We start from the raw sequence: 459285 nt of genomic DNA on the forward strand, positions 1-459285 counted from the left end.
TAAACCTCTCCGATTGATAAATCGGAGAGGGAATTACTATTACTGCCGTGCTTGAATGGTCGCTTTTTTGTATGAGTCTCTCTTGGCCTCATTCATATCTTTTGCACCTTGAAGCTGATCAGCTTTTGCCTGCTGTTTTTCCTGCTCCATAGGGTCGCCGAATGCGCCGGAGGCCATGTTACTAAAGCTGTTTGAACCTATGCCATTGATCATAATTAAATCTCCAGGGTTGACTTTAAAAAAGCTCGCAGCTGGCCAGAGGTTAGTAACGTAACGTTTCAGCCGTTTTAGTGTACTAACCTAAACGGGCTATAAAATATGTGGCTAATGCCCTTGAAGTGGTTCCTCTTATGTCTACATAACACATATCAAAATATTTCCATGTGCTGTACCCGGCTTAAGGTTTCAGGCCAGTGATATGGCCAATTGTTTCATTCGGTAATAAAGCGTGCGCTTGGCAATGCCCAAATCCAAGGCTGTGACATCCACATTGCAATCATGGCGGCGTAGTGACTCTTCAATCAGAAGTTTCTCAATTTGCTGTAGTCTTTCCTTGAGTCCCACACCTATCTTTGGGTATTCAACTACGGCCTCTGCGAGCGGTGGCAAGTTCAACACAAAGCGTTTTGCCGCCGAGCGTAGTTCACGGATGTTTCCCAGCCAGGGATGGCACAGCAATTGTTGCAGCAATGTATTGGGAGCCAGCGGCACGGGTTGGTTGAAGCTCTCGGCCTCTTGGCGGACCAGGTGCAAAAACAGCGGAATGATGCGCTCGCGTTGATTGCGTAGGGCTGGGAGGTTGATATTGACAATGCTCAAGCGAAAATACAGATCCCGCCTGAACGCACCTTGTTCAACTCTTTCATCCAGAGAATGTTGGGCGGAGGCGATGATGCGTATATCCAGCGGTATGAAACGGGTAGAACCCAGGCGTTCAACGCCTCGGGACTCCAGCACGCGGAGCAACTTGGCTTGCAGCGTGAGTGGCATGCTGTCTATTTCGTCCAGGTATAAAGTACCCAGGTGAGCCGTTTCGATAAAACCAGCTCGTGATTGTGTCGCTCCGGTATAAGCTCCACTGTTGACGCCGAACAACTGGCTTTCGGCAAGCGTTTCCGGTATTGCGGCACAGTTGATAGCGACGAAATTGCCTTTTCGATTGGACAAACGGTGGACCCGTTGTGCCAGTCTATCTTTACCGGTGCCTGTCTCACCCAACAATAAAATGTCGACATTTTTTGCTGCAGTATTGTTGATAGTGCTCTCGATAACGGGGCACTCAGTAAGCGCTATGTCTGTTTCAAGGGCTGTCGACATGTTGTTGTGGCTTCACTGTTGTGAGTCTGAGGTATTATTTTATCCTGGCAAGTAAATAGTAAATTATTTGGATTGTCATCGTGTGTGGAAGTGGAAATTGATGGTTGTGATGTGTGAATAAGTTTAATCGTTGAGGTCAAGTAGTAATAAAGTGTTTGCCAGGGAGGTAACTCTTATTGTTGATAAGATTAATCCTAAAGTTTCCTTTGCTTTTCCTTTTTTATCTTTTTAAGCGGGAGTGTGGAGCTTGAAATTGGATGCTGTGGCGCGGTTATGTAAGTTTGTGTTTTGTGGGCGGGTTGTTCAGGCTAATAGTCAGTGCCCACAAAAAAGCCGATGCAGGGCATCGGCTTTTTATTCTATGGCTTGGGCCGTACAGGCGGCTTAGACGTTGAAACGGAAGTGCATCACGTCGCCATCTTTGACGATGTATTCCTTGCCTTCCAGGCGCCATTTACCGGCTTCCTTGGCCCCGGCTTCACCCTTGAACTGGATAAAGTCGTTGTAGGCGATAACCTCGGCGCGGATAAAGCCTTTTTCGAAATCGGTGTGAATCACGCCTGCGGCTTGCGGCGCGGTGGCACCGACCTTGACGGTCCAGGCGCGGACTTCTTCGACGCCGGCGGTGAAGTAGGTCTGCAGGTGTAGCATTTCATAGCCTGCACGGATCACACGGTTCAGGCCAGGCTCTTCCAGGCCCAGGGCCTCGAGGAACATGTCTTTCTCTTCGCCGTCTTCTAGTTCGGCGATTTCCGCTTCGATCTTGTTGCAAACCGGTACAACCATCGCGCCTTCTTCCTCGGCAATGGCCAGGACCACGTCGAGCAGCGGGTTGTTCTCGAAACCGTCTTCGGCCACGTTGGCGATGTACATCACAGGCTTGGTGGTCAGCAGGTGGAAGCCTTTGATCACGGCCTTTTCGTCGGCGCTCATGTTCTTCATCAGGCTGCGAGCAGGCTTGCCCAGGGTGAAGTGAGCAATCAACTGCTCCAGCAAGGCCTTCTGGACCACTGCGTCCTTGTCACCGCCCTTGGCGTTACGCGTGACCTTTTGCAGTTGCTTCTCGCAGCTGTCGAGGTCGGCGAAGATCAGTTCCAGGTCGATGATCTCGATATCGCGTTTCGGGTCGACGCTGTTGGAGACGTGAATCACGTTCTCGTCTTCAAAGCAGCGGACCACATGCGCAATGGCATCGGTTTCACGGATGTTGGCCAGGAACTTGTTGCCCAGGCCTTCACCTTTCGACGCGCCGGCTACCAGGCCTGCAATGTCGACGAACTCCATGGTGGTCGGCAGGATGCGCTTGGGATTGACGATGGCCGCCAGGGCCTCCAGGCGCGGATCGGGCATCGGCACGATACCGGTATTGGGTTCGATGGTGCAGAAGGGGAAGTTCTCCGCCGCAATACCGGACTTGGTCAGGGCGTTGAACAGGGTGGACTTGCCGACGTTGGGCAGGCCGACGATGCCGCAATTGAATCCCATGGTGTTTCCCCTCGGGTAAAAGTCAGGCCTTCTGGCTGTGCAGGTTTTTCATCGCGCGGTTCCATTCACCGGCGAAGATATCCGGCAGCACGCCGAGGGCAAAATCGATGCTGGCATCGAGTTTTTCCTGTTCGGCGCGTGGCGCACGACCCAGGACGAAATTTGAAACCATACTGGCAACGCCTGGGTGGCCAATGCCAAGCCGCAGACGGTAAAAGGTATTCTGATTACCCAACTGCGCAATGATGTCGCGCAGGCCATTATGACCGCCATGGCCGCCGCCTTGCTTGAGCTTGGCAACGCCGGGTGGCAGGTCCAGTTCGTCATGGGCCACCAGGATTTCTTCGGGTTTGATCCGGAAGAAGCCCGCAAGCGCCGCGACAGCCTGGCCGCTGCGGTTCATGTAGGTGGTGGGAATCAGCAGACGAACATCCTGACCCTGATGCGAGAAGCGTCCGGTCAGGCCAAAATATTTGCGATCGGCCACAAGATTGATGCCTTGGGCGTGGGCAACGCGCTCAACAAAAAGGGCCCCCGCGTTATGCCGGGTCTGTTCGTATTCGGCGCCTGGATTTCCCAGGCCAACGATCAGTTTAATGGCAGTCACGACAGGGGCCCTTCCTTTGGAGTTGTGGATAACATCACCGCAACCTGTGTGCGGTGAAAGTGGACGACAGAAGCTATTTACTCAAGAGTAAACGCCGCGTTATCGCCCGCTTTCTCGCTACGTTCCGGTCCGCGATGTTTCCTCAAGCTCCGGCAATACAGAGTGAATTACTCTGCAGCGCCGTCTTCAGCTTCTGGAGCAACGCGTGGAGCGTGAACGTTGGCAACAGCTTTGTCATCACCGTGAGCCAGTGCGACAAACTCAACGCCTTTAGGGGCTTTGAGGTCGGACAGGTGGATGATGGCGCCGACTTCAGCAGCCGACAGGTCGACTTCGATGAACTCAGGCAGGTCTTTCGGCAGGCAGGACACTTCGATTTCGTTCACAACGTGAGAAATCTCGCCGCCTTTCTTGATCGGTGCTTCTTCACCGATGAAGTGCACAGGCACGATAGCGGTCAGTTTCTGGCCAGCTACAACGCGAACGAAGTCAGCGTGCATGATGAACTGCTTGGACGGGTGGCGCTGCATCGCTTTAACGATGACGTTCTGCTTGGTGCCGTCGACGTTCAGCTCGATAACGTGGCTGTAGGCAGCTTCGTTTTCGAACAGCTTGGCGATTTCCTTGGCCAGGATGGTCACGGATTCGGCAGGCTTGTTACCACCGTATACAACGGCTGGGATGTTGGCGGCGTGACGCAGGCGGCGGCTCGCACCTTTCCCCAGGTCAGTACGCGCTTGAGCGTTCAGAGTAAAGTCAGTCATTTTGTATCTCCAAAATAGCCATCATCGAGGGGCGTTTGCGACCAGCGCCGTACTCGACATGGGCAAAAAAGCCCCGCCCCAACAGAATGTCGGGGCGGGGCGCTTTTCGTCAGTGGGATGTGCCGAAGGTTTGACCCTTAGCGGAACATCGCGCTGATCGATTCTTCATTGCTGATACGGCGAACCGCCTCAGCAACAACCGGTGCGATATCCAGTTGACGGATACGCGCACAGGCTTGAGCAGCAGCGGACAACGGGATGGTGTTGGTCACCACCAGTTCGTCCAGCACGGAGTTCTCGATGTTCTCGATCGCTCGGCCCGACAGCACAGGGTGTGTGCAGTAGGCGAAGACTTTAGCGGCACCGTGCTCTTTCAAGGCTTTTGCCGCGTGGCACAGGGTGCCGGCGGTATCGACCATGTCATCGACCAGAATACAGGTACGCCCTTCGACATCACCGATGATATGCATCACTTCAGAGTGATTGGCTTTCTCACGGCGTTTGTCGATGATCCCGAGGTCCACGCCCAGGGATTTGGCAACAGCCCGTGCACGCACGACGCCACCAATGTCCGGGGACACGATCATCAGGTTTTCAAAGCGCTGGTCTTCGATGTCATCCACCAGGACGGGGGAGCCGTAGATGTTATCTACCGGAATATCGAAGAACCCCTGGATTTGGTCAGCGTGCAGGTCAACCGTGAGAACACGGTCGATACCCACCACGGTCAGCATGTCAGCGACGACTTTCGCGCTGATAGCCACGCGTGCAGAACGCGGACGGCGATCCTGACGGGCATAACCAAAGTAAGGGATTACAGCTGTGATTCGAGTCGCTGAGGAGCGGCGGAAGGCATCAGCCATCACGACGAGTTCCATCAGGTTATCGTTGGTCGGAGCGCAAGTCGGCTGAATAATGAAAACATCTTTACCGCGGACATTTTCATTGATCTCGGCTGTAATTTCGCCATCGGAAAATTTACCGACAGAGATGTCACCGAGAGGGATATGCAGCTGACGTACAACACGCCGAGCCAGATCGGGGTTAGCATTCCCCGTAAAGACCATCATCTTGGACACGCGCAGTACCTAGAGGCTGAGGGTAACCTGGATGAGTATAGAAAATGGCAGGGGCGGCTGGATTCGAACCAACGCATGGCAGGATCAAAACCTGCTGCCTTACCGCTTGGCGACGCCCCTGTATCTGTTGCAACGAGTACCCAGTACTCGGTTCCTTTTAGAGCAGACTTTGCAGCTTGCGATGCAACATCGAAACGTTGCTTCCCTTTGCTACAAACCCTGTAAGGGTCTCTGTAAGAAGGGCCGAGACTTTATCAGCTTCAGCTTTGTTTGGGAAGCCCCCAAACACACAACTTCCAGTGCCGGTGAGTTTTGCTTCGGTAAATTTACCTAACAAATTCAATGCGTTACGTACATCTGGGTAACGCCTTGCTACCACCGGTAAGCAGTCATTTCGACTGTTTCCCTTGGGAACGGGGCGCACTTTAATGGGAGAAGAGTTACGTGTCAACAACGGATCTGAAAAAATTTCTGCTGTACTTACAGATACTTGCGGAACAAGCACGACATACCACGGCTCTTCGGGGTCTACAGGGGTAAGTTTTTCCCCGACACCCTCAGCAAATGCGGCGTGTCCACGCACGAAAACCGGGACATCAGCGCCCAGGGTCAGGCCCAGTGCGGCCAGGCGATCTTCGTCCCAACCCAGTTGCCACAAGTGATTGAGACCGAGCAGGGTGGTCGCGGCATTCGAACTGCCACCGCCGATGCCGCCGCCCATGGGCAGGATTTTATCGATCCAGATATCGATGCCCAACGCACAGCCAGATTGTTCCTGGAGTTTTTTTGCCGCCTTCACGATCAGATTGCTGTCGTGGGGCACATCGACAAATTCGGTGTGCAGCTGAATCACGCCATCGTCGCGCACGGCGAACGTCATCTCATCGCCGTAGTCGAGGAATTGAAACAGCGTCTGCAACTCGTGATAGCCGTCTTCACGACGACCGAGAATATGCAGCATCAAATTGAGCTTGGCCGGGGAGGGCAGGGTCAGGCGTTCGCTCATGTCACTGCCCCAGCTTGCGTGGTTGCCAGCCCTTGATCACCAGCGTGACGTCAAGGTTGCTGCCGTGCAGCTTGATGCGCTCGGGCAGCCAGTAGCCGCTTTGCTCCACATAGCTGAGGTACTCGACCTGCCAGCCATCCTGTTCCAGGGTGGCCAGGCGGCTATCGCCATTGAGACTCAAGCGGCTCTTGCTGTCAGGCGCGGGCAGGCCGCGAACCCACCAGACCAGATGCGAGACCGGCAGCTTCCAGCCGACCTGCTCTTCAAGCAAGGCCTCCGGCGATGGCGCTTCATAGCGGCCCTGGTTGGCCACCTCGAGGCTCACTTGCCCCGGTCGACCGGTCAGGCGTGCGGCGCCACGGCCCAGCGGGCCAGAGAGACGGATATCGTAATAGTCCTGGCGTTGCAGCCAGAACAAGGTGCCGCTGCCCGAGTCCTTCGGCGCGCGCACCCCTATCTTGCCTTCGATCTGCCAGCCATCGATGCTGCTGAGCTGATCCTTGTGTTGGCGCCACTGCGCCGGGTTGCCCTGGCCTTCGACGGATTCACGGGCGCCGAAGCCCGCACAACCGGCGAGCAGGGCGATAAAACTGAAAACAATGGCGTGGCGCAAAAACATAGAATTAAAGAGTCTCGGATCCGGTCAGGCGCTTGATGGTGCTGCGCAGGATGGGGCTGTCGGGTTGTTCCTTGAGGAACTTGCCCCAGATTTGTCGGGCTTCACGCTGTTTGCCTTGGGCCCAGAGCACTTCACCCAGGTGGGCGGCGACTTCCTGGTCGGGGAACCGCTCCAGGGCCTGGCGCAGCAGGCGTTCGGCTTCATCGAGGTTGCCCAGGCGGTAATTCACCCAGCCCAGGCTGTCGAGCACCGCCGGGTCTTCCGGGTTGAGCTGGTGCGCCTGTTCGATCAGGACCTTGGCCTCGGCATAGCGCGTCGTACGGTCGGACAAGGTGTAGCCCAGGGCGTTCAGTGCCATGGCATTGTCCGGGTCGCGCTTGATGATCAGGCGCAGGTCCTTTTCCATCTGCGCCAGGTCATTGCGCTTTTCGGCCTGCATGGCTCGGGTGTACAGCAGGTTCAGGTCGTCGGGGTATTGCAGCAGGGCCTGGGCGAGGATTTTCCAGGCACGCTCCCCCTGATTGTTGGCCGACAAGGTTTCGGCCTGGATCAGATACAGCTGAATGGCATAGTCCGGCTCGGCGTCGCGGGCGGCGGCCAGGCGTTTTTCGGCTTCGTCGGTGCGACCGTTGTTCATCAGGATGTCGGCCTGGCGCAGTTGCGCCGGCAGATAGTCGTTGCCGGGGCCGACCTGGGCGTATTCGATCAGCGCGCCTTGCGGGTCATCCTGTTCCTCGGCGATGCGCCCCAGGTTCAGGTGGGCCGAATCGACATGGCTTTCCCGCGCGATCAGGTCTTCCAGGTAGCCCTTGGCCTCTTCCCAGGCCTTGGCTTCCAGGCATACCAGCGCCAGGGAGTAACGCAATTCGTCATCGTCCGGGTATTGCTGCACCAGGCTGGCGAACTCCACCTTGGCGTCTTCCATGCGGTCCTGTTCCACCAGCATGCGCGCATAAGTCAGGCGCAGGCGCTTGTCGTCCGGATACTTCTTGATGCTCTTTTGCAGCAGCGGCAAGGCTTCTTTACCGCGGTTGAGGCTTTGCAGCAGGCGCGCACGCAGCAGCAGCGGGGCGATTTCGCCCTCTTCCGGCGGGTTCTGTTCCAGCAGCTTGAGGGCGGCTTGCGGTTCGTCATCCTGTTGCAGCAGCAGCGCCTTGCCGAATATCAGTTGGCTATTGCTTGGGTGCTTTTGCAGCAGGCGGTCGAACCCCTTCATCAGGCCATCGCGGGTGTCCTGGTCGGTATCGGCCGCGGAGAGGGCGAGGAAGTCGAAATGGGTATCGCCCTTGCCCTGCAAGACTTTCTCCATATAGACCATGGAGTCGTCATAGCGCCCGGCACGCGCCAGCTGGATTGCCGCGGCGCGCTGGGCTTCGAGGTCGTCCGGCGCATTTTTTGCCCAGATCAGCGCAGTATCCAGGGCGGCCTGGTCGGCGCCCAGGTATTCGGCGATGCGAAACGCACGCTCGGAAATCCCCGGGTCCTGGGTGTTGATGGCCTGGGTCACGTAGTTATCCAAGGCAATGTCGAAACGATTGCGCTGGCCGGCGAGTTCCGCGCTCAGCAGGCTGAACACCGTTTCTTCGCTGAACGAGGAATAAACCTTGGGCTTTTCAGGGGCGGGGGTGCTGTCTTCCACCGGCGCAGGACTCTGCGGCGATACGGGGGCCATGGACTGGCAGCCGCCGAGGAAGGCAAGGGCAAGGAGCAACGCGGAAGATCTATTCATATAGGAAGAGGACGACTAACCTGCGGTCGGATCATCATGACACAAGCCCTCGGCCAAACATAACCGAGTCTCAATTGGCGCCTTTATAGACACAAGGCATTAGGACAATAGACGACGGTGGTTGTTCTGGATCAGTCGAAGTAGGACAATTGTCGGCTTCTCGACATCATCAGCGATATTGAATGGCCTTCCTTGCTCTGGGTATCAACCACAAGACTGCTTCTGTAGACGTCCGCGAGCGCGTGGCGTTTACCCCAGAGCAGCTGGTTGAGGCTTTGCAGCAGCTGTGCCGGCTCACCGACAGCCGCGAAGCTGCGATCCTTTCCACCTGCAATCGCAGCGAGCTCTATATAGAGCAGGAACATCTTTCCTCGGATGTGGTCCTGCGCTGGCTGGCTGATTACCATCATTTGAGCCTGGATGACCTGCGCGCCAGCGCTTATGTGCATGAAGATGATGCGGCAGTTCGTCACATGATGCGTGTCGCTTCAGGGCTCGATTCACTGGTGCTGGGCGAGCCGCAGATCCTTGGCCAGATGAAATCGGCCTACGCCGTGGCCCGTGAGGCCGGGACCGTGGGGCCGTTGCTGGGACGTTTGTTCCAGGCCACCTTCAATTCGGCCAAGCAGGTGCGTACCGATACGGCCATTGGTGAAAACCCGGTCTCCGTGGCATTTGCCGCCGTCAGCCTGGCCAAGCAGATCTTCAGCGACCTGCAACGCAGCCAGGCCCTGCTGATCGGCGCGGGCGAGACCATCACCCTGGTCGCCCGCCATCTGCATGACCTGGGCGTCAAGCGTATTGTGGTGGCCAACCGTACCCTGGAACGCGCCAGCATCCTGGCCGAAGAGTTCGGCGCCCACGCGGTGTTGCTGGCTGATATCCCGGCTGAACTGGTGCGCAGCGATATCGTGATCAGCTCCACTGCCAGCCAATTGCCAATCCTGGGCAAGGGCGCGGTGGAAAGCGCCTTGAAGCTGCGCAAACACAAGCCGATTTTCATGGTGGATATCGCCGTTCCCCGGGACATCGAGCCGGAAGTTGGCGAGCTGGACGACGTTTACCTCTATAGCGTCGACGACCTGCACGAAGTGGTCGCCGAAAACCTCAAGAGCCGCCAGGGTGCAGCCCAGGCCGCCGAGGAAATGGTCTCCATCGGCGCCGATGACTTTATGGTGCGCCTGCGCGAGCTGGCCGCCGTGGATGTGCTCAAGGCCTATCGCCAGCAGGGCGAGCGCTTGCGTGACGAGGAATTGATCAAGGCCCAGCGCCTGCTGGCCAATGGCGGCAATGCTGAGGATATCTTGATGCAATTGGCCCGTGGCCTCACCAACAAGCTGTTGCATGCTCCCAGCGTCCAGCTTAAAAAATTGACAGCCGAAGGCCGCCTCGATGCGCTGGCCATGGCCCAGGAACTCTTTGCCCTCGGTGAGGGCGCGTCAGACAGCTCTTCGGATAAAAAACCGCAATGAAAGCGTCACTGCTCAATAAACTGGACGTGCTCCAGGACCGTTTCGAAGAACTGACCGCCTTGCTCGGCGATGGCGAGGTCATTTCCGATCAAACCAAGTTCCGCGCCTATTCCAAGGAATACGCCGAAGTTGAACCGATCGTGACCACCTATTCACAACTGCTCAAAGTGCAGGCCGACCTCGAAGGCGCCCAGGCGCTGCTCAAGGACAGCGACCCGGACATGCGTGAAATGGCCGTGGAAGAAGTCCGCGAAGCCAAGGAAAAGCTCATCGAGCTGGAAGGCGACCTGCAACGCATGCTGCTGCCCAAAGACCCTAACGATGGGCGCAACGTGTTCCTGGAAATCCGCGCAGGGACTGGCGGTGACGAGGCGGCGATCTTCTCCGGCGACCTGTTCCGCATGTATTCGCGTTATGCCGAGCGCCGCGGCTGGCGCGTGGAAATCCTCTCCGAGAACGAAGGGGAGCACGGTGGCTACAAGGAAATCATCGCTCGGGTCGAAGGCGAGAACGTCTACGGCAAGCTGAAATTCGAATCCGGTGCCCACCGCGTACAGCGTGTACCCGCCACCGAATCCCAGGGCCGTATCCACACCTCGGCCTGCACCGTGGCGGTGCTGCCTGAGCCGGACGAGCAGGAAGCCATCGAAATCAACCCGGCGGACTTGCGTGTCGACACTTACCGCTCGTCCGGCGCCGGTGGCCAGCACGTCAACAAGACCGACTCCGCGATCCGCATCACCCACTTGCCGTCCGGCATCGTGGTGGAGTGCCAGGAGGAACGCTCCCAGCACAAGAACCGGGCGCGGGCCATGTCCTGGCTGTCGGCCAAACTCAACGACCAGCAGACCAGCGCCGCCGCCAATGCGATTGCCAGCGAGCGCAAGTTGCTGGTGGGCTCGGGTGACCGTTCCGAGCGCATTCGCACCTATAACTACGCCCAGGGCCGGGTTACCGACCACCGGATCAACCTGACCCTCTACTCCCTGGACGAAATCCTTGCCGGCGGCGTGGATGCAGTGATCGAGCCATTGCTCGCCGAATACCAGGCCGACCAGTTGGCTGCGATAGGTGAATAAATGACCATTATTGCCAGCTTGTTGCGCGCCGCCGACCTGCCGGATTCGCCTACCGCGCGCCTGGATGTGGAGTTGCTGCTGGCGGCTGCCCTGGGCAAGTCCCGCAGCTACCTGCACACCTGGCCGGAAAAAATCGTCAGCAGCGAAGACGCGCTGCGCTTTGCCGAGTACCTGCAACGTCGCCGCAGCGGTGAGCCGGTGGCTTATATCCTCGGCCAGCAAGGCTTCTGGAAACTCGACCTGGAAGTTGCGCCCCACACCCTGATCCCGCGCCCGGACACCGAGCTGCTGGTGGAAGCGGCCCTGGAGTTGTTGCCCGCCACCTTGGCCAATGTCCTTGACCTGGGCACCGGCAGCGGCGCCATTGCCCTGGCCCTGGCCAGCGAACGCCCGGCCTGGCGCGTGACGGCGGTGGATCGTGTGCTGGAGGCCGTGGCCCTGGCCGAGCGCAATCGCCAGCGCCTGCACCTGGACAACGTCACAGTGCTCAATAGCCACTGGTTCAGCGCCCTGAAAAATCGCACCTATCACCTGATCATCAGCAACCCACCTTATATAGCCGACAATGATCCCCATCTGGTCGCCGGCGATGTGCGCTTCGAGCCGGCCAGCGCCCTGGTGGCCGGCCACGACGGCCTGGACGACCTGCGCCTGATCATCGCCCAGGCGCCGTTGCATCTGGAGGCCGGCGGCTGGTTGCTGCTGGAGCACGGTTACGACCAGGCTCCCGCCGTGCGTGACCTGCTGCTGGCGCAAGGTTTTGCACAGGTGCACAGCCGTATCGACCTCGGCGGCCATGAGCGCATCAGCCTGGGACGCCGGCCGTGCTGACGGATCAGGAGCTGTTGCGCTATAGCCGGCAGATTCTGTTGCAGCAGGTCGACATCGAAGGCCAGTTGCGCCTGAAAAACAGTCGCGTGCTGATTGTCGGCCTGGGCGGCCTCGGTGCCCCGGTGGCCCTCTACCTGGCGGCTGCCGGTGTGGGCGAGATGCATCTGGCGGACTTTGATACCGTCGACCTGACCAATCTGCAACGCCAGATCATCCACGACACCGACAGCGTCGGCCTGAGCAAGGTCGATTCGGCTACCCGTCGCCTGAGCGCGATCAACCCCGAGATCCGGTTGATTGCCCATCGCACGGCGCTGGATGCGGACTCATTGGCAGCCGCTGTGGCCAATGTGGACCTGGTGCTCGATTGCTGCGACAACTTCACCACCCGCGAAGCGGTGAACGCGGCGTGCGTGGCGGCTGGCAAGCCCCTGGTCAGCGGCGCGGCCATTCGCCTGGAGGGCCAGCTGTCGGTGTTCGACCCGCGGCGGCCGGAAAGCCCGTGCTACCACTGCTTATATGGGCATGGCAGCGACACCGAACTGACCTGTAGTGAAGCCGGCGTCGCCGGCCCGCTGGTGGGCCTGGTCGGCAGCCTGCAAGCCCTGGAAGCCCTGAAGCTGCTGGCCGGCTTTGGCGAACCCCTGGTCGGGCGCCTGTTGTTGATCGATGCCCTGGGCACACGTTTTCGCGAACTGCGGGTCAAGCGCGACCCAGGGTGCAGCGTCTGTGGGAGCCAGCATGGTTAAGGATGCACCGATTGGTGTGTTCGACTCTGGCGTCGGCGGCTTGTCGGTGCTGGACGAAATTCATCGCTTGTTGCCCCAGGAGTCGCTGCTGTACGTGGCGGATTGCGGGCATATCCCCTACGGCGAGAAAACCCCGGCATTCATTCGCGAACGCTCGCGGGTGGTCGCAGAATTTTTCCGTGAGCAGGAGGCCAAGGCCTTTGTGATCGCCTGCAACACGGCGACCGTGGCGGCTGTTGCTGATTTGCGCAGTGATTATCCGGATTGGCCGCTGGTGGGCATGGAGCCGGCGGTCAAACCGGCTGCCGCTGCGACCCGCAGTGGCGTGGTTGGGGTGCTCGCCACCACGGGGACCCTGCAAAGCGCCAAGTTCGCCGCGCTGTTGGACCGCTTCGCCACGGATGTGCGGGTGATTACCCAGCCTTGCCCAGGGCTGGTAGAGCTGATCGAAGCCGGCGACCTGAACAGCCCAGCATTGCGCCAGATGCTGCAAGGGTATGTCGCACCGCTGATCGAGGCCGGGTGCGACACCATCATCCTGGGCTGTACCCACTATCCGTTCCTCAAGCCATTGCTGGCGACGATGCTGCCACCGACGATCATCCTGATCGACACCGGGGCGGCGGTGGCGCGCCAGTTGCAGCGCCTGCTGGCCGAGCGCCAGCTGCTGGCTGGGGGCAGTCCCCGTGCAGCGCAGTTTTGGACCAGCGGTGATCCACAGCACCTAAGAAATGTCCTACCCACACTGTGGAAATTCAGCGGCGTTGTGCGAAGCTTCGCTCGGTGAAAAAACGTGAAATAGCGGATTTTCCAGCTGAACTTCTGCGTTGTGCGTGATTTCTATAGCTCCTGATGAGCAGTACAAAATCATACAACTTCGTTTGGAAAGGATGTTTCTTATGAAGCGCTTGTTCTGTTTGGCTGCGATTGCAGCCGTAGTGGTGGGGCACTCGGTTTCTTCCCAGGCTGCGGGCCTGGAGTTTGGGGTAGGGCATACAAGCGATTCGACCATGACCTATCGCCTGGGCCTGCAATCGGACTGGGACAAGAGCTGGTGGCAGAGCGATGTCGGGCGCCTGACCGGCTATTGGAGCGGCGCTTATACATTCTGGGAGGGGGACGAACGCGCCAGTGTCAGCAGCTTGTCGTTTTCGCCGGTGTTTGTGTATGAGTTCGCCGGCGAGTCGGTGAAGCCCTACATCGAAGCCGGGATCGGCGTGGCACTGTTTTCACGCTCCCGTGTGGAAGACAACAACATTGGCGGGGCTTTCCAGTTCGAAGATCGCCTGGGCTTTGGCCTGCGCTTTGCCGGTGGGCATCAGGTGGGGATCCGTGCCACGCACTATTCCAACGCCGGTATCAGTAGCCGCAACGATGGGGTCGAGAGTTATTCGTTGAACTACACCCTGCCACTGTAGTTTCAGTACACCGCTTTCAAAACGCTGCAACTCCCCTGTAGGCGCTGGCAAGCCAGCGCCTACATTTGATCTCTGTGTTTTCAAGGTCAGCGGTAGACCGTCGCAATCCCCTGGCGCTCTTCAAGGCATTCCGGCGCGCCCATCTCGAACTCCCGGCAGATCAACGGCCGTTTTTCATAGATCGTGCACATCATCGTGTCGCGATCCAGCGCGGCGCACCAGCCATCGTCCAGGCGCAGCATGACTTCGCCGCCCCAATCGTCGGTGTCGATAAAACGATCAGGCACCCCCGTGTCGGTGATCAGCATGACTTCCAGTTGGCAGCAGCAGGCTGCACACGTGGAACAGGTGATGGCGGGTTCGGCGATTTGGGTGTGGGGGATGGTGGTCATAGGCGCGCAGTGTAAGGCAAGCGGGTCATGTCCGTGTGAAAGCTCTGACGGGCGTCGCCAGGCCCTGCTCAGGCCCTGAAGCGCCCGAGCAGGGGCTGTGTCACCGCGCTGGGCTTGGCCGGCAGTAACTGCGCGGTGCCGATGGTGCGTTCCATAAAGCCACCTTCGCAGTAGCACAGGTAAAACTCCCACAGCCGCAGGAAGTATTCGTCGTAGCCCAGTTCTGTCAGCCGGCCGTGGGCGCGGTGAAAGTTCTCATGCCACAAGCGCAGGGTTCGTGCGTAATGCAGGCCGAAGTCTTCCATGTGCAGCAGGTTCATATCGGTGTCGCGGCTGACGATCTGCAACATCTTCTGCACACAGGGCAGGGCGCCGCCGGGGAAGATGTAGCGCTGGATAAAGTCGACGCGGCTCTTGGCCTGTTCGTAGCGTTGTTCGCGAATGGTGATGGCTTGCAGCAGCATCAGCCCGTCGCTCTTGAGCAAGTGCGCGCATTGCTTGAAGTAGGTGGGCAGGAAACGATGGCCCACGGCCTCGATCATTTCAATGGACACCAGTTTGTCGTAGTGCCCGCTCAGGTCGCGATAGTCCTGCAACAGTAACGTCACCTGATTCTGCAAACCCAAGGCCTGGATGCGCTGTTCAGTGTAGGCAAACTGCTCTTTGGACAAGGTGGTAGTGGTGACGTGGCAGCCATATTGCTGCGCCGCGTACAGGGCCATGCTGCCCCAGCCAGTGCCTATTTCCAGGAGGTGGTCCGAGGGCTTGAGCGCCAGTTTCTGGCAGATGCGCTCCAGCTTGTTGAGTTGCGCCTGTTCCAACGTGTCGTCGGCGGTAAGGAACTGCGCCGCCGAATACATCATGGTCGGGTCGAGAAACGCCTGGAACAGGTCGTTACCCAGGTCATAGTGGGCGGCGATGTTTTTTTGCGAGCCTTTGCGGGTGTTACGGTTGAGCCAGTGCAGCCCTTGGGTGACGGGGCGGGCCAATTTGGCCAGGCCGCCTTCCAGGGCGTCCAGTACATCGAGGTTGCTGACCATCACGCGCACCACGGCCGTCAGGTCCGGGCTGCTCCAGAACCCCTGGATAAACGCCTCGCCAGCACCGATGGAGCCGTTGGCGGCCACCAGGCCCCACACCGCCGGATCGAGGATCTGGATTTCCCCCTGCAGGTGCGTCTCTCGCGCGCCGAACACCTGGCGTTCACCGTCCTCGATCACCACTATTTGGCCATGACGCAGTTTGCCGAGCTGGCGCAAAACGGCTTTGCGCAACAGCGCGCCGGTCAGGCCGTTGATGTTCAGGCGGTGAGATTTGACCGATACGCTAGGGGATTTCATGGCGATGATCCTTGGGGCACCCCACTGCATGGGTGCCATCAGCCGTCTGGTGGGGAAAAATCGGCGTGCGTTTAAGCAGCAGGCGCAGGGCTTGCCAGTAGATGGCCAGGCAGGTCTTGGCGGTCATCCACCCAAAGCGTCGCAAGTAGCGATGCAGGTGGGCGCGGTCGAGGGGCTCGCGTTGCAGGCTCAAGGTCGCGTCGAACACCTTGGTCTCACCTTGCCAGTCGGCCATATGCACCCCCAGACGCTGGCCGGGCGGACTGAAGCTCATGCGGTATTGCAGGTCCCTGGGCAGGAACGGCGACACATGAAACGCCTTGGCCACCGCGAAATGCTGATGCTCGCCGCCAGCCAGGGCCCGGGCTGGCAGCACATAGTGATAGCGCTCGCGCCACGGGGTGTTGGTCACTTCGCAGACAATCGCCGCCAGTCGTCCGTCGGCCTCGAAGCAGTAGAAGACACTCACCGGGTTAAACGCCAGGCCCCAACTGCGGGCCTGGGTCAGAAGGCAGATGTTGCCTAGGGGTGTATGCCCTAGTGCTGTACCGACGACTTGGCGTACGGCATCGCTCAAGCAGGTGCCGTCGCCGGTCAAGTCAGGCAGGTAATCCTGCTGGCGAAACGAAAAGGGCGCGAAGCGGCTATGGCCTGCCAGCGGCGACAGTCCCAGCACTTGCTCCTGTTCGCTGAGGTCCAGGTACAGCAGGCCGATGCGGTAGCGAAACGCATGGCCCTTGGGCGTAAATCGCCGGTGGGCAATCCAGCCGCTGTAGAGGGCGCTGTTCACAGGGTTTCCCCAAACGCCTGGGCCACGCGCAGGGCGCTGACCACGCCATCTTCATGAAAACCGTTGGCCCAATAGGCCCCGCAATAATAGGTGTGCCGGGCCCCCTGCAATTCTTCCCAGCGTGCCTGCGCCGCCATCGCCGCCAGGCTGTATTGGGGATGGGCATAGGTGTAGCGGGCAAGGATTTTCAGCGGGTTGATAATCGCTGTCTGGTTGAGGCTCACACAAAAGGTGGTACTGCTGTCGATACCTTGCAGGATGTTCATGGCGTAGGTGACGGCTGCCGGTTTGTGCGTGTTGGCGTGCAGTCGATAGTTCCAGCTGGCCCAGGCCAGAGGGCGATCGGGCAGCAGGCGGGTGTCGGTGTGCAGGGTCACGTCGTTGTCGGCGTAGGTGATCGCTCCAAGGATCTGCTGTTCGGCGAGGCTGGGATCGTCCAGCAGGGCCAGGGCCTGGTCGCTGTGGCAGGCGAAGATCACCTTGTCGAATGTTTCACGGCCATCGGTACTGTGAATCACAGCCCCTTCGGTTGTGCGCTCGACTTTTTGTACCGGGCAATTGAGGCGGATCCGTTGGCGAAACGAGCGGGTCAGCGGCTCGATATAACGGCTCGACCCGCCTTCGATCACGCACCATTGCGGCCGATTGTTCACCGACAGCAAGCCGTGGTTCTTGAAGAAACGCACGAAGAACTGCAGTGGAAACCCCAGCATGTCCACCAGGGGCATCGACCAGATCGCCGCGCCCATGGGCATGATGTAGTGGCGAATAAAACGCGGGCCATAATTGCCCGCCTGCAGGTATTCGCCCAGGGTCATCTGCGCGCTGATGCGTTGCGCCTCAAGATCCAGCGGCGCCTGGCGATTGAAGCGCAGGATGTCGCGCAACATGCCCCAGAAGCCGGGGGACAGGATATTGCTGCGTTGGGCGAACAGGCTGTTGAGGTTATTGCCGTTGTACTCGAGGTTTTCCTCGGGGGCGCAGACCGAGAAGCTCATTTCGGCAGGCTTGAACGGCACGCCGATTTGCCCCAGCAGGCGCATGAAGTTGGGGTAGGTCCAGTCATTGAACACGATAAAACCGGTGTCCACTGCGTACTGTGTGCCGTTGACGCTCACGTCCACCGTGTGGGTATGGCCGCCAATCCGGTCGGCGCCTTCGAACACCGTGATGTCATGGCTGCGGCTGAGCAGGTAGGCACTGGTCAGGCCGGAAATACCGCTGCCGATAATGGCGACTTTCACAGGTCGTCCTTGTGCGGCGGCGGGCTGCGCAGCATGCGCTTGCCGATGATCAACTGCGCGCGGTCCGGCAGTTTCGACAGCGGCCACAGGGCGGCGATAAACAGGGCCGGGAAGGCGATCTCCAGCGGGCGTTTTTCAAGTTTGCCGAAAATATGCCGGGCGGCCTTGTCGGCCGGCCAGCTCAGGGGCATCGGGAAATCGTTGCGTTCGGTCAATGGGGTGTCGACGAACCCGGGGCTGACTACCGTGACATCTATACCTTCGGGAGACAGGTCGATGCGAAGGGATTCGAACAAGTAACGCAGGCCGGCCTTGGAGGCACCATAGGCTTCTGCGCGGGGCATCGGCAGGTAGGTGACGGCACTGGCGACGCCCACCAGGTGCGGGGTTTGCCCGGCACGCAGCAATGGCAGTGCGGCTTCGATGCAATAACTGCTGGCCAGCAGGTTGGTGCGCACCACGTGTTCGATAATCGAGGCATCGAACTGCCTGGCATCCACGTATTCGCAGGTGCCGGCATTGAGGATCACCGTGTCCAGGGCGCCCCAGGTCTGCGCGATCTGCTCGCCGATTTCCCGTACCGCCTGGCTGTTGGTCAAGTCGCCGGCGACCACCAGCACTTGCCCGGGATAACGTTGGGCAAGTTGTTCCAGTGGCGCCTTGGAGCGCGCACTCAGCGCCACCTGTGCGCCGCTGCCGAGCAACTCTTCGGCCAAGGCGGCACCGATGCCACTGCTTGCCCCTGTCAGCCAATAACGGCGTGGCGTTTCCAGGCTCATGCCATTCTCCCTTTCAACCAACGGATCAGTCGGCCAAGTACCGGCAGGTGTTCATAAAGCAGCGCTCCGGCATCAAAGTAGTCGCGGTGCCGGTAGACCTTGTCGTGCCATAGCAGGTGGGAGCAGCCCTGCACCTGAATCTGTCGGCCACCCGCCAGGCGCGGATGACAAAAACTCAGGGTCCAGCGCAGATAACCCTCGCCTTCGGCCACGTGGTCGAAGGCGTGGAAGTCAAAATGCAGTTGCCTGACGCTGCTGTAAAGCTCGGCGAAGTACGCATTCAGCGCGCTGATGCCGTGGACCTGATGCAGTGGATCGGTAAACGATATGTCCTGGCTGTACAGGCTGTCGAGCAGGTGCAGGTTATGTTTGTCCAGGCGGGCGAAAGACTGGGCGAACTGGCGCAGGAAGTCACTCATGCACGCCTCCCGCCGCCTGGCGCGAGGGCAGGGCGCGAAAGGCCGCCAACGCTCGCTCACGGGAATGCTTCAGATCGACGATGGGCCGTGGGTAGTCGGCCACGCCAAACAGACCGCCGACGGCGTCGGGGTTATGCACTTCCTTCTTGTTCAAGGCTGCCAGTTGCGGCAGCCACTGCTTGATGAAACGCCCTTCGCCGTCGAATTTTTGCGACTGGCTCAGCGGGCTGAAAATCCGAAAGTACGGCGCCGAGTCAGTGCCGGTGGACGAACTCCATTGCCAACCGCCGTTGTTGGCCGCCAGGTCGCCGTCGATCAAGTGCCGCATAAAGAAGCGCTCGCCTTCGCGCCAGTCGATCAAAAGGTTCTTGGTCAGGAACATCGCCACCACCATGCGCAGGCGGTTATGCATCCAGCCGGTTTCCAGCAACTGGCGCATCGCCGCGTCGATGATCGGCAGGCCGGTGCGGGCCTCTTGCCAGGCGGCCAGGTCGGCGGGTGCATGGCGCCAGGCCACGGCTTCGGTTTCCGGGCGAAACGCGCGATGGCGCGACACCCGTGGGTAGCCCACCAGGATATGTTTGTAGAACTCGCGCCATAGCAGCTCGTTGATCCAGGTGGTCGCGCCGATATCGCCACTTTCGAACTCACCCTGGTTGCTCTGCAGCGCGGCATGCAGGCACTGGCGCGGCGAAACCACGCCTGCGGCAAGGTACGCGGACAGCTGGCTGGTGCCAGGCTTGGCCGGGAAGTCGCGTTCGTCCTTGTAGTAGCTGATCTGAGCGTCGGCGAATTGCCCCAGGCGCCGCTGTGCCTCGTCTTCACCGGCAGGCCAAAGTGCACGCAGGGCGTCGCTGGGCGGGGCAAATCCCTTGACCTGCCGGGGAACTGCATCGCTGGCCAATCGCAGCGGGGCCTGGGCCTTGGGCGCCGATACCCGGCGCGGCAAGGCACTGTGCAGGCGGTTGTAGCAGACCTTGCGAAACTGGCTGAACACCTGGAAGTAGGTGCCGGTCTGGGTCAGCACACTGCCGGGTTGGAACAGCAATTGATCCAGATAGCTGTGAAAGCCTACCCCTTGTGCTTCGAGGGCCCGGGCCACGGCGACATCACGCCGGCTTTCGTTGATCCCGTACTCTTCGTTGGCGTGGACCGTCTCGACCGACAAGGCCCGACACAACTCGACCAATACCTGTGGCACCTGATCCCAGGTATCCGCGTGGCGGATCAACAACGGGATATTCAGCTCACCCAGGGCCTGGCCCAGGCACTTGAGGTTGCGCAGCCAGAAGTCGACCTTGCACGGCGCGTCGTCATGGGCCAGCCATTGCCCAGGGGTGATCAGGTACACCGCCGCCGTGGGGCCACGTTGACAGGCGGCCGCAAGGGCGGTGTTGTCATGCAGGCGCAGGTCGCTGCGCAGCCAGGTCAGGTGCATTTAGAGAAGCCCACGCTGGGTCAGGAGTCGATGGGCCGACAGCGGGTCTTCGGCCAGCAACAACTGAGGAATGTCTTGGGTTAATACCGCCAGCTCGGCCTGGTGGATGCACACCGTTGGTCCGGCGATCAGGGTTGGGCAGCGGGTGCCGCTCAAGAGTTTCGGCAGGGCCGCCAGATTGATGGCCTTGCTTGAGTACAGCAGCACGGCGCGCGGCTGCAGGTGTTCGACGGCCAGGGCCAGCTCGCCGGCGGGCAACGGCCAGTCGAAGACCTCCACCGGGCAATCGGCGCTACTGGCCAGCCAGGCGCTCAACCACAGGTGCGGCTCCAGCGGCAGGTCGGAATGATTGATCAGCAGCAGTGGCGGGCCGTTGAGCTGGCGGTTGTTGTGATACATCCGCGCGCCGAATTTGCTGCGCAGCCAGGAGTGGAAAAACACCCGCTCCATCTGCGCGCCGAACTGGCCTTGCCAGCGCTGTTCCAGTGCCTTGAGCAGCGGCAACAACAGTTGCTCGCACAGGGTGCGTGGCGGGTAGAGGGCCATGGCCTGGTTGAACACATCGTCCACCCGGCGCTCGGCCAGTTGGCCGATGGCTTGTACCAGGGTCTGGCGCAGGCCCTGCCATTCGTTTTCGACGCTGTCGCCCACCGGCTGGGCGCTGTCGATCAACTGCTTGACCTGGCTGACCGGCACCCCCCGGTTGAGCCAGGTCAGGATGGCCTGGATGCGCTGTACATGCTCGGCGCTGAACAGCCGGTGACCCTTGGGTGTGCGTTGCGGCACGATCAGGCCATAGCGCCGTTCCCAGGCGCGCAGGGTGACCGCGTTGACCCCGGTCTGGCGCGCCACTTCGCGAATCGGCAGCCAGCCTTGTTCCAGGGCCTGGGCCACGTCTTCGATAGGCAGGTTTGGGTGTTGCAGGGAAGCATTCATGGGTTAGATCGCATTACGCAGGCTAAGATTTTCCGGATGCGGTTGCAGGTAGGCCTGCTGCGCGATGTAGTGGTCCGGGTGTTGGCGAAAGTGATGTTTGAGCAGGGTCAGCGGTACCACCAGCGGCACGATGCCGTGACGGTATTGGCCGATCAGGGTCTGCATTTCCTGTTTGTCCTCGGTGCTGAGGGCTTGCTTGAGGTAGCCGCTGATGTGCTGCAGCACGTTGGCGTGGGTGCCACGGGTGGCGCACTTTTTCAGTGCCGTCATCAACTCGCTGAAATAGCCGGTGGCCAAGGCTTGCAGGTCGCAATCCTTGCCCATGCTGCCCAGCAGATGGCCGAGACTTTTGTAGTGGGCGGGGCTGTGGGCCATCAGCAGGTACTTGTACTTCGAGTGGAAAGCCAGCAGGCGGTGACGGGTCAAGCCTTCTGCCAGCAGTTGCTGCCAGGTGGCATACACAAACACCCGGGTCAGGAAGTTCTCGCGTAGCACCGGGTCATGCAGGCGCCCATCTTCTTCCACCGGCAGGTTGGGGTGGTGGGCACAGAATGCCTGGGCATAGATACCGCGCCCGCCGCCATCGGCCGGGGCGCCGTTGGCGTGGTAGACCTTGACCCGTTCCAGGCCGCAGGAGGGCGACTTCTGCATGAAGATGTAGCCGCACAGGTCCGTATGTTCGGCGGCCATTTGTTGACCATAGGCGTCCAGCGGGGCGGTCACATTCAGCTTGTGGTGCACGCTGCCCACGGCTTGCGGCTGTTGCGGGTCGCCCACCAGGCGAATCGGCTCGCGGGGAATGCCCAGGCCGATGGCGACTTCGGGGCACAGAGGCACGAAGTCGAAATAGTCGCCGAGGGTCTGGCTGCACAGCGGGGATTGCTTGTGCCCGCCATTGAAGCGCACGTTCTCGCCGAGCAGGCAGGCGCTGATGGCGATCTTGGGTTTGCCGGTGGTGGGCGCGGCGGTGGACATGGCAAACCCTCTGCAAGATTCCTGTACAGGCTGTATTTTCTGTACAACTAAATCTCATCATAGGTTTTATGCTGTACAAGTCAAATTATCTGTACAGGTTTTATGCCCAGCCGATTTTCCAGCACTCGGCATCTTGCAGGCTTTGCCAGCCCATGCGCTCCGTGCGGCGAGTCAGGACGGCTTGCAGTTCAAGTTCCAGCACCTTGCCTTGTTCATCGCGAAACAATTCGGTGACCAGGAAATGTTTTTCCTTGTACCGAGGTTGGGTGGCTGTCCATTTCGAGAGCAGCAGTTTCGCTGGGTTGATGCGGTTCATTGCAGGTGTTCGAGCAGGCGCCGCGCCGCTTCCTGGCCGCTGAGCCAGGCGCCTTCGACTCTTCCTGACAGGCACCAGTCGCCACATACGTACAGGCCCAGGTCGGCATCCGCCAGCACTGCCCATTCATGGCTGCCCACCGGGCGCGCATACAACCAGCGGTGGGCGAGGCTGAACGAGGGCGCCGGCATGCTGCAATGCAGCAGTTCGGCAAAGGCGCCGTGCAGCAATTCGATGATGGCTTCCTTGGGCAGGTCCAGGTGCTTTTTGCTCCAGGCGCTGGTGGCGTGCAGGATCCAGGTGTCAGGCGTGGCATCGCGTCCGGGTTTGCTGCGGTTGCGGGCCAGCCAGTCGAGGGGGCTATCTTGTACAAAGCAGCCTTCCATCGGTGTATCCAGCGGCGTGTCGAAGGCCAGGGCGATGGCCCAGGTCGGGTCCATTTTCACCCCGGCTGCCGTGCTCGCCAGTTTGGGCGCTGCTGCCAGCAGGGCAGTGGCCTGGTGCGCCGGGGTGGCGATGATCACGTGGCTGAAGGGGCCATGGTTGCCGCCGTCGGCGTCCAGCAGGTTCCAGTGTTGCTGGCCCTGGAACACTTCGGTGATACGGCAGCCAAACTCCACCGGCAAATCATCGAGCAGTGCACGGGTGATGGCGCTCATGCGTGGGGTGCCGACCCAACGGGTCTGTTCGTCGGGGGAGGGGCTCAGTTGGCCGGATTGGCAGTTGTAGAGTTGCGGCTCCCACTCGGCGGCCCAGCCGTTGGCTTGCCAGCGTTGCACTTCATTGACGAAGCGTCGGTCGCGGGCGGTGAAATACTGCGCGCCCAGGTCCAGTGCACCGGCCTCGCTGCGCTTGCTGGACATGCGCCCGCCACTGCCACGGCTTTTATCGAAGAGTTGTACAACGTGCCCGGCATCTTTTAACGCTCGGGCGGCCGAAAGACCGGCGATGCCGGTACCGATGATCGCGATGGGGACAGTCATGGGAGGCCTCGTTTTACCTTTGGGTACAGACTACGCCGACACCAATAGCTGTACAATATTGTTTTTTGGTATAAGTTTCGACATGCCTGAATGTGTGGCGTGACCTATGGTTAAAACCAGGCCGCGCCCGATTAAAAAGATCCCTGCTTATAAAATAGACCAGCGATGCCCGGCCAACGTTACAAGAGGAAGATCTCATGCATATTTTGCTGACCGGCGGTACGGGCCTGATCGGCCGCCAGCTCTGCCAGCACTGGAGCGCCCAAGGGCATCGGCTGACGGTCTGGAGCCGTAGGCCCGAGCAGGTTGCCACGTTGTGCGGTGCACAGGTGCAGGGCGTCGCCCGTCTGCAGGACGTGACGCAACCGGTGGATGCCGTTATCAACCTGGCCGGTGCGCCGATTGCCGATCGCCTCTGGACCCATAAACGCAAGGCGTTGTTGTGGAGCAGTCGCATCAGCCTGACGGAAACCTTGCTGGCCTGGCTTGACGGCCTGGCGGTGAAACCTGCGGTCTTGATCTCAGGTTCGGCGGTGGGCTGGTACGGCGATGGGGGGGAGCGCGAGCTGACCGAAGCCAGCGGCCCGGTGCAGGACGATTTCCCCAGCCAGTTGTGCATTGCCTGGGAAGAGACCGCCCAGCGCGCCGAAGCCTTTGGCCTGCGGGTGGTGCTGGTGCGCACGGGGCTGGTGCTGGCGGCCGAGGGCGGCTTTTTGTCGCGGCTGTTGCTGCCCTTCAAGCTGGCGCTGGGCGGGCCTATCGGCAACGGTCGGCAGTGGATGCCGTGGGTGCATATCAAGGATCAAATCGCCCTGATTGATTTTCTTCTGCACAAACCTGACGCCAGCGGTCCTTATAATGCCTGCGCGCCTCAGCCGGTGCGTAGCCGCGAGTTCGCCAAGACACTGGGCCAGGTCCTGCACCGCCCGGCGTTCATGCCCATGCCGGCGTTTGCCTTGCGGGTGGGGTTGGGCGAGTTGTCCGGGTTATTGCTGGGTGGCCAGAAGGCCGTCCCCGAGCGGCTGTTGGCCGCCGGTTTCACTTTTCAGTTCCCTGAGTTGCGTGCGGCCCTGGACGACTTGTCCAGCCGCCTCTAAAGATAGGATGTTGCATGACGGATCACGCGTTGTTACTGGTCAACCTGGGTTCACCGGCGTCCACTTCGGTGGCCGATGTGCGCAGCTACCTCAATCAGTTCCTGATGGACCCGTATGTGATTGACCTGCCGTGGCCGGTCCGGCGCCTGCTGGTGTCGCTGATCCTGATCAAGCGACCCGAGCAGTCGGCCCACGCCTACGCCTCGATCTGGTGGGATGAAGGCTCGCCCCTGGTAGTACTCAGCCGCCGCCTGCAGCAGCAGATGCGCGCCCAGTGGACCCAGGGCCCGGTGGAATTGGCGATGCGTTATGGCGAACCGTCGATCGAGAGCGTGCTGACCCGCCTGGCCGGCCAGGGGGTGCACAAGGTCACGCTGGCGCCGTTGTATCCGCAATTTGCCGACAGCACCGTGACCACGGTGATTGAAGAAGCGCGGCGTGTGGTGCGGGAGCACAAGCTCAACCTGCAGTTCTCGATCCTGCAACCGTTCTACGACCAGCCGGAATACCTCGATGCCCTGGTAACCAGTGCCCGCCCGCATCTGCAGCAGGATTACGATCACCTGCTGTTCAGCTTCCACGGCCTGCCGGAGCGGCACCTGAACAAGCTCAACCCAGGGCATTCGCTTGAAGGCATGGGTGATTGCTGCGCCAATGCTTCGCCTGAGGTACGCGCCACCTGTTATCGCGGGCAGTGCTTCAGCGTCGCCCGCGATTTTGCCGAGCGCATGGGCTTGCCTGAGGATAAATGGTCAGTGGCGTTCCAGTCGCGCCTGGGCCGGGCGAAGTGGATCGAACCCTACACCGAGGCCCGACTGGAGGCGTTGGCCCGACAAGGGGTGAGGAAGTTGTTGGTGATGTGCCCGGCATTTGTCGCCGATTGCATCGAGACCCTGGAAGAGATTGGTGATCGTGGCCTGGAGCAGTTCCGCGAGGCTGGGGGCGAGGAGTTGGTGCTGGTGCCGTGCCTCAATGATGACCCGCAGTGGGCGGCGGCGCTCAACACCTTGTGCGAACGAGCCCCCGCCAGCCTCTAACCACATCCTGTCGGAGCCGGCTCCTGCAGATTCTGTGGGGTTATTCGTGATGGGGCTGGCCGAGGAAGGTCAGTGAACTGAACAGCGCACGGTTCTGCACCTCACTGTCACCTTTGACCGGCACTTCCACCTGCGCCGCAATCACATTCAACGCCTCGTTGCGTACCAGCACCTGGGCCCGGCCATCCTGGTCGGTCTCGGTGCTCAAGGTATTGGGCGCGCTGCGGTAGTCGCCGATCAACTTGATCCCGGCCGCCGGCTTGCCATCGATCAGCACTCGCACGGGCAGCAGCTTGCCGGGGCCGATAGTCAGTGGGTCGACCTCGGGCACGATCACCATTTTCAATTGGCCCAGGCTGGGCAGTTTCGCCCCGGCCTGATAGATCGCCAGGCTGTACTTCAGGGCCTGGGTGGTTGCGATGGCGCCGGGCACCTGGCTGCGGCCCTCGTTCACCCACTTCTTGTCCGGGGTTTGCGACCACAAGCCGTTATCAAACGCCACGGCCAGTACGGCAGGAGGCTTGAGTGGTTGCAGGCGCGCCTGGTCGTCCAGGCGTTGCACGGTCACCGGGATCATCCGGCCATGGGTGTCATAGGCCCACGCACCGCTGACCTTTTTCGCCTTGAACGCTTCGTCTTCGGCACCGTGGCCGTAGACCACCTCGATATGGCCCCGGCGCTGCTCGGTCCACAGGCCATGGGCCGAGACCTGGGTGGCGAACAGCAGGCCGAGCACGGCCAATGATTTGAGCGCTTGCATGGTGAGGTCCTTTTACAGGTTGAGGGTCAGGCTGACGGTGAAGTTGCGCGGCTCTCCGGGGTTGACCCAGTAGTTGCTGTAGGAGCGCTCGTAGTACTTTTCGTCGAACAGGTTGTTGAGGTTCAGGCCCACGGTGACGTTATCGCTGGCCTTGTAATGGGCCAGCAGGTCGACGGTGTGGTAGGCCGGCAGCTCGAAGCGTTTGCCGGCCTCGCCCGAGCGATCCCCCACGTAGGTGAAGGCTGCCCCCAGATCGGAACCGCGCAGCACGCCATCCTGGAATTCATACACCCCCAGCAGGCTGCCACTGCGCTTGGCCACGCCAAGAATGCGGCTGCCAGCGGGGATTTCTTTGTCGCCCTTGGTCACTTCGGCATCAATGTAGGCAAAGGCCCCGATCACCCGCACAGCATCTGTCAGTTGCCCTGTCAGTTGCAGGTCGAAACCCTGGCTGCGGGCCTTGCCGATGGCGCGTTTGGTGTCGGTGGCCGGGTCGGTGGCCAGGGTGTTTTCCTTTTCGATATGGAAGGCGGCCAGGGTCGTGCTCAGACGGTCGTCGAACAGCTCACTCTTGATGCCCACTTCATAGCCGACGCCTTCCTCGGGCTTGAGGAAATCCCCGGCGGCGTCCAGCTCGCTTTGCGGTTTGAACGAGGTGGAGGCATTGGCAAACAGGCCCACTTGTGGAGTCAATTGATACAGCAGGCCCGCCCGCTGGGTCATGACGTCGTGGGTTTTCTGGCTCTTGGCATTGTGACGGGTGAAGTCCTGCGAACGTTGCTCGACGTGCTCCAGACGCACGCCCACCACACCGCGCAGGCGGTCAGTAAAGACGATTTGGTCTTGCAGGTTCAGCGCCTGGCTTTTCACCTGGGTGAAAAAGTCACTGCCCGAGCGCAGGCCGGTGGGCTTGGGCTGGCCATAAACCGGCCGGTAGATGTCGATGGGGTAGCTGCCGGCGATGGCGGTCACCCGTTCTTTCTTGCGGTAATCCTCGTACTCGGTGCCGATCAGCAGTTCGTGCTGCCAACTGCCCACCTCGAACAGGCCGCGCAGCTCCAGTTGGGTGATGCTGTCGTGCCAACCCATGGAGCGCTGGCGGTAGCGCCGGTTGATGGTGTGGCCGTCGGCATTCAGCGCGCGGTTCTCCGAGGCCTCGCCCCACAGGCTGCCCTGTTTGTAGTGGCTGGCCAGGCGCAGCTTCCAGGCATCGTTCAAATGATGTTCGAGGGTGGCTTGCAGGCGGTTGTTGTGGTTGTCGATATCACCGTCGTTGGGCTCGCCGAGGAAGGTCGAGCGGGACATGCCGCTCCAGCGGTTATTGGGCGCGACGAGGCCGCGGTCGAACGTGGAGCTGTGGCGCACGAACTCACTTTCCACCAGCAGGCTGGTGTCCGGGTCCAATTGCCAACTGAACGAGGGTGCGACAAATACCCGTTTGCTCTGCACATGGTCGCGAAAGCTGTGGTTGTCCTCTACCGCCAGGTTGACCCGCGAGAGAACGCGGCCTTCGCTGTCCAGTGGGGTGTTGATATCGAGGGCGGTACGGTAGCGGTCCCAACTGCCAGCGCTGGTCTGCACGGTGGTGAAGGCTTCGGGTTGGGGCTTCTTGGTGACGATGTTCACGGTGCCGCCGGGATCGCCACGGCCATACAGGCTGGCGGCGGGGCCCTTGAGCACTTCGATGCGTTCGATATTGGCCGCGTCCGGCGTGCTGGGGTAGCCGCGGTTGGCGCTGAAACCGTCCTGGTAGAACTCCGAGGTGGTGAAGCCGCGAATGCTGTATTCGTAGAGGGTCAAACCACCGAAGTTGTTCTGCTTGGACACGCCACCGGCAAATTCCAGGGCGCGTTCGACGTTGCTGCTGCCCAGGTCTTTGAGCACCGTGGCGGGAATCACACTGATTGATTGCGGGATATCCCGCAGGGCCGTGTCGGTCTTGGTAGCGCTGGCCGAGCGGGTCGCGCGGTAACCCTTGACCGGGCCGGTAGCGGACTCATACGCCTCGCCGGTGATACGGGTGGTGCCCAATTCAAGGGGGTTGGTGTCTTCTGCGAACACCGGGTCCACCAGCAGCCCCAAGGCGAGACCGGCCAGGGGCACAAACTTTCGAGACGTCATGGTCTAACATTCCAATATCAATATTGAAATAATATAACATGACTGTTGAGAATGTATCTCCTTAAGGGTCGGCCTTTATTCTTGCTCTTTAACCGGTGCTGGTGGTGGTCGCAGGCCCACTTCGGCCAGCAGTTTGATCTCTTTGCCGTTGCGCATGACCTGGATCGCGACCTTTTCCGTGGGTTTGATCCGCGCCACCTGGTTCATCGAACGACGGCCATCGCCCGCTGGCTCGCCGTCGATGCTGAGGATCACATCACCCACTTGCATCCCGGCTTTTTCTGCCGGGCCACCGCGCAGGATGCCGGCAATGACGATGCCCGGTCGCCCGGTCAGGCCAAAGGATTCCGACAGCTCCTTGGTCAGCGGCTGCACTTCAATCCCCAGCCAGCCACGAATCACCTGGCCGTGCTCTATGATCGATTTCATCACTTCCATCGCCAGCTTCACCGGGATCGCGAAGCCGATGCCCTGGGAGCCGCCGGACTTGGAGAAAATCGCGGTGTTGATGCCTGTCAGGTTGCCGTTGGCATCCACCAGCGCGCCGCCGGAGTTGCCCGGGTTGATGGCCGCGTCGGTCTGGATAAAGTCTTCGTAGCTGTTGAGGCCCAACTGGTTGCGCCCGGTGGCGCTGATGATGCCCATGGTCACGGTCTGGCCGACGCCGAACGGGTTGCCGATCGCCAGCGCTACATCCCCGACGCGCAGTCCTTCGGAGCGGCCGATGGTGATGGACGGCAGGTTCTTGAGGTCGATTTTCAGGACCGCAAGGTCGGTTTCCGGATCGCTGCCCACCACCCGCGCCAGGGTTTCGCGGCCATCGCGCAGGGCCACGACAATCTGGTCGGCCCCGGTGCTCACATGGTTGTTGGTCAGTATGTAGCCCTCGGGGCTCATGATCACCCCGGAGCCAAGGCTCGACTCCATGCGGCGCTGCTTGGGCGAGTTGTCACCGAAAAAGCGCCGGAACTGTGGGTCTTCGAACAGTGGGTGCGCCGGTTTATTGATGACCTTGGTGGTGTACAGGTTGACCACCGCAGGCGCGGCGGCCACCACCGCATCGGCGTAGGTCACCGGGCCTTGTTGCACCGCGCTGGTTTGCGGTGCCTGTTGCAGGTTGACGTCCAGGCTTGGCAGGCCGACCCATTGCGGATAACGCTGAATGATCAGCATCGCGATCAGCACGCCGGCCAACAATGGCCATCCAAAATAACGCAGCGCCTTGAGCATCAAGTAAGTCCTGACAGGTTGCAGGGGGCGTGGGAGCGCCCATAATGTCGCGCATTATACGAGGCCGCGAGCGCCTCTGAACGGGATATTTAGGAGTCTTTTATGGCCGTCGCCCTGAGCACCCTGGTTGAAGAAGCGGATCGCTACTTGAACAGCGCGAAAATTGCCGATTACTGCCCCAATGGCCTGCAGGTCGAAGGGCGACCGCAGGTGTTGCGTATTGTCAGTGGCGTGACCGCCAGCCAGGCGCTACTCGACGCCGCAGTCGAGGCCAAGGCCGACCTGGTGCTGGTGCATCACGGCTATTTCTGGAAAGGCGAAAGCCCGTGCATCACCGGCATGAAACAGCGCCGCCTCAAGACCCTGCTCAAGCACGACATCAGCCTGCTGGCGTACCACCTGCCGCTGGACCTGCACCCGGAGGTGGGCAACAACGTACAGTTGGCCCGTCAGTTGGATATCACCGTCGAAGGCCCGCTGGACCCGGACAACCTCAAGGTCGTCGGCCTCGTGGGCTCCCTGGCCGAGCCGCTGTCGGCGCGGGATTTCGCCCGCCGCGTGCAGGAAGCCATGGGCCGTGAACCGCTGCTGATCAAAGGCAGCGCGATGATCCGCCGCGTGGGCTGGTGCACGGGCGGCGGCCAGGGCTATATCGATCAGGCCGTGGCCGCCGGCGTCGACCTGTACCTGAGCGGCGAAGCGTCGGAACAGACCTTCCACAGCGCCCGGGAAAACGACATCAGCTTTATCGCCGCCGGCCATCACGCCACCGAGCGTTATGGCGTGCAGGCCCTGGGCGATTACCTGGCCCGGCGCTTTGCCCTGGAACATCTGTTCATCGACTGCCCCAACCCGATTTAAGCCTGCGCCTCGCCCTCTGTAGGAGCCGGCTTGCCGGCGATGAGGCCCTGGAGTCATGCATTGAATTCAAGGACGTCATCGTCGGCAAGCCGGCTCCTACGGGGGCGAACGAGGTGGTATATCCATATACCGTTTCGTTCTAGCTGGCTCCCTGAATAGAAGCAGGTGCTGTGCTAGCATGCCTCGCTCGAACACGGCCCGCCGGCCGTCCAAAAAGAATCGTTTTCCCGTGAGTAGCCATGGTCGACAAACTGACGCACCTGAAACAGCTGGAGGCGGAGAGCATCCACATCATCCGTGAGGTTGCCGCCGAGTTCGACAACCCGGTGATGCTCTACTCCATCGGCAAAGACTCCGCCGTGATGCTGCATCTGGCGCGCAAGGCATTCTTCCCGGGCAAGCTGCCGTTTCCGGTGATGCATGTGGACACCCAGTGGAAATTCCAGGAAATGTACAAGTTCCGCGATCGCATGGTCGAGGAACTGGGCCTGGACCTGATCACCCACGTCAACCCGGACGGGGTGGCGCAGGGCATCAACCCGTTCACCCACGGCAGCGCCAAGCACACCGACATCATGAAGACCGAAGGCCTGAAACAAGCCTTGGACCAGCATGGTTTCGACGCAGCGTTCGGCGGCGCCCGTCGCGATGAAGAGAAATCCCGCGCCAAAGAGCGCGTGTACTCGTTCCGCGACAGCAAGCACCGCTGGGATCCGAAAAACCAGCGCCCGGAGTTGTGGAACGTCTACAACGGCAACGTCAACAAGGGCGAGTCGATCCGTGTATTCCCGCTGTCCAACTGGACCGAGCTGGATATCTGGCAGTACATCTATCTGGAAGGCATCCCGATCGTGCCGCTGTACTTCGCCGCCGAGCGTGAAGTGATCGAGAAGAACGGCACGCTGATCATGATCGACGACGAGCGCATCCTTGAGCACCTGTCCGACGAAGACAAAGCCCGTATCGTCAAAAAGAAAGTACGTTTCCGTACCCTTGGCTGCTACCCGTTGACGGGCGCGGTGGAGTCCGAAGCCGAGACGCTGACGGACATCATCCAGGAAATGCTCCTGACGCGAACTTCCGAGCGCCAGGGCCGTGTCATCGACCACGATGGCGCCGGCTCCATGGAAGACAAAAAACGTCAGGGTTATTTCTAAGGGGTTGTCATGTCGCACGTATCTGATTTGATCAGCGAGGACATCCTCGCCTACCTGGGCCAGCACGAACGCAAGGAAATGCTGCGCTTTTTGACCTGTGGCAACGTCGATGACGGCAAGAGCACCCTGATCGGGCGCCTGCTGCACGACTCGAAGATGATCTACGAAGATCACCTGGAAGCCATCACCCGCGACTCGAAGAAAGTCGGCACCACCGGTGACGATATCGACCTGGCGCTGCTGGTCGACGGCCTGCAGGCCGAGCGCGAGCAGGGCATCACCATCGATGTGGCCTACCGCTATTTCTCCACTGCCAAGCGCAAGTTCATCATCGCCGACACCCCGGGCCACGAGCAGTACACCCGCAACATGGCTACCGGTGCCTCCACCTGTGACCTGGCGATCATCCTGATCGACGCCCGCTACGGCGTGCAGACGCAGACCCGGCGCCATAGCTTTATCGCCTCGTTGCTGGGCATCAAACACATTGTGGTGGCCGTCAACAAGATGGACATCAATGGCTTTGACCAAGACGTATTCGAGTCCATCAAGGCGGATTACCTGAAGTTCGCCGACGGTATCGCGTTCAAGCCAAGCACCTTGGCATTCGTGCCGATGTCGGCGCTCAAGGGCGACAACGTGGTGAACAAGAGCGAACGCTCGCCCTGGTACACCGGGCAGTCGCTGATGGAGATCCTCGAAACCGTCGAGATCGCCAACGACCGCAACTACACCGACCTGCGTTTCCCGGTGCAGTACGTCAACCGTCCGAACCTGAACTTCCGTGGTTTTGCCGGCACCCTGGCCAGCGGCATCGTGCACAAGGGCGACGAAGTGGTGGTGCTGCCGTCGGGCAAGAGCAGCCGCGTCAAGTCCATCGTCACCTTCGAAGGCGAACTGGAACACGCAGGCCCAGGCCAGGCCGTGACCCTGACCATGGAAGACGAGATCGATATCTCCCGTGGCGACCTGCTGGTGCATGCCGACAGCGTGCCGCAAGTGACCGACGCCTTCGACGCCATGCTGGTGTGGATGGCCGAAGAACCGATGCTGCCGGGCAAGAAATATGACATCAAGCGTGCTACCAGCTATGTGCCGGGCTCCATCACCAGCATCGTGCACCGCGTGGACGTGAACACCCTGGAAGAAGGCCCGGCCAGTGCCTTGCAGTTGAACGAGATCGGCCGGGTCAAGGTCAGCCTCGACGCCGTCATCGCCCTGGACGGTTACGACAGCAACCGCACCACCGGCGCGTTTATCGTCATCGACCGTTTGACCAACGGCACTGTGGCGGCGGGCATGATCATCGCACCGCCCGCGGTGCACGGCGGTGCGGCGCAACACGGCAAGTTGGCCCACGTGGCCACCGAAGAACGCGCCCAGCGCTTCGGCCAGCAGCCGGCCACTGTACTGTTCAGCGGCCTGTCGGGCGCCGGCAAGAGCACGTTGGCCTACGCGGTTGAGCGCAAGCTGTTCGACATGGGGCGCGCGGTGTTCGTACTCGATGGCCAGAACCTGCGGCACGACCTGAACAAGGGCTTGGCGCAAGACCGTGCCGGACGTACCGAGAACTGGCGGCGTGCTGCCCACGTGGCGCGCCAGTTCAACGAAGCCGGCTTGCTGACCCTGGCGGCCTTCGTTGCGCCCGATGCCGAAGGCCGTGAACAGGCCAAGGTGTTGATTGGCAGTGATCGTCTGCTCACGGTGTACGTGCAGGCCTCGCCGCTGGTGTGTGCCGAGCGCGATCCGCAAGGCTTGTACGCTGCCGGAGGGGATAACATTCCTGGCGAGTCGTTCCCGTATGACGTGCCGTTGAATGCCGACCTGGTGATCGACACCCAGGCCCTGTCGTTGGAAGACAGCGTCAAGCAAGTGCTGGAACTGTTGCGTCAGCGCGGCGCGATCTAAACCGCGTTGCCATAAAAAAGCCCGCCACCGATCACTCGGTGGCGGGCTTTTTTATGGGCTCTTGCAAACAACTCGGCCAAATGTGGGAGCGGCCTTGCTCGCGAAAGCGCAGTGTCAGTCACTTTATTTTTTGATTGATACACCGCTTTCGCGAGCAAGCCCGCTCCCACATTTTTGCTCAGCGACGGGTAGGGTAATCCGTGTGAAGCTGGTCTAGAAGGGCATCCTTTTCAGTCCACAGGCCATTGATCCAGCCCTGGAACGCCAGCCGATATTCCGCGTCCTGCTCATAGTTCTTGCCAATGAACTCGGCCGGGATCTGCACCTCTTCAAACTGCACAACCACGTCTTTGACATTGCCGCACAGCAAGTCCCAGTACCCCGGACGCCCGCCCGGGTAGTGGATCGTCACGTTCACCAATGACTTCAACTGCTCACCCATGGCATCCAGCACAAACGCAATACCACCGGCCTTGGGCTTGAGGAGGTAACGAAATGGCGACTGCTGTTGCGCGTGTTTGCCTGGGGTAAAGCGTGTGCCTTCGGCAAAGTTGAAAATGCCTACCGGGTTGTCACGGAACTTTGCACAGGTCTTGCGGGTGGTTTCCAGGTCCTTGCCTTTCTTCTCCGGGTGTTTTTCCAGGTAAGCCTTGGTGTAGCGCTTCATGAAGGGAAAGCCCAAGGCCCACCAGGCCAGGCCAATGACCGGCACCCAGATCAGCTCTTGCTTGAGGAAAAACTTCAGCGGGCGGATCCGTCGATTGAGCACGTACTGCAACACCATGATGTCGACCCAGCTCTGATGGTTGCTGGTCACCAGGTATGAGTGCTGATAATCCAGGCCCTCAAGGCCTTTGAGGTGCCAGCGGGTGCGCTGCACCAGGTTCATCCAGGCCTTGTTGTTGCTGATCCAGGCTTCATGGGTGTGGTTCATCAGCCACTCGCTCAGGCGCTTGGCAAATGGCAGCAGCTTGAACAACGCGACGATAAACAGGAATGAACACAAAAGGATCGTATTCAACGCAAGCAGCAGCGAGGCGATCACTCCGCGTACGGCGGCAGGCAGAAAATCCAGCATTTAGATATCCATAGGTCGGTTGGCGGCTTGAATCGCGGTCAGGGCAATGGTGTAGACGATGTCATCCACCTGGGCCCCACGGGGCAGATCGTTCACGGGTTTGCGCAAGCCCTGCAACATCGGGCCGAGGCTGACGCAGTCGGCACTGCGCTGCACCGCCTTGTGGGTGGTGTTGCCGGTATTGAGGTCGGGGAACACAAACACCGTCGCCTTGCCCGCCACCAGGCTGTTGGGCGCCAGTTGCCGGGCGACGTTTTCGTTGGCCGCGGCGTCGTATTGCAACGGGCCGTCGATCAGCAGCGAGCTTTGTTGTTCGTGGGCCAGCAGGGTGGCCTCGCGGACCTTCTCCACCTCCTCGCCACTGGCCGAGTCACCGCTGGAATAGCTGATCATCGCCACGCGCGGGGTGATGCCGAAGGCGGCGGCCGAATCGGCGCTTTGCAGGGCGATTTCCGCCAGTTCCGCGGCGCTTGGGTGCGGGTTCATCACGCAGTCGCCGTACACCAGCACCTGCTCGGGGAACAGCATGAAAAACACCGATGACACCAGGGTGCAGCCCGGTGCGGTCTTGATCAGTTGCAGGGCCGGGCGGATGGTATTGGCGGTGGAGTGAATGACCCCGGACACCAGGCCGTCCACCTCATCGAGGGCCAGCATCATTGTGGCGATCACGACGGTGTCTTCCAGTTGCTGCTCGGCCATCGGTGCGTTGAGGCTTTTGCTCTTGCGCAGTGCCACCATCGGTTCGACATAGCGCTCGCGGATCAGGTCCGGGTCAAGAATCTCCAGGCCTTCGGGCAGTTCGATGCCTTGGGCGCGAGCCACGGCCTCGACATCGGCCGGTTTGGCCAACAGCACGCAACGGGCGATTCCCCGGGCCTGGCAGATGGCGGCGGCTTGCACGGTCAACGGCTCGCTGCCTTCGGGCAGCACAATGCGCTTGTTGGCCGCCTGGGCGCGCTGGATCAACTGGTAGCGGAACACCGCCGGCGACAGGCGCATCTCCCGTGGCGTGCCGCAACGCTGGTGCAGCCAGCGCGCATCCAGGTGACTGGCGACGAAGTCGGTGATGATCTCGGCCCGTTCACGGTCATCAATCGGAATTTCCTTGTTCAGGCTGTTGAGCTGGTTGGCGGTGTCGTAGGAGCCGGTGCTCACCGACAGCACCGGCAACCCGGCCTGGAACGCGCCGCGGCACAGATCCATGATGCGTGGGTCGGGCAGGGTGTCGCTGGTCAGCAGCAGGCCGGCCAGGGGCACGCCATTGATCGCGGCCAGGCTGACGGCGAGGATGATGTCGTCGCGATCCCCTGGCGTCACCACCAGTACGCCGGGCTTGAGCAACTCCACGGTGTTGCGCATGGTGCGCGCGCAGATGATGATTTTGTTCATGCGCCGGGTTTCATAGTCGCCGGCGTTGAGTACCTGCGCGCCCATCAGGTCGGCCACGTCGCGGGTGCGTGGCGCATTGAGTTCCGGTTGGAACGGGATACACCCCAGCAGTCGGAAGTCGCCACTGCGCAGCAACGGCGAATGCTCCTTGAGGCGCGCGGCGAACACTTCCATGCTTTCGTCGGTCTGCACCTTGTTGAGAATCACGCCGAGCACTTTCGGGTCTTTTGGGCCGCCGAACAGTTGCGCCTGCAATTCCACGCGCCCGGACAATTCGGTCAGTACCTCGTTTTCCGGGGCCGACACCAGGATCACCTCGGCATCCAGGCTTTTTGCCAGGTGCAGGTTGACCCGCGCCGCGTAGCTGGCGCTGCGGGTTGGCACCATGCCTTCGACAATCAGCACGTCCTTGCCCACGGCGGCCTGCTGATACAGGGTGATGATTTCTTCGAGCAGCTCATCGAGCTGGCCATCACCGAGCATCCGCTCGACATGGGCCAGGCCCAGTGGTTGCGGTGGTTTCAGGCCGTGGGTTCGGGCCACCAGCTCAGTGGAGCGCTCCGGCCCGGTGTCGCCAGGGTGCGGCTGGGCAATGGGCTTGAAAAAGCCGACTTTCAGCCCGGCCCGCTCAAGGGTACGCACCAGCCCAAGGCTGATGGAGGTCAGGCCCACACCAAAATCGGTGGGCGCGATAAAAAAAGTCTGCATGCGAGTTCTCTGGAGGTGCATGGCTTCGGTGGCGCGCTATGGCTGCGCGCCGACCGGGAATCAAGTGCCAAGGGTATCGTTATCCGGGCGCTGCGCACACCAGCCACAGGCAAAGGGCTGGCCTATTTTTGCCAGGCGTTGCGCCGGATCCAGCACCCAGCCCCGGGATTGCCAGGGCGGCTGGTGGCGCAGGTGCTGCGTATGGCCGCAGGACAGCGCGGCGACCCAGTGGCCGTCCGCGTCCTGGTGAAATCCGACGACCGTCGGGTCCATGGATCGACTCCGTCTGTCCGGGTTGTGTTCGCTTTCGGGCAAATCCTTGTTTAGACTTGTCCGTTCTTCATTCTTATGCAAAAGGTCTCGCCCCATGCCGATCGCCGCCAACAAGGCTGTCTCCATTGACTATACCCTGACCAACGACGCCGGTGAGGTCATCGACAGCTCCGCCGGTGGCGCGCCGCTGGTCTACCTGCAAGGCGCAGGTAACATCATCCCGGGCTTGGAAAAGGCCCTGGAAGGCAAAGAGGTCGGTGATGAGCTGACCGTTGCCGTAGAACCTGAAGATGCCTACGGCGAGTACTCGGCCGAACTGGTCAGCACCCTGAGCCGCAGCATGTTCGAAGGCGTCGACGAGCTGGAAGTGGGCATGCAGTTCCACGCTTCCGCACCGGACGGCCAGATGCAGATCGTGACCATCCGTGACCTGGACGGCGATGATGTCACTGTTGACGGCAACCATCCGCTGGCCGGCCAGCGCCTGAACTTCCAGGTCAAGATCGTTGCCATCCGCGACGCTTCCCAGGAAGAAGTGGCTCACGGCCACGTGCACGGCGAGGGTGGTCACCACCATTGATTGACGGCTACGGCCAGTCAGTTGAAAAGAAAGGCGCCTTCGGGCGCCTTTTTTGATTGGCGGCTATTCTTGCCGACTTGGCGGCTGTAATCTCGAATGGCCGTTACACAGAATATGGGAAATCTGGAGTTCGTCATGAGTGCTTTCCACGACCTTAAACTCAAAGCCCTGGATGGTCAGGAGCTGCCTCTGGCGCCCTACAAGGGGCAAGTCGTGCTGGTGGTCAATGTCGCCTCCAAGTGTGGGCTGACCCCGCAGTATGCGGCGCTGGAAAACCTCTACCAGCAATACAAGGGCCAGGGCTTCACCGTGTTGGGCCTGCCGTGCAATCAGTTTGCTGGCCAGGAGCCGGGGACTGAAGAAGAGATCCAGGAATTCTGTAGCCTCAACTATGGCGTGAGCTTTCCCCTGGGCAGCAAGCTGGAGGTTAACGGCCCTGACCGTCATCAGTTGTACCGCTTGCTGGCGGGTGAGGGCGCCGAGTTCCCTGGGGATATCACCTGGAATTTCGAGAAGTTTTTGCTGGGCAAGGATGGGCGGGTTTTGGCGCGTTTCTCCCCGCGCACTGCGCCTGATGACCCCACGATCATCCAAGCCATCGAAAAGGCCCTGGCCTGATCTGTGTAGAAGCCGGCTTACCGGCGATGACGCCCGAAAGCGCGCTTCGGGGTGGCAGTTGTATAACGTCACCGTTAACGAGCATCGCCGGCAAGCCGGCTCCTGCAGTGTGCTGTGTAGCTCCCGGCTTTTGCATATTAATCACTGAAATCAATAGTGCTATTCAGCACTGCCAGCGCTCCATATTATCCGTATCATAAAATTTCTCTCGTGCGGAGTGCTTCCATGCCTGTCCAAGCCTTGTTCAAACCTTTCCAGCTCGGTGCACTGCAATTGCCGTCCCGTGTGGTCATGGCGCCAATGACCCGTTCGTTTTCCCCTGGTGGCGTACCCAATTCCAAAGTGATCGAGTACTACCGCCGCCGCGCGGCGGCCGGCGTGGGCCTGATCATCACGGAAGGCACGGTGGTGGGGCACCAGGCTTCCAACGGTTATCCGAATGTCCCGCATTTCTACGGTGAAGCCGCACTGGCGGGCTGGAAGAAAGTGGTCGATGCCGTGCATGCCGAGGGCGGCAAGATCGTCCCGCAGCTGTGGCACGTCGGCAGCGTGCGGCGCATCGGTACCGAGCCGGATGCCAGCATCCCGGCTTATGGCCCGATGGAAAAACTCAAGGATGGCAACGTGGTGGTCCATGGCATGACGGTCCAGGACATCAAGGAAGTGATTGCCGCCTTCGCCCAGGCTGCCAAGGATGCCCAGTCCATTGGCATGGACGGTGTGGAAATCCACGGCGCCCACGGGTATCTGGTCGACCAGTTCTTCTGGGAAGGCAGCAACCAGCGCACGGATGAGTACGGCGGCAGCCTGGCCAACCGTTCGCGTTTTGCCATTGAGCTAATCCAGGCTGTGCGGGCTGCCACAGGTCCCGAGTTTCCGATCATTTTCCGCTTCTCCCAATGGAAGCAGCAGGATTACACCGCACGCCTGGTGCAGACCCCCGAGGCGCTGGGTGAGTTTCTCAAGCCGCTGTCTGACGCCGGCGTGGATATTTTCCACTGTTCCACGCGGCGTTTCTGGGAACCGGAGTTTGAGGGTTCCGAGTTGAACCTGGCAGGCTGGACCCGCAAGCTCACGGGTAAGCCGACCATTACCGTGGGCAGTGTTGGCCTGGATGGCGAGTTTTTGCAGTTCATGGTCAACACCGACAAAATCGCGCAGCCCGCGAGCCTGGAAAAACTGCTGGAGCGCTTGAATAACGATGAGTTTGATTTGGTGGCCGTGGGTCGTGCATTGCTGGTCGACCCGGATTGGGCGGTGAAAGTACGTGAGGGGCGTGAAGGCGATATCCTGCCGTTCAGTCGTGAAGCGTTGACCACTCTGGTTTAAGTGGTGAATTGACGGGCGCCATCGCGGGCAAGCCCGCTCCCACAGGTTGATTGCATTCCAATGTGGGAGCGGGCTTGCCCGCGATAGGGACCGTCAGGTCAGCTTCGAGCCGCCCGTCTCCATCAGATCCTCACCACAAGCCCCGCGCAGTTGGTGTTCAAACCGCTCGATGATCGCCGGCCAACCCTGGCGACTGGCATGCTGGCGCGCATTCAGGCGCACCCGCCGCAAACTCTCCGGTTCTTCCAGCAACCAACAGGCAGCGTCGCAAAACGCATCCTCATCCCCCGGCATTGCCACAGCGCCACTGTAGCCGTGGCGAATATGCTGGGTGGCGGCTGCCTGGTCGTAGGCCACTACGCCCAAGCCCGAGGCCATGGCTTCCAGCACCACGTTGCCAAAGGTTTCGGTGAGGCTGGGGAACAGAAACAGGTCCCCCGATGCATAGTGCCGCGCCAGCTCCTCACCCCGTTGCGTCCCGCAGAAAATCGCGGTGGGGAGGGTCGTTGCCAGTGCTTCGCGTTGCGGCCCGTCGCCAACGACGACCAGCGTCAGCCGACGCTGTGGATAAGTTGCCTGCAACGCCTCGAAGCAGCGTTTGAGCAAGCCGAGGTTTTTCTCCGGTGCCAGGCGTCCGACATGCATGACGGCGATATCGTCATTGCCCAGCCCCCATTGTTCACGCAGGGCATTGTCACGCCTGGCGGGGTGGAACAGTTGACTGTCTACGCCGCGCGATAACAGGTCCAGGCGCTCGAAGTGGCGGCGCTCCAGTTCCACGCGCTGGCTGACGCTGGGCACCAGGGTCAGGGTGGAGCGGTTGTGGAACCAGCGCAGGTAGTGGGTCAGGAGGCGGCTGAGCATGCCCAGGCCGTATTGGCTGGAATACTGCTGGAAGTTGGTATGGAAACCGCTGACCACACTGATCCCCAGGCGCCGTGCCGCACGCAGTGCCGACAAGCCCAGCGGGCCTTCGGTGGCAATGTACAGCACGTCTGGACGCTGGCGTTTCCAGCGCCGCAGCAGTTTGTGCATCGAGGACTGCCCCCATTGCAGGCCCGGGTAGCCCGGCAGAGGCCAGCCGCGACACAGCAGCAGGCTGTCGTCACTGAGGCGGCTCAAGTCATCACCTTGGCGCGGGCGCACCAACTCCACCTGATGCCCGCGTGCGCGCAGGCCGTCACACAGGCGGCCAAGGGTGTTGGCCACGCCGTTGATTTCCGGTGGGAAGGTTTCGGTAATCAGGGTGATGTTCAAGAAGGCTGTCGTCATGCAGCCAGTGTCGGTGCGGGCCGTGTCGTCATTGTGTCGTCACGATGACGGATTTGTGACGATGCGGCCCGGTAGTGGTTTAGTTGAACGGCGCAGGACGCGGGGTCTTGGCCGAGGACGGCGGCAGCATCGGCAACTTGAAGTCCGGCTGGTCACCGGTCAGCGTGTCGAGGAACGCGACAATCTGGCTCACCTCATCGGTGCTCAACGTGCGTCCCAGTTGCAGGCGCGCCATGACGTCCACTGCTTCGCTCAGGTTCCAGTAGGCACCGTCGTGGAAGTAGGGGTAGGTCAGGGCGACGTTACGCAAGGTCGGCACCTTGAACATCATCCGGTCCTGATCCTTGCCGGTCAGGCCGGCCACACCCTGGGCCGGGTTCTTGGTGGCATAGGGTTCGACCATGCCCATTTTCTGGAAGGTACTGCCGCCTACTGCCTCGCCGTTGTGGCACGCCACGCAGCCGATGCTCTTGAACAACTGGTAGCCTTGCGCCGCCGTGGCGCTGATGGCTTTTTTATCGCCCAGCAGCCAGCGGTCGAACGGGGCGTTGGGGGTGACCAGGGTTTCTTCAAAGGCAGCGATAGCATTGGTCACATCGTCGAACTGGATGCCGTCATCGCCATACACCTTCTTGAACGAAGCCTGGTACTGCGGGATCGAGCGCAGTACGTCCACGGCCAGGTCATGGGTGAAGCCCATTTCGCCAGGATTGGAAATCGGGCCGCCGGCCTGTTCCTGCAACGTTGCCGCGCGCCCATCCCAGAACTGCGCGACGCTCATGCTGGAGTTGAGCACCGTTGGGGAGTTGATCGGCCCCTGGTGCCAGTTGTGCCCGATGGAGGTGGGCAGATTGTCGCTGCCGCCCATGCTCAGGTTGTGGCAGGAGTTGCAGGAAATAAAGCCGGACTTGGACAAGCGTGGGTCGAAGAACAATTGCTTGCCCAACTCGACCTTATTGGCATCGGTGATCTTCGCCGGCTGTACCGGCAGTATGGGCTCATTGGCGGCGGCGGCCCCCCAGGCCTCGCCGCCCAACATCAATCCGAACATCAGCATCAACGGTCTGTACATGGTGCGCTCCCCACAGGCTTATAGTTTTAATAACCATGTGCTCTGCATGGGCAAATCGCCATGATCCAGGTCAATCGAACCGCCTAGGGGGTTTTCGCCAGCATCGTTTCGGCGCCTTGCTCACGCACCCAGAACAGCGTCGCTCCCGCTACCGCCGCCGGCATCATCAGCAGGTTGACCACCGGCACCAGCAACACCAGGTAGACAATCCCGCCGAAGCTCATGCTCTGCCAGCGCTTCTGGCGCAGCCAGGCGAGCATTTCGTTCCAGCCCAGTTTGTGGTTGTCGGCCGGGTAGTCGATGTACTGGATCGCCATCATCCACACCCCGAACAGCAGCCACAGCGGCGCGGCAATCAAGTTGACCACCGGGATGAAGGACAGGATGAACAGGCCGATGGCCCGGGGCAGGAAGTAGCCCAGCTTGCGCATTTCCCGGGCCAGGGTGCGCGGGACCATGGCGAACAGCTCGGCCCAACTGAAGGCCGGGAAGTCATCGGTGCCACGCACCACCACTTCGACTTTTTCGGCGAGAAAACCGTTAAAGGGCGCGGCGATGATATTGGCGAGCATGGTGAAGCTGAAAAACACCATGAATGCCACCAGCAGCACGAACAGCGGCCACAGGATGTAGCTGAGGAAACTCAACCAACTGGGCAACGTCGGCATCAGGGTATCGACCCACAGGCTGAACTGATGGCCAGCAAAATAGATCAACCCGACGAACAGTATCAGGTTGATCGCCAGGGGCAGCAGGACGAACAGGCGCAGGCCTGGGCTCAAGACCAGTTTCAGGCCTTCACGCAGGTATTGTGGGCCTGACAGAACGGGGGCGGGCATGGATAACTCCGGGCAAAAGGGCGAACGCGCCGACCTTACCGGCTTTGCGGATACGGTGAAAGCACGGTCAGCAGGCCGACATTAACGGTAACAAACATGTTGATTAATAGGTGTCACCGAATAGAGACCGCCTATGAGCTGGATTGTTATTCCGTATTTCCTTAATCTTGCCCCCCTCTATACGCTGCACCCATTATTTTCAGGGCCTGCGAGTTCAAGCCTTCCCCAAGTGCTTCGCGGTCCTTTTTTATTCCAGCCGCTCTGTAGTCCGGGCGGTCGATAGGAGTGAGTCATGTCTGATACCCGTCATTCGCGAGTGATTATTCTCGGTTCCGGCCCTGCCGGTTACAGTGCCGCGGTCTACGCGGCCCGGGCCAACCTCAAGCCGTTGCTGATCACCGGCATGCAGGCGGGTGGTCAGTTGACCACCACCACCGAAGTCGACAACTGGCCGGGCGACGTCCACGGCCTGACCGGCCCGGTGCTGATGGAGCGCATGAAGGAACACGCCGAGCGTTTCGAGACCGAAATCGTCTTCGACCATATCAATGCCGTGGACTTCTCGAAAAAGCCCTACAGCCTGACCGGCGACAGCGGCGTCTACACCTGCGATGCGCTGATCATCGCCACCGGCGCCAGCGCCCGTTACCTGGGCCTGCCATCGGAAGAAGCGTTCATGGGCAAGGGCGTTTCGGCCTGCGCGACCTGTGATGGTTTCTTCTACCGCAACAAGCCGGTAGCAGTGGTCGGTGGTGGTAACACCGCCGTGGAAGAGGCGCTGTACCTGGCCAACATCGCCAGCACCGTGACCCTGGTTCACCGTCGTGAAACCTTCCGTGCCGAGAAGATCCTGATCGACAAGCTGCATGCGCGGGTTGCCGAAGGCAAGATCATCCTCAAGCTCAACGCCACTCTGGATGAAGTCCTGGGCGACACCATGGGCGTGACCGGTGCACGCCTGAAAAACAACGATGGCAGCTTCGACGAGCTGAAGGTCGACGGCGTGTTCATCGCTATCGGCCACACTCCGAACACGTCGCTGTTCGAAGGCAAGCTGACGGCCAAAGACGGTTACCTGGTTGTACAGGGTGGTCGTGAAGGCAACGCCACTGCGACTAACATCGAAGGCATCTTTGCCGCCGGCGATGTGGCCGACCACGTCTACCGCCAGGCCATCACCTCGGCTGGCGCCGGTTGCATGGCGGCCCTGGATGCCGAGCGTTACCTCGACGGTTTGAAAGACGCTTCTTTCTAAGCCGTTGCAATAAAAAAACCGGCCGTGAGGCCGGTTTTTTTATGTGCGCGATTTGACGAACACCGCAATCCAATCAATGTGGGAGCTGGGTTTTAAGCTGGATCAGCGTCGGGCCAAGGGCTGTGTGTTGAATTTCACACCCGCCAGGCCATGCTCGATCAACGCGCGGATGTTGCTGTGATCTGTGCCCTCAGGCGTCGCCAACACCGAACGGTAATGCTCACCGAACGCCAGCAAAGCCTGCTGGTCGCTCAAGCCTTCTAGCAGTGCCAGGCCCAGGGTCTTGCACGAGCCTTCGTTCTGCCCGGCGGCGTTTTCCACGCCACCATTGCAGAAGGCCTGTGGCTGGTAGTCGTAGTTGGCGGCGATAAAGGCCAGGGTCTGGGCAAAGGCATGTTCGCCGCTGTCGAGGCTGGCGCGCAGGGTGTTCAGGTCAGTCATGGGGTTTTCCTTTGGCAAACGCCGCCTGTTGCTCGGCGCTGGCTTCTTGCTGGTATTGGGCTTTCCACTCGGCGTACGGCATGCCGTAGACCACTTCGCGGGCGTCATCGAGGCTGATCTCGATCTGGCGTTCGTCGGCCTCGGCCTTGTACCACTTGGACAGGCAGTTGCGGCAGAACCCGGCGAGGTTCATCAGGTCGATGTTCTGTACGTCCTTGCGGCTGTCCAGGTGTGCAACCAGCCGGCGGAAGGCCGCCGCTTCGAGTTCCAGGCGTTGTTGGTCGGTCATAGGGTTCACGTAGATTCAGGGGGTTAACGGCTGGCTGCCAGGGTAATCGAAACCGACTCGGCAAAGCGCAGCGCATGGGGCTTGTCGACTTCGACTTCGGCATACAGCACCGATTCATTGCTCATCACCAGGTCCAGCAACTCCTGGGTCAGGCGCTCAAGCAGGGCAAAGCGGTTGCCCTCGACGTGGGCGATGATGGCCTTGGTGATGGTGCGGTAGTTCAAGGCGTGGTCGATATCGTTGTCGCGCACGGCGTCTTGTGCGGCATACAGGATGGTCAGGTTGATCAACACATCTTGCTTGTTGAGGATCTCATCCTCGTTGATGCCAATGAAGGTGCGCAGACACAGGTCCTTGACCCGGATACGCGCCATACCTGGTTGAAGTTGTGGCATTGCTACTTGCTCCGTCCAATCAATTGCAGGAACCCCACGCGGCTGGTGTTCGGGTTTACTTGACATGCCGCCCGCCATTGACGGTCAGGGTGGTGCCGGTCACATAAGGGTTGTCCAGCAGGTAACGCAGGCTCTGGTAAATCACTTCGGCGCCGGGCTCGATACCCAGTGCTGACTTGGCCAGGACCTTGGCGCGATAGGCCGCGTCGTCGCCGTCGTTGAACATCACCATGGCTGGCGCGATGCCATTGACCTTGATCCGGGGCGCGTATTGAGCGGCGAAGGACAGGGTCAGGCTGTCGAGCCCGGCCTTGGTGGCACAGTAGGCGATGTGCTGGCGGCTACCCTTGCGGGTCACGTCGTCGCTGATATGCACAATGTCGGCTGGCGTCGAGTGTCTTAGCAAGTCAGCACAATGCAGGTTGATCAGGTACGGCGCAAGCATGTGCACACTGAACATATCGATAAAGGCGTTGGCCTCGTCCCCCGGTGTTTCTGCGGCCCAGGTCGAGGCGTTGTGGATGATCGCCCGCAGGCTGTCGGTATGGGTCTTGAGTTCGCTGATGAACGCCAGGATACCGGCCTCGCAGGAAAAATCGGCAAATACGCCAATCGCGCCACGCTCGCGCAAGGCCTGCACGCCGGGACGTTCACTGCGATAGCTGAAGATCACCGGCTGCTGTTCATCCAGCAGGCGCAGGGCACAGTGCAGGCCGACACGTTGGCCGGCGCCGGTGATCAGGATCGGGGCGGGGGTGGAGGTCATGGCAGGCTCGGGTCGCGGGCAAGCCAAAACTATACCAGCGACCGGCCTGTAGCGGACCGGCTTAAACGGTTGCTTCGGCAGGTTTTACCCGTCGCGGGGCCGGATTGAGCCAGCCTGCCAGCAAATGGGTCGACAGCGGAATGAACAGATAGACCATCAAGGGCGTCAGGGCCAGGGTGCTGACCAGCACGCGGCTGAACAAGCCCAGTTCGGCCAATAGCGGTTCCAGGCCGAAGTTGAACAGCAGCGACACCGGGAAAAACGCCAGCCAGATCGCCACGGCCTGTTTCCAGCGCGGTGGGCGCTGGCCCGCCGCACCAAACCAGCCTTCCATGCCGCTGACGCGATGCTCCATGGGGTCTGCGAACAATTCGCTGCCGCGCCCGAGCCAGGCGCTGCGCGAGGCAGAGAACTCCCAGGCATGCAGGGTCTGCTCGTCGGCGAAGCGGAAGATGATCTGGAATTCGCCACCGTCGGCAGGCGGTGCAAGCACGCCTGAACCCAGGTAGCCGGGGAAGTCAGTGGCCAGTTGCTCGCCTTCGCGCAGCCAGCTCATCATGTCCTGATAACGGCCTTGGGCCGCGCGGCGCGCAACCATCAAGGTGACGGGGAGGGTAGACATTGTGTATCTCCGAATGTGTGGGGGCGCTGCACCGGGTAGGTGGCGTCCCTGGCGAGGCCGCAGGGTAGGGCGGCGACGCAAAAAAACAGGCAAGGATTATTCCTGATTTGACGAAATACGCCAGCGGCATTGGACGGCTGGGCAGATCCCTTGAAAAAGACAGGTATAAAAGCGTTATATGGGATCCAACTTCGTACAAGTTTTGGTCATTCGATGCCTGTAACCACAGCCCTTTCCCCTGGTCTTGAGCATGGCGGTCTATCCGCCGCGGATGAGTTGTTCCCGATTCGTGAAGTCGCAAGATTGACAGGTATCAACCCGGTTACCCTGCGCGCGTGGGAGCGTCGCTATGGTTTGATTCAGCCGGTGCGCACCGAAAGCGGGCATCGCCTGTACACGCAGAAGGACATCGAGACCGTTCATCGCATTCTGGATTGGATCGAGCGTGGCGTGGCGGTCAGCAAGGTCGGCAAGATCCTCGCCCGGGACAATGCGCAAGTGTCTTCACTGCAGCACCTGCAGGAAGGCAGCGGCCATCACGAGTGGTCCCAGTGGCAGCAGCAGTTGCAACTCGCCATCGGCGCGTTTGATGAGCTGCAACTCGAGCGTCTGTATGGGCAGGTCTTTGCGGCGTACCCCGCTGCAGTCGCGTTCCAGGACATCCTGATGCCCCTTTGGCGTCAATTGTTGCGGCATCAGGGGCGTTTTGGACAAGCCAGCGAATGGTTGTTTTTCGACAGTTTCCTGCGTGCGCGGATTTCCCAGCGCCTGCAACTGGCCCGCGCTGGCCGCACGCCGCAGGTACTGCTGGCGGCCATTGCCGGCGAGTGCCGAGAACTGGAATTGCTGGTGGCGGGGCTCATGCTCAGTGGTGACGAACTGGCCGTTCATGTGCTGAACGTGGGCCAGCCCCTGGATGAGTTGACACTGATCTGCGAGAAGACTCGCCCGCAGGCGCTGGTGCTGTTCTCCAACCGTTCACCAACCCATGAGTTGCCCAAGCGGTTGGCGCGGTTGGCCCTGACCCTGGAGTGCCCAGTGCTGCTGGCCGGTGATGCCTCGGACATGGCAGAGCAGCCACTGGCCGGTACTGCCATCGGCTGCCTGGGCAATGAGGGACGGTTGATGCAACGGCGCTTGCAGCAGTTTCTCGGGGGAACCCTGGATACCTGAGATCAGGCATGCACTTCGGGGTGGGCCAGGCGATGCTGTTGCAGGATGAACTGGCGCAGGCGCTCGGTTTCATCCACATCGCCCTGGCTCAAGCGGTAGGCAAACAGGCCACGGGCTGTCTCGCGCTCCAGCGTGCCACGCACGGCAATCCGCTCGTAGCCGGAGGGGCTGAACCACATCGAGAAGGTCCGAGGTGGTTTGCTACGGCCACGGGCCTGCACCAGCAGGCCCTTGAATGACACTTCATGCACCCATAGCGCACCGGGCTGGCCCCTGACATTTTCCAGGGCCACCGGCTCTTCGAGCACCAGGCGCCAAGGCCGGATCATCGGTCCATCCTCGAAAATGCTCGGGACGCCCAGGCGCAGGTGCAGCGTGTGAAACTCGTCCTCTACCAATTGCAGGGGAAAGGTCATCTGCTGGTTATCGAACTGCGCCTGGATTGTCACTTGTTCATGGGCCGCCAGACGCGTGAGCAAGTCGCGGATCTGCGCGCCACCGTTGACCGTCAGGCTCGACGACACATCCCGCACATTCAGTTGCGGGTTGTGGTGCATAGTCTGGATGAAGTCCAGTTCGTCCTGCGTCAAAAGCGCGTCGCGTTGCATTGATGTGGCTCAAGGAAATGCGTGAGTGAACTGATTATCACCCTAAAGACCGTGTTTTCTAAAGTTTGTTAGATCCGCTCGTCGCTCGGAGTGCTGCCAATTCGGCTGTAAGCTGCGCCACTTGGGCTTCCAGCTGCGCCACACGCAGCTGGGCCTTGACCTGGAGCGTTACGTCTTTCTGTACGCCGACGAAATAAGTCTGCTGATCGGCCGGGTTGTAAACCGTCGATAATGACAGTTCATTCCAGAAGTGCGTGCCGTCCTTGCGGTAGTTGCGCAGGATTTCCCGGCACGCGCCGCCACTGTCCAGGGCTTCACGGATGGCCATCAGGGCTGGCTGGTCACGGTCGCCCGACTGCAGGAAGCGGCAATCCTGATAAAGGATATCGTCCAGGGCGTAGCCGGTCATGCGTTCAAAGGCCGGGTTCACGTAAATCAGCGGCTTGTCCTGGCCTTCCCGTTCCGCCACGACGATCCCGTCGTTGGAGGCGTTGACCACCATTTGCATCAGCTTGGCGTTGATCATTGAGCGATCCATGGCTTGTTTATGGAATGTTTAGTGTAAGACAACCCTCCCGGCGGCCAACTGTTAATATCCCAGGCTTTCACTCAACTACAGGATCAGATTGATGAAAGTCGCCATCCTTTCCGGCTCGGTCTATGGCACGGCAGAAGAAGTTGCCCGCCACGCCATGGATATCCTCAACGCTGCCGGTTTCGAGGCCTGGCATAACCCGCGGGCGACCCTGGCCGATGTGCAGGCCTTCGCTCCGGACGCCTTTCTGGCCGTCACTTCCACCACCGGCATGGGCGAGCTGCCGGACAACCTGATGCCGCTCTACTCGACCCTGCGCGACCAACTGCCCGCCGCCTGGCGCGGTCTGCCGGGAGCGGTGATCGGCCTGGGGGACGCCAGCTACGGCGATACCTTCTGCGGTGGCGGCGAGCAGATGCGCGAGCTGTTTGGCGAACTGGGCGTGCGCGAAGTGCTGCCGATGCTGCGCCTGGATGCCAGCGAAAGCGTCACTCCTGAAGCGGATGCCGAGCCTTGGCTGGCAGAGCTGGTCACGGTACTGCGCGGCTGATCGGGTACTCACGCAGTCACGCCTGGGCGGCTGTCGACAGATAGGCGCCCAGGCGCCAGACAAAGGCGGGGACCTGAGTGTTTGCCGCCTCTTTATTGGCGTCGCTTCTCTGGCACCACGGTGTACGAATCCGAACTATCCTCACGGTTGACTCGCTCGGTCATCAAGCTGGCTGCCAACGCAACTACGGCTACCTTGAGGTCTGACTAGACTGGCCCTTCAGTCCAAAAAAACAATAAGAACACCACCGCGTCGAGGTCATTGCCGTGAGCCTAGCCCCCGTTCAATCGACACAGAGTGTAAAAGACCAGGTCAGCGCTGCCGAATGGCAGACCCGTATCGACCTGGCAGCCTGCTATCGCCTGGTTGCCATGCATGGCTGGGATGACCTGATTTTCACCCATATCTCAGCCAAAGTGCCGGGCACCGAGGACTTCCTGATCAACCCGTTCGGGCTGATGTTCCACGAAATCACCGCCTCCAGCCTGGTCAAGGTCGATCAGGCCGGCCACAAACTGATGGACAGCCCCTACGAGATCAACCCGGCGGGCTATACCATCCACAGCGCTGTACACGAAGTGCGCCACGACGTGGTCTGCGTGCTGCACACCCACACCGCAGCCGGCGTGGCCGTATCGGCACAGAAGCAGGGCGTGCTGCCCATCAGCCAGCAGTCGCTGTTTGTGCTGTCGAGCCTGGCTTATCATGCCTACGAAGGTGTGGCGCTGAACCACGAGGAAAAGGCCCGCCTGCAAGCCGACCTGGGGCCTAGCAATTTCCTGATGCTGCACAACCATGGCCTGTTGACCTGTGGCGCGACCATTGCCGATACCTTCCTGATGATGTTCACCTTCCAGCGCGCCTGCGATATCCAGGTGCTGGCGCAAAATGGCGGGGCCGAATTGATCGCCATCGAACCGCAGATTCTTGCGGGCGCCAAGGCGATGATTGCCGGCGTGACCAAAAGCGCCCAAGGCATGGGGGGCGCATTGGCCTGGCCGGCCTTGCTGCGCAAGCTCGATAAACAAGACCCAGGATACCGACTCTGATGCCACTGGCGGAGATTCCCCTGAGTGCCTGGCGCAAGCGCGGGCAGAGTTTTGTGTTTCGCGGCCAGACCATCCGTTACTGGGTGGCCGGGCAAGGTGAGCCCTTGCTGTTGATCCACGGCTTCCCCAGCGCCAGTTGGGACTGGCACTACCTCTGGCAGCCCTTGGCCCAGCGCAACCTGGTGATTGCCTGCGACATGCTCGGCTTTGGCGACTCGGCCAAGCCCCTGGACCATACTTATTGCCTGCTGGAGCAGGCCGACCTGCAACAGGCCCTGCTGGCCCATCTGCGGATTCAGCAGCCGGTGCATGTCATGGCTCACGACTACGGCGACAGCGTGGCCCAGGAACTGCTCGCCCGGCACTACGAGGGCCGCTTTCCGCTGGCCAGTTGTGTGTTTCTCAATGGCGGGCTCTTCCCCGAGACCCACCGCGCGGCCCTGGTGCAAAAACTGTTGCTCAGCCCCTTGGGCTGGATGATCGGCCGCGCATTTGGGCGCAACGCCCTGGCCGACAGCTTCAAGCAGATCTTCGGCCCCGACACCCGCCCCAGCGAAAGCGCCCTGGATGACTTCTGGAGCCTGATCGAAAATAACGACGGCCCGCGGATCCTGCACAAACTCATCGCCTACATCCCCCAGCGCCGCCGCCAGCGCGAGCGCTGGGTGGCGGCCATGCAGCGTGGCGAGGTGCCGTTGCGGGTGATCGATGGTGAAGTCGACCCGATCTCCGGCGCGCACATGGTCGCGCGCTACCGTGAGCTGATACCTGACGCCGACACGGTGCTGCTGGCCAATATCGGCCACTACCCGCAGATCGAATCACCGGTGCAGGTGCTCAAGCACTACCTGGCGTTTCGCGAACGTATTGATCGCACTAAAGACCCCATGTGGGAAAGGGCTTGTGTGGGAGCTGGCTTGCCTGCGATGCGGACACCTCGATAAATCAGTTGCACCGAGGTGTCGGCATCGCAGGCAAGCCAGCTCCTACACGAGCCAATCATCCCCGTACCTTATTGCGCACCATTCACCCCCGCCCGTATTTATTGTGACCACACGCCCTGTGCCTGACACTCGACCCATCGTCCACTGTCTTCGCTGGAGTTCCCTATGAGTGAGTCTGTGCAGTTCCAAGATAAAGTCGTGATCGTCACCGGTGCCGGTGGCGGCCTGGGTCGTGCCCATGCGCTGCTGTTCGCCAGGCACGGGGCCAAGGTACTGGTCAACGATCTTGGCGGCTCGACTCAGGGCGAAGGTGCCAACGCCTCGGCGGCCGACCGCGTAGTGGCCGAGATCCGCGAGGCCGGCGGGATTGCCGAGGCCAACCACGACTCGGTGACTGACGGCGAAAAGATCGTGCAACATGCCCTCGATGTGTTTGGCCGCATCGACGTGGTGGTGAACAACGCCGGGATCTTGCGCGACAAGACCTTCCATAAAATGGAGGACGGCGACTGGGACCTGGTGTACCGGGTGCATGTCGAAGGCGCCTACAAAGTGACCCGTGCCGCCTGGCCGCATATGCGCGAGCAGGGTTATGGGCGGGTGATTTTCACCGCCTCGACGTCGGGCATCTACGGCAACTTCGGCCAGTCCAACTACGGCATGGCCAAGCTCGGCCTGTATGGCCTGACCCGCACCCTGGCGTTGGAAGGGCGCAAGAACAACATCCTGGTCAATGCCATCGCGCCTACCGGCGGCACGCGCATGACCGAAGGCCTGATCCCGCCGCAGGTGTTCGAAAGGCTCAAGCCCGAACTGGTCAGCCCGCTGGTGGTATACCTGGGCAGCGATGCCTGCCAGGAAACCTCCGGGCTGTTTGAAGTGGGTGGCGGCTGGATCGGCAAGACCCGCTGGGAGCGCAGCCTGGGCGTGGGCTTTGATCCCGAGGCAGGCTTTTCGCCAGAGGATGTGGCGGCGCACTGGCAGCAGATTTGTGACTTTGACGGGGCGGTCCATCCCAAGGACAACATCGAAGCCTTGAAGGAGATGATGGACAACCTGCACAAGTACAGCCTGTGATCGTTACCTGAAAAATACTCAATCCTGCGGGGCGCTGATAGCGCCCCGCTTTGTTTCAGGCATAAAAAAGGCCGCTGCATAAGCAGCGGCCGAAGTAAGACGTTGGATCAAGGAGCTACAAATCAACGTCAGTGAACACCGGTAACGGACTGAAAATACGCCTCAATCCATCAAAAACTGGCTTTCGTGAAACGGGCGGTTTGCCTTGAAAGCCCGATCAGAATAGTCCGTTGTAACAGAATGAAAAATACTGATTCAGGACAAGGACTGTTACCAAAACAACAACAGTGCCGACTCTTAGGAGCGAACTTGCTCGCGAAAAACGTTAACGATGACGCGTTGAGTCTGGTTTAACGCGGCGTCCTGAAGCTCTTCGCGAGCAAACTCGCTCCTACAGGGGGTGGGGGTTATCCATGCGCTTGATGGCGCTTCATCCACTGCGTCGATAGCCCTGCCAGCACCCAAGCTAGAGCCTGCGCTAATCCTTTCGAGTGACAAAACGAATACCTCCTTGGTGCGCTTATCGCTCCTGATGGCGGGCAGTAGGGTGAGGCCTTCTGTCACACCACCTTAGGAAGACGCATGACAAAAACAACAATGCGCGCCATCTTCAGGCCACAGGCGCTGGCCGCTGCGGTTGCTTTGGGGTGCTGCGTTCAGGCGCAGGCTGTTTCATTCAATATCGGCGAGATCGAGGGGCAATTCGATTCGTCGCTGTCGGTAGGGGCCAGTTGGGGCATGCGCGATGTCGACCGTAAGCTGGTGGGCACGGTCAATGGCGGCAGTGGCCAGGCCTCCACCGGGGATGACGGGCGCCTGAACTTCAAGAAGGGCCAGACCTTCTCGAAAATCTTCAAGGGCCTGCATGACCTGGAACTCAAGTACGGCGATACCGGTGTGTTTGTGCGGGGCAAATACTGGTACGACTTCGAGCTCAAGGACGAAGACCGCGAGTTCAAGCCGATCAGCGACCACAACCGCAAAGAGGGCGCCAAATCCAGCGGTGCGCAGATCCTCGATGCCTTCGTCTATCACAACTATTCCCTGGGCGACCTGCCGGGCACTGTGAGAGCCGGTAAGCAGGTGGTCAGTTGGGGCGAAAGTACCTTCATCGGCAACTCCATCAACAGCATCAACCCCATCGACGTCTCGGCCTTCCGCCGTCCGGGCGCCGAGATCAAGGAAGGCCTGATTCCAGTCAATATGCTGTTCGCTTCCCAGGGCCTGACCAACCAACTGACCGTGGAAGGTTTCTATCAGTTGGAGTGGGACCAGACCGTGCTGGATAACTGCGGCACCTTCTTTGGCGGCGATGTGGCGGCCGATGGCTGCACGGATAACTACACCGTCGGCAGCCCGGCGATCCGCCCGTTGCAGCCGGTCGCGGCAGCGCTCGGCCAGGGTTTTGGCGTGACCAATGAGGGGGTGATCGTGCGCCGCGCCGCCGACCGCGATGCACGGGATTCCGGGCAGTTCGGCATGGCCTTGCGCTGGCTCGGTGACGACACCGAGTACGGCCTGTACTTCATGAACTACCACAGCCGCACGCCGACCGTGGGCACCCTCACGGCCAACACCAACCTGGCGACCATCGGCAATATCATCAATGCCGCCAACCGCCTCTCCCCGGGCAGTGGCGCCGGCCTGGCGCAGAGCGTGATGCTCGGACGCGGCCAGTACTACCTGGATTACCCGCAAGACATTCGCCTGTACGGCGCCAGCTTCTCCACGACCCTGCCCACCGGCACGGCCTGGACCGGGGAAATCAGCTATCGCCCCAACGCACCGGTGCAACTCAACACCACGGACCTGACCCTGGCCCTGGTCAACCCGATTGCCGGCAATACCGTATCGCCGATCAAAAGCTCATTCGGTGCCGATAACACCGGCTACCGGCGCAAGGAAATCACCCAGTTCCAGACCACCATGACGCAGTTTTTCGACCAGGTCCTGGGCGCCGAGCGCCTGACGGTGGTGGGCGAAGCGGCCATCGTACGGGTGGGCGGGCTGGAGAACAAAACCAAGCTGCGCTATGGCCGCGACTCGGTCTATGGCCAATACGGCTTTGGCGGTGATACCGACGGCTTCGTCACGGCGACTTCCTGGGGGTATCGCGCCAGGGCGATCCTCGACTACAGCAACCTGATCGCCGGGATCAACCTCAAGCCCAACCTGTCCTGGTCCCATGACGTCAAGGGCTATGGCCCCAACGGCCTGTTCAACGAAGGCGCCAAGGCGCTGAGCGTCGGGGTCGATGCGGACTACCGCAACACCTACACCGCGAGCCTGAGCTACACCGACTTTTTTGGCGGTGACTACAACACCCTGACCGACCGCGACTTCCTCGCCCTCAGCTTCGGCGTGAACTTCTGATTCGGCTAAAAAAGAACAAGGACAATAACCATGGGTAAGATGATTTTGCAGTGCGGCGCACTGGCCCTCAGCCTGCTGGCCGCCAACGTGATGGCTGCCGTGTCACCGGAAGAAGCCGCCAAGCTTGGGGCCACCTTGACTCCGATCGGCGCGGAAAAGGCCGGTAACGCCGATGGCTCGATCCCGGCCTGGACCGGTGGCATCCCGAAAAACGCTGGTGCAGTGGACAGCAAGGGCTTTTTGGCCGACCCGTTCGCCAATGAAAAACCGCTGTTCGTGATCACCGCCGCCACGGTCGACCAGTACAAGGACAAGCTGTCGGATGGCCAGGTGGCGATGTTCAAGCGTTACCCCGAGACCTACAAGATTCCGGTCTACACCACCCACCGCACGGTCAACCTGCCCGACGACATCTACGAGTCGATCAAGCGCAGTGCACTCAACGTCAAGTCGATCAACGACGGCAACGGCCTGGAGAACTTCACCGGCAACCGCTACTACGCCTTCCCGATTCCGAAAAATGGCGTTGAGGTGTTGTGGAACCACATCACCCGTTATCACGGCGGCAACCTGCGGCGCATCATCACCCAGGCCACCCCGCAGACCAACGGCAGCTACACGCCGATCCGCTTCGAGGAGGAGGTGGCGGTGCCGCAACTGATCCCGGACATGGACCCGGCCAAGGGGGCCAACGTGCTGACCTTCTTCAAACAGTCGGTCACCGCCCCCGCGCGCCTGGCGGGCAACGTGCTGCTGGTTCACGAAACCCTCGACCAGGTGAAGGAACCGCGCCTGGCGTGGATCTACAACGCCGGCCAACGCCGCGTACGCCGCGCACCGCAAGTGGCCTACGACGGGCCGGGCACTGCGTCTGACGGCCTGCGCACGTCGGATAACTTCGACATGTTCTCCGGTGCGCCCGATCGCTACGACTGGAAGCTGGTGGGCAAGAAGGAAATGTACATTCCCTACAACGCCTACAAGCTCGACTCGCCTTCGCTCAAGTACGACGACATCATCAAGGCCGGCCACATCAACCAGGACCTGACCCGCTACGAGCTGCACCGGGTCTGGGAGGTGGTGGGCACGGTGAAGCCCAGTGAGCGGCACATCTACGCCAAGCGCCACATGTACATTGACGAAGACAGCTGGCAGGTGGCACTGGTGGATCACTATGACGGTCGTGGCCAATTGTGGCGCGTGGCCGAAGGCCATGCGCAGTTCTACTACAACCACCAGACCCCGGCCTACACCGTCGAGACCCTGTACGACATCATCGCCGGACGCTACATCGCCCTGGGCATGAAGAACGAAGAAAAAAGCAGCTTCGTGTTCGGCTTCAATGCCAAGGCGGCGGACTACACCCCATCGGCCCTGCGCGCCTCGGGCGTACGCTGATCCAATACACCCCCCTGTAGGAGCCGGCTTGCCGGCGATAGCGCCAGCCCCGGCAAAGACTATTCATCTGAGGCTCCGCCATCGCCGGCAAGCCGGCGCCTACAGGGAGGTGCCGTTCATGAGGTCCGGCTTTTTTATGCCCGGCAATCAGCCCGCTGAATACTTCTTCAACAACGCCCATTGACAGGACTACGGTAGGCCACACGCCGCATAACAATAAAAAAAGGGACGCTGTAATGACTGCCATGACCCGTCGCCTGGATCGCCCTGGATTCATGCCACGTTTGTCTTCCCACCATTTGCTGCGCCCACGCCTGGCCGAGCCGTTGCTGGCTAGCGAGGCGCGGGTCAGGTTGCTGTGCGCACCGGCCGGCAGTGGCAAGAGTGCCTTGCTGGCCGAATGTGCCCTGCGGGCCCCGGCGAGCGGCCAGGTGTATTGGCTGGCGCTCAACGGCGCGGCCCTGGAACCACTGGAGTTGTGTCAACGCCTGGCACAAAGCCTGGGCCTGGCGTTTATCGATGAAGCCACCTTGTTGCTGGACTTGAGCCGCTGGCAAGCGCCGGCCTGGCTGATGCTCGATGACTATTGCCGAGTGGCGGCACCGGCTTTGGATGCCTTGCTCGATCGGGTGCTGGCGGCCAGCAGCCCGACCTTGATCTGGTGGCTGGGTGCGCGGCGTCGGCCAGCCTGCAATTGGCCGCGTCTGCTGCTCGATGATGAGTTGTGGGAGTGCGGCACTGCGGAGTTGGCGTTCGATCAGCAGGAGATTCAGCAACTGCTCGATCATCACACAGGGACGGGACAGACCGCCGACAAGGTCCTGCAGTTTTGCGCCGGCTGGTGCGCAGGGGTGCGTATCGCCCTGCTCGAAGGCGACAGTCATCCCGACAGCGGCGCCTGGCATGGGCGTTCCCAGACCTTGCTCGATTATTTGCAACACGAGCTGTTCAGCACGTTGCCCGAAGAGTTGGAGGAAGCCTGGCGCGTACTGGCGCACTTGCCGCGTTTCAATCCGAGCTTGTGCGAGCACTTGTTCGGGTTTGGCGATGGGGCCGGTTACCTGCGCGATCTTCAGGCCCTGGGCGCGTTTATCGAACCCTGGGAAGACTCACCGGACTGGCTGCACGTCTTCACCCCCCTGGCTCAGTTGCTGCGCGACGAACCCTGGCCGGCCCGGCGTTCCTGGCACCGGCGTGCCTGCCAATGGTTTAGCGCCGCACAGGATTGGCAGGCTGCATTCGAGCAGGCACTGCTGGCTGAGGAGTACGAAATGGCCGTCAGCCTGCTGGAACATTTCAGTTTTGAAGACCTGTTCCGCCAGCAGAATGCGGTGCTGTTGTTGCGCCTGCATGAGCAACATGGTGATGAGTTGATGCTCGGCTCGGCGCAAAGGGTGGGGCTGGTCACGGCGGCCTTGCTGTTTGCCGGGCGTTTCGACCAGGCCGCGCAATGTATCGATCAACTGGCACGTTTCACGCCGCAACCCACGGCAGCCCAGCAACGGCACCTGCTGGCGCGCTGGCAGGCGCAGTGGGGGTGGCTGTTGCACCTTAATGGGGACGCGGTACCTGCGCGCGAGCATTTTCTGGAGGCGTTGAATGACTTGCCGGACAGCGCCTGGACGTCGCGGTTGATGTGCTTGTCGGGGCTGACCCAGCAAGCGCTGTTGCGCGGCGAGCTGGACGTGGCCCAGGCCCTCAACCGCGAGGCGTTGTGCCTGGCGCGGGCCAATGGTTCGTTGCTGCTGGAGGCGGTGCTGGAGCTTGATCATGCCCAACTGCTGGAACAGCGGGGCGCACCGTATCGGGCCCAGAGCCTGTTGGAAGGCGTGCAGGCGATGCTGGTGCAACAGCGCCTCAAGGCCGGGCCGTTGATGGGCCGGCTCGCCTTGCGCCGTGGGCACCTGGCATTGCGCCAGGGGCATGACACCTTGGCCCGCGAGTGCCTTGAAGCCGGCCTGGGCATGTGCTTGTACAGCCAGGACAAGCGCGTGCTCTATGGTTTCCTCGGGTTGGCGATGCTGGCGGCCAATCGTGGTGATTACGCCCAGGCGTTTATCCAGTTGCGCGACGCCGAACGCCTGATGCAGCGTCGACATGTGCCCGACACGGTGTATCGGGCCGTGTTGCTGTTGCTCAGTGGGCATTTCTGGCTGCAGCAGGGGCGAGCCGAACTGACCCAGGAAGCGGTCAGCCGGGTGCTGCGCCACTTTCACGGCCCCCAGGCCAAACAGGCCCCGCCGGCGACCCTGGAGCTGATCCCCCGGCTGGAATACCTGCTGGTGCTGGCCCAGGTCAAATTGCGCCGGGCCGAGCAGCCTATCCAGCGGCTCATGGCCCTGCTCGACACCGCCCGCGAGCGAGGCATGCAGTGCCTGGAAGTGGAGCTGCACTTGGTCTTGGGCGAGGTGGCCTGGCAGTTGGGCGAGCGAGCGCAGGCGATGTGTGCGCTGCAAACCGGGCTGGCCCTGGCGGCGCGCTGCCAGGTGCAGCAGGCCGTGCGTGAACTGCGCCTGCGTCAGCCGGGGCTGCTCAGTGAGTTGGGGCTTGAACCCCAAGAGGCGGTGGCGGCGCCAGGGGAGAACCCGCTGAGCCAGCGGGAGCTGGAAGTGTTGCAACTGATCGCCCTGGGCAACTCCAACCTGGAAATTGCCGATCGGCTGTTTATCTCGCTGCACACGGTCAAGACCCATGCACGGCGGATTCACAGCAAGTTGGGGGTGGAGCGACGGACCCAGGCAGTGGCCAAGGCCAAGATCCTGGGCCTGATGGCCTGAGCGACGGCACTACAGAGAATGGAGACCAAATGTGGGAGCGGGCTTGCTCGCGAAAGCGGTGTATCAGTCGCCGGATAAATTGACTGAAGCACCGCTTTCGCGAGCAAGCTCGCTCCCACATTTTTTGTGTGCATTCAGTAAGGGTGGGTCAGGGCTGGTAGCCCATCCGCCAACTCACCGCCTGGCTCGCCGCAAGCAATTGCCCGGCGGCGGGTCCATCTTCATCGGCATGGAACAGCGAGGTAGGCCCTACCACCGTCATCACGGCCACCACCTGTCCCATCCCATTGAACACCGGCGCCGAGAGCGCATCGACCCCCGGCATCAGCAAGCCATGGACAAAGTGCAGGCCACGTTGGCGAATCTGCTCGCAGGTTTGTGCATAGCTCTGATCGTCCGCCAGTGCATGGGCGGTACCGGTCTGGATTTCCCGGGTGCGCAGGTCCAGGGTCTCCCGCTCAGGTAGAAACGCACTGAACACCAACCCGGTGGAAGAGCTGAGCAGCGGCAGCACCGACCCCAACTGTGTCACCACCGTGACCGCGCGCACCGCCGGTTCGATATGCACCACGGTCGCGCCGTGGTTGCCCCACACCGCGAGAAAGCAGGTTTCATTCAATTCATCGCGCAACTGTGCCAGGGGCAGGGTGGCGACTTTCAGCACGTCCATGCTGCCCAGCGCCGCCAGCCCCACCCGCAAAGCCTCGCGGCCCAGGCCGTAATGGTTGGTGGCGACGTTCTGTTCGGCAAAACCCGAGGCAATCAGGGCTTGCAAGTAACGGTGGACCTTACTCGCCGGCATCTGCACATGCTCGGCCAGACGCGACAAGGACGTGGCCGGCGACAGTTCGGCCAGGGCCTTGAGGATGTCGGTGCCGACTTCGGCCGAGCGGACTTTCTGTTTACCGGTGTCGCGGGGGGCGGGCGGCTTTTCCATGGAGAGCGTATGTCCGAAAGACGAATGGCGGTCTTTATAGCTTGACGCTCGACATCGAGCAAATTACGTTATGCGTAACTGGATTACGATAAAAACAACTTCCTTACTGAGGATGATCCATGACCCTCGATTATCAATCGGGCTTTGGCAACGAATTCGCCAGCGAAGCCTTGCCAGGCGCGCTGCCGGTCGGCCAGAACTCTCCGCAAAAAGCTCCCTACGGGCTGTACACCGAGCTGTTCTCCGGTACCGCCTTCACCATGGTACGCAGCGAAGCCCGGCGCACCTGGCTGTACCGCATCCAGCCGTCGGCCAATCATCCGGCGTTCGTCAAGCTGGAGCGGCAACTGGCCGGTGGCCCGTTGGGCGAGGTCACGCCCAACCGCCTGCGCTGGAACCCGCTGGATATCCCGGCTGAACCTACCGACTTTATCGATGGGCTGGTGGCCATGGTGGCCAACGCCGGCGCCGAAAAGCCTTCAGGCATCAGCATCTATCATTACCGCGCCAACCGCTCCATGGAGCGCGTGTTCTTCAACGCCGACGGCGAGCTGCTGATCGTTCCCGAGCAGGGCCGCCTGCGCATCGCCACCGAACTGGGTGTGCTGGAGGTCGAGCCGCTGGAAATCGTCGTGCTGCCACGGGGCTTGAAATTTCGCATCGAACTGCTGGATGCCCAGGCCCGTGGCTACGTTGCGGAAAACCACGGCGCGCCGCTGCGCCTGCCGGACCTGGGGCCGATTGGCAGCAATGGCCTGGCCAACCCCCGGGATTTCCTGACCCCGGTCGCCCACTACGAAAACCTTTCGCAACCCACGCCTCTGGTGCAGAAGTTCCTCGGCGAGCTGTGGGGCTGCACCCTGGACCATTCGCCGTTGAACGTGGTGGCCTGGCACGGCAATAACGTGCCGTACAAATACGACCTGCGCCGCTTCAACACCCTCGGTACGGTGAGTTTCGATCACCCGGACCCGTCGATCTTTACCGTGTTGACCTCGCCCACCAGCGTCCACGGCCTGGCCAACCTCGACTTCGTGATCTTCCCGCCGCGCTGGATGGTGGCCGAGAACACCTTCCGGCCGCCGTGGTTCCACCGCAACCTGATGAACGAATACATGGGGCTGATCCACGGCGCCTACGATGCCAAGGCCGAAGGTTTCCTGCCGGGCGGTGCGTCGCTGCACAGTTGCATGAGTGCCCATGGCCCGGATGGCGAGACCTGTACCAAGGCCATCGCCGCGGACCTGGCGCCGCACAAGATCGATAACACCATGGCTTTCATGTTCGAGACCAGCCAGGTGCTGCGCCCGACCCGGTTCGCCCTGGACTGCCCGCAACTGCAAACCACCTACGACGCTTGCTGGGCCACGTTGCCGGCAACCTTCAACCCGAATCGGAGATAAACCATGACTCAGTCCACTCTCACCCGTAGTTGGGTGGCCTCGGCCAACGGTCACACGGATTTCCCCCTGCAGAACCTGCCCCTGGGCATCTTCAGCCTCAATGGTTCGGCAGCGCGCAGTGGCGTGGCGATTGGCGAGCATATTTTTGATCTGCAGGCCGCCCGTGACCTGTTTGACGGTGACGCGCGCCGCGCCATCGATGCCATGGCAGACGGCCAACTGAATGCTTTCTTTGAACTGGGCCGTGGCCCGCGGGTTGCCTTGCGCGAACGCCTGCTGGCACTGCTGGCCGAGGGCAGCAGCCAGCAAGCCAGGCTGCAAGCCCTGGGTGCCCAGGTGTTGCCGCTGGCCGCAGATTGCCAGATGCACCTGCCCGCGAAAATCAACGATTACACCGACTTCTACGTCGGCATTGAGCACGCGCAGAACGTTGGCAAACTGTTCCGCCCGGACAACCCCTTGCTGCCCAACTACAAGTACGTGCCGATTGGTTATCACGGCCGTGCGTCGACGATCCGTACCTCCGGCACCGAGGTGCGCCGGCCCAAGGGCCAGACCCTGCCAGCCGGCCAGACCGAACCGACCTTCGGCCCCTGCGCCCGCCTGGACTACGAATTGGAGCTGGGTATCTGGATCGGCCAGGGCAATGCCATGGGCGACTCGATTGCCATTGGCGATGCCGCCGAGCATATCGCCGGCTTCTGCCTGCTCAACGACTGGTCGGCGCGGGATATCCAGGCCTGGGAATACCAGCCGCTAGGGCCATTCCTGTCGAAAAGCTTTATCACCAGCATCTCGCCCTGGGTGGTCACGGCCGAAGCGCTGGAACCGTTCCGCAAGGCCCAGCCTGCGCGTCCGGCCGGTGATCCACAACCGCTGCCGTATCTGTTGGACACCCACGACCAGGCGGCTGGCGGCTTTGATATCGAACTGCAAGTGCTGCTGACCACCGCCGCGATGCGCGAGCAGAACCTGCCGGCCCATCGCCTGACCCTGAGCAACACCCGGCACATGTACTGGACCGTGGCGCAAATGGTCGCGCACCACAGCGTCAACGGCTGCCAGTTGCAGGCCGGCGACCTGTTTGGTTCGGGCACCTTGTCGGGCCCTGAAGCCGGCCAGTTCGGCAGCTTGCTGGAAATCACCGAAGGTGGGAAAAAACCGATCGAACTGGCCAGCGGCGAGGTGCGCAAATTCCTTGAAGACGGCGACGAAATCATCCTGCGCGCTCGCTGCACGCGGGACGGTTTTGCTTCCATCGGCTTTGGCGAATGCCGTGGCACCGTGGTTGCGGCGCGCTGAGAGGGCAGGGGCATGGAACTCTATACCTACTATCGCTCCACCGCGTCTTACCGGGTGCGTATCGCCCTGGCACTCAAGGGCCTGGACTTCACCGCGCTGCCGGTCAACCTGCTGGTGCCCAAGGGGGGCGCCAACCGCCAGCCCGAGTACCTGGCGATCAACCCCCAGGGCCGGGTACCGGCCTTGCGCACCGATGAGGGCCAATTGTTGATTCAGTCGTCGGCGATCATCGAGTACCTGGACGAACGTTATCCACAGGTGCCGATGCTCGCCAAGGATCTGGCAACCCGCGCCCACGAGCGGGCGGTGGCTTCGATCATTAGCTGTGACATTCATCCGCTGCACAACTCCAGCACCCAGAATCTGTTGCGCCAGTGGGGGCATGACGAGGCGCAATTGCTGGAGTGGATCGGGCACTGGATCAGCCAGGGCCTGGGCGCCGTGGAGCAATTGATCGGCGAGCAGGGTTACTGCTTTGGCGACCAGCCAGGGCTGGCGGATGCGTTTCTGATTCCACAGTTGTACGCGGCAGAGCGCTTCAAGGTGGCGCTGGATGGCTACCCACGAATCCTGCGGGTCGCCGCGCTGGCAGCAGAACACCCCGCATTCATCCAGGCCCACCCCGCAAACCAACCCGACACCCCCTGACCCCTGCACGAGCCGGCTTGCCGACGATGACGTTGTACCTGATACACCGCCATCGCCGGCAAGCCGGCTCCTGCACGCGGATACCCCATAAAAACAAAACAGGTACCTTGCGATGCACAATCAGATTGCCAGCTTTCGCGCGGCACTCGACGCCCGTCCGGTGTCGCGCTACCAGTGGTTGATTCTCCTGTTATTGGCGTTGCTGCTGGTGACTGATGGCTACGACGCCCAGGTGCTGGGCTACGTGGTCCCGGCGCTGGCCCAGGACTGGGGGCTGGAAAAGGCCGCCTTCGGCCCGGTGTTCAGCGCCAACCTGCTGGGGCTGACCCTCGGCTCCCTGGCCGTGACGCCCCTGGCTGACCGCTTCGGTGTACGCCGCATTTTGCTCGCTTGCGTCTTGATCTACGCCAGCCTCACGGTGCTGATGGTATTTGCCAACTCCCTGAACACGCTGATGGCCGCGCGGTTTATCTGTGGCATTGGCATGGGCGGCGCGATGCCCAGCGCCATGGCCTTGATGTCGGAGTACTCGCCGCCGCGCATGCGCACCTTGATGGTGACGTTGGCGGCCTGTGGCTTTTCGTTCGGAGGGGCTGCCGGCGGCTTTGTGGCGGCAGGCTTTATCGACAGCTTCGGCTGGCAGGCGGTGTTCCTCGCCGGTGGCGTGACGCCGTTGCTGTTGTTTCCATTCCTGGTATGGCTGTTGCCTGAATCCCTGCCGCGTTTGTTGCGTGATGCACCGCCCTATGCGCGCCTGCAAAAAGTCACGGCGCGCATGCTGCCCGGTTGGCAGGCACCGGCGGCCAGCGAAGAACAGAATCGCCAGGAGCAGGACAGCAAACTGACCGTGGTGGAGTTGTTTCGCAATGGTTATGCTCGGCCGACGCTGCTGATCTGGTCGACCTTTTTTGTCAGCCTGATCCTGCTGTATTTCATGATCAGTTGGTTGCCGTCACTGCTGCTGGAAAGTGGCATGGCCTTGAATAAAGCCAACCTGGTGACGTCGATGTTTCTGTTTGCCGGCACCGTGGGCGCAATTGGCATGGCCTGGTTTGCCGACCGCCTGAAAAGCAAAGTGCGCCTGCTTTCCGTTGTGTTGGCGGCGGCGGCGGTGTGCACCATTCTGCTGGGGCTCAACCATGACAACCCGCGTTACCTGGTGGCGTTTGTGTTTGCAGCGGGCTTTTGCATCATCGGCGGCCAGTTGACCCTCAATGCCTTTGCCAGCAACTTCTACCCGGCCCATGTGCGGGCCACGGGCACGGGCTGGGCACTGGGTGTCGGGCGGTTTGGTTCGATCCTCGGGCCGCTGTTTGGCAGCATGCTGCTGGCGATGCACGTGCCGGTGCAGCAGATTTTCTTTTTTTGCGCGATCCCGGCAGTGATCGCCGCGTTGCTGATCATTCAGGTGCGCACGCCGCAAGCCAAGCCTCCCCTAAAGGTCTGAGGCCCGTCACATGCAGGGGCCGGCTTGCCGGCTCCTCCTAGTGCACCACCGCGCCAGGTGGCAGGTGGCCCAGGCGTTCAGTCAGTCTCAGCCGCTGCACCGGGTCCTCGCTGAGCAGCAGCGCATGCTCCAGATCAAAACGCTCGGCATTCGGGCAATCCAGGTGCTTATACAGGCTGGCCCGCGCCAGATAGTCGGCGGCATTGGCGTCGCCCAGCTCCAGCACTCGTTCGGCGTCGATCAGCGCCGCCAGGTGATTGTCATTGGCCAGGTGCAGTTGCCGCAGGTTGCGCGACAGCCGTTGCAGGATCAGCCGCGGCTCAGCGCTACGCAGGTGTTCGGCTTGCAGCTTGAGAGTGGGGCCGTACTGGCGTTGCAGCAATTCGCGGCAGTCGTTGGGGTACAGTCGCCGCCCGCCACAAGGGTCGAGCAAATGGTCGGCGCCATTTACCCGTAGCAGAAAGTGCCCCGGAAAGTTCACCCCGACCATGGGGATCTCCAGGCGTCGTGCCAACTCCAGGGCAATCAGGCCCAGGGCCAGGGGCTGCCCGCGCTGGCGTTGCAAGACCTTGTCCAGCAGTGCGGCGGCAGGGCGCAGCGGGGTGAAGTCGTCCTGGGCGAACCCCAGCTCATTCATCATCCGCAGCAATGGCTGGCCCAGCTCATCGGCGGGTAGCAAAGGCATGCGGAGGCTGACCTGCTGTTGCAGCACAGCAACGTCAGCCAGGATCGCCCGTGGGGCCACCGCAGGGTCGTGCTCGGCAGCGATCCATAACGCCGCTTCAAACAGCGCCGGTGGCGAACGGTGCAGGCAGTCGAAAAAGGCTTGGCGGGGATTCATTGCATTCTCCGTCGGATGTCTCGTTTTAGCCTTGCAGAGAACTTTCGTCCAGCTTCTTGAGAATCAGCCTACTTGTTTATGTCACAAAGCCTGAAATTGCGGCCGGCTTATTCCCGCGTGCTCCGGCAATCTTTTACCGGCGGCCTATACTTGGCGACTACAAGAAGTGATTCGGGAGCTTGACGATGTTTGCTCTCATGCACAGCACCCGCCTTGAATCCCTGCACCTGAGCGTTGACCCGGTGACCGGGCTGAAGGCGGTCATTGCCATTCACAGCAGTCGCCTGGGGCCGGCGCTGGGCGGCTGTCGCTACCTGGCTTACCCCGACGACGAAAGCGCCGTGGCCGATGCTGCACGCCTGGCCCAAGGCATGAGCTACAAAGCCGCGCTGGCCGGTTTGCCGGTGGGCGGCGGCAATGCGGTGATCATCCGCCCCGCCCATGTGGAAAGCCGCGCCGCATTGTTCGAAGCCTTCGGCCGGTGTATCGAGCAACTCGATGGCCGCTACATCACCGCTATCGACAGCGGCACCTCTGTGGCCGACATGGACTGCATCGCCCAGCACACCCGCTTTGTCACCAGTACCACCGCCGCCGGCGACCCATCACCCCATGCGGCCATGGGCGTATTCGCCGGGATTCGCACCGCCGCCATGGCCCGCCTGGGCAGCGACAACCTGGAAGGTCTGCGTGTGGCGATCCAGGGCCTGGGCAATGTCGGCTACGCCCTGGCTGAACAACTGCACGCCGCTGGCGCCGAACTGCTGGTGAGCGATATCGACCCTGGCAAAGTGCAACTGGCCATGGAACAGCTGGGGGCTCACCCGATTGCCAACGACGCCTTGCTCAGCACCCCGTGCGACATTCTCGCGCCCTGCGGGCTGGGCGCTGTATTCAATCGCCAGAGCGTCGCCCAACTACGCTGCGCCGCCGTGGCCGGCTCTGCCAGTGCGCAACTGACTCACCTGCAAGTGGCCGACCAGTTGGAGGCGCGTGGCATCCTCTACGCGCCGGACTACGTGATCAACTCCGGCGGCCTGATCTACGTCGCCCTCAAGCACGGTGGCGCGGACCTGGCGACCATCACCGCGCACCTGTCCAACATCGGCACGCGCCTGACCGAAATCTTCGGCCACGCCCAAGCCGAAAAACGCTCTCCCGCCCGAGTGGCCGATGAACTGGCCGAGCGGTTGCTGTACGCCTAGCACTGATTAAAAAGGCCCTGAATCGATGATTCAGGGCCTGTTCAATTCGGGCTTTATTCCGCCGCCGGGTTCAGCAACTCGGACAACGCATCCGGTTGGCTCTTGAACGCCTTGGCAAACACATCGCGATTCTTCGCCATGTAGATCCCGGCTTCCTCCACCTGCTGCTCGCTCAGGGACGGCACGGCTTTTTGCAACACTTCTGCGAGCAACTCAGCGAGTTCAAGCATCTTGTCATGACGGTCAGCTTCGGCTTTATCCATGAACAAACGCTCCAGATCTCGGCTGCTGCGGTATACCACTTCGACGGCCATTCACCACCTCACATGCCTTCACGATAGTTGTCTATTGCGATTACTGTATTTATATACAGTTAAAAGGATAAGCCAATCCAGGGGGTTTGGGTAGCAGCTTTTTAATGTAGTCGGGAAATGGGGTTTGTCAGGTGTCCGGGTGCCGCAGTCGTAAGCTGCGAAGGCAAGATAAGTGCCTCATGTCATTCCACCATCATCTCATTCAGCAATCTGTGGCCTTCTTTCTGCATGCAGAGAAATCGTCATGCCAAACGGGCATCATCCACCCGGGCCGAAGCATGGCGTAGGCAATGGCATACAGTTGGCTATTTTTTAAACAGTGGTGGTGAGTAATGACAGAAATGAAGTGGGCCGACAAAGTGCGCAAAAGCTTGCATGCGAGTGCAGATTCCCTGGGCAACCTGGCGGTGGAGGCGTTTCACTACCTGGCGCTTTTTGGTATCGGTGCTATCACCGCCTATGCGGCAATAATGACCTTTATCGACATGTTGCAAAAAGGCGGCATCAGCGTTGATGACATCCTGCTGCTGTTTATCTACCTGGAGCTGGGCGCCATGGTGGGGATCTATTTCAAGACCAACCACATGCCCATCCGCTTCCTGCTCTACGTGGCGATCACGGCATTGACCCGCCTGCTGATTGGCGACGTATCCCACCACAACGCCCCGGACCTGGGGATCATCTACCTGTGTGGCGGGATTCTGTTGTTGGCATTCGCCATCCTGGTGGTGCGTTTTGCCTCGTCGCGCTACCCATCGGTCAAGGACAAGTCCGAGTCCTGAGTCAGAACCCGGCCGTGATCGGCGGCCGGTTGCTCGGCCGGCGCTGCAACAGCTTGTGGCTGTCGCCGTCGGTCATCACCGCCAAAATCTCCATGGCGCTGTGCCCCTGTTCAATGGCAATGCCCAATTGCACGCTTTGCACCAGGCGTTTGAGCCGTTGCGGGTCGTTGCGTTGTTCGGCGCTGATCATGCGTTTGGCAACCACGCCGCTGTCGTCGGAGAGGGTCAGCATGATGCTGCCGTCCAGGCGCTGGATGCTCAGGTTGACCCGGTATTGGGGGGTGAACGTGTCGGTGATCAGTTGAAAAGGATTGTCCATGGTGCGTTACCGCCTGATAAGAACATGCACTGATTGACGACCGGTATCGGGATTGGTTCGTGTTGCCTGACCACCGGTCACAAGCTCCGTTTTCCTTCCAAGGGGTGTACAGCAAAGGCCGTGCCGTACAAGAATCTTTCAGACAACGAACTGCCCCTGTGGGAGCGGGCTTGCCCGCGATTGCGGTGGATCAGCCAACCATTCAGTGACTGACATACCGCCATCGCGGGCAAGCCCGCTCCTACAGGGTGATCTGTTTCAGGGCACCAGCGAAAAAATGACCGCAGACAGCGCAATCAACCCCACCAACACCACAAACACATTCGACACCTGGCCCGAATACTGGCGCAGCGATGGCACGCGGCGAATCGCATACATTGGCATCAGGAACAGCAGGCACGCGATGATCGGCCCACCGAGGGTCTCGATCATGCCCAGGATGCTTGGGTTGAACGTGGCGACAGCCCAGCAGCTGAGGATCATGAACACGGCGGTGCAACGCTCCAGCCAGCGCGCCGACAGGGTGCGGTTGCGCCCGCGCAGGGATTTGACGATCAGGCCCTGGAAGCCTTCGCTGGCGCCGATGTAGTGGCCGAGGAAGGACTTGGTGATGGCCACCAGCGCGATCAGCGGCGCCGCGTAGGCGATGACCGGGGTCTGGAAGTGGTTGGCCAGGTAGGACAGGATCGAGATGTTCTGTGCCTTGGCGGCAGCGAGGTCGGCGGGTGACAGGGCCAGGACGCAGCTGAAGCAGAAGAACATCACCGTCAGTACCATCATGCCGTGAGCCATGGCCAGGATGCCGCTGCTCTTGCGTTCGGCTTGGGCACCGTACACGCGTTTCTGGTCAACGGCGAAGGCCGAGATGATCGGCGAATGGTTAAACGAAAACACCATCACCGGAATCGCCAGCCACAGGGTATTGAAGAAGGTCGGCAGGGGCATGCCTTCGCTTGCGGAGGCGAAGAACGCGCCGTTCCAGTTGGGGATCAGGCTCAGCGCCAGTAACAGCAAGGCGGCGACAAATGGATAGACCAGCACGCTCATGGCCTTGACGATCACGCCCTGGCCGCAGCGCACAATGGCCATCAGGCCGAGGATCAGCACCAGGGACAGGATCGCCCGTGGCGGCGGGGCCATTTGCAGTTGGTGTTCCATAAAGCTGCCGAGGGTGTTGGTCAGCGCGACGCTGTACACCAGCAGGATCGGGAAGATGGCGAAGAAGTACAGCAAGGTAATCAATTTGCCGGCGCCGACGCCGAAATGTTCTTCCACCACGTCAGTGATGTCGCCGGATTTGCCCGACAGCACAAAGCGCGTCAACCCACGGTGGGCGAAGAAGGTCATGGGGAAGGCCAGCAGCGCCAGCACGATCAGCGGCCAGAAGCCGCCGACCCCGGCGTTGATCGGCAGGAACAGGGTGCCAGCACCGATGGCGGTGCCGTAGAGGCCCAGCATCCAGGTGGTGTCGTGTTTGCTCCAGCCCGTTGTCACGGTGTGTTCTACAACAGGATTTCCGGCAGCAGGTGTACGTACATCGGTCATCGTTATTGCCTCGTTATTATTTTTGCGCGGGCTCACGTAGGGGGCGGGTAGTCGTGCTCCTCAGCACTCCACCCAACTGACCGCCAGGCCGCCCCGTGAAGTTTCTTTGTATTTGTCATGCATATCGGCGCCGGTATCGCGCATGGTGCGGATCACCCGGTCGAGGGAGATGAAGTGCTTGCCGTCGCCGCGCAGGGCCATTTGTGTGGCGTTGATGGCTTTGACGGCGGCGATGGCGTTGCGCTCGATACAGGGCACCTGAACCAGGCCGCCCACCGGGTCGCAGGTCAGGCCAAGGTTGTGCTCCAGGCCGATTTCGGCGGCGTTTTCCAGTTGCTCCGGGGTGGCGCCGAGAATATCGGCCAGGCCAGCGGCGGCCATGGCGCAGGCTGAACCGACTTCGCCCTGGCAGCCGACTTCGGCGCCGGAGATCGAGGCGTTTTTCTTGCACAGGATGCCGACGGCGGCGGCGGCCAGGAAGAAATTCACCACGTCGTCATCGCACGCGTCGGCGTTGAATTTCATGTAGTAGTGCAGCACTGCCGGGATGATCCCGGCCGCGCCATTGGTCGGCGCAGTGACCATGCGCCCACCGGCGGCGTTTTCTTCGTTGACGGCGAGGGCAAACAGGTTGACCCACTCCATGGCCGAGAGGGTCGAGGTGATCACATTCGGTTTGCCGATTTCCAGCAGGCTGCGGTGCAGTTTTGCCGCGCGGCGTGGCACATCCAGGCCACCGGGCAAGATGCCTTCATCGCGTAGGCCTTGTTCGACGCACTCGCGCATGACCGACCAGATGTGCAGCAGGCCGCTACGGATTTCTTCGTCGCTACGCCAGGCGCGTTCGTTGGCCATCATCAGTTCGCTAACCCGCAGGCCATGCTTGTTGCACAGGGCCAGCAGTTCGACGGCGCTGGAAAAGTCGTAGGGCAGTTCTACGTCGCTGGTGGGAGCAATACCCGATTCGGCTTCCGCTGCCTCGATAATGAAACCGCCGCCTACCGAGTAGTAGGTCTGCTCGCTCAACAGGCCGTTTTCCCCGTAGGCATGCAGGGACATGGCATTGGGGTGGTAGGGCAGGCTTTCCTCCAGCAGCAGGAGATCGTGCTGCCAGTTGAAGGCAATTTCTTGGGTGCCGCCAAGCAACAACCGGCCGGACTCATGCAACTGCTGGATACGCGGCCCGATCGAGGTCGGGTCAACCCGATCTGGCCATTGGCCCATCAACCCCATCACGCAGGCACGGTCGGTGGCATGGCCTACGCCGGTGGCGGAGAGGGAACCGTACAGGCGCACTTCCACGCGCCGGGTTTGCTCCAGCAATTGTTGGTCGGTGAGGGACTGGGCGAAGGTTGCCGCCGCCCGCATGGGGCCTACGGTATGGGAGCTGGACGGGCCGATGCCCACCTTGAATAGATCAAAAACGCTGATAGCCATGCTAAAGCCTTACAAGCTATGGAGTAGAAATCGCTGCCATGTTTTGTAGGACAAGCGGAAGTGGCGCGATACTGAGCCTCTGGATCGGCACTGACCAACGAATTATCCTAAGACACCCTTTAGCAGGACTAAACCCTATGGCCCGCCCGCTTCATGCCCAGACCTATGTCTGGTTGCACGTATTCGCCTGCGCTGCACGGCATTTATCCTTTACCCGCTGCGCTGAAGAACTGCACATCACGCCGGGGGCGGTCAGCCAGCAGATTCGTCAATTGGAAGAGCGCTTGGGCTTTCGCCTGTTTCATCGCCGGGCGCGCGGCGTGGAGTTGAGTGCAGAGGGGCAGCGGCTGGCGATCACGGTGAGTGAGGCTTACGGCAGCATCGATGCCGAGTTGCAACGCCTGGATGCGGGGATGATCAGCGGCACCTTGCGCCTGCGCTCCATTCCGTCCTTTCTTGGCAAGTGGCTGACGCCGCGCCTGCCGCGTTTGCAGCAGCGTTTCCCGGATATCCAACTGCGCCTGGTGGCTGAAGACAGCAGCATTGCCCTGCACGAAGGTGACTTCGACCTGGCCATCGACCTCAACGACGGCAGCTATCCGGGTTTGTTATCCACAGCCCTGCTCGATGAGCAGATCTTCCCGGTGTGCGCGCCGAGCCTGTTGCGCGGACGGCCGCCGCTGCATGGCCCGGCCGACCTGGTGCATTTCCCGCTGTTGCACGACATCACCGCCTGGCGTGGGAGTTATGAATACGCTGAGTGGGAGTTTTATCTGAATGCTATCGGCTATCACCAGGCTGACGTGCGGCGCGGGCATACCTTCAACCGCAACCACCTGACCATTGAGGCGGCCATTGCCGGCATGGGCGTAGCGATTGCCCGACGTACCCTGCTCAATGATGAATTGGAACGTGGCACCCTGATCGTGCCGTTTGGCCTCGCGGTGCCAAATCACAAGCGTTATGTGCTGCTCTACGCACCAGGCGCGCTGAACCACCCCGGCGTGCGTGCGGTGCATGACTGGCTGGTGGAAGAGGCGGGGATTTTTCGCGGATTGCACCCCTTGGGAGAGGGGCAATTGTGAGGATTTACTGAGGTAGGAGGGTGTACCCAACTCCCGACGATAACAGCGCTTCGGGAGGTTGTCAGACTTAATTTGTAATGTAGGATTTATCTTTGCAAAGGGGTTGAATTGTTCCGTCAGGTGCTCAATTGTGTAATCAAGAGGTCATGGTTTCACCGCATCGGTGTTGCAGTTGTGACCTCTGGCGAGCTAGCTGAAATAAGGGAAACACTATGCAAATCCAAGTCAACAGCGACAACCATATTGAAAGCAGCATCCGACTGGAGGAGTGGGTACGTACTACCATTGAGAGCACGCTCGAACGTTATGAAGAAGACCTGACCCGTGTTGAGGTCTACCTGCGCGATGAAAACGGCGACAAGCCGGGGCCCCACGATTTGAGTTGCCGCCTGGAAGCGCGGCCAAAGGGTCATCAACCTATTTCTGTCATTCATAAAGCCGATACCCTGGAGCAAGCGATCGACGGGGCGGCCACCAAGCTGGATAACGCGCTGGAGCATCTGTTCGGCAGACTGCAAGGCAAGCCGCGTGCAGAGAAGCGCACGCCAAACAACCAAGTCGACGATGCCGGGCTTGAAGAGGAATTCCTGGAAAACGAACAGGCTGCGCTTAACAGCTGATGGCTGAGCGTTTTTCAACCCCATACAAAGCGGGCCTGCAGATGCAGGCCCGTTTTTGTTTGTGCTTACTGTGCACTTAAATGTAGGAGCCGGTCGTTAGAACGCAACTGAGGTCTGCACATACACCGTCCGTGGCTCGCCCACGTATTTGCCCTTGTTGTTATCGTCAAACGAGCGGGTGTAGTACTGGGTGTTGAAGATGTTTTTCACCCCTACCGCCACGTTCAAATCCGACAACTGCGGGCCGAAGTCGTACGCCGCGCGGCTGCTGAACAACATATAGCCGGGGATGCGCCCGGTGCTGCCATCGGCACTTTCGGCTCGGGTGTTGGCGTTGTCGGCGAACTGGCTGCTCTGGTAGGTGCTGTCCAGGTTCAACTTCCATTGACCTTCGGTGTAGCCCACGCCCAGGGTGCCTTTGTGCTTGGACGAGAAGGGCACGCGGTTGCCTTTGTTCGGGCCGTCTTCACGGATGGTTGCATCGACATAGGCGTAGCTGGCGTACACATCAAAGCCGGCCAGTGCCGGGCTCAAGCCGTCGAGGGCATAGTTGAGGCTGGACTCGATGCCCTGGTGCCGGGTTTCGCCACGGGCGATCACCGAGTCGTTGGTCTGGTTGCTTTCATACTGGTTGTCAAAGTTGATCAGGAACGCGCCGATCTCTGCACGCAGCGCACCATTGTCGTAGCGGGTGCCGACTTCCCAGGTGCGGGCCTTTTCCGGCTTGACCGCGCCACTGCTCACGCGGTTTGGCATCTGGCTGTACTGCACGCTGCCGAAGGAGCCTTCGGTGTTGGCGTAGAGGTTCCAGTCGTCAGTCAGGTGATAGAGCACGTTCAACGCAGGCAAGGCGGTGTTGTAGTCGCCCTTGTATTTGACGTCGGTCAGGTTGTTGGTCTGCTGGGACTTGATCATTTCGTAGCGGATACCGGGGGTCACGGTCCACTTGCCGATATCGATCCGGTCATCGACGAAGAACGCATTGGCTTCGGTGCCGCCGCGGGTGTCGCGGTCGTTGCGGCTGTCGGTGTTGGGCAGTTGCTGGTTGGCACTGATCGGCGTGCGGTAGCGCAACTCGTGCCCGGCTTCGTTGATGTAGCGATAGCCTACGCCCACTTCGTGGCTGGTCGGGCCAAGGTCGAAGCCTTGGGCCAGGCGCGTTTCCAGGCCGCGTACCCAATACTCGCGCGGCGACAGCGAAAGGAAGCTGCCCTGATCCAGATAGCCGCTGCGCAAGGTCTTGGTGAAGAAGCTGTTGACAGTGAATTCCCGGCGATCTTCCTGGTAGCGATAGCCCACGTTGAACATCGTACGGCGACCCCAGAATTTGTCGTAGGGGCGAGTGGATTGATATGGGTCGGCCTTGTAGGCCGCAGTGCTCAAGCCGCCAGGCATATCGGCCTGACCTTCGTAGTACTGGGCCATGGCATTGAAGCTGTTGGCTTCGTCCAGTTGGTAGTGGCCCTTGAGGATCAGGTCGTCGATTTGTGTGTCGCTGTGTTCGCGCCAGTCACCGCCGCGGGTGCCGGAATACAGGATCGCACCACCCAGGCCGTTGTCGGCGGTGCCGCCTGCCAGCAGGTTGCCGGTAGTCTTGAAACCATCATGGCTGGAGGACGGGCTGGTCTCGGTCTGCAGGCCCCCCTTGACGGTCGGTGCATCGGGAATCGCCCGGGTCACGAAGTTGACCACGCCGCCGACGTTTTGCGGCCCGTAACGCACCGCGCCACCGCCGCGTACCACGTCCACTGCATCCATGTTGCCCATGCTGACCGGCGCGAATGACAGCTGCGGTTGGCCGTAGGGTGCGAACGGTACCGGAATGCCGTCCATCAATACTGTCGAGCGTGAGGCCAGGCGCGGGTTGAGCCCGCGAATGCCGAAGTTCAACGCCATGTCGTGGCTGCCGGTGCCGTTGTTTTGCGGCGCATTGACCCCGGGAATGCGGTTGAGCACGTCCCGGGCCTGGGTCGCACCCTGGCGCTCGAATTCTTCGCGACGAATCACATCCCGGGCGCCGGGGTGCTCGAAGACATTGGTCTGCGCGGCATCGCCCAGCCAGTCGCCCACCACGTTGGAGGTGCTTAGCTCCAGGGTGGCCGGGGTGTTGAGGGGTTGTAGGCTGTAGGCATTGTTACCTTCGGCGCGGGCTTGCAGGCCTGTGCCCTTGAGCAGTGCGTTCAAGCCTTGCTCGGTGGTGTAGTTGCCCGTCAGGCCCTGGCTTTGCGCGCCGGCGGTCACTTCGGAGCCAAAGGAAATCAGCACACCGGCCTCGCGACCAAACTGATTCAGTGCCGCTTCCAAAGACGACGGGGCGATGTGATACGGCTTGGCCTCGGCCGCCACCGCGTAGGGCAGTGCGCTGAAACTGAGGCTGGCGCCCAGCAGCAAGTGGCGCAGCGTGCGGGCAAGTGGCGTCAGGCGAGTCGGTTGCTGGGGCATGAAGAACGTTCCTCAGAGGTGGGAAACTGGGTGGCTTTCCCTCTCTGTCACGCGAAGTACGGAAAACGGCTCACAGGTGCCTGAAAATAATTCAGGCGCGGGCCTGGACGCTGACCCAATAGCGGGTAAAACGCCGCACTTTGACCGGCAGGCTGATTTGCAGCAGGTCGAGGATGCGTTCGCTGTCGTCCAGCGGGTAGCTGCCGGAGATCAGCAGGTTGGCCACCTGCGGATCGCACTGCAATTGGCCGTGACGATATCGGCTCAGTTCGTCGAGGAAATCGGCCAGGCGCATGTGCGATGCCACTAGCATGCCGTCGGCCCAAGCCCCGGTGTTGGCATCGGTGAGGCGTGGTGTATCCCAGCCTTTGCGGGTGAGGTTGGCCAGGCGGGATTTTTCCAGGGTCAGGGGCAGGCCGCTGTAGGACCTGGGGGCAATCTCCACCTGGCCATCGAGCACCGCAACCTGGGTGTGATCGCTGAACTGGCGCACATTCACCTGCGCTGCCTGGGTGGTGACGATGCCTTGGGCGGTAATGATCTGCAACGCAGTGCTGGCGCGCAGCAATATCTCGCCTTCGAGCAGGTGGATCAGCCGCTGTGGGCCATCGAATTGCACATCCACGGCACTGGCCGTATTGAGTTGCAATTGGCTGCCATCGGCCAATTGCACCTTGCGCCGCTGGCCAAGGGGGCTGCGGTAGTCGGCGGTCAATGGCGGGATCAAGTGTTGCTGGCGTAAACCCCAGGTCGCTGCCGAGCCGGCGCCGAGTATCAACAGCAGCTTCAGCGCCTGGCGCCGGCTGCTGGATTTGGGTGCGTTCAACGCAGCATGGGCCAGGGGCGAGGGCATCCCGCGCAGGCGCTGGTTGACCCGCTGTATATGCTCCCACGCCCGTTGATGTTCGCTGTGGGCATCCAGCCAGTGCTGCCAGTTGGCCTGCTGGCGCGGGTTGAGCGGGCCTTGCTGCATTTGCATCAGCCACTGCACCGCCTGTTCGGCGACTTGTGTGGAGAAGGTCGTGGCCGCGTTCATAGGGCGAAGTAACAGCGCATGGCCGCCTTATTCAAATGACGTTTGACGGTGGCGATGGAAATGCCCAGTTCGCCAGCGATTTGCGCGTAGGTCAGGCCATCGAGCTGGGCCAGCAGGAAGGCGCGTTTGACCAGTATCGGCAAACCGTCGAGTAACTGGTCCAGCTCCATCAGGGCTTGCAGAACAATGGCCCGCTCTTCTTCCGACGGGGCAGCGAGTTCGGGCATTTGCGCCAGGGCATCGAGGTAGGCGCGCTCCAGGTCCTGGCGGCGGTAGTGGTTGAACAGTACGCGCTTGGCGATGGTCGTGAGGAAGGCGCGCGGCTCGATCAGCGTCGGTGTTTCGCGTGCGGTCAGCACCCGGATAAACGTGTCCTGGGCCAGGTCGGCGGCGCTTTGCGGGCAGCCGAGCTTGCGTCGCAACCAGCCGGTGAGCCAGTGGTGATGGTCGTGATACAGGACTTCGACGGTATTGGACGGCCGCAACGCGAACACTCCGGCAGCATTTGCATGCGTTAGATAACGAGAATTGTTCGCATTATAGAGAGCTGGATGGCATTCAGCAATCAGCATAAGAGACCGATGGACGATCTGTAGGCGCCGGCTTGCCGGCGATGCCGGCACCTCGGTGTATCTGGCGTACCGTGGTGATGTGGAGGCTCGCGTCATTCGTTCTCTTTTGCTTATGAGAATGTTTATCATTAGACTTGCGCCCCTGATAAACCAGGCGCTACTGGCATGAAAAGCAAAGCATCACGTCCTCTTTCCTATCGCCTCGGTGTGACGTCGCGGCTGCTGGCGGCTGTCGTCGGCGGGTATGTGCTGGCGTCCCTGGCCAGCGTGTGCCTGACCTTCTGGCTGCCAATCTCCCGCGCTGACGCGGTGGTCAGCGGCATGCTCAGTTCCTTTGTGTTCTACCTGCTGGCGGTGATCTGGTGCTTTGCCTGCCGCAGCGCGGCCCGCGCCTGGTTTGGCGTGCTGGTGCCCTGTGTGATGCTGGCCACCCTGGCGGGCCTGGCCTATTGGATGGCACGGCCATGAAAGAAGGTTTCCGCCAGGCCATGGCCTGGTTGCACACCTGGGCCGGGTTGATTTTCGGCTGGTTGCTGTTTGCGATTTTTCTTACCGGCACCCTGTCTTACTTCAAGGGCGAAATCACCCACTGGATGCAGCCGGAAGTGCCCGCGCATGCGGTGGACGATGGGCGCAGCGTCGCCGTGGCGCAACGCTATCTGGAGCAGCACGCGCCTGCGGCGGCGCGTTGGTTTATCGGCCTGCCCAACAGCCGCGACCCCGGTTTGTCGGTGATGTGGCAAGACAAGGTCGACCCAGGCCGGCGGGGTGACTTCATCGAGAAAATGCTCGACCCGGTCTCCGGTGAACCGCTCCAGGCCCGGGAAACCATGGGCGGCGAGTTCTTCTACCGGTTCCACTTCCAATTGCAGATGCCCCACCCCTGGGGTCGCTGGCTGTCGACCACCGCGGCGATGGTGATGTTGGTCGCGCTGATCACCGGGATCATCACCCACAAGAAAATCTTCAAGGACTTCTTCACCTTCCGCCCGCGCAAGGGCCAGCGCTCCTGGCTCGATGGGCACAACGCGGTCGGCGTGCTGGTATTGCCGTTCCACCTGATGATCACCTACAGCAGCCTGGTGATCTTCATGACCATGGTCATGCCTGCCAGCATCCTCGCGTCCTATGACGGCGACACCCGTGCGTTCTTCAATGAATTGTTCCCGGCCACCAACAACGCGCCGGCCCTCGGCCAGCCCGGCAAACTGCTGCCTTTGGCGCCGCTGGTGGAACAGGCGCGGGCGCAGTGGGACGGTGGGCATGTGGGGCGGCTGGCGGTGAACAACCCGGGCGATGTGAATGCCTCGGTCAATGTCTCCCGCGCCGGCTCTGACCGGGTGGTGCATGATTTCGGCAGCACCGTGTCCTTTAATGGCAGCACCGGCGAGCTGCTGCGGGTCAGTGCCGAACAGTCGCTGCCGATGGCCATTGGTGGCAGCTTCTACGGCCTGCACATGGGCCATTTTGCCGGCCCGGTGTTGCGCTGGTTGTACTTTATCTGCGGCCTGGCGGGCACGGCGATGATTGGCACCGGCCTGGTGATCTGGCTGGGCAAGCGTCAGCTCAAGCACGCCAAAGCGTCGGTGATGCCGTTTGAATTGCGCCTGGTGGAAGTGCTGAACCTTGCCAGCATGTCCGGGCTGGTCATCGCCATCGCGGTGTTTTTCTGGGCCAACCGCTTGCTGCCTGTGACCTTCGCCGAGCGTTCGGATTGGGAAGTGCAAAGCTTCTTTATCGCCTGGGGCCTGACCGTGCTCCATGCCATGCTGCGCCGTGGCCGGCGTGCCTGGGTAGAGCAACTGGGGCTGGGGGCCGCGCTGTTTATGGCGGTGCCGCTGCTCAATGCGTTGACCACTTCCGAGCACCTGGGCGTGTCGCTGGTCAAGGGCGATTGGGCCATGGCCGGCTTTGACCTGACGTGCCTGGGCAGCGGCCTGTTCCTGGCCTGGGCCGCCTGGAAAATGCGGCACCGCAGCGTCCCTCAACCCCGCGCCGAGCGTGCCCGCCCATTGACCCTCAAAGGCGAGGTGCACTGATGTTGCTGGCCTTGTTGCTGTGCTACGCAGGCTTTGTTGCACTGTGCCTGTCCCTGGACCGTCACCATGGCGAGTTGCTGCACAGCAAGCCTTCGCCACGACGGCGCCTGGGGTTGCGCCTGGGTGGATGGTTGCTGCTGGGGCTGTCGATTTGGCCGGCGGTACACATGGCGGGCTGGAGCCGGGGCCTGGTGGACTGGTGCGCCGTGCTGATGCTCAGTGGGCTGTTGTTGGTGTTGCTGTTGCCGTATCGGCCAAGGCTGGCCTTGATCCTCGCGGGCGCCGGCCTGCTGGCCAGCCCCGTTGCGGCCTTCGCGACCCTCTGAGCGCCTTTGATGATCACCACGCCACCCGAATCCCAGGATCACCCCCACGCAGAATCGTCGGGCGGGCGCGCACATTTCCTGCAGGTATTTTTGTCCCAGCGCTCACAGATGGAGGCGTTGGTCAGCCGCCGTGTAGGTTGCCGGGCGACGGCGGCGGACCTGGTGCAGGACTTGTTCCTGCGCTTCTGGCGCCGGCCCCTGGTACAGGTCGAAGAACTCAGCACCTACCTGCTGCGCTGCGCTGGCAATATTGCCATCGACCACCTGCGCAGCGAAGGTGCGCGGGTGCGCGGCAATGAAGGCTGGTTGCCGGAACAGCAGGATCATCACGGCTCCGAGCCCCAGGCCGCGCTGGAAGCGGGCAACGATCTGCGCCATGTGGAGGCGGCGCTGCGCAGTTTGCCGGAACGGACGCGGCAGATCTTTTTGCTCAACCGCATCCACGGGCGCAAATACGCAGAGATCGCCAAGGCCATGGGCCTGTCCCAAAGTGCCGTGGAAAAACATATGATGCGCGCCCTCCAAGCCTGCAAAGCCAGCCTGCGGGAAGCCCATCCACCACGCTCGCCAGGGAAAGCACCGTGAACATCACGCCGACGCCCGCCCAGGAGCAGGCCGCCCTGGCCTGGCTCAGCCTGCTGCACGATGCGCCCAGCGGTGGCGACCAGGCCGCCTTCAGCCACTGGTTGCGCGCCGACCCGGCCCACGTCGAGGCGTATGCCCAGGCCCAGGTGTTGTGGGAATTGAGCGAAGTGCCGGCAAGCATCCTGGCCACCGAAGACGCCTTGGCCTTGCAGCGTTACCTCAAGGCCATGGACGGCGCGAAACGTTCCCGCGTGCGCCGCTGGTCGGTGGCACTGGCGATGGCGGCGTGCCTGGTGTTGATGGTGTCGATCGGCGCGGGTTGGCAGCCACAACGCTGGTTCGACGACCTGGGCGCGGATTACGTCAGCGCGCCGGGTGAAGTCAAAACCGTGACCCTGGCCGATCAAAGCCAAATCACCCTGGATGCCGACAGCGCAATTGCCGTGGATTTTCGCCATGGCGAGCGCCACATCCAACTGCGCCGTGGCGCCGGTTTTTTCAGCGTGACCCACACGGGCCAAGCCTTTGTGGTGCACGCCGGCAGCGGTGAGGTGCGGGTGCTGGGTACGCAGTTTGAAGTGCGCCTGCAACCGACGGGCGCCCAAGTGACGGTGTTGTCGGGGCGGGTGGGGGTCAGGCCTTCGGCCCAGGGAGCTCAGCAGATTCTGACGGCTGGACAGCAAGTGGACTACGCCGAAGGTGTGGCTGATGAGCGGCATGCCGTGGACAGTGAGGCACGCCTGGGGTGGCGCGACGGTTGGCTCAACTACTACAAGGCCCCACTGGCAGATGTGGTCAAGGACCTTGGTCGTTACTACCCAGGCCGCATCCTGCTGCTCAATGACGAACTCGGCGCCCGCCGGGTCAGCGGCAGCTTCCCGAGCAAGGACCCCGAGGCGGTGCTCAAGGCACTGCAAGCGGTGCTGGGTTTTGAACAGCACAGTGTGCTGGGCCGGTTGATCATCGTCCGCTAAAAACTATCCACACCCTGTAGGCGCCGGCAAGACCAGCGTAGGTCTTTAGGGCCTCATCGCTGGCAAGCCAGCGTCTACAGGGAATGGTTGGGTGAGGGAGAGTTGATAACTGTTCTTATTTGCATTTATGATATGTTATTACATTCATGCAAAGGAGCCTCACCCATGAAAGTCCTGTCCTCACTCAAAGAAGCCAAGAACCGTCACCGCGACTGCCAGATCGTCAAGCGGCGCGGGCGGATCTATGTGATCTGTAAATCCAACCCACGCTTCAAGGCCCGGCAGGGCGGGGCGAAGAATAAGAACAAGGGCTGAGAGTGAAATTATTTTCAATTTCACCTGAGGTAAAACTCCACGCCATCCGTGTAGTGCTTGAAACTGCGATCAATTCGCATTAACAGCTTTTTCTACACGGGTTCTCAAGCATGAAGTCCAGGGCAAAGTCGGCGGCAGGCGGTTCGGTTAAACAGTGGCTGGGAGCCTCCCTTCTGGCCGCTTCAGGCCTGGCATTATTACCCTTGACCCTTTCGCAAGCGGCGCAGGTGCAAAGCGCAGTCTTCAGCTTTGCACTGCCGGCCAAGCCATTGCCCCAGGCACTGAGCGATTTCAGCCGTGTGACCGGCATCAGCGTGGTCTACACCGACGAAGCGCCCTACAACCTCAACGCCCCGGCTGTCAGTGGGCAGCTGAGTGCAGCCCAGGCCATGCAGCGCCTGTTGGGCAACACCGGCTTGACCTTCCGCCAGATCGACGCCCGCACCCTGGCCCTGGAGCCGTTGCCGACCGAAGGCGCACTCAACCTCGGCGCCACTACCATCAGCGGTGTCAATGCGCCGCCAACCACCAGCTACCAGCCGCCGCCCACCAGTTCGGTGATGCGTTCCCAGGGCCTGCTGCTGGAAATCCCGCAAACCGTGAACATGGTGCCGGCCCAGGTGATGCGCGACCAGGTGCCGCGCAACCTCGACGATGCCTTGGCCAACATCAGCGGTATCACCCAGGCCAACACCTTGGGCAGCACCCAGGATGCGGTGATGCTGCGCGGCTTTGGCGACAACCGGAATGGCTCGGTCATGCGCGACGGCATGCCGGTGGTGCAGGGCCGGGCGCTGAACGAAACCGCCGAGCGCGTCGAAGTACTCAAGGGCCCGGCGTCGTTGCTGTATGGCATCCAGGATCCGGGCGGGGTGATCAATATCGTCAGCAAGAAACCCGAGCTGACCTCCACCACCGCCTTGACCGTGCGCGGCTCGACCTATGGCAGTGGCAAGAACGGCAGCGGTGGCAACCTCGACACCACGGGCCCGATTGGCGACAGCGGCCTGGCTTACCGTTTGATCGTTGACCATCAGGACGAAGATTACTGGCGCAACTTCGGCACCTATCGCGAAAGCCTGATCGCGCCGTCCCTGGCCTGGTACGGCGACACCACCAAGGTGTTGCTGGCCTACGAGCACCGCGAGTTCCTCTCGCCGTTCGACCGTGGCACGGCCATCGACCCCAAGACCAACCACCCGCTCGACATCCCCGCCACACGCCGCCTGGACGAGCCTTTCAACAATATGGAAGGCCGCTCCGACCTGTATCGCCTCGAGGTCGACCACGAGCTGAACGACGACTGGAAGGCCCACTTGGGCTACAGCTGGAACCGCGAAACCTACGACGCCAGCCAGGTGCGGGTGAGCAAGGTCAACGCCAATGGCACCCTGAACCGCAACATGGACGGTACCCAAGGCGCGCTGACCACCGACCGCTTCACGACCGTCAGCCTCGAAGGCAAGGTGAACGTGGCCGGCATGCGCCATGATCTGGTGTTCGGCCTGGATGACGAGTACCGCAAAATCTACCGCGCCGACCTGATCCGCCAGGCCAGCCGCAGCGTGTTCAGCTACAACGACCCGGTGTATGGCCGCGAAGTGGCGGGTACCACCGTCAGTGCGCCGGACAGCAACCAGACCGACCTGCTGCGCAGCGACTCGGTATTTTTCCAGGACGCCATCCACCTGACCGACCAGTGGATCCTGGTGGGCGGTGCGCGCTTCCAGGAATACGACCAGTACGCCGGCAAAGGCCGCCCGTTCACGGCCAACACCGACAGCAACGGCCAGAAGTGGGTGCCTCGCGCCGGCCTGGTGTACCGCTACACCGATGAACTGTCGTTCTATGGCAGCTACACCGAATCGTTCAAGCCCAACTCCACCATCGCGCCGCTGAACAACAAGAGGGTGATCGACGGCAGCATCGCCCCGGAAGAGTCCAAGTCCTGGGAGCTGGGGGCCAAGCTCGATATGCCGGGGCGCATAACCGCTAACGTGGCCTTGTTTGATATCCACAAGCGCAACGTGCTGGTGTCGATTGCCGAGGGCGCGACCTCGATCTACAGCGTTGCCGGCAAGGTACGCTCCCGTGGCCTGGAAATGGACCTGAGCGGGCAGTTGACGGACCAGTGGAGCCTGATCGGCAGCTATGCCTACACCGATGCGCAAGTCACCGAAGACCCGGCCTACAAAGGCAAGGGCCTGCAAAACGTGGCGAAGAACTCCGGCTCTGTATCGGCTGTGTATGACTTCGGCACCCTCGTCGGCGGCGATCAGCTGCGCGTCGGTGCTGGCGCACGTTATGTCGGCGAGCGGGCCGGCGATGCCCTCAACAGCTTCGACCTGCCGGGCTACACCGTGGCCGATGCGTTTGCCACCTATGACACCAAGGTCGACGGGCAGAAGGTCAAGTTCCAGCTCAATGTGAAGAACCTGTTTGACCGCACCTACTACACCTCGGCTGTCAGCCGTTTGTTTGTGTCCATGGGCGATGCCCGCCAGGTGTCGTTGTCCAGCACCCTGGAGTTCTGATCGTCGGCGATGACGCTGGCGGCTTGAGCTGCTAGCGTTGCGCTCTTTGATGAATGGCGGGAAGTGTTGATGCAGTTGGGACGATGGAGACACACCCGCGCCATGCTGGTGGGCGTGAGCCTGTTGTTGGCGGGCTGTGCCACGCCTTCGAGAACCGGCGAGCAGGCGCTGGACCAGTTACTGGCCGATCCGGCCCTGGCGGGAGCCAGCGTTTCGTTGATGGTGCGCGATGCCCGCAGTGGCAGCACGCTGTACCAGCACAACCCCCGCACGCGGCTGGTGCCGGCCTCCAGCCTGAAACTGCTGACCACTGCGGCGGCCATGGATGTGCTGGGGCCGCAGTATCGGTTCTCCACACAGGTGCTGAGCAATGGCAGCCAGCAAGGCGCCCGCCTGATGGGCAACCTGTACCTGCGCGGCCTGGGCGATCCGACTATCCAGTGGGCGGACTACCAGGCACTGGCGGCGAACCTGGCCGGGCAGGGCATCGCGCAGATCCAGGGCGACCTGGTATTCGATGACAGTTGGTTCGACGCCGAACGCCTGGGCGTCGATTGGGCCCATGACGACGAAGACAAGTATTACGGCGCGCAGATTTCCGCGTTGACCGTGTCGCCCAATGCCGATTTTGATGCGGGCACCTTGATCGTCACGGCCAAGGCCCCCGTGGCAGCCGGCCAACCGCTGGGCGTCACCCTCAGCCCACCGACCGATTATGTGCAGCTGAGCAATCTGGCGGTCAGCGGCCCGGGCAACAGCTACGGGCTCAGTCGCCAGCATGGCAGCAACCTGCTGCGCCTGCGTGGCGCCCTGAAGCCGGGGACGCAAAGCCGCCAGTGGGTTAGCGTGTGGGAGCCGACGCAACTGGTGGCCAATCTGTTTGCCCGGGCCTTGGCGGAGCAGGGGATCAGCGTGCAGGGGCGGCGGGTGATCGGTGGTGTGAGCCCGCCAGCGGCCACGGTGCTGGCCACACACCAGTCGGCGCCCTTGCAGGCGCTGATCAGGCCCTTGCTCAAACAGTCCAATAACAGCATGGCCGAAGCGCTGCTCAAGGCCATGGGGCGTCAACAGGCAAATGCGGGCACCGCGGTTGCGGGTGTGGCGGCAGTGGCAGATTTTCTCAAGCGCCAGGGCCTGGACCCGGCAACGCTGAACCAGGTGGATGGCTCGGGTTTGTCGCGACGTAACCTGGTGTCGGCGCAGAGCTTCACGGACCTGCTGCTGGCCATGGGCAAGCAGCCGTGGTTCAACGCCTGGTACGACGCGCTGCCCATCGCCGGCCACCCGGATCGGCTGAGCGGCGGCAGCCTGCGTTACCGCCTGCGCGGGACCGCAGCGCAAAACAACCTGCAGGCCAAGACGGGATCGATGGGTGGGGTGTCTTCGTTGACTGGCTACATCACCGGTGCGGGTGGGCGGCGGTTGGTGTTTTCGATGCTGACCAACAACTACGTGGTGGAGGGCAGTCGGATCAAGGCCCTGGAAGATCGGTTGGCGACGGTCCTTGCACAAAGCCCGCTGTAGGAGCGAGCTCGCGAAGGTCGTTAACGATAACGCGGGGAATCTGACTTCCCGCGTTGCCCTCAGGTTTTTCGCGAGCAAGCTCGCTCCTACAGGGTGTGGGGTTGGAACGCCTGCCGGTATTCCCCCGGTGTCGCCCCCATCGCCTGGCGGAACCGGTTGGCAAAGTGGCTGGCACTGGAAAACCCGCACGCCAGGGCAATCTCGCCCAACGCCAGTGATCCGCTGCGCAACATGGCCTGGGCCCGTGCCAGGCGGCGAGCCAGTACATATTGATGAGGCGGCAGGCCAAAGCTTTCGCGAAACATCCGTGCAAAGTGATACTCCGACAACGCACACAACCCCGCCAGTTGCCCCAGGCTGATCGGCTCCGCCAGTTGCTGGTCGATGTATTCCACCAACTGCCGGCGCTGGTGCGCGGCCAACCCGCCCTTGAGCCGCAAGCCTTCGCGCAGGCCAACCTGGCTGAGCAGGGTGTGGCTGAGCATTTCATGGGCCAGGCTGCTGGTCAGCAGGCGTTCGGCAGGTTCCTGCCAGTTCAGGCCGATCAACCGGTGAAAGCGCCGGGCCTGCTGCGGGTCTTCCAGGAACGTGCTTTCGCGCAGTTGCAGCGCCCGGGGTTCGCGGTCCAGCAGGGTGACGCACCCCAAGGCAAACTGCTCCGCGCTGAAATACACATGGGCCAGGCGGATTTCGCCGTTGATCACCCAGGCCGACTGATGCTCGGCGGGCAAAATGCACAGTTTGTCGGGGCCGCCCTTGGTGCCGGGCTGGCCACGACGAAATGTCTCGGTGCCACCGCCCACGTAGCAGGACAGGGTGTGATGGCTGGGGGCCTCGTAGTCCTGGGCGTCATGGTGGTTGCTCCACAAAGCTGCAGACAAGCCGTCACCCAGCTCGGCGCTTAGCTCCAGGCGAGCGTTGGGCGAGCGGTTGAGGGCTTGAAAGACTTGCAGGGTTTCCAGGGTTGGCATAGTTCGTTCTCATCGACGCCTTGCATCCTACTCCCGGCGACGGGGGCTGTGATCCCTCGGGCCGACAAAAGCGCAAGAATCTGCAAGTGCCTGGCAGCCGGACAGGGCCACACTGTGGCTCAACCACCGGAGTGCGCCATGAACCTATCCCTGTACTTATTGACCGTGCTGATCTGGGGCACGACCTGGATTGCCCTCAAATGGCAGTTGGGCGTGGTGGCGATTCCGGTTTCCATCGTCTATCGCTTCGGCCTGGCGGCGTTGGTGCTGTTTGTGTTGCTGCTGCTCAGCCGTAAATTGCAGGTCATGAACCGCCGTGGGCACCTGATCTGCCTGGCGCAGGGCTTGTGTCTGTTTTGCGTGAACTTCATGTGCTTCCTCACGGCCAGCCAGTGGATCCCCAGTGGCCTGGTGGCCGTGGTGTTCTCCACCGCGACGTTGTGGAATGCGCTGAATGCCCGGGTGTTCTTCGGCCAGAAAGTCGCCCGCAATGTATTGCTGGGCGGTGGCCTCGGTTTGCTGGGCCTGGGCTTGCTGTTCTGGCCGGAACTGGTCGGGCATACCGCCAGCCCCGAGACGCTGTTGGGCCTGGGCCTGGCGTTGTTGGGGACGATGTGTTTCTCGGCGGGCAACATGCTGTCGAGCCTGCAACAGAAAGCCGGGCTGCGGCCCTTGACCACCAATGCCTGGGGCATGGCTTACGGCGCGTCGATGCTGGCGCTGTACTGCGTGATCCAGGGCATTCCATTTGATATGGAATGGAACACCCGCTATATCGGCTCGTTGTTGTATCTGGTGATCCCGGGCTCGGTGATCGGCTTTACCGCGTACCTGACCCTGGTTGGCCGCATGGGCCCGGAGCGGGCGGCGTATTGCACGGTGTTGTTCCCGGTGGTGGCGCTGAACGTGTCGGCGCTGGTCGAGGGCTACCAGTGGACGGCTCCGGCGTTGGCCGGGTTGGTGCTGGTGATGCTGGGGAATGTGTTGGTGTTCCGTAAGCCCGCAAGTGCCCGCCTGTCAGCGCTGAAACCCGCGTGACCCTGTAGGCGCCGGCTTGCCGGCGATGAGGCCCTAAGGTTTGTGCTGAGCTTTCGGATGCCATCGCCGGCAAGCCGGCGCCTACAGGGGGTTATTTCAGGCCCAGGCGCTTGGCCATGCGCCCCAGGTTGGCGCGGTCCAGGCCCAGTTCACGGGCGGCGCTGGCCCAGTTGTGCTGGTGGCGCTCCAGGCAGGCACCGATGACTTGCCGCTGATAGTGTTCGGTGGCCTGGCGCAGGTCGCCAGTCACTATCGCGATCTCGGCAGGCTCTTCTATCAGCGGTGCATACTCGTTGGGCAGGTCCAGGTCCTTGGCGCCAAGGCTGAGGATCTTCGGCCGTTCCCGGCAATTGCCCAGGGCTTTCAACGCGCTGCGGCCGATCAAGTGTTCCAGTTCGCGCACATTCCCGGGCCAGCCATAAGCCAGCAACGCCGCCTGGGCATCACTGGTCAGGCGCAGGCTGCCCAGGCCCATGCGTGAGCGGTTCTGCTCAAGGAAGAAACCTGCCAGCAGCAACACATCGCGCCCGCGTTCACGCAAGGCCGGGACTTGCAGCGGGTACACGCTCAGGCGGTGATAGAAGTCGGCGCGGTAACGGCCATTGCGCACTTCTTCAGCCAGGTCGCGGTTGGTGGCGGCGATCAGGCGCACGTCCACTTGATGTTCCTTGTCCGAGCCCAGCCGCTGCAACTGCCCGCTTTGCAAAACCCGCAACAGCTTGGCCTGGACTGTCAGCGACAATTCGCCCACTTCATCGAGGAACAAGGTGCCGCCATTGGCCAGTTCGAACTTGCCCCGCCGTTCATTCAGCGCACCGGTAAACGCGCCGCGCACGTGGCCGAACAGCTCGCTCTCCACCAGGGTTTCTGGCAAGGCTGCGCAGTTGAGGCTGATCAGCGGTTTCTCTGAGCGGGGCGAGGCGGAGTGGATGGCCTGGGCCACCAGTTCCTTGCCGACCCCGGTTTCGCCGGTGATCAACACGGTCAGGTCGCTGCCGCCCACCAGTTTGATTTCTTCCACCAGGCGCTTGTGGGTCTTGCTCTGGCCGATCATTTCCTTGTGCTGCTGGCCGCTGGCCTGGCGATAGATTTCTGCGCGCTGGTGCTCGTCCTCGGCCCGCAAGGCCAGGTGCTCGATGCGTTCGGCCACATTGACCGTGGCGGCGGCGAGGCTGGCAAAGGCCTGCAAGGCATCCAGCTCGACGCGCTCGAAGCGTTCGGTGTCCAGGGCATCCAGGGTCAGCAGGCCCCAGGGGCGATCGTCGACAAACAGCGGGCAGCCCATGCAGTCGTGGACTTCGAGATGCCCGTGCAGGCCATCGACCAAACCGTCGTAGGGGTCGGGCAGTTCGCTGTCGCTGTCGAAGCGGGTCGGGCCGGGGCCACTGAGCAGCACTTCAAAGCGCGGGTGCTCGCTGATCTTGAAGCGCCGGCCCAAGGTATCCGGGCTCAAGCCATCCACCGCCAGTGGCACCAGCCACTCGCCGTCCAGGCGCAACAGGGCAGCGGCGTCGCAGGGCAACAGGGTACGCATGGCTTGCAGCAGGCGCCGGTAGCGCTCGCCTTCTGGCAGTTCGCGGGACAGGTCGGCCACCAGCGGCAGCAGGGTGGTGAGCAGGGAATGTGCAGTCATAATGACTCCTTGTAGTCCTTGTGACTATACGATGTAGGAAGTCATTTTGACTATTTTTTAATTAAGTGACTGATAAATAAGGAGTTATTAATTGGCATGAATACTGATTGTCATAGGGTAGTTATTCAGAAGCCCAAAAAGCTCAGGAGTCTCCCATGCTTAGCGTTCAAGACCGTGCCATCGTCAAGTCCACTGTGCCGCTGCTGGAAAGTGGTGGCGAAGCCCTGATCACCCACTTCTACCGCATGATGCTGTCCGAATACCCCGAGGTGCGCCCGCTGTTCAACCAGGCCCACCAGGCCAGCGGCGACCAGCCCCGCGCCCTGGCCAACGGCGTGCTGATGTACGCCCGGCATATTGACCAGTTGGATCAGTTGGGCGACCTGGTGGCCAAGATCATCAACAAGCACGTGGCCCTGCAAATCCTGCCGGAACACTACCCGATTGTCGGCAGTTGCCTGCTGCGGGCGATTTCCGAGGTGCTGGGCGACGAAATCGCCACCCCTGAAGTGATGAGCGCATGGGGCGCGGCCTATGGCCAACTGGCGGATATCCTGATCGGTGCCGAGAGCGCCATCTACGATGAAAAAGCCCAGGCCGTTGGCGGCTGGCGGGGGGCGCGGCCGTTTATGCTGGTCAAGCGCGTGGAAGAGAGCAATGAAATTGTCTCCTTGTACTTTGCTCCTGTGGACAACGGCCCGATCCTCGCTGCCGAGCCCGGCCAGTACATCGGTATGAAAGTGATCCTCAACGGCGAAGAAGTGCGCCGTAACTATTCATTGTCGGCGCGCACGGATTCGGGCCTGTACCGCATCAGCGTCAAGCGCGAAGCGGGCGGGCGGGTGTCCAATTACCTGCATGACCAGATGCACGTGGGCGCGAGCATCGACCTGTTCCCACCATCGGGGGAATTCATCCTGGTGCCGAGCGACAAACCCCTGGTGCTGATCAGTGGCGGCGTGGGCATCACGCCAACCCTGCCGATGCTGGAAGCCGCTCTGGCGACCGAGCGTCCGGTGCACTTTATCCATTGCGCGCGCAATGGCGGTGTTCACGCGTTTCGCGACTGGGTCGATGCCCTGGCTGCGCGTCATCCGCAATTGAAGCGCTTCTACTGCTATGCCGAGGATGATGGCATCAGCCCTGCGGCGGACAAGCTCGGCATGCTGACCCAGGAGCAACTGGCCGCGTGGTTGCCTGAGGAGCGTGACGTGGATGCCTACTTCCTCGGGCCGAAGGGCTTTATGAGTGCGATCAAGCGTCACCTCAAGGCCCTCGGCGTGCCTGAAAAGCAGAGCCGGTATGAGTTCTTCGGGCCTGCGGCGGCGCTGGAGTAACCTCTCTCACCTGTCCCTGTAGGAGCCGGCTTGCCGGCGATGGCACCCGCAAGAACACAGCCGTTCTTGCGGGCCTCATCGCCGGCAAGCCGGCTCCTACATTAATGTGTGGTTAACCCGGCCCTGTCTAACATCCCCCTGCCTACTGCTAAATTTTCACCTCCTGCGTGTAAACTTGCGGCCATTGGCACAACCATCATTAGGCAAAGGGAAACGGGGATGATTGACGAAATGCGGTTGGGGCGTGAGCGGCGCTTTCTGGTGTTGCTGGGGATCATCTGCCTGGCGCTGATCGGTGGCGCGCTTTATATGCAAATAGTGCTGGGCGAAGCACCCTGCCCACTGTGCATCCTGCAGCGTTATGCCTTGTTGCTGATTGCAGTGTTCGCCTTTATGGGCGCGGCGATGCGCACCCCGCGCAGTGTCACGATCTTTGAAGTGCTGGTGGTGCTCAGTGCCCTGGGCGGTGTCGCGGCTGCCGGGCATCATGTGTATACCCAGTTCTATCCGGCCATCAGTTGCGGTGTCGATGTGCTGCAGCCGATTGTCGATGACCTGCCCCTGGCGAAGATCTTCCCCCTGGGCTTCCAGGTCGATGGTTTCTGCAGCACACCCTACCCGCCGGTGCTGGGCTTGTCCCTGGCCCAATGGGCGCTGGTGGCATTTGTGCTGACGGTGATCCTGGTGCCCCTGGGCATTTACCGTAATCGCAAGCGCGCAGTTTAAATCGCCCCGGGAAACGCCCCGGTCCTGCTGATGCAGGCCGGGGCGTTTTTGTGTGTGGGCATTTTGTGAAAGCACTGTGACGCTGGACAAGATTGACCGCTCTTGGTGTGCGACACGTTGTCACACCGAAGGTGCCGCAGGAGGCTTCCTACCCCTGGTTTTGCCGGTTAATCCACCTCTGCACAGTTGCATTTGCCTGTCACTTTCTGCTTGGGGCTGCGCCGCGAACGGCGTGCGTTACAGAACTGGCGCTGGTCTGCCAATGCCCTGTTTTTAGAGGGCTTGCCTGGGGTTTGCGGAGCCGGGGAGGGGGGAGAGGGTGCGACAGAAAGGGCAATAGCACGGCATTTTTTGTGGTTTTTGTTGAGAATCAAACGCGATACGATCCCGAACCTTTGCAACAATGGCGCAGGATTATTGCTGGAATCGATAAAAATTATTTCTTTATAAGTCATGGTTTATACATCGCTAGCTAACTACAATCGCCCGCACTGAGTGTCCGGTGCTGCTCAACCCTGAGCAAATAGGGCGGTCGAGAGGCGAAAACATTGCTTCATGCGACCCCAGGTGCCGGCAGCCTTTCAACTATCCGCACCAAATGGAATTGGTCTGTAACAAGGCCTTTGACCAACGAAATCGAATAAGAATTCACCGCCAGACCTGGACGTGTCGATCAGCGCATGAAGCGCCGGGCAGGCCCTTATTCAATCGAAGAGAAATGCCAACCCTTGGCAGGGTGAAGTGTTGGCGATCAAAACCCAACTGCATTGCGCAAGCTGCTTTAGAGGTCGTGAGATGAGTAAAAACAGGTACACCCGATTACTAGGCATAGTGCCGCTTTTCGGCATGTTATTGCTGGGAGGCTGCAACTGGACGCTGCTGGACCCTGTGGGTCAGGTCGGCGTGGAACAACGTAACCTGATCATCACTGCCACCTTGCTGATGCTGTTGGTCGTGGTGCCGGTGATCGTGATGACCTTCGCGTTCGCCTGGAAATACCGCGCGTCCAACACCAAGGCGACCTACGCGCCGAAGTGGTCGCACTCCACCAAGATCGAGATCGCGGTGTGGCTGGTACCTGTACTCATCATCATCGCCCTGGGTTACATCACCTATAAGTCGACCCATGAGCTGGACCCTTACCGTCCGCTGGAATCCGACGTGCCGCCGATCACCATCGAAGTGGTCGCGCTGGACTGGAAGTGGCTGTTCATCTATCCCGAGCAAGGGATCGCCACCGTCAACAAGATCGTGTTCCCGGCCAACACCCCGATCAACTTCAAAGTGACCTCGGATGCGGTGATGAACTCCTTCTTCATCCCGGGCCTGGGCGGCCAGATCTACGCGATGGCGGGCATGCAGACCAAGCTGCACCTGATTGCCAACCAGAACGCCGAACTCGACGGTATCTCCGCCAACTACAGTGGCGCGGGCTTTACCGGCATGAAATTCAAAGCAATCGCCACCACCCAGGAAGACTTCAACGCCTGGGTACAAGAAGCCAAGAGCTCACCAAAACAGCTTGAAAAAGCTGAATACGAAGCCCTTGCCAAGCCAAGCCAGAACAACCCTGTAGAGCTGTACTCCTCGTACACGCCGGACCTGTTTCAGAAAATCATCGATAAGTATGAAGGGATGAAGCCAGGCAAGCCGGTCAAGCACGAGAAGAAAGAAGTGGCTGCTGTGGAAGGGACGGACGCAAATTCGCATTCAGCTGCCGGGGCAGAGGAGTAAACGATGTTTGGTAAATTAAGTTGGGACGCGGTCCCATTCCACGAGCCGATCGTGATGGTGACCATCGCCATGATCGCGCTGGGTGGTCTGGCGCTGTTTGCGGCAATCACCTACTTCAAGAAGTGGACCTACCTGTGGACCGAGTGGCTGACGTCGGTCGACCACAAGAAAATCGGCGTGATGTACATCATCGTCGCCATGGTCATGCTGCTGCGTGGTTTTGCCGACGCCATCATGATGCGGACCCAGTTGGCCATGGCCACCGAAGGTTCGCCTGGCTACCTGCCGCCTGAACACTATGACCAGATCTTCACCGCCCACGGTGTGATCATGATCATCTTCATGGCGATGCCTTTCTTCACTGGCCTGATGAACCTGGCAGTGCCGCTGCAGATCGGTGCGCGTGACGTTGCGTTCCCGTTCCTCAACTCCCTGAGCTTCTGGCTCCTGGTTTCCGGCGTTGTGCTGATCAACCTGTCCCTGGGTGTCGGCGAATTCGCCAAGACCGGCTGGGTTGCCTATCCGCCGTTGTCGGGGCTGCAATACAGTCCGGGCGTGGGGATGGATTACTACATCTGGGCGCTACAGCTATCCGGGTTGGGTACGACGCTGACGGGGGTCAACTTCCTGGCCACCGTGCTGAAAATGCGTACCCCAGGCATGAAACTGATGGACATGCCGATCTTCACCTGGACCTGCACCTGGGCCAACGTCCTGATCGTGGCTTCGTTCCCGATCCTGACCGCTACCCTGGCCCTGCTGACGCTTGACCGTTACATGGATTTCCACATTTTCACCAATGAACTTGGTGGCAATCCAATGATGTACGTGAACCTGTTCTGGGCATGGGGTCACCCTGAGGTGTACATCCTGATCCTGCCAGCGTTCGGTATCTTCTCCGAAGTGATCTCGACCTTTACCGGCAAGCGCCTGTTCGGTCACCACTCGATGGTCTACGCTTCCGGCGCGATCTCGGTGCTGGGCTTCATGGTCTGGCTGCACCACTTCTTCACCATGGGTTCGGGGGCCAGCGTCAACGCCTTCTTCGGCCTGGCGACGATGCTGATTTCGATCCCGACGGGGGTGAAGCTATTCAACTGGCTGTTCACCATCTACCACGGCCGCCTGCGCATCACCAGCCAGGTTCTGTGGACCCTGGGCTTCATGGTGACCTTCGCCATCGGCGGCATGACCGGCGTACTGCTGGCCATCCCGGGTGCTGACTTCGTGCTGCACAACAGCCTGTTCGTGATCGCTCACTTCCATAACGTGATCATCGGTGGTGCGGTATTCGGCTACATCGCAGGTTTCAGCTTCTACTTCCCGAAAGCGTTCGGCTTCAAGCTGCACGAAGGCTGGGGCAAGGCTGCATTCTGGTTCTGGATCACCGGCTTCTTCGTCGCCTTCATGCCGCTCTACGCACTGGGCTTCATGGGCATGACCCGTCGCCTGAACGCCACCACCAACCCTGAGTGGGTGCCGTACCTGTACGTTGCGATGTTCGGTGCGCTGATGATCGCTGTCGGCATCGCCTGCCAGCTGATCCAGCTGTACGTGAGTATCCGTGACCGCAAGCAGAACGAATGCGTGTCGGGCGACCCATGGAACGCACACACCCTGGAATGGTCGACCTCGTCGCCACCTCCGTTCTACAACTTTGCCGTGCTGCCTAAGGCCGAGACCATCGATCCGTTCACCGAAGCCAAGGAAGACGGTACTGCGTACCAGCGACCTGCGCGCTACGAACCGATCCACATGCCTAACAACACCGCCACCGGTGTGGTCATGGGTGCTCTGTTGACGGTATTCGGTTTCGCGATGATCTGGCACATCTGGTGGCTGGCCATCGCAAGCCTGGCTGGCACCGTGATCTATTTCGTGATCCACGCGGCTCGTGATGATCAAGGCTACATGGTGCCGGTCGACGTGATCGAGCGCATCGAAGCCGAGCAGCACGCTCGCCTGGTAGCCGAGAAGAAGATTCCGGCCAACCGTGTTGAAACCTCGTTGGAACAGGCTTAAACCATGTCGAACTTAGTGACCAATGCTGGACACGCCCATGTCGATGACCATGGGCACGATGACCATCACCACGACTCGGGCGAGATGACCGTATACGGTTTCTGGCTCTACCTGATGACCGACTGCATCCTGTTTGCATCGATCTTTGCGGTATACGCGGTACTGGTAAACAACGTAGCGGGTGGCCCGTCGGGCCACGACATCTTCGAACTGAATTACGTACTGGGCGAAACCGCCTTGCTGCTGTTCAGTTCGATCACCTACGGCTTCGCCATGCTGGCGTTCTTCCGGGGCAACAAGGCGGGCGTGCTGAAGTGGCTGGGCCTGACCTTCCTGCTCGGCCTTGGCTTTATCGCCATGGAGATCAACGAGTTCCACCTGCTGATCTCCGAAGGCTACGGCCCTAGCCGTTCCGGCTTCCTGTCGGCGTTCTTCACCCTGGTCGGTACCCACGGTCTGCACGTGACCGCCGGTCTGATCTGGATGGCGATCATGATGTACCAGGTCAACAAGCATGGCCTGACGTCGACCAACAAGACCCGCCTGAGCTGCCTGAGCCTGTTCTGGCACTTCCTGGACGTGGTCTGGATCTGCGTCTTCACCGTTGTCTACTTGATGGGGACCCTGTAATGGCTAATGCACCCTCCCATGACAGCCATGATGCGAGCCACGGCAGCGTCAAGTCTTACGCTATCGGCTTCATCCTGTCGGTGATCCTGACGATCATCCCGTTTGGCCTGGTGATGTACCCAACCCTGCCGAAGGCCACCACGCTGGCCATCGTGCTGTTGTTCGCGGTGATCCAGGTGGTTGTCCACCTGTATTACTTCCTGCACCTGGACCGTTCCCAGGCCCAGCGTAACAACGTGGTTGCGTTTGTGTTCACGGCCATTGTGATCGTGCTGCTGGTTGGCCTGTCGTTGTGGATCATGTTCAGTATCCACACCTACATGATGGCGAAGTGAGGTAAGACCCGATGTCGCTTAAGCACTTTATCCAAATCACCAAACCGGGGATCATTTTCGGTAACGTGCTTTCTGTGGCAGGCGGTTTCTTCCTGGCCTCCAAGGGGCATGTCGATCTGGCCATCTTCCTGGCGGCAATGATCGGCACTTCCCTTGTTGTGGCGTCCGGTTGCGTGTTCAACAACTGCATCGACCGTGACATCGATATCAAGATGGAGCGCACCAAGAATCGTGTGCTGGTCCAGGGCCTTATCTCCCTGAAACTGGCACTGATCTTTGCGACCGTCCTCGGTGTTGCCGGCGTGGCGTTGCTGTACACGGTGGCCAATCCGCTGGCGGCGTTGTTTGCCGTGATCGGTTTTGTCATCTACGTCGGCCTCTACAGCCTGTACCTCAAGCGCAAGTCGGTTCACGGCACGCTGGTGGGCAGTCTGTCGGGGGCGATGCCGCCGGTGATTGGTTATGTGGCCGTGACCAATAGCTTCGACATGGCTGCGCTGGTGCTGCTGGTGATGTTCAGCCTGTGGCAGATGCCGCACTCCTACGCCATTGCGATCTTCCGTTTCAACGACTACCTGGCGGCTTCGATACCGGTGCTGCCGGTCAAACGTGGCATCCAGGTGGCGAAGAAACACATCCTGCTCTACATCCTGGCCTTCCTCGTGGCGACCTTGATGTTGACCTTCAGTGGCTACGCCGGCATGAGCTACCTCGCCGTCGCCGCCGCCATGGGCATGTACTGGTTGTACATGGCCTGGACCGGCTACAAGGCTGTGGATGACACGGTCTGGGCGCGCAAATTGTTCGTCTTCTCGATCTTCACCATCACGGCCTTGAGCGTGATGATGTCCCTGGATTTCCAGGTACCGAAAGAGTTGCTGCTGACTTACGCCCACTGAGTTGGGATGCAATGAAAAGCCCCGCCTTCGGCAGAAGAGCGGGGCTTTTTTGTACGGCCTGAAAACACCACAGCCCCCATGTGGGAGCGGGCTTGCTCGCGAAAGCAGTGGGTCAGCCAACACATGTATCGGCTGAAGCACCGCTTTCGCGAGCAAGCCCGCTCCCACATTAGAGAGGTGGTGTGGCGGCTTATTGCTGGGCGATGCTGTAACCGTCAAACGCTGTCTGCTGCTGCAGCGCGGTAACGATGCTCTTGCGCGTCAAAGGCTGTTCGGCACCGGAGTTATCCACAAAGGTCTCGCTCTCAAGCTCGGCCTCATCGCCTTCACCGACAAAGCTGAAGCCAAGGAACTCCAGGGCCTCGCGATCGACATTGAGCTTGGAACGCGGCGTGCGCAACGGCAGGGTGACGCTGATGCCGTCCTTGCTGATCACAAACACTTCCACTTCCTTCTTCGCCCGTGCGGCCTTGCCCTTGCCGGCGCTCGGGTTGCTGATGGCCTGGTGGGTCTGGTTCAGCACCTTGAGCGCCAGGCCGTAGACCAGTTCCTGGAACTCTGGGTCGTCCTTGAAGCTGGAGAGGATACGGCTGATCGAGAACCGGCTGCTCAGGTCTTCCAGGGCGGCGTTGTCGGCGGCTTCGGCGTCCTTGAGCTGCTTGAGCTGGCCCATCAGGTCGTAGGCCTTGTCATCGTCAAAGGCGTCGTGGGCCTGGCGGATGGCCACGCGCAACTCGCGGATCTGGTCGCTTTCCTTGGAGGTATGGAACGCATCCAGCACCATTTCACTGATGTTCTTGGCCGCTGGCACATGCTGTGAAAGATTGATGGCGTTTTCGTATTCAGCTTTGGACTGCAAGGTGACTACGGATTCTTCGGTACGGGAATCAGACATTGAAATTTCACTACTTCTGTAAGCGGGGAGACGAAAAAGCGTCGGGCATTTTCAAGGGCCAGGGTAGCAAGGTCAAGGCGGCACTCTGCCTTCATCGTCCTGCGCGTCTACAGGTTCTGCATCTCCTGCAATTGGCGCTCCATTGTTTCCCGCAGCCCGCTGCCGCGCCGGGCGATAAACACCAGTTGCGCGCAATCCTGCGCATGCTCGCCGCCCGCCAGGGTGAACTGGCTGCGGTGACCCACATGTTGCAACCAGAACGGTTGATCGTTGCCCTGCAAGTGCACCAGGCCTTTAAGGCGGAACACGTCCTTGGGCAGTTGCCCCAGCCAGTCGCGCAGGGGCTTGGCCGGCAGGGCCTGGGTGCCTTGCCAGGTCCAGCTTTCAAACAGCTCGTGATGGGACGCCGGCACTGGCGTCAGGCCATTGCGCGAGCTGCGTTCGCCCAGTAGCAGGGCGTCGGGGATCTGCGCCTGGACGGTGCTGATCACCCGCGTACGGGCACCGATGTCCGTGCGCAGGCTTTGCAGTTCGGCGGCGCTGACCAGGTCAGCCTTGTTCAGCAGCACCAGGTCGGCGCAGGCCACCTGGGCCCGGGACAAGCGCGCGAATTCCCCTTCCAGAGCGCGATAGCCGCTGGCGTCCACCAGGGTGATCACCGTATCCAGATGCAAGTGCGCCTTGAGCTGTGGATAACCCAGGGTCTGCACAATGCGCTGGGGGTCGGACACGCCGCTGCACTCGATGACGATGCGATCCAGGCGTGGGTGCAGTTGGCTCAGGCTCACCAGTTGCGCCAGCAGGTCTTCCTGCACGGTGCAGCAGATGCAGCCGTTCTGCAGGCTGAACACCGCGTCGGTGACTTCGGCAATGATCGCCGCATCGATATTCAGCTCGCCAAAGTCATTCACGATCACCGCCATCCGCCCATGTTGCGGCTGCTGTGCGATGCGGTTGAGCAGGGTGGTCTTGCCGGCGCCGAGAAAGCCCGAGACGACGGTGACGGCAATGCTCGCGCTATTCATTCGATCACCGGCGGCAGGCCTTGCCACACGGCTTGCAGCGCCGTGCCTTCAAAGGCATTGAGGCGGTCGTACACCGGCCGCCCGTCGACCAGGGTCAGCAACACCTGGGTCTGGTGGATGTAGTTGCGCGCCGGCTGGGCGAACAGGTCACGGTCGATCACGATCAGGTCGGCGCATTTGCCCACTTCCAGGCTGCCGGTGGAATGTTCCAGGCCCATGGCGTGGGCGCCGTTGAGGGTTGCCACTTGCAGCGCCTGTTCCAGGGTGATCGGTTCGCCGAAGCAGTCGGGCTCCTGGTTCCAGGGGTTCTGCCGGGTGACCATGGTTTCCAGGGCCAGCCACGGATCAATCGAGGCCACCGGCCAGTCGGTGCCCATCACCGCCAGGCCGCCTTCGGCCAGCACGCCTTTGAAGTCATAGATGCGCTTGAGGCGCTCGACGCCATAACCGGAGCGGGCACCGCTGGCAAAGGGCGTGGGGTACCAGGCTGCCGGGGAAAACTCGGCGATCACGTTCAGCGCCTTGAAGCGCTTGAGGTTGCCCGGATGCAGCAGCGTGCTGTGGGCGCATTGGTGACGAATGCCGCTGTCGCCATTGACGCGCCGCGCCTCGGCCACCGCATCGAGGAACACATCGGAGGCGCCGTCGCCGGTGCAGTGGGCGATCACCCGCAGGCCGCGACGGTCCATGTCCACCACCATGTCGGTGATGTGTTCCGGGGTCAGGTTGAGCTTGCCGCGCCAGGTGGAGTCGGCGGCCCAAGGCGTCATCAGGTACGACGACTTGGGTTCCACGGTGCCGTCGAAGTGGAACTTCACCGCGTTGGCATTGAGCCGTGCGCTGCGGTAGTAGTGACGCTCGCCGCCGAGCAATTCCCAGCGCCGGCGTACCGGGAAAATATCGTCCTGCCAACTGATGGCCGCCTCCACGCGCAGGCTCAATTCGCCGGCGTCGTCCAGTTCCTTGAGGGCGTCCAGGCGCCGCTCGCAGACGTGCACGTACTTGGTCGCCGTGACACCGCGTGAGCTCTGGAAATGCACGCCGTCACGATAGGCACGGCGCAGTACCGCCACCGGGGTCGGCGGCATGGCGGCGTGGATCAGTGCGTAGGCGCCGTCGATCATCAGGCCGTTGGGCTCGCCGCTGAGTTCGTCGCGCTCCATGTAGCCATTGCGTGGGTCGGCGGTGTGGCGGTCGATGCCCGCCAGCTTCAAGGCGCAGGAGTTGACCATCATGGTGCCCCACATGCGGTCCAGCAGCGCCACCGGGCGGTCCGGCATGATGCTGTCGAGCCATTCGCGACCTGGCGTCAGCCCGGCTTCGCGGAAGGTGTAGCGCACCCAGTATTGGCCGTAGATCCAGCCATCGCCGGGGTGGGCGTCGGCATAGGCGTGGATCGCCGCCGCCAGTTGTTCGGGGGTGGGGTCTTCGATGCCCACGTCCAGGTCATCGCTGTAGCGCGGGGCCAGGGCCAGGTCGGGGTGAGTGTGCATGTCGTGCAGGCCGGGCATGCAGAATGCACCCAAGAGATCATGCTGGCGGGTCTGTGGGCCGATCAGGTGCTGGAGGCTGGCGAGCGTGCCCACCGCGATAAAGCGTCCCCCGCGAATCGCCACCGCGTCGGCCCATGGCTGGTTTGGGTCGAGGGTGTAGAAACGGCCATGGTGCAACACCAGGTCAGCGTGCTCGCCGACAACGGAGTGGGTGGAAGTGAATTGGTCGGAAGCGGTCACGGGGGGAACCTCAATATTCAAGACGAACAAAGATCAAATGGGGGAGCTGGCTTGCCTGCGATAGCGGTGTACCCGTCACTGATGGGGTGGCTGGCATACCGCTATCGCAGGCAAGCCAGCTCCCACATCAATCCCAGTGTTCACATCATCAACGGTTGGCTCTCAGGCCCTCGACGAACCCGGCAATGCGCTGGCAGGCGTCTTTGAGGGTGTCGTCGGCGACGGTAAAGGAGATGCGCACAAAGCCCTCGGCACTGGCGCCAAACGCCTGGGCGTCGAGCACCGAGACGCCGGTGGCGCGGAACAGTTGCCAGGCAAAGTCCATGCTCGACAGCCCTGTGCGGCGCACGTCCACCAGCATGAACATCCCGGCCTGCGGCACCCGGCAATCGAGGTCGGCAATGCCGCCGAGGCCCGCTACTACCAGGTCACGCCGGCGGCGATACACCGTGCGCGCGTCGCTGACCACCTCGTCGTCCAGTTCCAGGGCCTTGATCGCCGCTTCCTGGATAAACCCCGGCAACCCATACAGCATGCACAGCAGCAGGTTATCCAGGTGGCCCACCAACGCGGTCGGCGCCACCACCCAGCCCACGCGCCAGCCGGTCATGGCGTGGGTTTTCGACAGGCTGTTGAGCACCACGGTGCGCTCGGCCATGCCCGGCAGCGAGGCAATGCTCAGGTGCGGCTGGTCGTAAGTGATCTGGCCGTAGACCTCATCGGAAATCACCCACAGGTCATGCTCGCGCGCAACGTCGGCCACCAGTTCCAGCTCTTCACGGCTGTAGACGTTGCCGGTGGGGTTGCAGGGCGTGGCCAGGGCAATGCCCCGGGTCTTGGCGGTAATGGCTTTTTCCAGGGCGGCGCGGGTCAGGCGGAAACCGTTGGCCGCCGGTTGCTCGATGGTTGCGATGCGCGCACCGGAAGCGTGGATGCACGCTTCATAAGTCAGGTACATCGGTTCCGGCACCAGCACTTCGTCGCCCTGGCTGAACAGGCACAGCGAGGTCGCGAACAGGCCGTTTTGCGCGCCGGCCACCAGGGCCACGTTATCGGCGTGTACAGCGATGCCTTGCAGGCGGCTTTGCTTGGCGGCAATCGCCTCGCGCAGGGCCGGTCGGCCGAGGACGTGGGTGTAATGGGTGTCGCCGGCGCGCAGGGCATCGACGGCGGTTTCGCAAATGGCGCTGGCGGTGGCGAAGTCGGGGTCGCCCACGCTCAACACAATCACATCTTCGCCACGGCCACGGGCTTCGACGGCGGCGTAGTGAATATCCCAGGCGCTGACGGACTCGCCACTAATGCGCTCGACAAACGGTGAATAACGCATCCTTGTTCTCCTAAAATTGATTCAAGCCTGGCGCTGCGGGACTTTGCCCCAGCGCGAGAAAACGTGTTCGATCACGAACGCCAGGACAATGTAGATCACCGCCACCGCCAATAGAGGCTCGTACACCCGCAGCGTCTGTGCACGCACCAGGTTGGCGGCGCCGAGCAGGTCGGTGACGGCGACGGTGGAGGCCAGTGCGGTGGCCTTGAGCAGCAGCACGGTTTCGCCCACCAGCGTCGGCTTCACCAGTTCCAGGGCCCGTGGCAGCCAGACCCGGCGCAGCACCATCAGACGCTTCATGCCGAAGGCCCGTGCCGCTTCCAGCTCGCCTCGCGGCACGGCACGCAGAGCGCCGCGCAGCACTTCGCCGACATAGGCACCGACACACAGAATCAATGCCAGGGCCACGTACCAGAAGCCTTCACGCAAGTACGGCCAGAGGAAGCTGCCGCGAATCAGCGGGTAGCTGGCAAACACGCTGCCCACGCCGTAATACAGGATGTAGATCTGCACCAGCAGCGGCGTGCCCCGGAACACAGCGGTATAGGCGCGCAACGGCGCACTGATCAGCGGGTTGGACGACAGGCGCCCCAGCGCAACCAGCACCGCCAGCAAGAAGCCGAACACCCCGGACAAGGCCAGCAACTTCAGGGTGATACCCAGGCCGTGCAGCAGCTCGTTGCCAAAACTGTTGATCCATGAAAAATCCATCAGCTGCGCTCCTTAGTGCTGCGGCATCCAGCGGTTGATCCGTCGCTCGAACACCCGGAAGGCGCCGTTGGAAATCAGGGTGATGATGAAATACACCGCCGCCACTGCCAGGTAGAACACCAGGTAGTGCTTGGTGGAGCCGGCCGCCTGCTTGCCCACCGAGAGCAACTCGCTGTAGCCGACAATGCTGATCAGCGCGCTGTCCTTGACCAGCACCAGCCACAGGTTCGACAGGCCGGCCATGGCAAACGGCAACATGCTCGGCAGCAACACCCGGCGTACCAGCAGCCAGCGCTCGATGCCGAAGGCTCGCGCCGCTTCCAGCTGGCCAACGGGAATGGCCTGGATCGCGCCGCGAATGATCTCCGCCGAATACGCGCCCTGCACGATCCCAAGCACCAGCACGGCGGCGATAAAGCCGTTGACCGTCACGCTGTCGCGGCCCATCGCGGCCATCGCCATGTTCAGCAGGTCGGTGCCGGCGTAGTACAGCAGCAAAATCAGCAGCAACTCCGGCACCGCGCGATACAGCGTGGTGTAGAGGTTGGCCAGGCGCACCATCCAGCGCGGGCCCTTGAGCTTGATCATGGCCACCAGCAGGCCGATGCCCAGGCCCAGCACGAAGGCCCCGGCGGAAATCTGCAAGGTCACCACGGCCCCCTGGAGCAGGGCGGTGAGCCAGCCGTCGGCGACGAACAGCTGGGTGAGTTCGGACAAAGAAATCATGGCGCGTTCCGTTGGACGTTATTGCGCGGAAATATCGACGCTGAAATAGCGGCTGCGAATTTTGTCGTAGGTGCCGTCGGCTTTCATCGCCGCCAGTGCGGTGTTGAGCTGCTCGCGCAGGCGGTCGTCACCCTTGCGCACGGCGGCGCCGATGCCGGAGCCGAACAGTGGGTCTTTGGGCGCCAGGCCCTTGTCGGCCAGGCCGCTGCCGGCAGCGGACTTGAGCATCGGCTCGATGGTCAGGGCGTCGGCCAGCATCACGTCGATCCGCCCGCTTTGCATGTCGGCGGTCATGTCGTCCTGGGTGTTGTAGTAGCGCAGGGTCGAGCCCTTGGCGTAGTAAGCCTTGAGGTAGGTGGCGTTGGAGGTCGAGCCCTGCACGCCGATCAACTTGCCCTTGAGCCCGGCGGGGGTGGTGACCAGTTCCTGGCTTTTGTCGGCGACCCACATGGCCGGGGTCTGGTAGTACGGGGCGGTGAAGGCGATGACCTTCTCGCGCTCCTCAGTGATGCTCAGGGAGTTGAGGATCACGTCGATCTGGCTCGATTGCAGCGCCGGGATCAACCCGTCCCAGGACACTTCCTTGAGCGGGCATTGGGCTTGCAGCCGTTCGCACAGGGCCTTGATCAGGTCCGGCTCGAAACCGCTCCAGGCGCCATTGCCGGCTTTTTCGGAAAACGGCGGGTAGGGTTCCAGGGCGATGCCGAAGACGATTTTGTCGGCGGCCACTGCACTGTGGGAAAGCACGGCGAGCACGCAGCCGGCGGCGAGGGATTTGAGAGTGTTATGCATGGCTTGACCCTTTCGAAGTTATTGTTTTGAAGGATGGAAGCGGCAGTTCAAACGCGATTGTCCTGGGCCATGACGAACTGGCGGCAACGCTCGCTGGTGGGGTTCTGGAAGACTTGTTGTGGCGTGCCTTCTTCTTCAACCAGCCCCTGGTGCAAAAACATGACCTTGCTCGATACATCCCGGGCAAACGCCATTTCGTGGGTGACGAGGATCATGGTGCGGCCTTCTTCGGCGATGCCCTGGATCACCTTCAGCACTTCGCCGACCAGCTCCGGGTCCAGGGCCGAGGTCGGCTCATCCATCAGCAACACGCGGGGGCGCATGGCCAGGGCGCGGGCAATGGCCACGCGCTGTTGCTGGCCACCGGAGAGGAAGGCAGGGAAGGTATCGCGCTTGCTGGCCAGGCCGACCTTCTCCAGCAGGTGCTCGGCGTGGGCGATGGCGTCCTTGCGGTCTTCACCCAGCACATACACCGGCGCCTCAATGACATTTTCCAGCACGGTGCGGTGGGGCCACAGGTTGAAGCTCTGGAACACCATGCCCAGTTGTGTGCGCAGGCGTGCCACCTGGTCGGGATCGGCGATCAGCGGGTTGCCGGCGCGGTCCTTTTTCAGACGCACTTCTTCACCGTTGATGCGCAGGCTGCCGCTGCAAGGGATTTCCAACAGGTTGATGCAACGCAGCAGGGTGCTTTTGCCCGAACCGCTGGAGCCGATCAGCGACACCACATCGCCTTCGTTGGCGCGCAGGGAAATGCCTTTGAGAACATGGTGCGCGGCATAGCTCTTGTGCAGAGCATCAATGGCGACCACCGGGGTGACTGGGTTCAAGGGTTATCCCTCTTTATTTTTGTAAATTGATCAACCTGAACACCGCCCCCAGCAGGAGCTGGCTTGCCAGCGAAAAACGCAAGAACACCGCGCTTGTCCAGAATGCCCACGTCATCGTTGACGACCATCGCCGGCAAGCCGGCTCCTACAAAAGGTAGGTTGGACGTGCTGTGATGAGGATCGAGAATAGCCACTGGCCACTTGAGGTCAATCAAGCATTTTTCCGTCGATCTTGAAATTTAATTCAACTGTCCGCTGTGCGGGTGGCTATGTCTGACGCACGATTGCGGCTATGGTGCGGATATCTTTGAGCAGGTGAACCTCCATGCGTTACCCCTCCATGACCGCCTTGCGCGCGCTCGATGCGGTGGCCCGGCTGGGCAGTGTGTCCGAGGCGGCCACCGAGCTGAACCTCACCCCCAGCGCCATCAGCCACCAGATCAAGAGCCTGGAACAGACCCTGGGCTTTGCCCTGACCGAGCGCACCGGGCGTAACATCCGCATCACCTGGCAGGGCGAGCGCTATGCCCGTGATATCCATGGGCTGCTGGCCAATATCCTTGAGGCCGGGCAGCGTTTCGACGGCCAACAGGTCAGTGGGCGCCTGTGTATCAGCAGCCCGGCGGGGTTTGCCACCTATTGGCTGTGTACCCATATCGCTGACTTCCAGGCGCTTTATCCACAGGTCGAATTGCACCTGATTTCCCCGCGCACCCCGGACGACACCAGCGACCATGGCGCCGACCTGTTTATTGCCTACGGCATGGGCGACTGGCCAAACCAGCATGTGCAGAAGATCGTCTCGCTGCGCTATTTCCCGGTGTGCAGCCCGCGCCTGGTCAACACCATGGGCGGCCTGAAGAACCCGGAACACCTGGTCGGCGCGCCGTTGCTGCATATGATCGACTACTCCGACTGGCGCGTGTGGCTCGCCGCTGCCGGGGCGCCGAATGTGGATGTGCAGCGCGGCATCGTGTTTGCCGATGCGCACTTTGTGCAGTCGGCGTGCATCGCCAGCCAGGGCATTGCCATGGGCGACAACCTGATCAGCGGTGAAGCCTTGGCCAGGGGCTTGCTGGTGCGACCGTTCGAGACCGAGATCGAATCCAACCGTGGCTACTACCTGGTGGCCGATCACCAGAAAGTCGAGCGCCCCGTGGTGCAGGCGTTTGGCGAGTGGGTGAAGTCGCAGTTGGGTGGCGGGCTGTAGCACCCGGCAATCCGTGAATTTTTTTTGCCAATGGCCGGTAAATTTTTTGCTTGTCCGCCCCCAGGGTGCGCCCTAAGGTCTGGCCAATCGACACAGAACAATAAGAAGGAAATGAGCAATGACCACCTGCGCCCAGTCCCTGGTTCGCCTGCTGGAAGGTTATGGGGTAGATACCGTGTTCGGCATCCCCGGCGTCCATACCGTCGAACTCTACCGCGGCCTGCACGGCGGCCGCCTGCGCCATGTCAGCCCGCGTCATGAACAGGGCGCCGGTTTCATGGCCGACGGCTACGCCCGCGCCAGCGGCAAGCCGGGTGTGTGTTTCATCATTACCGGCCCCGGCATGACCAATATGCTGACCGCCATGGGCCAGGCCTATGCCGACTCGGTACCGATGCTGGTGATTTCCACCACCAACCGCCGCGACCATCTGCGCCTGGGCCACGGGCATCTGCACGAGCTGCCGGATCAACGGGCGATGGTCGCCGGCGTGTGTGCTTTCAGCCATACCCTGCAATCGCCGGAGCAATTGCCAGAACTGCTGGCGCGGGCCTTTGCCGTCTTCAAGTGCGCGCGCCCGCGCCCGGTGCATCTGGAAATCCCCCTGGATGTGCTGGACATGCCGGCCATCGACCTCAACCTGATGCCCCGCAGCCTGCCGGGCGCCCCCGCCCCGGCACCGGCCTCGCTGCGGGCGGCGCTCAAGCTGCTCAATGAAGCGCGGCGACCACTGATCCTCGCCGGCGGTGGTGCCCGAGACTGCGCCGAGGTGTTGCAGCAATTGGCCGAGCGCCTGCAAGCGCCGGTGGCCCTGACCACCAATGCCCGTGGTTTATTGCCCATGGGCCACCCGCTGTTGCTGGACGGCGTGCAGTCGTCCAGGCATGGCCGCTCGTTGTTTGATGAAGCCGATGTGATCCTTGCCGTGGGCACTGAACTGGGAGAAACCGACTACGACTTCTTCGGCCTTGGCCCACTGAAATTCAAGGCCCCGCTGATCCGCCTGGATATCGACCCGATGCAGGTCATGGGCGTGCAACGTGCCCATGTCGGGCTGGTGGGCGATGCCCGCGAAGGGTTGCAGGCGCTGTTGGATGCAGTCAGCCCACCAGCCGCGAGTGGGCGTTGGGCGCAGGACAGTGTGCAGCGGGTCAACCGCCTGGAACGCGAAAGCTGGAATGCCAAGCAACAGGGCTTGCAAGGCCTGCTGGACCTGCTGCGCGACAGCCTGGTCGACCCGCTGATCGTCGGTGATTCGACCCAGCCGGTGTACCAGGGCGCGGTGGGCTACCAGGCCCCGGCAGCCAACAGTTGGTTCAACGCCGGCACAGGTTACGGCACCCTCGGCTACGGGTTGCCGGCGGCTATCGGCGCCAAGCTGGCCAAGCCTGGGCGGGCGGTGGTGGCGCTGGTCGGCGATGGCGGCCTGCAGTTTGCCAGCAACGAACTGATTGCGGCCCGCGAGGCGGGCATCGGCGTGATTCTGGTGGTGTGGAACAACCAATGCTACGGCGAGATCCGTGACTATATGCAGGCCCGGGAAATCACGCCGCTGGGGGTGGATATCATGACCCCGGACTTTGCCGCCATGGCCCGCAGTTGCCACGTTGCCCACCACACGGCCCACAGCCCGCAGGCGTTGCACACCTTGCTGCAAACCCTGGCGGGTACCCGTCAACCGGTGATGATCGAACTCGACGCCGCGCAATACCTGCAAAACGCCTGAACCGCCCTCGGCCCTGATCCATATCAACGGGCCACTTTCGAAAATCCGCTACAACACAACCGGGGCTTACCCAGCCCCGGTTATCCGCCTGATGACCTCATAAAAACGAAGACAAACCTGTACCCAGGGCCAACCCCCGGGCCAGGTGATTAAAGGAATAATGCGATGGCCCTTTCTCTGTCACGCTTGGCCTTGATGGGGGCGACGCTGTGTCTTGCGCTTCCCCTGCACGCCAACGAACCCGCCAAACCCGATACCGAGCTGATCGCCCAGGGCAAATACGTTGCCCAACTGGGTGACTGCATTGCCTGCCACACTGCCAAGCAAGGCCCGCAGATGGCGGGTGGCCTGGAGTTGAACACGCCCATGGGCACGATCTACTCCAGCAACATCACCCCGGATCGCGAGACCGGGATCGGTCACTACACCTTCGAGCAGTTCGACCGCGTGATGCGTGAAGGGGTGACGCCGGCCGGCATGAACCTGTACCCCGCCATGCCGTATCCGTCCTACGCGAAGATGAGCGAAGAGGACATGCGCGCCTTGTTCGCCTACCTGATGCAAGAGGTCAAGCCGGTGAGCCAGGCCAACCTTGAAGCCGACATGGGCTTCCCGTTCAACCAGCGCTGGGGCCTGGCGTTGTGGAATTTCATGTTCCTCGACAAACAACCGTTCAAGCCCGACCCGGCCCGGGATGCAGTGCTCAACCGGGGTGCCTATCTGGTCCAGGGCCTGGGCCACTGTGGCTCGTGCCACACCCCGCGGGGTATCGCGTTCCAGGAAAAAGCCATGAGCGACGCCGGCAGCAGCGGCGAGCACTACCTGGGCGGGGAAACGGTCGAGCATTGGCGCGCCTTGAGTTTGCGCAACCTGTGGACGGTGCAAGACACCGTGCAACTGCTCAAGACCGGGCAGAACCGCTTTGCCACGGTCTCGGGCAACATGGTGGATGTGATCCGCCACAGCACCCAGCACTTCACGGATGCCGACCTGACGGCGGTTGCGACGTATCTGAAATCCCTGCCACCGGGCAAGGATGACCTGCCGATGCCGGCCGTTGCCAAGGGCCCCGCCGAACTGCCCAACGACTTGTTCACCAGCCGTGGCGGCCTGGGCTATATGCAGTTTTGCAGTGATTGCCATCGCAGCGATGGCGGGGGCGTCAAAGGCCTGTTTCCGGCATTGGCCGGCAACGCCGGCGTGGTTGCCGGCAACCCGACCTCACTGCTGCACATTACCCTCACTGGTTGGGAAACCGCCGAAACCGCAGCCCACCCACGGGTCTACACCATGCCGGGCTTTGCCAGGCTTGCGAACAACGAAATAGCGGAAATCCTCAGCTTTGTGCGCACGCGCTGGGGCAACGAAGGCACGGCGATCAGCACCGCCCAGGTGAAGAAAATGCGTGACCAGCTCAACCCGGTCAGCACCGACTCCTCGGCCTTCGATACCCCGCGCCTGGCCAACCTGCTGGCGGCGCCGAATGCCGACCAGGTGGTACGCGGCATGCGCCTGCACCTGCAAACCAAGGAACTGCTGCCAGACAATGTGGGCAACTCGCTGAACTGCACCAGTTGCCATCTCAACGCCGGCACCGTGGCTGACGGTTCACCGTTTGTGGGTGTTTCGGCGTTCTTCCCCAGCTACGCCCCGCGTGCTGGCAAGGTGGTGAGCCTTGAAGAGCGCATCAACGGTTGCTTTCGCCGCTCGATGAATGGCAAGCCGATACCGCCACAATCGGCGGACATGCAGGCGATGGTGGCGTACTTCGACTGGATGAAAAACAACACCAAGCCAGAGGATAAAGTCCCCGGCCGTGGTGTAGGCAAGGTCGACCCGGCCATCAAACCCGACCTGGCCAATGGCGAACAGGTCTACACCAAGCAATGCGCGGTGTGCCACGGCAACGACGGCGAAGGCCTGGCCCGTGCCGACGGCACGTTGGTGTACCCACCGTTGTGGGGCGAGCAGTCCTTCAATATCGGCGCTGGCATGGCCCGCACCTACACCGCCGCCGCATTTGTCAAACGCAATATGCCCATCGGTTTCCACGAGAAGTTCCCGTTGGGCCAGGGCGGCCTGTCGGACCAGGAAGCGGTGGACGTTGCGGCCTACTTCTCGCAAAAACCACGCCCGGACTTCCCGGACAAGATCAAAGACTGGCCCAACGGCGGTAAACCGGTAGACGCCCGCTACTAGCGGGCCAACAAAAACCAAGCAAGCCGCGCAAAACCTGTAGGAGCCGGCTTGCCGGTGATGGCGGCTGAACGTGCACCGCATAGTTCACTGGCCTCATCGCCGGCAAGCCGGCTCCTACAACTCAGGTGTGTTGCACTATCGCCTTTATTGCGAAACCCGGTCCTTGCCCGCGGCCTTGGACCGGTACAGCGCCTGGTCTGCCCGGGCCATCAGGTTGGCGGGGGACTCGTCATTGAGGCGTTGTACCACGCCCAAACTCAAGGTCACCTTGAATTCGCCCACGGGGGGTAAGTCGATGACGGCCAGGCGGATGCGCTCAGCCAGTGCCTTGGCGGTTTCCACCGTGCTTTTGGGCAGGATCACCATGAATTCATCGCCACCCCAGCGCGCCAGGAGGTCTCCTTGGCGCACGCACTGTTCCAGGCGCTCGACGACCTGCAACAGGGTGGCATCGCCCACGGCGTGCCCGTGCTGGTCGTTGATCGACTTGAAGTCATCGACATCCATGGCAATCACTGCCAACGGCAGGCGAAACCGCTGGGCGCGTTCGCACTCTTCGAGCAAGGCTTTTTCCAGGCGATAACGGTTGGCGATACGGGTCAAGGTATCGCGCTCGGCCAGGGACCGGTTTTCGTCCAGTTGTAACTGCAGTTGCTGGTTGACCCGGGACAGTTCGCGGGTGCGTTCGGCTACCAGCGCTTCAAGGGATTGGTTGCGTCGCTCAAGTTGTTCAAGGGAACGCTTGCGCTCATGAATGCTGCGGTGGGCGCCGACCATGCGCCACACTGAGCCATCGGCATTGCGGGCGATTATGTAGCCGCGGTCTTCGATCCACAGCCAAGTGCCGTCCTTTTTCCGGCAGCGGTATTCGGCTTGATAGTGGGGGGTGCGGCTGTTGATGTAGTCGTCGAAGACTTTCATCACATAAGGGTAATCGTCGGGGTGGATCACGCTTTCCCAGGTGAAGACTGTATTTTCCAGGGAGTGATGATCGTAGCCGAGCATTTCGTACCAGCCGGGGTTGCGGTAGACAAACCCGGTGTTGGCATTCCAGTCCCAGATTCCATCGCTGACCAGTTCCATGATGGCGTGGGCCAGGTCGGCATTGATGTCGAAAAGCTCGCTTTTCAACGGATCCATATCGGATGTATCGCCCATCTGCGCGCTCCCTGCGAGGATGCTGGCTCACTGTGGCCAGTCAGGTGTTAACGCCGATACTCCGTGGCTGGGCGTACTTTACAACGAGGTGTGTCTGCTTAGAAGAGGCTGTCGAGTTGTGGCTAAATGCCATTATTCGCGGCGTCCAGGCTATTGAGGTTCCACCATGCGCGTAGGTGGAGCGCCATTGGCGTTGTGCTGGTATATCGCCTCAGGCTGGCCCTGCTCGTTGAAAAATACCTGGCCGATGCCAGCACTGTTCCACAGCCGTTCGCCGGCTTCGGCATGTTCCGGGATATACGGCACCACTTGCATGCGCCGCCGTCGGGTCAGCCAGTTCAGGGGCGAGCGCGGGGAGTAGAGCCAGCGGTTGAGGCGATCGAACCATTCCAGCAGGCGGGGGGGGAATTGGTTCTTGATACCGCTGCTGGTGATCTGCCAGATATTCGGTCCGGCGTTGCGATGGCGAATAAGCACTTGGTAGACGAACGAGTAATGCACATCCCCCGACAGAATCACGTAGTTCCCCGGCGTGCGTGAGTGGCGGAAGATGTTCAGGATCACTTGCGCGGCGCCACGGTGGGCCATCCAGTTTTCCGCATCGACCAACAGCGGGTAACCGCACCAACTGAAGACCTTCTGCACCGTCTCGATCAGCTTGACGCCGAAGATCGGTGCGGGTGACACGATGATCGCCGAAGGGTGATCGAGCAGTTCCTGTTGCAGTTCACTCAAGGCCTCCCAGTCCAGCAGGCCTGAAGGGTGCTTGAGGGTGAACTCACTGCGCCAGCGCCGCGTGCGCGTGTCGATGACCACCAGCGCGGGAGTGGTTGGCAGCACGTAGTGCCACTGCTGGAACTTCAGGAGCTCTTCCAGCAACTGGTCCTGGGCGGGCGCGTGCAGAGGGTGGGTGTGGTTTTGGGCAGTAGCGGTCAGGGCCTGGGTTTTTTCCACGAGCTGGACGAAGGCATCGGGGTTGTTGCCCCAGCCCTGGCAGAGCATATAGGCGAGCAAGGCATTGCCGATGATGCGCTTGGAGAACGGGTTGCCGTAGGCGGTCTGTTCCCACTGGGCGCTGAGGTTCCAGTCATCGGTGATGTCGTGATCGTCGAAAATCATCAGGCACGGCACGTGGGCGAACACCCTGGCCACCCCACCCAGGCCGTCGCGAAACTTATCCACAGGTACCTGTTCGCGGGCGTAGCGTGCCTGTTCTTCCGGCGTCAGCCGTGTGGGAGGTTGTGGGGCGATCAGGGTCCAGGGGGTCGGCGACCAGACCAACAGGTACATCGCCACGACTTCGGCAAAGGTCACCAAGTGGTTGTCGGCGGTGCTACTGGTGAAGATCGGTTTTTTCACCCCGCCAAAAAAGCGTTCGCGCAGGGTCTCGTTGCTCTCCAGGGCCGGCAACAGGTCGGCGCGATGGTAGTAGCTGGCGGGATGGTCGTAGAGCCTGGTGCTGTCGTCCACAACGGCGCCATCGAGGTGCTCATCGAACAGGCCCAGGCGCGCAATCAGCCCATGAATGGCGCGCAGCATTGGCCCGGCGACGTCGTCGGCATACACCTGGTCGCCACTCATCATCAGCAGGGCCGGGCGCTGCGCCAGGCTGCGGTCCTCGCCCAGCAGGCGATCAGCGCACAGCAGGCCTTCATCGGCGTGATGGTGGGGTTTGCGGCAAGAACCGTGCAGCAGCTGGGTGATACGGCTGTGCAGGATGAAATCCGGGGTCTGGGCATTGGCGTACAGCAGGTGCGGCGCCCAGTGGGCGATACCGGTTTCATCATTGATCAGCAGGTCGTAGCTGATGGGCACGTCCTGGGGCAGCGGCGTGGCCAGCGGCACATCGATCAGATGGATAAAGGCTGCGCGGCCCACGGCAATGACCTGACAGCAGGTGGCGTCGAGGTCGATATCCAGGGACTGTTCGCACTCGTGCTGGTTGAACTGCAACCGCAGGGTCAATGCCAGGGGACGGCTGCCCACCAGCCACAACACCAGGCGCCCCGGCTCCAGGCGGCGCAGCAAGGGGCCGGCGAGGACGGCGGGCAATGGGTCGGGTTGCAGCATGAAAACAGGGCTCTATGCGGGAGTGGACTGCACAGGCTAGCGCAGTGGATGTCGGTGTTTTGTCAAAGCAGCAGGTGGCTTGCCACGGCATGCCAGATCAGATGTGCGATTGTTTCGGCACTTTGGGCACGGTAAAGCGGAATTCGCTGCCACGCCCCAATTCGCTTTCGGCCTCGATCCGCCCGCCATGGGCCTTGACGATGCCCTGGGTGATGTACAGGCCCAGGCCACTGCCCGTAGGGTTGTTTTCGGTCAGGGTCCAATAGCGATCAAACACGTGGGGCAGTTGCTCAGGCGCAATGCCTTCACCGGAGTCACGCACCGCAAAGACAATCTCCTCGCCATTGCTCATGGCCGAAATCCCGATGTTGCCCAGGCGCGGGGTGAACTTGATAGCGTTGCCGATCAGGTTCGACAGCACCTGGAACAAACGCTCCGGGTCGGCGTTGATCTGCAGGCCGGGTTCGGCGTTGAACGACAGGGCAACGCCTTTTTCCAGGGCCAGAGGGGCGAGCAGCGAATAGGCCTCTTCAAAGATCTGGCCGACATCCAGCGGCACCGGCTTGACGGTGTAGCGGCCGGCTTCGATCTTTGAGGTGTCGAGCAGATCTTCGAGCAACACATTCATGCGCCCGGCGGCTTGCTGCATGGTGTCGATGGCTGAGGAAATCCGCCGCGAGGTGTGGGGGCCATCGGAGCTGAAAGCCTTTTGCATCATGCCGCACAGCATCGAGATCACGGTCATCGGGTTACGCAGGTCGTGGGACACCACCGCCACCAGCTCATCCCGCGCGCGCACGGCCTGTTGTTCGCGCAGGACCTGGCGGGCCAGGTCGTTTTCCAGGGCCGAACGGCGCAGATCGTTGGCGGCAAACTGGTCGCCGGGGCTCCATTTGGTGGAGATGCCGGCCATTTCCACCTTCCAGATTTCAAACGAGGTACGCGGGCGAAGGCGCAGGCCTGTGTCGGAGTTTTCCAGGGCCAGCGGTTTTTTCGGGTCGCCGCTCCACTGGATGTTCTCTTTGACTTCCGGGCGAAACCACAGCACGCCGTTGTCCACTGGCTTGGGCAAGCTCATGGCCAGGACCCCGCTGGCCACTGGCTGGTAGTCGGCTGCGGGCGGGTAGAGCGCTGACAGGTGGTGGCTGGCAAATACCGGTTGCCCGGTTTCCTGCAGCCATTTGTGCAAGGCGCGGATCTGCGCCGGCTCCGGGCAGCTACCGTAGCGGTGCAATTGCTGGCCTTCAATAATCGCCACGCCACCGGCCTGCACCAGGTCCATCAGCACTTGCGGGCATTGAGCCAGGCCGTCGAATACGGTGTCCGATGAGCTGCTCATCGCCCGGTTAAGTACGCTCAGGGCCTCGACCTTTTCTTCACGTTGGCGGCTGATGTCCAGGGCTTCCATGGCACTGATCTGCAATGACAGCACCTGGCCGATGGTCTGGCAGGTGGTGCGCAGGTCGTTGGGCACATGCAGCGGCTCGCGGTTGCCGCAACTGATCAGGCCCCACAATGTGTCGCCCTTCATCAGCGAGATGCTCATGGACGACAGCACCCCCATGTTCTTCATGTACTGACAGTGGATAGGCGACACGCTGCGCAGGGTGGCGAAGCTCAGATCCAGCGGTTGACCGGTGTCCGGGCGCAGCTTGGGCAGCAGCGGCACCGGCTCGTAGTCGGCATTGGGGATGATCCGCAGCCAGTTGGTGCGGTACAACTCGCGGGCTTGTTCCGGGATGTCGGACGCTGGGAAGAACAGGCCGTTGAATAACTCCATGGACGGCGCGGACGCTTCGGCGATGACCTGGCCGTGACCTTCCTCTTCAAAGCGATAAATCAGCACCCGGTCATAGCCGGTCATGGCCTGGATTTCACTCACGCTGATTTCGTACAAAGCTTGCAAGGTTTTCGCCGACTGCAAACGTTGCAACATCTTGCCCAGGTTGCTGGCCTGGCCATTCTGGAATTTGGGCTGGAAGTGCTTGTGCAGCGGCTCGAACTCCAGCACCAGCACGCCTTGGTGGCGATGCAACAGGCCCTCGAACTGGCCACCGGCGAGGGTGACGTGCAGTGCCGGGGCGTCGATAAAGCTGGGTTGGCTGGCCATCTGTCGCACGGCGTGGGCATTTTCTGCGCCCAGCAGTGTATCCAGTGGCTGGCCGAGCAGGGCGTCGGGCGGGTGATTGAACAGGCTGGCTACGTTGGCGCTGACCTGGACAATCTGCAGGTCCGGTTCGCGCAGGGTCAGCAGCACGCCATGAGGCTGGATCGCGCCGGGAAAGCGGATCGGCTCGTCGGCGCAGTTGGCCAGCAGTTCTTCAAAGTCATCGGGCTTCATAGCAGTACCTCCTGGCTGTCGAGCCACTGCTCAAAACAGCTGAATGTCGAGCAGGCCGCATCCACCGCCTGCTGACGGCCAGGGCCGTCCAGCGGGGCATGGCCCAGGTAGTCGAGAAAGTCTTTCCAGCGCCGACCGGTCTCGGCGCCGTACACATTGAGAAAGGCACCGCCGTTGCTGGCGTCCAGCGCCAGGCTGCGGGCCATTTCCCGGCGCAGTACCTGGCCGCCGAGGGTCGCACCTTCCAGCACATACAGCGTGCCCAGGCAGGCGGCCGGTGTGTCGAGACGTGGCAGGCGAGGGCAGAGGGGGAGTGCGGCAATCGCCTGCCTGGCCAGGCCCAAGGCAATCAGGTCACGGTGCAAGGTCGGCGTTTTCACCCGCAGCTTCTGGTCGAATCCCACAGGAATCAAGCCGCTGTCGTACAACTGTGATTCCATCGGCTGGTAGAAACCGTAGTACGCCTCAAGCAAGCGGCGATACCCATCGGTATCGAGCATCGGGGAAAAGAACGGCAAGCGTTTTTCCAGGGCCACATGGAGTTGGGCTGTGCCTGAACGCAAGGCTTCAAGCAGGGGGGGCACCTTGACGTCATGGGCCGGTAAATGCATGCAGCAAGCTCGAACGGGTCGGCCAGGGCGGTCCATGGCTGAGATGTGGGTGAGGGGGCAACGATTTTATACGTCACGTAGTCCATGTCTGAGAAGTCATAGTGAAAAATCTAATGCTGCAATAAGAAAAAACTGACAACTCAAAAACAGACCTCACACTGAGTCGCGAAGTTCGATTGTCGCGATGTTGCGATGCTATCAGTGCTGGGATGCCCCCTTTACCAATGCTGCCTGCACACAGTCGAGCAGCCGCTCGGTGCTCCAGGGCTTGGGCAAAAACTTCACCGTGCTGCCCAATTGCGCGGCCATGACGGTGTTGCCAGAGGTCAGCACCACCGGCAAGGATGGCCAGCGATGGGCCACGACCTTGCTCATGTCGTACCCGTTGAGCAGGCCGGGCATCTGGATATCACTGACAATCAGGTCGACTGGGTTATTGCTCCTCTCAAGAAAAATCATCCCTTCATCGGCCGAAGGGAAAGAGGTCACCACAGCGCCGAACTCCTCCAGCACATCCACCATCAGCGCACGAATGATCGCGTCGTCTTCCAATACCAGTATCGATGGCCGAGCCATGATCCTTACTCCACCATCCGGGTTGAGTAAGGTGGAGTTGCTTGCCAGGGAATAGGTTCGATTGGATGTTTTGTATTCGATGGATGGTCATTTTGCGGTGCTATTCAGCGGTTGTTGAGCATGGGGGCTACCCGTTGGCACACCCCCGGGTCAACGCCATGGGTGTGCGGTTCATCAATGGCGTCAGAAACGCTCATCCAGCAGGGCCGGCAAGGTCAGTTCCTTGACGAAGCTGGCCGAGGACAGGCTCAAGGCCATGCGCACCACCTGTACCACGTCGTGTACCGGGATCAGTTGCCCGTCGCCGCGCTGTTCGGCCTGCTGCCTGGAAGTGCTCAACGGATCGTCGGTATTGAGGTAGCCCAGGTTCAGGCAGGTCACGCCCAGGCGTTGGTGCCGATAGCCTTCGCGCAGGGCATCGGCCATGCCACGCAAGGCGAATTTCGAGGCGCCGAACGTGACCTCCGGGCGCCCGCTCTGGGGCAGGCCCGAAGTCGAGCCGGTCAGGATGATGCGTGGGTTCGGGCTCTTGAGTAGCACCGGCAGCAGGCGCTTGATCAGCAACAGAGGCGCGGTGATGTTGCAACTGACAATGGCTTGCAGCTGCGTGTCCTGGTCCTTGAGAAAGCTGTAGGTTTCATCGAACGCCCGCTCTTCCCAGATGCCCAGGTTATAGATCAACGTATCCAGGCCGTCCTGCGCCACCGCCTGCTCGATGAGGGGCGCGGCTTGCGCTGGCTGGCCAAGGTCGGCTTCCACCCACAGCATTTCGGCGCCGGTAGCGGATACCAGGTTGGCGGGACGGCTGCGCGAGACACCCACCAAGGTATCTCCCACGCCGCCCAGGCCTTCCATAAATGCCCTGCCCAACCCCTTGCTTGCACCGACCACCATGGTTCTCATCGATCTCTCCTTAACTGACGTGCTGATGGGAAGGCGCATGCAAGCAGAGGGCGAGAGTGATGGCAATTGAATGGCTGTATCTAAATGTTTTGCCGGAAGGCGATGCAACAACCTGGGCGAGGGCAAGTAAACAGCAGGCATAATTGACGCCTCTGTTGCCTGTCGCCGCTGACCTGGAGCCCCTGATGAAAGCCGCTGCCTTACTGACCCTTCTTCTCATCGCTACGCTTTTGAACACTGAGCCTGCGGCGGCAGGTGATGCCGAGGCCGGTGGCAGGCTGTTCACCAAGACCTGTGGTGGTTGCCACAGTGTCGGGCTGAATGCGCGTGGTGGCTTCGGGCCGCAGCTCAATGGGGTGATCGGACGGCTGGCGGGCACCACGGCGGACTATCAATATTCCGATGCGATGAAAAACTCGGGCGTGGTGTGGACGCGGGAAACGCTCGCGGCCTATATCGAGAACCCGAAGAAAGTGGTGAGCGGTACTCGCATGATTTTCTGGGGGATCAGCGATCAGGAGAAGATCGAGAATTTGCTGGCCTACCTGGAAACCTTCCAGGTGCAATAGCCGGATACAGCCCAATCCATTGTAGGAGCCGGCTTGCCTCTACATGATCCACCGCAAGGGGTGGCATCGATTTCAACTGCCCTGTGGTGTTTCCCAGCGTGACAGGCGTGACTTGATATCGTCGATCATCGCAGGCAGGCCCACGATGGTATCGATCAGGCAATGGGGCCGTGCCCCTTCAAACATCTGGGTAACACCACCGACGGCTAGCATCCCATCACAGCCCCGGCGTGCTGCCAGAAGCGCTCGTAGGTTTCACGCAATTGCGCGACATCGGAATTGGGCTGCACATCTTCGACCACATATACCAAGCGCTCGCCCAGCAATGCCTGGATCCGCTCGACCAAGCCCAGCTCCCGGGCTTGCGGGAAGGTGACGAGGGCAACGGTTTGCTGCGCAGTGATACTGGCCAGATCTTGCAGGCAACCCCAGCCGAAGCGGGTGTCTACCGGGTTGTGGAGTCGGGCGGTCATGGCGGGTTCCTGGTTTTTGTTGTTGGAAGTGGCGCCAATAGTCGGGGGAGGGTGGGGATAGCTCAAATCGATAGATTGGGGGGATGGATTGGCTGGGCCGATAGTGGGAGAGGCAGCTGGGCACTGAGGCAGTGCCCAGGTTTTTTTAGCTGATGATCTTCCAGGGTGGGTTCAAGCGGTTCTCACCTGCCCAGTAGAGCTTGACGCAGTTGCCCGATGGGTCATGCAAGATTGCTTCGCGCCACAGGTAGGGCATGTCGGTGGGCATTTGATCGAAGGTTATGCCTTTGCTGATCAGATCATTTACCCAGCTATCGAGTGGCTCATGCTCGAAGTAGATCACTGCGTTGTTGCCCCCCGTGGTTTCAACCAGGGATAAGGAGAACGTCGCACCGTTGCCGGGGCACGAGAATCTGGCGTAATGATCGGTGGAGACTATCTGGGTAAAACCGAGCGTTAGATAGAACGCGACGCAAGCCGGCATATCCGTCACCGGCAAGGTCACTTGATTCATATTCATCGTTGAATCCTCAGGTGGCACTGAAAAGTCCTGCGGTAACCGCTGACTGCCCGCGTGCTTGCGAAGGTCGTATACCTCAGCTAGCTTGCTCTTCGTCGATCAGCAATGATCAGGCTAGATCAGGAGCGGTGAGCGTGCAGGTATGCCAGGATTTTCGTAGAGAGACAGGCGCAACAAGGTACTTGTCTTGACTGCGCAAGGTGATGCTATTGCATCAGTGCAATTGGCCATAATTTAAAGTCGTATTTATAGCCGTCATTATTAGGGATCCGTCTGTTGCTGGCCGGGTAATTACTACAACACCTAAGGTGATCATAAAATGGATTTTATTGATGAACTTGTGCGGTTGAATGGATTGGAAACCCAGGAACAGTGGTTTTCAGCCATCGAAAAAATGAACGACAAGTACGGGTTTTCCAAAGTCTTGATCGGCTTGCTGCCCAAATATGATGCCGAATTGAGTGCGGCGATGATTGTCAGTAACTACCCAATGGCCTGGCGAAATCGATATGACCAGTTGCGTTATGCAACTATCGATCCGGTAGTTATTTATTCATTCCAAAACGTGCGCCCAGTTGTCTGGGACGAATCGTTGTATTGCACACCCCGCCAACGTGAGTTTCGCGAAGAAGCCAGCGCGTATGGACTTTCCAGGGGGATAACGTTTCCCCTGCACGGGCCTCAGGGCCAGTTCGGCACTTTCAGCCTCGCGGTTGATGCCCAGGACATTGCGGGAACGTCCCGGCATATCAATGCGATGATTCCGAAGTTATCTATTCTTAAAGATGTCATTTTGCAAAGTGCTTTGGACAGTTCGAGCAAGTTAACGGGAGCCAAGGTGATTTCCCTGACGACTCGTGAGAAGGAGATTCTCAAGTGGTGTGCCGTCGGGAAAAGCTCCTGGGATATCTCCAGGATCTGCGGGTGTTCGGAAGCCAATATCAATTATCACTTCGCGAGCATCAATACCAAGTTTGGTGTTGCGTCCCGCCGGGCTGCCGCCGTGAAAGCTGTTTCGCTCGGGCTGATCAGCCTCTAGGGCCATTCATCTCCTATAACAGGTTCAAACGCCCGCTCTGGCCTCAAGGTCGGCGGGTTATCTGCGGCTTTTTCAGGGGAACAACCGCGCATCATGCATTGGATCCAAAACTGTTGCAACTGGTTACCCTACTAGTATGACGGTTCTGTGAAGGCGGATAGATTGAGGTTTAAGTGTTCGTAGGGAAGGGAATCCAGTGCATTTCACAATCGGCCGGCGGGATGAAATAGACAGTGAACAACTGTGTGCCATGCATCGGTTGCGCGCAGACGTTTTTAAAAAGCGTAAGGGCTGGGATGTTGCAATCATTGCCGATATGGAAATCGATGGTTATGACGCGCTGGAACCCCTCTATATGCTGATCAAGGATGGCGGAGGCAGTGAAATCAAAGGGTGCTGGCGTCTATTGCCGACGACGGGTCCTTATATGCTCAGGGATACGTTCTCCGAGTTGCTCGAAGGGCGGCCAGCGCCGGTTTCTTCCCAGGTATGGGAGCTCAGTCGATTTGCCGTGACACCTCGATATCCCGGCAACAAGGGGTTTTCCGACTTTACCCTGGAGGCCGTAAAGGCCATCGTTGCCTATGGCATCGAACAACATATCCAGCGTTATGTGACGGTTACAACGGTTGCGGTAGAGCGGATGCTGATCAGGGCTGGCCTGGTGATCACCCGGCTTGGGCCAGTACGTGTCATAGGCAAGGAAAAAGCGATTGCCCTTGAAATTGACTTGGGCGCGATGACTCAACGTGCGCTCTTTGGTGTACCCAAAAGTTGTTGTGGCGCTACGTTGCAGTAGTTAGTCGTCCGTAGGGCGGCGGCCATAGCCAGCGCTCGGCATCGGTATTCAGAGTACGAAACTTCAAGTTGTTAGAAGTGGTGTGCCCGGCTTGGCTTGTCTTGGTGAATGTACTCTTCCTATAAAAACTGCAGGGCGAATCGCCTTGCCGAATAACTGTCGTCCAGGGAAAAATAAAATGGCTACGATTATTAAGGAAGTCGATATACCGCTCATGTTGGACAGTGAAGTGGTTGCCACTTTCATTTCATTCGACGATTTGAAAGATCCTGTTGAACATATTGCTATTCGGCTGGGCGGGTTCAAGGCAGATGGTCGCAGGCTTCCGTTGGTCAGGCTGCATTCCGAATGTTTGACCGGTGATATTTTTCACTCCATGAAGTGTGATTGCGGGGATCAACTTTCAGAGTCGCTACGCCTTATTAATGAAGTGGGTGGCTATTTGATTTACCTGCGTCAGGAAGGGCGGGGCATCGGCTTGTATAAAAAGCTGGAAGCTTATGCGCTGCAACAATATTCAGGCGTGGATACCTATGAAGCCAACAATATGCTCGGCTTCGCGGATGATTTGCGCGATTACTTTGATGCTGCACAGATGCTGCAAGCCTTGGGGTGCCCGAAAATAATCCTGCTGACGAATAACCCGGAAAAAGAGTTGCAGTTGAGAAATCTGGGTATCGAGATTTCCGAGGTCAAGTCTACGTCCATGCACATCGGCAAGCATAACGAAGGTTATATAAAAGCAAAGATTGAAGTCACCAATCACCAGTTCACTGCACAGGCGGGGGTTTCTCAATGATTCAGCATCAGGCACCTATCAGTGGTCTCTCATTGTTTGGCCAGCAGTACATTGCGACGGCAGGCTACGATAACCAGATTATTTTGTGGAATGCTCAAACACGCCAACCCTTGCAGCGCGGCTGGCATGATCACTTGGCCAACTACTGTGATTTTTCCCCTGACGGCAGCCTGTTAGTAACAGCCAGCAGCGATGGTTCGACCCGGCTTTGGAGCGTGCCTGAGTTTAAATTGCAATGCGTCATGACCAGCCACAGTGATGACGTCATGCAGGCCAAGTTCTCTCCCGATGGTGAAAAAATAGCCAGTTGCTCTTACGACAGCAGTTTGTCGGTGCACCATAAAAATGGAAACTTCATCTGCAAGATGCAAGGCCACAGTGGCCTGGTAGAGAGCTTCGATTGGACGGCGGACAGCCAGCAACTTTTATCCTGCGGTACCGATGGGACCATTCGCGCCTGGGAGGCGAGCACGGGAGATTGCCTGGCCATCAAAGAGACTGAAGGTCACGACATGGACGCCCTGGTGACCCTGTCGGCAGGGGTTTTTATCGTTGGTAATAATGACGGTGAGCTGCAGGTGATTAGTGGCGATACAGTTTTAAGTTCCTATAAAGGGCACCGCTCCAGCGTCAAGAAACTGGTGAAGTCAAAGTTCGACAATAGCCTGCTGAGCCTGGGGTATGACGGGGTCGCGGTGTTGTGGTCGATCGAGGGGCACACCCTGGTGGAGTGGAAACGTTCGGAGTATCCGAAGGAAATCTGGGCACGCTCGGCGGAGTTTCAAAGCCGCGACAAAATCTACTTCGCGACGTTTGGTTCTACGTTTGCCATTTGGGATATTGCCCGCAACCACTGGGATCTCGAAGGCTTCGTACCCTCGGCCAGCTTGAACTCGGTCCATGCGGCAGACGGGGTTATCTACAGTATTGGCGATGCCGGTCTGTTGAAGGCCGATGGCAAAGACATGGGCGGGCCACAGTCGCTGTGCAATTTTGTGGTGAAGACCGGCCCGGTCCTGGTCTGTGGCGGGCAGACCGGACAGGTGTTTGATGTGCTGAAAAACCGTGTGGCTTATGCCCATCACGCGCCCCTCAACTGCGGGGTGAACTTTGAGGTCGATGGCGAGCAGCGCCTGGCGGTGGGGAGTTATTCCGGCGATATCATCATCTTCAAAGTTAACGATCGCCACTTGGAGTTTGTGTCTTGCCACAAGATTCATGAAAACGCGATCAAGGGTATTTCGTTGCATGGCAACTGCCTTTACACCGGGTGTGCCGATGGAGAAATCGGCGTCACTGATACCCGTTCTTATGAAGTGGTCAACAAGATCACCCATGCCCATGAAGGCATATTGAATGACCTCTGCTCCTATGCGAATGGTGTTGCCACGGTTTCCCGGGATCTGACCCTCAAGTTATGGGGCGAACCGAGAGCGACGATTCCCAGCCGCCATACCCACTCCATCAAGTGCATTGCGTCGAACGACGACGGCAACTTTATCGCCACTGGCAGTTATGGCGGCACCGTCGATGTTTACGACTGCAAGGCCGGGCAGTGGTTGGGCAATGTGCGCAAAGTCAGTGCCGCCGGTATTTCTTCGCTCTCCTGGGATGACGAAAAACAGCGTTTCCTGGCGTCGTCCTATGACGGGCGCATTTATGCCGTCGAGCTTGGCTGACCTTCAATTTTCAGCGTGGACTTACAACAATGAATGCACGAGAAAAAGTAGTGGTTGCACAGAAGTGTACGGTCACATCGCCGCTCGACCCCTGTGAACAACCTGCGGCTTATCAACCTCAAACCGGGTTGCTCGAAACGCTGGAGCGGATGAATCGTTTCCGAGAAACGCCAGAGGCGGCGGCGTTGTTGTGCCGTTTCGAGGAATCGACGGACTTGTCCCGGCGTTTGCAGTTGGGCATGGAACTGGCGATCAAGGGCGATCCGAGGATCGTTGCAGGGGCGCTGAATCATTTGGTGGCTATTCCCGCAGGTGAGGCACGCATTGGTATCGACGAGTCGCAAATCGATGCCGTCGTGCGTGAATATGCCGATGTCGGGGTCATTCGCGACTGGATTCTCAAGGAGGTACCTCGGCATACAGTGTCCCTGGCAGGCTTCAATATTTCGAAGTATCCGGTGACCAACCTGGAGTACCTGGCGTTTCTACAGGATTGCCCCAACGCGCAGGTGCCTACGTCCTGGCCTTTGCGGGCGTTTCCGCTGCACTACGCCAACCATCCGGTGTACTCGGTGAGTGCGAGCGCAGCGGATGCGTTCTGCACCTGGCTGTCGGCCAAGACCGGCAGGACTGTGCGCTTGCCTGACGAGGCGCAATGGGAGTACGCCGCCGGCGCGGGGAAGTTTGAATACCCTTGGGGCAATCGGGCCCGGACCGAAAACGCCAACACCGCCGAGCTGGGCCTGCTGTCCACGACGCCGGTCGGCGCTTTCCCTCAGGGCGCGTCGCCCTTCGGCCTTATGGACATGGGCGGGAACGTCGAGGAATACACCTCGAATGATTACGACGCGTACCCCAATGGTCCTTTTGTCATGGACGATTTGATCTCTGAGAACCGGCCGACCTATCGAATCACCCGGGGCGGTTGTTTTGGTCGTTTTGCCGACCTTTGCCGGGTTTCCCGGCGGCATGGATTGAGCATTACCCCCTATGCCTCGTTGTATGCCGTGGGCTTTCGGGTGGTCGCCGAGTGAGACAGCAAGCATCCGGGGGCCCGGACGGGTGGCGGTTGAGCAGAGATATCAACAGCCAGGCCATGCACACCATGTTGTCGTTCAGTGCCCTGATGGTCGCGAATGCCATCGACATGGTGTTCATCGCCCACCTCGGTCATGAACCACTGACGGCGGCAAGCCTGGCCAGCCCTTTCATGTGGTTGATGAACACGATTGCCATGGGCATTGCCCTGGCGATCAGTGTTCATGTGTCCAAGGGGCAGGAAAGGGCCGAGGGCAATACCGTCATCGATGTGCTGCTGCCCGGCCTGCTTATCGGTGCTGCGGTCTACGGGGTCGTGCTGCTGGGGGCAGGCCTGAACCTTGAGGCCGTGCTGGGTGCGATGGGGGCGGCACCCTCCATTTATGAGCAAAGTGAAGGCTATTTAAAGACGTGGCTTTACGGCTTCATCATTACCCTCACATTTGCTATTTCCACGGCGTATCTGCGGGGGCTGTCGTTGTTCAAGACCCAGGCCATCGTGGTAGCGGTGGTCTGCCTGATGAACATTGTGCTCGATCCACTGCTGATGTTTGGCGTGGGTGGCTTCGCCGGGTTCGGTCTGGTCGGCTCGGTGTATGCCGCCTGGCTGGCACAAGCCGGTGGTGCGCTTGTGTGCATTTACTTTGGCGTCAGGCGCACCCGGGCCACCGGTCCCCGCAACCTGGGGATGGGCAAGATGCTCCAGGCGGCCCTGAACATTTCCCGACTGGCCTGGGTGACCAGCTCCACGGCGACCTTCTGGCCGATCTCTGGAATCGTGGCCACTTACCTGATCTCGAAACTGGGAGACGCAGAAGTGGCAACCATGGGGGTTATTTCAAAACTGCAGCCCTTGATCATGATTCCGGTTTGGGGGGTGTCTGCGGTCACCACGGTGCTGTTGAGCAAGGCATACGTTCAACAGCGCCATGACCAGGTAGGGATGATCTTCAAGTCCGGCTATGGGCTGGTCCTGATGTGGCAAACCGCCGTGGCATTGCCGTTCATTGTCTTTGCCGGGCCCGTGGCTCGTTTCATGTTGGGTGGGTATGAAGAGGCGCTGCCCTTTGTGGTGACGTACTTGATGATCATCCCGATCACGGTATTCGGCAGGGGCATGCTGTACCTGGCAGTCCATGGCTTGCCAGCGATTGAAAGAGCCCGGACGGCCATGGCGATTGATGGGGTGTATGTCCTGCTGCTTCACACTGGTTGTTATTGGGTGGGCTATCTGTTCAACGATTTCAATCTGGCCCTGCTGATGCTGCTGGCGTTGAATCTGCTGGGGGCTGTGTTGGCGGTTTGGGTGGCTAAACATGCCCGCTGCTCCCTTTCCATGCCGAAAGCGCCACACCGGCCGATGGAAACTATTTGATCGTTAACGAAGGGGCGACTATGGAAGTGCTGATTATCGCTGGCAGCCCAAGAATGGATTCGCAAAGTTCAAGGGTGAGCAAGATTCTGGAAAGTTATGTACGTGACTACTCAGTATTTACACCGACAGTCTTGAACCTGGCAGCACAGCCAGTGGGCTCGCATAGTCATGAGCTTGCAAGCAGGGCCGAGGCTTTTATTGTTGTAGTGCCGGAACATTCGGGTATGGCTCCGCCGGTGTTGAAGGAGTTTTTTATTTCCAGCGAGTACCCGGTACTGGCGCACAAGCCGGCCTTGATTGTTTCCATTTCCAGCGGCTTGGGGGGGAGTTATCCGGTGCTCGATCTACGCGCGACTACTTATAAAAATACAAAAATCTGCTACATGCCGGATCACCTGATTATTCGTGATGTGCATAACTTTGGCGCGGATATGAGCAGCAGTGCCTACCCAGGCCTGGGGCGGCGTATCAGCGCCTGTGTGCAAATGCTGGAGTTGTACGCGCGTCAACTTTCGGCTGTTCGTGCGGACCTGTTGGGGGTTGGTGCGGCGATCAGTTACGGCATGTAATCAATTTGAGCTGAATCGACTATGAAACCACAAGAACTTCACCAGTTGGTGTTCAACTTCAGGGCGGCTCGAGCCGTCATGTTCGCGGTACAGGCAGGCCTGTTTGAAGAACTTTGCCAGGAAGACCTGACGATTGACGAACTGGTTGCCCGGCTTGAATTGCATCGTGTTTCTACAACGATCCTCCTGGAAACCCTTGTGCAGCTCAATGTCCTGAGCAAACAAGGCTTGCGCTACAGGGTTGCGCAAGACCTTCGGGCCACCCTGCGCCTTGATACCGAGGGGTCGATCGCCAACCTGCTGTTGCTGGACGCCAACCATTGGTCGAACTGGTCGGTGGCAGAGGATTTCTTCCGGCCTGGGCAGGCCACCTCGTTTGCCTACGACCGGCAGAGCAATTTTGCCGCCGCCATGCAACAGGGGGTCGGCGATATGAATGAGCGCTTGGCCCAAGTGTTACTCGCCCACGAACCGCAGCATATCGTGGATGTGGGAAGCGGCCCGGGGTTGTTGATCGAGCAGTTGCTGGAAACGGCGACACATCTGAAGTACACGCTGGTGGATTTTGCGAAAACCCTGGACATCGCCAAGGGCAACCTGAGTCGTTATGAACGGTTTGATGTGGACTTCCTGCCCCATGACATCGTGCTCGGTAAGTTACAGATAGAGGCTGATTGTATTGTCACCTCGCGCCTGTTGATGGGGTTTGACGAAACCGAGGCCAAGCAGATCCTGGCGAATATGTGCCATGGCCTGGTACACGACGGCGTGCTGGTCATCAATGAATTCGATACCCAGACAAAAGTAGGCGCCTTGATGTCGTTGGATATGCTTGTTAACTGCGGGGCGAGAGTCTATGGCCGGGAACAACTTGCGCGGCTCTTGGATGAGTTGGGTTTCGAGATAGTTTCAGAGCAAGCCACTACGGTGTTCACTCGCGCGTTGTCTGCCAGAAGGAAAGGGATATGAGCCAATCAAAACTTGGAAAGACCCCCCAGGCATTTGTCGATCAGATCTACGATGGACTTGAAGTCATCGACGAGGTGTTCAGCGCCAATGGGCTCGAATATTGCCTGGCGGCGGGTACTTTGTTGGGGGCTGTACGCCACACCGGCTTGATTCCTTGGGACGATGATGCGGATCTCTATATTCTTGAAGCGGATACCGAGAAGTTCTTTTCCCTGGAGCAGCAATTTGCCCAACGGGGTTATCGCCTCAGTAAACAACCGTGGGAACTATGGGGCGGGTATAAGGTGTTCCCTATGACGGGCATCTCCATGCCAGAAGAGAACAATCGTGATTACTTATATCCGTCTGTGGATATATTTCCATTGTCCGAACTGGATGGGCACCTTCGCTATACCAGCCCCTTGGCATTGGCAAACTGGCCCCGCGAGTACCTGTCCGTGGAAGATTGGCACTCGCGAGTCGCGACACCTTTTGGGCATCTGGATTTGCCGGCTCCCGACGCATTGGCATCCCGGCGCTATTTGGAGCGTGCGTACGGTCATGAATGGAATAGCCATGCGGCCAAGGGGTTTGATCATCGGTATGAAGTGGACCTGGACACCGAAAAAGTGACCCTGAGTGACTTTCGGTGTGCTGTAAAAACCCGGGCCTGAACCCAGGTCATCCTTGTTGATAGTCCGGCGTCACAGGGCGCCTGCGGGTTATCAACAGATTTCGCTACTTCGCTTTTGCTCTGCAACAGGTGAACTGTGATGAAAAAAGCTATTGTCCTTGCCGCAGGCATGGGGTCTCGCCTTGGGCGTGCCTCTGACTCTATTCCCAAGCCACTGACTGAGGTCAACGGCCTTAGTATTCTGGCTAACGCACTTAATATTCTTGTTGAAGCGGGCTACCAGGAAGTGGTTGTGGTGATCGGCTATAAAGGCCTGAAGATTCGGACTTTTGTAGCGGCGCTGGAGTTGCCGGTGACGGTGCGGTTTATCGAAAACGCAGAGTGGGCAACTACCAACAACTTGTATTCGTTGTACCTGGCTTGCGATGAACTGGCAGGCGAGGCGGGCGTCACGTTGCTGGAGGGGGATATCTTCTTTCGCGCTTCGGTGATTTCGGCATTGGACGCACACAGCGGTCGCGACTGCCTGGCAGTCGTGTCACCGCTTACGCCATTGATGGAGGGCACTTTTGCCGAGGTGGATGCCCATGGGCTGATCCGTCAGTTTGGTAGCAGCAAGGCCGATGATCATCTGACCGCCGATAGGCCACTTAAAACGGCCAATATTTATTATTTATCCGCCGATTTTTGCAAAAACTATCTGATCGGTGAACTGGAGCGAAACGTCAAAGACAACCGGGTCAATGACTATTACGAAGTGACCTTCAAAACGGCATGTGCGCAGGGCATGGGGTTCAAGGTCATTGAAGTCGACCCCGGCACCTGGATTGAAATAGATAACTTGTACGACCTGCGTATCGCGTCCTATCAGTTCTCCGAGCACAAACATGCGTTGCTTTCCAGCCAGCATGGAGGGTATTGGCGTTTTCCCGTGACCGATCACGCCCTGATCTATAACTTGCACTTCCCGCCTGCGGGCTTGAAGAAGCTGATGGTTGACCGCTTCGCTGACATTGCCCTCAACTACCCAGCCTCGGCCGGTGCGAGCCTGCCGCTATTGTCGGACTTCCTGGGGGTGCCTACCGAAAACCTGGTGATTGCCAATGGCGTCTCGGAGATCATTCGCCTGTTGCCCAGGCTTGTTAGCGGCAAAGTGCTGGTGTTCGAGCCTTCGTTCAATGAGTTCGCCAATGCCTTCCCCGTGGAGCGTGTCACCACCGTCAGGTTGACCGCGAAAAACCAGTTTGCACTGGATATCGAGCACACGTTGCGTGTTGTCGAGCAACAGAGGCCGGATGCGATTGTGCTGGTGACGCCGAATAATCCCACGGGCGGACTGATTCCCAAGGACACGATCCTGGAACTTTACGCACGCACCCAGGATCAGGCGCCCTACCTGATTGTGGACGAATCATTTCTCGATTTTGCTGGCGATGGGTGCGATCAGTCGGTGCTCCACGACCTCTTGGCTTTTCCAAGAATTATCGTGTTGAGAAGCATGAGCAAAACCTTCGGTATTGGCGGCCTGAGGCTGGGTTATGCGGCCAGTGCGGATCAGGGCTGGCTGGACGCCCTGCGTAAGGAACTGCCGATCTGGAACATCAACGGTTTTGCCGAGGAGTTCATGCTCAACCTTCCGCAATACCGTAAAGAATATGCCGCCAGCTGCACCCAGGTGCGACACGAAACGGATGACCTGGTTATGCAACTGCGTGAAATCGAGGCCCTTGAGGTGTTTGCCACCGCCAGCAACTTTGTACTATGCCGGTTGCGGCCGGGCTACCCGTCGGCCCTGGAGCTGGCTGCGTTACTGGTTGATGACTTCAGCATCTTCATCAAGGAATGCAGCGGCAAAGTGATGGATGACGCCGATCGGTACCTGCGCATTTCCTCCAGGAATCGCGAGCAAAACGGCAGGCTGATTGACGCGTTAAAACACGTGTTGCTTTTAGACGATTACACGCCGGCCGTTCGGGCCAGCGTCAGGCTGACGTGTACGACCCCCAGCCAAGATGCAGCTTTCAGCGAGTGATGGCCCCATGAACCCGATGGATTGCATGCAAAGGGCTATTGAGCTGGCACAGTTGGGCCTGTATTCCACCAGCCCCAACCCGCGAGTCGGGTGTGTCATCGTCAATCAGGGGGGCATTGTTGGCGAGGGCTGGCATGTCAGGGCTGGGCAGGCCCATGCTGAAGTGCATGCTTTGCGCCAGGCAGGCGCCGCCGCAGCTGGCGCAACAGCTTATGTCACGCTGGAACCCTGCTGCCACTTTGGCTCCACCCCGCCTTGTGTCGATGCGCTGATCGAGGCGGGAGTGAAGCAGGTGGTTATCGCTATGGTCGATCCCAATCCGCAGGTTGCCGGCCAGGGCGTCAGGCGCCTGCGTGCTGCCGGCATCAGCGTTGCGTTCGGCCTGCTGGAGCAACAGGCGCGGCAACTCAATCGAGGGTTTATCAAGCGAATGGTCACAGGTTTGCCACTGGTACGGGTAAAGATGGGTATCAGCCTGGATGGCCGGACTGCTATGCACAACGGTGAAAGCCAGTGGATCACCGGGCCGGCGGCGCGGGCAGAAACCCAGCGCTTGCGGGCGCAATCGAGTGCCGTCATCACCGGTGCCGACACGGTGTTGCGTGATCAGGCGCGGCTGACGATCCGCAAGGCCGAGTTGCCGTTGGAAGAGTCCCAGGCCTGCCTGGCCATGGAGCGACCGCCCCTGCGGGTGTTGATTGACAGCCAGAGACGGGTGCCCCGTGACGCTGCCTTTTTCACCGCCGGCCCGGCGTTGGTGGCGACCACTTCAACGTCACTGGCCGATCCTGGCGCGGGCCAGGAGTTGCTGATGTTTGACGCGGTCGATGGGCAGGTGCCGCTCGAAGAGTTACTCAAGGCCTTGGCAAAGCGCGGGGCCAACGAGGTGCTGATCGAAGCCGGCTCGCGTCTGGTGGCTGCGTTCGCGCGTTTGAACCTGGTGGATGAATATATTTTCCATATTGCTCCCAAGTTCCTGGGGTCTTCGGCCAAACCTGCGTTGGCGTGGCCGATCGACAAACTGGGGGACGCGATGAAGCTTGAATTCACCAGCGTCAGGCCATTGGGGGAGGATATTTGTGTGATTGCGCGGCCGGCGTGAACCGTTCCGCAAGGCTCGGAGAGCCCGGGCGATTTGCTCTAAGGCTGCGGTGACGGCTTTGCAGCCGCGCACGCCCAGGTTTTATTGCGTACGCCCGCTGAGTCAACGGTGCATGGGGTAAACCACAGGGGTTGCCAGCCGATCATCCCAACAGGTGTTTGGAGATCAGCCTGGAAATTTCAACAATCGAGGTTTTGCCGGTGAACTCGAACTTAACTTTGCCCAGCGACGAAAAATAGATCTCCAGTTCCGAATCCAGGTCAAACGTGCCGGAGGTCTCCACCGAATACGCGACGATGTTTTTGTAGGGCAGGGAGGTGAAGTCTTTCTTGCTGCCGGTGATGCCCTGCACGTTCACGGCGATGATGCGCTTGGTGGTGAACACCACGCCGTCGCGCATGGCTTTGTAGGCATCCACCACGTGTTCGTCATCGAGCAGCAGCGATGCAACGCGTTCGGCGTATTCGTTGTTTTGCTTGAGTTTAAAGAAGCCTTTGTTGTTGAAGTCGATCATTGGACGGTCCTGGTGGTGTGTCTGGGGAGGGCGCTACAAGATTGCCTTGAGGTAGTCCTTGAGTGCTTCGAGTGGGGGCTTGAGTTCCTCTAGTGTGGAGGCTTGCTGAACTTCAGTCGCAAGCTTTTGCAGCTCACGGCCCAACACCGTGTTGGCACCACCCAGGGTTGCCAGGGCCGGCTTCATGCATTCATCTACCTTGCGTTGGATGGATGTCAGGTCGCTACTGCGTACCAACAACCCGAACACTTCCCGCTCATACCCATCCATGACCAGATCGTCACGCAGGATCGGGCTACCATCTTCGGTCTCGTGCACCAGCTTGAGGGCGAATAGAGCAACGGCTTCGAGCGTCAATTCCATGGGGCGCAGTCCTCTACAATCAGGTGCGGTAGGCGGTGAGGGCAAAAAAAGACCTTGAGCTTCAAGGTCTTTCTTTAAAGCATTAATTGATTGATTTGTATAGATTAAATTGGAAGTGCCCATTCATCACCTGCACCGAACGCGGCTTCCAGCACCGAGTAATCCCCGGGGAGGACAGGCAATGCGCTGCACTACGTAGCCGCATCAACTGCACAGAGCGTGCAACAGACACGCCCACGAAGGCGGTTAACTGTCGGTGGAAGTGAAATGCCGAAAAGTTCGCCACCCGGCTCAACGTCGTCACGGACAGGTCGCCTTCGAGATTGGCTTCTATATAGGTGAGTACTGTATTGAAGCGCTTTGTGTAGGCGGCGTTGCTCGTTAAGTCAGTCACTGGGTGGAGGCTCCGGGGAATTCGGTAGGCGCTAGCGTCGGTGATACCAGCGTGCCGCGCCTAGCCGAGCTTGCTGAGGTTGCAATTGGCTGCCTTGGAAAGATTTTTTAGACGGGGGTTGACCACGTGTTTTAATCCTGTATTATTCGCCTCCCGCTGACGAGAGATCGAAAGCGCAAGTGGTTGAAGTTGTTGAGGAAATCCTCGAAAACTTCTGAAAATAACCACTTGACAGCAAGTGAGGCTGCTGTAGAATGCGCGCCTCGGTTGAGACGAAAGATCTTAACCAGCCGCTCTTTAACAACTGAATCAAGCAATTCGTGTGGGTGCTTGTGGAGTCAGACTGATAGTCAACAAGATTATCAGCATCACAAGTTACTCCGCGAGAAATCAAAGATGTAACCAACGATTGCTGAGCCAAGTTTAGGGTTTCTTAAAAACCCAAAGATGTTTGAACTGAAGAGTTTGATCATGGCTCAGATTGAACGCTGGCGGCAGGCCTAACACATGCAAGTCGAGCGGTAGAGAGAAGCTTGCTTCTCTTGAGAGCGGCGGACGGGTGAGTAATGCCTAGGAATCTGCCTGGTAGTGGGGGATAACGTTCGGAAACGGACGCTAATACCGCATACGTCCTACGGGAGAAAGCAGGGGACCTTCGGGCCTTGCGCTATCAGATGAGCCTAGGTCGGATTAGCTAGTTGGTGGGGTAATGGCTCACCAAGGCGACGATCCGTAACTGGTCTGAGAGGATGATCAGTCACACTGGAACTGAGACACGGTCCAGACTCCTACGGGAGGCAGCAGTGGGGAATATTGGACAATGGGCGAAAGCCTGATCCAGCCATGCCGCGTGTGTGAAGAAGGTCTTCGGATTGTAAAGCACTTTAAGTTGGGAGGAAGGGTTGTAGATTAATACTCTGCAATTTTGACGTTACCGACAGAATAAGCACCGGCTAACTCTGTGCCAGCAGCCGCGGTAATACAGAGGGTGCAAGCGTTAATCGGAATTACTGGGCGTAAAGCGCGCGTAGGTGGTTAGTTAAGTTGGATGTGAAATCCCCGGGCTCAACCTGGGAACTGCATTCAAAACTGACTGACTAGAGTATGGTAGAGGGTGGTGGAATTTCCTGTGTAGCGGTGAAATGCGTAGATATAGGAAGGAACACCAGTGGCGAAGGCGACCACCTGGACTGATACTGACACTGAGGTGCGAAAGCGTGGGGAGCAAACAGGATTAGATACCCTGGTAGTCCACGCCGTAAACGATGTCAACTAGCCGTTGGGAGCCTTGAGCTCTTAGTGGCGCAGCTAACGCATTAAGTTGACCGCCTGGGGAGTACGGCCGCAAGGTTAAAACTCAAATGAATTGACGGGGGCCCGCACAAGCGGTGGAGCATGTGGTTTAATTCGAAGCAACGCGAAGAACCTTACCAGGCCTTGACATCCAATGAACTTTCTAGAGATAGATTGGTGCCTTCGGGAACATTGAGACAGGTGCTGCATGGCTGTCGTCAGCTCGTGTCGTGAGATGTTGGGTTAAGTCCCGTAACGAGCGCAACCCTTGTCCTTAGTTACCAGCACGTAATGGTGGGCACTCTAAGGAGACTGCCGGTGACAAACCGGAGGAAGGTGGGGATGACGTCAAGTCATCATGGCCCTTACGGCCTGGGCTACACACGTGCTACAATGGTCGGTACAGAGGGTTGCCAAGCCGCGAGGTGGAGCTAATCCCATAAAACCGATCGTAGTCCGGATCGCAGTCTGCAACTCGACTGCGTGAAGTCGGAATCGCTAGTAATCGCGAATCAGAATGTCGCGGTGAATACGTTCCCGGGCCTTGTACACACCGCCCGTCACACCATGGGAGTGGGTTGCACCAGAAGTAGCTAGTCTAACCTTCGGGAGGACGGTTACCACGGTGTGATTCATGACTGGGGTGAAGTCGTAACAAGGTAGCCGTAGGGGAACCTGCGGCTGGATCACCTCCTTAATCGACGACATCAGCTGCTCCATAAGTTCCCACACGAATTGCTTGATTCATTGAAGAAGACGAAAAGAAGCAGCCCGAAATTGGGTCTGTAGCTCAGTTGGTTAGAGCGCACCCCTGATAAGGGTGAGGTCGGCAGTTCGAATCTGCCCAGACCCACCAATTTTGTGTGGGAAACGCCTGTAGAAATACGGGGCCATAGCTCAGCTGGGAGAGCGCCTGCCTTGCACGCAGGAGGTCAACGGTTCGATCCCGTTTGGCTCCACCACTACTGCTTCTGTTTGTAGAAAGCTTAGAAATGAGCATTCCATCATTGTGATGGTGAATGTTGATTTCTAGTCTTTGACTAGTTCGTTCTTTAAAAATTTGGGTATGTGATAGAAAGATAGACTGAACGTTACTTTCACTGGTAACGGATCAGGCTAAGGTAAAATTTGTGAGTTCTCTTAATTGAGAAATTCGAATTTTCGGCGAATGTCGTCTTCACAGTATAACCAGATTGCTTGGGGTTATATGGTCAAGTGAAGAAGCGCATACGGTGGATGCCTTGGCAGTCAGAGGCGATGAAAGACGTGGTAGCCTGCGAAAAGCTTCGGGGAGTCGGCAAACAGACTTTGATCCGGAGATGTCTGAATGGGGGAACCCAGCCATCATAAGATGGTTATCTTGTACTGAATACATAGGTGCAAGAGGCGAACCAGGGGAACTGAAACATCTAAGTACCCTGAGGAAAAGAAATCAACCGAGATTCCCTTAGTAGTGGCGAGCGAACGGGGACTAGCCCTTAAGTGGCTTTGAGATTAGCGGAACGCTCTGGAAAGTGCGGCCATAGTGGGTGATAGCCCTGTACGCGAAAATCTCTTAGTCATGAAATCGAGTAGGACGGAGCACGAGAAACTTTGTCTGAATATGGGGGGACCATCCTCCAAGGCTAAATACTACTGACTGACCGATAGTGAACTAGTACCGTGAGGGAAAGGCGAAAAGAACCCCGGAGAGGGGAGTGAAATAGATCCTGAAACCGTATGCGTACAAGCAGTGGGAGCCCACTTTGTTGGGTGACTGCGTACCTTTTGTATAATGGGTCAGCGACTTATTTTCAGTGGCGAGCTTAACCGAATAGGGGAGGCGTAGCGAAAGCGAGTCTTAATAGGGCGTCTAGTCGCTGGGAATAGACCCGAAACCGGGCGATCTATCCATGGGCAGGTTGAAGGTTGGGTAACACTAACTGGAGGACCGAACCGACTACCGTTGAAAAGTTAGCGGATGACCTGTGGATCGGAGTGAAAGGCTAATCAAGCTCGGAGATAGCTGGTTCTCCTCGAAAGCTATTTAGGTAGCGCCTCATGTATCACTGTAGGGGGTAGAGCACTGTTTCGGCTAGGGGGTCATCCCGACTTACCAAACCGATGCAAACTCCGAATACCTACAAGTGCCGAGCATGGGAGACACACGGCGGGTGCTAACGTCCGTCGTGAAAAGGGAAACAACCCAGACCGTCAGCTAAGGTCCCAAAGTTATGGTTAAGTGGGAAACGATGTGGGAAGGCTTAGACAGCTAGGAGGTTGGCTTAGAAGCAGCCACCCTTTAAAGAAAGCGTAATAGCTCACTAGTCGAGTCGGCCTGCGCGGAAGATGTAACGGGGCTCAAACCATACACCGAAGCTACGGGTATCACCCTCGGGTGATGCGGTAGAGGAGCGTTCTGTAAGCCTGTGAAGGTGAGTTGAGAAGCTTGCTGGAGGTATCAGAAGTGCGAATGCTGACATGAGTAACGACAATGGGTGTGAAAAACACCCACGCCGAAAGACCAAGGTTTCCTGCGCAACGTTAATCGACGCAGGGTTAGTCGGTCCCTAAGGCGAGGCTGAAAAGCGTAGTCGATGGAAAACAGGTTAATATTCCTGTACTTCTGGTTATTGCGATGGAGGGACGGAGAAGGCTAGGCCAGCTTGGCGTTGGTTGTCCAAGTTTAAGGTGGTAGGCTGGAATCTTAGGTAAATCCGGGATTCTAAGGCCGAGAGCTGATGACGAGTTACCCTTTGGGTGACGAAGTGGTTGATGCCATGCTTCCAAGAAAAGCTTCTAAGCTTCAGGTAACCAGGAACCGTACCCCAAACCGACACAGGTGGTTGGGTAGAGAATACCAAGGCGCTTGAGAGAACTCGGGTGAAGGAACTAGGCAAAATGGCACCGTAACTTCGGGAGAAGGTGCGCCGGTGAGGGTGAAGGACTTGCTCCGTAAGCTCATGCCGGTCGAAGATACCAGGCCGCTGCGACTGTTTATTAAAAACACAGCACTCTGCAAACACGAAAGTGGACGTATAGGGTGTGACGCCTGCCCGGTGCCGGAAGGTTAATTGATGGGGTTAGCTAACGCGAAGCTCTTGATCGAAGCCCCGGTAAACGGCGGCCGTAACTATAACGGTCCTAAGGTAGCGAAATTCCTTGTCGGGTAAGTTCCGACCTGCACGAATGGCGTAACGATGGCGGCGCTGTCTCCACCCGAGACTCAGTGAAATTGAAATCGCTGTGAAGATGCAGTGTATCCGCGGCTAGACGGAAAGACCCCGTGAACCTTTACTATAGCTTTGCACTGGACTTTGAATTTGCTTGTGTAGGATAGGTGGGAGGCTTTGAAGCGTGGACGCCAGTTCGCGTGGAGCCATCCTTGAAATACCACCCTGGCAACTTTGAGGTTCTAACTCAGGTCCGTTATCCGGATCGAGGACAGTGTATGGTGGGTAGTTTGACTGGGGCGGTCTCCTCCTAAAGAGTAACGGAGGAGTACGAAGGTGCGCTCAGACCGGTCGGAAATCGGTCGTAGAGTATAAAGGCAAAAGCGCGCTTGACTGCGAGACAGACACGTCGAGCAGGTACGAAAGTAGGTCTTAGTGATCCGGTGGTTCTGTATGGAAGGGCCATCGCTCAACGGATAAAAGGTACTCCGGGGATAACAGGCTGATACCGCCCAAGAGTTCATATCGACGGCGGTGTTTGGCACCTCGATGTCGGCTCATCACATCCTGGGGCTGAAGCCGGTCCCAAGGGTATGGCTGTTCGCCATTTAAAGTGGTACGCGAGCTGGGTTTAGAACGTCGTGAGACAGTTCGGTCCCTATCTGCCGTGGACGTTTGAGATTTGAGAGGGGCTGCTCCTAGTACGAGAGGACCGGAGTGGACGAACCTCTGGTGTTCCGGTTGTCACGCCAGTGGCATTGCCGGGTAGCTATGTTCGGAATAGATAACCGCTGAAAGCATCTAAGCGGGAAACTAGCCTCAAGATGAGATCTCACTGGAACCTTGAGTTCCCTGAAGGGCCGTCGAAGACTACGACGTTGATAGGTTGGGTGTGTAAGCGCTGTGAGGCGTTGAGCTAACCAATACTAATTGCCCGTGAGGCTTGACCATATAACACCCAAGCAATTTGCTTGCCTGAAGCTGAAAAGCCCAAGAGCACCAGATTGCGGTGTGTGAAGACGAAACGAACCGAAAGTTCGAATGCACAAGACACCGACTCTATTACATACCCAATTTGCTGAAGCGAGGCCGTTTGGTCACGACTCAGTACCCGAATTTCTTGACGACCATAGAGCATTGGAACCACCTGATCCCATCCCGAACTCAGCAGTGAAACGATGCATCGCCGATGGTAGTGTGGGGTTTCCCCATGTGAGAGTAGGTCATCGTCAAGATTAAATTCCGAAACCCCAATTGCGAAAGCAGTTGGGGTTTTGTTTTGGGCGCTCGAAAGTTGCTACAGCTAACTTCAAACGCTTAGCAGCAGAGATTCGATGCCATCAATTCAAGCAGACGCCTGTCTCGTATTGCCGCATTCGGGTGAAGGCGATGGCAACTGCGTGGGAATTAACGTTACACCTGTGCAGATGAATCACTCTTCGAGCCAGTACAAGTTTGCCTCCTATGCTGCGCACCATTCTGAAGCGCAGAAAACCCCATGCGTTCCAACTCAGTGCTGGCACGCCCCTTGGACATAGTGGAAAGCCCCTGTGCCCACCCACCGCAAAGATGGCACGCTTCTTTCATAGCTATATCTACGAGCAAGCCTGGCCATGCCATTAAGTCTTGCCGACAGACATCGCACGCCTTGAGCGCCAGGTAATGAAGCCTGATTGACCAGTTAACTGGTCGGTCAGGTTTTTTTTTGGGGAAAAAAGATGCGTCGTACCATTGAGGTTGGGCTGCTGCTCTCCACTGAGGGCACTTACAAAAGCGTTGGCCGCAATGCGTTGGCCGGGGCCACTCACGCGCTCGCGCAAATCAATGGCAACCCTGGCTATGACTTTGTCCTGCAGGCCACCCATCGCAATCCACGAGGTGTTCTGCACCGGTACAGCGAAGGGGCTGTCGAACTGATGCAATCCGGGGTTCGGCATATCTTCGGTACGACCACCTCCGCCAGTCGCAAGGAGATCATGCCGGACCTGGAGCAGAACGCCGGTCTATTGTGGTACGCCTGCCCGTATGAGGGGTTCGAGAGCAGTGAGCATGTGCTCTACCTGGGAGGGTGCCCAAACCAGACGTTGATCCCCTTGTTGCGCTACGCCCTGCAGACGTTTGGCAAGCGTGCCGTTTTGCTGGGATCGAATTACAGCTGGGGCTGGGAAAGTAATCGTGTTGCCCGCGAAGTGCTCGAAGTGGCAGGCGCCGAGGTGCTGTTGGAGCGATACATCCATCTGGACGCAACGCCCTTCGCTGAGTTGATCCAGACGCTGTTGGCAGAACGCCCAGCGTTTATTCTCAATAACTTGATCGGTAAATCTTCCTACGTCTTTTTGCAGATGTTGGATGAGGCGTGCCACGCCATCGGCTGGAGCCTGCCGGTGTTGAGCTGCAACCTGACTGAGGCCGAGTTGAGTGATATTGGCGAGCTACGCAGCCTGCGCGTGCTGTCATGCGGTCCGTTTTTTGAAGAAGTCGCCCCTGCGTTCAGCCAGCAGCAGCACATGCTGCACGGGGTATGTCCGATTTCGCATTTCTACACCGGGATGTACGTGGCCCTGCACCTGTTTGCCCGGGCGCTGGATCAGTGTGGCAGCGATGACCCCGAAGGGATTTGCCGCTACGTCTACGACCACCCGCAGGACAGTGTGTTCGGCACCCTGGCGATCTCCGAGCGTAACAACCATAGCAGCCAGCCGTGCCATATTGCTGAGCTGCGTGCAGGACGTTTCGTCATCTTGCACAGTGAGGCACGGCCACTGCTGGCCGACCCATACCTGACCGCTACCGACCTGAGTGAGTTTCAACGTCTGCGCACGGTTGCGCCAGCACCCCGCCTGAGGATCGTCAAATGAGCCTGTTCAAACGCCCGGACTTTGAAGCGGGTCGCTTGCTGTTGGTTGACTGCGAGCCCCGCAGCCTGGCTAATCTGCACAAAAGCCTGCAACGGCTTGGGATTACGGCGCAGGTCTTGTTTGAGGACGCGGATGATTCGCTCGAAGGCTGTTTTGCCGCCATCGTTGAGTTGGAGCCCTTCGCCAGCCCCGCCACCCTACAACGCCTGAATGCGGCCGGCGTGCCTATTGTTGCGCTGACGTCCCACGAAACCCTGTCGCATATCCAGCGCGCCATTGAGCTGGGGGCAACGGCGTTGCTGAACAAACCGATCACCCAAGGCTCTGTCTACACCACGCTGATGATTGCGATCGGTCTGCGCGAGCGGCTTGATAATGACGCCCGTACCATCGAGGCGCTGCAACAACGGCTCCTGGCACGGCCGCTGCTGGCCCAGGCATTGGCGCGGCTGATGGTCGAACAGCAGATTGATGAGCGTGAGGCGTATGAACGCCTGCGCAGTTTGTCCATGCACTTGAACCGTAGCCTGGATGACCTGTGTGCGGACATGGCGGCGGACTATCGGCAAGCGAGCAGGGGCCAACTATGAAGGTGTTGCGTGCCTTGGTTCGCCGTCCGGCCGTCGCGTTGTCGCTGTTGTACATCGTTATTGTCGTGTTGCTGGCGTTGTTTGCACCGTGGATGAGCCCGCACGACCCATCCGAGCAATTTGTCGAGGGCCTGTCGCTGGAGGGCGCGCCGCTGCCTCCCGATACGCCCTACCTGCTGGGCACCGATTTACTCGGCCGTGATTTGCTGTCACGGCTGATCTACGGCGCGCGCACGTCGTTGTTCATTGGCTTGTTGGCCAATGGCCTGGCGGTGCTGATCGGTACGTTGGTGGGGCTGAGTGCGGGCTTCCTGCGGGGCTGGGTTGGCAGCACGCTGATGCGGTTTACCGACCTGATGATGGCGTTTCCGGCCTTGCTGCTGGCGATTGCGCTGTCGGCGATTTTCCAGCCCAGCGTGTGGATCGTGGCCTTGGTGATCGCCATGGTCAATTGGGTGCAGATCGCCCGGGTGATCTACTCCGAAACCATCGCCTTGAGCGCCCGCGACTTCGTGGCCGTGGAGCGAACCCTGGGAGCCAGTTCGCTGCGCATTCTGTTCTCTCACCTGCTGCCTCATTTGCTGCCGACCATCCTGGTCTGGGCCACCCTCGGTATCTCGACCACGGTACTGCTGGAAGCCACCTTGTCGTACCTGGGGGTGGGGGTCCAGCCGCCAACACCCAGCTGGGGCAACATCATTTTCGAGAGTCAGACTTATTTCACCTCTGCGCCGTGGCTGGTGTTTTTCCCCGGCATTGCGATTGTCCTGTTATCGCTGGCGTTCAACCTGGTAGGCGATGCCCTGCGCGATGAACTTGATCCTACCCTGCAAGGGAGAAGCTGAATGTTGGCCTTTATCAGTCGTCGCATCGGCTACTCGTTGCTGATCCTGCTTGGCGTGACGTTCATCACGTACCTGCTGTTGTTCATGCTGCCTGCTGACCCCGCACGCCAGATTGCCGGGCGCAGTGCAACACCGGAAGTTGTGGCCGGCATTCGTACTCAGTTAGGGCTCGACCTGCCGTTCTATCAGCAGTACGCCAATTATCTGGGCAACCTGGTGCAGGGCGATCTCGGGCGCTCTTACATCCAGCGCAGCCCGGTGACGGAGCTGATCGGCGCGCGCTTGCGCCCGTCCCTGGAGTTGATGGCCGCCGGCATCGGTTTCGAGTTGCTGATTGGTATCAGCCTTGGCGTGATCGCTGCGTTGCGCCGCGACAGTTGGGCCGACAAAGCCTTGATGGCCCTGTCATTCATTGGCGTATCGGCCCCCCAGTTCATTGCGGCGATGTTGTTCCTGTACTTCTTCGCCGTGCAACTGGACTGGTTTCCCATGGGCGGTTATGGCGGGTTCGAACACCTGCTGTTGCCGGCCCTGACCCTGGGCATTCTCGGCAGTGGCTGGTACTCGCGCATGGTGCGCTCCTCAATGATCGAGGTGCTGCATCAAGACTTCATCCGCACCGCGCGGGCCAAGGGGTTGAGCCGGGTACGCGTGGTCCTGCGTCATGTGCTGCCCAATGCCATCGTACCGGTGATCCCGATGATCGGCATCGACATCGGGATTTTCATGGGCGGGTTGGTGGTGGTCGAGTCAGTCTTCGGCTGGCCGGGGATCGGCCAGTTGACATGGCAGGCGATCCAACAGGTCGACATCCCGGTGATTGTCGGGGTGACCACGGTTTCAGCGGTGGCAATCGTTTTGGGCAACCTGGTCGCTGACTTGGTGATCCCGTGGGTCGACCCGCGTATCGACATCAAAAAGCACTAAGAAAATCACCATAGGTAAGGGGCTGGAGCATGAATCGCAAAGCATTATCCTTGGCCATCGCGGCTGCATTGTTTGCCGGTAATCTGCTGGCCGATGACTTTGATCCAAACGCCAAAGACGGTGGCGCCGCCGTCATTACCTATCAAAACGATGTGGCCACGCTCGACCCGGCCATCGGTTATGACTGGCAGAACTGGTCGATGATCAAAAGCCTGTTCGACGGGTTGATGGACTATAAGCCCGGCACTACAGAGCTGACCAAGAACCTGGCGTCGGACTACAGCATCTCCGAGGATGGCACTGTCTATACCTTCACCTTGAGGAAGGGCGTGAAGTTCCAGAACGGTCGCGAACTCAAGGCCAGCGATGTGAAGTACTCCCTGGAACGCACCGTCAACCCGAAAACCCAGAGCCCGGGCGCGGGCTTCTTCAGTTCGATCGCAGGCTATGAAGACATGGCCGCCGGCAAGGCCGAGCATTTGTCGGGGGTTGAGATCGTCGACGATTACACCGTCAAGATCACACTCAAGTCCGCGAATGCGACGTTTCTGCAGGTGATGGCGATCAACTTCTCCTTTGTCGTACCCAAGGAGGAGGTCGAGAAGTGGGGCGCCGACTTTGGCAAGCACCCGGTGGGCACCGGCGCCTATAGCTTGGCGGAGTGGAAGTTGGGGCAACGGATTCTGTTCAAGAAGAACCCGGACTATTTCAAGGCGGGCCTGCCGCACCTCGACACGATCGCCTTTGAGGTCGGCCAGGATCCGATGGTCGCGCTGTTGCGCTTGCAGAAGGGGGAAGTCGACATCGCGGGTGACGGTGTGCCACCGGCCAAATTCCTGGAGTTCAAGAACGATCCCAAGTTCAAGAGCCTGGTGGTCACCGGTGATCAATTGCAGACCGGCTACCTGACCCTGAAAACCACACTGCCGCCCTTCGACAACCTCAAGGTGCGCCAGGCAGTGAACATGGCCATCAGCAAGGACCGCATCGTGCGCATTATCAATGGCCGCGCGGTCCCGGCCAACCAGCCACTGCCGCCGGCGATGCCGGGCTACGACAAGGATTACAAAGGCTACGCCTATGATGTCGAGGGCGCGAAGAAGCTCTTGGCCGAAGCTGGTTTCGACAAGGGCTTCGACACGGAAATGTACGTGATGAACACCGACCCGCAGCCGCGTATCGCCCAGGCTATCCAGCAAGACCTGGCGAAAGTCGGGGTGCGTGTGAAGATCAAGTCCCTGGCGCAAGCCAACGTGATTGCCGCGGGCAGCTCCAGGGATCAGGCGCCGATGGTGTGGTCCGGTGGCATGGCCTGGATCGCCGATTTCCCGGACCCTTCGAACTTCTACGGGCCGATTCTGGGCTGCGACAGTGCGGTGGACGGTGGCTGGAACTGGGCGCTGTATTGCAACAAGAGCCTGGATGCCTTGGCCGCCAAGGCCGACAGCATGGCCAAGCCGCAACAGCAGGCCGAGCGTACTGCGCTGTGGAAGAAAATCTTTATCGATGTGATGGCCGATGCACCTTGGGTGCCGATCTTCAATGAACAGCGCTTCACCGTGCGCTCCTCGCGCATGGGTGGTAGCGACGCGCTGTATGTCGATCCGGTGCACATTCCGGTCAATTACAACTACATCTACTTGAAATAAAGCGCAGCCGGCCTGCCACCACGCCTGCTTGGCGTGGTCTTTACGTGGAGCTTTCTTCCTATGTGCCAGAACTGCCTGGTCAAGACCATTCACAGCGTCAACAGCCATTTCGGCTGGGACAACAGCATCGAGCCAACCGCCCGGGTGGCGCCAGGTGCCATGTTGGAGTTCTGCTGTCGCGACTCCTCCAATGGCTTCTTCACACCGCAGTCGACGGTGGGTGATGTCGGCAAGGTGCCGTTCGACACGATCAACCCTGTCACCGGGCCGATTTTCGTGGAGGGTGCCGAGCCAGGTGATGTGTTGAAAATCACCCTCGACAGCTTCAAGCCCAGTGGCTTTGGCTGGACCGCCAACATCCCGGGGTTTGGCCTGCTCGCGGACCAGTTCGCGGAGCCGGCCCTGGTGCTGTGGCACTACGACAAACTGGCCCTGAGCCCGGCGGCCTTCAGTGATTTTGCCAAGGTACCGCTCAAGCCCTTCGCCGGCACCATTGGCCTGGCGCCGGCGTCGGCAGGCTTGCATTCAGTGGTGCCGCCGCGCCGGGTCGGCGGCAACCTGGATATCCGCGACCTGTCTGCCGGCACCACGCTGTACCTGCCGGTGGAGGTCAGCGGTGCTTTGTTGTCGATTGGCGACACCCATGCGGCGCAAGGCGATGGCGAGGTGTGCGGCACCGCGATCGAGAGTGCTATGGACGTGGTGGTGAAGCTGGACCTGATCAAGAACACCCCGCTGGCAACACCGCGCTTCAGCACCCCAGGCCCCGTGACCCGTCACCTGGACAGCGCCGGCTATGAAGCCTTCACCGGCATCGGCCCGGACTTGATGCAAGCCGCGCGTCAAGCCGTCAGCAACACCATCGACTGGCTGTGCCGAGAGCACCATATGCCGGCGGAGCAGGCGTACATGCTGTGCTCGGTGTGTGGCGATTTGCGCATCAGCGAGATCGTCGATCTGCCCAACTGGGTGGTGTCGTTCTACTTCCCGAAAATCGTATTTGCCTGACGGATGTTCATGGCCTGCGGCTAGGCGTTTGGTCGCTTCACGTGTGAGGAGCTTTGATGAGTAACGGGACCTCCCTGCCGATTCTGTCGGTGCAGCAGTTGTCTATCGATGTCGGCATGGGGGCCACCTCCCGGCGCGTGGTCGATCACCTGAGCTTCGACCTGTTTGCCGGCCAGACACTGTGTATTGCCGGGGAGTCTGGCAGCGGCAAGTCGTTGTCGTCGCTGGCGATCATGGGGTTGTTGCCCAAGGCCGTCCGGGTGGCTGAAGGCGCGATCAGTTTTGAGGGGCGCGACTTGATCGGTGTACCCGAGCGAGAGTTGCAGCCGTTGCGCGGCAAGCAGATCGGCATGATTTTTCAGGAGCCGATGACGTCGCTGAACCCGCTGATGACCGTCGGCCAGCAGTTGCAGGAGACGCTGCGCCGGCATGAGCCGCTGGGGCGCCAGGCGCTGCGCCAGCGGGCCCGGGAGATGCTTGAGTCGGTACGCATACCGCAGGTGGAAAAACGCCTGCAGCAGTACCCCCATGAGCTGTCCGGCGGTATGCGCCAGCGCGTGATGATCGCAATGGCCATGCTCTGTCGGCCCAAGGTATTGATCGCCGATGAACCGACCACCGCGCTGGACGTGACCATCCAGGCGCAGATCCTGGAACTGATGCGCGAGCTGCAACAGGTCTACGGCACCAGCTTGCTGATGATCACGCACGACATGGGAGTGGTCGCTGAAATGGCCGACCAGGTGGTGGTGATGAACCAGGGCCGTACTGAAGAACAAGCGCCCGTGCGCCAGTTGTTCACCCAGCCTCAGGCCGACTACACGCGCAAATTGCTCTCGGCGGTGCCCGTGCTGGGCACGGCGGGCCGGCCGGGCGACGTCAGCCAGCAACCGGTGGTGTTGCAGGTGCGCGACTTGTCGGTGCGCTTTCCTGTCCGCATGGGGTGGTTCGAAGAGGACAAACAGGTACACGCGGTAGAAGGGCTCAACTTTGAACTGCGCCAGGGCGAAACCCTGGGGCTGGTCGGGGAGAGCGGCTGCGGTAAGTCCACCACCGGCAAGGCGCTGATGAACATGCTGGCCTATCAAGGCAGTGTGCAGCTGTTCGGCAAAGAACTGAACGGCTTGCATGGCGCCGGGCTTCAGGCCGTGCGCCGGGATATCCAAATGGTCTTCCAGGATCCATACGCGGCCTTGAACCCACGCAAAAACATCCTGGAACTGGTGGGCGAGCCACTGTTGATTCATGACCAATTGCCATTGGCGCAACGACAGGCGCGTGTCGCGGAGCTGTTGCGTCAGGTCGACATGCCGGTTGACGCCCTGTATCGCTACCCGCATCAGTTCTCGGGTGGGCAGCGCCAGCGTATCTGCATTGCCCGGGCATTGGCGCTCAACCCTAAAGTCATCATCGCCGATGAGTCTGTCTCGGCCCTCGACGTCTCAGTGCAGGCCCAGGTGCTTGAGTTATTGGAACACCTGCGTGAGCAGCATCGGCTCAGCTACCTGTTCATTTCCCACGACATGGCTGTGGTCGAGCGCATCTGCCATCGTGTCGCCGTGATGTACGGCGGCCAGATTGTCGAGATCGGCCGCCGTGATCACGTCTTGCACAATCCTCAGCACCCCTACACCAAACGTCTGCTCAGCGCGGTACCGATGCCCGATGTCGACCGGAAGCGCGACTTCAAGGCTCTGCTGCAAGAGTTCGAGCAACCCAGCCCGATCAAGAGCAAGGGGTTTGAGGCGCCGAGGCAGAAGTTTCACGATGTGGGAGAGGAGCATTGGGTGGCGGTGGGCTAGTCGATAGGAGGCATCTTCAGAGATGTCGAGCCGGTATTTCTTGGCGGCAGGGGAGATGCAGAGGCAGGTAGCCAGGCACAAAAAAACCGGCTCAAGTGGCCGGTTTCTCTGTTGCTGAAAGCCTGGTAGAGGCTTTCAGATACTGCTAGATGGTGCCCCGAGGGAGACTCGAACTCCCACTCCTTTCGAAAACGGATTTTGAATCCGCCGCGTCTACCAATTCCGCCATCAGGGCTCAATGGCGGCGAAGTATAGAGAGGTGATTACCGTTGGTCAATCACGTTTCATGGTCTATTTTCACTATTTCCGCTAGACTTCCCGGCCCTGCTAGACGAACCCCATCATGCGCGTTGCTGACTTTACTTTTGAACTCCCGGATTCGCTGATCGCCCGCCATCCTTTGGCCGAGCGTCGCGCCAGTCGACTGTTGACCCTGGATGGGGTCAGCGGTGCCCTTGCACACCGTCAATTCACTGATTTGCTTGAGCATTTACGCCCAGGCGACTTGATGGTCTTCAACAATACCCGGGTGATTCCGGCGCGGTTGTTTGGCCAGAAAGCTTCCGGCGGCAAGCTGGAAATCCTCGTGGAGCGGGTGCTGGACAGCCACCGTGTGCTGGCCCATGTACGCTCCAGCAAGTCGCCGAAACCAGGGTCAGGCATCCTGATTGATGGCGGTGGCGAAGCTCAGATGGTTGCGCGGCATGACGCGTTGTTCGAGCTCAAGTTTGCCGAAGAAGTGTTGCCGCTGCTTGAGCGTGTCGGCCATATGCCGTTGCCTCCTTATATCGACCGTCCCGACGAAGACTCGGATCGCGAACGTTATCAGACGGTTTATTCCCAGCGCCTGGGTGCGGTGGCGGCGCCAACGGCCGGGTTGCACTTCGACCAGCCATTGCTGGATGCGATTGCCGCCAAGGGCGTCGAGACCGCCTATGTGACCCTGCACGTGGGGGCCGGGACGTTTCAGCCGGTGCGTGTGGATAACATCGAAGATCACCATATGCACAGCGAATGGCTGGAAGTCAGCCAGGAAGTCGTGGACGCGGTCAGCGCGTGCAAGGCACGTGGTGGGCGAGTGGTCGCAGTGGGCACCACCAGCGTGCGTTCCCTGGAGAGTGCGGCGCGCGATGGCGTGCTCAAACCGTTCAGTGGCGACACCGATATCTTTATCTATCCAGGCCGGCCGTTCCATGTGGTCGATTGCCTGGTCACCAACTTCCATTTGCCCGAATCCACGCTGTTGATGCTGGTGTCGGCATTTGCCGGTTACCCCGAGACCATGGCCGCCTACCAGGCCGCCATCGACAACGGGTACCGTTTTTTCAGCTACGGTGATGCGATGTTTATCACCCGTAATCCGGCGCCGCGCGGCCCAGAGGAACAACTATGAGTCGTATGTCGTTTGAATTGCTGGCCACCGACGGCAAAGCCCGTCGCGGTCGCCTGACCTTCCCCCGTGGCACCGTGGAGACCCCGGCGTTCATGCCGGTCGGCACCTACGGCACCGTCAAGGGCATGCTGCCGCGTGACATCGTTGCCACCGGCGCCGAGATCATCCTCGGCAACACCTTCCACCTGTGGCTGCGCCCGGGCACCGAAGTGATCAAGAAACATGGCGACCTGCACGACTTCATGAAGTGGCAAGGCCCGATCCTCACGGATTCCGGTGGTTTCCAGGTGTTCAGCCTGGGCGCCATGCGCAAGATCAAGGAGGAAGGCGTGACCTTCGCCTCGCCGGTGGACGGCTCCAAGGTGTTCATGGGGCCGGAAGAGTCGATGCAGGTCCAGCGTGACCTGGGCTCTGACATCGTGATGATTTTTGACGAGTGCACGCCATACCCGGCCGATGAGGATGTGGCGCGGATTTCCATGGAGCTGTCGCTGCGCTGGGCCCAGCGCTCGAAGAATGCCCATGGCGACAACACGGCGGCGCTGTTTGGCATTGTCCAGGGCGGCATGCACGAAAGCCTGCGCAAGCGCTCGCTGGAAGGCCTGGACAAGATAGGCTTCGACGGCCTGGCCATTGGTGGCCTGTCGGTGGGCGAACCCAAGCACGAAATGATCAAGGTGCTGGACTACCTGCCCGGCCTCATGCCTTCTGACAAACCTCGTTACCTTATGGGCGTTGGCAAACCGGAAGATCTCGTAGAGGGTGTGCGCCGCGGTGTGGACATGTTCGATTGCGTGATGCCAACCCGTAATGCCCGCAATGGGCATCTGTTCATTGATACAGGCGTGCTGAAGATCCGTAATGCGTTCCATCGCCATGATGATTCGCCGCTGGATCCCACCTGTGATTGCTACACCTGCCAGAACTTCTCCCGTGCTTATCTGCACCATCTGGACAAATGCGGGGAAATGCTGGGTAGCATGTTGAATACCATCCACAATTTGCGTCACTACCAAGTCCTGATGGCTGGTTTGCGCGAGGCTATTCAACAGGGTACATTGGCCGCCTTTGTCGATGCCTTCTACGCCAAGCGCGGGCTGCCCGTGCCGCCCTTGGACTGAGTTTCCCGACCCTAAGATTCACTATTTGCAACTGGAGTGCTAAATGAGCTTTTTTATCTCTAACGCTATGGCTGACGCCGCTGCACCGGCCGCTGCCGGTCCTATGGGCGGTGGTTTCGAGTGGATTTTCCTGGTCGGCTTCCTGGTCATCTTCTACCTGATGATCTGGCGCCCACAGGCCAAGCGCGCCAAAGAGCAGAAAAACCTGCTGAGCAGCCTGCAAAAAGGCGACGAAGTGGTCACCACCGGCGGTATCGCTGGCAAGATCACCAAGGTTTCCGATGCTTTCGTGGTACTGGAAGTCTCCGACACCGTTGAAATGAAGTTCCAGAAAGGCGCCATCGCTGCCACGCTGCCAAAAGGCACGCTCAAAGCGATCTGAGTAACAACTTTTACCAATCGACGGGGCGCGCAAGGCGCCCCGCGTCATAAGCGGGCGGCGTGATGCTGAACAAATACCCTCTGTGGAAATACGTACTGATCCTGGCGGTGCTGGCGATCGGTTTTATTTATTCCGCTCCCAATCTTTATCCTGATGACCCGGCGATCCAGATCACTGGCGCCAGCACTGCGCTGCAGGTCACTCAGGCTGATCTGGACCGCACGAGCAAAGCGCTCACGGATGCGGGGATCCAGGTCAAGGCGGCAACGTTGGCAGCTGATGCGAAGGGCGGCTTGTTGCGCCTGACCAAGCAGGAAGACCAATTGCCGGCCAAGGATGTCGTGCGCAAGGTGATGGGTGATGACTACGTAGTCGCGCTCAACCTGGCACAAACCACGCCAAAATGGCTGAGCAGCATCGGCGCGCACCCGATGAAGCTGGGTCTGGACTTGTCCGGTGGTGTGCACTTCCTGTTGGAAGTGGACATGGACAAAGCCCTCGATGCACGCATGAAAGTCTACGAAGGCGATGTGAAGAGCCTGCTGCGCAAAGAGCGCCTGCGTTATCGCAGCCTGCCGCAGCTCAACGGTGCCATCCAACTGGGCTTTGCTGACGAGGCCACCCGTGAACAGGCGCGTGCCCTGATTCGCAAGAGCTTTAACGATTTCGACATTGTGCCCGCCGACCTCAACGGTCAACCGGTGCTGCGTCTGGCGATGACCCCGGCCAAGCTGGCGGAAATCCGTGAATATTCCATCAAGCAGAACTTGACCACGGTACGTAACCGCGTCAACGAACTGGGTGTGGCCGAGCCTCTGGTTCAACGCCAGGGTGCCAACCGCATCGTGGTTGAGTTGCCAGGTGTGCAGGACACTGCTGAGGCCAAGCGGATCCTCGGCAAGACTGCCAACCTCGAGTTCCGCCTGGCCGCCGAGCCGGGTGCTTCCAAGGCCACTTCCGAGACCTTCGAGTTCCGCGAGGGCAATCGCCCGGCGGCGCAGATCGAACGCAGCCTGATCATCACCGGTGACCAGGTGACAGATGCCAAGGCTGGTTTCGGCGAGCACGGTACCCCTGAAGTGAACATCCGCCTGGATGGTCATGGCGGCGAACTGATGAGCCGCGCAACCCGCAGCAACGTCGGTCGCAGCATGGCGGTGATCTTCATCGAGCAGCGCCCGGTGACCACCTACGTCAAGCAAATGGTCAATGGCGTCGAAAAAGACGTGCCAGTCCAGACCTTCAAGGAAGAGAAGAAGATCATCAGTCTGGCGACCATCCAGTCGCCGCTGGGTGCTCAATTCCGCATCACCGGCCTGAACGGCCAGGGTGAGTCCTCCGAGCTGGCATTGCTCCTGCGCGCCGGTGGCCTGGCGGCGCCGATGTACTTCGCGGAAGAGCGCACCATCGGCCCGAGCCTGGGTGCTGACAACATTACCAAGGGTGTCGATGCGGCACTGTGGGGCATGCTGTTCGTTTCCCTGTTCATCATCGCCATCTATCGCTTCTTTGGTGTCATCGCCACCGTAGCGCTGGCGGGGAACATGGTCATGCTGCTGGCCTTGATGTCGCTGCTGGGGGCTACACTGACCCTGCCGGGTATCGCCGGTATCGTACTCACCATGGGTATGGCGGTGGACGCCAACGTGCTGATCTTCTCGCGGATTCGTGAAGAGATCGCGGCGGGCATGAGCGTGCAACGGGCTATCAACGAAGGCTTCGGCCGGGCATTTACCGCGATTCTCGACTCCAACCTGACTACCTTGCTGGTCGGCGGGATTCTCTTTGCCATGGGCACCGGCCCGGTCAAAGGTTTTGCGGTGACCATGTCCCTGGGTATCTTTACCTCGATGTTCACGGCCATCATGGTGACCCGCGCAATGGTCAACCTGATCTTTGGCGGGCGTGACTTCAAGAAGTTGTGGATTTAAGGGGCTGCCATGTTACGTACAATCAACTTCATGGGCGTTCGCAACGTTGCGTTCGGCGTCACTGTGCTCCTTACCGTCCTGGCGTTGTTCAGCTGGTTCCATAAGGGCCTGAACTACGGTCTGGACTTCACCGGCGGTACGCTCATCGAGCTGACCTACGAGAAGCCGGCCGACGTAACCAAGGTGCGTACCCAACTGAACGAGGCCGGTTATCACGAGGCTATCGTGCAGAGCTTTGGTGCGACCACCGACCTGCTGGTGCGCATGCCTGGCGAAGACCCGCAACTGGGTCACCAGGTGGCTGAGGCCTTGCTCAAGGTCGGTGGCGACAACCCGGCTTCGGTCAAACGTGTCGAGTTCGTCGGCCCGCAGGTGGGTGAAGAGCTGCGTGACCAGGGTGGCCTCGGCATGCTGATGGCGCTGGCCGGCATCATGATCTACCTGGCGTTCCGCTTTCAGTGGAAGTTCGGCGTCGGTGCCATTGTCTCGTTGATTCACGACGTGATCGTGACCGTGGGTATCCTGGCGTACTTCCAGATTACCTTCGACCTGACGGTGCTGGCGGCAGTGCTGGCGATCATTGGTTACTCCCTCAATGACACCATCGTGGTGTTCGACCGGGTTCGCGAGAACTTCCGGGTACTGCGCAAGGCGACGTTGATCGAGAACATCAACATCTCCACCACCCAGACCCTGTTGCGCACCATGGCGACGTCGATCTCCACCTTGCTGGCGATTGCCGCACTGATGATCTTTGGTGGCGATAACCTGTGGGGCTTCTCCCTGGCGCTGTTTATTGGCGTACTGGCGGGCACCTACTCGTCGATCTATATCGCCAACGTGGTGTTGATCTGGCTGAACCTCAACAGCGAAGACCTGATTCCTCCTGTTGCGACTGACAAGGAGGTCGATGACCGCCCTTGATGGGTGTTTGTTGATCTGCTGTTACAAAGAAGGCGCGAGTATTGAACTCGCGCCTTTTTTTTTGCTCCAAGGCTGGGTATAGCGCGGACGTTTCAGTCCGCTTGTGATGGTCAGGAGGTTCACGTGAACAAGTCGTTACTGGTTGGTGCGGTATTGGGTGCTGTCGGTGTGACTGCCGGGGGTGCTGTTGCCACCTACAGCCTGGTAAAAAGCGGCCCTGAGTATGCGCAAGTGCTGGCGGTGCAGCCGGTCAAGACCCAGATCAAAACCCCTCGTGAGGTCTGCAAGGACGTCACCGTGACCCGGCAGCGTCCGGTGCAGGATCAGCATCAAATCGCCGGTACCGTGGTCGGCGCCCTGGCAGGTGGCCTGCTGGGTAACCAGATCGGTGGTGGCACTGGCAAGAAGATTGCCACCGTAGCCGGTGCAGTGGGTGGCGGTTATGCCGGTAACAAGGTTCAGGAAGGTATGCAGAACCGTGATACCTACACCACTACGCAAACTCGTTGTAACACCGTCAACGACATCAGCGACAAAGTGGTCGGGTATGACGTGCGTTACAACCTGGATGGCAAGGAAGGATCGGTGCGCATGGAGCGTGATCCGGGTAGCCAGATTCCAGTCGACAAAGAAGGTCGTCTGATTCTCGGCCAGAACCAGCAGTAATCTCGGGTCGGGCGCAATTCAAAATATGGGAGCGGGCTTGCCCGCGAAAGCGGAGTGTCAGTCGCCGGATGTATTGACTGAGCCACAGCATTCGCGGGCAAGCCCGCTCCCATATTGGTATGTGTTGTGGCAGGAAATGTAGCATTGCCCCAATCCCAGGCATAAAAAAAGCACCCCTAGGGGTGCTTTTTTGTGCTCGCTCGCTTAACGCTTCAGCGAGGCTGGCAGGTGCGGCTGGATCGCCGTCAGCACTGCCTTGAAGCATTTGGTGTTGCCTGCAACCACGTGGCCCTTCTCCAGGAAGTCGTGACCACCGGTGAAGTCGCTCACCAGGCCGCCGGCTTCTTGAATCAGCAGTGCGCCTGCTGCCATGTCCCACTCGGACAGGCCCGACTCCCAAAATGCATCAAAACGACCGGCGGCAACATAGGCCAGGTCCAGGCTGGCTGCGCCGGCGCGGCGGATGCCGGCGGTCTGGCCAACCAGGGTGCGGAACATGCCCAGGTAGTTTTCCAGGTTATCCATCTGGTCGTCACGGAACGGGAAGCCGGTGCCGAGCAGGGCGCCGTCCAGGCTGGTGCGACCGCTGACACGCAGGCGACGACCGTTCAACTGGGCACCGCGGCCACGACTGGCGGTGAATTCTTCCTGGCGGACAGGGTCCAGGACCACGGCGTGTTCCAGGCGGCCACGGTATTTGCAGGCAATGCTCACGGCAAAATGCGGGATGCCGCGCAGGAAATTGGTGGTGCCATCCAGTGGGTCGATGATCCACAGGTAGTCTTCGCCTTCGCCGCTACCTTTGTGCAGGCCGGTTTCTTCACCGAGGATGCCGTGGGTAGGGTAGGCCTTGCGCAGGGCGTCGATGATTTTCTGTTCGGCGGCGCGATCCACCTCGGATACATAATCCTTGGCGTCTTTTTCGTCGACCTTGATGGTATCCAGGCGCTCGATGGAGCGGAAGATCAATTCACTGGCGCTGCGGGCGGCGCGCAGCGCGATATTCAGCATGGGCTGCATGGATGTGTCACCTAAGGTTGTTAAAGAAAGCCGAGCATTCTAGCAGAAACTTTCTTCAGGTGAAGGACGACGTTCGCTTTCATGGCATAACCTTAGGCTGTTCTGTAAGATTTGCTCCCCTTTCCCATGTCCGAGAGCGCCTCCCTTGCTGCAAAACATTCGTGTCGTCCTCGTCAATACCAGTCATCCCGGCAATATCGGCGGGGTGGCGCGAGCCATGAAGAACATGGGGCTGACGCGCCTGGTGCTGGTGGAGCCGCGTGTGTTCCCGCACCACGAAGCCGACGCTCGTGCCTCTGGCGCCAATGACATCCTGGCAAAAGCCCAGGTTGTCGCCACCCTGGAAGACGCTCTGGTGGGTTGCAACCTGGTGCTCGGCACCAGCGCCCGCGACCGGCGCATCCCCTGGCCGCTGCTTGATCCTCGCGAATGCGGGGCCAAAGTGGTCGAGGAGGCGGCTGGCGGCGCAGAGATCGCCCTGGTATTTGGCCGTGAGGACTCAGGGCTGACCAATGATGAGCTGCAGCGATGTCATTACCACGTGCACATTCCATCAGACCCTGAATTCAGCTCGCTGAACCTCGGTGCAGCGGTGCAGGTGTTGAGTTATGAGGTGCGCATGGCCTGGCTGGCAGCACGGGGCCAGCCAAGCAAAATGGAGAAGGACGAGGTCGCATCGACCAAAAGTGGCGAGTTGGCCACTATGGACGAGCTCGAGCGATTCTATGAGCACCTGGAGCAGACCCTGGTAGCCATTGAGTTTCTCGATCCGGAAAAACCACGGCACTTGATGGCGCGCCTGCGCCGGCTTTACGGGCGCAGCTCGGTCAGCCGGGCGGAGATGAATATATTGCGTGGCATCCTCACGGAAACCCAGAAAGCGGCCCGTGGCGAGCTTCTTAAGCGGAAGGATTAAAAATGTTCGAGCGTTTGCGAGAGGATATCCAAAGTGTTTTCCACCGTGACCCGGCGGCGCGCAACGCCTTTGAGGTGCTGACCTGCTACCCGGGCATGCACGCAATCTGGATCCATCGCCTTTCCGGCGCCTTGTGGGGCATGGGTTGGAAATGGCTGGCGCGGCTGGTATCGAACTTCGGGCGCTGGTTGACCGGGATCGAGATTCATCCAGGGGCCAAGGTGGGTCGTCGTTTCTTTATTGATCATGGCATGGGCATCGTTATTGGTGAGACAGCCGAGATTGGCGATGACGTAACCCTGTATCAGGGCGTGACGCTGGGCGGCACCACCTGGAACAAGGGCAAGCGCCACCCGACCCTGGAAAACGGTGTGGTCGTGGGGGCGGGTGCCAAGGTATTGGGCCCGTTTACCGTCGGCGCCGGCGCCAAGGTCGGTTCCAATGCCGTGGTTACCAAGGCGGTGCCGCCAGGCGCAACCGTGGTGGGGATTCCGGGGCGGATCATCGTCAAGCCGGAGGTGGGCGATGAGCAGGAAGCCAAGCGCAAGGCCATGGCCGAGAAAATCGGCTTTGATGCCTACGGCGTCAGTGAAGACATGCCGGACCCGGTGGCTCGCGCCATTGGCCAGTTGCTCGATCATCTGCAGGCGGTAGATGGCAAGCTGGATGGCATGTGCGGTGCGCTGAAGGATCTGGGTAGTCCCTATTGTGCGAAGGATCTGCCTGAATTGCGCGAAGAAGACTTTGCCGAGATCAAAGCTGAAACCAACCAGCAAGCCAGTTGAAGTCTTCCTCCCTGTAGGCGTTCGGCTGGCCGGCGATGATGGCCTTGAGGGTGCCATCGCCGGCAGACCGGACTCCTACAGCGTGCGCTTTATCGGTCACATGATGCTGAATGTGCCATTGCCCCTTACATCCTGCTATGATTCGCGCGTCCTTTTTACGGGTATTCCTGACTAAAGTACTAGGTCTTATAGTTGACTTAAATACTCGGGAATCGCATACTTGCTCCCATTCTGAAACACCTTGGTACTTGTCCATGAGACTGACTACAAAAGGCCGTTACGCGGTGACCGCCATGCTCGACCTGGCCTTGCACGCGCAAAACGGGCCGGTGTCCCTGGCCGATATCTCTGAGCGCCAAGGCATTTCCCTGTCCTACCTTGAGCAGCTGTTCGCCAAGTTGCGCCGCAGCAACCTGGTTTCCAGTGTGCGTGGCCCGGGCGGCGGTTATCAATTGTCCCGCGATATGCAGGGCATCCAGGTTGCGCAGGTGATCGACGCGGTGAATGAATCCGTCGACGCCACCAAGTGCCAGGGCCTGGGTGACTGCCATGCCGGCGACACATGCCTGACACACCACTTGTGGTGTGACCTGAGCCTGCAGATCCATGAGTTTTTGAGTGGTATCAGCTTGGCCGATCTTGTGACTCGCCGTGAGGTGCAGGAAGTAGCCCAGCGTCAGGACCAGCGCCGATGCAACACCAAGGTGCCGCGTCTGGACAAGATTGAAGCGTCCGCCGTCGAGTGACAGCCGAAGAGCTAACGGCACGCCAGCCAGCCTGATTTAGGAGAAAGTCCATGAAATTGCCGATTTACCTTGATTACTCAGCGACCACCCCGGTTGATCCGCGTGTCGCGCAAAAGATGAGCGAGTGCCTGCTGGTTGACGGAAACTTTGGCAACCCGGCGTCCCGTTCCCACGTTTTCGGCTGGAAGGCCGAGGAAGCGGTGGAGAACGCTCGTCGCCAGGTCGCCGACCTGGTCAATGCCGACCCGCGTGAAATTGTCTGGACCTCCGGTGCCACCGAGTCCGACAACCTGGCAATCAAGGGCGCCGCGCATTTCTACGCGACCAAGGGCAAGCACCTGATCACCACCAAGATTGAGCACAAGGCTGTCCTCGACACCATGCGCCAACTGGAGCGTGAAGGTTTCGAGGTCACTTACCTTGAGCCCACCACCGACGGTATCGTCACCCCGGCGATGATCGAAGCCGCGATGCGCGAAGACACCATCCTGGTTTCCGTGATCCACGTGAACAACGAAATCGGCACCATCAACGACATCGCCGCCATTGGCGAGCTGACCCGCTCCAAGGGCGTGTTGCTGCATGTCGATGCCGCCCAGTCCACTGGCAAGGTCGATATCGACCTGGCCAAGCTGAAAGTCGACCTGATGTCGTTTTCGGCCCACAAGACCTACGGCCCTAAAGGTATCGGCGCGCTGTATGTGAGCCGCAAGCCTCGCGTGCGTATCGAAGCCACCATGCACGGCGGCGGTCACGAGCGCGGCATGCGTTCCGGTACCCTGGCGACCCACCAGATCGTCGGCATGGGCGAAGCCTTCCGTGTAGCCAAGGAAGACATGGCTGCCGAAAACGTGCGCATCAAGGCCCTCAGCGATCGTTTCTACAAGCAGGTCGAGAACCTTGAAGAGCTGTACATCAACGGCAGCATGACGGCTCGTGTACCGCACAACCTGAATTTGAGCTTCAACTACGTCGAAGGCGAGTCGCTGATCATGGCGCTCAAGGATCTGGCGGTTTCGTCCGGTTCGGCCTGCACCTCGGCCTCCCTTGAGCCGTCCTACGTTCTGCGCGCCCTGGGCCGCAACGACGAGTTGGCGCACAGCTCGATTCGCTTTACGTTCGGCCGTTTCACCACCGAAGAAGAAGTCGACTACGCAGCGCAGAAGGTCTGCGAGGCGGTCACCAAGCTGCGCACCCTGTCGCCGCTGTGGGACATGTTCAAAGACGGTGTCGATATCTCCAAGATCGAGTGGGCGGCACACTAAATATAGAAGCCGCCACCCAAGCTCTGTAGGAACGTGGCGGAAAACGCAGGCGTTTTTACAGGGTTCCAGAGCGGCCCTGATGAGTGAGGATTCAGTACCATGGCTTACAGCGAAAAGGTCATCGACCACTACGAAAACCCGCGCAACGTCGGCAAGATGGATGCGCAAGATCCTGATGTCGGCACCGGCATGGTCGGCGCTCCGGCGTGCGGCGACGTCATGCGCCTGCAGATCAAGGTCAACGAGCAGGGCGTCATCGAAGATGCCAAGTTCAAGACCTACGGCTGCGGTTCGGCCATCGCCTCCAGCTCCCTGGCGACCGAGTGGATGAAAGGCAAGACTCTGGATGAAGCAGAGACCATCAAGAACACTCAGTTGGCCGAAGAACTGGCCCTGCCGCCAGTGAAAATTCACTGCTCGGTACTCGCGGAAGATGCCATCAAGGCGGCCGTTCGCGACTACAAGCAGAAGAAAGGCTTGATCTAAGCATTTGGCGACGAGTAAGGAGTCAACGATGGCTATCAGCATGACAGAAGCGGCTGCGCGGCATGTGCGACGCTCCCTGGATGGGCGCGGTAAAGGTGAGGGGATTCGTCTGGGTGTACGCACCACGGGCTGTTCCGGCCTTGCCTATGTGCTGGAGTTTGTCGACGAGGTGGTTGCGGAAGATCAGGTGTTCGAAAGTCACGGCGAGAAAGTGATTATCGACCCGAAAAGCCTGACTTACCTGGATGGCACCGAACTCGATTTCGTCAAGGAAGGGTTGAACGAAGGCTTTAAGTTCAACAACCCCAACGTGCGCGGTGAATGTGGCTGCGGCGAAAGCTTCAACATCTGAGGCTATTTGTGGGTACTCCTTGTCATTTCGCTTTATTCGAGCTGCAGCCGAGTTTTCGCCTGGACCTCGAACAGCTTGCCACGCGCTACCGTGAATTGGCGCGTGGGGTGCATCCGGATCGCTTTGCCGACGCCTCCGAGCGTGAGCAGCGCCTGGCGCTGGAGCAGTCAGCCAGCCTCAACGAAGCCTATCAGACGCTCAAAAGCCCCCCCAAGCGCGCGCGTTATCTGCTCGCCATGGGCGGTCGTGAGTTGCCGCTGGAAGTTACGGTCCACGACCCTGATTTCCTGATGCAGCAGATGCAATGGCGTGAAGAGCTCGAAGACCTGCAGGATGAGGCCGATCTGGCTGGCGTCGCGGTCTTCAAGCGGCGTCTGAAGGTGGCCCAGGATGAACTCAATGAAAGCTTCGCAGCCTGTTGGGATGATGCAGCGCAACGTGAGCAGGCTGAACGCCTGATGCGACGCATGCAGTTCCTCGACAAGCTCACCTACGAAGTGCGCCAGTTAGAAGAGCGCCTCGACGATTAACCCAGTGCTGCACAGATTGCACGCCTGATAGACAGATAAGACCTGATTACCATGGCTCTACTGCAGATCGCCGAACCCGGCCAAAGTCCCCAACCGCACCAGCGTCGCCTGGCGGTCGGGATTGACCTGGGCACCACCAATTCCCTGGTTGCTGCCTTGCGCAGCGGCCTGTCCGAGCCGCTGCCCGACGCTGATGGCCAGGTGATTCTGCCGTCCGCCGTGCGCTATCACGCCGATCGCACCGAAGTCGGTGAGTCGGCCAAGCTGGCGGCGTCTACCGATCCTTTGAATACCGTGCTGTCGGTCAAGCGTTTGATGGGGCGTGGTCTGTCCGACGTCAAGCAATTGGGCGACCAGTTGCCGTACCGCTTTGTCGGCGGTGAATCCCACATGCCGTTCATCGACACCGTCCAGGGGCCGAAAAGCCCGGTGGAAGTGTCGGCGGATATTCTCAAGGTGCTGCGCCAGCGCGCGGAAAAAACCCTGGGTGGCGAACTGGTCGGTGCTGTGATCACCGTTCCGGCCTATTTCGATGACGCTCAACGCCAAGCCACCAAAGACGCGGCGAAACTCGCCGGCCTGAACGTGCTGCGCTTGCTCAACGAGCCCACTGCGGCGGCCGTGGCTTATGGCCTGGACCAGCACGCAGAAGGCCTGGTCGCTATTTACGACCTGGGCGGTGGCACCTTTGATATTTCGATCCTGCGCCTGACCGGCGGTGTCTTCGAAGTACTCGCCACCGGTGGCGACAGTGCCCTGGGCGGCGATGACTTCGACCACGCCATTGCGGGCTGGATCATCAGCAGCGCCGGCTTGTCCGCCGATCTGGATCCGGGGGCGCAGCGTAACCTGCTGCAAACCGCCTGCGCCGCCAAAGAAGCGCTGACGGATGCTGCAACCGTTGAAGTCTCCTACGGCACTTGGTCGGCCCAACTGACCCGTGAAGCCTTCGATGCGTTGATCGAGCCGATGGTTGCCCGCAGCCTGAAAGCCTGCCGCCGTGCCGTGCGTGATTCCGGTATCGAGCTGGAAGACGTCGGCGCCGTGGTCATGGTCGGTGGCTCCACCCGCGTGCCGCGCGTCCGTGAAGCCGTTGCTGAAGCCTTCGGTCGCCAGCCACTGACGGAAATCGACCCAGATCAAGTGGTCGCCATTGGCGCTGCGATCCAGGCCGATACCCTGGCCGGCAACAAGCGTGATGGTGGCGAACTGCTGCTGCTCGACGTGATTCCGCTGTCCCTGGGCTTGGAAACCATGGGCGGCCTGATGGAGAAGGTGATTCCGCGCAACACCACCATCCCCGTCGCCCGCGCCCAGGACTTCACCACGTATAAAGATGGCCAGACGGCCATGATGATCCATGTGCTGCAAGGCGAGCGCGAACTGATCAGCGACTGCCGCTCCCTGGCGCGTTTTGAATTGCGCGGCATTCCAGCGATGGTGGCGGGTGCAGCGAAAATTCGCGTGACCTTCCAGGTCGACGCCGACGGCCTGCTCAGCGTGGCTGCACGCGAGCTGGGCTCGGGCGTCGAGGCCAGCATCCAGGTCAAGCCGTCCTACGGCCTGACCGACGGCGAAATCGCCAAGATGCTCAAGGATTCTTTCCAGCATGCCGGCGACGACAAGGTTGCCCGTGTGCTGCGTGAGCAGCAAGTTGACGCCCAGCGCCTGCTTGAAGCGGTGCAGGGCGCGCTTGAGGCAGACGGTGAGCGCCTGCTGGATGCTGACGAGCGCCTGGTCATCGACTTGCAGATGCAGGAACTGGCCGAATTGATGAAAGGCACCGATGGCTATGCCCTCGAACAACAGACCAAGCGCCTTTCACAAGTAACCGATGCCTTTGCCGCCCGTCGTATGGACCAGACGGTGAAAGCCGCCCTGGCGGGACGCAACCTGAATGAAATTGAGGAATAATTGATGCCGCAGGTCATTTTTCTGCCACACGCCGAGCATTGCCCGGACGGAATGGTCGTGGAGGCTGAGACCGGCAAGTCCCTTCTCGAAGTCGCCCACGATAACCACATCGAGATCGAGAGTGCCTGTGGTGGCGTCAATGCCTGCACCACCTGTCACTGCATTATCCGCGAAGGTTTCAACAGTCTCGAAGAGGCCGATGAGCTGGAAGAGGACTATCTTGATAGGGCGTGGGGCCTGGAGCCGACATCGCGCCTGAGCTGTCAGGCGAAAGTGGGGACTGAAGACCTCACTGTCGAAATTCCGAAGTATTCGCTCAACCATGCAGCCGAAGCGCCGCACTGATTCAAGGAAGTGTCATGAGTCTTAAATGGGTTGATGTGCAAGAGATCGCTATTCTGCTGGCCGATGGCTATCCGGATATGGATCCCTATTCCGTGAACTTTGTAGCTTTGCGTGACATGGTCATGGCCTTGCAAGGGTTCGAAGACGAGAGGGATCGCGGCGGTGAAAAGGTTCTTGAAGCTATCCAGACTGCCTGGAAAGAAGAACAGGACTGAAGCCTCCCTTACGCAGTTAGGCAATACCCAAGAACCCGCGTATAATTCGCGGGTTTAATTTTTCGCAAATTACCGTTTCTGGAGTTACACCATGGCTGTTCAACGTACTTTCTCCATCATCAAGCCTGACGCTGTTGCAAAAAACGTCATCGGCGAGATCACCACTCGTTTCGAAAAAGCCGGCCTGAAGGTTGTAGCTTCGAAACTCAAGCAACTGTCCAAGGCTGAAGCTGAAGGCTTCTACGCTGAGCACAGCGCTCGTGGCTTCTTCGGCGACCTGGTTGCCTTCATGATCTCCGGCCCTGTTGTTGTACAGGTTCTGGAAGGCGAAAACGCTATCGCTCTGAACCGTGAGCTGATGGGCGCTACCAACCCTAAAGAAGCTGCTGCCGGCACCATCCGTGCTGACTTCGCTGACTCTATCGACGCCAACGCTGTACACGGTTCGGACTCCGAAGCCGCTGCTGCTCGCGAAATCTCGTACTTCTTCGCAGCTACTGAAGTAACCACTCGCTAAGCATTGGCTTAAGAGTGAAGGTGAATCCATGACTACATCGACTGTAAAAACCAACCTGCTGGGTCTGACTCAACAGGAAATGGAAAAATTCTTCGACTCAATCGGGGAGAAGCGTTTCCGTGCCGGTCAGGTAATGAAGTGGATTCACCACTTTGGCGTCGACGATTTCGACGCCATGACGAACGTCAGCAAGGCCCTGCGCGACAAGCTCAAGGCTATTGCCGAGGTTCGTGGTCCCGAGGTTGTCAGCGAGGACATCTCCAGCGACGGCACCCGCAAGTGGGTGGTGCGTGTGGCGTCCGGCAGTTGCGTCGAGACCGTCTACATTCCCCAGGGCAAGCGCGGCACATTGTGCGTTTCGTCCCAGGCAGGCTGTGCCCTGGACTGCAGTTTCTGCTCCACCGGCAAGCAAGGCTTCAATAGCAACCTCACCGCCGCCGAAGTTATCGGCCAGGTGTGGATTGCCAACAAATCCTTTGGCAGCGTCCCGGCAACCGTCGACCGTGCCATCACCAACGTGGTGATGATGGGCATGGGTGAGCCGCTGTTGAACTTCGACAACGTGATTGCGGCCATGCATCTGATGATGGATGACCTGGGCTACGGCATTTCCAAGCGCCGCGTAACCCTGTCGACCTCTGGTGTGGTACCGATGATCGATGAGCTGGCCAAGCACATCGACGTCTCCCTGGCGTTGTCGCTGCACGCACCCAATGACGCATTGCGTAACCAATTGGTACCGATCAACAAGAAGTATCCGCTTAAGATGCTGCTCGAATCCTGCCAGCGCTACATGGCGACCTTGGGCGAGAAGCGCGTGCTGACCATTGAGTACACCCTGCTCAAGGACATCAACGATAAGGTCGAGCACGCGGTCGAGATGATCGAGTTGCTCAAGGACACCCCGTGCAAGATCAACCTGATTCCGTTCAACCCGTTTCCCCATTCTGGCTACGAGCGGCCGAGCAACAACGCCATCCGTCGTTTCCAGGATCAACTGCACCAGGCAGGCTACAACGTTACCGTGCGCACCACCCGTGGTGAAGACATCGACGCCGCCTGTGGTCAATTGGTAGGACAGGTGCTGGATCGCACCCGTCGTAGCGAGCGTTATATCGCTGTGCGCGAACTGAGCGCCGACAGCGATCTGGCGCAGAACGCCGCGACACGAACCTGAGAGAGGATCTCTATGCCCTTGCGCCTTGCGCTGCTGTTGCTTGTTGCCAGCCTCTCGGTTGGCTGTGTTTCATCGGGCTCTGACAGCCCGCTGGAAACCGGCAAGGGTCGTGACGAAGCGCGTGCTGCCTATGTGCAGCTGGGGCTGGGTTACCTGCGCCAGGGGTTGAGCGAGCAGGCCAAGGTGCCGTTGCAAAAGGCCCTGGCACTCGACAACCAGGATGCCGATGCCAACGCGGCGCTGGCCCTGGTGTTCCAGGCCCAGGCCGAGCCCGAGCTGGCCGAACAGTATTACCAGAAGGCCCTGGCGGTTCGCCCCCATGATCCTCGCCTGCTCAATAATTACGGTAGCTTCCTGTTCCAGCAGGAGCGCTATAAGCAGGCGGCCGGTTATTTCCAGCAGGCAGCCACTGATACCCTATATCCTGAACGCTCGCGGGTTTTTGAGAACCTGGGGGTGACGTCCGTGCGCCTTGGTCAGCGTGACAGTGCCCGCCGGCAACTGGAAAAAGCCTTGCACCTGAACCAGCGACAGCCACGGGCCTTGCTCGAAATGGCCCAGTTGTCGTTTGATGACAGGCATTATGTGCCAGCACGTGACTATTACGAGCGTTTTAGCCTGCTCAGTGGGCAAAATGCACGTAGTCTATTGCTTGGTGTGCGCCTGGCGACGATTCATGAAGAACGTGACAAGGCCGCACGTTTTGGCCAGCAACTAGAACGACTCTATCCCGGTACGCCGGAATATCAGCAATACCTGTCGGAGCAATGATGAAAGCCGCGCACCCGGAAGTTGTAGCCGCTAATCGCGTAAACCCAGGCGAGACCTTGCGTCAGGCCCGCGAAAGCAATGGTTGGTCGCTGGAAGAAGTGGCCCTCAAGCTCAATTTGACCCCCTCTTCCCTGGGCAACCTGGAAAATGGTGCGTTCGACAAGCTGCCCGGGCATACCTTCGCCCGTGGTTATATCCGTGCCTACGCCAAGCTGCTGGGTACCGACCAGGCCATCCTGGTCCAGCAATTCGATCAGTTCACCGGTACCGACTCCCAGGGCAGCAACGTGCACGGTCTCGGTCGCATTGAAGAGCCGGTGCGTGTTTCCCATACCATTTTGCGAATTGTCAGCCTGTTGCTACTGATTGCAGTGATCGGCGGTGGTTTTATCTGGTGGCAAGACCAGACGTCCCTGCGTAGCAAGGACCTGATCAGCAATGCCCTGGAGCACGTCGAAGTCGAAAGCGCCGATGGCACTACCCAGATTCATCCCCTGGACGAGCCGGAAGACCAGGCTGTTGCCCAGGACCAGGCTGCTACTGAAACCAATCTTGACCTGCAAGCGGGTCAACCGTCCGCCGAAGTCAGCGCTGAATCGGCTCCGGCCGCCGTTGCACAGGCTCCTGCCGCGTCCGTAACCCAGGCTCCGACCACTGCGGTCCAGGCTCCCGCCGCACCGTCACCGGTCACGCCAGTCGCACCGACGGCCGCCGCTCCTGTCGCCCAGGCGCCTGCCAGTATGGCTGGCGATGGTCGTCTCCAGATTACCTACGTCGCTGACTGCTGGACGCAAGTCACCGATGGCAATGGCAAGGTCTTGTTCAGTGCTTTGAAGCGTAAGGGAGATACGCTCGAGCAGGTTGGCAAGCCTCCTCTGACGCTGCGTCTGGGCTTTGCCCGTGGCGCGCAAGTGGCCTACAACGGCCAGCCTGTGGACGTGGCGCCGTTCACCAGTGGCGAGACTGCTCGCCTGAAGTTGGGACAATAGTCATGCACGGCGAATCTCCAATCAAACGTCGCGTATCGCGCAAGATTTGGGTCGGCTCCGTACCGGTGGGTGGCGACGCCCCCATCGCGGTGCAGAGCATGACCAACAGCGACACCAATGATGTGGCTGCCACCGTAGCCCAGATCAACCGCCTGGAAGCCGCAGGTGTCGATATCGTGCGGGTTTCCGTACCGGATATGGACGCTGCCGAGGCCTTTGGCCGTATCAAGCAACTGGTCAAGGTGCCGTTGGTTGCCGATATCCACTTCGACTACAAGATCGCGTTGCGCGTGGCCGAGCTGGGTGTCGACTGCCTGCGGATCAACCCGGGCAACATCGGTCGCGAAGATCGGGTGCGTGCGGTAGTCGACGCAGCCCGTGATCGTGGGATACCGATCCGTATCGGTGTCAATGCCGGTTCCCTGGAAAAAGACCTGCAGAAAAAATACGGCGAGCCTACCCCGGCAGCTCTGGTCGAGTCGGCGCTGCGCCACGTCGAGCACCTCGAACGCCTGAATTTCCAGGACTTCAAGGTCAGCGTAAAGGCTTCCGATGTGTTCATGGCGGTAGAAGCCTACCGCTTGCTGGCCAAGGAAATCGTGCAGCCGCTGCACCTGGGTATCACCGAAGCCGGTGGTTTGCGCTCGGGCACAGTGAAATCTGCGGTAGGTCTCGGTATGCTGCTGGCCGACGGGATTGGCGATACCATTCGTATCTCCCTGGCGGCGGACCCGGTAGAGGAAGTGAAGGTCGGCTACGACATTCTCAAATCCCTGCATTTACGCTCCCGAGGCATTAATTTTATTGCCTGCCCGAGCTGCTCGCGGCAGAACTTCGACGTGGTGAAAACCATGAACGAGTTGGAAGTACGCCTGGAAGACCTGCTGGTGCCGCTGGATGTCGCGGTCATCGGATGTGTGGTCAACGGGCCGGGGGAGGCCAAGGAAGCGCATGTGGGCCTGACCGGTGGTACCCCGAACCTGATTTATATCGACGGTAAGCCGTCGCAGAAACTGACAAATGACAATCTGGTGGATCAGCTGGAAAAGCTGATTCGCGACAAAGCGGCCGAAAAGGTCGCCGCCGACGCAGCGCTGATCGCTCGCGGCTGATCGAACGAATTTAAGGATTTGATGTGAGCAAGTCTCTGCAAGCCATTCGTGGCATGAACGACATCCTGCCCGAACAGACGCCCCTGTGGCGCTATTTCGAGAGCACGGTCGCGCGCCTGCTGGATAACTACGGTTACAAGCAGATCCGCATGCCGATTGTCGAGTTCACCGAGCTGTTCAAGCGTTCCATCGGTGAAGTGACCGACATCGTCGAAAAAGAGATGTACACCTTCGAAGACCGCAACGGCGACTCCCTGACTCTGCGTCCGGAAGGCACCGCCGCGTGCGTGCGCGCGGTGCTCGAACATGGCATCACCGGTGGTGGCCAGACCCAGAAGCTGTGGTACATCGGTCCGATGTTCCGCCACGAGCGCCCGCAAAAAGGCCGTTATCGCCAGTTCCACCAGATCGGTTGCGAAGTCTTCAACCTTGATGGCCCGGATATCGACGCCGAGCTGATCGTGCTGACCTGGCGCCTGTGGGGCCAATTGGGTATCCGCGACGCGGTCAAGCTTGAGCTCAACAGCCTGGGCACCAGCGAGTCCCGTGGCCGTTACCGTGAGGCCCTGGTCGAATACCTGTCGGCCCACCTGGACAAACTCGACGAAGACAGCCAGCGTCGCCTGAAGACCAACCCGTTGCGCGTCCTCGATACCAAGAACGCCGACACCCAGGCTGTGCTGGTCGATGCGCCGAAAATGGCCGACTACCTGGACGACGAATCCCGTACGCATTTCGAGGGCCTCAAGGCTCGCCTGGATGCGGCCGGGATTCCCTACGTGATCAACCCCAAGTTGGTGCGAGGCCTCGATTACTACAGCAAGACCGTATTCGAGTGGGTCACCGACAAGCTTGGCGCCCAGGGCACCGTGTGTGCCGGTGGCCGTTACGACGGCCTGGTCGAGCAGATGGGCGGCAAGCCGACCACGGGCGTGGGCTTTGCCATGGGTATCGAGCGGCTGATCCTGCTGCTGGAGACCCTGGAGCAGATCCCTGAAGAAATTTCCCGTCAGGTGGATGTGTACCTGTGCGCCTTTGGCGAGGCGGCCGAACTGGCTGGCCTGGCCTTGAGCGAACAGTTGCGCGATCAACTGCCGGGCCTGCGCCTGCAAGTCAATGCTGGCGCTGGCAGCTTCAAGAGCCAATTCAAGAAAGCCGACAAGAGCGGTGCGTTGTACGCACTGATCCTGGGCGACGATGAACTGGCCCAGCAAGTGGTAAGTGTCAAACCCCTGCGTGGCCAGGGCGAACAACAAAGCATTGCCTTTGATGCGCTTGCTGCGCACTTGGCCACCTGCATCGTGCAGGGTTGAAGCTGTCAAACAGCCGAATTTAGCGATTAAGGAGTATTGGGGTGTCGAGTACTGAAGATGATCAGCTGGCCGAGTTCAAAGACTGGTGGCAGCGTAACGGCAAACCCCTGGTAACTGGCGGCCTGCTGGCGCTGGTGGTGGTGTTCGGTTGGCAGGCGTTCCAGAAGTATCAGGGCAATCAGTCGCAAGGCGCCTCGATGCTCTATCAGCAATTGCTGGAAACCACGCTGACGCCTACGGGCAAGCCTGATCCTGCCCAAGTGGCAGACCTGGCCAGCAAGTTGAAAAACGAATTTGGCGGTAGCACCTACGCCCAATACGGCAGCCTGTTCGTCGCAAAAGTCGCGGTCGATACCGGTAAGCTGGATGACGCAGCCTCCGAGCTCAAAGCCATCGCCGACAAGCCGAGCAACCCGACCCTGGGTGAAATCGCACGTCAGCGCTTGGCCCAGGTCCTGGCCGCACAGAACAAGGCCGACGAAGCACTGAAACTGCTCGATGGCGATGCTGACAAGGCATTTGTAGCCACTCGCGAAGAGCTCAAGGGCGACCTGCTGGTCCAATTGGGTCGTACCGACGAAGCCAATGCTGCGTACCAAAAAGCCAAGGCTGCGCTGTCTGATGAAGCAGCGGTCGGTGGCTTACAAATCAAGCTGGACGACTTGGCCAAAGGGGATGCGTGACGTGATTCGTTGGAAACATGCAGCATTGCTGGCTCTGGCCGTTTTGGCCGCGGGTTGCAGCAGCAACAGCAAAAAAGAACTGCCTCCGGCCGAGCTGACCAGCTTCAAGGAGGAAGTGGTCCTGCAGAAGCAGTGGAGCCGTTCCATCGGTGACGGCCAGGGCGATACCTACAACATGTTGGTACCGGCAATCGACGGTGACAACATTGTGGCCGCTGACGTGACCGGCGTGGTGATCTCCATGGATCGCATGAACGGCGACGTCAAGTGGAAGAAAGACCTCGAACTACCGGTTTCCGGCGCCGTTGGCGTGGGTTACGGCATGGTGATGATCGGCACGCTGAAAGGCGAAGTCGTGGCCCTGGATTCGAGCAGCGGTGAAGAGAAATGGCGCGCCCGCGTGACCAGTGAAGTCCTCGCACCGCCTGCCACCAACGGCGATATTGTCGTGGTGCAGACCCAGGATGACCGTGTCATTGGCCTTGACGCCAGCACCGGTGAGCAGCGCTGGCTGTACGACAGCACCCCCGCGGTGCTGACGTTGCGCGGTACCAGTGGTCCGGTTGTGACCAATAACCTGGCGCTGGCAGGTCTTTCGACCGGTAAAGTGGTCGCCCTGGATACCCAGAACGGTGTGCCGGCCTGGGAATCACGGGTTGCCATTCCGCAAGGTCGTTCCGAGCTGGACCGTGTGGTGGACATCGACGGCGGCTTGCTGCTGTCGGGTGAAACCCTGTACGTCGCCACTTACCAGGGCCGTGTTGCGGCGCTGGACCTGCAAAGCGGCCGTGTCCTCTGGCAGCGTGATGCATCCAGCTACGCCGGTGTCGCCCAAGGGTTTGGCAGCGTCTACGTGAGCCTGGCATCCGGTACCGTTGAAAGCGTCGACGAGCGTTCCACCACCGCCCTGTGGAGCAACGACTCGCTGGCTCGCCGTCAACTGTCGGCTCCGGAAGTATTCTCCAGCTATGTAGCGGTAGGCGACCTGGAAGGTTACCTGCACCTGCTGAGCCAGGTGGATGGCCGTTTTGTCGGCCGTGAACGTATCGACAGCGACGGCCTGCGTGCGCGTCCGCTGGTAGTAGGCAACATGCTTTATGTGTTTGGTAACAGCGGCAAGCTGGAAGCCCTGACCATCAAGTAAGAACTATGCTTGGGGTCACCCCCAGGCGGCCCTGCTTCGGCAGGGCATGCGGCACCTTCGGGTGTTGCCCCGAGCACCAGCCGCTGCCTTGCAGCGGCTTTTGTATTTTCTGAAATAACGCAGTGGAGAGCCGCATGGTTCCCGTAATCGCCCTGGTGGGTCGACCTAACGTCGGCAAGTCCACCTTGTTCAACCGCCTGACCAGGACTCGTGACGCCATCGTCGGCGACTTGTCCGGTCTGACCCGTGATCGCCAATACGGTGAGGCAAAGTGGCAAGGGCGCTCCTACATTATTGTCGACACCGGTGGTATCTCCGGTGACGAGCATGGCATGGACGAAAAGATGGCCGAGCAGTCGCTGCTGGCCATCGAAGAAGCCGATGTCGTGTTGTTCCTGGTGGACGCCCGCGCGGGCTACACCGCTGCCGACCAGATGATCGGCGAACATTTGCGCAAGCGTAACAAGCGTTCCTACGTGGTCGCCAACAAGATCGACAACATCGATCCTGAGATGGCCCGCGCCGAATTCAGCCCGATGGGCCTCGGCGACGCGATTCCGATCGCCGGTGCCCATGGCCGCGGTATCACCCAGATGCTGGAAATCGCCCTGCGCGACTTCCCCAAGGATGACGCCGAAGAAGTTGAAGGCGAAGAAGAGATCGTCGCCGAAGGCGAGGAAGCCAAGCGCATTCCGGGCCCGAGTGAAAAAGACGGGATCAAGATCGCTATTATCGGCCGTCCGAACGTGGGCAAGTCGACCCTGGTCAACCGCATGCTCGGTGAAGACCGGGTCATCGTCTATGACCAGCCCGGCACCACCCGCGACAGCATCTACATCCCGTTCGAGCGTAACGACGAGAAGTACACGCTGATCGACACTGCCGGCGTGCGCAAGCGCGGCAAGATCCACGAGGAAGTTGAAAAGTTCTCGGTGGTGAAAACCCTGCAGGCGATCAAAGACGCCAACGTGGTGATCTTCGTCATGGACGCCCGCGAAGGCGTGGTCGACCACGACCTCAACCTGCTGGGCTTTGCCCTGGAGGCCGGTCGGGCATTGGTGATCGCGATCAACAAATGGGACGGCATGACCCCGAGCGAGCGTGACTTCGTCAAGGTCGAGCTGCAACGCCGGTTGTTCTTCGTCGACTTCGCCGACATCCACTTTATTTCGGCGCTGCACGGTACGGGCGTGGGCAACCTCTACGCGTCAGTACAGAACTCGTTCAAGTCCGCCGTTACCCGCTGGCCGACCAACCGCCTGACCCAGATCCTTGAAGACGCGGTGGGCGAGCATGCGCCGCCGATGGTCAATAACCGCCGGATCAAACTGCGTTACGCCCACTTGGGTGGTGCCAACCCGCCGATTATCGTGATCCACGGTAACCAGATCGAGAAGGTGCCCAAGTCCTACGTGCGTTACCTGGAAAACACCTACCGTCGTGTCTTGAAGCTGGTCGGCACACCGATCCGCATCGAGTTCAAAGGTGGCGAGAACCCGTACGAAGGCAACAAGAACAGCCTGACTGACCGCCAAGTGAACAAGAAACGTCGCTTGATGAGCCACAACAAGAAGGCTGACAAAAAGCGTAAAGACCGCCGGTGATCCCTGTAGGAACCGGCTTATGTGGGAGCGGGCTTGCCCGCGATAGCGATGGATCAGACACCGATTGGCGAGTCTGACACACCGCTATCGCCGGCAAGCCGGCTCCTGCATAAGAGGTACGTTATCCAGGAAGGGGCTCTGAACGAGCCCTTTTTTGTGCCCCGCGATTGACCCCTTGGCGCTTGCAGCTTACAACTTGTAACTCACCGCCAGGGGCCCACCGAATGATCACCAGCAAGCTGCCGAATGTCGGCACCACCATTTTCACCACCATGTCGCAACTCGCTGCGCAAACCGGTGCGTTGAACCTCTCCCAGGGTTTCCCCGATTTCAATGGCCCCCAGGCCTTGCTCGACGCGGTGGGCAAACATGTTGCCAGTGGCCATAACCAATACGCGCCGATGACCGGCCTACCGGCCCTGCGCCAGCAAGTGTCGGCCAAGATTGCCCGCAGCTATGGCGTGCAGGTCAACCCCGACAGCGAAGTGACCATCACCCCCGGCGCCACCCAGGCAATCTTCTGTGCGATCCAGGCGGTGATCCGCAGTGGTGATGAGGTGATCGTCTTTGACCCGTGCTATGACAGCTACGAGCCGGCGGTGGAGCTGGCCGGTGGGCGTTGTGTGCATGTGCAATTGGGGTTGGAGGACTTCAGCCTGGATTTCGAACAGATCCAGGCCGCGTTATCACCGCGTACGCGCATGATCATCCTCAATACCCCGCACAATCCCAGCGGCGCCCTGATCAGCCGCGCCGAGCTGGATCAGTTGGCCGAACTGATCCGCGACCGCGATATCTATCTGGTCAGCGATGAGGTCTACGAACACCTGGTATTTGATGGTGTGTCCCACGTCAGCGTCCTGGCTCACGAGGAGCTGTATCAGCGCGCGTTCGTGGTCAGCTCCTTTGGCAAGACCTATCACGTTACCGGCTGGAAGACCGGCTACGTGGTTGCGCCAGCGGCCTTGAGCGCGGAGTTGCGTAAGGTGCATCAATACGTCAGCTTCTGCGGCGTGACGCCGTTGCAGTTCGCCCTGGCCGACTTTATGGCCGAGCACCCGGAACACGTCGAGGAGTTGCCGGCTTTTTACCAGGCCAAGCGTGACCTGTTCTGCGATCTACTGGCTCCTTCGCGTTTGCGTTTCACGCGGGTGGCCGGTACTTACTTTCAAATGGTGGATTACTCCCGGATTCGCCCGGACCTGGATGACGTGGCCATGTCGCTGTGGATGACTCGCGAGCATGGCGTGGCGACGATTCCGGTCTCGGTGTTCTACCAGAACCCACCTCAAGGCCAGCGCCTGGTGCGCTTGTGCTTTGCCAAGCGTGAGGAGACGCTGCGCCAAGCAGCCGAGAAACTATGCGTGATCTGAGTGCTTTACCCGACCTGAATATCGCCCTGGTCCAGACCACCCTGGCCTGGCATGACCGCCAGGCCAACCTGAAGCATTTCGAGTCGCTGCTGGAGCAGGCCGGCGGCGCTGACCTGATCGTGCTGCCGGAGATGTTCACCACCGGTTTTTCCATGGAATCTCAATTATTGGCCGAAGCCGAAAACGGCCCGACCCATGAGTGGCTCAAAACCCAGGCGCAGAAGTACGGCGCAGTGATAACCGGCAGCGTGATTATCCAGGCTGCTGATGGCAGCCACCGTAACCGCTTGTTGTGGGCGCGGCCCGATGGCGAGGTGTTGCACTACGACAAGCGTCACCTGTTTCGCATGGCCGGTGAGCACAATCACTACACCCCCGGCGAGCGCCAGGTGCAGTTCGAACTCAAGGGCTGGCGGATTCGCCCGTTGATCTGCTATGACCTGCGGTTTCCGGTGTGGAGCCGTGATGCCCAGGACACCGATCTGCTGTTGTACACCGCCAACTGGCCGGGGGCGCGGCGCCAGCATTGGAACCGCCTGTTGCCGGCCAGGGCCATCGAGAACCTGTGCTATGTGGCGGCGGTGAATCGGGTGGGGACGGACGGCAAAGGTTTTGCCTACACCGGCGACAGCCAGGTCCTGGACTTTCAGGGCGAAAGCCTGTTGAGCGCAGGGGAGGCGGATGGGGTGTTCCAGGTATGCCTGGAGGCCGCGCAATTGGCGGAGTATCGCAGGCGCTTTCCGGCGAATCTGGATGCCGATAGCTTTCAGTTTGTCTGATTTATCTTTGGTGTATGTGAAATAGCTATCGCGGGCTTGCCCGCGATGAGGCCATCAGCAGTACCACAACCCCAAATAAAAAAGGCCCCTGGATTCTCATCCAGGGACCTTTTGCATGGCGGCAGGTTGTTACGCCGCTTTGGCTTCCAACTGGCTCAATGAGCGGTTCAGCGCACTGAACACTGCCTTGAAGCTGGCAGTCGTGATGTTTTCATCAATACCCACACCGTGCACCGGGCGCTCGCCGTTTACGCGCAGTTCGATGTAAGCCGCCGCCTTGGCGTTAGTGCCCGCACCAATCGCGTGCTCGTTGTAGTCCATGATCTCGACTCCAATCGGCAGGCCGGCCACCAGGGCCTCCAAAGCGCCGTTGCCTTTGCCGTGCCAGCGCAGGTTGGTTTCGCCCTGGCCCTTGCCCGAGACTTCGACTTCCACCGAGCTGTTGCCGTTCTCTTCCTGCAGGCGGTGGCTGACCAATGCGTACGGGGTGTTGGCTTGCAGGTATTCACGCTGCAACAGCGCGTGGATTTGCGCGGCGGTCATCTCCAGGCCCACGCGGTCGGTTTCGGCCTGCACGACCTGGCTGAACTCGATCTGCATGCGGCGCGGCAAGCTGATGCCGTATTCCTGCTCCAGCAGGTAGGCGATACCACCCTTGCCCGACTGGCTGTTGACGCGGATCACTGCCTCGTAGCTGCGGCCAATGTCTGCCGGGTCGATTGGCAGGTACGGCACTTCCCACAGCGCGTCGGGTTTCTGCTGGGCGAAGCCCTTGCGGATTGCGTCCTGGTGCGAGCCGGAGAACGCGGTGTGGACCAGGTCGCCCACATATGGGTGACGGGGGTGGACCGGGATCTGGTTGCACTCCTCGACCACTTTGCGCACGCCGTCGATGTCGGAAAAATCCAGCCCAGGGTTCACACCCTGGGTATAGAGGTTCAACGCCACGGTGACCAGGTCGACGTTACCGGTACGCTCGCCGTTGCCGAACAGGCAGCCTTCGACTCGGTCGGCACCGGCCATCAGGCCCAGTTCGGTGGCTGCGACACCCGTACCACGGTCATTGTGGGTGTGCAGGCTGATGATCACGCTGTCACGACGGTTGATATGGCGACCGAACCACTCGATCTGGTCGGCATAGATATTCGGCGTGGCGCATTCCACGGTGGCCGGCAGGTTGAGGATCATCTTGTGCTCAGGCGTCGGGTTCCATACCTCGATCACGGCATCGCATACTTCCTTGGCGAACGAAAGCTCCGTGGCGCTGAAGGTCTCCGGCGAGTACTCGAAGGTCCACTGGGTTTCCGGCTGCTGGGCGGCGTACTTGACGAACAGCTTGGCGGCGTCGACCGCGATGGCCTTGATCCCGTCCTTGTCCTGGTTGAACACGATGCGGCGGAAGGACGGCGAGGTGGCGTTGTACAAGTGCACGATGGCCTTCTTGGCACCGCGCAGGGATTCGAAAGTACGGGCGATCAAGTCTTCACGGCCCTGGGTCAGCACCTGGATGGTGGTGTCCTCGGGGATGTGGTTGTCTTCGATCAGGGTACGCACGAAGTCGAAGTCGGTCTGCGAAGCGGCCGGGAAGGAAGCTTCGATCTCTTTCACGCCTACCGCCACCAGGGTTTTCCAGAAGCGCAGTTTTTTTACCGCATCCATGGGTTCGATCAGCGATTGGTTGCCGTCGCGCAAGTCGGAGCTGCACCAGATCGGCGCGGTGGTGATGGTCTTCGATGGCCAGGTGCGGTCCGGGATGTCAATGGTCGGGAACGCGCGGTATTTCGAAGATGGGTCTTTGAGCATGCTCATCAGAAGAATCCTTGTTGTAGGGCCGAGAGGAGGCGGCCTGCCAGAAAGCGTTTATTGGATAAGACAGAGGGATGAGGCAGATCGATTCAGCCTGGCAGTCGTGCGCTGACGAGGCACAGGCTGCGGTGCTGGCGGAGCTGAATGAGGGTGTGAGAGGTTTTCATAAGCTCAACCCTAACCGCCGGGGTGAAAGATGGCAAGCAGTCGGGAAAAATTGAGAGAAGTTCTGCTATTGCGGCAGGAAACGAGATTTTATGGTTGGAAAAGTCTGGAGGCTTTGTTTTGTTTGCGTCAGGGTTTCAGGGGGCGCAATCAGTGGAGACTGGGCTGGCGTCATTGCGGGCAAGCCCGCTCCCACATTTTGGAATGCAATCCCCTGTGGGGGCGGCGGTGCGACGATTTGACTTGCCCGCGATGACGCCGGTTTGTCCAGCGATGACATCAAGGCTGGAACGCTCCGATAAAAATCGCCGGATCCACCCGCGCATCATTCAAGCTGATATTCCAATGCATATGCGGCCCGGTCGCCCGCCCCGTCGAACCCACCTTGCCCACCACCGCGCCACGCACCAATTGCTGGCCCACCTTCACGTCAATCTTCGACATATGGCAGAACATGCTGATAAAGCCCTGGCCATGGTCGACAAACACGGTGTTGCCGTTAAAGAAGTAGTTGCCGACCAGGATTACTTTGCCGTTGGCCGGGGTCTTGATCGGCGTGCCGGCGGGCACTGCGAAGTCCAGGCCTGAATGCGGGTTGCGCTCCTCGCCGTTGAAGAAACGACGCACGCCGAACTTGCTCGACAGCGGGCCGTTCACGGGCTTGTCCAGCACCAGGTTGCTTGGCAGGTTCGGGCTGAAGCTGCGGTAGGCCTTGAGCTGCACGGCCAGTTCGGCCTCGATGCGCTTGAGTTGTGCCGGCTCGGGGTTGACTTGGCTTTTGTTTTTCAGGGTGATGCGCTGTTCCGGGTACTTCTTGAAACCGACGATAAATGGCAGGTTGCGCCCGCCGCTGCTGATTCGCTCGTTGCCGGGTTTTACCGTCAGCGGGATGCCGACAATGGCCAGCCAGTTGTCCTGTTCCTTGACCACCAGTACCGGTTTGCCTTGGTAGGTGGCTTTCGGCGCGGCGGTTGCCGGGCCCAGGTCAACGACAGCCACGCCACCGGGCACCGGCTTGTTCAGGGTGCGGGTGATGTAGCTGTCGGCGTGGGCATTGACGGTGAGGCACAGCAACATCAACAGGCTAAATAGACGGGGCATCAATCAATCCAGTAGTGAAAGGGTGACGGGTGTCAGGTGGTTGTCTTCCACCCGCACTTGCAAGTGGCCTTCACCGAGGCGCGCGGTCAGGCGCTGGCCGGTGTGGGTTTGCGCGGCATTGCGAATGGCCTGGCCGCGCTCGTCCAGCAGGATGCTGTAGCCCCGGCCCAGGGTCGCCAGCGGGCTGACCACCTGCAACGTCTGCACCTGGCTTTGCAGTTGCAGGCGGCGCGCCTTGAGGCCTTCGCGCATGGCGCGGGGCAGGCGTTCGGCGAGGCTGTCCAGGCGTTGGCGCAGCAGGGCCAGTTGCCGCCCCGGATGCTGGCCGGCCAGGCGGGTCTCCAGGCGGATCAGGCGTTCGCGGCGGGTGTTGAGGCTGCGCTCGAAAGCACGCCGCAGACGCATATCCAGGTCATCCAGGCGCTGGGCTTGCTGGCGCAGGCGTTCACCGGGATGACGCAGGCGCCGGGCCATGCCTTCCAGGCGCAGGCGATCATGGAGCAGGCGATTGCGCATCAGCATCACCAGGCGCCGGTGCAGGCTTTCGACCTGGCGTACCAGGTTACTGGCATCCGGCGCCAGCAACTCAGCGGCAGCCGAAGGCGTGGGGGCGCGCACATCGGCCACAAAGTCGCTGATGGACACATCGGTTTCATGGCCGACGGCACTAACGATAGGCGTCACGCAGGCATCGATGGCGCGTGCCACGGCTTCTTCGTTGAAGCACCAGAGGTCTTCCAGGGAGCCGCCGCCACGGGCCAGGATCAGTGCATCGAAACCACGGGCATCTGCCAGCTTGAGGGCACGGACAATCTGCGCCACGGCTTCGCGGCCCTGCACGGCAGTGGGGATCAGGGTCAGTTGCACATTCGGCGCACGGCGACCGAACACGCTGATGATGTCGCGAATCACCGCGCCCGTGGGCGAACTGATAATACCGATCCGCCGCGGGTGGGCCGGCAGTGGCACTTTGCGTTCGGCACTGAACAGCCCTTCGGCGTTGAGTTTTTCCTTCAAGGCATCGAAGGCCAGGCGCAGCGCGCCATCGCCGGCCGGTTCCACCGTGTCGAGAATCAACTGGTAGTCGCCACGCCCCTCGAACAGCGAGACCTTGCCCCGCACCTTGACCGCCAGGCCATCCTTCAACGCCTGGCGCACCCGCGCGGCGTTATTGCGAAACAGTGCACAACGCACCTGCGCGCCACTGTCCTTGAGGGTGAAATACACATGGCCGGAGGCCGGGCGGGCGAGGTTGGAGATCTCGCCTTCGACCCAGATATTGCTGAACACGTCCTCCAGCAACACCCGCGCACGGCCGTTGAGCTGGCTGACAGTCAGGACTTCGCGGTCCAGGCCCAGGCGGGCAAACGGGTCTTTAATCATGGGAGCAGATCTTTAGTCATGGGCGGCAGTTTATAGGCATTCGCCCAGTGTTTGACAGAACTGCGCAACCAACGCGCTCGGCGCCTGTGGGCACGCCAGGGCCACGGTGCTCTGGCAATCGGGGTCGGCCAGGGGTAGGAAGTGAATGTTGGCCGGGGCGATATCGCGCATCGACGCGGGCAGCAGGGCAATGCCAAATCCAGCCTGGATCAGTTGCAATTGGGTGGTCTTGCGCGACATCACCCGTGCGGCCTTGGGGAAAAAACCGGCACGCATGCACAACTCGGCCGACAAATAGCTCAAGCCACCGCGCTGCGGGTGAGGGATCGAGATAAAGGCCTCGTCCTGCAATTGCGCCAGTTCAATGGCTGATGTGTGTCGGGCCAAAGGGTGGGCCGGCGGGACTGCCAGCAACAGTGGCTCCTTGTACAAAGGCACGATGCGTACCCCTTCACGCTGGCGTAGCACCGGCAGGCGCAGCAGGCCGACTTCCAGCCGGCCATCGGCAATATCTTCCAGTTGCGCCTCAGAGGACAGCTTGACGATGTCCAATGACACCCCGGGGCATTGCGCCAGCCAGGCGCTGATCCCGCGCAGTACGCGCCCACTCATCGGCACCGTGCTGGAGTGGCTCAGGCGCAGGGTGCCGAGCTGGCCCTGGCCGACCTGGGTTGCCAATTCACTGGCCTTGTGCAGCTCGCCCAGCAGGTTGCGCGCCCGTGGGTAAAACGCCTCGCCGGCGGCCGTCAGGCGTGGTTGGCGGGCAGTACGCTCGAACAGCGGGGTTTGCAGGAGGTTTTCCAACTCCTTGATCTGCCGGCTGAGGGCCGATTGCGCGACGAACAGGCGTTCGGCGGCGGCGCTGAAACTGCCGCTCTCGGCGATTTCGACGAAGTAACGCAGTTGCCGGGTGGAGATCAAAAGTCATGCCTTTTCGAGATGGGTAGAGGGCTTGGAAGATATTAGTCGCAACACACCGGCTTGGCTAAAGTGAGGGCCATTACTGACAAGGAATATTGCATGAGCCTGGTTGAATTGATGGGGCAGTGGTCGTTCGGGGTGCTGGACTGGTTGGTGATCGGCCTGGGGATTAGCCTGGCCTATATCGTGTTTGGCATCGCCGGGTTTGGCACGGCGCTGGTGGCCGGGCCCATCCTGATTATCTTTATGCCGCTGTCGAAGATCATCCCGTTGCTGGTGCTGCTGGATTTCGTCGCGGCCTTTGGCAACCTCCTGCAATCACGGCGCAATGTGGTCAAGCCGGAGCTGTTGCGGTTGCTGCCGTGCATGGCGATTGGTTGCACCCTCGGCGTGATCTTCTTGCTCAACCTGCATTCGGACCTGCTCCTGTTGTTGATGGGGCTGTTTATCAGCGCCTATGCCATCTACAGCCTGGCGGTAAGGGCCAAGCCCACGGCCCTGGCTGTCGGCTGGTCGGTACCCATGGGCGTGGTGGGCGGTTTGTTTGGTGCTCTGTTTGGCAGTGGTGGCTTTTTATATGCGATCTATCTCAACAGTCGCCTGTCCAAGGAGGGCGCACGCGCCACTCAAAGTGCGTTGATCAGCGCGAGCACGGTGGTGCGCCTGAGTTTATTTTTGATCGCCGGGGTATACGCCGAATTGCCGCTGCTGGTGTTGGCGGTGTGCCTGCTGCCGGCGATGGCCCTCGGGCTGTGGGCAGGGAGGCGCTTGACTCTGCGCATGTCCCGGGAGGCATTTGTGCGGTTGGTGACGTGGCTGGTGCTGGCCAGTGGCATAGCGTTGATTGGGCGGTATTTGAGTACTTGACCTCTGGGTGTCAGGGATTAAGCTGCCAGCCTTTAGGGCCTCTTCGCGAGCAAGCCCGCTCCCCCATTCGACTGCATTCCTACAGGAGAAATGCAGTCGAATGGGGGAGCGGGCTTGCTCGCGAACGCGCCAGACGCCACACCGCAGGACTTTCAGGCCCCATGAATTCCCAAAGCATCCTTGTCCCGAAAATCTCCACCTTGCCCGTCCACGAACCCCGCGCCCGGGCCATCGTGCGCTGGCTGGTGCGCAAAAACATCGTCAAGGAAGAACTGACCACCTGCGGACGTACCGGCAACCGCATGGGCTACGCCCTGGCCGACGGTGCCCGCGCCGTGGTGCTGCACCCCGAGGCACTGCCGTTCAACGAACCGGTCAATGGCCTGGAAATCATCTACAAGCGCTGCATCTATACCCCAGCCAAGGGCTTTCTCGAAGAAGCCGGCTGCCCGGAGTGCCTCAAGGAAGTCGGCGAGGCGCTGTTCGACAGCCTGGAGGACTGGATGCCCGGCCACACCGATAACTTCACCTGCCCGCTGTGTGGGCATGAGGACGATATCAACGGCTTCCTGTTCCTGCAGGAATGCGGCTTTTCCAATCTGGGCTTTATCTTCAACAACTGGGCGGAGGCGGGCTTCAAGCAGAGCTTTATCGACGAGCTCGGCGATTGGCTCGATCAGAAAATCAGTTGGGTCAAAGTCGAACTCTAAAACCGTCGACGCCCAACCTTGTAGGGGCCCGGCTTGCCGGCGATGGCGCCCTGAGCCTTGCGCCAAACCAGAGAACGTCATCGCCGGCAAGCCGGCTCCTACAGAGACCGGTTTTACCCATCTATCAGTATTACCAAGTTTGTCAGAGTTTTACATTGAGCCTGGCAGGGGGCATGTATATAATGGCGCGCTTCCATTTTCCCGCTCGGGAGCCCCCGCGATGCTGCGTATCAGCCAAGAAGCTCTGACATTCGACGACATTCTCCTAGTGCCCGGTTATTCCGAGGTGCTTCCTAACGAAGTCAGTCTCAAGACCCGCCTAACCCGTGGCATCGAGCTGAATATTCCTCTGGTTTCCGCTGCCATGGACACCGTCACTGAAGCCCGTCTGGCAATCGCCATGGCTCAGGAAGGCGGCATCGGCATCATTCACAAGAACATGACCATCGAGCAGCAAGCAGCCGAAGTGCGCAAGGTCAAGCGTTACGAAGCCGGTGTGGTGAAGGATCCGATCACCATCGAAGCCGACGCCACCGTACGCGACCTGTTCGACCTGACCCGCCTGCACAACATTTCCGGTGTGCCAGTGCTGCACGATGGCGACCTGGTCGGCATCGTCACTTCCCGTGACGTGCGCTTTGAAAACCGTCTTGAAGTCACCGTCCGCGAAGTGATGACGCCCAAAGAGCGCCTCGTCACTGTCAAGGAAGGCGCCGACAAGAACGATGTGCGTGAACTGCTGCACAAGCACCGCATTGAGCGCGTGCTGATCGTCGACGAAAAATTTGCCCTCAAAGGCATGATGACCGTCAACGACATCGAAAAAGCCAAGGCTTACCCGCTGGCCAGCAAGGATGACCAAGGTCGTCTGCGCGTTGGCGCCGCCGTTGGTACCGGTAAAGACACCGGCGACCGCGTTTCGGCCCTGGTCGCTGCCGGTGTTGACGTGGTGGTGGTCGACACCGCCCACGGCCACTCCAAAGGCGTGATCGACCGCGTGCGCTGGGTCAAGCAGAACTTCCCTGACGTACAGGTGATCGGCGGCAACATCGCCACCGGCGCTGCCGCCAAGGCCCTGGCCGAAGCCGGCGCTGACGCCGTCAAGGTCGGTATCGGCCCTGGCTCGATCTGCACCACGCGGATCGTCGCGGGTGTGGGCGTGCCGCAAATCAGCGCCATCGCCAATGTCGCCGCTGCCCTTGAAGGCACTGGCGTGCCGTTGATCGCCGATGGTGGCATCCGTTTCTCCGGTGACCTGTCCAAGGCCATCGTTGCCGGTGCTTCCTGCGTGATGATGGGCTCGATGTTTGCCGGTACTGAAGAAGCCCCAGGCGAGATCGAACTGTTCCAGGGCCGTTCGTACAAGGCTTACCGTGGCATGGGTTCGCTGGGCGCCATGTCCCAGGCGCAAGGCTCTTCCGACCGCTACTTCCAGGACTCCTCGGCAGGCGCCGAGAAGCTCGTACCGGAAGGCATCGAAGGGCGTGTGCCGTACAAGGGCACCCTGAGCGCCATCATCCATCAACTGATGGGCGGCCTGCGTTCCTCGATGGGCTACACCGGCAGCGCCGACATCGAAGAAATGCGCACCAAGCCAGAGTTCGTACGGATCACCGGCGCCGGCATGGCGGAATCCCATGTCCACGACGTGCAGATCACCAAGGAAGCGCCAAACTACCGCGTAGGTTGAGGCTTCCAGCAAAACGTTAAGTAACCGGGGCTGTTCTTCAGCCCCGAGTTGTTTCTGATTCATTAGACGAGACTGACTTCATGGCCCTCGACATTCACGCCCACCGCATCCTGATCCTCGACTTCGGTTCCCAGTACACCCAACTGATCGCCCGCCGCGTGCGTGAAATCGGCGTGTACTGCGAACTGCATCCGTTCGACATGGACGACGAAGCGATTCGCGAATTCGCTCCTAAAGGCGTCATCCTCGCCGGCGGCCCCGAGTCCGTGCACGAAGCCAACAGCCCGCGTTGCCCGCAAGCGGTATTCGACCTGGGCGTGCCAGTGTTTGGTATCTGCTACGGCATGCAGACCATGGCCGAGCAACTGGGCGGCAAGGTTGAAGGCTCCGAACTGCGTGAGTTCGGTTATGCCCGTGTGGACGTGGTCGGCAAGAGCCGCCTGCTGGACGGCATCGAAGACCACGTCGACGCCGACGGCCTGTTCGGCCTCGATGTCTGGATGAGCCACGGTGACAAAGTCACCCGGATGCCGGAAGACTTCCACATCCTGGCCAGCACCCCGAGCTGCCCGATCGCCGGCATGTTCAGCGACGAGCGTCGTTACTACGGCGTGCAGTTCCACCCGGAAGTGACCCACACCAAGCAAGGCGGGCGCATCCTGTCGCGTTTCATCCTCGACATCTGCGAGTGTGAAGCCCTGTGGACCCCGTCGAAAATCGCTGAAGACGCCATTGCCAGCGTGCGCGCCCAGGTCGGCACCGACAACGTATTGCTCGGCCTGTCCGGCGGCGTTGACTCCTCCGTGGTCGCGGCGCTGCTGCACAAGGCCATCGGCGACCAACTGACCTGCGTATTCGTCGATAACGGCCTGCTGCGCCTGCACGAAGGTGAGCAAGTGATGGCCATGTTCGCCGAGAACATGGGCGTCAAGGTGATCCGCGCCAATGCAGAAGATCAGTTCTTGAACAACCTGGCCGGCGAGTCCGACCCGGAGAAGAAGCGCAAGATCATTGGTCGCACCTTCATCGACGTATTCGATGCCCAGTCCAACAAACTGGACAACATCAAGTACCTTGCCCAGGGCACCATCTACCCTGACGTGATCGAGTCGGCTGGCGCCAAGAGCGGCAAGGCCCATGTGATCAAGTCCCACCACAACGTCGGTGGCCTGCCTGAGGAGATGAACCTCAAGCTGGTAGAACCACTGCGCGAACTGTTCAAGGACGAAGTCCGCCGTCTGGGCCTGGAGCTGGGCCTGCCGTACGACATGGTCTACCGCCACCCGTTCCCGGGCCCGGGCCTGGGCGTGCGCATCCTCGGTGAAGTGAAGAAGGAATACGCCGACCTGCTGCGTCGTGCCGACCACATCTTCATCGAAGAACTGCGCAAGGCCGACTGGTACCACAAGGTCAGCCAGGCTTTCGTCGTGTTCCAGCCAGTGAAATCGGTTGGCGTGGTCGGTGACGGCCGTCGCTACGCCTGGGTCGTGGCCCTGCGTGCCGTAGAAACCATCGACTTCATGACCGCCCGCTGGGCACACCTGCCGTACGAACTGCTGGAGACTGTCAGCGGCCGTATCATCAATGAGATCGAAGGTATCTCGCGCGTTACCTATGACGTGTCGAGCAAGCCGCCGGCGACGATTGAGTGGGAATGATCTCTAGCGTTTCAATGCCTATCGCCAGCGTGGTAGTGCGTCGGCGATAGCGCAATCAACCTATCGGGAGGGCTAATCGTGGTCCTCCTGTCTGCTTCCACACCCAGATATTTCGCGTCCCCCCCTTCTTTATTCTTTGGTTATTGCGCTGCCGGGCGAACCTGCACGTGGTATCACCCGCCCTGCCAAAACATTTCCTGTCTGAGTAAAAGCCTTCTGAGCTCAACGCTGCGGCCACGAGCGCAGGTGATTAAAATTGTAGTGATCGATAAATTATAGTTGACGAAGGCTTGCTGGATAACATTACATAGTGATCGATACATTATGTGGGCGGCTGTTTTCCAAGCGCTATTTCGTCATGTCTAAAACTCTACAGCTCATTGCTGCAAAGCTTCGGCATGTGGGGGATGTTCTCTTGGTCGCCAGACGCTTCCTTTTTTCTCAATCCCTTCATTCGACGGCGGTCAGTAGGCGCCATTGACAGCCTGCGTCGATCGTTTGGCCAGGACCTAAAAAATCATGAAAAAAGTCTTATCAGCAGTCCTTTTATCTTCCTTGCTGACCGGCTCATCTATGGTATGGGCGGGATACGATCCTGCGATGAAATCGATCGACACACCTCCCGGTGTGTCTCGCCAGCAGTTTGATGCGGTCAAGAGTAATCATCAGGGGCAGTACCAGTATGCTGCCGGGCTATCGAGCAAATTTGTCGAGGTCGACGGTGTCCGTATCCATTATGTCGAGGGGGGCCGCGGTGGGACGCCGGTCATCTTTCTCCACGGCTTTGGATCCACCTGGAAGATGTGGGAGCCGGTGATGCAGGTTTTTGCCAAAAAACGCACGGTGATTGCTGTTGATCTACCCGGCCTTGGACAGTCTGGTCCCATCAAGGGCGACGACTACTCGGCTGAAAATGTCTCCAGGCTCCTGCTGGGCGCGGTAAAAAAAATCACGGCGGCACAATCCATCGACTTTGTCAGCCATGACCTGGGCAACTCGGCCTCTTACCCGTTCGTAGCCCGCAACCAGGGTAGCTTTATCAAGAAAGTGGTGTTCATGGACTCGCCGATTCCCGATCGCGAGATGTTCACTTACCCAGGCTACACCTCGTCAGGGCCGGGGCTTGGTTGGCACTTCGGCTACTTCAGTTTCGGTGATATCGCCGAGAAGCAAATCGCTGCTGATCCAAACCTGTTTTTTTCGTACTTCATCAAGACTTACGCGGGCAAAAAAGAGCTGTTCACGCCTCAATTGCTCAGCGAGTTGATCGAGCCTTACTCGACCCGCGAACGATTGCATGCGGCATTTGGTTACTACAAATCCCACGCAAACTCGATTGCACAGAACGAAGCTCTGTTGGCTGACGGCAAGTTGCTGAAGATCCCATCGATGGCGCTGACCGGTCAGCAAGGCGTCAACGATGTGCTGACCAAGCAAATGGCCGCACGCTTTGTCAGTGATGCTTCGCAATACACCGGCAAAGTCCTTCCAGGCTGTGGTCACTGGATGGTCGAGGAGTGCGCACCGCAAGTGACTGCCGAGTTGAGCCGCTTTCTTGATACACCCTGAGCACTGAGTCAGCAACGAAGCGCAGGCCGCCCTTGGCTGCCTGCGTCCGATCTGGCTTGGTCGAGATCCGCCTCTATCGCCGTGCAATATCCGAAAAGCAAAACTTATCCAACGTATGCCGCGACGGGGTGTATGGCGCGGTATCGCCCACCGCTACCCTCATCTTGCGCTACGACTACTGAGAGTCGTTTACGGCTTGCCATCGCGCTGGGGGCGATGAAGCCAGGCCACTGACACTGCGATGATCAGTACCACCAGCGGTGCGATCGAATGCAGGTACTCGCCGTGCAGCAACACCGTTGCACTGGCCGCGATCATGATGCTGGCGCCGACCAGCCCACCCAAGAAGCGCAATGGCTTCAGAAGCAGCAGCGCGGCAGCCAATAATTCCAACAAGCCCGTAAGGACGTGGAACCAGTCTGGGTACCCCCAACGTGCGTAGTCCGCGGCAATCTGCTCGCTTACGAAGATATTGCCTACTGCGCCCACAAGGAAGAATGCGGCAAGGATGAGGGCCAGGAGTGCCTTCCAGGTAAATCGGCTGAGCTGCATGGTTTACTCCTTCAAATGGATGTGCCGTAAAGAGAGACGGTCACGGCATTGTCGACAACGCTGCGGGCCTGCTGCTTGGGCAGTGGCACGACTACGAGGCCAATCAGCACCTGCTGCAGTTGTGCTTCCATCGCGACCCTGTTCACAAAGTACCGCGCCAGGGACTGTGCCGGTAGCGTGTCCCCTCGTCTGCGGGATTGTGTCTTCTGACGCCTCGCGATCCAAGAGGCTAAAACCGGGCATACGTATTCAAGGCCCTCATGAGCCTTTCGGGCCCTCGGGCCTAGAGGATTTACGCGAGTAACCGGAGGGGTTTCAGAGCGCCCGGTGGATAGCCGTGCATGCGCTTGAAAGCCCTGTTAAATGCCGCTTCGGTGGCATACCCGGCCAGCGCGGCCGCCTCCGATACGGCGGCCCTGCGCTCGGTAATCGCCGTGCGGGCCACTTGCATGCGCACGCGTGTCAGGTACTCCAGTGGTGACATACCAACGCACGCGCTGAAACGCCGTGCGAACGCTGCCCGTGACAGGTGACCGCGCTCGGCCAGCGTCGCCACGGTCCACGGCTGCGCTGGATGTTGATGCATGGCCAGTAGGGCGGTGCCGATGCGCGGGTCAGAGAGCCCCAGCAGCAGGCCGCTCTGTATGCTGCCGTCGGCCAGGCACTGGCGTACTGCATACATGAACAACGCGTCGGAGAGTTTTTCCATCATTACGCTCGCCCCAGGGGCCTCGTTCTGCGCCTCGGCAACGATCAGGCCAAGCAGGGACCCCGGCGTGCCCAGGTTGCCTTGGCCGCCCGTGGACGGTCCAGGCAGGAGCAATGAGGCGGGGAGCGAAGCCAGCAGTACCGCCGCTAACGGAGAATCGAATTCGAAATAGCCGCACAGCAGCAGTGTCACATCCGAGGCTTGCGCGTCCGGCATCGACATCAATACATGGTCGCAGGGTGAGGTGAAGATCACCGCATCCCCTGCCTGCAGTGTTGTGTCGGCGGCGACACCCGTGGTCCGCAGCAGGCATCGGCCGCTGGCAACCAGGTGGAACATGGCCTTTTGCTCGTAATCCGCGTCCACATCCCAGCGGCCGCAATGAGTGCTGCGGTGAAACACCCGCGTGCGCAAGTGCAGGTGATGCATCAATTCGCTTAGCGCGTCCATCTTTTCTCCAGACCAAGACGATCGGGTAAGTATGCGCGTGCCGTGGACATGGGCGCATTAAGTGGGGCTGCCCATACTGGTTGGCACGTAATCACACTACCAAGGACCAGCCACCATGAGCCATTTTCCCCAGCACACCCCCGAATCCGCCCCTGAGGCCGCCCGTGACAAGCTTCAGGCAGGGAAGAAGCGCTTCGGCTTCGTGCCGAATCTCTACGCACACCTGGCCGAGGCGCCGCCGGCGTTGGACGCCTACTTCGACCTGTCGAACCAGTTCGACAAAACCTCGTTCAGCTTGATCGAGCGCCAAGTGGTCATGCTGGCTGCCAGTGCCGAGAACGGCTGTGAGTTCTGTGTAGCTGCGCACTCGATGATGGCACGCAAGATGGCCAAGGCTCCCGATGCAGTGGTCGATGCGTTGCGAGCGCGTGGCACGTTACCTGATCCAAAGTTGCAGGCCCTGGCGGCGTTCACCCGCACGATGGTGCAGGAGCGTGGCTGGGTTGTCGGCGCACCGCTGGAAGCCTTTCTGGCCGCAGGTTACACCCCACGCCAGGCGCTCGAAGTGGTGTTGGGTGTCACCATGAAGACCCTGAGTAACTATGCTAACCATCTCACTGGCACCACCACCAATCCGGAGTTTGCCAGTGAGGCGTGGACGCGCCTGAAGTAAACGCAGCGTCGGGGTCACCACTGCCTGTCCGCCTGACCGTGTCGGGTGGGCGGGGAGAGGTACCGCCACTGTGGGGGGAGCGTTGCTCCAAATGCCTTGCGGTTTTACGCTCGAAATAACTATGAGCTTGCGGCGGGGCATCTTTCAGTACCTCGTCGTCAGTTGTATGAGCCAGGCGGGTGAATATTTGACCTGCTATATCCGACGCTGGCCGGTACCAAACTGCGTGATTTAAAAGCGAAAGAATAAGTGTAAAAAATGAATGGTCGAGACGGATTCTGCGTGGCCGTTTAAGTATCAAAAAGATTTCCATGAAATTACAATTTTGCAATATGTAAATTTAATCGCAGACTTTTAATAAAGTGTCCTTAGTCTAGGCGTTGATTTTATAGCGTTAAACTTGGGGGCAAAATAATGAGAAAGGTTTGTGTCGGCGTGTCTGTGGGTTTCTTGCTCGGCGTCACTGGTTCTAGCAGTGCCGAAGAAAAAACCTCAGGGAAACCCGAAGGGTTCATAGAGCAAAGCACGCTCGATTTACTTTTGAGAAATATGTATTTCAATCGCGATGTCAAAAGTGGTGGTCGTGACCCCCGAGGATGGGGGCAATCATTTCGTCTGGACTATACATCGGGATTTACTCAGGGCCTGGTTGGTTTCGGTGTTGATGCGTCTGCTTACTCAGTATTGAAACTCGATGGTGGGCCGAGAGGGTCAGGGCTTTTCCCTCTGGACGGAAACAAACCCGAAGATGAATCCAGCTCTGCGGGTGGTGCAGTGAAAATGCGCGTGTCTAAGACAATCCTCAAATACGGCGACCTTCGCCCCGATGCTCCAATATTTGCCATGCCCGACTCCAGGTTGGTCCCTATAACCACGAGGGGGTGGCATATCACCAGCGATGAGATCGCCAATGTGTCGTTGGATGCCGGGTATTTCACCTCAAGCAAGGGCTATGTCAGCACTCGCCATGATGGTGGGTTCAGTGCAGGTTATGCGGGGGTTGAGGGCGGAAATGTCAGTTATGCGGGGTTGAAGTACCGCTATGATAAAAATACAAGGTTTACGGCGTATGCCTCCCGAGTGGAGGATATATGGCGACAGTACTATGCAAATGCCAATCATGTTTTTCAAGTAGGCTCGAAAGAACAATTGGATTTTGATTTCAATATCTATAGGACGCTGAACGAAGGCAAGTCACTTGCCGGGCCTATCAATGTTACGGCCTGGTCGCTGGCCACTACCTACACCTATGATACCCATAAGATCACCTTGGCTTATCAGAAGATTAGTGGCGATCAGCCATTTGATTATCTTAAAACCTCGGACGGTGGTTACACCAACGGTATATATTTGGCGAACTCATCCCAGTACGGTGATTTCAACTCGCCCAATGAGCAGTCTTGGGGGCTTACTTATAATTACGATATGAGGGGTCTTGGTATCCCGGGCCTTTCTGTTGGCGCACGATATGTTTACGGTTACGACATTGACGGCAAGCATTTGGATGCCAATGGTCGTTATGGTTATCTGGCCGACGCTGAAACTCAGAGCGAGAAGGATTTTCGGGCTAAATATGTTGTTCAGGCGGGAACGCTCAAGGACCTTTCAATGCAGGTCCGTTATGCGATGCATCGCTTCAGTGGCGATGGTGCGCCTGATCTCAATGAGGTCAGGGTTATTACCGAGTACCCCATCAATATCTTTTAAGGCGCGTGATTTTTTCAAAGACGCGGCAGCGTCGTGTTCACCGGTCAACGTGGAGAATCCCGTGGGCATTTCGGTTTGTTCGCCGATCACGGGAAAGACCTTTGCCCGTGACCGGCACAACGCTTTGTTGGCTTAGAAAAACTCGTCCAGCAGGCAGTAAAAGGCGATGCGCTGCGCCAGGGTGTGATCGAAGGGGCATTGCGCATCGGGGAACTGTTCATGCCATTTGTCTGGACGGTTCATGGTTGTTTGCGGCTTACCGCCGTGCAATATCCGAAAAGTAAAACTTGTCCAACGTATGCCGCGATTCGGTGTACTCGAACTGCCGCCCATCCTGCAAAAACGTCTGGTTGCTCACCACAATCACATGGCTCTGACCGTCGAGGTCCAGGTGCGCCTGATCGTCCTTGCCACGTGGCAGCGCCTCGATGGTGCGCTGGGCGTAGCTGATTTGCAGCTGCAGCGTCTGCTCGATAAAGGCGTAGATCGACTGTGCGGCAATCGTCTGGTCCAGCCCGGGGATCAGGTCGGCGACGAAGTGGTTGATGTCGAGGATCACCCGTTTGCCGCCAATGCGCCGCACGCGCTTGATGCGGGTGATCAGCGTGCCGGGTTCGGCCTCGATATGCTGCAGCAGCGAGCCTTCCAGAGGTAATTGAGTGAACTCGACCACTTCGGTACGTACGTCATCGCCCAGGTCGGCGTGGGTCTCGTGGAAGCTGACGATGCCGCCCAGTTGAAACTCAATCGGGTTGGGTGACAGCACGAAGGTGCCCTTGCCATGGATTTTTTGTGCAAACCCGCGTTCCTGCAACTGCTCGATGGCCCGACGCACGGTGCCACGGCTCGCCTGGTAGGTTTCCATCAATTCGGTTTCGGAAGGCAGGCGCGTGCCGCGTTGCAGGCGTTCAGTGGTGATGCTGGCAAGCAGATCGGTGTAGATCTGGTTGTATTTACTCATGGAGAGGGCTCTGTGCCGCGTTTGCGTTCAAGGCAGGAACCTTAGAGGCAGAGGTGCGGTTTGTCCATTGGACTCACCGATAACCATCCTACAGGCCATAAATCTTTCCTGACTCGTACAGACGAGTTGTTGCTTTAACTCGTACAGACGAGTACTTTTGCCCTCGACGTGCTGCCGATAACAAGAATCCAAGGTGGAAGAACAAGCATGAGCCACGACTATTCAACTATCGCCCGCGAGATTCTCCAGAACCTCGGGGGCAGCGACAACCTTGAGCAAGCGGCCCACTGCGTGACGCGCCTGCGCCTGGCGCTCAAGGACCCGGGCCTGGTCAACGCCAGTGCGTTGAACCAGGTCGACCTGGTCAAGGGCTCGTTCTTCACCGGCGGCCTGTTCCAGATCGTTATCGGCCCGGGTGAAGTAGAGAAGGTCTACGCCGCCCTGCGCGAACAGACTGGCCTCGCCGCCGCCACCATCGCCGACGTGAAGAAGAAGGGCGCCGACAAGACCAACGCCATGCAGCGACTGGTGCGGGTGTTCTCCGATGTGTTCATGCCGATTTTGCCGGCGTTGATCATCGCCGGCCTGTTGATGGGCGTGAACAACCTGATGGGCGCCAAGGGCATGTTCATCGAGGACCAGACGCTGCTGGAGGCTTATCCGAACCTGGATGGCCTGTGGAGCTTGATCAACCTGATGGCCAACACTTCGTTTGTGTTCCTGCCGGCGCTGGTGGGCTGGTCGGCGGCCAAGCGCTTTGGCGGCAGTGAAATCCTCGGCATCGTGCTTGGCCTGATGCTGGTCCACCCGGATCTGCTCAATGCCTGGAACTACGGCAAGGCGGTGGCCGGGCTCGACGGCCAGAGCCTGCCGTACTTCGATATCCTGGGTTGGTTCCAGATCGAGAAGGTTGGCTATCAAGGCCAGATCCTGCCGATCCTGATGGCCGCCTACGTCATGAGCGTGATTGAAAAATGGCTGCGGGCGCGGGTACCGAATGCCATTCAATTGCTCGTCGTACCGATCACCACCATCGTCGTCACCGGCGTGCTGGCCCTGGCAATCATCGGCCCGGTGACCCGTCATCTCGGCATTCTGATCACCGAAGGGGTGGTCACTCTGTTCGACCTGGCGCCGATGGTCGGCGGGGCGATTTTCGGCCTGCTGTATGCGCCGCTGGTAATCACCGGCATGCACCACATGTTCCTTGCCGTGGACCTACAACTGATCTCGACCCAGGGCGGCACGTTTATCTGGCCGATGATCGTCATGTCCAACCTGGCCCAGGGCAGCGCGGCCCTGGGGGTGTTCTACATGAGCCGCAATGCGCGGGACAAAAGCATGGCCTCGACTTCGGCGGTTTCCGCCTATTTCGGCATCACTGAACCGGCGATGTTCGGGGTGAACCTGCGCTTCAAGTTCCCGTTCTATGCCGCCTTGCTCGGCTCGGCCCTGGGCGGCATTTTCCTCTCGCTGAACAAGGTGCAGGCGTCGGCCATCGGCGTCGGTGGGTTGCCTGGATTCATCTCGATCATTCCGCAGTACATCCCCAGTTTTGTGATCGGGATGGTTATCGCGATGGTCGTACCGTTTGTTCTGACCTGTGCGTTGAGCATGAAGATTGTTCGGCCGGGGTATCGCGTCGCCTGATCCATTGCTATCGCCGGCAAGCCGGCCCCTACAGGGCGATGCGGCCCGCAAGGCCGGCACACAACTCTACTGAAGGAACCCACCATGCAAGACTGGCAACACTCGGTGATCTACCAGATCTACCCCAAAAGCTTCCACAGCCACGCGGGTAACGCCACCGGTGACCTGCTGGGTATCGTGGACAAGCTCGACTACCTCCAGTGGCTGGGCGTCGACTGCCTGTGGATCACCCCGTTCCTGCGTTCGCCCCAGCGCGACAACGGCTACGACATCAGCGACTACTACGCCATCGACCCCAGCTACGGGACCATGGCCGACTGTGACTTGCTGATCAGTGAAGCGGCCAAGCGCGGTATCAAGCTGATGCTGGACATTGTGGTCAACCACACCTCCATCGAGCACGAATGGTTCCAGCAGGCGCGCAGCAGCCTCGACAACCCGTACCGCGACTTCTACATCTGGCGCGACCAGCCGAACAACTGGGAGTCCAAATTCGGCGGCTCGGCCTGGGAGTACGAGGCCCAGACCGGCCAGTACTTCCTGCACCTGTTCGACCACACCCAGGCCGACCTCAACTGGGACAATCCCCAGGTGCGTGGCGAGGTGTACAAGTTGATGCGCTTCTGGCGTGACAAAGGCGTGGGTGGCTTCCGCCTGGACGTGATCAACCTGATCTCCAAACCGGCGGGTTTTCCCGAAGACAACAGCGACGGTCGCCGTTTCTATACCGACGGCCCGAACGTGCATGAATACTTGCAGGAAATGCACCGCGAAGTCTTCGCCGGCCACGACCTGATCAACGTCGGCGAGATGTCCTCCACCAGCCTGGAACACTGCATTCGCTACTCTCGCCCGGAGTCGAAAGAACTCTCGATGACCTTCAATTTTCACCACCTGAAAGTCGATTATCCCAACCTGCAGAAGTGGGTGCGCGCCGACTTCGATTTCCTGCAGCTCAAGCAGATTCTGTCCGACTGGCAGCTGGGCATGCAGGCCGGTGGCGGTTGGAATGCGCTGTTCTGGTGTAACCACGACCAGCCGCGGGTGGTCTCGCGATTTGGCGATGATGGCGAGCACCGCGTGGTCTCGGCCAAGATGCTCGCCACCGCCTTGCACTTGCTCCAGGGCACGCCGTTTGTGTACCAGGGCGAAGAGCTGGGCATGACCAACCCGGGCTTTGACCGCATCGGGCAATATCGCGATGTCGAGACCCTGAACATCTACCGCCTCAAGCGCGATGCCGGTGAGTCAGAGGCGTCAAGCATGGCCGCGATCATGCAGAAGTCCCGCGACAACGGGCGCACGCCGATGCAGTGGAACGGCCAGGCTAATGCCGGCTTCAGCAGCGCCGAACCCTGGATCGGCATCCCGGCCAACGCGGCGCAGATCAACGTCCAGAATCAATTGGATGACCCGGATTCGGTGCTGCATCACTACCGTGCGCTGATTGCCTTGCGGCGCCTTGAGCCGCTGATCCAAGAGGGTGTCTACCGCCAACTGCTGCTGGATCACCACCAGGTCTGGGCGTATCTGCGCGAAGGTCATGGCGAACGGCTGCTGGTGCTCAACAACTTCTACGGCCAGCCCTGCGAAATCCAGCTGCCCGGCCATGTGATCAGCATGGCGGGCGCGCAACGCCTGTTGATCAGCAACTACCCCGACTGCCCGGTGCGCACCGATTGCATCACCTTGCGTCCATACGAGTCTTTTGTGCTGCACCTGACCGACTGAAACACCCCCCCCGTAGGCGCCGGCAAGCCGGCGCCTACGGGGGGGCGAACACAATAAAAATAAGGGAGCGCTTCATGAACACAAGCATAAAACTCGGTCTCGTGGCGTCTTGCCTGGGCTTGCCTTTTGCCGCCCAGGCCCTGGAATTTGCCGGCTACCTGCGCAGCGGCGCCGGTACCTCGACCGGTAGCGGCCCGCAGCAATGTTTCCAATTGCCGGGCGCGCCGTCCAAATACCGCCTGGGCAACGAATGCGAACAGTATGCCGAGCTGGAACTGCGCCAGGACCTGTTCACCCTGGATGACGGTTCGGTGCTCAGCGTCGATGCCATGGCCTCGCTGTACAACAAGTACGACCGCGAACTGAAGTTCCAGGGCGAAAACAACGGCTCGGCACGCATGCCGCAGATGTATGCGCAGTGGTCGAACATGCCCAGCCTCAACGGCGGCTCGTTGTGGGCCGGGCGACGCTACTACAAACGTAATGACATCCATATCTCCGACTTCTACTACTGGAACCAGAGCGCCACCGGCGGCGGGATCGAGGATGTGCTGATTGGCGAGCTGAAATACAGCTACGCCCTGTCGCGCAAAGACAACCTGTACCAGAAGGCATATGCCACCCGTCACGACTTCAACGTCGCGGGCTTCAAGACCAACCCCGGTGGCCAGTTGGAACTGGGCCTGAGCTACATCGAACAGGCCGGTGGTCGCGACACCCACAACGGCTGGGCGCTGACTGCCCAGCATGTGCAAAAGCCGTTCCTCGGCGGCAAGAACACATTCGCCCTGCAGTATGGCGAAGGGCCGGGCACGGGCCTGGGCTACACCGGCGACACCGCGCTGGAACGCAGCAGCAAAAGCTACCGCGCGGTGGAGTTTTTCGACTGGCAAGTGACCCCGCGTTTTGGCGGCCAGGTCGAGGCGGTGTACCAGAAGGACGTGCGTCCCGGCAGCCAGGACCAGACCTGGATGTCCCTCGGTGTACGCCCGGCGTATGCCATCAGTGAGCAGTTCAAGCTGGTCGCCGAACTGGGCCATGATCAGGTCGACGCCAGCGGCGGTACGCGCAAACTCAGCAAATTCACATTCGCCCCGACCTGGTCGCCCAAGGGCCCGGAATTCTGGGCGCGCCCGGAAGTGCGCGTGTATTACACCTATGCCAGCTGGAACGAAGCGGCCAAGCGGGCGGCCAATGAGTTGGCGGCGGGGTCGGCGTTGTCCGACACCGGCTCCTATGGCAGCGCACGGCACGGCTCCAACTTCGGTGTGCAGGTCGAATACTGGTGGAAGTAAAGGCGGCCGATGTGATGGCCCCTTATGTAGAAGCTAGCTTGCCAGCGATGGCAGCACCTCGGTCTTTTGCAGATACCGAGTCGCCAGCATCGCCGGCAAGCCAGTTCCTACAGGGATGCCGTTTCACCCCATGATTTTTACAGAACCAAACAGCAGGTGATGTCATGACCACAACTCAACCCCTGGAACTGCTGGCGCCCCTGGCGGGAGTGCTGCTGCCCCTGGATCAGGTGCCGGATCCGGTGTTTTCCAGCCGGCTGATTGGCGACGGTGTGTGTATCGATCCCGTCTCGCAGACCCTCTGCGCGCCGCTGGCCGGGGTGATCAGCAATATCCAGGACAGTGGTCATGCCGTCAGCGTCACTGACGAGCACGGTGTGCAGGTATTGATGCATATCGGCCTGGATACCGTGAACCTGGGGGGCAAGGGTTTCACCCGGCTGGTCGAGGAAGGCCAGCGGGTAGCGGCGGGGCAGCCGCTGATTGAGTTTGATGCCGACTACATTGCGCTCAATGCCCGCAGCTTGCTGACCTTGATGCTGGTGGTCAGCGGCGAGCCCTTTACGTTGCTGGCGGCGGGCACCGGGCGGGTGGAAGCCGGGCAACCGTTGCTGCGTGTGACACCGTTGGTAAGCGCCGCCAATGACGAGGAGGATGAGGGTGACGCCCTGTTCTCCAAGCCCCTGACGCTGCCCAATGCCAACGGTTTGCATGCCCGCCCGGCGGCAGTACTGGCCCAGGCCGCGAAGGGTTTCAATGCGAGCATCTGCCTGCACAAGCAAACCCAGAGCGCCAACGCCAAGTCCCTGGTGGCGATCATGGGTTTACAAACGGTGCAGGGCGATATTTTGCAGGTGAGCGCGGCGGGGGAGGAGGCCGCCGCGGCGATCCAGGCGTTGGTTACGCTGTTGGTGGAGGGGTGTGGCGAAACCGTTGCGGTGGCGGCGGAGGAGCTTGAACCGGTTGCACCGGTATCATCGGCGACCGTGTTGCGCGGCGTGTGCGCATCGCCAGGTTCGGCGTTTGGGCAGGTGGTCCAGGTGGCGGAACCGCCGTTGAACATCCCCGAGGTCGGTGGCGCCGAGGCGGTCGAGCGTGCTGCACTGGAGCGCGGCTTGAGGGCGGCAACCGAGGCGCTGCAAACCCTGCAAGCCAAGGCCAATGGCAGTGCGCAGGCCGAGATCTTCCGGGCGCATCAAGAGTTGCTCGAAGACCCGACCCTGCTTGAAAAGGCCCACGGCCTGCTCGCCGCAGGCAAGAGCGCCGCCTTCGCCTGGAACAGCGCCACGGCGGCCACCGCCGAACTGTTTCAGGGCCTGGGCAATGCGTTGCTCGCCGAACGTGCGGCAGACCTCGCCGATGTCGGCCAGCGTGTGCTCAAACTGATCCTGGGGATCCAGGACCGCGCATGGGACCTGCCCGAACGCGCGATCCTGATTGCCGAGCAGTTGACACCTTCGCAAACTGCCAGCCTGGATACCCGCAAGGTCCTGGGTTTTGTCACTGTCGGTGGCGGCGCTACCAGCCACGTCGCGATCCTCGCCCGGGCCCTGGGCTTGCCGGCCTTGTGTGGGGCGCCGGCGCAGGTGCTGGCGCTGGCCAACGGCAAGCAGGTGCTGCTCGATGCCGGCCAGGGCGAATTGCACCTGGAGCCGAATCTGGCCGAGATCGAGCAACGGGAAGCGGCGCGCAAACAGCAAGTGCTGCGGCGTCAGCGTGAAGTGGCGCAGGCCGCTTTGCCTGCGATTACCCGCGACGGTCATCACGTCGAAGTCACCGCCAACGTCGCCTCGTTGCAGGAGGTGGAGCAGTCCCTGACCCTGGGTGGCGAAGGGGTCGGCCTGTTGCGCTCAGAGTTCCTCTATCTGGACCGCAACCGCGCGCCCAGCCCCGAGGAACAGGCCGGTACCTACAGCGCCATCGCCCGCACCCTGGGGCCCGAGCGCAATCTGGTGGTGCGCACCCTTGATGTCGGTGGCGACAAGCCGCTGGCCTATGTGCCGATGGCTGCCGAGACCAACCCGTTCCTCGGCCTGCGCGGCATTCGCCTGTGCCTGGCGCGCCCCGAGCTGCTGCGCGAGCAATTGCGGGCAATCCTCGCCAGTGCAGGCTTGGCACGCTTGCACATCATGTTGCCGATGGTCAGCCTGCTGTCGGAGCTGCACCAGGCCCGTCGGATCCTCGAAGAGGAAGCGGCGGCCCTGGGGCTGGCCGAATTGCCGAAGCTGGGCATCATGGTCGAGGTGCCGTCAACGGCATTGATGGCAGATGTGTTCGCCCCCCATGTGGATTTTTTCTCCATCGGCACCAACGACCTGACCCAATACACCCTGGCCATGGACCGCGACCACCCGCGCCTGGCCAGCCAGGCCGACAGTTTTCACCCGGCGGTGCTGCGCTTGATCGCCACCACAGTCAAGGCCGCCCACGCTCACGGCAAGTGGGTGGGCGTGTGCGGTGCGCTGGCATCCGAGGCGCTGGCGGTGCCGATGTTGATCGGGCTGGGGGTGGACGAGCTGTCCGTCAGCGTGCCGCTGATCCCGAGTATCAAGGCCACGGTGCGTGAGCTGGACCTGGCGGATTGCCAATTGATCGCCCATCAGGTGTTGAACCTGGAAGAGGCCGCCCAGGTGCGCGAGGCCTTGAGCCAGTACCACGCGGCGACCGTCGACACTTCATTGGTTGTGGAGAACTGAGTATGTTCGAGAAATTGCAGCAGGCGTTCTGGAAGGCCCTGACGCCGGACCTGGTGGCGGAAACGGTGCTCGCCGAGCCGAAGGCTGAGGCGATGTTGGCGCCGGCGGTGCTGAGTGCGCTGGGTGGGGCGAGTAATCTCAAGTCACAACAGCGCGTGGCATTGACGCGGATCCGCGTGCAGCTACAGGACACGACACGGGTGGATGAGGGGGCGTTGAAGGCGGCGGGGATTGCGGCGGTGATGGTGCTGGCGGACGGGACCGTGCATCTGCTCACCGGCCTGTAGAACATCACAAAACCCCATGTGGGAGCGGGCTTGCCCGCGATAGCGGTGGGTCAGTAAAGGCCTGTGTTACCTGATGCAACGCCATCGCGGGCAAGCCCGCTCCCACACACGTTCGCACCCACATTGTTTTGTTGCGTTTGGGAGAGGTGTTTAGAGCTGCGGGCTGTTTTCGGGTGGCTTGGTTTTGTCCACACCCGGCACATGCAGGTTGCCCTCCACGACCTGGTTGCCTTCCAGCTGCGGCTGGGTCACCCAGGTCAGGATGTCGTAGTAACGGCGGATGTTGGCCACGAAGTGCACGGGTTCGCCGCCTCGGGCGTAGCCGTAGCGGGTCTTGCTGTACCACTGCTTCTGCGACAGGCGCGGCAGCATTTTCTTCACGTCCAGCCATTTGTTGGGGTTCAGGCCTTCCTTTTGTGCCAGCTTGCGCGCGTCATCCAGGTGCCCACCGCCGACGTTGTAGGCCGCCAGGGCAAACCAGGTGCGATCAGGTTCGAGAATCTTGTCGTCCAGTTCGCTCTTGATCATCGCCAGGTACTTGGCGCCCCCCTTGATGCTTTGCCGCGCATCCAGGCGGTTGGACACACCCATGGCCTGGGCGGTGTTCTGGGTCAGCATCATCAGGCCGCGCACACCGGTCTTGGAGGTGACAGCCGGTTGCCACAGCGATTCCTGGTAGCCAATGGCTGCCAATAGTCGCCAATCGACCTTTTCTTCCTTGGCCGAGGTCTTGAAGAACTTCTCGTACTTGGGCAGGCGCTGCTGCAAGTGCTGGGCAAAGGTGTAGGCGCCGACGTAGCCCAGTACATCGACATGCCCGTAGTAACGATCCTTGAGGCGCTGCAGGGTGCCGTTCTTCTCGACCTTGTCGAGGTAGCTGTTGACCTCGTTGAGCAGGCTGTTGTCTTCACCGGCAGCCACGGCCCAGCTCTGGTGACGGGCGTCGCCCAGGTCGAAGGCCACCCGCACGTTGGGGAAGTACACCTGGTTCATCGCCACTTCATTGGAGTCGACCAGGGTCAGGTCGATCTGCCCTTCGTCGACCATGCGCAGCAGGTCGACCACCTCAACGGCATCGGACTCTTCGTATTCAATCGCGGGATTCTGCTTTTTCAGCTCGGCCAGCTGTTCGGCGTGGGTGCTGCCCTTGAGCACCATGATCTTCTTGCCCACCAGGTCGGCGGCGTTGGTGGGGCGGGACTGGCCATTGCGGTAGATGATCTGCGGGGTGACTTCCAGGTACGGGTGGGAGAAGCGCACCTGCTGTTTACGCTGCTCGCTGCTGACCAGGCCGGCGGCGGCCAATACCGGGCCGTTGGGTTTGCCCAACTGGCCGAACAGGTCATCGAGGTTGTCGGCCGTCTCGATTTCCAGTTTTACCCCCAGGTCGTCGGCAAAGCGCTTGACCAGTTCGTATTCGAAACCGGTTTCGCCATTGCGGTCCTGGAAATAAGTGGCCGGGCTGTTTCGGGTAATCACCCGCAATACGCCATCCTCCTTGATTCGCTCGAGCGTGCTGGGCTTATCAACACAGGCGCTGAGCATCAGGAAGAGTCCGGTAGCGATGAGCCATTTGGCGCATCGCGGGCGCAAAGCAGTTGGGGAGAACATCTGCGCAGTATACGCAAACGGCCCACGGCGCCATATCTCGACAGCATGGGCGTTGTCTGCTAGCGCCCGCGAAACTGTGCTGCAGCCCGCAGAAACGTGGCCTGGGGCGCGATTGTGACGGTTAAAATAACTGCGCCTCAGGGGCCCGAGACGGTGCATTCCCCGCCAACTGACGTTCGGCAGCGGCCAGCCGTGCCGTTTCGGGTGCCGTTGGCGCAGGTTTACGCTAGAATGCACGGCCTCAAAGCACACCCCCTTCCCGAGGCTGTCCCGAAGATGTTGATCCTGCGCGGCGCTCCTGCCCTTTCTGCCTTTCGCCACAGCAAACTCCTTGAGCAACTGAGCCAGAAGGTTCCAGCTGTCACTGGCTTGTATGCTGAATTTGCTCACTTCGCCGACGTCAACGGCGTTTTGACCGCCGACGAACAGCAAGTGCTGGCACGCCTTCTGAAGTACGGCCCCAGCGTTCCCGTTCAAGAGCCGACCGGCCGCTTGTTCCTGGTTCTGCCACGGTTCGGCACCATCTCGCCCTGGTCGAGCAAGGCCAGCGATATCGCCCGCAACTGCGGCCTGGAAAAAATCCAGCGCCTGGAACGCGGGATCGCCTTCTACGTGGCTGGCCAGTTCAGCGATGCCGAAGCCGAACTGATCGCCAGCAGCCTGCACGACCGCATGACCCAGATCATCGTCAGCCAGCTGGAACGGGCCGCCGGTCTGTTCAGCCACGCCGAACCCAAGCCGCTGACCGCGATTGACGTGCTCGGCGGTGGCCGCGCCGCCCTCGAGAAGGCCAACACCGAACTGGGCCTGGCCCTGGCCGAAGACGAGATTGACTACCTGGTCAATGCCTTCAACGGCTTGAAGCGCAACCCCCACGACATCGAACTGATGATGTTCGCCCAGGCCAACTCCGAGCACTGCCGCCACAAAATCTTCAACGCCAGTTGGGATATCGACGGCCAGAGCCAGGAAAAAAGCCTGTTCGGCATGATCAAGAACACCTACGTGATGCACAGCGAAGGCGTTTTGTCGGCGTATAAGGACAACGCCTCGGTGATCGTCGGCAGCGTCGCCGGCCGTTTCTTCCCGGACCCTGAAACCCGCCAGTACGGCGCGGTGCAGGAGCCGGTGCACATCCTGATGAAAGTCGAGACCCACAACCACCCGACCGCGATTGCCCCGTTCCCGGGCGCAGCCACCGGTTCCGGCGGCGAGATCCGTGATGAAGGTGCAACCGGCCGTGGCGCCAAGCCCAAGGCGGGCCTGACCGGTTTCACCGTGTCCAACCTGCAGATCCCCGGCTTCGAGCAGCCGTGGGAAGTGCCATACGGCAAGCCTGAGCGCATCGTTACCGCGCTGGACATCATGATCGAAGGCCCGCTGGGCGGCGCCGCGTTCAACAACGAATTCGGGCGCCCGGCCCTGACCGGTTACTTCCGTACCTTCGAGCAGTCCATCAGCACCCCCCGTGGCGATGAAGTGCGCGGTTACCACAAGCCGATCATGTTGGCCGGCGGCATGGGCAACATCCGTGAAGACCACGTGCAGAAGGGCGAGATCCTCGTCGGCTCCAAGCTGATCGTGCTCGGCGGCCCGGCGATGCTGATCGGCCTGGGTGGCGGCGCGGCGTCTTCCATGGCCACCGGCACCAGCTCGGCGGACCTGGACTTTGCTTCCGTACAGCGCGAAAACCCGGAAATGGAGCGTCGCTGCCAGGAAGTCATCGACCGTTGCTGGCAGTTGGGTGACAAGAACCCGATCAGCTTTATCCACGACGTCGGTGCCGGTGGTTTGTCCAACGCCTTCCCGGAACTGGTCAACGATGGCGACCGTGGTGGCCGCTTCGAGCTGCGCAATATTCCAAACGACGAGCCGGGCATGGCCCCGCACGAAATCTGGAGCAACGAATCCCAGGAACGCTACGTGCTGGCGGTTGGTCCTGAAGACTTCCCACGCTTCCAGGCCATCTGCGAACGTGAGCGTTGCCCGTATGCCGTGGTTGGCGAGGCTACTGCCGAGCCGCAACTGACCGTTACCGACAGCCATTTCGGCAACAACCCGGTGGATATGCCCCTGGAAGTACTGCTGGGCAAGGCCCCGCGTATGCACCGTTCGGCGGTACGTGAAGCGGAGCTGGGTGACGATTTCGACCCAAGCACCCTGGAACTGGCCGACAGCATCGAACGTGTGCTGCACCACCCGGCCGTGGCGAGCAAAAGCTTCCTGATCACCATCGGCGACCGCACCATCACCGGCCTGGTTGCCCGTGACCAGATGGTCGGCCCATGGCAGGTGCCGGTGGCTGACGTTGCCGTCACCGCCACCAGCTTCGACGTGTACACCGGCGAAGCCATGGCCATGGGCGAGCGCACGCCGCTGGCCCTGCTGGACGCCCCGGCGTCGGGCCGCATGGCCATTGGCGAAACCATCACCAACATCGCTGCGTCGCGCATTGGCAAGCTGTCCGATATCAAATTGTCGGCCAACTGGATGTCCGCTGCCGGCCACCCGGGTGAAGATGCGCGTCTGTACGACACCGTCAAGGCCGTCGGCATGGAGCTGTGCCCGGAACTGGGGATCACTATTCCGGTGGGCAAGGACTCCATGTCCATGGCCACCCGTTGGAGCGAAGAGGGCGGCGACAAGAGCGTCACCTCGCCGCTGTCGCTGATCGTCACCGGCTTTGCGCCGGTCACCGATATCCGCCAGACCCTGACCCCGCAACTGCGCATGGACAAGGGCACCACCGACCTGATCCTGGTCGACCTGGGCCGTGGCCAGAACCGCATGGGCGCCTCGATCCTTGCCCAGACCCACGGCAAGCTTGGCAAGCAGGCACCGGACGTCGATGACGCCGAAGACCTGAAAGCCTTCTTTGCAGTGATCCAGGGCCTGAATGCCGACGGTCACCTGCTGGCCTACCACGACCGCTCCGACGGTGGTTTGCTGACCAGCGTTGTGGAAATGGCCTTCGCCGGTCACTGCGGCCTGAGCCTGAACCTCGACGGCCTGGCGGAAACTTGCGCCGATATCGCCGCCATCCTGTTCAACGAAGAGTTGGGTGCAGTGATTCAGGTGCGCCAGGACGCCACCCCGGACGTACTGGCACAGTTCAGCGCTGCTGGCCTGGGCGATTGCGTGGCGGTGGTCGGCCAGCCGATCAACAACGGTGTGATCAATATCGTCTTCAACGGCGACACTGTGTTTGAAGGCCAGCGCCGCCTGCTGCAACGCCAGTGGGCCGAGACCAGCTACCAGATCCAGCGCCTGCGCGACAACGTCGACTGTGCCGAGCAGGAATTCGACGTGATCCTGGAAGAAGACAACCCGGGCCTGAGCACCAAGCTCAGCTTCGACGTCAACCAGGACATCGCTGCGCCCTACATCAAGAAAGGTATCCGCCCACAGGTTGCCGTACTGCGTGAGCAGGGCGTCAACGGCCAGGTGGAAATGGCGGCGGCGTTCGACCGCGCCGGCTTCAATGCGATCGATGTGCACATGAGCGATATCCTCGCCGGTCGCGTTGACCTCAATGAGTTCAAGGGCCTGGTGGCTTGCGGTGGTTTCTCCTACGGCGATGTGCTGGGTGCCGGTGAGGGCTGGGCCAAGTCGGCTCTGTTCAACAGCCGTGCCCGCGATGCGTTCCAGGGCTTCTTCGAGCGCAACGACAGCTTCACCCTGGGTGTGTGCAACGGTTGCCAGATGATGTCCAACCTCAGCGAACTGGTCCCGGGCAGCGAGTTCTGGCCGCACTTTGTGCGCAACCGGTCCGAGCAGTTCGAAGCCCGTGTGGCCATGGTGCAGGTGCAGGAGTCGAACTCGATCTTCCTGCAAGGCATGGCCGGCTCGCGCATGCCGATCGCCATTGCCCACGGTGAAGGCCATGCCGAGTTCGAAAGCGAGGAAGCACTGCTGGAAGCCGATTTGTCCGGCACCGTGGCCCTGCGTTTTGTCGACAACCACGGCAAGGTCACCGAAAACTACCCGGCCAACCCGAACGGCTCGCCGCGCGGGATCACCGGGCTGACCAGCCGTGATGGCCGCGTGACCATCATGATGCCGCACCCGGAGCGGGTGTTCCGCGCTGTGCAGAACTCGTGGCGCCCTGAAGAGTGGAACGAAGACGGTGCGTGGATGCGCATGTTCCGCAACGCTCGCGTGTGGGTGAACTAAGGCTGTGTACAAGCTCAGCTTCTTTGTGCCTGACAGCCATGTGGAGACGGTGAAAAGCGCCGTCTTCGCGGCCGGCGGCGGGCGCATCGGCAACTACGACAGCTGCGCCTGGCAAGTGCCGGGCCGTGGCCAGTTTCGCCCGATGGACGGCAGCCAGCCGTTTCTCGGGCGGGTGGGCCAGGTCGAAGTGGTTGATGAATGGAAGGTCGAGCTGGTGGTGGCGGATGAGTTGATCGTCGCAGTGGTTGCTGCGTTGAAGCTTAGTCACCCTTATGAGACGCCGGCTTATGAAGTGTGGCCGTTGGCGGACTTCTGATTGACCGGTTGGCAAATCTGCCAACGCTTGGTCAGGAACAAGCACTCGCTACAGCTCATTGGCTGGCGCAAAGCAGAAAACCCGCTGGGCCAGGTTGGCCAGCGGGTTTTTTTGCGCTCATGAAACCGGGGTCAAAGCTTTGATGGCTTAGGGGGCGGGGACCAACCCCACCTCAGCCTTCAACGCTTCGATCAATATGTTTTCGTAGGTGAAACGCTTGCCCTGCATCTGTTCCCAGCGGTCGACATAAAACAGGCCATTGTGGTCGACCCTGATCGGTGTCGACACGATTTCCCCGCTGCGGGAGCGATGCAGCAGGTTGTTTTGCGAGGGCGACGGGCGTTCGATCAGGAACAGGCCGGGCCGATTCAAGCGTGCCCGGTCCAGCGGCACAAAGGGTGCGGGTGGGCGGGTACCGGCAACGCCGGCGTCCAGCACGAAGTCACTGCGTAATGCACTCCTGTAAGGGCCCAGCCCGTCGCCAGCGGTCTCCCAACTGCCGGGGCGAATGTTCTGCGCCAGGGCCGGCGCCGTGTCCCTGACCTGCAGGCTGACCGCACCTTGCAGTTCTGCCAGGCCCGGTACCGCCAGGTGGGTATTGGTATGGGCGCTGCCGATGAAGGCCACCCACTTGTGCGGCCCGAATGCCGCCTGGTCGGCCTTGATCACCTGTGAGGCGAAGTAGCTGAACAGTTGGTTGCGCGACGTCTTCACATCCCCCAGCCCTTTGACGTTGTAGCTGGCGGCGCAGTCCAGTGCCCGTACGCGCATGCCATGCCGGACCGCGACCTGGATGACTTCGGTGTAGTTATCCTGGCCTGTGTATCCTGGCATCTGGCCGTGATCCAGCTGTTTGAGGTAGTGCTTGAGAGTGTCTGGCATCCGCTGCGTACTCACGAACACATCCAGTTGCGCCTGATGTATATCGGTCAGCAGGTGTTCCATATAGAGGGTCTTGAACTCAAGCGCCTTGAGTTTCCCCATGTAGTCGCGCAACCACCGTTTGCTGGATTGGGCCTGGTGCCCCTCGCCGATGATCAGCCCCGAAAACTCGCTGTGACGCACGCTTTCCAGCAACGTCTCCGGGGATCTTGGCAAGCCCAGGGTGGACAGCGCGGGCCTGGGGGGCGGCTGATGGCTGGCCAGGTAAGTTTGTGCATCTTTATTCAGGCGGGTCCTGGCGTCCTGGAACGCCAGGAATGCGTCACGATGATCCGGGTTCTGCGGGAAATAGCGAGTGTCCAGCCCATGGGGTGATGTGCTCTGTCGAGTGATGCTGTCCCTGAGGGAGGGGGCAATATCGTAATCGCTGTAATGTGCCACGCCGGTGTCAGCGGCCGCGCCAGAGGAACCTGTCGGTCCAGGCGCTTTGTACGCGGTATGCAGGGTCAGTCGGTAATCGCCCTTGGCCAATGCATCGCCTGCAATGGCACCGGGTTCGTCGGTCCAGATACCTACCGGCTGGCCTGGGCCAATGTCCTCCACCCGCAGGGCAACGGCGTCTTGCAGGTCTGCCAGCCCGGGCGTGTTGTTGTAGGTGCGCAAGCGCGAGGAGTCCACCAGCGCAATCCAGCGCTCATCCGCTTCGTCGGCGGCGTCCAACTCGATGGTTTTGCTGGAGTAGAAGTTCCTCGTGGCGTGATCCCGCGGCGTCGTCATCGGGGTATCGCCCATTTGCAGGGCGTCTTCCAGCAGGTAGGAGGTGGATGTGTCCAGTGCCTTGACCTTCAAGCCCTTTTCCTGGGCTTTACGTACCAGAGCGACGTAGGAGTATTCGGCGTCGTCGGCGAAGCCAAAGGTCCGGTCGACGACTTTCAGATGCCGTTCGATATGCTGCCAGGACTTGCCGCTATTGAGTTTTACCAACTTCAGGCGGAATAGATCGGCGGGCAGGTACTCGATGTACAGGCGCTTGAACCCTTGCTTGAGCAAGGTATCCATCTGGGTGATCAACAGCTGCTTGCCGGCAATGGAACCCGGTATGGCACCGATGACCAGGGACTTGTTTCCGGCAAAGGTGTCGCTGGCGATCAGTTGCGCAAATGACGTATCGGCATCAATCGCCAAGGGGGAGGTACGGGCTGGCAAAGGGGGGCGATTGGTGAAGTAACTCTGGGCGTCTGTTTTCAGGCGTTCGGCGTGTTGCAGGTAAGCCTTGCGCACGGGCGCCAGGTCTCTGATGACGTTGCCCTGCGCGCCCTCCGGCGAGCCGAACTCCCACTCGGCGCGCAGAGCTATCCCCTCCCGTATGTCGGGATTGATGGCCAGTTCCAGTTTGCTGGCGTACTTCCCCGGTATTTCATAAGGCTTGAGTGGCTCCGGCGTGTCGGGCAGCTTTTCATACTTGGGCGCCCCCCCAGTCACGCCGGTACGGTGCCAGAGCCCTTCGGTATCGGGCGCGGCCACGCGGGTGGTGGAGACCAGTTTGCCGGTGAGTGGATCCTGGCGGTACAACAAATAGCGGCCGATGGGGTCCGGGGTCTTTTTCGCCCAAAGCGCCTCGCCTTCGAACAACATCGCTTGCATGTCGGCCAGCGTCAGTGCCTTCGATTGCAAGGGCTGGACCAGTTTCAAGGCGTCGCTCGCAACGACGGGGCTCTTGGCGAACTGGCGTGCGGCCGGCCGGGCCAGCTGTTTGAGCGAGGCCAATGCCGGGCGCAGATCGGTAAAGGCCGCGCCGGCGCTATTGAGCACGTAACCGATCAGGTGTTCCACGGCCGCGCCGGTATCTCCCTGCTGATAAGCGTGCAGGGCGAGCATGCCATCCTTGAAGGCCAGCAACATGCCCAGGCTCAGGCTGAGGGTGGGGAACGGCGCGGTGGCAATGGCGGTAACCCACTCCACGCAGGTCCACAAGAGGCCACTGATCATCTGGTTGCGATTGATGGTGGTGCCTTGTACGTCGTCGATCTTGCGTTGCATCTGCATGTTGTACAGGGCCTGGCGCAGATCCAGCAGCGGGCTTAGCCCATGAGTGGAATCATAGCGTGCCGGGCTGGCGTCGGTTTTGGTCAGGTCGTGGGGCAATTGTGCCTTGGCGCCTTCGAGGAAGGTGCGCACTCTGGTCTGGGATTGGGCGCCGACCCGCAGGGTGAAATAGCCAACCATTCCGGGGATTTTTTTCAGCAGGTAATTGAACTGCCTGGCCTCGCGAAATCGGATGCCATCCGGTGCGTTGGGGGTGTAGAGCAGCGTCGGAAAACCGCTGTGGCTGAAGAGGAAGTTGCCCATCACCCACTCGCCATCCACCAGCAGGCGATGGATAGCGTAGGTGCCGCGTGTTTCGACGGCAGTACTGCCCATGCTGGCGATACTGCGCTGCAGCCACTCCCAGTCGGCCCCGGCGATGTACCCTTCCAGCCGGCACTCCAGGGCGGCGTTTTGCATTTGGCGCTGGGTGATGCTCAAGGTCGCATCGCGCCGCAGGTTGTAGTCCGCACTGCCGGTATTGAGCAACTGCGTCTTGACCCGGTCGATGTAGCGCTGGCCGATCCAGATCCCGGTAACCGAGCGGGCGACGTTTTCTGCCGTCAGCGCACTCAGGTCCACGCCTTTCGAGCCTTTGAACTGGGCCGAGCGAGAAAACTTCTCGTCGAGGAACCCCACGCCGTCCGCGTAGCCGTCACGGTACAACTGGGTGTAGGTCAGGGGAGGTGGGGTCTGCGAACCGAGCAGTGCGGGAGGGGAGAAGGCCCACACGGTGTCAGGGTCGATATCGTTCTGCTGGCGTCCCAGCAGTTGGTTCAGGCTTTTCTTCGCCTGTTCATGCAGGTAGTCGGTGAAGCGGGGGAACTGCGCGTCAGACAACGGAAATTCATTGTAGGTAAACAGCGCACCCTCGCTGTCTTCGGCCAGCTTCAGCAGGGTCTGGCGGTTATCGGTGCTGGTGGAGCGATACCAGCTCGGGGTGCTGAACTCGTAGTCATCGAGACGGGTCGCCAGCACATGGGCCGACATGGCCTGGAGGCATTGGGCATGACTGCCGATATTGCCAAAGCTGATCTCTTTGTATTCCTGGTCGTGAAACTTGAAGCTCAGGCCGGTCAGGACCCGCTTCATTGCCCCACGAAAACGCAGGGCGACGCGCTTGATCAGGTAGTCGGTGAGGGTGCCCGGCGGCTGTTTCGTACCGTTGTCCAGGCTCCAGCCGAGGATGTGGTTCTGGCAGGCGAGCTCACTGTCAAAGACCTGGAACTGCTGCTCGCGGGGTGCCTCGGGTGTGCACAGGAGCAAGCGGGTGACCGCGCCGCTGGCGTCGCTTTGGCGCAGCACCCACATGTCTTGCAACTGGGCCTCATGCAGTGACAGGGTGGCTGCGCTCAGGCGGGGGTTGGTGCCTTCGCGCAAGTCCTGCACTGATTGAAAGTCGTTTTCGCTGAGGTGCCCTTGCAGCATGGCGGTGTAAGCCAGTGCGTTGATCCGTTGATCAAGCATCTTTTCGATTGCGCGGCTGACGACGGGCTTGGCGTGCATCTGCTGCTGCGCATCGGCAAAGTCGAGACGCGGCTGCAGAGTGGCCAGCATCTGCACGAGCCAGGCGGGTGTCAGGTCCTGATAGGCCTTGGGCAGCGGTGCATCGCGATAGGTGAGCGTGGTTTTGCTCAGGAAATCCGAGCCCGCCAGTGCATCACCGGCATGCAAGCCACGCAAGGCCAGGTCGATCAGGTTGCGCTCCTGTTCGTATTCGCCGATGGGCTCTACATAGCGCCGTGTGCTGATCCACAGGTGTTCCGGTGCCAGGTCGTGGATATCCAACTCGTCGCTCAAGTGTTCGAGCAGTTGATAGCGGGCCAGGGCTTGTGGGGTAGTGACCGGGCCCAGCAGGTCGAGCAGGTCCTGGCGGGCCAGGTTGTAGTTCGCCAGATGACTGGCAAGGGTGGTGCGACGAGATTCGCTGGCGCTGCGATACCAGTCCGGCGCGCCAAGGCGCAGGTAGCGTTCGAGCAAGTATCGGGCGCGCCATTGCAGGCGCGCACTGATGTCCGGCAACGCGGCGGCGATGGCACGGTCCAGGGCGTCGATCAGTTGAGCGGCGTCCTGCCCGGGGTTGTCTACCAGGCTCAGGGCGCGCTCGATGTCCTGGGTACGTTTGTCGATCAGGGCGTTGTAGGTGTGCTCAAACAGTGGCTTTTCGCTGATCGGTGTCAGCTCCAGCGGCCAGATCGCCCCTGGTGTGACATCGCGATAACGCACCGGCAGCAGGTGCATGAAGGCCTGCCGTTGTTCGGTATCGTCCATTCCTTGGAGCAGACGTGTGTTGACGTGCGCCAGGGAACTGAAGCACTCGATCCCCTGGGACGGGGTAAACAGCATCACCTCGCCCAGTGGCAGCGCAGAGGTCAGGTCGGTGGCTATGGGGCTGGATTTTTCGGTCAGCACAAAGGCGCCCGCCAGCTCGACGGTCTGCTCTTGATAGCGCAAGTTCAGTGCGTACAGCCCCGGGCGCAACGTGCTGCCCAGCGGTATGCGCTCAAGCAGGGCCTGCTGTTGCGGGTGCAACAGGCGGTCCTCGGCGCCGAGGGTTGTTTCATGGGCCAGGGCGGTGTACCCGGCTTCAAAGGTCATGAAGGATTTGCGTGGCTTGCCGTCGATCTGCAGGTGGCGATCGAGCTGTTGCAGATGGGCGTTCAACGTGGTCTTGAGTGTGGCCACGCGGGTGGTCAGGTCAGCCTGGGTTATCCCTTGGTAAAGGGGGCGGCTCTGGTTCAGATACAACTGCCGGTAGGACGTCAGCAGGACGTTGAGCTTCTCCAGGTACGCCAGTGCGGCCGAGGGTGTGTGTTCGGGTAGTAGCGGTGCTTCAACCTGGAGCAGGTGATGCCCGATTTGATTGAGGTGACCTTTGATGCCCTCAAAGGTCTGGGATGTTGTGCTCACAGGCACGTTCTCCATGCTGGGGGGTTAGAGCCCTCAGCATGGGGAGCGATGCGCATGGCTGTGCGGTAGATACGTAGGCGGGCTGTGCTGGCCGCTGCCGCGCAGAGCCTGGGAGCGTTTCAGGCATCGGCCGGACGGCTGACCAGGCGCTCCAGCGCCTCACCCAGCCCCGAGGAGTTGTCGCCCACCAACAGGTGCCAAACACCGCTTTCGAGTTGGCGTATACCCTGGCAACCGAGCGCGACAAGCTGGGTTTCAGACAGCGCCGAATCATCCCCCAGTTCCACCCGCAAGCGGGTCATGGCCACGGCTTCCAGTTGACGCACATTCGTCCGCCCACCCAGGGCGTTCAGCCATTGTTCGGCTTCCAGCGCATTCACCGTAACGGGCTTGGCCACCGGTGCAATTGCCGCAGGTGCGGTGTCAACAAACGACGACATGGCCAGGCGAATCTCATCGGCAATGCTGTCGGCCATCGGCCCCACCACCACCTGCAGGCTGCCGCCATTGCCGGGGCGCACCACGGCCATTGCCCCCAGGGCCTTGAGCCCGGCGTCCAGCGCCTTGTTACGGTCGACCATGTCCAGGCGCAGGCGGGTGGTGCAGGCACCGACGCTGAGCAGGTTGGCGGCACCACCCAAGGCGCGGATGTACGCATGGGCGCGCTGGTTATCTGTCATGACTTCGGCCTGGGCAACCTGGATGTCTTCACGCCCTGGGGTTTTCAGGTTGAAGCGGCGGATGCAGTAGTTGAACACGCTGTAGTAGATCACTGCATATGCCAGGCCCACCGGTATCACCAGCCAGCCATTGGTGGATTTGCCCCAGCCGAGAACCATGTCGATGAAGCCGCCGGAAAAGGTAAAGCCCAGGTGAATGTCCAGCAAGTTGGTGACGGCCATCGACAGGCCGGTCAGCAGTGCATGCAGCAGATACAGGAACGGCGCGAGGAACATGAAGGCAAACTCGATGGGCTCGGTCACCCCCGTGAGGAACGAGGTCAGGGCCATCGACAGGAAAATCCCGCCCATGATCTTGCGCCGCTCCGGCAAGGCGTTGCGATACATCGCCAGGCACGCCGCCGGCAGGCCGAACAGCATCACCGGGAACATGCCGGTCATGAACTGGCCACCCTTGGGGTCGCCGGCAAAATAGCGGGTCAGGTCGCCCGTCACGACGGCACCTGTGAGCGGGTCGGTGAAGCTGCCGAACACAAACCAGGCCATGTTGTTGAGGATATGGTGCAGGCCCGTGACGATCAGCAAGCGGTTGAACACACCGAACACAAAGGCGCCGAGGCTGCCGCTTTCCATCAGCAGCACGCCGAAGCTATTGATGCCGTGCTGCACCGGCGGCCAGATCAGGCCGAACACCACGCCCAGGCCCACCGCGGAGAACCCGGTGACAATCGGCACGAACCGTCGCCCGCCAAAAAACGCCAGGTATTCCGGCAGCTTGATGTCCTTGAAGCGGTTGTACAGCGCGCCGGCCATCAGGCCGCTGACGATCCCGGCGAGCATGCCCATGTTGATGGTGCTGTCCATCACCTTGAGGGTGGAGACCATGACCAGGTAGCCAATGGCCCCGGCCAGCCCCGCCGTACCGTTGTTGTCCCTGGCAAAGCCCACGGCGATGCCAATGGCGAAGATCAGCGCCAGGTTGGCGAAGATCGCCTGCCCGGCATCGTGCATGACGGCGATGTTCAGCAGGTCGGTGTCACCCAGGCGCAGCAACAGGCCGGCAATCGGCAGGATCGCGATAGGTAGCATCAGCGCACGACCCAGGCGTTGCAGGCCTTCGATAAAGTGTTGGTACATGGCGAGTCTCCTTTGTTCTTGTTGTTTTCAGCTCAACGGCCAATGGTGTTGACAGGCTTGGCGCACGGCCCCGGCACTGCCCAGGTTGAGCAGGCCCTGGCTCAGTTGCCGGCATTGCGTGGCGTCCAGGTGGCGTATGCGGTCTTTGATTTCGGCAATTTGCGGCGGGCTCACGGACAGCTCGCGCACGCCCAGTCCGACCAGCACAGGAGTGGCCAGTGGGTCCGAGGCCAGGGCGCCACAGACGCCGACCCAGCGGCCATGTTTCGCCGCACCCGCGCAGGTCTGGGCGATCAGGCGCAGCAACGCCGGGTGCAGGGCGTCAACCCGCGCGGCCAGGCCAGCATGGTCGCGGTCCATGGCCAGGGTGTACTGGGACAGGTCGTTGGTGCCGATGGACAGGAAGTCGGCATGTTCGGCCAGGAGCTCGGCCATCAGTGCGGCGGCCGGCACTTCGATCATCACCCCCAGCTCCGGGCGCTGGGTCAGTTCCAGTTCGGCGCACAGTTCATCGAGGCGCCGGCGGATGTGCAGCAATTCATCGACCTCGCTGACCATCGGCAGGAGGATCCGGCAGCGTTGCAGCGGGCTGACCTGGAGCAGGGCGCGCAGTTGCTGGTCGAGCAGTTCCGGGCGCACCTGGGCCATGCGAATGCCGCGCAGGCCCAGCACCGGATTGGCCTCGACCGGCAGCGGCAGGTAGTCGAGTTGTTTGTCGCCGCCCACATCGATGGTGCGGATGATCACGGATTTGTCGCCCATGGCATCCAGTACCGCTTGATAGGCCTGGCGTTGCTCCTGCTCATCGGGAGCGGTGCGCCGGTCCACGAACAGGAACTCGGTGCGCAGCAGGCCCACGCCATCGGCGCCGTTTTCAAAGGCAATCTGTGCCTCGCTGCTGGAGGCGACATTGGCTGCCACTTCAATGCCTACACCATCGCGGGTGCTGGCCGCCGCCTGGGCCTGAGCCTGTTGCTGCTGGCGCCGCTGTTTCTGCGCATCGCGGATCTGGTGGACCTGGGCGTGACGGGCATCGTCCGGGGTGAGTTCCAGGCGCCCGTTGGCGGCATCCAGCACCACCCGCTGGCCTTGCGGCACCTCCAACACTTCACCGCCCAGGGCGACCACGCAAGGCAAGCCTTTGCCCCGGGCCAGGATCGCCACATGGGAGGTTGCGCCACCTTCGGCCATGCACAGGCCTGCGACGTTTTGCGCGCTCAACTGCAACAGGTCCGAGGGGGTCAGTTCATGGGCGGCAACAATGGCGCCGGCCGGCAGTTCGAACTGCCAGGTTTCGCCCAGCAGCACGCGCAGCACCCGTTGCTGCAAGTCCCGCAGGTCGTTGGCGCGCTCGGCGAACAACGGCTTGCCCAAGCCCAGCAACACCGCGCATTGGGCCTGGATCGCATCGCGCCAGGCATGGGTGGCGGCGCTGCCTTGCTCGATAGCGGCGGTGGCGGCTTCCAGCAGGGTGGGATCCTCCAGCAGCACCAGGTGGGCGGCGAAGATGTCTTCTTCCTCGGCGGCCCTGCGCTGACGGGCGTGCTCCAGGGTGTTGCGGATTTCGCTGCGTACCTGTTCCAGGGCGCTGTCCAGTTGCTGCAATTGCTCATCGCGCACATGGTTGCCCGGGTCTTGTGGCAATTGGAGGGTGTTGAGGCGCAACAGCGGCCCGCAGACCAGGCCCGGCGCGGCGCAGACCCCCTGCAATACGCCCGCCTCGCTGTTGACCGGGCGCGCTGCGACGGTCACCGGGGTGTGTGCTTCTTCGCCGGTGCTGATCGAGAGTGCCGCAATCAGTGCCTGTAACGCCGCATCGCAATCCTTGCCGCGGCAAGTGACTTGCACCTCATCCTGCTCACCAATGCCCAGCCCCATCAGGCCGACCAGGCTGTCGCACGACGCCGATTTGCCGGCGAAATGCAGCTGCGACTGGCTGCTGAAACCCTGGGCGGTCTTGCGGATCAGCGCTGCAGGCCGGGCATGCAGGCCGCCCCGGTGGGCGATACGAATACGTGCGCTGGCATGCGCCTGGGAGCTGTCGTTCACCGAGGGCTGTTGGGCGTGCGGTTGACGCGCCACGATGCGCAGCAATGCCTCGCCGACCTTCACCGTATTCAAGGCCACCGGGCGCAGCTCGAACTGTTCGCCATTGGTGAGGATGATCACGCTGACCAGGCTTTTGCACTGGCGGGCAATACGGTCCAGGTCAAAGCGCACCAAGGCTTGCCCGTTACTGACCCGCGAACCTTCCTTGACCAGCAAGGCAAAGCCTTCGCCTTGCAGTGCGACGGTGTCGATGCCCACGTGCAGCAGCACCTCGGCACCATTGTCGGCGCGCAGGGTCAAGGCATGGCCAGTACGGGCGACGTGGATCACCACGCCAGCGCACGGTGCATGCAGGCAGTCGTTGAGGGGATCGATGGCAATCCCGTCGCCCATGGCGCCACTGGCGAACACGTCGTCAGGCACGTTGCCCAGGGTCAGCACCGGCCCGCTGAGGGGGGCGCTGAGGGTGAGGTCATTATTATTGTCGGGCATGGGCACGGTACTCATCAGGAAACGACGGAAATCAACTCAGTGGGTGCGAGTGACTTTGCTCAGGTGGCGGGGCTGGTCCGGGTCCATGCCGCGGGCCTGGGCTAAACCTGCAGCCATCACGTAGAAGCTCTGGATCGCCAGGATCGGGTCCAGGGCCGAGTGTTCGGCGCGGCTCAAGGTCAGGTCGCGTTCGGCAATATCGTCGGGAGCGGCCAGCAGCACCCGTGCGCCGCGCTGGCGCATTTCTGCGGCCAGGGTCAGCAGGCCGGGCTGTTCGGCGCCGCGTGGGGCGAACACCAGCAACGGGTAGTTGTCATCGATCAAGGCCATCGGCCCGTGGCGCACTTCGGCGCTGCTGAAGGCTTCGGCCTGGATCGCCGAGGTTTCCTTGAGCTTGAGTGCCGCTTCCTGGGCGATGGCAAACCCGGCACCACGGCCGATGACCATCAGGCGCTGGCAATCGCGCAGGGCGTCGACGGCCAGGCTCCAGTCCTGGGTCGCCGCTTCGCGCAGGCCGGCCGGCAAGGCATGGCAGGCTTCGAGCAGGCCGTCTTCCTGGTTCCAGTGGCCGATCAACTGGGCGCTGGCGGTCAGGGTCGCGATAAAGCTCTTGGTCGCGGCCACGCTGCGCTCAGGGCCGGCGCACAGCGGCACATGGAATTCGCAGGCGGCCTCCAGGGGCGAGTCTTCGGCATTGACCATCGACACGCTCAATGCGCCACGCTTGCGTAGCACGCGCAGGCTATTGACCAGGTCCGGGCTCTGCCCCGACTGGGAAAAGCCAAACGCCGCCTGGCCGCTGACTTTCAGCGGCGCTTGCGCCAGGGTCACCACCGACATCGGCAACGATGCCACCGGGATGCCCACATGCTGCATGGCCAGGTAGGCGAAGTAACTGGCGGCGTGGTCCGAACTGCCACGGGCGACGGTCATCGCCACTTGCGGCGGTTGGCGGCGCAGGCGCCCGGCGACCTCGGCCAGCACTGGGTCCAGGCATTGCAATTGGGCCGCGACGGCCTCACAGGAGGACAGGGCCTCTTCAAGCATTTTTGAAGTCAATGGTTTCTCCTTCGACCATTACGTCGGTGAGGTGCAGGGAGCGGTCCAGGCGCACACAGTCGGCAAAACTGCCGGGTTGCAGGCGGCCGCGTTGTTCCAGGCCCAGATAATCCGCAGGAAATTGCGACAGGCGCTGTGAGGCTTCGCTGATGGGCAGGCCGATCTTCACCAGATTGCGCAACGCCTGATCCATGGTCAGGGTGCTGCCGGCCAGGGTGCCGTCGGCCAGGCGAACGCCGCCCAGGCATTTGGTCACGGTGTGGCTGCCCAGCTTGTATTCGCCATCGGGCATGCCGGCGGCGGCGGTGGAGTCGGTGACGCAGTACAGGCAGGGAATCGAACGCAGGGCCACGCGCATGGCTCCGGGGTGTACATGCAGCAAGTCCGGGATTAACTCGGCGTATTGGGCATGGGCCAGTGCGGCGCCGACGATGCCGGGCTCGCGGTGATGCAACGGGCTCATGGCGTTGTACAAATGGGTAAAACTGGTGGCCCCGGCGGCCAGCGCCGCGACACCTTCTTCATAGCTGCCCAGAGTGTGGCCGATCTGCATGCGCACGCCGCGCTGGCTGAGGACGCGGATCAAGCCATCGTGGCCGGCGATTTCCGGGGCAATGGTGATCACCCGGATCGGCGCCAGGCGCAGGTAGTGCTCGACCTCGGCCATCAATGCGGTGTGGGCGAAGTTGGGCTGTGCGCCGAGTTTGCCTGGGTTGATGTAGGGGCCTTCCAGGTGCACCCCCAACACGCGGGCGCTGCCTGCCGGGCGTTTCTCGCAGAACTGGCCGAGTTCGCCGAGCACCCGGGAGATCTCCTCGACCGGCGCAGTCATGGTGGTGGCCAGCAGCGAAGTGGTGCCAAAGCGCACATGGGTGCGGGTGATGGTTTCGAAGGCGCTATGACCTTCCATGATGTCCTTGCCGCCGCCGCCGTGCACATGCAGGTCGATAAACCCCGGCAGCAGGTAGGGCAGGTCGTTGTCGACCGGGTCGCAAGGCACGCCTTCGACGGCGCTGACCCGGCCTTCGTGGTGCACCAGGCGGCCGCGAATCCAGCCGTGGGGCGTGAGGATATTGTCTTCGGACATGGCAGTTCTCTAAGGCCGCAGCTCGGCGGCAAAGTCGTATCGACGCAGCTCTGCGACAAAGTCGTAGTAGTCGTTGCGGCAGTAGGTGTCGGTGATTTCGATCGGCGTGTTGTCGGCGGTGTAGCCGACCCGGGTCATCAGCAGCATGGCGGTGCCGGGAGCGATGCCCACCAGGGCCGCGAACTCATCCGAGGCGTTGATGGCCTGGATATGTTGCAGGGCTCGCACCACCGGTTTACCGATGGCTTCCAGGTGTTCATAGAGCGAGCAACCGATGGCCTGGGGCTTGGGAATGATCGAGGCGGGCAGGGCGCTCATCTCGATGGCCATGACAGTGTCATCGGCTTTGCGCAGGCGCTTGAGGCGCGCCACTTTGTCGGTGGGCGACAGGCACAGGCGGATCAGTTCTTCATGGGTCGGAGGGGTGATTTCCCGCTCCAGCCACTGGGAACCGGGGACAAAGCCCTTGAGCCGCAGCATCTCGCTGAACCCCGAAAGGCGCGACAACGGCTGTTCCAGGCGCGGTGTGATAAAGGTCCCCGAGCCTTGGTTGCGGCGGATCAGGCCTTGGGCGAACAACACCTCCAGGGCTTTGCGGGCGGTCACCCGGGAAATGCTCAACTGCTCGCTGAGCACGCGCTCGGAGGGCAAGGCCTGCTCGGATTTCCATTGCCCGGCATGGATCGCTGCTTCCAGGCTGCGGGCCAGTTGCAGGTACAGCGGGGTGGACTGTTTGTCGTCGGGGCGCAGGGCCTGGATAGGATTCATCTGTAGGTTTCCGATGCGGTTATTGGAGTGTTGTCGCCCGGTATTGGCCGGAAATTAATACCACTTAAATACCATGTCAATGCTGGTAAAAGCGCGTGGATGCCTGTTTTCAGGCGCCTTTTAAGGGGTTGGACTCAAGTGGTATTAGAGAGGTCTTTGTCGTGCGCAGAAAGACGCAGCCCCTGCCAGTGAAATGGTATTCACCGGCAGGGGCTGTGGGGCAGGCAGGTTTTTTTTGAATTATTTTACGAACGGTCGCAGCTTACGGACGGATCTCGATCATCGTGCCGTCCTTGACCAGGTTCCACACTTCGCGCATGTCGACATTGCGCATGCCGATGCAGCCGTCGGTCCAGTCCAGGGTGTGGAGCCACTGTTCGGGGTATTCCTCACTGTCTGGCGTGCCGTGGATCATGATCATGCTGCCGGGGCTGACCCCGTCGCGACGGGCGCGGGCGGCATCGCTGATATTGGGGTAGGAGATATGCATGGACAGGTTGAAGCGGTCGCTGGTCTTGCGCCAGTCGATCCAGTAGAAACCTTCCGGGGTGCGGCGGTCGCCTTCGATCAGCTTGTGGCCCTTGGGGTTCTTGCCCAGGGAAATGCGGTAGGTTTTCAGCGGCTTGCCGTCGTTGATCAGTTGCAACTGGTGCGCGGACTTGAGCACCAGGACTTTCTCGACGGTTTTACCACCCAGGGTTTGCAGGGTGGTGGCTGACGACAGCGCGGCGAACGACAGGCAGAGCAGAGCAAGCAACCAACGCATTGAAGCCATATCCCTTTGAAGGTGACCTTCGATTGTTATTGTGCCGGGTGAGTCAACGGTGGCACCGACTCGCTGCGCACGGGAAACACCTGTTGCCGACGGTCGGCGAAAAAGCATTCTAAGGTACGCCTGACCGTGCGAAAAGCCAGCTCGGACCAAGGGATGTCCATTTCATCGAACAGCCTGACTTCCAGGCTCTCGGGGCCGGCGGCAAAGCCCAGGTCAATCAGTTCGGCACGGTAGAAGATATGCACCTGGTTGATGTGCGGCACATCGATCAACGTGTAGATGTTCAGGTTGCGCACCCTGGCGCAGGCTTCCTCAAGGGTTTCGCGCATGGCGCCCTGTTCGACGGTCTCGCCGTTTTCCATAAAGCCTGCGGGCAGGGTCCAGAAGCCCAGGCGTGGCTCGATGGCGCGTCGGCACAGCAGCACCTGGTTGCCCCAGACTGGCAGGGTGCCAGCGACGATATTGGGATTCTGATAGTGAATGGTCTGACAGTGATCACACACATAACGCAGGCGTGCGTCGCCTTCGGGAATGCGTTGGGTGACCGGTTTACCGCACTGGCTGCAGAAGTTCATGCTGGGGTTCCTGGGGACTGCGCCTATCTTGGCGTGCAGGGCAGTGGCCTGCAAGTTGTCGTTTAGCGACACCGCCGGGGTTTTGGGGTTGGGCACCCGTACGCTTTGGTGCATGATGCAAGGTAGCCAACAGATCGAGATGACTCATGCTGGACGAGCTACTTCGCCGGGTAAGCAATCACACGCCACGCACACTGGAAACTGACGGCCGTTTCCCTGAGGCCGCGGTGCTGGTACCGATTACCCGTAGCGACGAACCCGAGCTGATCCTGACCCTGCGTGCCAGCGGTCTGTCGACCCATGGCGGCGAAGTGGCATTCCCGGGTGGACGTCGCGACCCCGAAGACCCCGACCTGGTGTTCACGGCGCTGCGCGAGGCCGAAGAGGAAATCGGCCTGCCACCGGGCCTGGTGGAAGTGATCGGCCCCTTGAGCCCCTTGATCTCCCTGCACGGTATCCGCGTGACCCCCTATGTGGGGGTCATCCCCGGTTACGTCGAGTACCTGGCCAACGATGCCGAGATCGCGGCGGTGTTCAGCGTGCCCCTGGATTTTTTCCGCCAGGACCCGCGCGAGCACACCCATCGCATCGATTACCAGGGGCGTAGTTGGTATGTGCCCAGCTATCGGTTTGGTGAATACAAGATCTGGGGCCTGACGGCGATGATGATCGTCGAGTTGATCAACCTGCTCTATGACGATGTCGACATCTGCCTGAACCATCCGCCACAAAGCTTTATCAATACTTAAGCCATCGTTTGAATGGCAAGCCGTGAGGGAAGACCATGAAATACCGCCTGGGCGATGCCCGCGTCGAGACCCATCCACACAGTTGGGTGGCCCCCAATGCCACGCTGGTGGGCAAGGTCAAGCTGGAGGAGGGGGCCAATGTCTGGTTCAACGCGGTGTTGCGTGGCGACAACGAACTGATCCTGATCGGCAAGAACAGCAACGTGCAGGATGGCAGCGTCATGCACACCGACATGGGCTACCCGCTGACATTGGGCACCGGTGTGACGGTTGGGCATAACGCGATGCTGCATGGCTGCACCGTCGGCGACTACAGCCTGGTCGGTATCAATGCGGTGATCCTCAACGGCGCCAGGATCGGCCGGCACTGCATCATCGGCGCCAACTCGTTGATCGGCGAAGGCAAGGAAATTCCCGACGGTTCGCTGGTGATGGGCTCGCCCGGCAAGGTGGTGCGGGAATTGACCGAGCAGCAGAAGAAGATGCTTGAAGCCAGCGCCGCGCACTATGTGCATAACTCACAGCGCTATGCCCGTGATCTGGCCGAGCAGCCAGAATGAACCCGGTTGAACGTCCTGTCGCCTCACCCTGCGTGAGTATTTGTGCGTTGGATGACGACGATATCTGCACCGGTTGCCAGCGCAATGTTGACGAAATCACCCGTTGGAGCCGCATGGACAACGCCGAGCGCCGGGTAGTGCTGGGGCTATGCCATGAGCGGGCGAAGGCCAGTGGGATGTTGTGGATGATTCCGGGTAAATCCGGCGGCTGAAAGGGCGCTATCGCAGGCAAGCCAGCGCCCACATTGGAATGCATTTCAAAATGAGGGAGCAGGCTTGCCAGCGATGAAGCCCGGCCAGACGACATACTTCTAAATGTGCAGTACCCTGTGCCCCTTGCCCACAGGTCCCTCGCCCCATGCTCTTCCTGATTGCCTATATCAGCAGTGTCGTGCTGATTAACTTCGCCTTTTCCACCGCCCCGCACCTGGATGTCATCTGGTCCGCCTGGGGTGGCCTGGTCTTTATCCTGCGTGACATGGTGCAAACCCGCTTCGGCCACGGCGCGATCATCGCCATGCTGGCGGCATTGGTGCTGTCCTATATCACCTCCGATCCGTCCATCGCCCTGGCCAGCGCCACGGCGTTCGCGGTGTCCGAGTGCATCGACTGGCTGGTCTTCAGTATCACCAAGCGCCCGTTGCATGACCGTCTGTGGATCAGCTCGGCGCTGAGTATTCCCCTCGATACTTTTATCTTTTTCGGCCTGATCGGTGCGTTGACGCCGGCCGTGGTCGGCACTGCCCTGGCCTCGAAATTTGCCGGGGTCACTGTGGTGTGGCTGGCCATGGCCTGGCGTTTGCGTCGCCAGCGTGTCGCCAACTGAGGCCAAGGCGTGCCGTTCATGTAAAATGCCCGCCTTTCTCCCCCTGATCCGCTCCCCTGAGGACCTGAGATGACCCGAATCGGAACTCCATTGTCGCCAACCGCGACCCGCGTATTGATGTGTGGCTGCGGTGAGCTGGGCAAGGAAGTGGTAATCGAGCTGCAACGCCTGGGCGTTGAAGTGATTGCCGTGGATCGCTACGCGAACGCCCCGGCCATGCAGGTGGCGCATCGCAGCCATGTGATCAACATGCTCGACGGTGCGGCCCTGCGTGCGGTGATCGAGGCGGAAAAACCGCATTTCATCGTCCCGGAAATCGAAGCCATCGCCACCGGTACCCTGGTGGAACTGGAGGCTGAAGGCTTTACCGTGATCCCCACCGCCCGTGCGGCGCTGTTGACCATGAACCGTGAAGGCATCCGCCGCCTGGCCGCTGAAGAACTGGACTTGCCGACTTCGCCGTACCACTTCGCCGACACCGTGGAAGACTACCGCAAGGCTGTCGAAGATTTGGGCTTCCCTTGTGTGGTCAAGCCCGTGATGAGCTCGTCGGGCAAGGGCCAGAGCCTGTTGCGCAGTGCCGATGACGTGCAAAAAGCCTGGGACTACGCCCAGGAAGGCGGGCGTGCCGGCAAGGGCCGGGTGATTATCGAAGGGTTTATCGACTTCGACTACGAAATCACCCTGCTGACCGTGCGCCACGTCGGCGGCACCACCTTCTGTGCGCCCGTTGGCCACCGCCAGGAGAAGGGCGACTACCAGGAGTCCTGGCAGCCCCAGGCCATGAGCCCGGTGGCCCTGGCCGAATCCGAGCGCGTCGCCAAGGCCGTGACCGAGGCCCTGGGGGGGCGTGGCCTGTTCGGTGTCGAGCTGTTTATCAAGGGCGATCAGGTGTGGTTCAGCGAAGTCTCGCCGCGCCCCCACGACACCGGCCTGGTGACCTTGATTTCCCAGGACTTGTCGCAGTTTGCCCTGCATGCGCGGGCCATCCTGGGCTTGCCGATTCCGTTGATCCGTCAGTTCGGGCCTTCGGCATCGTCGGTGATCCTGGTGGAAGGGCAGTCGACCCAGACGGCATTCGCCAACCTCGGTGTTGCCTTGAGCGAACCGGACACAGCCCTGCGCCTTTTCGGCAAGCCAGAAGTGAATGGCCAGCGCCGCATGGGCGTGGCGTTGGCGCGGGATGAGTCGATCGAGGCTGCCCGGGCCAAGGCGACCCGTGCCTCTCAAGCAGTGGTTGTAGAGCTGTAAAAGCATCGCGGGCAAGCCCGCTCCCACATTTGGAATACATTTCCAATGTGGGAGCGGGCTTGCCCGCGATAGCGGTCTATCAGGCGACCTTGTTCAAGTCGTTATCCCGCGTCTCTTTCAGGCACAGCACCGCAATCAAGCTGAGCAACGCTGCCGCCGACACATACCCGCCGACATAGCTCAGCCCACCCATCGCCACCAGTTTGGTTGCGAAAAACGGTGCGGCCGAAGCACCGACGATCCCGCCCAGGTTATACGCCGCCGAGGCCCCGGTATAACGCACGCGCGTAGGGAACAATTCCGGCAGCAGCGCCCCCATCGGCGCAAATGTCACGCCCATCAGGAACAGTTCCAGGCACAGGAACAACGCTACCGCCCAGGTCGAGCCGTGGGTCAGCAAGGGCTCCATGGTGAACCCCGAAAGAATCGCCAGCACCGCACCGACGATCAGCACCGGCTTGCGCCCGTAACGGTCACTGGCCAGGGCGGCCAACGGGGTGGCCGCGCCCATGAACAGCACGGCAAAGCACAGCAGGGCGAGGAAGGTCTCGCGACTGTAGCCCAGGGTGCTGACGCCGTAGCTCAGGGAGAACGCCGTGGTGATATAGAACAGCGCATAGCACACCACCATCGCAGCCGCGCCGAGCAATACCTGCAGCCAATGCTGGCTGAACAGTTCCACCAGCGGCACTTTCACGGGTTTTTCCTTGGCCACGGCGTTGGCGAATACCGGGGTTTCGTGCAGTTTCAGCCGCGCATACAGGCCAACCATCACCAGCGCGGCGCTGAGCAGGAACGGAATGCGCCAGCCCCAGCTGCGAAATTGTTCATCGTCCAGGTTCATGGCCAGGATCAGAAACAGCCCATTGGCCGCCAAAAAGCCAATGGAAGGCCCCAGTTGCGGGAACATGCCGAACCAGGCGCGCTTGCCCTTGGGTGCGTTCTCGGTGGCCAGCAATGCGGCGCCGCCCCATTCCCCGCCCAGGCCCAGGCCTTGGCCGAAACGCAGCACACACAGCAGGATCGGGGCCCAGGCCCCGATGGTGTCGTAGCCGGGCAGCAGGCCGATCAACGTGGTGCACACCCCCATCAACAGCAGCGAGGCCACCAGCGTCGACTTGCGCCCGATCCGGTCACCGAAATGGCCGAACAATGCCGAGCCCAGTGGCCGGGCGATAAACGCGATACCGAAGGTCAGGAATGCCGCCAGCATCTGCGCGGTGCCGGAACTCTGCGGGAAGAACACCGGGCCGATCACCAGCGCGGCGGCCGTAGCGTAGATATAGAAGTCGTAGAACTCGATGGCGGTGCCGATGATGCTCGCGGTGGCGACGCGGCTGGTCGAGTTGGTCGGGGCGGCGGGAGCGGCCTCGTTATAGGTGGTGCTCATTGAGGTATCCCTGAGGGTCATTGCGCCTTTGGCGCGGATTATTATTGGTCTTGCACCCATGGATCAGGGCAGTGCGCGGAGTCGGCTCGGGATGGGAGCGAGTACCGGTCAGACACGATGCAGCGGTGCCTGGACACGCTCAGTGCGGATAGCACGCGGTCGGGCGGGGCTTGGGTAAGCCGGATCGATTATAGGAAGGGGGGCGCGGATACAACAAGAGCTGCTCCCACACGAGCCTGCTCTTACATTTAGGTGGCAATCGGATTTGAGCCGATATGCCAGATCAGCACCTTGCTGACCCTGTTGTCCTCGGTCTCGAGGATTTCCAGGCGATAACGACCGATCTTCAGGCAAACGGCGCAATCGGGAATGGTCTCCAGCGCTTCGGTCACCAGGCCATTGAGGGTCTTGGGGCCGTCGCTGGGCAGGTGCCAGCCCAGGCATTTGTTCAGTTCGCGAATGGACATCGCCCCATCAATCACATAGCGCCCGTCGGGTTGCGCCTGGATCAGTGGGTTATCCACACTCTGTTCGCTTTCGAATTCGCCGACGATTTCTTCCAGGATGTCCTCCAGGGTGACGATGCCCAGCACTTCGCCATACTCGTCCACCACCATGCCCAGGCGGCGTTGCTGCTTGTGGAAGTTCAGCAGTTGCAGTTGCAGAGGCGTGCTTTCCGGAACGAAGTACGGCTCATGGCAGGCGGCAAGCAGGGCGTCCTTGGTCAGGCTGGCGTCCGGCAGCAGGTGTTGGATCTGCCGGGTGTTGAGCACTGCCTCGACCTGGTTGATGTCGCTGTGGAACACCGGCAGCCGCGTGCGCTGGGAGGTGCGCAGGTGTTCGATGATGTCCTCGATGGGATCGTCGAGGTTGATGCCATCGACTTCGCTGCGCGGCACCAGGATGTCATTGACGGTGATGTTGTCCAGGGCATGGATGCCGGGCATGCCGGGTGCGCGGTCGTCGGTGTCGTCCGTGGCCTGCTCGTCGGGGTGATCGGGCTGTGGTTCGTCGCTTTTCTTGACGATCCCGGACTTGCGGGCGAAAGGGCGCAGCAACAGCAAGCTGATGCCATTGAGCAGCCAGGCCAGGGGGTAGAGGATTTTCAGCGGTATGCCCAGCAGCGTATTGCCAAACCCCAGCACCGCTTGCGGATAGCGGGTGGCCAGGGTGCGCGGAAGGTAGTCGGCCAGCACCAGCAGCAGTGCACTGGAGATCAACCAGCCAAGCCAGGGGCCATTTTCAGCCCAGGCGTAGATCGCCAGCAGGGTGCAGAGAATCACCACCACTGCGCGGCACAAGGTATTGCACAGGATCAGGCTGTTGCGCGGGAAGTTGAGGCGGGCGGCGGCCTTGTCACCCTGGCGCGTGCCGGGTCGCAAGGCCAGCAAATGGTGCTGGGCCGCTTCGATGGCGGTGAACAGCGCCGACCATAAGACCAGCAGGGCCACTACCGCGAGCATTGGCTCAAGGGGCAAATTGTCCATAATCGCTGCCCGTCAGATATGCAGGATGAATTCGCGAACCAGCTTGCTGCCAAAATACGCCAGCATCAGCAGGCAAAAACCGGCCAGGGTCCAGCGGATGGCCTTGTGCCCACGCCAGCCCAGGCGGTTACGGCCCCACAGCAGGACGCTGAACACCACCCAGGCCAGGCAGGCCAGCAGGGTCTTGTGCACCAGATGCTGGGCGAACAGGTTCTCGACGAACAGCCAGCCGGAAATCAGCGACAGCGACAGCAGCGTCCAGCCGGCCCAGAGGAAACCGAACAGCAGGCTTTCCATGGTCTGCAGCGGCGGGAAGTTCTTGATCAGCCCGGACGGGTGCTTGTGCTTGAGCTGGTGGTCCTGCAGCAGCAGCAGCAGGGCCTGGAACACCGCAATGGTGAACATGCCGTAGGCGAGGATCGACAACAGGATGTGCGCGAGGATGCCTGGCTCCTCATCGATTATCTGCACCGTGCCGGTGGGGGCGAATTGCGCCAGCAGCACCGTCAGCATTCCCAGGGGGAAGAGCAGCAACAGCAGGTTCTCCACCGGGATCCGTACGCAGGCCAGCAGCGTCAAGGCAATGACCGCGGCGGCAATCAGGCTGGCGGCGCTGAAAAAATCCAGGCCCAGGCCCACCGGCGTCATCAGGTGGGTGAACAGGCTGGCAGCGTGGGCCACCAGGGCGAGCACGCCGAGGCCGGCCAGCAGGCGTTTGTCCGCCCTGGCACGTTGGGCCAGGCGGGTGCCTTGATAGAGGGTCGCAGCGGCATACAAGAGTGCGGCGGCGAGGCTGGGTAGCAAACTGGGTGACAAAGGGAGCATAAATCCTGTTAGGCAAGCCCGAAAGCCGATGAGTTTGGCACACACCTGCGTTCCACGAAAGACCACCGGGCCAGACAGCGGGTGTGCATGGCGGCAGTCTTCGCTATAATCCGCGACCTGCCCACGCCGCAGGCTCGCCGAGCGCTGTTTTTAATAGCGATTTATCACAGCCTGGGCCGCCATTACCTCGGTCTACCAATGCATTTCGATGAATAGGGCCTGAAAGGATCGCGCATGTTTGAAAATCTGACTGACCGTCTCTCGCAGACGCTGCGCCATGTCACCGGCAAGGCCAAGCTGACCGAGGACAATATTAAAGACACCCTGCGCGAAGTGCGCATGGCGTTGCTGGAAGCCGACGTTGCCTTGCCTGTGGTCAAGGATTTCGTCAATTCGGTCAAGGAGCGTGCGGTCGGCACTGAAGTGTCCCGCAGCCTGACGCCGGGCCAGGCCTTTGTGAAGGTCGTCCAGGCTGAACTCGAAAGCCTGATGGGCGCGGCCAACGAAGACCTGAACCTCAGCGCCGTACCGCCGGCCGTTGTGCTGATGGCCGGTTTGCAGGGGGCGGGCAAGACCACCACCGCTGGCAAGCTGGCGCGCTTCCTTAAAGAGCGCAAGAAAAAATCCGTGATGGTGGTCTCGGCCGACGTATACCGTCCGGCCGCGATCAAGCAGCTGGAAATGCTCGCCGGTGAAATCGGCGTGACCTTCTTCCCGTCCGATCTGAGCCAGAAGCCGGTCGATATCGCCAACGCGGCTATTAAAGAAGCCAGGCTCAAGTTTATCGACGTGGTGATCGTCGATACCGCCGGTCGCCTGCACATCGATGAAGAGATGATGGGCGAGATCAAGGCGTTGCATGCCGCGATCAACCCGGTAGAAACGCTGTTTGTGGTCGACGCCATGACCGGCCAGGATGCGGCCAACACCGCCAAGGCCTTTGGTGATGCGCTGCCGCTGACCGGCGTGATCCTGACCAAGGTCGATGGTGATGCCCGTGGTGGTGCCGCATTGTCGGTGCGCGCAATCACCGGCAAGCCGATCAAGTTCATCGGCATGGGCGAGAAGACCGAAGCGCTCGAACCGTTCCACCCCGAGCGTATCGCCTCGCGCATCCTCGGCATGGGCGACGTGCTCAGCCTGATCGAGCAGGCCGAGCAGACTCTCGACAAGGACAAGGCCGACAAACTGGCCAAGAAGCTGAAGAAGGGCAAGGGCTTCGACCTCGAAGACTTCCGTGACCAGTTGCAACAGATGAAGAACATGGGCGGCCTCGGCGGCCTGATGGACAAGCTGCCGAACATCGGCGGTGTGAACCTGGCGCAAATGGGCAACGCCCAGGGCGCGGCAGAGAAACAGTTCAAGCAGATGGAAGCCATCATCAACTCCATGACTCCGGCCGAGCGCCGCGACCCTGAGCTGATCAGCGGTTCGCGCAAGCGTCGGATCGCCATGGGTTCCGGCACCCAGGTGCAGGACATCGGTCGCTTGATCAAGCAGCACAAGCAGATGCAGAAAATGATGAAGAAATTCTCGGCCAAAGGCGGCATGGCCAAAATGATGCGCGGCATGGGCGGTATGATGCCCGGCCGTGGCATGCCGAAGATGTAAAGAATTCGCGCAAGAGTTCGCTCTTGCGCAGGCCCGCAGGGATGTGGGATCTCCAGCAAACCCGCCGTTGGCGGGAGCTGACTCGCCGTTTTAATCGACGGCTCTATAGCAGATCTGAATGGTACGCGGTCAGGTGCCGGAAAAAGACATTTGCAAAAGTCCGGATATTCCTTAGAATATGCGGCCTTTCGGGCACCCATGCCCGCTGTGCATTTAGATTTGCAGCACCGACTACAGGAACGATGTTCACATGCTAACAATCCGTCTTGCCCTTGGCGGCTCCAAAAAGCGCCCGTTTTACCACTTGACCGTAACCGACAGCCGCAACCCGCGTGACGGTTCGCACAAGGAACAGGTTGGTTTCTTCAACCCTGTTGCTCGTGGTCAAGAAGTTCGTCTGTCCGTGAACCAAGAGCGCGTAGCCTACTGGCTGAGCGTTGGTGCACAGCCTTCCGAGCGTGTTGCCAAGTTGTTGAAGGACTCGGCTAAGGCCGCAGCCTGAGCAATATGAACGCGACGCCAGCCGTTGCTGATGATTTGATCGTTATCGGCAAGATTTATTCTGTTCATGGCGTTCGCGGCGAAGTGAAGGTGTATTCCTTTACTGATCCGACTGAAAACCTGTTGCAGTACAAGACCTGGACGCTCAAGCGCGAAGGGAGTGTGAAACAGGTCGAGCTGGTCAGTGGACGCGGGAGCGACAAGTTCCTGGTCGCAAAGCTCAAGGGTCTCGATGATCGTGAAGAAGCTCGTCTTCTGGCTGGTTATGAGATCTGCGTGCCGCGCAATCTGTTCCCTGAATTGACCGACGGCGAGTACTACTGGTACCAGCTGGAAGGTCTGAAGGTCATTGATCAACTCGGGCAATTGCTCGGGAAAATCGATCATCTTCTGGAAACCGGCGCCAATGATGTAATGGTGGTCAAGCCTTGCGCTGGCAGCCTGGATGATCGCGAACGCCTGTTGCCCTATACCGAGCAATGCGTGTTGGCTGTCGACCTGGCAGCGGGCGAGATGAAGGTGGAATGGGATGCGGACTTCTAAGCGTGGCTAATTTGCGCATTGAAGTGATCAGTTTGTTTCCCGAGATGTTTTCCGCCATCAGCGAGTACGGCATCACCAGTCGGGCGGTGAAACAGGGGCTGTTACAGCTCACCTGTTGGAACCCGCGAGACTACACGACGGATCGACATCACACTGTGGACGATCGCCCATTTGGCGGTGGCCCGGGCATGGTGATGAAGATCAAGCCCCTGGAAGACGCGTTGGTTCAGGCCAAGGCTGCAGCCGGGGAGAAGGCGAAGGTAATTTACCTGTCCCCTCAAGGCCGCCAGCTGAAACAGGCTGCGGTACGCGAACTGGCGAATGAGGCAAGCTTGATCCTGATTGCCGGTCGCTATGAAGGCATTGACGAGCGTTTTATTGAAGCTCATGTCGATGAAGAGTGGTCGATTGGGGACTATGTCCTGTCTGGCGGCGAGCTGCCGGCGATGGTCCTGATAGATGCGGTTACACGACTGCTGCCTGGAGCTTTAGGGCATGCGGACTCCGCGGAGGAAGATTCCTTCACGGATGGTTTGCTGGATTGCCCGCACTACACCCGACCGGAGGTGTATGCGGATCAGCGTGTTCCCGACGTATTGCTAAGTGGCAATCACGCACATATCCGGCGTTGGCGTTTACAGCAGTCCCTTGGTCGGACCTATGAACGACGCGCCGATCTTCTGGAAAGCCGCTCGCTTTCTGGAGAAGAGAAGAAGCTGCTCGAGGAATACATCCTCGGGCGGGACGATAGTTAACAACGTATCGATGGTAGATCCGACGATTTACCTTAGGAGCACAGCATGACTAACAAAATCATCCTTGCACTCGAAGCAGAGCAGATGACCAAAGAGATCCCTACCTTTGCCCCGGGCGACACCATTGTCGTTCAGGTGAAAGTGAAGGAAGGCGACCGTTCGCGTCTGCAAGCGTTCGAGGGCGTAGTAATCGCCAAGCGTAACCGTGGTGTGAACAGTGCTTTCACTGTTCGTAAAATCTCCAACGGTGTTGGCGTAGAGCGTACTTTCCAGACCTACAGCCCGCAAATCGACAGCATGGCCGTTAAGCGTCGCGGTGACGTACGTAAAGCCAAGCTGTACTACCTGCGTGACCTGTCCGGTAAAGCCGCTCGCATCAAGGAAAAACTGGCTTAAGTCCAGCTTCCCGATGCAGAAAAAAGCAGCCTACGGGCTGCTTTTTTGTGCCTGAAATTTGCCCATCGCCCGGAACCCGTTCATGACCACCCGCCTCGAAGAAATCCAGCGCCGCACCGACCTGTCCGTGACCCATGTGACCAAGGCTGTATTCCCGCCGACCACCAACCACCACAACACGTTGTTTGGCGGCACCGCCCTGGCCTGGATGGATGAAGTGTCATTCATTACCGCCACACGTTTTTGCCGCTTGCCGCTGGTGACGGTTTCTACTGATCGTATCGACTTTAATCATGCGATTCCGGCGGGCTCAATCGTCGAGTTGATTGGCCGAGTGATCAAGGTCGGCAACACCAGCCTCAAGGTGGAGGTGGAAGTATTTGTCGAAAGCATGAGTGCCGACGGCCGCGAGAAGGCGATCCAGGGTGTGTTCAGTTTTGTCGCGATTGATGCCGATAAGCGACCGGTACCGGTACTGCCTGGATTTGCGGATTGATCCCTGTCCTGTAGGAGCCGGCTTGCCGGCGATGGGGCCCTTAGCAACAGCGCCGTGCGTGAAATCGCTATCGCCGGCAAGCCGGCTCCTGCACAAAGCGCGGCTGCGCTAGGATCTACCTATTCTTTTCTCTGTTCGAGCCCCCATGCCCGCCATTGACCACCCCCTGATCGACCGCTTTCTCGACGCCCTCTGGCTGGAAAAAGGCCTGTCGGACAACACGCGCCAGTCCTACCGCAGCGACTTGGCCCTGTTCAATGGCTGGCTGCTGGAGAAGAACCTCGAGCTGAGCCACGCCGGACGCGAGCTGATCCTCGATCACCTGGCCTGGCGCCTGGAGCAAAACTACAAGCCGCGCTCCACCGCACGATTCCTCTCGGGAGTGCGTGGGTTTTATCGCTATTTGCTGCGGGAAAAACTGATTGCTGTCGACCCGACCCTGCAAGTCGACATGCCGCAACTCGGCAGGCCTCTGCCCAAGTCCCTGTCGGAAGCTGATGTCGAAGCCCTGCTGGCCGCGCCTGACCTAAGTGAAGCCATCGGCCAGCGGGACCGCGCCATGCTTGAGGTGTTGTATGCCTGTGGCCTGCGTGTCACCGAGTTGATCAGCCTGACCCTGGAGCAGGTCAACCTGCGCCAGGGTGTATTGCGGGTAATGGGCAAAGGCAGCAAGGAGCGCCTGGTGCCCATGGGGGAGGAGGCGATTGTGTGGGTTGAGCGTTACATGCGCGATGCCCGCAGTGAGCTGCTTGGCGGGCGGCCCAGCGACGTGTTGTTTCCCAGCCTGCGCGGTGAACAGATGACCCGCCAGACCTTCTGGCATCGCATCAAGCACCAGGCCAGGGTGGCCGGGATCGGCAGGTCGCTGTCCCCCCACACCCTGCGCCATGCATTTGCCACCCATCTGCTCAACCATGGCGCGGATTTGCGGGTGGTGCAGATGTTGCTGGGCCATAGCGATCTGTCCACTACACAGATTTACACCCATGTAGCGCGTGCAAGGTTGCAAGAGCTGCATGCCAAACATCACCCAAGGGGTTGATAGGCCCCAAATGGGCTGCCGGCGTCTGCCCTGGCGCCCATTTGTGGTAGGCTTTGCCGGTTTGCAAAGGGGACGGTCCCGAGCCGTGTTTTCAGATCGGCGCCCTGGCCTTCGTCCCTGCATCTGCCTTCAGGAGTTCCCATGCGCTTGACCCAGATTTTTGCCGCCGCAGCCATTGCGTTGGTCTCAACCTTTGCCGTCGCCGATGACGCCGCCGAGAAGACAATCCGTAAGAGTCTGGAAAGCCTCCAACTCGAAACCCCGGTCGAAAGCATCAGCGCCAGCCCCATGGCCGGCCTGTATGAAGTCAAGCTCAAGGGCAGCCGCGTGTTGTACGCCAGTGCCGACGGCCAGTACATCGTCCAGGGCTATCTGTTCCAATTGAAAGACGGCAAGCCGGTCAACCTCACCGAGAAGGCCGAGCGTTTGGGCGTGTCCAAGTTGATCAATGCCATTCCGGTTGCCGAAACCGTGGTGTACCCGGCCATTGGCGAGACCAAGACCCACATCACCGTGTTCACCGATACCACCTGCCCGTACTGCCACAAGCTGCACGCCGAAGTGCCTGAGTTGAACAAAATGGGCGTCGAAGTGCGCTACGTTGCGTTCCCGCGCCAGGGCCTGGGGTCGCCGGGCGACAAGCAGTTGCAAGCGGTGTGGTGCTCGGCTGACAAAAAGGGCGCCATGGACAAGATGGTCGACGGCAAGGACATCAAGGCTGCCGCCTGCGCCAACCCGGTTTCCAAGCAGTTCGCCCTGGGCCAGTCGATTGGCGTGAACGGTACGCCGGCCATCGTTTTGGCTGACGGCCAGGTCATTCCGGGCTACCAGCCTGCACCACAAATCGCCAAACTGGCGCTGGGTGCCAAATAAACAGTATCGTCGAGCCTTTGACGGTCAGACCCGCCGAAATCTCGACGGGTCATCAATAGCGAGCCGCAGTCGTGCGGCTGTTTTTCACGGCCGACCTTGAGTCGGCCGTTTCATGGGGAGTTCTTCAGTGAAACCGGTCAAAGTAGGCATCTGTGGGTTAGGGACCGTCGGTGGCGGCACCTTGAACGTACTTCAGCGTAATGCCGAGGAAATTTCCCGCCGTGCAGGGCGTGGGATTGAAGTGGCACAAATTGCCATGCGTACGCCAAAGCCTCAGTACCAAACGACCGGTATTGCGATTACCCACGATGTCTTCGACGTGGCCACCAACCCTGAAATCGATATCGTCATCGAACTGGTCGGCGGTTATACCGTCGCCCGCGAGCTGGTGCTCAAGGCCATCGAAAACGGCAAGCACGTCGTTACCGCCAACAAGGCCCTGATTGCCGTGCACGGCAACGAAATCTTCGCCAAGGCCCGCGAGAAGGGCGTGATCGTGGCGTTCGAAGCAGCGGTGGCCGGCGGTATCCCGGTGATCAAGGCGATCCGTGAAGGCCTGTCGGCCAACCGCATCAACTGGGTGGCCGGCATCATCAACGGCACCGGTAACTTCATCCTTACCGAAATGCGCGAGAAGGGCCGTACCTTCGAAGACGTGCTGGCCGAAGCCCAGGCCCTGGGCTACGCCGAGGCCGATCCGACCTTTGACGTCGAAGGCATCGACGCGGCGCACAAGCTGACCATCCTGGCATCCATCGCCTTTGGTATCCCGCTGCAGTTCGACAAGGCCTACACCGAAGGCATCACCCAGCTGACCACCGCCGATGTGAACTACGCCGAAGCCCTGGGCTATCGCATCAAGCACCTGGGCGTGGCGCGCAGCACCGCTGCCGGTATCGAATTGCGCGTACACCCGACGCTGATCCCGGCCGACCGCCTGATCGCCAACGTCAATGGCGTGATGAACGCGGTGATGGTCAACGGTGACGCCGCCGGCTCCACTCTGTTCTACGGGGCCGGTGCCGGCATGGAACCGACCGCTTCGTCGGTGATCGCCGACCTGGTGGACGTGGTCCGCGCCATGACCAGCGACCCGGAAAACCGCGTACCGCACCTGGCCTTCCAGCCGGATTCGCTGTCGGCGCACCCGATCCTGCCGATCGAAGCCTGCGAAAGTTCCTACTACCTGCGGATCCAGGCCAAGGACCATCCGGGCGTCCTGGCCCAGGTGGCCAGCATCCTCTCGGAGCGGGGCATCAACATTGAGTCGATCATGCAGAAGGAAGTCGAAGAACACGACGGCCTGGTGCCAATGATCCTGCTGACCCACCGCGTGCTGGAACAGCACATGAACGATGCCATCGCCGCACTGCAAGCCCTGCAAGGCGTGGTCGGGCCGGTGGTGCGGATCCGCGTCGAACACCTGAACTAACGATAGATTGCAGAGGCCCCGCAGGTTCGGCGGCCTCTGTCCAAGAATGTTGTAGAGGAGCCAGTCATGCGTTACATCAGCACCCGCGGCCAGGCACCGGCCCTGAATTTCGAAGACGTCCTGCTTGCAGGCCTCGCCACTGATGGCGGCCTGTACGTGCCGGAAAACCTGCCACGTTTCACCCAGGAAGAAATCGCCTCCTGGGCCGGCCTGCCGTACCACGAGCTGGCGTTCCGGGTCATGCGCCCGTTCGTCGCCGGCAGTATTCCCGATGCCGACTTCAAGAAAATCCTCGAAGAAACCTACGGCGTGTTCTCCCACAACGCCATCGCCCCGTTGCGCCAACTGAATGGTAACGAGTGGGTGCTGGAGCTGTTCCACGGCCCGACCCTGGCGTTCAAGGATTTCGCCCTGCAACTGCTCGGCCGCCTGCTGGACTACGTGCTGGAGAAACGCGGCGAGCGCGTGGTGATCATCGGTGCCACCTCTGGTGATACCGGCTCGGCGGCCATCGAAGGCTGCAAACACTGCGAAAACGTCGATATCTTCATCCTGCACCCGCACAATCGGGTGTCGGAAGTGCAGCGCCGGCAGATGACCACCCTCTTTGGCCAGAACATCCATAACATCGCGGTCGAAGGCAACTTCGACGACTGCCAGGAAATGGTCAAGGCCAGCTTCGCCGACCAGAGCTTTCTCAAGGGCACGCGCCTGGTGGCGGTGAACTCGATCAACTGGGCGCGGATCATGGCCCAGATCGTCTACTACTTCCACGCCTCGCTGCAGTTGGGCGGGCCGGCGCGCTCGGTGTCGTTCTCGGTGCCGACCGGCAACTTCGGCGATATCTTCGCCGGTTACCTGGCGCGCAACATGGGCCTGCCGATCAACCAGTTGATCGTCGCCACCAACCGCAACGACATCCTGCACCGCTTCATGAGCGGCAACCAGTACGTCAAGGAAACCCTGCACGCCACGCTGTCGCCGTCGATGGACATCATGGTCTCGTCGAACTTCGAACGCCTGCTGTTTGACATGCACGGTCGCAATGGCGCAGCCCTGGCCGGTCTGATGGACAGCTTCAAACAAGGCGGCTTCAGCGTCGAACAGGATCGCTGGACCGAAACCCGCAAGTTGTTCGATTCCCTGGCCGTGGACGATGCCCAGACCTGCGAGACCATCGCCGAAGTCTATGCCCAGACCGGCGAGTTGCTGGACCCGCACACTGCCATTGGCGTCAAGGCCGCGCGTGAATGCCGGCGCAGCCTGGATATCCCGATGGTCATCCTCGGCACCGCGCACCCGGTGAAATTCCCTGAGGCGGTGCAGAAGGCCGGTGTTGGCAAGGGCTTGGAGTTGCCGCCGCACCTGGCGGACTTGTTTGAGCGCGAAGAGCGCTGCACCGTGTTGCCCAATGACCTGAAGGCCATCCAGGGGTTTGTCAGCCAGCATGGCAATCGTGGAAAGCCGCTCTGAGTTCTGAGGGGCTGCACGATTAAGCAAAACGGCGCTTGTCCAGAAATGGTGAAGCGCCGTTTTTCTTGGAGGGCACCCTATCCCTTGTAGGTGCTGGCTTGCCAGCGCCTACAAGGGGGCGCAGCTTCGCGCCACCGAGCCAAAAATAACCCACAAGGAAACCCTCACGGTGTGGTTCACGACCCGATGGCACCAGTGCCTGCTGAGCGCGCTGCTGCTTGGCCACCTGCCTGCAAGCCTGGCCGCCGTCAGCCTGCCGTTCAACCTGGTGCCAGCGTTTATCACCCTGGCTCCCATGACCCTGGTGCCGGCGGAGCGGCAGTGGTTGGCACAGCACCGCACCTTGAAAGTGGGGATTTCCATCGATGATTACCAGCCAATCGATATCACCCGCGATCGCAATCGCTACCAGGGCATCAGTGCCGACTACTTGAGCCTGGTGGGCGCGCGGCTCGGCGTGCCGATGCAGGTGATGGGTTTTGCCGAACGGGCCCAGGCCGTGGAGGCGTTGCGCGCCGGCAACATCGATATCCTCACCAGTGCCAATGGCTACGAACGGGATGTGCCCGGCCTGGCCTTTACCGCCGACTACATGCCCGACCGTTCGGTGGTGGTTGTGCGCGGTGATGACGCCATGCAGAACGACGCGCTCCCCGACAAGAAGGTGGTGCTGCTCGATGGCTACGCCAACGTCAAGAACGTGCATGCAGCCTACCCGCAGAGCCACATCATGCTGGCCCCCAACCTCTACAGTGGCCTGGAGGCCCTGGAGCAGGGGGATGTGGATGCGTTTATCGGCAATGAAGTGATCGTGCGTGCCTACAAGTCCCTGCGTCCTTACCTGAACATGCAGATCAAGGAGCAAAGCCGCCTGGCGCCGATTGGCTTTGCCTTCGCCACGCGCCAGGCCGACCCCCTGCTGGGCACGATGATGGAGCGTGCGTTGCAAAGCATCGATGATTCGGTACACCGTGAGATCCTGGCCCGCTGGACGACTGGCCTTGGGGTGGACGTTGCGGGCGAGCGTATCCCCTTGTCGGCCGCCGAGCAGGCCTGGGTGTTGCAGCATTCCCATGTCGTGGTGGCGTCCCAGCAATACTCGCCCTATGTCTTCAAGGACAAGGACGGCCGGTGGGTGGGGCTCAATGTCGATCTGCTCAACCGCCTCTCGCGCATGACCGGTTTGCAGTTCGTCATGGAGGAAGTGTTTTCCACCGCGCAGACCCTGGCGCTCCTGGAAAAGGGCGGAGCGGATATGAGCACCACCCTGGTGGAAAACACCGAGCGCCGGCGGTTTCTCGATTTCAGCCATGGGTTTGGCGGCGCAGGCTGGGTGTTTGTCGAACGTATCGGGGCACCGCCAGTGACCAGCCTGAGCCAACTGTCAGGCGAGGTCCTGGCGCTGCCAGAACGGCATGTGCTGCAGGCCTATATCCGTCGCGAATACCCTGGAGTCCGCCTGCGACTGGTGGCTGACTACACCGAGGCTCGGGCCCTGGTGGCCCGGGGAGACGCAGTCGCGACCATCCAGAGCGAAGTGGAACTGCAGAGTTACCCGGCCGATGAGTTGCGGGCCGGGCGCAGTGTCGATGGCAAGTGGTCCACTGACAGTCTGTCGGTACGCAAGGACCATCCCGAGTTGCTGAGTATTTTGAACAAGGCCCTGGAAGCGATGCCGGTCGCCGAATTGAGTGCCCTGCGCCTGCGCTGGATGGGCGCGGTGGCGGTTCCGGTGCCGGCCTGGCAGCGTGTACCGCCGTGGGCCTATTGGACGGTCGGCACGGCCTTGCTGTTTGTGCTGGTGTCGCTGGCCTGGAACAACCGGCTCAAGCGCCAGATTCGCCAGCGGGTCGAGGCCGAGCGGCGGCTCAATGATCAACTGGCGTTCAAGCGGGCCTTGCTCGACGGTATCCCCAACCCGGTGTTTGTGCGCGACCTTGCGGGGCGCTTGGTCACCTGCAACAAAAGCTATGAACAACAGATGGCCACCCGGCTTGAGCGGATTCGCGGCCTGACCTTGCCGGAGAGTGGAATACTGCCTGCCGCCACCGCTTTGCGCCTGCATGCGGGGCATATGGAACAACTGGCCACGCAGCAGTCGGTGTTTATCGACCGCCAACTGGAATTCAATGGCGGCATCGCCCATGTCTATCAATGGACCGTGCCGTTTTATGATGCCCAGAACCAGTTGCAGGGGTTGCTCGGTGGCTGGGTCGATATCAACGCGCGCAAGGTCCTGGAAACCCAATTGATGGACGCCCGTCGTGCTGCCGATGAAGCGAATTTCGCCAAGAGCGCCTTTGTGTCGAACCTCAGCCATGAGATTCGTACACCGATGACGGCGATCATCGGCTTGCTGGAACTGGAGCAGGAGCGTGCGCTGGCCCTGGGCGCGCCGGTCTCCGAGGCGCTGCAGGTGGCCCACCGTTCGGCACGGGAGCTGATTGCCTTGATGGGCGATAGCCTGGACCTGGCGAAGATCGAAGCCGGCCACCTGCAACTGGCGCCCCAGACCACCGACTTGAAAGGTTTCTTCGAGGGTATCCAGCGCCTGTTTGAAGCCACCGCGCAAAAAAAGGGCTTGCACCTGACCCTGGCTTTCGACCCACAGGCCCAGGGCTTTTACTGGTTCGACCCACTGCGCCTGCGCCAGGTCATGCATAACCTTCTGGGCAATGCGCTCAAGTTCACGGCGCACGGAGAAGTGCGCCTGCGTGTCGCCTGCCAGATGGACGCAGAGGGGCATGAATACCTGCACTTGTGCGTGGAAGACACAGGCCCAGGTATCAGCGTCGACCAACAGGCGCGGGTGTTCAGGCCGTTTATCCAGGGCAGTCCGCTGACAGCCGCCGAACATGGCGGCACCGGGTTGGGCTTGAGTATCTGCCAGCAACTGGTGGACTTGATGGGGGGGCAAATCACCCTGCACAGCGTTTTGGGCGAGGGCACCACGGTGTGCATCGACCTGCGCCTGGACCGGGTCGGCAGTGACGATCTGCCCGCGCCCGCCGTGGCCATGCCTTTACTGACGGGGGCCCGGGCGCTGTCGGTACTGATTGTCGACGACCTGCCGGCCAACCGTCTGGTGCTGGCCCAGCAGTTGCAATTCCTCGGGCATCAGGTGGTAGCCCTCAATAGTGCCGAGGTGGCGTTGCAGCGCTGGCGCAGCGAGGCGTTCGACGTTCTGGTGACCGACTGTCATATGCCGGGCATGTCCGGTTATGCCCTGGCCGAGGCCATTCGCCAGATTGAGGCTCAGGAGCAGCGTCCGCGTTGCGCGGTGGTCGGCTGCACCGCCGATGCCCAGGAAGGCCAGGAACAACGCAGTCAGGTGGCAGGCATGGATCTGCTGCTGGTCAAGCCGGTAACGTTGGAGCAATGGACCCAGGTGCTGGCCCGGGTCACGGCCGAGCCGGCCTTCGACCTGCAGGCCCTGCGCAAGATGACCCAGGCCGACGGACCGGTCCTGCAAAGCATGTTGCAGGAACTGGCGAATAACCTGGAGCATGAGCATCGCCTCTTGGGCAGCGCCGTGGCCGAACAGGACCGGGTGCAGTTGCGGGCCAGCCTGCATCGCCTCAAGGGGATTTGTTGCCTGGTGGACGCGCTGCCATTGGCCAGGGCCTGTATCGCGCTTGAGACCAGCGCGCGGGAGCATCGGGCCGATGAACTAGCGCAGCGCTGGCAAACAGTGTCTGGGGCCATGGGGGAGTTGCAGGCGCAAATCCGGCCTTATCTGCAGGTACAAGAATAGGACGCGTCCTATGGGGTCTTGCCCGGGTTTTGGCTAATGTGAGCGATCTTGCACGTAGCCCCAGAGTTTTCCATGCGCTCACTCAAAGTCCTGATCCTCGAAGACCACCCGTTCCAGCTGATGGCCCTGCACCAGATGCTCAATGCCAACGGCGTGTTCAACGTACTCACGGCCGATAGCGTCGAGGTCGCCCGCCAGTCGCTGGCAAGCAAGGGCCCTGTGGATATCGCCATCTGCGACTTGTACCTGGAACACGGCGACTCGCTGGGGCTGATCCGCGAAATGGCCGAGCACGGGCAGGCCCAGGTACTGGTCCTGCTGAGCGACGCCGATCCCGATGTGTTGGACGGTGTGGCGAGCATGGCGCGCCAGGCGGGGCTCAACGTGCTGGGGTGCATGCCCAAGCCGGCGTCCGCCACCGCCATCGGGCAAATGCTCGACGCTTGCCGGCAACGCTTGCGCCCGAGCCCGCAGGCCTTGTCCTGGGAACGTGTGCATCAGATGCTGGGGGTCAGTGAGTTCACGGTGCAGCCACTGTGCACCGAGGTCGGCGAGGCCGCTATCGAGCGTTACGCCAGCGTCTGTTACCAGCCCATCGTCAGCCAGACCGGTGATCTGCAAGGTGTGGAGGCGTTGGCCCGCTGGCAAGACCCGCAGCAGGGGCAGTTGATGCCCAGCGAGTTCCTGCCGCTGCTGGAGTTGGCGGGGCTGGAGCAGGCCTTTACCTGGTACGTGTTGGAACAGGTGTTGCGTCTTTGTGCCCAGGTGACCCGGGATACGGGCCGGGAACTGCCGGTATCGGTGAACATTCCCGGGCGGGTGCTGGAGCAGGAGCACTTCGCGCTGAGCCTGCAAGGCTTGCTGCAGCGCTTTGCGGTACCTGCGCACAACCTGACCCTGGAATTGGTGGAAACTTCGCGCCTGAAGACCGACAGCACCCATGTCACCGGTTTGCTGCGCCTGCGGATGATTGGTTGCAAGCTGTCGATTGGCGATTTCGGCATCGGCGGCACCAGCCTGCAACGTTTGCTGGAACTGCCGTTCACCGAGTTGAAGATTCCCCCGGCGTTTGCCAGCGGCATGGCGGGTGACGAGCGCAAGTGTGCGGTGGTCGCGGGGGCCATGAGCATGGCCCGGCACCTGGGTGTCAGCGTGGTCGTGACCGGGATTGAAACCCTCGCCGACCGTGATGCGGTGCGTGCGCTGGGGCCGGCCTGGCTGCAGGGGTGCCTGATCGCCCATCCGATGAGTGCCCAGGTGTTGCAACACTGGCTGGCGCGATCTGCGGCAATTGCCCTGTAGGAACCGGCCTGCACGACTTGTAGGCGCTGGCTTGCCAGCGATGGCGGTCGAATGGGCGATGCAAGACTCCGCCGGCGCCTACAAAACCTAGGCCAGCCCGTGTTCCTGCACATAGATGAACAACGCCGCATCGCTGATCAGCCCCAGCTTGCGCATGGCACTGACTTTCTGTGCGCTGACCGTCTGCTTGCTGCGATTGAGGTGCGCGGCAATCTCGCCCACCGTCTTGCCGCTCGCCAGCAGGCGGATCACTTCCAGTTCCCGGGGGGACAACTGGTGCTGCGAGTGCAGGCGATCAGCGCCCACGGCACCGGCCAGGGCCAGCGCCTGTTCAATGGTGCGGGCCACATAGGGCCGCTGCTGGCGCACCTGGTCGATGGCATCGGGCAATTCATCGGCCAGGCTGGCCTTGCTCAACAGGCCCATGACCCCCAGTTCGAGGATCGAGTGAAACAGGCCGGCGTTATTGAGCATGGTCACCACCACGATGGGCAGGTGCGGGTAATGCCGGCGCAGGTGTTCGATCAGGCGCAGGCCGTCGGCCTGGGGTTCGGCGGGCATCATGAAATCGGTGACCAGTACATCGCAGGGGCAGTGTTGCAGCAGGGCGGCAAGGGCCTGGGGCGAGTTGGCCTCACCGACGATGCGCACCTGCTCGTCGCGTTCCAGCACCGCACGCAAACCGATCAGGAAAATCGGATGATCGTCGGCGATGATAATGCGCAAGGTCTGTTCAGACGCGTCTCTCACGGTGTACTCCGGCAATAATCGAGAGATTCTAGCCTGTCGGCGGCTGTTTTCTCTCTGTCATCTTTGCCATGCATGCTCGATTGGCTCAGCTCAAAGGCGAACTTTGTGCGTTGGACGGTGGTCATTTACCTGTAGGAGCGAGCTTGCTCGCGAAAAACGTCAACGATAATGCAAGCGTTCTGAATACCTGCGGCGCCCTCAGGTTTTTCGCGAGCAAGCTCGCTCCTACAGTGGGTCTTTTGTTTTCTCTGATTGAGTGGTGATCGAGATGGAAAGTATCAGCCTATTGCTCGGCGAAGCGCTGAGCCCTTATCAGGTCACGCTGACTACCTCGGGTTTACACGGCGAGTGCCTGGTGACGGTGAAGAGCCCGACGGGCGCTATCGTGGTCGAACGCGAAGTGGATCGCGCACAACTGACCGACAAGCGCGCCCTGGTGGATGTGGTGGACTGCCTGCACCGCGACCTGAAAATCGCCGAAGGGCGCCTGGAACCCTCGGTGATCGCGGCCTTGCGCAACGCCGCCCAGACGCGTATCACCGCCCAGGCATGAAGAAACTTTTATCTTTGGAACCTTCCTACAGGAGGGTGAGTCAGACGTTGTAACAACAAGATCAAGCATTGTGCTCCGGTGCTTGTCGCTTGTTGTACTGGTCTTTGTAGGCCACGTTTAACCCCGAGTTGTCTCCCCACTGCTCGGGGTTTCTTTTTGCCCGGGATTTATCAAGGCTGCGGTGTTTCGCTGAAAAACCTCGGGTTGTCCTTGAGGTATTGCTTGCGCATCATCGGGTCCAATCCGTTGGCGTAGGACTGAAGCAACGATTGCTGTGGAATATTCTTCAACTCGCGGTTGATATGGCTGATGGCCTGGCGCCCCAACGGGGTGTCCGAGCAGCCGATATGGATCCGCTGATAACGCGGCATGCCCTTGATCGGATAGAACACGAGGTCCTGGGGATCAATGCCCTGTTGTGCGGCCTGGTAGCGGATTTCCGTCCAGTATCCCAGCACGGCTTCCAACCGCCCCAGACGCTGCATCTGTAACAGGCTGCCCAGGGCATCGTTGCCATAGTGGGGCGCTACCTTGAGCGGCGTGGCGTGGCTCAATTGCTCATCGGTGGCGGAGCCGTAGCTGCGCTCGGCAATCACCCCAAGGCGCGTCTGTTGCCCATCGAGAAACTTCGCCAGATCGAAGGTGCCCTCAACCACATAGGATGCCATGAGAGCCTGCTGGCTGCGGCGAATGGCAATGCCATTGCTCAGCACGGCGAACGCCTGCGTAGAAAAGACAATGGTTTTGGCCCGTGCCGGCGTCCACACCAACGATGGATCACAGGTGAAGGAGGGCGCCTGGAGCATTTGCATGCTGCGGGCGCGGTTGAGGTGCAGGATCTGGTGGGAGTACTGCGGCAGGCGCTCGATCAATAGCACCAGCAACGTGTCCACGCTGCCCCGGCCCTTTTGCGGGCCCTCGAAAACAGTCATTGGCGGCAAGTCCCGTACTACCCAGGTCAGGGTGTCCTGAGCCTGGCCCGATAGCGGCCAGACCCCGGGCAGCAGGGCAACGAGCCATAAACCACGCAGTGTCCTGATCAAACGGTGGGCCATTATCTTGAGCATGCTCCAGGCTGCATCAGATTGCGCCCTCCTTGCGCAGACGGGCCACGGCGGTACTGTCATAACCCAGGGATTGAAGGATCACGCCATTGTGTTCGCCCAACTGCGGCCCGACCCACTCGCAACTGCCCGGCGTGTCGGAGAGTTTGGGGACGATGCCGGGCATCTGGAAATCCTTGCCGTCAGGCAACTGTGCCTTGAGGAACATTTCCCGGGCCAGGTATTGCGGGTCGCCAAGCATATCCTCGGCGCTGTAGATCCGGCTGGCAGGCACCTGGGCCTGGTTCAACTGCTCCACCACCTGCTCCAGTGGCAAACGGTTGACCCAGCGGTCGATCACGCCGTACAGCTCGTCGCGCCGGCTATCGCGGCCATCGTTGCTGGCCAGTTGTGGGTCATTGGCCAGGTCCTCACGGCCGATGATCAGCATGAAGCGCTTGAAAATCGCATCGCCATTGGCGCCGATCTGCACATGCTTGCCATCGGCGGTGGTATGGATCGAGGACGGGGTAATGCCCGGCATGATGTTGCCGGTGCGCTCACGGATAAACCCGAATACATCGAACTCGGGGACCATGCTTTCCATCATCGCGAAGATCGCTTCATAGAGCGCCACATCCACCACTTGGCCGAGGCCCCCGTTGACCTCGCGATGGCGCAAGGCCATAAGCGCGCCAATCACCGCCCACAGCGCGGCGATGGAGTCGCCAATGGAAATCCCGGTGCGCACCGGCGGGCGGTCCTCGAAACCGGTGATGTAGCGCAGGCCCCCCATGGACTCACCGACCGCACCGAAGCCCGGTTGATCCTTCATCGGCCCTGTCTGGCCAAAGCCCGAGAGCCGGACCATCACCAGCTTGGGGTTCAGGGTGTGCAGGGTGTCCCAGTCCAGGCCGAGTTTTTCGAGGACGCCGGGGCGGAAGTTCTCGATCAGGATGTCGGCATCTGCCAGCAACTGCTTGAGGATCGCCAGGCCGTCGGGGTGCTTGAGGTTGAGGGTCAGGGACTTTTTATTGCGTGCCTGTACAAACCACCACAGCGACGTGCCTTCATACAGTTTGCGCCATTTGCGCAGCGGGTCGCCGCCGTCGGGGGATTCGACCTTGATCACTTCGGCCCCGAACTCGGCGCAGATACGCGAAGCGAACGGGCCGGCGATCAGGGTGCCCAGTTCGATGACTTTCAGGCCGGCAAGCGGTTTGGCGGTAAACGACATGAGGATCCTTACAAGCGCAGGGCAGGTGTGTATTGCCTTTTAACATAGGCGAGTGGTGCAGGGATAAGGATGATGCAGCGCAGGATTCGTTGAATGGCCTCGCCATCGGTTAGACTGGCCGCCTTTCCCTGTCTCTAGAAGTCCGTTCATGGCCCAGCCGTCCACGACCTACAAGTTTGAACTCAACCTGACCGACCTCGATCGTTCGGTGTACGAGAACGTCAAGCAAACCATCGCCCGCCACCCCTCGGAAACCGAAGAGCGCATGACCGTGCGTTTGCTGGCCTACGCCCTTTGGTACAACGAGCAGTTGTCGTTTGGTCGTGGACTGTCAGATGTAGACGAACCAGCCCTGTGGGAAAAAAGCCTGGATGATCGGGTCCTGCACTGGATCGAAGTCGGTCAGCCCGATGCCGACCGCCTGACCTGGTGTTCGCGTCGCACCGAACGTACCAGCCTGCTGGCCTACGGCAGCCTGCGGGTGTGGGAAGGCAAGGTGGTGCCGGTGGCCAACAACCTGAAAAACGTGCATATCGCCGCCGTGCCCCAGGAAGTCCTGGAAACCCTGGCCAAGGACATGCCACGGGTGATCAAGTGGGATGTGATGATCAGCGAAGGCACGCTCTTCGTCACCGATGATCGCGGCCAGCACGAAGTGCAACTGCAGTGGCTGGTTGGCGAGCGCGGCTGATGATGTAGAGCCGGGCTCGTGTGGGAGCGGGCAAGCCCGCTCCCACATTTGATGTTCATCGTTCCTTGTAGTGTTTTTTAACCGTTGTATTGCACAGAAGCCCCCGTCACCCCATGCGTATCGATCCCCGCCCATTGCCCGCTGTCCTGCCGTTCCTCGGTGAATTGCCACCGTTGCTGACCCGTCTCTACGCCGCCCGTGGCGTGACCTCGCAGGATGAGCTGGACAAAAGCCTGGCGCGGCTGATTCCGTATCAGCAGCTCAAAGGGATCGATGCCGCCGTGGACTTGCTGGTGACGGCCCTGGAGCAGCGCCAGCGCATCCTGATCGTCGGCGACTTCGACGCTGATGGCGCCACCGCCAGCACCGTGGGCACCCTCGGCCTGCGCTTGCTCGGGGCGGCCCATGTCGATTACCTGGTGCCCAACCGCTTCGAGTACGGCTACGGCCTGACCCCGGAAATCGTTGCCGTGGCCTTGCAGCGCGAGCCGCAGTTGCTGATCACCGTGGACAACGGCATATCCAGTGTCGAAGGCGTGGCGGCGGCGAAGGCCGCAGGCCTCAAGGTACTGGTCACCGACCATCACTTGCCCGGCGATGAACTGCCGGCGGCCGATGCCATTGTCAACCCGAACCAACCCGGCTGCGGCTTCCCCAGCAAGGCCCTGGCGGGCGTGGGGGTAATCTTCTACGTGTTGATGGCCTTGCGTGCGCGCTTGCGCAGCCTGGGCTGGTACGACAAGCAGCCGCAGCCGAATATCGGCGAGTTGCTCGACCTGGTGGCCCTGGGCAGTGTGGCCGACGTGGTGCCGCTGGATGCCAACAACCGCATCCTGGTCTACCAGGGCCTGGAGCGGATTCGCGCCGGGCGTGCGCGGCCGGGTATCAAGGCGATCCTGGAAGTGGCCAAGCGCGACCACGCGCGTATCACCTCCACCGACCTGGGCTTTATCCTCGGCCCACGGCTCAACGCGGCCGGGCGCCTGGATGACATGAGCCTGGGCATCGAATGCCTGCTCACCAGCGACTTCGCCCTGGCCCGGGAAATGGCCGCGCAACTGGACGGTATGAACCAGGACCGCAAGGCCATTGAGCAGGGCATGCAGCGCGAAGCCCTGGCCCAGCTCAAGGACCTGCCGGTGGAGTCGATGCCCTTTGGTCTGTGCCTGTTCGACCCGGAGTGGCACCAGGGTGTCATCGGGATCCTTGCCTCACGTATGAAAGAGCGCTATTTCCGCCCGACCATCGCCTTTGCCGATGCCGGTGACGGCCTGCTCAAGGGCTCCGGGCGTTCGGTGCCGGGTTTCCATATCCGTGATGCCCTGGCCGTAGTGGCCAGCCAGCACCCGAACCTGATCGCCAAATACGGCGGCCATGCCATGGCGGCGGGCCTGACCTTGACGCAAGATAATTTCCCGCTGTTCGCCGAAGCCTTCGACGCTGAAGTACGCCGGCAACTGCGTGAAGAAGACCTCACCGGGCGCCTGTTGTCCGATGGCACCCTGGCGGTGGAAGAGTTTCACCTGGAACTGGCTCGCGCCCTGCGCAATGCCGGGCCTTGGGGCCAGCATTTTCCCGAGCCGTTGTTTCACGGCGTGTTTCAACTGGTGGAGCAACGGGTGGTGGGCGAGCGTCACCTCAAGGTGGTGCTCAAGAGTGAGTGCGGTGCGGTCAAGCTCGACGGCATTGCCTTTGGTATCGACCGCGAAGTGTGGCCGAACCCGACCATTCGCTGGGTGGAGCTGGCCTACAAGCTGGACGTCAATGAATTCCGTGGCCAGGAAACCGTGCAATTGATGATTGCCCACATCGAGCCGCGCTGAACCCTGTGCAATCCCCGGTTGTCGACTAGTCTCTAAGCACTGTGTGATTGGTCTTGTGACCTCGTCTGTTTTTTAGCCCGAAGGGGACGGGCCTTTCATCTTTTCGTCACGCGCACCGGTCAGACAGAACCCTGGAGCCAATGCCCACCGGATACGAAAAGAGGTGCCCCATGAGCCTGTTGCTTGAACCCTATACCCTGCGTCAGTTGACCCTGCTCAACCGCATTGCCGTGTCGCCAATGTGCCAGTACTCCGCCGTCGATGGCCTGGCCAACGATTGGCACCTGGTGCACCTGGGCAGCCGTGCAGTCGGCGGCGCCGGGCTGATTTTCAGCGAAGCCACCGCCGTCACCGCCGATGGTCGCATCACCGCCCAGGACCTGGGACTTTGGAACGATGCCCAGATTGAACCGCTGCAGCGCATCACCCGCTTTATCAGCGCCCAAGGGGCAGTGGCAGGTATTCAACTGGCCCACGCCGGGCGCAAGGCCAGCACCCATCGGCCGTGGATCGGCAAGCACGGCAGCGTCAAGCCCGAAGACGGTGGCTGGGTGCCGGTAGGTCCTTCACCCATCGCCTTCGATCCGCAGCACACCGCGCCTCGCCAGCTTGATGAAGGGCACATCCAACAAGTGATCGCGGATTTCGTGGCCGCTGCCAAGCGTGCCCTGGTTGCCGGTTTCAAAGTGGTGGAAATCCATGGGGCCCATGGCTATCTGCTGCATCAGTTTCTCTCGCCCCTGAGCAATCAGCGCCAGGACAAATACGGCGGGTCCTTTGAAAACCGCATTCGTCTGGTGCTGCAAGTCACCGAAGCGGTGCGTGAGGTCTGGCCGCAAGAGCTGCCGCTGTTTGTACGTGTCTCGGCCACCGACTGGGTGGAAGATGGCTGGAACCCGGACGAGACCGTGGAGCTGGCGCGCCGCCTGAAAGGCCTGGGCGTGGACCTGATCGACGTATCCTCCGGCGGCACGGCGGCCAATGCCGAAATCCCTACCGGCCCCGGCTATCAAACGCGCTTTGCCGAGCGTGTGCGCAAAGAGTCCGCCATGGCCACGGGCACAGTGGGCATGATTACCGAGCCGGCCCAGGCCGAGCATATTCTGCGCACCTGCCAGGCCGATATCATCTTCCTCGCCCGGGAACTGCTGCGTGATCCGTATTGGCCGCTGCACGCCGATGACGACCTGGGCGGGCGCAAGGCTATCTGGCCGGCGCAATACCAGCGGGCGACCCACCGTGACCAGCCGATCCATGAGTCGGATCTGCGCGACTGACTTTTGCGCTTGCCCCTGCAACCCACCGCTGATAACGGTGGGTTTTTTCTTGCCTGCCGCCAGGGGAGTCGCGATCCTTGGGCACTTGAGCACTGGAGGCGATGATGCTGGTTGAACGTGATTTGAATGAAAGCGACATTCCCCTGCTGGCCTTGATTGATCGCACTGAACGGATCGACCAATGCTATCGCCTGGAGCACGGTGAACTGGTGCTATATGCCGCTCACCACGACATGCGTGGCTGGCCCGAGGGCGAAGCCGAGCAGGACGCGGTGGACCTGCACGCCTGCCTGATGCGTGGCGGGTGGTTGCATGGCGTGTTTGATGGCCCGACGCTGCTGGCGGCGGCGGTTGTGGATAACCGGGTTATCCACAACCAGGGCCTGCGTCTGCAGCAGCTCAAGTTCCTGCACGTCAGCCTGGGTGGCCGAGGGCGTGGGCTGGGCGGGCGGTTATTGGCCCTGGCCTGCGAGCACGGGGTAAAACTGGGTGCGCAGGGCCTCTATATCTCGGCCACCGAGTCGCGCAATACCGTGGAGTTCTATCTGCATCACGGCTGCCGTTTGCTCAAGCAGCCAGACACCGAGTTGTATCGTCGGGAACCCCACGACATCCACCTGTATCGCCCGCTCCCCTGACCAGGCCACTCTGCGGCGCACATACGATGATCGGTGTGTGAGGTTTTTCTGAGAGTCTTTTGCCTTAATGCAATTATTTAAGTGAATACTCTAAAAAAATCTCACAGGCGCCTGGATAGTTTCTACGCTTGAAGTAAGGCGACTTCTGGCCCAGGAAGTCAGTCTGTTTGCTCGCTGAGGCATTGCACTTCGCGGTCACGGTTATGGGCATCGGGCGTTGTTGTTTATTACACGGAGAAACATTCCATGGCCAAGTCCATTGGTGTAGCAGGGGTGCTGGCGCTTTTTTTCAGCCGCAAGCTGTCGTTGCATGGCCGCCGGTTGAGCTCGGATGAGACACAACTGCTTGAGCAGTACCGTGCATTGACCGAAAACGATCAGGTTGCCATGCGTTACCTGATTGGTGCGATGAAGAGTATTTCGCGCTTTTGAACCGGCAAGGGCGTTCCCACGCCGCAATGTGCGTGGGAACGCCGGGCATCAACTGTATTTGCGCTTGTCCGGTGCAGGCGGGAAGTACTGGTACAACCAGGTTTCGCTCAAGGTGCGGTCATTGGTGCGAATGAACAGGCGCATTTCCACCGGCTCTACGCTGTCGCTGGTCGGGTACCAGTCGAAGAGGATGCGGTAGCCCTTGATGTCATCGAGCACCAGCACACTGAAGTCTTTCACCTCGCCGTGGGAACAGGTGATCACCGGTTCAATCCCGGTGCCTTCAGGCAGGCGGTCGAGGCCACCGCCCTTGAAGTCCACGGCAAAGCGGCGGGCCCAGACCAGCGGGTAATGCTCTCCCGGTGCCCAACCTTCGGTGAAACCGCCCATGCCGGAACGGGTGGCGTTGACTTGCGCCAGCGGCGTACTGACCGGGGGCAGGGCGCTCCAGTACAGTTTGTAGCCAAAGGTCAGGGCGTCGCCTGCGGCGACCGGTTTCTTCGGGGTCCAGAAGGCGACGATGTTGTCCATGGTCTCGCCGGTGGTAGGAATTTCCAACAGGTCAATAGAGCCCTCGCCCCACGCGGTAGTCGGCTCCACCCACAGGCTCGGGCGCTTGCTGTACCAGTCAACGGTGTCCTGGTAACTGGCGAATTCATGGTCGGTCTGCACCAGGCCAAAACCCTTCGGGTCTTTATCGGCGAAGGCATTGAATTGCAGGGTGGCGGGGTTGTTCAGCGGGCGGCAGATCCACTCGCCGTTACCGCGCCACATTGCCAGGCGATCCGAATCGTGGATTTGTGGGTGAATGGTGTCGCACATGCGTCGCTCATGGGTGCCGCAACTGAACATGCTGGTCATCGGTGCGATGCCCATCTGCTGAATAGCGGTACGCGCATTGATATGGGCGTCGATGGCCATCACCACTTGGGTGGCCTGGCAATCGATATCGAAGCGATAGGCGCCGGTGGCGCTTGGGGAGTCGAGCAGGGCGTAGACCACAAAGCGCGTGCTGTCCTTGGCCGGTGTCTCGAACCAGAATTGGGTGAAATCGGGGAATTCTTCGCGTTTGCTGGCGTAGGTATCGATGGCCAGGCCGCGCGCCGAAAGGCCGTATTGGCCGGTGTTATCCACCGCACGGAAATAGCTGGCGCCGAGGAAAGACACCACGTCGTGACGGTCCAGTTCCGGGGCCTTGAACAGCTTGAAGCCGGAAAAGCCCAGGTCGCCCTTGAGTTGCGTGGTATCGACCGTGGTTTTTTCATAGTTGAACAGCGACGGACGGAAGTGCACCTCCCGCGCCTGGCGCGTCTTGGGGTCGACGCTGTGCATGCGCACCGGGGTCTTGAAGCCCATGCCGACGTGGAAAAACTGCACGTCCAGTTGGCCGTTGAGATCTTTCCACAGTGAATGATTGCCGTCGTAGCCAATGGCATTGAAGTTCTGCGGGGTCATGGTCGCCAGCGTGGGCGGCAGCACCTGGCGGGTGTCCTGGTACTGTTTGCCGGCCAGTTGCTTGGCCTGCTGTTTGAGCCAGTCGAAGTCGAACGCCTTGGCGTCGCCATCGGCTGCACGATTCCCGGCCCAGGCCTGGGCGGCCAGCAAGCCACTGGCCGACAGCCCGGTGTAGGCCGCGATGGCCATGGACGCTTTGAGCAAATTCCTGCGGTGCATAAATACAACCTGTGGTGAGCAATCCCGTGCCGTACCTGGCGCGTGCTGGATCAGAAATAACGGTTCGGACATGCCTTCGGCCAAACGCAACGGACATTAAACAGATGCCGGATAGCTTAAGGGGTTCGATGAGTAAGGAAAATTGATTGATGGCGGGATGATAGCGTTGCATATGAAACAAGACGTGTCCGCGTGGGACTCGCAAGCCTGCACCGTGTTGATGCACAGATCCCACTCAAAGCTGCCTTTTCGGCCAGGTGGACTGCCGTTTCCGGCCTTTTGCCGTTATACTCGCCGGCTTTCAAAAGTTCGCCAACGAGTGCTGCCCGCCATGGAAATCAACCCGATCCTTAACACCATCAAGGACCTGTCCGAGCGCTCCGAAACTATTCGGGGGTATCTTTGACTACGATCAAAAGCATGAGCGTCTGACCGAAGTCAATCGCGAGCTTGAAGATCCGGCTGTCTGGAACAAACCTGAATACGCCCAGGAACTGGGCCGCGAGCGTGCTGCGCTGGCGCAGATCGTCGACACCCTCGACGAATTGAACACCGGTCTGGGCGATTGCCGCGACCTGCTGGACATGGCCGTCGAAGAAAATGACGAAGGCGCAGTGGGCGATGTCGTCGCCGAGCTGGCCCGTCTTGAGGAAAACCTCGCCAAGCTTGAATTTCGCCGCATGTTCAGCCACGAGATGGACCCAAACAACGCCTACCTGGATATCCAGGCCGGTTCCGGCGGCACCGAAGCCCAGGACTGGGCCAATATCCTGCTGCGCATGTACCTGCGCTGGGCTGACAAACGCGGTTTCGAAGCAACCATCATGGAACTGTCCGCCGGTGAGGTCGCCGGTATCAAGGGCGCGACCGTGCATATCAAGGGCGAATACGCCTTTGGCTGGCTGCGTACCGAAATTGGCGTGCACCGTCTGGTGCGCAAGAGCCCGTTCGACTCCGGCAACCGTCGCCACACCTCGTTTTCTGCTGTTTTCGTCTCGCCAGAGATCGACGACAAGGTGGAAATCGAGATCAACCCGGCCGACCTGCGCATCGACACCTACCGGTCTTCCGGTGCCGGTGGTCAGCACGTAAACACCACCGACTCGGCCGTACGTATCACCCACGTACCGACCAACACCGTGGTCAGCTGCCAGAACGAACGTTCCCAGCACGCGAACAAGGACACCGCCATGAAAATGCTGCGGGCCAAGTTGTACGAGCAGGAAATGCAGAAGCGCAATGCCGCTTCCCAGGCGCTGGAAGATACCAAGTCGGATATCGGCTGGGGTCATCAGATCCGTTCGTACGTGCTCGATGCGTCGCGGATCAAGGATCTGCGCACTAACATCGAACGCAGCGACTGCGACAAGGTACTCGACGGCGATATCGACGAATACCTGGAAGCCAGCCTGAAATCCGGGCTGTAAGACGCTGACTAACCGCGATCCCTGTAGGAGCCGGCTTGCCGGCGATCCCCGGCCGCAGGCCGGGGACAACGAACCCGATGGAATATTTAAAGACATGAGCGACCAACAACTCGACCAAGCCCTGCAACAGGAAGAAAACGCCCTGATCGCCCTGCGCAAGGAAAAGCTTGCTGCCGAGCGCGCCAAGGGCAACGCCTTCCCCAACGACTTCCGCCGCGACAACTACTGCGATGCCTTGCAGAAGCAATACGCGGACAAGACCAAGGAAGAGCTGGCAGAAGCAGCGATCCCGGTCAAGGTGGCAGGTCGCATCATGCTCAACCGTGGCTCGTTCATGGTGATCCAGGACATGACCGGTCGTATCCAGGTCTACGTCAACCGCAAGACCCTCTCGGAAGAAACCCTGGCCTGGGTGAAAACCTGGGACATGGGCGACATCATTGCCGCCGAAGGCACCCTGGCCCGTTCCGGCAAGGGTGACCTGTACGTGGAAATGACCAACGTGCGCCTGCTGACCAAGTCGCTGCGCCCGTTGCCGGACAAGCACCACGGCCTGACCGACACCGAACAGCGCTATCGCCAGCGCTACGTCGACCTGATCGTCAACGAAGAAGTGCGCCAGACTTTCCGTGTGCGTTCGCAAGTGATCGCGCACATCCGTAGCTTCCTGATGGCACGTGACTTCCTCGAAGTCGAGACGCCGATGTTGCAGACCATTCCAGGCGGCGCGGCAGCCAAGCCGTTCGAAACCCACCACAACGCCCTGGACATGGAAATGTTCCTGCGTATCGCGCCTGAGCTGTACCTCAAGCGCCTTGTTGTTGGCGGTTTCGAGAAAGTGTTCGAGATCAACCGCAACTTCCGTAACGAAGGTGTCTCGACCCGGCACAACCCGGAATTCACCATGTTGGAGTTCTACCAGGCCTACGCCGACTACGAAGACAACATGGACCTGACCGAAGAGCTGTTCCGCGAGCTGGCGCAGTTGGTCTTGGGCAGTACCGATGTGCCGTATGGCGACAAGGTGTTCCACTTCGGCGAGCCGTTCGTGCGCTTGTCGGTGTTCGATTCGATCCTCAAGTACAACCCTGAGCTGACCGCCGATGACCTGAACGACATCGACAAGGCCCGCGCCATTGCCAAGAAAGCCGGGGCCAAGGTCCTGGGTTTCGAAGGCCTGGGCAAATTGCAGGTGATGATTTTCGAAGAACTGGTGGAGCACAAGCTGGAGCAGCCGCACTTCATTACCCAGTACCCGTTCGAAGTCTCGCCGCTGGCCCGTCGCAACGACGACAACCCGAACGTCACCGACCGTTTCGAGCTGTTTATCGGTGGTCGTGAAATCGCCAACGCCTATTCCGAGCTGAATGACGCGCAAGACCAGGCCGAGCGCTTCATGGCCCAGGTGGCCGACAAGGACGCCGGTGACGACGAAGCCATGCATTACGATGCCGATTTCGTGCGGGCGCTGGAGTACGGCATGCCGCCGACGGCCGGTGAAGGTATCGGTATCGACCGCCTGGTGATGTTGCTGACCAACTCACCGTCGATCCGCGATGTGATCTTGTTCCCGCATATGCGGCCACAAGCGTAACCTTCGCGAATCCCGAAGCCGCCTTTTATAAGGCGGCTTTTTTGTGTGGCCTGGACTAACGTCAAGCGGACGGCGCCAGACTTTTGTTGAGTGAGAGGACGATCTTTCGTGAAGCGCGTAATGGCTCAAGAAGGCGCCGCTGGCATCGCTGCCGCCGTGGCTGAAAGTGTTCAGTACCAGGGCCGCAAGGCCAGTCGCCAGGGCAGTGAGCAGCGTCGCCAGGATATCCTCGACGCGGCGATGCGCATTGTCGTGCGCGATGGCGTGCGGGCCGTGCGCCATCGCGCGGTAGCGGCGGAGGCGGGTGTGCCACTGTCGGCCACCACCTACTATTTCAAGGATATCGACGACCTGCTCACCGATACCTTTGCCCAGTATGTGGAGCGCAGTGCAGCCTTCATGGGCAAGTTGTGGGTACGTAACGAAGGCTTGCTGCGGGAGATGGTGGCTTATGGTGATGGCAGTGCCGAATCGCGCTCGCAGCTGGCCGATGACATTGCGCGGCTGACGGCCGATTACGTTTTGCGCCAACTGCTCGGCCGACGCGAATACCTGATGGCCGAGCAGGCCTTTCGCCAGGAAGCCCTGTTGAACCCGCGCCTGGCGGACCTGGTGCGCTCCCACCAGCAGATTCTGTTGCAGGGCACTTGCCAGTTTTTCCAAGTACTGGGCTCCCGTGAGCCGCAACAAGATGCCAAAGTGTTGACGGCGATTATCAGTCGGATGGAATATCAGGGCCTGCTGTTCGAGCCCGAGGCCCTGACCGGTGAGGAAATGCTCGAGATTCTCAAGCGTTACATGCACCTGGTACTGGCCTCGGTCTAGTCGTGTAGGCGCTGGCTTTTGTGGGAGCTGGCTTGCCGGCTCCTACACAAGCAGGGCCACCCCAAATAGCTGTGGAGTGATCGATGAAAACCTGGCGTGTGCTTATGACCGCGATGGTGTTGCTGCTCCTGAGCGGCTGCCTGGTGACCTTCAAGGAGCCCATGCCGGCCCGCGAAGCGGCGCCTGATGCGCTGCTGGGCAAGTGGGCCAGCCGCAACGCCTGGGGCGAGCCGCTCGACCTGCAGATCAGCCGGGCGGGCCAACATCGCTACAAGGCAGTGAGTACTTCCCAGGCCCAGCCGGTCAAGCGTGATGAGTATCTGTTCAGCGTGTCGCGCCATGGCAACCGCTGGTACCTGTCGGCACCGCTGCCGGACACGCTGGGCGGGCACTTTATCCTCGCCGGCTTTGAATTGAATGATGCCCGCGAACTGGTGGTCTACACCCTCGACCCTGAGGCGATCAGCCAGGCCATCGTGCAGAAAGCCCTGATTGGTAGCAGCGTGGAAACCGTCGAAGGCGACGGGATATTGATCGGCAGCCCCATGAACCAGGTCCTGGCTTACCTGGATGATCCGGCCAACGCCGATGTGTTTGTCGAAGCCGTGCGCTATCAGCGCGTGGGCAAATAACGTTTAGAGAGGAAGTACCGGGTGGACGATTACCAGCAGACGATACGCACCTTGTCCGATCGCATTGTGCTGGCGCAAACACCGATTCGCGTCCTCGACGCCGTCAAGTGGGACGACAACATTCGCAAGGGCTTCCTCCAGGGCAAAGGCAAGCACATGCCGGCGGTGGACCGCGACTATTACCTGAACCGGCCATTGTCGTTCGATTCCAGCAAGGTGAAGCTGGAGTTCCAGAACATCGAGCGCGATATCACTCGCCAATTGGGCCAGTTCAATCCGGTCGGGCAGATCATGCGGCGCATGTGCAAGGAGTACCGCATGGTGGTGCGCATGCTTGAAGCCCGTGGCACCGAGGATTTCGGCCTGATTTCCCAGGAGCTTTACGGTGCGGCGTCCGATGCGTTCCATGCCGGTGACCCGACCCTGGCCGACCTGGGCCTGATGCTCTCCGATTACCTGAACAATATCGACGGTCGCGGCGATCTCAAGGACGAAGCCAAGACCCTGACCGCCAAGGACGCCGTGAGCCTGCTGCAAAGTCGCCTGAACAAGGTGTTTGGCGAGGCCGAGGAGACCATCCGCGTCTTTGAGTCCGATGGCATTGTGGCCGATGCGGCGGCGGGCGCCGACTACATCAAGATCCGCGCCGATGCGATGTTCAACGAGCGCGATGTGCGGGCCCTGGAAGTCCATGAGGGGCTGGTCCATGTCGGCACGACCCTCAATGGCCAGAACCAGCCGATCTGCACTTTCCTGTCCAAGGGGCCGCCGTCGTCGACCGTGACCCAGGAAGGCCTGGCGATCCTGATGGAGATCATCACCTTCGCCTCCTATCCCAGCCGCCTGCGCAAGCTGACCAACCGCACCCGCGCGATCCATATGGTGGAAGAGGGCGCCGATTTCCTGCAGGTGTTCGAGTTCTTCCGTGAGCAGGGCTTTGAAATGGCCGAGAGCTACGGCAACGCCAGCCGGGTTTTCCGTGGCTCGACGCCGACGGGCCTGCCGTTTACCAAGGATTTGTCCTACCTCAAGGGCTTTATCATGGTCTACAACTACATCCAGCTGGCGGTGCGCAAAGGCAAGCTGGAGCAGGTGCCGTTGTTGTTCTGCGGCAAGACCACCCTGGAAGACATGCGCACCTTGCGTCAGTTGGTGGACGAGGGCCTGGTGGTGCCGCCCAAGTACTTGCCGGATCAGTTCCGCGATATGAACGCGCTGTCGGCGTGGATGTGCTTCTCCAACTTCCTCAATCACCTGAGCCTGGATCGGATCGAGGCGGACTACTCCAATATCCTCTGACCACCCCTTCAACTCTAGGAGCTTGCCGGCGATAGCGATCAGCCAGACACTGGTGTGGTAACTGGCAGTTAGCAATCGCCGGCAAGCCGGTTCCTACAGTTGATCCTCAACCCTTTGCGAGGTTTCAACGGATGCGACTCCTCGGCATTCTATGCCTGCTCCTGACCCTCAACGGCTGCAGCTCGCTGCTGTTCTACCCCGAGCCCGGCCTGCCGTTCACCCCGCAACAGGCACGCCTGGAGTACCGTGACGTCACCCTGACCACCGCCGATGGCCTCAAGCTGCGCGCCTGGTGGCTGCCAGCCAAGGCTGGCGTACCGCTCAAGGGCACGGTGCTGCACCTGCACGGCAATGGGGGCAACCTGTCCGGGCACTTGGGTGGCAGTTGGTGGCTGCCGACCCAAGGCTATCAAGTGCTGATGCTGGACTATCGTGGCTATGGTGTGTCCGAAGGCAAGCCATCGTTGCCGGCTATCTACCAGGACCTGGACGCCGCCTTCCAGTGGCTCGACCAGGCCCCCGAAACCCAGGGCCAGCCGCTGGTGGTCCTTGGCCAAAGCCTGGGCGGGGCGTTGGCGGTGCATTATTTGGCGGCGCACCCCGAGCGCCAGCCACGGCTCAAGGCGCTGGTGTTGGATGGTGTGCCCGCCAGTTATCGTGATGTAGGGCAATTCGCCTTGAGCACTTCCTGGCTAACATGGCCGTTTCAGGTGCCGTTGTCGTGGCTGGTGCCGGATGCCGACAGCGCGATCCATGGCATGCCACAACTGACCGGCGTGCCGAAACTGCTGTTCCACAGTCTGGATGACCCGATCGTGCCGCTTTCCAATGGCATCCGTCTGTATCAAGCTGCGCCGCCGCCAAGGGTGCTGCAACTGACCCGAGGCGGGCATGTGCAGACCTTTGCCGACAAGACCTGGCAAACCGTAATGTTGCGTTATCTTGACGACCCGCAGCATTTCAATGGCCTGCGTCGCCTGGGGGAAATCCCCAATTACCCGGCGGCGCCCAATCCCAAAACTGAACCATCAGAGAGCCCGCAATGAGCGAAGAACGCAACATGATACCCCTGATCCTCACTGGCATCGGCACCATCATCGGTACCGTTGGCTGCCTGTGGTATTACGGCTACCTGCACTTTGCCAAGCCCGAGGATGCGTTGCTGCTCAGCGACTACACCATGCTCAAGACCGTGCCCGGCGAGGACTATAAAGTCTCCCTGACCCCTGCGCCCCAGGTGGCGCAATGCGTCGATGGCGTGCTGGTGTTGTTCGATACTGAGCAAAAGGGTTTGACCGGCGTACTGGTGAACAGCAAGAAACAGGCAGTGCGCTGCATGGGGCAGGAAACCCCACAGTTACAGCAGTAAACCAGCCGGTAGTTTTTGGAACCATATTTTGTACGACGCCACTGATTGGGTTGTCGGCAGCGCTGACAAGTGACCCTTAATTACGTGGAGTATCGTTATGAGTATTGGTGGAATTGGTAGCGGGTTCGGTAACTTCAGCGGCGCCGGTATGGGGGATTCCGGCAATATGGTTGGCAAGGGGGTCGACGGTGGTCAGCAGCAGGGCGGTATGGACCCTGAGGCGCTGAAGAGGCTCCTGGCACAACTGTTGGGCGCTGCGGGTGGCGCAGGCGGATCCCAAGGCAGCAGTGGCGGTGGCGAGGATGATCAAGGCTCTACGCGCGATCAGATGAGTGGCCAAGGGCAGCAAGGCATGCAGATGCCCCAAGAGAACAACAACTCGATCAACTTCGGCTGATCAGCCTCACCCTGGCGGTATCTTGCAAAAAAAGCCCTGCCTGGACCTCAGGCAGGGCTTACAGACCGGTGTACGTCAGACGGTTATTGAACCGAAGAGCGTGGCTTGACCGGCTGGTTGTCGTTGGAGATGGTCACTTCAACGCGGCGGTTCATGGCGCGGCCCGAAGCGCTGCCGTTGTCGGCAACCGGGTATTCCTTGCCGTAGCCCTGGGTCACGATGCGCGAGATTTCCACGCCTTGCTGGGCCAGTGCACGCTGTACCGAAGCGGCACGGCGCTCGGACAGGCTCTGGTTGTAGGAGTCCGAACCGGTGCTGTCGGTGTAGCCTTCGACAATCACTTTACGATCCGGGTTTTCGCGCAGGAACTGCGCCAGCTTGGTGATGTTGACCAGGCCGCTGGATTTCAGATCGGACTTGTTGGTGGCGAACAATACATCACCGAACGTCACCAGGGTGCCGCGATCGGTCTGCTTGGCATTCAAGCTGTTTTGCAGTTGCTTGATCTGTGCATCGCGAGCGTCGAGCAGGGCGCGGGCACGTTCGTCACCAGCGTTTTTCAGCTTGGATTCGGACTCGCGCAGGGCGATGGTGTCCTTGGCCACTTCAACCCGCTGGTTGGTCAGGTAGGCCAGTTGGTCGACCTTCTTCTCGTCTTCATTGTCGCGGTAGGCCTTGTCGGCCTTGTCCAGCCATTCGCTGGCGTCCTTGGTTTCCAGGGCGGCGATTTTGGTCGCTTGCGGGTTGGCTTGCAGGGCCGAGAAATTGGTCCGTGCGTTTTCCAGGTTCGCGTTAGGCGGGGTGGAGCAAGCCGCCAGTGCAACGCTCATCGCCAGCAGGGCAGGGATCATCAATTGTTTACGCATAGTGGTGTCGTCCTTTCAATTCGATTTCGGGTGCGATGCAAACAAAGGCGCTGCTTACTTCTGCTGGATCAAAGCAGGGCGCATGCCTTCCTTACGCAGCTCCTGAACAGCCTTCTGGGAATCCTTCAGCGCCAGATCGGCCTTGGCAGCCTGGGCCTTGCGCTCTGCAACGCGAGCGTCCCACTCAGCCTGTTCGGCCAGGCGACGGGCTTCGTCGTACTTCTTGTCATGCATGGCCAGCTCGGCCTGCTTGAGCTTGTCCTGGGCAGCTTTCATTTCCACCGCAGCGTATTCGGTACCGCCAGCGCTGACGGCGCTGTTCACGGCCGATTGGGTCACGGCGTACTGCTCAGTCGGCGGGTTGCCGGCACAGCCTGCGAGAACGAAGCTGGTGCCGATTGCCAACGCGGCCAATTTGAGCCCGCGCAGGTGGTTAAACGAGGATTTGGCAGTGCTGGTCTTCATCGTCTTCAACTCCATTGGATAACTCCTCAAAAACATCAAATCCATCTACGGTGTTCAGCGTTTGCGTTCTGGCGGTGAAGCTCAGTTTGCCTTTTCAAACGCCTGTTCCAAGTGATGGCTTACTGGCTGTGACCCGAGGCTTTTTTGAATAGTTCAGCAAAGATGGCGATTTGCCCGAAAAAACTTCTGAACAAATCTGACTAGTAGGTCAGCGTTTAAAAGTCGGAACTTTTGCCACGCGCAGCGGTATGCCGGGCCCATGAAAGGCCCGGTATGCAGGGGGTTGATGGTTTTTGGTGGATGTTTATCAGTGCTTCTGATCGTCAGGCATGGCTGACATGTCGTGCAGATAACGCCGCGACAGTGAGAGGAAGCGCGGCGTCGGGCCTACATCTTCATACAGCGGATCACCCTCTTCATCGGTGGCAACCACATGCTGGCCCTGGATGTAGGGAAAGCTGGCTTCCAGCTCTTCCAGGGCGGCGCCGATCAGTTCACCGAGCAATTCCTCGGTGCTGCGCTTGGGGTACATCTCGCCGATGGCCGCCAGCCGCGCGGCGGCCTCTACATCCAGGTGAATGGCATATTCGGTCTTGGTCAGGCGACCCTTGGCGGTTTCTTCCCATTGCTGGGCCAGTTCTCGGATTTTCATGGCAACCTCAGTAATGCCCGGGGTAGCGGGCGGTGATGAGTGACCGGTCGCGGCGTGGGTAACGCCACGACTTACCCTTCAGACTAGCTGCAACCCACAAAGTTATAGGACCGGCGATGATCGTTAACGATGACGCAGGAGATCCGGATTAATGCGGCGCCTGGAAGTTTTTCGCTGGCGAGCCAGTTCCTACAAGGGGCGCTGACTGCCGAACATTGCTTGTAAGACCGCGCCTTGATCGGCACTCTTGAGGATCAAAGCGTCCCGGATTCCTGGCTGGAGATTGGCTGATGAGCGATATCGATGCACGTTTGCGTGAAGATGTTCACCTGCTGGGTGAACTGCTGGGCAACACGATTCGAGAGCAGTACGGTGATGAGTTCCTCGACAAGATCGAGCAGATCCGTAAAGGCGCCAAGGCCGATCGCCGTGGTGCGGCCACGGAGGCAGTGGCCGGCGAAGAGCTCAGTGCCAGTCTCAACCAGTTGCAGGAAGACGAATTGCTACCGGTGGCGCGTGCGTTCAACCAGTTCCTCAACCTGGCCAACATCGCCGAACAGTACCAACTGATTCACCGGCGCGATGAGTCCCAGCCAGCCCCGTTCGAGTCACGGGTGCTGCCCGAACTGTTGGCGCGCCTGCAGAGTGAGGGCCATAGCAGCGAGTCCCTGGCCCGGCAGTTGGCGCGGCTGGAGATCGAACTGGTGCTCACCGCCCACCCGACCGAAGTCGCGCGCCGGACCCTGATCCAGAAATACGATGCCATCGCCGCGCAACTGGCGTTGCAGGATCACCGCGACTTGACCGGCGCCGAGCGCGAGCAGATTCGCCAACGCTTGCAACGCCTGATCGCCGAAGCCTGGCACACCGAAGAAATCCGCCGTACCCGGCCCACTCCGGTGGACGAGGCCAAGTGGGGCTTTGCGGTGATCGAGCATTCGCTGTGGCACGCCATCCCCAACTACCTGCGCAAGGCTGACCAAGCCTTGCACGCCGCCACCGGCCTGCGCCTGCCCCTGGAGGCTGCACCGATTCGCTTTGCCTCATGGATGGGCGGCGACCGTGATGGCAATCCCAATGTGACCGCTCCGGTTACCCGTGAAGTGCTGTTGCTGGCGCGGTGGATGGCGGCAGATCTGTACTTGCGTGATATCGATCACCTGGCATCGGAGCTGTCGATGCAGCGGGCCAGCCCCGAGTTGCAAGCCAGGGCCGGTGATAGCGTCGAGCCTTATCGGGCCCTGCTCAAGCAACTGCGCGAACGCCTGCGCGCCACCCGCAATTGGGCGCATGCGGCGCTGGCTAGCAACGTTCCGGCGCCGGCCGAGGTGCTGCAAAACAATCGCGATCTGCTGGAGCCCCTGGAGCTGTGCTATCAGTCCCTGCACGCCTGCGGCATGGGGGTGATAGCCGACGGCCCGCTGCTCGATTGCCTGCGCCGTGCGGTAACGTTTGGCCTGTTCCTGGTACGCCTGGACGTGCGCCAGGACTCCAGCCGGCATTCGGCGGCGATGACCGAGATCACCGACTACCTCGGCCTGGGCCGCTATGAGGACTGGGACGAAGACGCACGCATCACCTTCCTGATGAAGGAGTTGGCTAACCGTCGCCCATTGTTGCCAGGCTATTTCAAGCCGTCGGCCGACACCGCCGAAGTGCTCAATACCTGCAAGGAAATTGCCGCCGCGCCGGCGGCGTCCCTTGGTTCCTATGTCATCTCCATGGCGGGTGCGGCATCCGATGTGCTGGCGGTACAGTTGCTGCTCAAGGAGTCCGGGGTGCAGCGGCCGATGCGCGTGGTGCCGCTGTTCGAGACCCTGGCCGACCTGGACAACGCCGGCCCGGTGATCGAGCGCCTGTTGCTGCTACCTGGCTATCGCGCGCGCTTGCAAGGCCCGCAGGAAGTGATGATCGGCTACTCGGACTCGGCCAAGGACGCCGGCACCACCGCCGCGGCCTGGGCGCAATACCGCGCTCAGGAGCGCCTGGTGGATATCTGCCGTGAGCAGCAGGTGGAACTGTTGTTGTTCCATGGTCGTGGCGGCACTGTTGGCCGTGGCGGCGGCCCGGCCCACGCGGCGATTCTGTCGCAGCCGCCAGGTTCGGTGGCCGGGCGTTTCCGCACCACCGAGCAGGGCGAGATGATTCGCTTCAAGTTCGGCTTGCCGGATATCGCCGAGCAGAACCTCAACCTGTACCTGGCCGCGGTGCTGGAGGCGACCTTGTTGCCACCGCCACCACCGGAACCGGCCTGGCGTCATTTGATGGATGAGTTGGCCGCCGATGGTGTCAGCGCCTATCGCGCGGTGGTGCGGGAAAATCCGCAATTCGTCGAGTACTTCCGCCAGTCCACGCCCGAGCAGGAACTGGGACGTCTGCCCCTGGGCAGTCGACCGGCCAAGCGCCGTGCCGGTGGCATTGAGAGTCTGCGTGCGATCCCGTGGATTTTCGGCTGGACCCAGACCCGCCTGATGCTGCCGGCCTGGCTGGGTTGGGAAGCGGCTTTGAGCAAGGCGTTGGAGCGCGGCGAAGGTGAGTTGCTGGGGCAGATGCGTGAACAATGGCCGTTTTTCCGCACTCGTATCGATATGCTGGAAATGGTCCTGGCCAAGGCCGACGCTGATATCGCCCGCCTGTATGACGAGCGTCTGGTGCAGCCCGACCTGCTGCCGTTGGGTGCGCATTTACGCGACCTATTGTCGCAGGCGTGTGCCGTGGTGCTTGGCCTGACCGGGCAGTCGCAGCTGCTGGCCCACAGTCCCGACACCCTGGAGTTCATCCGCCTGCGCAACACCTACCTCGACCCGTTGCACCTGTTGCAGGCCGAGCTGCTGGCCCGCTCGCGCCAGCAGGAAGCGGCACAGGACAGCCCTCTGGAACAGGCGCTGCTGGTGTCCGTGGCCGGTATTGCCGCCGGATTGCGCAACACCGGCTGACATTTCTGGCGTGTTCTCAAGGGCTTGCACACAAAACCGCCGGCCGACCCGAAAGGGCTCGGCCTGCGGTTTTGTGTCAGGGTTGCACCAAGGGAAACCGCGACCAAACGGCTTGTGTGGTGCGGGTTCTTCCGACTTTTGGCGGCTTGTGTGGTTAGGGCTCGCTGTGTATCTTGATCAGCCTTTGGCCGTTTGGGCGGCCTGGATTCGTATTTTTACGAGCATATTCTACGAGATTGGCCCCACGCGGCGAATCCGAGCGTCATCTCTATAAAAAATTGAGGAGCACATCGATGCGCGTCATTCTGCTGGGAGCTCCCGGGGCCGGTAAAGGTACTCAGGCAAAGTTCATCACTGAAAAGTTCGGCATTCCACAAATCTCCACTGGCGACATGCTGCGCGCAGCCGTCAAGGCCGGCACCGAGCTGGGCCTGATCGCCAAGAGCGTGATGGACAGCGGTGGCCTGGTGTCCGACGATCTGATCATCAACCTGGTCAAGGAACGCATCAGCCAGGACGACTGCAAGAATGGCTTCCTGTTCGACGGTTTCCCACGCACCATCCCCCAGGCTGAAGCCCTGGTGAAGGCGGGCGTCGAGTTGGACGCGGTGGTCGAAATCGCGGTTGAAGATGAAGAGATTGTCCAGCGTATCGCCGGTCGCCGCGTTCACGAGGCGTCGGGCCGTGTGTACCACATCGTCTACAATCCGCCAAAAGTGGCTGGCAAGGATGATGTCACCGGTGACGACCTGGTGCAGCGCAAAGACGACACCGAAGAAACCGTGCGTCATCGCCTGTCGGTCTACCACTCCCAGACCAAGCCGCTGGTGGACTTCTACCAGAAGCTGTCGGCCGCCCAGGGCAAGCCGAAGTACAGCCATATCCCGGGCGTCGGTTCGGTTGAAGCCATCACCGCCAAGGTGCTGGAAGCGCTGAACTGATCTGATGATCGGCTTGACGTTCAACGGCCCGCTTGCGGGCCGTTGTTGTTTATACTGGCGCACTTTTTTTCGATTTGGACACCCACACCAATGAGCACCCTGCTGGCCCTGGACACCGCGACTGAAGCTTGCTCCGTTGCCCTGCTGCATGACGGCAAGGTCACGAGCCACTATGAGGTGATCCCGCGCCTGCACGCGCAAAAGCTGCTGCCGATGATCAAGCAGTTACTGCTCGATGCTGGCACCACCTTATCGGCGGTGGATGCCATCGCCTTTGGCCGTGGCCCGGGGGCGTTCACGGGGGTGCGCATCGCCATAGGCGTGGTACAGGGCCTGGCGTTCGCCCTGGAACGGCCGGTATTGCCGGTGTCCAACCTGGCCGTGCTGGCCCAGCGGGCGTTGCGCGAGCATGGTGTGGCCCAGGTCGCGGCAGCCATCGATGCGCGGATGGATGAAGTCTATTGGGGCTGCTACCGCGAGACCGCGGGTGAGATGCGCCTGATCGGTGTCGAAGCCGTGCAGCCGCCCGAGGCCGCGGCCTTGCCGGCGGATGCCAGCGGTGACTGGTTTGGCGCCGGTACCGGTTGGGGTTATGGCGAGCGGATCGCCGTGCCCACGGTCGGCCAGGATGCCGCGATGCTGCCCCATGCCGAAGACCTGCTGACCCTGGCGCGTTTTGCCTGGGAGCGTGGTGAGGCGATCGCCGCCGACCAGGCCGCGCCGGTATACCTGCGCGATAAAGTGGCGCAGACCAAGGCCGAGCGCCAACAATCCTGACCCTGTAGGAGCCGGCTCCTACAGCGGCAGCGCATCGCCAATCGTCAGAATTTGCCCCCGGGCTTAAACCTTTGCCCGTTTATGTGTTCTAGTTGTCACCAGAGCATTTGCGCGCCAAGGAAAGTGCCGCTAAATTGCCACTATTGATAGCGGATCTGCATGCATGCGTATAGACGGCTTTTCTTCCCAGTCCTACCCCCTCAAGCGCAAGCCCCGCAAGGCGAACGTGAAGGTAGACGAGTGCGTCGAAGAATCCCCCGACTTTATTGAAGTCCAGGCCGAAACCTCCCAGGGCTCTGCAGTTTCAGCCCGTTCCCAAGGTGCCAGCGGCGCGCGTATCGGCGGCGTTCCGGCCCGCCAGCAAGACATGATCTTCCCGCGCTCCATGAGCAAGAACGTCGCCACGGCCCTGGCCAGCTACCTGACCACTGCCGGCTTTGTCGAATGGGATATGGAAGTGCTGGGCCTCGATATCCACATCTGATGCTGCTGCCTTATTTCCTCGGTTGCCCGTCCTGGAGTGAAAACGCCTGGCGCGAGTACCTGTATCCGCAGGACGCCCGTGCCACGGATTTTCTCGGGCTCTATTGCCAGGTCTTCAACGCCTGTGAAGGCAACACCACGTTCTACGCGCGGCCCTCGGTCGCGACCGTGCAACGCTGGGCCGAGATCATGCCCGCGCACTTTCGGTTTACCGCCAAATTCCCCGGGGATATCAGCCACAGCGCTGACCTGCATGAGCAACTGCCCGCGGCCGAAAGCTTCCTCGGCTTGATGAGCCCGCTGGGCGAGCGGGTTTCGCCGCTGTGGCTGCAACTGCCGGCCAGCTTCACCCCACAGCGACTGGGGGAGCTGGCCGGATTTATCGACGGCCTGGAGCGCCCGTTGGCGGTAGAAGTGCGTCACCGTGAGTTCTTCGCCAAGGGTGACGCCGAGCGCAGCCTCAACCGCCTGCTGCGTGACCGGGGTGTCGAGCGCATCTGCCTGGATCCTCGGGCGCTGTTCAGTTGCACTTCAACCTCGGCGGCGGTGCTCCACGCCCAATCGAAAAAACCCAAGGTCCCGACCCGGCCTGCGGCGCTGACGCAGTTTCCCCAGGTGCGCTTTATCGGCCACCCGGACCTGGAGGCCAATGATCCATTCCTGGTGCCGTGGGTTGAAAAGGTCGCTGGCTGGATCGAAGAAGGACGTACGCCCTATGTGTTCCTGCACACCTCGGATAACCGCCTGGCGGCCCAGTTGGCCATGCGCTTTCATCAGCAGTTGATGGCGCGTTTGCCGGGTTTGCCGGCGTTGGCGCAACTGCATCGGGAACCCGCTGTGGAGCAACTGGGGTTACTCTAGGGTTCTTTTGTGCCTGGAGTCAGTCATGGATGCCCAAACCCTTCGCGCCGAATCCTTTAGAGCCCTGCATGAGCGCGACCGCGCGTTCGTGATGCCCAACCCCTGGGATGCCGGCTCCGCCAAGATGCTCGCCAGCCTCGGCTTCGAGGCCCTGGCCACCACCAGCGCGGGCTTTGCCTTCAGTCTCGGACGTCCGGATGCCGAAGGTGCGCTATCACTGGAAGATACCCTGGGGAATGCCCGGATGATTGTCCAGGCCACTGCGCTGCCGGTGGCAGCAGATTTGGAAAACGGCTTCAGCGATACCCCCCAGGGGTGCGCCCAGAGCCTGTTGCACGCCGCTGCTACCGGCATCGTCGGTGGCTCCATCGAAGACGCCACTGGGATTGCGGTCGACCCGATCTACCCCTTTGATCTGTCCGTTGAACGCATCGAGGCCGCTGTCGCCGCCGCGCGCAGCCTGCCATTTCCCTTCATGCTGACGGCCCGCGCGGAAAACCTCCTGCATGGCCGCCTGGATCTGACCGACACTATTAGCCGTTTGCAGGCCTATGCCGAAGCCGGCGCCGACGTGTTGTATGCCCCCGGCTTGCGCAGTGCCGAGGAAGTCTTGGCGGTGGTGCGGGCAGTGGCGCCAAAGCCGGTGAATGTGTTGATGTCCGGTGGTCTCAAGCTTTCGGTGACGCAGTTGAGCGAGATGGGCGTCAAGCGCATCAGCGTTGGCTCGGCCATGGCCCTTGCGGCCTATGGCGAGTTTTTCAGGGCTGCACGGGAGGTTCAGGAACTGGGGACCTTTACCTTCACCGAACGCTCGATGCCGTTCAGCCAGGCCAATCAGTTGTTCAAGGGGTGAGCCATGATTTGGTCAACGTGCCGGGGCTTGTGCCGCTAACGATCAGGCTGCCAGGCGCAGGTTATTGAGGATCAGTGGGCGCGCCCAGCCGCAATCGAAGTCCAGGGCCTTTTGCTGCTGCACCAACGCTTCATCCGAATACGGCTCGGCTGCGGGTGGCAGCAGGTCCAGTTCGAATTCGGCAATCGGCAGGAACAACGGCTTGGGTTGCGGCGCCGGGCCAGGTTCGGGCAGTGGCTGGCCTGCCGTCAGTACGATGGGCCGTACCCAACCACTGTCGAAGTTCTGCTGGCGTTGCTGGGCGACAATTTCATCTTCAGGGAATGGCACGGCTGCCGGTGGCAGCAGGTCCAGTTCGAACTCGGCAATCGGCAGGAACAGTGGCTCGGGCGGGGCGACCTCGGTGTCCCGCACATCGCAATGACGCTGGGTGACGATTTGCGTCAGCAGGTCGCTGCCGGCGCTGGGTTCGACCGAGGCATCCACCGGCACCGGATCTGCGGCCAGCTGCGCACCTGGCTCCTGGCCAAGTTGCTCGGCCAGCGCCCGGGCGAAGAAGTCCTGCCACACATGACTGACACCGGCCAGCGCTTGGGTATTGCGCAGGCCGAAGTGGTTGTGGGTCGGCAGTACACCGGTGAACAGGGAATGAATGTCTGACATTTCTCTCGGTCGACGCTCAGGGTCTGGCAAAATGCCTGATCCTTTTTTATCGGCCGCTTTTTGCCGATCCTTAATATTTTTTGAGCGTAGTAAACGATGAGCGAACAACCCGCGGCCAGCCGCATTCGGGTCGAAGCCTTGGCCGACGGTTTCCAGGCCCGTGCCCAGCACTGGGCGGAGCAGCTTGGCCTGCCTTTGCAGTTGGCAGACGCCGACTTTGCCCTGCAAGTGGGTGAGCAGGGCCTGCAACTGCAACAGTTAGGGCCTGATGCACCCGGCCCGGTGCGGGTGGATTTTGTCGAAGGTGGCGCGGCCCATCGCCGGCTCTACGGTGGTGGCAGCGGGCAGATGATCGCCAAGGCGGTGGGTGTGTCCCAGGGTGTGCGGCCCCGGGTGCTGGATGCCACGGCCGGCCTGGGCAAGGACGCATTCGTGCTGGCCAGCCTGGGCTGCGAGATGAGCCTGATAGAGCGTCAACCGCTGATTGGTGCCTTGCTCGAAGATGGCCTGGCGCGCGGTGCGGATGATTTTGAAGTGGCACCCATCGTCGCGCGGATGACCTTGCTCAAGGGCAACTCCATCGAGGTGATGCGCCATTGGGCAGGTGAGCCGCCGCAGGTGATCTACCTGGACCCAATGTTTCCCCATCGTGAGAAAACGGCCCTGGTGAAGAAGGAAATGCGCCTGTTTCGCCCGCTGGTGGGCGATGATCCGGATGCCCCGGCGCTGCTGGCGGCGGCCTTGGCCCTGGCCAGCCACCGGGTGGTGGTCAAGCGCCCGCGCAAGGCGCCGTGCATTGAGGGGCCCAAGCCGAGCCATGCGCTGGATGGCAAGTCCAGCCGATACGATATTTATCCAAAGAAAGCGCTCAAGGCCTGAGAGCCTCTTCGCAACAAACGCAATCATCTTGTAGGCGCCGGCTTGCCGGCGATGGCGTCAGATCGATCAGCGACTGTTCAAGGCCGATATGCCCGCATAAACAACCCCACCACGTCCTGCACATGCTCTTCGGCGGCGGCTTCGCTCAAGCGTTCGCCGCAGCCATACAGCAAACAGAAATTCGCCGTGCCCTTGAGCAGGCAAAAAAAATGTTCGGCGGCGGTAAACGGCTTGTCGATGCGTAGCGCTCCACTCTGGTTGATCTTGCCCAGCAAGCGCTCCATCCCCTGCAACATCCGCATGGGCCCGGCCTCGAAGAAGATCTGCGACAGCTTCGGATCCTGATTGCCCGACGTCATCATCAAACGATGCAGGTTCACCGACTCGTCACTGTTGATCAGCAGGTGAAAGCCACGGGCGATGTTCAGTAGCACGTTCTCCACTGGCACGTCGTCGGGCAGTTCGAAATACATCACCGGCAGCTGCGCTTCGCACTTGGCCTCGACGGCGGCGGTGAACAGCGTTTCCTTGTCGGTGAAGTGGCTGTAGACCGTCAGTTTCGACACGCCAGCCTCAAGGGCCACCGCATCCATGCTGGTGCTCGCGTAGCCATTGCTCAAGAACAGGATTTTCGCTGCGTCGAGGATTGCCTGGCGTTTTGCCATGTCCTTGGGACGCCCGGGGCTATTGGTGCTTACAGGATTGTCGGACATTTTCACTTTAATACTGGACTGGTGAGTTTGGTATTAATAACATACCGGCCAGTATAATTACTCCAAGCACCATTTGCGAAAGGTCCTTCAGCATGCGCAGCATTTTCCTGCCCCTCGCGTTGCCTGTCAGCCTGGCTTTCTTGTTGGCTGGCTGTGGCCATGAAGAAGCGGCCCCCACCACCGTCCGCCCGGCCATGGTGGTACAGCCCCAGCCCTCGGCGCAGGCAATGGATAGCTATCCCGGCGAGGTGCGGGCCCGTTATGAGCCGGACCTGGCCTTTCGCATTGGCGGCAAAGTCAGCCGGCGGCTGGTGGAAGAGGGCGAGCGTGTCAAGGCCAACCAGCCGTTGGCTGAACTTGATCCCCAGGATGTGCGCTTGCAGCTGGAAGCCACGCGTGCTCAGGTCACTGCCGCCGAGGCCAACCTGAGCCTGGTACGGGCTGAGCGTGATCGCTACAAGACCCTGATGGACCGTCAGATGGTCAGCCGCTCCCAGTACGACAATTCCGAAAACCTCTACCGTGCAGGTGTCGCCCGCCTGCAGCAGATCAAGGCTGAGTTCGATGTGGCCAACAACCAGGCCGGCTATGCCGTGCTGCGCGCGCCCCAGGACGGGGTGGTGGCCAAGCGTGCGGTGGAAGTCGGGCAAGTGGTGTCTGCCGGGCAGACCGTGTTCACCCTGGCCACCGATGGCGAGCGTGAAGTCTTGATCAGCTTTCCGGAGCAGAGCTTTGGCCGCTTCAAGGTCGGCCAGCCGGTCTCCGTAGAGTTGTGGAGCCAGCCCGACCAGCGTTTTGACGGACGCATTCGCGAGCTGTCACCGGCGGCAGATCCCAAGTCGCGCACCTTCGCCGCCCGCGTGGCTTTCAACGCCGGCAAAGTCCCCGCTGAGCTGGGGCAGAGTGCTCGGGTCTTTATCCAGGCAGACGGTGTGATTCCTCTGTCGGTGCCGCTTTCTGCCCTCAGTGCAGAGAACGGCGCGTCCTACGTCTGGTTGGTCAAGCCGGACAACACCCTCAAGCGTACAGCGGTGCGGATCGGTGCCTTTGGTGAAAACAGCGTACCGGTGCTCGAAGGCCTTGCCCCCTCCGACTGGGTGATTGCGGCCGGTGTCCATGTGCTCCATGAGGGCCAGCAAGTGCGTCCGGTGGATCGTTCCAACCGGGTGGTGAATCTGGCGGCCAACAAGGAGTAGTCCCCGATGGGTTTCAATCTTTCCGAATGGGCGTTGCGTAATCGCCAGATCGTGCTGTTCCTGATGCTGTTGCTGGCTGTTGTCGGTACGTTGTCCTACACCAAGCTGGGGCAAAGCGAAGATCCGCCGTTCACCTTCAAAGCCATGGTGATCAAGACCAACTGGCCAGGCGCCACGGCCCAGGAAGTTTCACGCCAGGTCACTGAGCGCATTGAAAAGAAACTGATGGAAACCGGCGAGTACGAGCGCATTGTTTCGTTCTCCCGCCCGGGGGAATCCCAGGTCACGTTTATGGCGCGGGACTCGATGCACTCGGCGCAGATTCCGGACCTCTGGTACCAGGTACGCAAAAAGATCAGTGACATCCGCCAGACCCTGCCACCGGATATCCAGGGCCCGTTCTTCAACGATGAATTCGGCACCACCTTTGGCAATATCTACGCCCTGACCGGCGAGGGTTTTGACTACGCGGTGCTCAAGGACTACGCCGACCGCATCCAGATCCAACTGCAACGGGTGCCGGATGTGGGCAAGGTCGAGTTGCTGGGGTTGCAGGACGAGAAGATCTGGATCGAGCTGTCCAACCTCAAGCTTGCCACCCTCGGCCTGCCTTTGACGGCAGTGCAACAGGCGTTGCAGGAACAGAACGCGGTGTCTACCGCCGGCTTCTTTGAAACCCCGAGCGAGCGGGTACAACTGCGGGTGTCGGGTAACTTCAAGACGGTGGAGCAGATCCGTAGTTTCCCGATCCGCGTGGGCGACCGCACCTTGCGCATCGGTGACGTGGCCGAGATTCACCGTGGCTTCAACGACCCACCTGCACCGCGCATGCGCTATATGGGGGATGATGCGATCGGCCTGGCCGTGGCCATGCGCGATGGTGGGGACATCCTGGTCCTGGGCAAGGCGCTTGAGGGCGAATTCGCACGCTTGCAGAAGAATCTTCCAGCAGGCATGGAGCTGCGCAAGGTGTCGGATCAGCCCGCAGCGGTGAAGACCAGCGTGGGCGAATTCGTCCAGGTGTTGGCCGAGGCATTGGCGATTGTATTGCTGGTGAGTTTTTTCTCCCTCGGTGTGCGCACCGGCATGGTGGTGGCCCTGGCGATTCCGCTGGTGCTGGCCATGACCTTTGCCTGCATGTATTACCTGGGCATCGGCTTGCACAAGATTTCTCTGGGGGCCTTGGTCCTGGCCCTGGGCTTGTTGGTGGACGACGCGATCATCGCCGTGGAAATGATGGCGATCAAAATGGAGCAGGGCTATGACCGCCTCAAGGCCGCCAGTTTCGCCTGGACCAGTACGGCGTTCCCGATGCTCACCGGTACGTTGATCACCGCAGCCGGCTTTCTGCCGATTGCCACCGCGCAATCGAGTACTGGCGAATACACCCGTTCGATTTTCCAGGTGGTGACGATCGCGCTGTTGGCCTCGTGGGTCGCCGCCGTGGTGTTTGTGCCATACCTGGGGGAAAAGCTCTTGCCGGACCTGGCGAAGATTCATGCGGCCAAGCACGGTGTTGATGGGCCGGATCCCTACGGCACGCCGTTCTACCAACGCGTACGACGCTGGGTGGAGTGGTGCGTGCGTCGGCGCAAAACCGTGATTGTGCTGACGGTGTTGCTGTTTGTCGGCTCGGTAGCGCTGTTCCGTTTTGTCCCGCAACAGTTCTTCCCAGCGTCCGGGCGCCTGGAGTTGATGGTCGACCTGAAACTGGCCGAAGGCGCTTCCTTGAGCAACACTGCCGAGCAGGTCAAGCGCCTCGAAGGCTTGCTCAAGGAACATGCGGGAATCGAAAACTATGTGGCCTATGTCGGCACCGGTTCCCCGCGCTTCTACCTGCCGCTGGACCAGCAATTGCCGGCGGCCAGCTTTGCCCAGTTCGTGGTACTGGCCAAGACCATCGAGGAGCGCGAAAGCCTGCGCACCTGGTTGATCGAAACCCTCAACGAGCAATTCCCCGACCTGCGCTCGCGAGTCACCCGCCTGGAGAATGGCCCGCCGGTTGGTTATCCGGTGCAGTTTCGCGTGACGGGTGAGCACATCGAGGAGGTCCGTGCCCTGGCGCGCAAAGTCGCGGCCAAGGTGCGCGAGAATACCCATGTGGTCAACGTGCATCTGGATTGGGAGGAGCCGAGCAAGATCGTTTACCTCAACATCGACCAGGACCGTGCCCGCGCCTTGGGCGTGAGCACGGCCAATCTGTCGAAATTCCTCCAGAGTTCCCTGACCGGCTCCAGCGTCAGTCAATACCGGGAGGACAACGAGTTGATCGAAATCCTCTTGCGCGGCACCGTGCATGAGCGCACGGAACTGTCGCTGCTGCCAAGCCTGGCGGTACCGACCGACAACGGTACCAGCGTGGCGTTGTCGCAGATTGCCACTTTGGAATACGGCTTCGAGGAAGGCATCATCTGGCACCGCAACCGCCTGCCCACGGTGACTGTACGCGCCGACATCTACGGCAAGGAACAGCCTGCGACCCTGGTCCAGCAGATCCTGCCGACCCTGGCGCAGGTGCGTGCCGAACTGCCCGACGGCTATCTGCTGGACGTAGGCGGCACGGTCGAAGATTCGGCCCGTGGCCAGAATTCGGTGAAGGCCGGTGTGCCGCTGTTCATCGTGGTCGTACTGACCTTGCTGATGCTGCAACTGCGCAGTTTCTCGCGCACGGCCATGGTGTTCCTGACCGCGCCGCTGGGGTTGATTGGCGTGACGCTGTTCCTGCTGGTGTTTCGCCAGCCGTTCGGTTTTGTGGCCATGTTGGGCACTATCGCGCTGTCGGGGATGATCATGCGCAACTCGGTGATCCTGGTGGATCAGATCGAGCAGGACATCAGGGCCGGCCTGGATCCGTGGCAGGCGATTATCGAGGCCACCGTGCGTCGCTTCCGGCCGATTGTGCTGACGGCGCTGGCGGCGGTGCTGGCGATGATCCCGCTGTCGCGCAGTGTGTTCTTCGGGCCGATGGCGGTGGCGATCATGGGGGGGCTGATTGTGGCCACGGCATTGACGTTACTGTTTTTGCCGGCGCTCTATGCGGCGTGGTTTCGGGTCAAACCGAAGTCGGCTTAAGCCAGAGTCAATCGGCTACAAGGTTCAGGAACTGTTTCTGGCGCGCCTGCCACTCAGGGGAAACCTGGAGTGCAGGTGCCTTCTCCGTGCAACGGTTCTTTGCCTGGAAAAGGCTTCATTGAACCATGAGGATTGATCCATGTTTATACCGATTCCGATGTTTTTGGGCCCTTTGTCGATGCTGGGACTCAAATCGCTGATGTCTGGGGCCAACGGCCAATTCGCGTCGAAACCACCTTGCAATGCCCAGCCTGAGCCATGCAATACCAAGCCTTGGGGTAACACCGTGAAGCTCGAAGGGAAAATAACCTACGGCCACTGAGGGTGAGAGGCCTGATGCCCAGGCCTGTCCAGGGGGCCCCAGTCATAAAAACGCCCCGATTATTCGGGGCGTTTTTTGTTGTGCCGCTGGGTGAACGAGGTGCCTTACAGTGCGCCGAATACTTTCTTCGCCAGGCTGGTGGCGGCGGCTGCCGGATTCTGGCGAATGCTTTCTTCCTGTTGGGCAATCATCTTGAACAAACCGTCCAGCGCTTGTTCAGTCACGTAGTTTTCGACGCTGTCGGCCTTGCCGCCCAGTAAGCCCATCGGTGCCTTTTTGGCGAGCGCGTTGTACTGCTGAGCGACACCGACCTTGTCCGTGGATTGCTTGACGATCGGCAGAAACTTGGCGCGGATCTGCTCGCGGCTGCTCTTATCCAGATACTGGGTTGCCGAATCCTGGCCGCCGCTGAGGATGCCCTTGGCGTCGCTCACACTCATGTTTTTCACGGCATTGACCAGAATTGGCTGGGCCTGGATCACGGCCGATTCGGCGGCTTTGTTCATGCTGGCTTCAAGTTGGCTGATCTGGTCGCCCATGCCGAGCATTTTCAGGGCGCCGGAGGCCTTTTCCAACTTGCCGGGCAAGCCGATCTTGACCTCGGGGTTATTGCTGAAGCCGCCGGGGGCCCCCAGTTGCTTGACGGCAATCTGTGCGCCCTGGGTCAGCGCGTCTTTGAGACCTCCCGTGGCATCGCCCTGTGACAGGTCGCCGAGGGACAGGGCCATGGCGTTGGCACCGAGCAGCAGGCCAGCGCACAGGGCGCTGAGGCGAAGAGAGTTACGGAGCATGGGCGCTTCCTTTTTTTCGACAGGATCAGTGGGCAACGGCGTCAACGCGCAGACGAAGCGGCTGCGGGTCCTGGCCGTTCAACTGCACCGAATGACGTTCGGTGGTGATAAACATTAGCTTGCCATCCAACTCTATGCGAGCGCTGACCGAATAGCTGTGGCCAGGCTTGACCTGGGCCGGGTCGTAGCTCAGGTGGAAGGGCAGCGGCACCTGACCGTTGACCGGGCCTTTCTGCTCGGCCAGGGTGACGGCGGGCGCATCGGCCAGGGACACGTCCTGCAGGCTGACGCTCAAGGTGGCGGCAGGCGGCAGGGCGATGCGTTGCAGGTAGAACACTTCGCCATCAAGGCTGGCCTTAGGGGCAGGATTCATCGAGTGGCAGGCTCCCAGCAGGGCGGTCAGGCCCAGGAGAATGATCTTTTTCATGGTACAGCTCCTTGTCAACGGCGCCAGAAACACCCTGGCGCCTTGGTAAATCTAGCGTGTTTCGTCCGGTTCGGCGCCTGGGGTGGGGGCTTCGTCGTTGCGATGCAACGCCACCTGGCGGATCGACAGGCGTATTTCCGCGGGCAACACCCGTTTGGCTGCACCTTCGGCCAACTCGCCGAGCAGGTCGTGGTAACTCAACTTGCCGGCTTCATCGCGGCGCAGCACATCTTGCTCAAGCAACGTCTGAATAAAATGTCGGAAAAGGCTCTTGTCGAAGAACTCCGGAGCATTCAGACCGTGCAGGATCGACAGGCGCTGGGCCATGACGGTGCACAGGTCTTCCAGTTCTTCGGCGCTGATACTGTTCTGGCCGCTGTTGAGCAGTAGGGAAATGGCCATGTAGAAGCGTTGCAGGGTCTGGGCAATGCTCTTGGACAGCAGGGTCAGCAGTACGAAGTTGCGCGAACTGGGCGCCGGGCGCAGGTAGATGTTGTTTTCAAAGCGCAACAGACCTTGTTCCACCAGGGCTTCGAGCCACTGGTCGACCACCGCGTCGAGTTCGTCCAGGGACCAGCGGATAAACAACTCCGATTGCAGGTACGGATAGAGCGCACGGGTATAGCGCAGGATCTGTTCGCGGCTCATGCGCGAACTGCTCTGGAAGAAGCTGGCCAGCAATGCCGGCAGGGCGAAGATATGCAGCACATTGTTGCGGTAATAGGTCATCAGGACCGCGTTTTGCTCGTCCAGATACAGGATCTTGCCCAGGGCATCGCTCTGCTCCGACAGCAGGCTCATGTCCTTGACGTGCTTGATCAGGGCCTGGCCGTCACCCTCGGGCAGCGTGGTATGGGGCGAGTAGGGCACCCGGCGCAGCAGCGCCAGGTACAGGTCCAGCACCCGCGCCATGGCCTGGTCGTCCAGGGCCAGGCGGCTGGTTGAAAGCAGCGCCAGCGCTACCAGGTTCACCGGGTTGATCGCGGCGGCCTCGTTGAGGTGCTGGGCCACGCGCTCGCCGAGGCGGTTGGTGGTTTCGTTGAGCCAGGCCGGCTTGTAGTTGGGCGCCAGTTCCTGGGTCCGCCAGTCCGGTTGTTCCTGGTCGAGAAATTCCGCCAGCTTGATCGGCTCGCCAAAGTTGACCGCTACCTGGCCAAAGCGCTGCTTGAGGGCGCCAATGACCTTGAAGATATCGAAGATCGACTCTTTCTTTTTCGTCGCGCCGCGCAATTCACCCAGGTAGGTGCGGCCCTCCAGTACCCGTTCGTAGCCGATGTACACCGGCACAAATACGATTGGCATGCGCGAGGAACGCAGGAAACTGCGCAGGGTAATCGCCAGCATCCCGGTCTTGGGTTGCAGCATGCGCCCGGTCCGTGAGCGCCCGCCCTCGACGAAGTACTCCACCGGGAAGCCCTTGGTGAACAGGGTGTGCAGGTATTCGTTGAACACCGAGGTGTACAGCGGGTTGCCCTTGAACGTGCGCCGCATGAAAAACGCCCCGCCACGGCGCAGCAGGCTGCCGATCACCGGCATATTGAGGTTGATCCCGGCGGCGATGTGCGGCGGGGTCAGGCCGTTCTTGAACAGCAGGTACGACAGTAAAAGGTAGTCGATATGGCTGCGATGGCAGGGCACATAGATCACTTCATAGCCCTGGGCGACCTTTTGCACACCTTCGATGTTGTTGACCTTGATCCCGTCGTAGATCTTGTTCCAGAACCAGCTCAGCACCACTTCGAGGAAGCGGATGGCGGTGTAGGTGTAGTCCGAGGCGATCTCGTTGCCATAGCGCAGGGCCAGGGCCTTGGCCTTTTCGGGGGCGATGTTCTCGCGCTCGGCCTCGTCGAGGATCGCCTGGCGCACCAGCGGCATGTTCACCAGGCCCTTGACCAGGTTGCGCCGGTGAGACAGGTCGGGGCCGATCACCGCAGTCTTGAGGTTGCGAAAGTGTACCCGCAGGATCCGTTGTGCCATGCGTACCGTACGTTCGTGACCTTTATTGTGCTCGATCAATTCGCGCAGGTTGATTGGCGCCGAGAATTGCACCCGGGTCTTGCGCCCCAGGATCAGGATGCTCAACAGCCGGCGCAGGCGCCCGGTGACTGCCCAGCTGTCGGCAAACAGCAGTTTCCAGGGGCTGGACTCGCTGGCCGGCGACTGGCCCCAGAACACGCTCACCGGGATGATCTGCGCGTTTTCCTCGGCGTGCTCGGTCAGGGTGTTGACCAGGCGGGTCAGGGTCGGTGGTGCGCCGCGCTTGTCCTGGCGGCCGAGCCAGTCCGGCTCGGGGGTCAGGTAGAAGAATGCCGCGGGCTCCATCAATGGGCCGACGGAGACTGGCAACACCGGGCGGGGCAGGCCGGCCTTGGTGCACTCGGCATCCACCACGGCCAATTCGCTCAGGGAGGGCGATTGCAGGACGTAGAACACCGGCCGGCTGCGGTCCAGGTTAAGGGTGAGGGACGACTGGTTGATCGTCTCCGAGCGGACCCAGAGGTACAACAGTCGACGCAAGGTGCCAAATACCAGACGGCGGAACGGGGAGCGGGTCATAGGCATGCTGCTTTAAGTGGGAAAAACCGAGCAGGCGCTCGGGCGGGTAGTGTGACGTATTCGCCGAAAATCGGCAAAAAAGCAGCGATGTAAAGTTGAGTTGATCGTTTTTGAGCCTGTCTTATACTCGGCAGTTCAATGCGACTGAATCAACAATAAAAACCAGTGGGAGCAAACAGATGACAACGCGCGAAACCGGCAATGTGAAGTGGTTCAACGACGCCAAGGGCTATGGGTTTATCCAGCGGGAAGACGGCAAGGATGTGTTTGTGCACTACCGCGCCATCCGCGGTGAAGGCCACCGCTCCCTGGCCGAGGGCCAACAGGTGGAATACGCCGTGGTGACCGGCGAGAAGGGCTTGCAGGCAGAGGATGTCGTGGGCCTGTAAGCAATTGCGATGACGCCGCTGAACCCCTGTGTAGGAGCAGGCTTGCCTGCGATAGCATCACCTCGGTATGTCTGATAAACCGAGGTGTTTGCATCGCCGGCAAGCCAGCTCCTACATGGATTGGGCTGGCAGTTTTAGATCAGGCCGTTTTCCAGGTGATCTGCTCTTCACCGTCTTCGCTGATGCGGATCCAGGTATCAGCGCTTTCCTCTCCTTCCTCTTCAACCCACGTCCCCGGTGCGCAGCGCACTTCGACGTTCAGCGCGGCAAACGCGGCGCGGGCGCAGGCGATGTCGTCTTCCCACGGAGTCTGGTCGCTTTCCAGGTACAGGCTGTTCCACTTGCCCACGGCCTTGGGCAGCCAGGTCACTGGCACATTGCCGGCCTTGCACTTGTAGGTCTGGCCCTTTTGTACCCAATCGGTACACGGGCCCAGGGCGGCGCCGAGCCAGGCAGCGATGGCCTTGTGGTCGACGTCGGCGTCCTTGAGGTAAATCTCGATATCGGGTTGGCGCATGGATGTTCCTCGTTGCGGGATTCGAAAATCCATTCGCGGATTCAGGGTGGGCGCAGATGCCCGGAAAAGTCGGTTATTGAAGCACGAAATAGTCGTAGCGCATCGACACGGTGACCCGCAGCGGTTCGGCCTGTTCGATCACCTGGGCGCGCCGCTCGGCACTGGCGCGCCAGCCGTGGGGCGTCATCGCCAGCAGGTTGGCGCGGTCCTTGGGCTCGGCCAGGCTGAGCTGGAACTCCAGGACTTCGCTGTGTTGCAGGCTCATGCCGTCCGGCACCAGGGCCAAGTGCTTGTCGTCGGTGTACTCACGCACTTCGTCGTACAGGCGTTCGCGCAACTCCATCAGGTGGCCGCGGGTCGGGCCGACCTTCATCAGGCCGCCGCCAGGGCTGAGCAGGCGCTTGGCTTCCTGCCAGTCCAGCGGGCTGAACACGCTGGCGAGGAACTGGCAACTGCCGTCGGCCAGGGGCACGCGGGCCATGCTGGCGATCAACCAGGTCAGTGTCGGGTTGCGCTTGCACGCGCGCTTGACCGCTTCCTTGGAAATATCCAGGGCATAACCATCGGCACGCAACAGGGCATCGGCGATTTGTGCGGTGTAATAGCCTTCGCCGCAGCCGATATCCAGCCAGCGCTGGGGCTTGCGTTCCGCTGCCAGTGCCGCCAGGCGCCTGGCCACCGGTGCGTAGTGCCCGGCATTGAGGAAGTCGCGGCGCGCCTCCACCATCGCCAGGTTATCGCCCGGGTCGCGGCTGTTCTTGTGCTGCACCGGCAACAGGTTCAGGTAACCCTGGCGGGCCCGGTCGAAACGGTGCCCGGCCGGGCACACCACGCCATTGTCCACTTCATTGAGTGGTGCGCTGCAAATGGGGCAAGCGAGCATCAGGCGAGCAACTTGATCAGGGTCTGGTAGTAGATTTCGGTCAATACATCGAGGTCGCTGGCGAGGATGCGCTCGTTGACCTGATGGATCGTCGCGTTGACCGGGCCCAGTTCCACCACTTGGGTACCGAGGGTCGCGATAAAGCGCCCGTCGGACGTGCCGCCGCTGGTGGAGGCCCGGGTCTCGCGGCCGGTGATGGCCTTGATGCTGGCAGACACCGCATCAAGCAGCGCGCCCGGTTCGGTGAGGAACGGCAGGCCCGACAGCGCCCACTCCACATGCCAGTCCAGGCCATGCTTGTCGAGAATCGCCGCGACCCGCTGCTGCAGGCCTTCGACGGTGGACTCGGTGGAGAAGCGGAAGTTGAACACCGCCGTCAGGTCACCGGGGATCACATTGGTGGCGCCGGTGCCGGAATTGAGGTTGGAAATCTGGAAGCTGGTCGGTGGGAAGAAGGTATTGCCGTCGTCCCAATGCTCGGCGGCCAGTTCGGCCAGGGCCGGGGCAGCCAGGTGGATCGGGTTCTTTGCCAGGTGCGGGTAGGCCACATGGCCTTGCACGCCGCGTACGGTCAGGGTCGCACCGAGGGAGCCACGCCGGCCATTCTTGACCACATCGCCCACCAGGGTGGTGCTCGACGGTTCGCCGACGATGCACCAGTCCAGGCGTTCCTTGCGGGCTGCCAGGCGCTCGATCACGGCCTTGGTGCCGTGGTGTGCCGGGCCTTCTTCATCGCTGGTGATCAGGAAGGCAACCGAACCCTTATGGTCCGGGTAATCCTTCACAAAACGCTCGGCCGCCACGAGCATGGCGGCCAGGCTGCCTTTCATGTCGGCTGCGCCACGCCCGCACAACATGCCGTGTTCGTCGATCAGCGCGTCGAACGGGTCATTCTGCCAGGCGTGCACCGGGCCGGTCGGGACCACGTCGGTATGGCCGGCAAAACACAGCACCGGGCCTTCATGCTTACCGTGGGTGGCCCAGAAGTTGTCCACATCCTCGATGCGCATGGGCTCAAGCGCAAAGCCGGCGTCGCCCAGGCGCTGCATCATCAGCTTCTGGCAGTCGGCGTCGATCGGCGTCACCGACGGACGGCGGATCAAGTCGATAGCGAGTTGGAGGGTCGGCGAAAGGTCGGCATGGACCGTCATGGGAAAACTCCGAAGGTGTGTCAGGGCGCAAGACGAGGGTGAAATAGATCCAATGCAGGAGCGGGCTTGCCCGCGATGGCATCACTGCGGTGCAACGGATACACCGCGGCGCCTGCATCGCGGGCAAGCCCGCTCCCACAGGGGGCATCAGCGACTGCCTGATCCCACAAAGGGCCGTTATCTTATAGCAAAACGGCGACCAGAGGCCGCCGTTTAGTACATTGCGCAAGTTTTTACGTCGCCGTCACGGGCTGTGCCACCGCAGCCGGTTTGGGCAGCGACGACAGGAACGCCATGATCAACGCTGCCACATACGGCAGCGATTGCACCAGTAGCATGACCACCCAGAAACGCATGTCATTGCTCGGCAGGCCTTGCACCAGGTAAATCCCCAGCGCCGCGCCCCACAGCAGCAACATGATGAACATCTCTTCCCGGGCTTCGGAAATCGCTACCCAGAAACCGTGGTTATCCGCGTTTTTCGGTGTACGAAAGAACGGAATGCTGGTGGTGAAGAATCCATACAGCACCGCCTTGGCGATGGTATGGGACAGCGCCAGGCCGGCCAGGGCCGCGCAGAACGCATCCTTGAGGTTCACGCCGACGGCGCGACGGTAGAGGAAGATGATCTTGCCGACCTTGAACACGAACAGCGCCAATGGCGGGATTGCGAAGATCAGCAGCGGCGGGTCGACCCGCGTCGGCACAATGATCATCGCCGCCGACCACAACAGGGCACCGACGGTGAAGAAGATGTTCATGCCGTCCGCCACCCACGGCAGCCAGCCTGCGAGGAAGTGGTAGCGTTGGCCGCGGGTCAGTTCGGTATCCTTGCCCCGCAACAGGCTGGCGGTGTGACGCTTGATGATCTGGATCGCCCCATAGGCCCAGCGGAACCGCTGTTTCTTGAAGTCGATAAAGGTATCGGGCATCAGGCCTTTGCCGTAACTGGTGTGGTAGTACGCAGCCGACAGGCCTTTCTCGAATACCCGTAGGCCCAATTCGGCGTCTTCACAGATGCACCAGTCTGCCCAGCCCAGTTCTTCGAGCACCGAACGGCGGGTCATGGTCATGGTGCCATGCTGGATAATTGCATCGCGGTCGTTGCGGGTGACCATACCGATATGGAAGAAGCCCTTGTATTCGGCATAGCAGAGCTTCTTGAAGGTGCTTTCGTTCTGGTCACGATAATCCTGGGGCGACTGCACCACGGCGATTTTCGGGTCGGCGAAGTGCGGCACCATGTGCTTGAGCCAGTTCGGCGACACACAGTAGTCCGAGTCGATCACCGCGATCACTTCGGCATCCTTGGCGGTATGCGGGATCAGATAGTTCAACGCGCCGCCCTTGAAACCGGCCAGGGGCGCGACGTGGAAGAACTTGAAGCGCGGGCCCAGCGTCTCGCAGTAGTCACGCACCGGTTCCCACACGGCCGGGTCCTTGGTGTTGTTGTCGATGACCAGGACTTCGTAGTCCGGGTAGTCGAGGGCGGCCAGGGCGTCGAGGGTCTGTTTGACCATTTCCGGTGGCTCGTTGTAGCACGGCACATGGATCGACACTTTCGGGCGGTAATCCGAATCCCCTTCAACCGGCAGGAATTCACGCCGGCGCTTGTGGGTCCAGACCGCCTCCGCCAGCTCATGGGCCTCGGTCAGCAACACGATAAACACCCCGAGCGCGCCGAGTGCCAGGAGGAAACCCACGGTCAGGCTGAACCAGGTGCTGTATTGCTGGCTGTAGTCGTAGCCGATCCATACCAGCACCGAGCCACACAGGAACGCGATAAACGTCAGGAAGGTACGGCCACGCTGGCGCAGGGCTGAGCCGTCGATCATCAGCAGGGTCAGCGACAGCAGTGCCAACACTACCGAGCCGATGGCCAGTACCCGCCATTGCGGGATCGCCACTACCGGGCCTTCAAAATTGAATTTCTGCTGGCGTGCGGCGTTGAACACCCCCCAATAGGCGCCCACCGAGCCTTCGTCACTGGCTTTCCAGGGTTGGTCGAAGGCTTCGATCACGAAGTAGTTGTAGCCCTGGCGGTTCAGCTTGTTGACCAGGGTACGCAGGTAAATCGCCTGGTCGGCCGGGGAGGCGTCCGCGCCACCGCGCATGCGGCCATTGCTCGGCCAGCCGACTTCTGACAGCAGCAGCGGCTTTTTCGGGAAGGTCTTCTTCAGATCCTTGGCCCGGTCGAGGACGAATTGCCCGGCCTGGGCCATCGGTACATGTTCCCAATACGGCAGGACGTGCGCGGCGATCAGGTCGACGTGCTTGCCCAGTTGCGGGTTGTGTTCCCAGATGTGCCACTGCTCGGAGGTGGTCACCGGTACCTTGACGGCAGCGCGCACCCGGTCCAGCAGGACAATCAGATCCTCGGGAGTGATTTCCTCGCGGAAGATCGCCTCGTTGCCGACCACCACACGCACCACGCTGCGCGAGGTGTTGGCGATTTCGATGGCACGCTGGATCTCACGCTCGTTGCGCTCAAGGTCCGGGCTGATCCAGATGCCCAGGGTCACACGCAGGCCGAACTCTTCCGCTAGCTTGGGGATATTGCCCAGGGGACCGTCGACCGAATAGGTACGGATGTTGTCCGTCAGCTTGCTCATGATCGCAAGGTCCTGACGCATCTGCTCGTCGGTTGGGTACTGGTCTTTCTGCGGGTACTGGCCCTGTTGGAACGGCGAATAGGAAAAGCCGGAAATCTGCTGGGGCCAGTTGGGAGTAGTGACCGGGCGGTTGATCAGCGCCCAGAAACCGGTGAACAGCGCGGCAATTGCCAGCACCACCACCAGGTTGAGTCCAAATTTACGCGATGACATAGCTGTTTCGGGTTCCAAAGGGTGTGGAACGAATGGAGGTGTTGAACGGCGCGCATCCTACACCGGCCGCTCCCTGAGCGTACAGCAAGCCAGGAAAAACCGGATATTGGTCAGCGAAAGCTCCTATAAGTTCTTTACTTATAGCTTGTAGCTTAGAACTTATCGCTGCGTAGCCCTATAATGCGCGCCGGTTTTTGGGGTAATGGTCATGAGCACAGAAGATCCACGGTTTGCCGGTGTCGCCCGTTTGTATGGCATTGAAGGCCTGGAACGTTTGAAAGCGGCCCATGTGGCCATCGTCGGCGTGGGCGGTGTCGGCTCGTGGGCGGCGGAAGCCATGGCCCGTTGCGGGGTGGGCGAGATTTCGCTGTTTGACCTGGACGACGTGTGCGTCAGCAACAGCAATCGTCAGTTGCACGCCCTGGACAGCACGGTAGGCAAGCCCAAGGTCGAGGTAATGGCCGAGCGCCTGCGCGCGATCAACCCCGATTGCATCGTGCACGCGGTGGCGGACTTCGTGACCCGCGACACCATGGCCGAGTACATCACGCCGACGATCGACTGCGTGATCGATTGCATCGATGCGGTCAACGCCAAGGCGGCGCTGATCGCCTGGTGCAAGCGGCGCAAGATCCAGATCATCACCACCGGTGGCGCTGGCGGGCAGATTGACCCGACACTGATCCAGGTATGCGACTTGAACCGCACGTTCAACGACCCGCTGGCGTCGAAAGTGCGTTCCACCTTGCGCCGTGACTACGGGTTCTCGCGCACGGTGACCCGGCACTACAGCGTGCCTTGTGTGTTCTCTACCGAACAGCTGCGTTATCCCAAGCCCGATGGCAGCATCTGTTTGCAGAAGAGTTTTGTCGGCGATGGCGTGAAGCTGGACTGCGCCGGTGGGTTTGGCGCGGTGATGATGGTCACGGCGACCTTTGGCATGGTCGCGGCGACCAAGGCCGTGGATAAGATTGTGGCTGGGGTGCGCAGGCCGTCCGAGCGGGTCAAGCCCACCTGAATCTCGCTGCTGGGCATAAACAAAATGTGGGAGCGGGCTTACCCGCGATGGCGGTGTGTCAGGCAATACATCTGGCACTGATCCACCGCTATCGCGGGCAAGCCCGCTCCTACAGTTAGTTTTGCGTATGGCTCAAGTCGCGCATGCGCTGCAGGACTGCGTTCAGGCCATTGCTGCGTGACGGCGACAACTGGCGAGACAGCCCCAACTGGTTGAACCAGTCAGGCAGGTCGACCGCCTGCAACTCGGCCGCCGATAGCCCGTTTACCCGCGCCAGCAACAACGCCACCAAGCCGCGAATCAAGCGTGCATCACTGCTGGCGGCAAACTGCCAATGGCCGTCGTGCAACCGCCCCACCAGCCACACCAGGCTTTCACAGCCCTGCACCAGGTTGGCATCGACTTTGTCCTCCGCCGCCAAGGCCGGCAGCCGCTCGCCCCATTGCATCAGCAGCCGGGCGCGTTGCTCCCAACTGCCGACGGCCTGGAAGGCCTGCAGCGCGGCCAGCGCATCTGCGGGCAAGCTCATCGCAACACATCCAGGGCCTGATCAAGCGCTTCAAAAAAACGCTCCAGGTCATCGGAGTCGTTATACAGCGCCAAAGAAACCCGGATCGCGCCGGATAAATGCAGGCTCTTGAGAAGGGGCATCGCACAGTGATGGCCGGCGCGTACCGCGATGCCTTGCTCGGTCAGCAGGTGGGCGAGGTCGGCATTGTGTACGCCTTCCACCACAAAGCTGGCCAGGGCCACCTGCGGCGAACCCAGCAGGCGCACGCCATTGCGCGCCTGCAAGCCGTGCAACAGGTAGTCGTGCAGCGCCGTTTCGTGGGCAAGTACCGCCGGTTGATCCAGGGAACTGAGGTAGTCCAGGGTCGCCCCCAGGCCAATCACCCCGGCAATCGGCGGCGTGCCGGCTTCAAAACCCAGGGGCGCCGGGCGGAAGCTGGCGCTGTGGTAGTCCGCCTGCTGCACCATCTCGCCGCCAAACTGCCAATGGCGTAGCCGATGCAGGGCCTGAGTGCGGCCGAAAAGCACGCCGACGCCGTCCGGGCCGTAGAGCTTGTGGCTGGAAAACACGTAGAAGTCGCAGTCCAGGGCCTGCACGTCATGACGCCCATGGACGATGCCCTGCGCGCCATCCACCACCGTCAAGGCGTCGTGGGCCTTGGCCAGTGCCAGCAACTGCGGCAAAGGCTGCCAGACGCCCAACACGTTGGACAACTGGCTCACTGCCAGCAGGCGGGTGCGTGGCCCGATCAGCGCGGCGGCGGCTTGCAGGTCGATCAAGCCCCTATCGTCGAGGGGCAGTACCACCAGCGTGAGCTCGCGGCGTTTGGCCAACTGCTGCCAGGGCAACAGGTTGGCGTGATGTTCCAGGGCGCTGATGACAATCTCGTCGCCCGGGTTGAAAAGGTGCTCAAGGCCATAGGCCAGGAGGTTCAACGCTGAAGTCGCGCCGTGGGTAAAGACGACTTGCCCGCTGTCACCTGCGTTGAGCCATTGCGCCACTTTGTTGCGACTGTCCTCGAACGCCTGGGTCGCATGGGCGCCCGGCAAATGCTGGGCACGGTGCACATTGGCTGCGCCATTGGCGTAGTAATGGCTGAGGGCGTCCAACAGGGCTTGGGGTTTTTGCGTGGTGGCGGCGTTGTCCAGATAGGTCTGGTCTTGCCGTTGCAAGGTAGCGATGGCCGGGAAGTCGGCGCGCCAGGGCGAGGGCACAAGCATGGGTTCAAGACTCATATGAACAGGCCGCGTTCGAGAACGCGGCCTATTGCGGTGGCATCGAGTCGCTGCTTAGTTGTGAGCGTGCAGCGCTGCGTTCAGTTCGATGGCCGACTTGTGGGTTTTACACTCCACGGCACCGGTCTCGGAGTTACGGCGGAACAGCAGGTCCGGCTGGCCGGCCAGTTCGCGGGCCTTGACCACCTTGACCAGTTGGTTCTGCTCGTCGAGCAGTGCCACTTTAGTGCCGGCGGTCACATACAGGCCAGATTCCACGGTGTTGCGATCACCGAGCGGGATGCCGATACCGGCGTTGGCACCGATCAGGCAGCCTTCGCCGACCTTGATCACAATGTTGCCGCCACCCGACAGGGTGCCCATGGTGGAGCAACCGCCGCCCAGGTCCGAGCCTTTGCCGACGAATACGCCAGCCGATACACGGCCTTCGATCATGCCCGGGCCTTCAGTGCCAGCGTTGAAGTTGATGAAGCCTTCATGCATCACGGTGGTGCCTTCGCCCACATAGGCACCCAGGCGCAGGCGCGCGGCGTCGGCGATACGCACACCCGCCGGGACCACGTAGTCGGTCATTTTCGGGAACTTGTCCACCGAGAACACTTCCAGCAACTCACCACGCAGGCGTGCTTCCAACTGGCGCTCGGCCAGTTCGCCGATGTCGATCGCACCCTGGCTGGTCCAGGCCACGTTCGGCAGTTGCGGGAACACACCGGCCAGGCTCAGGCCGTGGGGCTTGACCAGGCGATGGGAGAGCAAATGCAGCTTGAGGTAGGCCTCTGGCGTGGAGGTCAGAGCAGCATCTTCGGCCAACAGCGTGGCGACCAGCGGCTTGTGGCTTTCGGCCAGGCGCGTCAGCAGTGCGGCTTGGGTAGCATCTACATTTTTCAGGGCGTCAACCAGTTGCGAGGCTTGGGCAATGGTGAACGTGATTGCCTGGTTGCCTTCGGTGTAGCCGAGGATCGGTGCGATGGCGGCAACGATTTCGGCACTAGGGTTGAGCAGCGGTTGGGCGTAAAACACTTCCAGCCAAGCACCTTGGCGGTTCTGGGTGCCGACGCCGAAGCCCAGGCTGAACAGGGAATTGGACATGATGTTACCTCTACAAAAATGAAGTGGCTGGCCTACTTGAGGGCCGCCGAATAACTATCTGGCTTGAAGCCAATCAGGGTTCTGTCACCGAGATCGAGCACCGGGCGCTTGATCATCGAGGGTTGTGCGAGCATCAGTTCGATAGCTTTCGTCTGGTCGAGATCGGCTTTGCGTTCGTCTTCGAGTTTGCGAAAGGTCGTGCCTGCACGGTTCAAAACCACCTGCCAACCGTGCTCATTGCACCATTGGGTCAAGTGTTCGCGGTCGATACCGGCTGTCTTGTAGTCATGGAACTCATAGCGGATAGCGTGTTCATCAAGCCAGGTGCGCGCCTTTTTCATGGTGTCGCAGGCTTTGATGCCAAAAAGGTGCAAGGTTTTACTTGAATCGGTCAAGGAACTGCCCCCTTTGGGCTGATGCAGACGTAGGATCACGGATTATGCCATGACCGAAGGGTTTCGGTGCCGCTCGTCACGCTTAACGTGATCAGCTGCGACTTATGTGCAAACGCCAGACGCAGCATAGGCGGCTAATATGGCACTTCAAAGGCGTGCTGCTGCCTCAAGTGTGTCATTGCAAGTCGATTGTCCGGGAACCCCGCGTTATGCAAACCGCCTATACCGTTCTTATCCTGCTGATGCTGGTCAGCGTTTCGCGCCTGGTCGGGCGCGTCATCCCACTGCCGCTGCCGTTGGTGCAGATCGCTGCTGGCGCCTTGTTGGCCTGGCCAACCCTGGGGCTGCATGTGGCCCTGGACCCTGAGCTGTTTCTTTTCCTGTTCCTGCCGCCGCTGTTGTTCTCCGATGGTTGGCGGATGCCCAAGCGTGAACTATGGCGGTTACGCGGGCCGATCCTGACGCTGGCGGTGGGGTTGGTGCTGTTCACGGTGGTAGGTGCCGGTTACTTCATTCATTGGTTGCTGCCGACAATTCCTTTGCCGGTAGCCTTCGCCCTGGCGGCGGTGCTGTCGCCGACGGATGCCGTGGCGGTGTCGGCCATTTCCCAGAACCGCTTGCCCACGCCCTTGATGCACATGCTCCAGGGTGAGGCCTTGATGAACGATGCATCGGGCCTGGTGACCTTCAAGTTCGCTCTTGCGGCGGCGTTGACTGGGGTGTTTTCCCTGGCCGATGCCAGCCTGACCTTTGTGTTGGTGGCGGTAGGAGGCCTGGCGGTGGGCGTGGCGTTGAGCTGGCTGGTAGGCCGCCTGCGGGCATGGATGATTGCCCGGGGCTGGGATGATCCGGCGACACATGTGGTGTTCATGTTATTGCTGCCATTCGCTGCTTATGTATTGGCTGAACGCCTGGGCGCTTCGGGGATTCTGTCGGCAGTAGCGGCGGGCATGATGCAAAGCTGGCTGGACCTGTTGCCACGGCAGACCAGTACGCGCCTGCTCAATCGCAGCGTCTGGTCGTTGCTGGAGTTTGCCTTCAACGGGCTGATCTTCCTGCTGCTGGGTCTGCAATTGCCCGACATCATCAAGGCGGTGACCAGTCACGAAGCTACGATGTGGCCGACCTTGTTCTATCGCGTCCTGGACGTGATCGCGATCTTCCTGGTGTTGCTGGTGTTGCGGTTTATCTGGGTACAGAGTATTTGGCGTCTGTCCGGCCTGCTGCGGCGCCTGCGTGGTAAAAGCGAGCTGACCCTGGTGCCAACAGCGCGGTCTTGCTGGCTTTTGACCGTCGGTGGCGTGCGCGGGGCGGTGACGCTGGCCGGTGTCATGTCAGTGCCGTTGCTGTTTGCACCGGGCCAGGCGTTTCCTGAGCGCGACTTGCTGATCTTTATCGCCGCTGGGGTGATCCTGCTGTCGTTGGTGGCCGCCTACATTGCCTTGCCGCTGTTGCTACGGGGGATTGAGAAAAGCCCGGATGACAAGCGTCGCGGTGAGGTGCGCGATGCCTGGAAGAAAACCGCCGAGGCTGCGATTCATGCCCTGGAGGCGGAGGAGGCCGCCGACGTGGCGCCCCTGGACGCGGCGCAGGCCGCACTGGCGACGGAGCTCAAGGCACGGATCATGTCGGAGTACCGCCACCAGTTGGAGGTGTTCAATGACTCGGCCGAAGCCCAGGCGCTGGCGCTGCAGATGGATCAGTTGGAGCGCAAGTTGCGGCTCAAGGCCCTACGGGCTCAGCGCCTGGAGTTGTACAGCCTGAGCCGTCACCACCAGATTGGTGATGATGTGCTTCGCGAAGTGCTGGCGGACCTGGACATGAGTGAGGCCAACCTAGGGACCCAGAAATAGCCACACAGGTTGACGCATCCCAGGAAACTTGGGGGGGTACGGCCGTGGGGTGCCTCCTGCTCCCCTTGGGAAAGGCTCCGGTTATTCTTGTGGTGCACCTGCGTGTTTTTCCGCCAAGGCCCACTCATAAGTACCGAACGACCCCTTTAGGTTTTTGGTGAGAAATACACGCCGATCGGATTTATTTTTGGGCGGGTACAGGTTTTCTGCCAAGTATTTGTCGCCTGTTGAGAGTGTGTAGTTTTCGGTGTTGGTTATTCCGTTGGACATATAATTTTCTGGTAGATGGTAGTGCATAATGGATCGACTATCGTATGGGGTAAGTTTGGTTGAGTCGCCGGCAGGGATTTTTGTAAAGAACTCGTTTGTGCCGAATTTTCCATATTCCATTTCTATTTTTTGGCGGTTATACATTAAGGGGTTATCTGGGTGTCGGTGTTCGTGCTTTATGCCCAAGGCATGACCGAATTCATGTTGTATGATTCTACCGTCCTCCTTGGGGTCGTTGATAAAACTAATCGCCATGGTGTTCCAGCTTGGCTTTTCATTTTTTGCGTCTGTCCCCACCCTGGACCAGCCTCCGCCAAGCCCATCTGGCTTGGTGCCTATTCTGATATCGCCATCTGCAGTGTCGATAAATTCCAGTTTCAGGTTGATATAAGGCTGCCATTTAAGGATGTTTGTTTTGGTTAGTTCTCTTTGTTTGTCAGACATGTCAATAAGTGAAATTTTTACTGTCGAGTGTTGTGGCCATAAAGATTGCGTGTCAGCAATACCGCGTTTTTTTCTTATTGGAAATGGATCAGGGAGCTCTATGTTTTTTTGAGTGTCGGCCCGCTGATTGGAGTCGGTATGTTTTGAACTTGAATCGGAGAATGCGAATGGAGTTGAATGAGTATTTACAATCATGGGGGAGCTCCGGCGCCAACGTAAGAGGAAACGAAGGGTTTCTGTAAGACTAATTGCTATTGCAGAGTGGGGATTTGGCGCACATAGTTCCGAGTGTAAATATTGCTGGGTGTGTGTTGGCTGGATGTGGCTCAGAAGTTCAGTATTGCCCTAACGAGGGTACTAAGCAGCTTGCCGAGGAGGGGATTGTTCGCGGGATAAAGGACAGGTTGGTGTGCCGTCCCAAGGCTGGGGTTTAAGTCTAGGAGGGCCGCTCCCATGTGGGAGCGGCCCCGGTCATCAACGACGGCGCTGGATGAAGTTGCGCATCCGTTCGGCGGCTTCAACGCATTCGGACAACGGTGCAACCAGTGCCAGGCGCACCCGCCCGGCACCTGGATTGAAACCGTCCACTTCCCGCGACAGGTACGACCCAGGCACCACGGTTACGTGTTCCTGTTCAAACAAATCACGGCAGAACGCAGCGTCGTCCCCCTTCACATTTGGCCATAGATAGAAGCCGCCATCCGGGTTTTGTACATCCAGCACAGGCTTGAGGATTGCCAGCACGGCAGCGAATTTTTCCCGGTACAGGTCGCGGTTAGCCTGAACATGGGCTTCGTCCTGCCAGGCAGCAATACTTGCCAGCTGGGTTTGTACCGGCATCGCGCAGCCGTGGTACGTGCGATACAGCAGGAAAGCCTTGAGGAGGTCGGCATCACCGGCTACAAACCCGGAACGCAGGCCCGGCAGGTTGGAACGCTTGGACAGGCTGTGGAACACCACGCAGCGCTTGAAGTCCTGGCGACCCAATTCAACACAGGCGCTGAGCAGGCCGGGCGGCGGGGTTTGTTCGTCGAAGTACAGCTCGCTGTAGCATTCGTCGGCGGCAATCACGAAGTCGTATTCGTCGGCCAGGGCGATCAGTTTTTTCAGGGTCGCGACGGGGATCAGCGCGCCGGTCGGGTTGCCGGGGGAGCACAGGAACAGGATCTGGCAGCGTTTCCAGATATCCGGCGTTACCGCATCGAAGTCCGGATTGAAGCCGTTTTCGTCCAGGCACGGCAGGTAGTGCGGTTTGGCCCCGGCCAGGAAAGCGGCACCTTCGTAGATTTGGTAGAACGGGTTCGGGCTGACCACCAGGGCGTCGTCACCACGGTTGACCACGGTCTGGGTGAAGGCGAACAGCGCTTCGCGGGTGCCATTGACTGGCAGGATATTGCGTGCCGGATCCAGCCAGCCCTTGGGCACGTTGAAGCGGCGCTCGCACCAGGCACCAATGGCCTCGCGCAATGCGGGAATGCCCAGGGTGGTCGGATAGACCGCCATTTGGTCCAGATTGTTGGCCAGAGCCTGGGCGACGAAATCCGGGGATTTGTGCTTGGGCTCTCCGATGGACAGGGCGATCGGGCGTTTGTCCGGGTTCGGTGTGACACTGCCCAGCAGGGCACGCAGTTTCTCGAACGGGTAGGGCTGCAGTTGGTTCAGGGCATTGTTCATGGAGACCTCTATCGTTGAGCGCGGCCCCTGTAGGAGCTGGCTTGCCTGCGATTGCATCGCCTTGGTGTACCAGATACACCGCGGAGCCTACATCGCAGGCACGCCAGCGCCTACAAAGGATCGCGTCCACAGGGAAATAAAATTCAACTCAAAGGGTTAGTCGGGACAGTTCAGCCCCCGGTTCCTGGTTCACACTCAATTGCGCGACGATAGCGTCCTGCAAGCGGCGGCACAGTTCCGGGTCGGACAGCGGCTGGTTATCGGCATCGGTAATAAAGAACACGTCTTCGACCCGCTCGCCCAGGGTGGCAATCTTGGCGTTCTGCAATGACAGGTCGAACTCCAGGAAAATTCCGCCGATCCGTGCCAGCAGCCCCGGTCGATCCGGTGCGCTGAGTTCCAGCACGGTCACTGGGCGCTGGGCATCGTTGTGGATCGTCACCTGGGGCGCAAAGGCGAAGTGCTTGAGCTGGCGCGGTACCCGGCGCTGAATGATGGTCGGGTAGTCGTCGGGGTTGCGCAGGGCTTCAGTCAGGCCTTCGCGGATCTTTTTCACCCGCTCGGGGTTATCGCCGATGGATTCGCCTTCGGTGTCGAGCACGATATAGGTGTCGAGGGTGAACTGGCTGCTGGAGGTAATGACCCGCGCGTCATGAATGTTGAGGTTGAGCTGGTCCATCGCGGCCACGGTCACGGCAAAGAAGTCATGCTGGTCCGGGGCGTAGATAAAGATCTGCGTGCCGCCTTCGAATTCGCGCTGGGTGGTTTCCTTGATCAGCACCAGCGGGCCGCCGTCGGCCGGTTGCTGGAGGATCGCATCGGTGTGCCAGGCCACGTCGCCGGCGGTGTGGCGCAGGAAATAGTCGTCGCCCAGCTGCGACCAGAGTTGCTCCACATCGTCCGGGTCGTTGCCGCCGCGCACGAGGATGTCCAGGGCCGCGCTTTGGGTACGGCGGATCTGTTCTTCACGGTCCACCGGGTTTTCCAGGCCGCGGCGCAGCGCACGCTTGGTCTCGGTGTAGAGCTGGCGCAACAGGCTGGCGCGCCACGAGTTCCATAACGTCGGGTTGGTGGCGTTGATGTCGGAGACGGTCAGTACGTATAGGTAGTCGAGACGGGTTTCGTCGCCGACGATCTGCGCAAAGTCATGGATCACCTGCGGGTCGGACAGGTCCTTGCGCTGGGCGGTGGTGGACATCACCAGGTGATTCTGCACCAGCCAGACGATCAGGCGGCTGTCCCACTGCGGCAACTGGTGGCGCTGGCAGAAGGCTTCGGCATCCACTGCGCCGATTTCCGAGTGATCGCCGTGCCGGCCCTTGCCGATATCGTGGTACAGGCCGGCCAGGTAGATCAGCTCAGGCTTGGGCAACTTGGCCATGAGCTTGCTGGCTAGCGGGAATTTCTCTGACACCTGGGTGTATTGCAGCTTACGCAGGTGTTTGATCAGGTTCAGGGTGTGGGCGTCGACCGTATAGATGTGGAACAGGTCGTGTTGCATCTGCCCGACGATAAAGCCGAACTCCGGCAGATAGCGTCCGAGGATGCCGTAGCGGTTCATGCGGCGCAGGTTGCGGTGGATGCCGATCTTGCACTTGAACAGCTCGATAAACAGGCTGGTATTGCGGATGTCGTGGCGGAACTCGTCGTCGATCAGGTGACGGTTCTCCCGCAGCAAACGAATGGTGTCGGCACGTACGCCCTTGATTTCCGGCTGCTGGGCCATCAGTACGAAGATTTCCAGCATGGCAAACGGCGTGCGCTTGAACACGTAGTCGTTGCGCGCCTCGATATAGCCGTCGTGCAGTTGGAAGCGTGCGTTGATCGGTTGCGGTGGCGCCTCGTCTTCCGGGGCCAGGATCACTTCTTCAAAATGCTGGATGATCAAGTCGCTGAGCTGGGCGATGCTCATGACCACCCGGTAGTACTGCTGCATGAAGCTTTCGATGCTGGTCTTCGCGTCTTCACCCTCGAAGCCCAGCAGGGTGGCGATGGAGCGTTGGTGGTCGAACAGCAGGCGGTCTTCGGAGCGTCCGGCCAGCATGTGCAGGGCGTAGCGTACTTTCCACAAGAATTCCTGGGACGAGGCCAGCAGGGCGTTTTCGCTCTCCACCAGAAAACCTTCGCCGGCCAGGGCCCGCAGGTTCAGGGTGCCGTACTGGCGACGGGCGACCCACAAAATGGTCTGGATGTCCCGCAGCCCGCCAGGCGAACCTTTGACGTTGGGTTCCAGGTTGTACTCGGTGTCGTTGTACTTGTGATGCCGGGCTTTCTGCTCGGCGCGCTTGGCCAGGAAGAATTCCTTGCTCGGCCACATATGCGCGGTGCTGGTGACTTCCAGCATGCGTTGGCGCAGGCGCTCGGGGCCGCAGATCGTGCGGCTTTCCATCAGGTTGGTGACCACGGTCAGGTCGGCGCGGGCCTCTTCGGCGCATTCGTCTACCGAGCGCACGCTCTGGCCGACTTCCAGGCCGATGTCCCACAACAGCGTCAGAAAACGTTCAATGGAGTCGCGGAAAATCTCATGGTCGGCGCTGTCCAGCAGGATCAGCAGGTCGATATCGGAGTAGGGGTGCAGTTCGCCCCGGCCATAGCCGCCGACGGCCACCAGGGCAATATCGGCGTCCTCGCTCCAATCGAACTGTTCCCAGGCCTTTTTCAGGATGTTATCGACGAACCAGGCACGATCCTCGATCAACCGGCGAATCTCCCGGCCGCTGCGAAAACGCTCGTCGAGCACCTCGCGGGCCTGGCGGATGGCCTTTTTGAAGGCGGCAATCGGGCTGGCCTTCAGCGCCAGTTCCGCCTGGAACTGGCCACGGTCGAAGAGTTCGGGATCCACCTGGGGCATCGATCGGCTTTCCTTTCTATCTATGTGTAGGTCACAACGTTGCTATCTGGAAAGCCCGCTGCAAGCATCAGGCCGAAACGCGGGGAATCGTGTCATCGGCACGCAGGGTGAAGATCTCGTAGCCCGTCTCGGTGACCAGCAGGGTGTGTTCCCACTGTGCCGAGAGCTTGCGGTCTTTGGTGATGGCGGTCCAGCCGTCGCCCAGCACCTTGGTGTCGGCCTTGCCCTGGTTGATCATCGGTTCGATGGTAAAGGTCATGCCCGCCTTGAGTTCCATGCCGGTGCCTGCACGGCCGTAGTGCAGGATCTGCGGCTCTTCGTGGAACACCTTGCCGATACCGTGGCCGCAGAATTCACGGACGACCGAGAAACCGTTCTTTTCAGCGTGCTTCTGGATCACTTCGCCGATGTCGCCCAGGCGGCAGCCGGGCTTGACCAGTTCAATCGCCTTGTACATGCATTCCTGGGTGACCTGGGACAGGCGCTCGGCCCAGACCGGGACGTTGCCGACGTGGAACATGCGGCTGGTGTCGCCGTGATAGCCGTCCTTGATCACGGTGACGTCGATGTTCAGGGTGTCGCCGTCCTTGAGTGGCTTGTCGCCCGGAATGCCGTGGCAGACCACGTGGTTGATCGAGGTGCAGATCGACTTGGGGAAGCCTTTGTAGTTCAGCGGTGCGGGGATAGCTTTTTGCACATCGACGATATAGTCATGGCAGATGCGGTCCAGGGCTTCAGTGGTGATGCCCGGCTTGACGTGTTCGGCAATCATTTCCAGCACGTCGGCCGCCAGTTTGCCGGCAACGCGCATGCCTGCGATATCTTCGGCGGTTTTCAGGGTAACGGTCATACAGGCTCTCTCTAGCGCGACGCGCTGAAATCAATACGGTTTACGGGCGTGCGACAAAAAGGTGCGGCACTCGCACAAGCCCAAAAAACGCGATTCTAGCAGACGCAAGGTGCAAACCATGAGTGTCTGGCTATCGCTTCTCTCTATAAGGTGTGGGTATTTTCACCCGATTCAATGGCTTGGCTGGCGGTGGCGGGAAGCAAATGCGATTGCGGGTTTCGTTTTTGTCGTTGCTATGGTATAAAATGCGCCGCTTTCCGGGGATACCCCGCAAAGCTTAAATCCACACACGTGTCGACACGATGACCTGGGTGCCGGAGGCCTTGAAGCCACTGGTTGGTCATTGGGATACGTGGAGGCCAAACCCGACTTATTAAGGAACTATCATGTCCCAAGTCAACATGCGCGATATGCTGAAGGCCGGTGTGCACTTCGGTCACCAGACCCGTTACTGGAACCCGAAAATGGGCAAGTACATTTTCGGCGCGCGTAACAAGATCCACATTATCAACCTTGAAAAAACCCTGCCAATGTTCAACGAAGCTCTGACTTTCGTAGAGCGCCTGGCCCAGGGCAAAAACAAGATTCTGTTCGTCGGCACCAAGCGTTCCGCTGGCAAGATCGTTGCTGAAGAAGCAGCACGTTGCGGTTCGCCGTACGTCGATCACCGCTGGTTGGGCGGCATGCTGACCAACTTCAAAACCATCCGTGCTTCGATCAAGCGTCTGCGTGACCTTGAAGTGCAAGCCGAAGACGGTACGTTCGCCAAGCTGACCAAGAAAGAAGCGCTGATGCGCTCCCGTGACCTGGAAAAGCTCGATCGTTCCCTGGGTGGTATCAAGGACATGGGCGGTCTGCCTGACGCACTGTTCGTTATCGACGTTGATCACGAGCGCATCGCGATCACCGAAGCCAACAAGCTGGGTATCCCGGTTATCGGCGTAGTCGATACCAACAGCAGCCCGGAAGGCGTTGACTACATCATCCCAGGCAACGATGACGCAATCCGCGCTATCCAGCTGTACATGGGTTCGATGGCTGACGCTGTAATCCGTGGTCGCAACAATGTTGGCGGCGGCACCGTAGAGTTCGCTGCTGAAGAAGCACCGGTCGCTGCAGCTGAGTAATTGACGCCCTGGCGTTGACTCAGTAAGCAAAAAGGGGGCTTGGCCCCCTTTTTGCCACCTCGAAAACCATTTGTGAGCGGCACAGCTACAGCATCTGTAACGTGCAGCGGTTAACAAAGGTGGTTCGGGAAGAATTGAACGCCCGTACAAGTCGGGTGGAATGGTTGAAAACCTATCCAAGAGGAATTTGAAAATGGCAGCAATTACTGCAGCGTTGGTTAAAGAACTGCGTGAGCGTACTGGCGAAGGCATGATGGATTGCAAGAAAGCCCTGGAAAAGGCTGACGGCGACATCGAAAAAGCCATTGATGACATGCGTGCTTCGGGCGCGATCAAGGCTGCCAAGAAAGCAGGCAACGTCGCTGCTGAAGGCGCTATCGCTCTGAAAGAAGACGGCAAGTCCGCCGTTCTGCTGGAAGTGAACTCGCAGACCGACTTCCTGGCCCTGCAGGACGACTTCAAGGCATTTGTTGCTGCTAGCGTTGAAAAAGCGTTCGCCGAAAAACTGACTGACGCCGCTCCCCTGATCGCGGCTCAAGAAGCGGATCGTCTGGTACTGGTCGGCAAGGTTGGCGAAAACGTCAACATCCGTCGCCTGGTGCGCGTCGAGGGTGACGTTGTGGGTGGTTACCTGCACGGCAACAAGATCGGTGTTGCAGTTGTCCTCAAGGGCGGCAACGTTGAGTTGGCCAAAGACATCGCTATGCACGTAGCGGCCAGCAACCCTGAGTTCCTGCTGCCTTCGGAAGTTTCTGCCGAAGCGATCGAGCGCGAAAAGGCTGTGTTCCTGCAGCTAAACGAAGAAAAAATCAAAGGCAAGCCAGAAAACATTGTTGAGAACATGGTCAAGGGCCGTATCAGCAAGTTCCTGGCCGAAGCAAGCCTGGTTGAGCAGGCGTTCGTCAAGAACCCTGAAATCAAGGTTGGCGAACTGGCCAAGAAAGCCGGTGCTGAAATCGTTTCCTTCACCTACTTCAAAGTAGGCGACGGCATCGAGAAGCCGGTCGACAACTTCGCTGAAGAAGTTGCTGCCCAGCTGGCTGCCGCCAAGCAATAAGACAGTTTTCAACTGTCGCCCAAGAGAGGCTGCCCGCTCACGCGCGCAGCCTCTTTTCAAATGGGATGCACAATTTTATTTGGCTTCCCTTTGGAACTGGCTTACAAAGCCGTGTTCCGATGGCGCTGTGACAGCGTCCAGCTAGAGTGAACGCAAGCCGTAAACGGCTCGCCAAGAATTTTTAAAATACGCCGCAGGAGAGATTCGCAATGGCTCAGCAGGGCAGTGGTTATCAGGCTCGCTATAAACGCATTCTACTCAAGCTTAGCGGCGAGGCCCTGATGGGCTCGGAAGAGTTCGGGATCGATCCCAAGGTGCTTGACCGCATGGCACTGGAAGTCGGCCAGTTGGTTGGTATCGGCGTCCAGGTCGGCCTGGTGATTGGTGGTGGCAACCTGTTCCGTGGCGCCGCGCTCAGTGCTGCCGGCATGGACCGGGTCACCGGCGATCACATGGGGATGCTGGCCACTGTGATGAATGCCCTGGCCATGCGCGACGCCCTGGAGCGTGCCAATATCTCGGCTATCGTGATGTCGGCCATTTCCATGGTGGGTGTGACCGACCACTATGACCGTCGCAAAGCCATGCGCCACCTGAATGCCAAAGAGGTGGTGATCTTTGCCGCCGGTACCGGCAACCCGTTCTTTACCACCGACTCGGCTGCCTGCCTGCGTGCCATCGAAATCGATGCTGACGTAGTGCTCAAGGCCACCAAGGTTGATGGCGTCTACACTGCCGATCCATTCAAGGACCCGCATGCCGAGAAGTTCGATCATCTGACTTATGATGAAGTGCTGGATCGCAAGCTGGGTGTGATGGACCTGACGGCAATCTGCCTGTGCCGCGACCACAAGATGCCGCTGCGCGTATTTAACATGAACAAGCCCGGCGCCCTGCTGAATATCGTACACGGCGGCGCAGAAGGGACTCTGATCGAGGAAGGCGAACAATGATCAACGAAATCAAGAAAGACGCCCAGGCGCGTATGCAAAAATCCCTGGAGTCTCTGAGTCATGCATTTGGCCAGATTCGTACCGGCAAGGCTCACCCAAGCATTCTGGGCAGCGTGATGGTGCCTTACTACGGCACCGATACTCCGCTGAGCGGCGTGGCCAACGTGACCGTGAAAGACTCGCGCACCCTGCAGGTCGTGGCGTTCGAGCGCAACATGCTGGCTGCTGTCGACAAGGCGATCCAGAGCGCAGGCCTGAATCTCAACCCAACCAACCTGGGTGAGCTGCTGCTGATCTCCATGCCAGCCCTGACCGAAGAAACCCGCAAGGGCTTCACCAAGCAGGCGCGCAGTGCAGCGGAAGATGCCCGCGTTGCAGTGCGCAACATTCGTCGCGATGCCTTGGGTGACCTTAAGAAACTGGTCAAGGACAAGGAAATCAGTGAAGACGAAGAGCGTCGCGCCGTCGCGGATATCGACAAGCTGACCAAGGATGCCGAGGCCCAGATCACCAAGGCCACGGAAGAAAAAGAAAAGGACCTGATGGCCGTATAAGGGGTCAGGACGCCTTCATGGAAAAGACCAAGCAGACTGTACCCTCTGTGGTGCCGCGCCATGTCGCGATCATCATGGATGGGAATAATCGCTGGGCGAAGAAACGCTTTATGCCGGGTGTTGCCGGGCATAAGGCGGGTGTCGATGCGGTACGGGCCGTGATCGAGGTGTGTGCCGAAGCCAAGGTCGAGGTGCTGACCTTGTTTGCCTTCTCCAGTGAGAACTGGCAGCGCCCGGCCGACGAAGTCAGCGCCCTGATGGACCTGTTCTTCAAGGCCCTGCGTCGTGAGGCCAAGCGCCTGAACGACAACAACATCAGCCTGCGCATCATCGGCGATCGTTCGCGGTTTCATCCGGAGCTGCAGGCGGCCATGCGGGAAGCCGAAGCGATCACTGCTGGCAGCAATCGCTTCGTCCTGCAAATCGCCGCCAATTATGGTGGCCAATGGGATATCGCCCAGGCTGCACAGCGTTTGGCGCGTGAAGTGCAGGCCGGCCATCTGCGGCCGGAAGACATTACGCCCGAGTTGTTGCAAACCTGCCTGGTAACCGGTGACCTGCCGTTGCCGGACCTGTGCATCCGTACCGGTGGTGAGCACCGCATCAGCAACTTCCTGTTGTGGCAGTTGGCCTATACCGAGCTGTACTTCTCCGACCTGTTCTGGCCGGACTTCAAACACGATGCCATGCGCAATGCGCTGGCCGATTTCGCTTCCCGTCAGCGTCGCTTCGGTAAAACGAGTGAGCAGATCGAAGCTGGAGCCCGGGTTTAATGCTTAAACAACGAATCATCACGGCACTGATCCTGCTGCCGATCGCCCTGTGCGGGTTTTTCCTGCTCGAAGGCTCAGGCTTTGCGCTGTTCATTGGCCTGGTCGTGACCCTGGGTGCCTGGGAGTGGGCGCGCCTGGCAGGGTTTGCCGAGCAGTTGCCGCGCGTGCTGTACGCCGCCGTTGTGGCGTTGCTGCTGTTCCTGATGTACATCCTGCCGGATGTCGCACCCTGGGTGCTCGGGGCGGCGGTGCTGTGGTGGGCGTTGGCGACATTCCTCGTATTGACCTATCCGCGTACCAGCGGCCAGTGGTCCAGCGTCGCCTGCAAGCTGGTGATCGGTCTGCTGATCCTGCTGCCGGCCTGGCAGGGTCTGGTCTATATCAAGCATATGGCCCTGGGCAACTGGTTGATCATGGCGGTCATGGTATTGGTCTGGGGGGCGGACATCGGTGCGTACTTCTCCGGTCGGGCCTTTGGCAAGCGCAAGCTGGCCCCGGCGGTCAGTCCCGGCAAGAGCTGGGAAGGGGTGTACGGTGGGCTGGCGTTGACGTTGTTGATTACCCTGGTCGTAGGCATTGTGCGTGATTGGGGCTTCAAGCAAATCCTCCTGGCCTTGGTTGGTGCGGCAGTGGTCGTATTGATCTCGGTGGTTGGCGATCTGACCGAAAGCATGTTCAAACGCCAGGCTGGCATCAAGGACAGCAGCAACCTGCTGCCGGGCCATGGTGGCGTGTTGGACCGCATCGACAGCCTGACGGCGGCGATCCCGGTGTTTGCCGTACTGTTGTGGATGGCCGCATCGTGAGCCGCTTGCAGCAGGTGACTGTGCTGGGGGCAACCGGCTCGGTCGGGTTGAGCACGCTGGATGTCATTGCCCGTCACCCTGAGCGCTACCAGGTGTTCGCCCTGACCGGCTTCAGTCGCTTGAGCGATCTGTTGGCGCTGTGCGTGCGGCATAAGCCGCAGTTCGTCGTGGTGCCGGATGCGACTGCCGCCCGTGGCTTGCAGGACGACCTGCGGGCTGCGGGCCTGTCGACCGAGGTGTTGGTTGGCGAGGAGGGCTTGTGCCAGGTGTCTGCTGCTTCTGACGTGGATACCGTGGTCGCCGCCATTGTGGGGGCTGCAGGTTTGCGGCCAACGCTTGCGGCGGTCGATGCCGGCAAAAAGATTCTGTTGGCCAATAAAGAAGCGCTGGTCATGTCCGGCGCGCTGTTTATGCAGGCCGTGCGCAAGAGCGGTGCGGTGCTGTTGCCGCTGGACAGCGAGCACAACGCAATTTTTCAGTGCATGCCGGGCGATTTCGCCCGCGGCCTGAGCCAGGTTGGCGTGCGGCGTATTTTGCTGACCGCCTCCGGCGGCCCGTTCCGTCAGACGCCTTTGGCCGAGCTGGAGCACGTTTCTCCTGATCAGGCTTGCGCTCATCCCAATTGGTCGATGGGGCGCAAGATCTCGGTGGATTCGGCGAGCATGATGAACAAGGGGCTGGAGCTGATCGAGGCTTGTTGGTTGTTTGACGCCCGGGCTGATCAAGTCGAGGTGGTGATCCATCCTCAAAGCGTGATTCATTCCCTGGTCGACTATGTTGATGGCTCGGTGCTGGCCCAGTTGGGTAACCCGGACATGCGTACGCCGATTGCCAATGCCCTGGCATGGCCCGAGCGTATCGACTCGGGGGTTGCGCCACTGGACCTGTTTGCCATCGCGCGCCTGGATTTTGAAGCGCCCGATGATCAGCGCTTCCCCTGCCTGCGCCTGGCGCGTGAGGCGGCAGAAGCGGGCAACAGCGCGCCGGCGATGCTGAATGCGGCCAATGAGGTTGCGGTTGCTGCGTTTCTTGAGCGGCGCATCCGTTTTCCACAGATCGCGAGTATCATCGAGGAAATTTTGAGCCTTGAACCGGTGGTTGCCGTGAATGATTTGGGCGCCGTGTTCGAGGCAGATGCCAAGGCACGGGTTCTGGCCGAGCAATGGTTGAAACGCCACGCAGGTTAGTCGGCAGGCGCGGGATTGGAATGCGGAGAGTTTAGATGAGTGCGCTCTACATGATTGTCGGCACCCTGGTTGCTCTGGGTGTGCTGGTCACTTTCCACGAATTTGGTCATTTTTGGGTGGCGCGCCGTTGTGGCGTCAAGGTCCTGCGTTTTTCCGTGGGGTTTGGCATGCCGCTGCTGCGCTGGCACGATCGGCGCGGCACTGAGTTCGTGATTGCTGCCATTCCCCTGGGCGGCTACGTCAAGATGCTCGATGAGCGCGAAGGCGACGTGCCGGCTGATCAATTGGATCAATCCTTCAATCGCAAGACCGTCCGTCAGCGTATTGCCATTGTGGCTGCTGGCCCAATTGCCAACTTCCTGTTGGCCATGGTGTTTTTCTGGGTTCTGGCAATGCTGGGTAGCCAGCAGGTGCGTCCGGTCATCGGTGCGGTCGAAACGGGCAGTATCGCCGCCAAGGCCGGATTGAGCGCTGGCCAGGAAATCGTTGCCATTGATGGTGAGCCAACCACTGGTTGGGGCGCGGTCAACCTGCAGTTGGTTCGACGCCTGGGTGAAAGCGGTACGGTGAAGCTGGTCGTGCGCGAGCAGGACTCGACAGCCGAGACACCGCGCGAACTGGTGCTGGACAAGTGGCTCAAGGGCGCCGACGAGCCTGACCCGATCAAGTCCCTGGGGATTCGCCCATGGCGCCCGGCACTGCCACCTGTATTGGCAGAGCTTGACCCCAAGGGCCCGGCCCAGGCTGCCGGCCTGAAGACTGGCGACCGGTTGCTGGCCCTTGATGGGCAGGCACTGGGCGATTGGCAGCAAGTGGTCGATCTGGTTCGTGTACGTCCTGATACGAAAATTGTGCTGAAAGTTGAGCGCGACGGTGCTCAAATCGACGTCCCTGTGACCCTTGCGGTACGCGGGGAGGCCAAGGCGGCCGGTGGGTATCTGGGGGCCGGGGTCAAAGGTGTCGAATGGCCGCCATCGATGATGCGGGAGATCAGTTTCGGGCCTCTGGCGGCCATTGGCGAGGGGGCGCGACGCACTTGGACCATGAGTGTACTGACCCTCGATTCCCTGAAGAAAATGTTGTTCGGCGAGCTCTCGGTAAAAAACTTGAGTGGACCGATAACCATTGCTAAAGTGGCGGGCGCTTCTGCCCAGTCGGGCGTTGCTGATTTCCTGAATTTCCTGGCTTATCTGAGTATTAGCCTCGGGGTTCTGAATTTGTTGCCCATTCCAGTACTGGATGGGGGGCATCTGTTGTTTTATCTCGTCGAGTGGGTGCGTGGTCGCCCCTTGTCGGATCGGGTGCAGGGTTGGGGGATACAGATCGGTATCAGTTTGGTGGTCGGGGTGATGTTGTTAGCCCTGGTCAACGACCTGGGACGTCTGTAACGCTTCGCTGAATTGCGAATCTGCCGCATTTTGCGGCAGTTTGTTTATTGCCAGTTGGAATAAGAAAGGACTTCATGAAACGTCTGCTGCTAACTGCGGTTCTCACCGTATTGATGATCGCCGAAGTTCACGCCGAGTCCTTCACCATCTCCGATATTCGCGTCAACGGCCTCCAGCGGGTTTCCGCGGGTAGCGTCTTTGGCGCCTTGCCGTTGAACGTTGGGGAACAGGCTGACGACCGTCGCCTGGTGGAATCCACTCGTGCGCTGTTCAAAACCGGTTTCTTTCAAGATATCCAACTGGGTCGTGAAGGCAACGTCCTGGTCATCACTGTCGTTGAGCGGCCTTCTGTCGCCAGTATCGAGATCGAAGGCAACAAGGCGATCTCCACTGAAGACTTGATGAAAGGTCTCAAGCAGTCCGGCCTGGCCGAAGGCGAGATCTTCCAACGTGCCACCCTCGAAGGCGTGCGTAACGAGTTGCAGCGCCAGTACGTTGCCCAGGGCCGTTACTCCGCTTCCGTGGAAACCGAAGTGGTTCCACAGCCGCGTAACCGTGTCGGCCTGAAGGTCAACATCAACGAAGGTACCGTGGCGGCGATCCAGCACATCAACGTGGTGGGCAACACCAAGTTCGCCGACGAAGACCTGATCGACCTGTTCGAGCTCAAGACTACCAACTGGCTGTCGTTCTTCAAGAACGACGACAAGTACGCCCGTGAAAAACTCTCCGGTGACTTGGAGCGCCTGCGCTCCTATTACCTGGACCGTGGCTATATCAACATGGATATCGCTTCGACCCAGGTGTCCATCACCCCGGACAAGAAGCACGTGTACATCACGGTCAACGTCAACGAAGGCGAGAAATACCGTGTTCGTGACGTGAAGCTCAGCGGCGACCTGAAAGTGCCTGAAGACCAGGTCAAGTCCCTGCTGCTGGTCCAGAAGGACCAGGTGTTCTCACGCAAGCTGATGACCACCACTTCCGAACTGATCACCCGTCGCCTGGGTAACGAAGGCTATACCTTCGCCAACGTCAACGGCGTGCCGACTCCCCATGATGATGACCACACCGTGGACATCACCTTTGTCGTCGATCCAGGCAAGCGTGCCTACGTCAACCGCATCAACTTCCGTGGCAACACCAAGTCCGAGGACGAAGTGCTGCGTCGTGAAATGCGCCAGATGGAAGGCGGCTGGGCTTCTACCTACCTGATCGACCAGTCCAAGACCCGTCTTGAGCGCCTGGGCTTCTTCAAGGAAGTCAACGTCGAAACCCCGGCCGTACCGGGTGTGGACGACCAGGTTGACGTGAACTATGCCGTTGAAGAGCAAGCGTCCGGCTCGATCACCGCCAGTGTCGGTTTCGCCCAGAGTGCCGGCCTGATCCTTGGTGGCTCGATTACCCAGAACAACTTCCTGGGTACCGGCAACAAGGTTTCCATCGGCCTGACCCGCAGCGAATACCAGAGCCGATACAACTTCGGTTATGTGGACCCCTACTGGACGGCTGACGGTGTGAGCCTTGGCTACAACGCCTTCTACCGCACCACCGACTACAAGGACCTCGATGTCGACGTTGCAAGCTATGCGATCGACAGCCTGGGTATCGGTGCCAACGTGGGCTACCCGATCAGTGAGACCTCGCGTCTGACCTTCGGCCTGACCGCGCAGCAGGATGAGATCAAGACCGGCGTCTATACCGTGGATGAGATCTTCGATTTCACCCGCCGCGAAGGTGACAAGTTCCTCAACTTCAAGGCCTCGGCCGGTTGGTCCGAGTCCACCCTGAACAAGGGCGTGCTGGCCACTCGTGGCCACTCCCAGAGCCTGACCCTGGAAGCCACCACCCCAGGTAGCGACCTGTCGTTCTTCAAACTCGACTACCGTGGTCAGCTGTTCACACCGTTGAGCGATAACTACACCATGCGCCTGCACACGGAATTGGGCTATGGTGATGGCTACGGTTCGACCGATGGCCTGCCGTTCTACGAGAACTACTACGCCGGTGGTTTCAACTCGGTACGTGGCTTCAAGGACAGCACCCTGGGTCCTCGCGGCACGCCAAGCCGTGGTGTCGCCGAAACCGGTAACGTCGGTACTGTGCGTGACTCGGACAATGACCCGCTGCCATTCGGTGGTAACGTGCTGATTCAAGGTGGTGCGGAAATTCTCTTCCCGCTGCCGTTCGTCAAGGATCAGCGTTCCCTGCGGACTTCGGTCTTCTGGGATGTGGGTAACGTATTCGACTCCAAGTGCGAGCAGATCCGTAACCCGAGTGGCCTGAAGTCCAACACCCAGTGCAACGACGTAAGCCTGAGCAATCTGGCCAGTTCCGTGGGTGTAGGTGTGACCTGGATTACCGCCCTTGGCCCGTTGAGCTTCGCCTTGGCGATGCCAGTGAAGAAACCGGATAACGCTGAAACCCAGATTTTCCAATTTTCCCTCGGCCAGACGTTCTAAGCGTCCGACCCAAGATAACGACAACGGATTCTGTAGGAGTGCATCGTGCGTAAGTTGACTCAATTGGTTCTTCTGGCAACCGTGCTGGTCGCAACCCCGGCGTTTGCCGAAATGAAAATCGCCGTCCTGAACTATCAGATGGCCCTGCTGGAATCCGACGCGGCCAAGAAATACGCCGTGGATGCCGAGAAAAAATTCGGTCCGCAACTGACCAAACTCAAGACCCTGGAAAGTAGCGCCAAGGGCATCCAGGACCGCCTGGTCGCCGGTGGCGATAAAATGCAGCAAGGCGAGCGCGAGCGTCTGGAGCTTGAATTCAAGCAAAAGGCCCGTGACTATCAGTTCCAGTCCAAGGAGCTGAACGAAGCCAAGGCTGTTGCTGACCGTGAGATGCTCAAGCAATTGAAGCCAAAACTCGACAGCGCCGTGGAAGAAGTCATCAAGAAAGGTGCTTTTGACTTGGTCTTCGAGCGTGGCGCCGTCATTGACGTCAAGCCTCAATACGACATCACCCGCCAGGTGATCGAGCGCATGAACCAGCTGAAGTAAGCCATGACCGCGACTATCAAACTCGGCGAGTTGGCCGAGTTCCTGGGGGCCGCCTTGCGTGGCTCCCCGGAGAAGGAAATCACTGGGCTAGCCACCTTGCAGGAGGCTGGCCCAGCTCAGTTGAGCTTCCTCGCAAATCCTCAATACCGTAAATACCTGGGCGACAGCCAGGCTGCAGCAGTATTGCTGAAGGCCGCTGACGCCGAGACGTTTGCCGGGGATGCGCTGGTGGTGGCCGACCCTTACGCGGCTTACGCGCGGGTGTCCCACCTGTTCGACCCCAAACCCAAGGCTTCCCCGGGCATTCATCCTTCTGCCGTGGTCGCTGATGACGCCCAGGTTGATCCTGCGGCGAGCATTGGTGCTTTTGCGGTGATCGAGAGTGGTGCGCGAATCGGTGCCGGCGTGACTGTCGGTGCCCATTGTTTTATCGGTGCCCGCAGTGAAGTTGCAGCAGGCGGCTGGCTCGCGCCGCGTGTGACCCTGTACCACGATGTGCGTATCGGGCAGCGGGTGGTGATTCAGTCGGGTGCCGTGATCGGCGGCGAAGGCTTCGGCTTCGCCAATGAGAAGGGCATATGGCAGAAGATTGCCCAGGTTGGCGGTGTGCTGATCGGTGACGACGTGGAGATTGGCGTCAACACCGCCGTTGATCGCGGGGCCCTGGCCGATACCGTGATTGGCAATGGTGTGAAGCTCGACAACCAGATCCAGATCGCCCACAACGTACAGATTGGCGATCACACGGCCATGGCCGCGTGTGTCGGCATTTCCGGCAGCACCAAGATCGGCAAGCATTGCATGCTGGCCGGCGGTGTCGGGCTGGTGGGCCATATTGACGTGTGCGACAACGTATTCATTACCGGCATGACCATGGTGACCCATTCGATTACCGAGCCTGGGGCCTATTCTTCCGGTACGGCGATGCAGCCCGCAGCCGAGTGGCGCAAGAGCGCGGCCCGTTTAAGGCAGCTCGACGACATGGCGCGGCGCCTGAAACATCTGGAAAAGCGTGTTGGGGACGTGACCCCTGGCAGTAATGTTTCATCAGATGGCTGATACCATTTCCATATCAAGTGTGCACAGCAGCTAGACTGCCTTCTTGATTTGCTAGAGGGGCGTGCCTTAGTCCGCGCGCTCCCAATCTTTATTACAGGCTTCCCCCCGAAATGATGGACATCAACGAGATTCGCGAATACCTGCCTCACCGTTACCCGTTCCTGCTGGTGGACCGTGTAGTGGAGCTGAATGTTGAGGAAAAGCGCATTCGTGCCTACAAGAATGTCAGCATCAACGAACCATTCTTCAATGGTCACTTCCCTGCGCATCCAATCATGCCGGGCGTGCTGATCATCGAAGCGATGGCGCAGGCCGCTGGTATCCTGGGTTTTAAAATGCTCGACCTGAAGCCTGCCGATGGCACGCTTTACTATTTCGTGGGCTCCGACAAGCTGCGTTTCCGCAACCCGGTCACCCCGGGCGACCAGTTGATCCTGGAAGCCAAGTTCGTGAGCTGCAAGCGCCAGATCTGGAAATTCGAATGCCAGGCGTCCGTTGACGGCAAGCCTGTGTGTTCCGCCGAAATCATCTGCGCGGAACGCAAACTATGAGTTTGATTGACCCTCGCGCAATCATCGATCCGACGGCCGTGCTGGCCGCCGACGTTGAGGTCGGCCCTTGGTCGATCATCGGCGCAGGTGTGGAAATCGGCGAGGGGACAGTCATCGGGCCGCATGTGATCCTCAAGGGTCCGACTCGCATTGGCAAACACAACCGCATCTACCAGTTTTCCTCGGTAGGTGAAGACACGCCGGACATGAAGTACAAGGGTGAAGAAACCCGCCTGGTAATCGGTGATCACAACATCATTCGTGAAGGTGTGACCATTCATCGCGGCACTGTGCAGGACCGGGCAGAAACCACCCTGGGTGATCACAACCTAGTGATGGCCTACGCGCACATCGGCCACGACAGTGTGATTGGCAACCACTGCATCCTGGTCAACAACACGGCGCTGGCCGGCCATGTGCACGTTGATGACTGGGCGATCCTGTCCGGTTTCACCCTGGTGCATCAGTACTGCCATATCGGTGCCCACAGTTTTTCCGGCATGGGAACGGCTATCGGCAAGGATGTACCGGCGTTTGTCACGGTATTTGGCAACCCCGCCGAAGCTCGCAGCATGAACTTCGAAGGCATGCGCCGACGTGGTTTCAGCGAAGACGCAATCCATGCGCTGCGTCGTGCCTACAAGGTGGTGTACCGCCAGGGCCTGACGGTTGAGCAGGCACTGGCCGAGTTGGCGGAGCCGGCAGCATTATTTCCAGAAGTTGCCATATTCCGTGATTCGATCCAGGCATCGACTCGCGGCATCACCCGCTGATCATGGCCACGCTGCGTATTGCATTGGTGGCCGGAGAGGCTTCTGGCGATATCCTGGGCGCTGGCCTGATGCGAGCCATCAAGGCGCGGCATCCAGCGGTTGAATTTATTGGGGTCGGGGGCCCGCTGATGCAGGCCGAAGGCCTGACTTCCTACTTTCCCATGGAGCGTTTATCGGTCATGGGGCTGGTCGAAGTGTTGGGACGCCTGCGCGAGCTACTGGCTCGGCGCAAGCTGCTGATCCAGACCCTGATTGAAGAGAAGCCAGACGTCTTTATCGGTATCGACGCGCCGGACTTCACCCTCAATATCGAACTCAAACTGCGTCAGGCCGGGATCAAGACCGTGCATTACGTCAGTCCGTCCGTGTGGGCGTGGCGGCAGAAGCGTGTCTTGAAGATCCGCGAAGGCTGCGACCTGATGCTGACCCTGCTGCCCTTTGAGGCGCGGTTCTACGAAGAGAAGGGCGTGCCGGTAAGATTTGTCGGCCATACCCTGGCCGATACCATCCCGCTACAGGCTGATCGTCCCGCTGCACGCGCCGAGCTGGGCCTGCCCGACGGGCCGCTGGTGGCATTGATGCCCGGCAGTCGTGGTGGTGAAGTCGGTCGCCTGGGAGCACTGTTTTTCGATGCTGCCGAGCGCCTGTTGGCGTTGAAGCCTGGGGTGCGTTTTGTGCTGCCGTGCGCCAGTCCGCAGCGGCGTGCACAGATCGAGACCCTGCTGGTGGGGCGAGACCTGCCGCTGACGTTGCTCGACGGCAGTTCGCATCTGGCCCTGGCTGCCTGTGATGCGGTGCTGATCGCCTCCGGTACTGCCACGCTGGAGGCCTTGCTCTACAAGCGCCCGATGGTCGTGGCCTATCGCCTGGCGCCGCTGACCTATTGGATTCTCAAGCGCATGGTCAAAAGCCCCTACATCTCTTTGCCCAACCTGCTTGCCCAGCGTTTGTTGGTGCCGGAGTTGCTGCAGGATGCTGCAACGCCCGAGGCATTGGCCCAGACTATTCTGCCGTTGATCGACGGTGGCGAAGAGCAGACCCGCGGGTTTGACGAAATTCACCGTACCTTGCGCCGTGATGCGTCGAACCAGGCCGCAGATGCCGTGTTGACCTTGATCGGCCGCCAGCAGGAAACCCTATGAAGACGCAAATGGGCCTGGACTTCAGCCTGGTCGCCCAAACCCACGAACTGGTCGCCGGTGTCGATGAAGTAGGACGCGGCCCACTGTGCGGCGCGGTGGTCACGGCGGCGGTGATTCTTGACCCGAATCGTCCGATTCTTGGCCTCAACGACTCGAAGAAACTCACCGAGGCCCGCCGTGAAAAACTGTTTGATGAAATTTGCGAAAAGGCCCTCAGCTGGCATATCGCCAGGGCTGAAGTCGAGGAAATCGACGAGCTGAATATTCTCCATGCCACGATGCTGGCCATGCAGCGTGCTGTCGAGGGCCTGCACATTACCCCGAAGCTGGCGATGATCGACGGTAATCGCTGCCCGAAGCTGGCGATGCCGGCCGAAGCAGTGGTCAAGGGTGATAGCAAGGTTCCGGCGATTGCCGCCGCCTCGATCCTGGCCAAGGTCAGCCGCGACCGTGAAATGGCGGCGTTCGAGTTGATCTATCCGGGCTATGGCATCGGTGGCCATAAAGGCTACCCAACGCCCGTTCATCTGCAAGCCCTGGCCCGATTGGGTCCGACGCCGATCCATCGACGTTCGTTTGCCCCGGTACGCCAGGCTTACGAGGCGCGCGCAAACCTCGTCGAGATTTAGGCGCAGGCTGATGTTTTACTCAAGGCCCGGTACAATCCGGGCCTTGTTGTTTTCACACGTATCTAGACAGGATCACTATGCCGGCTTCATTCGTTCACCTGCGCCTGCACACTGAATACTCCCTGGTCGACGGCCTGGTACGGATCAAACCACTGGTCAAAACCCTGGTGGGCATGAATATGCCTGCCGTTGCGGTGACCGATCAGAACAACATGTGCTCCCTGGTCAAGTTCTATAAGAGCACCATGGGCGCCGGTATCAAGCCGATCTGCGGCGCCGACTTGTGGCTGTCCAACAAGGATCCGGATAACGCCTTGAGCCGTATCAGCCTGTTGGCGATGAACGGTGTGGGCTATCGCAACCTGACCGAATTGATTTCCCGTGGTTTTATCGACGGCCAGCGCAATGGCTCGATCATCATCGAGCGCGAATGGGTGGCGCAGGCCAGCGAAGGGTTGATCATGTTATCGGCCGCCAAAGAGGGCGAGATCGGTATCGCGTTACTGGGCGGCAACCCGCATGAGGCCCAAGTGCTGGCCAGTGAGTGGATGAAGGTCTTTCCCGACCGCTTTTACCTGGAAATCCAGCGTACCAATCGCCCCAACGACGAAGAGCATCTGCACGCCGCCGTGGCCCTGGCCGAAAAGCTGGGCGCGCCACTGGTAGCCACCAACGATGTACGTTTTATAAAGAAGGAAGATTTCGAGGCTCACGAAACCCGCGTGTGCATCGGCGAAGGCCGGGCGCTGGACGATCCGCGGCGCTCGAAGAACTACAGCGAAGAGCAATACCTCAAAAGTGCCGAGGAAATGGCTGAGCTGTTCAGCGACTTGCCTGAGGCGCTGGAAAACTCCGTCGAAATTGCCAAGCGCTGCAATATCGAAGTGAAGCTGGGCAAACACTTCTTGCCCAACTTCCCGATTCCCGATGGCATGACCATCGATGAATATTTTCGCAAGGTGTCCTTCGATGGCCTGGAGGAGCGTCTTGTTGTCCTGCTGCCCAAGGACACCACCGAAGACTACGACGCCAAGCGCCAAGTGTATGTCGACCGGCTGAATTTCGAGCTGGATATCATTATCCAGATGGGCTTCCCCGGTTACTTCCTGATCGTAATGGATTTTATCCAGTGGGCCAAAAGCAACGGCGTGCCGGTAGGGCCTGGCCGGGGGTCGGGTGCTGGCTCGCTGGTGGCTTATGTACAGAAGATCACCGACCTTGACCCGCTGGAATATGACCTGCTGTTCGAGCGGTTCCTGAACCCCGAGCGGGTATCGATGCCCGACTTCGACGTCGACTTCTGCATGGATGGTCGCGACCGGGTGATCGAGTATGTGGCCGAGAAATATGGCCGTAACGCGGTAAGCCAGATCATTACCTTTGGTTCCATGGCGGCCAAGGCGGTAATTCGCGACGTGGCGCGGGTGCAGGGCAAGTCCTACGGCCTGGCGGATCGACTGTCGAAGATGATTCCCTTCGAAGTCGGCATGACCCTGGAAAAAGCCTACGAGCAAGAAGAAATCCTGCGTGACTTCATCAAGGTCGATGAAGAAGCCGCCGAAATCTGGGACATGGCCCGCAAACTTGAAGGCGTGGTGCGTAACGTCGGTAAGCACGCCGGTGGCGTGGTAATCGCTCCGACCAAGCTGACAGACTTTTCGCCGATCTACTGCGACGAAGAAGGCGATGGCCTGGTAACCCAGTTCGACAAGGATGACGTGGAAGCAGCCGGCCTGGTGAAGTTCGACTTCCTCGGCCTGCGTACCCTGACGATCATCGATTGGGCGCTCAAGACCATCAACCGCGACCGCGCCAAGGTGGGCGAAGAACCGCTGGATATCGCGTTTATCCCGCTGGACGACAAGCCGACCTACGCCCTGCTGCAAAAGGCCGAAACCACCGCGGTATTCCAACTTGAATCGCGCGGCATGAAGGAGCTGATCAAAAAGCTCAAGCCCGACTGCCTGGAAGACTTGATCGCATTGGTGGCCCTGTTCCGTCCGGGCCCACTGCAATCGGGCATGGTTGACGACTTTATCAACCGTAAGCACGGGCGCGCCGAGCTGGCTTACCCGCACTCCGATTACCAGTACGAAGGCCTCAAGCCGGTACTGGCGCCGACCTACGGCATCATTCTGTATCAAGAGCAGGTGATGCAGATTGCCCAGGTCATGGCCGGCTATACCCTAGGTGGCGCGGACATGCTCCGTCGAGCCATGGGTAAGAAAAAGCCAGAGGAAATGGCCAAGCAGCGCGGTGGTTTCATTGAAGGTTGCGCCACCAACAATATCGACGCCGACCTGGCCGGTAACATCTTTGACCTGGTGGAAAAATTCGCCGGTTACGGCTTCAACAAATCCCACTCCGCCGCCTACGGCCTGGTGTCGTACCAGACCGCCTGGCTGAAGGCCCACTATCCGGCGCCGTTCATGGCGGCGGTGCTTTCGGCGGATATGCACAACACCGACAAGGTCGTGACCTTGATCGAAGAAGTGCGGACCATGAAGCTGCGCCTTGACGCGCCGGACGTGAACGCCTCGGAATTCAAATTCACCGTGAACGACGAAGGCCGCATCATTTACGGCCTGGGTGCGATCAAGGGGGTGGGCGAAGGCCCGGTTGAGGCGATCACCGAGGCGCGCCAGGAGGGGCCGTTCAAGGATCTGTTCGACTTCTGCGCCCGGGTCGACCTCAAGCGCATCAACAAACGTACCCTGGATGGCCTGATCCGCAGCGGCGCACTTGACCGTCTCGGCCCGTACTTTCATGACGAGCCGAAGGCTTACCAGGCCAATATCGACCGTAACCGCGCGGTGCTGCTGGCCGCCATGGAAGAAGCGATCAAGGCCGCCGAGCAGACCGCCCGCACCCACGACAGCGGGCATGCCGACCTGTTTGGCGGGCTGTTCGTCGAAGAAGACGCCGATGTATACGCCAACCACCGCAAGGCCAAGGAACTGACCCTCAAGGAACGTCTCAAGGGTGAAAAAGACACCCTGGGCCTGTACCTCACCGGGCATCCGATTGATGAATATGAAGGCGAGATCCGCCGTTTCGCCCGCCAGCGCATCATCGACCTGAAACCGGCACGCGATACCCAGACGGTCGCCGGGATGATCATTGCCCTGCGGGTAATGAAGAACAAAAAGGGCGACAAGATGGGTTTCATCACCCTCGACGACCGCTCCGGGCGTATCGAAGCGTCACTGTTTGCCGACGCCTTCCATTCTGCGCAGTCGCTGTTGCAGACCGATGCGATGGTGGTGGTGGAGGGGGAGGTGAGCAACGATGACTTCTCCGGCGGCCTGCGCCTGCGGATCAAACGCGTAATGAGCATGGAAGATGCCCGCACCAACCTGGCCGAAAGCCTGCGCCTGAAGGTGAAAACCGAAGCGCTCAAGGGCGATCAGCTACGCTGGTTGGGGGATTTGCTCAAGCGTCACCGTGGCGCGTGCCCGGTGACCATGGAGTACACCGGCAGCGATGCCAAGGCGATGTTGCAGTTCGGTGAGACGTGGCGAATTGACCCGGCCGATGGCTTGATTCAAGCATTGCGTGACCAGTTCGGGCGTGACAACGTCTTCCTCCAATACCGTTGACGGTCAGGGCTGTCCTTGTACCCCTGACCTCGACTCGACATTTAATCTCGACCTTGACGCGCCTCTCCCTTAAGGTAGGGCGCGAATAGACAACCGGCTGGCCGGGCACTCCCTGGCCGTCGACCCAAGACGGACGCTTATGAACCCGAATTTTCTTGATTTCGAACAGCCGATCGCTGACCTGCAAGCCAAGATCGAAGAGCTGCGCCTGGTCGGCAATGACAATTCGCTGAATATCGGCGATGAAATCTCCCGCCTGCAAGACAAGAGCAAGACGCTCACCGAAGACATCTTCGGCAAGCTGACCAGTTGGCAGATCGCGCGTCTGGCCCGCCACCCGCGTCGTCCGTACACCCTGGACTACATCGATCATATCTTCACCGAGTTCGACGAGCTGCATGGCGACCGTCACTTCTCCGATGATGCGGCGATTGTCGGCGGTATTGCCCGCCTGGACGACCAGCCAGTGATGGTGATCGGTCACCAGAAAGGTCGTGAAGTACGCGAGAAAGTCCGTCGCAACTTCGGCATGCCGCGCCCGGAAGGTTACCGCAAGGCCTGCCGCCTGATGGAAATGGCTGAACGCTTCAAGATGCCGATCCTGACCTTTATCGACACCCCTGGCGCCTACCCTGGCATCGACGCTGAAGAGCGCAACCAGAGCGAAGCGATTGCCTGGAACCTGCGGGTGATGGCGCGCCTGAAAACCCCGATCATCGCGACCGTGATCGGTGAGGGTGGCTCCGGCGGTGCGCTGGCCATTGGCGTCTGCGACCAACTGAACATGCTGCAGTATTCCACCTACGCGGTAATCTCGCCGGAAGGTTGTGCCTCGATCTTGTGGAAAACCGCAGAAAAGGCCCCGGATGCTGCCGAAGCCATGGGTATCACCGCTGATCGCCTCAAAGGCCTGGGCATCGTCGACAAGGTGATCGCCGAACCGCTGGGCGGCGCCCACCGCGACCCGGCTGCTGCATCGGCCACTATCCGCGCCGAGCTTTGCGCGCAGTTGGACATGCTCAAGACGTTTGACAACGAGGCGCTGTTGGCTCGTCGTTACGAGCGTCTGATGAGCTACGGCCTGTAAGCGCGATACCCTGTAGGAGCCGGCTTGCCGGCGACGGCTGCTTCAAGCCTTTTGGTGCCTTCTCGGGCCTCATCGCCGGCAAGCCGGCTCCTACAGTTTTGATTCTGTTCGGACGGTAATCCTTGATGAAGCCCTTCAAGCAGGATCTTGCCGCCAAACTCCTGCAAACCCTCGCCCCCTGGCGCAACGCCTCGGCCTGGCATATCGCTTTCTCCGGTGGGCTCGACTCCACGGTCCTGCTGCACCTTCTCGTCGGTCTGGCAAAAAACCAACCCCTACCGCCCCTTTACGCAGTCCACGTTCACCATGGTCTCCAAGTAGTGGCCGACGCGTGGCCGGCTCATTGTCAGGGGGTCTGTGATGCTGCAGCTGTGCCGCTGCGAGTCATGCATGTGCAAGTGCAAGCGGGTGCAAGCCTTGAGCGCGCAGCCCGGGATGCGCGCTACCAGGCGTTCGCCGAGGCGATCGGCCCGGGGGAATTGCTCTTCACTGGCCAGCACCGTGACGATCAGGCCGAGACCCTGTTGTTCCGCCTATTGCGGGGCGCTGGGGTGCGGGGCCTGGCCGCAATGCCAGTGCAGCGTCCCTTGGGCGAGGGGCGTCTGGCGCGGCCACTGCTGGACGTCTCGCGAGCCGAATTGGAAGCCTACGCCCGCGAGCACCAGTTGAATTGGATCGAAGACCCCTCCAATAGCGACTCACGTTTCTCCCGCAATTATCTGCGCCATCAATTATTCCCGCTGCTCACCGAGCGATGGCCTCGGGCTATCAACACTCTTGCTCGTACTGCCGGGCATTTGAATGAAGCCCAAGGGCTACTCGATGAGTTGGCGCAATTGGATGTGCAGGCCGCCCAGCTGCCATCGGCGTTTCCCTGGTTGGCGCTGCCATCGTTAGCGCTTGCGCCGCTGCGTGATCTTTCCGACGCTCGGCAACGCAACGCCCTGCGGTACTGGCTGGGGCCGCTGACGCCCTTGCCCGACAGCGAGCATTGGATCGGCTGGGATACCCTGCGTGATGCCAAGGCCGATGCACAGCCCGTGTGGCGTTTGGCGGATGGCCAATTGCACCGTTGCAACGATCGCATCTGGTGGATGCCTGCCGAATGGTGGGAGTTTTCCGGCAGGTCAATGAACTGGTCGCACCCGCAAAACCCACTACAGTTACCTGGCAACGGCCAGTTGTATTTCAGCGGGCCTATCCCTGAAGGCCCTTTGAGCATCCGCTACCGCCAGGGTGGTGAAGTCATGGAAGTGCCGGGCCGTGGCCGGCGCGACCTCAAGCGTTTGCTCAACGAAAGTGCTGTGCCGGGCTTGATCCGTGGCAGATTGCCGCTGCTGTATCAGGACTCCCGGCTGCTGGCCGTGGCCAACCTGGCAAGGGCCTCGACAGGGCAGGGGGATGACTGGCAATTACATTGGGTGCCACCAACCTGCGATCAAGGTTTGAGCTGATAGCGCCTTTCCGGTAGACTACGCTCCCTTCTTGATACAACTTCTGTGGATTCTCCTGAAACACAGTCGTTGCCGATTACCAAGCAGTCTTTGCTGGGCGATTCCAAAAAATGTGTAGCGATCAACGTACCGGTGCTCCATTGCCGGTCTGTCACAACGCGGCGGTTTTTTTGAAAGGTGCACTGTGATTAATGCAGGTGATCGGGGGCTTCGGCCTTCCTTCGCTTTCCCCGGCGGCTCCGACCGCTTTAACGCAGACTTCTAGGGTTTTTCATGACGCGCTACATATTCGTCACGGGCGGTGTTGTTTCTTCATTGGGGAAAGGCATTGCCTCCGCTTCATTGGCGGCCATCCTGGAGGCGCGGGGACTTAAGGTCACCATGCTCAAGCTGGACCCGTACATCAACGTCGACCCGGGCACCATGAGCCCGTTCCAGCACGGCGAAGTGTTCGTCACCCACGACGGCGCCGAGACCGACCTGGACCTGGGCCACTACGAGCGGTTCATCCGCACGACCATGACCCAGAACAACAACTTCACCACTGGCCGTGTCTACGAGCACGTCTTGCGCAAGGAGCGCCGTGGTGACTACCTGGGTGCAACCATCCAGGTGATCCCGCACATCACCGACGAAATCAAGCGCCGCATCATCAAGGGTGCAGGCGATGCCGACGTAGCGATGGTCGAGATCGGTGGCACCGTGGGTGACATCGAATCCCAACCGTTCCTCGAAGCCATCCGCCAACTGCGTTTCGAAGTCGGCGCCAAGCGCGCGATGCTGATGCACCTGACGCTGGTGCCGTACATCGCCACCGCCGGCGAAACCAAAACCAAGCCAACCCAGCACTCGGTCAAGGAGCTGCGCTCCATCGGCCTGCAGCCGGATGTGCTGGTGTGCCGCTCCGATCACCCGATCGACATTTCCTCGCGTCGCAAGATCGCGCAGTTCACCAACGTTGAAGAACGTGCGGTGATTGCCCTGGAAGACGCCGATACCATCTACAAGATCCCGGGCATCCTGCATTCCCAAGGCCTGGATGATTTTGTGGTCGAGCGTTTCGGCCTGCAATGCGGTGGAGCGGACCTGTCCGAGTGGGACGCCGTGGTCGACGCCAAGCTCAACCCTGAGCACGAAGTCACTATCGCCATGGTCGGCAAGTACATGGAACTGTTGGACGCGTACAAGTCGCTGATCGAAGCGATGAGCCACGCGGGCATCAGCAACCGTACCAAGGTCAACCTGCGCTATATCGATTCCGAAGACATCGAGAATCAGGGCACCGCCCTGCTCGAAGGGGTTGACGCGATCCTCGTGCCCGGCGGTTTCGGCCTGCGTGGCGTGGAAGGCAAGATCACTGCCGTGCAGTACGCTCGCGAGAACAAGGTGCCGTACCTGGGTATCTGCCTGGGCATGCAAGTGGCCGTCATCGAGTTCGCCCGTAACGTGCTGGGCTGGAAAGACGCCAACTCCACCGAGTTCGATCACACCAGCGGCCACCCGGTCGTGGGCCTGATCACCGAGTGGGAAGATGCCACCGGCGCTGTCGAAACCCGTACCGAAACCTCCGACCTGGGCGGCACCATGCGTCTAGGCGCACAGGATTGCCTGCTGGAGTCCGGTTCGCTGGTGCACGACTGCTATGGCAAGGACGTGATTGTCGAGCGTCACCGTCACCGTTATGAGGTGAACAACAACCTGCTGCCGCAGATCAAGGAAGCCGGCCTGAAAATCTCCGGGCGCTCCGGTGACGGCAAGCTGGTTGAAGTGGTCGAAGCGCCGGATCATCCATGGTTCGTCGCTTGCCAGTTCCACCCTGAGTTCACGTCGACCCCGCGCGACGGTCACCCGTTGTTCAGCGGTTTCGTCAAGGCTGCACTGACGCAACATCAGAAGAAGGCGTAAACCTGATGGCCCAGAAGATCATTCGCGTAGGCGACATCGAGATCGCCAACGACAAGCCCATGGTGCTGTTTGGCGGCATGAACGTGCTGGAAAGCCGCGACATGGCGATGCAGGTCTGTGAAGCGTACGTAAAGGTTACCGAGAAACTGGGTATCCCTTATGTATTCAAGGCCAGCTTCGACAAGGCCAACCGTTCGTCCGTGACCTCCTATCGCGGCCCGGGCCTTGAAGAAGGCATGCGGATCTTCCAGGACATCAAGCAAGCCTTCGGCGTGCCGATCATCACCGACGTCCACGAGCCTGAACAGGCGGCCGTGGTCGCCGAGGTGTGCGACATCATCCAGTTGCCGGCCTTCCTGTCGCGCCAGACCGACCTGGTGGTCGCGATGGCCAAGACCGGCGCTGTGATCAATATCAAGAAAGCCCAGTTCCTTGCGCCCCAGGAAATGAAACACATCCTGAACAAGTGCGTGGAAGCGGGTAACGACCAGTTGATCCTCTGCGAGCGTGGTTCGAGCTTCGGCTACAACAACCTCGTGGTGGACATGCTCGGTTTCGGCATCATGAAACAGTTCGAATACCCGGTATTCTTCGACGTGACCCACGCGCTGCAAATGCCCGGTGGTCGCGCAGATTCTGCCGGTGGGCGACGTGCCCAGGTGCTGGACCTGGCCAAGGCCGGTATCAGCCAGTCCCTGGCTGGCCTGTTCCTGGAAGCCCACCCGGACCCGGACAACGCCAAGTGCGACGGTCCTTGTGCCCTGCGCCTGGACAAGCTGGAGCCATTCCTGGCCCAACTCAAGCAATTGGACGAACTGGTCAAGCGTTTTCCGACAGTAGAGACCGCGTAACCCGCGTTTCTCCGGTAAACTTTCCGCGTTTTATGCTCAGGTCCCAGGGCCTGGGCCTTGTCGCCTGCAAGCCTGCCCCGTTGTTCCACCCTTGCGGTCGGTCAAAAGATTTCCTTCAGCTGCGTCGTTTTCGTCAACTTTGGAGTGTTTACAACAATGGCAAAAATCGTCGACATCAAAGGTCGTGAAGTTCTCGACTCCCGTGGCAACCCCACCGTCGAAGCCGACGTGCTTCTCGATAACGGCATCATCGGCAGCGCCTGCGCGCCGTCCGGTGCTTCCACCGGTTCGCGCGAAGCGCTGGAGCTGCGTGATGGCGACAAGAGCCGTTACCTGGGCAAGGGTGTCCTCAAGGCCGTAGCCAACATCAATGGCCCGATCCGTGACCTGTTGCTGGGCAAGGATCCGCTGGACCAGAAAGCCCTGGACCACGCAATGATCAAGCTCGACGGCACTGAAAACAAAGGCAGCCTCGGCGCCAATGCGATCCTCGCCGTATCCCTGGCTGCTGCCAAGGCTGCTGCCCAGGACCAAGACCTGCCGTTGTACGCGCACATTGCCAACCTGAACGGTACCCCAGGCGTCTACTCGATGCCGGTGCCGATGATGAATATCATCAACGGTGGCGAACACGCAGACAATAACGTCGATATCCAGGAATTCATGGTGCAGCCGGTGGGTGCCAAGTCCTTCTCCGAAGGCCTGCGCATGGGCACCGAGATTTTCCATCACCTGAAAGCTGTGCTGAAGGCCCGTGGCCTGAGCACCGCGGTGGGCGATGAAGGGGGATTCGCACCGAACCTGGCGTCCAACGAAGATGCACTGAAAGTGATCTCCGAAGCCGTGGCCAACGCTGGCTACAAGTTGGGTACCGACGTGACCCTGGCCCTGGACTGCGCGGCCAGCGAGTTCTTTGAAGACGGCAAGTACAACCTGTCTGGCGAAGGCCAGGTGTTCAACTCCGAAGGTTTCGCTGAATACCTGAAGGGCCTGACCCAGCGCTACCCGATCATTTCGATCGAAGACGGCCTGGACGAGTCTGACTGGGGCGGTTGGAAAATCCTCACCGACAAGATCGGCGAGAAGATCCAACTGGTAGGCGACGACCTGTTCGTGACCAACACCAAGATCCTGAAAGAGGGCATCGACAAGAAGATCGCCAACTCGATCCTGATCAAGTTCAACCAGATCGGCACCCTGACCGAAACCCTGGAAGCCATCCAGATGGCCAAGGCTGCGGGCTACACTGCCGTGATCTCGCACCGCTCCGGCGAAACCGAAGATTCGACCATTGCCGACTTGGCTGTGGGCACCTCGGCGGGCCAGATCAAAACCGGCTCCCTGTGCCGTTCCGACCGTGTTTCCAAGTACAACCAACTGCTGCGTATCGAAGAGCAATTGGGCGGTAAAGCCAAATACAACGGTCGTGGTGAGTTTCGCGGCTGAGTAGTTGATGGTAAAAAGACAACGGATTGTGTCGGAAAACTCGCTTTAGAGTGAATTTGCGCACTAATCTGATGCCTATCAAGCACAAGCCTGGTTCTTCCAGGCTTCGTGCTATCAGTTGCTTCAAAAGTTTTGCATGGCTGTCTTTTTTCACTGGATACCCGATATTCGATGCGCAGTCCCAATTGGTTGTTCCTCGTCTTGCTCTTGCTGCTGGCTGGCCTGCAGTACCGCCTTTGGGTGGGCAATGGCAGCTTGGCGCAGGTAACCGACCTGACCCAGCAAATTGCCGCGCAGCACGCCGAGAACGAGGTGTTGCTGGAGCGTAACCGTGTGCTCGATGCCGAAGTGCTTGAGTTGAAAAAAGGCATGGAGACCGTTGAAGAACGGGCTCGCCATGAGTTGGGCATGGTCAAGGAGGGCGAAACCCTCTACCAGTTGGCCCAATGAATTCCTGTTTGCCGGCCTTCTGGGCCGTGATTCCTGCCGCGGGCGTGGGTGCCCGCATGGCTGCGGACCGTCCCAAGCAATATCTGCTGTTGGGCGGGCGCACTATTCTCGAACACAGCCTAGGCTGTTTCCTCGACCATCCGAGCCTCAAGGGGCTGGTGGTCAGCCTGGCTGTGGATGATCCCTACTGGCCCAGCCTGGCGTGTGCTGGGGATCCGCGTATCCAGCGCGCAGAGGGTGGCTCGGAGCGCTCAGGTTCAGTGCTCAATGCGTTGCTGCAACTCAATGCCCTGGGCGCCAGCGATGACGACTGGGTACTGGTGCACGATGCCGCACGGCCGAACCTGAGCCGCGAAGATCTCGACACGTTATTGGCGCAGCTGGCGGATGACCCGGTGGGCGGCTTGCTGGCTGTTCCGGCCCGCGACACCCTCAAGCGTGTCGACAGGCACGGACGGGTGGTGGAAACCATTGACCGCAGCCCGATCTGGCAAGCCTACACACCGCAAATGTTCCGCCTGGGCGCCTTGCATCGTGCCTTGGCCGATAGCCTGGTGGCCGATGCGGTCATCACCGATGAAGCCTCGGCCATGGAATGGTCCGGCCAGGCGCCGCGCCTGATCGAAGGGCGCTCGGACAATATCAAGGTGACCCGGCCGGAGGACCTGGAGTGGCTCAGGTTGCGGTGGGCTAATCGCCGCTAGGCTCTGGATCGAGGTGACTTCATCGCAGGCCTGATACCGCAGATCACCCACCGTACTCCGGCCGCCCAGCCAACCCCTCCTTCAAGAACTCTACCAACTTGCGCACCTTCGGCGATAAATGCCGCTGCTGCGGATAGAGCGCCCACACCGCCGTATTTGGCGGTTGATGGGCCTCAAGCAGTGAAACCAGCGCGCCGCTGTGCAAGTGCTCCAGTACGTAGTAATCCGGCAGCTGGCACAGCCCTACGCCCTGTAGCGCCGCATCCAGTACCGCTTGCCCACTGTTGCAGCGCCAGTTTCCCTGCACCCTCTGGGAAAACTCGCGCCCATCCTGGGCCAACTGCCAAATATCCGAACTGCCGATCAGGCAGTTATGCCGGCTCAGTTCCGACAAGCTATGTGGGCGCCCATACCGCTCCAGGTAGGACGGTGACGCGCACAGATACATGCGCCGGGGGGCAAGGCGGCTGGCGACCATCCGTGAGTCTTGCAGGCGACCCAGGCGAATTGCCAGGTCCAGGCCTTCATGCACCAGGTCGAGGGGGCGGTTGCTCAGTTCGATATCCACCCGCAATTGCGGATACAGCCCCATGAAGCGCGTGACCAGCGGCACGATAAAGCGTTCGCCATAGGCCACGGCGCAAGTCATGCGCAACATGCCCTTGGGTTCGCTGGTCAGGTCGCCCACGGCGCGCAGGGCTTCTTCGCGTCCGTCTTGCAGGCGTTGACAATGTTGCAGGAAGGTTTGCCCGGCCTCGGTCAGCGTAACGCGCCGGGTGCTGCGGTAGAGCAGGCGGGTCTGCAGGCGCTCTTCCAGGCGTGCCACCTGGCGGCTGATATGGGACGAAGACACACCAAGGCGTTCGGCGGCGGCCGTGAACTGGCTGCATTCGGCCACGGCAACGAACTCATCGATGCCTTCCCAGCGGTTTTCCAGCATGGTGATTGTCCCTGTACAGCAATAATGTTTTGCTTTTGACTGGATTATTCATCAATGAGCCATGTTTTACACTGCCCGTCTCACTTTTAAAGTTCCTGGAGAAACCCGGATGATCAAGTCGCGCGCCGCTGTCGCCTTCGAGGCCAAGAAACCACTGGAGATTGTGGAAGTGGATGTGGCCATGCCCAAGGCCGGTGAAGTCCTGTTGCGCGTGGTCGCTTCCGGGGTTTGCCATACTGATGCCTACACCCTGTCGGGCGCCGATCCGGAAGGTATCTTCCCGTCGATCCTTGGTCACGAGGGTGGCGCGGTAGTTGAAGCGATTGGCGAGGGCGTGACCTCGGTTGCGGTGGGCGATCACGTGATCCCGCTGTACACCCCGGAATGCGGCAAGTGCAAATTCTGCCTGTCGGGCAAGACCAACCTGTGCCAGGCCATTCGCGCAACCCAGGGCAAAGGTCTGATGCCGGACGGTACCACGCGTTTTTCCTACAAGGGCCAGCCGATTTTCCACTACATGGGGACTTCGACCTTTTCCGAGTACACCGTGTTGCCGGAAATCTCCGTGGCCAGGATTCCCAAAGAAGCCCCGCTGGAAAAAGTCTGTCTGTTGGGCTGTGGTGTCACCACCGGGATCGGTGCGGTGATCAACACCGCCAAGGTCAAGCCAGGCGATACCGTGGCCATCTTCGGCCTGGGCGGGATTGGCTTGTCGGCGGTGATTGGTGCGGTGAAGGCCAAGGCCGGTCGCATCATCGCTATCGATATCAACCCGGCCAAGTTCGAGATCGCCAAGCAACTGGGCGCCACCGACTGCATCAATCCGAAAGACTACGACCGCCCGATCCAGGATGTGATTGTCGATTTGACCGATGGCGGCGTGGACTTTTCCTTCGAGTGCATCGGCAATGTCCAACTGATGCGTGCAGCCCTTGAGTGCTGCCACAAGGGCTGGGGCGAGTCGGTGATCATCGGTGTCGCCGGTGCTGGCCAGGAAATCGCCACACGTCCGTTCCAGTTGGTGACCGGTCGCGTCTGGCGTGGTTCGGCATTCGGTGGCGTGCGTGGCCGCAGCGAGCTGCCAAGTTATGTGGACATGGCCCAGACCGGCGAAATTCCCCTGGATACCTTCATCACCCACACCATGGGCCTGGAAGATATCAATAAGGCATTCGACCTGATGCATGAAGGCAAGAGCATTCGTACCGTCATCCATTTCTGAGGTCGGCCATGAGTCTGGAAAACCTGTCATGCCAGAAGAGCTTCGGCGGCTGGCATAAGCGTTATAAACATCATTCCGCTGCGCTGGATTGCGACATGACCTTTGCCGTGTACCTGCCGCCCCAGGCGGAGCAAGGTGGCAAGTTGCCAGTGTTGTACTGGCTGTCGGGGCTGACCTGTACCGATGAGAACTTCATGCAGAAGGCTGGCGCGCAGCGCGTGGCGGCCGAACTGGGGTTGATCATCGTCGCGCCGGACACCAGCCCCCGTGGCCCGGGTGTGCCGGGCGATCCGGACAATGCCTGGGACTTTGGCCTGGGGGCGGGTTTCTACCTCAATGCCACCCAGGAGCCTTGGGCCCGGCATTATCGGATGCATGACTATGTAGTGCAGGAATTGCCTGCGTTGGTTGAAGCGCATTTCCCAGCGTCCGATAAGCGTGGCATCAGTGGGCACTCCATGGGGGGGCATGGCGCACTGGTGTGCGCCCTGCGCAACCCGGGGCGCTATCGGTCGGTGTCGGCGTTTTCGCCGATCAATAATCCGATGGATTGCCCTTGGGGCCAAAAAGCTTTTTCTCGCTACTTGGGAGAGGAACGCTCCAAGTGGCGTGAATGGGACGCCTGTGTGCTGATCAGTGACGCCTCGGAAAAACTCCCGCTGCTGGTGGATCAGGGCGATCGCGACGACTTCCTGGCCACCCAGCTCAAGCCCGAGGCCTTGCAGCAAGCGGCCAAGGCCGCCGGCCATGCGTTGGAGTTGCGCCTGCAACCGGGCTACGACCACAGCTACTTCTTTATCGCCAGCTTCATCGAGGACCACTTGCGTCATCATGGACGTGCTTTGCTCGGTTAATGTCCGGCAAAAGTAGGTAGAATCACGCCCTGAATTAAATCGGGGCGTTTTTTTATGCGTATTGGCCACGGCTATGATGTGCACCGTTTCGCCGAAGGCGACTTCATCACTCTGGGCGGCGTGCGCATTGCGCACCACCATGGGTTGCTGGCTCATTCCGACGGCGACGTTGTGCTGCATGCCTTGAGCGATGCCTTGCTCGGCGCAGCGGCGTTGGGTGATATCGGCAAACACTTTCCAGACACCGATCCCACGTTCAAGGGCGCGGACAGCCGCGTACTGCTGCGGCATGTGGTCGGCCTGATCCATGCCAAAGGCTGGAAGGTCGGCAATGTCGATAACACCATCGTTGCCCAGGCACCCAAAATGGTTCCGCATATCGAATCGATGCGTGCAGCGATTGCCGCTGACCTGCAGATAGAACTGGATCAAGTGAACGTGAAAGCCACCACTACCGAAAAGCTCGGGTTTACCGGTCGTGAAGAGGGCATCGCGGTGCACTCTGTTGCCTTGTTGCTGCGCGCATGAACGAACTGCAACTGTTGGGCCCGCGGGCTTATGGCGACGCGCTGGGCAGTGCTGTGCTCAAGGCGACTGCCGAAGATTTCCAGGTGGACGAGGTGCTGGATATCCCGCTGACCGGCGAGGGTGAGCACCTCTGGCTGTGGGTGGAAAAGCGTGGCCTGAACACCGAAGAGGCCGCGCGGCGCATTGCCAAGGCCGCTGGTGTGCCGTTGCGCACCGTCAGCTATGCCGGCCTCAAGGACCGCCAGGCGCTGACGCGCCAGTGGTTCAGCGTGCAACTGCCGGGCAAGGCCGATCCCGACCTGAGTGCGGCGCAAAACGACACCCTTAAGATCCTCAAGACCGCCCGCCACAAGCGCAAGTTGCAGCGTGGCGCGCATGCGGCCAACGGTTTTACCCTGCGTCTGACCCAACTGGCTGGCGATCAGGCCGCTATCGATGCGCGCCTGCAATTGATTGCCAAGCACGGTATCCCCAACTATTTCGGCTCCCAGCGATTTGGCCATGACGGTGGCAACGTCGTCGATGCCCGTGACTGGGCGGCCCGCAAGGCCTTGCCGGAGCAGCGCAATGTGCGTTCGCGCCTGCTGTCGAGTGCACGTAGCTTCTTGTTCAATAAAGTGCTGGCGGCGCGGGTTGTCGACGGTTCGTGGCAGCGCGCCCAGGTCGGTGACCTGCTGGCATTCACCGATAGCCGCAGTTTTTTCCCGGCCGGTGAGGCGCAGTGCAGTGACCCACGCCTGGCGATCCTCGACCTGCATCCCACCGGCCCGCAATGGGGTGAAGGCGATTCTCCCGCCACTGGCGCCACCCATGAGCTGGAGCAGGCTGTCGCAGCGAGCGAGGCAGATCTGTGCGATTGGCTGGCCAAAGCCGGCATGAGCCAGGAACGTCGCATTCTGCGACTGCCCATTGGCGGGTTGACGTGGCATTATCCCGAGACTGACATTCTGCAATTGGAATTCGTCCTGCCGGCCGGATGCTTCGCCACTGTCTTGGTGCGCGAGCTTGTTGATCTGGTGCCGGTGGGGCAGACGGACAGCCCATGCGTATTCTGATATCTAACGACGACGGGGTCACCGCACCCGGCCTTGCCGCGCTTCATGCTGCGCTGGCAGATTACGCCGAGTGCGTGGTGGTTGCCCCGGACCAGGACAAAAGCGGCGCCAGCAGTTCGCTGACGCTCGACCGTCCCTTGCACCCGCAGACGCTGGCCAACGGCTTTATCAGCGTCAATGGCACGCCGACCGATTGCGTGCACCTGGCAATCAACAGCTTGCTGGCCGATGAGCCGGACCTGGTGGTTTCCGGGATCAACCTGGGCGCCAACCTGGGCGATGACGTGCTGTATTCCGGTACTGTGGCGGCGGCCCTTGAAGGGCGCTTCCTGGGACGCACGGCATTCGCCTTTTCACTGGCGTCGCGGCAGGTGGATAACCTGGCGAGCGCCGCGTATTTCGCGCGCCGGCTGGTGGAGGCCCACGGCAGTCTGGTCCTGCCGCCGCGCACGGTGCTCAACGTCAATATCCCCAATCTGCCCCTGGACCATATTCGCGGTATCCAGTTGACCCGCCTGGGCCACCGCTCTCGCGCCGCAGCCCCCCTGAAAGTGGTCGATCCCCGTGGCAGGGAAGGCTACTGGATTGCTGCGGCGGGCGATGCCGAAGATGGCGGGCCGGGCACTGACTTTCATGCGGTGATGCAAGGTTATGTTTCGATTACCCCGCTGCAACTTGATCGCACCTTCAATGATGCTTTCGGGGGTCTCGAACCCTGGCTGGAGGGGCTGCGCTGATGGCTCGTGAACAGGACGACCTGTTGCGCCGGGGCATTGGCATGACCTCCCAACGCACCCGTGAGCGTTTGATCCAGCGGCTTTATGAGGAGGGATTGTCCAACGCCCAGGTGCTGGAAGTCATCCGCCGTACTCCGCGCCATCTGTTTGTCGATGAGGCCCTGGCCCATCGTGCCTACGAAGACACCGCGCTGCCTATTGGGCACAACCAGACTATCTCCCAGCCCTATATGGTGGCGCGGATGAGCGAGTTGCTGCTGGCAGCGGGCCCGTTGGACAAGGTGCTGGAGATCGGTACCGGCTCTGGCTACCAGACCGCAGTACTCTCGCAATTGGTGGAGCGGGTGTTTTCTGTCGAGCGGATCAAGGTCCTGCAGGACCGGGCCAAGGAGCGCCTGGTGGAGTTGAACCTGCGCAACGTGGTCTTTCGCTGGGGTGACGGTTGGGAAGGCTGGCCAGCATTGGCGCCCTACAACGGCATCATCGTGACTGCGGTGGCTACCGATGTGCCCCAGGCGCTGCTTGACCAATTGGCTCCGGGCGGGCGCCTGGTGATTCCGGTGGGTTCTGGCGAAGTGCAGCAACTGATGTTGATCGTGCGCGAAGAAGAGGGTTTTTCCCGGCATGTCCTCGGGGCAGTGCGTTTTGTTCCCTTGCTCAATGGTCCACTGGCCTGATCATTTATGACGGCATACTGAATTCTATTGCCGGGTATGTGTCTTACAGCGGGGTTCATTGAGTCAACATCAAGTTAGGTAGTTATTAAACGAGATGAATTTTTCGTTTCTGCCTTGTTGCCGGTTAAAGTCTGGCAGCCAGTTATACTTGCGACATATTTCAAGCCTGATACAGGCGTTCATGTTTCAGCCATCACAAAGGGAGCGGCGGGTGAGTCTCACAGTCATTGCGCAGCGTATGAGTAAAACGAGCTTTCAGCGACTGGTGATTGGCCTTGTCTTGAGTTCCTTGTTGGCTGCCTGCTCCAGCACAGGCAGCGGGGCGCGGGTCGTCGACCGCAACAGTGCGGCACCGCAACGGCCTACGGTAACCACCGGGCAGTACGTCGTGCGCAAGGGCGATACCCTGTTCTCCATCGCCTTCCGTTATGGCTGGGATTACAAGGCGCTGGCCGCGCGTAACAACATTCCTGTGCCATATACGATACGTCCGGGGCAAACCATCCGTTTCGATGGCCGCACCGGTTCGGCGCCCACGGCAGTTGTGACAAAATCCGGTTCATCGGCCTCTTCTTCCAGCAAGACTACGGTCTTCACCCGGCCTGCAGGCACCGTTGCACCTAAGGTTGCCAGCAAGCCGGCACCCGCGCCGTTACCACCTGCTGGCCCTGCGCCGACCGGTTGGGGATGGCCCTCAAATGGCATCCTCATTGGAAAATTCTCTTCAAACGGTAGTTTGAATAAAGGCATTGATATCGCCGGGGATTTGGGACAGCCTGTTTTAGCTGCGTCTGATGGGACTGTTGTATACGCCGGGAGTGGTTTACGGGGCTACGGCGAGTTGGTCATCATCAAACACAGCGATACCTACGTCAGTGCCTACGGTCATAACCGCAGGTTGTTGGTTCGGGAGGGGCAGCAGGTCAAAGTCGGACAGACAATTGCCGAAATGGGGTCGACTGGTACAGACCGGGTGAAACTGCATTTTGAGATTCGCCGCCAGGGTAAACCTGTAGATCCACTGCAATTCCTGCCCCGGCGTTGATGTGTTGCCAGCCTGTTCCCTCACGTAGAAGGAACAGGCTCCAGCGTTGCCAAGGATAAAGGCGTCGCTTGAGCTTGAGGTCGAACTCACCAAAGGACTATAACAATGGCTCTCAGTAAAGAAGCGCCGGAGTTTGACATCGACGATGAGGTTCTCCTTATGGAGACCGGCATCGGTACGGAATCGATGTCGAATGAGGGACCCGCTGTACCTTCAGTTCGTACCAAGTCCAAAAACTCCACAGCGTTAAAACAGCATAAGTATATTGATTACACCCGGGCGCTTGATGCGACCCAGTTGTACCTCAATGAAATCGGCTTTTCCCCCTTGCTCACTCCCGAAGAAGAAGTCCATTTTGCGCGATTGTCGCAAAAGGGCGATCCGGCTGGGCGCAAGCGCATGATTGAAAGCAACCTGCGCCTGGTGGTGAAAATCGCCCGGCGCTACGTCAATCGTGGGCTGTCCCTGTTGGACCTGATCGAAGAGGGCAACCTCGGCCTGATCCGGGCAGTAGAGAAGTTTGACCCCGAGCGGGGTTTTCGCTTCTCGACCTACGCTACGTGGTGGATTCGCCAGACTATCGAACGGGCAATCATGAATCAGACCCGGACCATCCGGTTGCCGATTCATGTCGTCAAGGAGCTGAACGTCTACCTGCGGGCAGCACGTGAGCTCACCCAGAAACTTGATCATGAACCTTCGCCTGAAGAGATCGCCAACCTGCTGGAAAAACCGGTGGGAGAGGTCAAGCGCATGCTGGGTCTCAATGAGCGTGTGTCTTCGGTCGATGTCTCGCTGGGTCCGGATTCGGATAAAACCCTGCTGGACACCCTTACGGATGACCGTCCAACGGATCCGTGCGAGCTGTTGCAGGACGATGACTTGTCACAAAGCATCGACCAATGGCTTTCGGAGCTGACGGACAAGCAGCGCGAGGTGGTGATTCGCCGCTTCGGCTTGCGTGGCCATGAAAGCAGCACTTTGGAAGATGTTGGTCTGGAGATCGGCTTGACCCGTGAGCGGGTGCGGCAGATCCAGGTAGAGGGTCTCAAGCGCTTGCGGGAGATCCTGGAGAAGAATGGTTTGTCGAGTGAGTCGTTGTTTCAATAAGACGCTTGAGCCAATGTGGGAGCGGGCTTGCTCGCGAATGCGCAGTATCAGTCGACAGATGTACTGACTGATCCACCGCATTCGCGGGCAAGCCCGCTCCCACATTTTTTGTGCTCGACCATACCGACCGAATGGCAGGCATAAAAAAACCCCGCTTTTAAGGGCGGGGTTCTTTCGACTAAGTCAGTACAAGTTAGATAACTTGAACTTCTTCAGCTTGCATGCCTTTCTGACCGCGAGTAGCGATGAAAGAAACCTGTTGGCCTTCTTTCAGGCTTTTGAAGCCGTCGGATTGGATAGCTTTGAAGTGAACGAACAGGTCGTCACCGGATTGTGGAGTGATGAAGCCGAAGCCTTTTTCATCGTTGAACCACTTAACGGTACCAGTTTGGCGATTAGACATGGTGTATCTCCTTGGACAAAGTTAACTGCGACTCAGGAAAAGCCCTGGCCGAGACTGAGTGCAAAGAGCAGGAAAAATTCTTGGAGATGGTTGGATCGAAATTCAACATCGTGTAGAGATTCTCAGTGACACAAGCAGCACAGTGGCGCCACCTTAACCCTTTTTCCGGAACGTGCCAATGGTATTTCCGAAGGTTTCTCTATTTTCGTGACTGGCGGTGCCCTTTACAGGCCTGCGCCCCGTCAATTCAGGGGCAGGGCCCGGTTCATGTGGCTGGCAGTGGCTGGGGGCAACTTAATCAAGAAAATCCCCCGCGTCCTTTGAACCGCAAGGCCAGCCCCGGTAAGATGCCCAACAGAATTTTCCACCTCGCTATTCAGGACACCCGCCATGAGCATCAAATCGGACAAGTGGATTCGCCGCATGGCGCAAGAGCACGGCATGATCGAACCCTTCGTCGAGCGCCAGATGCGCGGTGAGGGCGCCGAACGCCTGATTTCGTTCGGGGTTTCCAGCTACGGCTACGATGTGCGTTGCGCCGATGAGTTCAAGGTCTTCACCAACATCAACTCGGCTACCGTCGATCCGAAAAACTTCGATGAAAAGAGCTTCGTCGATGTGAAGAGTGACGTGTGCATCATCCCGCCAAACTCCTTCGCCCTGGCGCGCACCGTCGAGTTCTTCCGTATCCCGCGCAATGTCCTGACCATCTGCCTGGGCAAGAGCACCTACGCGCGCTGCGGCATTATCGTCAACGTGACGCCGCTTGAGCCGGAATGGGAAGGTCATGTGACCCTGGAGTTCTCCAACACCACCACCTTGCCAGCCAAGATCTACGCCAATGAAGGCGTGGCGCAGATGTTGTTCTTTGAATCCGATGAAGAGTGCGAAGTGTCCTATAAGGACCGTGGCGGCAAGTACCAGGGCCAGCGCGGCGTCACCCTGCCACGTACCTGATCGAAACGTCTTACAGGGCAAGGGAATTTGTCAGCGGGCAGGCACTCTATTGGGTGTACTGCCTCGGTGCGTGCACAGCGCGCCGAGCCACGCTTGAGGAGTACCCTATGAAGATCGACCCGCGAATCAGCGCCGAACTTGCCCGGCTGGAACCCAATCAGATTGGTGTTCTGGCCTGGTCCCTGATGGCCGACCCCGCCGCCGGCGGCATTCCTGGCCAGCCTGACCCCGATACCCCCGAACAACCCATCGAGCCTGGCGTACCCACCCTGCCGGACGAGCCCCCACCCGCGCCTGTGGCCTGACGCCTCCACGCCCCGTGTAGGAACCCTTGCCGGCGATAACAATGCACCAGGCACCGAAGTGCTGGTGGGTACACCGCGATCGCTGGCAGTTCCTGCATCGGGTTATTTCCCAGGGATCAGGGTCAGACGGGTCTTGCCATACACCTTGTCAAAGTTCTGCGGCTGCATCGGGAAGCTCAGGTACTGTGCCTTGAGCCATGGCTCGATGCCATTGGCATAGTTTGGGCTGGCAGGGTTGCCGGATTGGCCGATCCCGCCCTGGCCCATCATCGGCTCAACCTGGCCGAAATCCACAATCAAGCGCAGGGCCTGGACTTGGGTGGTGGCGAAATCCTGCCCCCAGTTGTAGGGCGCTGCGTTCAAGGTGGTGTGATCGCCACCTGCCGCTACCGGGCCACGCAGGGCCTGGCCACGGGTGTTCTTCCAGGTGTAGCTGTGCAGTTTGCCCCATTGCCAGGCTTTATGATCTGCGCCCAATTGGCTGTCGCCAGCGGTGATCGCGGCGGCCAGGCTGCGGGCGAGAATCGCCGGCTTGTCTTCTTTGACGGGGGTGCGCAGGTCATCCCAGAAAGGGCTGTCTTCACGGGCCAACAGGTGATCGGCCTGGGCCGCGTAGGACAGGTTGGCGTTGCTAACAAAGGCCTTCCAGGTGGGGCTGGTTTCCGGGCCCAGTTCGTCGAGGAAAATCTGCTTGGCGCTTTCCTGAAGGAACAACTGGTAGATCGCGGCGTCGGCTGAGGTGGCTGCCAGGCGCCCATCGAATGCCATCAGGCGGCCCAGGGCCTCCCGGGCCTTGCCCCGTTCGGCGGCCGGCAGGGCATCTATCGCCTGTTTCAGAGGCTGGGCCATGCCCGGTGCCTGGAACATGCCTTTGAGTTTGGCGGCGAACAGTGTGGTCTGGTCGTACTGCATGGCGATCACGCTGCGGCTGTCGTGCTTGCCGTTGCCGGCCAGTTGCGCCAGGCGTTCGCTGCGTTCCGGCGCGGCCCAGGAGTTGGACAGTTGCATACCGTAGCCGTGGGGCACGCTGCGCTGGTTGGCGGTGCCGACCCAACCCTGAGGCGGGTCCTGATCATAGGGGTGCAACATCGCGTCGGCGTAGCCGTCCCAGTCAAAGCGCCCGTCCCAGCCTAGCGATGGCAGCAGGCCTTCACCTTCGCGGCGGTTGGGGAAACGCCCGGTGACCTGCCAGCCGATGTTGCTGGCGTCGGCAAATACCATGTTCAGGGGGATGGCACGAATTTCGCGGCTGGCGTCCGAGGCTTTTTCCACGTTCTGTGCCCGGGACAGGTCGAAAAACGCATCAAGGCTCTTGTCGTCCTTGAAATCGGCGGTTTGCAGGGCTAGGCCGTAGCCGCTGGTCAGCGACTGGGCGGTGTTGAGCAACGGCCCGTGGCGGGTTTCGTACACCGCTTCGCGAATTGGCCGCTGGCCCTTGGCGAAGAAGGTTTCGTTACGCACGATGGCCGGCAGCCATTTGCCGTTGTGCTCGTAGTACAGCGCACTGCCCTGGCGCCTGACCTTCTCCAGGAACAGGTCCTGAGTATCGCCGGACACCTGGCTCATGCTCCAGGCCACCTTGCCGTTGAAGCCTGACAACAGCGTAGGAATCCCGGCGATCGACACCCCGACCGCCTGGTATTTTGGCGCGCGGATTTGTACGAAATTCCACAGGGAGGGTACCTGCATCGGCGTCGACAGGTCATTCGCCAGCAGGCTGCGACCGCTGCGACTGCGTTGTGGGGCGATGGCCCAGTTGCTGGAGATGGAAACCCCAAGGGTATTGAGGCTACCCAGGCGCTCGTTGATGCTGTTGAGCGTGGCAAGGCCGGGAATCTGCCCGAGGTTGACGCCCTTAAGCTTGTCGGACTCCGCCGCAGGCAGCGGCTCGTCCGGGTAGCTTGGGGTCAGCCAGGCGAGTTTGTCGGCGCCGACTTTTTGCGCCAGTACCAGGGCAGACAACTCTTCCTGCAGGTTGGCCGACTCACTGAAATTGAGCAGGCAGAACAGCAGCGCCGAATCTTCCGGCTTCCAGTACTCGGGCTTGTAGCCAGTCTGGGCCAGGTCCGTCGGCAGTTTGTCACGGTAGCGGAACAGGTAGGCATTGACCCCGCGCGCATACACTTCGAAGAAGCGCTTGAGGCGTGGCGACGAAGCGTTGTACAGCTCGCTGGCGCTTTTCTTCAGGTTGACGGCGCGCATGAAGCGGTCGACATCCAGCATGTCCGGCCCGGACATTTCTGCCAGGCGGCCCTGGGCCAGCAGGCGCAGGGTGACCATCTGGTTGATCCGGTCGCTGGCGTGCACATAACCGAGGGTGAACAACGCGTCGTGGAAGGTGTTGCTTTCAATCAGCGGCATACCCTGGCTGTTGCGCCGTACAGAGACATTTTGCGCCAGGCCCTTGAGCGGCTGTACACCGGAGACGGGAGGCAGAGTGTCCTGGCTGTTCAGGGACTGGCAACCGGCCAGGCCCAAGGCACTGGCCACTGCCGCGGCAACGCCGAACCGGGGAAGTAAACGTGAGAGGGCTGGCGAGGCCATGGCAAAGCTCCTGCGGGGGGTAGCGTCAGTAAAGGCGCTACGTTAGTGAGCGCGGCGAACCGACGCAAGCGGGAGGCGATGCTAATTTTTTCAAACACTCACAAACCCCTGCAGGAGCCGGCTTGCCGGCGAAAAACTACCAGGCGCCACGCTTATCCAGGCACTCAGCGTTTTCGTTAACGATCTTCGCCGGCAAGCCGGTTCCTACCGGGTACGGTCAGGATTTCGGTGGGTTGACCTTCTGTACCAAGTCATAGGCCCGCACAGTCGCGGGGCGTTCCTTGACCAGGTTGAACCAGCGATGCAGATGGGGGAAGTCTTCCAGGCGCTGGCTCTGCCATTTGTGGGACACGATCCACGGGTAGATCGCCATGTCGGCAATGCTATAGGCCTCGCCGGCCACGAAGCTGCGGTCGGCCAGGCGCCGGTCCAGCACGCCATAGAGGCGCGCGGTTTCATCGACATAGCGTTTGATGGCGTAGGGGATTTTTTCCGGGGCGAACTGGCTGAAATGGTGATTCTGCCCGGCCATCGGCCCCAGGCCGCCCATTTGCCAGAACAGCCATTGCAGCGCCTCCTGGCGGCCGCGCAGGTCCGTGGGCAGGAACTGGCCGGTTTTTTCTGCGAGGTACAGCAGGATGGCACCGGATTCAAACAGGGAAATGGGCGCGCCGCCGTCGCTCGGTTGCTGATCGACAATGGCGGGAATGCGGTTGTTGGGAGCGATCTTCAGGAAGTCTGGCTTGAACTGGTCGCCCTGGCCGATATTGATCGGATGCACCTCGTAGGGCAGGCCGGCTTCTTCCAGGAACAACGAAATCTTGTGACCGTTGGGGGTGGTCCAGTAATACAGGTCGATCATGAAGCTCTCCAGGATTGGTGATGCTTGAACGGGTAGGACGCCCGCTGAGATGCCTGTAGGTATAGGTAACGGTCGATTAGGGAAAATTCAATGAAATATTTGGCTCTATCGATAGAACCGTAGGCGCCGGCTTGTTGGCATGGCGGTGTGCCTGAAAAACCGACAGGCCGACGTCTACATGAGGCGTATCAGGCGCCGTGGCACTTCTTGAACTTTTTCTCACTGCCGCATGGGCATGGATCGTTGCGGCCAACGTCTTTCAAGGCATTGCGCACCGGCTCCTGGTGGGCATGGCCGCAGTTAGGGCCGTGGACATGACCATGGTCGTGATCATGGTGATCGTGATCGTGGTTGCAGTCAGGACCATGGACATGGGGTTGCTGGGTCATTGGTGTCGCTCCGGAATAAAATCGCCGGGGATTATCTCGCCATTGCGCATCACGTGCACGTCGTTACCGATGAATAATCCGGTTTTCAACTCTCCCTCCAGACGATAGGGGATGGGGCGGTCCGGGTTTTTCAGCAGGTCGGCGATTTCCCGCACCTGTGGCCACAGGTTGGTGCGCACCGTGACCTTGAAAAATCCCCGGCCATGGGGCGCAATCGTCAGCCACTCGTCGGACTCGCCCTCGGTCAGTTCCACGTCAGCCAGGCTGATCTTGTAGATCAGGCCGCGCACGGTGAGGTCCGAGTCGCCGGGGTTATCCACACGAAAGTGCAGCTTGAATTTCTGCTCCAGCAGTTTGGCGCGCACCAGTTCGACCTTGACCAGATGGGTTTGCGGGGGCGGGGTGTCATCGGCGAACCAGGACGCACAGCCCGAGAGACCAACGGTCAGGGCCAGTAAACAGCTATAGGTTCGTAATCGGCTGACCATGACGTAATCCCTTGTAGGAGCCGGCTTGCCGGCGATGGTCGTCAACGATGACGAGGGCAGTCTGGATAAATACGGTGCTCTTGCCTTCTTTGCGAGCAAGCTCGCTCCTGCAAAGAAGCGGATTTTTACAGATAGCCGGAACAGCACTTCTTGAACTTTTGCCCGCTGCCACACAAGCAAATGTCATTACGCCCGGCTTTCACCTCCACCGTAGGATCAATAAAGTACCAGCGTCCATCGTTCTGTACGAAGGAAGACTGTTCCCGGTGGCTGTGTTCACCGGTGCTGTCATGCCAGCGCGCGGTAAAGGTGACGAAGGCATGTTCCGGTTGCCCACCAAACACTTCCGAACTTTCCACTTCCAGGCCCAGCCAGGTGCTTTGCGCGCTCCAGGCCCCGATGGCGTCACGGTCCAGGCCGCTCTGTTGTGCCGGTAGCGTGGTCGCCACCAGATAGTCCACCAGCCCCAGCACATAGGCGCTGTAGCGTGAGCGCATCAATGCAGTGGCGCAGGGTGCGGGGTGGCCAGTGTGGTAATGGCCGCAACAGGCATCCAACAGGTTGCCGCTGCCACAAGGGCAAATGGATGTACTCATGGTTACCACCAATACTTTCCGAAATTTTCCGGGTTGGCCCAGAATCGGGCGTTCAGCCAGTCCGGCACTTGTTTGTATTCAAGCAGATCATAGGTAAACAGCGTCAGTACCTGATTGTCGCGGCAAAACTGCTCGCTGGTTTGCAGGGCCAGGGAGAAAAAGTCGGTGTCTTTCCAGCCACAGGCAGCCAGGTCGGCGAGGACAGCGATGCGGCTGGCGTTGAGGTTGCGCGCGCCGCCAAGCAACTCCAGGCCTGCACGTTTTGACAGGTGCTCCAGGCAGTCGACCACCAGGGCCAGGTCAAATCGCTGGGCGGCCAGTTCGGCGGGCAATGGCCCGGGCCCTGCCGCGCAGACAACGGTACCAGGGTGTGCCAGCTTGAACGCATCCAGCGCCGGGAAGTTGCCGGTACCCAATACCAGCAGGCGTTTGGGCGCTTGGCGATCAAGCAGGGCAGCCAGTGATTGCTGCGGCGTACGGGAAGAATTACCGGCGGTCATCGAAGATCCTCACATCAGAACCGTGAAGACTAGCCTGCTTGAGCGTGCGGGCCTAGAGCGGCGGTGGCCTGTCGGCCGGGAAAAGCGGATTCGCTCAATGAATACGGGGGTATGGCGCGCTGGCGCAGATGAAAAGAGCGGTCTTTACTCCACCCATCGGCTTGCAGCCGACCCCTCAGGAGAAATCAAATGAGCATCATGCGGACAGCTCTACCTTTGGTTCTGCTAACCGGAGTATTGACAGGTTGCGCAGGCTTGCAGAAAACCGACTGGCCCACCTGTGCAGCCCTTGGCGGTGTAACCGGTGCCGCGCTGGGCGCTACCGAGAGCTCCTCATGGGCCGGCGGCGGTGCGTTGTTGATCGGCGGCATGGCCGGCGCCTATTGCTGGGTGCATGGCGACGGTGATGAGGATGGCGATGGCGTGCCTGACAGCCGCGATCAGTGCCCGGGCACTCCCAAGGGCGTGCAGGTCGATGCCAATGGCTGCCCGCCAGTACCTGAGGTGGTCGTCGTCGAAGAAGTGGTGGTGGTCAAGGAAGAGACCATCGTGATTCGTGATGTGCACTTCCAGTTCGACTCGGCCCGGCTGACGGCGGCGGATAAAACCACGCTCGACACTGTCGCCGCGCGCCTGAAGCAGGAAGCACCGAGTGCTCAATTGCGGGTCAGTGGGCATACCGACAATGTCGGCAAAGATGCTTACAACCAGAAGCTCTCGGAAAAACGCGCCCATTCGGTGACCGACTATCTGGTCAGCTCCGGCGTGCCCCGCAGCAGCGTTGTGTCGGTGACCGGCGCCGGTGAAACCCATCCGGTGGCCGACAATAAAACCGCCGACGGCCGCGCCCTGAACCGTCGCGTGGAAATCCAGATCAACCGCTAATGCGCCTCGCCATGCCCCAGGGGATTCCAGGGGCATTTCTGGCGGCAGCTTCCGACAATCCTCGGCGATCTGGCCGCCAAGTCGCCGCCTTCTCAAGTTTTTTAATCCTTCACTGGCAAATCGCCTGTAGAACTCGTTACTGTGCGCCCAAAGAATAATGTGCAGGGGGCGTAGGGCATGAAGCTGTTTTTGCGATTGGGGAAGTTGCTGGCGTTGCTGTTCTGGGGAGTTGCGCTAGTCAATCTGTTCAAACCGCTGACCAATCCATTTCATCTGTTGGTCAACCTGGTTGGCAGCCTGTTGTTGCTGATCCATCTTCTGGAGTTGGTGTTGTTCAACGCCAGCGTCAAACATCGTGCCCACCCCTGGCGTGACCGCCTGCTGATCCTGTTGCTGGGGATGTTCCATATAAAGAGCCTGCCTGCGCCTACGGCTGACCAAGACAACAAGGATGGCAATCATGCGTAAGGTTTTTTTCCTGGCCCTGCTGGTCAGCCCCATTGCCCTGGCCCAAAGCGTCAGTGTCGAGACCAATTCGTTGCTGCGCTTGCCCAACAGCACCAGCGTGCTGCAGTTGGAGCGCCTGGACGTGGCCGACTATGGCACCTTGTTGATTCCGGCGAATATCACCCAGGTGACCGTCGACGAACTGCACCTGGGCCACGAAGCGCGCATCGCCATTGTGCCCAGCGCCTCGGCCCTGCAATTGCAGGTACGGCATGCACAGTTGGAGCAGGGCAGCCAGATCACTTCCCGTGGCGCGCCCGGTACCCATGAAAAACCGGCCAGGCCGGGGCGTGACCTGACCTTGCGGATCACCCAACTGAGCGCGGATGAACTGTCCGTCGATGCCCGTGGTGGCACCGGCGCCCAGGGCTATGCCGGGCTCGATGGGGCCAATGGTGAAGACCCGGGTTGCGCGTGGGGTTCGGCCGGGCGTGGCGCCAATGGCGACAACGGTGGCGACGGGCTGCCTGGGGCTGCGGGTGCGGCGGTGCGTATCGAATTGCCGCAGGATTATCCGAGCGCGCAGATCAAGGTCTGGGTCGATGGCGGTGCTGGCGGCTTGCCGGGTGTTGCCGGCAAACCGGGCAAGGGAGGGGCGTCCAAGGGGTGCCTGGTGTACCGCGCCGATGGGGGCGAGAAGGGCCGGCCAGGGTTGGAAGGGCAGGCCGGGCCGGCTGGGCCTGCCGGCACGGTGACCATTCAGCGGCTGTAAACACTGTAGGAGCCGGCTTTCCGGCGATGAGGCCCTTGATTCAGCGATTACTCTAAGGACACCATCGCCGGCGAGCCGGCTCCTACAGGGCGATTTGTCGCCTCAGAACATCGGCCTGGCCGAAGCCACCGCTACCACGACCAACCCCACAATCAGATTAACCCCCACCAATCGCCGAATCTGCCCCAACGCCGCCGCACCCGCCGGCCAATCCTCAGCCACCAGCGCCGCCCGCAGTTCGGGCAACTTCAGCGCCTGGATGCGGATGAAAAGCGCCGTCATCACCACATACAAGCCCATCATCACCTGCACATAACGCGGCGCGGTTTCAAACCCGCTGAAGCGCAATTGCAGCAAGCCGACGCCACTGATCGGCAAGATCAGCACCGCGACCCAGACCCACACGAAAAAACGCTGAAACACATTTATCCACAGTTTCAGCCGTGCCGGCCCCTCAAGCACTGCCCCAGCGGCCGGGCGCAGGATCATCCAGGCGAAAAACATACCACCGACCCATACCAGGGCGGCCAATACATGCAAGGTGTAGGTCAGGCTAAAGACTGTCATTGAGGTACTCCGTTCTGCGCGGGATTAATTAGCGGGGTATGATAGCGGCCGATCCGAACCACTGAAAATTTATCCAGCGTTTTTTGCGCCCGACTATCCATGATCAGCACTGAACTCAAAACCACGATCCAGGGCGCCTACTCGCGTTTTCTCGAAGCCAAGAGCTTGAAACCGCGCTACGGCCAGCGCCTGATGATCGCCGAAGTGGCCAAGGTCCTCGGGGATATCGACACCGACGACGAAGGCCGGCGCAGTGGCGACCCTGCGGTCGTGGCTGTCGAGGCCGGCACCGGTACCGGCAAGACCGTGGCCTACAGCCTGGCGGCGATTCCCACCGCCAAGGCCGCTGGCAAGCGCCTGGTGATTGCCACCGCCACCGTGGCCCTGCAAGAGCAGATCGTCTACAAAGACCTGCCGGACCTGATGCGCAACAGCGGCCTGAACTTCACCTTCGCCTTGGCCAAGGGCCGTGGCCGCTATATGTGCCTGTCCAAGCTCGATGTGCTGCTGCAGGAAGGGCATGCCCAAACCGCCACGGCTTCGCTGTTTGAAGAAGAAGGCTTCAAGATCGAAGTCGATGAAGCCAGTCAGAAGCTGTTTACCAGCATGATCGAGAAACTGGCCGGCAATAAATGGGATGGCGATCGCGATAGCTGGCCCAATGCCCTGGAAGACGCCGACTGGGCGCGCCTGACCACCGATCATAGCCAGTGCACCAACCGTCATTGCCCCAACTTCGGCCAGTGCGCCTTCTACAAGGCCCGCGAAGGCATGGGCAAGGTTGACGTGATTGTCACCAACCACGACATGGTCCTCGCCGACCTGGCCCTGGGCGGCGGTGCTGTGCTGCCCGACCCGCGCGACACCCTGTACGTGTTTGACGAAGGCCACCACTTGCCGGACAAGGCCATTGGCCACTTCGCCCACTACACGCGCCTGCGTTCCACTGCCGACTGGCTGGAAACCACGGCCAAGAACCTCACCAAGCTGCTGGCCCAGCACCCGCTACCGGGGGACCTGGGCAAGCTGATCGAGCAGGTGCCGGAGCTGGCGCGGGAGATCAAGACCCAGCAACAGTTCATGTTCAGTGCCTGTGAGCAGGTGGCAGACTTCAAGCCCGGCGAAGACGTTGAAGGTCGCGAACGGCCGCGCCATCGCTTTGTTGGCGGGCTGATTCCCGAGCATATGCGCGAGATGGGCGTCGAGTTGAAGAAGGGCTTTTCGCGCCTTACCGATTTGTTCACCCGCCTGACCGACCTGCTCAAGGAAGGCATGGATGGCGAGGTCAATATCGGCATTGCCAGCAACCAGGCCGAAGAATGGTACCCGCTGTTTGGCAGCCTGCTATCGCGCGCCCAGGGCAACTGGGAGTTGTGGACCGCCTTCACCGTCGAAGATCCGGAAGATAATCCGCCCATGGCTCGCTGGCTGACGCTGTCGGAGAGTGGCGCGTTGTTCGATATCGAAGTCAACGCCAGCCCGATCCTCGCGGCGGAAATGCTCCGGCGCAACCTGTGGAACGTGGCCTACGGCGCCCTGGTGACCTCGGCCACCCTGACCGCCCTGGGCACCTTCGACCGGTTCCGCATGCGTGCCGGCCTGCCGAAAAAGGCGGTCACTGCCGTGGTCCCTAGCCCGTTCCATCACGCCGATGCCGGTGTGCTGCGGGTGCCGGACCTCAGGGCCGATCCACGGGATGCAGCGGCTCATACAGCGGCAATCATTCGTGACCTGCCGTCGCTGGTCGAAGGTTCCAAGGGCACACTGGTACTGTTTTCATCGCGCAAACAGATGCAGGACGTGTTCGACGGCCTCGATCGCGACTGGCGCAAGCAGGTGTTTATTCAGGGCAACCTGTCAAAACAGGAGACCCTGAACAAGCACAAGGCGCGGGTCGATGGCGGGGATTCCAGTGTACTGTTCGGCCTGGCGAGCTTTGCCGAAGGGGTGGACTTGCCCGGTGCCTACTGTGAACACGTGGTGATCGCCAAGATCCCGTTCTCGGTGCCGGATGATCCGGTCGAGGCTGCACTGGCCGAGTGGATCGAAGCCCGTGGCGGCAATCCGTTCATGGAGATCTCGGTGCCGGATGCCTCGTTGAAGCTGGTCCAGGCCTGTGGTCGCTTGCTGCGTACTGAAGAGGACCGGGGCACGATCACCCTGCTCGACCGTCGTTTGGTCACCCAACGCTATGGCAAGGCTATCCTTAATGCCTTGCCGCCTTTCCGGCGCGAAATTTCCTAAGCCACTGTGGGCGAACTCGCCCACTTCGTGGTCAATCTCATGTATGTCATCAGGCCATTCACCGGCCGATTGGGAGAACCTTGTTCGTATGATTCGCACGCTGCCTGCTCTTTTTGCCCTGCTGTTCGCCACGCCATTGCTGGCTGCGCCGGCCGGACAACAGACGCTGTTCAACTTTGTCCGGCCGGCTGATGTGGTCAAGGTGGCGACCCAGGACGCCAGCCTGCCGCAATACAACGCTGAACAGACCCCGGAAGGCGAGGTGCTGCGCCGCATCACCTTCAACCCGGCGGCAGAACCGAGCCTGGTGCTCAGCCCGCAGAACGGTGTGTGGGACTGGTCGCAGTCGAGCGCCATGAGCCTGCGCATCCAGAGCGCCATGGACTGGGCGTTGACGTTGTACGTCAAGGTGCAGAGCAGCGACGGCAAGACCCTGGTCAGTCGTATCGATTTGCCGGCGGGGCCTGCGCAAACCCTGCTGGTGCCCCTGCTGGCCAACTCGTCCTTGAGCCAGGGGATGAAGGCCGGGCCGCCGATGCCGATCACCGTGGACGGCCAGCGCGTCATGCTGGCTGCAAGTGCTGGCGAAATCGATCGCAGCCAGGTGGTCTCGGTCACCCTGTCGATGATCAAGCCGGCTGCAGCGCAAAGCATCTTGCTGGAGCGCTTTGGCGTGCAGGACAGCGAGCCGGTGCTCAAGGCTGCCTACAGTGAGCTGGTGGATGCCTATGGGCAGTCCAACCGCGCGCGTTGGCCGGAAAAAGTCAGCAGCGACGAGCAATTGAAAGCGGCTGCCGCCAAAGAGCAACAACAGCTCAAGGGCTGGCTCGCAGAGCGTGACAAAAGCGCTCTGGACAAGTTTGGCGGCAGCACCAAGGGTCCGGCTTTTGATGCCAGCGGCTTCTTTCGCACCGAAAAGCGCGACGGGCGCTGGTACCTGGTGACACCGTTGGGGCATCCGTTCTACTCCCTGGGCGTCAACACTGTGAGCCCGGCCAACAGCCAGACCTATGTCGCCGGGCGCGAGTGGATGTTTGGCGCACTGCCCAAGGCGGGTGAGCCCTTGGACAAGTATTACGGCAGTGGCGACAACCGTGGCGGCAATGGCGCCGATGCAGGGCGCGGATTCAATATGGGGCGTTGGTACGATTTCTACGGAGCGAACCTGCAACGCACTTATGGCACCGAAGGATTCGACCAGGCCCGTTGGGTCGGCCACACCCTGGATCGCCTGCAGGGCTGGGGTTTCAACACTGTCGGCAACTGGAGCGCCCCGCAACTGGTCGGCGCTGATCGTGTGCCTTACACCTTGCCTCTGTCGATTATTGGTGACTACACCAGTATCAGCACCGGTATCGACTGGTGGGGCGGTATGCCCGATCCCTTCGACCCGCGCTTTGCCATGGCCACTGAGCGGGCCGTGGCGATTGCCACCCGTGACCATCGCGACGACCCCTGGTTGATCGGCTTCTTTGCCGATAACGAACTGGCGTGGGCCGGTCCTGGCAATGACGCAAAATCCCGCTATGCCCTGGCCTATGGCACCCTGCGCATGACCACCGATGTACCGGCAAAACGTGCGTTCCTCAAGCAACTGCGCGACAAATACCGCAACGAAGATGGCCTTTCCAAGGCCTGGGGTATTCACCTGGCTGGCTGGGAGTTGATGGAAGACCCAGGCTTCGAGCCGCCGGTTCCCAGTGCCGAGCATCCGGAAATCGAGGCTGATTTTCAGTACTTCCAGAAGACCTTCGCCGACGCCTACTTCAAGACCATCTCCGATGCGCTGAAATGGCATGCGCCCAACCAGTTGCTGCTGGGCGGTCGCTACGCGGTCAGTACCCCGGAGGCTGTGGCGTCCTGCGCCCAGTATTGCGATGTGTTGAGCTTCAACATGTACACCCTCAAGCCTCAGGATGGCTACGATTTCGCGGCCCTGCGCGCATTGGACAAACCGGTGCTGATCAGCGAGTTCAACTTCGGCTCGGCCGACCGTGGCCCGTTCTGGGGCGGCTTGGCGCCATTGGCCAGGGAAGAGGCGCGCGGGCCAGCCTATGCGACCTTCCTCAAGCAGGCCATGGCCGAGCCGTCGATTGTCGGCGTGCACTGGTTCCAGTACCTCGATCAACCGGTGGCCGGGCGTTTGCTGGACGGTGAAAATGGTCATTTCGGTCTGGTGGGGATCACCGATGTGCCGTTCACGGGCTTTATCGACAGCGTGCGTAAAAGCAACCTGGCGGCGATCCAGCAATTGGGCTTGGAGGCCGAAAAAGCCAAGATCGCCCATGGGGCAACGGGTTCCCAAACCCAGTAATGACTGGAACAATGGGCGCCATTTAACGCAGGTCTTTTCCGAGGGGGATTCAGGTGCAGATTCAGGGTCATTACGAGCTTCAATTTGAAGCGGTGCGTGAAGCCTTCGCCGCGCTGTTTGACGACCCTCAGGAGCGCGGTGCGGCGCTGTGTGTGCAGGTGGGTGGCGAAACCGTCCTCGACCTGTGGGCCGGCACCGCCGACAAGGACGGTGCCGAGGCCTGGCACAGCGACACCATTGCCAACCTGTTCTCCTGCACCAAGACATTCACCGCCGTCACGGCCTTGCAACTGGTTGCCGAAGGCAAACTGCAACTGGACGTCCCGGTTGCCAACTACTGGCCGGCGTTCGCCGCGGCAGGCAAGGAAGGCATCACCCTGCGTCAACTGCTGTGCCATAAGGCCGGGTTGCCAGCGTTGCGTGAGACATTGCCCGCCGAAGCCCTGTATGACTGGCCCATGATGACGGCGGCCCTGGCCGCCGAGGCGCCCTGGTGGACGCCCGGTGAGGGCCATGGCTACGCTGCTATCACCTATGGCTGGCTGATCGGTGAACTGCTGCGTCGCGCCGATGGCCGTGGGCCGGGGGAGTCGATTGTGGCCCGGGTTGCCCGCCCTCTAGGCCTGGACTTCCATGTCGGGCTGGCGGACGAAGAGTTTTATCGTGTGGCCCACATTGCCAGGAGCAAAGGCAATATGGGGGATGAGGCAGCCCAACGACTATTACAGGTCACCCTGCGCGAACCTGCGGCAATGACCACCCGCGCGTTTACCAATCCGCCTTCCATACTAACCAGCACTAACAAGCCCGAGTGGCGTCGTATGCAGCAGCCTGCGGCAAACGGACATGGCAATGCGCGCAGTTTGGCCGGGTTTTATAGTGGTTTGTTGGACGGAAGTTTGTTGGAAGCCGATATGCTTGAACAACTGACCCGCGAGCACAGTATCGGGCTGGATAAAACCTTATTGACGCAAACCCGCTTTGGCCTGGGCTGCATGCTGGACCAGCCAGATGTGCCCAATGCCACGTTTGGCCTTGGCCCACGTGCATTTGGGCACCCTGGTGCCGGCGGTTCCGTGGGCTTTGCCGATCCGGAACATGATGTAGCATTTGGTTTCGTGACCAATACTCTGGGGCCGTATGTACTTATGGACCCGCGCGCGCAAAAGTTGGTAAGAATATTGGCCGGTTGTCTGTAAATAGCTTGCTGTCTGGCGTTTTTTTGTTAAAAAGGCACCTACAAAAGGCGCTTGAAAAGTATTGTTACTTTAAACTTCGTGAAGCGTCTGTTTAACGGGTCATTCAGGCCCCTGTGTTTTCTCATTTTGTGGATATCTCATGTTATCGAACAAGTCCTTGGCACTGGCGCTCTGCCTCACTATTACTGGCTGTGCACAAACTCCACAAAATGATGCGTCTGGTGAGCATTGGTGGTCATTCTGGCCCGACAAGTCGGCGGCCAAGGACGTTACCGCCAAGGCCGATGCGAAGGCCGATGCCAAGGTGGCGGACGCCAAGGCCGATCTCAAGGCCGACCTGAAAGCGGCAACGCCAGCTCCGGCTACCGCCCCGGTGGTCGCCAAGGCTGAAACCGGCACCAAATGGTGGTGGCCGTTTGAAAGCAAGCCAAAACCCCTGAACAAAGTCGATGTGACCAACATCCCGATGCCAGACCCGAAAATCACCCAGGCCTGGTTGGACGACTACGAGCCGCGCCTGCGCGCCGCGATCAAGGACAGCAACCTGCAACTTGAACGTCGTGACAACGTGCTGGTGGTGATTGCCCCGGTCGATGGTTCCTACAACCCCAAGCGTCCGGCAATGTTGCTGCCTGTGACGCTGGGTCCGTTCACCCGTGTGGCCAAGGCCGTTGAAAGCGATCCCAAGACCGCCGTGCTGGTCCTGGGCCACATCGACACCGTACAGAACCAGCCCCTGACCAAGGAGCGTGCCCAGTCCATTGCTTCGATCTTCAGCCTCAGCGGCTTGAAGCAGGACCGCCTGATGTTGCGTGGCATGGGTGACCTGATGCCTCGCGCCGCCAACGACAGCACCCAGGGCCGCGCCCTGAACCGCCGTATGGAAATCATGTTCACCCAGCGCACTACCATGCTGGCACTGTTGAGCAAGTACAACTCGCCAAACCCGCCGAAGCCCGAACTGGTTGCGGTACAGGACGTAGTGGCGCCAGCGCCGGTCGCCAAGAAAGCCGTTGCCGCCAAAAAAGCGCCTGCCAAGAAGGCCGTCGCCAAGCCTGCCGCGAAAAAAGTGGCCGCCAAGCCGGCTGCCAAAAAGCCAGCTGCCGCCAAGGATGCAGCGCCAGTAAAAAAAGTGGCGGCAAACGACCAGGCGAAAAACTGAGCAGTTGAACGAGAAGGATAAAGCCGCATGACTCAGGCACTGGCTGATATGCGCCGTGACTATACACGGGACGGTTTGAGCGAGGCCCAGGCCCCGGACGAGCCGTTTGCCTTGTTCCACCAGTGGTTCAGCGATGCGGTCAAGACCGAGCAACCGCCGGTGGAGGCCAACGCAATGACGCTGGCGACCGTGGATGAAGAGGGCCGGCCTCATTGCCGCGTCCTGCTGCTCAAGGGCCTGGATGCCCAGGGCTTTACCTTCTTTACCAACTACCAGAGCGCCAAGGGCGAGCAATTGGCGGTACGGCCCTTTGCTGCCATGACCTTCTTCTGGCCGACCTTGGAGCGCCAGGTACGCATCGAGGGCCGGGTGGTCAAAGTCACGCCCGAGGAGTCGGACGCTTACTATCAGGTGCGCCCACTGGGTAGCCGCATTGGCGCCTGGGCTTCCCCGCAAAGCCGAGTGATCCGTGATCGCCAGCAATTGCAAGACCTGCTCACGCTGACCGAACAGCGTTTTAGCAAGACCCAGCCGGATTGCCCGGAACACTGGGGCGGTTATCGCCTGCTGCCCGAACGCATCGAGTTCTGGCAGGGCCGGGCGAGCCGATTGCATGATCGCTTGAACTATCGTTTGCAGGGTGCAGATTGGACCCGTGAACGATTGGCACCCTAAAGCCGGCTCCTACAGCCTCTACTCCGTGGGGTTGACCACATATTGCCGGGCTGCATCCTGCAGCCACTGCGGCAAATCCCTACGCTTGACCTTCTCCGCCTTGGCGCGGTCTAACTGTTGCAGCATAAAGACACGCTTGTGCTGATCGTCCCCAGCCAGCGAAAGCGCCAAGTCGCGATCGATCCAACGCTTGATCCGTCGGTAAAGCCACCAGTGGAAATACAGGCCGGCGGCGGTGGTCGCTACAATGATGAAGTAGTCCATGAAATTCCTTGTCTGGGTGCAGCCGCTACCGTTCGTCGATTTTCGTGGTACAGCCTGTCTGTACTGGGGCTGAATGAAAGCAATTTTCTGCGGGCCGTGCCGTGACAGGCGTCAAGCAGCGGAGTCTAATAAAGATATGTCCTTTGGAGTTGATGCTATGCGTAAGTCTGTTCTGCTGGTTGCCTGTTTTACCACCATGTCGTTGTTGCTGGGTGGCTGCGCCTCCAGTCTGACCGGCGACTCGTATTCCCGTGACGAAGCCCGCCGTGTGCAGAGCGTGCGCATGGGGACCATTGAATCCCTGCGTCCGGTCAAGATCGAAGGCACCAAGACCCCGATCGGCGGCGCAGCAGGTGCAGTCATCGGCGGTGTTGGCGGTAGCGCCATCGGTGGTGGTCGCGGCAGTATTGTGACGGCCGTTATCGGTGCCGTGGCCGGTGGCCTGCTGGGCTCGGCCACCGAAGAGGGCTTGACCCGCACCCAGGGTGTTGAAATCACCGTACGCGAAGACGACGGCAGCATGCGCGCCTACGTCCAGGCGGTGCAGGAAAACGAGATCTTCCGCATCGGCGACCGCGTGCGCATCATGACTGTCGATGGGACCAGCCGCGTTACCCGTTAAGGGCTAGGCGGTAAACGAAAAACCCCGACCAGGTGGCTGGTCGGGGTTTTTTATTGGGCGCTCAATTGAGCCTCATCATTGAGCGTGCCAGCAACGTTAAGTGCTGGTACCCACTGGCTTGCGACTGGCCATTGCCGTCACGGCATAACCAATCAACGCCGCAAGGATCGAGCCGGTGAGGATGCCCATCCGGTCCATTCCGGCGTATTCGCTACTGCCCGGCACGAACGCCAGCGAGCCGACAAACAGGCTCATGGTAAAGCCGATGCCGCACAGGATGGCCACGCCCATGACCTGGCCCCAATTGGCGCCGGTCGGCAGGGCGGCCAGCCCGGTTTTCACCGCGAGCCAGGTCAGGCCAAACACACCGATCGTCTTGCCCACCAGCAGGCCTGCGGCGATCCCCATTGGCACATGGTGGGTGAAGCTCTCCAGGTTGACCCCGGCCAGGGACACGCCGGCATTGGCAAAGGCGAACAGCGGCAGGATGCCGTAGGCCACCCAAGGGTGCAGGGCGTGTTCCAGGCCCAGCAGCGGCGAGGGTTCGGCGTTCTTGGTGCGCAGAGGGATGCAGAACGCCAGGGTGACGCCAGCCAGGGTGGCATGCACACCACTTTTGAGTACGCAGACCCACAGGATCAGGCCAACGATCAGATACGGCCCCAGTTTCACCACCCCCAGGCGGTTCATGGCTATCAGTGCGACAAGACAGGCGCCTGCACCTGCCAGTGACGCGGTGGACAGTTCGCTGGAGTAAAAAATAGCGATGACGATGATGGCGCCCAGGTCATCGATGATCGCCAGGGTCATCAGGAACAGCTTCAGCGACACTGGCACACGCTTGCCCAGCAGCGCCAGGACCCCAAGGGCAAAGGCAATATCGGTGGCCATCGGGATGGCCCAGCCACCCAGGGCGGCTGGGTTATCTTTGTTCAGCGCCCAGTAGATCAGCGCCGGTACCACCATGCCGCCAATGGCCGCAGCGCCTGGCAGCACGACCTGGGAAGGCTTGGACAAATGGCCGTCGAGCAATTCGCGCTTGACCTCCAGTCCGATCAGCAGGAAGAACAAGGCCATCAGGCCGTCGTTGATCCATAGCAGCGACGGCTTGGCGATTTGCAGGGCGCCGATCTGTACCGCCACGGGCACATCGAGAAAGCTGTTGTACAGATACGACAGCGGTGAGTTGTTGATGATCAGGGCCAGGGCGGCTGCAGCGATCAGTAACAGACCGCTGGCCGCTTCAAGCTGGAAGAAACGAGTAAACGTGCTACGCAGAGGCAAGGGATGCTCTCCAATCAAAGTTCAATAGGGGGGTACCCTAACCCGTACTGTTAGTTGTTAAAACAAAAGTTATATTCTTTTTTGTTATATAAAAGTGCCTGGGTATGGATTGCGCCAAAGCCTAGCAATTGTGTGTCGAATTGAGTCATGACTGTATCTGTGTGCAGTGTAGGAAACGCCCTAACATTCAGCTTGAAAACCTAATGGAACCTGAGCATGAGCGACCACCGTCCGTGGGCCCGAGAGGCCATCCGCATTATTGAAGCGGACTTCCAGCGCAGCGCCGACACCCACCTGATTCCGCTGCCGTTGCCAGGCTTGCCGGGGATCGAGTTGTATTTCAAGGATGAGTCCAGCCACCCCACCGGTAGCCTGAAGCACCGGTTGGCCCGCTCCTTGTTCCTGTATGCCCTGTGCAACGGTTGGCTCAAACCCGGCGCACCGGTGATCGAGGCTTCCAGCGGTTCGACAGCGATCTCCGAGGCGTACTTCGCGCGCTTGCTGGGCCTGCCGTTCATTGCGGTGATGCCAGCGACCACGTCCCAGGAAAAGATTGCACAGATCGCCTTTTACGGCGGCAAGAGCCACCTGGTGCAGGATCCCACGCAGATCTACGCCGAATCCGAGCGCCTGGCACAGGAAAGTGGCGGGCACTTCATGGACCAGTTCACTTACGCCGAGCGAGCCACCGACTGGCGGGCGAACAACAATATTGCCGAATCGATCTTCCAACAGCTGCGCTTCGAGCGGCATCCAGAGCCGAGCTGGTTGATTTCCAGCCCGGGCACCGGCGGTACCACGGCGACCCTGGGACGTTATGTGCGTTATCGCCAGCATTGCACCCGGGTGTTGTGTGCCGACGCCGAGCGTTCGGTGTTCTTCGAGTACTACCAGACCGGTGATACCCGTTTGCGCCTGGATTGCGGTTCGCGGATCGAGGGCATCGGTCGGCCACGGGTGGAGGCATCGTTCCTGCCCAGGGTGATCGATGCGATGGTCAAGGTGCCTGATGCCTTGTCGTTGGCGGCCATGCATTACCTGGCGCAACGCTTGGGACGGCGGGTCGGGGGTTCCAGCGGCACGAACCTGATAGGCGCATTGATTGCCGCGCAGCGGATGCAGGCGGCAGGGGAGTCGGGGTCTATCGTGGCGATTCTGTGTGACGGTGGCGAGCGTTATGCCACGACGTATTACGATGATGCGTGGTTGGTCGGGCAGGGCTATCAGTTGGAGGAACTGATCGACGCTGTTGCAGCCTGCGCCGAACGGGGTGAATCGTTGCCGGACAGCATCCTGCGCGCAAACATCTAAAACTGTAGGAGCCGGCTTGCCGGCGATGGCGTCCCTGAGACCACCATCGCCGGCAAGCCGGCTCCTACAGAGGGTCGTGTCAGGCTTCCAGGCCCAACATGTCCCGCGCTACGGCTTCGGCGATCCGGATCCCGTCAACGCCCGCCGACAAGATGCCACCGGCATAACCTGCGCCTTCGCCGGCCGGGAACAGGCCTTTGACATTCAAGCTCTGCATCGACGCATCGCGGGTGATCCGCAGCGGCGACGAGGTGCGGGTTTCGATCCCGGTCAGGACCGCGTCATGCAGCGAGTAGCCCTTGATCTGCTTCTCAAAGGCCGGCAACGCTTCGCGGATGGCCTCGATGGCGAAGTCTGGCAAGGCCAGGGCCAAGTCGCCCAGGGCTACGCCTGGCTTGTAGGAAGGCTCCACGCTGCCGATGCTCGTGGATGGCTTGCCGGCGATGAAATCACCCACCAGTTGCGCCGGCGCTTCGTAGTTGCTGCCGCCGAGGATGAACGCGTGGGACTCCAGGCGCTCCTGCAACTCGATCCCGGCCAGTGGGCCACCTGGGTAGTCCACTTCAGGGGTGATGCCGACCACGATCCCGGAGTTGGCGTTGCGTTCGTTACGCGAATACTGGCTCATGCCATTGGTCACAACCCGGTTCGGCTCGGAAGTGGCCGCCACCACCGTACCGCCCGGGCACATGCAGAAGCTGTACACCGAGCGGCCGTTCTTGGCGTGGTGTACCAGCTTGTAGTCGGCCGCGCCCAGTTTCGGGTGCCCGGCATATTTGCCCAGGCGCGCGGCGTCGATCAGCGACTGCGGGTGTTCGATCCGGAAACCCACCGAGAAAGGCTTGGCTTCCATGTACACGCCACGGCCGTGAAGCATGCGGAAGGTATCGCGGGCGCTATGGCCAAGGGCAAGGATCACGTGTTTGGAGAGGATCTGCTCGCCACTATCGACCACCACGCCGTTCAACTGGCCGTTTTCGATCAGCACGTCGGTGACTCGCTGTTCAAAGCGCACCTCACCGCCCAGGGCGATGATCTGCTGGCGCATGTTTTCCACCACGCCGGTCAGGCGGAAGGTGCCGATGTGCGGCTTGCTGACGTAGAGGATTTCGTCCGGCGCGCCGGCCTTGACGAACTCGTGCAACACCTTGCGTCCGTGAAATTTCGGGTCCTTGATCTGGCTGTAGAGCTTGCCGTCGGAAAAGGTCCCGGCACCGCCCTCGCCGAACTGCACGTTGGACTCGGGGTTGAGTACGCTTTTGCGCCACAGGCCCCAGGTATCTTTGGTGCGCTGGCGCACTTCGCGACCGCGCTCGAGAATGATCGGCTTGAAGCCCATTTGAGCCAGCAGCAACCCGGCAAAGATCCCGCAAGGGCCAAAGCCGACCACGATAGGCCGCGCGCCCAGGTCTGCCGGTGCCTGGCCAACCACCTTGTAGCTGACATCGGGTGCGGCGTTGATATTGTGATCATCGGCAAACTTGAGCAGCAGGGCGGCTTCGCCCTTGACCTCAAGGTCCACGGTATAGATGAAGCACAGTTCCGACGACTTCTTGCGTGCATCGTAGCTGCGTTTGAACAGGGTGAAATCGAGCAGATCATCACTGGCGATGCCCAGGCGCTGCACAATGGCAGGCCGCAGGTCTTCTTCGGGATGGTCGATGGGCAGCTTGAGTTCGGTGATTCGTAGCATGACAGGATCCGATATGCGGCGTTTGTTAAGGCCGGCGGTTTTGCAAACCGGCGATTATAAGCCCCAACGGCGGTTTCCCGTCATGCTAAAACAGCGCAGGGTCGAATCAGTCGTCCCGTGATCCGCCAAACGCAGCACAGCCACGCTGCACCTGACCGTTGATCCGGAGTTCGGCGCTCATGTGTTGCAGGCTGCCGCTGACGCTATCGATGCAGCGCTGGGGCGCGACCCACAGTTCGATTTTCTGGCCGTTGGCTTCGGTGGTGAGGTTGAAGCGGCCATCACCCAGTTGCTCTTCCACATAAGGTACCGGCAACGGAGGTTGGCCCTCGCGTTGCAAGACCATGCCCTTGTTGGTCACATTCAGCGCCCAGGCCGGTTTGTGGCCATTGGCGCGCAGGATCATGCGCTTGAAGTCCGGGTCGTCACAGGCCGAGGTCGAGCGTTCGACGCGGTACAGCTGTTGCAGGTCGACCTGCCCCTGAGTGCCGCTGGCGACCCCGGAAAATTTGCCGCGCAGGTCGGCAAACAATGCCCCTTGCTGGCCGGCCAGGGACGCCGCTTCCTGGAGGATGCTGGTGCCACCGCTATCGTTGACCACATAGTTGCGCTGGTCATGGCAGGGCTGGAACAGCAGCTTGTCGCCGATGGCTGTCAGTTCACCCTGCATGCGAGTCAAACCCGCGGTGGAGGGTTTGGCCGGGTCGCCTTCAAACATCTGGCAGGCAGTGAACAAGGGCAGCAGGGCAAACAGAGTGAGGATTCGGGCGGCGAGCATTATCGGGTCTCCTGATAAGTGCCGTCACGTTACGCAGGCTGGCGTCGCATCACAAGCTGGTGAGGAAGTCTGAATAGGTTTCAGCATTTTTAAGAGGCTGGATCCAAGCCTTTTCCCCTGGTTCCTGTGTCAGCCTTATGCAACTTTTACTGTTTTGCGAAGGAGCATTTGCATGAATATTCGATGGGCCTTTTTCCTCTTGGCCGGGATGGCGTCTCTGGCCTGGGCCGAGCCTGCGGCCAAGCTGTTCTACCGCTCACAGGCCGACTTCACTGAGATGACGTTGACCCTGAAAAAAGCCCACAACCTGCAGCCCGATTTGATTGAGGTCGAAGTGAAGCTGACGCCCGAGGCCAGGGAGCGCACGAAAGCGTTGACCCTGGCGGCCCTGCATAAGCCGGTGACGCTCTATCTCAATGGCCGGCAGCTTAATACTGCGACGGTCCAGGGCGTGCTCGACGCCCCGGGCCTGAGGTTCTCCATCCCCCGCGAGCAGTTGCTGGAGATGATGCCGTCGTTGCTCAAATAAAGCTGGCTGAGCCCCCATTCAACCTACGATATAGGTTTGTCCGGTCTGTAGGCCTTCCACACTCTTGGCATAGGCCAGTGCTACATCCGCCGCAGGAACCGGCTTAAAGCCCCTGAAGTAAGGCGCATAGCTGCCCATGGCTTCCACCAGTACGCTAGGGCTGACCGAGTTGATACGCAGACCCCGTGGCAGCTCAATCGCTGCGGCTTTCACAAAAGCATCAATGGCACCGTTGACCAGCGCCGCCGAGGCGCCGGTACGGATCGGGTCGCGGTTGAGGATGCCGCTGGTGAAGGTGAAAGACGCACCGTCGTTGGCAAACTCGCGGCCAATCAGCAATAGGTTGACCTGGCCCATCAGCTTGTCTTGCAGGCCGAGGTCGAAGTGGCTGGCGTCCATTTCTCCCAGGGGCACGAAGTTGACGCTGCCGGCGGCACACACCAGGGCATCGAACTTACCGGTTTGCGCAAACAGTCGGCGGATCGAGGCGCTGTCGCTGATATCGACGTGAAAGTCGCCACTGTTGCGGCCAATGCTGATCACTTCATGGCGCTGGGATAGTTCGGTCTTGACCGCCGAGCCCACCGTGCCGTTGGCGCCTATCAACAGGATTTTCATGGTGCGGTTCCTCAAAGGGTTTGGGTGAGCCCTGAGTCTAGAGTGGTTTTTTCTATGGATAAGCGCGCTAATGGGCAACCTTTGGTTTTCAAATGGAAACAATCCATGAGCGAGATGGATGATTTGGCGGCGTTTGCGGTGTTGATCGAAGCCGGTAGCTTTACCTTGGCGGCCCAGCAGCTGGGATGCAGCAAGGGCCAGTTGTCCAAGCGCATCAGCCAGTTGGAGGCGCAATTTTCGGTAGTCTTGTTGCATCGCACCACTCGACGACTCAGTCTGACGGCCGCCGGGGCGGCGTTATTGCCTCAAGCCCAGGGGCTGGTGATCCAGGCCGAGCGTGCCCGACAGGCATTGGCGCGGCTCAAGGACGATTTGGCTGGGCCAGTGCGTATGACGGTTCCGGTGTCTTTGGGAGAAACCTTCTTCGACGGTCTTTTGTTGGAGTTTTCCGGGCGGTATCCGCAGGTGCAGATCGAGTTGGACCTCAGCAATAGTTACCGCGACCTGGCCAGGGACGGTTTTGACTTGGCGGTGCGCTCAGAGGTCGCCAACGATGAGCGTCTGGTTGCCAAGCCCCTGTTGGCATGGCATGAAATGACCTGCGCCAGCCCGGCCTACCTGGAGCAATACGGTGAGCCGCTGACACCGTCGGAACTGGTTGGCCACCGCTGTTTGCTCAACAGCCACTACAGCGGGCGCGAAGAGTGGCTGTATCACCAGCAACACGAGTTGTTGAGGGTACGAGTGGATGGCACCTTTGCCTCCAATCACTACAACCTGCTGAAAAAGGCTGCGCTGGTGGGGGCCGGTATTGCCCGGCTGCCATCCTATCTGTTGCAAATGGAGCTGGCTGACGGCCGGCTGCGCTGGCTCCTGCGTGAATATCAGACTCGCAGTATGCCGATGTATCTGGTTCATCCCTATCAGGGCGGCCTGCCACGTCGTACCCAAGTGCTGGCCGACTACCTGGTCGGCTGGTTCAAGCGCAACGGCGAGGCGTTGGACCGGCTTTAACGCCAGCGCCGGGCAATCCAGTGATCAATAGACACTCGTCCTGGTCCCTTGGCCATCAGCACCAGCAGCAACGCGATCCAGGTGCCGTGGGTCGGGTAGGCATCCGGGTAGACAAACAGCTGGATCACCAGGGTCATGCCCAGTAACGCCAGGGCTGAAAAGCGTGTGGCAAGCCCCAGCAGAATCAGAACCGGGAAAAAGTGCTCCGCGAACGTGGCCATGTACGCGGCGACTTCAGCCGGCACAAGCGGTATCCGGTATTCACTTTGAAACAGCGGTACGGTGGAGCTTGCCAGGTGTGGCATACCCAGTTCGAAGGTGCCTTCGACGAGGTCGATGGCCAGGCCCTCGACTTTGGTCTGGCCAGACTTCCAGAACACCGCCGCAATGGAAAAGCGTGCGACAAGGGAGATCAGGCTGTAGGGGATTTTTTCAAAGGCTTGAGTGAGGCGTGTCATCAGATTCGGGGCGGCAGTGTTCATGGCTGTTCCTTGGTGTCGGTGTACAGGTCAGAGATGGCGCGATGGCTGATCAGCAGCTCCAGGCAGTGGTGCAGGTCAAATTCGCTGGACGCATCCAGGGCATACGCCACCGCCATTTCCAGTGGCCAACCATTGTTCAGGCTGTTGATAAACGCCACGCAGCCGCTGTCGATACAGAACACTTCGACCTCCAGGCCGTTGCGCAGGATCAACGCACTTTGCCCCTGCCAGGGGTCGAGGCTGGCGATGGTGTCGCTGGTTTGATGCGCGGCCCATAACGCCACCACGGCATAGTTCGATTGCAGGGTGGCAACGGAGGGATGCAATTGCAGGCGCACGTCGCCCAGGCTGAGCAGTTGTTGCAGTTGGTTTATGACGGCCTGTGGATCGGCGACCGGCCTGTCGGCAGCGTGATAAGCGTCGATCCGCAAGCGTTCCAGCCGAGCGACGTCGGCCAGGTACGTCACTTTGGCGGCGGGGGCGAACCCCTGGATAAAGTCAGCCAAGTCACTGCCGTACTCATTGAGCCGGGGGCTGGTGGGCGGATACCCCTGCACATACAGGCCGGCCATGGCGTTGAAAAACTTATCGCCCACCAGTTGCCGGGTCACGGGGTAGCTGTCGGCCAGGGCATTGATCAACGAGTTGTGGACGTTGTTGCGGTACACCGCAAAACGACTGGCGGGGTCGGCGCCATTGCGGCTGAACAAACCCTCGGGGCAAGGCAGGTCCGGTGCCAACAGGGCCTGGGTAAACGCTCGGTGCAGGGTCATGGGCGCACCGCCGCCGCCAGCAGGTGCTGGTCCGCATGCCTTGCTTCGGCGAGCAACACACTGAAGGCTGGCACATTGTTGTCGCGCTCGATCAATGTCGGCACGGGCCCGGTACCGTGTAGCGCCTGCTGATACAGCTGCCAGACGGCGTTGTCGATAGGCGCGCCATGATCATCAATCAGCAGACGGTCGCCGAGGTTGTCGGCGTCTTCGCAAAAGCCTGCTAGATGTATCTCGCCCACGGCATGTAACGGCAACGCATTAAGGTAGGCCAACGGATCCTGCTGATGATTGATGCAGGACACATACACATTGTTCACGTCCAGCAGCAAGCCGCAGCCGGTACGCCGGATGACTTCGCTGATAAAGTCGGTTTCGTCCAGGGTGGAACGCTGGAACTGCAGATAGGTCGACGGGTTTTCCAGCAACATGCGCCGCTTGAGGATGGTTTGTACCTGGTCAATGTGTTCGCACACCCGCTTGAGGGCCGCGTCGTCATACGCCAGGGGCAGCAGGTCGTTGAGAAACACCGGGCCGTGACTGGACCAGGCCAGGTGTTCGGAAAAGGATTGGGGTTGATAGCGCGCCACCAGTGCCGCGAGGCGAGCAAGGTGCTCCTGGCTCAGCGGGCCTTCGCCGCCGATGGACAGGCCGACGCCGTGCAGCGACAGCGGATATTGCTCGCGGATCAATCCCAGGTAGTGATGAAAAGGCCCGCCGGCCACCATGTAGTTTTCGGCGTGGACTTCAAAAAAACCAATATCGGGCAGGGTGGCGAGCACTTCCTGGAAATGCTCGCTCTTGAGCCCCAGCCCGGCCCGGCGGGGCAGGCCGGGTGCCTGAGCCCGAGGGACATCAGGCAAGGATGAAAGCGTCATCGTCGATACTCAGGCGTGGGAAGGGTTCAGGACTTGGCTTTGTAGGCTTCCAGTTGGCCGAAGCCGGTCGGCGAGGTTTTGCTTTCCATCTTCATACAGGTGCCTTCTGGAACCAGGTTCCAGGCGTTGGCCTGGTAGTCGGTTTTCGAGGTGCCTGCACAGGTGGTGCCGGCGCCTGCCGCGCAGTCGTTCTTGCCTTTGAGGGCAACGCCGAAGCATTTCTCCATCTTCGCCTCGTCGGCATGGGCGGCAGTAGTCAGGGCATTCAGGCTCAAGGCGGAACCCAGGGCCAGGACGAGGGTGGCGGCGGACAGTGAACGGGTGGTCATGGTATTTCTCCAGCAGTGGGTGGGTAAGCAAGCGTTTGTGCTTGCTCACCCCACTAGAGAAAGGGGGGAGAGGATCGTTACAAGTGGATCGAAAATAACTTAAAACAACGCAGATCTACGCGTCACACAAAACAACTGTGGGAGCGGGCTTGCTCGCGATAGAGGTGTGCCAGCCCATACATCCGGCCCTGATACACCGCCATCGCGGGCAAGCCCGCTCCCACAGTTTTGCCCCGTTTTTAGCCGCCCAGGTACGCCTCACGTACTTTCGGATCGGTCAGCAGTTGCTCGCCGCTGCCCTGCATCACCACCCGGCCGTTTTCCAGCACATAGGCGCGGTCGGCAATTTTCAACGCCTGGTTGGCGTTCTGCTCCACCAAAAACACCGTCACACCGTCCTTGCGCAGTTGTTCGATGATGTCGAAGATCTGCTGGATGATGATCGGTGCCAGGCCCAGGGAGGGTTCGTCCAACAACAGCAACTTGGGCTTGCTCATCAGCGCGCGACCGATGGCGAGCATTTGCTGCTCGCCACCGGACATGGTGCCGCCGCGCTGGCTGAAACGCTCCTTGAGCCGAGGGAACAGGTGCAGCACCTTGTCCATCTGCTCCTGATAGTCGCCCTTGTCGGTAAAGAACCCACCCATGGCAAGGTTCTCTTCAACGGTCAGGCGGGCGAACACCCGACGGCCTTCCGGGACCACAGCAATGCTTTTGCGCATGATCGCCGCAGAGTGCTGGCCCACCAATTCCTCACCCATGTAGCGGATGCTGCCGCTGTGAGCCTGGGGCGAACCGCACAGGGTCATCAGCAAGGTGGACTTGCCGGCACCGTTGGCGCCGATCAGCGTGACGATCTCGCCCTGGCGCACTTCCACGTTGACGTCGTGCAGGGCCTGGATCTTGCCGTAGAAAGTGGAAACGTTTTCAAATTGCAGCATTTACGCTTCCCCCAAATAGGCTTTGATCACTTCCGGGTTGTCGCGGATCTGCTCCGGCGTCCCGTTGGCCAATGGCGTGCCCTGGTTGATCACGACGATATGGTCGGAAATGCTCATGACCAGTTTCATGTCGTGTTCGATCAGTAGCACGGTGGCGTTGTTTTCTTCACGCAGCACACCGATCAATGCCTTGAGGTCTTCGGTTTCCTTGGGGTTGAGGCCCGCAGCCGGTTCGTCGAGCATCAGGATCCGCGGGCGGGTCATCATGCAGCGGGCGATTTCCAGGCGACGTTGCTGACCATAGGCCAGGGTGCCGGCCGGCCGGTTGGCAAACTCGGTGAGGTTGACCTTGTCCAGCCAGTACGCGGCGTACTCCATGGCCTCGCGCTCGCTCTTGCGGAACGCCGGGGTCTTGAACAGGCCTGCGAAGAAGTTGGTGTTCAGGTGCCGGTGCTGGGCAATCAGCAGGTTTTCCACTGCTGTCATGTCCTTGAACAACCGCACGTTCTGGAAGGTCCGCACCACGCCCTTGCGGGCGATCTCGTGACCGGCCAGGCCCTGGATCGGCTGGCCATCCAGCAGGATGCTGCCACCGGCCGGCTTGTAGAAACCGGTCAGGCAGTTGAACACCGTGGTCTTGCCGGCACCGTTGGGGCCGATCAGCGCGACCACTTGTTTTTCTTTCACGGTCAGGGCTACGCCATTGACCGCCAGCAAGCCGCCGAAGCGCATGCTCAGGTTTTCGACTTTCAGGATCTCGCGGCTCATTTGCGCAGCTCCATGTGTGGACGTTGCATGGGCAGCAGGCCTTGAGGGCGCCAGATCATCATCAGCACCATCATGGCGCCGAACATCAACATGCGGTACTCGCTGAACTCACGCATCAGTTCCGGCAGCAGGATCATCACGATGGCCGCCAGGATCACGCCCAACTGCGAACCCATGCCGCCCAGTACCACGATGGCGAGGATGATTGCCGACTCGATGAAGGTGAACGATTCCGGTGTCACCAGGCCTTGGCGAGCGGCGAAGAAGCTACCGGCAAAACCGGCGAACGCTGCACCCAGGGTGAAGGCGGAGAGCTTGATGATCGTCGGATTCAGGCCCAGTGCACGGCAGGCGATTTCGTCTTCACGCAACGCCTCCCAGGCACGCCCGATGGGCATGCGCAGCAGGCGGTTGATCACGAACAGCGCGGCCAGGGCCAGCAGCAAGGCGACCAGGTACAGGAACACCACCTTGCTCACAGGGTTGTAGGCAATCCCGAAGTACTCGTGGAATGTCTGCATGCCCTCGGCGGCGGAGCGATCAAACGACAAGCCGAAGAACGTTGGCTTGGGAATGCTGCTGATGCCGTTGGGGCCGCCCGTGATGTCGGTGAGGTTGCGCAGGAACAGGCGGATGATCTCACCGAAGCCCAGGGTCACGATGGCCAGGTAGTCGCCCCGCAGGCGCAACACCGGGAAGCCCAGCAGGAAACCGAACGTCGCCGCCGCCATGCCAGCCAGCGGCAGGCAGATCCAGAAGCTCCAGCCCAGGTAGTGCGAGAGCAGTGCGTAGGTGTAGGCGCCCACCGCGTAGAAGCCCACGTAGCCCAGGTCGAGCAGGCCGGCCAGGCCCACCACGATGTTCAGGCCCAGGCCGAGCAGCACGTAGATCAGGATCAGGGTGGCAATATCCACCGCACCACGGGAGCCGAAGAACGGCCAGATCAATGCGGCCACGATCAGGCCGATGATGATGTAGCGCTGGGTGCGCGGCAGGGTCAGGAACTGGCTGACCTTGGGCGAGACCAGCGGTCCACGATTGGACTTGAGCAGCGCACCGACCTGCTGGGTGAACAGCACCCGCAGGAACATCAGCACCGAGCACAGGGCAATGATGGTCAGTGTTACCGGCCCGGTGCCGTGGACTTCAAGGTTGATCCCGACAATGCTCAACTTGAGCCCGAGCACCGGAAAGGCCACGGCCCATACCAGCAAGGCGCTGAAAAACGCCGATTTAAGATATCTGCTCATACTTTCTCAACCTCCGGACGGCCCAGGATGCCGGTCGGCCGGAATAACAGCACCAGAACCAATAGACCGAATGCCACCACGTCCTTGTACTGGTCGCCGAAGATATCGGCGCCAAAGGCTTCGGCCACACCCAGCACCAGCCCGCCGAGCATCGCGCCCGGAATGCTGCCGATGCCGCCCAATACCGCTGCAGTGAAGGCCTTGAGGCCCACCAGGAAGCCGGCATTGGGGTTGATCACGCCATACTGCATGCTCAGCAACACGGCGGCGACGGCGGCCAGTGCGGCACCGATGACGAAGGTCAGGGCAATGATGTTGTTGGTGTTGATGCCCAACAGGTTGGCCATCTTGATGTCTTCGGCACAGGCCCGGCAGGCACGTCCCAGACGGGAGCGGGAGATGAACAGGGTCAGGCCCAGCATCGCCACCAGGGTGACGACGAAGACCAGGATCTGCATGTAGGAAATCAGGACTTCTTCTGCACCGCCCGGGCCAAAGGAAATACTTCCCGGGATCAGGTTGGGAATGGACTTGTCCTTGGAGTCCTGGGACAGCAATACGGTGTTCTGCAGGAAAATCGACATGCCGATGGCCGAAATCAACGGGATCAGACGGTTGCTGCCACGCAAGGGGCGGTATGCAACGCGTTCGATACTGTAGCCGTAGGCACTGGTTACGACGATCGACGCCAGGAACGCGGCAGTCATCAGCAGCGGCAGGGAGTGGATACCCATCATGGCCAGCCCGGCAAGGGCGATGAAGGCCACGTAGGAGCCAATCATGTACACCTCGCCATGGGCGAAGTTGATCATTCCAATGATGCCGTAAACCATTGTGTAGCCAATGGCTATCAAGGCATAGGTGCTGCCAATGGTCAGGCCATTAACCAGCTGTTGGAAAAAATGATAGATCTCAGGCATTACAGCGCTCCTAAAAACCCGATACGCATTTCACTGGTGGAGTCATCTTCCAGCTTGGTGCTGTGTTCTGTGACCACATTTGCACAAAGCATTTGCCAGCGAACCGCTGGTGACGGTTTTAAGATTTTCAGGTGAACCAGCGCCCGGATCGCGGGTGCGTGGCCCATAAACCTCGTAAAACAAAACCCACTGCTTGCACAGTGGGCTTGTTGTCCAGTAACGCCTGGCTTACTGAGGGGAAACTTCGGTTTTTGGTTTACCGAAGTGCCATTCGTAGACCACGAACTTGAAGTCTTTCAGGTCGCCCTTGGCATCGAAGCTCAGGTCGCCGGTTGGGGTCTTGAAGGTACCCGCGTGGATGGCTGCGGCGACTTTCGTTGCGTCGTCGCTGGTGCCGGCAGCCTTGACACCGTCGGCAATCAACTGCACGGCGGAGTAGGCCGGGAATACGAACGGGCCGCTTGGGTCCTTGCCGTCGGCCTTGATCGCGTCAACGATGGCTTTGTTGGCAGGTTCAGCGTCGAACGACTTCGGCAGTGTTACCAGCAGACCTTCGGCAGCACCCTGGGCGATTTGCGAGATGGAGTCGTTACCCACGCCTTCCGGCCCCATGAACTTGGCTTTCAGGCCTTTTTCCTGGGATTGGCGCAGGATCAGGCCCAGCTCTGGGTGGTAGCCGCCGTAGTAGACGAAGTCGACGTTGGCTTGCTTGAGCTTCTGGATGATCGAGGAGAAGTCCTTGTCGCCGGCGTTCAGGCCTTCGAAGACGGCAACCTTGGTACCTTTGCTTTCGAGGGTTTGCTTGACCGCAGTGGCGATGCCTTCACCGTATTGTTGCTTGTCGTGCAGCACTGCGACGACTTTCGGCTTGACGTGGTCGGCGATGTAGTTGCCGGCCGCCGGGCCCTGGGCGCTGTCCAGGCCGATGGTACGGAAGACCAGCTTGTACCCACGGGAAGTGATTTCCGGGCTGGTGGCAGCCGGGGTGATCATGATCACGCCTTCGTCTTCATAGATATCGGACGCTGGCTGAGTGGAGCTGGAGCAGAGGTGACCGACCACGAACTTGACGCCGTCGTTGACCACTTTGTTGGCTACGGCAACCGCTTGTTTAGGGTCGCAGGCGTCGTCGTATTCCTTGGCTTCGAGCATCTTGCCGTCGACACCGCCTTTGGCGTTGATGTCCTTGATGGCTTGCTTGGCACCGATGAACTGCATGTCGCCATACTGGGTCACTGGGCCGGTCTTGGGGCCGGCAATACCGATCTTGATGGTGTCAGCTGCGAACGAATGGCCGGCAACCCCAGCCAGGACCATAGCGGCAAACAGTTTGGAAATCTGCTTAGTAGCCTTATTCATAGTGCTCCACTCTTACTGTTGTATTTTTTATAGTTCTAGCGGCCTTGTGGGCAGCAGAACCGGATCAGATATCTCGGATATCCCCCGGCAGCGGCCTGGCAACTGTACCGGTACAGTGTAGAGCGCCGGTTGATCGCTTGAAAAGCTGGCAGCTGGGGGCAAAAGCCGACGGTGTCGCTTAAGTGAAAGAAAAAGACAGAATTGCGGCGGGTGAATGCCAGAGTCTCGGCAATCCTTGGCGTTCCTGACACTTTCAATCGGTGCCTCAATTGCAACTGGGTTTTTCTAGGGAAGTCTCGACGGTATGATTGCGCCGATTTTTTCCTCAGGTGAGTTCCCATGACGCAAGAACCTAGCACCCTCTATGCCAAGCTGCTCGGCGAAACCGCGGAAATTTCCTGGAAGGAACTCGAACCGTTCTTTGCCAAGGGTGCCCTATTGTGGGTCGACGCTGGGCTGGATTTGATCGAAGCCGCCGAGGGAATGGCTGCGGACAACCGTGACAAAGTGGCTGCCTGGCTGGCCTCGGGGAGCCTTGGCGAAGTGTCTGCGACGCGGGCATTGGACTTGGTGGCGCGTGATCCGAGCCTGTGGGCGGTGGTGGTTTCGCCGTGGATTCTGATCCAGGAAAGGGCATCGAATTAAATGTTTGCACTTAAATGGTGCGCGTTTTTCCCGGTGGGAAGTGTGTAGCGGAGTAACCGCTTTCCCCATGATGGCAACTGGCCGTGAAGAAAGGTCACAGGCGAGGGTGACGTAAACGTCATGGGAACAGTTTTGCGGGCTGCGAATGGCCCGGGGAATTGTTTCTTGGTGTGGCAAGATTATGGATATTTGTTGCCTGGTAGACTGCTTTCGCGAGCAAGCCCGCTCCCACAGTTGATCGCATTCCAAGGGTGGAACTCGGTCGAGTTTGGGAGCGGGCTTGCTCGCGAAGGCCGCGCCGCGGTCTAGGCCGTCTTCCCGGTATGGTTATTCAAGGAAATAACCTTGGTCTTGCCAATCCGGTGACGATAAATTTCGCGCAGGTACTTGATCGCCTTCTTCACACAATCACGCGACAGGCGAATGTCGTTGATCGAGACAAACTTCTCCTTGTCGTTGATCAGCTCGCGGTACTTCTTCTCATACATCGGCTTGATCGCGTACCAGTTGGTATCGAGGATTTTCGCCGGGTTCTCGAATTCGTTGAGCAACTCGTCGATACGGTCCTCGTCGAAGTCTTCGTGGATGATGAAATCCAGGATCGAGTTGTCCAGCGTCTCGTCGAAACGGTACGGGTTGCGGGCAAAGCAGCGTTTGATAAAGGCCACGATCAACGTCAGGAAATCATCCGACAGGCACGGGCTCTTGGCGATCAGGGTGGTCAGGGACAGGTTGGCCGAGGCGCCGATCACCAGGGCGTAGCGTTTGAGGGTGGTGTTGGGGAACAGGCTGTTGAGGTGGGTCTTGAGCCGGTTCAGGTCCATATAGGACAGTTTGTAGTCCTTGGGCAGCGAGACGATGGACACCACCGACGAGCAGTTCTTGAAGAAGTGCAGGTCATGCAGGGCCGCTGCGTCGTAGCCGGAGTTCTTGTATTGCTCCAGCGACGCCCGATAACGCTTGGATTCGATCGGTAGCAGGCTGATACCTTCGATCGCCTGGGTCACCTTGTTGAAGTGGGGTAGGTCGATGGAGCGGAAGAACAGGTCGTCGATGTTCAAGCGTTGTGGTTCTTTTTCGAACACCTTGAACTTGTCATTCGATGGTGCTGGGGTTTCCGGGACCACGGATTCGGCGTAGGCAATCGCCACCGGCCCGGCCAGGCTCATGAACAGGTCGTTGGCATCCAGACGAATGGTTTCACCGATATCGATGCCGGCACGGCGGAAATAGTTCTGGTCGTAGTCGGTAGTGACCGCTTGAGCCGTCAGAATATTGAAGATCTGTTGTGAGATGTACTGGTTGGCGTGTTTCTCCATGGCATTGACGTCAATGTTCTGGATGTTGCCATCGTCGCTTTCTTCGGCGTAACGCATGATGTCGTTGGAGATCAGCATCATGGCGTTCCAGGGGCGAATGCGGCCTTTGACGCTGGCCTCGCTACTGTCTTCATTGGCGAAGTTGTACGAGAAGTCCCACTCCTCCGAAAGGTATTTGCACAGCAGCCGCCCGGCGTTGATGTGCAGCGCCTCGGACATTTCGCTACGGTGATCGGAGATATTCGGCAGCACGCAAATGCCGCTGGTGAAGATCGGCTCGAAGACAAAGGCATGGCCGCTCTTGCTGTCGTGTTCGTCGGCGGGCTTGGTGTCGAAGGTCTTGTTCATGTACGAGTGTTGTTGGGCCAGGCCAAACTCCGAGGCCATGCCCGAGCCGGTGCCGCCGCCGGCGCTGAAGATCGAGAAGTACAGGCGCGACTGGTTGGCCTTGATCCCGCAGGAGTCGATCAGGTACGAATGGATCATCTTCCAGTCAGGGCTGGAAAAGCGCTGGGTGTCTTTGTTGAGGATGATCTTGGCCAGGTACTGGCCGAGGATCGGTGCGTTACCCGCGCCGCCGGCATGCACTTCCGACAGGTCCATGATTTTCATCTTGCTGTAGTCGCGCAGGAACCCGCTTTTTTCGCCCTTGCGGGAAAACCGGATACGCCCGGCGATATCTTTGTCGAGGTCACCGAGCATCACCAGGGGTTCCACCAGGAACACCGGCTTGCTGGCCTTGCTGGCGCCCAGGCGCAAGTTGCTGCGGATCCATTGGGCCGGGCCGTAGCCCTTTTCAACGTAAGACTTGTCTTCGGCACTGAACTCGTTCAGGTAGAACTTGCGGGCGTTGTACACCAGCTCCGCTACGTCCAGGGCAATGTTGGACCCACAGCGTCCCAGGCCGATCAGGCAGACCGAGGGAAACGCCTGCTCACTGCGCAACTCGTTGTCACCGTCAAGGTGCGGTGGGCGCGGGAACACCATGTCACGCAGGCCGTCGAGGTTGTCGAGGATCCGGTCAGTGTTGGTTTCGGTGAAGTACAGGTATTGCTGGGTGGCCAGCGCACGTTGACTGCTCAATGACTTCGAAGCTGAGGGTTTTTCCGCAGGAGCTGCCAGCAACACGTCGGATACCGCAGTAACAGAATTATTTTTAGAAGTCATTGTGCGCCATGTGCCTGGACGGATGGCTGGAAAGCATCAAAGAGCCATCACCGAATGAGAGTTCGCGACTTTTACAGTGCGTTTAGGCCTCGGCGCTCAGGCTTAACCCTAGTGTTTCTAGGGAAAAGCGACGCCGGACTCCCATGAATCGGCCGTTCGTCGGCGTTCTTTAATCAAAATGATGGCTATATGCCGAGTCCTGTGCGCTTCAGCGGATGGGGCGTACAACCGATGATGTGTCTTTGCCACCCGCCAGGCTCAAGGGGGAGAGTGGGTTGTGCTGGTCAAGCGCCATGATCGCGGCGCTGACTTCACTGGCCGGCAGCGCAGCACTGAGAAGGTAACCCTGCACGTAGTCGCAACCATGCTTGATCAGAAGCTCCAGTTGTTGCGGGGTCTCCACCCCTTCGGTGATGACCTGCAGATGCAGGGTGTGGGCCATCGCGATGATCGCCTGGACAATCTCCATATCGCTGGTGGATTTGGGAATGTCCTGGATAAAGGAGCGGTCGATCTTCAAGGTATTGAGGGGCAGGCGCTTGAGGTAGGAAAGGGAAGAATAGCCGGTGCCGAAGTCGTCGATGGACAGTGCAACCCCCAGCGCGCGGATTTGCCGCAGCAGGACCAGGGTGCTGCTGATGTTGCCCATCAAGGCATTTTCGGTCACTTCCAGTTCCAGGCGACTGGCCGCAATGCCGCTGCTGCGCAAGGCGTATTCGATTTCATCCGCCAGTTCGTCACGGGCCAGGTTCAGGGCTGAACAGTTGACGGCCATGGTCAGCTCCGGGTGGCCCTGGCCTGACAGCCAGCCCAGGTCGGCGCAGGCCTGGCGCAGTACCCAGTTGTCCAGCTCGGCGATCAGGCCGTTGTTTTCAGCAATACTGATAAACCGCTCGGGTGCCAGCAGCCCATGTTGCGGATGTTGCCAGCGCACCAGGGCTTCGAGCCGGGTGACCTTGCCTTTGCGCAGGTCAAGGATTGGCTGGTAGTGCAGGACCAGCTCTTTTTGGTTACGCAACGCGTTACGCAGTTCCTCTTCCAGCTGCAGTTCAAGAGAGGCCCGGGTTTTCAGGTTGGAGCTGAAGAAGTTCAGGCTGTTACGCCCAGCATCTTTGGATTGGTACAGCGCCAGGTCCGCCGTTTTCAACAATTCCTCGCTGGTGATGCCATCTTCGGGAAACACGCTGATACCGATGCTGGTGGTCATCACCATGCGCCGGCCGGCCAGTTCGATGGGCTCTTTCATCTTCTGCATGATACGCAAGGCCATGTGTCGCGCTTCGTCGCGATGATGGATGTTGATCAGGATGCAGAACTCATCGCCGCCGAACCGGGCCACCACATCGTTATGGCTGCGTACCGAACTCTTGATGTGCCCGGCCAGGACTGTCAGTAGCTCATCGCCGGCATCATGGCCCAGGCTGTCGTTGATCCGCTTGAAGTGGTCGATGTCGAGGAAGATGACCGCCAGCATGCCCCCGACCTGAGCTTTCTGTGCGAGCTTTTCGGCAAAGATCTGGTTGAAGCCCCGGCGATTGAGCAGGCTGGTCAAGGCATCGAAGTGGGCCACTTGCTGCAGGGATGCCCGCGCCTGGTCCAGTTCGCTAAGCAACGCATTGACCCGACGCAGGTCGCGCTCCTTGTGCTGCAGTTTCTTGTCGGCGAGGGCGGCGCTGATGCTACTGCCAATCACCAGCAAGGTGATGACGGCTACCGACAGGCCCAGTTGCGTCGGGTTGTTGTCGATTGGCAATGACGGTACGGCCCCCGTGGGCACCAGCAATTGCATGGCGGCCATGCCGGTGAAGTGCATGCTGATAATACCGGCGCCCAGCACCAGGCTGGCAGCGTACTTGAGCAGTTGGTGGAACATTCCGCTGCCATTGCGCAGGTAACGGGACAACAACAAGGCCGCCAGGCTGGCGCCGATGGCGATTGCCACCGACAACCCGAACAACCCGCTGGAAAAATACACCTGGGCCTCGGAGCGCATGGCAGACATGCCCACGTAATGCATCAGGGCGATGCCCAGGCCCATCCAGATGGACGCCACCAGATACTGAGGCAAGCGCAGTTGGGCGTGACTGAGGGTTTTCATGGCGAACAACGACGCGATCATTGCGATCAGCAATGAGGCAAAGGTCATGAACAGCTCGTAATGGATGGCGATGGGCGCCTGGAATGCCAGCATGCTGATGAAGTGAGTCGACCAGATGCCGCCAGCCAGGCAACCGGCGCCGATCCAACGCCAGCGGCGTAGTGCCGTCAGGTTGTCAACGTGGCCGACCCGCTCGGCCATGTCCAGGGTGCCGAAGCCCGCTGCGCAGGCAACCAGGTACGCCAGTAGCACCAGGAACGGGTTATGGGTGCAATTGAGCAATAAGTGCCCGCTCTCGGGAAGGGCGGTAAAAAAATGCAGACCCAGCCATTCCATAGCATGTCCCGTTTGAGCCATCTCGTGTCACGGCGCGCAGCGATGACCTATGGAGTCGAGTATAGAAGGCTCAATGGAATCGCAAGCAGTAATGGCATTTTGATTGCTTCGATTTTGGCATGCCGGCCATAGCCAATAGTGCTAAGCGCTGATGGGCAACTCGTACTCGTAGGGCGCTTGCTCCAGCGGCGCCAGGCCGAACGCGGCGCGTGCCGCGTCGCAGTCGGCATTCGCTTCCCCCTGGCTCCATGAAGCCTCGAACTCCCGGCACACGCTGGAACGCTGTTCATAGATCGAGCAACGAGTAGCGCTGCCCACTTCGCCTTCCAGGCTGCAGCAACGCGCCGGTTTTCGGTCGGTGCCGATCATCGCCACTCGGCTGGGGTTGATCTGCACCACCAGTTCATCGGGCACGGTACCGCCTGATGAGGCGCATTCGCCCCAAAAGAAAGACACGCGAAAGTGTGAACAGCAGGCACCGCAATTCAGACACGGACTGGCATCGGGCATGGCACGTCATCAATAAGAAGTAAGGGGGAACTGCGGAAGGCTCGCTATTCTATTCCTGCCAAGGCGCTTGGGAAGGGGGGCGCGTGCTTATTTTTTTGCCGGGCAAACCCTGCTGCCCTGGATGAAATTACGCCCTATCAGCTTTACGAATCATTACAGACAACCGCGCTGTGCCTGACTAGATTGCAGGTTCCGGGCAGGATGCGTCGGCATCGAGCCTCTATAACAATAAAGAGACGGACCCATGCAGAACTCGACCCAAGCGGCGAATGCCTGGCGCATTCTGTTCCTGCTGTTCCTGGCGAACCTGTTCAACTTCTTCGATCGCACCATCCCGGCGATCATCATCGAACCGATCCGCATGGAATGGCACCTCAGTGACTTCCAGCTCGGCATCATCGGCACTGCATTCACCATCGTTTATGCCATTGCTGGCCTGCCCCTGGGGCGCCTGGCCGATACCGGTTCGCGCAGCAAGCTGATGGGCTGGGGCCTGGCGAGTTGGAGTGCGCTGACGGCAGTCAACGGCATGGTTGGCAGTTTCTGGACCTTCCTGCTGGTGCGCATGGGGATCGGCATTGGCGAGGCCAGTTATGCACCGGCCGCCAACTCGCTGATCGGCGACCTGTTCCCGGCCCACCGTCGCGCCCGGGCCATGGGGATTTTCATGCTGGGCTTGCCCCTGGGCCTGTTGCTGGCATTTTTCACCATCGGCGCGATGGTCAAGGCGTTCGACAGCTGGCGCGCGCCCTTCTTTATTGCGGCGATCCCGGGGCTGATCCTCGCGGTGTTCATGTTCTACATCAAGGAGCCCAAGCGCGGTGCCGCCGAAACCGTGCAAGTTTCCCAGGAAAAGGTCGACCGGCCGATCCGTCGCGTGCTGGCAGTGCCAACCTTCCTGTGGCTGGTGCTGGCGGGGTTGTGTTTCAATTTTGCGACCTATGCCTGCAACTCATTTCTGGTGCCAATGCTGCAGCGTTACTTCCTGATGCCGCTGCAAGAAGCTGCCGTGGCGACCGGGGTGATTGTTGGCGTGACGGGGTTGTTCGGCCTGACCTTGGGGGGGCTGGTGGCGGACAAGATTCACCAGCGCATTGCCAACGGTCGGCTGCTGTTTGCCGCTTTCAGCCTGATTGTCTCCACGGTATGCACGGCCTGGGCCCTGCATGCGGGGCGTATCGAAATTGGGGTGTTTGTCGCGGTGTTCAGTGTGGGCTGGTTGTTCGCTTATAACTTCTATACCTGTGTGTACACGGCGATCCAGGACGTGGTGGAACCGCGCCTGCGGGCAACGGCCATGGCGCTGTTCTTTGCCGGCCTGTACCTGCTGGGTGGCGGGATGGGCCCTGTGGTGGTGGGGGCGTTGTCCGATCACTTCGCCCATGCAGCGATGTACGCAGCGGGTGCCGAGCAAATGACCGAGGCGTTCAAGGCGGTGGGGCTGCATGACGCCATGTACCTGATCCCGGTGGCACTGTTCCTGACCATGCTGTTTCTGTTCCAGGCTTCGCGGTGTTTTGTGCGCGATGCCAAGCGGATGAAGGATGGGCTGGGGGTGGTGGCGGTGCCTGGTCCGGTGGTTCCTGCTTGAGACTGCGATGAGGCCCGCCAGATCAAATAAAAAAGCCCGCATTGCGCGGGCCTTTTTGTTCAACAGGGCGAGGATCAGCCGGCGACCAACACTCGAATCGCCTCCAGCCGCAGCGCCGCCTTGTCGAGCATGGCCAGGCCTTGCTCGCGTTGTTGGCGCAGGGCGACCAGTTCGCTGTCGCGCACGGTCGGGTTGACGGCTTGCAGGGCGGTCAGGCGCGCCAGCTCTTCGTCGGTGTCTGCCGCCAGGCGACGTTGCGCCTGCGCCACACGTTCGGCGTGGCGCGGGGCGATTTTCTCTTCGCCGGCATTGATCCGTGGGGTCAACTGATCACGCTGGGCCTGCACGAATTTGTTGGCGCTGGCCCGTGGCACGCTTTCCAACTGGTCGTTCAGGGTGGTGAAGGACACCCGGCCCGACAGGTCATTGCCATTGGCATCGAGCAAGCAACGCAGTGCTGCCGGCGGCAGGTAGCGCCCCAGTTGCAGCGAACGCGGCGCTACCACCTCGCTGACGTAGAGCAGTTCGAGCAACACGGTGCCCGGCTTGAGCGCCTTGTTCTTGATCAAGGCCACGGCGGTGTTGCCCATGGAGCCGGACAGCACCAGGTCCATGCCGCCCTGGACCATCGGGTGTTCCCAGGTAATAAACTGCATGTCTTCGCGAGACAGCGCCTGGTTGCGGTCGTAGGTGATGGTTACGCCTTCGTCGTCGCCCAGGGGGAAGCTGGCGTCGAGCATTTTTTCGCTGGGCTTGAGGATCAGTGCATTTTCCGAATGGTCTTCGCTGTCGATGCCAAATGCGTCGAACAGGGTTTCCATGTAGATCGGCAGGGTGAACTGATCGTCTTGCTCCAGGATGTCTTCAACCAACGCATCACCTTCGCCGGCGCCACCGGAATTGAGCTCCAGCAGGCGGTCGCGGCCGGTGTGCAAATCGGCTTCCAGGCGCTCGCGCTCGCCGCGGGCTTCGTCGATCAGGCCTTGCCATTCGCCGTCGTCGGCATTTTCCAGCAGCGGCAGCAGGCGCGGGCCGAACTGGTGCTGCAAGGCGTTACCGGTCGGGCAGGTATTAAGGAAGGCGTTCAAGGCTTCGTGGTACCACTGGAACAGCCGCTCTTGCGGGCTGGTTTCCAGGTACGGCACATGCAATTGGATCACATGCTTCTGGCCGATCCGGTCCAGACGGCCGATACGTTGCTCCAGCAGGTCCGGGTGCGATGGCAGATCGAACAGCACCAGGTGGTGGGCGAACTGGAAGTTGCGGCCTTCGCTGCCGATTTCCGAACAGATCAGCACCTGGGCACCGAACTCTTCATCAGCAAAGTAGGCGGCGGCGCGGTCGCGTTCGAGGATGTTCATGCCCTCATGGAACACCGTGGCCGGGATGCCGGAGCGCACGCGCAGGGCGTCTTCCAGGTCCATGGCGGTTTCGGCATGGGCGCAGATCACCAGGACCTTGGTGCGCTTGAGCATTTTCAACTGGTCGATCAGCCACTCGACGCGCGGGTCGAAGCGCCACCAGCGCTGTTCTTCTTCTATATCCGGCTGCGACTGGAAGCTGACTTCCGGGTACAGCTCGGCCTGTTCGCCCAGCGGCAGTTCCAGGTACTCGTCCGGGCATGGCAGCGGGTAGGCGTGCAGCTTGCGCTCGGGGAAGCCTTGCACGGCGGCGCGAGTGTTACGGAACAGCACGCGGCCGGTGCCGTGGCGATCGAGCAGCTCACGCACCAGGCGCGCGCTGGCTTCGGTGTCGCCATCGTTGACGGCGGCCAGCAGGGCTTCGCCTTCGTTGCCGAGGAACCCCAGAATAGTCTTGTGCGCCGCCGGCGAAAGGCGGCCCTTGTCCATCAGTTCCTGGACGGCTTCGGCCACCGGGCGATAGTTTTCGCTCTCGGCGCGGAAGGCTTTGACGTCGTGGAAACGGTTCGGGTCCAGCAGGCGCAGACGCGCAAAGTGGCTGTCCTGGCCCAGTTGTTCCGGGGTCGCGGTCAGCAGCAGCACGCCGGGAATAGTCTCGGCCAGTTGCTCGACCAGTTGGTACTCCGCGCTGGCCTTTTCTTCATGCCAGACCAGGTGGTGCGCTTCGTCGACTACCATCAAGTCCCAGCCAGCGGCAAACAGCGCGTCCTGGGCCTTTTCGTCTTCTACCAGCCATTCCAGGGCTACCAGCGCCAGTTGGGTGTCTTCGAACGGGTTACTGGCATCGCTTTCGATAAAACGTTCTTCGTCGAACAGCGCCACCTGCAGGTTGAAACGCCGGCGCATTTCCACCAGCCATTGGTGCTGCAGGTTCTCCGGGACCAGGATCAGCACGCGGTTGGCGCGGCCGGACAGCAACTGGCGATGGATCACCAGGCCGGCTTCGATGGTCTTGCCCAGGCCTACTTCGTCGGCCAGCAGAACCCGTGGCGCGATACGATCAGCGACTTCCCGGGCAATGTGCAATTGGTGTGCGATCGGCTGCGCCCGCACGCCGCCCAGGCCCCAGAGCGAGGACTGCAATTGGCGGCTGGTGTGTTCCAGGGTGTGATAGCGCAGCGAGAACCAGGCCAGCGGGTCGATCTGCCCGGCGAACAGACGGTCGCTGGCGAGGCGGAACTGGATGAAGTTCGACAGTTGGGTTTCCGGCAGGGTGACCTGTTCGTTCTGCCCATTGAGGCCGTGGTAGACCAGCAGGCCGTCGACATCGTCGACCTCGCGCACGGTCATTTTCCAGCCTTCGAAGTGGGTGATGGTGTCACCCGGCGAAAACCTCACGCGAGTGAGGGGCGCATTCCGTAGCGCATACTGGCGGGTGTCGCCAGTGGCCGGATAGAGCACGGTCAACAAGCGGCCGTCCTGTGCGAGAACGGTGCCTAACCCCAGCTCTGCTTCGCTGTCACTAATCCAGCGTTGCCCCGGTTGATACTGCTGCGCCATGCTGCCTGACTCCCGCCGTGAAAAAGCCGGCTATTCTAACGGAACAAGCCCCTTAGCCAAAGGACTCTGACAAAAACTACTCCGCTTGCAGGGATGAAAGAGGGCGATTCGACGGGTGGCGGGGCACGGCTGACTGACGACTGGGTCACACGTTGGAGACCTCAGGCTCAAGTCGCTGGCACGGCAGCCGACAGCCTGCTGACAGGAGACCCATCATTATGCTGCCACCGATCTTGCCCTTGAGTGTTGTGCCGGTCACGTCGCAACTCGACCCCGTGCGCCCAAAGCCCGATATTCCACCGGTGGTGCCCGCGCAGCCGAGCTCCAACGAAAGCACCATCGACCTCAAGCACCGCGATGCCGAGCAATCGGCCCTGATGCTGCGTGAGGAGCAACGGCGCCAGCAGGAACAGCAGAAACGCCGGCGCGAAGCCGACGAGGATCCCGAGCAGCACCTGGCCATTCCTGGTGATGAGCTCAACGCCGACAACACGGTGCCGGTTGCGCCGCTGATCGAGGACGCGCCCCGCCAGGGGGTGTGGGTGGACGTCGAGGTTTGACCCCCGGGCGGGCCAGGACGCATTATTGAGGTACTCCAGCCACCACGTAAGCCATGCCATGAGTGACGACAAGCTGATCGACCTGAATGCCGAACGGGCCAAACGGGTCCATGACCTCAACGACAAGCGCCTTAATGACGTGCGCCAGGCGTTCGAGCAGGCCATGCCGTTAGGCAAGGCGAAGAAAAAGTCGAAAAACAAACCGAAAAAACGCTGAAATGCCCAGAATCTGTTGATTCAGGTCAGTTATTTCCCTTCTTTACGCCCCGTTGCGGGCGACATTGATCCCCGTCAATTTCTCCCCCCGACTTCTTGGTTAACTTAGCCCCATCGCAACAGGGCAAGAGCAGGAGGCCGGTCATGTTTTTCGATAATGTGGTTTTCGCCGGGGTGCTGACTGTCGGCCTCATGGTGCTGTTTTTTGTAGGGTTTGGTTTTTTTATCTGGAAAGACGCGAACAAGCGTAAAAAACCATAGGTTTTTCCGGGTTACATGAGCACGCAAGGCATTTTGGGCGACTTCGGTCGCCCTTTTTTTTGCCCCGATTTCAATGCAATCCCCGTAGGAGCCGGCTTGCCGGCGAAAATCGTCAACGATAACGCTGTGGGCCTGGTGTCCCGCGTTGCCCTCCAGTCTTTCGCCGGCAAGCCGGCTCCTACAGGGGAGGGCAATAAATCAGCGCATAAAAAAGGCGTGACCCTCGCAGGTCACGCCTTTTTTAATCGTGCGGGCTGTTAACTGCCCAATGCCTTGGACGCCAGCCAGAACAGTGCGGCCGACAAGCTCACCGTGGCCGGCAGGGTCAGCACCCATGCCATCAGGATGGTCTTCACGGTGCCGCCTTGCAGGCCGCTTTTGTTCGCGACCATGGTCCCGGCCACACCCGACGACAGTACGTGGGTGGTGGAAACCGGCAGGGCGAAGATGTTGGCAAAGCCAATCATGGTGGCGGTGGTGATTTGTGCCGACATGCCCTGGGCATAGGTCATGCCCTGCTTGCCGATTTTCTCGCCAATGGTCAGTACCACACGTTTCCAGCCCACCATGGTGCCCAGGCCGAGGGCCAGGGCCACGGCAAGGATTACCCAGAAGGGGGCGTATTCGGTGGTGGCGGTCAGGTCCTTGCGCAGTTTTTCCAGGTCCGACTTCTCGCGAGAATCAAGGCCAGGCAACTTGCCGACTTTCTTCGCGGTGTCGTCCAGGCACAGCAGGTAGCGACGGACTTCAATGCGCTGGTCGGACGTCAAGGAGCGGTAGTCAGAGACACCCTTGAGTGTGCCGAGGAGGGCGTTGATGGTGGGCTCGGTCTGTTGCGGGTTGCAACGGAACTTGCCTGGCAGGTCGTCTCTGACACTTTTACCCAGGGCCAGGAATTCGCCGAGGGTTTCGTGGTTGCGCTGGTAGAACTGGTTGAGGTGCAGGGTGGCGTCGCGGGTTCGCTCGATCTGGTAAGTGGTGCTGCCCAGATCGAGTACGAACTGTGCGGGCACGATACCAATCAGCACCAGCATGATCAGGCCGATACCTTTCTGGCCGTCGTTGGAACCATGCACGAAACTCACGGCCATTGCGGAAATCACCAGTACCAGGCGGTTCCAGAACGGCGGGTGTTTCTTGTCGTCGAGCTTGCGGCGCTGGTCCGGTGTCTTGTGCATCTTCGACAGCGGACGCCACCACTTAAGGCCGATCAACACCAAGGCTGCGACCAGGAAGCCGGCCATGGGCGAGAACACCAGCGAGGCGCCGATATCAATGGCCTTCTGCCAGTTGACCCCGTCAGCCAGTGGAATGTCGTTGATCAGGGCATTGGCCAGGCCGACACCGAGGATCGAACCGATCAGGGTGTGGGAGCTGGATGCCGGGATCCCGAAATACCAGGTGCCGAGGTTCCAGGTGATAGCGGCGGCTAATAATGAAAACACCATGGCCAGACCATGGCCGGTGTTCACATTGATCAGCAACTCCACCGGCAGCAGATGCACGATGGCATAGGCAACGCCTACCCCGCCGAGCAACACGCCAAGGAAGTTGAACACCCCGGAAAAGAATACGGCCAGGTGCGGCGGCATCGCTTTGGTATAGATGACTGTGGCCACCGCGTTAGCGGTGTCATGAAAGCCATTGATGAACTCGAATGCGAGGACAAAGGCAAGGGCGAGCAACAGGCTCACAAGAACCCAGGCATCCAGTCCGCTGAATAAATCGATCATGAAGGTTTTATGACCCGGTCGTAAGGGGGCGCGATTATGCCAGAAAACCTTGGTAATCGATGCACTAGCTGCTCGCCGGTAACATTCTTCAACGAATTAGTTTGGAGGAGGGGTGCGGCTACCAGATATTTCGGTGGTTTGGCAACTCATTGATTTGCAAAGAATAGAAGGGGTTTTGCCAGGTGCGACAATTAAGGTGATGAGTCTGAAATGATTGTATGAAATTTCGTAGGATGCCCGGACTGGCGATTGACGGGCATGGCTGGAGCGCCCCTGCCAGGAGGTGCTGGCAGGGCGATGACTTGCCTGGAAGGCTCAGTCCGATGGGCTTATGGCTCGTCGGCCTTGAGGTCCTTCTCGATCTTTTGGATTTCCTGGGCAAATGCCTGGTCGAGCAGGCTGGCTCGTTTGCGCCATGGTTTGCGCTCCGGCTCCGGTTGGGCGGCGTAGGTGGTGACTTCCCCGCCGTAAACATCCTTGTAACGTTGTTCCTGGCGCTCAAGTTCCGCGCGCAGTTCGTCTTTCGTCACATTGTTACCTAATTGAGTTGAGTTTGATTCCGGTGAAGCGCGATATCAGGAAGGGGCAACGTTCTACCACTTCTTTATTACACGCGGCCACGGCACCGGGGAAGAACAGCTGTCGTAGCAACAGTTTTCTTTTTGGGGCTGGGGACTTGCGACCCAGGCCTGGACAAGGCAAAGGCTAGGTTGGGCGGGATCGTAGATCACGCCAGGCCAACCGGACCTTATCACAGGGTACATTATAGCGGTGCATTTGAATAAGACTATCGCCAACAAGTTAAAAATCGTCAACTTTGCCGAGTGGAGGGCAGTTCAATAGTGTCGAGAACTTGGCATCACTTGGTTAATAACCTGTATGTGACAGTTGAAAGTAGTTTTGGCGTTAATTAATTCAATGCCGCTGCGCCTGGTCTACTCCATTAACGAATTGCGATTACCGAATCACCGTCCGATAATCGCCCAATGTTGGCGCCCTTGCCTTGTGCATCCGTTGCCTGCCGGCTTGTAATGGTGATCGACAATAAGAGAAAGGACCTGAAATGAACGATCAATTGCGCAACTCCTTTGCCTCAGTGGCGCCGCCGATCGTTGCGTCACCGGCCAAGCGCATCCAGGCGTTTACTGGCGATCCGGATTTCATGACCTCCCTGGCCCGTGGGCTGGCCGTAGTGCAGGCTTTCCAGGAGCGCAAGCGGCACTTGACCATCGCCCAGATCAGTCATCGCACAGAAATCCCCCGCGCTGCTGTCAGGCGTTGCCTGCATACGTTGATCAAACTCGGCTACGCCACCACGGACGGGCGCACCTACTCCCTGCTGCCCAAGGTCCTGACCCTGGGGCATGCCTATTTGTCTTCCACCCCCCTGGCGGTTTCTGCCCAGCCCTACCTGGACCGCATGAGCGAGCAGCTTCACGAGGCCTGCAACATGGCAACCCTGGAAGGCGACGACATCCTTTACATCGCCCGTTCGGCCACGACCCAGCGCCTGATCTCGGTGGATCTCTCGGTGGGTGGCCGGCTGCCAGCCTATTGCACCTCCATGGGACGGATCCTGCTGGCTGCCCTGGATGATGCGTCGCTGCAGGACTACCTCGATCATGCCGACCTGCAAACCAAGACCAGCCGCACCCTGACCACGCCCGAGGCTCTGCTTGAATGCCTGCAACAGGTTCGGCAACAGGGCTGGTGCATCGTGGACCAGGAGCTGGAGCAGGGCCTGCGCTCCATTGCCGTGCCGGTGTATGACGCGTCCGGCCAGGTGTTGGCCGCGCTCAATGTCAGTACCCATGCCGGCCGGGTCAGCCGCAGCGAGCTGGAACAGCGCTTCCTGCCGAGCATGCTGAGCGCCAGCCAGGAGCTGAGTGCCCAGTTGTTTGCCTAAGCTGTTCGGTGACCGCACAGATCCCGGTTTGACGAATTGACGGTGTTTCCCCTGGCTTATTAATGTCGCGGCAGCGTAACGGGCCGCGATGGCATCTACTGCCGCCGTTCTGGTTTCGCCCCCATAGCATTGACGACTCGCCGTCGTCCGCTGCCATCAGTGTGGAAAAAATAATGAATCAGCCTTCGCCTTCTGTTGGTACGTGCCTGGACGTGCAGTCCTTTATCAATGCGCAACCGCTGTCCCGCTATCAGTGGCGGGTGGTGATCCTGTGTTTCCTGATTGTCTTTCTCGACGGCCTGGATACGGCGGCCATGGGTTTTATTGCGCCAGCGCTGTCCCAGGATTGGGGGATCGACCGTGCCAGCCTTGGCCCGGTGATGAGTGCGGCGTTGATCGGCATGGTGTTTGGTGCCCTGGGTTCAGGCCCCTTGGCCGACCGTTTTGGCCGCAAGGTGGTGCTGGTAGGCGCCGTGCTGGTGTTTGGCGCTTTCAGTCTGGCGTCGGCCTACAGCACCAGCGTCGACCAGTTGCTGGTCCTGCGTTTTCTCACTGGCCTGGGCCTGGGCGCCGGTATGCCGAACGCCACGACCCTGTTGTCCGAATACACCCCGGAACGTCACAAGTCGTTGCTGGTGACCAGCATGTTCTGCGGCTTCAACCTGGGCATGGCCGGCGGCGGGTTTATCTCGGCCAAGCTGATCCCGATGTTCGGCTGGCACAGCCTACTGATGATCGGCGGCATCCTGCCCTTGATCCTGGTGGGCGTGCTGGTGCTGTGGTTGCCGGAGTCGGCGCGCTACCTGGTGGTGCGCAATCGCGGGACGGACAAAGTGCGCAAGGCTCTGGCACCCATTGATCCGGCCACCGTCGCCCAGGCCGCGAGCTTCAGCGTCCCGGAACAGAAAACCGTCAAGGCACGCAACGTGTTCGCGGTAATCTTTTCCGGTACCTACAGCGCCGGCACCCTGTTGTTGTGGCTCACCTACTTCATGGGCCTGGTGATCGTGTACCTGCTGACCAGTTGGTTGCCGACCCTGATGCGCGACAGCGGTGCCAGCATGGAACAGGCGGCGTTCATTGGCGCGTTGTTCCAGTTGGGTGGCGTACTCAGTGCCGTGGGCGTGGGTTGGGCCATGGACCGGTTCAATCCGCACAAGGTTATCGGCACGTTCTACCTGTTGGCAGGGGTGTTTGCCTACGCCGTGGGCCAGAGCCTGGGCAATATCACCCTCCTGGCGACCCTGGTGTTGATCGCCGGGATGTGCGTCAACGGTGCGCAATCGGCCATGCCTTCGCTGGCTGCGCGGTTTTACCCGACCCAGGGGCGGGCCACTGGGGTTTCGTGGATGCTGGGGATCGGGCGTTTTGGCGCGATCCTTGGCGCGTGGATGGGCGCCACGCTGCTGGGGTTGGGCTGGAACTTCGAGCAGGTGCTGACGGCGTTGGTAATTCCGGCTGCATTGGCCACCACTGCGGTATTGATCAAAGGCCTGGTTAGTCATGCGGATGCCACCTGAGACTTAAAGCCGGCACGCTTTAAAAGTGTGGGAGCGGGCTTGCTCGCGAAGGCGGTGGCTCAGGACAAAATGTGTTGACTGACACGCCGCCTTCGCGAGCAAGCCCGCTCCCACATGGACGGTGCTCACATTGAATTCAGGGGTGTTTAGCGGAATGTTAGCCAAGCAACAATATGTTCGATTATCGAACGATTAGTCGATTATCGGATTGTTTGGCTCCAGACCCCGGCTTACTCTTCAAGCACGTCGGCGCTGCCTCCAGCGCCTTTTTCGACCTACATCGGGAGCCCAACCCCATGGCTGAAATCCTTTCGCTGGCTGATGCGGTAAAGCAGTTCGTCAATGACGGCGATACCGTCGCGCTCGAAGGCTTTACCCACCTGATCCCTACAGCAGCAGGTCATGAAATCATTCGTCAGGGCAAGAAAGACCTGACGCTGGTCCGCATGACCCCCGACCTGATCTACGACCAATTGATCGGGGCCGGCTGTGCGCGCAAGTTGATTTTCTCCTGGGGGGGCAACCCTGGCGTGGGTTCCCTGCATCGCCTGCGAGATGCGGTCGAGAAGCAATGGCCGCACCCGTTGGAGATCGAGGAGCACAGCCATGCCGACCTGGCCAACGCCTACGTGGCTGGCGCTTCCGGCCTGCCGTTCGCCGTGCTGCGGGCGTATGCCGGTTCTGACTTGCCCAAGGTCAACCCGTTGATCAAGACCGTGACCTGCCCCTTCACGGGTGAAGTGCTGGCAGCGGTGCCGTCAGTGCGCCCGGACATCACCGTGATCCACGCGCAAAAGGCCGACCGCAAGGGCAACGTGCTGTTGTGGGGGATTCTCGGGGTACAGAAGGAGGCGGCATTGGCGGCCAAGCGCTGCATTGTCACCGTCGAAGAAATCGTCGATGACCTCAATGCACCGATGAACGCCTGCGTGCTGCCGACCTGGGCTCTGACGGGGGTGTGTCATGTGCCCGGTGGTGCGCACCCGTCCTACGCCCACGGTTACACCGAGCGTGACAATCGGTTCTACCAAGCCTGGGACCCGATCGCTCGGGATCGTGGGACGTTTACTGCCTGGATTGATGAATACATCCATGGCACCACCGACTTCAGTCAATTCCAGGCCAAGCTGGCTGCCGCGCAGGAGGCCAAGTAATGACTTACTCGACCAATGAAATGATGACCGTTGCCGCTGCACGCCGCCTGAAGAATGGTTCGGTGTGCTTCGTCGGTATCGGCCTGCCGTCCAAGGCCGCCAACCTGGCACGCCTGACGTCTTCGCCGGATGTGGTGTTGATCTACGAGTCCGGCCCTATTGGCGCCAAGCCGTCGGTACTGCCGCTGTCCATTGGCGACGGCGAGTTGGCGGAAACCGCCGATACCGTGGTGCCCACCGGTGAGATTTTTCGCTACTGGCTGCAAGGCGGGCGCATTGACGTGGGTTTTCTCGGCGCGGCCCAGGTCGACCGTTTCGGCAATATCAACACCACGGTGGTCGGTGACTATCACCAGCCCAAGGTGCGCCTGCCGGGTGCCGGTGGCGCGCCGGAAATCGCCGGGTCCGCCAAGAGCGTGCTGATCATCCTCAAGCAGTCGTCCCGTTCGTTTGTCGACAAACTGGACTTCATCACCTCAGTCGGCCATGGCGAAGGCGGCGACTCGCGCAAGCGTCTCGGCCTGCCGGGTGCTGGCCCAGTGGGGATCATTACCGACCTGTGCATCATGGAGCCGGAAGAGGGCACCCATGAATTTGTGGTCACCGCCCTGCATCCCGGCGTTACTCGTGAACAAGTGATCGCGGCTACCGGTTGGGCTGTGCGCTTTGCCGATCAACTCGGCACCAGCGCCGAGCCCTCCGAGATTGAACTCAATGCCTTGCGCGACCTTGAAGCCCGTACGGCTGCGGCCCACGGCCAAACCCCAGGAGAAGCCTGATGCGCGACGTGTTTATCTGTGATGCCATCCGGACCCCCATCGGCCGTTTCGGCGGCGGCCTGTCCACCGTGCGCGCCGATGACCTGGCCGCCTTGCCGATCAAGGCCCTGATGGCGCGCAACCCGTCGGTGGACTGGAGCGCAGTCGACGAAGTGTTCCTCGGTTGTGCCAACCAGGCCGGCGAAGACAACCGCAACGTGGCGCGCATGGCCGCGCTGCTGGCTGGCCTGGCGCCGAGCATCCCTGGCGTGACCCTCAATCGCCTGTGCGCCTCGGGCATGGACGCCATCGGCACCGCATTCCGCGCCATCGCCAGTGGCGAAATGGAGCTGGCGATTGCCGGTGGCGTCGAGTCGATGTCCCGTGCGCCGTTCGTGATGGGCAAGGCCGACGCCGCGTTCTCGCGCGCAATGAAGCTGGAAGACACCACCATTGGCTGGCGTTTTATCAACCCCTTGATGAAGGCCCAGTACGGCGTCGATGCCATGCCGCAGACCGCCGACAACGTGGCCGATGACTACCAGGTTTCCCGCGCCGACCAGGATGCCTTTGCCTTGCGCAGCCAGCAACGCACTGCCGCTGCCCAGGCCGCTGGATTCTTCGCGCAAGAAATCGTGCCGGTACGGGTTGCCCATAAAAAAGGCGAGACCCTGGTTGAACACGACGAACACCCACGCGCCGACACGACCCTCGAAACCCTGGCCAGGCTCAAACCCGTCAATGGCCCGGACAAGACCGTCACCGCCGGCAATGCGTCCGGGGTCAACGATGGTGCGGCAGCCTTGATTCTGGCCAGCGCCGAAGCGGTAAAAAAGCACGGCCTGACCGCCCGCGCCCGCGTGTTGGGCATGGCCAGCGCCGGGGTCGAGCCTCGTGTGATGGGCATCGGTCCAGTGCCTGCGGTGCGCAAGCTGGCCGAGCGCCTGGGCCTGGCTGTCAGCGACTTTGATGTGATCGAGCTCAACGAAGCCTTCGCCAGCCAGGGCTTGGCGGTGCTGCGTGAATTGGGCCTGGCGGACGATGCACCCCAGGTCAATCCCAACGGTGGCGCGATTGCCCTGGGCCATCCGTTGGGCATGAGCGGTGCGCGACTGGTGCTGACCGCACTGCATCAACTGGAAAAAACCGGCGGTCGCACAGGGCTGGCGACTATGTGTGTCGGCGTTGGCCAAGGCCTGGCCCTGGCGATTGAACGCGTTTGAGACCTACAAGAACAAAGAGGATTGCTCCATGAGTGACAAGCCCGGATACCGGCGTCCGCAAGCAGGGACTCAGCCTGATTACCTGCACCCGGCGTACCAGTCGACGAACTTGCGTTCGCCGTCCAGGCCGCTGGTGTTTTTGCCCCATTCGCTGTCGGAAATCACCGGCCCGACCCTTGGCGCCGAACGCATTGCCGAGCGCGACAACGACTTGACCGCCCAGCACGCGGGTGAACCCCAAGGCGAGCGCATCATCATTCACGGTCGGGTACTGGATGAAAACGGCCTGCCGGTGCCGGGCATATTGGTCGAGATCTGGCAGGCCAACGCCGCCGGTCGCTACAACCACAAGCGCGACCAGCACGACGCGCCCCTGGACCCGAACTTCACGGGCACTGGCCGCACCGTGACCGATGCCGACGGTTGGTACCAGTTCCAGACCATCAAGCCCGGCGCCTATCCGTGGGGCAATCACCACAACGCCTGGCGCCCCGCGCACATCCACTTCTCGCTGTTCGGTCCCAGTGTGCTGACGCGGTTGGTGACCCAGATGTACTTCCCCGGCGACCCGCTGCTGGCCTACGACCCGATTTATAACTGCGTGCCCGACACCTCGGCCAAGGAACGCCTGATCGCCCGTTTCGACCTGGAAAAGACCGTGCCGCACTACGCCCTCGGCTACCGCTGGGACATCGTCCTGCGCGGCCGCGACGCCACGCCGATGGAGAAATGACATGACCCTCAATGCAACCACGTCCCACACCGTCGGGCCGTACTATCACATCGGCCTGTCCTGGCTGAACCGCGAAGACCTGGCCGATGCTGGTGCCCTCGGCGAGCGCGTGGCGATCACCGGGCAGGTGGTGGATGGCAACGGCGATGTGGTCAACGATGCCATGCTGGAAGTCTGGCAAGCCAACGCTGCCGGCAAATATGACCACCCCGAGGATGACCAGGACAAAGCCCTGGACCCCAACTTCGAAGGCTTTGGCCGGGTGCCGGTGGACGCGCAGGGGCGTTTTCGCTTCAGCACCATCAAGCCGGGCAGTGTGCCGGGTCTCCGGGGCACGACCCAGGCACCGCATCTGGTGGTGCTGGTGTTTGCCCGCGGCCTGGTGAAGCACTTGCTGACGCGGATTTATTTCGAGGGCGAGGCGGCCAATGGCGATGACCCGTTGCTGGCGTGTGTGCCGGCGGAGCGGCGGCGGACCTTGGTGGCCAAGGCGGATGCGTCGGGGGTTTATCAGTGGAACGTGGTGCTGCAGGGGACAGATGAAGAGACGGTGTTTTTCGATTACTGAGTTGGCTTGAAATTTATCGCGAGCAAGCCCGCTCCCACAGGCTGGCCGCGTTCCCATGTGGGAGCGGGCTTGCTCGCGAAGAGGCCCTTACCGGCAACACATATTCCAAGGTCTGCTTGCGGAACGAGGTTGTTGCAAAGTATGTCTAGACTCTAACCCGTTCCCCACGAGTGAAAACAACATGACAACTAACACCAGTCACTACACCGGAGAAGAACGCAGCAAACGGATTTTTGCGATTGTCGGCGCCTCTTCCGGCAACCTGGTCGAATGGTTCGACTTCTACGTCTACGCCTTCTGCGCCATCTACTTTGCCCCGGCGTTTTTCCCCTCCGACGACCCCACCGTGCAACTGCTCAACACCGCAGGCGTGTTCGCCGCCGGCTTTCTGATGCGCCCCATCGGGGGCTGGCTGTTTGGCCGGGTGGCCGACAAGCACGGGCGCAAGAATTCGATGATGATTTCGGTGCTGATGATGTGTGCCGGCTCGCTGGTCATCGCGTTTCTGCCGACCTACAAGGATATCGGCGCCTGGGCGCCGGCCCTGCTGCTGGTGGCGCGCTTGTTCCAGGGGCTGTCGGTGGGGGGCGAGTACGGCACCACGGCGACCTACATGAGCGAAGTCGCACTCAAGGGCCAGCGCGGCTTCTTTGCCTCATTCCAATACGTGACCCTGATCGGCGGGCAACTGCTGGCGGTGTCGGTGGTGGTGATCCTGCAACAACTGCTCACCGAAGACGAACTGCGGGCCTGGGGCTGGCGCATTCCGTTTGTGATCGGGGCCGTGGCGGCGGTGATTTCGCTGTTGCTGCGCCGTTCCCTGAAAGAAACCACCAGCAAGGAAATGCGTGAAAACAAGGACGCCGGCAGCATTGCCGCGCTGTTTCGCGATCACAAGGCCGCGTTTATCACCGTGCTCGGCTACACCGCCGGCGGCTCGCTGATTTTCTATACCTTTACCACTTACATGCAGAAGTATCTGGTGAACACCGCCGGCATGCATGCCAAGACCGCCAGCTACATCATGACCGGCGCGCTGTTCCTCTATATGTGCATGCAGCCACTGTTCGGCATGCTCTCGGACAAGATCGGCCGCCGCAACTCGATGCTCTGGTTCGGTGCCCTCGGCACGTTGTGCACGGTGCCGATCCTGCTGACCCTGAAAACCGTGACCAGCCCGTTCCTGGCCTTTGTGCTGATTACCCTGGCGCTGGCGATTGTCAGTTTCTACACCTCCATCAGTGGCCTGGTGAAAGCGGAAATGTTCCCACCCCAAGTGCGCGCCCTCGGTGTGGGCCTGGCCTATGCGGTGGCCAACGCAATCTTCGGCGGTTCGGCGGAGTACGTGGCCCTGGGCCTGAAGTCCATCGGCCTGGAAAACACCTTCTACTGGTACGTGACCGGCATGATGGCCATTGCGTTCCTGTTCAGCCTGCGCCTGCCGAAACAGGCTGAGTACTTGCACCACGATCTGTAAGGGATGAGTTATGACGCTGCGCACGAGCAACCAATTGTTCGACGCTTACTTCACCGCCGACAGCATGGCCGAGGTGTTCTGTGACCAGGGCCGCCTGCAGGGCATGCTGGATTTTGAAGCCGGATTGGCCCGGGCCCAGGCCCGGGTCGGGTTGATCCCGCAGGCAGCCGTCGCGCCGATTGCCCAGGCGTGCCTGGCCTCGTTGTACGACGTGGATGCCCTTGGCGTGGCGATTGCCACGGCGGGCAATTCGGCGATTGCGTTGGTAAAGGCGCTGGGCAAGTTGATTGCCAGTGAAGACGCCGGCGCCGAGCGCTATGTGCATCTGGGCGCCACCAGCCAGGATGTAATGGACACCGGCCTGGTGCTGCAACTGCGACGGGCGCTGGAGCTGATCGACACGGACCTGGCCCGGCTGGGCGCCGTGCTTGCCACCCAGGCGCAGCGCTATGCCGACGTGCCAATGGCCGGGCGCACTTGGTTGCAACATGCAACGCCGGTCACCCTGGGGATGAAAATCGCCGGTTGGCTGGGGGCGGTAACCCGTAGCCGTCAACGGCTGGTGGAGCTGAAGCCGCGCCTGCTGGTCCTGCAATTTGGGGGGGCGTCCGGCACATTGGCCGCACTGGGCGAACAGGCCATGCCAGTGGCGCACGCCCTGGCGGCGGAATTGCAACTGACGCTGCCCGAACAACCCTGGCACACCCAGCGCGACCGCCTGGTGGAGTTCGCCAGCACCCTGGGCCTGATCGCCGGCAGCCTGGGCAAGCTGGGGCGGGATATCAGCCTGCTGATGCAGACGGAGGCGGCGGAAGTGTTCGAGCCTTGCGCACCGGGCAAGGGCGGTTCCTCGACCATGCCGCACAAGCGCAACCCGGTCGGCGCTGCAGTGCTGATCAGTGCCGCCACGCGGGTGCCGGGGTTGGTGGCGACGATGTTCACTGCCATGCCCCAGGAGCATGAACGCAGCCTGGGCCTGTGGCACGCCGAATGGGAAACCCTGCCCGAGATCTGCCGCCTGGTGTCCGGTGCCTTGCATCAGGCGCTGCTGCTGAGTGAAGGGCTGGAAGTGAACCCGCAGCGTATGGGCAACAATCTCGACCTGACCCACGGCCTGGTATTGGCCGAAGCCGTCAGCATCGTGCTTGCCCAACGCCTGGGCCGTGAAACCGCTCATCACTTGCTGGAGCAGTGCTGTAGACGCGCGGTCGCCGAGCAGCGCCATTTGCGCGCGGTATTGGCCGATGAGCCGCAAGTCACCGCTGAGCTGTCGGCGGTGGAATTGGATCGCCTGCTGGACCCGGCGCATTACCTGGGCCAGGCACAGACCTGGGTCCGCCGCGCCGTGGCTGAACACGATGCATTGTCTGCCTGAGGAGGCTGCTGTGGGATTTGTACGACTCGCCGATGGCGAACTGAACTACCAACTGGAAGGCCCTGAAGGCGCGCCGGTCCTGGTGCTGTCCAACTCGCTGGGCACCGACTTACATATGTGGGATACCCAGATGCCGGCCTTTACCGAGCATTTTCGGGTACTGCGCCTGGACACCCGTGGCCACGGCAAATCCCTGGTCACCGAAGGGCCCTACAGTATTGAGCAACTGGGCCGTGATGTGCTGGCGCTGCTGGATGCATTGGCTATCCCGCGTGCGCATTTCTGCGGCCTGTCCATGGGCGGGTTGATTGGCCAGTGGCTGGGTATCAATGCCGGTGAGCGCTTGCACAAGCTGGTGGTGTGCAACACGGCGGCCAAGATCGGCACCCCGCAAATCTGGAACCCACGGATCGAAATGGTCCTGCGCGATGGCCAGGCGGCCATGGTGGGTTTGCGCGATGCCTCGATTGCACGCTGGTTTACGGCCGACTTTGCCGAGGCTCATCCCGACCAGGCCAAACGCATTACCGACATGCTCGCGGCCACATCGCCCCAGGGCTATGCCGCCAACTGTGGCGCGGTGCGCGATGCGGATCTGCGTGAGCAACTGGCATCTATCAAGGTACCGACGTTGGTGATTGCCGGCACTGAAGATGCCGTCACCCCACCGGCTGGCGGGCACTTTATCCAGGAGCATGTCGCGGGCGCCGAGTACGCCGAGTTCTACGCTGCGCATCTGTCCAACGTACAAGCCGGGGCTGCGTTCAGCGACCGGGTGCTGACCTTCCTGCTGGCTCGCTGAGGGCGTTTTTGTGGACGAGAAACAACGTTATGCCGAGGGCCTCAAGGTCCGCCGTGAAGTGTTGGGCGATGCTCATGTCGAGCGCAGCCTCAATACCCTGACCGAGTTCAACAGCGAGTTTCAGGAGATGATCACCCGTCACGCCTGGGGTGATATCTGGACCCGCCCGGGCCTGTCCCGGCATACCCGCAGCCTGATCACCATTGCCATGCTGATCGGCATGAACCGCAGCGAGGAACTGAAACTGCACCTGCGCGCTGCCGCCAGCAATGGCGTGACGCGCGCCGAGATCAAGGAAGTGCTGATGCAGAGCGCGATCTATTGTGGGATCCCGGCGGCCAATGCGACGTTTCACCTGGCGGAGTCGGTATGGGACGAGCTGGGCGTGGAGTCCCGACAAAAAGACTGATCCCATGCGGGAGCTGGCTTGCCGGCGAGGCAGGCGATATGGTGCTGCTGTAGCACCACAGCCTCGCTGAAGCTCGAAAATTCCCCCATGAAAGCCTGGATGTCCCAGGTTGTTCAGTGGGCGTCGGCATCCCACACCCAGTTCCAGACTCCCGGCAGGTGCACCACTTCGTTGGCGTCTTTCACCGTACGCGCCTGGGCCGCGCGTGCCAGTGCGGCACGGTCGGTGTAGAACGGCTCGGTGGCGGTCTTCAGGCCACTGGCCTGGGCGCTGTCCATCAGGATTTGCAGGTATTCCTGCAGGTGTCGGGCGGTGTAGCGGTTGATGTCGTGAAAGGTCACCACCACTGGAATGACCCCGTCCACGGTTGGCAGTTCGCCAAGGGCAATGCGCTCGCGTACCAGCGACAACTGGCGCAGCAGGTTGGCCCGGCGCCGGGGGCTGGCATTGAAACCCCAGATCTTGCCGTCATTGGCACTCAAGTCGGTGAGCAGGATATGCAGGCCCTGGCGCTGATAGGCGGCGAAGGTGCGCTTGTCGTAGTTCCAGAAGGGCGGGCGTACCAGGCTCGGCGCAGTGCCGGTGATCGAGGCAATCGTCGTGGCGCCCTGGCTCAGGGTGTTGGCCAGGTCAGTGTCATTCATCAGGCGATGGTTGCTGTGCCAGCGGGTGGCGGTGTGAAAGGCCAGGATATGCCCGCTGGCATGCTCACGCACCATGGTTTTGCGCCCGCGCGGGCTGCCGCCGGCGCGCCAGGCGTCAGTTTGCAAAAAGAAAATCGCCTTGATTCCCGGCTGCACAGGGTTGTCGGCCAAGTCCTTGATGACCGAGCGGCTGGGGTTGGCGTAGCCCGAGGCGCTGGGGCCGTCGTCGAAAGTCAGCAGGAAGCGGATCGGTGCCTGGGTTTGCAGGCGTTGTTCGGTCAGTGGCGTCAACGCCACGGGTGCGCCGATGCAGCCGCTGAGGCAAAGTGCCAGGACGAGCAGGGTGGTAGCGAGGGCAGGGAGCTTCATGGTGTTCGCGGGCTCAAGTAAAGGCCGCTGCCGAGTGGGATCAGCAGCGGCAGGCGCGCACCATACAGTAAGAGTGTCGCGGGGCTACAGCAGACTTATCGGGTAACTGACGATCAGCCGGTTTTCATCGAACTCGTTATTGTTGTAGTCCCGGCGCAGGCTGGAATTGCGCCAGCGCAGGGTGAGGTTCTTCAGGCTGCCGCTTTGCACGGTGTAGCCTACTTCGCTTTCCCGACCCCATTCCTTGCCGTCGCTGACGGTGGCGGTGTGGACATTACTGCCACTGATGTAGCGGTTCATCAGGGTCAGCCCCGGCACGCCGAGTGTGGCGAAGTTGTAGTCATGGCGCACCTGCCAGGATTTTTCCCGGGCGTTGTCATAGCTGGCGTTAAAGCTATCGTTGGCCAGGGTGCCGCCGCTGGTGCCATTGACCCGCATCCACGCGCTGTTGCCGCTGAGTTTTTGCAGGCCGATGTAGAAGGTGCTGCCGCCATACCTGGCAGAGAACAGGCCGGACCAGGTCTTGTTGTCCAGCTTGCCGGCACGGGCGCCGCCGTCATCCTTGCCGTAGAAGAAACCCAGGTTGGCGCCCAGGGTCCAGTCGCCCACAGGCTGGCTGTGGATCAGGTTCAGGAATTGCTGGCGGTAGATGTCCTTGAGCTGGGCATTCCACACGCCGACCTGGGTGCGCTTGTCGTTGAAGGCATATTCGGCGCCCTGGAAGTTGAAGCGATCGGACGTGAAGGCGGTTTTACCGAACATCGACATGTCCGTCATGCTGCTGTCGTCACGCGGGCTGTTGGCGCGGAACTGGCCGCCATACAGGGTCAGGCCGTCGATTTCCTTGGCGGTGACCTGCCCGCCGCGCAGGGTTTGCGGCAGGGAACGGCCATCGTCCGCACGCAGGATCGGCAACACCGGCATCCACTCGCCGACTTTCAATTCGGTCCTGGAAAACCGCGCCTTGAACGCCACACCCAGGCGGCCGAAGTGGTCGGCCGGTCGGCCATCGTGATCCAGGGGCAGTAACTGGGTGCCGCCGGAGCCGCCGCCGCCGTCGAGCTTTTGCGCGTACAGGCCCAGCACATCCACCCCGAAACCCATGGTGCCCTGGGTGAAGCCGGACTTGGCGTCGAGGATAAAGCTCTGCGTCCACTCCTGCGCGCCGCCCTGGGCCTTGGTTGGGTGGGTGAAATTGCGGTTGAAGAAGAAGTTACGCAGGTTGAGGTTGGCGCTGGCATCCTCCAGAAAACCATGTTCCTCGGCGATAACGGGGAGGGCAAGGTTGGCGACAGCGATAGCCAGCAATAGCCGGCGAGGGGGCAACGTGCTCATGGCGTGGGACCTGTTGTTATTGGTGGTTTTCAGGTGCGGGCCATGGTGCGTGGCGTTGCCGGGGTGATTCAATTGGGGGAGGGCGGGTTCTGGGCGGTGATCGAACGCAACTGTACACCCATGAAAAAGCCCACCAAAAGGTGGGCTTCATGTGTCGCTACGCCGATCAGAACAACTTGAGCTTTGGCGCTTCTTCTTTCACGGGTTCATTCTTCGCCGTCTGTTGGTTCCAACCGCCGCCGAGGGCCTTGTACAAGGTCACTTCGCTGGTCAGTTGGGCCAGGCGGTCGGTGATCAGCGTTTGCTGGGCACCGAACAGCTGGCGCTGGGCATCGAGGAAGGTCAGGTTGCTGTCGACCCCGATACGGTAGCGGCGTTCGGCCAGACGGTAGTAGTCCTGGTTGGCCGCGACGAAATCACGCTGGGCCTGCAACTGCTGGTTGTAGGTCGCACGTGCCGCCAGGCCGTCGGAGACTTCCTGGAACGCGGTCTGGATCGACTTCTCGTAGGTCGCGACGTTGATCTCTTTCTGGATCTTCGAGTAGTCCAGGCTTGCGCGCAGGCTACCGGCGTTGAAGATCGGGATGTTGATCTGCGGCGCGAACGACCAGGTGCCCGAGCCGCCCTTGAACAGGCCACCGAGGTCCGGGCTCAGGGTCCCGGCATTGGCGGTCAGGCTGATGCTCGGGAAGAACGCCGCCCGCGCGGCGCCGATGTTGGCGTTGGCAGCCTTGAGGTTGTGCTCGGCCTGCAGGATGTCGGGACGACGTTGCAGCAGGTCCGAAGGCAGGCCTGCGGGTACTTCGCTCAACAGGTCGTCGGACAGTGGCTGTGTGGCCAGATTCGCCGGCAGGCCGGTGCCCAGCAACAGGGTCAGGTTGTTTTCGTCCTGGGCCACCTGGCGGGTGTAGCGTGCCAGTTGCACACGGGCGCTTTCAACCGAGGTGCGCGCCTGGCTCAAGTCCAGGGCCGAGGCCACGCCGACTTCGTTGCTGCGCGAAGTGAGCTTGTAGCTCTGCTCGTAGGCCGCCAGCGTCTCCTGGGTCAGCTTGAGCAGTTCCTTGTCCGCTTGCCAGGTCAGGTAGGCATTGGCCACGCTGGCCACCAGGCTGATCTGCGTGCTGCGGCGTGCTTCTTCGGTCGCGAAGTACCTCTGCAACGCTTCTTCGCTCAGGCTGCGCACCCGGCCGAACAAGTCCAGCTCATAGGCGTTGATCCCGAGGGTCGCCGAGTAGGAGCTGGTGATGCTCGATTCGCCGGTTTGCGAGGCCCGCGCCGGAACTCGCTGGCGGCTGCCGCTGCCGTTGGCACCGACGGCCGGGAACAGATCGGCACGCTGGATGCGGTACTGCGCGGCAAAGGCGTCGATGTTCAAGGCCGCGACACGCAGGTCACGGTTGTTCTCCAGCGCGACCTGGATCAGCTGTTGCAGGGCAGGGTCGTGGAAAAACTGCTTCCAGCCCTGCTCGGCAGCGGCCTGGCTCGGTGCCTGGGCCGCCGAGTACGCCGGCCCTTGTGGGAACTGGGCGGCGACTGGCGCTTCGGGACGCTGATAGTCAGGGATCAGCGAGCAGCCACTGAGCACAAATGCTGTGACTGTCAGGGAAAGTAGCGACTTGCGCATTAGCCAGCCTCTTTAGGAGTTTGCGGTGTATCGGACTTGTCAGTTTTTTTCCGGCTGCCTATGGCCGACACAGTCACAAAGAACAGTGGCACCCAGAAGATCGCCAGGACGGTGGCGGTGATCATACCGCCAATTACCCCGGTACCGATTGCGTGTTGGCTGCCTGAGCCTGCGCCCGAGGAGATCGCCAGCGGCAGTACGCCGAGGACGAATGCCATGGACGTCATGATGATCGGACGCAGACGCATGCGGGACGCCTCGATGGCCGCCTCGACGATGCCCTTGCCCTGTTCATGCAGCTCCTTGGCGAACTCCACGATCAGGATGGCGTTCTTCGAGGCCAGGCCCACGGTCACCAACAGCCCCACCTGGAAGAACACGTCGTTGGACAGTCCTCGCAGGCTGGTTGCCATCAGCGCACCGATCACGCCCAGCGGTACAACCAATACCACCGCAATCGGGATCGACCAGCTTTCGTACAACGCTGCCAGACAGAGGAATACTACCAGCAACGACAGGGCGTACAACGCAGGTGCCTGGGATCCCGACAAGCGTTCTTCATATGACAGGCCGGTCCAGGCATAACCCACACCTGCAGGCAGTTGCTTGGCGATGCGCTCGACTTCCGCCATGGCATCACCGGTACTGTAGCCCGGAGCCGGCGTACCCAGGATTTCCATCGCCGCTACACCGTTGTACCGCGACAGTTTCGGCGAGCCGAATATCCAGCTGCCAGAGGCAATCGCCGACAAGGGCACCATCTTCCCGTCGTTGGCGCGTACGAACCACTTGTTCAGGTCTTCAGGGGACATACGGCCAGCCGCATCGCCCTGGATATAGACCTTCTTCACCCGACCGCGGTCGATGAAGTCGTTGATATAGCTGCCACCCAGGGCAATTGCCAGGGTCTGGTTGATGCTCGACAGGCTGATGCCCTGGGCACTGGCCTTCTCGTCATCGATGGTCAGTTCATACTGCGGCTCGTCGTTCACGCCGTTGGGACGCACCCCGGCCAGGATCTTGCTTTGCGCGGCCATACCGAGGAACTGGTTGCGTGCGTTCATCAACGCGTCGTGACCCACACCGCCCTGATCCTGCAGGAATACGTCGAAACCGGTGGCATTACCCAGTTCCAGCACCGAAGGTGGCACGATGGCAAATACCATGGCGTCCTTGAAGGTCTGGAAGAAGTAACCCTGGGCTCGCTTGGCCACCTCGAATACCGACATCGAGGCATCGCGCTCACCCCACGGCTTGAGCATGACGAACGCCAGGCCCGAGCTTTGGCCACGACCGGCGAAGTTGAAGCCGTTCACGGTAAATACCGACTTCACGGCCTTGCCTTCGCCCGGCTCGCCTTCCTTGTCGTTCAACAGGAACGCACGCATGTCGTCGATGACCACTTGGGTTCGTTCTGCCGAAGAGCCAACCGGCGTCTGCACCTGGGCGAAGATCACGCCCTGGTCTTCCTCGGGCAGGAACGCACTTGGAATGCGGGTGAACAACCAGATCATGCCGGCGAAGATGATCAGGTACACCAGGAATGAAGGCGCCTTGTGCTTGATCATGTTGCCCACGCCGCGCTCGTAGCTCAGTACGCTACGGTCGAAGGTGCGGTTGAACCAGCCGAAGAAACCGCGCTTGGGCTGGCCGTGCTTCTCAGGGTCGATTGGCTTGAGCATGGTAGCGCACAGCGCCGGGGTGAAGATCAGTGCAACCAGTACCGAAAGCGCCATTGCCGACACAATGGTGATGGAGAACTGTTTATAGATCACCCCTGTGGAACCGCCGAAGAATGCCATCGGCAGCAGAACCGCCGACAGCACCAGGGCGATACCCACCAGGGCCCCCTGGATTTGCTCCATGGACTTGACCGTCGCCTCCTTGGGCGACAGGTGTTCCTCGGCCATTACCCGTTCGACGTTTTCTACCACCACGATGGCGTCGTCTACCAGCAAGCCGATGGCCAGGATCATGCCGAACATGGTCAGGGTGTTGATGGTGAAGCCGAAGGCCGCGAGGATGCCGAATGTACCCAGCAATACCACCGGTACCGTCATGGTGGTAATGATGGTGGCGCGGAAGTTCTGCAGGAACAGGTACATCACCAGGAACACCAGGATGATCGCCTCGACCAGGGTATCGACTACCCCGGAGATCGATTCGGTCACCACCGGCGTGGTGTCATACGGGACCACGGCTTTCATGCCCGGCGGGAAGAACGGCTCCAGGGACGCGACCGTGGCACGGATGGCCTTGGCGGTGTCCAGGGCGTTGGCGCCGGATGCCAGCTTGATCGCCATGCCGGAAGCCGGCTTGCCGTTGAACTGTGCACTGATGCTGTAGTTCTGGCCGCCCAGTTCGACACGGGCGACATCGCCCAGGCGCACTTGGGAGCCGTCGGCATTCACGCGCAGCAGGATTTTTTCAAACTGCTCGGCGGTTTGCAGGCGGGTCTTGCCAATGATCGTGGCGTTCAGCTGAGTACCGGGCAGGGCGGGCAGGCCGCCCAGTTGGCCAGTGGCCACCTGTACGTTCTGTGCCTGTACGGCGGTGCTGACATCCACCGGGGTCATCTGGAAGTTGTTCAACTTGGCCGGGTCCAGCCAGATACGCATGGCGTACTGGGAACCGAAGACCTGGAAGTCGCCCACGCCAGAAGTCCGGGAAATCGGGTCCTGGATGTTGGAGACGATGTAGTTGGACAGGTCATCCTTGGTCATGGTGCCGTCTTCGGACACCAGGCCGATCACCATCAGGAAGTTCTTCACCGACTTGGTCACACGGATCCCCTGCTGCTGCACTTCTTGCGGCAGCAATGGGGTCGCCAGGTTCAGCTTGTTCTGCACCTGCACCTGGGCGATGTCCGGGTTGGTACCCTGGTTGAACGTCGCGGTGATGGTCATGCTGCCGTCGGAGTTACTGTCCGAGGCCACATAACGCAGGTTGTCGATACCGTTGAGCTGCTGCTCGATGACCTGTACCACGGTGTCCTGCACGGTTTGTGCGGATGCGCCTGGGTAGGTCACCTGGATATCAATGGCGGTTGGCGCGATGGCCGGGTATTGGTTGATGGGCAACTTCAGGATCGACAGTGCCCCGACCAACATGATCACCAGGGCAATTACCCAGGCGAAAATGGGACGGTCGATAAAAAATTTCGACATGTATTACTCCCCTTTGCCAGCAGTGGCGGCAGGAGCAGTACCGGCGGGCTTGGCGTTGGTGGCTTCCTTCGCTTCAACCGTGATGCCCGGCTTGATGAACTGCAAGCCTTCGGTGATGACACGGTCACCGGCATTCAGGCCCTTTTCCACCAGCCAGTAGGCGCCGGAGGTACGGTTGGCCACCAGCACGCGCTGTTCGACCTTGTTGTCGGCGGTAACGACCAATGCAGTCGGAATGCCCTTGATATCGCGGGTCACACCCTGTTGTGGCGCGAGGATCGCCTTGCTGTTCACACCGGCCTGCAATTGCGCATGGACAAACATGCCCGGCAGCAGGGTGTGATCAGGGTTGGGGAACACGGCACGCAGGGTTACGGAACCGGTGGTCTGGTCGACCGATACTTCGGAGAATTCCAGGCGGCCTTGCTGGTTGTACTCGCTGCCGTCTTCCAGGGTCAGCTTGACCATGGCGGCGTTTTCGCCGGCTTTCTGCAATTGACCGCTTTCCAGGTCGCGACGCAGCTTCAGCATCTCGGCGGAGGATTGCGTGACGTCGACGTAGATCGGGTCCAGTTGCTGGATCACCGCCATGGCGTCGGTCTGGCCGTTGCTGACCAGTGCGCCTTCGGTGACCGAGGAACGACCGATACGCCCGGAGATCGGGGCGAACACTTTGGTGTAGCGCACGTTGATCTGGGCGGTCTGCAGGTTGGCCTCCGAGGTCATGCGGTTGGAGACGGCGGTGTCGTATTCCTGGCGGCTGACCGCCTGCTCGTTGACCAGTTGCTTGTAGCGGTCGGCAATCGACTTGGTCTGTTGCAGGTTGGCCTGGGCGCTTTTCAGGGTGGCCTCATAGACCGACGGATCGATCTGATAGAGCTGTTGGCCTTCCTTGACGTCGCCGCCTTCCTTGAACAGGCGCTTGAGAATGATGCCATTGACCTGGGGGCGTACTTCCGCGATGCGGAACGCAGTGGTGCGGCCCGGCAATTCGGAGGTCAGGGTATAGGCTTGAGGTTGAAGGGTGACCACGCCGACCTGAGGGGTTTGAGCGGGCGGCGCCGCTTCTTCCTTTTTACATCCGCTGAGCAGCGATGCCAGGGCGACGGCAGTGACCAGAGCGGTAACAGCTGGCTTAAGTTGCATGAAGATCCTCGGGTCAGGCGCGCTTGTTACGCACAAGAAGTGTGGAAGGGTAAAAAACAGGCATTGAGTAGATAAGTAGCTTGCTAGGCAATATACTTACGTTCATGGTTGTTTGTAAACTCTTGACAGGCTTCGCGGATTCCTTACAAGGCGGCGCTGAAAGCCTCGATTCTATTACGTTCGGCGCCCATGAAGGTGTCGTCCCATAATTATTCAGAAGGTGGCTATAAGCCACTAATCGTGTCCTGATTGAGGTGTTACTGCCATGGTTCGTCGTACCAAAGAGGAAGCTCAGGAAACGCGCAGCCAAATACTTGAGGCCGCCGAGCAAGCCTTTTATGAACGCGGCGTTGCGCGCACAACGCTGGCCGATATCGCCGCACGGGCAGGGGTGACGCGGGGCGCGATCTACTGGCATTTCAGCAACAAGTCGGACCTGTTGCAGGCACTGCTCGACACGCTGCACGAACCCCTGGACGAATTGGCCAGGGCCAGTGAAAGCGAGGATGAGGTAGATCCGCTGGGCTGCATGCGCAAGCTGCTGATCCATCTTTTTCATCAGGTGGCCCTGGACCCGAAAACCCGGCGCATTAATGAGATCCTGTTTCATAAGTGCGAATTTACCGATGAAATGTGCGACATGCGCCGTCAGCGCCAGACTCACAGCCTTGAGTGCAACCTACGCATTGGCCTGTCGCTGCGCAATGCAGTTCACCGCGGGCAACTCCCGGAAAACTTCGACACCGCTCGCGGGGCGGTGTGCATTCATGCCTACATCAACGGGCTTATTGGCCAGTGGCTATTGGTGCCTGACAGCTTTGAGCTGTATCAGGAGGCCGAGCGCTTGGTTGATATAGGGCTGGACATGCTCCGTTTGAGCCCCAGCCTACGCAATTGATACAAAATGCGTAATTGAGCCCGCCTGTGTCAACAGTAAAGCCCAAGGATCATCAATCGTCCTTCCGGCTTATTTGTGGGGTGACTTTATATACGCGCCATCGCTGGGTTGAAAGGTAGCCGGCTAAGTATTTTGTAGCGATATTGTTGCATTGCTGTGAAGGGATGTTTCTGTAGGAGCCGGCTCCTACAGGGCAGCATGCATAAAAAAGCCCCGGTTCTCGCGATCCGGGGCTTTTGTGTTTCAGTGTCTCAGAGTGCCAGGGTCGGGTAGTCGATATAGCCGACCGGGCCTTGGCCATAGAACGTCTGCGGGTTCGCGTCATTCAGCGGCGCATCGGCCTTGAGGCGCGCCGGCAGATCCGGGTTGGCGATGAACGGCACACCAAAGGCCACGGCATCCGCCTTGCCCGAAGCCAGCCAGGCGTTGGCGCTGTCCTTGGTAAAGCGCTCGTTGGCGATGTACGGCCCACCGAACGCTGCTCGCAATTGCGGGCCCAGACTGTCACTGGCCTCTTTCTCGCGGGCACAGATAAAGGCGATGCCACGCTTGCCCAGTTCACGGGCGACGTAGGTAAACGTCTCTGCCAGGTTGTCATCGCCCATGTCATGGAGGTCGGCCCTTGGTGACAAGTGCATCCCCACGCGGCCAGCACCCCAGACTTCGATCACCGCGTCGGTCACTTCCAGCAACAGTCGTGCGCGGTTTTCCACGGATCCGCCGTATTCGTCAGTGCGCTGGTTGGTGCTGCTTTGCAGGAACTGGTCGAGCAGGTAGCCGTTGGCGCCATGCACTTCCACGCCGTCAAAGCCCGCAGCCTTGGCATTCTCGGCGCCCACGCGGTAGGCGTCGACGATATCGGCGATTTCCGCGGTTTCCAGGGCGCGTGGCGTCGGGTAATCGGCCAGCGGGCGCACCAGGCTGACATGACCTGCCGGCTGGACGGCGCTCGGTGCTACCGGGGCCTCGCCGTTCAGGTACATCTCGTGGGAGATCCGCCCGACATGCCACAGTTGCAGGAAAATCTTGCCCCCGGCGCCGTGTACGGCCTTGGTGATGTTGGTCCAGCCACGCACCTGGTCGTTGGACCAGATGCCCGGCGTGTCCGGGTAGCCCACGCCCATGGGGGTCACCGAGGTGGCCTCGCTGAGGATCAGCCCGGCGGAGGCCCGCTGTACGTAGTATTCAGCCATCAGCGCATTGGGCACGCGGCCGGCATCGGCACGGCAGCGGGTCAGCGGCGCCATGATGATGCGGTTCGACAGCTGCACATCACCCAGTTTGATCGGATCGAAAATAGTCGTCATCGCAAGCACTCGTCTGTTCTAAGTGATTAGTGGGTAGCAGGAGCCAGGTCGGCATTGCCGCTCTGGCGGAACGTGATCAGCGTGACCAGCAGCGCCAGGATTGCCAGGGCCGCAGCCGCCAGCGGTACGCTGGTCAGGCCGAAGCCGTGGGCAATCACACTGCCGCCGACCCAGGCGCCCAAGGCGTTGCCAATGTTGAAAGCGCCGATATTCAGGGTCGAGACCAGGTTGGGCGCGGCCTTGCCGAAGGTCACCACGTTGATCTGCAGCGCCGGCACGGCGGCAAACGACGCGGTGGCCCAGAGGAACAGGGTGATTTCGGTAGGGATGATGGCGACGCTGGTCCAGGTCAGTGCGGTGGACACCACGGCCATGCTGACAAACACACCGATCAGGGTGGCCGCCAGGCGCTTGTCCGCCAGCTTGCCGCCGATGATGTTGCCGACGGTCAGGCCCAGGCCGATCAACAGCAGGGTCCAGGTCACGCCTTTGGGCGAGATACCGGTGACATCACCGAGCAGCGGTGCGACGTAGGTGAAGAGGGTGAACATCGACGCGGCAAACAGCGCGGTCATGCTCAGCGACAGCCAGATCCCAGCACCCTTGAGGGCCGCCAGTTCGGCGCGCATGTCGAGTTTCTCTTCATCACGCTTGGCCGGCAGGAAGCGGATCAGGCCAATCAGCGCAATCACGCCAATGACCGTCACGGCCCAGAAGGTCGAGCGCCAGCCGGCTTCCTGGCCCAGCGCGGTGCCCAGGGGCACACCGAGCACGTTGGCCAGGGTCAGGCCGGTAAACATCAGGGCCACCGCCGACGCACGCTTGTTGGCCGGCACCAGGTTGGCCGCCACCACCGAGCCGATCCCAAAGAACGCACCGTGGCACAGGGCGGTGACTACTCGGGCAAACATCAGCACGTTGTAGTCACTGGCCAGGGCGCAGAGCAGGTTGCCGATGATGAAAATGCCCATCAGCGCTACCAGGGCAGCCTTGCGCGGCAGCTTGGCGGTGGCCAGTGCCATGAAGGGTGCACCAATGGCCACGCCCAGGGCGTAGCCGGTCACCAGCCAGCCGGCGCCGGGAATCGATACACCGAGGTCGGCCGCCACATCGGGCAGCAGGCCCATGATGACGAATTCGGTGGTGCCGATGGCGAAGGCGCTTAAGGCCAGTATGAGTAGCGAGAGAGGCATTGTGGGGTCCTTTACTGCGGGAGGCTGAGTTCTTCGGTGATGGCTTGGATAAACGCCTGGATCACGTCTTCATTGCGTCGGAAAAAGTGCCACTGCCCGGCTTTCTGGCTGCTGATCAAGCCTGCCCGTTGCAGGGTGGCCAGGTGTGCCGAGACGGTGGACTGCGACAGGCCGCAGCGTTGATCGATCTGGCCGGCGCAGATACCGTATTCGTGGTTGTGCACTTGTTCGGGGAATTGCACTTTCGGGTCTTTCAGCCAGTTGAGAATGTCTCGCCGTACTGGGTGTGCCAGGGCTTTTATTATTTCGTCGAGGTCAATGGACATGGCAGGGCTCGGTGTGAGTAAAACGTTATATCGCGATGAGGCGAACTTTAAATCGCTACATCCCGATATACCAATAAGATTTTGATCTTGTTACCAGATAAATCGGTATATCGGGTTATAACGATGCGTTGGTGGCAGTGCTAAACTGCGCGCCATGAATTATCTCGCACATCTGCACCTCGGCGGCCAACTTCCTGCACAACTGCTGGGCAGTCTCTATGGCGATTTCGTCAAAGGCCGCCTGCAAGGCCAGTACAGCCCGCAAATCGAGGCGGCGATCCAGTTGCATCGCGCCATCGACCGCTTCACCGACAGTCACCCGTTGGTAGGGCAGGCGTTGTCACGGTTTACCCTGACCCGGCGCCGCTATGCGGGGATCGTCCTCGACGTGTTTTTTGACCACTGCCTGGCGCGGGATTGGGCGCTGTATGCCGACCAGCCGCTGGAGCGCTTTACCTCCCAGGTGTACCGGGTGCTGGCGGCCGAACCGCAGCTGCCGGGGCGCCTGGCGCAGATTGCACCGCATATGGCGGCTGATGACTGGCTGGGCTCCTACCGAGAGTTCGCGGTCATGGAGCAAGTGCTGCGGGGGATTTCCCGGCGCTTGAGCCAACCCCGGGAACTGGGGCAGGCGATGCAGGAATTGCGGGTGCTGTATGAGCCGTTGAGCGAGGATTTTCGGGCGTTCTATCCCCAGTTGCAGGGGTTTGCACACAGTCAGCTATCGACACCGATCTAATGTAGGAGCCGGCTTGCCGGCGATAGCGGTGGCGACAGATACACCGCTCTCGCCGGCAAGCCGGCTCCTACGTTTTTTGCGTGTGTGCTTCAGGCGGCGTACGCGGGACGAACCGGCATCTGCTCGCTTTGCGGCACCGGCCCGAACAACGCCTTGTGCACCGCCTGCTGCGCCTGATACGCCAGCGCTGCGCGCTCCTGCCCGGCGCAGGCAATCGGCTTGAGCAAATGAATCTCAACGTCGCCCTGATCATTGCCAAACAGACGCATCAGGTGCGAGAGCAGGTCATCGTCACCAATGAACGGTGCGAGTGGATCAATCTGCCCATCGCGCAGATAACGGATGGCCACCGGTTGCAGCGCCACGTCGGCATCAATCGCACTGGCCAGCAGCCGGCCATGGAAGGTGCGCAGGCTGCGGCCATCGGTGGTGGTGCCTTCGGGGAACATCAGCAGCGGGTGTTTTTGCTGCAGATGGCGGGTCATCTGCTTGCGGATCAATTGGCTGTCCCCCGAGCCACGGCGGATAAACAGGCTGCCGGCCTTGGCCGCCAGCCAGCCGGCCACCGGCCAGGTGCGCACTTCGGCCTTGGACAGGAACGACAGCGGCGCCACCATGCCCAGCAGCGGGATGTCAGTCCATGACACATGGTTGCTGACCCACAGCATGGGCTGTTGCGGCAGCTCGCCGTGCACGCTCACGCGAAAGGGCAGGGCATTGCTCAGGCGTGCCATGAAAAAGCGCGACCAGCGTTGGCGCCGCACCATGGAGTTGGCGATCCCCAGGCGCTCGAACAGGCCAAACACACCGGCCATGCTCAAGCCCAGGGCCACCACCAGCAGCACGCGGGCGATCCGCCCGTAGACCCGCAGGCGGCCCATCACATGGCCGCCTTGAAGTGGCGGGCATAGCGCGGGCACAACTCGTCGCGCTTGAGCAGGATGAACACATCGGCCACCTGGAAGTCCTCGTCCCAGCACGGCTCACCGCAGATCTTCGCGCCCAGGCGCATGTAGGCCTTGAGTAGCGGTGGCATTTCGGCGATGACGTTGGACGGCAGGTCCAGGCTCGGCAGTGGTTTTTTCGGCTCGGCCCGCAGGTGTTCGTTGCACAGGTAGCGTTCGCGCAGGCGCTGCATGATCGCATGGGCCTGGATGCCGCCGTCGTGCATCGGGATGCTCGCGCAGCCCATCAGGTAGCTGTAGCCGCCCTGGTTGAGGACTTCGGCCAACTCGCCCCACAACACCGCGATAGTGCCGCCGTTGCGGTAGGCCGGGTCGACACAGGTACGGCCGATTTCCAGGATCGGCCCCTGCAAATGCAACAGGCCGTGGAGGCTGAACTCTTCTTCGCTGTAAAACCGGCCCAGGGTGCTGGCTGCCTGGTGATCCAGCAGCCGGGTGGTGGCAACCAGTCGCCCGGTATTCAAGTCCCGTACGCCAATGTGGCTGCAGTGAACATCGTAGTCATCCATGTCCAGGCCCAGCTCTGCGCCTTTGAGCTTGGCATTGAACTCGCCGCTGAATACGGTGAAACGCAGGGCCTGAGCTTCCTGCAAAGCCTGGGCACCGATCAGGCGTTCGGCTTGCAGACGGCGTTCATTGCCGGTGTCACTGATGCGGGCGATCTGAGTCATGGCGAGTCTCCAGGTGCCGGCCAGGGTTGCGGCCAGTCGACTTTGTTGTGCAAAGTCAGGCTATGTACCCCCGGTGTCATCTCCATGAATCTACGGTGACGCTTAGATGACAGCCCCCAAGGAGCCTTCCATGCCCTGGCACGCTTTGCTCGATCGACCTGACCGATTGCCCATCCACGCCAACCTGGCCGAGGGCTACAGCGTTTTATTGCAGCGCCTGGGGCAGGTGACGCCCTTTGAGCTGGCGACCCAGGGCGCGCGTCTGATGGCCACACCCGGCCTGGCGTTTCTGGTGGGGTATCAAGCTGCTTTGCGCGCGTTATGGCCCAGCGCACCCCACAGCCTGGGCGCCTTGTGTGCGACCGAACAGCGCAGCCTGCGCCCGCTGGACATGCAAACGCGTCTGGACGACCTGCGCTTGAGCGGACGCAAGGACTTCGTCACCGCCGGCGATGCGGCCGACTGGCTGTTGATCGCCGCCCGCTGCGAGGCTGCCGACGAAAAACCGCGCCTGAGCCTGGCAGTGGTGTTGGCCGGTGAGCCCGGTGTACGCGTGGAGCCCTTGCCCGCGATTCCCTTGATGCCCGACATCAGCCACGGTCGCGTCTACCTCGACCACGCTGCCTGCGAGCGCCTGCCGGGGGATGGCTGGGACGATTACGTCAAACCCTTTCGCACCCTGGAGGACACCTATGTACTCAGCGCGATGACCGCCTGGCTGCATGGCATCGGTCAGGAGTGTGGCTGGCTCCAGCCGCTGCGCCTGCAGTTACTGGCGCTGTTGGCCGGCTGCGCCGAGGTTGCTCGCCAACCCAGTGCCTCAGCGGCGGGGCATGTGCTGTTGGGTGGATTGTTTGCTCAGTTCGAGGCGCTGAAGCCGCAGGTCAATCAAGCGATGGGGATGGGACCATGGGCTGCGATGTGGCAGCGCGACCAAGCTGTATTGGACCTCGCTGCCAGCGCCCGGGCCAAGCGCCTGGAAAAAGCCTTGCAACCCTTGTAGGAGCCGGCTTGCGGGCGATGAGGCCATTGAGTGCTGCGCTGATCTTGCGGGTGCCATCGCCGGCAAGCCGGCACCTACAGGAGGCAAGGTAGGTTTGTCGCCAAACCGTCATTTATCTGCATTAGGCTCGCGGGCTTGAATGCCCCCGAGTGCTTGTCCATGGTCAAAGGCCTGCTGTGCGTCGCCTTGTTGCTGTTCACTGCTACCGCACATGCCCAGGCCTGGCCGGCGAAGGATTGGCCCCAGGGCGCGCAATTGGCCGGCCCCGCCGTCAAGGCGCTGGAGGACTATGCTTTTGCGGCCCGCAATGACATCACCCGCGAAGGTATCCGTACCGACGCGCTGCTGGTGATCCGCGACGGCGAAGTCATTTATGAGCGTTACGCCGCGCCCACTACCGCCACTACGCCGCACCTGACCTGGTCCATCAGCAAAAGCCTGATGGCCACGGTATTGGGCGTTGCCTACGGCGAAAACCGCTTCAAGCTGAGCGACCCGGCCGCGCGCTTTTATCCGCCGATGAAACAGCACCCGAGCATCACCCTGGCGCACCTGCTGAACTGGACCTCGGGCCTGGACTGGCAGGAAGACTACGAATACGCGCCGCTGAAATCCTCGGTGGTGGCGATGCTCTACACCCGTGGCCGCGCCGATATGGCGGAGTTTGCCGCCGATACCACCCCCTTCGCCGTCCCGGGCCAGGCATTTCGCTACTCCAGCGGCGACAGTAATCTATTGTCCGCCGCCCTCAAGGGCATGCTCGGCCACAAGGCCTATGTCGATTACCCGTGGACCGCACTGTTCAGGCCTTTGGGGATTCGCAGCGTCACCTGGGAAAGTGATGCCAATGAAACCTTTGTCGCTTCGTCCTATGCCTATATGACCGCCCGCGATCTGGCGCGGATAGGCTTGTTGATGGCGCGGGACGGGCGCTGGGGCGAGCGGCAGCTGTTGCCCAGGGATTGGGTCGCGTTCAACCGGCAACCTGCTGCGCAATACCAGGCCGGCCAGGACATTGCCGTCCCGGGCGGCCATTGGTGGCTCAACCGCGAAGTACAGGGCGCACCACGACCCTGGCCGGATGCGCCCGCCGAGACATTCGCCGCCCTGGGGCACTGGGGCCAGGCGTTGTATGTCATGCCCGAAGAGAAGCTGGTGATCGTGCGCTACGGCGACGACCGCGACGGTAGCTATCGCCACAACGAACTGCTCAAGCGCGTGCTCGCGGCGGTGCAGCCATGATCCGTCGCCGTCCGTTTATCAGCCTGTTTCTCCTGCTGTTGCTCGCGTTGCTGGGGTGGATCTGGCACGAACGCGTCAACCTGCAAGCCTTCCCCGACATCATCGCCGCCTACACCGCCAAGGAGTATTGCTCCTGTCGGTATGTGGCGGGTAACCCGGCTGACTATTGCCTGGGCTACGTGAAGCAATACATCCCCACCAGCGCGTTTGCCGATCACCCGGACACCCGCCTGGTCACCGCCAGCGGCCTGGGTCGCAGCCACAGCGCCCAATGGTTGGGCGAGCGCCAGGGGTGTCGATTGCTGCCTTGAGATGCGGTGGCGAGCGGGAGAGAGCATGCACCAAGTGTCGTCTCTAAGGAAACTCTGAAAAAGACTTCCAAATCTGGTGAGATACGGCTGTCCCACGAACTGAACGGTTGAGCCCCGATGAAGCAAATGTCTTTCGCTGATGCCGAGTACGCAGGCAAACGTAAGCAGACCCGCCGTGAGCGTTTCCTGATTGAGATGGATCAGGTCGTGCCCTGGAAAGGCCTGATTGCGTTGATCGAGCCGCATTATCCGAAGGGTGAAGGCGGTCGTCCGGCGTATCCGTTGATGGCCATGCTGCGGGTTCATCTGATGCAAAACTGGTTCGGCTACAGCGATCCGGCGATGGAAGAGTCCCTCTACGAAACCACGATTCTGCGCCAGTTTGCCGGGCTGCATTTGGATCGGATTCCGGATGAAACCACGATCCTCAACTTCCGCCGGCTGTTGGAAAAACATGAGCTGGCCGGTGGGATTTTGCAGGTCATCAACGGCTATTTGGGCGACCGAGGTTTGCTGCTGCGTCAGGGAACTGTGGTCGATGCGACGATCATTCATGCGCCCAGTTCGACCAAGAACAAGGACGGTAAACGCGACCCCGAAATGCACCAGACAAAGAAAGGAAATCAGTACTATTTCGGGATGAAATCGCACATCGGTGTCGATGTTGAATCCGGTCTGGTACATAGCGTGGTGGGCACGGCGGCGAATGTGGCGGACGTGACTCAGGTCGATCAGTTGCTGCATGGCGAGGAAACTTACGTCTCTGGCGATGCCGGTTACACCGGCGTGGAGAAGCGTGCGGAGCATCAACATCGCCAGATGATCTGGTCGATCGCAGCGCGCCCCAGCAGCTATAAGAAGCATGCAAAAAAGAGCCTGATCGGTCGCATGCGCCGCAAAATCGAATACGCGAAAGCTCAAGTCCGGGCCAAGGTTGAGCATCCATTCAGGGTGATCAAGCGCCAGTTTGGTTATACGAAAGTCCGCTTCCGAGGCTTGGTGAAAAACACCGCGCAGCAGACCACACTGTTTGCCTTATCGAACCTGTGGATGATGCGAAAACGACTGTTGAATGCAGGCGAGGTGCGCCTGTGATGTGGACAATGAGCCCTGAAAAGGTGCTATTCCGCAAAAAACAGTGAACTGACAGGAGGAAAGGTCTGATTTTCGATTAAGTCGGTGTTTTTTGAACCTCAGACAGCGAGGCCGTTAAAAACGGCTGCTTACTTCAGACCTTCCCTAAATATGCCGAGCACTACTTTCAACGTGGGTGATCGTCCATCAAGTTATTTAAGTCCCAGAAACGCAGATGCGACCACAAGCCAGGCAACACAACCCAGAAGCATCACTAATTTAATCTTCAATAGCCGTTTAAGGTGAGGCGGGAAGTTTTCAAGATCGATGGGGTCCAGTTCACCAATGATGAGTGATGCCTTCGGAAGCAAGATCATCTGGGTGATTTTTACGATCTCAAAGATGGACCAAATCAGCCCTCGCTTTCCCAGTCTTGGGCCCCATAGATAAATATAACGGCTGTTCTTCAAGGCTTCCTTGATAGCGTCCAGATGACGGCGACTCAGGTAAAGACTGAATGTAAGCCCTGCTGCGGCAAGCAGGCCCCAGCCACCAGTAATAATGATCGCAATCCAGGGGGACCAAGTGTCGATAATGCTCATGGTTGTATAGCCTCATACACTTTCGCCCCCATGTATTCTCCAGCCAGGCCCCCGTACGTCGTGCCCACCCATGCGCCAGTTCCGACCAGCGCCGCGACACAGGCAACACCACCGATACCTGTAGAGGCGCCAAGCGCTAGGCAGATCGGTGCAGCGGCCAATTTACCTATTTCCCCACCCGCGGCACCTCCGAGGGTGGACAAGCCAAATTTCCCTCCTTCAGTAAGCTTGACCTTCTCACAAGCCACCCTGGAACTCCCTCCGCACACCTGCTCAATAGCCAGTAAGGAAGACACACCACCAAGGCCAATTGCGATGTAACCACCGGTCTTCATGTACTTGGCAGCACGACTGGTCACTTCCACATGGTTGGCATACCCCGGAATCTGTCCCGGCGTGCCGGCCCTGTTCCAGTGATGTACCAGGCTTTTGCTGGAAATGCCGAGCGCGGTTTTCAACTTGGGGTGATCGCCCAGGCTTGTCTGGCCACGCAAACGGGTGGAGTTCAGTAGATGGGCATCCAACTGAGCCATCAGGTGCTTGCGATCAGTGAAAAATTGCGGTGATTTAAGGTGGCCGTACTGGCGATAACTTTCCTGATGCAAGTGCTCGATGGCTTGGAGTGTGTGGCTCAGACTGGTCAAGTGGGCTTCCATCACTACCGCACTGACACCTCCCCAAGTTGAGGTGTGACCAATAAAACTGGCAATTTCAGAGCGGTGCCGAAACAGAAAGTCGGCCTCGACCGGAGTCATGGGGTCCAAGAGCAATGCTACCTGCTGAGCTACCTGTATCAGTTGTGCTTCTTGGTAGGTACAAGAAGTGTTGCTCGGATCGCTAAGCACGATCATTGACCCGGCTTTAACCTCACCTCGATAAGGATTGAGCGCGTTGAATTTGCTCATCACGGCGGGATCAGGTGTAGGGAACAACGTGCTTTCCAATGCTTGGCGACTCATGCTTTCAGGGACGATATAGAAGCCCGGCTCTTGGCTCGCCAGGCCATTGAGTTCGCTTACAGCAGCATTGTGCGATGGCGCATATGCAGCTTGATGGGGCGCTGCAGAGCGGTTGGCGGTGGTCGCTGGGGTGGATTTGGCAGCATGCGCTGAAGCGCCTTTGTAGGTCGCCGTCAATACCGAAGGAATCAATCGGGCTTTACACGGGCAATTGCTGTGGCTGTCTAGCGTGCCCGCCATAAGTCGGCCGTGGCTGTTCATGTGCGAGATGCCACCGACAATCCGATAAGTATTCCCGTCTTTTCCGCAAGTAACCCGATCGCCTTCGCAAGCATGCAGGAGGCCATACAGGTTTATTCTCTTGTCACCCTCCAGCACTTCGCCGCCACACGTTGTCTTGTCGCCTAAACCGATAAAGTAGCCTTTGTTCATTCGTTATCCCGCTTTTCAGAGTTCAGAGTTAAGTTGCCTTGAGTGGGGAGGAGGAAACAGCCAAGTTCGAAAAGCCTCATTCGCCACTACCAAAATTTGCTTGTTTGGTTAGGCAACTAGCTGAGTAGTCAGTAAGTTGTCTTGCGTTTCAGTACCCTGAAGTTGGGGTTGCTAATCGTACAGTCGGATATTTCCGAAAGTTACTTAGGGTGAATCTGATTGACGGGCTCTAGGGAAGGTCTGAAGTAAGCAGCCGTTTTTAACGGCCTCGCTGTCTGAGGTTCAAAAAACACCGACTTAATCGAAAATCAGACCTTTCCTCCTGTCAGTTCACTGTTTTTTGCGGAATAGCACCTTTTCAGGGCTCATTGTCCACATCACAGGCGCACCTCGCCTGCATTCAACAGTCGTTTTCGCATCATCCACAGGTTCGATAAGGCAAACAGTGTGGTCTGCTGCGCGGTGTTTTTCACCAAGCCTCGGAAGCGGACTTTCGTATAACCAAACTGGCGCTTGATCACCCTGAATGGATGCTCAACCTTGGCCCGGACTTGAGCTTTCGCGTATTCGATTTTGCGGCGCATGCGACCGATCAGGCTCTTTTTTGCATGCTTCTTATAGCTGCTGGGGCGCGCTGCGATCGACCAGATCATCTGGCGATGTTGATGCTCCGCACGCTTCTCCACGCCGGTGTAACCGGCATCGCCAGAGACGTAAGTTTCCTCGCCATGCAGCAACTGATCGACCTGAGTCACGTCCGCCACATTCGCCGCCGTGCCCACCACGCTATGTACCAGACCGGATTCAACATCGACACCGATGTGCGATTTCATCCCGAAATAGTACTGATTTCCTTTCTTTGTCTGGTGCATTTCGGGGTCGCGTTTACCGTCCTTGTTCTTGGTCGAACTGGGCGCATGAATGATCGTCGCATCGACCACAGTTCCCTGACGCAGCAGCAAACCTCGGTCGCCCAAATAGCCGTTGATGACCTGCAAAATCCCACCGGCCAGCTCATGTTTTTCCAACAGCCGGCGGAAGTTGAGGATCGTGGTTTCATCCGGAATCCGATCCAAATGCAGCCCGGCAAACTGGCGCAGAATCGTGGTTTCGTAGAGGGACTCTTCCATCGCCGGATCGCTGTAGCCGAACCAGTTTTGCATCAGATGAACCCGCAGCATGGCCATCAACGGATACGCCGGACGACCGCCTTCACCCTTCGGATAATGCGGCTCGATCAACGCAATCAGGCCTTTCCAGGGCACGACCTGATCCATCTCAATCAGGAAACGCTCACGGCGGGTCTGCTTACGTTTGCCTGCGTACTCGGCATCAGCGAAAGACATTTGCTTCATCGGGGCTCAACCGTTCAGTTCGTGGGACAGCCGTATCTCACCAGATTTGGAAGTCTTTTTCAGAGTTTCCCTAGAGATTTCCGACGTGATCTCTGCGTGTCAGTCTTCTGGCCGTACCGCCCTAAGGTTCCACAGGGTGGAACCACCTTTGATTGTCCTCGCACGTCCTTCGCGGTTATCTGTGGCGGTGCCACAAAAAAGAACGGGAATACCCGCCTGCGAGGAGCGCCACGATGAACCCACACCAGCACATCCTGGATTGGCTGAGCGATGTCGCCAGCGACCTGCATGCCGTGCGTCAGGATATCCACGCCCACCCCGAACTGGGGTTTGAAGAAAGCCGCACCTCGGCCCTGGTGGCCCGATCCCTTGAAAGCTGGGGTTATGAAGTGCATACCGGCATCGGCCACACCGGCGTGGTCGGCGTGCTGCGCAATGGCAGCAGCACGCGCACCCTGGGGATCCGGGCCGATATGGATGCCTTGCCGATCATCGAAAACACCGGCGTCGCCTACAGCAGCCAGCACGCCGGCTGCATGCATGCCTGCGGCCACGACGGTCACACCGCGATGCTGCTGGGCGCCGCGCGCTACCTGGCGGCGACGCGTCAGTTCGACGGCACCCTCAACCTGATCTTCCAGCCCGCCGAAGAAGGTCAGGGCGGCGCCGAAGCGATGCTCGCCGATGGCTTGCTGGAGCGCTTTCCCTGCGACGCTCTGTTCGGCATGCACAATATGCCCGGCTTGCCCGCCGGCCACCTGGGCTTGCGGACTGGGCCGATGATGGCTTCCCAGGACCTGCTCACCGTGACCCTCGAAGGGGTCGGTGGCCACGGTTCCATGCCGCATCTGACCGTGGACCCGCTGGTGGCGGCCGCCAGTACGGTGATGGCCTTGCAGACGGTGGTGGCGCGCAACATCAATGCCCAGGAAGCGGCGGTGGTCACGGTCGGCGCCCTGCAAGCGGGGCAGGCCGCCAATGTGATTCCCCAGCAAGCCGTGTTGCGCCTGAGCCTGCGTGCCCTCAATGCGCCGGTGCGCGAGCAGATGCTGGAACGGGTCAAGGCGATCATCCAGACCCAGGCGGCCAGCTTTGGCTGTAGCGCGCAGATCGAACACCGCCCGGCCTACCCGGTGCTGGTCAACCATGGCGCCGAAACCGAGTTCGCCCGCCAGGTCGGCATTGCCTTGCTCGGTGAGACGGCGGTCGACGCCCATACGCCCACGTTGATGGGCAGCGAAGACTTTGCCTGGATGCTCCAACGCTGCCCCGGCAGCTATCTGTTTATCGGCAACGGCGTGTCGGGGCCGATGGTCCACAACCCCGCCTATGACTTCAACGACGAGATTCTGCTGACTGGTGCCGCCTACTGGTGCGCCCTGGCTGAGAGCTGGCTGTAGGCGCGAGCTTGCTCGCGCGCGCCCCCAAGGCGACGCGGGCTATCTGAAAGCGCTACGTCATCGTTAACGATCTTTGCGAGCAAGTTTGCTCCTACAAATTTTCTGCCGCTGGACCTTTCCTCAACAGGTTGAATGGAGTGTTCCCATGCAGACTTCAATAAAAGGCGTGTCCCGCACCCGGCAAGTGGTGGCGGCGGTGGTCGGCAACGCGCTGGAGTGGTACGACTTCATCGTCTACGGCTTTCTGGCCAGCATCATCGCCCGGCAGTTTTTCCCCTCGGACGATGAATATGCGTCGCTGCTGATGGCCCTGGCCACCTTCGGCGTCGGCTTCTTCATGCGCCCGGTGGGCGGCATCCTGCTGGGGATGTACGCCGACCGCAAAGGCCGCAAGGCCGCCATGCAGCTGATTATCCGTTTGATGACCGTGTCTATCGCGCTCATCGTGTTTGCCCCCAACTACGCCGCCATCGGCATGGGCGCGCCGCTGTTGATCGTGGTGGCGCGGATGCTCCAGGGCTTTGCCACCGGCGGTGAATATGCCAGCGCCACGGCATTCCTGGTGGAAAGCGCACCGGCCCATCGCAAAGGCCTGTACGGCTCCTGGCAACTGGTCGGGCAATGCCTGGCGGTGTTTGGCGGCGCGGCAATGGTGGCGCTGGTCACCCACTTCTTTTCCCCGCAGACCCTCGACCTATGGGGTTGGCGCCTGCCGTTTGTGTTCGGCTTGCTGATTGGCCCGGTGGGCCTGTGGATTCGCCGGCACATGGAAGACCCCGAGGAATTTATCGAAGCCCGCAAACAGGCCACCGGCCCGGCGCCAAGCCTGATGACGGTGTTGCGTGAGCATCGGCGCAGCATCTTGGTCAGCATGGGCCTGGCCTGCGGCGCGACGGTATCGTTCTACGTAGTGCTGGTGAATATGCCGACCTTCGCCCACAAAAACCTCGGCCTGCCCCTGGACCAGGTATTGATGGTGCAGATGTTCGCCGTGGCGCTGATGACCGTCGTCATTCCCTTGTCTGGCCTGCTCTCCGACCGATTGGGGCGGCGACCAGTCCTGATGGCCTTCACCCTGGCGTTTTTTGTGATGGTTTACCCACTGTATGTGTGGGTCGCGGCGGCGCCGTCCATCGAGCGCTTGCTGGTGATGCAAGTGATGCTGTGCATCGCCATCGGCGGCTTCTTCGGCCCGGCGCCGACGGCCCTGGCCGAACAGTTTCCCATCGAAGTGCGTTCCACCGGGGTGTCGGTGGCCTACAACGTGGCGGTGATGCTGTTCGGCGGTTTTGCGCCGCTGATTGTGACGTGGCTGAGCAAGGTGTTGGAGACGCCGGTGGCCCCGGCGTTTTATGTGCTGTTTGCTTGCGTCCTGACGCTGCTGGGCACTTACTGCATGCATGAAGCGCCGAGGGCTGCAGCGCCGGCGCGTTTTACCAAGGGAGTGAAGCCTTGAAGATTGTTGAGCTCGATGCAATTGCGTTGTCCCAGGCGATCCATGCCCGGCAGGTGTCGTGTCACGACGTGATGCAGGCTTATCTGGCGCAGATCGCGCGTTTCAACCCCTCGGTCAATGCCCTGGTGTCGTTGCGCGACGAAGAGCACGTCCTGGCCGAGGCCCGGGCCTGTGACCGGGAGCTGGATCAGGGCCGCTCCCGTGGCTGGATGCACGGCATGCCCCAGGCGATCAAGGATCTGGCGGCAACCAAGGGCCTGCGCACCACCCTGGGCTCGCCCCTGTTCGCCGAACAGGTTCCCGCTGAAGACGCTATCGCCGTGGCGCGGGTGCGGGCCAGCGGCGCAATTATCATCGGCAAGAGCAACGTGCCGGAATTTGGCCTCGGTTCGCAGACCTACAACAGCGTGTTCGGTACCACAGGCAATGCCTATGACCCGGCCTTGGTCGCGGGCGGCAGCAGCGGCGGGGCGGCAGTGGCCCTGGCACTGCGCATGCTGCCGGTGGCCGATGGCAGCGACATGATGGGCTCGCTGCGCAACCCGGCGGCGTTCAACAATGTATTCGGCCTGCGCCCGTCCCAGGGGCGGGTGCCCCATGGGCCGGCGCCGGAGGTGTTTGTCCAGCAACTGGCCACTGAAGGGCCGATGGGCCGCAGCGTGGCGGACGTGGCGCAGTTGTTGAGCATCCAGGCCGGTTATGACCCGCGGGTGCCGTTGTCACTCAAGGACGATCCCAGCGTATTCGGTGCACCGTTGGCCCGTGACTTCAAGGGCGCGCGCCTGGGCTGGCTGGGGGACTACAACGGCTATCTGCCGATGGACAACGGCGTGCTGGCCTTGTGTGAATCAGCCCTCGGTGATTTCAGCGCGTTGGGCTGCGAAGTACAAAGCTGCCAGCCGGACTTTCCCATGGAGCGCTTGTGGCAATGCTGGTTGGTCCATCGCCATTGGCTGGTGCAGGGCTCGCTGGGCGCGGCGTATGCCGACCCGCAAAAGCGGGCGCTGCTCAAGCCTGAAGCGCAGTGGGAAGTGGAGGGCGGCCTGGGCTTGAGCGCTGCGGATGTGTATCAGGCCTCGTTGGCACGTAGCGATTGGTACCGCGCCCTGGCCAGGTTGTTCGAGCGTTACGATTTTCTGCTATTGCCCAGCGCCCAAGTGTTCCCTTTCGATGCACAACAGCCTTGGCCGCGGGTTGTTGGAGGGCAGGCCATGGATACCTACCACCGCTGGATGGAGGTGGTCATCGGCCCGACATTGGCTGGCCTGCCGAGCATGAGTGTACCGGTGGGCTTCAACCCGCAAGGCTTGCCCATGGGCCTGCAAATCATCGGCCCGGCCCAGGCTGATCGCGCCGTGCTGCAACTGGCCTATGCCCATGAACAACTGACGCATTGGGTGCAGCGCTACCCTGCGCAATGCCTGAGAGCGAACACCTGAGCGAGCGGCGGCCTGTATCTTGCTGTGAAATTCGATCATCCATCAGCAACCGGGAGATCACGCCATGGGCAGCAACGCCGACACAGGGACTGTGCGCTCAGTGGAGCGGGCACTGGCCATCATCGAATTGCTGGGTGAGCACCAGGCCCTGGGGCTTGAGGAACTGCATTATCTGACGCGCCTGCCCAAGGCCACGGTGTCGCGGATGCTGTTGACGTTGCAGGAACAGGGCTGGATCTATCGCGGCCTGAGCGACCGGCGTTATCGCCTCAGTGCCCGGCGCTTGTTTGGCGACACCCAGCAACGCTTCAAGCGGCGCCTGGTGGAATGTGCAGCGCCCTGGCTGCTGGAACTCAGCGAGCGCACCGGGCTGGTGGCCGATTTGTCGAATTTCGACGGCGAGCGCCTGGAAGTCATGGAAAGCGCGATCCCCACGGTGTTGCGCAAGCTGTACCCGAACAACTGCCAGATCGTCGGCCAGCATGCCAGCCTGTTCCACTCGGCCATGGGCAAGGCGTGCCTGGCTGAACTGGCGGCCGATGAAGTACAGCGCCTGGCCAGTCGCGAGCATGTGCCGGCCGACGATCAGTACCGCGCCTGCGAACAATCCCAGCATCAAGGGTTTGGCCAGCGTACCGAAGGGTATTGGGAATACCCGGTGCGCTTGCCGTTCCTGATCCGCGCGGTGGCGTTGCCGGTGCGGGCCAATGGACGCCTGGTGGGAAGCATGGCGTTGCATTGGCCGATGCACCAGGCGCCGGTGGAGCGGGTGTTGAGCCTGCACCTGGCCAGCCTGGAGGCGACCGTGCAAGGTGTGCAGCACGCTTTGGCCTGACGCCGGATCGGGCTTGTGTGGGAGCGGGCTTGCCCGCTCCCATATTTAAATTGCCGGGGCCGTTACATTGCGCGCGGCTGGCCGGCCAGTTAAGGTTCGAGCAGGTTTTTCTTCGCGTGAGTGTTTAATGTTCAACACATCCGTCTTCAAGCCCCTGGCCTTCCTGCTAGTGGCCGCCGCCATGCCCGCGCAGGCCGCCTGGTACCTGGATAACGAATCCTCACGGTTGTCGTTCGTCACCACCAAAAACACCGATATTTCCGAAGTCCAGCGCTTTTTGGTGCTGCACGGCAAGGTCGAAGAGAGCGGTGCGGCGCAGTTGGAGGTTGAGCTGGAGTCGATCAACAGTGGCATCCCGCTGCGCGATGAGCGCATGCGCAACGACCTGTTCCAGATCAAGAGCCACCCTGATGCGCTGATCAACGCGCAAATCAACCTGCAACCCATCAGCGACCTGGCTACCGGCGCGCAACTGGAATTGCGCCTGCCGCTGTCGGTCACCCTGCACGGCAAGACCCAGACCTACAACGCCGAACTGCTGGCAACGCGCCTGGACGACCGGCGCTTCCAGGTGGTGACCCTGGAGCCGCTGGTGCTGCATGCCAGGGATTTTGACTTGCTCCCCGGTGTAGAGACCTTGCGCAAGGCTGCTGGCCTTGACGCGATCAGCCTGTCGGTGCCGGTGGGTGCGGTGCTGATTTTCACGGCGCGCTGATATGAGTGGCGCGGTGTTCCCCTGGCGCAGCGCCAACCGCTTCGAATTGTTGATCGACGGCCCTAATTTCTTTCCGCAGATGCTTGTGGCGATCGCCCGTGCGGAACGTCAGGTAGAGCTTGAGCTGTATCTGGTGGAGGCGGGCGCCTGTGCCGAGGAGATGGTCAAGGCCCTGGTGCAGGCGGCCGAGCGTGGGGTGCAGGTGCGTTGCCTGTTCGATGACTACGGCAGCCTGGCGTTTACCCTCAGCCTGCGGCGCCGTTTGCTCGACGCCGGAGTGCAGTTGCGCTTCTACAATCGCCTGCGCTGGCGCCGCTGGATGCGCAACCTCTACCGCGACCACCGCAAACTGCTGTTGGTCGACCAGACCATCGCCGTGGTGGGCGGTACCGGGGTCACCGATGAGTTCTGGACCCCAGGGCAGGACACCTGTGAGTGGCACGAAGTCATGGTGCAAATCAGCGGTCCGCTGGTGCTTGATTGGCAAGCCCTGTTCGATCGCCAGTGGCAGGTCAACGACCACCGCCGTGCCTGGAAGCCAGCCACACACTTTGGTTTGCCGCGCCTGCCCAAACTGCCGGCAACTGGCCCAGGCCTGGGGCGGGTGGCGTATGCCGACGCCGGCCAGCATCGTGACATTTTGCAGTCGCTGATCCGCGCCTTGAACAGCGGCCAGCGCCGTATCTGGCTGGCCACGCCGTACTTCTTGCCCACTTGGGGCGTGCGCCGGGCCCTGCGCCGGGCAGCCGGGCGCGGTGTGGACGTGCGCCTGCTGCTGACCGGGCCGCGCACCGACCACCCTTCGGTGCGTTACGCCGGGCACCGCTATTACCCGCGCTTGCTCAAGTCGGGGGTGAAGATCTTTGAGTACCAGCCGTGTTTCCTGCACCTGAAGATGGTGCTGGTGGACGAGTGGGTCAGCGTCGGCTCGTGCAATTTCGATCACTGGAACCTGCGCTTCAACCTGGAGGCCAACCTGGAAGCGCTGGACCCGGCGTTGACCCAGGCGGTGGCGGGCAGTTTCGAGCGCGATTTTGCCCAGAGCCAGGCGGTCAGCCTGGAGGCATGGAAGGCCCGGCCGTTGTGGCGGCGGGTGAAGCAGCGGGTGTGGGGCTGGATTGATCGGTTGGTGGTCAACCTGTTGGATCGGCGCGGTTAGTAAGCGCTCGATTTCAAGGAACTCGATGGTGGAACTGTCGGTGCTCATCACACCACAGAAAAATGCTCAATTTTAGTTCCTACCGACGAGTGCTGATGAGCCGGCACTCATTAAGACCAATGAGTAATCAATAATGACGTCACCCATCAATTTATCCTCACTCCCTACCCATCAGGCAACGTATGGCCGAGTGCGCCGTGATACGGAAAGTGCTGATGAGGCCAACAGGTTGTTCAACGACCTGGCCAGTTCTCCGACTCAAGAAAGACAACAGCGTTTGACTACAGCGCTGGGACAGGTGCAGATCTACAACCCTCCGGGCATGTGGTTGAACGATTCTGCCCGCAACCGATTCGATGACTTGACGAGGGACTTCGCGCAAAAACAGGACATCAGTTATGACGAAGCTCATGATTTGATCAAGGAAAAACTGAGAGAAGAGGCTCCGGAACTCCTGCTCAAAGAGATTCCTGCCGACCTCATTACAGCCGACTCCAAGTGGGAGAACGTCATTGAAAAGGCTGCTCGAGTCAAAGATAACGTCAGTCTTGAAAACATGACCTACTCAGCGTTCAAGCAGGCTTATCTCACGTAATACAGACAAGCGATAACCTGTTCTACCTGAACAGCGCTGGCTTGTCTGCGATGCAGGCACCTTGGTGCAACGGATAGACCGAGGTGTCTGCATCGCCGGCAAGCCAGCGCCTACATACAGCCTTGAATCAGAGCAGTTCGAAGCTCTGTTGCTGCACATCCTGGGAGTCCAGGCCGATCTGCACATTGAACTGGCCGGGTTCGGCCGCGAACTTGAGCTGGGTGTTGTAGAACTTCAAGTCATCCTCGGTAATGCTGAAGTGCACCACCTTCGATTCACCAGCCTTGAGCTGGATCTTCTGGAAGTTCTTCAGCTCCTTGATCGGGCGGATCATCGAGCCGGCCACGTCCTGGATGTATAGCTGCACCACGGTCTCGCCGTCGAGCTTGCCGGTGTTTTTCAGGGTGACGCTGGCGTCGAGCTTGCCGGTCTTGTTCAGGGTAGTGGACGACAGTGCCATGTCCGACAGGCTGAAGCGGGTGTAGCTCAGGCCATAACCGAACGGATACAGGGGGCCGGTGGTGTCGTCGAAGTACTGCGAGGTGTAGTTGCCGGGTTTGCCTGGCGTGAACGGCCGGCCAATGGTCAGGTGGTTGTAGTAGGTCGGAATCTGCCCCACGGAGCGTGGGAAGGTGATTGGCAGCTTGCCCGAAGGGTTGTAGTCACCGAACAACACATCGGCAATCGCGTTGCCGCCTTCGGTGCCGGCGAACCAGGTTTCGAGGATCGCATCGGCTTGCTGGCTCTCTTCGAGGATCGACAGTGGCCGGCCATTCATCAGCACCAGCACCAATGGCTTGCCCGTAGCCTTGAGGGCCTTGATCAGGTCGCGCTGGCTTTGCGGGATGTTCAGGTCGGTACGGCTCGATGATTCATGGGACATGCCACGGGACTCGCCCACGGCGGCCACCACCACATCGGCGTTTTTCGCGGCCTTGACCGCCTCGTCGATCAGGACCTGGGCTGGACGCGGGTCATCCACCACTTCCGGGGCATCGAAGTTGAGGAAGTTCAGGTAGTCCACCACCGCCTTGTCGCTGGTGATGTTGGCACCGCGCGCGTAGATCACCTTGCCCTTTTCGCCGATCACCGCATTCATGCCGTCCAGCAGGGTCACCGATTGCTCTGGTTTACCGGCGGCGGCCCAACTGCCCATCATGTCGATGGGGGCCTTGGCCAGCGGGCCGACCAGGGCGATGGTCGCGGATTTCTTCAGGGGCAGGGTGTCGTTCTGGTTCTTCAGCAACACCAGGCTGCGCCGCGCGATGTCGCGGGCTTCGCTGCGGTGCAGGCGGCTTTCGGCATAGGTGTCGACCGGGTCATCCTCGGCCTTGCCGATACGCAGGTACGGGTCGGCAAACAGGCCCATGTCGTACTTGGCACCGAGCACTTCACGCACGGCATTGTCGATGTCTTTTTGCTCGATCTCGCCGGACTTGAGCAGCCCTGGCAATTCCTTGCCGTAGAGCTGGTCGTTCATGCTCATGTCGATGCCGGCCTTGATCGCCAGCTTGGCCGCTTCGCGACCGTCCTTGGCCACGCCGTGCTTGATCAGCTCGAAGATCGCGCCATGGTCACTCACGGTCAGGCCCTTGAAGCCCCATTCCTTGCGCAGCAGGTCATTCATCAGCCAGGTGTTGGCGGTGGCGGGCACGCCGTTGATCGAGTTCAACGCCACCATCACCCCGCCGGCGCCGGCCTTGATCGCTGCATGGTAGGGCGGCAGGTAGTCCTGATACATCTTGACCGGGCTCATGTCGACCACGTTGTAGTCGCGCCCGCCTTCCACCGCGCCGTACAGGGCGAAGTGCTTGACGCTGGCCATGAGGCTGTCGGCCTGGGCCGGGCTGGGGCCCTGGAAGGCCTTGACCATCACTTCGCTGATGCGCGACACCAGGTAGGTGTCTTCGCCGAAGCCTTCGGAGGTGCGGCCCCAGCGCGCGTCGCGGGAGATATCGACCATGGGGGCGAAAGTGATGTCGAGGCTGTCCGCCGCCGCTTCCTTGGCGGCAATGCGCCCGGAGCGAGCGATGGCGTCCATGTCCCAGCTCGATGCGAGGGCCAGGCTGATCGGGAAAATGGTGCGGTGGCCGTGGATCACGTCGTAGGCGAAGAACATCGGGATCTTCAAGCGGCTGCGCATGGCCGCGTCCTGCATCGGACGGTTTTCCGGGCGGGTGATGGAGTTGAACGTGCCGCCAATGCGCCCGGCGGCGATTTCCTTGCGGATCATCTCGCGGGGCATTTCCGGGCCGATGCTGATCAGGCGCAATTGGCCGATCTTTTCATCGAGGGTCATCTGCTTGAGCAGGTCGCTGACGAACGCGTCCTTGTCTTTAAGCGCAGCGGGCTTGGTCTCGGCAACGACGGAGTGACTGGCCAGAGTGGCAACAAGGCCCAGCAAACACAGCTTTTTCATGAATATCCTTTTTCGGCGTGCTACACAGCATCACGGGTATGCTGAGCGGCCAAAATGTGGGGAGCGTCTATTGTTGTTCGGGTGTTGTGTGGATAAATACCGCACACTTCTGGGCTCTTTATGAACTATCCATAAAGAAGGGCATCTTTTAGCTGATTGGCTCGATGTAATCCAGTGGTGGCGGATTATGCCCCAAGCGCGAGTTGTATAGGGTCAGTCGTCAAATTCCATAAGGTCGGTCAGGAGAAACACCATGCAAGCAGCACAGACTATTCGATGGGGCTGGAAAGCCGCGGCCCTGCTACTGATCAGCAGCGTGCTGAGCGGTTGCGGCATCAACAAGATCCCGACCCTGGACGAACAGGTCAAGGCGGCCTGGGCCCAGGTGCAGAACCAGTATCAACGGCGTGCCGACCTGATCCCCAACCTGGTGGAAGTGGTCAAGGGCTACGCAGCCCATGAGCAAGACACGCTCACTGCCGTGATCGAAGCGCGGGCCAAGGCGACCTCGATCCAGGTCGATGCCAGCACCCTCGATAACCCAGAAAAACTCAAGCAGTTCCAGCAGGCCCAGGAAGGCCTGAGCGGTGCCCTCAGCCGCCTGATGGTGGTGTCCGAGCGCTATCCGGACCTCAAGGCCAACCAGAACTTCCTGGCCCTGCAATCGCAGCTCGAAGGTACGGAAAACCGCATCAGCGTGGCCCGTCGTGACTTTATCGCCGCTGTGCAGGCCTTCAACACCGAGATCCGTACCTTCCCTGGCCGCCTGTGGCACAGCGTGATGTACAGCGACCTGCCGGTGCGCGCCAACTTCGAGGCCACCAGTGCCGATGCCGATAAAGCGCCGCAAGTGAAATTCTGATGACCTGGCGTGCAGGGTGGCTGGCGGCGCTGCTGCTGGCCGTGAGCCTGACTGCTCAGGCGGCTCCGGACTTTCCGGCGCTGACTGGGCGTGTGGTCGACAACGCGCAGATGATCGACCCGCCGGTGCGTGCGCAACTGAGCCAGCAATTGCAGGCGCTGGAGCAAACCAGCGGCGATCAGATCGTGGTGGTCACGGTGCCCGACCTGCAAGGCCTGCCCATTGAAGACTTCGGTTATCAACTGGGCCGGCACTGGGGCATTGGCCAAAAGGGCAAGGACAACGGCGCGCTGTTGATCGTGGCCCGGGACGAGCGCCAGTTGCGCATCGAAGTGGGCTATGGCCTGGAAGGCGTGCTCACGGATGCGCAGTCGTGGGTGATCATCAACCAGGTGATCGCGCCCAAGTTCAAGGCGGGCAATTTCACCCAGGGCATCAGCGACGGCGTGGCGGCCATGATCCAGGTGGTCGGCGGTGAGCCGTTGGCCGTGCCGGCCCATGTGGCAGACCCTAACTTCGCCAAGGACAACCCGGCGTTCTCCATCGGCCTGTTCATTCTGTTGCTGGTGGTGTTGTGGCTGTGTAACCGCATGGGCCTGCCGGTGGGCGCCATTTTGCTGGCCATTCTCAGCAGCAGTGGGCGTGGCGGCGGAGGCGGCGGGGGTGGTGGCTTCAGGGGCGGCGGTGGCGGTTTTGGCGGCGGCGGGGCTTCGGGTGGCTGGTAATGACAATAACTAAAGAGCATCTACAACCATGGCTTTACTGACAGAACACGAGCAGCGCCAGGTCGCCGAAGCGATCGCCAGGGTCGAGCAACAGACCGACGCCGAACTGGTGACCGTACTGGCCGCCCGCGCCGACGACTACGCCTACATACCGCTGTTGTGGGCCAGTGTGGTGGCGTTGGTGGTACCGGGGATCGTGCATTACCTGTCGGGCTGGTTGACCATGCACACCTTGCTGCTGGCGCAATGGGCGACGTTTATCGTGCTGTGCCTGGTGTTCCGCCTGCCGGCGATCACCACCCGCCTGATCCCGCGCTCGGTACGGCATTGGCGCGCGTCGAACCTGGCACGCCGGCAGTTCCTGGAGCAGAACCTGCACCACACCCTGGGCAGCACCGGGATGTTGATTTTTGTCAGCGAGGCCGAGCGTTATGTGGAGATCCTGGTGGATGACGGAATTTCCCAGCGGCTGGATGACAGCCGTTGGGATGCCATCGTCAGGACGTTTACCCAGCAGGTGAAGCAGGGGCAGACGTTGGCTGGGTTTATCGCGTGTATCGAGGCCTGTGGCGAACTGCTCAAGGTGCATGTGCCGCAGACCCACACCCGTAACGAGTTGCCCAACCGCCTGATCGTCCTCAAGTAACCTGTGGCCACCACCTTCTGTAGGAGCTGGCTTGCCAGCGATGCAGGCACCTCGGTGTATCAGTCACACTGAGTTGATGCTATCGCTGGCAAGCCAGCTCCTACAGATGGTGGGGCTGCATCATTTTGAATGGCGCTGACCGTTGGGCAAATAACTCCGTGCCCTGAGCCCTCATCCCCCCTAAAATGCCCGGCATTCCCTGCCCGAGGCGTTTTTGTTCATGTCTGTCACCGCTAAACCTGCCAGCCCCGCGCCGGATCACCATGCCCAGTTCATCGAGCTGCTGCGCGCAAGCCTTGAGCAGAACGCCTTTATCAAGCTGGTGCTGGCCAAGTACGTGGGCGATGAGGCAGATCTGCAGCGCTTGATCATCAAGCCCGTGGCGGTCAAGGAGCAGGCGTGCCTGTCCTTCGTCTATCGCTACAAGACCCGTGACATCACCAAGAACTTCTCCCTGGCAGAGGGCGTCGCGACCATTGCCGCGCTGTTGCCGGCCTCGTTCAAGAACGCCCATTTGTTGTCCCTGGACGACGAAGCGCAGTTGGAATACAGCAAGAAGAACAAAAGCTCGCTGTTCAAGAGCAAGCCCCAGCAGCTGCGTGAAGCACCGTCCGCCGAGCACAACCGCGAGAAGCACCGCTTCCTCGACCTGAACCGACCCTTTCTCGCCGACCTGGGTGTAACCAACGCCAAGCACGAGTTGATCCCGGCGATGTCGCGCAAGTGGAAGCAGATCAACAAGTTCATCGAGGTGTTCAGCCATGCGCTGACCTCATCCCCCTTGCAACTGGACCGGCCGGTGCAGGTCGCGGATTTTGGTTCGGGCAAGGGCTACCTCACGTTCGCTATCCACGACTACCTGCGCAACACCCTCAAGGCCGAGGGCCAGGTGACGGGCGTGGAGTTGCGTGAAGACATGGTGAGCCTGTGCAACACCGCTGCCGCCCGCCTGGAACACCCGGGGCTGGTGTTCAAGTGCGGTGACGTGCGCAGCGTGGCACCCAGCGAACTGGACGTGATGATCGCCCTGCATGCCTGCGACATCGCCACCGACTACGCGATCCACACCGGCATCCGCTCCGGGGCGTCGATCATCATGTGCTCGCCGTGCTGTCACAAACAGATCCGCTTGCAGATCCAGAGCCCGGCACTGCTCAAGCCGATGCTGCAATACGGCCTGCACCTGGGCCAGCAGGCAGAAATGCTCACCGACAGCTTGCGCGCGCTATTCCTGGAAGCCTGTGGCTATGAGACCAAGGTGTTCGAGTTCATCTCCCTGGACCACACCAACAAGAACAAGATGATTTTGGCGGTCAAGCGTGCCGAGCCTTCGGATAACGCGCAGTTGCTGGAGAAAATCCGCGAATTGAAGGCGTTCTACCAGATCAGCGAGCACTGCCTGGAAACCCTGCTGCGGGCCGATAATTACCTGCCCTGAAGACAATGTGGGAGCGGGCTTGCCCGCGAAAGCGGTGGATCAGCCAATACATACGGCGACTGACCCACCGCTTTCGCGAGCAAGCCCGCTCCCACATTTAGAGTGTATGCGGCTTGGGAACGGGCGCAGCCTGCACGGCTGTCTTGCGCCCCAGCATCACCGTCACGATCACCCCGCAGGCAAACAGCCAGGTAATCGGCTCAATGTGCTCGCCAAAAAACAGCGCGGAAAAGGCAATGGTGAAAAAGATCTGCAGCAGTTGGATCTGGCTGACCCGTGCGATCCCGCCCATGGCCAGCCCGGCATACCAGGCAAAGAATCCCAGGAACTGCGAGAACAACGAGACGTAGCCAAACGCCCACCAGGTGCGGGCCGAGATGGCGCCTTCATGTTGCAGCGCAAGATACGTCACCGGCCCGATCAACAGCGGTGTCGACAGCACCAGCGCCCAGCAGATCACCTGCCAGCCGCCCATTTCCTTGGCCAGGCGGCCACCCTCGGCATAACCCAAACCGCCCACGGCAATCGCCCCGAGCATCAGAAGGTCGCCGGCCTGGATGCTGCCGGCCCCCGTGATCAACGCATAACCGAGCACCAGCGCACTGCCCAGCGCCGCGCAGGCCCAGAAGGCTTTTGACGGTCGCTCATGGGACAACCACGCCGCATACAACGCGACGCACAGCGGCTGCAGGCCGTTGACCAGGGCGCCGTGGGAGGCGGGCAGGGTTTGCATGGCCCAGGCCGACAACACCGGGAAGCCGAGGATCACCCCGGCAATCACCAGTGTCAGGCCGCGAACCTGGCGCCAGGTCGGCCAGGCTTCGCGGCGCCACAGCAACAGCAAGGCCGCTGGTACCGCCGCGAACAGGGCGCGCCCCAGGCCATTGAGCAAGGGATGGATTTCCTGCACCACGATGCGAGTGAAGGGCAGGGTCAGGCTGAAGATGATGACGCCGAGCAGGCCGAGGGCCATGCCGGTGTTTTCGCGCGAGTTCATGGGCACAACCGGATCGAATGGGCTGGAAGAGGCTGCCCATCTAGCCACAAAGCCCGCAGGGCGCGGGCTTACAGCTGGGTGCAGATTGAACCGTACAGTTCCTGTAGGCGCCGGCTTGCCGGCGATGGCGTCCTTAAAAACAACGCTGGCTCAAGGGCCTCATCGCCGGCAAGCCGGCTCCTACAGGGTCAGAAGAACCGGGTCACGCTGATCTTGGCGTTGCGTCCGACGCTGGTGGCGCTGTCGCCACTCAAGGCTGGCATGTAGCTGCGGTTGAACAGGTTATCGACGGTGAAGTTGACTTCGGTGCCCTTGAGGTACGCCTGTTGCGGCGTCCATTTGGCGAACAGGCCCTGGGTGTCGTAGCTGGCGTTGGCGTATTGGTCGTAAAACCGGTCGCCGAAGCTACTGTTCAGGCCACTTGAGTATTTGTCACTGGGCAGGCGATCGGTCTTGCGCACGAACTGTCCTTGCCAGCCCACTTGTGCGTCCCACGCGGGAATCTTGGTACCCAGCACGGCGACCCACTTGGCCGGTGGAATGTCACGGGCCCAGACGTGAATGTCGCTGGCCCACGGGTTGGTGTAAGGGTTTTCGCGTTTGCCGGTGGCCCACGAGTAGCTCAGGGAGCCGAACAGATAGGTCGAGTCGTAGTAGCCCTCGAGCTCGAAGCCCTTGATGGTCATGCTGCCGATGTTGCGGTAGTTGGTTTTCGACGCCATGTCGGTGCAGACGTCGGCGATGGAGCCTTTTACGTAGTTCTGTTCCCGGCAGCCGAGGCCGGTGGCCTTGAAGATCTCGTCCTCGATTTTGTTGTGGAACAGCGTCGTGCGCAGTTGCAGGCTGTCGCCGCCGGCAATCACGTTGGCGAAGCTGGTGATGTTGCCCACGGTGATGGCGGTGATGCGCTCCGGGTCGAGGTTGCGGCTGGTGGAGGTGCGGCTGCCCAGGCCCTGGACTTCGTATTGTTCGTCGATGACCGGCGCGCGCCAGGTGCGGCTCCAGTTGGCGAACAGCACCACGTCCGGGGTGACTTTCCAGAACGCCGCCAGGCGTGGCGACCAGCCGGCATAAGTGCGGTCGCTATAGTCGTGGCCGAAGGCCGGGTCGGGGTTGCTGTAGTACGGCGCATCGTTGGCTTTGCCACGGTTGACCACATGGTCATAACGCAGCGACGGGGTGATGGTCACGTCGCCCAGGGTCACGGCGTCCTGGATATAAAACGCATGGGTATCGACCTTGCCGTGGGGCATGAAGGCTGGCTGGAAGTGCCCGTAGTTGTACTTGGGCGTGTTGTAGGTGGCGCCGGGCATCCAGCTTTCGGTGTCGCGAATGTGCTTGCGGATCTGCACCCCGGTGGTCAAGGCATGGTCCAGCGGGCCGCTGTTGAAGCGGCTGATGTTGCGCAGCTCAAGGATCTTGTCGGTGTAGGCGGTATCCATCTTGCGCCCGCCAGAGGACAGGCCGATGACGGCCGTGGCGTCGCGCTCGTCGGTCTGGTCGGTGTTGGACTCCGAGTAGCTGAGTTTCATGTCGATCAGCGGGTTGTCCAGGGGCTGGTATTCGTACTTGCCCGACCAGGTGGTATCGACGGTTTGGCGGTTGGCCAGGAAGCGCCTTACGGCAGCGTCGTAGCCATAGCGGTCGATCTCGGCCTTGCGCGGTGGCGATGGATAGCTTCTGGCCGAAAAAGGTGTCCAGCGTTCGCTGTTGGCCCGGGAGTAGGAGAAACCGAGGCTGTGCTCATCGGTGAGGTACATGTTCAGTTTGAACAGTTGGCCGTTCACATCCTGGGCACTGTTGGGCAGGCGCTGGGGGTTGATCGGGTATTCCTTGCTGTCGTAGTCACGGGCTGCGGCCAGCTTCATATCGCCGCCGTCGCGCTTGGTCAGGTAGGCCAGGGCATCGATGCGGCCATCTTCGGTGCGGCCATACACGGCGCCGCTGTAGACCTGTTCATGGTCGTTGCTGGCATACCCGTACTTGAGCATCGCACCGCTGTTGCGCCCGTCCTTGAGCAGGTCTGGCGCATCCTTGGCGATCATGTTGACCGTACCGCCAAACCCGCCGTTACCGGTGAAGGCCGAGTGCGGGCCTTTTTCCACCTCGACGCTCTTGATCATCTCGGGCTCGATAAACACGGTGCCCTGCTGATAGCGCTCGAAACCGCTTTTGGTCGCGCCATCGACGGTCATTGGCACATCTTCGGCTTCGCCCATCCCGCGAATGTTGATGATCTGGCCGCCCGGTTTCATCGAGCCGCCCATGGTCACTCCCGGCAGCGTCTGCACCAGGCTGGCGATGTTGTTGGGCTGCAGGCGGTCGATGTCGGCCTGGGACAGGGTGGAGCGGCCGACGGTGCTGGCGTCGACTTCGTTGCCGGTACCGATCACGCTCAAGGCGTCCAGCTGCACGCTGGCGCTGTTGGTGGTGCGGCTTTCCTCGGGGCGCACGACATAGGTGCTGCCTATTTTGATCAGGGTGAACTCGCCGGTCTTGAGCAGGGTACGGATCGCCGCTTCGGGGGTGAACTCGCCGTTGATCGCGGGCGCCTGGATATTCTTCAACAGGTTTTCATCGAACAGCAGCTGGATTTTTGCCTGCTGCGCGACCTGGCTCAGGGACGTGGCCAGGGGTTGGGCAGGCAGTTGCAGTTTGAACGCGTCGGCCTGGGCCGTGAGGCTGACGGCCAGGCAGGCGGCGATGAGTGTCGGTCGAAGAAACAGGTGCTGGGCAAGGCAAGGCGCGCGAAACATGAAATCCCCCAAGGCGGCTCAATAGCCAAAAAAGGCATGCGTATCAAACGCAGACCGGAGGAAGACGCGGCAGGGAAAAAAATCCTCACATGCGAATGCAAAATATTCTCAAGTAATGCTACTTGCGCGCTTCGATACGCAGGTTGCCGTCATCCAGGGGCACGGTTTTCACGGGTAGCAGGGCAGGCAGGGCATTGAGCAGTGCGTCCGGGTCATTCACATCAAGGTTGCCGGAAATTTTCAATTGCGCCACCGGGCCATCAGCCAACACCACGGCCTTGGACCGGTACAGGCTCAGCTCATCCAACAGGCTGGCCAGTTCGCGGTTGCGAAAGGACAAGTGCCCGCTGCGCCAGTCGGCAACTTCGCCAGCGGCCAGGGTCTGTTGCTGAACGGAGCCCTTGGCGTAGCTGTAGGTCGCCCGCTGTTGGGCACCGAGCATGACGGCGCTGGCTTTAGGGTCGGGGGCGAAGGCGACCCGCCCGTGGGCCACACTGACCACCAGTTGCTGCTGGCTGCGACGCACATCAAACGCGGTACCCACCACCCGCACATCGGCTTCGCCAGCGCGCACGAACAGTGGTCGCTCCTTGTCGGGGGCTACCTCCACGTATAACTGGCCCTGGTCCAGATGGATCACGCGGCGATGGGCATCGAAGTCCACCTGCAACTGCGTGCTGGCGTTGACGTACAAGGTGCTGCCGTCCGGCAGGTCCAGGGTGCGCATGCCTTTGTCCTGCGCCGCGACCTCGGTGTGATAGAGCCCGCGCGGGGCGCCCAGGTTACTGGCGAGCAAGGCGCAGACCAGTGCGGCTGCCACCGCCAGCGCCGGGCGCCAGGGAGCCGCTTTGCGTGTAGGCAAGGGCACGGGTTTGTTCAGTTGTTGCAACTCACCCAGGTCGGCCCACAACTGTTCGAATTCGGCGTAGGCGCGTGCATGGGCCGGCACGGCGTGCCAGGTGGCGAAGGCCTTGCGGTCCAGCGTGCCGACTTCGTCGCGATTGCGCGCAAACCAACTGGCAGCCTGGGCATCGATGGTGTCGTGCTCATCCATTTCGTGGCCGTCGCGGTTGCTCAAGCGGGTCATTCTGGCTGCTCCTTGCCCGGGTCTTTTTGAAGTCGCTGCTTGCAGTGCAGCAGGGCAAAGGCGATGTGCTTTTCCACCATGCTGATCGAAATGCCCATGCGCTCGGCAATCTGCGCCTGGCTCAGGCCTTCGAAGCGGTGCAGCATAAGGGCTTCTCGCCTGCGGGGCGAGAGTTCGGCGAGGACTTCTTTCAACTGTGCCAGGCGTTGGAGGCGTTGAGCGGCGGCCATGGGATCGTTTTGCTCGTCGGTGACAGGCTCGGCATCCCATTCGGCCTGTTCATGATGGACGCTGTGCCGCACCTTCTGTTTGCGCCAATGATCACGCAGCAGATTGCGTGCCATCTGAAACAGAAAGGCCCGTGGCTGCTCGACCTTGCCCCGGTCGCGGTAGTCCAGCCATTGGGTAAAGACATCCTGGGTCATGTCCGCCGCGTCGCTGGCGTTGTCCGTGCGTTTGCGCAGGTAATGCAGGATATCTGCATAGAACCCGCGACAGGCATCGGCCGACAACGGGTCGGGCTTGAAACGAGGCATGGATATCCTTCTTGACGCAGCACGCTGCAGAAAAGTCGCGAATGATATCGAGAATTATTGCTATTTGTCTCCATGAAAATGCGTATATCACATGCAGGAGCCGGCTTGCCGGCGATGGGGCCCTTGAGTCATACGTGGTTTTCAAGGACGCCATCGCCGGCAAGCCGGCTCCTACAGGGGGAGGGTTAACCCAGGGTTTTCAGAAGCTCCTGCAGACGGGTGCAGCCTTCTGCATCCAGCGGGAACACCGGCAAGCGTGGATTACCTACTTCCAGCCCGGACATGCGCAGGCCAGCCTTGATCGTTGCTGGCAAGCCACCCTTGAGGATGAAGTCCAGCAACGGCAACTGGCGATAAAACACGTCGCGTGCCCGATTCAGGTCATTGGCCAAGATCGCCTGGTACAGGTCCAGATTGAGTTGCGGGATCAAGTTCGGTGCGGCGGTGCACCAGCCCCTGGCACCCGCAGCAAAGGCTTCCAGGGCCAGCGGGTTGCAGCCGTTGTAGAACGGTAGCTGGCCTTCACTCAGACGATACAACTGGTGCATGCGCTGGATATCGCCAGTGCTTTCCTTGACCATCGTGACGTTGTCGACGCTGTCGACAATGCGCATGATCAACTCCACCGACATATCCGTGCCGCTGGTGGCCGGGTTGTTGTAGAGCATGATCGGCACACCGATGCTGTCGCCGATGGTGGCGTAGTGCTTGAGGATCTGGGCGTCACTGAGTTTCCAGTACGACGCCGGCAGCACCATGACCACATCGGCGCCGTGGGCTTCGGCGAAGCGCGCACGGCGTACGGCATTGGCGGTGGTCAGGTCGGAGACGCTGACGATGGTCGGCACGCGCTTGGCGACTTTTTGAATGCTGTAGGCGCTGACTTCCTCCCATTGCGCATCGCTCAAGTAAGCGCCTTCACCGGTGCTGCCCAATGGCGCAATGGCGTGCACGCCGCTGTCGATCAAGCGGTCGATCGAGTGGCCCAGGGCGTCGAGGTCGACAATACTGCCGTCGGCGCTGAACGGGGTGATGGTGTAGCCGATGATGCCGTGAATAGTAGGGCTGGACATGGAATGTCTCCGGTCGAAAAAGGCTTCAGTTCAGGCAATCGGCGTGTTGGCGCAGGTTCTGCCGAGCGTAGTAGTTGAACGCGGCGCCGTGGCGCTTGGGCTTGGAGATCCAGTCATGGGCCTCGCGTCCCAACTGCGGCAGGATCGGCTTGACGGTTCCGGCGGCCATGGCCAGTAGTTGCAGTTTGGCCGCCCGTTCGATCAATAGTGCGATCACGCAGGCTTCTTCGATGGTGCTTCCGGTAGACAGCTGGCCGTGGTGGGACAGCAGGATGGCGCGCTTGTCGCCCAGGGCGCAGGTGATGATTTCGCCCTCTTCGTTACCCACCGGCACACCCGGCCAGGCTTCGAGGAATGCGCAGTCTTCATACAACGGGCACAGGTCCATGTGCGACACCTCCAGCGGCACTTCCAGCATCGACAGCGCGGCGATGTGGGTCGGGTGGGTGTGGATGATGCAGTTCACATCCGGCCGGCCACGGTACACCCAGCTGTGAAAACGGTTGGCCGGGTTGGGCATGCCGTGGCCTTCCAACACTTCCAGGTCTTCGTTGACCAGCAGCAGGTTGCTGGCGGTGATTTCATCGAAACCCAGGCCCAGTTGCTGGGTGTAGTAGGTGCCAGGCGTCGGGCCACGGGCAGTGATCTGCCCGGCCAGGCCGGAGTCGTGGCCGTTCTCGAACAGAATGCGGCAGGTCAGGGCCAGCTTTTGCCGGTCGGTCCACGTATTATCCGCCAGGGTACTTTGCATCTGGGTCAGCGCTTGCTTGACCAGTTGTTCTTTGGAGAGTGCTAATGTCTTGGCCATATCGGTGTCCTTTGGGTGGTTCAATGGACGTCGATTTGCTGGTTCCCGCTGCTCGCAAGGTCGTTGGGTTCTGCAAATGACACGAAAGATGCTATATGACACTTTGTGTCATTGACAAGCTATAATCATCGAAACTTGTTTGGATTGATCGCTTCGCATGTCTATCCGTTTGAAATTATTGAGAAAAAAACTCGGTGTCACCTTGGAGGCCTTGGCCGAAAAATCCGGGATGACCAAGAGTTACCTGTCGAAAATCGAGCGTGGCCTGAACACGCCGTCGATTGCCGCCGCGCTGAAACTGGCCAAGGCGTTGAACGTCAAGGTCGAAGAGCTGTTCAGCGAAGACAACGTCAGCCTCGACAGCTACAGCCTGGTGCGCAGCCATGAGCGGCCTGACACCTCGCCAGGTTATGCGGTGCTTGCCCACCAGGTCAGCGAACGCAGCCTGCTGCCGTTCATCATCTACCCGCCGGCCGAATTCAGTGACAAGACCTTCAAGGAACACGTGGGGGAGGAATTTCTGTTTGTGCACGAAGGCCGGGTGGAAGTGGACTTCATGAACGAGCGGGTGCTGCTCGAGCGCGGCGACGCATTGCACTTCAATGCGCAAAAGCCCCACCGGATCCGCTCGGTGGGCGAAGTGCAGGCACAGTTGCTGGTGGTGGTACACAGCGCCGAAGAATAGGCCTGGAATGCGGTCAATGTAGGAGCTGGCTTGTGTGGGAGCGGGCTTGCTCGCGAAAGCGGAGTGTCATTCAACACATCCAGCGTCTGACCCATCGCTATCGCGAGCAAGCCCGCTCCCACATAGGGTCTCCAGTTAGGCTGGGATCAGTGCTCGACCGGCACCGACAGCGCCGGATTGCCCAGCGCATGACTGCGCGCCGCAAAGAACCGCAACTGCACCTCCATGTCTTCAAACAGGCCCGCGTAGCGGCGCTTCTGCTGCTGGATAAACCCTTCGCTGCGGCCAAATACCGAGATCGCCAGGGTCTTGATCCTCGAGCGGCGAATAGCTTCTACCAAGTGCCCATCCTGTTTGCCCAGGTGATGGCCGAAAATGCACAGCGCGCCTTCCTGTCCCAGCAACTGCCCATAGCAGAACGACAGGTAATCCGAACCGCGAATGCTCTTGAGCTTCTCGCTGCTGGCGCCTTCGTTGATAAACAGCGGCACGTCGTCGAGGGTCTTGAGGGTGTTGTTGATGGCAAAGCTGCTGAGCAAGGTGCTGTCGGTGGACGGCAATTTGCGCGCCGAACCATCCAGGTTGCGCACCAGATGCAGGCCACCATGCAGGTAAAGAATACGCGTCGCGGTGGTTGCGCTATCGCACAGGTCAAAGCGTGAGTCGGCGCCGCGAAACAGGTCGTCGATGCCCGGTGTATGCAGGATCGACCAGTAGTTGAGCAGGTCGTAATTGCTGGTGAACACCGTCTTGTAACTCGCCAGTTCCTGATGGATCGTGGCCAGGGTCGATGGCTGCACCAAGCGCCATGGGATATGGACGGCGTGGATGGTGTTGATCAGCGCTTCCTTGATCGCGTAGTAGCGATTACGTGGCGCGGCGGAACTGACGGCCAGGGCCTTGTTGACGCGGCTGGTGGTTTTCAGGGCACCCAGCACCTGCTCGAAGCTGCGGGTCTGCATCGCGTCAAACACACTCAGTTCGGAAGCGCTCAAGGGCTTTTCTTCCACCGTGCGTGCGTTTTCAAACAGTGAATCGTAGGCAAAGTCTTCCCACACCGCGCGACTGGCACCGTTGCCGATCAGGATGGCGGCAAAGGTGGTGCTGCTGCGCAGTGCGTTCCAGTCTTCAAGGGCGGCGTCGATATCCTGGAAATCCTTCATTGCGGCGGGTCTACTCAAAAACGGCTGGGCGATGACTTTATCACGGGCGGGCGTTGATCCTGGTCAAGATGCCGCAGGCCTGTGCGGTCGATGCTGTAGGCATCAACGTATCCCCGAGGGTTCACCATGAGCAGCACGTTCTTCATTCCCGCCGTCAATATCATGGGCATCGATTGCCTCGACGAAGCCATGAGCGCGATCCGTAACTACGGCTTTGGCAAGGCATTGATCGTCACCGACGCTGGCCTGGCCAAGGCGGGCGTGGCCAGCATGATTGCCGAGAAGCTGGCGATGCAGGACATCGACTCGGTGCTCTACGACGGCGCCAAGCCCAACCCCAACGTGGAGAACGTCGAAAATGGCCTGGCGTTGCTGCAGGCCAGTGGTTGTGATTTTGTGGTGTCGCTGGGCGGTGGCTCGCCCCATGACTGCGCCAAGGGCATCGCGCTGTGTGCCACCAATGGCGGGCATATCGGCGACTACGAAGGTGTCGACCAATCGAGCAAGCCACAGTTGCCCCTGGTAGCGATCAACACCACCGCCGGTACTGCCAGCGAAATGACCCGTTTTTGCATCATCACCGACGAAACCCGCCATGTGAAAATGGCGATCGTCGACCGTAACGTCACGCCACTGCTGTCGGTCAACGACCCGGCGCTGATGGTCGCCATGCCCAAGGGCCTGACCGCCGCCACTGGTATGGACGCGCTGACCCACGCCATCGAAGCCTATGTGTCCACTGCCGCCAACCCGATCACCGATGCGTGCGCGATCAAGGCTATTGAATTGATCAGCGCCAACCTGCGCCTGGCCGTGCGCGATGGCAGCGACATGGCCGCCCGGGAAAACATGGCCTACGCGCAATTTCTCGCCGGCATGGCCTTCAACAACGCTTCCCTGGGGTTTGTCCACGCCATGGCCCACCAGTTGGGTGGCCTCTACGACTTGCCCCACGGCGTGTGCAACGCAGTGTTGCTGCCCCACGTCCAGAGCTTTAACGCCAGTGTCAGCGCGGCGCGCCTGAACGACGTCGGCCGCGCCCTGGGGGTGACCGACAAGCATGCCAGCCCCGAAGAGGGCGCCCAGGCGGCCATCGCGGCGATCCGCTGCCTGTCCCAGGATGTCGACATCCCGGCCGGCCTGCGCGAGCTGGGCGCCAAGCTGCAAGACATCCCGCTGCTGGCCGCCAACGCCCTCAAGGATGCGTGCGGCCTGACCAACCCACGGCGGGCGGATCAGCGCCAGATCGAGGAAATTTTCCGCAGCGCGTTTTAGGTTGGGCAGTAGCAAGCTTCAAGCGACAAGCTGTTAATCTGGGCACCTCGTACTGCTCTTAAAACTTGAAGCTTGCCACTGAGGCCCACCCCTATGAGAGTTCTACTATTCGGCGCCACCGGCATGGTCGGCCAGGGCGTGTTGCGTGAATGTCTGCTGGCCGCTGATGTGCAGGAAGTGGTGGCGGTGGGGCGCACGGCGTTGACCCAGGAGCACGGCAAGCTGCATCAGGTGCTGCATGCCGATATGTTCGACTTCCAACCCCTGGAGCATTTGCTGCAAGGTTTTGATGCCTGTCTGTTTTGCCTGGGGGTGTCGTCGGTGGGCATGGATGAAGCCACCTACACCCGCCAGACCTATGACCTGACACTGGTCGCCGCCAGCACCCTGGCGCGGCTCAATCCGCAGATGACGTTTGTGTACGTGTCCGGCGCCGGTACCGACAGTTCCGAACAGGGCAAGGTGATGTGGGCGCGGGTCAAGGGCAAGACCGAGAATGCCTTGCTGCGCCTGCCGTTCAAGGCGGTTTACCTGTTCCGACCGGGGATTATCCAGCCGTTGCATGGCGTGCGCTCGAAAACCGCGCTTTACCAGACGATCTACAACTTGATCGGGCCGCTGCTGTCGCTGGTGCGTCGCGTGCGCCCGGCCTGGGTGGTCAGTACCGAGGCTGTGGGCCGGGCAATGCTGGCCGTGGCCCGCCATGGTGCGCCGCAAGCGGTGATCGAGCCTGCCGACATCCACCGTCTGGCCGCTGAGCGTGTGTGATGTTGTCCAAAAGCCTGATTCGTCGCCTGGATCTGATTACCTTGCAGTTGTTCGTCGCTGTGTACGAGGAAGGCACGCTGACCCGCGCCGCAGCGCGTGAATCCATCGCGGTATCGGCCGCCAGCAAGCGCCTGGTGGATCTGGAGAAAATGCTCGGCTTGACCCTGTTTGTACGCCAGGCCAAGGGCATGAGTCTCACTGCCGCCGGTGAAACACTGTTGCACCATGGCCGGCAAATGCTGTTCAACGTGCAGAAAATGGGCCTGGAGCTGGGTGAGCATAGCGATGGCGTGCGTGGGTATGTGCGCATGCTGGCCAACCTGTCGGCGATCATTCAGTTCCTGCCTGAAGACTTGCGTGACTTTACCGCACGGTATCCGCAACTCAAGACCGATCTGGAAGAACGCCCCAGCAGTGGCGTGGTCCAGGGCGTGCTCGACGGTGTGGCGGACCTGGGGATTTGCTCTTGTGATACCGATACCAAGGGCCTGTTCAGTGTGACTTATCGACGGGACAACCTGATGGTGTTGATGCCAATGGACCACCCGTTGGCCGATCGCAAAGGGCTGTCGTTTACCGAGACCTTGGGCTGCGATTATGTCGGGCTGCATTCGGCCAGTTCGATCAATATGCGTACCCATGCGGCTGCACGGGAGGCAGGCAAGATGCTGCACCTGCGCATCCATGTGCCGGGTTTTGATGCAATGTGCCGCATGGTCCAGGCCAATATGGGGATCGGTATCCTGCCGCAGAAAGCCTATGAGTTGTTCGGCCGGACATTGGGCTTGCGGGCGGTGCCGCTGACCGATGAATGGGCGGCTCGACGGCTGATTCTGGTGGTACGCGATGAGGCATCGTTGTCACCGGTCAGTCGTTTACTGTTTGAATACTTGCAAGCCTCTGAATCTGATATCTGACAGATTTTCTTGTAGGAATATTCGATAAGTGTTCGTGTTTCGCGAACGCTCGTTGCCAACTGAAGGTTGGATTTACCCCGTCGGCCTCCTCTAGCCTTGGTTCACATTCCAAGAACAAGAGGTAGACCCTATGACGGCTCCCCTGAATGGCATCAAGGTGATCGAGATTGGTACGCTGATTGCTGCACCGTTCGCTGCGCGACTGCTGGCTGAGTTTGGTGCCGAGGTGATCAAGATCGAAGCCATGGGCCAGGGCGACCCACTTCGTAAATGGCGAAAGCTGCACCGGGGTACTTCACTGTGGTGGTACCTGCAATCGCGCAACAAAAAATCCCTGGCCCTGAATCTCAAGTCTGCTGATGGCGTTGCCCTGGTCAAGCAGTTGCTGGGCGATGCCGATGTACTGATCGAAAACCTGCGCCCCGGCGGCCTGGAAAAACTCGGCCTGGGCTGGGACGTGCTGCATGCCCTGAACCCCAAGCTGACCCTGGTACGCATTTCCGGTTACGGCCAGACCGGACCTTATCGCGACCGTCCGGGGTTCGGGGCCATCGGCGAGGCCATGGGAGGGATCCGCTACACCACCGGTAACCCTGATTCGGCGCCGGCCCGGGTGGGTGTCAGCCTTGGAGATTCACTGGCATCGCTGCATGCGGTGATCGGCGCCTTGATATCGCTGCTGCGGGTCAAGACCGGGCAGGGCGATGGGCAGGTGGTGGACGTCTCCCTGGCCGAAAGTGTGTTCAACCTGATGGAAAGCCTGGTGCCGGAATACGACATGCTCGGCCATGTCCGTGAACGCAGCGGCGGCGCCTTGCCCGGTATTGCGCCGTCCAATACTTACCTGACTGCCGACGGCGCCTATGTGGTGATCGCTGGCAACAGTGACCCCATCTACAAACGGTTGATGACTGCCATTGGCCGCGTCGATCTGGCCGACGCCGAAGAGTTCGCCCACAACGACGGGCGTGCGGCAAAAAGCAGCCTGCTGGACGCGGCCATCACCCACTGGACCAGCAGCCTGCCCATCGAACAGGTGCTCGATACCTTGCAGGCAGCCGAGGTGCCCGCCGGTCGTATCTATTCGGTGGCCGATATCGTTGCCGACCCGCACTACCAGGCCCGGGGCATGCTGCTCAATGCCCAACTGCCTGGCGGGGTGACAGTGAAGATGCCGGGCATTGTGCCCAAGCTCTCGCAAACCCCCGGGACGGTGAACTGGCAAGGTCCCAGCCTGGGCCAGCACACCGACGAAATCCTCGGCGGCATGGGCCTTGTAGAGCGTGATATTCAGCGCCTGAAAGACTCTGGAGTCGTGCAATGATCGTTGATTACTCCGACCCGCTGATTGTGCAGGAAGTCTCGCCCCGGGACGGCTTGCAGATCGAGCCGACCTGGGTCGAGACCGCCGATAAAATTCGCCTGATCGACCAATTGTCCCTGGCCGGTTTTTCGCGCATCGAGGCCGGCTCCTTTGTCTCGCCCAAGGCGATTCCCGCGCTACGGGATGGTGAACAGGTGTTCCAGGGGATTCGCCGTCGCACCGGGGTGATCTATGTGGCACTGATCCCCAACCTCAGGGGCGCCCAGCGGGCGGTTGCATCTGGCGCGGATGAGCTGAACCTGGTGCTGTCCGCCAGCCAGACCCATAACCTGGCCAACATGCGGATGCGCTGCGAAGCCTCGCTGGCGGCCTTCGGCGAGGTGGTGAGTTTTGCCAGCGGGTACCCGGTACGCCTCAATGGCAGCATTGCCACCGCCTTCGGTTGCCCGTTCGAGGGCAAGATCGACGAGGAGCGTGTGCTGCGCCTGGTGGACGCCTATCTGGAACTGGGCGTGCAGGGCATCACCCTGGCCGACACCACCGGCATGGCCAACCCGCGTCAGGTCTGGCGCCTGGTCACTCGGGTGTTGCGGGGTGTACCTGTCAGTGCCCTGACATTGCATTTTCACAACACCCGTGGCTTGGGGTTGTGCAATGTCCTGGCGGCCTACGAGGCCGGCGCCCGGCGTTTTGACGCAGCCCTGGGGGGGCTCGGCGGCTGCCCGTTTGCGCCCGGGGCGTCGGGGAATATCTGCACCGAAGACCTGGTCAACCTGTGTGAAGAAGTGGGCATCCCCACCGGGATCGACTTGCCACATCTGCTACAGATGTCCACGCAATTGCCGGCCCTGCTCGGTCATGAACTGCCTGGCCAAGTGGTCAAGGCCGGCCGCAACCGTGACGTGCATCCACCCCCGGCGTTTATCGCCACGCTGTAGGCCTCAACCAGACAACAAAAACAATCTGGACGCCTGTGGGCAGTCCGCCTGGAGAAAGCAATGAACCCAAATACCCTGGAGGCCGGCGTGCGCCCGGCCGCTGAGCGCGATGAAATAAAAGCCCTGGTCAATAAGGTCGCCTGGCGCCTGATGCCATTGATCATGGTGTGTTACCTGTTCGCGTTTTTTGACCGTATCAACATCAGCTTCGCCAAGTTCCAGTTACAGGCCGATCTGGGTTTGAGCAACACCGCCTATGGCTTGGGCGCGGGGTTGTTTGTGATTGGCTATGTGATCTTCGAGGTGCCAAGCAACATGATGTTGTACCGGGTCGGTGCCCGGCGCTGGATAGCCCGGATCATGGTGTCCTGGGGCCTTGCCACGGCGGCGATGGTGTTTGTGACCGCCGAGTGGCAGTTCTACATCTTGCGCTTTCTGATCGGCGCCATGGAGGCAGGTTTTGCGCCGGGTGTGCTGTATTACCTGACCTTGTGGTTCCCCCAGGATTTCCGCGGGCGGATTACCTCATTGCTGTTCCTTGCCTCGGCATTTGCCGGTTTGGTGGGGGCGCCGTTTTCCGGCCTGGTGTTGGAGCACATGGACGGCGTGCTGCAAATGCGCGGCTGGCACTGGTTGTTCCTGCTCGGTGGTTTGCCGTGCGTGGTGCTGGCGTGGATGGTTTTGACCCAGTTCAAGGATCGCATCGAAGACGCGCCCTGGCTGAGTGCTCAAGAGAAAGCCCTGCTGTCGAGTCGCATTGCGGTGCATGAAGTACACAAGAAAGGCTCGTTGCTCCAGGCCCTGAAAATTCCCGGGTTCCTCACGTTGGGGTTGATCTACTTCCTGATCCAGGTGGCCTCCTATGGCCTGAATTTCTGGGCGCCGCAATTGATCCGCAGCACCGGCATCCAGAGCTCGGTCACCATTGGCTTTCTGACGGCGGTTCCATACGTCTGTGGGGCGATCAGCATGGTGGTGATCGGACGCTGGTCAGACGCCACGGGTGAGCGGCGCAAGTTTGTCAGCGGCCTGGTGGTGTTGGGGGCGGTGGGCTTCTTCTGCGCCGGGATCTTTGATGACCACACGACATTCCTGATCATCGCCCTGGGCCTGTTGGGCGCCGGTATTATTGCCTCGATCCCGACCTTCTGGACCTTGCCTCCCAAGCTGCTGGCCGGTGCCGGTGCGGGCGCTGCGGGCGGGATTGCCTTGATCAATACCCTGGGGCAACTGGGCGGTATCGTCAGCCCGCTAATGGTCGGGCGTATCCAGGACATCAGCGGCAGCACCACCCCGGCGCTGTATGTGATTGGCGTGTGCGCGTTGGTTGCGGCGGCGTTGTTGCTCTGGGGCTTGCCACAGGTGCTGCGCACGTCGGATAAACGCTGAGGGATTATCCCGCGGTTGCCAACGCCTTGGCGGGTGCGGCACTGAACTGAATCAACGCGACCCCGCCGATCAACATCAGCACCCCGAGCAACCGGGGTGCTGTCAGTTGCCGCTCCACCAGGCCAAACAGGCCAAAGTGATCGAGTACCACAGACGCGAGAATCTGCCCGGCCATGGCCAGGGCGATAAACCCCGAGGCGCCAAGCTTTGGCAGTAAAACCAGGGCCAGGGAGATAAAGCACACGCCGAATGCGCCACCGGTCCACATCCACAGCGGCGCCTTGCCGATAAAACCAAGGCTGGGCAGTGGCAAGCGCAGGGCCAGGATGACGGGCAACAACACCAGAATGCTTACCAGCAGTGAGGCCAGCGTCGCCCACAACGGATGCCCGAGGCCGCGCCCGAGGTTGGCATTGATTGCACTTTGAAACGGCACCACCGCCCCGGCAATCACCGCCAGCAGCAACAAGCCCAGCCAATGCAACGTGGTCATGATCCATCTCCTGAAGGTTTTACTGGACTCTACGGTATTCGTCCTGCAGATTAAAATTCCAAGTTCTTATGCTGAACATGCATGCCATGAATGATCTGCGCCGCATTGACCTTAACCTGCTGGTGATCCTTGACGCGTTGCTCAGCGAGCAGCACGTCACCCGCGCTGCCGAGCGCCTGCACCTGAGCCAGCCGGCGGTGAGCCATGCGCTGGCACGGTTGCGGGATTTGCTTGGCGACCCGTTGCTGGTGCGCCAGGGCGGCGGGCTGGTCGCCACTGCGCGGGCATTGGAGCTGGCGGCGCCGCTGGCCGATGCGCTGGCCCAGTTGCAGTCGTTGTTGGCGCCGAACCGCTTCGACCCCGCGTCGGCCAGGCGCACCTTTCGCCTGGCCATGTCTGATTACGGCGCGGCGCTGCTGTTGCCAGGGCTGGTGCGGGCGTTGCGCGAGCAGGCGCCGGGGATCGATCTGGCCATCACCCACGCCAGTCGCGAGGGCATGCAGGAAGGGGTGCTCAGTGGCGAGATCGACCTGGCGGCGGGAGTGTTTCCAGACCTGCCGGCCGAATTGCGCAGCACCTCGTTGTTCGAGGAGCACTACGCCTGCCTGGTGGACCGCGACAGCCTGCCCGCAGGCGGTGTACTCGATTTGCCCACCTACCTGGCACGCCCCCATGTGCTATTGGAAATGCGCGGCAGCGGTACCCCGGAAATCGAGCGGGCCCTGACTGCGATCCGTGAGCGGCGCCATGTGGCAATCAGCCTGCCACACTGGGGTATCGCCCCGCAGTTGATCCAGGGCACCGACCTGATTCTTACCGTTTCGTCGCAAGGGCTGCTGAACATCGACCCCCAGCACCTGCTGGTGGTGCCGCCGCCGTTTCATATCCCGTCCTTCGGTTTTGTACTGGCCTGGCATAAACGCCGTGGTGGGGATGGCGCCTTGCAGTGGTTGATTGCCCAAGTGCAGGACGTGCTGGCCAAACGTACGGCCTGACATTGCAGTGCCGGATGGATTGTGCACAATCGACGCGCCTCCCTTATTTTTCTGAGCGTGTTACCCATGACTTCATCATTGCTGTTTGCCGTCATTGCCTCGGGCTTTATCTATGGCATTACGCCGGGCCCCGGGGTGCTGGCGGTATTTGGCATTGGTGCGGCCCGTGGCCGTCGGGCCGGCGCCGGATTTCTGTGCGGGCACCTGTTGGGTGACGTGGTGTGGTGCAGTACCGCGTTGATCGCAATTGTCGGGGCGCGGGAAATCGGCAGCAGTGCGTTTGATGTGCTGGGTGTGCTCAGCGCCCTGTATCTGTTCTGGCTGGGCGTTCGTGCCATTCGCACCCGCAGCCGCAGCGGCGAGGCCCCCCAGGGCGCGGCGCGCCAGCCGTTCTGGCACGGCATCCTGTTTGGCCTGACCAACCCCAAGGCATACCCGGTGGCCGTGGCCACGTTCACCGCGCTGCTGTCGAGCCGGGCCGAGCTGCTGACCTGGAGCATGTTGCCGTGGTTGATTGTCCTGAGCTTTTTCGGTGGCCTGCTGGCCTATGGGATCCTGATCGGCATTGTGGGCGCGCGGCAGGTGCGCACGGTGTATCAGCGTCATGAAGTGCTGATCACCAAGTTGTGTGGCGTGATGTTTATCGGTTTTGCGATCAATGCCCTGGCCCATGCGTTGCCGGGTTTGTTGGGCAGTAAAACCTCCTGAATCCGGACGACCGTTCGTCGCACCAGCCAGTTTTTTCTAAACCTTTGCCGCCCTGAAAATTCAGATTCAGGGCGGGGCTCGTTCCCCGATATGTATTTATTACTTGGAGGAACCCATCATGAGCCGCATGGCTACCCGGTTACGCACCGCCACTTTCGCGATGCTGCTGGGCCTCGGCGCCAGCAATGCTTTTGCCCAAGGCCCCGCCGAATTCATCGAGCAAGCCTCGGCCAAAGGCATGGCCGATATCGAAACCAGCCGCATGGCCCACGCCAAAACCTCGTCCCAGGAAATCAAGGACTACACCATCGAGGTCATTAACGAGCGCACCCAGGCCAATCAACATTTGGCTGCCATTGCGAAAAAGCTCGACCTGCCGGTGGCGCCTCGCGACCAGATCGCCGACAAGGCCGAAACCCTGATGCCTGAACTGACCGATGGCGACTCCTTCGACGCCGCCTACACGGCCCAGCAGGTCAAGGCCAACGAGGATGCAATCGCGCTGTTCAAGCAGGAAGGCGCGGCGTCGGATATCCCCGAAATAAAGGCATTGGTCGATGAAACCCTGCCTAAGCTGGAAACCCGCCTGGAAAAAGCCCGGGCGCTGGCTTCGTCCTACGGCAAGAGCCGCAACGGCGACGGTTGATCGCGGGCCTTGTAATGCAAGCGCGATCATGGGCCTTACCCGTACTCTTTGCCTGGCCTGCTGCCTGGTGCTGTTGCAGGACAATGCCGATGGCAGCAAATCATCGGTGCAAACCAAGGCTGACCCGCCATAACGTCACGGGGTCATCAAAACAGCGATCGGGTTGGCTCGCCATCCTCCAGCGTGAGCAAGTACTGCTTGGCTTCAAGGCCACCGGCAAATCCGGTCAGCCCCCCCGATGCGCCAATGACTCGGTGGCAGGGTGCAATGATCGAAATAGGATTGCGCCCGTTCGCTGCGCCTACCGCACGCACGGCTTTCGGGTTGCCGATCTGCTGGGCGATCTGGCTGTAGCTGCGGGTTTCGCCGAAGGGAATGGTCAGTAGCGCGCCCCAGACTTTTTTCTGGAACTCGGTGCCGTCAAAGTCCAGTTCAAGCTCGAAGCGATCGCGGGTGCCAGCGAAATATTCTTTCAGTTGCCGCTCGGTCTCCTGCAGCACCGGGCTGTGGTCGGCCTGTACCAACTCACCCAGGCGCACCCGGTTGGCGCGTTCGGTTTCCCACAGGATGGCGGCGAGCTTGCCGTTGCGGGCGACCAGGGTCAATTGGCCGACGGGAGAGGGCATGAGTTTGTATTCACACGACATGAGCGGGCTCCTTGTTGGGTGGGTCATCTAGTGGATATGACTGCACTTTAGCGCTCATTGCGAGTGGATGAACTACGTTTCTTGCGGTCAAATTCGGCAGTGTCACTGCGCTTGTTGCAGCACCTTCAGCGCTGCCGAAGCCAGAAAGCCCCACGTACTCATCAATGGGGTTGAGCAAATCCCAGGTATAAAAAAACCGGCCACAGGAGCCGGTTTTTTATTCATCCCCTATCCCGATGAAGCGGGTGTAGGAGAACAATCTGAGTGGAGCGGGTAGAGGGAATCGAACCCTCAACTAAAGCTTGGGAAGCTTTCGTTTTGCCACTAAACTATACCCGCTCAGAGCGGCTGACTTTGTACCAGATGTGCGCGGCGATTTGAAGTTTTTCTTTGAAAAATGTGCAAGTTGCGAGCGTCAGCCCAAGCCTCTAGCCAACCCTGGGCAGTGATTGTGCATCGTGCCCGCCCAGGGTTCGGCGTTCAAATCGCAAGTGCATGCAGGGTCTGGCCCTGGTGATACCGCAGTCGATTCATCGACTGTTCCGGTTTCAAAAAGCCCATCAATGCCTGCCGGCTGTCATTGCAGGCGGCCTTGTGCTCCATATCCAGGAAGTGCCCGGTGGCCTGGATGGTGCCGAAGCTGCTGTTTGCGACGTGTTGCCCAAACAGCTGGGCATCCTGGGCGCTGGTGTATTCGTCCCATTCGCCATTCAAGAACAGCACCGGAATATCGATCTGCCGTGCGGCCTTGAGGTAGCACTGGCGGTCGCTGTTGAGGACCTGGCTGATGTGGTAGTGCATCTGCCCGTACTCGTGCTCGCTCAGGGTGCTGACGTGCCGATAGTTGAAGCGCTTGAACAGCGGTGGCAGGTGCTTGCCGATGGTGCTGTTGACCAGATGCCCAACGCTGTGGCGGTCGAGGTTGCCGAGGTAGTCGACACCGCGTTCCAGGTAGTCGCGCATCGGTGTGTTGATCACCGGGGAGAACGAACTGATGACCGCCTTTTCTACTCGCCGGGGCCGCTGGGCAAGGGCGACGAGGGTGGCGACACCGCCCCAGGAAAACGACAGCACATGTTCGGCGGCGAAGTGGTCGATGAGTTCCAGGAGGATCTGGCCTTCAATGTCCTTCGTCAGCATTTGCTCATGGCGATTGTGGGCTTTTGAGCGGCCAGCGTAGGGCTGATCGTACAAAACCACATTGAACTGCGGGTACAGGCTTTTCACGGTCTGGGCAAAAGACGCGGTGGTGGCCATGGAGCCGTTGACCAGAATGATGGTCTTTTGAGCTGCGTCCGCACGATAGAACTCCGTGTAAACCCGATATTGACCCTGTATATCCAGCACAGCGATTTCTGGCCTCATGTCGTAAGACTCCTGGCAAGCGGGTGGTGCGCGCAGATCACTCTGCACGAGCTTTGTGACAGGTAGGCATACGCCTGGAAGGGAGGCCCATGTCGATCCGCTAAGGCTGGCCGACGGGTATTGTTATGGCGGGCAACTTGCCTGTAAGGCCCGCAGGTCAAGCAATGCGGGCTGGCAATGTGTTTCTTGGAAGAGGTTGTAACTTGCCAGTCATATGGTGGCTGGCGTTTTGATTCAAGCAGGAGGCGGGCCAGGTCGCAAGTTTCACCCTGGGGTTTTGGCTATCACCGGCTGAACGGTCAGATCTGGCGGACTTCAGCCTCGGTCAATGGTCGATATTGGCCGGGGGCGAGCCGTTCATCGAGCGCCAGCGGTCCCATGCGCTCGCGATGCAGACGGGTCACCTTGTTGTCGAAGTGCCCGAACATGCGCTTGACCTGGTGATAACGCCCTTCAATGATGCTCAGGCGCGCACTTTTGGGGCTCAGCACCTGCAGGTCGGCGGGTTGGGTGGTCAGGCCCTCGAAGGCGAAATACAGGCCGGCGCTAAACGTTGCCGCATAGTCCGGGCCAATCTCCTGCTCGGTCTCGACGTAGTAGACCTTGGGCAGCTTGGTCTGGGGCTGGGTCAGGCGTCGCGACCACTGGCCATCATTGGTGATCAGCAACAGGCCCGTGGTGTTGAAGTCCAGGCGGCCGGCGATATGCAGGTCGTCCTTGTGCGGCTCATCCAGCAGGTCGAGGACGGTGGGGTGTTGTGGGTCGACGGTGGCGCTCACGCAGCCTGGCGGCTTGTGCAGCATGAAGTAGCGCGCCGGTTTGCCCGCTTGCAGGACGTCGTCGTCCACCACGACGTGGCTGAACTCGCGCACCTCATGATGCGGGTCTCTAACCACTTGGCCGTCGACCTTGACCCGTCGTTCCACCAGTAGCATGCGCACTTGCTGGCGATTGAAGCGGGGCAGGTTGCTGAGGAAGCGGTCGACGCGCATTACGGCTGGGCCCTGCGCAATTGCTCATCGACCTGGGCACAGCGTGGGCACAGGCAGGCCTTGTTGCGCAGTGCCTCGGGCAACGCCTCAAGCACCGCCGGGTCGATATTGACGTTGTAGCACCAGCAGGCCTGGTCGACGGTACGTGGGTCGGCCAGGGTGCAGTCGTTGCGGGCGCCACAGGCAGGACAAAGTTGAGGTGTGGTCATCGGTCGGTTCAGGCGGTATCGGACAAGTCCCGGTGGAACCCGGTGTGCCTTGCACGATACAGCCAAGGCCCGCTATTGCAAACTGCCCAGGTACTGGCGCCAGCCGCCGAAGTGGCTGATGTCGAGTGCACCGGCGAGCCCGTAAGGTTCGCAGATAAAGCCGCTTTCCCAGCGCCCATCGGCCAGTTGCACCTTGCCCAGGCCCAGGGGCGCGGGGATGCCGTGGACAAAGGAGCCCAGTTCGCTGCTGGGCAGATCCCAGACCTCTACTGCTATCGCCACGCCGCCTTGCGCCACTCGTAGCATGCCGGGCCGGTAGGGCGGGCCGCCGGCGAGGGCAAAGAGTTGGTAGTGGGCTGCACTGTGGGTACGCTCCAACAGGCGTGCGCCACGTCGGGTCAGTTGACCGTTGAGTGCCAGGCCTTCCAGGTGCGCACCGCAGACCACCAGGCGCGTACGGTCATGGCTGGCGGTGCCGGTTGCTGGTGCAGCCAAGCCCTGCTGGTGCTGCAGCGCGTGCGCCACACTGAGCAGGTACTGATCGGTAAACGCCCGACCAAACAGTGTCACGCCCCAAGGCAAGCCGTTTTCCATAAAACCGCCGGGCACGGCGACGGCGGCATAATCCAGCAGGTTCATGAAGTTGGTGTAGTAGCCCAGCTCGGCGTTACGCAGCACGGGCTCTTCGTGCAACTCCTCGAGAGTCACGGGGCGGCCGATGGTCGGCGTCAATACGCAATCAAGGGCTTGCAGTGCCTGGTCGCACAGGGCCTTGAGCGTTTGCAGGCGGTATTGGGCGCGGAAGGTGTCGACACCTGTGACGGCAGGTGCCTTGGCCAATACTGCGCGAATCACCGGCAGGACTGCTTCAGGCTGGCACTCCATCAAATCGCCCGCGACGCTGTAGCGCTCCGCGACCCATGGGCCTTCATACAGCAGGCGGGCGGCTTCCAGGAAAGGCGACAGGTCGAGGCTGACCGGCTCGCCGCCCAAGGCGATCAGGCGGGAAATGGTCTGGCGAAACAAGCGCGGGCCTTGCTCGCAGCCGAAGAACTCAAGGTCCTGATCCCGTGGCACACCGAAACGAAAAGGCCGTGGCGCCCCAAATGCCGAGGCATCATTCCAGGCAGGGTTATGGCGACTGTAGGCGTCCAGAGGGTCAAGCCTTGCGGTCAGCGCCAACAGGTGGCTGGCTTCCTGCGCCGTGTGGGTAAACGTGGTGACGCAGTCCAGCGTGCGACACGCCGGCACCACCCCGGCTGTGGAGATCAGCCCTTTGGTGGCTTTGAGTCCCAGCAGATTGTTCAAGGCTGCCGGTACACGACCGGAGCCGGCAGTGTCGGTGCCCAAGGCAAAACTTGCCACGCCCAGCGCGACGGCCAGCGAAGACCCGGCACTGGAGCCGCCCGACGGATACTGCGCCAGCACACTGTTGGGGCAGGCGCCATAGGGTGAGCGGCTGCCGTTGAGCCCTGTGGCGAACTGATCAAGATTGGTCTTGCCCAGTGGCACCGCACCGAGGGCGATCAACTGCTCGACGATGGTCGCCGAGCGCGACGGTGTATAGGCGAATGCCGGGCACGCCGCCGTGGTGGGCACACCCGCCAGGTCGATATTGTCCTTGATCGCAAATGGCACACCGAACAGCGGCAGGTCAGCTATCGCCTGGCCCTCCAGTGTTCGCAGATAAGGTTCGAGCTCTGCAACGCTGAGTAGGTGGATAAACAGGTGGTAGTCCGGGTTCAACTGTGCGGCTTTTTCCCGCAGTTGCAGCAGCAATTGGCGCGGGGTGATGTCGCCACTCAGGTAAGCGCTGCGCAGGTTATCAAGTTGCAAATTCATGGCTTGTCCGCCTGTAGAAAAGTAGAGATCAGTCACGCTCCAGCACCACCACGCGTTGTCCGGCGCCGATGCCACTGCCAGGTTGCACGGGGATTTCCCGCACTGTGCCGGCGAATGGCGCGAGCACGGGGATTTCCATCTTCATTGATTCCAGCACGACCAGCACCGCACCGGCCGCGACGTGCTCGCCCGGTGTCACCTGGACCTGCCAGAGGTTGCCGGCGATAGGGCTGTCGATACTCGATTGCTTGGCTTCAAGCGGCGTGTCTTCTTCCCGTGGGGCGGGGAGTTCCTCGCTGTCGAAATGCGCCTGGCCACTGGCGATCCAGCGCTCGCGCTCGGCATTGAAGGCATGCTGTTGTTGTTCACGAAACGCACCGATACTCTGGGCCTGCTGCGCCAGAAAGGCCTGGTAATCCGCCAGGTTCAACTGGCTGTGTTCGATGTTCAGTTCAAAACGCCCAAGCGGGAAGTCCCGACGAATCCTCAGCAGTTCTTCGCCACTGACCGGATAAAAGCGGATCTGGTCGAAGAAACGCAGCAACCAGGGCTTGCCGTCGAACGCTGCCACTTCGCGGTAGCGGTTCCACATCTGCAAGGTACGCCCGACAAACTGATAACCCCCGGGGCCTTCCATACCGTAGACGCACAGGTAGGCGCCGCCGATGCCCACGCAGTTTTCGGCGGTCCAGGTGCGCGCCGGGTTGTATTTGGTGGTCACCAGGCGATGGCGCGGATCCAGGGGAGTGGCGACCGGTGCGCCGAGGTAAACGTCGCCCAGGCCCATCACCAGATAGCTGGCGTCGAACACGGTGTGGCGCACTTCATCCAGGTTGGCCAGGTCGTTGATCCGGCGGATGAACTCCAGGTTGCTTGGGCACCAGGGCGCGTCCTTGCGCACGGTAGTCATGTATTTCTCGATGGCCAGTTGGCAGGCCGGATCGTCCCACGACAAGGGCAGATGAACGATGCGCGAGGGTACCTGCAGGTTGGGTGTGGCGCACACGGCATGCCATTGGCGAGTGATCAGGGGCAGCAGGTCGGCCAGAGGCAGTTGCTCAGGCTGGTAGTGGATCTGCAGGGAGCGAATGCCCGGTGTCAGGTCGATCACGCCGGGCAGGGATAGCGCTTGCAGCGCTTGCATCAGCGCGTGGGCACGAAAGCGCAGGACCAGATCGAGCTCGGGCGCACCGATTTCCAGGAGCAGGTGCGTGTCGCCGGCGAGACGGGCGACGAGCTGGGTATCGTCTTTGCCAACCTCCAAGACCACAGGTGATGCGATCAAGTGTGGGAGTACGTTCGGTTCCCACGGTTGATCCCAGTCCCGGGCGAGATCGCGGGCGGTCTTGAGATCGATTGGGGTGAACTGGAGTGTGTCACCGGCCTTGAGCTGGCCCAATTGCCAAAGGTCCGCTTCGATCACCGTCACCGGGCATACGAACCCACCCAGGCTCGGGCCATCCGGCCCCAGGATCACAGGCATGTCTCCCGTAAAGTCCACGGCCCCGATGGCGTAGGGGTTGTCGTGGATGTTGGAGGGATGCAAACCCGCTTCACCGCCATCGGTACGCGCCCACTGCGGCTTGGGCCCGATCAGCCGCACGCCGGTGCGGCTGGAGTTGAAGTGCACCTCCCAGCGGGTGGCGAAGAAGGTGTCGATGTACTCCGGCTTGAAGTATTCCGGTGCACCATGGGGGCCGTAGATCACCCGCAATGTGCGGACTTGGGCAAGTGGTTGTGGCTGCAACGTCTGGCCGGCACTGGTATCGAGCAGCGGTGACAGGTGCAACACATCGCCAGCGCGCAACGCCCGCCCGCCATGACCGCCGAACTGCCCAAGGGTAAACGTGCTTTTACTGCCCAGGTAATCGGGCACTTGCAGGCCACCACGCAGGCACAGATAGCTGCGGGCACCTGTACCCGTGAGCATGCCCAGGCTCAGGGTGGCACCTGCGGGGATCAACAATGCGGTGTTCATCGGCACGTTTTGATCGTTCAGCAACAGCGTGATGGGAGCCCCGGTCACGGCCACCACCGCCGCGCAGTTAAAGCGCAACAGCGGCCCGCTCATGGTGATTTCCAGCGCGGCGGCACCGTCTCCGTTGCCCAGCAAGCGATTGCCCAGGCGCAGTGCGCGGCTGTCCATCGGGCCTGACGGTGGCACACCGACGGCCCAGTAGCCGAGGCGGCCGGGATAGTCCTGGACACTGGTTTGCGTACCGGGGCTTAGCACCTCAAAGGTATCGGCGTGGTAGACCAGGTCTTCCAGGCAGCGGGTCCATGGCTGGCCGCTGACAAAAGGGGCTGCCAAGAGAATCTGGCGCAGGTAATCGCGGTTGGTTTCCACGCCGTACAGTTGGCTGTCGCCCAGGGCCTGGTGCAGATCCAGGCGTGCCTGTTCACGGGTCGGTGCCCAGGCAATGAGCTTGGCGATCATGGGATCGAAATAAGGCGGGATCTCACAACCGGCTTCGACCCAGGTGTCGATCCGCAGACCTTCGGCGCAGGGGAAATCGACTTGGGTCAAGAGCCCCGGGCTCGGTTGGAAATCCCGACCGGGATCTTCTGCGTACAGGCGGGCCTGAATCGCATGCCCCTGGGGTTTGAGCACCAGTGTGTGCAGGGGGGGTAATTCTCCCGCCGCCAATTGCACCATCCAGCGCACCAGATCCACCCCCCACACTTGTTCGGTGACGCCATGTTCTACCTGCAAGCGGGTGTTCACTTCCAGGAAGTAGAAACGCCCGTCGGCGCGATCAAAGATAAACTCCACAGTGCCGGCGCTGCGGTAATTCACGGCTTTGGCCAGGCTGATGGCCGCCGAACACAAAGCGTCGGCCATGCCCTCGGGCAGATTCGGCGCCGGGGTTTCTTCGAGGACTTTCTGGTTGCGCCGTTGTACGGAGCAGTCGCGCACGCCAAGGGCGATCACCTCACCCGCGCCGTCACCAAATACCTGTACTTCCAGATGTCGAGCCTGCTGGATGTACTTCTCGATAAACACGCCGGCGTCGCTGAAGTTGTTCTGCCCCAGCCGCTTGACCGCGTCAAAGGACTCGCTCAACTCAGCGGCATCGCGACATACCCGCATGCCGATGCCACCGCCGCCGGCGGTGCTCTTGAGCATGACCGGATAGCCCACGCGCTCACCGGCCTGCAGCGCGGCTTCCAGGCTGGCTAGCAGCTCAGTGCCTTCCAGCAGCGGGACACCGTGTTGCTTGGCCAGGGCGCGGGCCGTGTGCTTGAGACCGAACACACGCAGTTGCTGTGGGGTTGGCCCGACAAAGGCAATACCAGCGTTTTCGCAGGCTTCGGCAAAGGCGGCATTTTCTGCAAGAAAACCGTAGCCCGGATGAATCGCGGTGGCCCCGCAGGCCTTGGCGGCGGCGAGGATCTTCTCTACCGACAGGTAGGTGCCTGGTGCGGCACCGTCGCCCAGGCTATAAGCCTCATCAGCCTGCTGGATATGCAGGCTGGCGGCATCGGCTTGGGAATACACGGCGATGCCTTCGACCTGCAGGTCACGCAAGGTGCGCAGGATACGGCAGGCGATAGCGCCACGGTTGGCGATCAAGAGTTTTTTGAACATGGCTAAACCCCACAGGCTGACAACGGCTCAGCCTTGTCCTGGGATGCGGGCCGTCCCGCACAATGGGCGTGGCGCCAGGGTCGTCCATGGCGCAGATTCCAGGGCTTCAGTGTTTTTGCAGGCACTGCCCGCTTCGGGACTGGCACAGGGCAAACAACCATCTACGCAGGCGCTTGAATTTCAGTTCCATACCAGTAGCTCCGCAGGGGTGGGGTTGTAGGCGTTGCAGGGGTTGTTCAGTTGTGGGCAGTTGGAGATCAGCACAATCACGTCCATTTCTGCGCGCAGGTCGACGTATTTGCCTGGGGCGCTGATACCGTCTTCGAAGGTCAGGCCGCCGTCGGCGGTAACCGGCACATTCATGAAGAAATTGATGTTTGGCCCAATGTCTTTTTTGCCCAGGCGCCCGTCATGGGCACAGGCGCGCAGGTAGTTGTCGCGACAACTGTGCATGTAGCGTTTTTCCAGGGCGTAGCGCACGGTGTTGCTCTCCTGGGCGCAGGCGCCGCCGAGGGTGTCGTGGCGCCCGCAGGTGTCATCGACGATAGTCAGCATGGGCTGGCCGAGGTTGGAATACAGCACGCTGCCGGTGCCCAGGTAGATGTTGTTTTGCCGGCGCAGGGTGCGTTGCACGTCATAGCGTTCCCTGGGGTTTTTCAGGCTGTAGAACAGGGTGTCGACCGCCTGGTTGCCCTCCAGGTCAAGGATGCGCAAGGTCTGTCCGGCCTTGACCTCCATCAGCCAGGGTTCGCCGGCGGGAATGGTTGCACGGTAGATCGCGGTGTCCGGTTGTTTGGCAAGTGCAATAGACATGGCAGGGCCTCAGGCGAACAGACGGTCAGTGTTGATAAAACCGCGTTCGTTTTCCGGACGCGAAGTGCGGCAGTGCTCGGCGACGCTTTTGTCGGCGTTCATCCAGCTCAGTTTCAGCGGTTGTGGTGCGTAGTCAGGGTTGGGGTCCATCGGATGTTGCAGGGCGGTGAGCACCACCAGGGTGTCCATCGGCGCGTAGAGTTCGATGTAGTCGCCAGCCTTGGAGTTGCCCGGTACAAAGTGCAGGCCACCGTCGCCGTCCACGTGGACCTTGCTGAACAGGTTGAGATTCATCAACAGGTCGCAAAGCCCCAGGTCCCATTTGCCCAATTCCACCAGCAGGTTGTCGGTGCCGTTGCGCAAGAAGCCGTTACGCAGTTCCTGGAAGCGGCCCTGGCCATACTTTTCGGCCACTTCCGAGGCGCAGAGCACGCCGCCGATGCTGTCGCTCCAGCCGCAGGTGTCGGCGGTGATGGCGGCCAGTACGCGGCCCATGTCCGAGTACAGGCAGTGGCCGGCCGTGAGCTTGGCGGTGTGTTGGCATTTGAGGCTGTCGGGCAGGTTCAGCCGTTCGGTTTTTTCATTGGCATTAAGCAGGGTCAGGCTGACATTGGCGCCACCGCGAATATCGGTGAGGCGCAACAGTTGGCCACGCTTGAGCACGAAGGAGCGGTGGCCACCGCCGGGCAGCATTTCTTCGGCGAACGGTGGAAACAATTGAGTGGCATCGATCATTGGCAAGTCGCTCCGAGTTCGGTGGCGAGTGCCTTGCGACGCTCGCTGTTCAAGGGAATGTCATAGGTGATACGGGCGCCATAGGCGCCGGGGGTGTGGGGGTCGACGCGCACCTTGTCGAAGACCAGAAGGCGTGTGCCGAGGCTGAAGCCCTCGCTGAGGTCGTGGGTGACCATGAACACCGTCAGCCGGGTTTCATGCCACAGCTCCAGCAGCAACTGATGCATGTCTTTGCGAATGCCAGGGTCGAGAGCGCCGAAGGGTTCATCCAACAGCAACACACGGGGCTTCATGATCAAGGCCTGGGCAATGGCCAGGCGTTGTTGCATGCCGCCAGACAGCTGTGCCGGATACATGTCCAGAGAGTGGCCGAGACCGACTTTGTGCAGCAACGCGGCGGCCTGTTCGCGGGCGGCTTTTTTGGCGTTGCCAAAGAGCCGCCCCAGCCATGCGGACTTCGGTAGTTCGAGGCCCAGGGTGACATTGTCGAGCACGCTCAAATGGGCAAACACCGAGTAGCGTTGAAACACCACGCCACGGCTGGCATCGGGCTCGGCGGCGAGAGGTTGGCCGTCCAACAGGATCTCGCCTCGGCTGGCGGTTTCCTGTCCGAGCAACAAGCGCAAAAAGGTTGATTTGCCGCAGCCCGAAGTGCCGACCAAAGTGCAGAACTCCCCTTCGGCAACCTGCAGATTGAGGCCTTCGAGCACCACCTGATCGCCGTAGCGCTGCCACACGTTGTTGACGCTGATAAAGCTCATGCCCGCGCTCCTTCATACCAGGGAAACGCACGCCGGGTCAGGGCCTTGAGACCCCAGTCCATCAGCCATGCCAACAGGGTGATCCACACCACGTACGGCAGAATCACATCCATAGCCAGATAGCGGCGTACCAGGAAGATCCGATAGCCCAAGCCGTCGGTGGAAGCGATGGCCTCGGCGGCGATCAGAAATAGCCACGCCGAACCCAGCATCAGGCGCAAGGAGATCAGCAGGCGAGGCAGCAACTGCGGCAGCACCACTCGCAGCATCAGGGTCCAGGTCGAAGCGCCGAGGGTTTGTGCCTTGATCAGCAACTCGACAGGTATTTCCCGCGCTCGTTGCTCCAGGTCACGGGCCAGGCATGGGGTAATGCCGATCACGATCAGCATCACTTTCGACAGCTCCCCGAGGCCAAACACGATGAATAGAATTGGCAGGATCGCCAATGGCGGCACCATCGACAGCACCGTCAGCAAGGGAGACAGCGGCGCCCCGAACAACGGCAGGGTGCCGGCGGCCATACCCAGGCACAGGCCGGCGAGGGCGCTGATGCCCAGGCCGATGGCCAGGCGGCGCAGGCTTGCAGCGCTGTCTTGCCACAGCAGGTATTCGCCGGTGCGGGTGTCGGCGCTGAAGGCCAGGCGCTTCACCGCATCGCTCATTTGCCCGGCACTGGGCAGCAATTTGTCGTTGGGGTTTTCGCTCAGGCGCTCGGCCGAGCCCACGAAATAGGCAAGCAACAGCAGGGCGAACGGCAACAGCACCAACAGCAGACGGCTGGAACGATCCGGATGACGATTGATCAGGCGCATGGCGGTGTCCTCTTACAGCGTGCCGTCGGCGGCCATCTGCACGTAGCCGGGGTCGAAATGCAGCTTGAGGTTGGCAGTGTCGCCGCGGGTCACGCCGTTGGCGAAGGTCATGCCCACGGCATTGGTGTCCCGGGCACCTTCGCCGAGCAGGCCGTGTGCAAAGGAAAACTCGGCGACTTTGCCCATGGTCTCTGGCAACTGCGCACTGGTGGCGAAGTCGAGCGCTTCCCTGGGAGTGGCGAACAGTTTGGTAGTGCCCAGTTGTGCCTGGAACCCCTTGAGGTCGGTACCGGACGCCTTGGCCATGTGCTCAAGGGCGCGGGTGCCGGCTGCGGTCTGGGCGTTCATCAGCGCCACTACTTCGAACCAGGCACCGGTCAGCGCCTTGCCCAGGGCGGGGTTGTCTTTGAGGACCTGGGTGTTGACCACCATCATGTCCATGATTTCGCCAGGCACTTTGCTGGAGTCGAAGACTTGGCTGGTCCCGGGCTTGGCCTTGATTTCAGACAACATCGGGTTCCAGGTGGTGACGGCTTGTACCTGATCGGTGTTGAAGGCCGCGGCAATATCAGCGTCGGAGGTGTTCACCACTTTCAGCTCTTTTTCGCTCAGGCCGGCCGAGTCCAGGGCCCGGGCCAGCAGGTAGTGGGAGACGGAGAGCTCCACCAGGTTGACGTGCATGCCCTTGAGGTCGGCGACGGTTTTGCCTTGGCCTTTGATCACCACGCCATCGTTGCCGTTGGAGAAGTCGCTGACCACCAGCGCGGTGCTCTCGACACCGCCGGCAGCGGGGATGGTCAGGGCATCCATGTTGGTCATGGTGCAACCGTCGAACTGGCCGGCGGTGTATTGGTTGATGGATTCGACGTAGTCGTTGAGTTGCACCATCTCGATGCTGATGGCGTATTTCTTTGCCCACTTGTCGAGGATGCCTTGGCTGCCGGCGTACTCCCAGGGCATCCAGCCGGCGTAAATGGTCCAGCACACGCTGAAGTGGTCTTTGGAGGCAGCCGGAGCCTGCACACTCATCAGGACAGTGAAGGCAGCGGCGAGCAAGGCGGGTAGACGTATCGAAGGCATGGATGTTTCTCCAGTTGGTCAAGGGCGGACAGGAACAACGCGGCACCGTGAACGGTGGCTTGTCTCCCGGGCTTTTATCCCGCCGTGTAACCTCAACTGGAGGTCGCCAACTCTCGGACCAGCCACTCGCACATGCGAGCCGGAACCCTAGTCAGCCATTGCAAATTGTGGTGCCGCGAACCTGTGATGACTCCTGCACGGGAAGAGGTAAAGCGAGAGTCGTGCCAAGTCAGGCAAGGGCCGTTTTAAAGGGGCGCGTGGCGGGGGAGTGGGGTGTCAGGGGGGTGTTGTGCGTGGTCGTGGTGCGCGACTGCACTGTGATGGCGCGAAAGGTTGTTTGATGTACATGTATCAAGCTATGTCAGAAACGCACCAGATTCGGTTTTTGAGGTCTGATTCTCTGTCATTCAGTGAAAGCTGTCTGACGCCTCCCAGCGTCGCTGGTGTGTGCTCTTCCGCGGTCCAGGAGGCCGCCATGTATCGTCGATTGCTCCTTACCGCTGTACTCGGTTTGACCCTTTCTGCCTGCGTGCCTTACTACGATGGAGGTTCCAGCTACTACCGATCCGAAGTCTATACCGCGCCCGCGCCGGTCTATTACTACGGCGGCGGTCCGTCTTACCAGTACCGGCGCGGCTATTACGCACCGCCACCACGCTACTACCCGGCGCCGCGTTATTACCAGCCGGCGCCCCGTTACTATCAGGCCGGACCACGGGCGGGGTACCGTCCCTATCCCAATCAGGGCTGGGGTGATCATCGAGGCTATGGTGGGCATGGCCGAGGAGAAGGCCGGGGTGGTGGTCATGGAGGCGGCCGAGGCGGACACCGATAATCATGGTTTTTTTGAAACGGCGCGTAATGCGCCGTTTTTTGTGGGTGACCGTCTGTCGATGCTGTCATATTTAACAGCTATATTAAGTGCCTTTTAAGGACTTTACTGAGTGGCAATACCTCAGTAACCCATCGGAATGACACATGATCAGCCGGGCATTTATTCTATTTTTACTCGGAGTTTTTTCCATCGCTCATGCCAACGTAGAGTTCGGTTGTCCGTACCCCTCGTCGATCAAGCGCAAGGCCGGCCACTTTCAAAGTGACAATGGCTACTGGAAAAGCCCAAAAGTCGAGTTTCCAGGCTTTGTCGACACCTTTGTCGGCGCGGTTTTCATTCCGCCCGAGGGTGGGGAGCGCAAACGAGGCCATTTGGAATACTGCACGTACAAGGCGGCCAACAACCAGTGGGTCAACCTCAGGTTCCAGGCGTCCAAGGCGTTGTCCAGTATGTCGCTGACCGATTCCACCCATTGGGAGCCCGCCCGCGGGCCGTTTGACCAGGCCATCTACGTGTGTACCGACAGCCAGCCCGACAACTGCTCGTTCACCCTCGATAGCCCGAAATCCTAGCCGGCGCGGTTGGCTTAGACCTGTCATAAATCGGACAGGTCTGCCAGCGGATGCCGCCCTTCCCAGGCCTTGTGAAAGTGCGCCTCGACCACGGCCTCGGGAATGCGGTGGATGTCCGGCCAATGCCAATGCGGTTGTTGATCCTTGTCGATCAGGCGTGCCCGGACCCCTTCGCTGAACTCCGGATGCCGGCAGCAATTGAGGCTCAAGGTGTACTCCATCTGGAATACCTCTGACAGCGACAAGTGCCGTGCCCGTCGGATCTGTTCCCAGACCAGGTACGCGCTCAGCGGGGAACCTTCACTCAAGGTCTTACCGGCCCGACTGAACAGCGGGTCGTCATGCTCGCGCAGTTGGCTCAAGGCACGCCAGGCGCAGCGTACATCGCCTACATCCAGCCATTCGTCGATTTGCTGGCGTCGCGGTTCCCACTGCGGCTCGGGCTGCTGGCTGACGGCTTCCTGGGCCAGGGCCTTGAACAAGCTGTTTAGCTGCATCGCTGTCTGCTCCTGCCAGTTCAACTGCAGCAGGCCTTCGAGCATTTCGTCCTGTTGTTCATCCCGCAGGAAACGGTCGGCCAGGCCCAGGTCCAGGGCGTCACGACCATTCATATGGGCGCCGGTGAGGCCCAGGAACAGGCCGAGCTTGCCGGGCAGGCGCGAGAGGAACCAACTGGCGCCGACATCCGGGTACAGGCCGATGCTGATTTCCGGCATGGCCAGGCGGCTGCTGGGTGTGACGATGCGGATGGCGGCGCTTTGCAGCAAACCCATACCGCCGCCCAGCACATAGCCGTGGCCCCAGCAGATCAACGGTTTGGGGTATGTATGCAGGCGATAGTCGAGACGATATTCAGCGGCAAAAAACTGTGCGGCCAGCACCGGCACTTCACCCGGGTGTTCACGGCAGGCCTGCGCCAGACTGCGCACTTCACCCCCGGCGCAAAATGCCTTGGGGCCGTTGCCGCGCAGCAGCACGCAGACGATTTGTGGATCTCTGGCCCAACTCTCCAGGCGCTCGCCCAGGGCCAGGATCATCGGCAAGGAGAGGGCATTGAGGGACTTTTCCGCGTCCAGGCTGGCGATGCCAATACGGGCGCCGCCTGTGCCGGTGAGCTCTTCGAAGTGCAGGTTCATCATGGCCTCAATCGGTAACTTGAACGTTGAGTATGATCCCTTCGTGGGAAAGTGGCGGTTCTGCGTCAGATCAATTGACAAGTTGGGTAGGCTTTCCTAGGGTTCGCCCATTCTTTTTTTACATGATGTTTTTCTGATGACTTCCGACGACCGTATCAAACTCGAACCGAGCTGGAAACACGCCCTGCGCGAGGAGTTCGAGCAGCCGTACATGACTGAACTGCGCGAGTTCCTGCGCCAGGAGCATGCGGCGGGCAAGGAAATCTACCCGCCGGGGCCGCTGATCTTCAATGCGCTCAACTCCACGCCGCTGGACAAGGTCAAGGTGGTGATCCTCGGCCAGGACCCGTACCACGGCCCGGGCCAGGCCCATGGCCTGTGCTTCTCGGTGCAACCGGGCGTGCCGACACCGCCGTCGCTGGTCAATATCTATAAAGAACTCAAGCGCGACCTCAACATCGACATCCCCAGCCACGGCTGCCTGCAAAGCTGGGCCGACCAGGGCGTGTTGCTGCTCAACACCACCATGACCGTGGAGCGTGCGAATGCCAATGCTCATGCGGGCAAGGGCTGGCAGTTCTTTACCGATAGGATTATCGAGGTGGTCAGCCAGCACCAACCGCACCTGGTGTTCCTGCTGTGGGGCGCCCATGCCCAGGGCAAGCAGAAGCTGATCGATGCGACCAAACATTTGGTACTGACTTCGGTGCACCCGTCGCCGTTGTCGGCGTATCGCGGGTTCTTGGGCTGCGGGCATTTCAGCCGCACCAACAAGTTTCTTGAGCAAAATGGCGAGATGCCGATCGAGTGGCGGTTACCGCCGATCTAAGGCTCAACACACGGTAGGAGCTGGCTTGCCTGCGATGACTGACTGTCCGCTGACATCTCTGTTGACTGACACCCCGCTATCGCAGGCAAGCCAGCTCCTACAGTTAGACCGTGTCCGGCTGGCGGTTCCAGTGGCGGAATAATGGCTCTGCCAGAAACAGCACGAACAGCAGCCGCATCACCTGCATCGCCGTCACCAACGGCACGGACAGTTGCAGGGTCTCAGCCGTCAGGCTCATCTCCGCAATCCCACCGGGCATCATGCCCAACGTCAGCGAGCGTAGATCCAGCTGCGTCAACGCACTCAAGCCCACCGCCGCCAGCGTGGCGATCAGCATGGTCAGCAGCGTGCCAATCACGGTGCGCCCCATGAACGATGGCGCCCGGCGAAAAAACTGCCGGTTGAAGTGGCAACCCAGGCCGCTGCCGATCAACCATTGGCCGATCTGGCTGCCGCCGTCGGGCAGGCCGATGTGCAGGTCCCAGGTGATGCTGGCGATGGCGCTGACCAGCAACGGCCCGAACAGCCAGGGGTTGGGTTGGCGCAGGCGCTGCCAGCCCCAGGCGACCAAGGCACCGATGGGAAACAGCAGGGCCAGCCACGCCCAATTCACGGGCGCCGGGTGAAACTGCGGCGCGCCGCCTCCCAGCAAATACTTGAAGATCGCCGGTACGCACAGCACCACCAGCAACACCCGCAGACTCTGGCCGGCGGCCACGCGACTGAGCACCGCACCATTGCGCGCGCCCAGGTTGACCATCTCCCCGGAGCCTCCCGGCATGCTCGAGAAAAACGCGGTGGCGCGGTCTTCACCGCTGCGGCGCATCAACCACACCCCGACGATGCTCGACAGGCTGGTGACCAGGGCACCGAAGAAGATCAGGCCGAAGTGGCTCATCACCTGCTCGATCACCACCGGGGTGAAGTGCAGGCCGATGCCGATACCCACCACCCACTGGCCGCATTTGCGCCCGCCGGGAATCTCGGCCAACTGCCAAGGCGTCAGGCAGCGCACCAGGATAATCGCCAGCAACGAACCGACCATATACGGCAAAGGCCAGCCGACGAGGCTGGCCAGGTAACCGCCGGCCAGGCCGACCAGCGGTGTTGCCCACCAGTGTCTGAGGGTGACCTCAGACATCGGCTACAGCACGACGCTGCAGGGAGCGCTTGCGCCAGATGCGCAGCAATGGCACGAGCAACATGATGACGGTCAGTACCCAGACACCGAAGGTGATCGGGCTCGACCACAGAATGTCCAGTGCACCGTTGGAAATCGACAGCGCCCGGCGCAGGTTCTGCTCCATCAAGCCGCCCAGGATAAAGCCCAGCAGCAAGGGCGACAGTGGGAAATCCAACTTGCGCAGGATATAGCCGAAGATGCCGATGCCGATCATCAGGAACAGGTCGAAGGTCGTGGCGTGGACCGCGTAGACGCCAATGGCGGTGATAATGGCGATCACCGGTACCAGCGCCCAGTTCGGCACGGCGAGGATACGGGTGAAGATACGGATCATCGGGATGTTGAGGATGATCAGCATGACGTTGGCAATAAACAGCGAGGCGATCAGGCCCCAGACAATGTCCGGCTGCTGTTGGAACAGCAGTGGACCAGGGGTGATGTTGTACAGCGACAGGGCGCCGATCATCACCGCCGTGGTGCCTGAGCCGGGTACGCCAAGCGTCAGCATGGGCACC

The 459285-nt window shown here is 60.5% G+C and carries 421 protein-coding genes, 5 tRNA genes, 3 rRNA genes, 3 pseudogenes and 1 riboswitch (1 of these 433 cut by a window edge); of the genes and pseudogenes, 251 read left to right on the forward strand and 181 right to left on the reverse strand.

From position 1 onward, the window contains the following. Positions 1-39: 39 nt before the first annotated feature. From HZ99_RS28905 to HZ99_RS22300, 10 genes are all read right to left on the reverse strand, one after another. Positions 40-213 (reverse strand): hypothetical protein, encoded by a 174-nt coding sequence (locus tag HZ99_RS28905; RefSeq protein WP_158484060.1) that lies wholly within the window; start codon positions 211-213, stop codon positions 40-42. A 192-nt stretch (positions 214-405) separates the two neighbouring features. Continuing rightward, a complete protein-coding gene (locus HZ99_RS22260; RefSeq protein ID WP_038446077.1) occupies positions 406-1317 on the reverse strand; it encodes a sigma-54-dependent Fis family transcriptional regulator in 912 nt (303 codons plus the stop codon). A gap of 384 nt (positions 1318-1701) precedes the next feature. Continuing rightward, positions 1702-2802 carry a redox-regulated ATPase YchF gene (ychF, locus tag HZ99_RS22265; protein ID WP_038446078.1) on the reverse strand — a complete coding sequence of 367 codons (1101 nt, stop codon included), beginning with the start codon at positions 2800-2802 and terminating at the stop codon, positions 1702-1704. A gap of 22 nt (positions 2803-2824) precedes the next feature. Beyond that, positions 2825-3409, reverse strand: coding sequence for an aminoacyl-tRNA hydrolase (pth, locus tag HZ99_RS22270; protein WP_038446079.1), 585 nt, complete (start codon positions 3407-3409; stop codon positions 2825-2827). Between the two features lie 167 nt (positions 3410-3576). Beyond that, positions 3577-4173, reverse strand: coding sequence for a 50S ribosomal protein L25/general stress protein Ctc (locus HZ99_RS22275; RefSeq protein ID WP_038446080.1), 597 nt, complete (start codon positions 4171-4173; stop codon positions 3577-3579). Positions 4174-4310: 137 nt separating this feature from the next. Continuing rightward, positions 4311-5252 (reverse strand): ribose-phosphate pyrophosphokinase, encoded by a 942-nt coding sequence (locus HZ99_RS22280; RefSeq protein ID WP_003171603.1) that lies wholly within the window; start codon positions 5250-5252, stop codon positions 4311-4313. A gap of 45 nt (positions 5253-5297) precedes the next feature. Further along, positions 5298-5372 (reverse strand) — tRNA-Gln (locus HZ99_RS22285). Positions 5373-5409: 37 nt separating this feature from the next. Next, positions 5410-6258, reverse strand: coding sequence for a 4-(cytidine 5'-diphospho)-2-C-methyl-D-erythritol kinase (ispE, locus tag HZ99_RS22290; RefSeq protein WP_038446081.1), 849 nt, complete (start codon positions 6256-6258; stop codon positions 5410-5412). Position 6259: 1 nt separating this feature from the next. Then, positions 6260-6877, reverse strand: a complete 618-nt coding sequence (lolB, locus tag HZ99_RS22295; protein WP_038446082.1) for a lipoprotein insertase outer membrane protein LolB — start codon at positions 6875-6877, stop codon at positions 6260-6262. Between the two features lie 4 nt (positions 6878-6881). Next, positions 6882-8606 carry a tetratricopeptide repeat protein gene (locus tag HZ99_RS22300; protein WP_038446083.1) on the reverse strand — a complete coding sequence of 575 codons (1725 nt, stop codon included), beginning with the start codon at positions 8604-8606 and terminating at the stop codon, positions 6882-6884. Between the two features lie 182 nt (positions 8607-8788). On the opposite strand from HZ99_RS22300, the gene hemA reads away from it, so the two are divergent. From hemA to HZ99_RS22330, 6 genes are all read left to right on the forward strand, one after another. Next, complete coding sequence (gene hemA / locus HZ99_RS22305; protein WP_038446084.1) at positions 8789-10078, forward strand: glutamyl-tRNA reductase; 1290 nt, start codon at positions 8789-8791, stop codon at positions 10076-10078. After that, a complete protein-coding gene (prfA, locus tag HZ99_RS22310; protein WP_038446085.1) occupies positions 10075-11157 on the forward strand; it encodes a peptide chain release factor 1 in 1083 nt (360 codons plus the stop codon). Before hemA ends, prfA begins: the two co-directional genes overlap by 4 nt. Continuing rightward, on the forward strand, positions 11158-11988 hold the full coding sequence (gene prmC, locus HZ99_RS22315; RefSeq protein WP_038446086.1) for a peptide chain release factor N(5)-glutamine methyltransferase: 831 nt from the start codon (positions 11158-11160) through the stop codon (positions 11986-11988). Next, complete coding sequence (locus tag HZ99_RS22320) at positions 11982-12737, forward strand: molybdopterin-synthase adenylyltransferase MoeB (protein WP_038446087.1); 756 nt, start codon at positions 11982-11984, stop codon at positions 12735-12737. The genes prmC and HZ99_RS22320 overlap by 7 nt, the downstream gene beginning before the upstream one ends. Next, positions 12730-13524 (forward strand): glutamate racemase, encoded by a 795-nt coding sequence (gene murI / locus HZ99_RS22325; RefSeq protein WP_038446088.1) that lies wholly within the window; start codon positions 12730-12732, stop codon positions 13522-13524. The genes HZ99_RS22320 and murI overlap by 8 nt, the downstream gene beginning before the upstream one ends. A 112-nt stretch (positions 13525-13636) precedes the next feature. After that, positions 13637-14155, forward strand: coding sequence for an acyloxyacyl hydrolase (locus tag HZ99_RS22330; protein WP_038446089.1), 519 nt, complete (start codon positions 13637-13639; stop codon positions 14153-14155). Between the two features lie 86 nt (positions 14156-14241). On the opposite strand, the gene HZ99_RS22335 is transcribed toward HZ99_RS22330, so the two are convergent. From HZ99_RS22335 to HZ99_RS22385, 11 genes are all read right to left on the reverse strand, one after another. Beyond that, complete coding sequence (locus HZ99_RS22335; RefSeq protein WP_038446090.1) at positions 14242-14547, reverse strand: YkgJ family cysteine cluster protein; 306 nt, start codon at positions 14545-14547, stop codon at positions 14242-14244. 68 nt (positions 14548-14615) lie between these two features. Continuing rightward, complete coding sequence (locus HZ99_RS22340; RefSeq protein ID WP_038446091.1) at positions 14616-15887, reverse strand: SAM-dependent methyltransferase; 1272 nt, start codon at positions 15885-15887, stop codon at positions 14616-14618. Continuing rightward, positions 15874-16677, reverse strand: coding sequence for a DUF1365 domain-containing protein (locus tag HZ99_RS22345; RefSeq protein WP_038446092.1), 804 nt, complete (start codon positions 16675-16677; stop codon positions 15874-15876). Before HZ99_RS22345 ends, HZ99_RS22340 begins: the two co-directional genes overlap by 14 nt. After that, on the reverse strand, positions 16674-17921 hold the full coding sequence (locus HZ99_RS22350; protein WP_038446093.1) for an NAD(P)/FAD-dependent oxidoreductase: 1248 nt from the start codon (positions 17919-17921) through the stop codon (positions 16674-16676). Before HZ99_RS22350 ends, HZ99_RS22345 begins: the two co-directional genes overlap by 4 nt. Next, entirely contained in the window at positions 17918-18700 is a 783-nt protein-coding gene (locus HZ99_RS22355; RefSeq protein ID WP_038446094.1) for an SDR family NAD(P)-dependent oxidoreductase, read from the reverse strand. Before HZ99_RS22355 ends, HZ99_RS22350 begins: the two co-directional genes overlap by 4 nt. Beyond that, positions 18697-19119, reverse strand: coding sequence for a nuclear transport factor 2 family protein (locus HZ99_RS22360; RefSeq protein WP_038446095.1), 423 nt, complete (start codon positions 19117-19119; stop codon positions 18697-18699). Before HZ99_RS22360 ends, HZ99_RS22355 begins: the two co-directional genes overlap by 4 nt. Further along, complete coding sequence (gene phrB, locus HZ99_RS22365; RefSeq protein ID WP_038446096.1) at positions 19112-20557, reverse strand: deoxyribodipyrimidine photo-lyase; 1446 nt, start codon at positions 20555-20557, stop codon at positions 19112-19114. Before phrB ends, HZ99_RS22360 begins: the two co-directional genes overlap by 8 nt. Then, positions 20558-21493, reverse strand: a complete 936-nt coding sequence (locus tag HZ99_RS22370) for a MerR family transcriptional regulator (RefSeq protein WP_038446097.1) — start codon at positions 21491-21493, stop codon at positions 20558-20560. Between the two features lie 3 nt (positions 21494-21496). After that, positions 21497-22468: a YbgA family protein gene (locus HZ99_RS22375; RefSeq protein WP_038446099.1), complete on the reverse strand. Its 972-nt coding sequence runs from the start codon at positions 22466-22468 to the stop codon at positions 21497-21499. A gap of 100 nt (positions 22469-22568) precedes the next feature. Beyond that, the gene (locus HZ99_RS22380; protein ID WP_038446102.1) at positions 22569-22784 is read right to left on the reverse strand and encodes a TIGR02450 family Trp-rich protein; all 216 of its coding nucleotides are present in this window, start codon (positions 22782-22784) and stop codon (positions 22569-22571) included. Then, positions 22781-23767 carry an NAD(P)/FAD-dependent oxidoreductase gene (locus tag HZ99_RS22385; RefSeq protein ID WP_038446104.1) on the reverse strand — a complete coding sequence of 329 codons (987 nt, stop codon included), beginning with the start codon at positions 23765-23767 and terminating at the stop codon, positions 22781-22783. The genes HZ99_RS22380 and HZ99_RS22385 overlap by 4 nt, the downstream gene beginning before the upstream one ends. Before the next feature lie 197 nt (positions 23768-23964). On the opposite strand from HZ99_RS22385, the gene HZ99_RS22390 reads away from it, so the two are divergent. Continuing rightward, a complete protein-coding gene (locus HZ99_RS22390) occupies positions 23965-24864 on the forward strand; it encodes a TIGR01777 family oxidoreductase (RefSeq protein ID WP_038446106.1) in 900 nt (299 codons plus the stop codon). Positions 24865-24878: 14 nt separating this feature from the next. Then, the gene (gene hemH / locus HZ99_RS22395) at positions 24879-25901 is read left to right on the forward strand and encodes a ferrochelatase (RefSeq protein ID WP_038446108.1); all 1023 of its coding nucleotides are present in this window, start codon (positions 24879-24881) and stop codon (positions 25899-25901) included. A gap of 40 nt (positions 25902-25941) precedes the next feature. Here the strand turns inward: hemH and HZ99_RS22400 are convergent, their stop codons facing one another. The 3 genes from HZ99_RS22400 to algW all read right to left on the reverse strand — a co-directional run bounded on the left by HZ99_RS22400 (position 25942) and on the right by algW (position 30012). Beyond that, the gene (locus HZ99_RS22400; protein WP_038446111.1) at positions 25942-26661 is read right to left on the reverse strand and encodes a DUF4198 domain-containing protein; all 720 of its coding nucleotides are present in this window, start codon (positions 26659-26661) and stop codon (positions 25942-25944) included. Between the two features lie 12 nt (positions 26662-26673). Beyond that, positions 26674-28782, reverse strand: coding sequence for a TonB-dependent siderophore receptor (locus HZ99_RS22405; protein ID WP_038446113.1), 2109 nt, complete (start codon positions 28780-28782; stop codon positions 26674-26676). 75 nt (positions 28783-28857) lie between these two features. Then, complete coding sequence (algW, locus tag HZ99_RS22410) at positions 28858-30012, reverse strand: Do family serine endopeptidase AlgW (protein WP_038446116.1); 1155 nt, start codon at positions 30010-30012, stop codon at positions 28858-28860. Positions 30013-30114: 102 nt separating this feature from the next. On the opposite strand from algW, the gene HZ99_RS22415 reads away from it, so the two are divergent. From HZ99_RS22415 to cysN, 3 genes are all read left to right on the forward strand, one after another. Continuing rightward, on the forward strand, positions 30115-30873 hold the full coding sequence (locus tag HZ99_RS22415) for a Nif3-like dinuclear metal center hexameric protein (protein ID WP_038446119.1): 759 nt from the start codon (positions 30115-30117) through the stop codon (positions 30871-30873). 239 nt (positions 30874-31112) lie between these two features. Beyond that, the gene (gene cysD / locus HZ99_RS22420) at positions 31113-32030 is read left to right on the forward strand and encodes a sulfate adenylyltransferase subunit CysD (RefSeq protein ID WP_038446121.1); all 918 of its coding nucleotides are present in this window, start codon (positions 31113-31115) and stop codon (positions 32028-32030) included. Between the two features lie 9 nt (positions 32031-32039). Beyond that, the gene (gene cysN / locus HZ99_RS22425) at positions 32040-33938 is read left to right on the forward strand and encodes a sulfate adenylyltransferase subunit CysN (RefSeq protein WP_038446122.1); all 1899 of its coding nucleotides are present in this window, start codon (positions 32040-32042) and stop codon (positions 33936-33938) included. Positions 33939-34116: 178 nt separating this feature from the next. On the opposite strand, the gene HZ99_RS22430 is transcribed toward cysN, so the two are convergent. From HZ99_RS22430 to HZ99_RS22440, 3 genes are read right to left on the reverse strand one after another with little or no spacing between them, the layout of a single operon-like run. Further along, entirely contained in the window at positions 34117-35016 is a 900-nt protein-coding gene (locus HZ99_RS22430; RefSeq protein WP_038446124.1) for an acyltransferase, read from the reverse strand. Continuing rightward, positions 35017-37116: a phosphate acetyltransferase gene (pta, locus tag HZ99_RS22435; protein WP_038446126.1), complete on the reverse strand. Its 2100-nt coding sequence runs from the start codon at positions 37114-37116 to the stop codon at positions 35017-35019. Between the two features lie 60 nt (positions 37117-37176). Further along, entirely contained in the window at positions 37177-37515 is a 339-nt protein-coding gene (locus HZ99_RS22440) for a DUF3565 domain-containing protein (protein WP_038446128.1), read from the reverse strand. On the opposite strand from HZ99_RS22440, the gene HZ99_RS22445 reads away from it, so the two are divergent. The 3 genes from HZ99_RS22445 (at position 37484) to HZ99_RS22455 (ending at position 39916) form a co-directional block, all read left to right on the forward strand. Continuing rightward, positions 37484-37969 (forward strand): FKBP-type peptidyl-prolyl cis-trans isomerase, encoded by a 486-nt coding sequence (locus HZ99_RS22445; RefSeq protein WP_017476012.1) that lies wholly within the window; start codon positions 37484-37486, stop codon positions 37967-37969. The two genes, HZ99_RS22440 and HZ99_RS22445, sit on opposite strands and share 32 nt — an antisense overlap. Before the next feature lie 135 nt (positions 37970-38104). Continuing rightward, positions 38105-38587 (forward strand): glutathione peroxidase, encoded by a 483-nt coding sequence (locus HZ99_RS22450; protein WP_038446132.1) that lies wholly within the window; start codon positions 38105-38107, stop codon positions 38585-38587. A gap of 225 nt (positions 38588-38812) precedes the next feature. Then, positions 38813-39916 (forward strand): NADH:flavin oxidoreductase, encoded by a 1104-nt coding sequence (locus HZ99_RS22455; RefSeq protein ID WP_038446133.1) that lies wholly within the window; start codon positions 38813-38815, stop codon positions 39914-39916. 93 nt (positions 39917-40009) lie between these two features. Here HZ99_RS22455 and HZ99_RS22460 read toward each other — a convergent pair whose 3' ends face one another. The 3 genes from HZ99_RS22460 to cysZ form a co-directional block, all read right to left on the reverse strand. Next, positions 40010-41188 carry a glycosyltransferase family 4 protein gene (locus HZ99_RS22460; RefSeq protein WP_038446136.1) on the reverse strand — a complete coding sequence of 393 codons (1179 nt, stop codon included), beginning with the start codon at positions 41186-41188 and terminating at the stop codon, positions 40010-40012. Between the two features lie 79 nt (positions 41189-41267). Further along, the gene (locus tag HZ99_RS22465) at positions 41268-42260 is read right to left on the reverse strand and encodes a cytochrome-c peroxidase (RefSeq protein WP_038446137.1); all 993 of its coding nucleotides are present in this window, start codon (positions 42258-42260) and stop codon (positions 41268-41270) included. An 83-nt stretch (positions 42261-42343) separates the two neighbouring features. Further along, positions 42344-43099 carry a sulfate transporter CysZ gene (gene cysZ / locus HZ99_RS22470; RefSeq protein ID WP_038446139.1) on the reverse strand — a complete coding sequence of 252 codons (756 nt, stop codon included), beginning with the start codon at positions 43097-43099 and terminating at the stop codon, positions 42344-42346. A gap of 292 nt (positions 43100-43391) precedes the next feature. On the opposite strand from cysZ, the gene trxB reads away from it, so the two are divergent. After that, complete coding sequence (trxB, locus tag HZ99_RS22475; RefSeq protein WP_038446141.1) at positions 43392-44354, forward strand: thioredoxin-disulfide reductase; 963 nt, start codon at positions 43392-43394, stop codon at positions 44352-44354. A 102-nt stretch (positions 44355-44456) separates the two neighbouring features. On the opposite strand, the gene HZ99_RS22480 is transcribed toward trxB, so the two are convergent. The 5 genes from HZ99_RS22480 to HZ99_RS22500 all read right to left on the reverse strand — a co-directional run bounded on the left by HZ99_RS22480 (position 44457) and on the right by HZ99_RS22500 (position 46867). Next, entirely contained in the window at positions 44457-44795 is a 339-nt protein-coding gene (locus tag HZ99_RS22480; protein ID WP_038446144.1) for a HopJ type III effector protein, read from the reverse strand. Next, on the reverse strand, positions 44788-45084 hold the full coding sequence (locus tag HZ99_RS22485) for a DUF1244 domain-containing protein (protein ID WP_038446145.1): 297 nt from the start codon (positions 45082-45084) through the stop codon (positions 44788-44790). Before HZ99_RS22485 ends, HZ99_RS22480 begins: the two co-directional genes overlap by 8 nt. Before the next feature lie 23 nt (positions 45085-45107). Continuing rightward, positions 45108-45479 carry a dihydroneopterin triphosphate 2'-epimerase gene (gene folX, locus HZ99_RS22490; RefSeq protein ID WP_032857710.1) on the reverse strand — a complete coding sequence of 124 codons (372 nt, stop codon included), beginning with the start codon at positions 45477-45479 and terminating at the stop codon, positions 45108-45110. 55 nt (positions 45480-45534) lie between these two features. After that, a complete protein-coding gene (gene folM / locus HZ99_RS22495; protein WP_038446147.1) occupies positions 45535-46245 on the reverse strand; it encodes a dihydromonapterin reductase in 711 nt (236 codons plus the stop codon). Between the two features lie 61 nt (positions 46246-46306). Next, positions 46307-46867 (reverse strand): antibiotic biosynthesis monooxygenase, encoded by a 561-nt coding sequence (locus tag HZ99_RS22500; protein ID WP_038446148.1) that lies wholly within the window; start codon positions 46865-46867, stop codon positions 46307-46309. 213 nt (positions 46868-47080) lie between these two features. Here HZ99_RS22500 and HZ99_RS22505 point away from each other — a divergent pair, with 213 nt between their 5' ends. Next, a complete protein-coding gene (locus tag HZ99_RS22505; protein ID WP_038446150.1) occupies positions 47081-48040 on the forward strand; it encodes a MerR family transcriptional regulator in 960 nt (319 codons plus the stop codon). Positions 48041-48042: 2 nt separating this feature from the next. Here HZ99_RS22505 and HZ99_RS22510 read toward each other — a convergent pair whose 3' ends face one another. Together HZ99_RS22510 and HZ99_RS22515 are read right to left on the reverse strand one after the other, a co-directional pair. Beyond that, positions 48043-48648 carry a hypothetical protein gene (locus tag HZ99_RS22510; protein WP_038446152.1) on the reverse strand — a complete coding sequence of 202 codons (606 nt, stop codon included), beginning with the start codon at positions 48646-48648 and terminating at the stop codon, positions 48043-48045. A gap of 58 nt (positions 48649-48706) precedes the next feature. Then, a complete protein-coding gene (locus tag HZ99_RS22515) occupies positions 48707-49174 on the reverse strand; it encodes a PAS domain-containing protein (protein WP_038446155.1) in 468 nt (155 codons plus the stop codon). A 103-nt stretch (positions 49175-49277) separates the two neighbouring features. Between HZ99_RS22515 and HZ99_RS22520 the strand changes: the two genes are divergently transcribed. From HZ99_RS22520 to HZ99_RS22555, 7 genes are all read left to right on the forward strand, one after another. Then, positions 49278-49733: a flavodoxin gene (locus HZ99_RS22520; protein WP_038446158.1), complete on the forward strand. Its 456-nt coding sequence runs from the start codon at positions 49278-49280 to the stop codon at positions 49731-49733. A 266-nt stretch (positions 49734-49999) separates the two neighbouring features. Then, positions 50000-50782, forward strand: coding sequence for a class II aldolase/adducin family protein (locus tag HZ99_RS22525; RefSeq protein WP_038446159.1), 783 nt, complete (start codon positions 50000-50002; stop codon positions 50780-50782). Then, positions 50782-51726 (forward strand): alpha/beta fold hydrolase, encoded by a 945-nt coding sequence (locus HZ99_RS22530; RefSeq protein ID WP_051903222.1) that lies wholly within the window; start codon positions 50782-50784, stop codon positions 51724-51726. Before HZ99_RS22525 ends, HZ99_RS22530 begins: the two co-directional genes overlap by 1 nt. Before the next feature lie 165 nt (positions 51727-51891). Then, complete coding sequence (locus HZ99_RS22535) at positions 51892-52803, forward strand: SDR family oxidoreductase (RefSeq protein ID WP_038446162.1); 912 nt, start codon at positions 51892-51894, stop codon at positions 52801-52803. 582 nt (positions 52804-53385) lie between these two features. Then, on the forward strand, positions 53386-55176 hold the full coding sequence (locus tag HZ99_RS22545) for a DUF1302 domain-containing protein (protein WP_038446166.1): 1791 nt from the start codon (positions 53386-53388) through the stop codon (positions 55174-55176). 30 nt (positions 55177-55206) lie between these two features. Then, a complete protein-coding gene (locus HZ99_RS22550) occupies positions 55207-56574 on the forward strand; it encodes a DUF1329 domain-containing protein (protein WP_038446169.1) in 1368 nt (455 codons plus the stop codon). Positions 56575-56810: 236 nt separating this feature from the next. Further along, a complete protein-coding gene (locus HZ99_RS22555) occupies positions 56811-59351 on the forward strand; it encodes a LuxR C-terminal-related transcriptional regulator (protein ID WP_038446171.1) in 2541 nt (846 codons plus the stop codon). A 148-nt stretch (positions 59352-59499) separates the two neighbouring features. Here the strand turns inward: HZ99_RS22555 and HZ99_RS22560 are convergent, their stop codons facing one another. Then, positions 59500-60288, reverse strand: coding sequence for an IclR family transcriptional regulator (locus tag HZ99_RS22560; RefSeq protein ID WP_038446172.1), 789 nt, complete (start codon positions 60286-60288; stop codon positions 59500-59502). 119 nt (positions 60289-60407) lie between these two features. On the opposite strand from HZ99_RS22560, the gene hmgA reads away from it, so the two are divergent. The 4 genes from hmgA (at position 60408) to HZ99_RS22580 (ending at position 65088) form a co-directional block, all read left to right on the forward strand. Next, entirely contained in the window at positions 60408-61691 is a 1284-nt protein-coding gene (gene hmgA / locus HZ99_RS22565; RefSeq protein WP_038446173.1) for a homogentisate 1,2-dioxygenase, read from the forward strand. Between the two features lie 3 nt (positions 61692-61694). Continuing rightward, positions 61695-62993 (forward strand): fumarylacetoacetase, encoded by a 1299-nt coding sequence (gene fahA / locus HZ99_RS22570; RefSeq protein WP_038446174.1) that lies wholly within the window; start codon positions 61695-61697, stop codon positions 62991-62993. A 12-nt stretch (positions 62994-63005) separates the two neighbouring features. Beyond that, positions 63006-63641 carry a maleylacetoacetate isomerase gene (maiA, locus tag HZ99_RS22575; RefSeq protein WP_038446175.1) on the forward strand — a complete coding sequence of 212 codons (636 nt, stop codon included), beginning with the start codon at positions 63006-63008 and terminating at the stop codon, positions 63639-63641. Positions 63642-63753: 112 nt separating this feature from the next. Beyond that, positions 63754-65088: an MFS transporter gene (locus tag HZ99_RS22580; RefSeq protein WP_038446176.1), complete on the forward strand. Its 1335-nt coding sequence runs from the start codon at positions 63754-63756 to the stop codon at positions 65086-65088. 37 nt (positions 65089-65125) lie between these two features. On the opposite strand, the gene HZ99_RS22585 is transcribed toward HZ99_RS22580, so the two are convergent. Then, complete coding sequence (locus HZ99_RS22585) at positions 65126-65929, reverse strand: SirB1 family protein (RefSeq protein ID WP_038446177.1); 804 nt, start codon at positions 65927-65929, stop codon at positions 65126-65128. A gap of 185 nt (positions 65930-66114) precedes the next feature. Here HZ99_RS22585 and HZ99_RS22590 point away from each other — a divergent pair, with 185 nt between their 5' ends. Then, positions 66115-67134 (forward strand): Leu/Phe/Val dehydrogenase, encoded by a 1020-nt coding sequence (locus HZ99_RS22590; RefSeq protein WP_038446180.1) that lies wholly within the window; start codon positions 66115-66117, stop codon positions 67132-67134. A 53-nt stretch (positions 67135-67187) separates the two neighbouring features. Here HZ99_RS22590 and HZ99_RS22595 read toward each other — a convergent pair whose 3' ends face one another. After that, complete coding sequence (locus HZ99_RS22595; protein WP_003188807.1) at positions 67188-67448, reverse strand: YebG family protein; 261 nt, start codon at positions 67446-67448, stop codon at positions 67188-67190. Between the two features lie 332 nt (positions 67449-67780). On the opposite strand from HZ99_RS22595, the gene HZ99_RS22600 reads away from it, so the two are divergent. Next, positions 67781-68230 carry a phosphate-starvation-inducible protein PsiE gene (locus HZ99_RS22600; RefSeq protein ID WP_038446185.1) on the forward strand — a complete coding sequence of 150 codons (450 nt, stop codon included), beginning with the start codon at positions 67781-67783 and terminating at the stop codon, positions 68228-68230. Position 68231: 1 nt separating this feature from the next. On the opposite strand, the gene HZ99_RS22605 is transcribed toward HZ99_RS22600, so the two are convergent. The 3 genes from HZ99_RS22605 to HZ99_RS22615 all read right to left on the reverse strand — a co-directional run bounded on the left by HZ99_RS22605 (position 68232) and on the right by HZ99_RS22615 (position 71531). Continuing rightward, positions 68232-68549, reverse strand: coding sequence for a DUF3509 domain-containing protein (locus HZ99_RS22605; RefSeq protein WP_038446189.1), 318 nt, complete (start codon positions 68547-68549; stop codon positions 68232-68234). A 258-nt stretch (positions 68550-68807) separates the two neighbouring features. Next, positions 68808-70094 (reverse strand): serine/threonine transporter, encoded by a 1287-nt coding sequence (locus HZ99_RS22610; RefSeq protein WP_038446191.1) that lies wholly within the window; start codon positions 70092-70094, stop codon positions 68808-68810. 60 nt (positions 70095-70154) lie between these two features. Further along, positions 70155-71531, reverse strand: a complete 1377-nt coding sequence (locus HZ99_RS22615; RefSeq protein WP_038446193.1) for an L-serine ammonia-lyase — start codon at positions 71529-71531, stop codon at positions 70155-70157. Positions 71532-71668: 137 nt separating this feature from the next. Here HZ99_RS22615 and HZ99_RS22620 point away from each other — a divergent pair, with 137 nt between their 5' ends. Further along, positions 71669-72616, forward strand: coding sequence for a LysR substrate-binding domain-containing protein (locus HZ99_RS22620; RefSeq protein WP_038446194.1), 948 nt, complete (start codon positions 71669-71671; stop codon positions 72614-72616). Between the two features lie 212 nt (positions 72617-72828). Continuing rightward, entirely contained in the window at positions 72829-73236 is a 408-nt protein-coding gene (locus tag HZ99_RS22625; RefSeq protein ID WP_038446196.1) for an HPF/RaiA family ribosome-associated protein, read from the forward strand. Positions 73237-73332: 96 nt separating this feature from the next. On the opposite strand, the gene fecA is transcribed toward HZ99_RS22625, so the two are convergent. The 3 genes from fecA to HZ99_RS22640 all read right to left on the reverse strand — a co-directional run bounded on the left by fecA (position 73333) and on the right by HZ99_RS22640 (position 77199). Continuing rightward, complete coding sequence (fecA, locus tag HZ99_RS22630; RefSeq protein ID WP_038446197.1) at positions 73333-75678, reverse strand: TonB-dependent Fe(3+) dicitrate receptor FecA; 2346 nt, start codon at positions 75676-75678, stop codon at positions 73333-73335. Between the two features lie 91 nt (positions 75679-75769). Further along, positions 75770-76714: a FecR domain-containing protein gene (locus tag HZ99_RS22635; RefSeq protein WP_038446200.1), complete on the reverse strand. Its 945-nt coding sequence runs from the start codon at positions 76712-76714 to the stop codon at positions 75770-75772. Beyond that, positions 76711-77199 (reverse strand): sigma-70 family RNA polymerase sigma factor, encoded by a 489-nt coding sequence (locus HZ99_RS22640; RefSeq protein ID WP_038448164.1) that lies wholly within the window; start codon positions 77197-77199, stop codon positions 76711-76713. Before HZ99_RS22640 ends, HZ99_RS22635 begins: the two co-directional genes overlap by 4 nt. A 252-nt stretch (positions 77200-77451) precedes the next feature. Here HZ99_RS22640 and HZ99_RS22645 point away from each other — a divergent pair, with 252 nt between their 5' ends. The 8 genes from HZ99_RS22645 (at position 77452) to dacB (ending at position 85583) form a co-directional block, all read left to right on the forward strand. Then, a complete protein-coding gene (locus HZ99_RS22645) occupies positions 77452-77754 on the forward strand; it encodes a DUF3649 domain-containing protein (protein WP_038446202.1) in 303 nt (100 codons plus the stop codon). Continuing rightward, positions 77751-79325: a PepSY-associated TM helix domain-containing protein gene (locus HZ99_RS22650; protein WP_038446205.1), complete on the forward strand. Its 1575-nt coding sequence runs from the start codon at positions 77751-77753 to the stop codon at positions 79323-79325. Before HZ99_RS22645 ends, HZ99_RS22650 begins: the two co-directional genes overlap by 4 nt. Further along, positions 79325-79651 (forward strand): DUF3325 domain-containing protein, encoded by a 327-nt coding sequence (locus tag HZ99_RS22655; RefSeq protein ID WP_038446206.1) that lies wholly within the window; start codon positions 79325-79327, stop codon positions 79649-79651. Before HZ99_RS22650 ends, HZ99_RS22655 begins: the two co-directional genes overlap by 1 nt. Before the next feature lie 6 nt (positions 79652-79657). After that, positions 79658-80236: an RNA polymerase sigma factor gene (locus HZ99_RS22660; RefSeq protein ID WP_038446208.1), complete on the forward strand. Its 579-nt coding sequence runs from the start codon at positions 79658-79660 to the stop codon at positions 80234-80236. Then, positions 80233-81210: a FecR family protein gene (locus HZ99_RS22665; protein ID WP_038446210.1), complete on the forward strand. Its 978-nt coding sequence runs from the start codon at positions 80233-80235 to the stop codon at positions 81208-81210. Before HZ99_RS22660 ends, HZ99_RS22665 begins: the two co-directional genes overlap by 4 nt. Positions 81211-81375: 165 nt before the next feature. Further along, on the forward strand, positions 81376-81525 hold the full coding sequence (gene ykgO, locus HZ99_RS22670) for a type B 50S ribosomal protein L36 (protein ID WP_020297337.1): 150 nt from the start codon (positions 81376-81378) through the stop codon (positions 81523-81525). A gap of 110 nt (positions 81526-81635) precedes the next feature. Next, entirely contained in the window at positions 81636-84059 is a 2424-nt protein-coding gene (locus HZ99_RS22675; protein WP_080727743.1) for a TonB-dependent siderophore receptor, read from the forward strand. Positions 84060-84128: 69 nt separating this feature from the next. Further along, a complete protein-coding gene (dacB, locus tag HZ99_RS22680) occupies positions 84129-85583 on the forward strand; it encodes a D-alanyl-D-alanine carboxypeptidase/D-alanyl-D-alanine-endopeptidase (protein WP_038446215.1) in 1455 nt (484 codons plus the stop codon). 86 nt (positions 85584-85669) lie between these two features. Here dacB and HZ99_RS22685 read toward each other — a convergent pair whose 3' ends face one another. Next, a complete protein-coding gene (locus tag HZ99_RS22685) occupies positions 85670-86554 on the reverse strand; it encodes a helix-turn-helix domain-containing protein (protein WP_038446216.1) in 885 nt (294 codons plus the stop codon). 138 nt (positions 86555-86692) lie between these two features. On the opposite strand from HZ99_RS22685, the gene HZ99_RS22690 reads away from it, so the two are divergent. Beyond that, a complete protein-coding gene (locus HZ99_RS22690; RefSeq protein WP_038446218.1) occupies positions 86693-87592 on the forward strand; it encodes a DMT family transporter in 900 nt (299 codons plus the stop codon). A 91-nt stretch (positions 87593-87683) separates the two neighbouring features. On the opposite strand, the gene norR is transcribed toward HZ99_RS22690, so the two are convergent. Further along, the gene (gene norR / locus HZ99_RS22695) at positions 87684-89225 is read right to left on the reverse strand and encodes a nitric oxide reductase transcriptional regulator NorR (protein ID WP_038446220.1); all 1542 of its coding nucleotides are present in this window, start codon (positions 89223-89225) and stop codon (positions 87684-87686) included. 155 nt (positions 89226-89380) lie between these two features. Here norR and hmpA point away from each other — a divergent pair, with 155 nt between their 5' ends. After that, positions 89381-90562 (forward strand): NO-inducible flavohemoprotein, encoded by a 1182-nt coding sequence (gene hmpA / locus HZ99_RS22700; protein WP_038446222.1) that lies wholly within the window; start codon positions 89381-89383, stop codon positions 90560-90562. Between the two features lie 219 nt (positions 90563-90781). Beyond that, positions 90782-91288, forward strand: coding sequence for a disulfide bond formation protein B (locus HZ99_RS22705; protein ID WP_038446225.1), 507 nt, complete (start codon positions 90782-90784; stop codon positions 91286-91288). Positions 91289-91455: 167 nt separating this feature from the next. On the opposite strand, the gene HZ99_RS28795 is transcribed toward HZ99_RS22705, so the two are convergent. Together HZ99_RS28795 and HZ99_RS29450 are read right to left on the reverse strand one after the other, a co-directional pair. After that, positions 91456-91743, reverse strand: a complete 288-nt coding sequence (locus HZ99_RS28795; RefSeq protein WP_144243188.1) for a hypothetical protein — start codon at positions 91741-91743, stop codon at positions 91456-91458. A gap of 98 nt (positions 91744-91841) precedes the next feature. Beyond that, positions 91842-92056: pseudogene (locus HZ99_RS29450) on the reverse strand (hypothetical protein). 27 nt (positions 92057-92083) lie between these two features. On the opposite strand from HZ99_RS29450, the gene cyoA reads away from it, so the two are divergent. Genes cyoA through cyoE form a run of 5 tightly spaced genes read left to right on the forward strand, consistent with a single transcriptional unit; the run spans position 92084 to position 96908 of the window. Then, positions 92084-93022 carry a ubiquinol oxidase subunit II gene (gene cyoA / locus HZ99_RS22710; protein WP_029300208.1) on the forward strand — a complete coding sequence of 313 codons (939 nt, stop codon included), beginning with the start codon at positions 92084-92086 and terminating at the stop codon, positions 93020-93022. 3 nt (positions 93023-93025) lie between these two features. Continuing rightward, on the forward strand, positions 93026-95044 hold the full coding sequence (gene cyoB / locus HZ99_RS22715) for a cytochrome o ubiquinol oxidase subunit I (RefSeq protein WP_038446227.1): 2019 nt from the start codon (positions 93026-93028) through the stop codon (positions 95042-95044). Positions 95045-95047: 3 nt separating this feature from the next. Beyond that, positions 95048-95674 (forward strand): cytochrome o ubiquinol oxidase subunit III, encoded by a 627-nt coding sequence (cyoC, locus tag HZ99_RS22720; RefSeq protein WP_038446230.1) that lies wholly within the window; start codon positions 95048-95050, stop codon positions 95672-95674. Further along, complete coding sequence (gene cyoD, locus HZ99_RS22725) at positions 95674-96009, forward strand: cytochrome o ubiquinol oxidase subunit IV (protein WP_038446231.1); 336 nt, start codon at positions 95674-95676, stop codon at positions 96007-96009. The genes cyoC and cyoD overlap by 1 nt, the downstream gene beginning before the upstream one ends. Before the next feature lie 11 nt (positions 96010-96020). Further along, positions 96021-96908: a heme o synthase gene (gene cyoE / locus HZ99_RS22730; RefSeq protein ID WP_029300217.1), complete on the forward strand. Its 888-nt coding sequence runs from the start codon at positions 96021-96023 to the stop codon at positions 96906-96908. Between the two features lie 190 nt (positions 96909-97098). On the opposite strand, the gene HZ99_RS22735 is transcribed toward cyoE, so the two are convergent. The 9 genes from HZ99_RS22735 to HZ99_RS22775 form a co-directional block, all read right to left on the reverse strand. Next, a complete protein-coding gene (locus tag HZ99_RS22735; protein ID WP_038446233.1) occupies positions 97099-97803 on the reverse strand; it encodes a hypothetical protein in 705 nt (234 codons plus the stop codon). Positions 97804-97910: 107 nt separating this feature from the next. Then, positions 97911-98828 (reverse strand): CobW family GTP-binding protein, encoded by a 918-nt coding sequence (locus HZ99_RS22740; RefSeq protein ID WP_038446235.1) that lies wholly within the window; start codon positions 98826-98828, stop codon positions 97911-97913. Then, on the reverse strand, positions 98825-100561 hold the full coding sequence (locus HZ99_RS22745; protein WP_038446238.1) for an amidohydrolase: 1737 nt from the start codon (positions 100559-100561) through the stop codon (positions 98825-98827). Before HZ99_RS22745 ends, HZ99_RS22740 begins: the two co-directional genes overlap by 4 nt. A 148-nt stretch (positions 100562-100709) precedes the next feature. Continuing rightward, entirely contained in the window at positions 100710-101891 is a 1182-nt protein-coding gene (locus HZ99_RS22750) for a pyridoxal phosphate-dependent aminotransferase (protein WP_038446239.1), read from the reverse strand. Positions 101892-101912: 21 nt separating this feature from the next. After that, on the reverse strand, positions 101913-102602 hold the full coding sequence (locus HZ99_RS22755; protein ID WP_029300227.1) for an ABC transporter permease: 690 nt from the start codon (positions 102600-102602) through the stop codon (positions 101913-101915). A gap of 12 nt (positions 102603-102614) precedes the next feature. Continuing rightward, positions 102615-103328: an ABC transporter permease gene (locus HZ99_RS22760; RefSeq protein WP_038446242.1), complete on the reverse strand. Its 714-nt coding sequence runs from the start codon at positions 103326-103328 to the stop codon at positions 102615-102617. An 18-nt stretch (positions 103329-103346) separates the two neighbouring features. Beyond that, positions 103347-104120: a transporter substrate-binding domain-containing protein gene (locus tag HZ99_RS22765; protein WP_038446243.1), complete on the reverse strand. Its 774-nt coding sequence runs from the start codon at positions 104118-104120 to the stop codon at positions 103347-103349. 47 nt (positions 104121-104167) lie between these two features. Beyond that, a complete protein-coding gene (locus tag HZ99_RS22770) occupies positions 104168-104950 on the reverse strand; it encodes an ABC transporter ATP-binding protein (protein ID WP_038446245.1) in 783 nt (260 codons plus the stop codon). After that, entirely contained in the window at positions 104947-105165 is a 219-nt protein-coding gene (locus HZ99_RS22775; RefSeq protein WP_038446247.1) for a hypothetical protein, read from the reverse strand. Before HZ99_RS22775 ends, HZ99_RS22770 begins: the two co-directional genes overlap by 4 nt. Positions 105166-105275: 110 nt before the next feature. Between HZ99_RS22775 and HZ99_RS22780 the strand changes: the two genes are divergently transcribed. The 3 genes from HZ99_RS22780 to HZ99_RS22790 all read left to right on the forward strand — a co-directional run bounded on the left by HZ99_RS22780 (position 105276) and on the right by HZ99_RS22790 (position 110085). Beyond that, positions 105276-106160 (forward strand): LysR substrate-binding domain-containing protein, encoded by an 885-nt coding sequence (locus HZ99_RS22780; RefSeq protein ID WP_038446249.1) that lies wholly within the window; start codon positions 105276-105278, stop codon positions 106158-106160. A 118-nt stretch (positions 106161-106278) separates the two neighbouring features. Then, the gene (locus HZ99_RS22785; protein ID WP_038446251.1) at positions 106279-107886 is read left to right on the forward strand and encodes a 5-guanidino-2-oxopentanoate decarboxylase; all 1608 of its coding nucleotides are present in this window, start codon (positions 106279-106281) and stop codon (positions 107884-107886) included. A gap of 165 nt (positions 107887-108051) precedes the next feature. Then, positions 108052-110085: a c-type cytochrome gene (locus tag HZ99_RS22790; protein WP_038446253.1), complete on the forward strand. Its 2034-nt coding sequence runs from the start codon at positions 108052-108054 to the stop codon at positions 110083-110085. A 144-nt stretch (positions 110086-110229) separates the two neighbouring features. Here the strand turns inward: HZ99_RS22790 and HZ99_RS22795 are convergent, their stop codons facing one another. The 6 genes from HZ99_RS22795 to HZ99_RS22820 all read right to left on the reverse strand — a co-directional run bounded on the left by HZ99_RS22795 (position 110230) and on the right by HZ99_RS22820 (position 117744). After that, positions 110230-111243 carry a diguanylate cyclase domain-containing protein gene (locus HZ99_RS22795; RefSeq protein ID WP_038446255.1) on the reverse strand — a complete coding sequence of 338 codons (1014 nt, stop codon included), beginning with the start codon at positions 111241-111243 and terminating at the stop codon, positions 110230-110232. 150 nt (positions 111244-111393) lie between these two features. Next, positions 111394-113313: an alkaline phosphatase D family protein gene (locus tag HZ99_RS22800; protein ID WP_038446258.1), complete on the reverse strand. Its 1920-nt coding sequence runs from the start codon at positions 113311-113313 to the stop codon at positions 111394-111396. A gap of 97 nt (positions 113314-113410) precedes the next feature. Next, positions 113411-115654 (reverse strand): ATP-binding protein, encoded by a 2244-nt coding sequence (locus HZ99_RS22805; protein ID WP_038446259.1) that lies wholly within the window; start codon positions 115652-115654, stop codon positions 113411-113413. Further along, a complete protein-coding gene (locus tag HZ99_RS22810) occupies positions 115651-116265 on the reverse strand; it encodes a biliverdin-producing heme oxygenase (protein WP_038446261.1) in 615 nt (204 codons plus the stop codon). The genes HZ99_RS22805 and HZ99_RS22810 overlap by 4 nt, the downstream gene beginning before the upstream one ends. Before the next feature lie 198 nt (positions 116266-116463). Further along, positions 116464-116841: a response regulator gene (locus HZ99_RS22815; protein WP_038446263.1), complete on the reverse strand. Its 378-nt coding sequence runs from the start codon at positions 116839-116841 to the stop codon at positions 116464-116466. A gap of 183 nt (positions 116842-117024) precedes the next feature. After that, a complete protein-coding gene (locus tag HZ99_RS22820) occupies positions 117025-117744 on the reverse strand; it encodes an SDR family NAD(P)-dependent oxidoreductase (RefSeq protein WP_038446265.1) in 720 nt (239 codons plus the stop codon). A 185-nt stretch (positions 117745-117929) separates the two neighbouring features. Between HZ99_RS22820 and HZ99_RS22825 the strand changes: the two genes are divergently transcribed. Beyond that, entirely contained in the window at positions 117930-118313 is a 384-nt protein-coding gene (locus HZ99_RS22825) for a c-type cytochrome (RefSeq protein ID WP_038446268.1), read from the forward strand. 195 nt (positions 118314-118508) lie between these two features. Here HZ99_RS22825 and HZ99_RS22830 read toward each other — a convergent pair. Beyond that, positions 118509-118786 (reverse strand): annotated as a pseudogene (locus HZ99_RS22830) (iron-containing alcohol dehydrogenase); the annotation flags it as partial. A gap of 145 nt (positions 118787-118931) precedes the next feature. Beyond that, positions 118932-119306, reverse strand: coding sequence for a VOC family protein (locus HZ99_RS22835; RefSeq protein ID WP_038446272.1), 375 nt, complete (start codon positions 119304-119306; stop codon positions 118932-118934). Positions 119307-119625: 319 nt separating this feature from the next. Between HZ99_RS22835 and HZ99_RS22840 the strand changes: the two genes are divergently transcribed. The 11 genes from HZ99_RS22840 to ribD all read left to right on the forward strand — a co-directional run bounded on the left by HZ99_RS22840 (position 119626) and on the right by ribD (position 131320). Beyond that, entirely contained in the window at positions 119626-120345 is a 720-nt protein-coding gene (locus tag HZ99_RS22840; RefSeq protein ID WP_038446274.1) for a helix-turn-helix transcriptional regulator, read from the forward strand. Positions 120346-120541: 196 nt separating this feature from the next. Continuing rightward, entirely contained in the window at positions 120542-121144 is a 603-nt protein-coding gene (locus tag HZ99_RS22845; RefSeq protein WP_038446276.1) for an acyl-homoserine-lactone synthase, read from the forward strand. Positions 121145-121322: 178 nt separating this feature from the next. Beyond that, a complete protein-coding gene (gene ribA / locus HZ99_RS22850; RefSeq protein WP_038446278.1) occupies positions 121323-121943 on the forward strand; it encodes a GTP cyclohydrolase II RibA in 621 nt (206 codons plus the stop codon). Further along, positions 121940-123622, forward strand: a complete 1683-nt coding sequence (locus HZ99_RS22855; protein WP_051903224.1) for a WD40 repeat domain-containing protein — start codon at positions 121940-121942, stop codon at positions 123620-123622. Before ribA ends, HZ99_RS22855 begins: the two co-directional genes overlap by 4 nt. A gap of 149 nt (positions 123623-123771) precedes the next feature. Continuing rightward, entirely contained in the window at positions 123772-124656 is an 885-nt protein-coding gene (locus tag HZ99_RS22860; protein ID WP_051903226.1) for a formylglycine-generating enzyme family protein, read from the forward strand. Between the two features lie 35 nt (positions 124657-124691). Beyond that, entirely contained in the window at positions 124692-126035 is a 1344-nt protein-coding gene (locus tag HZ99_RS22865) for an MATE family efflux transporter (protein WP_115284104.1), read from the forward strand. 20 nt (positions 126036-126055) lie between these two features. After that, complete coding sequence (locus HZ99_RS28125; protein ID WP_080727745.1) at positions 126056-126604, forward strand: NADPH-dependent FMN reductase; 549 nt, start codon at positions 126056-126058, stop codon at positions 126602-126604. A gap of 21 nt (positions 126605-126625) precedes the next feature. Next, on the forward strand, positions 126626-127573 hold the full coding sequence (locus HZ99_RS27440; RefSeq protein ID WP_080727746.1) for a class I SAM-dependent methyltransferase: 948 nt from the start codon (positions 126626-126628) through the stop codon (positions 127571-127573). Further along, a complete protein-coding gene (locus HZ99_RS27445; RefSeq protein ID WP_051903233.1) occupies positions 127570-128226 on the forward strand; it encodes a LicD family protein in 657 nt (218 codons plus the stop codon). The genes HZ99_RS27440 and HZ99_RS27445 overlap by 4 nt, the downstream gene beginning before the upstream one ends. A gap of 99 nt (positions 128227-128325) precedes the next feature. Next, entirely contained in the window at positions 128326-130218 is a 1893-nt protein-coding gene (locus HZ99_RS22890; protein ID WP_080727747.1) for an aminotransferase class I/II-fold pyridoxal phosphate-dependent enzyme, read from the forward strand. Between the two features lie 7 nt (positions 130219-130225). Then, on the forward strand, positions 130226-131320 hold the full coding sequence (gene ribD, locus HZ99_RS22895) for a bifunctional diaminohydroxyphosphoribosylaminopyrimidine deaminase/5-amino-6-(5-phosphoribosylamino)uracil reductase RibD (RefSeq protein WP_115284106.1): 1095 nt from the start codon (positions 130226-130228) through the stop codon (positions 131318-131320). 142 nt (positions 131321-131462) lie between these two features. Here ribD and HZ99_RS22900 read toward each other — a convergent pair whose 3' ends face one another. The 3 genes and pseudogenes from HZ99_RS22900 to HZ99_RS29315 all read right to left on the reverse strand — a co-directional run. Then, the gene (locus HZ99_RS22900) at positions 131463-131834 is read right to left on the reverse strand and encodes a PH domain-containing protein (RefSeq protein WP_038446290.1); all 372 of its coding nucleotides are present in this window, start codon (positions 131832-131834) and stop codon (positions 131463-131465) included. Between the two features lie 33 nt (positions 131835-131867). After that, a complete protein-coding gene (locus HZ99_RS22905) occupies positions 131868-132197 on the reverse strand; it encodes a hypothetical protein (protein ID WP_038446292.1) in 330 nt (109 codons plus the stop codon). A 122-nt stretch (positions 132198-132319) separates the two neighbouring features. After that, a pseudogene (locus HZ99_RS29315) lies at positions 132320-132591 on the reverse strand (AraC family transcriptional regulator); the annotation flags it as partial. 453 nt (positions 132592-133044) lie between these two features. On the opposite strand from HZ99_RS29315, the gene HZ99_RS22910 reads away from it, so the two are divergent. From HZ99_RS22910 to HZ99_RS22965, 12 genes are all read left to right on the forward strand, one after another. Beyond that, positions 133045-134581, forward strand: a 16S ribosomal RNA gene (locus tag HZ99_RS22910). An 82-nt stretch (positions 134582-134663) separates the two neighbouring features. Further along, a tRNA-Ile gene (locus HZ99_RS22915) sits at positions 134664-134740 on the forward strand. A gap of 30 nt (positions 134741-134770) precedes the next feature. Next, positions 134771-134846: transfer RNA gene (locus tag HZ99_RS22920), tRNA-Ala, on the forward strand. 247 nt (positions 134847-135093) lie between these two features. Further along, positions 135094-137987, forward strand: a 23S ribosomal RNA gene (locus tag HZ99_RS22925). Between the two features lie 168 nt (positions 137988-138155). Further along, positions 138156-138271, forward strand: a 5S ribosomal RNA gene (gene rrf, locus HZ99_RS22930). Together the 16S, 23S and 5S rRNA genes with 2 tRNA genes alongside form the textbook arrangement of a ribosomal RNA operon. A 483-nt stretch (positions 138272-138754) precedes the next feature. Continuing rightward, a complete protein-coding gene (locus tag HZ99_RS22935; protein WP_038446294.1) occupies positions 138755-139894 on the forward strand; it encodes a transporter substrate-binding protein in 1140 nt (379 codons plus the stop codon). After that, on the forward strand, positions 139891-140484 hold the full coding sequence (locus tag HZ99_RS22940; protein ID WP_038446295.1) for an ANTAR domain-containing response regulator: 594 nt from the start codon (positions 139891-139893) through the stop codon (positions 140482-140484). The genes HZ99_RS22935 and HZ99_RS22940 overlap by 4 nt, the downstream gene beginning before the upstream one ends. Next, a complete protein-coding gene (locus tag HZ99_RS22945) occupies positions 140481-141329 on the forward strand; it encodes an ABC transporter permease (protein WP_038446296.1) in 849 nt (282 codons plus the stop codon). Before HZ99_RS22940 ends, HZ99_RS22945 begins: the two co-directional genes overlap by 4 nt. Next, positions 141330-142256 (forward strand): ABC transporter permease, encoded by a 927-nt coding sequence (locus HZ99_RS22950; protein ID WP_038446297.1) that lies wholly within the window; start codon positions 141330-141332, stop codon positions 142254-142256. It abuts the gene before it with no gap. Between the two features lie 29 nt (positions 142257-142285). Next, a complete protein-coding gene (locus HZ99_RS22955; protein WP_038446298.1) occupies positions 142286-143905 on the forward strand; it encodes an ABC transporter substrate-binding protein in 1620 nt (539 codons plus the stop codon). Positions 143906-143965: 60 nt separating this feature from the next. Beyond that, positions 143966-144913, forward strand: coding sequence for an acetamidase/formamidase family protein (locus HZ99_RS22960; protein ID WP_038446299.1), 948 nt, complete (start codon positions 143966-143968; stop codon positions 144911-144913). 56 nt (positions 144914-144969) lie between these two features. Then, complete coding sequence (locus HZ99_RS22965; RefSeq protein ID WP_038446300.1) at positions 144970-146715, forward strand: ABC transporter ATP-binding protein; 1746 nt, start codon at positions 144970-144972, stop codon at positions 146713-146715. A gap of 150 nt (positions 146716-146865) precedes the next feature. Here HZ99_RS22965 and HZ99_RS22970 read toward each other — a convergent pair. Then, positions 146866-146950: transfer RNA gene (locus HZ99_RS22970), tRNA-Leu, on the reverse strand. A gap of 108 nt (positions 146951-147058) precedes the next feature. Here HZ99_RS22970 and queA point away from each other — a divergent pair. The 6 genes from queA to HZ99_RS23000 all read left to right on the forward strand — a co-directional run bounded on the left by queA (position 147059) and on the right by HZ99_RS23000 (position 153132). After that, complete coding sequence (gene queA, locus HZ99_RS22975; RefSeq protein ID WP_038446301.1) at positions 147059-148108, forward strand: tRNA preQ1(34) S-adenosylmethionine ribosyltransferase-isomerase QueA; 1050 nt, start codon at positions 147059-147061, stop codon at positions 148106-148108. Positions 148109-148113: 5 nt separating this feature from the next. Then, positions 148114-149229, forward strand: coding sequence for a tRNA guanosine(34) transglycosylase Tgt (gene tgt / locus HZ99_RS22980; RefSeq protein WP_032858353.1), 1116 nt, complete (start codon positions 148114-148116; stop codon positions 149227-149229). A gap of 43 nt (positions 149230-149272) precedes the next feature. Further along, entirely contained in the window at positions 149273-149611 is a 339-nt protein-coding gene (gene yajC, locus HZ99_RS22985) for a preprotein translocase subunit YajC (protein ID WP_010565221.1), read from the forward strand. A gap of 62 nt (positions 149612-149673) precedes the next feature. Continuing rightward, a complete protein-coding gene (gene secD, locus HZ99_RS22990) occupies positions 149674-151542 on the forward strand; it encodes a protein translocase subunit SecD (protein ID WP_038446302.1) in 1869 nt (622 codons plus the stop codon). 9 nt (positions 151543-151551) lie between these two features. Beyond that, entirely contained in the window at positions 151552-152466 is a 915-nt protein-coding gene (gene secF, locus HZ99_RS22995; RefSeq protein ID WP_029298578.1) for a protein translocase subunit SecF, read from the forward strand. A gap of 123 nt (positions 152467-152589) precedes the next feature. Next, positions 152590-153132: a glycine zipper 2TM domain-containing protein gene (locus HZ99_RS23000; RefSeq protein ID WP_029298576.1), complete on the forward strand. Its 543-nt coding sequence runs from the start codon at positions 152590-152592 to the stop codon at positions 153130-153132. A gap of 204 nt (positions 153133-153336) precedes the next feature. Here HZ99_RS23000 and suhB read toward each other — a convergent pair whose 3' ends face one another. Further along, positions 153337-154152 (reverse strand): inositol-phosphate phosphatase, encoded by an 816-nt coding sequence (suhB, locus tag HZ99_RS23005; RefSeq protein WP_038446303.1) that lies wholly within the window; start codon positions 154150-154152, stop codon positions 153337-153339. A gap of 145 nt (positions 154153-154297) precedes the next feature. On the opposite strand from suhB, the gene trmJ reads away from it, so the two are divergent. From trmJ to HZ99_RS23110, 21 genes are all read left to right on the forward strand, one after another. Further along, entirely contained in the window at positions 154298-155068 is a 771-nt protein-coding gene (gene trmJ, locus HZ99_RS23010; RefSeq protein WP_038446304.1) for a tRNA (cytosine(32)/uridine(32)-2'-O)-methyltransferase TrmJ, read from the forward strand. 2 nt (positions 155069-155070) lie between these two features. Then, the gene (cysE, locus tag HZ99_RS23015) at positions 155071-155853 is read left to right on the forward strand and encodes a serine O-acetyltransferase (protein ID WP_038446305.1); all 783 of its coding nucleotides are present in this window, start codon (positions 155071-155073) and stop codon (positions 155851-155853) included. Positions 155854-156107: 254 nt separating this feature from the next. Then, complete coding sequence (gene iscR / locus HZ99_RS23020) at positions 156108-156599, forward strand: Fe-S cluster assembly transcriptional regulator IscR (protein WP_038446306.1); 492 nt, start codon at positions 156108-156110, stop codon at positions 156597-156599. Between the two features lie 50 nt (positions 156600-156649). Further along, the gene (locus HZ99_RS23025) at positions 156650-157864 is read left to right on the forward strand and encodes an IscS subfamily cysteine desulfurase (RefSeq protein ID WP_038446307.1); all 1215 of its coding nucleotides are present in this window, start codon (positions 156650-156652) and stop codon (positions 157862-157864) included. Positions 157865-157963: 99 nt separating this feature from the next. Next, the gene (iscU, locus tag HZ99_RS23030) at positions 157964-158350 is read left to right on the forward strand and encodes a Fe-S cluster assembly scaffold IscU (protein WP_038446308.1); all 387 of its coding nucleotides are present in this window, start codon (positions 157964-157966) and stop codon (positions 158348-158350) included. 28 nt (positions 158351-158378) lie between these two features. Continuing rightward, the gene (gene iscA / locus HZ99_RS23035) at positions 158379-158702 is read left to right on the forward strand and encodes an iron-sulfur cluster assembly protein IscA (protein WP_010565230.1); all 324 of its coding nucleotides are present in this window, start codon (positions 158379-158381) and stop codon (positions 158700-158702) included. 8 nt (positions 158703-158710) lie between these two features. Then, the gene (gene hscB, locus HZ99_RS23040; protein ID WP_038446309.1) at positions 158711-159232 is read left to right on the forward strand and encodes a co-chaperone HscB; all 522 of its coding nucleotides are present in this window, start codon (positions 158711-158713) and stop codon (positions 159230-159232) included. A 51-nt stretch (positions 159233-159283) separates the two neighbouring features. Continuing rightward, positions 159284-161146, forward strand: coding sequence for a Fe-S protein assembly chaperone HscA (hscA, locus tag HZ99_RS23045; protein ID WP_038446310.1), 1863 nt, complete (start codon positions 159284-159286; stop codon positions 161144-161146). A gap of 3 nt (positions 161147-161149) precedes the next feature. Further along, entirely contained in the window at positions 161150-161491 is a 342-nt protein-coding gene (gene fdx / locus HZ99_RS23050) for an ISC system 2Fe-2S type ferredoxin (RefSeq protein ID WP_029298551.1), read from the forward strand. A gap of 14 nt (positions 161492-161505) precedes the next feature. Then, a complete protein-coding gene (gene iscX, locus HZ99_RS23055) occupies positions 161506-161706 on the forward strand; it encodes a Fe-S cluster assembly protein IscX (RefSeq protein ID WP_038446311.1) in 201 nt (66 codons plus the stop codon). Between the two features lie 91 nt (positions 161707-161797). Then, positions 161798-162223, forward strand: a complete 426-nt coding sequence (ndk, locus tag HZ99_RS23060) for a nucleoside-diphosphate kinase (protein ID WP_017846179.1) — start codon at positions 161798-161800, stop codon at positions 162221-162223. Between the two features lie 28 nt (positions 162224-162251). Then, positions 162252-163400 carry a 23S rRNA (adenine(2503)-C(2))-methyltransferase RlmN gene (gene rlmN, locus HZ99_RS23065; protein WP_038446312.1) on the forward strand — a complete coding sequence of 383 codons (1149 nt, stop codon included), beginning with the start codon at positions 162252-162254 and terminating at the stop codon, positions 163398-163400. A 12-nt stretch (positions 163401-163412) separates the two neighbouring features. Next, positions 163413-164171, forward strand: coding sequence for a type IV pilus biogenesis/stability protein PilW (gene pilW, locus HZ99_RS23070; RefSeq protein WP_038446313.1), 759 nt, complete (start codon positions 163413-163415; stop codon positions 164169-164171). Then, positions 164171-165160, forward strand: a complete 990-nt coding sequence (locus HZ99_RS23075) for a RodZ domain-containing protein (protein WP_038446314.1) — start codon at positions 164171-164173, stop codon at positions 165158-165160. Before pilW ends, HZ99_RS23075 begins: the two co-directional genes overlap by 1 nt. A 2-nt stretch (positions 165161-165162) precedes the next feature. Further along, positions 165163-166272: a flavodoxin-dependent (E)-4-hydroxy-3-methylbut-2-enyl-diphosphate synthase gene (gene ispG / locus HZ99_RS23080; RefSeq protein WP_029298540.1), complete on the forward strand. Its 1110-nt coding sequence runs from the start codon at positions 165163-165165 to the stop codon at positions 166270-166272. Positions 166273-166295: 23 nt separating this feature from the next. Next, entirely contained in the window at positions 166296-167585 is a 1290-nt protein-coding gene (hisS, locus tag HZ99_RS23085) for a histidine--tRNA ligase (protein ID WP_038446315.1), read from the forward strand. A gap of 41 nt (positions 167586-167626) precedes the next feature. Further along, on the forward strand, positions 167627-168268 hold the full coding sequence (locus HZ99_RS23090) for a YfgM family protein (RefSeq protein ID WP_038446316.1): 642 nt from the start codon (positions 167627-167629) through the stop codon (positions 168266-168268). Beyond that, positions 168261-169412 (forward strand): outer membrane protein assembly factor BamB, encoded by a 1152-nt coding sequence (bamB, locus tag HZ99_RS23095; protein WP_038446317.1) that lies wholly within the window; start codon positions 168261-168263, stop codon positions 169410-169412. The genes HZ99_RS23090 and bamB overlap by 8 nt, the downstream gene beginning before the upstream one ends. A 134-nt stretch (positions 169413-169546) precedes the next feature. Continuing rightward, complete coding sequence (der, locus tag HZ99_RS23100) at positions 169547-171016, forward strand: ribosome biogenesis GTPase Der (protein WP_038446318.1); 1470 nt, start codon at positions 169547-169549, stop codon at positions 171014-171016. A gap of 224 nt (positions 171017-171240) precedes the next feature. Next, entirely contained in the window at positions 171241-172389 is a 1149-nt protein-coding gene (locus HZ99_RS23105) for a pyridoxal phosphate-dependent aminotransferase (protein WP_038446319.1), read from the forward strand. Next, the gene (locus HZ99_RS23110) at positions 172377-173168 is read left to right on the forward strand and encodes an amidohydrolase (RefSeq protein ID WP_038448171.1); all 792 of its coding nucleotides are present in this window, start codon (positions 172377-172379) and stop codon (positions 173166-173168) included. The genes HZ99_RS23105 and HZ99_RS23110 overlap by 13 nt, the downstream gene beginning before the upstream one ends. Before the next feature lie 129 nt (positions 173169-173297). Here the strand turns inward: HZ99_RS23110 and leuA are convergent, their stop codons facing one another. From leuA to HZ99_RS23130, 4 genes are all read right to left on the reverse strand, one after another. Beyond that, on the reverse strand, positions 173298-174977 hold the full coding sequence (gene leuA, locus HZ99_RS23115; protein WP_038446320.1) for a 2-isopropylmalate synthase: 1680 nt from the start codon (positions 174975-174977) through the stop codon (positions 173298-173300). Between the two features lie 441 nt (positions 174978-175418). Further along, the gene (locus HZ99_RS23120) at positions 175419-176240 is read right to left on the reverse strand and encodes a M23 family metallopeptidase (protein WP_038446321.1); all 822 of its coding nucleotides are present in this window, start codon (positions 176238-176240) and stop codon (positions 175419-175421) included. A gap of 3 nt (positions 176241-176243) precedes the next feature. Then, positions 176244-177623 (reverse strand): exodeoxyribonuclease VII large subunit, encoded by a 1380-nt coding sequence (gene xseA, locus HZ99_RS23125; protein ID WP_038446322.1) that lies wholly within the window; start codon positions 177621-177623, stop codon positions 176244-176246. 30 nt (positions 177624-177653) lie between these two features. Then, positions 177654-178544 (reverse strand): LysR family transcriptional regulator, encoded by an 891-nt coding sequence (locus HZ99_RS23130; RefSeq protein ID WP_038446323.1) that lies wholly within the window; start codon positions 178542-178544, stop codon positions 177654-177656. Between the two features lie 99 nt (positions 178545-178643). On the opposite strand from HZ99_RS23130, the gene HZ99_RS23135 reads away from it, so the two are divergent. The 5 genes from HZ99_RS23135 to HZ99_RS23155 all read left to right on the forward strand — a co-directional run bounded on the left by HZ99_RS23135 (position 178644) and on the right by HZ99_RS23155 (position 185038). Beyond that, positions 178644-179411 (forward strand): sulfite exporter TauE/SafE family protein, encoded by a 768-nt coding sequence (locus tag HZ99_RS23135; protein ID WP_038446324.1) that lies wholly within the window; start codon positions 178644-178646, stop codon positions 179409-179411. Positions 179412-179572: 161 nt separating this feature from the next. Then, entirely contained in the window at positions 179573-180121 is a 549-nt protein-coding gene (locus HZ99_RS23140; protein ID WP_038446325.1) for a hypothetical protein, read from the forward strand. A gap of 220 nt (positions 180122-180341) precedes the next feature. Beyond that, entirely contained in the window at positions 180342-181811 is a 1470-nt protein-coding gene (gene guaB / locus HZ99_RS23145) for an IMP dehydrogenase (protein WP_038446326.1), read from the forward strand. Positions 181812-181891: 80 nt separating this feature from the next. Continuing rightward, positions 181892-183469 (forward strand): glutamine-hydrolyzing GMP synthase, encoded by a 1578-nt coding sequence (guaA, locus tag HZ99_RS23150; protein WP_038446327.1) that lies wholly within the window; start codon positions 181892-181894, stop codon positions 183467-183469. A 519-nt stretch (positions 183470-183988) separates the two neighbouring features. Further along, on the forward strand, positions 183989-185038 hold the full coding sequence (locus tag HZ99_RS23155) for an alpha/beta fold hydrolase (protein ID WP_038446328.1): 1050 nt from the start codon (positions 183989-183991) through the stop codon (positions 185036-185038). Between the two features lie 189 nt (positions 185039-185227). On the opposite strand, the gene HZ99_RS23160 is transcribed toward HZ99_RS23155, so the two are convergent. Together HZ99_RS23160 and HZ99_RS23165 are read right to left on the reverse strand one after the other, a co-directional pair. Beyond that, positions 185228-185590 (reverse strand): DoxX family protein, encoded by a 363-nt coding sequence (locus tag HZ99_RS23160; protein WP_038446329.1) that lies wholly within the window; start codon positions 185588-185590, stop codon positions 185228-185230. A 292-nt stretch (positions 185591-185882) separates the two neighbouring features. Further along, positions 185883-186749 carry an AraC family transcriptional regulator gene (locus tag HZ99_RS23165; protein WP_038446330.1) on the reverse strand — a complete coding sequence of 289 codons (867 nt, stop codon included), beginning with the start codon at positions 186747-186749 and terminating at the stop codon, positions 185883-185885. 115 nt (positions 186750-186864) lie between these two features. Here HZ99_RS23165 and HZ99_RS23170 point away from each other — a divergent pair, with 115 nt between their 5' ends. Further along, positions 186865-187422, forward strand: coding sequence for a carboxymuconolactone decarboxylase family protein (locus tag HZ99_RS23170; protein ID WP_038446331.1), 558 nt, complete (start codon positions 186865-186867; stop codon positions 187420-187422). Between the two features lie 435 nt (positions 187423-187857). After that, entirely contained in the window at positions 187858-189129 is a 1272-nt protein-coding gene (locus tag HZ99_RS23175; RefSeq protein WP_038446332.1) for an OprD family porin, read from the forward strand. Between the two features lie 256 nt (positions 189130-189385). On the opposite strand, the gene treR is transcribed toward HZ99_RS23175, so the two are convergent. Then, entirely contained in the window at positions 189386-190090 is a 705-nt protein-coding gene (treR, locus tag HZ99_RS23180) for a trehalose operon repressor (RefSeq protein WP_038446333.1), read from the reverse strand. Positions 190091-190297: 207 nt separating this feature from the next. Here treR and treP point away from each other — a divergent pair, with 207 nt between their 5' ends. From treP to HZ99_RS23205, 5 genes are all read left to right on the forward strand, one after another. Beyond that, positions 190298-191740: a PTS system trehalose-specific EIIBC component gene (gene treP / locus HZ99_RS23185; protein ID WP_038446334.1), complete on the forward strand. Its 1443-nt coding sequence runs from the start codon at positions 190298-190300 to the stop codon at positions 191738-191740. Between the two features lie 84 nt (positions 191741-191824). Then, a complete protein-coding gene (treC, locus tag HZ99_RS23190; RefSeq protein ID WP_038446335.1) occupies positions 191825-193471 on the forward strand; it encodes an alpha,alpha-phosphotrehalase in 1647 nt (548 codons plus the stop codon). A gap of 74 nt (positions 193472-193545) precedes the next feature. Continuing rightward, a complete protein-coding gene (locus HZ99_RS23195) occupies positions 193546-194766 on the forward strand; it encodes a maltoporin (protein ID WP_038446336.1) in 1221 nt (406 codons plus the stop codon). A gap of 164 nt (positions 194767-194930) precedes the next feature. Continuing rightward, a complete protein-coding gene (gene ptsP, locus HZ99_RS23200; protein WP_038446337.1) occupies positions 194931-197462 on the forward strand; it encodes a phosphoenolpyruvate--protein phosphotransferase in 2532 nt (843 codons plus the stop codon). 2 nt (positions 197463-197464) lie between these two features. Then, positions 197465-197749, forward strand: a complete 285-nt coding sequence (locus HZ99_RS23205) for a PTS transporter subunit EIIB (RefSeq protein ID WP_038446338.1) — start codon at positions 197465-197467, stop codon at positions 197747-197749. A 150-nt stretch (positions 197750-197899) separates the two neighbouring features. Here the strand turns inward: HZ99_RS23205 and mltF are convergent, their stop codons facing one another. Further along, positions 197900-199360 carry a membrane-bound lytic murein transglycosylase MltF gene (gene mltF, locus HZ99_RS23210; RefSeq protein WP_038446340.1) on the reverse strand — a complete coding sequence of 487 codons (1461 nt, stop codon included), beginning with the start codon at positions 199358-199360 and terminating at the stop codon, positions 197900-197902. A 276-nt stretch (positions 199361-199636) separates the two neighbouring features. On the opposite strand from mltF, the gene purL reads away from it, so the two are divergent. Together purL and HZ99_RS23220 are read left to right on the forward strand one after the other, a co-directional pair. Beyond that, positions 199637-203533, forward strand: coding sequence for a phosphoribosylformylglycinamidine synthase (gene purL / locus HZ99_RS23215; protein ID WP_038446341.1), 3897 nt, complete (start codon positions 199637-199639; stop codon positions 203531-203533). A 4-nt stretch (positions 203534-203537) separates the two neighbouring features. After that, a complete protein-coding gene (locus HZ99_RS23220) occupies positions 203538-203849 on the forward strand; it encodes a YqfO family protein (protein ID WP_038446343.1) in 312 nt (103 codons plus the stop codon). A 147-nt stretch (positions 203850-203996) separates the two neighbouring features. On the opposite strand, the gene HZ99_RS23225 is transcribed toward HZ99_RS23220, so the two are convergent. The 8 genes from HZ99_RS23225 to HZ99_RS23260 all read right to left on the reverse strand — a co-directional run bounded on the left by HZ99_RS23225 (position 203997) and on the right by HZ99_RS23260 (position 218348). Then, entirely contained in the window at positions 203997-209726 is a 5730-nt protein-coding gene (locus HZ99_RS23225) for a membrane-targeted effector domain-containing toxin (RefSeq protein WP_038446344.1), read from the reverse strand. 119 nt (positions 209727-209845) lie between these two features. Then, positions 209846-211543 carry an N-acetylglucosamine-specific PTS transporter subunit IIBC gene (gene nagE / locus HZ99_RS23230; RefSeq protein ID WP_038446346.1) on the reverse strand — a complete coding sequence of 566 codons (1698 nt, stop codon included), beginning with the start codon at positions 211541-211543 and terminating at the stop codon, positions 209846-209848. Between the two features lie 27 nt (positions 211544-211570). Further along, positions 211571-214084, reverse strand: coding sequence for a phosphoenolpyruvate--protein phosphotransferase (ptsP, locus tag HZ99_RS23235; RefSeq protein ID WP_038446348.1), 2514 nt, complete (start codon positions 214082-214084; stop codon positions 211571-211573). A gap of 36 nt (positions 214085-214120) precedes the next feature. Further along, a complete protein-coding gene (locus HZ99_RS23240; RefSeq protein ID WP_115284108.1) occupies positions 214121-215143 on the reverse strand; it encodes an SIS domain-containing protein in 1023 nt (340 codons plus the stop codon). After that, positions 215124-216230, reverse strand: coding sequence for an N-acetylglucosamine-6-phosphate deacetylase (gene nagA / locus HZ99_RS23245; RefSeq protein ID WP_038446351.1), 1107 nt, complete (start codon positions 216228-216230; stop codon positions 215124-215126). Before nagA ends, HZ99_RS23240 begins: the two co-directional genes overlap by 20 nt. 9 nt (positions 216231-216239) lie before the next feature. Then, complete coding sequence (locus HZ99_RS23250; protein WP_038446353.1) at positions 216240-216998, reverse strand: GntR family transcriptional regulator; 759 nt, start codon at positions 216996-216998, stop codon at positions 216240-216242. Positions 216999-217260: 262 nt separating this feature from the next. Beyond that, positions 217261-217764: a L,D-transpeptidase family protein gene (locus HZ99_RS23255; protein ID WP_038446355.1), complete on the reverse strand. Its 504-nt coding sequence runs from the start codon at positions 217762-217764 to the stop codon at positions 217261-217263. 35 nt (positions 217765-217799) lie between these two features. After that, complete coding sequence (locus tag HZ99_RS23260; protein WP_038446356.1) at positions 217800-218348, reverse strand: NUDIX hydrolase; 549 nt, start codon at positions 218346-218348, stop codon at positions 217800-217802. 146 nt (positions 218349-218494) lie between these two features. Here HZ99_RS23260 and HZ99_RS23265 point away from each other — a divergent pair, with 146 nt between their 5' ends. From HZ99_RS23265 to purT, 5 genes are all read left to right on the forward strand, one after another. Next, positions 218495-219097, forward strand: a complete 603-nt coding sequence (locus HZ99_RS23265) for a CoA pyrophosphatase (protein ID WP_038446358.1) — start codon at positions 218495-218497, stop codon at positions 219095-219097. A 35-nt stretch (positions 219098-219132) separates the two neighbouring features. Then, positions 219133-219657 carry a gamma carbonic anhydrase family protein gene (locus HZ99_RS23270; protein WP_038446360.1) on the forward strand — a complete coding sequence of 175 codons (525 nt, stop codon included), beginning with the start codon at positions 219133-219135 and terminating at the stop codon, positions 219655-219657. Continuing rightward, on the forward strand, positions 219654-219869 hold the full coding sequence (locus HZ99_RS23275) for a DUF1289 domain-containing protein (RefSeq protein ID WP_038446361.1): 216 nt from the start codon (positions 219654-219656) through the stop codon (positions 219867-219869). The genes HZ99_RS23270 and HZ99_RS23275 overlap by 4 nt, the downstream gene beginning before the upstream one ends. A gap of 146 nt (positions 219870-220015) precedes the next feature. Next, positions 220016-220483 (forward strand): VUT family protein, encoded by a 468-nt coding sequence (locus HZ99_RS23280; protein WP_029296170.1) that lies wholly within the window; start codon positions 220016-220018, stop codon positions 220481-220483. A gap of 69 nt (positions 220484-220552) precedes the next feature. Continuing rightward, entirely contained in the window at positions 220553-221734 is a 1182-nt protein-coding gene (purT, locus tag HZ99_RS23285; protein ID WP_038446363.1) for a formate-dependent phosphoribosylglycinamide formyltransferase, read from the forward strand. A gap of 79 nt (positions 221735-221813) precedes the next feature. Here purT and HZ99_RS23290 read toward each other — a convergent pair whose 3' ends face one another. The 3 genes from HZ99_RS23290 to HZ99_RS23300 all read right to left on the reverse strand — a co-directional run bounded on the left by HZ99_RS23290 (position 221814) and on the right by HZ99_RS23300 (position 225436). Beyond that, complete coding sequence (locus tag HZ99_RS23290; RefSeq protein WP_029296174.1) at positions 221814-223124, reverse strand: MFS transporter; 1311 nt, start codon at positions 223122-223124, stop codon at positions 221814-221816. 248 nt (positions 223125-223372) lie between these two features. Continuing rightward, positions 223373-224611 carry a transporter associated domain-containing protein gene (locus HZ99_RS23295; RefSeq protein ID WP_038446365.1) on the reverse strand — a complete coding sequence of 413 codons (1239 nt, stop codon included), beginning with the start codon at positions 224609-224611 and terminating at the stop codon, positions 223373-223375. Between the two features lie 12 nt (positions 224612-224623). Next, positions 224624-225436, reverse strand: a complete 813-nt coding sequence (locus HZ99_RS23300; RefSeq protein ID WP_038446367.1) for a cytochrome C assembly family protein — start codon at positions 225434-225436, stop codon at positions 224624-224626. Positions 225437-225670: 234 nt separating this feature from the next. Here HZ99_RS23300 and ffh point away from each other — a divergent pair, with 234 nt between their 5' ends. The 12 genes from ffh to HZ99_RS23360 all read left to right on the forward strand — a co-directional run bounded on the left by ffh (position 225671) and on the right by HZ99_RS23360 (position 239614). Next, the gene (gene ffh / locus HZ99_RS23305) at positions 225671-227047 is read left to right on the forward strand and encodes a signal recognition particle protein (RefSeq protein ID WP_038446368.1); all 1377 of its coding nucleotides are present in this window, start codon (positions 225671-225673) and stop codon (positions 227045-227047) included. 250 nt (positions 227048-227297) lie between these two features. Continuing rightward, positions 227298-227549: a 30S ribosomal protein S16 gene (gene rpsP / locus HZ99_RS23310; RefSeq protein WP_003175899.1), complete on the forward strand. Its 252-nt coding sequence runs from the start codon at positions 227298-227300 to the stop codon at positions 227547-227549. 5 nt (positions 227550-227554) lie between these two features. Continuing rightward, entirely contained in the window at positions 227555-228091 is a 537-nt protein-coding gene (rimM, locus tag HZ99_RS23315) for a ribosome maturation factor RimM (RefSeq protein WP_003175898.1), read from the forward strand. Further along, entirely contained in the window at positions 228073-228846 is a 774-nt protein-coding gene (gene trmD, locus HZ99_RS23320; protein WP_181883201.1) for a tRNA (guanosine(37)-N1)-methyltransferase TrmD, read from the forward strand. Before rimM ends, trmD begins: the two co-directional genes overlap by 19 nt. Positions 228847-228891: 45 nt before the next feature. After that, a complete protein-coding gene (gene rplS / locus HZ99_RS23325) occupies positions 228892-229242 on the forward strand; it encodes a 50S ribosomal protein L19 (RefSeq protein ID WP_003175895.1) in 351 nt (116 codons plus the stop codon). 82 nt (positions 229243-229324) lie between these two features. After that, the gene (locus HZ99_RS23330; protein WP_016977715.1) at positions 229325-229738 is read left to right on the forward strand and encodes an acyl-CoA thioesterase; all 414 of its coding nucleotides are present in this window, start codon (positions 229325-229327) and stop codon (positions 229736-229738) included. 145 nt (positions 229739-229883) lie between these two features. Next, the gene (gene xerD, locus HZ99_RS23335; protein WP_038446371.1) at positions 229884-230780 is read left to right on the forward strand and encodes a site-specific tyrosine recombinase XerD; all 897 of its coding nucleotides are present in this window, start codon (positions 229884-229886) and stop codon (positions 230778-230780) included. Between the two features lie 141 nt (positions 230781-230921). Continuing rightward, complete coding sequence (gene dsbC / locus HZ99_RS23340; protein ID WP_038446372.1) at positions 230922-231653, forward strand: bifunctional protein-disulfide isomerase/oxidoreductase DsbC; 732 nt, start codon at positions 230922-230924, stop codon at positions 231651-231653. Between the two features lie 127 nt (positions 231654-231780). After that, a complete protein-coding gene (locus HZ99_RS23345) occupies positions 231781-233085 on the forward strand; it encodes a homoserine dehydrogenase (RefSeq protein ID WP_038446374.1) in 1305 nt (434 codons plus the stop codon). A gap of 66 nt (positions 233086-233151) precedes the next feature. After that, the gene (thrC, locus tag HZ99_RS23350; protein WP_038446375.1) at positions 233152-234558 is read left to right on the forward strand and encodes a threonine synthase; all 1407 of its coding nucleotides are present in this window, start codon (positions 233152-233154) and stop codon (positions 234556-234558) included. A gap of 169 nt (positions 234559-234727) precedes the next feature. Further along, entirely contained in the window at positions 234728-238312 is a 3585-nt protein-coding gene (locus HZ99_RS23355; protein WP_038446377.1) for a transporter substrate-binding domain-containing protein, read from the forward strand. Between the two features lie 72 nt (positions 238313-238384). Further along, positions 238385-239614, forward strand: coding sequence for an EAL domain-containing protein (locus tag HZ99_RS23360; RefSeq protein ID WP_038446379.1), 1230 nt, complete (start codon positions 238385-238387; stop codon positions 239612-239614). An 87-nt stretch (positions 239615-239701) separates the two neighbouring features. On the opposite strand, the gene HZ99_RS23365 is transcribed toward HZ99_RS23360, so the two are convergent. Further along, entirely contained in the window at positions 239702-240364 is a 663-nt protein-coding gene (locus HZ99_RS23365; protein ID WP_038446381.1) for a response regulator transcription factor, read from the reverse strand. A 268-nt stretch (positions 240365-240632) separates the two neighbouring features. Here HZ99_RS23365 and HZ99_RS23370 point away from each other — a divergent pair, with 268 nt between their 5' ends. Next, entirely contained in the window at positions 240633-240917 is a 285-nt protein-coding gene (locus HZ99_RS23370) for a DUF3509 domain-containing protein (RefSeq protein WP_038446382.1), read from the forward strand. A 170-nt stretch (positions 240918-241087) separates the two neighbouring features. Here HZ99_RS23370 and HZ99_RS23375 read toward each other — a convergent pair whose 3' ends face one another. Further along, a complete protein-coding gene (locus tag HZ99_RS23375; RefSeq protein ID WP_404942419.1) occupies positions 241088-241984 on the reverse strand; it encodes a TIGR02285 family protein in 897 nt (298 codons plus the stop codon). Between the two features lie 13 nt (positions 241985-241997). Then, positions 241998-243197: a CaiB/BaiF CoA transferase family protein gene (locus tag HZ99_RS23380; protein ID WP_038446384.1), complete on the reverse strand. Its 1200-nt coding sequence runs from the start codon at positions 243195-243197 to the stop codon at positions 241998-242000. A gap of 148 nt (positions 243198-243345) precedes the next feature. Here HZ99_RS23380 and HZ99_RS23385 point away from each other — a divergent pair, with 148 nt between their 5' ends. From HZ99_RS23385 to HZ99_RS23405, 5 genes are all read left to right on the forward strand, one after another. Continuing rightward, positions 243346-243888, forward strand: a complete 543-nt coding sequence (locus HZ99_RS23385) for a YaeQ family protein (protein ID WP_038446386.1) — start codon at positions 243346-243348, stop codon at positions 243886-243888. 113 nt (positions 243889-244001) lie between these two features. Further along, positions 244002-245711 carry a single-stranded-DNA-specific exonuclease RecJ gene (gene recJ, locus HZ99_RS23390; RefSeq protein ID WP_038446388.1) on the forward strand — a complete coding sequence of 570 codons (1710 nt, stop codon included), beginning with the start codon at positions 244002-244004 and terminating at the stop codon, positions 245709-245711. A gap of 170 nt (positions 245712-245881) precedes the next feature. Beyond that, positions 245882-246988 carry an NADH:flavin oxidoreductase/NADH oxidase gene (locus HZ99_RS23395; RefSeq protein WP_038446389.1) on the forward strand — a complete coding sequence of 369 codons (1107 nt, stop codon included), beginning with the start codon at positions 245882-245884 and terminating at the stop codon, positions 246986-246988. Between the two features lie 104 nt (positions 246989-247092). Next, positions 247093-247626: a GNAT family acetyltransferase gene (locus HZ99_RS23400; protein ID WP_038446390.1), complete on the forward strand. Its 534-nt coding sequence runs from the start codon at positions 247093-247095 to the stop codon at positions 247624-247626. Between the two features lie 246 nt (positions 247627-247872). Further along, on the forward strand, positions 247873-248058 hold the full coding sequence (locus HZ99_RS23405; RefSeq protein WP_038446392.1) for a hypothetical protein: 186 nt from the start codon (positions 247873-247875) through the stop codon (positions 248056-248058). A gap of 48 nt (positions 248059-248106) precedes the next feature. On the opposite strand, the gene HZ99_RS23410 is transcribed toward HZ99_RS23405, so the two are convergent. Next, a complete protein-coding gene (locus HZ99_RS23410) occupies positions 248107-249732 on the reverse strand; it encodes a glucan biosynthesis protein D (protein WP_038446394.1) in 1626 nt (541 codons plus the stop codon). A 331-nt stretch (positions 249733-250063) separates the two neighbouring features. On the opposite strand from HZ99_RS23410, the gene prfB reads away from it, so the two are divergent. The 8 genes from prfB to HZ99_RS23455 all read left to right on the forward strand — a co-directional run bounded on the left by prfB (position 250064) and on the right by HZ99_RS23455 (position 257275). Further along, a protein-coding gene (gene prfB, locus HZ99_RS27450) for a peptide chain release factor 2 (RefSeq protein WP_115127508.1) occupies positions 250064-251159 on the forward strand; the annotation gives its coding sequence in 2 pieces (ribosomal slippage) (positions 250064-250135 and positions 250137-251159; 1095 coding nt in all). A gap of 94 nt (positions 251160-251253) precedes the next feature. Then, entirely contained in the window at positions 251254-252753 is a 1500-nt protein-coding gene (lysS, locus tag HZ99_RS23425; RefSeq protein ID WP_038446395.1) for a lysine--tRNA ligase, read from the forward strand. A gap of 108 nt (positions 252754-252861) precedes the next feature. Continuing rightward, a complete protein-coding gene (locus HZ99_RS23430) occupies positions 252862-253578 on the forward strand; it encodes a TetR/AcrR family transcriptional regulator (RefSeq protein WP_080727750.1) in 717 nt (238 codons plus the stop codon). Positions 253579-253661: 83 nt separating this feature from the next. Further along, on the forward strand, positions 253662-254210 hold the full coding sequence (locus HZ99_RS23435; protein WP_038446397.1) for a hypothetical protein: 549 nt from the start codon (positions 253662-253664) through the stop codon (positions 254208-254210). Positions 254211-254231: 21 nt separating this feature from the next. Beyond that, positions 254232-255509: a flavohemoglobin expression-modulating QEGLA motif protein gene (locus HZ99_RS23440; RefSeq protein ID WP_029300170.1), complete on the forward strand. Its 1278-nt coding sequence runs from the start codon at positions 254232-254234 to the stop codon at positions 255507-255509. 131 nt (positions 255510-255640) lie between these two features. Beyond that, positions 255641-256555, forward strand: coding sequence for an alpha/beta hydrolase (locus HZ99_RS23445; protein WP_038446399.1), 915 nt, complete (start codon positions 255641-255643; stop codon positions 256553-256555). After that, entirely contained in the window at positions 256552-256878 is a 327-nt protein-coding gene (locus HZ99_RS23450; protein WP_038446400.1) for a hypothetical protein, read from the forward strand. Before HZ99_RS23445 ends, HZ99_RS23450 begins: the two co-directional genes overlap by 4 nt. 97 nt (positions 256879-256975) lie before the next feature. After that, on the forward strand, positions 256976-257275 hold the full coding sequence (locus HZ99_RS23455) for a hypothetical protein (protein WP_038446401.1): 300 nt from the start codon (positions 256976-256978) through the stop codon (positions 257273-257275). An 83-nt stretch (positions 257276-257358) separates the two neighbouring features. On the opposite strand, the gene HZ99_RS23460 is transcribed toward HZ99_RS23455, so the two are convergent. The 3 genes from HZ99_RS23460 to HZ99_RS23470 form a co-directional block, all read right to left on the reverse strand. Continuing rightward, a complete protein-coding gene (locus HZ99_RS23460; RefSeq protein ID WP_038446402.1) occupies positions 257359-258141 on the reverse strand; it encodes an OmpA family protein in 783 nt (260 codons plus the stop codon). A gap of 54 nt (positions 258142-258195) precedes the next feature. Next, the gene (locus tag HZ99_RS23465) at positions 258196-258621 is read right to left on the reverse strand and encodes a DUF4398 domain-containing protein (RefSeq protein WP_038446404.1); all 426 of its coding nucleotides are present in this window, start codon (positions 258619-258621) and stop codon (positions 258196-258198) included. A gap of 292 nt (positions 258622-258913) precedes the next feature. Further along, positions 258914-259258, reverse strand: coding sequence for a hypothetical protein (locus HZ99_RS23470; protein ID WP_038446406.1), 345 nt, complete (start codon positions 259256-259258; stop codon positions 258914-258916). A gap of 290 nt (positions 259259-259548) precedes the next feature. On the opposite strand from HZ99_RS23470, the gene ppc reads away from it, so the two are divergent. The 6 genes from ppc (at position 259549) to HZ99_RS23500 (ending at position 266109) form a co-directional block, all read left to right on the forward strand. Further along, complete coding sequence (gene ppc / locus HZ99_RS23475; protein ID WP_038446407.1) at positions 259549-262194, forward strand: phosphoenolpyruvate carboxylase; 2646 nt, start codon at positions 259549-259551, stop codon at positions 262192-262194. A gap of 293 nt (positions 262195-262487) precedes the next feature. Then, positions 262488-263135, forward strand: a complete 648-nt coding sequence (gene adk / locus HZ99_RS23480; RefSeq protein ID WP_038446408.1) for an adenylate kinase — start codon at positions 262488-262490, stop codon at positions 263133-263135. A gap of 90 nt (positions 263136-263225) precedes the next feature. Further along, a complete protein-coding gene (tsaB, locus tag HZ99_RS23485; protein ID WP_038446409.1) occupies positions 263226-263912 on the forward strand; it encodes a tRNA (adenosine(37)-N6)-threonylcarbamoyltransferase complex dimerization subunit type 1 TsaB in 687 nt (228 codons plus the stop codon). Between the two features lie 163 nt (positions 263913-264075). Then, positions 264076-264396, forward strand: coding sequence for a hypothetical protein (locus HZ99_RS23490; protein WP_038446411.1), 321 nt, complete (start codon positions 264076-264078; stop codon positions 264394-264396). Further along, entirely contained in the window at positions 264396-265256 is an 861-nt protein-coding gene (locus HZ99_RS23495) for a DUF72 domain-containing protein (RefSeq protein WP_038446413.1), read from the forward strand. Before HZ99_RS23490 ends, HZ99_RS23495 begins: the two co-directional genes overlap by 1 nt. A gap of 25 nt (positions 265257-265281) precedes the next feature. Further along, a complete protein-coding gene (locus HZ99_RS23500) occupies positions 265282-266109 on the forward strand; it encodes an isocitrate lyase/PEP mutase family protein (RefSeq protein ID WP_038446414.1) in 828 nt (275 codons plus the stop codon). A 42-nt stretch (positions 266110-266151) separates the two neighbouring features. On the opposite strand, the gene HZ99_RS23505 is transcribed toward HZ99_RS23500, so the two are convergent. Continuing rightward, positions 266152-266772 (reverse strand): hypothetical protein, encoded by a 621-nt coding sequence (locus HZ99_RS23505; protein ID WP_038446415.1) that lies wholly within the window; start codon positions 266770-266772, stop codon positions 266152-266154. Between the two features lie 96 nt (positions 266773-266868). Here HZ99_RS23505 and HZ99_RS23510 point away from each other — a divergent pair, with 96 nt between their 5' ends. Further along, positions 266869-267651, forward strand: a complete 783-nt coding sequence (locus HZ99_RS23510; protein WP_038446416.1) for a class I SAM-dependent methyltransferase — start codon at positions 266869-266871, stop codon at positions 267649-267651. A 77-nt stretch (positions 267652-267728) separates the two neighbouring features. Here the strand turns inward: HZ99_RS23510 and HZ99_RS23515 are convergent, their stop codons facing one another. Further along, the gene (locus HZ99_RS23515; RefSeq protein ID WP_038446417.1) at positions 267729-268364 is read right to left on the reverse strand and encodes a TetR/AcrR family transcriptional regulator; all 636 of its coding nucleotides are present in this window, start codon (positions 268362-268364) and stop codon (positions 267729-267731) included. A 92-nt stretch (positions 268365-268456) separates the two neighbouring features. On the opposite strand from HZ99_RS23515, the gene HZ99_RS23520 reads away from it, so the two are divergent. Both HZ99_RS23520 and HZ99_RS23525 read left to right on the forward strand, forming a co-directional pair. Next, positions 268457-269560 (forward strand): efflux RND transporter periplasmic adaptor subunit, encoded by a 1104-nt coding sequence (locus HZ99_RS23520; RefSeq protein ID WP_038446419.1) that lies wholly within the window; start codon positions 268457-268459, stop codon positions 269558-269560. Between the two features lie 6 nt (positions 269561-269566). Continuing rightward, the gene (locus HZ99_RS23525; protein ID WP_038446421.1) at positions 269567-272632 is read left to right on the forward strand and encodes an efflux RND transporter permease subunit; all 3066 of its coding nucleotides are present in this window, start codon (positions 269567-269569) and stop codon (positions 272630-272632) included. Positions 272633-273058: 426 nt separating this feature from the next. Here the strand turns inward: HZ99_RS23525 and HZ99_RS23535 are convergent, their stop codons facing one another. The 3 genes from HZ99_RS23535 to plsB are packed head-to-tail and all read right to left on the reverse strand — an operon-like array spanning position 273059 to position 276728. Beyond that, complete coding sequence (locus HZ99_RS23535; RefSeq protein ID WP_038446428.1) at positions 273059-273745, reverse strand: DUF4197 domain-containing protein; 687 nt, start codon at positions 273743-273745, stop codon at positions 273059-273061. A gap of 25 nt (positions 273746-273770) precedes the next feature. Then, positions 273771-274172 carry a YbaY family lipoprotein gene (locus HZ99_RS23540; protein ID WP_038446429.1) on the reverse strand — a complete coding sequence of 134 codons (402 nt, stop codon included), beginning with the start codon at positions 274170-274172 and terminating at the stop codon, positions 273771-273773. 51 nt (positions 274173-274223) lie between these two features. Beyond that, positions 274224-276728, reverse strand: a complete 2505-nt coding sequence (plsB, locus tag HZ99_RS23545; protein WP_038446430.1) for a glycerol-3-phosphate 1-O-acyltransferase PlsB — start codon at positions 276726-276728, stop codon at positions 274224-274226. A 179-nt stretch (positions 276729-276907) separates the two neighbouring features. Between plsB and HZ99_RS23550 the strand changes: the two genes are divergently transcribed. Continuing rightward, positions 276908-277117: a cold-shock protein gene (locus HZ99_RS23550; RefSeq protein ID WP_003189131.1), complete on the forward strand. Its 210-nt coding sequence runs from the start codon at positions 276908-276910 to the stop codon at positions 277115-277117. A gap of 139 nt (positions 277118-277256) precedes the next feature. Here the strand turns inward: HZ99_RS23550 and HZ99_RS23555 are convergent, their stop codons facing one another. The 4 genes from HZ99_RS23555 to HZ99_RS23570 form a co-directional block, all read right to left on the reverse strand. Further along, positions 277257-277634 (reverse strand): hypothetical protein, encoded by a 378-nt coding sequence (locus tag HZ99_RS23555; protein WP_038446432.1) that lies wholly within the window; start codon positions 277632-277634, stop codon positions 277257-277259. 73 nt (positions 277635-277707) lie between these two features. After that, the gene (locus HZ99_RS23560) at positions 277708-278517 is read right to left on the reverse strand and encodes a putative RNA methyltransferase (protein ID WP_038446433.1); all 810 of its coding nucleotides are present in this window, start codon (positions 278515-278517) and stop codon (positions 277708-277710) included. Further along, a complete protein-coding gene (gene dapE, locus HZ99_RS23565) occupies positions 278517-279668 on the reverse strand; it encodes a succinyl-diaminopimelate desuccinylase (RefSeq protein ID WP_038446434.1) in 1152 nt (383 codons plus the stop codon). The genes HZ99_RS23560 and dapE overlap by 1 nt, the downstream gene beginning before the upstream one ends. Positions 279669-279901: 233 nt before the next feature. Continuing rightward, positions 279902-282493 carry a glycosyltransferase gene (locus HZ99_RS23570; protein ID WP_038446435.1) on the reverse strand — a complete coding sequence of 864 codons (2592 nt, stop codon included), beginning with the start codon at positions 282491-282493 and terminating at the stop codon, positions 279902-279904. 208 nt (positions 282494-282701) lie between these two features. On the opposite strand from HZ99_RS23570, the gene tcdA reads away from it, so the two are divergent. Then, positions 282702-283511: a tRNA cyclic N6-threonylcarbamoyladenosine(37) synthase TcdA gene (tcdA, locus tag HZ99_RS23575; protein ID WP_404942420.1), complete on the forward strand. Its 810-nt coding sequence runs from the start codon at positions 282702-282704 to the stop codon at positions 283509-283511. Positions 283512-283626: 115 nt separating this feature from the next. Here tcdA and HZ99_RS23580 read toward each other — a convergent pair whose 3' ends face one another. The 4 genes from HZ99_RS23580 to HZ99_RS23595 all read right to left on the reverse strand — a co-directional run bounded on the left by HZ99_RS23580 (position 283627) and on the right by HZ99_RS23595 (position 286687). After that, the gene (locus HZ99_RS23580; RefSeq protein WP_038446438.1) at positions 283627-284040 is read right to left on the reverse strand and encodes a SufE family protein; all 414 of its coding nucleotides are present in this window, start codon (positions 284038-284040) and stop codon (positions 283627-283629) included. Continuing rightward, on the reverse strand, positions 284037-285242 hold the full coding sequence (locus HZ99_RS23585; RefSeq protein ID WP_038446440.1) for an aminotransferase class V-fold PLP-dependent enzyme: 1206 nt from the start codon (positions 285240-285242) through the stop codon (positions 284037-284039). Before HZ99_RS23585 ends, HZ99_RS23580 begins: the two co-directional genes overlap by 4 nt. Positions 285243-285311: 69 nt before the next feature. Beyond that, complete coding sequence (gene dapD / locus HZ99_RS23590) at positions 285312-286346, reverse strand: 2,3,4,5-tetrahydropyridine-2,6-dicarboxylate N-succinyltransferase (RefSeq protein WP_029300118.1); 1035 nt, start codon at positions 286344-286346, stop codon at positions 285312-285314. A 32-nt stretch (positions 286347-286378) separates the two neighbouring features. Continuing rightward, the gene (locus HZ99_RS23595) at positions 286379-286687 is read right to left on the reverse strand and encodes an arsenate reductase (RefSeq protein ID WP_235205609.1); all 309 of its coding nucleotides are present in this window, start codon (positions 286685-286687) and stop codon (positions 286379-286381) included. A gap of 263 nt (positions 286688-286950) precedes the next feature. Between HZ99_RS23595 and HZ99_RS23600 the strand changes: the two genes are divergently transcribed. Next, the gene (locus tag HZ99_RS23600; RefSeq protein ID WP_038446444.1) at positions 286951-288594 is read left to right on the forward strand and encodes a Na+/H+ antiporter; all 1644 of its coding nucleotides are present in this window, start codon (positions 286951-286953) and stop codon (positions 288592-288594) included. An 81-nt stretch (positions 288595-288675) separates the two neighbouring features. Here the strand turns inward: HZ99_RS23600 and HZ99_RS23605 are convergent, their stop codons facing one another. From HZ99_RS23605 to map, 4 genes are all read right to left on the reverse strand, one after another. Beyond that, on the reverse strand, positions 288676-289503 hold the full coding sequence (locus HZ99_RS23605; RefSeq protein ID WP_080727751.1) for a M12 family metallopeptidase: 828 nt from the start codon (positions 289501-289503) through the stop codon (positions 288676-288678). A 279-nt stretch (positions 289504-289782) separates the two neighbouring features. Next, on the reverse strand, positions 289783-290982 hold the full coding sequence (gene dapC / locus HZ99_RS23610; RefSeq protein WP_038446448.1) for a succinyldiaminopimelate transaminase: 1200 nt from the start codon (positions 290980-290982) through the stop codon (positions 289783-289785). A gap of 148 nt (positions 290983-291130) precedes the next feature. Further along, the gene (locus HZ99_RS23615; protein ID WP_038446449.1) at positions 291131-293833 is read right to left on the reverse strand and encodes a [protein-PII] uridylyltransferase; all 2703 of its coding nucleotides are present in this window, start codon (positions 293831-293833) and stop codon (positions 291131-291133) included. Between the two features lie 67 nt (positions 293834-293900). Next, positions 293901-294683 (reverse strand): type I methionyl aminopeptidase, encoded by a 783-nt coding sequence (gene map / locus HZ99_RS23620; RefSeq protein ID WP_038446451.1) that lies wholly within the window; start codon positions 294681-294683, stop codon positions 293901-293903. Between the two features lie 386 nt (positions 294684-295069). Between map and rpsB the strand changes: the two genes are divergently transcribed. The 23 genes from rpsB to ispD all read left to right on the forward strand — a co-directional run bounded on the left by rpsB (position 295070) and on the right by ispD (position 321189). Continuing rightward, on the forward strand, positions 295070-295810 hold the full coding sequence (rpsB, locus tag HZ99_RS23625) for a 30S ribosomal protein S2 (protein ID WP_029297291.1): 741 nt from the start codon (positions 295070-295072) through the stop codon (positions 295808-295810). Between the two features lie 193 nt (positions 295811-296003). Beyond that, the gene (tsf, locus tag HZ99_RS23630) at positions 296004-296867 is read left to right on the forward strand and encodes a translation elongation factor Ts (RefSeq protein WP_038446452.1); all 864 of its coding nucleotides are present in this window, start codon (positions 296004-296006) and stop codon (positions 296865-296867) included. A 209-nt stretch (positions 296868-297076) separates the two neighbouring features. Further along, entirely contained in the window at positions 297077-297820 is a 744-nt protein-coding gene (pyrH, locus tag HZ99_RS23635; protein WP_019692086.1) for a UMP kinase, read from the forward strand. Beyond that, positions 297817-298374: a ribosome recycling factor gene (gene frr / locus HZ99_RS23640; RefSeq protein ID WP_017529696.1), complete on the forward strand. Its 558-nt coding sequence runs from the start codon at positions 297817-297819 to the stop codon at positions 298372-298374. Before pyrH ends, frr begins: the two co-directional genes overlap by 4 nt. A gap of 17 nt (positions 298375-298391) precedes the next feature. Further along, entirely contained in the window at positions 298392-299147 is a 756-nt protein-coding gene (uppS, locus tag HZ99_RS23645; RefSeq protein WP_029297283.1) for a polyprenyl diphosphate synthase, read from the forward strand. Continuing rightward, complete coding sequence (locus HZ99_RS23650) at positions 299147-299953, forward strand: phosphatidate cytidylyltransferase (RefSeq protein ID WP_038446454.1); 807 nt, start codon at positions 299147-299149, stop codon at positions 299951-299953. Before uppS ends, HZ99_RS23650 begins: the two co-directional genes overlap by 1 nt. Further along, positions 299950-301140: a 1-deoxy-D-xylulose-5-phosphate reductoisomerase gene (gene ispC, locus HZ99_RS23655; RefSeq protein WP_038448178.1), complete on the forward strand. Its 1191-nt coding sequence runs from the start codon at positions 299950-299952 to the stop codon at positions 301138-301140. Before HZ99_RS23650 ends, ispC begins: the two co-directional genes overlap by 4 nt. A 35-nt stretch (positions 301141-301175) precedes the next feature. After that, positions 301176-302528: a sigma E protease regulator RseP gene (gene rseP / locus HZ99_RS23660; RefSeq protein ID WP_038446456.1), complete on the forward strand. Its 1353-nt coding sequence runs from the start codon at positions 301176-301178 to the stop codon at positions 302526-302528. A 74-nt stretch (positions 302529-302602) separates the two neighbouring features. Further along, complete coding sequence (gene bamA, locus HZ99_RS23665) at positions 302603-304990, forward strand: outer membrane protein assembly factor BamA (protein WP_038446457.1); 2388 nt, start codon at positions 302603-302605, stop codon at positions 304988-304990. A 45-nt stretch (positions 304991-305035) separates the two neighbouring features. Continuing rightward, complete coding sequence (locus tag HZ99_RS23670; protein ID WP_003219314.1) at positions 305036-305539, forward strand: OmpH family outer membrane protein; 504 nt, start codon at positions 305036-305038, stop codon at positions 305537-305539. 3 nt (positions 305540-305542) lie between these two features. Further along, positions 305543-306598, forward strand: coding sequence for a UDP-3-O-(3-hydroxymyristoyl)glucosamine N-acyltransferase (lpxD, locus tag HZ99_RS23675; protein WP_038446458.1), 1056 nt, complete (start codon positions 305543-305545; stop codon positions 306596-306598). Between the two features lie 110 nt (positions 306599-306708). Continuing rightward, on the forward strand, positions 306709-307149 hold the full coding sequence (gene fabZ / locus HZ99_RS23680; protein WP_029297270.1) for a 3-hydroxyacyl-ACP dehydratase FabZ: 441 nt from the start codon (positions 306709-306711) through the stop codon (positions 307147-307149). Next, positions 307146-307922, forward strand: a complete 777-nt coding sequence (lpxA, locus tag HZ99_RS23685) for an acyl-ACP--UDP-N-acetylglucosamine O-acyltransferase (protein ID WP_038446460.1) — start codon at positions 307146-307148, stop codon at positions 307920-307922. The genes fabZ and lpxA overlap by 4 nt, the downstream gene beginning before the upstream one ends. A gap of 2 nt (positions 307923-307924) precedes the next feature. Then, the gene (gene lpxB / locus HZ99_RS23690; protein WP_038446461.1) at positions 307925-309064 is read left to right on the forward strand and encodes a lipid-A-disaccharide synthase; all 1140 of its coding nucleotides are present in this window, start codon (positions 307925-307927) and stop codon (positions 309062-309064) included. Next, entirely contained in the window at positions 309061-309693 is a 633-nt protein-coding gene (gene rnhB, locus HZ99_RS23695; RefSeq protein ID WP_038446463.1) for a ribonuclease HII, read from the forward strand. The genes lpxB and rnhB overlap by 4 nt, the downstream gene beginning before the upstream one ends. Positions 309694-309770: 77 nt before the next feature. Then, positions 309771-313292, forward strand: a complete 3522-nt coding sequence (gene dnaE / locus HZ99_RS23700; RefSeq protein ID WP_038446465.1) for a DNA polymerase III subunit alpha — start codon at positions 309771-309773, stop codon at positions 313290-313292. Positions 313293-313431: 139 nt separating this feature from the next. After that, positions 313432-314379 carry an acetyl-CoA carboxylase carboxyltransferase subunit alpha gene (locus HZ99_RS23705; RefSeq protein WP_038446467.1) on the forward strand — a complete coding sequence of 316 codons (948 nt, stop codon included), beginning with the start codon at positions 313432-313434 and terminating at the stop codon, positions 314377-314379. 125 nt (positions 314380-314504) lie between these two features. Continuing rightward, complete coding sequence (gene tilS, locus HZ99_RS23710) at positions 314505-315833, forward strand: tRNA lysidine(34) synthetase TilS (protein ID WP_038446468.1); 1329 nt, start codon at positions 314505-314507, stop codon at positions 315831-315833. 273 nt (positions 315834-316106) lie between these two features. Further along, entirely contained in the window at positions 316107-317738 is a 1632-nt protein-coding gene (locus HZ99_RS23715) for a CTP synthase (protein ID WP_038446470.1), read from the forward strand. Between the two features lie 5 nt (positions 317739-317743). After that, positions 317744-318589, forward strand: a complete 846-nt coding sequence (kdsA, locus tag HZ99_RS23720; RefSeq protein WP_038446472.1) for a 3-deoxy-8-phosphooctulonate synthase — start codon at positions 317744-317746, stop codon at positions 318587-318589. Between the two features lie 156 nt (positions 318590-318745). After that, complete coding sequence (gene eno, locus HZ99_RS23725) at positions 318746-320035, forward strand: phosphopyruvate hydratase (protein ID WP_038446473.1); 1290 nt, start codon at positions 318746-318748, stop codon at positions 320033-320035. Between the two features lie 171 nt (positions 320036-320206). Next, positions 320207-320485 carry a cell division protein FtsB gene (ftsB, locus tag HZ99_RS23730; protein ID WP_029297251.1) on the forward strand — a complete coding sequence of 93 codons (279 nt, stop codon included), beginning with the start codon at positions 320207-320209 and terminating at the stop codon, positions 320483-320485. Next, complete coding sequence (ispD, locus tag HZ99_RS23735) at positions 320482-321189, forward strand: 2-C-methyl-D-erythritol 4-phosphate cytidylyltransferase (protein WP_038446475.1); 708 nt, start codon at positions 320482-320484, stop codon at positions 321187-321189. Before ftsB ends, ispD begins: the two co-directional genes overlap by 4 nt. A gap of 43 nt (positions 321190-321232) precedes the next feature. Here the strand turns inward: ispD and HZ99_RS23740 are convergent, their stop codons facing one another. Next, a complete protein-coding gene (locus tag HZ99_RS23740; protein WP_038446476.1) occupies positions 321233-322129 on the reverse strand; it encodes a LysR substrate-binding domain-containing protein in 897 nt (298 codons plus the stop codon). Positions 322130-322238: 109 nt separating this feature from the next. Between HZ99_RS23740 and HZ99_RS23745 the strand changes: the two genes are divergently transcribed. From HZ99_RS23745 to rpoS, 8 genes are all read left to right on the forward strand, one after another. Further along, positions 322239-323351, forward strand: a complete 1113-nt coding sequence (locus HZ99_RS23745; RefSeq protein WP_038446478.1) for an S-(hydroxymethyl)glutathione dehydrogenase/class III alcohol dehydrogenase — start codon at positions 322239-322241, stop codon at positions 323349-323351. Positions 323352-323359: 8 nt separating this feature from the next. After that, entirely contained in the window at positions 323360-324205 is an 846-nt protein-coding gene (gene fghA / locus HZ99_RS23750) for an S-formylglutathione hydrolase (RefSeq protein WP_038446479.1), read from the forward strand. 54 nt (positions 324206-324259) lie between these two features. Next, positions 324260-324733 carry a 2-C-methyl-D-erythritol 2,4-cyclodiphosphate synthase gene (gene ispF, locus HZ99_RS23755; protein ID WP_038446481.1) on the forward strand — a complete coding sequence of 158 codons (474 nt, stop codon included), beginning with the start codon at positions 324260-324262 and terminating at the stop codon, positions 324731-324733. Continuing rightward, on the forward strand, positions 324730-325788 hold the full coding sequence (gene truD, locus HZ99_RS23760) for a tRNA pseudouridine(13) synthase TruD (RefSeq protein WP_038446483.1): 1059 nt from the start codon (positions 324730-324732) through the stop codon (positions 325786-325788). The genes ispF and truD overlap by 4 nt, the downstream gene beginning before the upstream one ends. Further along, positions 325776-326525 (forward strand): 5'/3'-nucleotidase SurE, encoded by a 750-nt coding sequence (surE, locus tag HZ99_RS23765; protein ID WP_038446485.1) that lies wholly within the window; start codon positions 325776-325778, stop codon positions 326523-326525. Before truD ends, surE begins: the two co-directional genes overlap by 13 nt. A 41-nt stretch (positions 326526-326566) precedes the next feature. Then, positions 326567-327202, forward strand: a complete 636-nt coding sequence (locus HZ99_RS23770) for a protein-L-isoaspartate(D-aspartate) O-methyltransferase (RefSeq protein WP_169865481.1) — start codon at positions 326567-326569, stop codon at positions 327200-327202. 211 nt (positions 327203-327413) lie between these two features. Then, positions 327414-328247, forward strand: a complete 834-nt coding sequence (locus HZ99_RS23775) for a peptidoglycan DD-metalloendopeptidase family protein (RefSeq protein ID WP_038448179.1) — start codon at positions 327414-327416, stop codon at positions 328245-328247. A 105-nt stretch (positions 328248-328352) separates the two neighbouring features. Then, positions 328353-329357 carry an RNA polymerase sigma factor RpoS gene (gene rpoS / locus HZ99_RS23780; protein WP_038446486.1) on the forward strand — a complete coding sequence of 335 codons (1005 nt, stop codon included), beginning with the start codon at positions 328353-328355 and terminating at the stop codon, positions 329355-329357. A 193-nt stretch (positions 329358-329550) separates the two neighbouring features. Here rpoS and HZ99_RS23785 read toward each other — a convergent pair whose 3' ends face one another. Then, a complete protein-coding gene (locus HZ99_RS23785) occupies positions 329551-329760 on the reverse strand; it encodes a cold-shock protein (RefSeq protein WP_002554837.1) in 210 nt (69 codons plus the stop codon). Between the two features lie 390 nt (positions 329761-330150). Here HZ99_RS23785 and dcd point away from each other — a divergent pair, with 390 nt between their 5' ends. Together dcd and HZ99_RS23795 are read left to right on the forward strand one after the other, a co-directional pair. Next, positions 330151-330717 (forward strand): dCTP deaminase, encoded by a 567-nt coding sequence (gene dcd / locus HZ99_RS23790; RefSeq protein WP_003219273.1) that lies wholly within the window; start codon positions 330151-330153, stop codon positions 330715-330717. Between the two features lie 107 nt (positions 330718-330824). Continuing rightward, positions 330825-331022, forward strand: a complete 198-nt coding sequence (locus HZ99_RS23795; protein WP_038446489.1) for a hypothetical protein — start codon at positions 330825-330827, stop codon at positions 331020-331022. Positions 331023-331124: 102 nt separating this feature from the next. On the opposite strand, the gene HZ99_RS23800 is transcribed toward HZ99_RS23795, so the two are convergent. The 6 genes from HZ99_RS23800 to HZ99_RS23825 form a co-directional block, all read right to left on the reverse strand. Next, a complete protein-coding gene (locus HZ99_RS23800) occupies positions 331125-333566 on the reverse strand; it encodes a penicillin acylase family protein (RefSeq protein WP_038446490.1) in 2442 nt (813 codons plus the stop codon). A 217-nt stretch (positions 333567-333783) separates the two neighbouring features. Further along, a complete protein-coding gene (locus tag HZ99_RS23805; protein ID WP_038446492.1) occupies positions 333784-334428 on the reverse strand; it encodes a glutathione S-transferase N-terminal domain-containing protein in 645 nt (214 codons plus the stop codon). A 188-nt stretch (positions 334429-334616) separates the two neighbouring features. Beyond that, on the reverse strand, positions 334617-334817 hold the full coding sequence (locus HZ99_RS23810) for an SEC-C metal-binding domain-containing protein (RefSeq protein WP_003189235.1): 201 nt from the start codon (positions 334815-334817) through the stop codon (positions 334617-334619). After that, positions 334814-335305 carry an LEA type 2 family protein gene (locus HZ99_RS23815; RefSeq protein WP_038446493.1) on the reverse strand — a complete coding sequence of 164 codons (492 nt, stop codon included), beginning with the start codon at positions 335303-335305 and terminating at the stop codon, positions 334814-334816. The genes HZ99_RS23810 and HZ99_RS23815 overlap by 4 nt, the downstream gene beginning before the upstream one ends. A 125-nt stretch (positions 335306-335430) precedes the next feature. Continuing rightward, positions 335431-335901 (reverse strand): YchJ family protein, encoded by a 471-nt coding sequence (locus HZ99_RS23820; RefSeq protein WP_038446494.1) that lies wholly within the window; start codon positions 335899-335901, stop codon positions 335431-335433. Positions 335902-335903: 2 nt separating this feature from the next. Continuing rightward, a complete protein-coding gene (locus HZ99_RS23825) occupies positions 335904-336401 on the reverse strand; it encodes a DUF6231 family protein (protein WP_038446495.1) in 498 nt (165 codons plus the stop codon). Positions 336402-336590: 189 nt separating this feature from the next. Between HZ99_RS23825 and HZ99_RS23830 the strand changes: the two genes are divergently transcribed. The 3 genes from HZ99_RS23830 (at position 336591) to HZ99_RS23840 (ending at position 338505) form a co-directional block, all read left to right on the forward strand. Then, the gene (locus HZ99_RS23830; protein ID WP_038446497.1) at positions 336591-337286 is read left to right on the forward strand and encodes an OmpA family protein; all 696 of its coding nucleotides are present in this window, start codon (positions 336591-336593) and stop codon (positions 337284-337286) included. 177 nt (positions 337287-337463) lie between these two features. Next, the gene (locus HZ99_RS23835; RefSeq protein ID WP_038446498.1) at positions 337464-337754 is read left to right on the forward strand and encodes a DUF1145 domain-containing protein; all 291 of its coding nucleotides are present in this window, start codon (positions 337464-337466) and stop codon (positions 337752-337754) included. Then, entirely contained in the window at positions 337747-338505 is a 759-nt protein-coding gene (locus HZ99_RS23840) for a hypothetical protein (RefSeq protein WP_038446500.1), read from the forward strand. The genes HZ99_RS23835 and HZ99_RS23840 overlap by 8 nt, the downstream gene beginning before the upstream one ends. A 102-nt stretch (positions 338506-338607) precedes the next feature. On the opposite strand, the gene HZ99_RS23845 is transcribed toward HZ99_RS23840, so the two are convergent. Then, complete coding sequence (locus HZ99_RS23845; RefSeq protein WP_038446501.1) at positions 338608-339072, reverse strand: CopD family protein; 465 nt, start codon at positions 339070-339072, stop codon at positions 338608-338610. Positions 339073-339171: 99 nt separating this feature from the next. On the opposite strand from HZ99_RS23845, the gene dinG reads away from it, so the two are divergent. From dinG to pdxH, 5 genes are all read left to right on the forward strand, one after another. Beyond that, a complete protein-coding gene (gene dinG, locus HZ99_RS23850; RefSeq protein WP_038446502.1) occupies positions 339172-341316 on the forward strand; it encodes an ATP-dependent DNA helicase DinG in 2145 nt (714 codons plus the stop codon). Positions 341317-341404: 88 nt separating this feature from the next. Then, complete coding sequence (locus HZ99_RS23855; RefSeq protein ID WP_051903238.1) at positions 341405-343630, forward strand: beta-galactosidase; 2226 nt, start codon at positions 341405-341407, stop codon at positions 343628-343630. 53 nt (positions 343631-343683) lie between these two features. After that, the gene (locus HZ99_RS23860; protein WP_038446504.1) at positions 343684-344829 is read left to right on the forward strand and encodes an EstA family serine hydrolase; all 1146 of its coding nucleotides are present in this window, start codon (positions 343684-343686) and stop codon (positions 344827-344829) included. 139 nt (positions 344830-344968) lie between these two features. Continuing rightward, on the forward strand, positions 344969-345991 hold the full coding sequence (locus tag HZ99_RS23865; RefSeq protein ID WP_038446505.1) for an OmpA family protein: 1023 nt from the start codon (positions 344969-344971) through the stop codon (positions 345989-345991). Positions 345992-346018: 27 nt separating this feature from the next. Further along, positions 346019-346666: a pyridoxamine 5'-phosphate oxidase gene (gene pdxH / locus HZ99_RS23870; RefSeq protein ID WP_038446507.1), complete on the forward strand. Its 648-nt coding sequence runs from the start codon at positions 346019-346021 to the stop codon at positions 346664-346666. Positions 346667-346684: 18 nt separating this feature from the next. Here pdxH and HZ99_RS23875 read toward each other — a convergent pair whose 3' ends face one another. After that, positions 346685-346930: a hypothetical protein gene (locus HZ99_RS23875; RefSeq protein ID WP_038446508.1), complete on the reverse strand. Its 246-nt coding sequence runs from the start codon at positions 346928-346930 to the stop codon at positions 346685-346687. A gap of 157 nt (positions 346931-347087) precedes the next feature. Here HZ99_RS23875 and HZ99_RS23880 point away from each other — a divergent pair, with 157 nt between their 5' ends. Continuing rightward, positions 347088-347552 carry a glycine zipper 2TM domain-containing protein gene (locus HZ99_RS23880; RefSeq protein ID WP_029297142.1) on the forward strand — a complete coding sequence of 155 codons (465 nt, stop codon included), beginning with the start codon at positions 347088-347090 and terminating at the stop codon, positions 347550-347552. Between the two features lie 96 nt (positions 347553-347648). Here the strand turns inward: HZ99_RS23880 and nhaA are convergent, their stop codons facing one another. Next, positions 347649-348836: a Na+/H+ antiporter NhaA gene (gene nhaA, locus HZ99_RS23885; protein ID WP_038446510.1), complete on the reverse strand. Its 1188-nt coding sequence runs from the start codon at positions 348834-348836 to the stop codon at positions 347649-347651. Positions 348837-349052: 216 nt separating this feature from the next. On the opposite strand from nhaA, the gene HZ99_RS23890 reads away from it, so the two are divergent. Then, positions 349053-350147 (forward strand): PLP-dependent cysteine synthase family protein, encoded by a 1095-nt coding sequence (locus tag HZ99_RS23890; protein ID WP_038446512.1) that lies wholly within the window; start codon positions 349053-349055, stop codon positions 350145-350147. A gap of 79 nt (positions 350148-350226) precedes the next feature. Here the strand turns inward: HZ99_RS23890 and HZ99_RS23895 are convergent, their stop codons facing one another. Further along, a complete protein-coding gene (locus HZ99_RS23895) occupies positions 350227-351840 on the reverse strand; it encodes an NAD(P)/FAD-dependent oxidoreductase (protein ID WP_038446513.1) in 1614 nt (537 codons plus the stop codon). 106 nt (positions 351841-351946) lie between these two features. Further along, positions 351947-352618: a COG3650 family protein gene (locus HZ99_RS23900; protein WP_038446515.1), complete on the reverse strand. Its 672-nt coding sequence runs from the start codon at positions 352616-352618 to the stop codon at positions 351947-351949. Positions 352619-352790: 172 nt separating this feature from the next. Between HZ99_RS23900 and HZ99_RS23905 the strand changes: the two genes are divergently transcribed. Then, positions 352791-353147: a hypothetical protein gene (locus HZ99_RS23905; RefSeq protein ID WP_038446517.1), complete on the forward strand. Its 357-nt coding sequence runs from the start codon at positions 352791-352793 to the stop codon at positions 353145-353147. Between the two features lie 18 nt (positions 353148-353165). Here the strand turns inward: HZ99_RS23905 and HZ99_RS23910 are convergent, their stop codons facing one another. After that, a complete protein-coding gene (locus HZ99_RS23910; protein ID WP_038446518.1) occupies positions 353166-353765 on the reverse strand; it encodes a short chain dehydrogenase in 600 nt (199 codons plus the stop codon). A 105-nt stretch (positions 353766-353870) separates the two neighbouring features. Here HZ99_RS23910 and HZ99_RS23915 point away from each other — a divergent pair, with 105 nt between their 5' ends. Next, positions 353871-354779: a LysR family transcriptional regulator gene (locus tag HZ99_RS23915; protein WP_038446520.1), complete on the forward strand. Its 909-nt coding sequence runs from the start codon at positions 353871-353873 to the stop codon at positions 354777-354779. On the opposite strand, the gene HZ99_RS23920 is transcribed toward HZ99_RS23915, so the two are convergent. From HZ99_RS23920 to HZ99_RS23960, 9 genes are all read right to left on the reverse strand, one after another. Then, positions 354776-355261 (reverse strand): DoxX family protein, encoded by a 486-nt coding sequence (locus HZ99_RS23920; protein ID WP_038446521.1) that lies wholly within the window; start codon positions 355259-355261, stop codon positions 354776-354778. The genes HZ99_RS23915 and HZ99_RS23920 overlap by 4 nt on opposite strands. Further along, positions 355258-356034, reverse strand: a complete 777-nt coding sequence (locus HZ99_RS23925) for a DNA-binding domain-containing protein (RefSeq protein WP_038446523.1) — start codon at positions 356032-356034, stop codon at positions 355258-355260. Before HZ99_RS23925 ends, HZ99_RS23920 begins: the two co-directional genes overlap by 4 nt. Then, positions 356031-356912 (reverse strand): DUF692 domain-containing protein, encoded by an 882-nt coding sequence (locus HZ99_RS23930; protein ID WP_038446525.1) that lies wholly within the window; start codon positions 356910-356912, stop codon positions 356031-356033. Before HZ99_RS23930 ends, HZ99_RS23925 begins: the two co-directional genes overlap by 4 nt. A 26-nt stretch (positions 356913-356938) precedes the next feature. Further along, a complete protein-coding gene (locus HZ99_RS23935; RefSeq protein WP_038446526.1) occupies positions 356939-357241 on the reverse strand; it encodes a DUF2282 domain-containing protein in 303 nt (100 codons plus the stop codon). Between the two features lie 239 nt (positions 357242-357480). Further along, entirely contained in the window at positions 357481-358182 is a 702-nt protein-coding gene (locus HZ99_RS23940) for an ABC transporter ATP-binding protein (protein ID WP_029297115.1), read from the reverse strand. Then, positions 358183-358950, reverse strand: a complete 768-nt coding sequence (livG, locus tag HZ99_RS23945; protein WP_038446527.1) for a high-affinity branched-chain amino acid ABC transporter ATP-binding protein LivG — start codon at positions 358948-358950, stop codon at positions 358183-358185. Further along, positions 358947-360200, reverse strand: coding sequence for a high-affinity branched-chain amino acid ABC transporter permease LivM (locus tag HZ99_RS23950; RefSeq protein ID WP_029297111.1), 1254 nt, complete (start codon positions 360198-360200; stop codon positions 358947-358949). The genes livG and HZ99_RS23950 overlap by 4 nt, the downstream gene beginning before the upstream one ends. Further along, on the reverse strand, positions 360197-361120 hold the full coding sequence (livH, locus tag HZ99_RS23955) for a high-affinity branched-chain amino acid ABC transporter permease LivH (protein ID WP_038446529.1): 924 nt from the start codon (positions 361118-361120) through the stop codon (positions 360197-360199). The genes HZ99_RS23950 and livH overlap by 4 nt, the downstream gene beginning before the upstream one ends. 228 nt (positions 361121-361348) lie before the next feature. Beyond that, entirely contained in the window at positions 361349-362479 is a 1131-nt protein-coding gene (locus HZ99_RS23960) for a branched-chain amino acid ABC transporter substrate-binding protein (RefSeq protein WP_038446530.1), read from the reverse strand. 339 nt (positions 362480-362818) lie between these two features. Here HZ99_RS23960 and HZ99_RS23965 point away from each other — a divergent pair, with 339 nt between their 5' ends. Then, positions 362819-363124: a DUF2288 domain-containing protein gene (locus HZ99_RS23965; protein ID WP_038446531.1), complete on the forward strand. Its 306-nt coding sequence runs from the start codon at positions 362819-362821 to the stop codon at positions 363122-363124. Positions 363125-363429: 305 nt separating this feature from the next. Here the strand turns inward: HZ99_RS23965 and HZ99_RS23970 are convergent, their stop codons facing one another. From HZ99_RS23970 to HZ99_RS23980, 3 genes are all read right to left on the reverse strand, one after another. Continuing rightward, on the reverse strand, positions 363430-365610 hold the full coding sequence (locus HZ99_RS23970; protein ID WP_038446533.1) for a hypothetical protein: 2181 nt from the start codon (positions 365608-365610) through the stop codon (positions 363430-363432). Positions 365611-365818: 208 nt separating this feature from the next. Beyond that, positions 365819-368044, reverse strand: coding sequence for a putative bifunctional diguanylate cyclase/phosphodiesterase (locus tag HZ99_RS23975; RefSeq protein WP_038446534.1), 2226 nt, complete (start codon positions 368042-368044; stop codon positions 365819-365821). A gap of 141 nt (positions 368045-368185) precedes the next feature. Further along, positions 368186-368554: a YkgJ family cysteine cluster protein gene (locus tag HZ99_RS23980; protein WP_038446536.1), complete on the reverse strand. Its 369-nt coding sequence runs from the start codon at positions 368552-368554 to the stop codon at positions 368186-368188. A 244-nt stretch (positions 368555-368798) separates the two neighbouring features. On the opposite strand from HZ99_RS23980, the gene HZ99_RS23985 reads away from it, so the two are divergent. Next, positions 368799-370145, forward strand: coding sequence for a spinster family MFS transporter (locus HZ99_RS23985; protein ID WP_038446537.1), 1347 nt, complete (start codon positions 368799-368801; stop codon positions 370143-370145). 74 nt (positions 370146-370219) lie between these two features. Here the strand turns inward: HZ99_RS23985 and rapA are convergent, their stop codons facing one another. Beyond that, complete coding sequence (gene rapA / locus HZ99_RS23990) at positions 370220-373066, reverse strand: RNA polymerase-associated protein RapA (protein ID WP_038446538.1); 2847 nt, start codon at positions 373064-373066, stop codon at positions 370220-370222. 218 nt (positions 373067-373284) lie between these two features. On the opposite strand from rapA, the gene HZ99_RS23995 reads away from it, so the two are divergent. The 4 genes from HZ99_RS23995 to HZ99_RS28155 all read left to right on the forward strand — a co-directional run bounded on the left by HZ99_RS23995 (position 373285) and on the right by HZ99_RS28155 (position 374364). Further along, the gene (locus HZ99_RS23995; RefSeq protein WP_038446539.1) at positions 373285-373626 is read left to right on the forward strand and encodes a hypothetical protein; all 342 of its coding nucleotides are present in this window, start codon (positions 373285-373287) and stop codon (positions 373624-373626) included. 58 nt (positions 373627-373684) lie between these two features. Continuing rightward, on the forward strand, positions 373685-373843 hold the full coding sequence (locus tag HZ99_RS29055; protein ID WP_181883202.1) for a hypothetical protein: 159 nt from the start codon (positions 373685-373687) through the stop codon (positions 373841-373843). A gap of 143 nt (positions 373844-373986) precedes the next feature. After that, a complete protein-coding gene (gene ccoM / locus HZ99_RS29455) occupies positions 373987-374103 on the forward strand; it encodes a cytochrome c oxidase subunit CcoM (protein ID WP_029297086.1) in 117 nt (38 codons plus the stop codon). Between the two features lie 15 nt (positions 374104-374118). Then, complete coding sequence (locus tag HZ99_RS28155; RefSeq protein ID WP_080727752.1) at positions 374119-374364, forward strand: hypothetical protein; 246 nt, start codon at positions 374119-374121, stop codon at positions 374362-374364. Here HZ99_RS28155 and HZ99_RS24005 read toward each other — a convergent pair. Together HZ99_RS24005 and HZ99_RS24010 are read right to left on the reverse strand one after the other, a co-directional pair. Next, a complete protein-coding gene (locus tag HZ99_RS24005) occupies positions 374361-375836 on the reverse strand; it encodes an inorganic phosphate transporter (protein WP_038446540.1) in 1476 nt (491 codons plus the stop codon). The two genes, HZ99_RS28155 and HZ99_RS24005, sit on opposite strands and share 4 nt — an antisense overlap. A 329-nt stretch (positions 375837-376165) precedes the next feature. Then, a complete protein-coding gene (locus HZ99_RS24010) occupies positions 376166-376366 on the reverse strand; it encodes a hypothetical protein (RefSeq protein ID WP_038446541.1) in 201 nt (66 codons plus the stop codon). 533 nt (positions 376367-376899) lie between these two features. Here HZ99_RS24010 and pcaR point away from each other — a divergent pair. The 11 genes from pcaR (at position 376900) to pcaC (ending at position 387761) form a co-directional block, all read left to right on the forward strand. Beyond that, a complete protein-coding gene (gene pcaR, locus HZ99_RS24015) occupies positions 376900-377742 on the forward strand; it encodes a pca regulon transcriptional regulator PcaR (RefSeq protein WP_029297080.1) in 843 nt (280 codons plus the stop codon). A 173-nt stretch (positions 377743-377915) separates the two neighbouring features. Next, entirely contained in the window at positions 377916-379262 is a 1347-nt protein-coding gene (locus tag HZ99_RS24020) for an MFS transporter (RefSeq protein WP_038446542.1), read from the forward strand. A gap of 296 nt (positions 379263-379558) precedes the next feature. Then, the gene (locus HZ99_RS24025) at positions 379559-380416 is read left to right on the forward strand and encodes a CoA transferase subunit A (RefSeq protein WP_038446543.1); all 858 of its coding nucleotides are present in this window, start codon (positions 379559-379561) and stop codon (positions 380414-380416) included. Further along, a complete protein-coding gene (locus HZ99_RS24030) occupies positions 380416-381195 on the forward strand; it encodes a CoA-transferase subunit beta (protein WP_038446544.1) in 780 nt (259 codons plus the stop codon). The genes HZ99_RS24025 and HZ99_RS24030 overlap by 1 nt, the downstream gene beginning before the upstream one ends. After that, positions 381192-382397, forward strand: coding sequence for a 3-oxoadipyl-CoA thiolase (pcaF, locus tag HZ99_RS24035; protein ID WP_181883244.1), 1206 nt, complete (start codon positions 381192-381194; stop codon positions 382395-382397). Before HZ99_RS24030 ends, pcaF begins: the two co-directional genes overlap by 4 nt. 28 nt (positions 382398-382425) lie before the next feature. Continuing rightward, positions 382426-383130 carry a protocatechuate 3,4-dioxygenase subunit beta gene (gene pcaH, locus HZ99_RS24040; RefSeq protein ID WP_038448181.1) on the forward strand — a complete coding sequence of 235 codons (705 nt, stop codon included), beginning with the start codon at positions 382426-382428 and terminating at the stop codon, positions 383128-383130. Between the two features lies 1 nt (position 383131). Continuing rightward, positions 383132-383698 (forward strand): protocatechuate 3,4-dioxygenase subunit alpha, encoded by a 567-nt coding sequence (gene pcaG / locus HZ99_RS24045; RefSeq protein ID WP_038446547.1) that lies wholly within the window; start codon positions 383132-383134, stop codon positions 383696-383698. 181 nt (positions 383699-383879) lie between these two features. Continuing rightward, complete coding sequence (locus tag HZ99_RS24050) at positions 383880-385175, forward strand: MFS family transporter (RefSeq protein WP_038446548.1); 1296 nt, start codon at positions 383880-383882, stop codon at positions 385173-385175. Between the two features lie 10 nt (positions 385176-385185). Continuing rightward, the gene (locus tag HZ99_RS24055; RefSeq protein ID WP_038446550.1) at positions 385186-386550 is read left to right on the forward strand and encodes a 3-carboxy-cis,cis-muconate cycloisomerase; all 1365 of its coding nucleotides are present in this window, start codon (positions 385186-385188) and stop codon (positions 386548-386550) included. 10 nt (positions 386551-386560) lie between these two features. Then, positions 386561-387352: a 3-oxoadipate enol-lactonase gene (pcaD, locus tag HZ99_RS24060; RefSeq protein ID WP_038446551.1), complete on the forward strand. Its 792-nt coding sequence runs from the start codon at positions 386561-386563 to the stop codon at positions 387350-387352. Between the two features lie 10 nt (positions 387353-387362). Further along, positions 387363-387761: a 4-carboxymuconolactone decarboxylase gene (pcaC, locus tag HZ99_RS24065; RefSeq protein WP_038446552.1), complete on the forward strand. Its 399-nt coding sequence runs from the start codon at positions 387363-387365 to the stop codon at positions 387759-387761. Positions 387762-387874: 113 nt separating this feature from the next. Here pcaC and HZ99_RS24070 read toward each other — a convergent pair whose 3' ends face one another. The 5 genes from HZ99_RS24070 to HZ99_RS24090 all read right to left on the reverse strand — a co-directional run bounded on the left by HZ99_RS24070 (position 387875) and on the right by HZ99_RS24090 (position 396046). Next, positions 387875-388774 (reverse strand): polysaccharide deacetylase family protein, encoded by a 900-nt coding sequence (locus HZ99_RS24070; protein WP_038446553.1) that lies wholly within the window; start codon positions 388772-388774, stop codon positions 387875-387877. 84 nt (positions 388775-388858) lie between these two features. Continuing rightward, a complete protein-coding gene (locus HZ99_RS24075) occupies positions 388859-390109 on the reverse strand; it encodes an OprD family porin (RefSeq protein ID WP_038446554.1) in 1251 nt (416 codons plus the stop codon). Between the two features lie 166 nt (positions 390110-390275). Beyond that, the gene (adeC, locus tag HZ99_RS24080) at positions 390276-391733 is read right to left on the reverse strand and encodes an AdeC/AdeK/OprM family multidrug efflux complex outer membrane factor (RefSeq protein ID WP_038446555.1); all 1458 of its coding nucleotides are present in this window, start codon (positions 391731-391733) and stop codon (positions 390276-390278) included. Beyond that, complete coding sequence (locus tag HZ99_RS24085) at positions 391733-394900, reverse strand: efflux RND transporter permease subunit (protein WP_038446557.1); 3168 nt, start codon at positions 394898-394900, stop codon at positions 391733-391735. Before HZ99_RS24085 ends, adeC begins: the two co-directional genes overlap by 1 nt. Positions 394901-394903: 3 nt before the next feature. Then, positions 394904-396046: an efflux RND transporter periplasmic adaptor subunit gene (locus HZ99_RS24090; RefSeq protein WP_038446558.1), complete on the reverse strand. Its 1143-nt coding sequence runs from the start codon at positions 396044-396046 to the stop codon at positions 394904-394906. Positions 396047-396311: 265 nt separating this feature from the next. Here HZ99_RS24090 and HZ99_RS24095 point away from each other — a divergent pair, with 265 nt between their 5' ends. Then, positions 396312-396944 (forward strand): TetR family transcriptional regulator, encoded by a 633-nt coding sequence (locus HZ99_RS24095; RefSeq protein WP_038446559.1) that lies wholly within the window; start codon positions 396312-396314, stop codon positions 396942-396944. A 251-nt stretch (positions 396945-397195) separates the two neighbouring features. Here the strand turns inward: HZ99_RS24095 and HZ99_RS24100 are convergent, their stop codons facing one another. From HZ99_RS24100 to HZ99_RS24110, 3 genes are read right to left on the reverse strand one after another with little or no spacing between them, the layout of a single operon-like run. Continuing rightward, on the reverse strand, positions 397196-398251 hold the full coding sequence (locus HZ99_RS24100) for an alkene reductase (RefSeq protein WP_038446561.1): 1056 nt from the start codon (positions 398249-398251) through the stop codon (positions 397196-397198). 26 nt (positions 398252-398277) lie between these two features. Continuing rightward, the gene (locus HZ99_RS24105) at positions 398278-399444 is read right to left on the reverse strand and encodes an MFS transporter (protein WP_038446563.1); all 1167 of its coding nucleotides are present in this window, start codon (positions 399442-399444) and stop codon (positions 398278-398280) included. Positions 399445-399455: 11 nt separating this feature from the next. Then, complete coding sequence (locus HZ99_RS24110; RefSeq protein WP_038446564.1) at positions 399456-399770, reverse strand: ArsR/SmtB family transcription factor; 315 nt, start codon at positions 399768-399770, stop codon at positions 399456-399458. A gap of 154 nt (positions 399771-399924) precedes the next feature. On the opposite strand from HZ99_RS24110, the gene HZ99_RS24115 reads away from it, so the two are divergent. Then, positions 399925-400509, forward strand: coding sequence for an ACP phosphodiesterase (locus tag HZ99_RS24115; protein ID WP_038446566.1), 585 nt, complete (start codon positions 399925-399927; stop codon positions 400507-400509). An 89-nt stretch (positions 400510-400598) separates the two neighbouring features. On the opposite strand, the gene HZ99_RS24120 is transcribed toward HZ99_RS24115, so the two are convergent. Together HZ99_RS24120 and olsB are read right to left on the reverse strand one after the other, a co-directional pair. Then, positions 400599-401390, reverse strand: a complete 792-nt coding sequence (locus HZ99_RS24120) for a lysophospholipid acyltransferase family protein (protein WP_038446567.1) — start codon at positions 401388-401390, stop codon at positions 400599-400601. Next, positions 401390-402145 (reverse strand): L-ornithine N(alpha)-acyltransferase, encoded by a 756-nt coding sequence (gene olsB, locus HZ99_RS24125; protein ID WP_029297033.1) that lies wholly within the window; start codon positions 402143-402145, stop codon positions 401390-401392. Before olsB ends, HZ99_RS24120 begins: the two co-directional genes overlap by 1 nt. A gap of 130 nt (positions 402146-402275) precedes the next feature. Here olsB and HZ99_RS24130 point away from each other — a divergent pair, with 130 nt between their 5' ends. The 4 genes from HZ99_RS24130 (at position 402276) to HZ99_RS24145 (ending at position 405796) form a co-directional block, all read left to right on the forward strand. Beyond that, positions 402276-403148, forward strand: a complete 873-nt coding sequence (locus HZ99_RS24130) for an acyl-CoA dehydrogenase family protein (protein ID WP_038446569.1) — start codon at positions 402276-402278, stop codon at positions 403146-403148. A 159-nt stretch (positions 403149-403307) separates the two neighbouring features. Beyond that, positions 403308-404390, forward strand: a complete 1083-nt coding sequence (locus tag HZ99_RS24135; protein ID WP_038446570.1) for a serine hydrolase domain-containing protein — start codon at positions 403308-403310, stop codon at positions 404388-404390. Beyond that, complete coding sequence (locus tag HZ99_RS24140) at positions 404387-404701, forward strand: hypothetical protein (RefSeq protein ID WP_038446571.1); 315 nt, start codon at positions 404387-404389, stop codon at positions 404699-404701. Before HZ99_RS24135 ends, HZ99_RS24140 begins: the two co-directional genes overlap by 4 nt. A 117-nt stretch (positions 404702-404818) precedes the next feature. After that, entirely contained in the window at positions 404819-405796 is a 978-nt protein-coding gene (locus HZ99_RS24145) for an IS5 family transposase (RefSeq protein WP_033902000.1), read from the forward strand. Positions 405797-405987: 191 nt separating this feature from the next. Here the strand turns inward: HZ99_RS24145 and HZ99_RS24150 are convergent, their stop codons facing one another. The 3 genes from HZ99_RS24150 to HZ99_RS24160 all read right to left on the reverse strand — a co-directional run bounded on the left by HZ99_RS24150 (position 405988) and on the right by HZ99_RS24160 (position 409123). Further along, positions 405988-406377 (reverse strand): hypothetical protein, encoded by a 390-nt coding sequence (locus HZ99_RS24150; RefSeq protein ID WP_038446573.1) that lies wholly within the window; start codon positions 406375-406377, stop codon positions 405988-405990. After that, entirely contained in the window at positions 406374-407768 is a 1395-nt protein-coding gene (locus HZ99_RS24155; protein ID WP_038446574.1) for a PAAR domain-containing protein, read from the reverse strand. Before HZ99_RS24155 ends, HZ99_RS24150 begins: the two co-directional genes overlap by 4 nt. A 377-nt stretch (positions 407769-408145) precedes the next feature. Continuing rightward, a complete protein-coding gene (locus tag HZ99_RS24160; RefSeq protein ID WP_033902000.1) occupies positions 408146-409123 on the reverse strand; it encodes an IS5 family transposase in 978 nt (325 codons plus the stop codon). A gap of 233 nt (positions 409124-409356) precedes the next feature. Between HZ99_RS24160 and HZ99_RS24165 the strand changes: the two genes are divergently transcribed. The 7 genes from HZ99_RS24165 to HZ99_RS24195 all read left to right on the forward strand — a co-directional run bounded on the left by HZ99_RS24165 (position 409357) and on the right by HZ99_RS24195 (position 416722). Beyond that, positions 409357-410523 carry a M20 aminoacylase family protein gene (locus HZ99_RS24165; RefSeq protein WP_038446576.1) on the forward strand — a complete coding sequence of 389 codons (1167 nt, stop codon included), beginning with the start codon at positions 409357-409359 and terminating at the stop codon, positions 410521-410523. A 145-nt stretch (positions 410524-410668) separates the two neighbouring features. Then, the gene (locus tag HZ99_RS24170; protein ID WP_038446577.1) at positions 410669-411979 is read left to right on the forward strand and encodes a citrate-proton symporter; all 1311 of its coding nucleotides are present in this window, start codon (positions 410669-410671) and stop codon (positions 411977-411979) included. Beyond that, positions 411976-413418 (forward strand): amidase, encoded by a 1443-nt coding sequence (locus HZ99_RS24175; protein ID WP_038446579.1) that lies wholly within the window; start codon positions 411976-411978, stop codon positions 413416-413418. Before HZ99_RS24170 ends, HZ99_RS24175 begins: the two co-directional genes overlap by 4 nt. 64 nt (positions 413419-413482) lie before the next feature. Continuing rightward, positions 413483-414253, forward strand: a complete 771-nt coding sequence (locus tag HZ99_RS24180; protein WP_038446580.1) for an IclR family transcriptional regulator — start codon at positions 413483-413485, stop codon at positions 414251-414253. 127 nt (positions 414254-414380) lie between these two features. After that, positions 414381-414968, forward strand: coding sequence for a YceI family protein (locus HZ99_RS24185; protein WP_038446581.1), 588 nt, complete (start codon positions 414381-414383; stop codon positions 414966-414968). 1 nt (position 414969) lies between these two features. Continuing rightward, on the forward strand, positions 414970-416127 hold the full coding sequence (locus tag HZ99_RS24190) for a phospholipase D-like domain-containing protein (RefSeq protein ID WP_038446582.1): 1158 nt from the start codon (positions 414970-414972) through the stop codon (positions 416125-416127). A 133-nt stretch (positions 416128-416260) separates the two neighbouring features. Then, the gene (locus HZ99_RS24195) at positions 416261-416722 is read left to right on the forward strand and encodes a hypothetical protein (RefSeq protein WP_038446583.1); all 462 of its coding nucleotides are present in this window, start codon (positions 416261-416263) and stop codon (positions 416720-416722) included. A gap of 127 nt (positions 416723-416849) precedes the next feature. Here HZ99_RS24195 and bglX read toward each other — a convergent pair whose 3' ends face one another. Continuing rightward, positions 416850-419141: a beta-glucosidase BglX gene (bglX, locus tag HZ99_RS24200; protein ID WP_038446584.1), complete on the reverse strand. Its 2292-nt coding sequence runs from the start codon at positions 419139-419141 to the stop codon at positions 416850-416852. A 253-nt stretch (positions 419142-419394) separates the two neighbouring features. Between bglX and HZ99_RS24205 the strand changes: the two genes are divergently transcribed. The 4 genes from HZ99_RS24205 to HZ99_RS24220 all read left to right on the forward strand — a co-directional run bounded on the left by HZ99_RS24205 (position 419395) and on the right by HZ99_RS24220 (position 422812). Further along, positions 419395-420003 (forward strand): LemA family protein, encoded by a 609-nt coding sequence (locus tag HZ99_RS24205; RefSeq protein ID WP_029297013.1) that lies wholly within the window; start codon positions 419395-419397, stop codon positions 420001-420003. Beyond that, entirely contained in the window at positions 420003-420728 is a 726-nt protein-coding gene (locus tag HZ99_RS24210) for a TPM domain-containing protein (RefSeq protein WP_038446586.1), read from the forward strand. The genes HZ99_RS24205 and HZ99_RS24210 overlap by 1 nt, the downstream gene beginning before the upstream one ends. Positions 420729-420756: 28 nt before the next feature. Beyond that, complete coding sequence (locus HZ99_RS24215; protein ID WP_038446587.1) at positions 420757-421374, forward strand: TPM domain-containing protein; 618 nt, start codon at positions 420757-420759, stop codon at positions 421372-421374. 220 nt (positions 421375-421594) lie between these two features. Next, positions 421595-422812 carry a class I SAM-dependent methyltransferase gene (locus HZ99_RS24220; RefSeq protein ID WP_038446588.1) on the forward strand — a complete coding sequence of 406 codons (1218 nt, stop codon included), beginning with the start codon at positions 421595-421597 and terminating at the stop codon, positions 422810-422812. A gap of 97 nt (positions 422813-422909) precedes the next feature. On the opposite strand, the gene HZ99_RS24225 is transcribed toward HZ99_RS24220, so the two are convergent. The 6 genes from HZ99_RS24225 to HZ99_RS24250 all read right to left on the reverse strand — a co-directional run bounded on the left by HZ99_RS24225 (position 422910) and on the right by HZ99_RS24250 (position 430069). Next, entirely contained in the window at positions 422910-423809 is a 900-nt protein-coding gene (locus tag HZ99_RS24225; protein WP_038446589.1) for a DMT family transporter, read from the reverse strand. A gap of 188 nt (positions 423810-423997) precedes the next feature. Next, positions 423998-426565: a TonB-dependent receptor gene (locus HZ99_RS24230; RefSeq protein ID WP_038446591.1), complete on the reverse strand. Its 2568-nt coding sequence runs from the start codon at positions 426563-426565 to the stop codon at positions 423998-424000. Positions 426566-426683: 118 nt separating this feature from the next. Further along, positions 426684-427652, reverse strand: a complete 969-nt coding sequence (locus HZ99_RS24235; RefSeq protein WP_038446592.1) for a FecR family protein — start codon at positions 427650-427652, stop codon at positions 426684-426686. Beyond that, positions 427649-428188 (reverse strand): RNA polymerase sigma factor, encoded by a 540-nt coding sequence (locus HZ99_RS24240; RefSeq protein WP_038446593.1) that lies wholly within the window; start codon positions 428186-428188, stop codon positions 427649-427651. Before HZ99_RS24240 ends, HZ99_RS24235 begins: the two co-directional genes overlap by 4 nt. Positions 428189-428373: 185 nt before the next feature. Beyond that, complete coding sequence (locus HZ99_RS24245; protein ID WP_038446595.1) at positions 428374-429261, reverse strand: dihydrodipicolinate synthase family protein; 888 nt, start codon at positions 429259-429261, stop codon at positions 428374-428376. 25 nt (positions 429262-429286) lie between these two features. Beyond that, positions 429287-430069 carry an aldolase gene (locus HZ99_RS24250; RefSeq protein ID WP_038446596.1) on the reverse strand — a complete coding sequence of 261 codons (783 nt, stop codon included), beginning with the start codon at positions 430067-430069 and terminating at the stop codon, positions 429287-429289. Positions 430070-430226: 157 nt separating this feature from the next. On the opposite strand from HZ99_RS24250, the gene HZ99_RS24255 reads away from it, so the two are divergent. Then, positions 430227-430754 carry a helix-turn-helix domain-containing protein gene (locus HZ99_RS24255; RefSeq protein ID WP_038446598.1) on the forward strand — a complete coding sequence of 176 codons (528 nt, stop codon included), beginning with the start codon at positions 430227-430229 and terminating at the stop codon, positions 430752-430754. 146 nt (positions 430755-430900) lie between these two features. On the opposite strand, the gene HZ99_RS24260 is transcribed toward HZ99_RS24255, so the two are convergent. Next, entirely contained in the window at positions 430901-431917 is a 1017-nt protein-coding gene (locus HZ99_RS24260; RefSeq protein WP_038446599.1) for a DUF4917 family protein, read from the reverse strand. 126 nt (positions 431918-432043) lie between these two features. Here HZ99_RS24260 and yiaY point away from each other — a divergent pair, with 126 nt between their 5' ends. The 6 genes from yiaY (at position 432044) to HZ99_RS24290 (ending at position 438528) form a co-directional block, all read left to right on the forward strand. Further along, positions 432044-433192, forward strand: coding sequence for an L-threonine dehydrogenase (yiaY, locus tag HZ99_RS24265; protein ID WP_038446600.1), 1149 nt, complete (start codon positions 432044-432046; stop codon positions 433190-433192). Positions 433193-433285: 93 nt separating this feature from the next. Continuing rightward, positions 433286-433960: an NAD(P)H-binding protein gene (locus HZ99_RS24270; protein ID WP_038446602.1), complete on the forward strand. Its 675-nt coding sequence runs from the start codon at positions 433286-433288 to the stop codon at positions 433958-433960. Next, a complete protein-coding gene (locus HZ99_RS24275) occupies positions 433960-434877 on the forward strand; it encodes a LysR family transcriptional regulator (RefSeq protein WP_038446603.1) in 918 nt (305 codons plus the stop codon). The genes HZ99_RS24270 and HZ99_RS24275 overlap by 1 nt, the downstream gene beginning before the upstream one ends. Positions 434878-435007: 130 nt before the next feature. Continuing rightward, complete coding sequence (locus tag HZ99_RS24280; RefSeq protein WP_038446604.1) at positions 435008-436201, forward strand: CaiB/BaiF CoA transferase family protein; 1194 nt, start codon at positions 435008-435010, stop codon at positions 436199-436201. Continuing rightward, a complete protein-coding gene (locus tag HZ99_RS24285; protein ID WP_038446605.1) occupies positions 436198-437139 on the forward strand; it encodes a hydroxymethylglutaryl-CoA lyase in 942 nt (313 codons plus the stop codon). Before HZ99_RS24280 ends, HZ99_RS24285 begins: the two co-directional genes overlap by 4 nt. 60 nt (positions 437140-437199) lie before the next feature. Then, a complete protein-coding gene (locus HZ99_RS24290) occupies positions 437200-438528 on the forward strand; it encodes an MFS transporter (protein WP_038446606.1) in 1329 nt (442 codons plus the stop codon). A 4-nt stretch (positions 438529-438532) separates the two neighbouring features. Here the strand turns inward: HZ99_RS24290 and HZ99_RS24295 are convergent, their stop codons facing one another. Next, entirely contained in the window at positions 438533-439021 is a 489-nt protein-coding gene (locus tag HZ99_RS24295) for a DMT family transporter (RefSeq protein WP_038446607.1), read from the reverse strand. Positions 439022-439098: 77 nt separating this feature from the next. On the opposite strand from HZ99_RS24295, the gene HZ99_RS24300 reads away from it, so the two are divergent. The 3 genes from HZ99_RS24300 to HZ99_RS24310 all read left to right on the forward strand — a co-directional run bounded on the left by HZ99_RS24300 (position 439099) and on the right by HZ99_RS24310 (position 441370). Beyond that, positions 439099-440016 carry a LysR family transcriptional regulator gene (locus HZ99_RS24300; protein WP_235205610.1) on the forward strand — a complete coding sequence of 306 codons (918 nt, stop codon included), beginning with the start codon at positions 439099-439101 and terminating at the stop codon, positions 440014-440016. A 66-nt stretch (positions 440017-440082) separates the two neighbouring features. Then, on the forward strand, positions 440083-440724 hold the full coding sequence (locus HZ99_RS24305; RefSeq protein WP_038446610.1) for a LysE family translocator: 642 nt from the start codon (positions 440083-440085) through the stop codon (positions 440722-440724). Between the two features lie 118 nt (positions 440725-440842). Then, the gene (locus HZ99_RS24310; RefSeq protein WP_038446611.1) at positions 440843-441370 is read left to right on the forward strand and encodes a DUF4142 domain-containing protein; all 528 of its coding nucleotides are present in this window, start codon (positions 440843-440845) and stop codon (positions 441368-441370) included. Between the two features lie 146 nt (positions 441371-441516). Here the strand turns inward: HZ99_RS24310 and HZ99_RS24315 are convergent, their stop codons facing one another. From HZ99_RS24315 to HZ99_RS24370, 12 genes are all read right to left on the reverse strand, one after another. Continuing rightward, entirely contained in the window at positions 441517-442017 is a 501-nt protein-coding gene (locus HZ99_RS24315) for a methylated-DNA--[protein]-cysteine S-methyltransferase (RefSeq protein ID WP_038446612.1), read from the reverse strand. A 265-nt stretch (positions 442018-442282) separates the two neighbouring features. Beyond that, positions 442283-442356, reverse strand: a tRNA-Gly gene (locus HZ99_RS24320). Positions 442357-442497: 141 nt separating this feature from the next. Continuing rightward, positions 442498-443382, reverse strand: a complete 885-nt coding sequence (locus HZ99_RS24325) for an alpha/beta fold hydrolase (protein ID WP_038446614.1) — start codon at positions 443380-443382, stop codon at positions 442498-442500. 299 nt (positions 443383-443681) lie between these two features. Further along, the gene (locus HZ99_RS24330) at positions 443682-444374 is read right to left on the reverse strand and encodes a pseudouridine synthase (RefSeq protein ID WP_038446616.1); all 693 of its coding nucleotides are present in this window, start codon (positions 444372-444374) and stop codon (positions 443682-443684) included. Further along, positions 444374-444583: a cysteine-rich CWC family protein gene (locus HZ99_RS24335; RefSeq protein ID WP_038446617.1), complete on the reverse strand. Its 210-nt coding sequence runs from the start codon at positions 444581-444583 to the stop codon at positions 444374-444376. The genes HZ99_RS24330 and HZ99_RS24335 overlap by 1 nt, the downstream gene beginning before the upstream one ends. A gap of 72 nt (positions 444584-444655) precedes the next feature. Further along, positions 444656-446425, reverse strand: a complete 1770-nt coding sequence (atzF, locus tag HZ99_RS24340) for an allophanate hydrolase (RefSeq protein ID WP_038446618.1) — start codon at positions 446423-446425, stop codon at positions 444656-444658. 28 nt (positions 446426-446453) lie between these two features. Further along, the gene (gene uca, locus HZ99_RS24345; protein ID WP_038446619.1) at positions 446454-450014 is read right to left on the reverse strand and encodes an urea carboxylase; all 3561 of its coding nucleotides are present in this window, start codon (positions 450012-450014) and stop codon (positions 446454-446456) included. A 180-nt stretch (positions 450015-450194) separates the two neighbouring features. Further along, a complete protein-coding gene (locus tag HZ99_RS24350) occupies positions 450195-450827 on the reverse strand; it encodes an urea amidolyase associated protein UAAP2 (RefSeq protein ID WP_038446620.1) in 633 nt (210 codons plus the stop codon). A gap of 9 nt (positions 450828-450836) precedes the next feature. After that, positions 450837-451562 carry an urea amidolyase associated protein UAAP1 gene (locus HZ99_RS24355; RefSeq protein ID WP_038446622.1) on the reverse strand — a complete coding sequence of 242 codons (726 nt, stop codon included), beginning with the start codon at positions 451560-451562 and terminating at the stop codon, positions 450837-450839. After that, positions 451559-452323 (reverse strand): ABC transporter ATP-binding protein, encoded by a 765-nt coding sequence (locus HZ99_RS24360; RefSeq protein ID WP_038446623.1) that lies wholly within the window; start codon positions 452321-452323, stop codon positions 451559-451561. Before HZ99_RS24360 ends, HZ99_RS24355 begins: the two co-directional genes overlap by 4 nt. Further along, positions 452320-453135 carry an ABC transporter permease gene (locus HZ99_RS24365; RefSeq protein ID WP_038446624.1) on the reverse strand — a complete coding sequence of 272 codons (816 nt, stop codon included), beginning with the start codon at positions 453133-453135 and terminating at the stop codon, positions 452320-452322. The genes HZ99_RS24360 and HZ99_RS24365 overlap by 4 nt, the downstream gene beginning before the upstream one ends. Before the next feature lie 12 nt (positions 453136-453147). Beyond that, a complete protein-coding gene (locus HZ99_RS24370; RefSeq protein WP_038446626.1) occupies positions 453148-454215 on the reverse strand; it encodes a putative urea ABC transporter substrate-binding protein in 1068 nt (355 codons plus the stop codon). A gap of 61 nt (positions 454216-454276) precedes the next feature. Next, a riboswitch (guanidine-I (ykkC/yxkD leader) is annotated at positions 454277-454377 on the reverse strand. 313 nt (positions 454378-454690) lie between these two features. Between HZ99_RS24370 and HZ99_RS29320 the strand changes: the two genes are divergently transcribed. Genes HZ99_RS29320 through HZ99_RS24380 form a run of 3 tightly spaced genes read left to right on the forward strand, consistent with a single transcriptional unit; the run spans position 454691 to position 455622 of the window. Continuing rightward, on the forward strand, positions 454691-455050 hold the full coding sequence (locus HZ99_RS29320) for a hypothetical protein (RefSeq protein WP_080727753.1): 360 nt from the start codon (positions 454691-454693) through the stop codon (positions 455048-455050). Then, entirely contained in the window at positions 454968-455147 is a 180-nt protein-coding gene (locus HZ99_RS28910) for a hypothetical protein (protein ID WP_038446628.1), read from the forward strand. Before HZ99_RS29320 ends, HZ99_RS28910 begins: the two co-directional genes overlap by 83 nt. A 46-nt stretch (positions 455148-455193) precedes the next feature. Next, positions 455194-455622, forward strand: coding sequence for a DUF3757 domain-containing protein (locus HZ99_RS24380; RefSeq protein ID WP_038446629.1), 429 nt, complete (start codon positions 455194-455196; stop codon positions 455620-455622). A gap of 23 nt (positions 455623-455645) precedes the next feature. On the opposite strand, the gene HZ99_RS24385 is transcribed toward HZ99_RS24380, so the two are convergent. Continuing rightward, positions 455646-456758, reverse strand: a complete 1113-nt coding sequence (locus HZ99_RS24385; RefSeq protein ID WP_038446631.1) for an enoyl-CoA hydratase/isomerase family protein — start codon at positions 456756-456758, stop codon at positions 455646-455648. Between the two features lie 133 nt (positions 456759-456891). On the opposite strand from HZ99_RS24385, the gene ung reads away from it, so the two are divergent. After that, entirely contained in the window at positions 456892-457587 is a 696-nt protein-coding gene (ung, locus tag HZ99_RS24390) for a uracil-DNA glycosylase (RefSeq protein ID WP_162473206.1), read from the forward strand. Positions 457588-457690: 103 nt separating this feature from the next. On the opposite strand, the gene HZ99_RS24395 is transcribed toward ung, so the two are convergent. After that, positions 457691-458728, reverse strand: a complete 1038-nt coding sequence (locus HZ99_RS24395; protein WP_038446634.1) for an AbrB family transcriptional regulator — start codon at positions 458726-458728, stop codon at positions 457691-457693. Continuing rightward, positions 458721-459285 carry the 3' end of a tripartite tricarboxylate transporter permease gene (locus HZ99_RS24400; RefSeq protein WP_038446635.1) on the reverse strand. The gene runs 950 nt beyond the window's last position, so 565 of the gene's 1515 nt are visible here — the last part of the coding sequence; its start codon lies off the right edge, out of view; the stop codon is at positions 458721-458723. The genes HZ99_RS24395 and HZ99_RS24400 overlap by 8 nt, the downstream gene beginning before the upstream one ends.

The organism is Pseudomonas fluorescens, assembly GCF_000730425.1.
Taxonomy (GTDB): domain Bacteria; phylum Pseudomonadota; class Gammaproteobacteria; order Pseudomonadales; family Pseudomonadaceae; genus Aquipseudomonas; species Aquipseudomonas fluorescens_X.

Coding starts and splice junctions, on each gene's coding strand:
- HZ99_RS22545 (WP_038446166.1), top strand. CDS start 53,386: ATGACAAAAACAACAATGCGCGCCATCTTCAGGCCACAGGCGCTGGCC.
- HZ99_RS22860 (WP_051903226.1), top strand. CDS start 123,772: ATGAATCGTTTCCGAGAAACGCCAGAGGCGGCGGCGTTGTTGTGCCGT.
- HZ99_RS23950 (WP_029297111.1), bottom strand. CDS start 360,200: ATGAGCAGATATCTTAAATCGGCGTTTTTCAGCGCCTTGCTGGTATGG.
- HZ99_RS24360 (WP_038446623.1), bottom strand. CDS start 452,323: ATGAGCTTTATCAGCGTCAACAACGTGTGGCAGCGCTACGGCGATCAG.
- fecA (WP_038446197.1), bottom strand. CDS start 75,678: ATGCCCCAGCAACCGACTCGCCTGACGCCACTTGCCCGCACGCTGCGC.
- nagE (WP_038446346.1), bottom strand. CDS start 211,543: ATGTACCAACACTTTATCGAAGGCCTGCAACGCCTGGGTCGTGCGCTG.
- pcaH (WP_038448181.1), top strand. CDS start 382,426: ATGAGTGACAAGCCCGGATACCGGCGTCCGCAAGCAGGGACTCAGCCT.
- HZ99_RS24295 (WP_038446607.1), bottom strand. CDS start 439,021: ATGACCACGTTGCATTGGCTGGGCTTGTTGCTGCTGGCGGTGATTGCC.
- lpxD (WP_038446458.1), top strand. CDS start 305,543: ATGACCGCGACTATCAAACTCGGCGAGTTGGCCGAGTTCCTGGGGGCC.
- treP (WP_038446334.1), top strand. CDS start 190,298: ATGAGCCACGACTATTCAACTATCGCCCGCGAGATTCTCCAGAACCTC.
- HZ99_RS24095 (WP_038446559.1), top strand. CDS start 396,312: ATGGTTCGTCGTACCAAAGAGGAAGCTCAGGAAACGCGCAGCCAAATA.
- HZ99_RS22300 (WP_038446083.1), bottom strand. CDS start 8,606: ATGAATAGATCTTCCGCGTTGCTCCTTGCCCTTGCCTTCCTCGGCGGC.
- HZ99_RS23495 (WP_038446413.1), top strand. CDS start 264,396: ATGCTGCTGCCTTATTTCCTCGGTTGCCCGTCCTGGAGTGAAAACGCC.
- HZ99_RS24270 (WP_038446602.1), top strand. CDS start 433,286: ATGAGAGTTCTACTATTCGGCGCCACCGGCATGGTCGGCCAGGGCGTG.
- secD (WP_038446302.1), top strand. CDS start 149,674: ATGCTGAACAAATACCCTCTGTGGAAATACGTACTGATCCTGGCGGTG.
- HZ99_RS22510 (WP_038446152.1), bottom strand. CDS start 48,648: ATGCAACGCGACGCGCTTTTGACGCAGGACGAACTGGACTTCATCCAG.
- trmD (WP_181883201.1), top strand. CDS start 228,073: ATGGGATGCGGACTTCTAAGCGTGGCTAATTTGCGCATTGAAGTGATC.
- HZ99_RS22460 (WP_038446136.1), bottom strand. CDS start 41,188: ATGACGACAGCCTTCTTGAACATCACCCTGATTACCGAAACCTTCCCA.
- HZ99_RS23400 (WP_038446390.1), top strand. CDS start 247,093: ATGCTGGTTGAACGTGATTTGAATGAAAGCGACATTCCCCTGCTGGCC.
- HZ99_RS24135 (WP_038446570.1), top strand. CDS start 403,308: ATGGTCAAAGGCCTGCTGTGCGTCGCCTTGTTGCTGTTCACTGCTACC.
- iscR (WP_038446306.1), top strand. CDS start 156,108: ATGAGACTGACTACAAAAGGCCGTTACGCGGTGACCGCCATGCTCGAC.
- HZ99_RS23795 (WP_038446489.1), top strand. CDS start 330,825: ATGAAGATCGACCCGCGAATCAGCGCCGAACTTGCCCGGCTGGAACCC.
- HZ99_RS23970 (WP_038446533.1), bottom strand. CDS start 365,610: ATGACTTCTAAAAATAATTCTGTTACTGCGGTATCCGACGTGTTGCTG.
- prmC (WP_038446086.1), top strand. CDS start 11,158: ATGACCATTATTGCCAGCTTGTTGCGCGCCGCCGACCTGCCGGATTCG.
- HZ99_RS22675 (WP_080727743.1), top strand. CDS start 81,636: ATGAAGTCCAGGGCAAAGTCGGCGGCAGGCGGTTCGGTTAAACAGTGG.
- hmpA (WP_038446222.1), top strand. CDS start 89,381: ATGCTTAGCGTTCAAGACCGTGCCATCGTCAAGTCCACTGTGCCGCTG.
- HZ99_RS23505 (WP_038446415.1), bottom strand. CDS start 266,772: ATGTCAGACATTCATTCCCTGTTCACCGGTGTACTGCCGACCCACAAC.
- HZ99_RS23570 (WP_038446435.1), bottom strand. CDS start 282,493: ATGTCATCGCGTAAATTTGGACTCAACCTGGTGGTGGTGCTGGCAATT.
- HZ99_RS22605 (WP_038446189.1), bottom strand. CDS start 68,549: ATGGACAATCCTTTTCAACTGATCACCGACACGTTCACCCCCCAATAC.
- HZ99_RS23490 (WP_038446411.1), top strand. CDS start 264,076: ATGCGTATAGACGGCTTTTCTTCCCAGTCCTACCCCCTCAAGCGCAAG.
- HZ99_RS22590 (WP_038446180.1), top strand. CDS start 66,115: ATGTTTGCTCTCATGCACAGCACCCGCCTTGAATCCCTGCACCTGAGC.
- HZ99_RS23895 (WP_038446513.1), bottom strand. CDS start 351,840: ATGCTACGAATCACCGAACTCAAGCTGCCCATCGACCATCCCGAAGAA.
- HZ99_RS24070 (WP_038446553.1), bottom strand. CDS start 388,774: ATGAAGCTCCCTGCCCTCGCTACCACCCTGCTCGTCCTGGCACTTTGC.
- HZ99_RS23595 (WP_235205609.1), bottom strand. CDS start 286,687: ATGAAAAAGGCGCGCACCTGGCTTGATGAACACGCTATCCGCTATGAG.
- HZ99_RS22940 (WP_038446295.1), top strand. CDS start 139,891: ATGAGCCTGTTCAAACGCCCGGACTTTGAAGCGGGTCGCTTGCTGTTG.
- secF (WP_029298578.1), top strand. CDS start 151,552: ATGTTACGTACAATCAACTTCATGGGCGTTCGCAACGTTGCGTTCGGC.
- livH (WP_038446529.1), bottom strand. CDS start 361,120: ATGCCTGAGATCTATCATTTTTTCCAACAGCTGGTTAATGGCCTGACC.
- HZ99_RS23290 (WP_029296174.1), bottom strand. CDS start 223,124: ATGAGCACCACCTATAACGAGGCCGCTCCCGCCGCCCCGACCAACTCG.
- HZ99_RS23975 (WP_038446534.1), bottom strand. CDS start 368,044: ATGGAATGGCTGGGTCTGCATTTTTTTACCGCCCTTCCCGAGAGCGGG.
- HZ99_RS23300 (WP_038446367.1), bottom strand. CDS start 225,436: ATGCTCCCTTTGTCACCCAGTTTGCTACCCAGCCTCGCCGCCGCACTC.
- ispG (WP_029298540.1), top strand. CDS start 165,163: ATGCACGGCGAATCTCCAATCAAACGTCGCGTATCGCGCAAGATTTGG.
- HZ99_RS23930 (WP_038446525.1), bottom strand. CDS start 356,912: ATGACGCTTTCATCCTTGCCTGATGTCCCTCGGGCTCAGGCACCCGGC.
- HZ99_RS24205 (WP_029297013.1), top strand. CDS start 419,395: ATGCAAGCAGCACAGACTATTCGATGGGGCTGGAAAGCCGCGGCCCTG.
- HZ99_RS29320 (WP_080727753.1), top strand. CDS start 454,691: ATGTATCGTCGATTGCTCCTTACCGCTGTACTCGGTTTGACCCTTTCT.
- atzF (WP_038446618.1), bottom strand. CDS start 446,425: ATGAATTTGCAACTTGATAACCTGCGCAGCGCTTACCTGAGTGGCGAC.
- HZ99_RS22645 (WP_038446202.1), top strand. CDS start 77,452: ATGAAAAGCAAAGCATCACGTCCTCTTTCCTATCGCCTCGGTGTGACG.
- HZ99_RS23140 (WP_038446325.1), top strand. CDS start 179,573: ATGAATTCCCAAAGCATCCTTGTCCCGAAAATCTCCACCTTGCCCGTC.
- ychF (WP_038446078.1), bottom strand. CDS start 2,802: ATGGGATTCAATTGCGGCATCGTCGGCCTGCCCAACGTCGGCAAGTCC.
- HZ99_RS23835 (WP_038446498.1), top strand. CDS start 337,464: ATGAAGCTGTTTTTGCGATTGGGGAAGTTGCTGGCGTTGCTGTTCTGG.
- HZ99_RS27440 (WP_080727746.1), top strand. CDS start 126,626: ATGAAACCACAAGAACTTCACCAGTTGGTGTTCAACTTCAGGGCGGCT.
- iscX (WP_038446311.1), top strand. CDS start 161,506: ATGAGTCTTAAATGGGTTGATGTGCAAGAGATCGCTATTCTGCTGGCC.
- HZ99_RS23585 (WP_038446440.1), bottom strand. CDS start 285,242: ATGCTTGTGCCCTCGCCCTGGCGCGCCGACTTCCCGGCCATCGCTACC.
- plsB (WP_038446430.1), bottom strand. CDS start 276,728: ATGACCCGCTCCCCGTTCCGCCGTCTGGTATTTGGCACCTTGCGTCGA.
- folX (WP_032857710.1), bottom strand. CDS start 45,479: ATGCCACAACTTCAACCAGGTATGGCGCGTATCCGGGTCAAGGACCTG.
- tilS (WP_038446468.1), top strand. CDS start 314,505: ATGAAGCCCTTCAAGCAGGATCTTGCCGCCAAACTCCTGCAAACCCTC.
- HZ99_RS23880 (WP_029297142.1), top strand. CDS start 347,088: ATGCGTAAGTCTGTTCTGCTGGTTGCCTGTTTTACCACCATGTCGTTG.
- HZ99_RS24245 (WP_038446595.1), bottom strand. CDS start 429,261: ATGTCCAGCCCTACTATTCACGGCATCATCGGCTACACCATCACCCCG.
- HZ99_RS23360 (WP_038446379.1), top strand. CDS start 238,385: ATGCGCTCACTCAAAGTCCTGATCCTCGAAGACCACCCGTTCCAGCTG.
- HZ99_RS22595 (WP_003188807.1), bottom strand. CDS start 67,448: ATGGCCGTCGAAGTGGTATACCGCAGCAGCCGAGATCTGGAGCGTTTG.
- guaA (WP_038446327.1), top strand. CDS start 181,892: ATGGCCCTCGACATTCACGCCCACCGCATCCTGATCCTCGACTTCGGT.
- pilW (WP_038446313.1), top strand. CDS start 163,413: ATGCCCTTGCGCCTTGCGCTGCTGTTGCTTGTTGCCAGCCTCTCGGTT.
- HZ99_RS22530 (WP_051903222.1), top strand. CDS start 50,782: ATGCCACTGGCGGAGATTCCCCTGAGTGCCTGGCGCAAGCGCGGGCAG.
- HZ99_RS23165 (WP_038446330.1), bottom strand. CDS start 186,749: ATGGACGCGCTAAGCGAATTGATGCATCACCTGCACTTGCGCACGCGG.
- cyoB (WP_038446227.1), top strand. CDS start 93,026: ATGTTTGGTAAATTAAGTTGGGACGCGGTCCCATTCCACGAGCCGATC.
- HZ99_RS22515 (WP_038446155.1), bottom strand. CDS start 49,174: ATGATCAACGCCAAGCTGATGCAAATGGTGGTCAACGCCTCCAACGAC.
- tsf (WP_038446452.1), top strand. CDS start 296,004: ATGGCAGCAATTACTGCAGCGTTGGTTAAAGAACTGCGTGAGCGTACT.
- HZ99_RS22555 (WP_038446171.1), top strand. CDS start 56,811: ATGACTGCCATGACCCGTCGCCTGGATCGCCCTGGATTCATGCCACGT.
- pcaR (WP_029297080.1), top strand. CDS start 376,900: ATGAACGATCAATTGCGCAACTCCTTTGCCTCAGTGGCGCCGCCGATC.
- HZ99_RS23935 (WP_038446526.1), bottom strand. CDS start 357,241: ATGACCACCCGTTCACTGTCCGCCGCCACCCTCGTCCTGGCCCTGGGT.
- HZ99_RS22750 (WP_038446239.1), bottom strand. CDS start 101,891: ATGCGTTATTCACCGTTTGTCGAGCGCATTAGTGGCGAGTCCGTCAGC.
- HZ99_RS23905 (WP_038446517.1), top strand. CDS start 352,791: ATGAATATTCGATGGGCCTTTTTCCTCTTGGCCGGGATGGCGTCTCTG.
- HZ99_RS27445 (WP_051903233.1), top strand. CDS start 127,570: ATGAGCCAATCAAAACTTGGAAAGACCCCCCAGGCATTTGTCGATCAG.
- HZ99_RS24305 (WP_038446610.1), top strand. CDS start 440,083: ATGACTTCATCATTGCTGTTTGCCGTCATTGCCTCGGGCTTTATCTAT.
- iscA (WP_010565230.1), top strand. CDS start 158,379: ATGGCTATCAGCATGACAGAAGCGGCTGCGCGGCATGTGCGACGCTCC.
- HZ99_RS22615 (WP_038446193.1), bottom strand. CDS start 71,531: ATGGCTATCAGCGTTTTTGATCTATTCAAGGTGGGCATCGGCCCGTCC.
- ykgO (WP_020297337.1), top strand. CDS start 81,376: ATGAAAGTCCTGTCCTCACTCAAAGAAGCCAAGAACCGTCACCGCGAC.
- HZ99_RS24290 (WP_038446606.1), top strand. CDS start 437,200: ATGAACCCAAATACCCTGGAGGCCGGCGTGCGCCCGGCCGCTGAGCGC.
- fahA (WP_038446174.1), top strand. CDS start 61,695: ATGACTCAGTCCACTCTCACCCGTAGTTGGGTGGCCTCGGCCAACGGT.
- HZ99_RS23105 (WP_038446319.1), top strand. CDS start 171,241: ATGATCACCAGCAAGCTGCCGAATGTCGGCACCACCATTTTCACCACC.
- surE (WP_038446485.1), top strand. CDS start 325,776: ATGCGTATTCTGATATCTAACGACGACGGGGTCACCGCACCCGGCCTT.
- hmgA (WP_038446173.1), top strand. CDS start 60,408: ATGACCCTCGATTATCAATCGGGCTTTGGCAACGAATTCGCCAGCGAA.
- hscA (WP_038446310.1), top strand. CDS start 159,284: ATGGCTCTACTGCAGATCGCCGAACCCGGCCAAAGTCCCCAACCGCAC.
- HZ99_RS24285 (WP_038446605.1), top strand. CDS start 436,198: ATGATCGTTGATTACTCCGACCCGCTGATTGTGCAGGAAGTCTCGCCC.
- HZ99_RS22890 (WP_080727747.1), top strand. CDS start 128,326: ATGAAAAAAGCTATTGTCCTTGCCGCAGGCATGGGGTCTCGCCTTGGG.
- ptsP (WP_038446337.1), top strand. CDS start 194,931: ATGACCACAACTCAACCCCTGGAACTGCTGGCGCCCCTGGCGGGAGTG.
- HZ99_RS23615 (WP_038446449.1), bottom strand. CDS start 293,833: ATGCCCCAGGTGGATCCCGAACTCTTCGACCGTGGCCAGTTCCAGGCG.
- olsB (WP_029297033.1), bottom strand. CDS start 402,145: ATGACTCAGATCGCCCGCATCAGTGACACCGGCAATGAACGCCGTCTG.
- cysN (WP_038446122.1), top strand. CDS start 32,040: ATGTCGCACGTATCTGATTTGATCAGCGAGGACATCCTCGCCTACCTG.
- ispF (WP_038446481.1), top strand. CDS start 324,260: ATGCGTATTGGCCACGGCTATGATGTGCACCGTTTCGCCGAAGGCGAC.
- recJ (WP_038446388.1), top strand. CDS start 244,002: ATGCGTATCGATCCCCGCCCATTGCCCGCTGTCCTGCCGTTCCTCGGT.
- HZ99_RS24115 (WP_038446566.1), top strand. CDS start 399,925: ATGAATTATCTCGCACATCTGCACCTCGGCGGCCAACTTCCTGCACAA.
- HZ99_RS23450 (WP_038446400.1), top strand. CDS start 256,552: ATGAGCGAAGAACGCAACATGATACCCCTGATCCTCACTGGCATCGGC.
- rpsB (WP_029297291.1), top strand. CDS start 295,070: ATGTCCCAAGTCAACATGCGCGATATGCTGAAGGCCGGTGTGCACTTC.
- HZ99_RS22960 (WP_038446299.1), top strand. CDS start 143,966: ATGTGCCAGAACTGCCTGGTCAAGACCATTCACAGCGTCAACAGCCAT.
- HZ99_RS23875 (WP_038446508.1), bottom strand. CDS start 346,930: ATGGACTACTTCATCATTGTAGCGACCACCGCCGCCGGCCTGTATTTC.
- HZ99_RS23940 (WP_029297115.1), bottom strand. CDS start 358,182: ATGCTGCAATTTGAAAACGTTTCCACTTTCTACGGCAAGATCCAGGCC.
- HZ99_RS22795 (WP_038446255.1), bottom strand. CDS start 111,243: ATGGGCGATACATCCGATATGGATCCGTTGAAAAGCGAGCTTTTCGAC.
- HZ99_RS24275 (WP_038446603.1), top strand. CDS start 433,960: ATGTTGTCCAAAAGCCTGATTCGTCGCCTGGATCTGATTACCTTGCAG.
- HZ99_RS24330 (WP_038446616.1), bottom strand. CDS start 444,374: ATGCGCGTCGACCGCTTCCTCAGCAACCTGCCCCGCTTCAATCGCCAG.
- HZ99_RS23600 (WP_038446444.1), top strand. CDS start 286,951: ATGCAAACCGCCTATACCGTTCTTATCCTGCTGATGCTGGTCAGCGTT.
- HZ99_RS23510 (WP_038446416.1), top strand. CDS start 266,869: ATGAGCGAACAACCCGCGGCCAGCCGCATTCGGGTCGAAGCCTTGGCC.
- HZ99_RS23810 (WP_003189235.1), bottom strand. CDS start 334,817: ATGACCCAGCAACCCCATGTCCATGGTCCTGACTGCAACCACGATCAC.
- HZ99_RS24355 (WP_038446622.1), bottom strand. CDS start 451,562: ATGATCGATGCCACTCAATTGTTTCCACCGTTCGCCGAAGAAATGCTG.
- cyoA (WP_029300208.1), top strand. CDS start 92,084: ATGAGTAAAAACAGGTACACCCGATTACTAGGCATAGTGCCGCTTTTC.
- HZ99_RS23470 (WP_038446406.1), bottom strand. CDS start 259,258: ATGAAAATCCGAGAACTGGCCCAGCAATGGGAAGAAACCGCCAAGGGT.
- HZ99_RS23380 (WP_038446384.1), bottom strand. CDS start 243,197: ATGTCGTTTACCGCCAAACCGCTTGCCGGCCTGAAAGTCATCGAACTG.
- cyoC (WP_038446230.1), top strand. CDS start 95,048: ATGTCGAACTTAGTGACCAATGCTGGACACGCCCATGTCGATGACCAT.
- bglX (WP_038446584.1), bottom strand. CDS start 419,141: ATGAAAAAGCTGTGTTTGCTGGGCCTTGTTGCCACTCTGGCCAGTCAC.
- dnaE (WP_038446465.1), top strand. CDS start 309,771: ATGCCGGCTTCATTCGTTCACCTGCGCCTGCACACTGAATACTCCCTG.
- HZ99_RS22935 (WP_038446294.1), top strand. CDS start 138,755: ATGCGTCGTACCATTGAGGTTGGGCTGCTGCTCTCCACTGAGGGCACT.
- HZ99_RS23275 (WP_038446361.1), top strand. CDS start 219,654: ATGAACCCGGTTGAACGTCCTGTCGCCTCACCCTGCGTGAGTATTTGT.
- rnhB (WP_038446463.1), top strand. CDS start 309,061: ATGAAGACGCAAATGGGCCTGGACTTCAGCCTGGTCGCCCAAACCCAC.
- HZ99_RS23410 (WP_038446394.1), bottom strand. CDS start 249,732: ATGCACCGCAGGAATTTGCTCAAAGCGTCCATGGCCATCGCGGCCTAC.
- HZ99_RS22600 (WP_038446185.1), top strand. CDS start 67,781: ATGACAGAAATGAAGTGGGCCGACAAAGTGCGCAAAAGCTTGCATGCG.
- HZ99_RS22610 (WP_038446191.1), bottom strand. CDS start 70,094: ATGACCGATGTACGTACACCTGCTGCCGGAAATCCTGTTGTAGAACAC.
- map (WP_038446451.1), bottom strand. CDS start 294,683: ATGACCGTTACCCTGAAAACCGCCGAAGATATCGCAGGCATGCGCGTT.
- adk (WP_038446408.1), top strand. CDS start 262,488: ATGCGCGTCATTCTGCTGGGAGCTCCCGGGGCCGGTAAAGGTACTCAG.
- queA (WP_038446301.1), top strand. CDS start 147,059: ATGCGCGTTGCTGACTTTACTTTTGAACTCCCGGATTCGCTGATCGCC.
- HZ99_RS23580 (WP_038446438.1), bottom strand. CDS start 284,040: ATGAGCTTGCCCGCAGATGCGCTGGCCGCGCTGCAGGCCTTCCAGGCC.
- HZ99_RS22520 (WP_038446158.1), top strand. CDS start 49,278: ATGAAAGTCGCCATCCTTTCCGGCTCGGTCTATGGCACGGCAGAAGAA.
- xerD (WP_038446371.1), top strand. CDS start 229,884: ATGCCCGCCATTGACCACCCCCTGATCGACCGCTTTCTCGACGCCCTC.
- HZ99_RS22620 (WP_038446194.1), top strand. CDS start 71,669: ATGGCCCGCCCGCTTCATGCCCAGACCTATGTCTGGTTGCACGTATTC.
- HZ99_RS24325 (WP_038446614.1), bottom strand. CDS start 443,382: ATGAGGCCAGAAATCGCTGTGCTGGATATACAGGGTCAATATCGGGTT.
- rpoS (WP_038446486.1), top strand. CDS start 328,353: ATGGCTCTCAGTAAAGAAGCGCCGGAGTTTGACATCGACGATGAGGTT.
- HZ99_RS22400 (WP_038446111.1), bottom strand. CDS start 26,661: ATGCAAGCGCTCAAATCATTGGCCGTGCTCGGCCTGCTGTTCGCCACC.
- HZ99_RS24055 (WP_038446550.1), top strand. CDS start 385,186: ATGACGCTGCGCACGAGCAACCAATTGTTCGACGCTTACTTCACCGCC.
- phrB (WP_038446096.1), bottom strand. CDS start 20,557: ATGCACCTGACCTGGCTGCGCAGCGACCTGCGCCTGCATGACAACACC.
- pyrH (WP_019692086.1), top strand. CDS start 297,077: ATGGCTCAGCAGGGCAGTGGTTATCAGGCTCGCTATAAACGCATTCTA.
- HZ99_RS22625 (WP_038446196.1), top strand. CDS start 72,829: ATGCAAATCCAAGTCAACAGCGACAACCATATTGAAAGCAGCATCCGA.
- HZ99_RS22340 (WP_038446091.1), bottom strand. CDS start 15,887: ATGAAATCCCCTAGCGTATCGGTCAAATCTCACCGCCTGAACATCAAC.
- tgt (WP_032858353.1), top strand. CDS start 148,114: ATGTCGTTTGAATTGCTGGCCACCGACGGCAAAGCCCGTCGCGGTCGC.
- HZ99_RS22480 (WP_038446144.1), bottom strand. CDS start 44,795: ATGACTGACCTGAACACCCTGCGCGCCAGCCTCGACAGCGGCGAACAT.
- rpsP (WP_003175899.1), top strand. CDS start 227,298: ATGCTAACAATCCGTCTTGCCCTTGGCGGCTCCAAAAAGCGCCCGTTT.
- HZ99_RS23745 (WP_038446478.1), top strand. CDS start 322,239: ATGATCAAGTCGCGCGCCGCTGTCGCCTTCGAGGCCAAGAAACCACTG.
- treC (WP_038446335.1), top strand. CDS start 191,825: ATGCAAGACTGGCAACACTCGGTGATCTACCAGATCTACCCCAAAAGC.
- dapC (WP_038446448.1), bottom strand. CDS start 290,982: ATGAACAATGCCCTGAACCAACTGCAGCCCTACCCGTTCGAGAAACTG.
- HZ99_RS23540 (WP_038446429.1), bottom strand. CDS start 274,172: ATGAAAAAGATCATTCTCCTGGGCCTGACCGCCCTGCTGGGAGCCTGC.
- ffh (WP_038446368.1), top strand. CDS start 225,671: ATGTTTGAAAATCTGACTGACCGTCTCTCGCAGACGCTGCGCCATGTC.
- HZ99_RS23785 (WP_002554837.1), bottom strand. CDS start 329,760: ATGTCTAATCGCCAAACTGGTACCGTTAAGTGGTTCAACGATGAAAAA.
- HZ99_RS24365 (WP_038446624.1), bottom strand. CDS start 453,135: ATGCGCCTGATCAATCGTCATCCGGATCGTTCCAGCCGTCTGCTGTTG.
- HZ99_RS23385 (WP_038446386.1), top strand. CDS start 243,346: ATGGCCCAGCCGTCCACGACCTACAAGTTTGAACTCAACCTGACCGAC.
- HZ99_RS22580 (WP_038446176.1), top strand. CDS start 63,754: ATGCACAATCAGATTGCCAGCTTTCGCGCGGCACTCGACGCCCGTCCG.
- HZ99_RS23555 (WP_038446432.1), bottom strand. CDS start 277,634: ATGCGCCAACCCGATATCGAGATTTACCTCAAGGACGCCGACGTCGAC.
- HZ99_RS22655 (WP_038446206.1), top strand. CDS start 79,325: ATGTTGCTGGCCTTGTTGCTGTGCTACGCAGGCTTTGTTGCACTGTGC.
- ispE (WP_038446081.1), bottom strand. CDS start 6,258: ATGAGCGAACGCCTGACCCTGCCCTCCCCGGCCAAGCTCAATTTGATG.
- hemH (WP_038446108.1), top strand. CDS start 24,879: ATGACGGATCACGCGTTGTTACTGGTCAACCTGGGTTCACCGGCGTCC.
- HZ99_RS23890 (WP_038446512.1), top strand. CDS start 349,053: ATGAGCGACCACCGTCCGTGGGCCCGAGAGGCCATCCGCATTATTGAA.
- adeC (WP_038446555.1), bottom strand. CDS start 391,733: ATGCGCAAGTCGCTACTTTCCCTGACAGTCACAGCATTTGTGCTCAGT.
- HZ99_RS23715 (WP_038446470.1), top strand. CDS start 316,107: ATGACGCGCTACATATTCGTCACGGGCGGTGTTGTTTCTTCATTGGGG.
- HZ99_RS23520 (WP_038446419.1), top strand. CDS start 268,457: ATGCGCAGCATTTTCCTGCCCCTCGCGTTGCCTGTCAGCCTGGCTTTC.
- nagA (WP_038446351.1), bottom strand. CDS start 216,230: ATGTCCGAAGACAATATCCTCACGCCCCACGGCTGGATTCGCGGCCGC.
- HZ99_RS22690 (WP_038446218.1), top strand. CDS start 86,693: ATGAACCTATCCCTGTACTTATTGACCGTGCTGATCTGGGGCACGACC.
- HZ99_RS23920 (WP_038446521.1), bottom strand. CDS start 355,261: ATGAACACTGCCGCCCCGAATCTGATGACACGCCTCACTCAAGCCTTT.
- HZ99_RS22370 (WP_038446097.1), bottom strand. CDS start 21,493: ATGAATGCTTCCCTGCAACACCCAAACCTGCCTATCGAAGACGTGGCC.
- HZ99_RS23405 (WP_038446392.1), top strand. CDS start 247,873: ATGGCCAAGTCCATTGGTGTAGCAGGGGTGCTGGCGCTTTTTTTCAGC.
- HZ99_RS24255 (WP_038446598.1), top strand. CDS start 430,227: ATGTCTATCCGTTTGAAATTATTGAGAAAAAAACTCGGTGTCACCTTG.
- HZ99_RS24075 (WP_038446554.1), bottom strand. CDS start 390,109: ATGAGCACGTTGCCCCCTCGCCGGCTATTGCTGGCTATCGCTGTCGCC.
- HZ99_RS23330 (WP_016977715.1), top strand. CDS start 229,325: ATGACCACCCGCCTCGAAGAAATCCAGCGCCGCACCGACCTGTCCGTG.
- HZ99_RS22375 (WP_038446099.1), bottom strand. CDS start 22,468: ATGTCCACCGCCGCGCCCACCACCGGCAAACCCAAGATCGCCATCAGC.
- HZ99_RS23110 (WP_038448171.1), top strand. CDS start 172,377: ATGCGTGATCTGAGTGCTTTACCCGACCTGAATATCGCCCTGGTCCAG.
- HZ99_RS23845 (WP_038446501.1), bottom strand. CDS start 339,072: ATGACAGTCTTTAGCCTGACCTACACCTTGCATGTATTGGCCGCCCTG.
- HZ99_RS22650 (WP_038446205.1), top strand. CDS start 77,751: ATGAAAGAAGGTTTCCGCCAGGCCATGGCCTGGTTGCACACCTGGGCC.
- HZ99_RS23025 (WP_038446307.1), top strand. CDS start 156,650: ATGAAATTGCCGATTTACCTTGATTACTCAGCGACCACCCCGGTTGAT.
- HZ99_RS24190 (WP_038446582.1), top strand. CDS start 414,970: ATGAGTGGCGCGGTGTTCCCCTGGCGCAGCGCCAACCGCTTCGAATTG.
- HZ99_RS23840 (WP_038446500.1), top strand. CDS start 337,747: ATGCGTAAGGTTTTTTTCCTGGCCCTGCTGGTCAGCCCCATTGCCCTG.
- HZ99_RS23465 (WP_038446404.1), bottom strand. CDS start 258,621: ATGGAGTTGAAGACGATGAAGACCAGCACTGCCAAATCCTCGTTTAAC.
- ribA (WP_038446278.1), top strand. CDS start 121,323: ATGGCTACGATTATTAAGGAAGTCGATATACCGCTCATGTTGGACAGT.
- frr (WP_017529696.1), top strand. CDS start 297,817: ATGATCAACGAAATCAAGAAAGACGCCCAGGCGCGTATGCAAAAATCC.
- HZ99_RS24155 (WP_038446574.1), bottom strand. CDS start 407,768: ATGAACAAAGGCTACTTTATCGGTTTAGGCGACAAGACAACGTGTGGC.
- HZ99_RS23250 (WP_038446353.1), bottom strand. CDS start 216,998: ATGAATCCTATCCAGGCCCTGCGCCCCGACGACAAACAGTCCACCCCG.
- treR (WP_038446333.1), bottom strand. CDS start 190,090: ATGAGTAAATACAACCAGATCTACACCGATCTGCTTGCCAGCATCACC.
- HZ99_RS24300 (WP_235205610.1), top strand. CDS start 439,099: ATGCATGCCATGAATGATCTGCGCCGCATTGACCTTAACCTGCTGGTG.
- HZ99_RS23120 (WP_038446321.1), bottom strand. CDS start 176,240: ATGCCCCGTCTATTTAGCCTGTTGATGTTGCTGTGCCTCACCGTCAAT.
- HZ99_RS24315 (WP_038446612.1), bottom strand. CDS start 442,017: ATGTCGTGTGAATACAAACTCATGCCCTCTCCCGTCGGCCAATTGACC.
- HZ99_RS24165 (WP_038446576.1), top strand. CDS start 409,357: ATGAACCCACACCAGCACATCCTGGATTGGCTGAGCGATGTCGCCAGC.
- HZ99_RS23915 (WP_038446520.1), top strand. CDS start 353,871: ATGAGCGAGATGGATGATTTGGCGGCGTTTGCGGTGTTGATCGAAGCC.
- HZ99_RS22450 (WP_038446132.1), top strand. CDS start 38,105: ATGAGTGCTTTCCACGACCTTAAACTCAAAGCCCTGGATGGTCAGGAG.
- HZ99_RS22755 (WP_029300227.1), bottom strand. CDS start 102,602: ATGGATTTTTCATGGATCAACAGTTTTGGCAACGAGCTGCTGCACGGC.
- HZ99_RS22780 (WP_038446249.1), top strand. CDS start 105,276: ATGCGTTACCCCTCCATGACCGCCTTGCGCGCGCTCGATGCGGTGGCC.
- ccoM (WP_029297086.1), top strand. CDS start 373,987: ATGTTTTTCGATAATGTGGTTTTCGCCGGGGTGCTGACTGTCGGCCTC.
- HZ99_RS23830 (WP_038446497.1), top strand. CDS start 336,591: ATGAGCATCATGCGGACAGCTCTACCTTTGGTTCTGCTAACCGGAGTA.
- HZ99_RS23825 (WP_038446495.1), bottom strand. CDS start 336,401: ATGACCGCCGGTAATTCTTCCCGTACGCCGCAGCAATCACTGGCTGCC.
- prfA (WP_038446085.1), top strand. CDS start 10,075: ATGAAAGCGTCACTGCTCAATAAACTGGACGTGCTCCAGGACCGTTTC.
- cysZ (WP_038446139.1), bottom strand. CDS start 43,099: ATGCCCGCCCCCGTTCTGTCAGGCCCACAATACCTGCGTGAAGGCCTG.
- HZ99_RS23960 (WP_038446530.1), bottom strand. CDS start 362,479: ATGAATAAGGCTACTAAGCAGATTTCCAAACTGTTTGCCGCTATGGTC.
- folM (WP_038446147.1), bottom strand. CDS start 46,245: ATGACCTCCACCCCCGCCCCGATCCTGATCACCGGCGCCGGCCAACGT.
- dapD (WP_029300118.1), bottom strand. CDS start 286,346: ATGTCCAATTCCCTGTTCAGCCTGGGCTTCGGCGTCGGCACCCAGAAC.
- rseP (WP_038446456.1), top strand. CDS start 301,176: ATGAGTGCGCTCTACATGATTGTCGGCACCCTGGTTGCTCTGGGTGTG.
- HZ99_RS22360 (WP_038446095.1), bottom strand. CDS start 19,119: ATGAGTGACTTCCTGCGCCAGTTCGCCCAGTCTTTCGCCCGCCTGGAC.
- HZ99_RS23255 (WP_038446355.1), bottom strand. CDS start 217,764: ATGCGTTGGTTGCTTGCTCTGCTCTGCCTGTCGTTCGCCGCGCTGTCG.
- dcd (WP_003219273.1), top strand. CDS start 330,151: ATGAGCATCAAATCGGACAAGTGGATTCGCCGCATGGCGCAAGAGCAC.
- HZ99_RS22585 (WP_038446177.1), bottom strand. CDS start 65,929: ATGAATCCCCGCCAAGCCTTTTTCGACTGCCTGCACCGTTCGCCACCG.
- HZ99_RS24020 (WP_038446542.1), top strand. CDS start 377,916: ATGAATCAGCCTTCGCCTTCTGTTGGTACGTGCCTGGACGTGCAGTCC.
- HZ99_RS23550 (WP_003189131.1), top strand. CDS start 276,908: ATGACAACGCGCGAAACCGGCAATGTGAAGTGGTTCAACGACGCCAAG.
- murI (WP_038446088.1), top strand. CDS start 12,730: ATGGTTAAGGATGCACCGATTGGTGTGTTCGACTCTGGCGTCGGCGGC.
- HZ99_RS22275 (WP_038446080.1), bottom strand. CDS start 4,173: ATGACTGACTTTACTCTGAACGCTCAAGCGCGTACTGACCTGGGGAAA.
- fdx (WP_029298551.1), top strand. CDS start 161,150: ATGCCGCAGGTCATTTTTCTGCCACACGCCGAGCATTGCCCGGACGGA.
- HZ99_RS24025 (WP_038446543.1), top strand. CDS start 379,559: ATGGCTGAAATCCTTTCGCTGGCTGATGCGGTAAAGCAGTTCGTCAAT.
- HZ99_RS24350 (WP_038446620.1), bottom strand. CDS start 450,827: ATGTCTATTGCACTTGCCAAACAACCGGACACCGCGATCTACCGTGCA.
- HZ99_RS24140 (WP_038446571.1), top strand. CDS start 404,387: ATGATCCGTCGCCGTCCGTTTATCAGCCTGTTTCTCCTGCTGTTGCTC.
- mltF (WP_038446340.1), bottom strand. CDS start 199,360: ATGTTCTCCCCAACTGCTTTGCGCCCGCGATGCGCCAAATGGCTCATC.
- HZ99_RS23815 (WP_038446493.1), bottom strand. CDS start 335,305: ATGGTCAGCCGATTACGAACCTATAGCTGTTTACTGGCCCTGACCGTT.
- HZ99_RS24225 (WP_038446589.1), bottom strand. CDS start 423,809: ATGAACTCGCGCGAAAACACCGGCATGGCCCTCGGCCTGCTCGGCGTC.
- HZ99_RS24105 (WP_038446563.1), bottom strand. CDS start 399,444: ATGCCTCTCTCGCTACTCATACTGGCCTTAAGCGCCTTCGCCATCGGC.
- HZ99_RS24130 (WP_038446569.1), top strand. CDS start 402,276: ATGCCCTGGCACGCTTTGCTCGATCGACCTGACCGATTGCCCATCCAC.
- HZ99_RS24090 (WP_038446558.1), bottom strand. CDS start 396,046: ATGCAACTTAAGCCAGCTGTTACCGCTCTGGTCACTGCCGTCGCCCTG.
- lpxA (WP_038446460.1), top strand. CDS start 307,146: ATGAGTTTGATTGACCCTCGCGCAATCATCGATCCGACGGCCGTGCTG.
- HZ99_RS22415 (WP_038446119.1), top strand. CDS start 30,115: ATGGCCGTCGCCCTGAGCACCCTGGTTGAAGAAGCGGATCGCTACTTG.
- dapE (WP_038446434.1), bottom strand. CDS start 279,668: ATGACGGTCCATGCCGACCTTTCGCCGACCCTCCAACTCGCTATCGAC.
- rimM (WP_003175898.1), top strand. CDS start 227,555: ATGAACGCGACGCCAGCCGTTGCTGATGATTTGATCGTTATCGGCAAG.
- thrC (WP_038446375.1), top strand. CDS start 233,152: ATGCGTTACATCAGCACCCGCGGCCAGGCACCGGCCCTGAATTTCGAA.
- dacB (WP_038446215.1), top strand. CDS start 84,129: ATGCAGTTGGGACGATGGAGACACACCCGCGCCATGCTGGTGGGCGTG.
- HZ99_RS23270 (WP_038446360.1), top strand. CDS start 219,133: ATGAAATACCGCCTGGGCGATGCCCGCGTCGAGACCCATCCACACAGT.
- HZ99_RS24185 (WP_038446581.1), top strand. CDS start 414,381: ATGTTCAACACATCCGTCTTCAAGCCCCTGGCCTTCCTGCTAGTGGCC.
- HZ99_RS23135 (WP_038446324.1), top strand. CDS start 178,644: ATGAGCCTGGTTGAATTGATGGGGCAGTGGTCGTTCGGGGTGCTGGAC.
- HZ99_RS24385 (WP_038446631.1), bottom strand. CDS start 456,758: ATGAACCTGCACTTCGAAGAGCTCACCGGCACAGGCGGCGCCCGTATT.
- HZ99_RS22900 (WP_038446290.1), bottom strand. CDS start 131,834: ATGATCGACTTCAACAACAAAGGCTTCTTTAAACTCAAGCAAAACAAC.
- HZ99_RS23435 (WP_038446397.1), top strand. CDS start 253,662: ATGAAAACCTGGCGTGTGCTTATGACCGCGATGGTGTTGCTGCTCCTG.
- HZ99_RS22840 (WP_038446274.1), top strand. CDS start 119,626: ATGGATTTTATTGATGAACTTGTGCGGTTGAATGGATTGGAAACCCAG.
- HZ99_RS23820 (WP_038446494.1), bottom strand. CDS start 335,901: ATGAGTACATCCATTTGCCCTTGTGGCAGCGGCAACCTGTTGGATGCC.
- HZ99_RS24050 (WP_038446548.1), top strand. CDS start 383,880: ATGACAACTAACACCAGTCACTACACCGGAGAAGAACGCAGCAAACGG.
- HZ99_RS23525 (WP_038446421.1), top strand. CDS start 269,567: ATGGGTTTCAATCTTTCCGAATGGGCGTTGCGTAATCGCCAGATCGTG.
- ispD (WP_038446475.1), top strand. CDS start 320,482: ATGAATTCCTGTTTGCCGGCCTTCTGGGCCGTGATTCCTGCCGCGGGC.
- fghA (WP_038446479.1), top strand. CDS start 323,360: ATGAGTCTGGAAAACCTGTCATGCCAGAAGAGCTTCGGCGGCTGGCAT.
- cysD (WP_038446121.1), top strand. CDS start 31,113: ATGGTCGACAAACTGACGCACCTGAAACAGCTGGAGGCGGAGAGCATC.
- HZ99_RS23535 (WP_038446428.1), bottom strand. CDS start 273,745: ATGCTCCGTAACTCTCTTCGCCTCAGCGCCCTGTGCGCTGGCCTGCTG.
- HZ99_RS23395 (WP_038446389.1), top strand. CDS start 245,882: ATGAGCCTGTTGCTTGAACCCTATACCCTGCGTCAGTTGACCCTGCTC.
- HZ99_RS24310 (WP_038446611.1), top strand. CDS start 440,843: ATGAGCCGCATGGCTACCCGGTTACGCACCGCCACTTTCGCGATGCTG.
- tcdA (WP_404942420.1), top strand. CDS start 282,702: ATGAGCACAGAAGATCCACGGTTTGCCGGTGTCGCCCGTTTGTATGGC.
- purT (WP_038446363.1), top strand. CDS start 220,553: ATGACCCGAATCGGAACTCCATTGTCGCCAACCGCGACCCGCGTATTG.
- HZ99_RS22945 (WP_038446296.1), top strand. CDS start 140,481: ATGAAGGTGTTGCGTGCCTTGGTTCGCCGTCCGGCCGTCGCGTTGTCG.
- HZ99_RS23855 (WP_051903238.1), top strand. CDS start 341,405: ATGATTCGCACGCTGCCTGCTCTTTTTGCCCTGCTGTTCGCCACGCCA.
- HZ99_RS22355 (WP_038446094.1), bottom strand. CDS start 18,700: ATGAGCCTGGAAACGCCACGCCGTTATTGGCTGACAGGGGCAAGCAGT.
- ptsP (WP_038446348.1), bottom strand. CDS start 214,084: ATGCCCGACAATAATAATGACCTCACCCTCAGCGCCCCCCTCAGCGGG.
- HZ99_RS24120 (WP_038446567.1), bottom strand. CDS start 401,390: ATGGGCCGCCTGCGGGTCTACGGGCGGATCGCCCGCGTGCTGCTGGTG.
- HZ99_RS22560 (WP_038446172.1), bottom strand. CDS start 60,288: ATGGAAAAGCCGCCCGCCCCCCGCGACACCGGTAAACAGAAAGTCCGC.
- pta (WP_038446126.1), bottom strand. CDS start 37,116: ATGCAGACTTTTTTTATCGCGCCCACCGATTTTGGTGTGGGCCTGACC.
- bamA (WP_038446457.1), top strand. CDS start 302,603: ATGAAACGTCTGCTGCTAACTGCGGTTCTCACCGTATTGATGATCGCC.
- HZ99_RS22950 (WP_038446297.1), top strand. CDS start 141,330: ATGTTGGCCTTTATCAGTCGTCGCATCGGCTACTCGTTGCTGATCCTG.
- HZ99_RS23375 (WP_404942419.1), bottom strand. CDS start 241,984: ATGCTCAAGATAATGGCCCACCGTTTGATCAGGACACTGCGTGGTTTA.
- lysS (WP_038446395.1), top strand. CDS start 251,254: ATGAGCGACCAACAACTCGACCAAGCCCTGCAACAGGAAGAAAACGCC.
- bamB (WP_038446317.1), top strand. CDS start 168,261: ATGCGTGACGTGATTCGTTGGAAACATGCAGCATTGCTGGCTCTGGCC.
- HZ99_RS22805 (WP_038446259.1), bottom strand. CDS start 115,654: ATGAAGCCCGATGACTTTGAAGAACTGCTGGCCAACTGCGCCGACGAG.
- HZ99_RS24235 (WP_038446592.1), bottom strand. CDS start 427,652: ATGACCCGCTTGAGCAACCGCGACGGCCACGAAATGGATGAGCACGAC.
- HZ99_RS22455 (WP_038446133.1), top strand. CDS start 38,813: ATGCCTGTCCAAGCCTTGTTCAAACCTTTCCAGCTCGGTGCACTGCAA.
- HZ99_RS23980 (WP_038446536.1), bottom strand. CDS start 368,554: ATGCCCGATGCCAGTCCGTGTCTGAATTGCGGTGCCTGCTGTTCACAC.
- HZ99_RS22430 (WP_038446124.1), bottom strand. CDS start 35,016: ATGCTGGATTTTCTGCCTGCCGCCGTACGCGGAGTGATCGCCTCGCTG.
- HZ99_RS23445 (WP_038446399.1), top strand. CDS start 255,641: ATGCGACTCCTCGGCATTCTATGCCTGCTCCTGACCCTCAACGGCTGC.
- uppS (WP_029297283.1), top strand. CDS start 298,392: ATGGAAAAGACCAAGCAGACTGTACCCTCTGTGGTGCCGCGCCATGTC.
- HZ99_RS24030 (WP_038446544.1), top strand. CDS start 380,416: ATGACTTACTCGACCAATGAAATGATGACCGTTGCCGCTGCACGCCGC.
- HZ99_RS22635 (WP_038446200.1), bottom strand. CDS start 76,714: ATGAACGCGGCCACGACCTTCTCCACACAAGTCGCCGAACAGGCGGTG.
- HZ99_RS22815 (WP_038446263.1), bottom strand. CDS start 116,841: ATGGCTCGGCCATCGATACTGGTATTGGAAGACGACGCGATCATTCGT.
- HZ99_RS23205 (WP_038446338.1), top strand. CDS start 197,465: ATGTTCGAGAAATTGCAGCAGGCGTTCTGGAAGGCCCTGACGCCGGAC.
- kdsA (WP_038446472.1), top strand. CDS start 317,744: ATGGCCCAGAAGATCATTCGCGTAGGCGACATCGAGATCGCCAACGAC.
- HZ99_RS23965 (WP_038446531.1), top strand. CDS start 362,819: ATGACGCAAGAACCTAGCACCCTCTATGCCAAGCTGCTCGGCGAAACC.
- HZ99_RS22800 (WP_038446258.1), bottom strand. CDS start 113,313: ATGCTGCAACCCGACCCATTGCCCGCCGTCCTCGCCGGCCCCTTGCTG.
- livG (WP_038446527.1), bottom strand. CDS start 358,950: ATGAGCCGCGAGATCCTGAAAGTCGAAAACCTGAGCATGCGCTTCGGC.
- HZ99_RS28795 (WP_144243188.1), bottom strand. CDS start 91,743: ATGACTTATAAAGAAATAATTTTTATCGATTCCAGCAATAATCCTGCG.
- HZ99_RS22785 (WP_038446251.1), top strand. CDS start 106,279: ATGACCACCTGCGCCCAGTCCCTGGTTCGCCTGCTGGAAGGTTATGGG.
- HZ99_RS24180 (WP_038446580.1), top strand. CDS start 413,483: ATGGGCAGCAACGCCGACACAGGGACTGTGCGCTCAGTGGAGCGGGCA.
- dsbC (WP_038446372.1), top strand. CDS start 230,922: ATGCGCTTGACCCAGATTTTTGCCGCCGCAGCCATTGCGTTGGTCTCA.
- fabZ (WP_029297270.1), top strand. CDS start 306,709: ATGATGGACATCAACGAGATTCGCGAATACCTGCCTCACCGTTACCCG.
- HZ99_RS22790 (WP_038446253.1), top strand. CDS start 108,052: ATGGCCCTTTCTCTGTCACGCTTGGCCTTGATGGGGGCGACGCTGTGT.
- HZ99_RS23865 (WP_038446505.1), top strand. CDS start 344,969: ATGTTATCGAACAAGTCCTTGGCACTGGCGCTCTGCCTCACTATTACT.
- HZ99_RS24195 (WP_038446583.1), top strand. CDS start 416,261: ATGACGTCACCCATCAATTTATCCTCACTCCCTACCCATCAGGCAACG.
- xseA (WP_038446322.1), bottom strand. CDS start 177,623: ATGATTAAAGACCCGTTTGCCCGCCTGGGCCTGGACCGCGAAGTCCTG.
- HZ99_RS22485 (WP_038446145.1), bottom strand. CDS start 45,084: ATGACCGACCAACAACGCCTGGAACTCGAAGCGGCGGCCTTCCGCCGG.
- HZ99_RS23800 (WP_038446490.1), bottom strand. CDS start 333,566: ATGGCCTCGCCAGCCCTCTCACGTTTACTTCCCCGGTTCGGCGTTGCC.
- ppc (WP_038446407.1), top strand. CDS start 259,549: ATGAGCGATATCGATGCACGTTTGCGTGAAGATGTTCACCTGCTGGGT.
- HZ99_RS22535 (WP_038446162.1), top strand. CDS start 51,892: ATGAGTGAGTCTGTGCAGTTCCAAGATAAAGTCGTGATCGTCACCGGT.
- lpxB (WP_038446461.1), top strand. CDS start 307,925: ATGGCCACGCTGCGTATTGCATTGGTGGCCGGAGAGGCTTCTGGCGAT.
- HZ99_RS24150 (WP_038446573.1), bottom strand. CDS start 406,377: ATGAGCATTATCGACACTTGGTCCCCCTGGATTGCGATCATTATTACT.
- purL (WP_038446341.1), top strand. CDS start 199,637: ATGTTGATCCTGCGCGGCGCTCCTGCCCTTTCTGCCTTTCGCCACAGC.
- cyoE (WP_029300217.1), top strand. CDS start 96,021: ATGTCGCTTAAGCACTTTATCCAAATCACCAAACCGGGGATCATTTTC.
- HZ99_RS24230 (WP_038446591.1), bottom strand. CDS start 426,565: ATGTTTCGCGCGCCTTGCCTTGCCCAGCACCTGTTTCTTCGACCGACA.
- HZ99_RS22335 (WP_038446090.1), bottom strand. CDS start 14,547: ATGACCACCATCCCCCACACCCAAATCGCCGAACCCGCCATCACCTGT.
- HZ99_RS24210 (WP_038446586.1), top strand. CDS start 420,003: ATGACCTGGCGTGCAGGGTGGCTGGCGGCGCTGCTGCTGGCCGTGAGC.
- HZ99_RS24085 (WP_038446557.1), bottom strand. CDS start 394,900: ATGTCGAAATTTTTTATCGACCGTCCCATTTTCGCCTGGGTAATTGCC.
- algW (WP_038446116.1), bottom strand. CDS start 30,012: ATGCTCAAGGCGCTGCGTTATTTTGGATGGCCATTGTTGGCCGGCGTG.
- HZ99_RS24145 (WP_033902000.1), top strand. CDS start 404,819: ATGAAGCAAATGTCTTTCGCTGATGCCGAGTACGCAGGCAAACGTAAG.
- HZ99_RS23560 (WP_038446433.1), bottom strand. CDS start 278,517: ATGCTCGCTTGCCCCATTTGCAGCGCACCACTCAATGAAGTGGACAAT.
- truD (WP_038446483.1), top strand. CDS start 324,730: ATGAACGAACTGCAACTGTTGGGCCCGCGGGCTTATGGCGACGCGCTG.
- HZ99_RS23370 (WP_038446382.1), top strand. CDS start 240,633: ATGGAAAGTATCAGCCTATTGCTCGGCGAAGCGCTGAGCCCTTATCAG.
- leuA (WP_038446320.1), bottom strand. CDS start 174,977: ATGAGCATGCTCAAAGACCCATCTTCGAAATACCGCGCGTTCCCGACC.
- HZ99_RS22765 (WP_038446243.1), bottom strand. CDS start 104,120: ATGCATAACACTCTCAAATCCCTCGCCGCCGGCTGCGTGCTCGCCGTG.
- HZ99_RS22550 (WP_038446169.1), top strand. CDS start 55,207: ATGGGTAAGATGATTTTGCAGTGCGGCGCACTGGCCCTCAGCCTGCTG.
- HZ99_RS23280 (WP_029296170.1), top strand. CDS start 220,016: ATGCTCTTCCTGATTGCCTATATCAGCAGTGTCGTGCTGATTAACTTC.
- cysE (WP_038446305.1), top strand. CDS start 155,071: ATGTTCGAGCGTTTGCGAGAGGATATCCAAAGTGTTTTCCACCGTGAC.
- ndk (WP_017846179.1), top strand. CDS start 161,798: ATGGCTGTTCAACGTACTTTCTCCATCATCAAGCCTGACGCTGTTGCA.
- HZ99_RS23705 (WP_038446467.1), top strand. CDS start 313,432: ATGAACCCGAATTTTCTTGATTTCGAACAGCCGATCGCTGACCTGCAA.
- HZ99_RS23500 (WP_038446414.1), top strand. CDS start 265,282: ATGGATGCCCAAACCCTTCGCGCCGAATCCTTTAGAGCCCTGCATGAG.
- HZ99_RS23160 (WP_038446329.1), bottom strand. CDS start 185,590: ATGCAGCTCAGCCGATTTACCTGGAAGGCACTCCTGGCCCTCATCCTT.
- HZ99_RS24280 (WP_038446604.1), top strand. CDS start 435,008: ATGACGGCTCCCCTGAATGGCATCAAGGTGATCGAGATTGGTACGCTG.
- HZ99_RS22735 (WP_038446233.1), bottom strand. CDS start 97,803: ATGTCTGATTCCCGTACCGAAGAATCCGTAGTCACCTTGCAGTCCAAA.
- norR (WP_038446220.1), bottom strand. CDS start 89,225: ATGACTGCACATTCCCTGCTCACCACCCTGCTGCCGCTGGTGGCCGAC.
- HZ99_RS22445 (WP_017476012.1), top strand. CDS start 37,484: ATGCCGATCGCCGCCAACAAGGCTGTCTCCATTGACTATACCCTGACC.
- yiaY (WP_038446600.1), top strand. CDS start 432,044: ATGAGCAGCACGTTCTTCATTCCCGCCGTCAATATCATGGGCATCGAT.
- HZ99_RS23515 (WP_038446417.1), bottom strand. CDS start 268,364: ATGTCCGACAATCCTGTAAGCACCAATAGCCCCGGGCGTCCCAAGGAC.
- uca (WP_038446619.1), bottom strand. CDS start 450,014: ATGTTCAAAAAACTCTTGATCGCCAACCGTGGCGCTATCGCCTGCCGT.
- tsaB (WP_038446409.1), top strand. CDS start 263,226: ATGAGCACCCTGCTGGCCCTGGACACCGCGACTGAAGCTTGCTCCGTT.
- HZ99_RS22385 (WP_038446104.1), bottom strand. CDS start 23,767: ATGACTGTCCCCATCGCGATCATCGGTACCGGCATCGCCGGTCTTTCG.
- pcaG (WP_038446547.1), top strand. CDS start 383,132: ATGACCCTCAATGCAACCACGTCCCACACCGTCGGGCCGTACTATCAC.
- HZ99_RS22685 (WP_038446216.1), bottom strand. CDS start 86,554: ATGCCAACCCTGGAAACCCTGCAAGTCTTTCAAGCCCTCAACCGCTCG.
- lolB (WP_038446082.1), bottom strand. CDS start 6,877: ATGTTTTTGCGCCACGCCATTGTTTTCAGTTTTATCGCCCTGCTCGCC.
- HZ99_RS23995 (WP_038446539.1), top strand. CDS start 373,285: ATGCTGCCACCGATCTTGCCCTTGAGTGTTGTGCCGGTCACGTCGCAA.
- HZ99_RS24110 (WP_038446564.1), bottom strand. CDS start 399,770: ATGTCCATTGACCTCGACGAAATAATAAAAGCCCTGGCACACCCAGTA.
- der (WP_038446318.1), top strand. CDS start 169,547: ATGGTTCCCGTAATCGCCCTGGTGGGTCGACCTAACGTCGGCAAGTCC.
- HZ99_RS22500 (WP_038446148.1), bottom strand. CDS start 46,867: ATGTCTACCCTCCCCGTCACCTTGATGGTTGCGCGCCGCGCGGCCCAA.
- HZ99_RS22760 (WP_038446242.1), bottom strand. CDS start 103,328: ATGATTTCTTTGTCCGAACTCACCCAGCTGTTCGTCGCCGACGGCTGG.
- iscU (WP_038446308.1), top strand. CDS start 157,964: ATGGCTTACAGCGAAAAGGTCATCGACCACTACGAAAACCCGCGCAAC.
- HZ99_RS23195 (WP_038446336.1), top strand. CDS start 193,546: ATGAACACAAGCATAAAACTCGGTCTCGTGGCGTCTTGCCTGGGCTTG.
- HZ99_RS23155 (WP_038446328.1), top strand. CDS start 183,989: ATGAAAAAAGTCTTATCAGCAGTCCTTTTATCTTCCTTGCTGACCGGC.
- HZ99_RS23650 (WP_038446454.1), top strand. CDS start 299,147: ATGCTTAAACAACGAATCATCACGGCACTGATCCTGCTGCCGATCGCC.
- pdxH (WP_038446507.1), top strand. CDS start 346,019: ATGACTCAGGCACTGGCTGATATGCGCCGTGACTATACACGGGACGGT.
- HZ99_RS22390 (WP_038446106.1), top strand. CDS start 23,965: ATGCATATTTTGCTGACCGGCGGTACGGGCCTGATCGGCCGCCAGCTC.
- dinG (WP_038446502.1), top strand. CDS start 339,172: ATGATCAGCACTGAACTCAAAACCACGATCCAGGGCGCCTACTCGCGT.
- suhB (WP_038446303.1), bottom strand. CDS start 154,152: ATGCAGCCCATGCTGAATATCGCGCTGCGCGCCGCCCGCAGCGCCAGT.
- HZ99_RS22465 (WP_038446137.1), bottom strand. CDS start 42,260: ATGTACAGACCGTTGATGCTGATGTTCGGATTGATGTTGGGCGGCGAG.
- guaB (WP_038446326.1), top strand. CDS start 180,342: ATGCTGCGTATCAGCCAAGAAGCTCTGACATTCGACGACATTCTCCTA.
- HZ99_RS23075 (WP_038446314.1), top strand. CDS start 164,171: ATGAAAGCCGCGCACCCGGAAGTTGTAGCCGCTAATCGCGTAAACCCA.
- HZ99_RS22905 (WP_038446292.1), bottom strand. CDS start 132,197: ATGGAATTGACGCTCGAAGCCGTTGCTCTATTCGCCCTCAAGCTGGTG.
- eno (WP_038446473.1), top strand. CDS start 318,746: ATGGCAAAAATCGTCGACATCAAAGGTCGTGAAGTTCTCGACTCCCGT.
- HZ99_RS24170 (WP_038446577.1), top strand. CDS start 410,669: ATGCAGACTTCAATAAAAGGCGTGTCCCGCACCCGGCAAGTGGTGGCG.
- HZ99_RS22405 (WP_038446113.1), bottom strand. CDS start 28,782: ATGACGTCTCGAAAGTTTGTGCCCCTGGCCGGTCTCGCCTTGGGGCTG.
- HZ99_RS23910 (WP_038446518.1), bottom strand. CDS start 353,765: ATGAAAATCCTGTTGATAGGCGCCAACGGCACGGTGGGCTCGGCGGTC.
- HZ99_RS23740 (WP_038446476.1), bottom strand. CDS start 322,129: ATGCTGGAAAACCGCTGGGAAGGCATCGATGAGTTCGTTGCCGTGGCC.
- HZ99_RS28125 (WP_080727745.1), top strand. CDS start 126,056: ATGGAAGTGCTGATTATCGCTGGCAGCCCAAGAATGGATTCGCAAAGT.
- HZ99_RS29055 (WP_181883202.1), top strand. CDS start 373,685: ATGAGTGACGACAAGCTGATCGACCTGAATGCCGAACGGGCCAAACGG.
- HZ99_RS23770 (WP_169865481.1), top strand. CDS start 326,567: ATGACCTCCCAACGCACCCGTGAGCGTTTGATCCAGCGGCTTTATGAG.
- HZ99_RS23170 (WP_038446331.1), top strand. CDS start 186,865: ATGAGCCATTTTCCCCAGCACACCCCCGAATCCGCCCCTGAGGCCGCC.
- HZ99_RS22965 (WP_038446300.1), top strand. CDS start 144,970: ATGAGTAACGGGACCTCCCTGCCGATTCTGTCGGTGCAGCAGTTGTCT.
- HZ99_RS24215 (WP_038446587.1), top strand. CDS start 420,757: ATGGCTTTACTGACAGAACACGAGCAGCGCCAGGTCGCCGAAGCGATC.
- HZ99_RS23455 (WP_038446401.1), top strand. CDS start 256,976: ATGAGTATTGGTGGAATTGGTAGCGGGTTCGGTAACTTCAGCGGCGCC.
- HZ99_RS24240 (WP_038446593.1), bottom strand. CDS start 428,188: ATGCCTCGTTTCAAGCCCGACCCGTTGTCGGCCGATGCCTGTCGCGGG.
- HZ99_RS22810 (WP_038446261.1), bottom strand. CDS start 116,265: ATGCATTTACCGGCCCATGACGTCAAGGTGCCCCCCCTGCTTGAAGCC.
- hemA (WP_038446084.1), top strand. CDS start 8,789: ATGGCCTTCCTTGCTCTGGGTATCAACCACAAGACTGCTTCTGTAGAC.
- HZ99_RS23260 (WP_038446356.1), bottom strand. CDS start 218,348: ATGAACTTCTGCAGCCAGTGCGGTAAACCGGTCACCCAACGCATTCCC.
- HZ99_RS22505 (WP_038446150.1), top strand. CDS start 47,081: ATGCCTGTAACCACAGCCCTTTCCCCTGGTCTTGAGCATGGCGGTCTA.
- HZ99_RS22380 (WP_038446102.1), bottom strand. CDS start 22,784: ATGAACCGCATCAACCCAGCGAAACTGCTGCTCTCGAAATGGACAGCC.
- HZ99_RS22330 (WP_038446089.1), top strand. CDS start 13,637: ATGAAGCGCTTGTTCTGTTTGGCTGCGATTGCAGCCGTAGTGGTGGGG.
- HZ99_RS22820 (WP_038446265.1), bottom strand. CDS start 117,744: ATGAGAACCATGGTGGTCGGTGCAAGCAAGGGGTTGGGCAGGGCATTT.
- rplS (WP_003175895.1), top strand. CDS start 228,892: ATGACTAACAAAATCATCCTTGCACTCGAAGCAGAGCAGATGACCAAA.
- rlmN (WP_038446312.1), top strand. CDS start 162,252: ATGACTACATCGACTGTAAAAACCAACCTGCTGGGTCTGACTCAACAG.
- HZ99_RS24395 (WP_038446634.1), bottom strand. CDS start 458,728: ATGTCTGAGGTCACCCTCAGACACTGGTGGGCAACACCGCTGGTCGGC.
- trxB (WP_038446141.1), top strand. CDS start 43,392: ATGTCTGATACCCGTCATTCGCGAGTGATTATTCTCGGTTCCGGCCCT.
- HZ99_RS24100 (WP_038446561.1), bottom strand. CDS start 398,251: ATGACGACTATTTTCGATCCGATCAAACTGGGTGATGTGCAGCTGTCG.
- HZ99_RS24250 (WP_038446596.1), bottom strand. CDS start 430,069: ATGGCCAAGACATTAGCACTCTCCAAAGAACAACTGGTCAAGCAAGCG.
- yajC (WP_010565221.1), top strand. CDS start 149,273: ATGAGCTTTTTTATCTCTAACGCTATGGCTGACGCCGCTGCACCGGCC.
- rapA (WP_038446538.1), bottom strand. CDS start 373,066: ATGGCGCAGCAGTATCAACCGGGGCAACGCTGGATTAGTGACAGCGAA.
- HZ99_RS22955 (WP_038446298.1), top strand. CDS start 142,286: ATGAATCGCAAAGCATTATCCTTGGCCATCGCGGCTGCATTGTTTGCC.
- HZ99_RS23265 (WP_038446358.1), top strand. CDS start 218,495: ATGCTGGACGAGCTACTTCGCCGGGTAAGCAATCACACGCCACGCACA.
- HZ99_RS23925 (WP_038446523.1), bottom strand. CDS start 356,034: ATGACCCTGCACCGAGCGTTTACCCAGGCCCTGTTGGCACCGGACCTG.
- HZ99_RS24005 (WP_038446540.1), bottom strand. CDS start 375,836: ATGATCGATTTATTCAGCGGACTGGATGCCTGGGTTCTTGTGAGCCTG.
- HZ99_RS24380 (WP_038446629.1), top strand. CDS start 455,194: ATGATCAGCCGGGCATTTATTCTATTTTTACTCGGAGTTTTTTCCATC.
- HZ99_RS24220 (WP_038446588.1), top strand. CDS start 421,595: ATGTCTGTCACCGCTAAACCTGCCAGCCCCGCGCCGGATCACCATGCC.
- HZ99_RS28155 (WP_080727752.1), top strand. CDS start 374,119: ATGAGCACGCAAGGCATTTTGGGCGACTTCGGTCGCCCTTTTTTTTGC.
- HZ99_RS22705 (WP_038446225.1), top strand. CDS start 90,782: ATGATTGACGAAATGCGGTTGGGGCGTGAGCGGCGCTTTCTGGTGTTG.
- ftsB (WP_029297251.1), top strand. CDS start 320,207: ATGCGCAGTCCCAATTGGTTGTTCCTCGTCTTGCTCTTGCTGCTGGCT.
- ribD (WP_115284106.1), top strand. CDS start 130,226: ATGAACCCGATGGATTGCATGCAAAGGGCTATTGAGCTGGCACAGTTG.
- HZ99_RS23805 (WP_038446492.1), bottom strand. CDS start 334,428: ATGATCGACCTGTATTACTGGACCACCCCCAACGGTCACAAGATTTCG.
- HZ99_RS24370 (WP_038446626.1), bottom strand. CDS start 454,215: ATGCCTTCGATACGTCTACCCGCCTTGCTCGCCGCTGCCTTCACTGTC.
- HZ99_RS23605 (WP_080727751.1), bottom strand. CDS start 289,503: ATGATTGTAAATACTCATTCAACTCCATTCGCATTCTCCGATTCAAGT.
- HZ99_RS22740 (WP_038446235.1), bottom strand. CDS start 98,828: ATGAATAGCGCGAGCATTGCCGTCACCGTCGTCTCGGGCTTTCTCGGC.
- HZ99_RS22855 (WP_051903224.1), top strand. CDS start 121,940: ATGATTCAGCATCAGGCACCTATCAGTGGTCTCTCATTGTTTGGCCAG.
- HZ99_RS24335 (WP_038446617.1), bottom strand. CDS start 444,583: ATGACCACACCTCAACTTTGTCCTGCCTGTGGCGCCCGCAACGACTGC.
- HZ99_RS23460 (WP_038446402.1), bottom strand. CDS start 258,141: ATGCGTAAACAATTGATGATCCCTGCCCTGCTGGCGATGAGCGTTGCA.
- HZ99_RS23985 (WP_038446537.1), top strand. CDS start 368,799: ATGCAGAACTCGACCCAAGCGGCGAATGCCTGGCGCATTCTGTTCCTG.
- HZ99_RS28905 (WP_158484060.1), bottom strand. CDS start 213: ATGATCAATGGCATAGGTTCAAACAGCTTTAGTAACATGGCCTCCGGC.
- HZ99_RS23900 (WP_038446515.1), bottom strand. CDS start 352,618: ATGCTCGCCGCCCGAATCCTCACTCTGTTTGCCCTGCTGCCCTTGTTC.
- HZ99_RS24260 (WP_038446599.1), bottom strand. CDS start 431,917: ATGAAGGATTTCCAGGATATCGACGCCGCCCTTGAAGACTGGAACGCA.
- maiA (WP_038446175.1), top strand. CDS start 63,006: ATGGAACTCTATACCTACTATCGCTCCACCGCGTCTTACCGGGTGCGT.
- HZ99_RS24160 (WP_033902000.1), bottom strand. CDS start 409,123: ATGAAGCAAATGTCTTTCGCTGATGCCGAGTACGCAGGCAAACGTAAG.
- HZ99_RS22825 (WP_038446268.1), top strand. CDS start 117,930: ATGAAAGCCGCTGCCTTACTGACCCTTCTTCTCATCGCTACGCTTTTG.
- cyoD (WP_038446231.1), top strand. CDS start 95,674: ATGGCTAATGCACCCTCCCATGACAGCCATGATGCGAGCCACGGCAGC.
- HZ99_RS22260 (WP_038446077.1), bottom strand. CDS start 1,317: ATGTCGACAGCCCTTGAAACAGACATAGCGCTTACTGAGTGCCCCGTT.
- HZ99_RS23295 (WP_038446365.1), bottom strand. CDS start 224,611: ATGGACAATTTGCCCCTTGAGCCAATGCTCGCGGTAGTGGCCCTGCTG.
- HZ99_RS22440 (WP_038446128.1), bottom strand. CDS start 37,515: ATGGAGACAGCCTTGTTGGCGGCGATCGGCATGGGGCGAGACCTTTTG.
- HZ99_RS22835 (WP_038446272.1), bottom strand. CDS start 119,306: ATGAATATGAATCAAGTGACCTTGCCGGTGACGGATATGCCGGCTTGC.